Here is a 461,373-nt window from a genome sequence, read left to right on the forward strand (position 1 = left end):
ATCAAAAAAATGAGCTCATAGAGAAGACGAAGCGCCAAGCGAATGCTCAAGTTGAAGAGAAGAAGGCTGAAGCTGAGAAGATTATTCAAGAAATTCGTGATCTTCAATTAGAGCAAGGTCAGGATAAGACAATCAAAGAACATGTCCTCATTGATAAGAAAGGACGTTTTGACCAATTAAAACAACCCGAACTCTTAAAGAAAAATCGGGTCTTGAAGAAGGCCAAGCGGGCTAAGAAGCTGAAGGTTGGCGATGATGTCGAAGTACTTTCATATGGTCAGCGAGGAACGATTATTGAAGTCTTGGACCATAAAGAGTATGTGGTTCAAATGGGTATTCTAAAAATGAAAATTCCTGCCGATGAATTGCAACCACTCAATAAAATTGAACCTAAAGTGACAGTCAATGTTCAACGACAGGCTGGCAGTAAGGTTCAAACACAATTGGATTTAAGAGGCCAACGATTTGATGCAGCGATGGAGAATACTAAGAAATATTTAGACCAGGCACTCTTATCCCACCATCCGATGGTAACTATTGTCCATGGGAAAGGGACTGGAGCGCTGCGACAAGGTATCCAAGATTTACTCAAACGTCATCCCCAAGTTGACCGTTTTGAATATGCTCCGGCCAATGCTGGAGGAAGTGGAGCAACTGTGGTATATTTTAAATAGAAGCAAATTCGATGACAGTTAAGAAGCAATGTGTTAAGATAACTTCACTTTGAGAGGAGAGAAATAAAATGGTATTAGATATTACAGATAAAGATTTTGAAAATAAAACAGCAGAAGGTGTTGTACTGGTTGACTTTTGGGCTCCTTGGTGTGGTCCTTGTCGGATGCAATCCCCTGTAGTCGATGAATTGGCTCAAGAATTGGATGGCCAAGTGGAATTTTTCAAAATGAATGTCGATGAACAGACAGAAGTAGCTCGTTCTTTTGGGATTATGTCAATTCCGACTTTAATCGTTAAAAAAGACGGTCAAGTTGTTGAAAAATTAGTGGGCTTCCACGATAAAAATCGTTTATCAGAAATTTTGAAACAATATATGTAGACATTCCTAAATCGGAATGGTGAGGTTCTTCAGCAATTTAAACCAAAGACTCAGTGAAGTTGATTAAAGAGTTAGAAGTTCAAAAACTCTATTTACATTTGATGATTAAACCTAGGCATGTTGCCTAGGTTTTTTGTTTTGAGCTGAGAGATTGGTCATGGAGATAGTAATAAAGTTGGTTAATTACAATAGATATTTATGCAAGTGGACCTTGCTGGTTACTTTCAAAAAATAATAGCTCCCAAATAAAAGATAAATAAATCTGTGTAATTGGCGAGTGACCGTTCTTTAAAGTTTTGCTTTTCCGGACTCAATCCACTAGACACTTTCTAAGTGACACGTCGCTAAGTTTTGTGAGTTGCTCGGATGTTCATATGACTTACACTCCTTGTGATTGGCCTGAACTTGAGAAACTTAGTCGATAATGGTTGCACTATAAAATTTATACTGCAAAAAATTAAAATAGTGAAAATATTTCAGCAGAAATGACTCGATTTGATCGGTTTTGTATGATAGCATAATAATAGCTAAATTATAAAACAATGAGAATGGAAAGAGGCAAAACTAATGATTATTGGAGTACCTGAAGAAATCAAAGATAATGAAAAACGTGTCGGTTTAGTCCCAGCGAACGTCCAACCTTTAGTAGATGCTGGACATCGGGTCTTAATTCAAGCCGGGGCCGGTGTGGGCTCAGGGTTTCCTGATCAAGATTATATTGATTTTGGGGCTGAAATTTGTCCGGTGGACCAAGTTTGGCAAGAAGCTGAGATGATTGTCAAAGTAAAAGAGCCGCTTGAAAGTGAATACAAATATTTCCGTCCTGGCTTAATCATTTTGACTTACTTGCATTTAGCAGCCAATGAGCCTTTGGTTGAAGCGATGATTGAACATAAGGTCATCGGCATTGCCTATGAAACGATGGTTGAGAATGGTAAGTTGCCATTACTTCAGCCTATGTCAGAGATCGCTGGTCGTTTCGCGATTCAAGCAGGGGCTTTTTATCTAGAACAGCAGAATGGTGGAAAAGGGAAGTTATTAGCCGGGGTTCCTGGAGTAGCTCGAGGTAAGGTTGTTGTAATTGGTGGAGGGAATGTTGGCGAAAGTGCCGCTAAAATTGCCTTGGGGATGGGAGCAGAAGTCAAAATTTTTGACATCAATACCCAGCGTTTGGCTGAATTAGAGAATATATTTAATAATCGCGTTCAAACTTTAGTTTCTTCACCCGTGTATATTGCGGAAGCCGTAGCTGAAGCGGATTTAGTCATTGGTTGTGTCCTAGTAGCAGGTCGCCGGGCTCCGGTTCTAGTGAGTGAAGATATGGTTAAAACTATGGAACCAGGATCAGTGATTATCGATATTGCCATTGACCAAGGAGGGAATATCGAGACCTCGACCCATCCAACCACACTATCTGATCCAATTTACAAGGTGCACGATGTGATTCATTATACGGTAGCGAATGTCCCAGGCGCTGTGCCACAAACCGCCTCACAGGCTTTAACCAATGCTTCGGCTCGTTTTGTCACCATGATTGCCAATCAGGGACTTGAACAAGCGATTCAAAACAGTGAGACCGTGGCCTTAGGGGTGAATATTTATCAAGGTTATTTAACTCATGAAGGGGTCGCTGAAACGAGTCAATTCCCTTATACTGACCTTAAATCATTATTGTAATCAGTACACATTAACCATGAATGACGGATACTATAGAAAAGGGTTCGAGTTCATTTCTTGGCAAAATTTCTTTTTGCCAAGAATGTGGATTCGGGCTTTTATATTTTTCAAGGAAGTTAGCTTATTTCATTGATCCTTAGATAAATAAGAATGTTATGAATCTTTACTATGAAGATGAGACACGCTTATAAATCTGATTAGAAGTAGTGGATTCTCCTAGCAAGCGCCTCGATAAGAGTATATAATGAATTTTGATAGCGCTTATATTGGGCGTTTTTGTCAAAATCTTTTGTTGAAATGAGGAATAAGTGATGTTAGTTTATAACGAGTTACGTAATATCCAGGATATTTGCAGCTTGAAAGATATTGAAGAAGCCAAGGCAATTATCAGACCATATATACGTAAGACACCCCTAATTCGCTCTACTTTTCTAAGCCAAAGCGTGGCTGAAGGTAATGTATTCCTGAAATTAGAAAATATGCAATATACTGGTTCATTTAAATTTCGGGGAGCTAATAATAAAATAAATCATTTGAGTTCAGAACAGAAAAATCGAGGAATTATTGCCGTCTCTGCGGGAAATCATGCCCAAGGAGTGGCTTTATCTTGTCAACAGTTAGGGATTGATGCGACGGTGATTATGCCACTACAGGCTGCCTTAACTAAACAAGCGGCTACCAAGGGTTATGGAGCCAAGGTCATCCTTGAAGGAGATAACTTTAACGATTCGCGCTTATATATGGAAAAATTGGCGGCCGAAAAAAATCTGACCATTGTCCATCCCTATGACGATCCTTACATTATTGCCGGACAAGGTACGATTGGTTTAGAAATTTTAGATGAGCTTTGGAATGTGGATACTGTTATTGTTCCAGTCGGTGGCGGTGGCTTAATTTCTGGAATCGCCATTGCTTTAAAATCTTTCAACCCGGGGATTCATTTAATTGGGGTTCAAGCGGAAAATGTCCACGGCATGGCTAAGTCGGTTGCAGAAGGTCAAATTACTCCGCACCGAACCAATTCGACATTGGCTGACGGTTGTGATGTTAAAGTCCCTGGTAATCTGACGTTCGAGATTGTATCGAATTTGGTTGATGAATTTGTCTTAGTTAATGAAGTGGAAATCGAACAAGCCATGCGTATGTTAATGCAACGTGCTAAAACGGTAACTGAAGGGGCAGGGGCTTTATCGACAGCTGCCTTACTAAGTGGTAAAATTGACTCTAAATGGATCAAAAATAAAAATACAGTGGCTCTAGTTTCTGGGGGCAATGTCGATTTAGAGAAAATTTCAGGAATTTTAGAACACATCATGACACCGGTCGATACCAGTAAAGGTATCGTGGGTTAAGTCGGTGTAGCTTCTGCTAAATTTCTTGGTAAATAGGACCATATCCAGTCTTTAAGAGAAATTTGCCAACGAAACTGTATTAAATCTTAGATCCCTGGGCATGGTCATACTGATAAGTTAGCTTGACGATGCATCCTAGTTGGGTCTTATTTTTTTCGATCAAGCTTGTTTATATAAAGATACTATTTAGTTTTATTATCAAACGAAAGCCATAAATGGGTTAAAGCTATTTGATATGTAGATTTTTTATGGTGCGAGGAGGATTTGTTTGAATCAGAGAATTTTAGTAGTTAATGACGTTCCAGGAGCGGGCAAGGTGGCGGCTAACGTGAACGTTCCCGTCTTGGTGGCTAGCCAGCTCGAAACGGCCATCCTGCCGACCAAAATATTATCCAGCCAGACAGGATCGTATTATAGTCCACCGATTGAACATGATTTGGACACTAGTTTTGCTGACTTTTTTAGCCATTGGCAAGATAATCAAGTTCATTTTGATGGAATTTTACTCGGCTATTGTGCTGATCCCAGCCAATTGCAGGAGGTTCAAGCTTTCTACCAACGAGAACTAAAGCAAGGCCACCCGGCCAAATTAATTGTCGATCCGATTATGGCAGATCATGGTCATTTTTATTCTGGTTTTGATGAATCCTATTTGAAAGCCTATCATGATTTATTCCCGATGATTGATATTCTGACACCAAACTTAACCGAAGCTTGTTTACTCACAGGAACCCCATACAAAAATCAATTCTCTCAAAGTGAAGTCTTAGAAATCGCGACTAAATTAGGCGAAGGGCAGATTAAAGATGTGATTATAACGGGCGTGCAATTTGAGGCTGATCAGATTGGTTTCTATCATTATTCGGCAAAGAACCAGACAGGCAACTATATGAGTCATCGTTATTTTGATTTCAATTTCTTTGGGACAGGCGACTTAACAGTGAGTTTGTTAGCTGCTTCTGCTTTATACAATGATTCGATTCAGCAAAGTTTAACTTGGATTGCTCAATTAATTGAAAAGATTCTCTCAAGCACTCTAAGTCAAGACAAACCGCCTCAAGAAGGGATTGCTTTTGAGAACCAGATTGGCGAAATCTTTGATCATTTTGATCAATTAAAAAGGCAGCAAGAAACTTGCTGACCAGCCTAGAATTTTGACAGTATACTTATCCTAAGACAATACGATATATTGAAGAGGGGGAATTACTTTGAAGTCTAATCAATTATTTAAAACCATTCAAATTGGCATCTATGCTGCTTTAATCATTGTGGCCATCACCTATATTCGTATACCGATGCCTTCCGAAATTTCTAATAGTTTTGTCCATCCCGGGAATGCTCTGGTAATATTGGCCGTCCTCTTAATGGGGCTTAAGCGGGGCAGTTTAGCGGCTTGTATCGGCTTGTTTCTTTTCGATGCACTTAATGGCTATATCGCTGTCGCCGGCTTTACCGTATTAGAAAATTTGATCGTGATTGCGATGGTTTACTGGATTTATGCCAGCTGGATGCATAAACAAGATGATCTGAAAAATATTATAATTTTGGGAATTGTGGGTGCCTTGGTTAAGGTAGTGGTGATTTTTGTCAAATTTGTGATTCAACAACTCTTATTAAAGGCGACTTGGTCTACGGCTTTGGCGGTAGCAGCGACCGGCATGCCAGCGAGTCTATTTACGGCTTGTGTCACGGCCATTCTCGTTCCTGTCTTATATATACCTATGCGTGATATCTTTAAGCGGTTCCATACGATTGGAGAGTGAGGGATAAGAAATGAAAGATGTAACAGATAGTGTTGAAGCGAAATTAAGATTTCAGCAGAAATTCAAGCGTTGGCAAGCCCATTGGCGTAAACAAGGACCGAAGAATATTCGTTACTTATATATTGTTTGGGCGCTGATTATGTTCCTTTATTTCTATATCAAGTTGCCGGCCTTAAATTATGCGGTTTTAGAATTTTGGATTTTTTTATTCATCGGTATTGCGGGTATTGTAGTTATTGAACTTTTACATGATGGTGGTGAATTTATAAAATCGTCTGCGGATCATTCAACTCTGAATTTTAAAGGGCTCAGTCTGAAATACAAGTGTCTTTTGTATCCGTGGCCGTTGATAGCCCTTCTTGGCTTAGTAATCTATTTGGCAACGTCACCCATCTTTATTGCTGATAAATATGCCAATATGATTAAGATTCAAGAAGCCAATTTTGCCGAGGATTTCCCACCCACTGATTTAAGTCAGGTGCCACTGATTGATCGGGATACAGCCATGCGCCTGGGGAGTCGTAAATTAGGTTCCTTGTCAAAATTGGTCTCTCAATTTGAAGTAGCCGATGACTATACTCAGATTAATATTAAGAGTCAACCGGTGCGTGTCACCCCTTTAAAATATGCCGGTTTCTTTAAATGGCTAAATAATTTCCAAGCGGGAATTCCTCATTATTTGCAAGTCGATACAGTCACGGGCGATGTTACTGTGATGACGCCAGACCAACCGATTAAGTATTCTAATGCAGATAAATTTAATCGGAATATTATGCGACATTTGCGATTTAATTATCCTTTTTCCATCTTTTCACGGCCTTCTTTTGAGGTAGATGACCAAGGACAACCGTATTATATTGCGACAACTTATCGGCGAAACTTCATTCTACGTGAGCCGGAAGCTGATGGGGTAATCTTGGTGAATGCGATGACCGGCGAAACGAAGAAATATAATCTGAAAGACACTCCAAGTTGGATTGACCGTGTATATAGTGCTGATATTATGCTTCATCAAATCAGTATGCGCGGCCTCTATCAGGGGGGCTTCTTTAACTCATTATTTGCTAAAGCGGGTGTCACCGAACCCACCGAAGGTTATAATTATATTCCGTTGAAAGATGATTTATATCTATATACAGGCTTGACTTCAGTGGCTGCTGATGATTCTAATATTGGTTTTGTCTTAGTGAATTTGCGTACCAAGGAGAGCAAGATTTATACCTTAGATGCAGCAGAAGAATTCTCGGCCATGCGTTCAGCAGAAGGGAGTGTTCAGGAGACAGAGTATCAAGCCACTTTCCCCTTGCTAGTCAATCTGGACGGACGAGCGATGTATGTATTGACCTTGAAAGATAATTCAGGCTTGATTCGTAAATATGCCTTGGTGGATGCGCAAAACTATCAAAAAGTATATGTAGAATCTTCTGTAGAACAATTATTAACCGCGTATCAAGCAGATAATAACGTCAATGTTACCGAGGTTTCTAATGAGGAAGTTCTGAAAGATATTCAAGGCCAAGTTGAGAACATTCAAGCTGTCGTAGTGGATGGCAATAGTGTTTATTATTTCATGATTGATGGAGACATTTATCAAGCAGATATCCATCTGAGTCGAGAACTCCCATTTATGAAAGAGGGTCAAATGATTGAATTTAAGGCCAATGAACAAGGCCAAATCAAAGAGATTAAGCAGATTAATGAGTAAGGATGAATCACCTTAAGCCGATCAATTGATTGGCTTATTGTTTAGCTGATTGGTATAAATATTGACTGATTAGCCTAGTATAAATATGTTATGATATAGGCAAAGTAGATTTGAAGGAGGCTCTTATGCTCGAAGTAAAACATTTACGGAAGACGTTTGACGATTTAGTCGCTGTCAATGATGTCTCATTTGAGATTGATCATGGACAAATATTAGGAATGATTGGTCGTAATGGGTCGGGAAAGACCACTATCTTTCGCATGATTCTGGATTTTTTGACGCCTGAGGGTCAAGGTGAAGTACTCTGGAATGGTCGACCGATGGCTCAGCAGATTTATAATTTGGTGGGTTATCTTCCTGAAGAACGTGGTCTATACGAGAAGCTAACGATTGAGCAACAAATTGCATATTTTGCTAAATTACGTGGAATGACCCCTTCAGAAATTGATCAACAAATTGATTATTGGATGGATAAGTTTGAAGTGAAAGGAAAGCGATCAGATCGCGTTTCTACTTTATCAAAAGGGAATCAACAAAAAGTACAATTGATTGCGACATTAATCCACCAACCCAAGGTGTTAATTCTTGATGAACCTTTCTCAGGATTAGACCCCGTGAATGCAGATTTATTAATGCAAGGGATTAGCGAACTCAAAGACAAGGGTTCTTGCATTATTTTCTCGAGTCATAACATGAATAATGTGGAAGAAATCTGTGACAAGTTGGTAATGATTCACAATGGTGAGCAGTTATTATACGGCACGGTTGAGGAAGTTCGCGAAAGTTTTGGCCGGACCCGGATTTTTCTTGAGACTACGGGTTGGACGAAAGAAAGTCTAGCTAACTTGGAGGGTGTATTGAAAGTGAAAGAATTGCGCCCCCATCATTTCCGTTTGGAAATTGATCAAGCTGAGACCGGTAAACATCTTTTCGAAACCATCACCCAGCACCAATATATTGCCACATTCTCCCAACAACCACCAAGCTTGGAAGAAATATTCAAGATGAAGGCCGGAGGAGGTCATTATGAGTAAATTAGCGATTATTATTAAGGAAGTTTATCGTAAAAATGTACAATCTTGGTCATTTTTCTGGATGATTGCTGGACCGATTATTACAATTGCTATAGTTAGTTTAATTGTTTATTTTATTGGTAAAGATGAAATGGGCCAAAGTTCTGGCCGGCTTGCGATTATAAGTGATCAGCCAGAGATTGTACAATTGGTGGAAACGGCGAATGAAGAGAATACTATTATTAAAGATTATAGTATTGATCAAGCCCGTCAGGCCGTAATGGATCAAAAAATTGATGGTTATATTACCATTGAACAAAAAGATCCTTTTGTGGTTAAATTTTATAAATCCACGACCGGCAGTAATATTAATTTAACTAAAATTCAACAAGCCTTAAATGAAGAACAGATCAAGAACATGGCTGAAAAGATTGGACTCAATCAGGATGAGATTATTCAGTTACAAAGTTCAAACGTTAATATAGAAACTATTAATATAGCTGAATCCAAGGATGGTCAAACAAAGGAAACATCCAGTCAGGATCCTAAAGTGTTTATCCGCAACGGCGTAGCTTATTTCGTCGTCTTTATGGTCTTTATGTTTATTATGAATTATGTGTCGGTCATTTCTCAGGAAATTGCCACTGAAAAAGGGTCGCGGATTATGGAAATCATTCTGTCCAGTGTTTCTTCGACGACCCATTTTTACGGCAAAATGATTGGTATCAGTTTAGTTATTTTAACTCAAATAGTAATTTATATCGTATTATTCTTAGTATTACAATTTGTCTTTGATCAAACGGATTTGATGGCTAACTTAGGTCTAGAATTTATTGATTTGAAGCAGATATTTGCTGAATCAAAAGGGATTATTGGAATAGGTGCTGTCTTCGCTTTAATGGGTGTCCTGATTTATGCTTCCTTAGCTGGATTCTTAGGTTCGCTTGTTTCTAAAGTGGAAGAAGTGAATAAAACCATTACACCAATTACCTTATTCGCTGTAGCAGGACTGTATACAGGAATGTTTGCTATGCAATCCCCAAATAATATTGTGGTTAAAGTCATGTCTTATATTCCTTTAACGACGCCTTTTGTGATGCCATTTAGAATTTCTACTGAAACAGTGGCCCAAAACGAATTAATTATTGCCATTATTATTTCATTGATCTTCTCGGTTGTTTGTTTTTGGATTGCAACAATCTTCTATCGGAGTAATGTGCTGACTTATTCTGATAAAGGAGTCATTAATACCCTTAAACGTTCTTTCCAATTATGGAAGAGCGATAGAGAAGCACAAGACTAGTCCCTAAGTCTTTGCTGTTAAGTAGCAGATTGGAAGTGTTGAAATGAAAGAATTGCCAATTGGGATTATCGATTCGGGATTTGGAGGTTTAACCGTTGTTAAGCAATGTTTGAAGCAACTGCCCAATGAATCCGTCTTATACTTGGGTGACAGTGCCCGAGCCCCTTATGGACCTCGACCGCTTGCTGAAGTTCGTAAGTTTATCTGGCAATTGACCTATTTCCTCAGGGAAAAAGGTATCAAAATGTTGGTGATCGCTTGTAATACTGGGACCGCTGCTGCCTTATATGAATTAAAGATGACGCTGCCGATTCCTGTCTTAGGCGTGATTGATGCAGGCAGTCGAGCTGCTATCAAGCATACTAATAATAATCATATCGGAGTTATCGGGACAGAGGGAACCATTCATAGTGGTCAATATACCAAAACACTCTTAGCGAAAGATGCTCGTTTGCAAGTTTATAGCCATGCGGTTCCTCGTTTCGTCTCAATTGTCGAAGAAAATAGGGTGGAAGCCCCCCAAACATATCATCAAGTTAAAGAAGACTTAAGCTATTTTGAAGATAAGGATATTGATACGCTCGTATTGGGTTGTACCCATTATCCACATTTAAAAGATACCATTCAAAAAGCCGTCGGACCAAATATTAAATTAATCGACTCGGGGGTTGAGACGATTAACGAAGTGTCGACCATTTTGGATTATTTTAATCTTAGTCGGTCGGCAGCTGATTTGGCAGATTACGGGGTCCATCACCAGATTTACACGACTGGCGCCCCCGAAAGATTTGCTAGATTTGCTCGGAATTGGTTGGAAGATCCATATTTAACTGTTAAACAAGCCCGGATAAAAGGAGAGATGATCATTGAAGATACTGATAGCCAGTTATAATGCAGGGAAAGTTGAAGAATTTAAGGCGCTACTGGGGAATTCTGGATATGAGATTGAATCTTTACTTGATTATCCTGACATTGAAGAAGTCGCTGAGACGGGAACAACTTTTGAAGAGAACGCACGTTTAAAAGCCGAAACTATCGCCCAGCGCTTACACCAAGTCGTGATTGCCGATGATTCTGGCTTGATGGTCGATGCTTTGAACGGAGCGCCTGGTGTCTACTCTGCCCGCTATAGCGGAGAACCCAAAGATGATGACCGAAACAATCAAAAGTTACTCAGAGAATTGGCAGAGATTGAACCGGGACAAAGAACCGCTCGCTTCGTATCATGTATCGTCGCGGCTTATCCAGGACATGAAAGCTTGGTGGTAGAGGGTCAGGTTGAAGGGTCTATTTTGAACCAACCTCAAGGTAAGAGTGGTTTTGGTTATGATCCTTTGTTCTACTATCCCGAGCAAGATAGAACATTTGCTCAAATGGCCTTAGCCGAAAAAAATAAAATTTCACACCGGGCTAAAGCTTTTGAAAAATTGCAAGAAGCATTCGCAAAATGGTTGGAGGGATTAAACGATGAAATTTCTAGTGATGAGTGATAACCATGGCCAGTGGCCTTTAGTTGATGAGATTATTAAGCATTGGCGGCCCCAAGTCGACTATATCTTCCATTGCGGTGATTCAGAATTTCCAGCCGATGATCCCTTATGGGATCAAGTCGATGCCGTCGTCACCGGGAACATGGATTTTGATCCTCAATATCGCCGTCAACAAGTCATTGAGACAGCCGAAGGGAATGTTCTTCTAGTTCATGGCCATCTGACCGGCGTAAATTATGGCAATGATGAACTTTTAGCTATAGCTAAGAATTCTAACTGTCGCTTTGTATTCCATGGGCATACTCATAAGCTATATGCAGAAGTTAAAGAAGGCATCCTCTTAGCCAATCCAGGAAGTTTGAATCGACCAAGAGGACACTATCAAGGAAAAACTTATTTATTAGTAACGATTGAAAATAATCAAGTCATCGTTAATTATTACTCAGAAGATAATCAACCGATTCCGCAATTAGACCAAATTTTTAGCCTTTAATGCATTTAAGTCAATTTAGCGGTAAGACGGCAGGTTGGGTAATAATTTTAAAATCAGCTGCTTGTAGGTTTTCGATATAAGTTTGGTAGAAGATACTGAGCAATTCATAATAATATTCGTTCTTCACGGAAATAAATATCCGATATTCAAACGCATTTTGCTTATTTTTTACCAATCCAACATGTTTAGCTGATTGAACAATTAAATCTTTATAGTTTTCTTCAAGAATTTTACTGGTCGCTTTTAAATTTTCTTCAAAGAGGTGCAAATTATTCTCCGGGTGTAGGGGAATTTCAATAATAATTTGTCGATTTAATTGGCTCATATTATTAATTATCGAGATATCGCTATTAGGAATATAGAAAACTTCACCACTAATGGAACGAATTTTCGTAGTTCTTAAGCCGGTACTCAGGATAGTTCCTGTAATCGAAAGATTGTAAATTTGGACTAAATTTCCTACTTCAAACTGTCCTTCGAAGATGATAAAGAAACCATTAATAATATCTGTAATGAGGTCTTTGGCTCCTAAACCAATGGCGACCCCAAATATTCCGGCACCGGCTAAGAGCGTGCCGATGGGAATGCCAATCAGGGTAAGGATATGATAAATATAGATAAAATAAATAATATATAATAAGAGATTCTCAATCAGGGCACTAACCGTTTTCAAGCGTGAAACGGAATGAATCTTAAACTTATCGTAAAGGTGTTGCTGGAAACGATATTGGAAAAGATATCGAATCAATTTACTGGCCAGAAAGGCTAATAAACTAGCTACTAAAAAGGATCCAATGACATATAATAAGTTGATGGTCGCCTCATTTAATTGGGGAAATAATTGATCAAGATTGATTTTTAAGCCTAAGTTTTCCACGAGCTTCACCTCAATCTTAATATATCAAAAATCCTGATAAATGGAAATGAAAGCTTTATGACAAAGAAGTCTTATTTTTTGGAAGATAAGATAAAACATGGTATATTTAATCTATCAAGATAAGAAAAGGAGGAAGTTTAATGGGAATGGGAGCGATTGCGGGACTGATTGCTGCGATTGCCTTTGCAGTATTAGTAATCTATCTTTGCTTAAATTTAGCGAAACTCATGAAAATCATGGATGAACTAAAAACCACAGTACAACGAGCGAACAAAACTTTAGACATTGTCACCAAGGATGTCGATAATTTATCGATTGAGGTGGAGGGTCTACTTAACAAGGCTAATGGGTTAGTGGATGATGTGAATGGAAAAGTTGCCAAGACTGATCCATTATTTACTGCCATTGGCGACTTAGGAATTACCGTTTCAGATTTAAATGATTCCACGAGACAGATGACTGTGAACTTAATGAAAGGGGTCGGTAAGAAGAAAACTTCATCCTTTGATAAGATTGTTCAAACATCATTGAATCGCTTTAAGTCGCGCAAGAAACCTAATCAAACGAATTATGAGCCTGAGTCAGTAGACTTTGAAACATCAAAACTAGAAGCTTATCGACCTACCGAAACCCCAGCCAGTGCAGCTGGAGATATAACCATTCATTAATTAGGAGGAATGAACAATGAGTAAGAATAATAATGGCGGATTTTTCTTAGGAGCAATTTTTGGAGCAGCGGTAGCAGGATTGACTGCCTTATTATACGCACCAAAATCTGGAGAAGAATTAAGAGAAGACTTACGTGATGAATTCGAAGATTGGTTAGACCGGGCGAATGATTATAAAGATTATGCCTATGAACGTGGTATGGAATTCTATGATGCTGCTGCGGAAGCGACCGATGATATTAAAGTGAATTTAAAATATTCAGCCGATCAATTGAAATCTCAACTTGAAGATGTTTCTCATGAAGCAAATCATGAAATGAACCGGATGAAAGATGAATTCTCAAAATCAAAAGACAAATTAGTTGAAAAAGGTAGCGAAGTTGTCAACACTACTAAAGACGAATTTGGTGCCTTCGGCGAAGTGGTCAAAGAAGAAGCTGAGAATTTAGGCCAAGAAGCCCAAGAAAGTGCGCAAGAAGTCGAAGAAACGGTTGACGTAGTAAAAGATCAACAATAAAATATTTCATTTTGAATAAAAAATATTGATTGATAGGGCTTAGTTGATCTAGGCTCTATTTTTTCATATAAAATGCCATAAAATAACATTTTTTTGTAAATGAAGCGCTTGCATCTAAAGGTTTCCTATGGTAAAATTTCTTTGATTTATAGTATAGATTATTAGGAGGACATCTGATGGATAAACAAACCATTACAATTTATGATGTTGCACGTGAAGCTGGGGTTTCAATGGCTACCGTTTCTCGTGTCGTTAATGGAAACCCGAATGTTAAGCCTAGCACTAGGAAAAAAGTTTCAGATGTAATTGAAAGATTACAATATCGTCCTAATGCAGTGGCCCGTGGACTAGCGAGCAAAAAGACTACGACCGTTGGTGTGGTCATCCCAAGTGTGACAAATATCTTCTTTGCCGCCTTAGCTCGAGGGATTGATGATATTGCTTCCATGTATCGCTATAATATTATTCTAGCAAACTCAGATGAGAACACGGAAAGAAAACTCAAAGTATTTAATTCTCTCTTAGCCAGTCAAGTCGACGGCATTATCATTATTGGTCACAATTTAGATCAACGTTTGGTCGATGAAGTGAAACGGACCCATACACCAGTCGTCTTTGCGGGTGGAGTGATTGAAGATCCTGAAATTAATTCCGTTGTCATTGATTACGAGAAAGCAACTCAAGAAGTCACTGATTTATTACTTAAACGTAATCGAAAAGTTGGTTTGATTACTGGGCCAAGTGAATATATGAATAATGAAGTCCGGCTTAACGGTTTCAAAAATGCCTTGGCAGCTAATAAAATTGAATTCAATGAGAACTTGATTGCTCAAGCAGATTATACCGAAAAAGATGGGAATGTTATCTTAGACGGGTTCCTAGCTGAAGGTGTGGACAGTGTGGTTGTGAGCCAGGACACCATTGCGGCAGCGGTGATGAATGCAGCCCTTGATAGAGGCATGAGGGTTCCGGAAGAGTTTGCTGTCTTCTCAAGTAATAATTCGATTATTGCTGAACTGGTTCGCCCACAATTATCATGTATTCAATTGCCTCTTTATGATATTGGTGCTGTAGCGATGCGCTTATTAACTAAATTGATGAACCAAGAAGAGGTCGATGAACGCCAAGTTGTATTACCACATCAATTAATTGAACGAGGGTCAACTCTATAAATATCCTCAATCTTATCAACCAAAAGAGCCTAGAGCAGTTTAGATGCTTAGGCTCTTTATTCTTGTCTGCGACCAATAGAGGGTTCATCATACTGAAACATAATATATTTCGCGATAGTCTTTAACCTGAGATTATAGAACTGATGGGCACCGTCTTTCGCTTAGCCAGCTAAGCTTCAGACTTATTTTACGATTCAATTCCTAAAAGCCTGAGACTTCAATGGATTGATGTGAGTAAAGTAGGCTGATCCATTGGTTGTGAATCCCAGCTAGCGCATAGCGAATTATAAATTTGTCAAAACGATAGCTGATAAAAATTGCTGTCAGAAATTATTCAATTAATAACTTAGCAAGTAACTCTTTTTCATAGCTTTGGCATTTTCGGACTAGATTCTCTAGACAAGTTCTAATCAACAAGTCGTAAAGTATTTGTAAGCTACGTGGATTTTATCAATGTGTGTGAGAAATCTTGTTTTATATTTCTTTTAAAAAACTTTACACAGACTTTTAAAAGTTTTATAATAAATATAGAATAAATAAAAATGAAAGAGAGGGTGCTAACATGAGGATTTTAGACGTACCTACCACATCGGTAACCGAAGTAAAGAAAAATCCAAACAAAATATTCGAACAAGCCAAAAAAGCACAGACAGGTGTCTACGTATTTAATCGTAACGTTGTGAGTGGCGTGATGCTCAGTCAGGAGCAATATGAAACTTTGAATCATCGCATTGATTTACTTGAAGAAAAAATATTAAATTATGAAGTTGCCATGCGATTGAACAATCATGATGTGAAGACTTATTCAGATTTCCAGGTAAGGGGTTCTGTTGCCAACGACCCAATCGTTATTGATGATCATGATGGGTGGGAATAAGTTTGTATCAAATTTCATGGACCGAATTCTCTAAAAAAGACTATCAAAATTTAGATGGCAGCCAGAAATTGTTAATTGATAAATCACTCAATAGAATCCGTCAGAAGGGTATGTTAGCTGGACAACCTTTACAAGGTAATCTCAAAGCATGCAACAAGTTAAAACACCGTAAAGCGGGATTAAGAATCATTTTTACGGAAGAAGCGGGAAAGATTCAGATTATCCAAATTGTTGCAATTGGTAAGCGATCAGACCATGCAGTTTATAAAATAGCAACGGATAGATTGAATGATGAAGTATAAAAAAACTTTTTATCTCTTCTTTTATTATAATTTCACTTTCAATTAAACCAATTACCTTTTGTTATGATTTTATTCCTTTATAAATTTCGGTTCTTTCCTCAATCGGAAAGTAAGCTAATGGTTCTCTTAAAGTAAGTTATCGAATAAATTAAAAAGGAGCCTGTGACAAAGTCAATGTAGTCGACGTTTGTCATAGGCTCCTTTTTATCGGTTTCTACAAATAAGATCGGCGAATTATTCTTGATTTTCGGTGTCTAGAATGGTTTCTTCTGAACTCGATGCGGTTTCATCCTGACTTGATTCATTACTTTCATCCGTCGATTCTTGACTTTCAGTAGATTGATTATTGTTTGAATTTTGTTGTTGATAATATTGAGTTCTTAGATTTGACCAGAACTGAGCGAGTTCTTCATCATTTGCCCCAATCATAAAGTTATAGGTGAGTCTTGGAGCAGGGTTACTGGTCTTAAAGATTTCTTGGACTAGTGGCTGGCTAACGCTGAAGCGCATGCCATTAAATTCAGTCGTTCCTGGTAAAGTTCCAGTAGTTTCGACGATATTGGTTTGCATTACAGAATCAGGTTGTTTAAAGGTCAAATCAGTGCCGAATATATCGGGTCTGAGTGCATATAAATCATTGACAATCCGTGCCCAATAAATTTGACTGCGGACACTCTCTAAACCATAACCATCATTGACATCAATTGTATATTCAGCGTAGCGACTGTCATAACCAATCCATGAACCCACGGTCAGAGCTGGGGTAGAAGCAAGCACCCAAATGTCTTTTGAATTCTCACTAATCCCAGTCTTGGCAATCCAATCTCCTGGGACTTCTTTATATTGATTAGCTGTTCGTCCTGTACCTTCGGTCATGGTATCTCGTAACATATCAACCATTAAATAGTTTGAGTCTTCAGCGAAGACTGGCACAGGTTCAGCATCTTGTTGAAAGACGGTATTGCCGAAGGCGTCTTCGATTCTTTCAATATAATAGCCATCCACATAATTCCCATTATTAGCAAAGGTAGTGAAGGCTCGCGTTTCTTCAAAGACGGTCGGTCCAGTGGTGACACCACCGAGAGCGAAGGCTAAATTCTCAGTATCTTCGGCAGTATAAGAATCTACAGGATTAAAGCCCATTTTCTTAAGATAGTCAATCACCGGCACACCTTGACGTAATGATTCTTGGTAAACTCGCACGGCGGGGAGGTTGTCCGATCTTAATAAAGCTTTGCGGACGGTCATAAAGGTGTTGGAGACCGCTGTCCCATAATTGGTTGGCTCCCAAGTACTACCATCTTCGAATGTTTGAACAAAAGGTGTGTCGGGAACAATCGTTGATGGGTTAATAATGTCGTTATCAACCGCAGGACCATAGACAGCAAGTGGTTTAATCGTGGACCCTGGGGATCTACGGACTCTAAAAGCATGATCAATTTGATTATCTTCGTAATTAGTTCCCGAAATAAATCCTAGAACTTTCCCAGTTTGATTCTCGATGACCACTAGGCCAGTTTGAACCCGTTCAACGTAGTAAGTTTCTTCACCGGTATCAGGATTGACATAAACCCCTTCATAAGGCACGCCTAATTCATCTTCATAGGCTTGAGCAGATTGTTGTAATTGGTCATAGATTTCTTTATCTATCGTGGTATAAATTCGATAACCCCCGGTACGAAGTTGTTCTTCTGCTTTGAAATAATATTCATTATACCACTCATCATCACTATAGACTTGGTCTAAAGTATAACCATCATCCAGGATGTTGATGTGCATCAACTTCTCAATGGCTCCATGAGCCATGGCTTGATATAGATAAGATTGTCGATCTTCGCGTTTAGCCTCTGGCTGAATAAAGTCTTTACGAATGTCATACGTTAAAGCTTGTTCATATTCTTCTTTACTTAATTTCTGCGCCCGGTACATCCGGTACAAGACGGTCTTCATTCGATCTAAACCTCGTTGCAATTCTTCGTCGGACCTTAATGACCCATCTTGGTTGTATGGAGTGTAGGCATAAGGATCTTGGGGGAGTCCAACCAGGAAGGCAGCTTGATTCAAATTGACCTCTTCGGTAGACCTACCAAAAATTCCTTCGGCTGCTTTAGCGATTCCGGCAATATTTTCACCTTTATTGTTGCGTCCAAAAGGTGAAACATTTAAATAGGCCGTTAAGATATCATCTTTCGAGAAATTATTTTCTAAACGTAAGGCCAACAAAATTTCATTGGCTTTACGGAAGAAAGTAACATCATTGGAAAGCATTTGCTGTTTCACCAATTGCTGGGTAATGGTGGACCCACCGGTTCCTGATCCTTTAAACAAGGTTTCAATCGCGGCCCGTAGGATGGCTTTAGGAACGATTCCAGGGTGTTCATAGAAATATTCGTCCTCAGTGGCAATGATACCATCTTTAATTTCTGGCGAAATTTCATCCAGTTGAGTCAAGCTACGGACCAAGTCCGACTGCACATTCGCTATCGGTGTGCCATTAGCGTAATAAATGGTACTCTGTTGTTCTAACCGATTAATATCTTCGAGCATTTGTTCCTGACTTGGGGGTGGGGTTTGAGAGACTAGTCGGGCGAAATAGCCAACACCGGCTCCCAAACCAACTGAACCACCTAGGATTAATATGGCTAATAAGTAAATTAATAATTTACCGATAACATTTAAGAAGACATTCAATGAAAAGAGGGTACGCTCTTTCGAATCAAGATTTGAAATTTGATAGGGATTCGCTTTCTTTGTGGATTCATTTTGACGGCGTTTTAGCTGTAATCCACTTTCGCTTGGATTCATTGATTTTTCTTTTACAAAATATGTTTGTTTTTTGGTGCTGTCTGAATCAACATTTGTATCGGTCTTTTTTGAACGGTTTTGATTTGCGAAAGGGAGGCCTTGAATGAATTGTTTCCATCTTGAAGCAAAATTTGAAGACGGCTGTTTTTTATGTTTCTGGAAATTAATTTCCTTGAAACGAAATTCGTTTAATTTATTTTTTTGATGAATGTCTCGTCTTCGGCGGGAATGAGCATGCTTTTCAGTATTCCCGTCTTGCTGTTTGGGATACTTCGATTCTGGCATGAATCCACCCTCTTTCTTTGGAATTTTTAAGCAGTATGATCAACTTTTAGGCTTTCACCGATTTGGTTTAGGCGGTTTTCCCATTCTTCTAGTGACAGATGATGTTCGGCAACATAACGGTTACGAGGATTTCGGCGACATTCAGGACTGCAACCGCGGACATATTTGGCTTCATTCTCGGCAGAACATAAGATCTGCTCATTACATTCAGGATTTCCACAATTTACATAACGTTCACAGGGACTTCCATCGAAATAATCTTTACCAATGACCGTAGGGTTGACATGGTTAATCGGTACGGAAATGCGATCATCAAAGACATACATCTTGCCTTCCCAGAGATCGCCACGGATTTCTGGATCTTTACCATAAGTATCAATACCACCGTGTAATTGACCGATATCTTTGCCGATGCCTTCTTTCATCATCCAGCCAGAGAATTTATCACAGCGGATTCCACCAGTACAGTACATGACCACTCGTTTATCCATAAATTCTTCTTTATGGTCAAGAATCCATTGAGGTAATTCTCTAAAATTACGAATATCTGGCCGAACCGCCCCTTGGAAATGACCTAAATCATACTCATAATCATTACGCGTATCTAATACAACGGTATCTTCATCTAGAATCGCTTGGTGAAATTCCTTCGGACTCAGATAAGCCGCCGTAATTTCTTTAGGATCATGATCGATATCCTTGTCTAAATTTAAAGCGACAATTTCGTTGCGGACGCGGACATGCATTTTACGGTGGGCATAATCCTCTGCCTGATCAATCTTAAACCAAAGGTCTTCGAAACCAGGCAAGCTGTGAGCATAATCCATATACTTTTCTGTTTGGTGTACAGTACCAGACACTGTCCCATTGATACCTTCATGGCTGACTAGAACTCTGCCTTTTAGCCCGATGGATTTACAGAAGGCTAGGTGTTTGGCCACAAAATCTTCTGGATTTTCAATGGGTTGGTATTTATAATAGAGTAAAACACGATAAGGTTTAGACATAAATTTTCCTCCTTGTAGTTGCAAGCTACAGTATTTCTAAGGATATATTATAGCGAATTATTGACAGGGTCTCAAGGTTTCATCATTCTTTAATCGGATACAGTCTGAGGAGGAGAAGCCTACATTCAGCAGAATAGCTTATCATTATTTAGCTAAATGAATGCGGCTAGTAAATGATTTGTAAAGTAATTGTTGAACAAAAATAAAGAACAGAGGTACAAGTATGCTTAAGAAAGTATTATTAATTGTTAATCCTGGTTCAGGTAAAGGTCAAGCGGTTAAATATGGCGAAGACTTACGTAAGGTCCTTGTGCAGAGTCACCAATCGGAGGTAGAGTTAAGACAAACTGAAGATATGGATGATCCCTTTGATTGGGCGCAACAAGCGGCTGATCAGGGTTATGATACGGTAATTTGCTTGGGTGGGGATGGTACAGTTAACAAGACCGTCGCTGGCATCTTGGCTAGTCCGAATCAAAGGCCATATTTCTCCTTTGTGCCTATGGGGACAGTTAATGATTTGGCCCGTGCCCTCCATATGCCTTTAAATACCGACCAATTTATCCGCGAGTTCGCAAAGGTTGAGACTCAACAAATTGATATCGGCAAAAATAATCAATCTTATTTTGTCAATACGATTGCGATAGGCACCATTGCAGAATCGGTGGGCGATACCTCATCTGATCAAAAGAATAAAATCGGTCGATTAGCCTATATTCGCGATGGTTTAGCCGCCGCCATTGAAGGTCAAACGTATCGTTTAAAGATCAAAGATTCTAGCGATCGTATCCATGAGATTGAAACACCGATCTTAGTGATTGGCTTGACAAATTCGGTGGGGGGCTTTGAACAAATGAATACGGAAGCTGAAGTGAATGATGGTCTAATGTATTTAACCGCTCTTAAGGACAGTAACTTATTGGAAATGGGCGTAGCTGTCTTAGGAAATAAATTGCTCGATCTACCGACCGATAAATTATTAATTCTCAAAGACCATGAATTTCTGATTGAATCAATGGAAGGAGCACCGGTAGCCAGTAATGTAGATGGGGATGCAGGTCCTAATCTGCCATTGAATTTAAGTGTTGAAGCCAATGCTCTAAACGTCTACGTCCCTCGCGCTAAAGACTAAAAGTCCGCTATCCTTGTCAAGGTATGGTATAATAACTATGCTGAGTTATTAGTAGTATGACAAGGAGAGGGATCAATGTGACTGATAATAACTTAAACAAGAATCAAAGCGCCTTGATTGAAAGGGAACTCAGACGAGGAACCAGTAAATCGCGCATCGCTGCCTTATTGGATGTCTCATATGAAGAAGGCATGGATTTAATTTCTGCGGTCAAAGACAATATTCGCCCTGAGATTGGCAATCAAATTACTTTTAAATTTAGAGAAAGTTCGATGACCGGTATTATTACAAAACTTTTAACCAATAGTGCGGTGGTTGAAATCTATTGGCAACGGTCCGATCCGGCCATGAAGGATCTATGTGAAGATCGAACCATTGTCAACTTTAAGGATATTGTGTCCTTTGTTGAATTACCTCCGCAAGCAGAAGATGATGGTATAGTTCTCGATCCCCAACCAAAGATTATTGATTTAGACAGTCTAAAACAAGACTAAATAAGAAATCTCAGAAATTGATTGTCAATCAGCAATTTCTGAGATTTTTTGTTGATTAAACTAAATATACATGTGCGGTGCGCGGATAAACTGGCTGATATGGCATCAATATTCAGAGTGGAAAATATTCTGTAATTCAACTTCGGCTTGTTGAATATATTGGTCCAAGTGGTCAGGGACGGGGCGATTCCTCATGTACAAATAATGTTTAAGAAAATAATTGAGCCAGGCTTTGGCTGGGTTCAAAATTTCCTCGGCGTAGGGATACAGACAGAGATAATGTAAGCGGAATAAATCGATGGCTTCATCGTAGAAAATAGGATTCTCCCGGTTGAAATAGTTTTCTAGTGCATTAAGATTATCTTGATAAGCTGTTTGCTTAGAATATACGGTTAATTGGCTGGGCATAACATGCTTCGTTTCATTGAACCAAGACAACTCGACTGGAAAGTCCCAGTCCAAGTTAATCAAGTGATGAAGAACATCAGTTTTGATGAAATTTTCAATCTTCGGTTCTTTTAGAATTTCTTGGTAGAAAAGAGGACTAGCCCCGTATTGATAAACTTTTTGAAGTAGATCTAACAGGTCTTGTCTGGGCTTGGTGAGGAAGTCAGCGAGAAAAGAGCGAATCTGCTGAACATCGTCAGTTTGAATCTGACTCAATTGATTTTTAAGACTAATTCGGCTTTGCAAGGCTTGCTGAATTTTACCAACTTGAGGACTCTCTAATTGGGTCAAGATAATCATCTGTTGGCTGAGAATATCTATCGCTCTTGATAAGGGGTAGATTCGGTCGATTGACTCGAGCCATAAGAAGAAGACGCCTTCATGATCATGAAATTCTTCGATACTCGGGGCATAATTTTGCCAATATTCTTTCAAAGTTTGATTGTCCTCTAGATGAAACGCTAAATCTATAATTTCTTCAAAACCCCTGACCGTAGGTTCCAGTTGATAGCTTTTCTGGTAATATTCGAGGGCTTGGTCGAATTTAGCCTGTCTTCGGGCTTGGTGTCCTTTTCTCAGAAAATCTTCTGATCGTTCGGGAAATTGATTGATTTGAACCATAATAATCCTTTCTCTAATTAAGATAAACATGAAAGAGGTTAATGATGATAAAAATATATACAGATGCTGCTTTTCGGCCCCAAACTAAAGCGGGAGGCTTAGGTATTATCATTGAACATCAAAAACTGTTTCAATACAAGTATTATCTAAGTCAAGCTCCTGATAATCATTATCTTGAATTCCTGGCTATGGACCAAGCTTTAAAAATTCTGGCGGAAAATGAGTGGCAAGACTCGATTATTTCCTATTTTTCTGACAGTCAACTCGTTATTGACTCTCTACACAAAAATTATGTTAAAGACGAGCGGTATCAGCCAATTCTTAATCAGATATTGGCTCGGATTGAAACTTATCCTTTATTCTTAAGTCAGTGGATTCCGGAAAAACAAAATAGGGGAGCCGATCAATTAGCCCGTCAAGCTTTGAACCAACAAGGAAAGTTTATTGTTTTAGCTTAAAGGGTCTGGTTGGAGAAAATATGAAAGTCATTAATCAATAACATCTGCGAAAGAATGGGCAAAAGATATTATTTTGTAAGCAAGTGGGCCTATAAAAAAAGTATTTATCAATATTTTGGAAACCTAAATATTTTGATGTTATTTACTGCCCCAGAATTGGTAATAATCAACCTTAATTGCGCCATTATATAGTTTTCTTTTCTTAGTTGCTTTCTGGCCATAATACTCTTCAAATGCTTCATCGGAACTCAAGATATATTTACTCCAGGTTGTCAGAGGACGATACAGATTTCCCATATCTTGATAGAGTTGGTGAACTTGATTGGTGGAAAGCATACGGTCGCCATAGGGTGGGTTGGCAATCAAAATTCCATATTCTTTATCGGTGGTGAAATCAGCCAATTGCATTTGTTTGAAATGAATACTTTCGGCAACGCCAGCTTTTTCAGCATTTTGCTTAGCAATCTCAATCATCTTAGGATCAATATCAGTCCCCAATATATCCAAGTCCAGATCAAAATTCTGGGCTTGGCGAGCTTCTTGGCGCAGGTCAGACCAAATTTCAGGATGGAAATATTCCCAATCTTCCACGGCAAAATGGCGGAATAAACCAGGTGCGATATTATGAGCCATCATGGCCGCTTCAATAAGAATGGTTCCTGAACCACAGGTTGGATCATAAAGGGGCCGATCTGGATACCAAGTGGTAAGTTTGACCAAAGCTGCTGCCATATTTTCCTTGAGCGGGGCTTGGCCTTTCTCAGCGCGATAACCCCGTTTAAACAGACTAGAACCACTGGTATCGAGGCTGACTTCGACTTGGTTTTTGCGAAGGGCGACATCAATCGGGTATAGGGCACCTGTTTCAGGAAGAGGGCTACGTCGATGATAATAGTCCATTAACTTCTTGGCGATTGCTTTCTTACTGATGCGTTGGACATTCGGCACGCTATGTAATTGTGATTTGATTGATTTACCACTTACTGGGAAGTTGGCGTCCATCGGCAGAAAATCTTGCCAAGCAAGGGCATAGACTTGATCGAAGAGAGATTCAAAGCTACGGGCCGGAAATTCGCCGACCAAAATCTTAATTCGGTCTGCGGTTCGAAGCCATAAATTCGTGTAGGCAATATCTTTGGCCGTTCCTTGAAATCTTACCCGACCGTTTTCGGTTTGTGTGCTGTAACCCAAATCTTTAAGCTCTTGAGTGAGGATAGACTCGATACCGGCCGCGCAGGTGGCTATTAGCGAATATGTTTGCATAGGTCTTCCTTTCCTTTGAATAATAAACTTGTAAAAATCTAATAAAAAAGACTCTGTAAACAGAGTCAAAGCCTATTATGTAAACTTCGATAAGCCATGTTCTGTCATTAGAATCAGTATAGGCCAGATTCTAATGGGTAATCATCTATCTACACCGAAGTGTCCTCTAAGCCAGTTGAATTCCTGCATGATAGAGGTGCCCCGACCAAAGTTTGGGTTGCTCGCTCGAGGGGTTTACCCGTTCCACGCTTTCTATTTCTAGAAAGCCTCGTTTCTGTGGCACTTTATAGACTACTGACCCTTAGCTAAGCCTTAGGACTTTCATCCGCCGTTAACAAATCTTGTTACCATAGCTTATGACTTTGCTATGCACGAACACTACAGACATCTCAGTCTGTGCGAGCATGGACTTTCCTCAGCCATCTCGACGAGACGACCGCGATTACCTGAAATTTACACGTTGATTTTATAATCTTGTTTGATGATAGTCGATGGTGTTATCTGTATTCTCAATCTTTGAACCAAAGACATGTTTTTCTAAATTGGACAAGCGTTTAAGAATATCAAAATTAGTCACGCCACTGCCCACCGTTGCTGGGGCGTTTTTCTTTGCCAGTGCAAGTTGTTTCGTCAACTCGTCAACTTTTGAGATTAAGCGTTCATTTTCATTTTTTAAATATACGACATCTTTCTGGTAGGAATCATAATCACGGATAATATTATCCAAATATTCATCTACTTCAGCAGTATTATATCCACGCATGGTTTTGGTAAACTCTTTCTGCAGGATATCTTTAGCTGTCAGATTTTTTTCTGCCAATATCGTCACCTCTTATTTGTATTGATTGCTATCTAACATCTCTCAGTTTACTATGAAATTGAAAAAAATACAAAATTTCTAAAATCATTATTATATTAGTGCAAAAGATTTTAAAAATCAATGGGTTAAATATCTATAATTGAATTATTTAAGAAATTGCTTCATAATAAGCATAAGTAGGTGATGAGATGATACAAATGCGGGCTTATGATTTCATCAAAAACCTGATGGAAGAAGAATACTTTCATGGACAATGGTTTATGGTCTGGGATCAAACTGAATCTTACTTTGAATTAGTTCTGCAATGTCCTTTGGCCAATGAAGAGGGTTACCATCTTGAGGATAATCATCAGGGTGAAAGTGTTGAACCAGAAATATTTTATCAATTTTCGGTGGTTTTTTATAATCCTCGTGAAATTGAATTAGATAAGGCTGGAGCGTTGATGGCTTTTCCCATCGACTGGGATAAGGGAATTCGTCAAGGAGATGCTTTGGCGATTGTGCGCTATTTAAAAATCCTGTCTGCTTCTGTCAGGATTGCTTGGTATAACTTTCTAAAGGAAGACAAAGCAAATCAAACTTTCTCATTAGAATGGAATGCGCAGGAATTTGAGGCCCTTCGTCAGCAATTGAAAGATAAACAATTGTTTAGTGACCATCGTTTATTATTTAAAGAAGAGTGAGGACAACTATGTGGAATAAAATAGAAGTAAGTTTGTTGACAGAAGATCCGCTAGTCATCGAGAACGTCACTTATCTGCTGACAGAATATCAGGCTCTAGGTATCGAATATGAGGAAATTGACCAATATTTAGACAACGATTTAAATTTATTTGGTGAAATACGAGAAGAACCAGTCAGCAAGCCCATAAGTCAAAGCCCGATGATTAGAGCATATTTTGATGATCAAGTCGATTTAAATCAAATTATTGAACAAATCCATTCATCCTATCCTCAGTTTAAAGTAGAGTATCAAACCGTCCAAGAAGAGGATTGGCAGCGCAACTGGATGAAATATTATCAAGTGGAACATCTTTCAAGATTTATTAAGATTGTCCCTTTATGGAAAGATTATGCGGCGAGTCCAGAAGAAATTGTGATTAAGCTTGATCCAGGTCTAGCATTTGGCACCGGTAACCATCAAACCACCCGTCTATCAGCTTTGGCCCTGGAATTAGTCCTACGTAAAGGCGATCGGGTGCTGGATCTGGGAACGGGATCAGGGATTTTGAGTTTTATTGCCGGTGCGTTAGGAGCTAGTCAGGTTTGGGGCTTTGATTTAGACCCACAAGCGGTTCATGCCGCCCAAGAAAATCTTAAAATACAAGAGAACCAGGCCCTCAATCGCTTAATTCATGAAAATAAATTAGACTTCAAAGTCAATGACTTAATGCATGGCTTTGAAGACCAAGTGGATATCATTGTGGCCAATATATTGCCCCATATTCTAGTCAATATGTTAGCGGATGCCGAGAAGAGACTGGCCATCGGCAAGTATCTAATCTTGTCGGGCATACTCGTTGACAAAGGTCAAGAGATTGAAGAAGCCATGGAAGCCTATGCGTTCTCCTTGAGTCACCGCTTTGTTACCGGACAATGGTTATGTTATATCTATCAACGAATTGAGGACTAAGATGCAGAGATATTTTATACCAGAAAGTAGTTTAGAGACGAGTTCACTGGTCGAACTTGAGGACACGGATCACCATCATTTATTCAAGGTAATGCGGGCAAAAGCTGGCGATATGGTCGAAATCGTGGATTCAGCCGGTCACTTATATTTAGCCCAGGTTGAGGAGTCAAATGAGACTAAGCAAGCCGACCTTATTATATTAGAGAGCCTAGATACCCCTATTAGTGAGTTGCCGGTGAATGTGTGCTTAGCTGTTGGGATTAGTAAGAATGATCGATTGGATTGGCTAGTGCAGAAAGCTACTGAATTGGGAGCAACGACGATCATTCCACTAAAGCTTGAGCGCAATGTGGTTCAGTGGCCAGCCAATAAGCTAGCCCAAAAGCTTGAACGTTTGCAGAAAATTGCCAATAATGCAGCCCAACAGGCTAAACGATTAAAAATTCCGCGAATTCTAGCACCAATGACTTTGGCAGAACTCATTCAATCTAGTGCGGATTATGATGTTAAATGGTTGGCCTATGAGGAAACGGCCAAATCTGGTCAACATGGGGGCTTGGTTCATGATTTAAATCAGCTTAGCCCTAAGCAAGAGGTTCTCGCGGTCTTCGGACCAGAAGGGGGAATCGATCCCGTTGAAGCGAATCAATTGATTGAAGCTCAATTTAAGACGATTAGTTTAGGCCCGCGGATTCTAAGAGCAGAAACCGCACCCGCTTATTTAATGAGTTTAATTAGTTATCAAATGGAATTAATAGAAAGAAATGAGGAAAAAGCATGAAACTAAACAAATATATTGACCATACTTTACTTAAAGCAGACGCTCAAGAATCACAAATCACCCAACTTTGCCAAGAGGCGAAGCAATACAACTTCATGTCGGTCTGTGTTAATCCCTGCTGGGTATCCCTAGCCAGTGAACTTTTAAAAGATTCTGAAGTCAAAGTCTGTACTGTTATCGGCTTTCCTCTCGGCGCCAATACCACGGCGGTGAAAGTTTTCGAAGCAAGCCAAGCCGTGAAAGAGGGGGCAGAAGAAATTGATATGGTCATTAATATTGCTTGGTTAAAAGACCAGCATGAAGATCAAGTTAAAAAAGAAATTGAAGCTGTCGTCCAGGCTGTACCGACAGAGGTCATTGTGAAAGTCATTATTGAGACTAGCTTGTTAACAGCGGAAGAAATTCAAAAAGTTTCAAAAATTGTGACTGCCGCCGGCGCAGATTTTATTAAAACTTCGACTGGATTTTCAACAGCCGGAGCGCGTGTTGAAGATATTCAATTGATGCGCCAAGCAGGGGGGCCTGACATCGGCATCAAAGCTTCCGGAGGAGTCTCTAACCGAGAACAAGCTGAAGCTATGATTCAAGCGGGAGCTACTCGAATTGGTGCCTCTAAAGGAATTGAAATTGTCGAAGCACCCTAAGTGGGATACTGCTACTTGAGGGGCTGATAGGGAATTTGTTATAATAAAGATTAATAGTTTGAAATGAGAAAGTGGGAACCGTGATGGCGACAAATTTAGAATTAAGTGCAAATCAAGTGATTGAAAGCTGCCAGGCTTACATGAGTGAATCGAACCTGGCCTTAGTTAAAGATGCACTTGATTACGCAGAACGTAGCCATCAAGGTCAAATGCGACTCTCTGGCGAACCCTATATCAACCATCCGATTCAAGTGGCCGGTATTTTAGCTGAACTTCATTTAGACCCAGCGACGGTAGCCACTGGATTTCTTCATGATGTGGTCGAAGATACCCCGGTCACCATGGAAGAAATTCAGGAACAATTTGGCGAAACAGTCGCTTTTCTTGTCGATGGGGTTACCAAATTGGGGAAGATTAACTTCAAATCTAAACAAGAAGCTCTGGCTGAAAATCACCGCAAAATGCTCCTAGCCATGGCTAAAGATATGCGGGTGATTATTGTTAAACTGGCTGACCGCCTGCACAATATGCGGACCATGAAATATCAAAAGCCGGAAAAACAAATTGAAAAATCGCAAGAAGCGATTGAAGTCTATGCGCCTTTGGCCGATCGACTCGGGATGTCTAATATCAAATGGGAACTCGAAGATATCGCCTTACGTTACATTAATCCTACGGCTTATTATCGAATTGTTAAGCAAATGGATACCAAACGGGTTGAGCGTGAAGAATATATTCAAGCAACGATTGAAGAGATTTATGAATCACTGAAAGATATTGATATTAATGCTGAGGTGTATGGCCGGCCTAAACATATTTATTCAATCTATCGCAAGATGGTGGATCAACATAAGGAATTTGATGACATCTACGACTTGTTAGCGATTCGAGTCATTGTTGATACCATTAAGGATTGTTATGCCGTCTTGGGAGCAGTCCATACCAAATGGAAACCCATGCCAGGTCGGTTTAAGGATTATATTGCCATGCCGAAAGCAAATATGTATCAATCGATTCATACGACGGTGATTGGTCCAAAAGGTAAGCCGGTCGAAATCCAAATTCGGACCCATCAGATGCATGAGATTGCTGAATATGGGGTGGCGGCACACTGGGCTTATAAAGAAGGTAAGTTAGAGAAGGTTTCTTCCGATGATAATATCCAGAAACAATTGAAATGGTTTAAGGATATTGTCGATTTACAAGATGAAGCCAAAGATGCCCGCGAGTTTATGGATTTTGTTAAAGAAGATATTTTTAAAGACCAGGTATATATTTTCACCCCTCAAGGGGATGTATTTGAATTACCAAGTGGCTCGGGTCCGATTGATTTTGCCTATCATGTGCATACGGAAATCGGTAACAAAACAGTAGGAGCCAAGGTCAATGGCAATATCGTATCGTTAAATTATAAATTAAAGAATGGCGATATTGTCGAAATATTAACCAACTCAAATTCTAATGGTCCAAGTCGCGATTGGTTGAAAATTACCTCAACCAGTAAAGCAAGGAATAAGATTCGTCGCTTCTTCAAAGTCAAAGACCGGGAAGAAAATGGTGAACTGGGTATGAATTTATTGGACAAAGAATTACGGGCCAATGACCATAGCCTGAAAGATATTCAAAAACGAAAAATCGAAGAAGATCTCATGCAGCGTTATAATTTCGCCACCATGGCTGATTTCTATGGAGCGATTGGTTTGGGGGAATTAAATCCAACCACAATCGTGAATTATTTAGGTTGGCGGAGTGAGTCAACTGAACAAGAAAGTCAAACTCCTGATAAAGAAAAGAAAAACCAACAAGCTGTCCAACAGAAATTGGTTCAGCGACAAAAATCGGTCCACGAAAGTGGGGTAGTGGTCGAAGGCGTTGACAATTTAATGATTCGCCTTAGTCGTTGCTGTAATCCAGTACCCGGTGATGAAATTGTAGGGTATATTACCAAAGGGCGTGGTATTTCAGTCCATCGTAAAGATTGTCCGAACTTGTTAAGTGAACCCGAATTGCAGAAACGGACGATTCCGGTTGAATGGGATCTGGGCGATGCAGCTTTGGAAGATTATGAGACCGATCTGAAAATCATCGGCTTTGATCGATCTGGTTTAATTAATGATGTACTTCATGTCATTAATCATTCGGTAAAAAGCCTGATTAGTGTCAATGCCCGCAATAATCCTGATAGTCAAGCAGTCATTCAAGTTAAAGTCTTGGTTGCTAACAAAGACCAACTGAATGATTTAATGACCAAGTTAGGCAATATTCCCGATATTTATGAAGTTTTTCGGATGTCAAGTTAAGGAGGCATAAGGTGCGAGCAGTCATTCAGAGTAGTTTAGCCAGTAAAGTATCGGTCGATCAAAGGGTGATTGGCCAGATTTCTAAAGGGATGGTCGTCCTGGTTGGTGTTTGCCAAGAGGATGGGCCAGAAGACGTTGAATACCTGGTACGAAAGATTAGTCAATTAAGAATTTTCGAAGATGCAGAGGGAAAGACCAATTTATCTTTAAAAGATATTGAGGGTGAAATCTTGTCGATAAGTCAATTTACCCTCTATGCTAACACGCGCAAAGGCAACCGACCCAGCTTTGTTCGAGCTGCTGATCCAGCCTTGGCCCAAGACTTATATCAATTATTTAATCAACAATTAGTTGACAAAGGTCACCATGTCGAAACCGGAGAATTTGGCGCCACGATGCAAGTGGATATCAGCAATAATGGACCAATGACGATTATCTTGGATTCTAAACAAAAAGATTTATAGTATTTGCAATCATAATCCTTTTATCTTTATCATTTTATAAATATTCTAGCCATCAAAAAGGTGCCAGTGAGAAACATCCACTGACACCTTTTATTTTGTTTTTATCGTATAAATTGAACCTTTGTTGTTGGACATACATTTTGCAAGCCATAGATATTATTGGTCAATCGAGAACTTTGAAGAATATCTATTATTTTTATAGGTAGACTGATGTGTCCTAAATCTTTTTGTAGTAAAAACTATTTCATATATTTATATTGTTTTCAGAAATAGAAGTTTCTATATTAAAATGGAAAGTTTCAAATGATTTGGTTTGATTAATTTCTAAATAAGATTATAATAAAAATAGATAAGAAATATTAAAATAGAATGATATGTATATTGCTATTACGTTAAATTTTATAATGATATATTTACATGATATCGACTAGTTATTGAAATTACAGAATTATTCGTATTCGACGAGAAAGGAGGGATATTATGGGAAGAAGAAGAACTGAGATAAATGTTGATAAAGAATATCCTTTTGTTTTAGATGACTCTGAATTAGAAGTATTATGTGCTTTTTTCGATGATGAAAACATTATTAAAGAACTTACATCTGAATTTATTACAAATTCAAAGACTAGAAATAAAAAAATTATTAACCCATTAAAATAAATTCTAAGTATTTCAATTTTATAACACATATGAAATGAGGATATGTATCTTTTCATATGTGTTTTATTAATATGATAAAGAAAAATAAATGCTACTCCTTAGAAAAATTATTTTAAAGACTAAATGACTAATTCAAACTTGTTATATATTACCAGTACTAATTACTTTCTAGGAGGTGAGTATCTTGTATGAAAGACATATTGATCAGAATAAGTCTTTGGTTCTAGGTAAAGAAATGCTAAAAAAATTAAATTTGACAATAAATATGGAAAATTTCAAATGTGGTAAATTTTGTACGGTAATAAAAGTAACAGATAATGAAAAAATCCCGTTTGCTGCTGGAAAAGGTGTATCTCAACAAGCAATCATTAGTGCAATTTTTGAAACTATCGAACATTCATTATTCGAAAATATGAATATGACAACAACTCCAATAAGCTTGAATTCTATTCTGGAAGGAGATATTAAGTTAAAATATGATGTCCCTTTAAAACTAATTAAAAAGAAAAAATATGAGAATAAAATTGATTGTTATGAATTTAAAAATGAACAAGAAAATAAAGTCATATACTATCCAGCTTTTTTAATAAATCCCAATCATAAACCACCAAGAGGGCTAAGATTTTTGAGAAAATATTGTTCTAATAACGGTTTGGCTTGCGGTGTAGGATTTGAAGAAGCAATTATACATGCTATAAATGAGGTAGTTGAGAGGCATTCGGTTTCACAGCTTTATAAAAACTATTTTATAAGAAAAGAATTAAAATTGAAGAATATCTCTATGTTATCGCTCCCAGTTAACCTCGTTAAACTATGGAAAAATATTGAAGAATCAATCGGTTCTGAAATTACCGTATTTGATATAACAACTGTTGATGGGATAAATACATATTATGCATTTGCAAAGCATTCAAAATTTCCGCTTCCTCTAAGAGGCTCGGGAAGTTCGATATTTGCTGAGTATGCGATTGAAAGAGCGTTGATGGAAATTTTTCAATGTTATTCAATAATGGATGAGGCAGATTTCAGCATGGATTTACTTACGTTACAGAAATTTAATAACAACCAAATTTATATGAACATTTTATTTCATAATTTTTGTGTAAATTTCAAGTATAAGTTAGCCACCTCGGGTAACTAGCTATGTAACATTAATCCTCTCTGCCAGTGACGGCTTGACAATGAGCTGAGGCATGGTAGTTTGGTTCACTAATGGGTCATTGACCGCCTTACCAAGAAAACCATGCCGAAGGAGGCTCGTTGTCAAGCGGGCACGTGTGCGCGAGCTTGTCTTTCTTTATAGAAACAGCGTATGAAAACCTCATAAGGGGTCTCATAGTCCAAAACCTTGCGCGAATAATGGTTCATCCATTGTTGGATGCGGCGACAATCGGCTTCAGTCACGTCTTTCATCGAGGTTTCTTTGGGCAGAAATCGGCGAATCAACCCGTGTTGATTTTCACTGGTTCCTCGTTCCCAAGAGGCGTAAGGATGGGCAAAATAAACGGCCACGTCGTCAGCCAGTGTTTGACTCAACCCCGCAAATTCTAAGCCGTTATCCGCCGTAATACTCTTAAAGAGTAACGGAAAGTGGTCGCTTGCGCGTGCTCGTAAGCTTCTGAGGGCGGCGTCCACCGCTTGAGCCGTCTTGTTCTCAATCTTTAGAATGACTTCAAAACGACTCAGCCTTTCTACTAAGGTTAACAAGACGGGTTCATCTCTGCCTTTCTTGCCAATGACCGTATCAATTTCCCAATGACCAAAAGTTTGACGGGTGTTAATTTCTTCAGGGCGTTCGTCGATGGACATCCCTAGGACTTTCTTATGGGGTCGAGTCTTCGGCGCGCTGACTTTGGAATGTCGTTTCAACTTTTCAACTAAATCAATATTTCGGGTCTGCATAATCTGGCAATCAATCCAATGATAGAGGGTCGTCGTACAAGGAATCAGACGCGGATCAATGTCGAGGACCTGCTTGGCGCGATGCACTACCACATCGGGTGACCACTTATCTTCTAACATCCGTTGATCGGCCCAATCGATAAAGACACTCGAATAGGCCCAAAGGGGTTTACGTCCACAATGTTGACGCTGATGTTCATAATCTTCTTGGCCGACTTCCGCGATATACTTGGAATATTGATAGGTATAAACCTTCCCATGTTGCTTTTGTTGACGGACTTGTTCCACCGAACCCCGTTTGATTTCGTTATGAATTGTTTGGGGCGCCCGTCCCAGTATTCGCGCAATGGCTCGGTTAGAATAGCCTTGTTTTTTCAACAATTCAATTTGGCCCCGTTCTTTGAACGATAAGTGTTTTGATTTGCGGTCAGATGTGGTAAAGTGAGTTTGCGTCATGTAAATTCATCCTTCTTATATTTTTGTGTCGTGACTTAAATATAACATGAATTTACATGGCTTTTTTTATTTTTTAGCGGTGGCTAAGTTGATTATAAAATCCGCCTTCATAATTTTTGTGAAAAAGATTATAAAAAAACAAATTTAATCAAAACAATCGGAGATTCCGTTTCGGTAAATAATTTAAATGTAATATATGATAAAATGACCATGTATTTAAAAAAAGCAGACTTTAATTTTTATTTTAATATTGTCTATAATAAAAATAATCTTTATGCGATCAAAGTGTTTATTCCAGGAACTGATAATTTTCAAGCTATTATGAACGGTTGCTATTTAATTCCATCAGAAATTTAGAGGAGTTTTATTATGGTAATTATTGAAGAGCATCATGAATTAGTACTCGAATTATTCAGAAGATATGGCCTGAATTCTAAAATAACAGTAATAAATTATGATAATCATTCTGATTTATTTTCTCCTCTGTTAAATTTAGATAGTCTTAAAGTAAATGATAATTTTGTCACAGAAAAAAGTTTGAAAAAGATTGTATATTCATCACTAAGAGTAAGTGATTATATTATATTTTTATTCTATTTAGGAATAATAAAAAAACTTGTGTGGGTAAATAATGAAAAAATTAATAGAAATTTCTTTGTCTCGCTTATAGAAAATAATGATTATTATCCATATACAAAATTAAGTCTCTCAACTAAGAAAACTTCAGACAAAGAAATAATTTTTTTGTCCTCTGAGTTACATCATTTGTTAAGTTTTAGAGATGAAATTATTTGTGTTTCTATTGACTTAGATTTTTTTTGGTGTAATGATTTTAAGGGTGAATCAGTAACTGTTGAAGTGACAAAAGAAGAGTATATTGATTTTTATAGAAACAAATATCATACTTTGCGATTATCCTATGGCCAGCGTTGTAAAATGGAAAAATATGATGGAAAATATTTTTTATCTATTTATGAATTTCCTAAGAAAAGTAAAAAAAGCCTAATATATCAATTATTATATCGAAACTAGATATCTTAATACAGAAAATATTAGAAGAAAGAAAAAATATTGACTTAATTGTTATATGCAAATCTGTTATTAGTGGATATATGGATCAAGATTTAGCAAATCAAATAATTAATTATTTGAAAGCTAAGTTAGAGGGAGAATATTATGATATCGATTAATAATTTAACCTATAAATATACGTCTTTTAAAAAAGAGGTTGGCCTTTTAGGCACATTGAGAGATTTAAAAAAAAGAAATAAATTTGAAAAAATAGCGTTAGATGATCTATCAATGTCGATTTCAAGTGGCGAGATTGTTGGTATTTTGGGAAAAAATGGTGCAGGAAAGACAACTTTGATAAAAATATTAACGGGAATACTAGCTCCGACTCAGGGAAAAGTTTATTGTAATAAAATGATACCTTATCTTAGAGAAAGAGATTATTTAAAAAATATAGGTGTTTTAATAGGTCAAAAAAGTCAATTGATTTGGGATTTACCAGCTATAGATACTTTAAAAATGTTACAAGTAATATATGAGATTGATGATTTTAAATTCAAAAAAAATATTTCTGAAATGCTTATTTTATTAAACCTTGAAAGCAAAATTAATATTCCAGTAAGAAAACTGTCTTTAGGAGAAAGAATAAAATTTGAATTGATGTGCGCTTTGATACATATGCCAAGAATACTATATTTAGACGAACCAACTATTGGGTTAGACATTACTAGTCAGTATGCTATACATTCTTTCTTAAAAAAAATTAATCACGAAAAAGGGATAACAATCTTGTTGACTTCCCATAATATGAAAGATATAGAGTCATTATGTGACAGGGTCGTAATTTTAAATCAGGGAAAGATTTTTGAGGACAGTAGCCTTAAAGATATCGTTAAGAAATATAGTGCTTCAGAAAAAATTATTATCAAATTTTTTAATAAAATTCCTGAGAAATTTACTCATTATTATCAATTATCTAAAGATACAATTGAAGTGTCAAACTCAGATTTTTTAAAAATTGTAAATTTCAAGTATAAGTTAGCCACCTAGGGTAACTAGCTATGTAACTTTAATCCTCTCTGTCAGTGACGGCTTGACAATGAGCTGAGGCATGGTAGTTTGGTTCACTAATGGGTCATTGACCGCCTTACCAAGAAAACCATGCCGAAGGAGGCTCGTTGTCAAGCGGGCACGTGTGCGCGAGCTTGTCTTTCTTTATAGAAACAGCGCTTGAAGACTTCATAAGGGGTCTCATAGCCTAAAATTTTGCGCGAATAGTTGTTCATCCATTGTTGGATGCGCCGACAATCGGCTTCAGTCACGTCTTTCATGGACGTTTCTTTGGGCAGAAATCGGCGAATCAACCCGTGTTGATTTTCACTGGTTCCTCGTTCCCAAGAGGCGTAAGGATGGGCAAAATAAACGGCCACGTCGTCAGCCAGTGTTTGACTCAACCCCGCAAATTCTAAGCCGTTATCCGCCGTAATACTCTTAAAGAGTAGCGAAAAATGGTCGCTTGCGCGTGCTCGTAAGCTTTTGAGGGCGGCGTCCACCGCTTGAGCCGTCTTGTTCTCAATCTTTAGAATGACTTCAAAACGACTCAGCCTTTCTACTAAGGTTAACAAGACGGGTTCATCTCTGCCTTTCTTGCCAATGACCGTATCAATTTCCCAATGTCCAAAAGTTTGACGGGTGTTAATTTCTTCAGGGCGTTCGTCGATGGACATCCCTAGGACTTTCTTATGGGGTCGAGTCTTCGGCGCGCTGACTCTGGAATGTCGTTTCAACTTTTCAACTAAATCAATATTTCGGGTCTGCATAATCTGGCAATCAATCCAATGATAGAGGGTCGTCGTACAAGGAATCAGACGCGGATCAATGTCGAGGACCTGCTTGGCGCGATGCACTACCACATCGGGTGACCACTTATCTTCTAACATCCGTTGATCGGCCCAATCGATAAAGACACGTGAATAGGCCCAAAGTGGTTTACGTCCACAATGTTGACGCTGATGCTCATAATCTTCTTGGCCGACTTCCGCGATATACTTGGAATATTGATAGGTATAAACCTTCCCATGTTGCTTTTGTTGACGGACTTGTTCCACCGAACCCCGTTTGATTTCGTTATGAATTGTTTGGGGCGCCCGTCCCAGTATTCGAGCAATGGCTCGGTTAGAATAGCCTTGTTTTTTCAACAATTCAATTTGGCTCCGTTCTTTGAACGATAAGTGTTTTGATTTACGATCAGATGTGGTAAAGTGAGTTTGCGTCATGTAAATTCATCCTTCTTATATTTTTGTGTGGTAACTAAAATATAACATGAATTTACATGGCTTTTATTATTTTTTAGCGGTGGCTAAGTTGATTATAAAATCCGCCATTTTTTAAAAATATTAGATGATTTGTCTTTAAGCAATATATATTCTATAAACAGAGAAATAACATCTTTTGAAGATGTTATATTTAAAGTGTTTAGTATGGAGAGTGATAATTTGTGAAGAAATATATTATTATAGCTCTCAATCAATTTTATGCGAGCATTACTTATAAAACCAATTTTTTTGTAGGAATCGTATCTATCTTGATTTCTACCATTTTATCAATTTTTACTTGGAATGCGATTTATGCCAGTACAGACGAAACTATTATTGCAGGTTTTTCTTTATCAGAAATGTTCTGGTACTTATTACTAACCAATGGCTCTTCAATAATTTTTTCTTCCGCTGAGTCGTTAAGAACAGGGATGTTGGTTAAAACTGGAAGACTATCTACCAAGTTGATAAGACCAGTATCCATCTTATATGAAGGATTTTGGATATTTATTGGAAAAAAATTGTTTTTCATATTATTATTATTTTTTTTACCTTTTTTTCTTTACAATAATGGATATTCATTCTCTTATAGTATATTATTATGGTTCTATTCTTTATTAATATTACCAATGTTTTACCTTTTAATGACAACAATTGGAAACTTAGGTTTCTTCTTAATACACATTTGGCCATTAAGACCACTCATTAATTCTATATATATGCTTTTTGGTGGTTTTTTATTTCCTTTAAATATATTCCCAAACTCAGTATTTTCCTATATTAAATATAATCCCTTTGCGATGACTTCTTATCAGTATGCATTGTTTATCCAAGAAAAGCTTGATTTTGGAGAAGCATTATTAAATATCAAGATTGTAATGGCTTGGATATTTATTTTAATAATTATATATCATTGGAGTTTTTCTAAGGGATTAAAAAAATATGAAGGGATGGGGGCATAATGAATTTAAAATTGTATTTACAATTTGTAAAGCAAAGCCTTCAAGAATTTTTCATTTATAAAACAACTGCATTAATAACAGCAACAGTCGGTCTTGTCTTTTTTTCTATTGAGATAATAGCAGGAATAATTTATTTTGAAGAAATTGATTTGTTGTTAGGGTGGTCGAAGACTGATTATTTTTTATTAGTCACTAGTGCTAATCTAATAAATTACATTTACCAGTTTATCTTTATTTCTGCACATGAACATTTGTCCGAAGCTATTATTGAGGGGGAATTGGATTATTCTTTAGTTCGACCGATAAATTCATTTTACTACTATATTTTTTTTCGAATAGATGTTGGGAGTATAATTAATCTTATTGTTGTATCAATCTTTGATCTATATTTAATTTCAAAATATCCTATTAATTTATTGCATTTATTAATGTACGTACTATCAATTATTATAGGTGTTTTTACTCTTTTTTTGTTGAATCAAATTGCTGTCAGTTTTTCTTTTTGGTTTGAAAGGGTGGAATCTGTTCAGGGAATTCCAGAAGAACTTTTTGATTTTTCAACTCGGCCTATGTCGATATATCCATCAAGTATTAGATTTCTATTATCCTGGATTATTCCTCTATTATTGGTAGTCAATACTCCCGTTTTAATAATACAGGGAGAAGTGAATTATTTATATTTTATTTTCATCGGGGTATTCGACATAGTATTATTTAAGCTTGTAAAAATTATGTGGGAAAAAGGTCTTCAACATTATTGTTCTGCTAATTAATTTGAAGGTAAGAATAATAAAAGTTCTTTCAAGCCATTAAGGTTGGCGTAATTTAAGATAGTTATCGAGGCCATTTATAATTGCCTGGTAGACTTTATCGTTGAAGTCTTTTTGTTGGACGGTGCGTAAGTCTTCCGCGTTAGATAGATAACCTAATTCTAATAATAATGCCGGGTGATGGTTTTCTCGGATCACCTGATAGTTACCAAAGCTAGCCCCAACATTAGCAAGAGGGAGACCTTTTAGCTCGGTGTTCATCGCCACCGCTAAATCGTAGTCTGCTTCGTGGAAATAATAGGTGGTTGTCCCATTCCAACTTGGGTCGGAAGATGCATCATAGTGAATACTTAAGAATATGTCAGCATCCGTTTGGTTACTAATGGCAGAACGTTCGGCTAAATCTACCCATTGATCGCTCTCGCGAGTCATGATAACCTTGGCTCCAGCTTTTTCCAGGGCATCTTTCAAGCCAAGACTAGTATTTAGATTGAAGTCTTTCTCGAAGATCACATCTGAATTTAAGGCACCCACGTCCTCCCCACCATGGCCTGGATCTATCACGATGGTAGCATCTTTCAAAGCGCGGGCCGGTGTATCTGTGCTATGATTCTTAGAATCAGAAACAAAGGCTGAAATTCGAGCTTCTATGTACATCTGTACGCCTGCAGAATTCTTCACTAAATACCATTCGTTACCATCCACATCAATCTCGTCAGATATAAATTCGAATTCTTCCTGTAAACTTGGATTATAAATCACTTGACCATAGCTAGAAGGCTGATCAAAGGCTCCTTGGTTAGCTACTCGCACTTTTACAATTTCTTTTTCGCTCATGGGTTCCTGATCTTGGTCTGGCATTTGTGATTGTACTTGTTCTTCCGAGAGGATCTCTAGTTGATTGGTCGGGACAAAGACATAGGCATTGTCGTATTGAACTCGCGACCAGCCCAAAGATTCCTGATTAAGGTCCAAGATTTGGCCAGTTTCAAACTCACCCAGAACTTGACTATCTTGGCTAGCTTTCTGGTAAAAAGGGGTCGTTTGACGTACTTTAGCTTTAAGTGGACTATCGGCTTGTAGGCTTTCATTATTTAAATACCACTTAGCCAGCCAGCCTTGTTGGTGATCTAAGGTTCGAATCAGTAACCATTGATGGTCTTCTTTAAGAACTTGAACAACTTCTTGGTCTTTTAAAGAATAGACCGCTTTACTGTCACTGGCCGGATTCTCTCTTAAGACAGTGTTAGTGCGTTGAATTTGTAACGTTTCTTGGACAAAAAGAAAGTTGATTAAAATTAAAGGGATGACTAGTAAAATTAAACTGATGAAGAGCGGCAGCCGCTGTGTATTTATTTTGGATGGTTGGCGAAGAAATTGAGTCAAGCTGGACGCCCTCCTTTCAGATAGTCACTTATCTATATTATAAGAATGCTGATTAAGCAATTCAAATTTATTTCTTACTGTTACCTAATAGTAATCTCTATGTCAAATAAATGACATCTTTAAAAATCCAAGAAATAACTTGACAAAGTTTAAGCCTATGTTAAATTAGTATTAACAATCAGTGAAGTAGACAAGTAAACGATGATGACAGAGAGCTGCCAAATGCTGAAAGGGAGTAAATCGTTGAAGACACTATGGAGATGAATAATGCAAAGTTATTCCGTTGACTGCGTTAAAGTCTAAAGGTAATTCATTAGAATTACGAATTTAGGTGGTACCACGTTCACTCGTCCTATGGCTTGTTCATAGGACTTTTTTTATTATAGATTATTATTTAAGGAGGAAGCCAAATGATTAACAAGATGAAGGGAACCGAAGATACTTTACCGATTGAGATTAACAAATGGCATTATGTAGAAGAGATTGCGCGTGATATTTTCGAATCCTACCATTTTAGTGAGATCCGGACACCCATGTTCGAAGCGGTAGAACTCTTTAAACGGAGTGTGGGCGATACTTCAGATATCGTCACGAAGGAGATGTATAACTTCAAAGATAAGGGCGAGCGTGAAATTGCGCTACGTCCGGAAGGAACTGCTCCGGTGGTCCGGGCTTATGTCGAACATAAATTGTTCGGGCCTGAGTTTCCTCAACCGCTCAAAGTTTATTATATGGGTCCGATGTTCCGTTATGAGCGTCCTCAAGCGGGTCGTCAACGTCAATTCAATCAATTGGGCGTGGAAGTCTTAGGGACCTCAAATCCGGCGATTGATGCAGAGACTATTGCCTTAGCCTGGGATTTCTTCCAAGAATTAGGCCTAAAAAATATCAAAATCTATTTAAATTCGTTAGGTAAGACCGCGGAACGTCATGCTTATCGCCAAGCTTTAATTGATTACTTTGAGCCGCATCTTGAAGAGTTAAGTGAGGATTCTCAAAGACGTCTTCATGCCAATCCTTTACGGATTTTGGATAGTAAAGACGAACAAGACCAAGCCTTTGTTAAAGACGCCCCGATTATTACTGAATTCTTGTCTGAACAAAGTTTAAATCACTTTAATCAAGTGCAAGAAATGTTGGATATCTTAGAAATTCCTTACCAGGTAGATCCATATATTGTCCGTGGTTTGGACTACTATCAAGATACCATCTTTGAAATTATTGTGGAGGACGATTCTATCGGAGCCCAATCGACCATTTGTGGTGGAGGAAGATATGATGGCTTGGTTGAACAATTAGGCGGTCCCAATGCACCAGGTTTTGGTTTCGCCATTGGTTTAGAACGCTTGTTACTATTATTAGATGAACAAGAGATTGAAATTCCTGTTGAAGATAATCTAGATGTATACGTGATGGCCATTGGTCAAGAAGCTCAAGGAACGGCGCTACGTTTAGTGCAAGCCGCTCGTCAGACAGGCTTGACGGCCGATCGGGATTATTTAGACCGAAGCATTAAATCACAATTCAAGACCATTGGTAAGTATCAAACCAAACTCTTATTAACCGTCGGTGAAGATGAGCTTGAACGCAATGTCGTTCAAGTTAAGAATCTAGCCAGTGGTCAACAAAAAGAAGTTTCCATGGATGAAATCATGGATGATTTCATCGGTGTATTTCGCCGGCATACCATGGATACAAGTATAATTGATAAGTTTTTTGAAGGAGAGTAAGCATGGCAAAAAGAACGACATATTGTGGCTTAGTAGATGAAAAATGGGTTGGACAAGAAATCACGCTGAAAGGCTGGGTCCAAAAAAGACGAGACCTAGGTGGCGTTATTTTTATCGATTTAAGAGACCGCGAAGGTTTCTGCCAAGTTGTCTTTGATAAACAATATATTCCTGATCAAATGGACGAAGCTGATCATTTGCGAAGTGAATTCGTTATCGAAGTGACTGGACAATTGGTTCACCGATCCGCTGATCAGATAAATCCAAAGATTCCAACCGGTAAATTTGAGTTAAATGCCAACAAATTGATAGTTCTTGCTAAGAGTAAGACACCGCCCATTTATATTGAAGATGAAATTAATTCCGAGGAAGAAGTACGTTTACGTCATCGATTCATTGATATTCGACGTAAACCCGTCTTTGAGAACTTGAGATTACGTCATCAAGTAACTAAGACCATGAGACATTTCCTCGATGATTTGGGATTTATTGACATTGAGACCCCCTATCTGACCAAATCAACCCCAGAAGGGGCCCGCGACTTCTTAGTGCCAACGCGTCGTGAACCTGGTCAATTCTATGCTTTACCTCAATCACCTCAAATCTTTAAGCAATTATTGATGGGAGCCGGTATTGACCGTTATTATCAAATTGTTCGCTGCTTCCGCGATGAGGATTTACGAGGAGATCGTCAACCAGAGTTTACCCAAGTTGATATTGAAACTTCATTCATGGAACAAGAAGAAATTCAAGAATTTATGGAAGCCATGTTGAAAGAAGTGGTGAAAGAGACCCGCGGAGTTGAGATTACAGAAGATTTTCCAACCATGACTTATGCTCAAGCTATGGCTGAATACGGTACCGATAAGCCGGATATCCGTTTCGAAATGAAATTGGTAGACTTAAGCCAAGTGGCGGCTGAGTCTGATTTTGCCGTCTTCAAAAATGCGGTAGACCAAGGGGGCATGGTTAAAGCGATTAATCTTAAAGGACTAGCAGATGAATATACTCGCAAGACTGCTGATAATCTCTTTAATATCGTTAAACCATATGGGGCTAAAGGTTTGGCCTGGGCTAAGGTTACTGAAGAAGGCTTAAATGGTCCGATTGCCAAATTCTTTGCCGATCCAAAAGCCTACCAGGCTTTAACCCAACCTTTACAAGCTGAGGTTGGCGATATCATCTTCTTTATGGCGGATAAAAAAGAAGTTGTCGAACCAGCTTTAGGTACTTTAAGAAATTATCTAGCCAAGGAACATCAATTATATGACGCAGACGAATTGGCATTCCTTTGGGTGACTGACTGGCCATTGCTTGAATTCGATCCTGAATTAAACCGTTATGTGGCTATGCACCATCCATTTACTGCACCACAAACTGATGATATCGATCGTTTGATGGAACATCCTGAACAAGCCTTAGCCAAAGCTTATGACATCGTCTTGAATGGTTACGAAGTTGGTGGGGGATCGATTCGAATTCACACCCGACCAATGCAAGAGAAGATGTTTGATTTATTAGGCTTTACCCCTGAAGAAGCTTATGCACAATTTGGCTTCTTATTGGATGCTTTCGAATATGGTTTCCCTCCTCATGGTGGGATTGCTTTAGGGTTGGACCGGTTAGTCATGATTTTAGCCCAAGAACCAAATATTCGAGAAGTCATCGCTTTCCCTAAGACCGGTTCAGGGATGGACTTGATGATGCAAGCGCCTAACAAAGTGGCTCATGAACAACTTCGTGAACTGCACCTCGCTGTTAAAGCCAACAAATAAACTGAAATGTAATCTGAGCTTTTAGTCGCTGTCGCTCAGGCCTCGATTAATAAACAATAGTCGCATATTTATCCTGCCAGATAAATATGCGACTATTGTTATTTCTTTTTTCAACTGAGGGTTTATTTTTATTAGATTTAAAATGTTTATCTCGGAGTGAGTCCTAACATATCAAGAATAATTGAGGCAGATTCTTCGATACTTCGATCAGCGACATTCAGCGTCCGGCAACCTAAATCTTGGTAAAGCTTGCGGGCATAAGTCAATTCTTCCTCAATCCGTTCTTTAGAGGCATAGTGACTTCCTGGTCCCAAACCATATTCAGCCATTCTCTTTTCGCGGTGACGATTAATAACGTCGACTTCATTGGTTAGGCCAATAATTTTATTAGGATCGATTGAATATAATTCTGGACTGACTTCTTTCTCCGGCATAATGGGCAGGTTGAGCACTTTATAGCCTAAGGTTCCTAGATACATACTTAGAGGCGTTTTCCCGGTTCGAGAAATCCCTAGCAGGACAATTTCCGCTTCATCTAAGCCAGATAAATCTTTCCCATCATCATAATGAATACAGAATTCAATCGCCTTGACCCGGGCGAAATATTGTTCCGAGAGTTCATGCTGAGCACCAGCAATGGTCGATGGTTTTAAATCTAAACGACGTTGTATTTCTAAAATAAAAGGTTGGATGAGATTGTAGCAGATCAAGCCTGTTTCAATGCAGGCTTTCTCCACGAATTGGGCTAACTCAGGATCGACAATCGTCATAAAAAGAAGCCCATCGTGTTTTTGAGCATGGTCGATGATATCTTTTAATTGCGCTTTGTTGGAGATAAAGTTATACTTATGTAATACTGTGTGGGCAGTTGGGAATTGGGATAGGGCGGAACGAGCTACTTTTAGGGCTGTTTCGCCAATAGAATCTGAAAGTATATAATAGTGTAGCGTTTTGTTTACCATGGACTTCCTCCTTTATCGTTACTATAGTATCATAAGAAATTTTGGAGTTGAATAATAATGGAAAAAATCGAAGACCTTAAGAAGGCTTCTCAATTGAACGGTCATTATGACGATCCGGAAGAGCTCGTAGAGGCTTCTCTAGCTCTTTTAAAAGATCAAGGCTTTAAAATGACCAAAAAACGTCGTGAAATCTTAGAGATTTTTGCTGAGGAACAAAATTATCATAGTGCTAAGGAAATTCATTCAACCTTAACCAAGAAGTATCCGACCATGTCTTATAATACAACATATCGGAATTTATATGATTTTGTGGAGAATGGTATATTAGAATCGACTGAGTATAATCAAGAACAACTCTTCAGGATTGCTTGTAATCATAACCACCACCATCATCATTTTATCTGTACTTCTTGTGGAATGACCATTGCCCTTGATGTCTGTCCCATGGATTTGGTGGGTTCTGCTTTGGACGATGTCTATGTTGAATCTCACCGGTTCGAAGTTTTTGGTTTATGTCAGAAGTGTATGAAGGCATAACTTTCCCATCTTTAAGCATGTTTTTTGTTGATTTATGAAGAACAGATTATAAAAATGCTTGAAAAGAACAAGGTTTTTGCTATAATAGACAAGAACTTTATTCGCTTTCCTTAAGCGATTATGGTTATGAAAGCTTGGGAGGAGGGGATTATATGTCTAAGACAGTTGTTCGTGAAAACGAATCATTAGACGACGCTCTTCGTCGCTTTAAGCGTAACGTTTCTAAAACCGGTACTCTACGCGAGGCTCGTAAACGTGAGTTTTACGAAAAACCAAGTGTTCGCCGCAAAAAGAAATCAGAAGCCGCTCGTAAGAGAAAATTTTAATTTCTAGTAGAAACTTATATACTACTGTTTCTTACTGCATCTTAACATAGTAGCAATATTTCTTGAACCTTTTGGTTTTTGTATATGTATATAGTTATTTAGTTTTTAGTAAGTTCACAGTGAGCGATGAAGTATTTAAGAAATAGCTTATTTCTTACAGAGAAGCACCCGTGTGGTGCTTTTTTGTTTTTCAACTGAGGACATTGAATAGAAGCCCGACACGTACTTTTGATCATCTCGGCCTGGATTATTTTATCTGTCAGTTTATTTAGGGGAGAAGTCAACTTTTCTATGTGTATTTTGTGAGCGATTATGCTATGCTTTATTTATTCGAGGATAGAAGGAGATTATTATTTGAAGGATAAATTCTTATTTACTAAACAACTTGTGATCACGAATAGTGACTGGTTATTGGCTGTATTAGGAACCAATGATAAGTATGTGGCCTTAATTGAAGAGAGTTTGCCGGTTCAGATTTCTAATCGGGGTGAAGTCTTAACTATTTCTGCGGATGATCAGCTGATGGTGGATCAAGTTTATCAATTGTTCATGAATTTATTACATTTATTAGAACGCAAAATTACTCCCCACACGATGGACGTGATTACGGCCATCAAGATGTTGAAAGAAAATCGCTTAGAATATTTCTTAAATCTTTATGATGAGGTCATTGGCCGTACCTTTGATGGGAAAGCAGTTCAGGCTAAGAACTTCGGCCAACTTCAATATAGTCACGCAGTGCGCGATTATGACGTGGTCTTTGGGATTGGTCCTGCTGGAACTGGTAAGACCTATTTGGCGGTCGTAATGGCGGTAGAAGCCATGCGCAAAGGCCAAGTTAAGAAAATGATCTTAACCCGCCCTGCTGTTGAAGCTGGAGAAAATCTGGGCTTTCTTCCGGGTGATCTTAAAGAGAAAGTGGATCCTTATTTAAGACCAATCTATGATGCCCTTTATGCCATCTATGGTCGCGAACATACCAATCGTTTGATGGAGCGAGGATTAATCGAGATTGCTCCTTTAGCATATATGCGGGGGAGAACTTTGGATGATGCTTTTGTTATTTTGGATGAGGCTCAAAATACAACCATCGCCCAAATGAAGATGTTTCTAACTCGTCTAGGTTTTGGCTCCAAGATGATTATTAATGGTGACCAAACACAAATTGACTTACCTAAAGGCGTTAAATCCGGTCTAAAAGATGCTCAAGAAAAGTTAGCTGGCCTACGCCGGATTAAATTTGTGAGTTTTGATGAATTTGATGTCGTTCGTCACCCAGTAGTCGCAGACATTATTCGAGCATACAGTCAGAAAGAAGAATAATACTTTAAGGGATTAGATTTTCAATTTAGACTTGGAATCTAATTAGCTCACAGAAAGCTTCTAGCACCAATGCATTCCATTGAAAGACATTGATTAAAGATAGGGAGTGATCAGATGAATATTGAAGTGATTGATGAGCAAAACCGCTTAAAGCAAGCTCAAATCGATATCATTACCGATTTAATCCAGTTGGCAGCGGCTCATATTGACCGTCGTCAAGATTTTGAAGTGGATATTTCCATTGTAGACAATGAAACAATTCATCAACTTAATCGAGATTATCGCGGCATTGATCGACCGACAGATGTTTTAAGCTTTGCTCTTGAAGAAGAGAGTGATCAGGATAATTTCCCTGATATCTATCAACAAGCAAACTTATTTCCTAGCCATCTAGGTGATATCATCATTTCTTATCCGAAGATTAGGGAACAGGCTGAAGCTTATGGCCATTCTTTTGAGCGTGAACTTGGCTTTCTAGCGGTTCATGGTTTTCTACACTTAAATGGCTATGACCATCAAACACCGGCAGAGGCTGAAGAGATGTTCAGCATTCAAGAAGAGGTATTGAAGCGTTATGGACTCTCACGATAAATATCATGCTTGGCGGAAAGTTATTCGCTCATTTTCATATGCTGGCCAAGGTATTCGGCAAACCTGGCGCAGTGAACTGAATTTTAGAATTGAAATTGCCATCAGCATCTTAGTAATTGGGATGGCCAGTTTTTTTGGTCTAGCCTTATCGGAATGGGCCATCCTGTGTTTAACCATTTCAATTGTGTTAGCACTGGAACTGGTTAATACAGCCTTGGAGGCGGCAGTTGATCTAATCACCGATCATCGTTATGCTCCCTTGGCCAAAGTCGCCAAAGATGCGAGTGCAGGCGCCGTCTTTTTGGCGAGTATTATGGCTGTAATTATTGGCTGTCTAATTTTTATTCCATATCTTTGGGAGTGGGGAAGGAATTGGGGGACATTATGAGAAATAAAGAGTTTAAATCAGGTTTCGTCACACTGATCGGTCGCCCGAATGTGGGCAAGTCTACCTTAATGAACGCCTTAGTTGGACAAAAAATTGCGATTATGTCAGATAAAGCGCAGACCACTCGGAATAAAATTCAGGCGATCTATACGGATGATGAAGCTCAAATAATTTTTATTGATACACCTGGAATTCATAAACCTAAGCATGCTTTAGGCGAATTCATGGTTGAAACGGCTTTTCAAGCAAGTCAAGGCGTTGATTTAGTCTTAATGTTGGTCAATGCTAGCGAAGCGATTGGTCCCGGTGATCGGCGGATATTAGACCACCTGCGGGAAAATCCTTTACCCAAAATCTTGTTAATTAATAAAATTGATTTGATTCATCCGGATCAATTACTAACGATTATTAATAGTTACCGTCAAGAAGTAAATTTCGATGCCGTGATTCCCATCTCGGCTCTCCAAGAGATTAATTTAGACCAAGTACTTCAGACCATTAAAAGCAAGTTACCTATAGGTCCCCAATATTATCCACAGGATCAAATTACCGACCATCCCGAATATTTTGTTGTTGCTGAATTTATTCGCGAGAAGTTGTTATACTTTACCCGGGAGGAAATTCCTCATTCAATCGCTGTCAATGTCTTAAAGATGCGGCCAGATGAAGAGGGGATAATGTCCATTGAAGCAGATATCATTGTCGAACGCAAAAGTCAAAAAGGCATTGTGATCGGTAAGAAGGGCCAGCTAATTAAGAAAGTGAAACAATTGGCGCGCAAAGATATTGAAGGTCTTTTAGGAGAGAAAGTCCGACTCAATCTCTGGGTCAAAGTTCAAAAAGATTGGCGCAATCATCAAAAACAATTAAAGGACTTGGGCTATCACCCTGATGAGTATTAAGGATGTGATTAGATGAGTGATTCCTTTAGTGGAATAGTCATTTATAAAAAAGATTACCGAGAACGTGATGCCTTGGTCAAAATATTTACCCAAGAATACGGTTTTAAAATGTTTTTTATTAAGAATTACCACCGGGCTAATCACCCCTTGCATTCTATTTTATTTCCCCTCACTTATAATCAATATGTCGGCACGATTCATGCAGATGGACTTTCTTTTATTCGTGAAGGGGTTGCGCTGAATCGATTTCTATCGATTCGTCAAGACTTGACCCAACAAGCCCATGCGAGTTATTTAGCCCAATTATTCGATGCCAGTATTGAAGATCAGCAAGCTGACCATGCATTATTTCAACTATTTTTGAATATTCTTCAGGCTATGGCTCAGGGCAAATCAGCCCAACTCCTGACCATCTATGGCGAGCTCCATTTATTGCAACGCTTTGGTATATATTTGCATTGGCAGGGATGCAAGCTTTGCGGAAGATTAAAGGGAGAACTGGATTTTTCAATGGCACTTCAAGGTGTCCTCTGTCAGCAACATTATTTGGCCGATCCTCACCGCTTACATTTATCCTCCAATACAGTGAAAGTCTTGATCCTCATGGCCCAAACACCTTTGTCTCAGATTAATAATATTCAAGTCCGACCTGAAACGCTAAAAGAGATGCGGTACTTTATGGATCAGATTTACCAAGAATTTGTCGGGATTCGTTTAAGAAGTAAATCTTTCTTAGAACAGATAGAACAATTTCAAGGCTCATTGAAACCATCTTCTAATGATAAATAAGCCTCGATAAAAGCAGATCATGGATTGACAAATATCGAGCAAGTCGGTAGAATTAAAACCAATGAGGACAAGAACAAGAAGATGTTTCAGCGAACTTAGGATAGTGGGAGCTAGGTCAATATCGTAGGCGGACTCAAATACAATTGGATATCTTAAGTGCTAGTTCCTTGCTAGAATTAGGGTGGAACCGCGAATTTATTTCGTCCCTATGATTGCTTACGGGTAATCATGGGGATTTTTTTATGGAGGATAGGAGAGAGAAGCTATGAAAGCACAGAGTATGCAAGAAATTATTTTGACTTTACAGAAGTTTTGGTCAGACCAAGGTTGTTTGTTATTACAAGCTTATGATACTGAGAAAGGGGCGGGGACGATGAGTCCTTATACTTTCCTCCGTGCCATTGGCCCTGAACCTTGGAATGCCGCGTACGTTGAACCATCTCGGCGTCCAGCTGATGGTCGTTATGGTGAGAATCCAAATAGACTTTATCAACATCATCAATTCCAAGTGGTCATGAAACCTTCCCCTTTAAATATCCAAGAACTTTATTTAGCTAGCTTAGAAGAAATTGGCATCAATCCATTAGAACATGATATTCGTTTTGTTGAGGATAATTGGGAGAATCCTTCGTTAGGTTGTGCCGGCTTAGGTTGGGAAGTTTGGATTGATGGGATGGAAATCACCCAGTTTACCTATTTCCAACAAGTTGGGGGCTTACGTTGCCATCCGGTAACCAGTGAATTAACTTATGGTTTAGAACGTCTGGCCATGTACATCATGGATGTTGAGGATGTCTATCAATTACAATGGGCACCTGGTGTCAAATATGGTGATATCTTTAAGCAACCAGAACGGGAACATTCAACTTATGCCTTTGATTTATCTGACAGCCAATTGCTATTTGAGGCTTTCAATGCTTATGAGAAAGAGGCTCAACGTTGTATTGAAGCTGGTTTGGTGCATCCGGCTTACGACTATATTTTGAAATGTTCACATAATTTTAATTTATTGGATGCGCGCGGTGTGATTGCAGCTTCAGACCGTCCCGCTTATCTAGGAAGAATCCGCAAATTGGCGCGCGGCGTGGCCGAACAGTTTGTTGCCGAACGTGAAGCCCTAGGTTATCCATTATTACATCAGCAGGAGGAAGATTAATTATGGCCAATTATTTATTAGAGATTGGGTTGGAAGAAATCCCGGCTAGATTTTTGAAAGACTTGAGTAATCAATTAGCTGAACGGATGGCCAATTTTTTGAATGAAGAGCAACTGGCTTATGCAAATATTCGCCAGTATGCAACGCCAAGACGGCTAGCAATCTTAGTCGAAGATGTGGCCGCCAAGCAAGCAGATCGCTTCGAAAAGGCTAAAGGACCTTCTTTAAAAATCGCGAAAGATGACCAAGGTAATTGGTCTCGGGCTGCCTTAGGCTTTCTTAAAGGCCAAGGCGCTGAAGTTGAGGATATTGTCATTGAATCGGTGAAGGGTCAAGAATATATTTTCGTTGAGAAGCATATTGTAGGTCAAATGGCTAATGAAATTCTAGCCAAAGTTGATCAAGTTTTGTCGGCGATGACCTTTCCAGTGTCTATGCGCTGGAACCAGATTGAGACTGCCTTTATTCGGCCGGTCCATTGGTTGGTTTCATTATTAGATGAAGACATTATTCCTTTTGAATTTCTAAATATTCGAGCAGGCCGGGCGAGTCGAGGCCATCGTTTCTTAGCCGGGGACGTTATTATTGACCAGGCTGATCATTATGAGAATTTACTTGAGCAACACAATGTGATTGCCGATTTTAACCAACGCCAGGCAATCATCCGCCAGCAAATTGCAGATATTGAGCAAGAAAATCAATGGGTGGTTCCAATTGATCAAGGGTTATTGGAAGAAGTGACGGCCATTGTTGAATGGCCGACCGCTTTTGCTGGTCAATTCGACGACAAGTACTTAGAAATTCCGGCGATGATCTTAATTACGGCCATGCGCGACCATCAACGGTATTTCTACGTCCAAGATCAAGCAAGTAAAGATTTATTGCCTTATTTTATTTCAGTTAGAAACGGCGATAGCAATTATTTAGATAATGTACGCCAAGGAAATTTAAAAGTTTTACGTGCTCGCTTAGAAGATGCTTTATTCTTCTATCAAGAAGATTTGAAACGACCTTTGCATTTCTATCTTGAACAATTGAGTCAAGTGAAAGAACATTATAAGTTAGGCACCTATGCAGAAAAACAAAGTCGGGTTGGTAAGATTCTTAATTTATTAGACGAATTAATTCCTAATTTAGACGACCAGGAATTCATCGTTGCTCAACGAGCCAGTCAAATCTATAAATTTGATTTGATGACTTATATTGTGGACGAGTTTTCTGAACTCCAAGGCCACATGGGACAAGTTTATGCGGAGCATTATGGTGAAAGTCAAGAAGTTGCTCAAGCTATTGGTAGCCAATATTACCCCGACCATAGTGGGGGCGCTTTGCCTGAAAGTCTAGCTGGTGCCTTAATTGCTTTAGCTGATAAATTAGATTCATTATTCCAATACTTTAATGTGAGTCTCATTCCAACCGGATCTAATGATCCCTATGTCTTACGACGTCAAGCCATGGGTGTTGTTGAAATTATTTTAGATCGTCAGTGGGATTTTGATTTAGTTGAATTATTCGATAAATTGGCCGGTGACAAAGCAGAGAATTCAGAATCATTGATTCAAGCTCTTAAAGAATTCCATCAAGCTCGCTTTGCTCAATTAATGACTAAAGAAGATATTGACCATGATATTATCGAAGCCATCACAGCTCAACCTAAGTTAAATTTGTTAGAGATGACTCAAACTGCACGACACTTGCAGACTTTCAAGAATCAAGCAGCCCAAGACTATCGACAAATGGTAGAGAATATCAGCCGGATTGTTAACTTAGGCCGAGATATCGATGAGTTAAAAGTGATACAAAAAGAGGCCTTACAATCTAAATCTGAATTTCAATTGATTGAATGGCTGAATATGGTAAAATCGACTAAAACAGTTGTTGATTTTATTAATTTAATGGCTCAAGCCAGTCCAATGATTGCGACCTATTTTGAAGAAAATATGGTCAATCATGAAGATCCTGTCATTAGAGAGAATCGACTTCAAACCATGGGTCACTTATCACACTATATTCTAAGTGTCTTTGATCCAACGCGACTAATTAGCAAGTTTTAATTTCAAATAGATAGATTAAAGAAAGGAGCCAAGCAATGTCATCTTTTCTAGATTATGCAACGATAAATGTAAAAGCGGGCAAAGGCGGCGATGGCATGGTGGCTTTTCGGCGGGAAAAATATGTTCCCGATGGAGGGCCAGCTGGGGGCGATGGCGGTCGAGGCGGCTCAGTTATTTTCGTTGTCGATGAGGGTCTTCATACTCTCATGGACTTTAGATATAATCGTCACTTTAAAGCGGCATCCGGCCAAAATGGAATGAGCAAGAGTAAATACGGTGCGGCTGCTGATGATTTATATGTGAAAGTTCCTCCTGGAACCATTATTCGATTGGCGGACAGTGAAGAAGTCATTGCGGATATGGTTCATCATGGACAAGAAGTCGTCGTGGCCAAAGGCGGCCGAGGAGGCCGAGGTAATATTCGTTTTGCAACTCATAAGAATCCGGCACCATCGATTGCGGAGAATGGTGAACCCGGCGAAGAATTTGATTTACAGTTAGAATTGAAGGTACTGGCCGATGTCGCTTTAATCGGATATCCAAGTGTGGGTAAATCAACCTTATTGTCGGTCATCTCCAATGCTAAACCTAAAATTGCCGAATACCAATTTACGACCTTAAGTCCTAATTTAGGGGTTGTAAAATTGTCCGTCGACCGTGAATTTGTAGTAGCGGATATGCCCGGATTGATTGAAGGCGCCTCAGAAGGGGTGGGTCTAGGCATTGATTTCCTGAAACATATTGAACGAACGAAAGTCTTGCTACATGTCGTTGATATGTCCGCTCAACATGGACGCGATCCCTTTGCTGATTTCCAACAGATTATGACTGAATTACAGGCTTATAATGACCGTCTATTATTAAGACCAATGATTATTGTCGCTAACAAAATGGATGAGGCTGATTCGCAAGAGAATTTAGCTAGCTTCAAGCAGTCCTTAGCGACCATTTATCAGGACCAAAAGGATAATATGCCCGAAATTTTTGAGGTTTCTGCTTGGCAGAATAAAGGGATACAAGCGCTAATGGAGCGCACCTATCAAGTCCTGCAGACAAGTGAATTTATCCCACTAGAAGAAGCGACTATCGAAGATCATAAGACCTTTACCTTAGCCGATGAGACAGCAGAGTTTACCATTGACCGTTTAGATGGCGACTATTTTGTGATTCGTGGCGAGAAGATCGAGAAATTATTTGCCATGACCAATACTGCCCATGATGAAAGCCTGCAGCGATTTGCTCGTCAAATGCGGTCGATGGGAATTGACCAAGCCTTGCGGGACAAGGGTGCCCAAAGCGGAGATCTGGTTGAAATTTCAGGTTTCCAATTTGAATTTATGGATTAGGTGAGAATATATCATGAATGTTAGCAATAAATCTGGTAAAAGACTCAAAATCTTTGATGGCTTAAAAGGCTTAGCCATCCTGATGATCATCTTTTATTATTTCTTTCAACATATTTTGCCAGGGGGCTTTCTAGCGGTAAATACCTTCTTGCTGATTGCTGGATTCTTTAATTTCCGCTACTTTTATTTAAAAATGTTGAGAAATGAAAGTTTCTCCTATTTGGAATACTTCAAAAGACGTCTAAACCGGCTCTTTTTCCCAATGTTGGCGATGATTATCACGACCATCCCTTTCATTTTGGTCTTTGCCCGTGACTATTTATTTAACTTGAGAAATATGGCTTTATCGAGCTTAGTTTTTCTAAATAATTACTTTCAAATCATTAATGAACAATCGTATTTCGTGCAAGCTGCCAATCCTTCAGCCTTTACCCATCTTTGGTATGTATCTTTACTTGGCCAATTAATCTTTCTGACACCGTTATTGATTACCGTGTTCTACACCTGGCACAAAAAACCATCAATCGCGGCCAACTTCCTTTTAATTATCTCGATTTTGTCGATGATTATGATGGCTTATTGGTATAAGGAAGGCCAAGATCCTACCCATGTTTATTATAGTTTGGTCACTCGAGGATTTGCCTATACTTTTGGTGGCGTGATTGGCTTAATCTTGCCACCGAAACTTAAAGCGAAACCTTTGAGTCCAAGATATAAATTAATTTTTAATGGGATATCTATCGTTGCTTTTCTTTTATTATTTTTAATGGCCAAGTTTATGTATGGGACCATGCCATTTGCTTATAACTTTGGTATGACTTTATTTACCATTGTTTCTGCCGTTTTAGTGATTACAAGTTTGCATCCCCAAACCATCATTAATAAGCTGTTAAGTTTTCCCTTGTTGACCTATTTAGGTAAACGTTCCTATTCAATTTATCTCTGGTATTACCCAATTTATTTAATTGTGCCATCTTTATCAGCTAGCTTGACCAAGAATTTAAATCTGTTGATTACTGTGCAGATGGTTCTATTATTAGTCTTAAGTGAGGTTAGCTATCAAATCTTTGAACAGAAGAAGATTAGTTTACCTGTTGGCCAAGATTTCAATTTAAAGAAAGCTCAAGAACAATTTCGTTATCTGCGCCAAGCCACCGGTCGTTATCTGCCATTAAAGATCATCAGTGGCAGCTATATTGTCTTGTTGGCCTTAAGTTTAATCGGTGGGATCCTAGCTCCCGAAGCCAAGAATGACACGGCTAAACAGATTCAAGAAGTCATTGAGAAAAATCAAGAAATCGCCAAAAAAACTCAGACAGAAGAGAGTCAACAAGAGAAAGTTATTAATAATATTGAAGGTTTAAATCAACAAGAACTATTATATGCTAATGGTTTAGATGTTTCCTTTATTGGTGATTCGGTCTTATTAAGTGCGACCGAGGATATCGAGAAGATTTTCCCTAAAGCCAGTGTCGATGGCGAAGTGGGCCGGCAGCTATACTTAACGGTAGATCATGTTCGTTGGTTACAATCAGAACAGATGGTTAAACCAGTTGTAGTGACAATTTTAGGGTCCAACGGGACCTTTACGGAAGGCCAGTTGAATGATTATATTGAAGCGATTGGTAGCGATCGGTCAATTTTCTTTGTGACCGCTAAAGTTGATAAACCTTGGGAAACAGATGCCAATAATCAACTCTTTGCTGCCGCTCAACGGTTCGGTAATGTGAACGTTATTGACTGGAAATCTTATTCAAATGATCACGATGAATGGTTTTATGATGATTTAACCCATCCTAATGTTGATGGAGCTAAAGAATTTGCCAAATTTATCGCCCAAGAAGTCTATCGTTTAAGAAATGAATAAGAACTCATACCATGTTCAGGCAACTAAATTTGGAAGATTCCTGTAATGAATTTAGTTGTCTTGAACATTTTTTTATTTCAATGGTAAAATATTTGTTATAATAATCGTGAAGAAAAGAGGCATGCTATGGAACTTTTATTTTTAGGAACTGGAGCCGGACTTCCTAGTAAGGGAAGAAATGTCAGCTCACTTGCCTTGAAACTATTAGATGAATTAAATGAGATTTGGTTATTTGATTGTGGTGAAGCAACCCAACATCAAATCTTAAAGACGAGTCTAAAACCTCGTAAAATTCGTAAAGTTTTTATTAGTCATCTCCATGGAGATCATATCTTTGGGCTGCCTGGTTTCTTATCTAGTCGGTCTTTTCAAATAGCTGAACGAGAAGACTTGACAGTATTTGGTCCGCCAGGCTTAAGAAATTATATTCAATCGAGTTTGAAATTCTCAAAAAGCAAACTCTTGTATCCTTTGAAAATAGTCGAGCTTGATCCTCAAGGGGGTAAACTTCAACTCAATGGTCACTGGACGATGGAATATTTACCACTGGATCATGGTACTTTATCTTTTGGGTTTAGAGTCATTGAACCAGATCAACCAGGGCAACTATTAATGGATAAGTTAGCTAAGTATCAGGTGCCAAATGGACCTCTATTGGGCCAACTCAAGCAAGGAAAGCAAGTTCAGCTGCCAGATGGTCAAATCCTTGATGGTAAGGATTTTATTGGACCGAAAAAAGCGGGGCGGATTGTAACAATTCTAGGCGACAGTCGTCCTTGTTCTAACAGTGTCATTCTAGCTAAGCAGGCAGATTGCTTGGTACATGAAGCGACACATCGTGCCAATGAACATAAAATGGCTCATCAATATCATCATTCTACTAGCCAACAAGCTGCGAATATTGCCAAACAAGCACAAGTGAAACATTTATTACTCAACCATATTTCCGCCCGTTATTTAGGTCAAGATATTCAACAATTACAGGCTGAAGCTGGAAAGACATTCGCTTCGGTCAAAGTGGTGAACGATTTCGACCAGATTTCAATCAAAGGATAGGTGGAACCATGCAAAATTCTGTCATCATCATTACTGGAGCTTCCAGCGGGATTGGCCGGCAAATTGCTTTAGATTTAGCCCAGCAGGGTAAATATGACTTGATTTTAGTAGGTCGTAACCAACAACGCTTAATGGATGTAGTGGCAACCATTCAGCAAACAACGCCTACTAAAGCCTGGCCTTATCGATATGACTTGAGCCAGGCTGAACAAATCGATCAGTTCATTGAAGACATTGATTCATCTTTTCAGCGAATCGATGCGCTGATTGCCTGTGCGGGTTATGGTCAGTTCAAATTGGCGATTGAATTTACATATCAAGAAATGATGGCCATGTTTAAGGTGAACACTTTAGGGACCATGTATCTAACCACTCGCCTGGCACAAAGGATGGTAGACCAGGGATTTGGCCAGATTACCATAATCGCTTCAGTGGCTGGGCAGATGGCGACGATGAGATCTAGCGTGTATTCTGCTAGTAAATTTGCTATAATTGGTTATGCAAATAGTCTACGCTTAGAATTGAAGCGAAAGGGGATTTCTGTGACGGTGGTCAACCCTGGGCCCGTAGCGACGCCTTTTTTCGCGACCAGTCCAGAATTAATCACCTATTATCAAAAAGTGAAACGATTCTTGATTTCTCCCCAATACGTAAGCAAAAAAGTAATTGACAATCTCTGTGCAAGAAAAGCTAAGAGAGATTACCCTGCCTTGCTACTTTAATCTGTTGCATCTATGCTATAAGCTATTTCCCAACTTTGGTGACTTCGTGTCCAGTGAGATTTTAAATTTTAAGGAGGATTTGTGATGAAAGAACAATGGAAAGTGATTACCATGATTATTGCTTTAATTTTAGTGGTGGTCTTTGCCTTACAAAATACCCGCGCCGTTCTAGTTGATTTATTTGTAGTGAATTTTCAAGTTCCTTTAGTGTTGGTGATTTTATTTAGTCTACTTGTGGGAGTGATTGTTGGCTTATTGACTTCCATGGCGGCTATCCAGTCCAACCGTAAAGATAATACCAGCTTGAATAAAGAACTTGACAGCTTGAAACGGACTCATCAAGAAAACCTAAATGAAAAAGATGCACAAATCCGTCAACTCCGTGAAGAGATTGAGCAGCAACGTCACATTGCTACTTATGAATCAGAAAGTGTTGAAAGCCATACAACAGAAACGGATTTTAATCATCATGAAGCAAGTCAATCCGACGACCCGTCTCTGGCTGAAGAGGATAATTCATATGTAACGGATCAAAAACTTTAGTCAAGAAGGAGGTCTCTGAGTGAGATACAATCTAGCGAAGAAAGATTGGCAACTTCCTTCACAAAATTATACCGACAATCAAAAAGCATTTCTTAAAGAAGCCGGCAATCAATTTTCGCCAGCTTTTTTGCGTTTAGTCGTTCAGCGTGGGATTGAAAGTCTGCCGGACTTAAAGGAATTTATCCAAGCTCAACCTCAATTGTTTCATGATCCTCATTTGCTTCATGAGATGGATGTTGCCGTGGAGCGAATTCAACAAGCGATTATTGAACAAGAGGCTATTTTAGTTTATGGAGATTACGATGCCGATGGGATTACTTCCACACTGATTCTTAGTGAAGCTTTAGAATCGTTGGGTGCAAGAGTTGAGGTCTATTTGCCCGATCGTTTTGCCGATGGATATGGCCCCAATCCTGAACGATACCAAGCATTTATCGATCAAGGTATTCAGTTGATTATAACTTGTGATAATGGGGTAGCTGGCTTCGATGCACTAGCCCTGGCCAAAGAAGCCCAAGTGGATGTTATTGTGACCGATCATCATCAAATCCAAGATCGGTTGCCCGAAGCTTATGCAATAATTCATCCTTGTCACCCAGAGGGTACTTATCCATTCTCTGATTTATCAGGAGCTGGGGTCGCCTTGAAGTTAGCTTCCGCCTTATTAGATGAGGTCCCGGCCGAAGCCTTAGAATTAGCTATGATTGGAACTATCGCCGATATGGTCTCATTAACTGATGAGAATCGAACGATTGTCAAGAGTGGACTCAGCTTATTGAAACACAGTCAAAGACCGGGGATCATCGAATTGTTAAAGCGAGGTCAGGTAGAACTTGATGACCTAGATGAAGAGACGATTGGCTTTATTATTGGTCCACGCTTAAATGCCATGGGCCGACTCGCTAATCCTCGACCGGCCTACGATTTACTCGCCACTCATCAAGCAGCAGAAGCTAGTCTCTTGGCTGACTTGTTGGAGAAGACCAATCAACAACGGCAAGATATTGTTAATCAAATTATGACTGAGATTGAAGCCGAACTGGAAGGACAAGCCTTACCAAATATTATTATTGCAGCCGATGCTAATTGGCAGGCAGGGGTTTTAGGAATTGCTGCCGGACGTTTGTGTCAGACTTATCAGCGACCGGTGCTGCTTTTTCAATATTTTGAAGATCTCCAAGAATATAAGGGAAGTGGACGGAGTACGGCCGCGATTCACTTATTTAATATCTTAAAAACACAAGAACCCCATTTAAAATACTTTGGCGGACATGCCCAGGCAGCTGGAATGACGGTGACTGAGACGAATTGGTCAGTATTTAAGTCCGGTTTAGAAGAGACAATGCTAGCTTATCAAGAGCAACTGGCTATTCCACCAAGCATCAATATTGATCTGGTATTAAGGGTTGAAGAATTGACCGTGGATTTCATTCAAGAAATGAATTTATTAGGGCCCTTTGGTATGGATAATGCCAAGCCGTTAATTTTATTGGGGGATGTTGAACTTGAATCTGTTCGGTTTTTAGGCAACGACAGCCAACATCTCAAATTGAATTTTACCAATCAAGATAAGTCTGCAGTCGGTCAAGCGATTGGTTTCCATAAAGCAGACCAAGGAGAATTTTTGAATGAGGGGCAAAAAATTTCTTTGGTGGGTCAGGCTAGTATTAATCAATTTAGAAACCAGAGCCAGGCTCAAATTGTGATTGAAGATCTGGGGATCCGTGGCCAACAATGGATTGATTGGCGGTCTTCAACCGTCGATGAGAATATCTTTCAATTCGATCAGGCTTTATATTTATTTACTAGTCAGACTTTATTAACTAAATATCAAGAGCATTTATTAACTGATAGTCGCGCCATACTATTAAATGAGCAGACTCTGGAATCTCAGTGGCAAGATTTAGAAAACTTAGTCATCTTCCAGTTGCCAAAGCGCCTCGAAGATTTACAGAGAATTCTGGAAAATCACTCTTGGCGTCGGATTATTCTGGCGAGTTATCATCAGGGTTCTAAATATTTGGCAGGTAATCCGACCTATCAAAGTGTCAAGAAATTTTATCTATGGCAGATGAGTCAAGAAGCTTATCCAATCCGGACTAGCCTACCGATGATATCAACTCGTTTAAATATACCGGTAATTCAATTGAAAGTCTTGATTATGATGTTTTTCGAAGCAGGATTTGTTACAATAAAGGATGGTTGGATACAGAATATAGATCCAAGCCAGCATGAGAAGATTGATATCTTCTCTTTACCGAGTTACCAGACTTACCTAGCGAGTCTAGAAGCTGAAGCGTTATTAAATTTCCAACCTTTGCAGGTTGTGAAAGAGTATTTTGAAGGGAAGAAGATCAATGATTGATTTAAAAAACTATGTTGCCCGTGTTGATAATTATCCAAGTGAGGGTATCATCTTTCGCGATATCACGCCACTCATGGCGGATGGCCCAGCTTTCTCCTATGCAACTCAACAAATCGTTGACTATGCCAAAGATTTGCAAGTAAATGTTGTGACTGGACCCGAAGCACGTGGCTTTATTGTAGGTTGCCCGGTTGCTTACGCTTTGGAAATTGGCTTTGCTCCAGTCAGAAAACGGGGCAAACTACCTCGCGAAGTCATAGAAGTGGAATATGATTTAGAATATGGCACTGATATTTTGGCCATTCACAAAGATGCTATTCAACCCGGACAAAGAGTCCTGATTATTGATGATCTATTAGCTACTGGCGGAACCATGAAAGCGACCATTGAACTCGTAGAAAAATTAGGTGGGATTGTCGCTGGTTGTGCCTTCTTAATTGAGTTAGTCGACTTAAATGGTAAAGACAAGCTCAAAGGCTATCAATATAAAGCCTTAATGAAATACTAAATCGGCGATGAAAAGTCTATTTTTATCATTGGTCAGACTGGTTGATAGTGTGTTTTAGCGTAAATTATTAAATGAATGATTTGAGCTATACTTTAAGGTTCACTGATCCACGAAATAAGCCCTTGCCATTTGGTTGGCAAGGGCTTAGAAAGAAGTGGATTTTTCTTGTTGATGGGTTGATGGAGGGTACAAATTGGTGACTTCAATCTCTTTCAATCAGGCGAACTGAGTGAGACTCGTATCATAAAATTGAAAAATAGCCTCTAATCAGTCTAAATATCGATTAAAATTCTCGGTATAAGGCAACGACCTTTCCTAGGATACTGACTTGATTAAGGATAATATCTTCCATGAAGTCATTTTCAGGTCGGAGTATATAATAACCATCTTTTTTATAGAATCGTTTGCAGGTTGCTTCATCTTCCATGGTCATGGCAACTACAATGTCCCCATTATTAGCCTGGCTCTGCTTACGGACGGTTATCAAGTCACCATCGAGGATACCAATATTAATCATGCTTTCACCATTAATTTCAAGCATAAACAATTCGTCAGGATCAAATTTCTCTAAATGACTGGGAATCGGATAATAGTCGGTGGCATCTTCAACAGCAAGAATAGGACTGCCGGCAGCAACTCGTCCTAATAGGGGAATCGAAGCTGGCTGCTGATTGAGTCCCAATGCTTGAAAACCTTGTTCGGTTAGTTCAATGGCTCGGGTTAAGCTGGGGTCGCGACTGATAAAGCCATTTTGTTCTAAGCGAGACAAGTGGCCATGCACCGTCGACGTCGAAGCCAGACCCACTTCAGCGGCAATTTCGCGGACGGTTGGTGGATAGCCTTTACATTCAATTGTTTCATGAATGGATTTAAGAATATTTAATTGTTTTTGGCTAATTTTTGTCATAAGCGTTGTACCTTTCTATTTCTTAATGTTATTATAACAAAGATAAAGTGATGAAGCAAACAAATGTTCGCTGAAAGGAGATTCTATGTTAGAGAAAGAAAAGATGGATCGATTAAATTATTTAGCTCGAAAGAAAAAGACCGAATCATTGACTGACGCTGAATTGAAAGAACAAGTCACCCTTCGTAAAGAGTACTTACAAGCTTTCAGACGTGGTATGCGCAATCATATCGAAGGAATAAAAATCGTCGATTCTGAAGGAAATGACCTTACCTCGGCTAAAGTCAAAAAAATTCAAAAAGATAAAGGCTTACATCGACCTTAAATTTTACTTGGTTTTAAACTCATTTTTTAGTACAATATTTAAGATGTTAATTGAAGGAGGGATAGGATGGAAACTTGGGTATGGATCTTGATTGTTTTATTAGCCCTTATTGGAGGACTGATTGGCGGATTCTTTATTTCACGTAAATACATGATGGATTATTTTAAAGAAAATCCACCGATTGATGAACGTATGATTATGACAATGATGGCCCAAATGGGACAAAAACCATCACAAAAGAAAGTTAAACAAATTATGGCTTCAATGAAGATGCAATCTAAATAGCTTTGTTTGAAAACTCATTTTTGTGGAAAGAAATATAATAAGCCAATTTTTCGCTCAAAGGGCAGAAAAAGGGTAAACATAACCAAAAGAAAAAGAGTTGCTAGCTCGAGTAGGCAACTCTTTTTGCTTTTATAAGATAAATTCTAACTGCTGCAGTTAAGGCTTGCTCCGCCGAAGTGGAATATTTTACATTGTCTTTTTCTTTTTGGGAATATATTTATAATCCGGATTATTTAATTTATCCAGGCGGTCAAACTCTTCAGCAATTTGTTGATCAATGGCTGCCAAATCAGCTTTTTTATATTTTTTGCCTTCAATATAGGGAATGGCTGGTCCAAAGGCGATGCGAGCTTTGCGACGACTGATAAATTGCCAGAAATTGCTTGGCGGTTGAATGGATACCGGAATAATCGCTTTGTGGCTTAAAGTTTGAATAAAGGCAGTTCCCCCTTTGACCTCTGTGGAGTAACGAGAGCCGGTGGGAAAGATACCCAAGTCAAGTCCATCTGCTAAGAGTTTGACCGAGTGTTTAATGACTTTGGTCGATGGCTTATCCCGATTGACTGGGAATACATGGGCTGATTTTAATAATGCTGCCAGCGGTTTAAATTTAAAAATTGATTCTTTAGCCATAAAAGCAATCGTTCTGTCTTTCAAATTAATGGCAAGATAGAAGGGATCAGTGGCAGACCGATGGGTCGCTGCAAAGATGACACTGTCGTCTTTAGGGATATTCTCGAGTCCCTGGATAAGCGGTCGCCCATTTAATAACTTAAATAGACCTGATATAATAGTAATGAAAAAATGGTACATGTTTGGCTATCCTTTCTTCAAAAGTATTCTCATTGTATCAATTTATAATTTATCATGCTAGTCTGGAGGGATGATTATGCTTTATTGTATTCTAAGCTTATTCATGATGCTGAATTTATCCATCATGAATTCTCCGGTTAAGTTAGTATCTATCCTACCTAGTGATCAGGAATTGTTTACCCAAGGCTTTACAGTTGATAAGCAAGGACGGATTTTAATCGGATCGGGACAATATGATCAGTCACAATTGGGTTATTTAAATCCTGACACGGGGACTTTAGAGAGTAAAGTGAAGTTGGCCAATGAATATTTCGGTGAAGGCATTACGGATACACCTTATGGTATTTGGCAATTGACTTGGAAATCTGGCAAGGCTTTCCTCTGGGATGATCAAAGTTTCGAGCTGACTAAGGAAGTGGCCTATGATACTGAAGGATGGGGTTTAACTTATGATGCTCAAGCCGATGTCTTATGGATGTCTGATGGTAGCTCTACGCTTTATCAACGAGATGCCCAAAATTTTGATCTGTTAGCCAAAATTCAAGTCCATTTAGATGAAGAACCGGTTGAATTATTAAATGAATTGGAGTACGCCAATGGTTTAATTTATGCCAATGTGTGGTATAGTAATTCTATTGTCGCTATCGATGGGAATACAGGCGAGGTTAAGAAAGTGTATGACCTTTCACCTATTATTGACCAGGCAAAAATTTCACCCAGCCAGCGCCAAACTATGGATGTTTTAAATGGTATTGCCCATATCAAAGACAATTTGTTTTATTTAACTGGAAAATACTATCCGATTATTTTTGAAGTTGAATTGAATTAAAGGAGGAAATTTATGAATGAAGCGAAAGCCCCAGTCTGGTATGAACCGCTTAAAACTGAGAAACACACCGGGGCCCGTTTAGGAATTTTACATACCCCGCATGGAAGTTTTGAAACGCCGATGTATATGCCGGTAGGTACTTTAGCCACAGTCAAGTCTTTGTCGCCAGAGGAATTAAAAGAGATGGGTGCTGGAGTCATCTTGTCCAACACTTATCATCTATGGTTAAGACCTGGAGAAGATATTGTCGAAGAAGCCGGAGGCTTGCACCAATTTATGAATTGGGATCAAGGAATATTGACTGATTCAGGTGGATTTCAAGTCTTTTCATTGAGTGACATTCGTCAAATCAAAGAAGAGGGCGTGTACTTTCGCAATCATATTTCTGGCGAACGATTATTCCTCTCACCAGAAAAAGCGATCCATATTGAAAATGCCCTCGGGGCTGATATTATCATGAGTTTCGATGAATGCCCAGATTTCCATCAATCTTATGACTATGTAAAGAATTCCATTGCCCGGACAACACGCTGGGCAGAACGTGGCCTGCAAGCTCATAAACACCCTGACCGGCAAGCTCTTTTCGGCATTTGTCAAGGCGCAGGTTATAAAGATTTACGATTAAGTCATGTGCGAGATATGGTCAGTCTAGATTTCCCCGGTTATTCGATCGGTGGCTTGTCGGTCGGCGAGACCAAAGAAGAAATGAACGCCGTGCTAGATTATTTGGTGCCCGAATTACCTGATAATAAACCGCGTTATCTAATGGGTGTGGGTTCTCCAGATGCTTTAATTGATGGGGTGATTCGTGGTACTGATATGTTTGACTGTGTGCTAGCTACGCGAATTGCTCGTAATGGGACTTGTATGACCCATGATGGACGTCTAGTCGTGAAGAATGCCAAATATGCTCGTGATTTCAAGCCGATTGATTCAGATTGCGATTGCTATACCTGTCAACATTACAGTCGAGCTTATATTCGTCATTTATTTAAAGCGGATGAGATATTCGGTTTGCGCTTGGCTTCAATTCATAATACCTATTTCTTGTTACAATTGATGCGGGATGTCCGTCAAGCGATTCGCGATGATAATCTCTTGGAATTTAGACAAGCCTTCTTTGAACGTTATGGTTACTTCAAGGCCAACGCACCAGCTTTCTAAAATAATCGCCATCATAGGATAAACATGTTACAATAAATAATAAAAAAAGAGGAGTTTTATCATGAATATGTTAGTTAATTTAGTTCCCTTGTTGTTAATGTTTGTGGTCATGTACTTCTTAATGATTAGACCCCAAAAGAAACAAATGGAAGAAAAGAAAAATATGCTTTCTTCACTTCGTCCGGGTCAAGAAGTAGTGACTATTGGCGGTCTTCACGGACTAGTTGAAGAGGTCCAACATGATACCAATAAAATTGTGATTGACTGTGAAGGAGTTTACTTAACTTTCGAACTTTCAGCGATTGCCAAAGTTGTTGACACTCCAGCGGCCACCAATGCGACAGTTTCAGTCAAGGATTTATCCCCTGAAGAGCATTCAGAAGAAATAGAAGTCGTTGAAGGCGACATTGAAGAAGATCCACAAGAAAATAAATAACAAAATCGTGAGACGACTAGATTTAACGGCTGGTCGTCTTTTTTGTTGACAATTTTGCGAATCTTAAAAGTCATTTCTGATGAATATTTAACCCTAAATGAAATATAGGTCTTGAGTATACGAACAAATGTTTGTATACTAGACCAAAAGGAGGGTTGGTGATGAAATATGGGATGTTAGAATTTGCGGATCCTTTACCAGATCTTAGTAAGAAGATTCTTCATGTAGATATGGATGCTTTTTATGCGTCGATTGAAATATTAAAGCGTCCAGAATTAAAACATAAACCGGTTGTGATTGCCAAGCATCCAAATTTAACTGGTGGAAGGGGCATTGTTTCGACCTGCAATTATGTAGCCCGTCAATACGGCATTCATTCGGCCATGCCAGCGATCGAAGCATACCGTCGTTGTCCTCGAGCTATCTTTATTAAAGGAGATATGTCAACTTATCGGCAAGTTTCACAAAATATTCGGCAGATATTTTATCGCTATACCGATCTGGTGCAGCCCGTTTCTCTTGATGAAGCCTATCTCGATATTAGTCAGAATCATTTTAATTGTCCTAGTGCCACGTTGATTGGTCAAGCCATTCAACAGGAAATTCGGCGAGAAACCGGTCTTACCTGTTCAGTAGGGATTTCTTATAATAAATTTTTGGCTAAAGTGGCCTCAGATTTTCAGAAACCTTTCGGTTTGACCGTTATCGAGCCTGAACAAGCCCACGTATTTCTGATGAAGTTGCCGATTGAACATTTCCATGGGGTTGGGACCAAGACCCAATTCTTACTTAAAGAAATGAATGTTGCTGATGGTTTCGATTTATATCAGCTTAGCCTGGAAGAGTTAGAAAAGCACTTTGGTAAAGCCGGTTTATCTTTATATTATAAGGTCAGAGGGATTGCGAGTAACCGGGTAGAAGCTTCACGTTTAAGAAAATCTCTGGGCAAAGAACGAACTTTTCTAAATTTCTTAACGGCCGAAGAACAAGTCATGGCGAGTTTAACTGAACTTAGTCAAGAGGTAGGAGGGCATTTAATTAAAGAAAGCTTGAAAGCCTATACCGTGACTTTAAAAGTGCGAACCGCAGATTTTCAGACTGTAACCCGTCAGCATTCTCTAACCCAACCAATCAAAAATGACCAACAGATTCTCGAAAATGTGATAGAATTATGGCGAAGCCTTAATTTATTAGGAGAAAAAATACGATTATTAGGAGTTACTGTCTCAAATTTCGACCGAAGTTTGGAACAAGAATGCCTATTAAATATATAGGGGTGGAATGATAATAGAATTTTTTGAGAATTTAGGGCCTGTTGGTCAAGCCTTGATTGGGGGGATCTTTACCTGGTTATGTACGGTATTGGGTTCGGCTTTCGTCTTCTTTATGAAAGATGTGAACGGTAAAGTTCTGGCAATGATGCAAGGATTTGCTGCAGGAGTCATGATTGCTGCTTCGTTTTGGTCTTTACTAGCGCCTGCCTTAGAATATGCGGCAGCTAATAGTCATGGTCTGCCAGTATGGCTGCCGGTCGCTTTTGGTTTTATCCTCGGGGGCTTTTTTTTAAGACTTTTGGATGTCATGGTGCCCCATGTCCATTATGCAGAGGATCATGGCGATACGAATCCTAATCAAAATCGTCTCTCTCGGACGACCTTATTATTCCTTGCAGTGACGATTCATAACTTTCCTGAAGGGCTGGCGGTGGGTGTCGCTTTTGCCGCCGCAGCGCTTCACCAAGATTCAGCGACCCTCGCTGGTGCGATTGCCTTGACGATTGGGATTGGGATTCAGAATATTCCCGAAGGCTCGGCACTTTCCTTACCGATTCGCGGAACAGGACGTAGCAAGTGGGATTCCTTTAAACTTGGCCAAGCTTCCGCCCTCGTTGAACCTGTTGGCGCCGTGTTGGGGGCCTTTGGCGTTCTTCTAGTGACTAGTTTAATGCCTTATGCCTTATCTTTTGCCGCCGGTGCGATGATCTTCGTGGTGGTCGAAGAATTAATCCCAGAATCTCAAGCCTCCAATTACACCGACTTAGCCACCCTAAGTTTGATGGGCGGCTTTACGATTATGATGATTCTAGACGTGGCCTTAGGCTAAGCTTTAAAATTCTTAGCGTGAAATCTAAAGTAGCAGGCTCGATTAAATATGATATACTAAATGTATCATTAAAAGATGTGAGGTTAAGCGATGTCTAAATTAAATGATGTAATTAACTATATTGAAACTCTACCAATTGGCGAACGTATTTCAGTTCGCGGCGTGGCCCGTAAGCTTTCGATTAGTGAGGGAACCGTGTATCGGGCCATCAAGCAGGCGGAGTCTCAAGGTTTGGTGACAACCATTGAGCGGGTGGCCACCATACGAATCGAGAAAAAGAAAAAAATCTCAGAAATGCTGACCTTTGATGAAATTGTCAGAATCATTGATGGTGAAGTTCTAGGTGGGGAAGCTGGCTTACATCAACATCTTAATAAATTTATTATCGGGGCGATGACCGAAGAATCGATGAAGCGGTATTTTGACAAGAATTCGATGATCATTGTCGGTAACCGGGAATCGGTTCAAGAATTAGCCCTGAATAACCAAGTCGCTGTCTTGATTACGGGTGGATTTAAGACCAGCCAGAAGATTATCCAACTAGCTAATGATTTGTCCTTACCTTTAATTTCTTGTGAACATGATACTTATACGGTAGCTAGTCTGATTAACCGGTCAATCATTAATCAAGAAATAAAAAAAGAAATTCTAACGGTGAATGAGATCTTTACGCCGATTGAAGAAACTTATGCCTTGGAACCCAGTGATACGATTCAACGCTTTTATGAATTGGCAGATCAATCAGGCCTCTCGCGTTTTCCGGTTCATCACCATCAGCGCTTAGTAGGAGTCGTTACCGCCAAGGATATTATTGGTAAAGAACAGTCTACCAGTATCGAACGGGTAATGACGAAGAAAGTCGTTACAGTCAATAAGCATACGTCGGTAGCCAGTGTGTCTTATAAGATGGTTTGGGAAGATATCGAAATGATACCGGTGATTGAAGATAACTATCATTTAGCTGGTGTAGTTTCTCGTCAAGATGTGATGAAAGCCATGCAGATGATTCAACAACAGCCACAAATCAACAATACTTTTGAAGATGAAATTATGATGACGCTGACGGATTATCCTTTGAACAATCTTCATCGTCATTATGATTATCAAGTTGAGATTCAACCGCGGATGATCAACAATTCAGGGACAGTTTCCTATGGGATTCTCTGTGAGGTTATTACTTACGCGTCACGTAAGAAATTGATTGAGAAGACCAAACACAATAGTATCATCGAGAAGATGGATTTAAACTATTTCTCCCATATTCAGCTGGGGTCTAATGTCCAAATTAAGGTAGAAATCTTTAATATTAATCGGCGACAAGCGCTCATGCAGGTCGACTTGTTTAATCAGAATTCTTTAGCGGCCAAGGCAATCATCTCGGCCCAAATTATTGATAAAGGATAGGTAGTCTATGTATATAACTCAGCAAGAAGTAGAAAAATTTATCAAACTGGTTTCATCTTATGAAACGATTATTATTCACCGTCACCAACGGCCAGACCCTGATGCCCTAGGATCTCAACTTGGTTTGAAGCATTTATTAAGTAAGGCTTTTCCTCAAAAACGTGTGTTAGCTGCGGGTAGTAAGAGCCGAGGCTTAGAATGGCTTGGGGCTATGGATAAAGTTAGCAAAGAAGATTATGCTCAAGCTTTAGTGATTATCTGTGACACAGCTAACGAAGAAAGAATTGATGGCAAATATTATTCTTTAGGTCAAAAAATAATTAAAATTGACCACCATCCCCTAGTAGAAGATTTTGGGGATTTGCAAATCATTTATCCTCAAGCCAGCTCAACCAGTGAAATTATCGGACAACTGGCTCAAGCCAAAAGTGAGTTATTACCGATGGATGCCCAAATAGCTCGCTTATTGTATGCGGGTATCGTGGGGGATACGGGCCGCTTTATGTTCCGCTCAACTAGCGCCGATACCTTTAAGATTGCAGCTTGGCTTAGTCAATATGATTTTGATCGTTATGACATTAATAATCAATTCCAGTTATTAAGTTATCAGCAAGCCAAATTTGAAGGTTACTTTTTTGATCACTTACAAATCAATGATTCTGGTGTGGCTTGGTTGTCAATTCCAATTGCGTTACGTCAACAATATGGATTGACCGAAGAAGATACTAATTTATTTGTCAATCTGCCGAGTCGGATTCGTGATGTGCAAACTTGGGTTATTTTTGTTGAGCAGGATACCCAACCGTCTTATTGGCGCTGTCGCATTCGTTCCAAAGGATCCAGCATTAATCAAATTGCTAGTCTTCATGAAGGTGGCGGTCATCCTTTGGCTAGTGGCGCCAATGTATACAGTGAAGAAGAGAAGATGATATTAATTCAAGAACTTTCGCAAGTTAGTCTAGCAGATTCAAAAGCCTGAAAGCCATGGGCTAGGCTTAACCCATTGTGATTCAATCTATTTTATAAATTTTTCAATCTGACTGATAGGGTCGTCTATGACAAATAGACGATGATATCAGTTTTTTTATTTGATTGATTTACTTAAAGAGGCAATCGGCTACAAGTCACCCAGCTTAAATCAAAAAGAGAGACCTGATCTCATATGTAGGCTTTACGAGTTAGGAGCTAAATTACCCATAATTGTTCTCTTTGATAAACTTTTTTCTTGAAATTTGTTAAGCGAGATGATATATTAACCAAGTAAACAATTAACAATGTTAAGTAATAACAGTGTTAAGTATTTTTGGAAGGAGTATATCATGAAGAAGGAATTACTCGAACAGATATATCAAGTCCATGTGGGACTGAGTCGTTTCCCCATTTTTAATTATTGTAGTCAAATTCCCCACGGAGAATATTTATTGCTCCAATACTTAGATCGGCATGCCCAAGAACTAGACATGTTAACCGTCAGTCAGATGGCTAAAACTTTTAATATTTCTGCGCCGGCAGTCTCGCGGGCGAGTAGAAACTTAATTGATCGCGGATGGGTCCAACGCCAAGAGAATCCGAATGATCGACGAATTATTTATATGAGCTTGACACCGTCTGGACAACAACATTTCAATGCCCAAAACAAGATATTTCAAGAGAAAATGGAAGCCATTTTCGGTCAATTGTCTGAAGAAGAATTAAAGACTTGGGTTGAAATTGGCCAAAAGATTGAAGCTCTTATGAGCCAAGAATTTAAGAATTAGAATGAAGAGGTGACTTATGCGAAATTTATGGCAACAATTAAAACCCTATCGATGGTTAATCTTATTAATCATGCTCTTCCATGTCGGACGAGCCTATACAACCTTGCTTTTGCCTGATTATACTTCACGTTTAATCGATATTGGTATTCAGAACTCTGGCTTTGAGTATGCCGTTCCACTAGAAATCACTGCTCAGGATGCGCAAAGATTAAGCGAAATGATGACTCCTGCTGAACAAGAAGTCTTAGCCAGTAATTACCAACAGACCGATCATCAGACGCTTCGCTTGAATGATCAAATTGCCAAGGATGATCAGGCACTGAAAGATTTAGAAAAGAGTTTGTTAGAACCGATTGCCGTGCTGGAATTTCTGAATAAAAGTTCGGGAACAGAGACTTCATCCAGCTTTGGAAATATGAATCCTCAGATGTTAAGTCAAATCCCTAAAACTCAATTGCGTTCGATGTTTAAGAAGCAAATTGAAAAGATGGACCAAAATATGCTTCGATCCGCCGCGGTTAATTTCGTCAAAGACCAGTATGAAGCGAGTGGCAATGATTTGCAGGCCTATCAATGGCAATATCTTTTCCGCGAAGGTGGCCAAATGTTAATGATTACTTTGGCTTCGATTCTGGTAGCAGTCGGTGCCCATTTCTTTGCCTCACGGATTTCAGCGGATCTTGGTTATAATTTGCGCGAACAAATTTATCGAAAGGTCTTAAGCTTTTCTCATTATGAAATCGATCGATTCTCTACCACTTCTTTAATTACTCGTTCAACGAATGATATTCAACAAATTTCAACGACAATGACAGTGATTTTGCGCTTTGCCTTATTTGCCCCAGTGATGGCTGCCGGGGGTATCTATCACGTGATCCGTACTGGAACCAGTTTATCCTGGATTATTGTGCTAGCTGTTTTGGCGGTCGTGATTATTGTTGGTGGCTTATTAGTGTTAACCATGCCGAAATTTAAAATTATGCAGAAACAAGTAGATGGACTCAATTTGGTCGCCCGAGAAATCCTAACTGGACTACAAGTCATTCGATCTTTTGGTCGGCAAGAACTTGAAACCCAACGTTTCGATACGGCAAATAGTGACTTAAAAAGAACCATGCTCTTCGTCAATCGGACCATGTCAATGATGATGCCACTAATGATGTTAATCATGAATGCAACATCAATCTTAATCGTTTGGGTTGCCGGCCATCAAATTGCATCGGGTGGGATTATGGTTGGTCAGATGACTGCCTTTATCTCTTATACCATGCAGATTATTTTTTCCTTTATGATTTTCTCGATGATGGCAGTGCTCTTACCACGGGCGGTAGTATCTTCTGACCGGGTCGCTGAAGTCATTGATTCACCGATTCAAATTCACGATGCCGATCAAGTTCAACATATTGATCAAGCTCATGGCCAGGTTGAATTCAATCAAGTCTCATTCCGTTATCCAGGAGCCAAACAAGATAGTATCAGTCAAGTTTCATTTAGGGCCGAACCAGGTAAAACAACGGCCATCATTGGTAGTACAGGTAGTGGGAAGTCAACCTTGTTGAGTTTGCTCTTGCGTTTCTATGAAGTCAGTCAAGGAACAATTACAATTGACGGGGTAGATATCCGTCAATTAAGTCAGCATGATTTACGAGACTTAATTGGCTATGTTCCCCAAAAAGGGGTCTTATTCTCAGGTTCAGTCAGCTCAAATATTAAGTATAGCGATGATCAAATTGCTGATCCACAGATGGTGCAAGCAGCTAATATTGCAGCCGCCGATGAATTTATCCAAGAAATGGATGGAGAGTACCAGGCTAGTATCTCCCAGGGTGGAGCAAATGTCTCCGGTGGTCAGAAACAACGGTTATCGATTGCGCGCGCGATTGCTAAAGACCCAACGATTTATTTATTTGATGATTCTTTTTCTGCTTTGGATTATAAGACCGATGCGCAGGTTCGCCGTTCACTTGAACTAGTTACCAAAGAAGCGACAGTGATTATTGTTGCCCAACGCGTTTCGACGATCTTAGATGCAGACAATATTATTGTTCTTGAAGAGGGCAAGGTGATTGGTCAAGGAACGCATCAAACATTGATGACAACTTGTCCAGTGTATCAAGAGATTGCCCAATCTCAATTATCAGCTGCTGAAATTGAGCGATCAATGAAAGGGGGGAATTAAGATGGCCCAAGAAGAGAATAAAAATCAACAAAGTCAAGCAGGGCGTCCAGGCAGACCGGCTTTAGGATCGGTTGAGAAACCGAAGAATTTTTCCAAATCGATGGGTAAAATTCTACACGAGATTATGAAGTACCCTGCATCATTTGCGGTGGTGATTGTGACTGCCTTATTGTCTACCGTCTTTTCTATCGTCGGCCCCAAGGAATTAGGTAAGGCGATTACTGAATTGTTCAAAGGCCTGATGTTAAAAATCCAAGGTCAAGGTGATATTAATTTCGATAATGTTGGCCGAATTCTATTATTTGTTCTGGTTTTATATGTTATATCATCGATTTTTGGCATGGTGCAGGGCTATATTATGTCGACCATTACCCAAGATATTACTTTCAAATTAAGACAACGGATGACTGACAAGATTAATCGGATGCCAATGGCCTACTTCGAATCACGTCCTTATGGTGAAGTTCTCTCAAGAATTAGTAATGATATCGATACTTTATCGAACGGGATGAATCAAAGTATTACTACGTTAATTACCTCGATTGTGACCATGCTGGGTATTTTATACATGATGTTAACAATTTCTTGGCAAATGACTTTGATTGCCTTGATCATGATTCCGTTAAGCATGGGTGTCTTGGCTAGCTTAATGAAATTCTCCCAACAGTATTTCAAACAACAACAGAAATCTTTAGGAGTCATCAATGGCCAAATTGAAGAGAATATTGCGGGCCAAACCATTGTCCGAGCTTTTAACCAAAAACATAAGGTGTTGAGTGACTTTAATCTAGAGAACGAATCCCTTAAAGAATCCGCCTGGAAGTCCCAGTTCTTCTCTGGTTTAATGTTTCCAATTATGGATTTCATCTCCAACCTAGGTTATGTTGGGGTGGTCATCTCAGGGGTTTACTTTGCCCTTCATGGCCAGATTTCTGTAGGTGATATTCAAGCCTTCACCCAATATGTGAATCGGTTTACCCAACCTATGGGTCAGATGGCCCAAGTAGTTACCATGTTGCAATCAATGGCAGCCGCGGGTGAACGTGTCTATGAATTGTTGGAGGAAGAGGAAGAAGTAGCTAGTTCAGCCAATAAATTGCCTTTAGAAGATGTCGAAGGCCACATTAGCTTTGATCATATTCAATTTGCTTATAATCCAGGCCAAACAATCATTCATAATTTCTCTGCAGAGATTCAACCAGGACAGAAGGTTGCCTTAGTCGGACCAACAGGGGCTGGGAAATCAACCATTGTGAAATTATTAATGCGTTTCTATGAAGTGAATCAAGGTCAAATTTCTTTAGATCAGCATAATATTTTGGACTATGATCGTGAATCTTACCGGCAGGCAATTGCCATGGTTCTACAAGATACATGGTTATTTAAGGGCAGTATACGCGAGAATATTCGCTATGGTCGTCTTGATGCCAGCGATGAAGAAGTCCAAGCTGCTGCCCAACAAGCCCGAGCCCATCACTTTATCGAGGCATTACCAAATGGTTATGATTTTGAAATCAATGAAGAAGCGACCAATATTTCCCAAGGTCAAAAACAACTATTAACCATTGCTCGAGCCATATTGGCTGATCGGCCGGTGCTGATCCTGGATGAAGCCACCAGTTCGGTCGATACACGGACAGAGGTACTCATTCAAGAGGCGATGGATGAATTGATGATGGGACGGACCTCATTCATTATTGCCCACCGCTTATCAACCATTCGTAATGCTGATCTAATCTTATATATGGAGAAAGGTGATATTATCGAACAGGGCAGTCATCAGGAATTAATGGCGTTAAATGGCAAGTACAAGAATCTTTATCAGAGTCAATTTATTAATACAGAAGGAGTCGACTAAGATGAAAAAAATCTATACTACCGCAAAAATATACTTAATTCTAGGCTTGATTGCTGGCGTATTTTACCGTGAATATACGCGTTGGCAAGGTTTTACTGGTCAAAGTCAATTAAATGTGCTCCATACCCATCTCTTGGTTTTAGGAATGGTCTTCTTCTTAATTGTTTTAAGCCTTGATCGTCAATTTAACTTGCATGACCATGTTAAATTTAATCGTTTCTATCTTTCATATAATTTAGGCTTGATTTGGACGGTGACGATGATGCTTGTCAAAGGAATAATGACTGTTCAGGGATACGCTGATTCCGCGATGGTAAACGGAATCGCTGGTTTAGGTCATATTATTATTACCTTTGGCTTAGTTTGGTTCTTTGCCATGTTAAAAGACAGGGTCGGACAAGCTGCTTAAAACTTATAAATTTTGTGACCAAAAAAGAACACTGGAATTTTTCCAGTGTTCTTTATTTTATGATCGTGCTTTCAATTCTAGCCATACCATTGATGGGCATAGCCCTGCAACAAATCGATCGCTGCTTGAGGTTCAGCCATACCGGCTGGATAATTTGGAAAGTCCGGCGCTGGTAAGGATTGCCAACCCGCAATAATATGATCGACAAATTTCCAAGCCTGGACAATTTCTTGATAATGATTAAAGTTATTTAACTCACCTAAAATACATTCATAGATTAATCGTTCATAGTCAACCGGCATGGCGGCGACTTCTTCAGCAGTATATTCAAACTTAAAGGCAATCGATTCTGTTTGATGATCATAGCCTGGTTTTTTAGAATTGATGAAAAGTTGGTAATTTAAGTTTGGCCCAATTTCAATCCGTAAGCGGTTAGCTTGTGCTTCATTCTCCTCTTTATTAAAGACAATATTGATCACCGAAACTTTCCGTTGTAGTCTCTTCCCTGAACGGATAAAGAAGGGGACGTTCTGCCACTGTGGTAGATCTAGAAAGACCTTTGCCGCTAAGAAAGTTTCTGTGTTTGATTGGGGATCAACACCGGCTTCTTGACGGTAACCTGGCAAGTTTAATTGAGGATTAGGACCATATTGGCCCCGGATAACATTTTTCTTCAATTCTTCTAAATTAGCATAAGGCTTGAGGTGGGAGAGAACTTCAATTTTAGCTTGTCTCAGCGCATCCGAGCTATCATCTTCAGGTTCTTTCATGGCAGCTAGAGCCAGGATTTGTAAGAGATGATTTTGAATCATATCACGAATTACGCCGGAACTTTCATAGTAGTCTGCTCGTTTCTCGACACCGACCTCTTCATCCAAAGCAATTTGAACATGATTAATCCCTTTTGCATTCCATAGTCGTCGAAGCACATAATTGTTGAAACGCAAATAATGTAAAGAATGAACGATTTCTTTACCCAGGTAGTGGTCAATTCGATAGATTTGATCTTCCTCAAAGGATCGATTTAATTGTTTTTGTAATTCTTCTGCTGAAGCTAGATCATGACCGAATGGTTTCTCAATAATCAGCCGGCTATATCCTTGGTTGGCTAGTAGGCCTTGTTCCTTCATATGCTTGGTAATTTCTGGGAAAAGGCTAGGTGATAAAGAGATAAAGAAGACGCGATTATCTTGTGTTTGATATTCTTGATCTAATTGCTTTGCTAAATCATTTAATTTATAATATTGGTCTGCATTATGTACATCATGGGCTTGGTAATAAAAATGACTGACAAATTCATTAGCATCAATATGGTCTTCAATTTCCTTGGCAATACTCTTAAGAATGACTTCATGGAGATGTTCATCGGTCCATTCTCTTCGAGCCGTACAGATGACGGCAAAATGATCAGCAAGTTGTTTCTTTTTATATAAACGGTAAATAGCCGGGTACAATTTGCGGGTGGCTAAATCCCCAGTAGCTCCAAAAAGAAACAAAATTAGGCGGTTATCGTTCAATGCTATCCCTCCGTATGTTAGACAGTAAACATTATAGCTTAATTTAGCAATACTGACAATTTGATTAGGGATAAAATACTCAATATATTATAATAATTATGGAACTTGTAATAATAGGAGGAAATTATGGATATTCAAGACTTAAATATACAACATTATATCAAAGCTGCCTTAAGCAGCCTGAATTTTCAAAGTTTAAAGCCCGTTCAAGAACAAGTTATTCCACTTGCTTTAAAAGGAGAAAGTCTGATTGTTGAATCGCAAACCGGGTCAGGGAAGACCCATAGTTTCCTGATACCCTTAATGGACCAATTAAATAGTGAATTGGCTGAAGTTCAAGCCGTAGTGACCGCTCCCAGCCGCGAATTAGCCGAACAAATATATCAAATGGCTACTCAAATCAATGGATTTCGTCCGAATCCTTTAAGAATTGAGAACTATGTCGGTGGGACTGACAAAAAACGTCAATTAGATAAATTAGGCAGTCAAAATCAACCTCAGTTAGTGATTGGTACGCCAGGGCGAATCTTTGACCTCATGTCTGAACATGCTTTATGGGTTCAAACGAGCAGAGTGATGGTGGTAGATGAAGCGGATATGACTCTGGACATGGGCTTTTTGAATACTGTCGATGAAATTGCCTCACGCATGCCAGAAGATTTGCAAATGATGGTCTTCTCGGCAACGGTTCCTCAAGCCTTAGAAGTATTTCTAAATAAGTATATGGATCATCCGCAACGAATTAAAATAGAAAATCAAGATGTCATTAGTCCAACCATCCGCAATTACTTATTAAATACTAAGCAACAGGATCGAAAAGTCTTAACCTATGATTTGTTGACGAAGGGTCATCCATTTCTAGCCTTGGTCTTCACCAATACCAAGGAATACGCGGATCAATTAGTTGATTATTTAAGACATAGAGGGCTCAAAGTCGCTAAAATTCATGGCGATGTTGATTCCAGAGAACGTAAACGGATTATGCGTCAAATCCGCAATTTAGAATTTCAGTATGTGGTAGCGACCGATTTAGCCGCTCGGGGCATTGATATCCCGGGCATATCCCTGGTAATTAATACCGAATTGCCTCAGGACCTGGAATTCTTCGTTCATCGGGTTGGTCGTACAGGACGGAATGACTTACCTGGAGAAGCTTACACCTTCTATGACCCCGCGGAAGATCAAGCTATTGATCAATTAGAAGATAAAGGCATTCAATTTATTCCTGTCCGTTGGAAAGATGGTGAGTTGGTTGAAACACATCAACGTGACCGACGCCAACGACGTAAAGTAAAGGCAAAAGAGGACCTGCCCGAAATCAATCGTTTAGTTAATCGACAAAAACATAAAAAAGTCAAACCAGGTTATAAACGAAAACTCAAACAAAATATTAAAAAAATTCGTCGGGCCCATACTCAATCAAAATTTAATAAAAAATAAGAAAAGCTCTACATTTTTATTTCGAGCTTCTTCTGTTGGAAAAGATCTAAGCTCACTTGGTTTAGGTCTTTTTTGTTAAGAAGGTAAAAATATTAGTTTCAGCGAGTGTAGACTGGCTTATCAAAATAATTTATATCGATGGCCGTCAGAATACAAATACTTTCTAAAAAAAATAAGCTTCGTTGAAACTTTTTGTTCGCAATAGCAAAGTACTTTTCTTTAGCCACAGCTTAAATTTTGCTGATGAATAAACTTTTACTAAAAACACGAACGATTATAAAGATATTTTATGAATATTCGGTTTTTCTTTGAACTTCATGGCCTTGCATGTTACTTTAAGGGTGAAATAAGAAACTAAGAGAAGGGAATAAATCGATGGCGATTAGCTTAGATCAAGCATATGTTGCGAGTAGTCCAACAGGTGTGAGTGAATCGGGTGGAATATTCGGAATTTGGAACCACCCCCATGCACCTCAAATCACCTATTTCGGTCTGCATGCCTTGCAACATCGAGGACAAACCAGTGTCGGAATAACCAGTAGAGAGGGCGGACAAATTTATAACCATCGTGGTTTAGGTTTATTAAATCATGTCTTTAAACAAGAACATTTATTAAATGATTTAAAAGGCTCTTATGCTTTGGGCCATGTTCGGTCTGCCTCTCATTTAGATCGGGATGAGAATAGTAATATCCAACCGTTAAATTTCAAATTAAGTTATGGCTACTTAAGTCTTACCCATAATGGCAACATTACCAATGCTCAGACCTTGAGAAAACAATTAGAAAAGCAAGGAGCAGTCTTCCATTCGAGTTCGGATGCTGAATTATTAGTTCATCTGATGCAACATAGTTCTGAACAAGATATTGAGCGCAAATTGGTTGAGGCGGTTCAACATTTAACTGGGGGCTTTAACTTTGCTTTGTTAGTCGAAGATGGTCTATATGGGATTGTAGATCCTTCATGTTTCCGTCCTTTATTGATTGGTCGGGCCACAAATGGAGCCTTTATTCTAGCCAGTGAGACCTGCGCAATTTATAGTGTGGGGGCAGAGGTGATTGATATTGTCTCTGCAGGCCAATATGTCAAGATTGACCATGATGGCTATCAGATTCGTTCATATAAACCATCTTTAGGCATTAGTATTGAACCGATGGAATTTATTTATTTTGCTCGGCCGGATTCTGATATTTTTAATATTAATGTTCACTCAGCAAGAAAAGAAACCGGTAAAATTTTGGCCCAAGAAGCACCCGCCCCACAAGCTGATTTGGTCATAGGCGTGCCCAATTCCTCCTTATCTGCTGCGAGTGGCTTTGCTGAGGCGAGTGGTTTACCCTATGAAATGGGTCTAATTAAGCATCAATATATGGGACGCACCTTTATTCAGCCGACTCAGGCCATGCGTGAACAAGGCGTTAAGCAAAAATTATCAGCAGTACGAAAAATTGTCCAAGACAAGTCGATTGTTCTGGTAGATGATTCCATTGTTCGAGGAACGACTTCTAAAAGACTGGTCGTGCTACTGAAAGAAGCTGGTGCTCGCGAAATTCATATGCGGATAGCTAGCCCGCCGATTCGCTTTCCAAATTATTTTGGGATTGACGTTCAAACGAATCAGCAACTCATTGCTTCCAATCGAACGGTCAAGCAGATTTGCCAATATATTGGCGCTGATAGCCTGGCCTTCTTGTCAATTGACGGTCTGCGTCAAGGTATTCTAAGTCAAGATCATTCACATTCCATAGATATCTGTACCGCAGGTTTTAATGGACAGACGACAGCTGATTTAGGCGAATATCGCCAGGAATTTGAGAAGAATTTAACCCCATTGCAACAAAGAATATTAAAAGGAGAGAATGTAGATGAGTAAGGCATATCAACAGGCAGGTGTAGATATACATAAGGGTTATGAAGCAGTTCAACGGATGAAGAAACATGTACTTCGTACTCAACGTCCAGAAGTCATGAACGATTTAGGTAGTTTTGGCGCGCTTTTTGATTTATCTGGTAAGAAATTTGACCAACCTGTCTTGGTATCAGGAACTGATGGTGTTGGAACCAAGATTTTGCTGGCTCAACAAGCAGAGAAATTTGATACCATTGGCATTGATTGTGTAGCCATGTGTGTCAACGATGTATTAGCTCAAGGAGCAGAACCTCTCTTCTTCTTAGACTATCTAGCAGTTGGCCTGAACCAGCCAGAAACCATCGAACAAATCGTAGCAGGTGTCGCGGAAGGTTGTGTTCAAGCTGGAGCGGCTCTGATTGGCGGTGAAACCGCTGAAATGCCTGATTTGTATTCTGCGGATGAATTTGATTTAGCCGGATTTGTGGTTGGAATTGCTGATAAAACTCACTTGCTTGATGGTCAACAAGTTAAGGAAGGCGACCAACTCATTGGCTTAGCCAGTTCAGGAATTCATTCCAACGGTTATTCCTTGGTGCGTAAGATTCTTTTTAAAGACCATCAAATTGCTTTTACTGACCAATTACCGTCTGGTAGAACTGTGATTGAGACCCTATTAGAACCCACAAAAATCTATGTCAAAGAAGTCTTACCATGGGTTCAAGCGGGTAAAATTTCAGGAATCAGTCATATTACCGGAGGTGGCTTCTATGAGAATGTTCCTCGCATGTTCGCTCAGCAACTTAAGGCGAATATTCAATATGGATCTTGGGAAATCCCTGAAGTCTTCACTTGGTTAGAAGAATTAGGCCAACTTTCCAAGGAAGAGATGTTTAATGTCTTCAATATGGGGATTGGCATGGTTTTAGCGGTCGATACTAAATATAAGGAAGACATTCTAGCAGCCATTCCGGGAAGTCGTTGGATTGGTGAGGTCAGCGCGCTGGCTGCCGACGAAGAACAAGTTCAGATTGAGGGTTTATAGGATGAAATTAGCTCTGTTTGCCTCGGGTAATGGGGGCAATGTCATGGCCATTTTGAAAGCAATTGATCAGGGCCAGATTGAATCTCAGGCGGTAGCTCTAGTCTGCGATCAAGCTCAAGCCCCAGTCTTAAGTAAAGTGCAACCTTATTCTTTGGATATTTTACTGTGTCCACCTGAGGCGTATCCAAGTCGAAGCGCCTGGGAGCAAGAAATTATTGAATTCTTGAAAGAAAGACAGATTGATTTAGTTGTCTTAGCTGGTTTTATGCGGATATTGGGAAAAGGTCTGCTTCAAGCCTTCCCCCAACGGATTCTGAATATTCATCCATCCCTGTTGCCTTTATTTCCGGGCCGACAAGGTATTCTGGATGCTTATCAAGCAGGCGTTAATCAAACAGGAGTCACCATCCATTATGTAGATCAAGGGATTGATACGGGAGAGATTATTGCTCAAGAAAAGCTTACTATCCCCAAAGGAATGACGCTCGAAGAATTAGAGGAAGAAATTCATCGCATTGAACATCGTTTATATCCACAAGTTATTCAAGAAATTATTAAAGAATTGAAGGGAGAATCTCTGTGAAGAAGTATGCTTTATTGAGTGTGTCTGACAAGGCAGGTATTGTCGAACTGGCTCAAAGTTTGAGTCAACACGGTATTCAGCTCCTATCAACCGGAGGGACCTTTAAGGTGCTTGAAGAGGCCGGACTGAACGTTGAAGCCGTCGAAGAATATACGGGTTTTCCCGAAATGATGGATGGCCGGGTTAAGACTCTACATCCTAAGGTTCATGGGGGCCTGCTTCACTTGCGAGATAAATCAGACCACCTGGCCGCCTGTGAGAAGTTTGAAATTGCTGCGATTGACTATCTGGTGGTGAATCTCTACCCATTTAAGGAAACGATTCATAAAGAAAATGTCATTTTATCAGAAGCGATTGAAAATATTGATATCGGTGGTCCGTCAATGTTGCGCTCAGCTGCTAAGAATTATCAATCCGTCACTGTGGTCACTGATCCTAGAGATTATCCGTATCTCATTCAAGAACTGGACCGAGAGGGAAACACTTCCTTAGCTTTCCGAGCTTATTTGGCCCGCAAGGTCTTTCAATTAACTGCCCATTATGATGCCATGATTAGCGAATATTTGACGTCAGCGCATCAAGATTTGAGTTTCCCCGAACCACATCAATGGAATTATTTGACCTTGACCTATGATCAGGCGACTCCACTCCGCTACGGTGAGAATAGTCATCAAGCTGCGACTTTCTATCGGGCTATCAACCCGCCAGCTTTCTCATTAGCAGCGGCTCAACAATTACAGGGCAAACAGTTATCCTATAATAATTTAAGGGATGCTGATGCAGCTATTCGAATCGCTCGTGAATTTGACCAACCTTGCGCTGTGGCGGTGAAACATATGAATCCTTGTGGCGTTGCCCTCGGTGCCGATATTGAGCAAGCCTTTGCTAATTGTTATCAGGCAGACCCTGTTTCAATCTTCGGTGGGATTTTGGTTTTAAATCGTCCAGTAGAAGCCGACTTAGCTCAAAAACTGCAAGAAATCTTCCTGGAAATTATTATCGCGCCAGAATTTAGTTCAGAAGCCTTAGCCATTCTGGAAACTAAGAAAAATTTACGATTATTGAATTTGGATTTCTCAGCCAAATCATCTTTCTATCAGACTGAATACACCAGCATTATTGGAGGACTCTTAGGACAAGCAACGGATGCTTCTGATGAATTACCAGATTCGATTCAATCGAACCTACCGACTCAATGGACAGTGATGACCCAACGTCAACCGGATTTAGTTGAGCTGCAAGCGATGAATTTCGCCATGAAGGTGTGTAAGCATGTGAAATCGAATGCCATCGTGGTCAGCAATGGGGAAATGACCCTAGGCATTGGCGCGGGTCAAATGAATCGGGTTGGGGCGGCTGAAATTGCCCTTAAAGCAGCCAGTTCCAAATTATCTCAAGTTAAGCAACCTTTAGTCTTAGCCAGTGATGCCTTCTTTCCATTTGCAGATACGGTTGAATTAGCCCTGAAGTATGGTGTGTCAGCAATCATTCAACCCGGTGGATCGATCCGTGATCAAGATTCGGTCGAATTAGCAGACCAGCACCAACTCACAATGGTAAAAACAGGCATGCGTCATTTCAAACATTAGGAGGAAGCACCATTGAATAAAGTATTAGTCATCGGTTCCGGGGGCCGGGAACATGCGTTAGCTCTGAAGTTAGCTGAAAGCAAACAGGTCAGTCAGGTCTTTGTCGCTCCAGGGAATGCTGGTATGGAATTAGCCATTAATCCCTCGGCCCACAAAATACAATGCATCGATATCTCAGCGGTGGACAAGGAAGCCTTGGTCGAATTTGCTCGCAAAGAAGATATCCAATTAACCGTGGTCGGTCCTGAAACAAGTTTAGCCATTGGTCTTGTAGATGCTTTCCGTCAACATGATTTGGCTATTGTAGGTCCGAGCCAATCAGCAGCGCGCTTGGAAAGTTCTAAAACCTTTGCCAAAGATATCTTAACCAAAGCCAAAGTACCCACAGCGGAGTATCGAGCCTTTAAAGCCAATGAATTTGATCAAGCGATTGCATTTGTTCGTCAACAAAATTCAGGTCTAGTGGTCAAAGAAGATGGCCTGGCTGCTGGAAAAGGTGTCTACATCCACCACCATCTTGACGATATTGAGAACAATTTATCTTATATCATGAAAGATTTAAACCATGATTTGGTCATCGAAGAATTGTTAGAAGGTGAAGAGTTATCTTACTTTTCTTTGCTGAATGGTGATCATATTATTCCTTTGGCCTTAGCTCAAGATTACAAGCGTGCTTTTGATGACGATAAGGGACCAAACACTGGCGGGATGGGGTCAATCTCACCCGTTCCCGGTTATGATGAAGAAGCGCTGATGGAAGAATGTAATCAAATCATTGTCCGGCCCTTGATTCAAGCTTTGAAAGCCGAAGGAATCAGCTATACGGGTATCCTGTATACTGGTTTGATGATGACAAAAGATGGCCCGAAAGTGATTGAGTTTAACGCTCGATTTGGTGACCCTGAAACTCAAGTGGTCCTTGAAAGAATTGTTGATGATTTCTATCACTTACTCCAAGTCCATCTCAATCAAGAAATCTACCAGGTGACCCTCAAGCCTGAATATTGTTTAGGAGTGGTTGTGGCTGCACTCGGTTATCCAGGGACCTATCCTAAGGGTATGCCAATTCAGATTCCAGAGAATCTTCTGGCTCAAGTTCGTTTTGCCGGCGTGAAATCTTCGCCAGACTATCCCTTGATCAGCCAGGGCGGTAGAATCTTAATGCTGATTCAATCAGGTGACCAGCTCGATAACTTAAGTCAGGAAATCTATCAAAAATTGAATCAAATACAAATTAATCAAACTTACTATCGGAAAGACATTGCTCAGAAACACATAAAGAAAGGTGATTAATGTGTCAGCAGATGTTGCTGTTATTATGGGATCTTCTTCAGACTGGAAACAAATGCGTGAAGCTTGTCTGATTTTAGATCAATTACAAATTTCTTATGATAAAGCCGTGGTCTCAGCCCACCGCATGCCAGAAGAAATGTTAGAATTTGCCAGTCAAGCAGAGCAGAAGGGTTATCAAGTTATTATTGCCGGAGCTGGAGGGGCTGCCCATCTACCAGGTATGGTAGCTTCTAATACGGTCCTCCCGGTGATTGGTGTACCGATGAAGACATCTACACTCAATGGTCAAGATTCCCTGCTTTCCATTGTCCAAATGCCGGGTGGCATTCCCGTGGCGACCATGGCGATTGGCACAGCTGGTGCGAAGAATGCGGGCATTCTGGCAGGGAGAATTTTAGCCCTGCAAGATGCATCTATTCGTGACCGAGTAAAAGAATTGATGAAAGAACAAAAGGAGATGGCTCAAAAGATGACCGCTGATTTAAATGAGTAAACGATTATTACCTGGACAAAGTGTCGGTATTATTGGGGCTGGCCAATTAGGCAAGATGTTGGCTCAATCAGGACAAAAAATGGGCTACCGCTTAGGTGTCTATGATCCCAATTCCCAAGCCTGTGCCTTTCCTTTAGCTCACTGGAAACAAGCTGCAAGTTTCGACGATGAAACAGCTGTTCTAAATTTTGCTAAGGAAGCAGATGTCATTACCTATGAATTTGAGAATATTAATGGTCAAATCCTAGAAAACTTAGCTCAAACCAATAAATTACCTCAAGGAACCGATCTCTTGATTCATTCTCAACATCGTCTGATGGAGAAAGAATGGCTAGAAAGTATTGGAGTTAAAGTAGTCCCCTTCCGTAAAGCAGAGAATTGGGATCAGCTTCAACAAGGTATTGAAGACTTATCCTATCCTGTGATTATCAAGACCAGCCGGTTTGGCTATGATGGGAAAGGACAATTTCGCCTGATCAGTCCAGCAGATTTAGAACAAAATGAAGCAGATTTAAAGGCGATTATGAATGAGCAAAGTTGCATTATCGAAGCCTATTGTCCCTTTGCTTATGAAATTTCGGTGATGGTATCTCGTGATCAAGCCGGGCAGGTTGAACTCTTCCCCATTAGTGAGAATGATCATCAAGCAGGTGTCTTATTCTCTAGTCTGGTGGGTAAGACCTATCCTGTAGCAGTGACTCAAGCTGTTCATGAAGCAGCTACTAAGATTGCCCAAGCAGGTAAATTGGTGGGCGTCTGTGGAGTAGAGTTCTTTGTAACTGAAGACCATCAAGTGTTGGTCAATGAGATAGCTCCTAGACCTCACAATAGTGGCCACTATAGTATTGAAGCCTGCAATTTTTCTCAATTTGATCAACATATCTTGGCAGTCACAGGGCGAAGTATCCAACCCATTAAGTTATTACAAGCAGCCTTGATGATTAATATTATGGGTCAACATATGTCTATGCTTGATGAAATTATTGATCATTTCCCTCAAGCCATGGTGCATATATATGACAAGGGCCAAGCTAAGTTCCAACGTAAAATGGGTCACTTCACCTTACTTGCTGAAGATATTGAATCATTAGAAACCTTACTTCAAACAGATCAACTCTTATTAACAATGAAATCCATGTATCATAAGGAGAAATAAATATGGAAAAAATCTATCAAGGCAAAACAAAAGATGTCTATCAATTAGAATCTGGCGACATTCGCTTAAAATTTAAAGACAGTATGACCGGTAAAGATGGTGTCTTTGACCCTGGTGAGAATGCGGTAGGTTTAGAAGTTGCGGGTTCTGGTCAAGCGAATTTACAATTGACTCAATATTTCTTTGAGAAAATGCAAGCGGCTGGCATTGCGACACATTACCTGGCAACTGACTTACAAGGACCTACTATGGATGTTCGTCCCGTATCTATTTTTGGCAAAGGCTTAGAAGTCATCTGCCGTTTTAAAGCAGCTGGAAGTTTTATTAAACGATATGGTGATTACATTGAATTTGGTCAAGACTTGCCAGCCTATGTAGAAATCTCCTTGAAAGATGACCAACGGCAAGATCCTTTTATTTCAGCAGAGGTCTTAGCCATTCTTGGTATTTTAAGCAAGGAAGATTACCAAGAGATTCGTGACTTAACCATTGTGGCAGCCAAAGTTGTCCGGGATGAATTAGCCAAGCATGACTTGACCTTATTCGATATTAAATTTGAATTTGGTCGTGATAAAGAAACAGGTCAAATTCTCTTAATTGATGAGATTTCTGGCGGTAATATGCGAGCCTTTGATGCCAATCATCAAGCCGTTGATCCCCTGGATCTGGCAAAAGTGTTCGCGTAAGCATAAAATATAAGACAATATAAAAGAAGACCAAGTGTTGACTTACAGGTTCATTAAAGTCAACACTTGGTCTTTATTTTTAGACTATTCTTTCACTTCAATAAATAGAATCTTGAAGAGAGAGTGGAGTAGTATAAGGCCGAAATAAATCGTAATGATCGTTTGAATGATGGATTGGTAATTAGTATACATGACCATTGGTACAAAAAAGATTATCATCAACAGCACAAAAAATCTATTTTTATGATGGTAAAACTTCTTATTGAACTGATATTTTTTCATTGTCGCCTCTTTTCATCCAAAGTATACTTGATTCACCCTACACTGATAGTTTATCATGGATTTAAAGCTATTCAATGCCAAAATTTTAATATTCGCACTAAATAATCATTAAATGATTAATTATATCTTAATGATAAAATAGTATCTGGTAAGCGGTTTCTAATCTATTTGAAAACGATTAAAAATCCCTGATAAGCAAGCCTGTTTACTCACTTATCAGGGCTGATTGTCATGAATTTGATAATTTTATCTTCATGCTAATTAATATGATTATTACCGCTTATAAAGATTAGTTTTAATTTATTAATCATCCTGCTGATCAGGGTGGTCTTTTTTGTATTGGTTTACATACTCCTGAATTTGAATTTCCAGTTGAATGAGTTCAATTTCTAGTTGTTGCATTTGAGTTTTAAGGGTGGATTTTTCTTGTTGTGATTGGCTACGTTTATGTTTTTGATAAATCGTCCGATATTCTTGCTGAACCTGTTCTTGTTTAAGTTTGAGTTGATTGAAGTCATCATCTTCCTTGCGCAGGTCGGTTTCCAACTTTTCTTGTTCGGCCTGAATTTTCTGACTGACTTTGATAAAGCCTTGAACTAATTCGGTGTAATCCTTAAAGGATTGGAAATAAATGAATAGGATGAAAGGCACAAAGATGAATAAAGGTAAATTCAGTGCTGGCCAAATCATCTTTAAGAGTTCAAAGAGGATGAGGGGCACAAGGGTAATAGCAATCATAATCTTTAAGCGGGGTCTAAAACCTAAAGGATGGTTGAGGAAGCGATTAAAGATTTTAGCCATCAAGGTCAGTAGGGTCAGCATAATTGCATAGGCTAAGACCGCATATAAGAAACTTGTCACACCGACCACTGCTTTGAAAATCAAAGAACTTGCTTTAAAATTCTCTAGAAGTTTCAGAAAATGAGCACGATCGACGAAAGTCTTCGCTGGATCGGTTAGATCATAAGCAGTTTGATCGAGACTTAGGTAGGCTTGGTCGTAAAGTAAATACAGTTGAAACCGTTTAGTCGCATCAATCCGTTGGAACTTTTCTTGGGACATAGGAATATTATGGAAGAGTGGATTGGACTTGAGACTTGGATCGATTACAATTTGAACATCATCCGATTGATAATAGAGCGGTTTATCGGCCTCATTGATGGCTAAATAACCTTGTTCATAGTTGAAGTCTGGCACATATTGGCCCACTTGATAGATTTGATTTTGAATATTGGCCACAATAGGCTGTAAATTAAGGTAACTATTCAAAGTCATCAACAAAATCGGGATTAAACTGAGCACAAAAAGTTTCCTCAACTTAAATTGGCGAACCTCAATATAAAAACGGGGTTCTTTAAGACTATTAGCAATTAATCGAAATAAATCTGTCATTATTTACATCCTTTTTTAGTTCTTGTCATATACAAATAGATAAATCTTACTAGAAGGCTAGCAATTGAAATCATTATACCAAAGAAAAGAGCTTTTGGCCGGTAAATCATCGATATTTGATGGTCCCCTTGTTCGATTGGAATAGCTAATAAAGTGTGATTCAGGACCGCCTGGCTCTTTACTTCTTGGCCGTCGACCGAAATTTTCCAAGCTGGGTCATAGGGAATCGTGAACAAGAGGTAGGCTTGGTCTTGTTGGATATGCACATGTCCCTGAATCTGATCATGTTTAAACTGATCAATCTGCAAAATATTGGCTTGCCGTTGCTTAATTAGCCGTTGATATTGTTCAAGATTTAGGCGATAAAGCCGAGGTAAATTAGCCTTGAAAGGCATTTTATGTAATTTGATGGCAAGTTCAATATTGGGATGCTTATTTTGATAGGCAATATTAAGCAGTTGTCGAGTCTTATAAGGTCGATAATATTTGAGACCTTGGCCGTCAATATTTAGACTTACGGCGTCATTATCATATTGACTTGGTAGACTTAAATAATAGGGATCGGTTGTAGGCAAAGAAAGTTGATAATTAATCGTTCCTACTTGATCCGCTCGATTTTTATGATACGTATAATAATCTCCGTCACCTTTACTGACGACGACCAGATTATCATAGCTTGGCTCGGCCAAAGGCACTTGTTCAAAGAAGTGGGGCGCTAGCTGATCGAAATTTAATAATTGTAAGAGATATTCTTGATTCGCCACCGGTTGATGGTCTTTGAAAGGCGTCAAGTCTTCGCCGATCCGAGCAGACACTTCCATCGCTAAGCCTAAGCGACTTGTATTCTCACGTATCAGATAACGATCCTGTTGATCAATAACTGGATAGGCTTCTTTGTCAAAGTTACTGGCTTCATGGTGGATAACATATTGGCCGGGGTGGTCTGTTTTTAAATAATCAGGACGGGTCAAAATATGATAGCGAATATTAAAGAAGTCATCGAGAAATAAATTTGGATTGGTATAAGTCGCAAAGCCTGAGCCGTCAGCTAAACCTAAATAACCGTAAAGTTTGGAAGTTTTTGCTTCTAATGTAGAGCTGAAATGGTCTAGCCCATTGTATTGACCAAAGAACGCTTCATTCTTGGTCCGCATGAAATCTTTGTCAATGCGGTAGAAATCATGGGTGCCACTTCTTAAACCCTGAACTGATCGGTCTAAAACTTGAACATAATCCTGGAATTTTGCCTGATCAAGATAAGAGAATTCAGATAGGATTAAGCTTGCATTGCCGTAAATATCCAGACAGGTTAATAAAATTAAAGGATAGATAATCACTGTTTTTTTGCTAGGATTTAGATAGACTAAGAGGGTAAAACTGCTAAAAATAATCAACGTAGTCAAGATCTTAGCACTAGACAAATAGCTGTAATGGCTTAAATTGAAATAGTAATACATCGCATACAAGCTATAGAGTAGAAGAGACAAGACCAATGGGCTGAATGTTTGCTGATGATGAATCTGCTCTAAGCTAGTAAGAGCTAACACTAAGCCAAAGAAAGTTAAGGTAAAAGCGAAACGATAAGTATACCAGATTGGGAATTGGCCGCCGTGCCACATTAAGTCTAAAGGATTATAAATAAAAGAGAGCAAGTAAAAGCCGATGAACAAAGCCGCGCTGACTTTCTTCCGCCAATGGATGGTGCTTTGACTAAAGAATAATAACAAAGCCAATAGGGGTAGGCTACCTATATATAAATTAGGGGCCCCTGTCTTAATCTCTTCGAAGTTAAATGCGCCGATAAACAGTTTGGCCACACTATCAGCCAGGCTCATCTGCGTTTGCCAATCAAATTGAGCTTGGAAATGTTGTCCCTTACTCTGCAGAATCGAATTTACAGTTGGGATCAAAATAATGGCGGCCGTTCCAGCAGCTAAGATTGAACTACCTACGAAATGAATGAATCGCTGCCCACAATTTTTCAGGGATAGTTTACCTTCTTGGCCAAAGATGATGTATAAAGCATAACCAATCAGAAAGAGACAGATCATATAAGCGATATAATAATTGATCATCAGCATCAGGCTTAAGGAAAGATAATATAGTTTGCCGTCATGATGAAGCATCAACCGTTCCAAGCCCCAGGCAATGATCGGTAGGAGAATCATCCCGTCTAACCACATGATATTTAGTAGGTAGACTATATTGTAGGAGCTATAGGCATAGAATAGGGCGAAGCTCAGTTGATAGGCGAGGCTAAGATTGAATTTCCGCCGAGTAAAATATAAAAAGGTTAAACTACAAGTAAGTAATTTTAAATAAGTGATTAACGTGACCGCAATCGGAAAGTCTATCTCCTTAAAGCCTAAGAATAAAAGATTAAAGGGGCTTAATAAATAATAGGTCCATAGCCCAATGGTTTCGCCGGCAAATCCTTTTTGGAAAGAATAGATAAATTGACTATGATCATGGAGGAAAGCTTCTTTAAATAATGCAAAGAAATCAATATATTGTTGACCCAAATCAATGGTTAATAAAGTTTTGGGACCAAAGGGGGCGACTGATAAGCTTAGGCAAATGAGGAGAAATATAAAGGTAAATAAGACAATGTCAATCAGATAAGGATAATATTTCTTCATAATGCCTCCAGAAAGTAAATCATTTTTTAAGATTCAAACTAAGGTCTATAATAATATAAAATTTGGTAAAATCAAAGATGTCTGCTACCCTAATAGCCTGCAATTTGATATACTATGATTCATGATTAAAAGAAGAAAGGAATAGTGATTGACTTTGGCTCAATTTCAAACAAAAAAGAATAAATATCAATCTCATATTCCACGCCGATTAAATTTACTATTTTTAATTGCTTTTGTGGTATTTGCAGCCTTGTTTATTCGTTTAGGCTATTTACAATTATATAATGGAGAAATGTTCAAAAACATGGTCCAGCGCACCCAATCTACCCAATCCACGGGGTCGGTCCCGCGGGGCATGATTTATGACAGTCGAGGCCAGGTCTTGGTGGGTAATAAACCGGAATTAGCTATTTTATATACACGCGACCGTGATTCTAAAATATCTGCCCAAGATATCATTAAGACCGCCACTGAATTGGCTTCATTAATCGATATTCCGACTAATACTATTACTGAACGCGATATGAAGGACTACTTCTTAGTCAAGAATCCTAAGGTTATTAATGGCCGGCTCTCCAAAGAAGAGAAATTATTAAATGGCTCTGAAGCCTATAAAGCTCAATTAAGTAAAGTGACGGCTGAAGATATCCAGTTCTCCGATGCTGAGAAAAAGATTGTCGCTCTCTTTACTAAAATGAATTCAGCCTTCGCCTTATCAACGGTCACCGTCAAGAATCAAAATGTGACCCAAGAAGAAGTCGCTCGGGTCTCTGAACAATTGGCTAACCTTCACGGGGTAAGTATTGGGACCGATTGGCAACGGGTCTATCCGAATGGCGAGATGATGAAGTCTATCTTTGGCCAAGTCTCAAGCGAACAACGGGGGTTGCCGAGTGAATTAGCCAAGAACTTAATTGCTAAAGGTTATGCGATGAACGACCGCGTAGGGATTTCATATCTCGAGCAACAATACGAAGATGTCTTGCGTGGTACCAAATCACTTTATAATATTGTTACAAATTCGGCCGATGACATTCTTTCTAACCAAATGATTTATGAAGGTAAGAAGGGGGATAATCTTGTACTTACCACCAACATCAATTTCCAGAAGAAATTGGATGATATCGCCGAGAACGCCTTAAAACAAATGACTAATCGTGGCCTAAATGACCGAGTGTATATTGTCGCCATTAACCCTAAAAATGGTGACATTCTAGGCATGAGTGGCAAGCGCTTTGCCTATGATGAAGCGACCGATGCTTATAACTATGATAAGATTGTCGATGATACTTTAGGGGTGATGAGTTCCTCTTATGGGATGGGATCAAGTATCAAACCCGCTATGGTAGCTACCGGTTATAAAGAAGGGGTCATTTCACTTGATAATAATGTCATTATAGACGAGCCGTTGAAATTCCAGGCTTCCCAAGAGAAATCCTCTGTATTTAATCGAACGGGTAAGATCCCAATCGACGATATTCGTGCCTTACAAGAATCTTCCAACATTTATATGATTAAGTTAGCCATGCGGATTGGGGGACAAAACTCTCACGAAGAGAATGGCCCACTCTTAATTAAACCAAATACGATTCAAATTATACGTAATGACTTAGCTGAATTTGGGTTAGGAACTGCTACTGGCATTGACTTACCGATTGAATCACAAGGTTTTAGTCCTGAGAGTGATCAATTAGTATCGGCCCTCGATTTATCCTACGGACAGTTTGACCTATATACGCCTTTACAAATGGCCCAATATGTTTCCACCATTGCTAATGGGGGTATTCGCTATTCCCCACGTTTGGTCAAAGAAATCCGGGGAACTGATGCCAATGGCGAACTCGGTGAAGTGAAAACTTCCATTCCACCAAAAATTCTGAACGTAATTAATCTGGATCCACAAGTCATTGGTCGAATCCAAGAGGGGATGCGTCAAGTATCGCATACAGATGCAGGGACCGCCCGTTATTTCTTCTTAAATTATCCGATTACGATTGGTTCTAAGACCGGAACGACTGAAGCATTCTATGCGGGTCCGATTAAATATCAGGCCAATAAACCAGTAACCAATGCCACTTACGTAGGTTATGCTCCTTTTGATGATCCTGAGATAGCGATTAGTGTGGTTGTGCCATACTTAGAGGAAGCTTCTTGGGGCCGTGAAAGTACGCGGATTGCTTATGAAGTGATGAATGCATACTTTGAAATGCAGGATACTACCAGCAAGAAAATTCAAGAATACATTAAAGCTAATCCAGATGCGGATGCCTGGGTACAATAATTTGTCCTAAGGCGATAGGTTGTATAGTGTAAAAAGCATCAAATAAAAAACCGATAGTGCTTGAAAAGTCATCATGACTTCGAGCATTATCGGTTTAATTATTGAGCTGATCAAACTGATTCTATTTCTTTAGTCTCGCCTTATGAAGGACTACGATATTCTTAATAATAGTAAGCTCCATTGGTAATGATTGAGAGGATTTCATCCAGGGACATATCGGCAGAAAGTTGATAGTCATTGGCCTGGATATATTCATTCAATTCCCAAGTATCAATCAAATCTTGCAAGGCTTGAGCATCCGTGATGATTCCTTGATCTAGCAAGAGTTGACCAATTTCAGCCGAACTTAGACCTTCAGGGATGGTCACTGTTTGTTCACCGTTGTTTTGATTTTCTTGGCTATTGTTTTCATCGGTAGTTTCATCAGTGGATTCATCGGTATCTCCGCCATATTCTTTAACTAATGAGGCATTGGCTTTTTGTAGGGATTCGATTTCATCTTGATTTTCTTTGTTGCTTTTCTCTAGCTTGTCTTTGTCTTGTTGAAGCGTCTTAATTTCTTGGTTTAAAGAAGCTTGTTCTTCATTTAATTGACTAATTTCGCTTTCTTTTTCTTTCAAGGCAGTTTCATTATTATTGAAAATTGCTTGAACAGACATTCCCTCAAGGGGCGGATTACCCCGGACTAAGGTTTCAAATCCGGCCGTTAATAGGGCAGAAAGCAAGAAACCAATCCCAAGATAGCGATAGGTGTTCTTTTTCATAGGGAATCTCCTTTCTAACGATTTTCGATATAGTCATCAACTAAGGATTGGATCGTGAAAGTATCTAGACCTACTTCTTGTTGAATTTCTTGCAGAGTATATCCTTTAGTGTACATTTCAATAACTGTCTGACGACTTTCTTCGCTAATATTCACCACTTCATCTTGGTCAGCCAAGGCTTCTCGATCTAAGACTAATGTTTTTTCAAGATCATTGGCCTTCGCTTCTGGGAAAGTTGTCGCACTTGAATGTGAAGATGGTTGATAGACAACGGCTTCTAATTCAGATAGGCGGGTCTTAATTGAATTAAGTTCTTGCGATACTTGAATCATATTTTCGTTGACTAAATCTTCCAAGTCATTATCATTTTTTGTAAATAAGGATGCTACTAAGCAAATAATAGCAATAATTAATAGTATGATTACTAATAACCAAATTTCCATTATTACACCTCTTTCTAATCTGCTAATCTATATTTTATCAAACTAATTCAGATGTGCCAATATAAAAACAACCACTATTCAAAACTTGCCTGGTAATGAGTGATTTTGCTAACTAATGCGTCTTCTTAATAGAAAAAACTTTATCGGTCGAATTTTTATAAGAAGCTAAAAATTTGTTTATAAGAAGCTAAAAATTTTGCTAGCCAAACGCTTGTCAAAATGCTATACTACTTTAGTATTGTTTTTGTGAACAAAATTTTTCAGTTTGGAGGGAAAGACATGCGCGTTAATATCAACTTAGAATGTACTGAATGTGGCGATCGTAACTACTTAACCACTAAGAACAAACGTAATAATCCAGATCGGATTGAAATGAAGAAATATTGTCCACGTTTACGTAAAGTAACTTTACACCGCGAAGTTAAGAAATAGTTAATGATTATCGTCCACCAGCAAAATCTTCGGATTTTTGCTGGTTTTTTGCTATTTATATATTTATGACGATTTATATGCTAGAATAGTGGTATTCTGACGGGAGGGATCGTCCATGGGTAAAAATGACTTGAGAAAGAAGATGCTGAATCAGCTAGCGGAAATGCCTTTAGCGGAAAGACAAGCTCAAGAAGAAATTCTTTATCAAAAACTAAAAGACCAACTTACTCAACAGCAAGTTAAGAAATTAGGTTTCTATTGGGGACGAGCCCCTGAAATTGATACGGCCTGGATGATCAAAGAACTCAATCATCTAGCGATTGAAATCTATTTGCCGCGGGTTGAGAAGCAAAGACAATTAAGTTTTCGCAAGTTTATGGGTGAGGATCAATTAGTCAGTTCGAAGATGGGGATCATGGAGCCAGCTAAGGAGATTGCAGAAGGTTCATTGGCAGACCTAGATCTTTTGATTGTGCCTGGATTAGCTTATCAAGCATCCGGCTTCCGCTTAGGATATGGCGGTGGCTATTATGATCGAGTCTTGTTGGCCCATCCCAAGCTAGCTACGCTTTCTTTGGCTTTTGATTTTCAACTTTGTCAGCAAGAAGCTTGGCCGGTAGAAGACCATGATCAGGCAGTGGATCAGCTAATCGTCGCCAGAAAGGGAGAAGGTCTTCATGAACACCACAAATAAAAAGCCAATTATGACCTATCTTTTTTTGGCGCTTAATATTCTAGTATTTCTCTATATGCTAGTGGTTTATGGAACGACGACTGATGCCAGAGTCTTACTCTTAATGGGAGCCAAATTCAATTATCTCATCTTGGTTCAAGGGGAATGGTGGCGTTTAATCACGGCAGCCTTTATCCATATTGGCCTGAGTCATATTCTATTTAATGGGATTTCTCTGTATTTTATGGGCTTGGAGCTCGAGCCACTCTTAGGAAGTTTCAAATTTAGCCTGGTTTATCTGTTAGCTGGGTTAGGCGGAAATCTCGCTTCTTTCGCTTTTAATCCAGCCAATATTTCAGCAGGGGCTTCAACCAGTATTTTTGGTTTATTTGCGAGTTTCGTAGCCTTAGCCTATATTTATCCTCAATCGACTTGGATCCGTCAACGAGCCCGAAACTTTATTATGTTAATCGCCTTAAATATTATCAATGGTTTATTAATCCCAGATATTGATAATTGGGGGCATATTGGTGGAGCTATCTTTGGCTTTTTGGTAACGGTGGTTCTCTTAAGGCCTCAACAAGCAGCCCGCAAGACTCATAAAGGTCTGGCCTTTTTGCTCCTTGTTGGACTCAGTATGCTATTTTTATATCTTGGTTATCAGAGTATGTAATTTAGGAGGGATCAGATGTCCAAAAAAATTATCGCAATCGATTTAGGGGGAACTTCTACCAAGATGGCTATTGTATCTGGCCAAGGAGAAATATTACAAAAATGGAGTATCGCTACCAATATTCTCGATCAGGGACAACACATTGTTCCTGATATGATTAAAAGCCTGCAAGATCGCTTAGAACTCTACAATATGACTGAAGCTGATTTCCTAGGCATTGGTCTAGGATCGCCAGGCACGATTGATCAAGCAGCTGGTACGATAGAAGGAGCCTATAATCTTAACTGGGCTCAGGCTCAGCCAGTCAGAGAACTCTTTAGCCAAGCTTTTGACTTGCCTTTCTGTATGGATAATGATGCGAACGTGGCCGCTCTGGGTGAGCAGTGGCAAGGTGCTGGTGACGGTTTAAGCGATGTGGTCATGGTGACCCTGGGCACAGGAGTTGGTGGGGGTATCGTGATTAACCACCAATTAGTCCATGGCTCGGTCGGCGCAGCCGGGGAGATTGGCCATATTACCATTGATCCTGAATTGGACTTTGAATGTACGTGTGGCAAAAAAGGGTGTCTAGAAACAGTCGCTTCAGCTACCGGCATTATCAATTTGGCTCGCCATTTCGCTGAATCTTATGCCGGAGATTCTGAGATTAAACAGATGATTGATGATGCCCAGCTAGTTTCGGCTAAGGATATTTTTGATCAAGCTCAATTGGGCGATCATTTTGCCCAGTCGGTGGTTGAACAATTCTGTCAATACTTAGGCTTGGCTTGTTCCCATATCGCTAATATGCTAAACCCTCAAAAAATTGTCTTGGGCGGTGGGGTTTCACACGCCGGAGTTTATTTATTGGAGCGAACTCACCAGTATATGAATCAGTATTGTTTTACTCAAGTTAGAGAAAGCACAGACCTGGTCCTGGCACGTTTAGGAAATGATGCAGGATTGCTGGGTGCGGCTCAACTTGTTAATTTAATTCAGAATGGAGTTAGAGAATGAATTTATTATATGCCTTAGTTGTTTTATTAGCCTTAATTGTCTTGGCTTATGGTTTATATCAGTTGTACCTTTGGATTATTCGTCGAAATTCAGCTGAGTTAGTGGATACGCCCGAGATTCAAGAAAACATGCGTAAGAATCAAGTTGTCGACGTTCGTGAAACACCGGAGTTTGATGCCAATCATATCTTGGGTGCTAGAAATATTCCTTTTTCTCAATTTAAGATGCGCTTTAGTGAAATTCGTAAAGACCAAGCAGTTTATTTGTATGATGACCATATGAATTACGCTTCTAGAGCAGCCCATATTTTGAAGAAGAATGGTTATTCATCAATCTACATTCTTAAAGGTGGGTTTAGTCAATGGTTCGGTAAAACCAAGAGTTTGCTATAATTAGTCCATACTAATTAAATAGAAATTGGCGACCTCCCATTGGTCATAAAAATTAAGTCATTCAAGACGGAAGAAGCCCCAGACCATCTTTACCAGGTATAAAGTAAAATGGTTGGGGCTTTTTATCGGTACACTGGTTCTGGATGCGAATTTATCCTTGGAATAAAGTGTGTCCCGCGGGTTTATAGAATGATTCTGTCAAAGAATCCAGCATTCGAGGCATGAATCTGTTATGATAGATTAGTAGGACATAGAGAGGATTAGATTTCCAACAATTGAAGCTAGGATGACCACTATTATAATGATGGCTAATGTTTTGGTCATTCGGTCCATTTTAGATTTTTTCTTCATTAAATATAACTCCTTAAATTTTTTGATTTCTTATATTTTAACGAAATCATTTTGAATTAGCAAATAAGCTTTTATCAGGATATTATCTTTATTCTTCGCTAAGAATTTGATAAACTAGTAACATTGAGAAGGGGGAGTATGATTTGGCAAAACAAGAAATTGGTGTCATTGGAATGGCCGTAATGGGTCGTAACTTGGCTTTAAATATTGAAAGTAAAGGATATTCTGTATCGATTTTTAATCGGAGTCGGGCAAAGACTGACGATGTGGTGGCATCTTATCCGGATAAGCAACTTTTGGCCACTTATTCATTAGAAGAGTTTACCCAAAGTTTAGCAAAACCAAGAAAGATTATCTTAATGGTAAAAGCTGGTGCTCCGACGGATGCTACGATTGAAAGCCTTTTACCTTACTTAGAAGAAGGGGATATTCTTATTGATGGCGGGAATACCTTCTTTAAAGATACCATGCGCCGAAGTGAAGAGTTAGCCAGTACTGGCGTTAATTTTATCGGGACTGGGATTTCTGGGGGTGAAGATGGGGCGCGCTTAGGTCCTTCAATGATGCCAGGCGGTCAGAAAGTGGCTTATGAGCTAGTAGCCCCCATCCTTAAAGATATTGCTGCCAAAGCTGAAGATGGTAGTCCTTGTGTGACTTACATTGGCCCAAATGGGGCGGGTCACTATGTCAAGATGGTCCATAATGGAATTGAATACGGTGATATGCAACTTATTGCTGAAATTTACGATTTACTTCGACGCGGTTTAGACCTATCTGCTCAAGAAATTGGGACCTTGTTCGCTGAATGGAATCAAGCAGAATTAGATAGCTTCTTGATGGAGATTTCTGCTGAAATCTTGCAGACAGTGGACCCTCGTAGTCAAGAACCCATGGTTGATATGATTAAAGACCAAGCGGGCAACAAAGGAACTGGGAAGTGGACTTCTCAGAGTGCCTTGGATTTAGGTGAACCTTTGTCCTTGATTACTGAATCTGTCTTCGCTCGGTTCATCTCAGCTTTAAAAGAAGAGCGAATTCAGGCTAGTCAACTTATTCCAGCTTTCCAGCCGACAGAAAGTATTGCCAAGGAAGACCGAACAGCATTTATTGAAGATTTGCGCCATGCTTTATATTTTGCCAAGATAATGTCTTATGCTCAAGGCTTTGCTCAACTTAAGACAGCGAGTGAAACTTATCAATGGGACTTACCATTTGCTGAGATTGCTTCTATCTGGCGAGCTGGTTGTATTATTCGCGCTGGTTTCTTACAAAATATCACTGATGCTTTCCAAACTAAGCCTGATTTACAGAATTTAATGCTAGATCCATACTTCTTAAAGATTGTGAACACACATCATCGAGCGGTGAGACGTGTGGTAAGTAAGGCTGTTCAATTGGGTATCCCTGTACCTACATTATCTGCGGCTATTGCTTATTATGATTCTTATCGTACCCCTGTTTTGCCGGCTAATTTGATTCAAGCCCAACGGGATTATTTTGGTGCTCATACTTACCAACGCAATGATCTGGAAGGAACCTATCATTTCCTTTGGAAAGAAGGTAATGAGGAGAAACTAGAAGATTAATTAGTGGTTTGATTGATAAAAATGCGATAAAATACTCATAAGTATATTAGAATTAGATGAGGAGGATAGCGGTGACTGAGGAAAATAATATTAAAGTCCTTATTATTGAGGACGAAAAAAATCTAGCCCGCTTTGTAGAATTAGAATTGAAACACGAAGGTTATCAAACAGCAATTTGCTATGATGGCCGTACTGGGTTGGAGACAGCCTTGAATGAAGATTGGGACGTTATTCTGCTTGATTTAATGTTGCCTGAATTAAATGGTCTTGAAGTTACCCGTCGGATTCGACCGATTAAAGATACTCCGATTATTATTATGACCGCGCGTGATTCAGTCATTGATCGGGTGTCTGGCTTGGATCAAGGGGCTGATGATTATATTGTTAAACCATTCGCGATTGAAGAATTGCTGGCTCGCTTAAGAGCGCTATTCCGGCGAATTAACCATGAAGATGATCAAAAAGCTAGCCATCAACCAACGGTTAAATATCGTGACCTTGTGGTTGAGAAAGCCAGCCGTATTGTTAAACGTGGTGATGAGATTATTAACTTAACCAAGCGTGAATTTGAACTCTTGTTATATTTAATGGAGAATGTAAACATGGTGCTATCCCGTGACGTTCTCTTAGATCAAGTTTGGGGTTATAAATCGGATGTAGAAACCAACGTGGTCGATGTCTACATTCGATACATCCGAAATAAGATTGATGTGCCTGGTAAAGAATCTTATATTCAAACAGTCCGTGGCACGGGCTACGTTATGCGCACATGAAAGAATTTGTCAAAAACCATTTGAAGCATCCCCTATCTCTTCGTTGGAAATGGGGGATTATTCTCTTTATTGTCTTCTCAATTTTTGGGTGTATCATCTTAGGGGCCTATCGCAATTTAACCTTAGACTATCAAAAAAACATTTATATGGAGACCTATCAGGCAAAAAGTGATGCCACAGTTCGCTTACTCGAAGAAAAGATAAATGATTACAATCAAAGTGAATTGATGCGGACGATTGATGTCATTGAACGAGACGGGACGATGATCCGTCTCTTTAATCAACGGAATCAATTAGTCTATGAAACGGATACCTTAGGAATTTCGACGGGAGATTTTGATAATAAAATCAAGCTCGTGGATTCCCCCAGTGGTTCACTGTTGATTACTTCAAATAAAGTAGGTGTGGGAGCCAACAATCAGGCTATGGGCATCATTCAATATATAGTCAACATCTCGTCTTATGACAAATTGAAAGTGAAGCTTGATAATTTCCTAATCTTTTCGATGGGAATCATGATGATTTTTACTTTACTATTATCATTCTTGCTAAGTCATTTGTTCTTGAAACCTTTGCATTACTTAAATAATTCTTTAGACTTGGTGGAAGAAGAAAGCTTGTCTTATATGCGTGTGAAGCAACCGCGGTCAAATGATGAATGGTCCGATTTAATTATCCATATTAATAAGTTACTTGACCGAATTGATAAGTATGTTTCCAATCAAAAGCAATTCGTCGAAGATGTTTCTCATGAATTAAGAACTCCTGTGGCTATCGTTGAAGGCCACCTTAAGCTATTAAGTCGTTGGGGCAAAGACGATCCTGAAGTTCTCGATGAATCGATTAAAGCTTCCTTGCAAGAAATAACACGGATGAAAGAGTTGGTTCAAGAGATGCTTGATCTGTCGCGAGCTGATCATGTCAATATCGATTATAAATATGAAATTACTGATATTTATGGATCAACCCGTCAGACCTTTAATAATTTTGTCATGTTGCATCCTGATTTTAACTTTTTCTTAGATAGTGATGAAAGTGAAGAAGAAGTGTATGTTCAAATGTACCGAAATCATTTCGAACAAGTACTGATTATCCTCTTGGATAATGCGGTCAAATATTCGCAAAACCGAAAAGAAATTCACGTTTCTATTTCGCAGAGTTTAAATAAAATTGAAATCGCCGTCCAAGATTTCGGTGAAGGAATGTCTGAAGAGGACAAAGAGCAAGTGTTTAGTCGTTTCTACCGAGTTGATAAGGCCCGGTCTCGGGAGAAGGGTGGCAATGGTCTTGGTTTAAGTATTGCTAAGCAATTAATCGAAGGATACCGTGGCGAAATTCGAGTTGATTCTTCGCTAAACTATGGCTCGATTTTTTACATTGAACTACCAATTCTGACCGATACCCGGCAGATTTATAAGAGCAAACAAATGGCTGAACTCAAAGCCATCTAATTCAGAGCTTACCTAGGAGTTTTTCTAGGCAAGCTTTTTTATTTTGACTATATTCATCTATGAAGGACTTAAATGCGAATGATGACCCATCATAAAAAAATCTGCCATGGATTATAAATCATATCCTCCTAAACAGGTATAATAGGGGTCAGTAAGAAATCTATGAATCAGGCTAAATCAACTAATAGCTAGCATTCTACTGAATGATATCTCTGGATGGGAATAATCTTGTGCTCACTGAAAAAAGGTTAAAAAAAGATCTAAGTGCCTAGACACTTAGATCTTCGATAAATTATGCAAATTAAAGGTTATGAGCTAACTTATTTACGCCGTTGTTTACCTTCATTTCGGCGGCGTTTGCTTTGATTACGGACTTGATTTTTGGTCGGGACGAGGCGATCGCTATCTTCTGGATTCACTGTTTTTACCACTTTTTTACGAGGCTTACGTGGCATATTCTTAAATTTCTCAAGTTCTTTCTCAACTTGTTCAGTAATTTTTGGTCGAGCTACTTGATTCATATATAACTGTTGCACAATCGCGAAGAGTCCACCGGTTAAGAAATAAATTCCCAATCCCGCCGCAGATACATAGGTAATCCAACCTAACATAATAGGGTTAACGAGCATCATTGATTTAGACGTAGAAGCCGCTTGAGGATTGGCTGATTGTGGCATGGTCTTGGAAGCCAACCAACCTTGTAAACCATAAATCAAGGCCACAATGACCGTCAATAACAAGGATCGTTCGCCTAGGTTCAAGCCTAAGAAGACAGAGTTCTTAATTTCTGGCGACGTTCTAATCGCAGCATAAATAGCAGAGATAAAAGGCATTTGTAAGAGTAGCGGTAAGCAACCACTTAATCCGCCTAACATATTAATACCATATTTCTTCTGTACAGCCATTAATTCACTGTTAAGGGCTAGCTTTTCTTTCGGATCTTCAGTGAGTTCTAGTTCAGCACGAATTTCATCAAGTTCAGGTTGGGCCACTTTCATCCGTGCACTGGATTCGATAGTTGATCGGGTCATCTTCATCGACGACGGTAACATCAGAATACGGGTTAAGATCGTTACAATAATAATGGCAATTCCATAATTATTGCCGAACATACTAGCTAACCAGTTTAAGAAGAGGGCCGCTGGATGGCCAAGGTATTCATAGACCCAGCCACTAGGGTTACCAGCAGCATCATAAGAAACGCAACCTGATAATGTTAATACCAGAAAAGACAATAAGAAAAAAAGTTGTAACTTCTTTTGATTAAATTTCATTCACTTCACTCCATTATTTTTCATCTTTACTACTATATAAAAGAAATGGTCTGATTGCAATTGTTTCAGAGAAAACTGTTTCAGATTTGTCTCGAAGTCAACCGGTCATTGCCGAAATTTTCTAGAATAGGGTCTTTCGCTGATCAAGGAATATTTAGAGTCTCTTTAGCTGGTGTCTAGCTATCGCTATGGTAAAAGTTTAATGATATAATAGGATGTACGCTTAAAACACTGATTTTATGTAAGGAGCGAGAGCGTTTTGGCGAAAACTCATTCAAACAACAAACAAAATAAAAATAGTTATAAAAATTTCAATATCCAATATTTTTTGATCGGTCTGATTTTATGTTTTATGACCTTTATTGCTTTCTTCCAATGGGGTTTCTTGGGAACCATCTATTGTAACTTTTTCCGTCTATTTGTCGGTGAGAATTATCCCTTGTTGTTATTGGTATTATTATTCGCTGGCATCTGGATGATGTTAAGAGGGCAATTACCGGTTATTTCCTGGCGCCATTTGCTTGGAGGAGGCTTAGTTTTTATTGCTTTATCTACGCTCAGTCATTTCAATGAATTTGCCAGGCAAGAACCTTTAACGGAAGATATCCTCAGTCTTACCTTCGATATTTTTAAGAATGAATTTCTAACGGGTCAGCAACGGATTTCGTTAGGTGGTGGGATGCTTGGAGCACTATTCTATAAGACGTTTGGCTACCTTTTTGGTCAATGGGGGACCTATCTTTTTTCTGCTGTCGTCTTTTTTCTAGGTTTATTTATTCTGACTCGGATTAAGATTACCGAGGTCTATCAAGCTTGTCGGATTCTCTTTAGCCAGATTGGTGGGAATCTCCAACAGGTCTCAAGTAAGGTAAGTGAGATTTCTGTTAAAAATAAACAAGCTTACCAGGAAAAGATGGAACGACAGGTGATTGATGCGGAGACAACTGAACCAAAACAAGCGTCAAGCCCAGCTAAACATAATTCAAGTCTGCTTGACCGTTGGCGATCTTTTATCGACCGCGAATACAACTTGTCAATGGATCATTCACTAGTGGAGACAGATCAGGAAGATGATCAGACCTACCAGCCAGCTTTTGAGGAGACTCAGCCCTATCCGACTGAAACCTTCCAGGCTAGTGATCAAATGAGTCCTTGGGCTCGTCAACGGCATGCTGATCAGATGAGTGACGTAGTGCTTGATCTTGATTATTTCGACCAACTATCGGCTGAACAGTCAGTGGGCCAAAACACGACAACAGATACAGATGCCAATGTATCAGACAGTCCTATTGCTGAATCTTCAACACAATCTCAAGCGGATGAACAATCAGTCTTTGTCTCTGAAAAGAAAGACACTATAAATAAGAGCGAAGCAGATATGATGGATGTTAAGCCAGAACCATCAGACGAAAGCTTGCTCCAACAGGCTGGTCATTGGCAAGATCAAGCTCATCAACGGCAGAATCTAACCGATGATCGATTAGAAAATGAATTAGCAGCTGAGGATCAACAAACAACAACAAAAGGACTAAAAAAAGCTAAGACCAAAGATCAAGCTTATCAGCTTCCGGGCAAGGATCTCTTGACTCAACGTCCGCCAGTCGATCAATCTGAGGAATATCAAAAAATTAATCAAAATATTAAAAAATTAGAGCAAACTTTCCAAAGTTTTGGGGTAGATGCCCGAGTCGTAAAGGCTAATTTGGGACCGGCGGTAACAAAATATGAAATCGAGCCCGCTATTGGCGTCAAAGTTTCTAAGATTGTTTCCTTAATCGATGATATTGCGTTGGCCCTGGCGGCTCGCGATATCCGGATGGAGGCTCCTATTCCTGGTAAATCCCTAATTGGGATTGAAGTGCCAAATAGCCAAATTAGTCCAGTTTCTTTCAACGAGATTGTCGACGCTGCTTTATCTAGCGATAATTTATTGGAAGTACCTTTAGGTCGTGATGTAGCAGGGGCGATTTCTACGGCTGATTTAAGTAAGATGCCTCACTTATTGATTGCCGGTTCGACAGGTTCAGGTAAATCAGTGGGTATGAATGTGATCATTTGTTCCTTATTAATGAAAGCTTATCCTGAAGAAGTCAAATTTCTGATGGTGGATCCGAAGAAAGTCGAATTAACCATGTACAACGAAATTCCGCATTTGTTGGCACCTGTGGTGACCAATCCACGAAAAGCGGCCAAGGCACTTAATCAGGTGGTCGAAGAAATGGAACGCAGATATGAACGTTTTGCCGAAACCAATGTTCGTAATCAAGAATCTTATAATGAATATATTGAAAAATTAAACCAAACCGAGGGAACCGGCTATGCCAAGATGCCTAAAATTGTCGTCTTCATTGACGAGTTAGCCGATTTGATGCTAGTGGCTGGAAATGAAGTTGAGAATGCGATTATTCGCTTGGCTCAGATGGCACGAGCAGCGGGGATCCATATGATTATAGCCACGCAAAGACCTTCGGTCGATGTCATTACTGGAATTATCAAAGCCAATATTCCTTCACGCTTGGCTTTCGCTGTAACTTCAGGTACCGATTCGCGAACGATTTTGGATGCGAATGGAGCTGAAAAGCTACTTGGTAAAGGGGATATGCTCTTCCAACCTATGTCATTAAACAAACCTATTCGGGTTCAAGGGGCCTATATCTCAGACGCAGAAGTCGAGCGCATAACCAACTTTATCAAAGACCAGCGTGAAGCAGAATATGATGAAGAAATGATTATTTCTGATGAAAAGATGGATGCGATTGAAGCTAGTGAAGACGAGTACTTTGAGGACGCTGTTGAGTTGATTAAAGATCAAGAAACTGTCTCTATCTCTCAACTTCAACGGAAGTTCCGGATTGGCTATAATCGGGCTGCTAGACTGATTGATGATCTAGAAGCTCTGGGTTATATTGGTCCCGCAGATGGATCAAAACCCCGCCAGGTTTATCTCAATGATTTCTCTTCCTAGTAGAAACATTACTACGATTGCATTCAATTCTGAATGTGGCTGTTTCAAAAAATAATCTTGATTGATAATAACTGCTTGTCTAGGTCATTCCCATGAAAAACTCAAACTATCGGGCACCGTCTTTCGCTTATTTTCATAAGCTACAGACTTACTTTACGACTCAGTCCCTAAAAGCCAGAGGCTTCAAGGGACTGATGTGAGTAAAGTATGCTGATCCGATGGTTTTCTTTTTCAGGGTTGACCTAGACAAGCATGTTTTACTTTCTGAAAACTATGTGCTGTCAGTAATGTTATTGGTTTTAATTAGTAATATCATTCTTTGAGTCTAATTTCTTAACAGATAGAAGAATAAATATTCGATTTTAGAGAAGTAAAGATTATCAAGATAGATATAAAGCGGTATGTACCTAAGTGCTTGTAAGCTGCGTGGATCTTCTTTATTCTTGCGATTCACCCAGATTTATCTTTTATTTTTTCAAGCAATTTTTAAATCACGCTTACAAAATCTTGATCATAAAGGATTCGTCATAAATATCAATCCTTGAGTAGTAGTAAGATTATATTTTCTCAAAGTATATAGTTTTTACAGGATACGTTTCTAAAAGCCAGAGGCTTCAAGGGACTGATGTGAGTAAAGTATGCTGATCTGATGGTTTTCTTTTTCAGGGTTGACCTAGGCAAGCATATTTTATTTTGATCATTCTATATGCTTTATCAAGCCATTCATCTTAGGGGGAGATTTGCAATAATTCCTCTAACTTGATTGATCAAAAATTATTAATATTATTTTAATGCAATGTATTTGGCCTAACTTTGCTTAATGATGGAAATTGCTAGTGCTTGCTTTCAGCTTTTATGATATTATTTTAAGTGTACTAATTTCATTATTATCTCATTTAGAAGGAGAGGCGGCTATGGAAACTCAAGCAGTCCCTGTGATTGAAATGCGCCAAATTAGTAAGAAGTTTGGAAATTTCTATGCCAATAAAGATATTATTTTAAAGTTGTATCGTGGCGAAATACATGCATTACTTGGAGAAAATGGTGCAGGTAAATCTACCTTGATGAATATTTTGTCAGGATTATTAGAACCCACAAGTGGGGAAATTTATATGAATGGCCAAGCTGAAGTGATTGATTCACCCACCAAAGCTTACCAGTTAGGTATTGGGATGGTTCATCAACATTTTATGCTAATTGATGCTTTCACTGTTTTAGAAAATATTATTCTTGGTCAAGAACCTCAGCAGGGGATTTTTTTAGATAAAGCAGTAGCACGCAAGAAAGTCGAAGAATTATCAAAGCAATATGGATTGAATGTTGACTTAGAAGCGCTGGTGGAGAATATATCAGTAGGTATGCAGCAGCGGGTTGAGATTCTGAAAGTCTTATATCGGGGAGCTGATATGCTGATTTTTGATGAACCGACTGCCTCGCTGACTCCTCAAGAAATTGATGATTTAATGGTAACTTTAAAGGCATTAGCCCGTGAAGGAAAGTCTATTATCATTATTACTCATAAGTTAGATGAAATTAAGAAGGTAGCTGATTACTGTACGGTCATCCGCCGAGGTCAATCCATTGATACGGTAAAGGTCGCAGATACTGATGCCAATACCTTAGCCAACATGATGGTCGGCCGGGTTGTTTCCTTTAAAACAGAGAAGAAAGCCTCTGAGCCTAAAGAAGTGGCACTCGCGGTTAAGGATTTGGTCGTTGAGGATCAAAAGGGGATACCGCGAGTAAACCATCTGTCCTTCCAAGTCCGTCGTGGTGAAGTGGTTGGGATTGCCGGAATTGACGGCAACGGACAGACTGAATTGATTCTAGCGCTTAATGGCTTAATGCCGGTCAAATCAGGTCAAATTAATTTAGGACATGTAGACATTACTCAAGCATCACCTCGTGCTATTAATGAAATGGGTGTCGGCCATATTCCAGAAGACCGTCATCGGTATGGTTTGATTCTAGATATGAGTGTGGAAGAAAACTTCATTATTAAAGATTATTTCAAAGAAGATTATTCTCAATCTGGATTCCTTAAATTTTCAGCCATTGAAAAACATGCGCAAGAATTAATCGAACATTTTGATGTTCGCACCAGCTCACAAAAGAGCCCGATTCGGTCTTTGTCGGGTGGTAACCAACAAAAGGCGATTATTGCTCGTGAATTAGATAGTAACCCGAATTTGCTGATTGCTGCTAATCCAACTCGTGGATTAGACGTGGGGGCGATTGAATTTATTCACAAGAGACTGATTGAACAACGGAATCAGGACAAAGCCGTCCTCTTAATGAGTTTTGAGTTGGATGAAATTCTAAATGTTTCTGATCGAATTCTGGTAATGTATGAAGGACAAATTGTTGCCGATATTCCAGCCTCTGAGACGAATGAACAAGAAATTGGTCTAATGATGTCAGGAACCTCATACGAAGAAGTCAAAGAAATGCGACAAACGGACCAGGTTCAAAGTCATCCGGAAAAGGAAGGTGTCCAGAATGTATCAAAATAAATGGTCAGGTATGCTGGTTTCAATTTTATCCGTCGTTATTGGCTTAATTTTTGGAGCCATTGTGATGATTTGCTTTAATTATGATCCCATTGTTGGTTATAAAGCCCTTTTGGAAGGTGCGGTAGGGAATCCCTTTAATATTGGTCAAACGATTCGGGCAGCGACGCCTTTAATTCTGACTGGTTTGGGTTTTTCGATTGCTTACACCGCTGGCTTCTTTAATATTGGTTTGTCTGGGCAAGCTTTATTTGGCTGGTTGGTCTCTGTTTGGGTGGCTTTATTGATGCCCGAGCAGAGCAAATGGCTAGTTTTGCCTTTGGCGATTATCGCTGGTATGTTAGCCGGAGCCCTTTTTGCGGCAATTCCGGGAATTTTGAAAGCTTTCTTTAATACCAGTGAAGTTATTGTGACGATTATGTTGAACTATGTGTCGGTTTATGTCACTGATTTTATCATTCGTAATGTGATTACCGATCAGGCAGATGCTACCCCGATGATTGGTGATAATGCTTCCTTAGTAATTCCAAAACTCTCAGAGTTGACTAATTTCTCAAAAATACATGGTGGTATTTTTATCGCATTGATAATGGTAGTGATTGTCTACGTCTTTATTCAACGCACAAGCCTTGGTTTTGAATTAAAAGCAGTCGGGCTCAACAAACATGGAGCCAATTATGCGGGGATGAATGCGAAAAAGAATATTATTTTAGCGATGGTTCTTTCAGGTGCGCTTGCTGGTTTGGGTGGGGTGATGAACGGCCTAGGCGAATTTCGCAACATCTTCTTAACCAACGGGGTTGCCCCAGCGATCGGTTTTGACGGTATGGCAGTCGCTTTACTCGGAGCCTTGAACCCATTCGGTATTATCTTAGCGAGTCTATTATTTGGTGGTTTACAGACCGGAGCCACTTTTATGTCTTTCTCAGCCAAGGTTCCCCAAGAAATTGTAGGGATTGTGACCGCTTCTATTATTTTCTTCGTCGGTGCCAATTATGTGATTCGTTACTTTGTAGAACGTCATCAGTCTAAGAAAGCTAAACAAGGAGGTAAGACAGAATGAATTTAGAAATATTAGCCTTACTCGTTTCTTCAACCTTAATTTATTCAGCCCCTTTAATTTTTACCTCATTGGGTGGCGTCTTTTCTGAACGAGGTGGGATTGTCAACGTAGGTTTGGAAGGAATTATGGTCATAGGAGCCTTCTCAGCGGTTATGTTTAATTTACATTTTGCTGATTCCTTAGGTGCTTGGACTCCATGGTTTGCTTTACTAGCTGCCGGGCTGGTAGGGGTCGCTTTCTCATTAATTCATGCCTTGGCCACGGTTAATTTAAGAGCAGACCATATTATTTCTGGGACCGTCTTGAACCTCGTGGCACCTGCCTTGGGTATTTTCTTGACCCGTGTGTTCTTTTCCGGCAAAGGTCAGACCGAAATTATTAGTAAGTCATTTGGTTATTTCAACTTTCCTGTCTTGGCTAAGATTCCTATTCTTGGTCCGATCTTCTTTACCAAGACCTCTTTACCCGCTTATGTTGGGATTCTGTTCGCAGTGATTTCTTGGTTTATTATTTATAAAACCCGTTTTGGATTGCGTTTAAGATCTGTAGGGGAACATCCGCAAGCTGCCGATACTTTAGGGATTAATGTTTATCGCATGAAATATTATGGGGTCATGATATCAGGCTTCCTGGGTGGAATAGGGGGAGCCGTCTTAGCCCAATCGATTTCGATGAACTTCTCACATGTGACTGTAGCCGGTCAAGGATTTATTGCCATGGCAGCGATGATATTTGGCCAATGGAATCCTATTGGAGCGATGTTAGCTGCCATATTCTTCGGCTTTGCCCAAAGTTTATCAGTCATCGGTTCGCAAATTCCATTCATCGCTAAGATTCCATCTGTATTACTGCAAATTGCTCCATATATCATTACTATTTTTGTCCTAGTTGGTTTTGTGGGTCAATCACGTGGACCAGCTGCCGGTGGACGAACTTATGTCAAATCAAAATAAATCATATATAAAGTTGACTTTGCGACTTCTTATGAATTTAAGGGGTTAGCAAAGTCATTTTTTTATGGATAAGAGTTTCGGGACATACTCGCAGACTGCTTAATTTATGCTATAATAAAATAAATACATTTGTAAAAGGGAGTAAATAAATGAGCGAGTTAGGAAGCAAACTACGTGATGCCCGCATCGAACGAGGCTATACTTTAAATACTTTACAACAAAAAACAAAAATTCAAAAAAAATATTTACAGGCGATCGAGGATGGACAGTTTGATATGTTGCCGGGTCAATATTACGTCCGAGCTTTTGTGAAACAATATGCGGATATTGTTGGCCTAAACGGTAACCAACTTCTAGAGGATTATGAAGCAGAGATCATTAATCCGGTAGAAGAAGAGGAGGAGTTCGTTGAAGAAAGTGCGATTCCGTCTCGCTTGGAGCGCCATCAACAAGGTGAGAAAAGCCAATGGGAACATGTTTTATCTTATTTACCGATGATTTTGTTAATTACAATTATTTTGTTAATTATCGCTACATTAATTTTTGCCATTCAAAGTATTAGTCAAAAAGACAAAGTAGAGACCGGTCAAAAAGAACAGGAGTCTGCGATCGTATCAGTGGTTGAACCTGATACCGTCGAAGTAGAAGAAACAAAAGAAACAAATACAGAGTCTACTCAAGAAAGTTTGGCAGAAAACCAAATTAAGGTAGGAAAACAAGTAATTACTCTGCTATCTGAACCGACCGAGGAAACCTTGTATCAATTAGAAAATCCAATTGAAGAATATGAATTCGAAGTTAAGGCCGATGCCTTTGTCTGGGTCGGGATTTATCAAGATGATGTGATTCAAGTGGATACGCCGGTAGCTGAAGGAGAATCAGTGACCTTCAAGCCACAACCAGGTGCTAAAACTATTAGACTTCGTTTAGGTTATCCTGAAGGTGGTAAATTCTACGTCAATGGTAAGGAAATTGAAGCAAAAAGTGATTATATCAAGGAGACCATCGTCTTCCAATTGGCTGACGATGTTCAGGAAACGCCAGCTGAATCCATTCCGCTCGATCTACCAAATGATGAGACTAGCCAAGCGACTGAGGCCCCGGAAAGTACAGCGGCTGAAAATACTGGATATCAAGGCCCTGCGGTTTATGATCCTAACTATAGCGGTGAGTAATGATGAATATTGCGAATCAATTAACCTTACTGCGACTATTTCTAATACCAGTTTTTGTTGGCGTGCTTTATCTGATTGATCCAGCGATTTCAGTAAATTTTATAGCCCAGCAAATTCCCTTAGCTCATTTCTTAGCGGCGATTATTTTTGCCTTAGCTTCGGTTACGGATTATTTGGACGGCTATTTGGCACGTAAATATCATTTGGTAACTTCATTTGGGGCTTTTTTCGACCCGATGGCCGATAAGCTGTTGGTCATGGCCGCCTTTGTCGCCTTGGTTTCTATGCAGAAAGTTCCTGCTTGGATTTGTATAATTATACTGGGTCGTGAACTTCTGGTAACAGGGCTTCGGGTCTTGTTGGCCCAACATGATGGTAAGGTGATGGCTGCGGCGATGCCCGGAAAAATTAAAACCTTTACCCAAATGTTTGCTATTATATTTTTCTTAATGGATGATTTTGGTTTAAATCAGTTACCTTTCTCAATTGCCAAGCTATTATTATATGTTTGTCTGTTTTTTACTATTTATTCGGGAATCGAATATTTTTACCAGGGACGTTTTGTATTTTATAATAAATAATCATTAAGCATTTCAAGCTGTCTTTTTGAAATGCTTTTTTTATCGGATTTTCTTTATTTTTGTTGTATCTATATTTGGAGGTTGTTATGAAAGCTGAAATAATTACGGTGGGGACAGAATTATTAATGGGCACTGTTCTAGATACTAATTCGAGTTATATTGCCAGGAAGTTGGAATCATTGGGCATCGGAACTTATTTTAAACAAACTGTCGGCGATAATCCGCAACGGATTCAAGCCAGTCTGAAGACAGCTTTAGATCGTTCGCAATTGATTATTATTGCGGGTGGACTCGGTCCAACCCGAGATGACATCACCAAAGAGGCTGTGGCTGCGGCGCTGGGGATTGATTTATTGCTTGATCAAGCTCACTTAAAGGAAATTGAGACCTACTTTCAAGAGCGGGGTCGGTCGATGACTGCCTTGGATCAAAAACAAGCACAAATCTTAGCTCATTCGAAAATATTTAATAATGATAATGGATTGGCTTTGGGCTGTGCCTATAAGTTTCCTTATTTGGACCGATTCAGCTATATTATTATTCTACCCGGTCCACCGCGTGAACTTGAGTTAATGGTTGATCGCTACCTGTTGACGTATTTAAAAGACGAATTTAATCAGCAGCCAGTCATTCAATCAAAATATATTGAAATTAAACCGATGGGTGAAGCTTATCTTGCAGATAAACTAGATGAGCTGATTCAAAATCAAACGAATCCTACCATCGCAATCTATGCCAAGCCAAATAAGCTTCAACTTCGCTTAACTGCTACAGCAGATTCTCAGCAGACTGCTGAGAAATTATTAGCGGATTTATCCGATCAAATTGAAACTCGCTTAGGGGCTGATCAACTCTTAAAAGAAGATGAAACTCTAGAAGAAATGATTATTCATAAAATGACCCAAGAAGGAACCACACTAGGCTTAGCAGAAAGTTTAACGGGTGGTTTGGTCAGTAGCTCATTAACAACTGTTCCTGGTGCTGGAGAAGTGCTGGTCGGTGGTTTTGTAACTTATCAAACCTCAAGTAAATACAAATATTTAGGGATTGATTTAGATTTTATTGATCACTATTCAGTGGTTTCGGCTGAAGTGGCGCAAGCCATGGCTGTGAATTGTCAAAAACAGTCCCAGTCTGATTACGGCTTGAGTTTAACCGGTGTGGCAGGTCCTGATTCACTCGATGGTCACCCTGTAGGTCAAGTATTTATTGGTTTAGCTCAACCTGATCAGCAAGTCTTGATTAAGGAATTGAACCTAGGGTGCCAAAGTCGTGATAAAATAAGACTACTTGCTAAAGAAGAAGCCTTAAAGTTGTTGGCCAGTGTGCTTAAATAAGAACAAATGTTCTTGTATTTTGTCGATGTTTTGTTATAATATGATAGAAATGAAAGTGGGAGGTACACTGATGGTAGATAAAGATCGTAAAAAAGCTTTAGACATGGCTTTAAAAAATATTGAAAAGAATTTTGGTAAAGGTGCCATCATGAAGTTAGGGGATAAGACAGATACCAAGATTTCAACCGTTTCATCGGGTTCCTTAGCTCTTGATGTTGCTTTGGGTGTGGGTGGATATCCTCGAGGAAGAATCATTGAATGTTATGGTCCCGAATCTTCAGGGAAGACCACCGTGGCGCTTCACGCGATTGCTGAAGTCCAAAAACAGGGAGGCACAGCAGCCTTTATTGATGCTGAGCACGCACTTGATCCTGAATATGCTAAGCGATTAGGTGTGAACATCGATGAACTGCTTTTATCTCAACCTGATACGGGGGAACAAGGATTGGAAATAGCGGATGCCTTAGTTTCTTCGGGAGCGATTGATATTGTGGTCATTGACTCCGTGGCAGCCTTGGTTCCACGCGCTGAAATTGATGGCGAGATGGGCGACTCTCATATGGGCTTACAAGCGCGTCTAATGTCACAAGCCCTGCGTAAATTATCTGGTTCGATTAATAAAACTAAGACCATTTGTTTCTTTATTAATCAGGTTCGGGAGAAAATTGGAGTCATGTTCGGTAATCCGGAAACGACTCCTGGAGGAAGAGCCCTTAAGTTTTATGCTTCAGTCCGATTAGAAGTTCGACGAGCAGAAACCTTAAAGGAAGGTGGCAATTCCTATGGTAACCGTGTGCGGATTAAAATTGTCAAAAATAAAGTCGCCCCACCTTTTAAAGAAGCCATGGTTGACCTGATTTATGGTGAAGGGATTTCTCAAGTAGGCGAACTCGTTGATATGGCAGCTGAGATTGATGTGATTAATAAGGCAGGTTCTTGGTATTCCTATGGTGAAGAACGGATTGGTCAGGGACGTGAGAATGCGAAAGCTTTCTTACTCAACAATCCAGAGATTTATCGCGAAATAGAGCACAAGGTTCGCCAACATTTTAATATGGCTGATGAAACAGTGAAAGAAGAAGAATCCACTGAATTGGTCCTTGATTAAAGATTTGAACGCTTGATGAAATCGATTTATCTGTGCTTAATTCAACAATTGAGCAAATATTATTTTCTTTCATTGACTAATTCTCGATAAAAACGTATGATAAAATTATGTAGCAATACATTATTTATTTTAATTAACTAAAATGAATAGAAATCATAATAGATTCGGAGGTGACTCTTATGGACTTACAGTCAATCGCCTTCGTAATCGTTGCTTTAATAATCGGATGTGTTGTTGGATATTTCATTCGTAAAATTTCAGATGAGAAACAAGTCAATGGTGCTAAAGCCAACGCTGAAGCAATCGTATCTGATGCGATTAAACAGGCCCAGATTTTAAAAAGGGAAGCATTGTTTGAAGCGAAGGAAGAAAACTTAAAGTACCGTAATGAAGTAGAGAATGAGTTAAAAGATCGACGCAATGAAGTAGTAAAAAATGAAAGTCGGTTAAATCAAAAAGAAGATAATCTAGATCAACGCAGTAACTTGCTCGATCAAAGAGAATTAAATCTCGAGAATAAAGAACAAGATTATCGTCAACGTCAAGAACAAATGGTAGAACATGAATCTGAGATAGAAAAATTGCTTGAAGAGCAAAAAACGGAATTAGAACGTGTTGCAGCCATGTCTCGTGATCAAGCTAAATCTCAAATTTTAGCCGAGACCGAGCAAGAATTATCTCAAGAGATTGCTATCATGGTTCGCCAAGCTGAAGATCAGGCCAGAGACGAATCTAACCGAAAAGCAAAACAGTTATTACTCCAAGCGATGCAGCGGACGTCGACGGATGTAGTCACGGATAATTCAGTCAGTGTCGTGTCATTACCGAATGATGATATGAAAGGTCGAATTATTGGTCGGGAAGGACGCAATATTCGCACCTTTGAATCAATGACCGGGATTGACTTAATTATCGATGATACGCCTGAAACCGTCGTTTTAAGTGGATTTGATCCAATTCGTCGTCAAATTGCCAAGACGGCCTTGGAGAAATTAATTCAAGATGGCAGGATTCATCCGGCTAGAATTGAAGAAATGGTCGAACGTTCTCGCAAAGAACTTGATGAACGCATTCGGGAGTATGGGGAAGAAGCTACCTTTGAACTGGGTATTCACTCACTCCATCCTGATCTGATTAAAGTCATTGGTCGCTTAGCTTATCGAACAAGTTATGGTCAAAATGTCTTAAAACATAGTATTGAAGTTGCTAAATTATCCGGCTTTATTGCAGGGGAATTTGGTGAAGATGTTCAATTAGCTAAACGTGCCGGCTTATTACATGACTTAGGTAAAGCCTTAGATCATGAGATTGAAGGGACTCACGTTGAAATTGGGGCAGAGATTGCCAAACGCTATCATGAACCAGAGATTGTAATTAATTCGATTGCTTCTCACCATGGTGACGTACAACCTAGCTCAACCATTGCTGTCATTGTAGCAACTGCTGATGCTTTATCAGCTGCTCGCCCTGGTGCACGTAGCGAATCATTAGAAAATTATATTCGTCGTCTAGAACAACTCGAAGAAATTTCTAATAGTTTTGATGGGGTATCGCACTCTTATGCGATCCAAGCTGGGCGCGAAGTGAGAGTGATTGTTCAACCTGATCAAATTAACGATGCCCAAGCTTCTAAATTGGCCCGTAATGTTCGAAAACGTATCGAGACCGAAATGACATATCCTGGAAATATTAAAGTAACGGTTATTCGCGAAACGAGAGCCGTTGAAGTCGCAAAATAATTTTATAAAAAACCAACTTCGGTTGGTTTTTTTGTTTTCTATGAATCTAAAGATAATAGAATTCGATTTGGCTTTTTTATGATAACACTTAATCACTGCCTTTCATGGTACTGAGTTAAGTCTAAGTGAATAACCTGTGTTATAATAAGATGCGACAGATTTACTTATAACATTTGACGAAACATATTTATGATAGGGTGACAAGATGACAGATAAAGCAAAGAAAACCACACCAATGATGGAACAGTATAATCGTTTAAAAGAAGAATATGCTGATGCCATATTATTTTTTAGATTGGGCGATTTTTATGAAATGTTCAATGAGGATGCCCTAGAAGCGGCTAAAGTTTTAGAAATTACTTTAACTTCGCGAAATAAGCAAGCCGACCAGCCAATTCCTATGTGTGGTGTACCACACCATTCGGCCGACCAATACATTCGACGCTTGATTGAAGCCGGATATAAAGTCGCCATTTGTGAACAACTTGAAGATCCTAAGTTAACTAAAGGTATGGTCAAGCGAGATGTAGTTAAAGTCATTACACCGGGAACGATTATGGAACCCGATTCTCTAAAGCAGAAAGAACATAATTTCTTAGCTGCCTTGATTGAATATGAAACCATATTTTATTTCGTCTATAGTGATGTCACTACCGGGGATATCTTTCTGACACATACCCAAAGTTGGGAACAAATAAGTAGCGAAATTCAATCGATTGGGCCGGCAGAGTTGATTGTTGATATCAGGCAGAAGGAAAGCCTTTTGACCCCATTGCAGTCGATTTATCAGCAAACGATCTCACCATACCCGATTAATTCAACCTTAGAACCACTTTGGCAACTTGATCAACCGAGCGATGGGGAAGTCAAGGTGTTATCTTTATTATTCTCTTATTTAAACTATACCCAAAAACAAAGTTTGAAATACCTTAAAGCAGTAGAACGTTATCGTTTAAATCAATTTTTATTAATGAATTATTTTGCAAAGAAACAATTGGAACTGACTCAATCATTACGGACTCAACGGAAGAAGGGGTCTTTATTATGGTTCTTAGATCAAACTAAGACCGCTATGGGGGGACGCTTGTTACATTCTTGGATTGATAAGCCTCTCTATGATAAGACCGCTTTAATTGACCGTCATCAAAAAGTGTCTTATCTTCTGCAAGCTTTCTTTGAACGGATGGAATTAATTCCGAAATTGAGAGATATCTATGATCTGGAACGATTAATTTCAAAAATATCTCTGGCTTCGGCGAATGCTCGCGATTTAGATCAATTAAGATTTTCTTTGAGTCGAATCCCTGCCATTAATCAATTGCTAGCTCAAGTCAATGCGAATGTTGCTGATAATCCATCTGCTTTAGCGCCTTTGGCAGAATTTGAAGAGCTTTTAGCTGAACTAGATCAGGCCTTAGTTGATGATCCACCTATTTCGATTACAGAAGGAAATATTATTAAAGATGGCTACCATGCGTTATTAGATGAATATCGTCAAGCACTTAATCATGGTCAAGATTGGTTGATCGACTTGCAACTGCGCGAACGTGAAATTACTGGCATTAAGAATTTAAAGGTTGGTTATAATAAAGTTTTTGGTTATTACTTGGAACTATCACGTTTACAAGCTCAATCCTTAAAGGATGAACGTTATCAGCGCAAACAAACGCTAGCTAATTCAGAACGTTTTATCACCGATGAACTTAAGGCAATGGAAAGCAAAATATTAGATGCTCAAGAAAAATCCAAACAATTGGAATATGAACTCTTTGCTCAATTAAGAGCTCAAATTAATCAATATGTGCCTCAGTTGCAGATTCTAGCTCGACAAATCGCTGAATTAGATGTTTATTGTAATTTTGCCAGTTTAGCTGAACAAGAAAATTATGTCCGTGCTGAGATAAGCGACCATCCTTATCAGTATGAGTTAATTGATTCCCGCCATCCAGTGGTCGAACATTTAGTGGGGCAGGCAGAATTTGTTGCCAATGATTTATGGGTGGATGAACAAAAGCCGATGCTCTTACTAACAGGACCCAATATGTCTGGTAAATCCACTTACATGCGCCAAGTTGCTTATGCTGTCATTATGAATCAGATTGGCTCCTTTGTTCCAGCCAAGGTGGCTAAATTACCGCTTGTCGACCGCATATTCACTCGGATTGGCTCAGCTGACGATATTTCCCAAGGACAAAGTACTTTTATGGTTGAAATGTTAGAAACAAATATTGCCCTCAAGCAGGCGACCCAGCGCAGTCTATTGTTGTTTGATGAATTAGGTCGTGGTACGGCAACCTATGATGGGATGGCACTGGCTCAAGGGATTCTGGCGTATATTGCACGAAAGGTTAAAGCGGTGACCATCTTCTCTACGCATTATCATGAACTCACTGACTTAGATCAAGAAATTCCTTACCTAAAAAATATTCATGTAGGTGCCAGTGAGGTCAATGGTCAGGTCACTTTCTTGCACAAGATTCTACCTGGGCCAGCAGATCGATCTTATGGGATTCATGTGGCTAAATTAGCTGGCCTGCCAGATGATCTGATTGATTATTCACAAGCAAAATTAGCCGACTTGGAAGCTAACTCTCGTAGTATCTTCCTGGGTGAGCAGATTGAACAAACCCATCTTTTCGATTCAGCACCTTATCAAGCAGAACGAGAAAGTATGAAACAGATTCAAGAATTGATTAAGACTTTAAATATCAATGAAATGACGCCGATTGAGGCTCTAAATACTTTGGTTAAAATAAAAGACGAACTCAGAGAGGAGGGCTTGCTTGACCAAGATTAGAATCATGCCAGAGAGTCTGGCCAATCAAATTGCTGCGGGTGAAGTTGTCGAAAGACCGGCCTCAGTTGTCAAAGAATTAGTTGAGAATTCGATTGATGCTGGGGCTAGTCATATCATTATTGAAATTGAAGAAGCTGGAATTAGCTTGATTAAAGTGAGTGATGATGGCCAGGGGATGGACGCTAGTGATTTGGAACTCGCCTTTGTACCTCATGCGACTAGTAAGATATTTAATCCCCATGATTTGTTTGCCATTCATTCTTTAGGTTTCCGTGGTGAAGCTTTAGCGAGTATCGGCTCAGTTGCCAAGGTCTATCTGGAAAGCAAAACCAGTGATCAGTTGACCGGATCCTTTATTCAAATCGAAGGATCAAAAATTTTGGACCAAGGTCAGGCTAAATCACGGCAAGGAACCTCAATGACGGTTCGTTCATTGTTTTACAATACTCCAGCTCGCTTAAAACACTTAAAAAGTTTAAATACAGAATTACGCCATATTTTGAGTTTCATTCAGGAAATTGCTTTAGCCTATCCAGAGATAAAATTCACACTAATTAGTGATCAGCATCAAATATTTCAATCGATTGGCAATGGAGACCAACAACAGGCAATTGCTTCAGTCTATAAGCCAGCAATTGCTCGCGACTTAATTAAAATCCATGCCGCGGATAAGGATTTTTCCATCCAGGGCTATCTGTCATCGCCCAAATTAACGCGGACCAACATGTCCTACATACATTGGATTGTCAATGGACGGCCGGTTCGTTCGCGTATGTTGTCAGAAGTTCTAGTTCGCGCTTATGGTCGACAATTAATGATTGGTCGCTATCCGATTGCCGTCATTCATATCCAACTTGATCCACGCTTAGTTGACGTGAATGTTCATCCTACCAAGCAAACAATTCGCCTAAGTTTAGAAGACGAACTGGCGAGTCTATTAACCCAAGAGGTTCAAAGAGCGATCCAAGCTCAAAATCCAGTTCCCGAAATTAATCAGGAGGATTTGCCAGCTCAATCAGCGACGATGACTTATCAAGACAACTCTTTAATCCAAGAAGCCTTAGATTTTAACTATCAAGCTCGAAATAATGCAGAAAAGTCAATGGTATCAAAAGTATCAAGGGATCATGATCGCATCATCCCCCCAGAATTAAGTGCCCATGATCATCGACCGATAGAAAGACCTGTCAGCGAGGATACAAGCGCCACTATAACAGAGCAACCTCAAGCAGAGACTGTCAATTTCTATGATTTGCATTATGTCGGCCAAATTCATGGAACATATCTCTTAGCCACTTCGGCTGGCGGTTTCTATTTGATTGATCAACATGCAGCGCAAGAAAAGATTCGTTATGAACAATTTATGAAAGCAGATTATCCCCTAGAACAGCAGTATCTCTTAATGCCGATTCATCTGCAGGTAAGTTTGGCTCAAGAAGAATTTATCTTAGAGTCTTTAGCAAAATTAGAAAGTTTAGGAATAAATCTACAGGCTTTTGGCCCTCAAAGTTTTCAATTAGAATCTTATCCTTTGTGGCTGGATGCTGAAGATTTATCCCGTCAGGTCTTAGACTTATGCGAATTTATTGAGAAACATCCGCAAGCAGGCATCAAAGATGTGATTGAGTCAGCTTTGATTATGAAATCTTGTCGCGGAGCGATTAAGGCGAATCACTACTTATCGGATCAAGAAGCTGTACAATTAATACAAGACTTAGCGGAATTAGATGACCCTTATCATTGTCCTCACGGCCGGCCGGTACTGATTTACATTTCATTACAACAACTAGAAAAATGGTTCAAACGAATCCAAGATAGTCACACGAGTCGACTCGATGCTCAATTTTAGAAGGAGTGTAATCATAAATGAAAGCAGATAAATATCAAAAACAGATCAAAAATCTATCCCCCCAAGCTTATCATGTCACTCAAGAAGCCGGAACTGAGCCGGCATTCTCAGGCGAATATGATGATTTCTATCAGAAAGGGATTTATGTCGATATTGTTTCCGGGACTCCGTTATTTTCTAGTCGGGATAAATACAATGCGGGCTGTGGCTGGCCTTCCTTTAGTCAACCTATCATTCAAAGAGAAATTAGCCAACACCGCGATGACAGTTTCGGTATGCATCGAACCGAAGTGAGAAGCAAAGAATCGGGCTCTCATCTAGGACACGTCTTCACGGATGGACCACAAGATCGTGGTGGACTACGTTATTGTATCAATTCCGCCGCCCTAAAATTTATTCCCTTGGCAGAGATGGCGGATGCGGGTTATCAAGATTACATAAAATATGTGGAGTGAGAACATGTACGAATTTATTCAAGGACAATTAATTCAGATTCAACCGACCTATATTGTCATCCTAACTACGAATCTAGCTTATCGGATTTATTGTCCGAATCCTTTTGTCTGGCAAGACGATTTAAACCAGCAAGTCCGTTGTTATACTGAATTGATTGTTCGTGAAGATGCCCAGTTACTCTATGGATTCTATAGTCAGGAAGAGAGAGATTTATTTAATACATTGAATCGGGTTTCCGGCATCGGTCCTAAAAGCGCTCTATCTATCTTAGCGGTTGGCGATCATGAAGGTCTAATGCAAGCGATTGACCAAGGAGATTCGACATATTTAACCAAGTTTCCTGGAGTCGGTAAAAAGACGGCCCAGCAAATGATTTTAGATTTAAGCGGCAAGCTAACCGATTTCAAAGTCGATTCGGTTAAAACAGCACCATCGACTAGCACGGCAGTCGTCGATGAAGCCATTCAAGCCCTAGTTGGTCTAGGCTATTCGCAAAGGGAAATTAAACGGATTGAGAAGGATTTAAATCAACAACATTTTGCGACAACGCAGGCTGCTTTAAGCTATGCTTTTAGTCAATTAGTTCATGGATAGGAGGGGAGAGTGCAGTGGATCGGTTAATGTCGAATGAAGCCTTCGAAGAAGAGAAGCTACCTGAACTTCTATCCATTCGTCCTCATCGGCTTAAGGAATATATTGGCCAAGATAAGATTAAAGATGAACTTCAGGTTTATATTCAAGCCGCGCGAATGCGTCAAGAAGCTTTAGACCATTGTCTGATTTATGGACCGCCAGGATTAGGTAAGACGACTCTGGCCATGGTGATTGCCAACGAATTAGAGGTACAAATCAAAACGACCAGTGGGCCGGCTATCGAAAGACCGGGGGACTTGATTGCCATCTTGAATGAATTGAATGCTGGCGATATTTTATTTATTGATGAAATTCATCGCCTACCCAAAATTGTTGAAGAAGTTCTTTATTCAGCCATGGAAGATTATTATGTGGATATAGTGGTCGGTCAAGGGCCGACCAGTCAACCTATTCATTTCGAATTGCCTCCATTTACTTTAATTGGTGCAACGACTCGAGCAGGTCTATTAAGTCATCCTTTACGTGACCGTTTTGGGATTATGGTCCATATGGAATATTATCAATTGCTTGATTTACAAGAAATTGTTGGCAGAAGTGCCCGTATATTCCAAATTGAGATTGATCAAGAAGCGGCGCATGAAATTGCCTTAAGAAGTCGGGGAACTCCGCGAATTGCCAATCGTATCCTGCGCCGAGTCCGAGATTTTGCTTTGGTCAAGAATCAAGGGCAGATTAATCTTAATATTGCCCAAGCAGCTTTAGAAGTCTTAGAAATTGACCGAGCTGGGCTTGATGCCTTAGACCGCCGGATTTTGAAGTCAATGATTGACTTGTACCAAGGCGGACCTGTAGGTATTGCGACTATTGCAGTAAATATTAGTGAAGATATTGAAACCGTTGAAGATATGTATGAGCCTTATTTAATTCAACAAGGCTTGATTAAACGAACACAAAGAGGGCGAATGGTCACCGACAAAGCCTATCAACACTTAGGGATTATTCCGCCGATGAAAGAAGGATAAAATGTATACAACTAAAGATTTTGATTATGATTTACCTGAAGGACTGATTGCTCAGACCCCCTTAAAGAATCGTGCGGCATCTCGTCTCTTAGTCTTGAACCGGCAGAACCATCAACTGACCGATGGTCATTTCCCTGATATTAAAAACTATTTAAAAGCTGGGGATGCCCTGGTGGTGAATCAAACGCGAGTGATCCCGGCCCGGATTTTCGGAACGAAACCCGATACCGGCGGACATTTAGAAGTGTTGTTACTTCATAATATTGAAGGGAATCGCTGGGAAACCTTAGTTAAACCAGCGCGTCGGGCCAAAGTCGGTACCGAAATTGTTTTCGGAGATCAAGAGACTTTACGAGCTGAGATTGTTGAAGAACTCGACCACGGTGGTCGGATTATTGAATTTGATTATCAGGGCGTCTTTTTGGAAATTCTACAAGAACTGGGTCAGATGCCTTTACCGCCCTATATTAAAGAGAAGTTGAACGATCCTGAACGTTACCAGACGGTCTATGCTAAGGAAAATGGATCGGCAGCTGCGCCAACGGCCGGGCTACATTTTACTGACCAATTGCTAGCAGAGATAAAAGCCATGGGAGTAGAGATTATTCCCTTAGTCCTTCATGTCGGCTTGGGGACTTTTAGACCGGTATCGGTCGATAACATCGCTGACCATAAGATGCATTCAGAATTCTATCAGCTATCTCATGAATCAGCGGAACGGATAAATCAAGTTCGGCAAGCGGGTGGAGATATTTATGCGGTAGGTACCACCACAGTACGCACTTTAGAAACCATCGCTAGCGACCATCAAGGGGAGATTGTTCCTTCATCAGGCTGGACTGATATATTTATCACCCCTGGTTATGAATTTAAGGCCGTCGACCACCTCATCACAAATTTTCATTTGCCACAGTCGACGTTAATGATGTTAGTGTCTGCTTTTTATGATCGTGAACATATATTATCTGCTTACCAACACGCTGTGGCCGAAGAGTATCGTTTCTTTAGTTTTGGCGATGCTATGTTAATTTATTAGGAATTTATCAAAGAGCAAGGGGGGCTTGGCCATGTTATTAAATGTTCAAACGGTATACTCATTATTACATTCTACCTTAACCATTGAAGATTATGTCGACCAAGCCAAGCAGTTAAACTACCAAGCCATCGGTATTGCTGATGAGAACGTGTTGCATGGCTGTTATCAGTTTTATCAATTAGCTCAAGCCCATTCTTTAAAGCCCTTAATCGGTATGAAAGTGACACTTGCTGGTTTGATAGATACCATGCACACATATTCATTCTTACTTTATGCTAAAAACTATCAAGGATATTTAGACTTGATAATTTTATCCAAACACCTAAATCAAGAACCGATTGATTCAAACTCAATTTATCAGCTGCTTGAACAATTCTCCAACGATCTGATCATGATTCACTTGGGCAAGGAGAGTGAATTAATCCAAGCGCTGATTCAAACAGACCAAAATTATTGTCAAAAGATCTTCAATGCTTGGCAGCAGATTATGGGGCAGAATATGTACCTTAGCTTGAGTGTCCGTCCTTATAATAATATTGAGGCACAACACATCATTGATTTTGCCCAAACAACGGGACTCAAGATTGTGATTGGTCAAAAGGTTCATAGTCTAAAAGCTGAGGATGCCAGTAGTTTGACGATTCTCCAAGCTATTGATGAGGGCACTAGCTTAAATTCTGCCGATTTACCTTATGAAGGTCCTCATTATCTCTATTCAGCCGAGGAACTTGAACAATTATACCAACAGATGGGTTATTCAGCGATTATCCAAAATACTCAAACATTAATCAATCAACTTAACGTTCAACTTCCGGATAAACAGAATTATCTACCAAAATTTCCCCACCCACAGCATGAGACGGCTGCTGAATTACTCAATGAACTTACTTTTCAAGCTTTGAAAGAAAAGGGATTGGATCAAAAAATAGATTATGTTGAACGTTTGGAATATGAACTTCAAGTGATTGATCGTATGGGTTTTTCAGATTATTTTTTAATTGTGGGAGACTTTATCGAATATTGTCGCCGAGTCAAGATACGCGTGGGTCCTGGTCGGGGATCTTCGGCTGGATCTTTAGTGGCTTATTTATTACAAATCACTTTAGTTGATCCGATTGAATATGATTTGTTATTTGAGCGTTTTTTAAATCCTGAACGTCATTCGATGCCCGACATTGATATTGATATTCCTGATAATCAACGACAACGGGTCATTCATTATGTTCAAGACAAATATGGTGCAGATTGTGTGGCTCAAGTCATTACCTTCGGAACTTTTGGAGCTAAGCTATCTATTCGTGATACCTTACGGGTCTTGAACTACGATCAAGATACTCTGACGACTTGGTCGAAATTAATTCCTTCTGATCAAAATCAGCCCATGACGTTAACACGGGCCTATCAAGAATCACATCGCTTCCGCAATTTTGTCGAAGAATCCACTCATCATCAACAAATTTTCAAGATTGCTCAAACGATAGAAGGTTTGCCGCGCAATACTTCGACACATGCTGCAGCCATTGTGATTCACGATCAAGCCTTGGAAACGATTCTGCCTGTGTTTGCCAAGTCGCATCAAATTCTACAAACACAATATACCATGTACGATGTGGAAGCCATTGGCCTATTAAAGATGGACTTTTTAGGTTTGAGAAACCTGACCTTATTAGACGATATCCTGAATACGGTACAAGTCAATTATCAGAATAATTTAGACATTAATCAGATTACATTATCGGATCCCTCTACTTTAAAGATTTTTCAGAATGCAGATACTAGTGGAGTGTTTCAATTTGAATCTATCGGTATTCGAAGAGTTTTACAGAAAGTTCATCCCGAAAGCTTTGAAGATATTGTAGCGGTGATCGCCTTATACCGACCTGGTCCGATGAAACAAATTGATCACTTCGTGGCGCGCAAGCAAGGCAAAGCGCCGATAACTTATCTCCATCCTAAACTTGAACCCATCCTAAGTAAGACCTATGGCATTATTGTTTATCAAGAACAGGTAATGCAGATGGTTCGGGTCATGGCTGGTTATAGTCTAGGTGAAGCTGACATTCTCCGACGAGCCATGAGTAAAAAAGATAAAAACTTGATGGATCTTGAAGAAAATCACTTTATAAAGGGGGCTAAAGCCCAAGGCTTTACTGAAAAAGAAGCTCAAGAAGTCTTCTCTTATATTTTAGCGTTTGCAAATTATGGGTTTAACCGGTCCCATGCCGTCGTCTATTCGCTCTTGGCCTATCAGTTAGCTTACTTAAAATGTCATTATCCGATTGAATTTTATGCGTGTCTGCTCCGTTCAGGCAATGATACAAATTATTTATCCTATATTCAGGAAGCTAAGTTAAGACTAGGGCGGATCCAAGCGCCCGATATTAATCAAAGTTTGACGGATACGGTCGCTGGCCAGGAGCAACTCTTACTTGGTTTGAATAATATTAAAGGCTTACGCCAGGATTTCATCGCTGATATTTTGTCCGATCGTTCGAACTTGGGACCTTATCGGTCTTTTGAAGATTTTCTACGTCGTCTTTCAAGTAAATATTTGAAAGTAGATTATCTGGAACCTTTAATTCTGACCGGAGCTTTTGATCAGTTGGGTTATAATCGAGCAACTCTATATAATAACTTAAGCAAATTTATTCAGGTGATTGAGTTTACCGGTAATAATCTAAGTTTATTCAAGGAAATGGAACCCACGATTGATCCTTATCCGGAGTTCTCTAAACAAGAGCGACAAGAGTATGAACGGGCTTACTTAGGATTTACATTGGATCCCCATCCGTTGTCCCAATATGAGCAGTGGATGCGAGCGTACTCACAATATACTACAGTAGCAGAAATCGGTCAAAAAGACTTGGGTCAACTGATTGAAAGTATTGTGGTCATTCAAGAAATGAAAGTGATTCGTACCAAACGTAATGAATTAATGGCTTTTGCCCAAGTCGGCAATGACATCCAAAGTTATGCCATGGTGATCTTTCCTGATAAGTACAAGCAATATGGTGATCAACTGAAAGAGGGGCAGTTAATTCATTTTAGAGCCCGTCTTGATTTAGATCGACGTCAGGAGAGACAATTAGTCTTAGACCAAGTCGTCCCTTTACCAAATCTCAAACAAATACAAGATCAACAAGTTTTCTGCTTTATTAAGATCAATGATGTCAATCAAGATCAAGCATTAATCGAAGAAATCAAAAGTTTTATTCAAGCTCATAAAGGCCCACATCCTGTTATTTTGGTCGATCAAAAACATCGAACATATCAATTAACTGACAAATTCCAAATTGATGTTAGTACGCAGGTCATAGATGCCTTTAAACACCAATTTCCTCAGTTACAGATTGCGAGCAAAAGCTTATAAAAAAGCACAAAAACGTTTACATGTCAAGTTTTCATGAAATTAAATGACATTTATTTTTATGAATGTTAAAATTAAATTAATCACATGAAAAGTACTTTAGATATAAGGTGGTAAGATTATGAAACGTATAGCAGTTTTAACAAGTGGTGGCGATGCACCCGGAATGAATGCAGCCATTCGGGCGATTCTGGACCAAGGAATGCATCATGGTTTAGAAGTTTATGGTATCTTTCATGGTTATAAAGGCTTGGTCGAAGGTGATTTTAGATTATTAACGGTGAAAGAAGTTCACCACCGACTAAAAACAGGGGGGACACTCCTTTATTCAGCACGTTATCCAGAATTTGCTCAAGCAGAAATTCAACAATTAGCTTTACAACAACTCAAGAAACATCAAATTGAAGGTCTGATTGTTATCGGCGGTGACGGGTCTTTCCAAGGCGCGCTCGCTTTAAACAAGTTAGGCTTTCCAGCCATTGGAATACCTGGAACGATTGATAATGACATTCCCGGTACCGAATATACGATTGGTTTCGACTCGGCAGTGACGGTGGCTCTCGATGCCATCGATAAGATTTCTGATACGGCCGCTTCCCATGAACGGACTTTCGTGGTTGAAGTTATGGGACGGTCAGCGGGTGATATTGCAATTTGGGCAGGTGTTGCCGCCGGGGCTGATGCGATTATTATTCCAGAAGAAGGTTTCGAGATGACCGAGATTGTTGAACGGGTTCGTAGTGGTCGCCGCAGTGGTCGCGATCATTCCTTAATTATTCTCGCTGAAGGTGTGATGAAGGTAGACGAATTCGTCACTCGCTATACGACAATTGCCCAAGAACAAGATGTTCGTGGCATCGCCTTATCCCATATTCAACGGGGTGGGGCCCCAACCGCTCGTGACCGTGTCTTTGCGCAACTAATGGGAGCCAAAGCGGTGGATAATTTGATCAATGGCCTTTCTGGAATTTATATGGGAATTATTCAAGAACGCTTAGCGACCTTCGATATTGTCGAGACTTTGAAGAAGAAAGATAAATCAATTCGTGAGGACTTATACCAACTGAACTATGAATTGACCGATCGTGATTTATAAAAGGAGCGTGCCATGAAAACAAAGAAAACAAAAATCGTCTGTACCCTAGGTCCGGCAACGGATTCTGTTGAAATTATTGAAGCGTTGATTCAAAATGGAATGAATGTTGCTCGCTTCAACTTCTCTCATGGAAGCCATGAAGAACAAAAAGCGCGTTTTGACAAATTAAAACAAGCCCGCGAGAATACCGGCAAAAATATTGGGATTCTATTGGATACTAAAGGGCCCGAAATTAGAACGCATCTAATGGCTACCGATAAAGTTGAATTAATCAAGGGTAAAACCGTCAAGATTTCGATGACCGAAGTAGCAGGTACCGCAGATATCTTCTCGGTAACTTATAGTCAATTAATCAATGATGTCAAAGTTGGCGGCCATATTCTTTTAGATGACGGTCTGATTGACCTCTTAATTACCGATATTGATCACGCTACAGGGATGATCACCTGCCAAATTCTGAATACAGGCACCCTTAAATCAAGAAAAGGGGTCAACGTTCCCAACGTTTCATTAAATTTACCGGGGATTACCGAGAAAGATGCTGATGATATTCGTTTCGGTTTGGGTGAAGGCATTGACTTTATTGCGGCCAGTTTTGTCCGCAGTGCTAAAGATGTCCTTGAGATTCGCGAACTTCTTGAACAAGAAGGCAAACCTGGCATTAAAATCATTTCCAAAATTGAAAACCAAGAGGGCGTCGATAACCTGGAAGAAATTTTGTTGGTTTCTGATGGGATTATGGTGGCCCGTGGTGATTTAGGGGTGGAAATTCCTACCGAAGATGTGCCTGTCCTTCAGAAACAAATTATTCACCAATGTAATTTAATGGGGAAACCGGTGATTACGGCTACCCAAATGCTTGATTCTATGCAAGTCAATCCTCGTCCAACACGGGCAGAAGCGGGCGATGTGGCTAATGCGATTTATGATGGAACCGATGCGGTTATGCTTTCCGGCGAAACGGCATCCGGGGCCTATCCAATTGAAGCTGTAAAAACCATGGCGAGTATCTGCTTACGGACGGAAGAAGCCTTAATTGGTCAAGATGCCCTGGTCCTTAAGACTTATGACAAACGTGATATGACCGAAGCGATTGGCCAATCGGTTGGCCATACGGTTAAAAACTTAGATATTCAAACCATTGTGGCAGCCACCAGCTCAGGTCATACCGCACAGATGATATCGAAATTTAGACCAAAATCTCATATTTTAGCAGCAACTTTTGATCTTTCGACCTGCCGCCAGTTAACCTTAAGCTGGGGGGTTCATGCTTTCAAAGTTGAGAAAGTTCACTCCACCGATGATCTCTTTAATGTTGCGACCAATTTGGCCTTAGACCAAGGGTTTGCTGAAGAAGGAGATTTAATTATGATTACAGCCGGAGTTCCGATTGGTGAGAGCGGTACGACGAACTTAATGAAGATTCAGCAGATTGGGGTCTTGTTAGGTCAAGGTGAGGGTGTCGGCCGTGAGAATGCCATTGCTAAGGCTACCGTAGCCTATACCAGTGAAGAAGCCAATGAGAAGATGCAAGAAGGCAATATCTTAGTAACTCGTCAAACGAATATGGATTATATGCCAGCCATAAAACTTGCTTCAGCCATTGTAACTGAAGAAGGGGGCATGACCTCTCATGCGGCCATTCTGGGCTTAGAATTAGGTATTCCAGTAGTAGTGAATGCAAAAGGGGTCCTAGCCTCAATCAAAGAGAACGAAATTATTACCGTGGATGGTCGCCGAGGTCGAGTATATCGTGGATCAACTGCCGTAATTTAACCAGATTTTGTTTCCTTTTGTTAGCAGCAAGGGGAAACATTTTTTATAATTAGACAATAAGGGAGGCTACGATGAACAACGACATGATACAAGCAAAAGTGATGGATCAAAATGACCAAGAATATTTTCTGCAGGCAGAAGGGATAACATATGCCTTAGATCGTCAGGAACTTGAATTGAAACCTGGTCAACTGGTGGAAGGTTTTGCCTATCTGGATAAGGATCAAAAACTAAGAATAACGACCCAACTGCCGCGGGTGAATTTTAAAGATTTTGACTGGGGAGAGGTCGTAGAAAGTCGACGGGACTTAGGGGTGTTCGTCGACATTGGCCTTAAGAACAAAGATATTGTCGTGTCTTTAGATGATTTGCCAGATGATTATAAAGATTGGCCGCAAAAAGGTGACCACCTCTATCTTAAATTAAAGAAAGATAACAAAGAACGTCTTTGGGGCCATTTGGGACTTGAAGAAGATTTACAAAGAATTGGTCTGAAGGCCCAGCAACATATGATGAACCATAATGTCGAAGCCTATGTTTATCGCTTATTAACTGTGGGTGCTCAAGTCTATACTACACAAAATATGTTAGGTTTTATCCATGAAAGTGAAATGATCGAGCCCCTACGCTTAGGTCAAAAAATTAAAGGCCGAATTATTGATGTTCATCTTGATGGGAAAGTTAATATTTCAACCCGGCCTCGAGCCTATCAGGCCATTGATGAGGATGCGATGATGTTACTTACTTTGTTAAAGAAACGTCCAGATCATTTCCTACCCCTCCATGATAAAACTGATCCCCAAGTGATCCATGATTATTTAGGTATTAGCAAAGGGCAATTCAAACGAGCTTTGGGTGCTCTCTTGAAAGCTGGTCAGGTTCATCAAGTAAAAGGAGAAGGGATTTATCTGAATAATCAGTGTGGCGAACACAATGGATGACCAGTTCGAAGCATTCTATCGCTATTTAATCATCGATTTAGGCCGGGCTCACAACACTGTGGTGAATTACCAGCGCGATTTAAATAAATTTAAAACCTATATCGCTCAAGAACAGCTGGAACTTGATCAGGTTGACCGAGCAACGATCCAAGCTTATCTCTTTCAGCTCCATCAAGCTGGCTATGCTGCAAGTAGTACGGCTCGGATGATTTCAAGTTTGCGCCAATTTTTTCTTTTCTTGCTGCGTGAAGGCCTTCGTCAGGATAATCCTATGGCCTTAATCGAATTACCCAAACAAGCTAAGCGCCTACCTAAGGCCATTCAAATGGATCAAATAAATTTATTATTAAATGCCCCTGATATTCAGACACATTGGGGGATTCGCGATCGAGCGATTCTTGAAACCATGTATGCTACCGGTTTACGGGTCAGTGAATTGATTAGCTTAAAATTAATTGACCTTCATTTGGACTTAGGTTTTATCCAAACCCTAGGTAAAGGAAATAAGGAACGGATCATTCCTTTGGGTGATGAGGCAATTTTCTGGCTTGAGAAATATTTGACGGAAGTCCGTCATATATTCCTCAGTAAGGGCACAGAGAGCGCTTCGGCCTATATTTTTTTAACCCAACGGGGTAAACCCTTTACCCGTCAAGGTATCTGGAAGAAAATTAAAAAATATACTCAAAGCGTTGGGATGGGGGAGGATATTTCTCCCCATATGTTAAGGCATTCCTTCGCCACCCACCTATTAGAAAATGGGGCAGATTTACGCTTAGTTCAAGAATTACTGGGTCATGCAGACATCTCAACCACACAAATTTATACGCATATTTCTAAACATCGCTTGCAAGAAGTATATCGGCGCTCTTTTCCACGAGCGTAAAAGATTATTAGATTAAGAAAGAATAAAGGGAGGAAGAAAGATGAAATTTAATCGGATTCATCTCATCGTTATGGATTCAGTCGGTATTGGCCAAGCCCCTGATGCCGATCAGTTTGACGATGTGGGAGCACATACGCTGGGGCATATTGCCGAAATTGCCGGCTTAGATTTACCGAATCTTTCGGCCATGGGACTAACTAATATCGAAAACCTGTCAGGCATGACGGCCCAGGAACACAGCCAGGCTTACTGGACCAAGTTACAAGAACGGTCTCGGGGCAAAGATACGATGACCGGCCACTGGGAAATCATGGGTTTGCAAATTGACACTCCTTTTAGAGTGTTTCCCAATGGTTTTCCGGAAGAATTAATGAATCAACTACGTGAATTCTCTGGAAGGGAGATTTTAGGTAATAAAGTTGCATCTGGGACCGAAATCATTGACGAATATGGAGCTGAGCAATTAAAGACCGGTGCCTTAATTGTCTATACTTCAGCCGATTCAGTCTTACAAATCGCTGCCCATGAAGAAGTAATACCGCTTGATGAGTTGTATTCTATTTGTGAATTTGCGCGAAAGATAACGCTCGAAGATCCTTATATGATTGGCCGAATTATCGCTCGCCCTTATATCGGTCAACCCGGTCAATTTGTTCGAACCAGTAATCGTCATGACTATGCCCTAAATCCATTTGGTAAGACAGCTTTAGATTATCTCAAAGAGAAGGATTACTCAGTTATTGCGGTCGGTAAGATTTCTGATATCTTTAATCATCAAGGAATCACTCAGGCAATTCGTACAAAAAATAATATGGATGGGGTGGACCAATTACTTGAAGTGATGAAAACCCCATTCACCGGTTTATCTTTCACCAATTTGGTTGATTTTGATGCGGTCTATGGACATCGACGCAATGTCCAAGGTTATGCTGAAGCCTTGGAAGCCTTTGATCAACGGATTCCTGAACTGATGGAACAACTGGGGGAAGATGATCTATTGATGATTACCGCTGACCATGGCAATGACCCTTCCTATAAGGGAACAGACCATACCCGGGAATTCGTTCCGCTTCTAGTCTATAGTCCTGCCTTTAAACAACCCCAAGCATTACACGCTAAATACTTCTCTGATATTGCGGCGACCATTCTTGATAATTTCAATGTATCAGCAGAGATTCACGGTCAATCTTTCCTTGACCAATTGAACTAAGATATGAAAGACGGAGGCATACTATGATGTATTCAGAATTATTAACGTATTTGTCCAACAAAGGTATTCGTCAACCTGAATTAGGTTTAGTTTTAGGGTCAGGATTGGGCGATTTGGCTGATGAGATTGAAGATGCAGTGATTATTCCCTATGAAGCGATTCCTAATTTTCCGGTATCGACGGTAGAAGGTCATGAAGGCAAGTTAGTCTATGGTAATCTGTCAGGCAAACGGGTCATTGCTCTTAAAGGACGTTTCCATTATTACGAAGGTTATGAATTAGCGGATGTGACTTATCCCATTCGCTTATTTAAGGAATTAGGCGTGAGCAGTATTATTTTGACCAATGCGGCTGGCGGCGTCAATCAAGATTTTCAACCGGGAGATATTATGGTCATTACTGATCATATAAATTTGACCGGCAATAATCCTTTAATCGGACCAAATGTTCATCAGCAGGGACCTCGTTTCGTTGATTTGACCGAGACCTATTCTAAACGGGGGATTGATTTACTGAAGCAGATTGCTCAGGCTGAAGACATTGACCTTAAAGAAGGTGTCTATACATGGATGACCGGGCCTAGTTATGAAACGCCAGCAGAGATCCGGATGATTCAACGCATCGGTGGCGATGCCGTGGGGATGTCTACCGTACCCGAAGCAATTGTGGCCAAACATGCTGGAATGGAAGTCATTGGGATTTCATGCATCACCAATTTAGCAGCCGGTTTGCAATCGGCTTTAAATCATGAAGAAGTGATTGAAATCTCCCAACAAGTCAAACCAAAATTCAAACATTTATTACGCCAACTCATATCCCAGTTATAAAATAAATTGCTATTTCTTGAAGATAATGGTATTATCGGCTCCGTGTGGATAGCTATTTTATCAGAAAGGAGAATAAGTATGCTTATTAATTCAACCGATAAAAATGATAAGATTGTTATTGGTTTGCTTTCTTATACTTATTCTGAAGATGTTCCTAGTATCGATCAAATTAAAAAATTAATTGAGGAATATCGAGCTAATCCTGACCAACATATCTTCCTTTACAAAGAAGATGATGGAGATAATTATATCGGCTTAATTGCGGTCGGTATGAGTCGGTCAGAAGATCAGGCAGATCCTAACTTAACCATCAACGTTCAACGGGTCGCGGTGGTCCCTTCATTCAGGAATGAAGGAGTCGGCTATCGAATGTTTGAAAGCTTAAAGGATCGCTATCCAAATTCGCCGATTATTGGAACGATGGATAATGTTGATCTCGTCCTAAAATGGACCAATCAATACAATCAAAAACACTAGGGTGCCTATTATGAATTCAACACATTTACAAATTGACCTTGAAGCTTTTCAAGGTCCTTTTGATTTATTACTCCATCTGATTAAGACAATGGAAATTGATATTTATGACATTCCCATTGCTAGTATTACTGAGCAGTATATGGTCTACTTACATGAGATGCAAGAATTGCAGTTAGACCAAGTCGGCGATTATCTAATTATGGCAGCCACCTTAATTGAAATTAAGAGTCGCATGCTTCTACCCACTGAAACATTCGTGGATGAAGAAAGCGAATATTCAAACGTAGATCCGCGCGAGGGCTTGGTCGAACAGCTTCTGATCTATCAGCAATTTCAAGAAATTACTGAAGAATTGCAATTGAAAGAAGAAGAACGTGGCCAACTGTATACTCGACCCATGCTTAACATAGCTCCTTATCAAGAGAATCTTCCCTTAATTGAGGGTCAGCTTTCTTTAACTGATTTACAGGGGATGATGGAACAGCTTTTGTTAGAACAAATTCAACGCCAACCGAGTCCCAAAGAGGTCCAACAAGATCATGTGAGTGTCGATGAAATGATGGCCTATATCTTGCAAAAGATTGAACAAACCCCTAAGGACGAGTTCCTGTCATTCAATCAAGTGATCTATCAACAAAGTCGATCGGTGATTATTACGAGCTTTATTGCCATGCTCGAATTAGTGCGTAAGCAGTCGATTTCATTCGTTCAAGAAGATCTATATCAACCCATTTATCTAAAAATCAACACAGAGAAGAAGGGAGACCAGCATGCTCATTAAACGGATAGCGGCTTTAATTTTTGTAGCTGGCGACCAAGGCATCTCCCTTAATGAAATTGCCAACATTTTGGACAAATCGCCCACCGTCATTCGCCAACAAATTGAGTTGTTACAAGAAAAGGTAAGCCAATCAGACTGGATTCCCGTCGAGTTAAAAGAATATAATCAGCTCTATCGTTGGGTTACCCAAGAGGCATACGCAGAAGATATCGTCAAATGGGCCAGAAACCCGATCAATCAGAAACTCTCCCGTGCCCAAGTTGAGACCTTGGCAATCATTGCGTATCGACAACCAATTACCCGGATGAGTATTGATCAGATTAGGGGCGTTTCTTCGCAGAATATGATTCAACGATTAATCCAAAGAAATTTGGTCGAGATTGTTGGTGAAGTTGAAAGCCCGGGTCGGCCACATCTTTATGGGGTCAGCGATTATTTCATGGATTATTTCGGTTTGAAATCTTTAGACGACCTGCCCCCTTTACGAGACTTAGCCTTGAACGCTGAACTTGCTGAAAGTAATTTATTCTCATTAAAACATTGGACTCCAGAACAAGAGCAATCCTTATTTGAGGAGGAATAGGATGGAACGATTACAGAAAGTTATTGCCCATGCCGGCATCACTAGTCGCCGCAAAGCAGAACAACTGATTGTCGATGGAAGAGTCAAAGTGAATGGTCAAACCATTACTGAATTAGGTTTTAAAGTGCTTACCCATGATAAAATCGAAGTCGATGGCGTACCGATCTATCGAGAGGAACCACGCTATATTTTACTTTATAAACCTAAGAATTCTATTTCCGCAGTAGCCGATGATAAGGGGCGACCGGTGGTGACCGATTTCATTCACGGTATTGAAGAACGCATTTATCCAATTGGTCGGCTGGACTTTGATACGACGGGCCTATTATTGTTAACTAATGATGGCGATTTTGCCCAGCTCATGATGCACCCTCGTTATGAAATACCCAAAACATATATCGCTAAAGTGGAGGGACTCATCGAACCCACCGCTTTGAATAAATTAAGAAGAGGGGTAAGTATTGAAGGCAATCGAACTTCTCCGGCAAAAGCCAAGCTCATTTCGCAAAATCAAGATCAGTCGACCTCTATCGTTCAATTGACCATTGCTGAAGGTTGGAATCATCAAGTCAAATTGATGTTTGAGGCGGTAGGCTACCCGGTAATTAAATTAAAACGGGAACTCTTTGCCTTTCTTGATTTAGGTAAGTTACAACCGGGTGAATGGCGAGAATTGACCGCATTTGAAGTGGACAAATTACGGAAAATGGCTAATGAAGCTAAATAATTGATTAAAGAATGATGATAAGTTATAATGAAGGAAAATAAAATATAGTCTTCAGGGCAGGGTGAGATTCCCGACCGGTGGTAACAGTCCACGAACTCTTTCTTAAGAGCCGATTTGGTGAAATTCCAAGACCGACAGTACAGTCTGGATAAAGAAGATAGAATGACATTTCACATCAATTTATTTGTGAAGCACTATTTTACCCTGGGGCGAAATAGTGCCTTTTTGTTTTTCTATGCCTAAGACGAAGAAGGAGTTAGAAAAATGAAGAAATTGACGGTTCGCAATATGGTTTTATTAGCAATTTTAGGTGCTTGGGCAATTGTATTAAGGATGATTGAGATTCCATTATTACCTTCAGCCCCGTTCCTTAAGATGGATTTTTCTGATTTTGCGGTATTAATCGCTACCTTGGTTCATGGACCCTTAGGTTTGATTGTTGTTGCGTGTCTTCGGGATTTAGTTTGGTATATGGTTACCGGAGGGGACCTCGGCTTGCCGATTGGTGAATTTATGAGTATCACCGCCTCGCTTGCCATGTTCTTACCGACTTATTTTATTCTTAAAGGCTATGACCGCCGTCCAGAGAATTTAAGCCGAATATATATGTCTGCCACGTTAATTATCGCTCTGGTCAGTGTGATGTCAGTGATCAATTACTATGTCGCCTTACCGTTCTATACTAAGATAATGGGCTTGCCGATTGAGAACTTTGGCGAATATATTTGGGCCATTATTATTCCTTTCAATTTGATTAAAGGAGTCATTTATGCTCTAGGTCAAGTCTTGGTGATTCGTATTATGAAGCCAATCTTAGAGAAAAAGCAGGTATATTTTCTAACTAAATGGGTTCACCCCTCAAAATGATTACAGTTAGGTTACAGACAAGTTAATTTTAGTTAAAATATCCTCCACATTAATTTGAAATTCAAGCAAAGTAAAAATGATTATGGTATTATGATAGAGTAGAAATATACGTTGTTTGCGTATTTAGGAGGATTTCTTATGTCGAGAGAACATGATCACGAAATGAACAATTCGTCATCGGAGATGGGCGAGGAACGTAACATTCCCCATTCAAAGAAAACAGCTAAACCTTGGAATAGTAGATTTAGCGAGAATGAAAATCTAAAAAATCGGCAATACTCAAGAGCAGCACGCAATCAGCCGGTGAAAGAAGCGTCAAAATTATCACAAATTTTGTTATTGATGATTACGTTATTGGTACTCATCCCATTTATTCTCTTTGGTATTATTCAAATGCAAAGAAATAACAAAGAAATTACTTCTAGAACAACCAATGAGATTATGATTTCCCGAAATGAAAGCATGTCTGAAGAGAGTAAAAATTCTGAAACGACTCAAGAAAGTAAGAAAGAGTCTACTGAACAGACCACAGAGGCCAATGTCTCATCGGAAGAGATTCAAGAAACAACGGCAGCACCTGCTCCAGAACCACAACCTACACCAGAGCCAACCCCAGAACCTCAACAAGGTGGAACCGTTCATACTGTTTCAGCGGGTGAATCATGGTGGGCCATTGCTCGAATTTACGGCGTCGATCCTTATGAATTAGCAGCTTATAATGGATCAACCATTGATTCAGCACTTTATCCAGGCTTAACTGTCCAAATTCCTTAATTGACTTTGGTGGAGCACAGATTAGTAAGTCTGCTTAGTCAAGTTGTATAAGATAATTATAGAGATTTTTCTGTCCGAGTATTTGAAGTATCAAGAATCATTCCTGACCACTAGATAGTAGCTTGGTTGAAGCCTAGATATACTATCGTTGGTTGCGATGGAATGGATTGAGGATTTCAGATATTCGGGCATTTTACTGTAAATATTAAAAACAAATATGAATCAATATCAGGAGGAACTTATGCAGATTGCGATTGATGGACCCGCTTCTTCAGGCAAAAGCACGATTGCTAAATTATTAGCCCAAAAATTAAACTTACTATATTTGGATACAGGGGCTATGTATCGTGCAATTACGTTGTTCTTTATCGAACATAAAGTAGACCTAGAACAACCCGATCAGGTCAAACAAGCTCTAGAGGAATGTCAACTCTCATACCGTGGACAAGGTCATGAAAGAACCCTCTTGCTAAATGGCAAAGAAATTGAAAAGCAAATTCGGTCAGCCGAAGTCAATGCTCAGGTATCGGCTGTTTCAGCAATTCCAGAGGTACGTCATTATTTGGTTGCCATGCAACAGAAGATTGGCCAAGAAATGTCAGTTATTATGGACGGACGAGATATTGGCACAGTTGTTTTAAAAGATGCTGATTACAAATTCTATCTTACGGCCAATGCCCATGTTCGGGCACTAAGACGCTATCAAGAAAATCAGGAAAAAGGCTTATCGAATCAAAGTCTCGCTGAAATAGAGCAAACCATTATTGATCGCGATTATTATGATAGTCACCGATCGATGTCGCCATTGAAGAAAGCCGAAGATGCGATTGAAATCGACACAAGTCAGTATAGCATCGAAGAAGTCCTCGAAATTATTTTAAATCAAGTTAAAAGGTAAATTAATAAGATTAATACCTATTAAATCGCGGATAATACTAGACTAATATATTATTGTTTGTTAAAATAAATCTATCTGATTTATTATTATTATGCTATGATAATGGATCATGTATTTAGGGAACACTAGGAGGAACCGGTAGATGTCAGATTTTGTAGAAGACAAGAATTTAGAAGAAGTTACTGAGCAAGAAGAAGTGAAGGAAACTGAAGAGACAGCCACTGAAGAAGTTGCTGAATCTACAGATAGCCAAGAAGAAGTTAAACAAGAATCTAGCCCAATGACGACGATGGAAGATGCTTTAGATAGCGTTCGTGAAATCAAAGTTGGCGATACTGTGATGGCTGATGTATTAGCCTTTGATGATAGCGACCAAGTCCGAGTAGCCATTAAAGAAAGTGGCGGATTAGAAGGGGTTGTTCCTAAGAATGAACTTTCTAACACACGGATTGAAGAAGCTTCTGAAGTTGTTAACATTGGTGATGAAATTGAATTAGTTGTTTTAAAACCAATTAAAGATAAAGAAAATGGTAATTTCTTATTATCTAAGAAACGTGTAGATGCTAAGAAAGTTTGGGAAGAACTTCAAGAGAAATTTGAAAACAATGAAACCATCGAAGCCCCTGTTAAAAATGTAGTTAAAGGTGGCTTAGTTGTAGATGCTGGCGTACGTGGTTTCGTTCCAGCTTCAATGGTTGAAGATCATTTTGTTGAAGACTTCTCACAATATGTAGATAAGACCTTAGAATTCAAGATCATTGAAATTGAACCAAGCGAAAATCGTTTGATTCTTTCTCATAAAGAAATCGCTCGCCAAGAACGTGAAAAGAAACGTCAAGAACGTTTAGCTGAACTAAAAGAAGGCGAAACAGTTCAAGGTACAGTGGCTCGTTTAGTAAACTTTGGTGCCTTTATCGATTTAGGTGGGGTTGATGGACTTGTTCATATCAGTCGCATTGCCCACGAACATGTAAATAAACCAAGTGATTACTTAACACCTGGCCAAGAAGTTGACGTGAAGATTCTTTCTGTGGATGAAGAAGAAGGACGTATTTCTCTATCTATTAAAGATACTTTACCTGGACCTTGGGATGATATTGAAGAGAAAGCTCCAGCAGGATCTGTACTTGATGGAACTGTTAAACGTCTAACTACTTTTGGTGCTTTCGTTGAAGTATTCCCTGGCGTTGAAGGATTAGTTCATATCTCTCAAATTGCCCACGAACACATTGCGACACCAAATGATAAATTGACTGAAGGTCAAGAAATTAAGGTTAAAGTTCTTTCTGTGAACCCTGAAGAACAACGATTATCATTATCAATTAAAGCTTTAGAAGAAGCACCAGAACGTCAAGAAAGCGAACAAACTTTCCGTCCTGAAAAGGAAGCCAATAAAGCTCCAGCCCAAAATAAAGCTCGTCGCAACACAAAACGTCAAGCTCCACAAAATCAAGTTGAAGATACTCCAGATTCTTCATTTACGATGGGAGATTTATTAGGCGACGCCTTTAGTAAATTAAATTTTGATGACCAAGACTAAGTAAGTTTATCTAAGAGGCTGACTCTTGTAAGTCAGTCTCTATTTTTATTTGTAAAGGAGGATAGCCATGAATATCTTACCAACTGTTGCACTTGTGGGACGACCTAATGTCGGTAAATCTACCATCTTCAACCGACTCGTAGGAGACCGAATCTCGATTGTGGAAGACTATCCAGGAGTTACGCGTGATCGAATCTATGCGAAGGCTTCCTGGTTAGACCGTGAATATCGTTTAATTGATACCGGTGGTATTGAAATGGTTGACGAACCGATCATGAATCAAATTCGTTTTCAGGCTGATATTGCCATCGAAGAAGCCGACGTTATTGTCTTTATTGTCAATGGACAAGAGGGGTTGACCTTAGAAGATGAGGAAATTGCCCAACGTCTTTACCAAAGTAAACATCCGGTCGTTTTGGCTGTAAACAAGGCAGATAATCCCGAACAAAGACAAGATATTTATGATTTCTATGCTTTAGGGTTTGGAGATCCTTTACCTATTTCTGGTGCTCATGGGACCGGTTTGGGTGATTTATTAGATCAAATATTTGCCAACATGCCGGATAATATGGCTCAACGCGAAGAAGATGAGGGAATTCATTTTTGCTTTATTGGTCGGCCCAATGTTGGTAAATCGTCGCTAGTCAATGCAATCTTGCAAGAAGAACGGGTTATTGTATCCAATATTGAAGGAACCACACGTGAAGCTGTAGATACTTATTTTGTCGATGAGAGCGGACAGAAATTCACTATGATTGATACGGCAGGGATTCGCCGTAAGGGTAAGATTGCTGAAAGTACTGAAAAATATAGCGTCATGCGCTCACTATCAGCGATTGACCGATCAAATATTGTCTGCCTAGTCATCGATGCCGAAACCGGGATACAGGAACAGGACAAGCATGTTGCCGGTTATGCTTATGAAGCAGGTAAGGGAATCATTATATTAGTCAACAAATGGGACTTAGTTGAAGAAAAAGATAAGGCCTTCAAGACCTTTACCGAAGATATCCGCCGAGAATTCAAATACTTGGATTTCGCGCCGATATTATTTGTCTCTGCCTTGTCTCATCAACGCTTAAAGAAGCTACCAGCAATGTTAAAAGAAATTTATCAAAATCAACGGCGACGGATACAATCCTCACTGTTAAATAATCTGCTAATCGATGCAGTTGCGATGAACCCAGCTCCAACGGATAAGGGTCGACGCTTGAAATTGTATTATATGACTCAAGTTGCCGTCGAGCCGCCTACTTTTGTAGTCTTTATCAATGATTTAGAGTTAATGCATTTCTCCTATGAAAGATATTTAGAAAACCAACTTAGAGAGACTTTTTATTTCGAGGGAACCCCGATTAAATTAATTGCCAGGGAGCGGGAATAATTTCGTGGTTAAAGCAATAAACATTGTCATTAAGCCTTTTATATGATATTCTATTACTTGAAATAACCCATATGGTTCATTTCGTATCTCTAGTAGATAAGATTACTAAAGGAGGATTTTACTTTATGGCAAATAAAGCAGAATTAGTAGAAAAAGTTGCAAGCAAAACCAATTTAACGAAGAAAGATGTGACTGCAACTGTTGAGGCCTTATTCCAATCTATTGAAGAAATTCTAGCTGATGGGGATAAAGTTCAAATTATTGGCTTCGGTACTTTCGAAGTACGTGAAAGAGCAGCGCGTAAAGGACGTAACCCACAAACTGGGGAAGAAATTAAGATCAAAGCAACCCGTGTTCCTGGATTCAAAGCAGGGAAAGCTTTAAAAGACGCTGTTAAATAATAATTGATTTTCAAACTACCTTTCGGGGTAGTTTTTTTATTTTTATTTTTAATAATCTTTGTCCAATGGTATAATGAATAGGATTTCTATTGAAGGGCTTGATGTTATGTTTGATCGATTAGTAGAAGCTTTTAATCAGACTTTAGATTTAAATAATTTTTATCAAGAATTGACGGAATATTATTGGCAATATCCTTTAGATGATTATTTAACAGATTATTTGAAATTTACTAAGTATCTGCATGATTTAGGCTATGTCGATTTACAATTACAAATTCTGCTTAAGATGTATGATCACAGTCAGCATCATAAAATTGCTTATCAACTAGCCAAACTTTATGATGAATTTAATCAGGCTGAATTGGCTTTAAAATGGATCAATCTCGCTAAATCGTCCAAGTTTTCTTACCAAAAAAATTTATTGCATGCCAATATATTAATGAACTTGGGTGATTATAGCCTCAGTAAGAAAATCTTGAACAAATTAATAAAGTCCTTCCCCGATCGAGCAGAAGCTTATCAAAGTTCGGCCGAATTAGCTTATTTACAGAATGATATTGATCGACAAATCTATTTTCTGGAAATACTCTATCAATATTTCAGTAAATATATTGATTTTCAACAATTAAGAACAGACTTATTAGGCGCTTATAGTCAACAGGAAATGTTGGATCTAGCCAAAATCAAAGAACTGGTTGAAGATACGGACGCGCCTGAGTTAACCAGTCAAGATTATAGTTTGTTAGCTCAAATTTACTTGAATATTTATGCCTATGAACAATCTGCCCAATATGCCAAAAGAGCGATTGACTTAAATCCTGATGATTTCTCGGCCCATTTTATTCTGTTGGAAGATTATCATTTCTTACGCCAAGATTTGGAATTTGAACAAAGTATAGACTGGTTAAAGCATAATCTGCCTGTTTATAGTGATCTATATTTACACTTGATTGAATTAGCAGGTCGCTTTGCCTATTATGACTCTCAGCTGGCTGATCAGGTCTTAGAGTATTATGAACTGAGTGAAGAATTTGACCAAAGAGAAGCTTTAATCGATTATTATGTGAACTATTGCTTACAGGCAGGGCAAGCTCAAAAAGCGCTAGACTTCTTAAAGAATATAGAAGATCCTTATATGCATCCGGTATATTTGAGTTATCATTATGCGCGCATTTATCAAGCATTGGGAATTGAGAGTCTGGTCGCCGCTCAATATGAGACAGCTTTAAATAATTTGTTATCTAAACCAAATTTAGCCTTGGACTATGCGCGATTTTTAAAAGATCAAAACAAACTTGAAGAAGCATTGACGGTATCTGAACGTTATGAACGTACATATTATGATAATAAAGCTTTACGACGTTTAAGAGAGGAACTCCGGCGCCAACACGAGCAAGCGGAGGAATAATAGTCATTGTTATATAGAAATAGAATGGTGGGTTTAGCTTGCAATTTGACTTAAATCATCCTTTATTTACCCGAGCGTTTCCGGTAATGGATTTGATTGAACAGGCCGGATACGAGGTGTATTTTGTCGGCGGTTGTGTCCGCGACACAATTTTGGGCCGGCCGATCCATGATATCGATTTGGCTTCTTCGGCTAGACCCGAAGAAATTGAAGCCTTATTCCACCATACCATTGATTTAGGGAAAGAACATGGAACCATCATTGTCATTTATCAAGGTCAGAATTTTGAGATTACGACCTTTAGAACTGAGGGCAGCTATTCTGATTTCCGTCGTCCTGATTCGGTAGCTTTTGTCCGTAACTTAGCAGAAGATACTTTGAGACGAGATTTTACCATTAATGCCCTAGCGTTTAATCGACATGGAGAGCTGTTTGACTACCACCAAGGTTTGCAAGATTTGAAGAATCATAAGATTCGAGCCGTTGGTTTAGCTAGTGAACGCTTCAATGAGGATGCCCTGAGAATGCTACGGGCTATTCGTTTCTCAAGTGAATTAGGTTTCGATATTGACCCCTTGACCTTTGAAGCTATAAGCCAACAAAAGGAAAAATTAGCCTATCTTTCCCGTGAACGAATTCGGGTAGAATTTACTAAATTTCTTCGAGGAGCTTATTTCTATCAGCGGGCCCAAACAATCGTTGAGTCGGGTCTATGGGATTATTTGCCTGAAATTAAATACGTGACTCAGCCAAAGGGTATGGACCGCTTACAGAACTGGCTCAAACCGGTCAATCAACAAGAAGGCCAAGTCTCAGAATCCTTAATTTGGGCCTTATATACGCTTGCAGTGGGTATTGAGACTCAGCACCTTGCTACTTATCTTAAAGCCTGGACACATAGTAAACAATTGATTTATGATGTGATTGAGATTCGTCAGCTCTTACCTAAAATGATCGAGCATGAACTTGGAACCATGGATCTGTACTTGGCAAATCATGATTTGCTATTAGAGATTGAAGCCTATTTAACCTATCATTATCCTAAACAAAACTATCATATTGCTGAGCGGATTAAACAACTTGCCATTCAAAATCGCCAAGAGATGGCCATAAATGGTCATGATATTATGACTATTTTGCAGTTGACCAAAGGGGGACCAATGATTGGTCAGCTGATGGCCGAGATTGAACGTAAGATATTGTACCATGAATTAGAGAATACTTATCCAGCACTCGAAGCTTATATTCGAACCAAAGGACCATTGAGGTGATAGTTTGCAAAATAAAGCCAAAATTGCGGTCATTGATATCGAGACGACTGGACCCAATTATCACAAAGATGACAAAATCATTCAAATCGCCGCTATTATCTATTCCGAGGGACAAATTATCAATGAATATAATATGTTGATTAACCCTGAACGCAACATTCCCGAGCATATCCAACGCTTGACGGGTATTCAACAAGGGGAGACTGATAAAGCACCAAGCTTTGAACAAGTGGCAAATTTGTGGTTTCATCGTTTACAGGATTGTATTTTTGTTGCCCATAATTTGAATTTTGATTATAAATTTTTGGAGCATAATTTTAAACAATCTGGCTTTGACTTCAAGCCAATAGCCATTGATTCAGTCATTTTAGCTAAAATCCTATGTTATGATGCGGTTGGCTTTAATCTAACCGATTTGAGTCATTATTTCGCTTTACCTTTTCAAGGGGCCCATGACGCTTTATCAGATGCGCGAATTACCTGTCAAATTCTCGCGCGAATGGCAAAGATTGTCACAACGATCGATACTGAGCTGATAAGCAAAATTGCTGATTTGGTCGCCGAACTACCTTATCAGACCCAAAGATTCTTCCAAGAACCGGAACTCTTTGACATGCCGATAGAGAAGACAGAAATTTCGGTTCAGAAAAATTCAAAGCCAAATAACTTAAACTCAGCAACGGATTATCTCTTGCCCATTCTGGAAGCCTATCAGGACCACGCTCATCTTCTCGTTGAAGATGACCAGATGCCTATGTCACCTTCGACGGTATTTCATTTGGCTGATTATTTGATCCGCCAAGGAAATAAAGTCCTGATCGCTCTGAGCCATTCAGGCCAAATCGATTATTTGAGAGAATGGTTAGACCAAGCCGATCCACAACTAGTTTATCAGCAGTTAAGTCCGCAAACTCAATTTATTGATCGAAATATGATTGAAACGCTTTTAGCACGCAAAAGTCAACTCGCCTTGAATCAGCATGAGTTGACCGTCTTAGCAGCTAGTATCCATTGGCTTTCCCATAGTACAGAGGGACATTACCGAGAAATTAATCAAGAGTTACATGCTGATCAATTAATTGATAAATATCGTTCAGATTTTGGGTCAGGAGCGACTCATCTTTTTTATGAACGGATGAAGTCTCAGGCTCAACAAGCCCAAGTCTTGTTAATTGATCACGCTTATTTGATTCAATTACTGCAGCAACCCCATTCATTCCTATCCCATCTGGTTAATTCTCAATGGCATCTACTATTAGACAATTTAGGTCATTATATTCAAACCAAATGCTGGCAAGAGCGGGTAAGCTTGGACATCAGTCGGATCTTTGACGTCGTTAATCGGTTTATAGATCAAGGTCGATTAAGGGGAGCAGAATTTGAACAAACCAAGCGTCTGCAAGAATTTCTTAGGACCAGTAGCCAATTAATGGATTGGTTAGATCTGCAATTTAAGGATCATCAGCCTGAACCAAGTCCTAAGCAAATAAATTTATCGCTTTATCTAGATCCGCGACAAGCGATTTGGCCAGAATTTGTGGACCTAATTCAAAACTGGTTGGATCAGGCCAAGACTTGCAGTCATTTCATCGAAGATTATCTCGGTAAGAGTCCGGCTGATATAGCCATATTGGCACTTTTTCAACAGATTAAGCGGTTCAATCTTCTTCGGCCACTGACCTATATTGAATTAAGAGCACATCAATTTCATTCGTATTATTTTCATTTTGAAATGAATCAGTTTCCCTTAGTTTTCTCTAATAGTGGCATAATCGAACCTTATTGCTTCGGTCACTCCATTCTCATCAGTATGGGGGGCTATTTAAATCAACGAGTACCTTTGTTAAAGAAAGTGATTCCCCTGGAGCAACATTATATGCTTAACATACATGGACCCGGACGCAAGCAAAAATTCATTGGTCAAGTGCCTTTGGATTATTGCTCGGCCAAAGCAAATTCAGCTGACCAATATCAACTTCTGGTTGACTATCTAGAAGACCATCTCGATCAGTTGAAAGCTAAATTAATTATTTTAGCGGAAAATAAAGAAGCTTCGGCCAGCATTCTCAATTATTTGCTTAAAAATCAGGCCGTTTATCAGGCTTACCGTTTGTTTAGTGAATCTTTATCCGGATCAATCCATAAAATATATCGCCGATTTTTAGAATCTACTCAAGGGATTTTGGTTTTGAGTTTTGATCAGTTACAGACACTCCATAATGAATATCAACCAGCAGAGATTGATTTGTTTGTCCTTCGCTTACCTTTTCTATCTCCTAAACACACCTACATTCTGGCAATGGATTATTTAATGGCAGAGGAGGACCAATATTTATTTGAACAAATCGTCTATCCGCAGATGGTTCAAGACTTCAAAGAGATGTTGACTTATATGGAGGAGTTTTATATATTTAATAAAGTTACGATATTCGATCAGCGTATTTTTACCAAGGCTTACGCTAATCGATTGCGACAAGATCTCAACGCTTTAATTCATTTCGAGCTGCTATAAAAAGGAGGACCCATGACAGCAAAAAGAAAATTTAGATTGAGTCGACGCACCGTATCGACCTTAACCATCCTATTATTGTTAATCTCTGGGTCATTATTATGGGTATTTATGCAAAGCCAACAAAAGATATCCCAAGCAGAAGCGGAAACCGTGGCTCTGGTTGAACTGGATTATCCGGTCAAAACGATTAATAATTTTTATTGGACTTCGAATGCGAATACCCAATTCGCCTTAGATTTTGTCGATAAAGAAGGGCAGCAACGTTACGCGATTGTTGATCAGGAAGATGGCGATGTGGCCTTTTATACGCCGAGAGATATAATCTCCAGTGAAGACGCTGTTTCGATTGCGGCTTCGGAGTATAAAATTGCTAAATTACTAAATGTTAGACTGGGAAAATTAAAAGATACAGTGATGTGGGAAGTGGTCTTTAAAGACGACAAAGACAACATGCAATATTATTATATTAATGCTAAAGATGGTAAATGGATACAGACGATTGGAAATATTTAGGAGGAAAGTATGGAAACTATTACTATGAAGCAAGCGCCTGATTTTGTTGGGCAGGAAGTGATGATTGATGCTTGGTTGACGAATAAACGCTCCAGTGGGAAGATTGCCTTCTTACAACTTCGTGACGGGACAGCCTTCTTCCAAGGAATTGTCTTGAAAGCTGAAGTGGGCGATGAATTATTCGACCAAGCCAAACATTTGAACCAAGAATGTTCTTTAAAAGTCAGAGGGATTATTCAAGAAGATTCTCGTTCTGAACTGGGCTATGAAGTCTTGATTAAAGATTTTGAAGTGATTGGCGACAGTCAAGATTACCCAATTACTCCTAAAGAACATGGTACAGACTTCTTGATGGATCACCGTCACTTATGGTTGCGTTCTTCTCGTCAACATGCGATCATGCAAATTCGTAATGAAATCATTCGCGCGACCTATCAATTCTTTAATGACCGTGATTTTATTAAAATTGACCCGCCGATTCTAACCGGATCAGCGCCTGAGGGAACGACAGAACTCTTCAAGACAGAATATTTTGATGAAGAGGCTTATCTTTCTCAAAGTGGTCAATTATATATGGAAGCAGCAGCCTTGGCTTTTGGTAAAGTCTTTTCATTCGGACCAACCTTCCGTGCTGAGAAATCTAAGACCCGTCGTCATTTGATCGAGTTCTGGATGATGGAACCTGAGATGGCAAATTATGATCATCAAGCTAGTTTGGCTTTACAGGAAGAATATGTGGCTTTTTTGGTTCGGAATGTGATTGATCATTGTCAATTGGCTTTGAAGCGTTTGGACCGTGATATTGCTACGCTTGAGAATTATACCAAGACACCTTTCCCACGGATTGAATATACCGATGCCATTCAATTACTGCAAGATAATGGCTTTGATGATATTGAATGGGGCGATGATTTTGGTTCTCCTCATGAAACTTATATTGCAAATCACTTCGACCAACCAGTCTTTATCTTGAATTATCCCAAGACCATCAAGCCTTTCTACATGAAGATTAATCCAGAAGATCCTCGTACCGTCCTTTGTGCGGATATGATTGCCCCTGAAGGTTATGGCGAGATTATTGGCGGTTCAGAGCGGGACAATGATTATGAGACTATGAAAGCTAATATTGAGAAATTTGGTCTCGATTTAGCGGCTTATCAATGGTATCTGGACACGACTAAATATGGATCAGTTCCTCACAGTGGCTTTGGCATGGGATTAGAACGTTGTGTGGCCTGGTTATCAGGTATTGAACATATTCGGGAGACCTCACCATTCCCAAGATTATTAAATCGATTATATCCATAATGAGGGAGTTTCATTCGTCAATGACTCCCGATGCTAGGAGGTTATAGATGACTACTTTTTATGATTGGTTAAAGCAAGGTAATACCATGATTCCCAATCAATTATTTAACCACTATGCCGACTTGAATTTAAATAGTGATGAATTTGTTCTGATTACTTATTTACTGTCACGGTTGACCCAAGGAGAGAGCGTCGATGAGCTTGAATTTGCTAGCAGTCAATTAGGCTGGCCTCGGCCTAAATTAATGGACGTGGTCAACTCACTGATGACTAAGAAGTATCTTTCTCTAGAGTTGAAACCAAATCCTGATGGGAAACAGACAGACCATTTCAGCTTGCGCCCCTTATTTGAGACCATTAATGAACGTTTCTTTGAATCGACGAACTCGGTGAAAGAAGATGCTAGGTATCATGAAAGTCAGAACTTGGTAGCCAGCTTTGAAACGGAATTTGGCCGTCCCTTATCGCCGATTGAATTAGAGAAACTATCGAATTGGATCAATAAGGATCAATTCAAGGCCGACTTAATTAAAATTGCCTTACGTGAAGCAGTGATCCATCAAGCTTTATCATTTAATTATATTGATCGAATCTTACTGAATTGGCGTAAGAAGAATATTCAGACTGTCATGCAAGCTGAGAAAGAAATTTATCAATTTCAAGAGAAGATGCAACTGAAACAACAACCCAACCATGAATTCCCTGAGATAAATATCCCGAAAATTGATTGGAATCGCGGGTGATTCGATGCTAGATGCCAACGAAACACTTAAAGCAATTCAAGCAATGGAGGAGCTCATTCCTAATCCTGAATCAGATTTAGCTTTTGAAGATCCTTTTCAATTATTAGTTGCAGTGATTCTCAGCGCCCAGACAACCGATAAAGCTGTTAATCAAATTATGCCTGCGCTGATGGCTAAATATCCGACAGCTGAGGCGCTGAGTCAGGCTCAAACCAAAGATATCGAAGCACTTATAAGAACCATTGGCCTTTACCGAAATAAAGCCAAATATTTAAAAGCCATGGCAACTGATCTAGTAGAGAAATTCGCAGGTCAGGTACCGGATAATCGTCGAGATTTGGAATCGTTAGCCGGTGTAGGCCGGAAAACTGCCAACGTGGTCCTCAGTTTAGCCTTTAATCAACCAGCCTTTGCTGTCGATACTCATGTTGAACGAATTAGCAAGCGGTTAAGAATGGTTCCTCAGGATGCGACACCCCGTCAAATTGAACGCATCATGACTGAGAAGTTGCCAGAAGCGTGGTGGTCTAAAGCCCACCTCTTAATGGTCTTATTCGGTCGCTATTATTCTAAAGCAAATTCTAGCCAATGTGCTGAGTTGCTAGGGATTGAAGATATGGTCGAACAGACTTCTCTTGATTAAGAAAATAACAGCAAAACGAAACCTCCGATTTGGGAGGTTTTTTGTGATTTTAATGAAGATAAAATAATCCACCCCAGTTAATGATCGCTCCACTTTAACAGTGGGCGCAAATGACTAGGGTGGATTTTTGTGTAGATATCAACCTTGAATCAGACTGAAAAAATTATTGAGGATCTGAAAAGTTATTTAAAATATCAGCATTGGGTTCGATTGAGTTGGTCGTTTCTGATTGGGAAGAGCTATCAGTTTCGTCAGCGGTACTGGTTTCATCTTCTGATTCATCACTCGATTCTTCAGACTGATCATCTTTTAGGGTAAGGGTGATAACCAGGGTATCGGAAGAAGAATTTCCGTCAATGATTCTTAATCTTAGGACATAAGTTCCGAGTTCTTCGACTGGGAAAGTGAAGCTGGTATCGGTACCCGTGTAGACTACGACGCCGTTGATGGATAGTTCAAATTGTCCTGGGCCGGTTAATGGATCCCATACGGCTTGAATCGTCTTCTTCTCTTGATCATAATTAGCATCAAAGCCAGTCGGTGGATTGACGAATTTACCATAAGCTAGGGATTGTTCTTTAGGTTCTTTCCCTTTAAGGAAGAGTTCCTTAGACCGGGCTTGGGCTGGTGTATAAGGGCCAGGTAGCATAATCGGGTCCGTGTACTTCTCAATTTCGACTTCGACGACACTGTCTGGTTTCTGCCAATCCACATTGGTCACATCTTTACTCAGGAAGGTCATCATTTCTTTATAAATATCTTGAGGAATCGCTGTTTCATTTAAGCTGAGATAATTCCCGGCTTCTAAGGGATTATCATAGCCTACCCAGCTGGCAATGGCATACTGAGGACTGAAGCCAACATACCAACCGTCGGGGGCAGCATACGTTCCCGGTTCAACGCCAAGTTCTTTCAGCTGTTGATCAGTATAGTTCGTGGTCCCAGTCTTACCCGCGTGATAGAAGTTATCGATACCGGATCTTGAGGCAAAGTTACCGGGAACCCCTTTAAGAATATCGATTAACATATACGCTGTCGAATCTTTCATGGCTTGGCGTGCTTTAGACTCGAATTCTTCCACGGTTCCTGCTCCTGTAACAACTTTCTTAACAGTGAAAGGTTGATGATATTGACCATAATCGGCAATCGCCGCATAAGCCGCTGAGAGTTGAATCGGATTGACTTCGCCTCCAATCGCATTGGCTTCGACTAATTCTTTGCGATTATTATTCAATAGATTGATATCAAGTTTCTGTAAGAAAGCATAAGAATTATCTAGACCGACGGCTTGCAACGTCTTCAAAGCTGGAATATTCCGTGAGCTAGCGAGTGCTTCCCGCAAGGTCATATTCCCTTTGTATTCAAAGTCGTAATTATAAAGGGCGTCCCCACTGGTATAAGTATAAGGTTCATCCACAACTAGAGTACCAGTAGAGAAACCTAAATATTCAAAAGCTGGGCCATAATCCGCTAAAGGTTTCATGGTCGAACCGATGCTTCGACTAAGAGTATTGGCCCGGTTCAAGCCCATGGTAACATCTTGCTTACGCCCGCCAATCACTGCCTGTAACTCACCGGTATCCACATCAATAATAGAAACTGCTGTTTGTAATTTGTCATCTGGAAAAACACCATTCTCTTGATTGACATAATCATACAAGTGTTCTTGAGCCTGATAGTTCATATTGGTATAAACTTCAACACCGTCGGTATAAATATTAATATTCATCTTATCTTGAACTTCTTTGGCGACCACATCTAAATAGGCATCAATCACGTAGTCGACTTTATCGCGATTCTGTTCGGCGAGAGGAACCAACATAGCTGAAACATCAGTAGCGACGGCTTGGTCGTACTCGGCCTGGGAAATAAAGTCACGATCTAGCATAACAGCGAGGACGGTATCACGTCGCTCTTGGGCAGCCTGAGGATGACTATAAGGATCATAATCACTAGGTGCCTGAGGGATGCCGGCGAGTAAGGCCGCTTCCGCTAAGTTAATGTCCTGAATGTCTTTACCAAAGAACAATTTAGCTGCTGTCTTGGCCCCATAGGTGTTATTAGAATAGAATAATTTATTTAAGTAAAGGGTTAAGATTTCATCTTTACTATAATCCTGCTCAATTTGCAGAGATAACCAGGCTTCCTGTGCCTTCCGTTCTAAGGTTTGGTCTTGGAAGTCGGTAGAGAAGACCGAAAGTTTGACTAATTGTTGGGTAATCGTAGAGCCACCTTGGACAATGTCTCCTTGGCGAATATTAGCCAAAAGCGCCCCAATGATTCGAATTGGATCGACCCCTTTGTGACTATAGAAACGGGCATCCTCTATAGCTAAGACCGAATCTTTAAGAACTTGGGGAATTTCTGAACTCTCTAAGAGGTCTCTTTTTTGCGAACCGAGTTCCTTAATTAATTGACCTTGGCGGTCAAATATTTTACTGGCGACCTGGCCTCTTAATTCTTCTTTGCTGATCTCGGGGGCATTCATCGCATAATAACCAAATAATCCTGCTCCCGCTAATATCACGATAAAGGCAAGAGAGATTAAGACAATCAGGATTTTTTTAAGGATTCGATGTCCGCGCTGTTTACCAGGACGGCGGTGGTTCTTTTCATATTTTTTTCTTTCTACTCGACTACCTGTGACCATTAGTAACTTCCTTTCCTATTCTTAGATTCTGACTGAATATAAGAATCTACCGTTTTTAAATAATCTATTAAGGGAAACACCCCAACTGGGCATAAATAGGCCTTTTCTTGGATGATTTTGTATGAAAGACTCTTTTTCTTGGAATCTTGAATCAGTGTCTTTAAAGTGGGGTAGGGCAATAGATAGACTTCCCCGTAGCTGACAAAGGAAATCAGCAAGAAGACGATTCCCCCTTGCTGATAACACTGAGCCATGTGTTCTAATTGATGGGCTTTTAAGTTGTCTAAGGGAAAGCGAGTCTTATTCTTGGTTTCTTTGGCTTCAAAATCAATATAATAGCCTTGATAGATGCCATTATAATCTGTAGTTGAAGCTTGGCGGAAATAAGCTTCCGTAATCTTAGCGGCCGACCGACGGGGATAGGACACGTTGACAATTTGAATGGGTGTCGGTTTCTTATGGATGACCGCAATTTGATGTTGTAGATAATACTGATTGGATGCATTAATCATTTCTTCCAAGGACATGCCTCGGCTCCCATAATACGTCGTCTGTTGTTGAGACTGCGGATGAGAATTTGAGCGAGGACGGTGGCCTAGTGGATAATTTATCATCTGAATCACCTATCTTATTATAGCCTATCCGTTAGGACTATAGTTGAATAATTTATTGTAAAAGTGTGAATTAATTATATTTTAGCATATTATCGTTGACTATGGATTAAGAAGAACAATACTCTGAGACATATTTTGACCAATAAGCAAATAAACATTGACTCTATCAGCTGTATTCGGTTAAATGTATTTACAAATCAGCAATAATACGTTAAAATATCAAGGTATGTAATAAATACAGATATCGTTGGAGGGTAAAGACATGACAGTAAAATTTGAAGAAACCAATAAAAATGAAGGAACGCTTAGCTTCGAGATTGCTCAAGACAAAGTAAAAAAAGGCTTAGACGTTGCTTTCAAGAGAATACAAAAACAAATATCTGTACCAGGATTTAGAAAAGGAAAGGTGCCTCGCCAAATTTTCAATAATGTCTATGGCGAAGGAGCACTTTATGATGAAGCTTTGAAATTCTTATTACCAGAAGCTTATGAAGCAGCTGTTAAAGAAGCGGACTTAGAAGTGGTAGGTCAACCTGAATTTGATGTTGAAAGCATCGAGAAAGGCCAACCTTGGAAATTAACAGCTAAGGTAAGTTTAAAACCTGAAGTTAAATTAGGGGATTATAAAGGGCTTAAAGTTGAGAAAGACGCTGTTGAAATCAGCGACGAAGATGTTGAGAAATCTCTAGAAGAAAAACGCGCCAGCCTAGCTGAACTTGTCGTAAAAGAAGAAGCCGCTGAAGAAGGCGATACGGTGGTTATTGACTTTGAAGGATTTATCGATGGAGAAGCCTTTGAGGGTGGACAAGGAAGCAATCATTCCTTGAAATTAGGTTCTGGTTCATTTATTCCAGGCTTTGAAGATCAATTAGTCGGGGTTAAAGCCGAAGAAGAAAAAGATGTGAATGTGACTTTCCCTGAAGATTACCAAGCGGAAGAATTAGCGGGTAAAGAAGCCACTTTCATAGTTAAAGTTCACGAAGTTAAATCCGAAAGTCTACCTGACTTAGATGATGAGTTAGCTAAGGACTTGGATGATGAAGTCGAAACACTAGAAGAATTAAAGAATAAGATTAAAGTTGATTTGACCAGTCAAGCTGAAAAAGCCAGCCAAGACGCCTTTGAAGACAAGGTATTGCGCCAAGCGGTTGATAATGCAGAAATCGAAGGCGGCATTCCAAGTGAAATGGTTCATGAAGAAATTCACCGTCAAATGGACTTCTTCTTAAATAATCTTTCTCGCCAAGGTATCCAACCTGAACTTTATTATCAAATTACTGGAACCACCGAAGAAGATTTACATAAACAATTTGAAGGTGAAGCAGAATTAAGAACCAAAACCAACTTAGTGCTTGAAGCCATTGTTAAGGCTGAAGACCTTCAAGTATCTGAAGAAGAAATTAATGAAGAAATTGCTAATCTTGCGAAGCAATATAATATGAAAGAAGATCAAGTTCGTGGCTATGTAAGCAATGATATGTTAACATCAGATATCAAGCTAAAGAAAGCGATGAATTTAGTCTTAGAATCAGCAGAAGAAGAATAATGCTTTAATAATAATTTATGTAGGTATGCATGAGTCACGTGAATTCTTTAGTGGTCATTCGCATACCTCTTTCTTATTATCAAGGAGGAACTATGAACACAAATATAAATGAGAAGAAACGATTTTTCTGTTCTTTCTGTGGTAAAAGTCAAGATGAAGTCGACAAAATTATTGCCGGTCCTGATGTCTATATTTGCAATGAATGTGTCGATTTATGTAAATCGATTATGGATGAAGAACTTAAAATTGACCATCATGATGAAATTATAAATGTCTTAAGACCGGATGAAATTGTAGCTATTTTGAATGACTATGTGATTGGTCAAGACCGTGCCAAGAAGACCTTAGCCGTAGCGGTATACAATCACTATAAGCGGATTAATCATAACTTGTATCATAGCGATGACATTGAATTACAGAAAAGTAATATTGCTTTAATTGGCCCGACTGGATCAGGGAAGACTTTCCTAGCTCAATCTTTAGCTCGCATTCTCAATGTGCCTTTTGCTATTGCCGATGCGACGACTTTAACTGAAGCAGGCTATGTGGGTGAAGATGTTGAGAATGTGCTGCTTAAGTTAGTCCAAGCTGCCGATTATGATATTGAACGAGCCTCCAAGGGCATTATCTATATCGATGAAATTGATAAAATTTCACGTAAGAGTGAGAATGTATCGATTACTCGTGATGTCAGTGGGGAAGGTGTTCAACAAGCCTTACTCAAGATTCTTGAAGGAACCGTTGCTAACATTCCGCCTAAAGGGGGTCGGAAGCATCCTGGTCAAGATTTTATCCAAATGGATACCAGTCAAATCCTCTTTATTGTTGGTGGAGCCTTTGATGGCATTGAAACGATTGTCAAAGAAAGACTCGGAAGTAAAGTGATTGGTTTTGGCTCATCCAATGTACAATTCGATAACGACCAATCGGTCATGCAACATTTAAGTTCTGAGGACTTATTAAAGTTTGGTTTAATTCCAGAATTTATTGGCCGGATTCCAATTACAGCCGCCTTGGATAAGTTGAATCGTCAAGATTTAGTAAGAATTCTGACCGAACCGAAGAATGCTTTAGTTAAACAATATGAGACGATTTTGGCCCTGGATGGCGTGAAATTGGAAATGAAAGAAGAGGCATTGGAAGCTATTGCCGATTTAGCTCTTGAACGAAATACTGGAGCTCGGGGTCTCCGCTCAATTATTGAAGATGTCATGTTAGATATTATGTATGAAGTGCCTAGCCGAGAAGAAATTAAAAAGGTGGTCATTAATAAGGATAATGTCATCGATAAGACACCGGTTCAATACTATGGGGCCCATGGTAAGAAATTAGCTTCCTAGAAAGGAATTTCTATGCAAGTTCAAGCAGCAGAATTAGAAATTAGTGCGGTCAGTCCCAAGCAATATCCGGCGAGTAATTTAAATGAAATTGCTCTTTTAGGTCGGTCCAATGTTGGGAAGTCATCTTTCATTAATAAATTAATTGGTCGTCGTCATATAGCACGCACTTCGAGCCAACCGGGGAAGACTCAAACCCTTAATTTCTATCAGATTGATCACCGCTTCAGACTCGTCGATGTGCCGGGCTATGGTTACGCGCGTGTTTCAAAGAAAGAGCGGCAACAATGGCAGGCCATGATTAGTCAATACTTACAAACTCGGTCAAATTTAGCCCTGATTTTTCTTTTAATGGATTTTCGTCATCATCCCAGTCAACTTGACCAACAAATGTACGACTGGATTGATCAATTGGATATTCCTTTTGCCTTAATCTTAACCAAGGCTGATAAGGTACAGAAGAATCAATGGAACAAACATTTGGCCATGTTTAAGAAAGATCTCGATTTACCCAGCACCGACGCCTTATTCCCATTCTCTAGTCAGACGGGTTCAGGTAAGGAAGATATTTGGCAAATTATCGAAGATTATCTAGCTCTAGATTAAAAGGTATCATTTCTTATACCATAAGTTGTTTAATAGAAAGAGGGATAAGATGGTACATATCCCACAAGAAATGATTGAAAAGATTCGCTCTCAAACGAATATTGTAGATTTAATCGGTCAGTACGTTGACCTGAGAAAACGTGGTAGTAATTATATCGCTTCCTGTCCTTTCCATGAGGATCGTAACCCTTCCTTCTCAGTATCGCAGGATAAACAGATATTCAAGTGTTTCTCTTGTGGCAGAGGGGGCAATGTCTTCTCATTTATTCAAGAAATGGAAGGGGTCTCCTTCCCAGAAGCGGTCCAAAAGGTGGCTGAGTTTGCCCATGTGCCGTTAAACTTGGATTTAAGCCAAGATAAACCCACTCAAGCCCACAGCCATCTCTATCAAATTCATCAATGGGTGGCTGAGTTCTATCATTATTACTTGGTCAATACCAAGAAAGCTCAGCCTGGCTTAGCCTATTTTCAAGATAGACAATTAGCGACCGAAACCATTGAAACATTTCAGCTAGGGATGGCTCCTCAAAATTCAGACTTGCTCATCAATTTGATTCAAGAGAAGGGCTTCAGTCAAGAACAAGCTATCCAATCAGGCATCTTCTATTTGGACCAGCAAGGTCAATTAGTTGATCGATTCCGGGGCCGGCTAATCTTTCCCTTGAGAAATCAACAGGGACGGGTGATTGCTTTTAGTGGTCGGGCTTTCTTGGATTCCCAAGCTGACCAGGCCAAATACATTAATTCACCTGAAACTGAAATCTTCAATAAGTCGCGCTTAATTTACAATTTAGATTTAGCTCGACCAGCTAGTCGCAAACTGGGTTATCACATCGTCTGTGAAGGGTATATGGATGTTATCAGTCTATACCAAGCTGGCTTTGAGAACGTAGTAGCTACGATGGGGACCAGTTTAACTGTTAATCACCTTGAAAGCTTGAGAAAGATTGCCTCAGAAATTATCTTTGTCTTTGATGGTGATCAAGCTGGACAAAAAGCGACCGCCAGAGCTTTCGATCTGGTTCAAAAATTAAATCAGATCCAAGCCAAGACCATTAAAATTCCCAATCAATTAGACCCTGACGAATGGATTAAGAAATATGGTCGGGAAAGTTTCCAAAAATTGATTGATCAAGCCGAGTCTTTCTATGAATTCCAGCGCGAATATATCAAGCCTCAGTATCAGTTGAATGATGACCAAGGATTGGCTCAGTATATTGAGCATTTGATCCAATTAATTAGCCAAATTAAGTCACCGGTTGAACGCTCGCTACGAATTACCGATTTAAGTCAGACCTATCAATTAGAAGAAGCGATGATTCAAGAACAAGTCAACCGTCAGATCTTGCACCATGTTGATCAAACACAGGTACAGCCCCAAGTGGTTGATTCAACCACGACAGTCGATTTGAGCCCAAGAATGGAAGAATTCTATTCAAAAGAAGCTTTACAAAGTGAAAAGACGATTCTATTTAATTTGATATTTTATCCTCAAGCGTGGCAGTTCATAGAGGAACTAGACCAGCCGATCGTCTTATTCCATCCGCTAGCGCAAGAACTCTTCCTAATTGTTCAAGAATATTATTATGAAGAAGGAAATCCCTTACCTTTGACTCAAGTGACAGATCGGGTGACCGATGTGCGGATGAATGATTTATTAACTTCCATTCTCTGGGAAAGTGAAAAGTTAGACTTTAATCGCAAAGTGATGGAAGATTGCTTAGCTACAATCGAGCGGGCTTTTATCAAGCAAGAAGTGAAGGAACTCAGTGAAGAGTTAAACCAACTAAGATTAACCAATCAGAAAAACAAAGAAAATCAAACAATGCTTCGCATTATGACTCTATTAAGGAAAATTAAATAAGGAGGCAGTTGCCATGGCAGAAAACAAAGCATCTTCACAAAAAGAGACAGACAAAAATAAGCAAGAACTTAAACTGACTTATTCTGAAGCTAAGAAACAACTGATCAAAGAAAAGAAACTCATCGGACAAATTCATTACGATGAGTTAACGGAAACCATTGCTAGCCCATATCGTCTCGACGCCGATCAAATGGATAAATTAATTCAAGAAGTCGAAGATAGTGGTATTGCTGTTGTTGGTGATGATGGTGGCCCTACCAAACAACAAATGGTTCGTGCAGAACAAGTTGATGTGGATACCACGGCATCGAAAGCGACTCAATCAAAGATTAAAGTTTCGGATCCGGTCAGAATGTATCTGAAAGAAATTGGACGCGTTGAATTACTGAACGCCGATGAAGAAGTGGAATTAGCGATTCGGATCGAGAACGGTGACGAATTAGCTAAGCAAGAATTGGCTGAAGCTAACTTGCGATTGGTCGTATCGATCGCTAAACGTTATGTTGGTCGGGGCATGTCTTTCTTAGATTTGATTCAAGAAGGGAATATGGGCTTAATGAAAGCCGTTGAGAAATTCGACTATACCAAAGGTTTTAAATTCTCAACTTATGCAACCTGGTGGATTCGTCAGGCGATTACGCGGGCGATTGCTGACCAAGCTAGGACCATCCGGATTCCTGTTCATATGGTCGAAACAATTAATAAATTAGTCCGGATCCAACGTAATCTATTGCAAGACTTGGGTCGAGAACCAACACCAGAAGAGATTGGGGCGGAAATGGATCTGCCGACTGAGAAGGTCCGTGAAATTCTGAAGATTGCTCAAGAACCCGTCTCTTTAGAAACTCCGATCGGTGAAGAAGATGACTCCCATTTAGGCGATTTTATTGAAGATGAAGGAGCCATGAGTCCTGAAGCTTTCACTGCCTCTTCTTTATTAAGAGAACAACTGGAAGATGTATTGGATACCTTAACTGACCGTGAGGAGAATGTTCTACGTCTACGTTTTGGTCTGGATGATGGCAATATTCGGACCTTAGAGCAAGTCGGTAAGGTATTCGGAGTAACCCGAGAACGGATTCGTCAAATTGAAGCCAAAGCTTTACGTAAATTACGTCATCCTAGCCGATCTAAACAATTAAAAGATTTCTTAGAATAACAACATTACTATTCATCTTATGCCGGTCATAAGGTGAATTTTTTTGGAGGATTTATGAATTCTGACAACTTATCTATGCGACTGTTAAAAGTCGCTGAATATATTGAAAAATATGGCCAAAATCCTATTCGACTGGCTGATATTGGTACTGACCATGCCTACCTACCTGTCTATCTGATAAAACAATCATTCATTGAATCAGCTATTGCCGGCGAGGTCGTCCGAGGGCCTTTTGAGTCTGCCCAAGCTGAAGTCCGTCGTCAGCATTTAGCAGACCGGATTCAAGTACGCTTAGGTGATGGTTTGTCGGTCTTAGATCCGGAAGACATGGTGAATGTCGTTTCGATTTGTGGTATGGGTGGCAAACTGATCAGTCAGATCCTAGATCAAGCCCCTCAAGTATTGCCGGACCACCATACGCTAGTCCTGCAATCCAATAATGGTAGCCAATGGATTAGATCATGGTTAAGTCAACATGACTATCAAATTGTAGACGAAGAGATTATTAATGAACACAAGCACGACTATCAAATTATCGTAGCCCAGAGAACCGGTGAAGCGATTAATCAAGAATTATCGGCAGCGGATCTGCTGATGGGACCGATTAATCGCCAAAAGAAAGATCCACAATTTATAGCCAAGTGGACCAAAGAATTAGAACAACGACGACGGATCCTCAAACAAATCTTGCAAGCAAAACAAGCTCAACCTCAACTGATTGAACCCTTACGCCAATCGATTCAAATGATTCAGGAGGAATTATCGATGACTGAAGCCAAACATACTCCACAACTTAAAGATATTACTGATTTTCTAGATTATAAATATCCCCAATCGCTTGCGGAATCCTGGGACCAAGTTGGCTTACATTTTGGTCGTTCTAGCCAACCTGTCCAACGCTTAATGACAGCCTTAGATTTGCGTCCACAAATCGTTCAAGAAGCGATTGACCGTAAAGTTGATACCTTGATTGTCCATCATCCACCTATCTTCCAACCGATTCAACGATTTAATCTTGATTTTCCTAACATAGAAATGTATAGTCAAATTATCAAACATAATATTTCAGTGTATGCGCTCCATACCAATCTTGATATTGCTTGGGACGGGATGAATGATTGGCTGGCAGAAGCATTATCTTTAAGCGATATTCATTCGCTCGCTTCAACCAGTGATACAGATCAACCTGGATTAGGTCGAGTAGGTACACTCGACCAGCCTTTGAGTCGTATTGACTTACTCAACTTAGTTAAAGAGCGATTTGCTTTAAACCAGTTGACGGTCATTGAGGCCGAACCAAAATCATCCTATCAAAAGATAGCGATTATCGGCGGTTCAGGCAGCTCATTGCTCGAACAAGTTGCCGCGACCCAGGCGGATGTCTTTATTACGGGTGACATTACCTATCACAAGGGGCACCAAGCCCAAGATTTTGACTTTATGACCCTTGATTGTGGTCATTATATCGAGTCAATCTTTAATCACAAGATGGCTGAAATATTAAGAGAAGCTTCTCAACACTTTGCTTGGTCGATTGAAGTGTTGGAAAGTTCTGTGTCTACCAGTCCCTTTGAATATTATTAAGGAGGAAGTTTATGAATCTCAGTCAACTCACTCAAGAACGTCTTATCAGATATGCCAAAATTAATACGCGCTCCGATGAAGCATCAGAGACCATTCCTTCAACCTCGATCCAATTTGATTTACTTCATTTACTCGTCGATGAATTAAAGCAAATCGGGATGTCAGAGGTTAGTTTAAGTTCTGAGAATGCTTTTGTAACGGCTACTTTGCCAGCCAATACTGAGGAAGAGCTACCAACAATTGGTTTTATTGCCCACGTGGATACAGCTGATTTCAATTCAGAACAAGTCAATCCCCAAATCGTTAAAAATTATCAAGGCCCTGAAATTGTCTTAAATCAAGAACAAGGCATTGTGATGGCTGAGAGTGAATTTCCGAATTTAAAAACCTATCATGGTCAAACATTGATTACTACTGACGGCACGACCTTACTAGGAGCTGATGATAAAGCCGGGATTGCTGAAATTATGACGGCGATGGAATATTTCATTCAGCATCCAGAAATTAAACATGGCAAAGTAAGAGTAGCCTTTGGTCCTGATGAAGAAATTGGACGCGGAGCAGAGCACTTTGATGCAGAAGGTTTTGCGGTGGACTTTGCATATACGATGGACGGAGGACCCGTTGGTGAATTAGAATATGAATCATTCAACGCAGCGGCTGCCAAGTTACAAGTAACGGGTAAGAATATTCATCCAGGAACAGCCAAGGATAAGATGATCAATGCGATTACCCTGTTAAATCAATTTATCAGCCAACTCCCTGAAGATGAAGTACCAGAAAAAACTGAAGGACGCCAAGGTTTCTACCATGTGACTGAGATGAGTGGAACCGTTGATGAAGCTCAATTATCCATGATTATTCGTGACCATGATCGTGAAATTTTCGAACAACGGAAGACTTTGGTGCAAGAAATCGTTGAAGGGATTAATCAAGCTTATGACAAAGCACCGATTGCCTTAGAGTTAAAAGATCAATACTATAACATGGCTGAAGTAATTAAGAAAGATATGCGCCCAGTTAATTTGGCCGAACAAGCGATGAAAGAACTTGAGATTGAACCTTTAATCAAGCCAATTCGAGGGGGAACTGATGGTTCGGTCATTTCCTTCATGGGAATTCCAACTCCGAATATCTTTGCCGGCGGCGAGAATATGCATGGTCGCTATGAATTTGTCGCCGTTGAATCCATGGTTAAAGCAACTGAAGTGATTATTAAAATCGTAAGCTTAAATAAATAACGCCTGGTTTTAATAGAGAGTAATTTCATCTAGAACAACAATATTAAAGACTGAAAAAGATGGTAACCGATGTAATGGGTCGACCGATCTTCATTCAGTCTTTTTTGTTTAAAATTTTATGAAAGATTCAAATGATGTTTAAATTTGGATCGAGCAGGTTGGGACACAGTATGTTCAAGATTGTGGATATGAATTCATGTCGTTATCGTGATTGAATCTGAATCTGATTAATAAATTTGCTATAATTAGCACATGAGACTATGATAAGGAGACTGCTTATGGCATTTCAATTTATTACTGGAAGTTTTTTGGTAGATAAACCAGTTGCAATCATACATAAATTAGTTGAACTGAAGAAACAACAACCAGAGGCCAAGATTTTTTATCTGGTGCCGGACCATATTAAGTTTGATATGGAAGAGCGCATGTTGAAAGAACTGCGCCAGCTTCAAGGACGATCAAGTGCGGCGATGACGGATATCCAAGTGGCCAGTTTTAAACGTTTGGCTTGGTTTCTCTTGCCCAAGAGTTTCGATCAGAAACCCCAACTTTCTCAAATCGGCAACGCCATGCTGATTCAAGCCATACTCCTTCAAGAGAAAGATCATCTCAGAGTATATCGCGGTCAAATCTACCATCAAGGATTTATTGATAAACTGCTGAAACTCTTTGAAGAATTGTATGAAGCAAATATCCACCCTGATGATTTACAAGGAATCGTAGAGCAGATGACAGATCCTAGCTGGCAGCAAAACCCAAATGAGAATCAACGCTTGGCAGAACTGGCTTACCTTTATGCAATTTATCGCCAAAAAATTAACGATCAATCTTTAGATAATTATCAGGATTTTGAAAGGTTGCAAGCTTATCTTGATCAAGAAGATTTCAGTAGAAATTATTATGCGATTATCGATCATTTTCAAGCTTTTAATGCCCAAGAAATCGCCTTAATTCGTGCTTTAGCGCGGAATTTTAACCATGTTTATTTGAGTCTACCCCTTAGCCATCATCAGGCAAACCAGGCATCTTACCAACCGGTGTATCAACTCACTCGAGAGACTTATCAGCAAATCAAACGCATTCTCCTTCAAGAAGATATAGAAATCAAAGCCGATTGGGAGATTTCACAGCCAATCAAAGTTTATCGGCCAGAAATTATTCAAACTAGTCAAATGACCTTAAATGTGCTAAATCAAAATCAATCTTTAAGTCGCCAAGATACCGCAAACTATCAAGAAATTTGGTCGTGCGATTCGATTCAAACTGAATTACGCCACTTAGCCAATCAAATCAATTACCTGGTTAAAGTAAAGAAGTATCGCTATCAAGATATTATTATCAAAACGCGGCACTTAGATGATTATCAACATATTATCGAGCCTTATTTTAATGAGAATCAGATTCCGATCTTCTTTGACCATCAACAAACTATGCAAGGGCACAGTCTGGTTTCCTTAATCGAATCCATTTTTCAACTGGTGTTAGGCTATTGGCAAATTGATGATATTATTAATATATTAAAATCGGATTTGGTGCAGCTAGAAGGTGCCCTTGACCGACAAGAATTTTTCCATCAAGTAAATCTTTTTGAGAATATTTTGTTAGCTAATGGCTTTCAAGGTTATCGTTTCTTTGATCCTAATTTTATCTGGCATTTTAGTCAGGAAGACCAAATCTATGTCAATCATCATGGCCAAGCAGAGCCACGACAGCTCAAAGAGATTATATTACCTATTCGTCAAAGAATGATTCAAATTTTCACCAATCGGTATTTAGCTTGGCAAGATTCGATGACAGGTCAAGAGGCGAGTCAGTGGTTATACCAATTACTGATTAAATTAGGCGTTCGGGAACGTTTAATCTTGAAAAGAGATCAAGCCATTGAAGTTGGAAATATTGAAGATTCCCGTCATGATGAACAGGTCTGGCAGGTTTTAATCACTATGTTGGATGAATTCCACCAGATATTTAAGGACCAAGCTGTTGACTTCGCTAGTTTTAAAAACCTTCTATTATCAGGCTTTAAACAAGCAAGTTTTCATATTATTCCGCCGACCATCGATCAAGTGGTCTTTACCAGTATTGAGAGTCCTCAAGCTAAAGATTTCAAAATCGCCTTTATCATTGGGATGGACGAATTAGCGCTCCCGAGTCATCCTAAGACAGATTCGCTGATTAATGCGGACCAACGTGAACAAATTAATGGCTTGACGCTCCATCATCAATTTCTAAGAGATCCTGCGCGCTTGAATTATCGGCAAGACTTATGGCTAGCTTATCAGAATCTTCTGAGTGGGCAAGACTATCTCTATATTTCTTATCATCAAGGGGATAGTAAACAAGACTTGCAATTAAGTCCTTATTATCGGCCATTGGTCTTAAGCCAACGGATGAAGCTATTTAGTTTTAATGCTTTTCAACCTTTGTCTCAAACAGGAGAACATCCTTCCTTGCTCGGCCAAGCCAATATCATGATTGGTCCTATGCTTTTTGATCTGGGTCAATTTATTCAAGCTCGGCTTGATGCCGGCCAGGTACTCAATCAAAATTTACTGACGCTTTATCGGCATTTGAATCCAAGCCAGCAGGCGAGTTTCATCGATGCGATTAGTCAATTGCTCAGTTTCTCCAACTTGCCTCAAGCCATTGAAGCCAAGACGGCCCTGGCTCTATATGGTCAGAATTTAATCAGTTCAGTTTCTAAGATTGAAACATTTTTTCAGGATCCTTTTGCCCATTTTATTGTGTATGGTTTACGTTTGAGAGAACGAGCAGAGTATCAAATTACGCCGATTCAAGCGGGGGATTACTTCCATGAATTCTTAGATCGTTTTGTCAAAGCTATCCAGACGTTAGGCTTAGAATTGGGCAAATTAAGTCCAGATCAGCTTAGAAATATCTTCCAACACATAAGTCAAGTCTTGGATGAAGATGTACGCTTTAATATTTTTGCGAGTCAAGCCCGCCATCGGTTTATCCAGCGTATGATTCAACGTCAAATTGAGAAGAGTTTGCAGTCTTTTACCAATCAATTTAGCCAGATTCACTTACAACCCATGCTATCAGAGGCTGTCTTTGGTTTGGGACCGGATTATAATCTAAAGCCGGTTGAATTTCAGTTGCCTTCAGGCGGTCGGTTAAGACTAACCGGTAAAATAGATCGGATTGATTGGCAAGCAGAAGATAAATTACTGCAGATTATTGATTATAAGACAGGGAATAAATCCTTTAATTTGGCGGATTTCTATTACGGTTTAGATTTACAAATTATGACCTATCTGTATGTTGCCCAACAAACATTTCCTGATTTACAACCAATTGGCGCTTTCTATCAGCCTCTGATGCAGCAATACCTTAAAGGTGATTCAGCGGATCTGTTAAGTGCTCAACAAACTAATTTCCAAATAAATCGTTTGGCAGGACTCGTAACGATTGGGCCAGACCAACTTCAAAAGATTGACCAAGGACTCATGGAACAAGGACAAAGTCAATATTACCCAGCAAAAATTACAAAAAGCGGAACCTATCACAAGAAAGCTTCACAATATATCGAAGCTCAAGACTTGAAGCTCATCTATCAACATCTGGAGAAGTTATTTGTCCAAGCTGGTCAGCAAATCCAATCGGGCAATATTGCTTTGCGTCCATTCTATGAAGATCCCTATAGTTTATCTTTACAGAAAGGTTACCGCGTTTTAACGGGGTTTGATCCGACGATTCATTTCTCAGCCTACCGTCATCAAGCCATAAATAAAGAGCAGGTTATCCAGCAAATTATCTTGGACAGCCAAGAAAGTGAGGAACGTCATGACTGAAATTCCAATCCAACCCGCTAACTCAAAATATAATCCTGAACAATGGCAAGCCATTCATCAACAAGAAGGAAATATCTTAGTTTCGGCTTCTGCCGGATCCGGAAAGACAACCGTTCTCGTTGAGCGGATTATGCAGCATATTCTTAATCAACGGGCCCGGGTCGATGAGTTATTGGTGGTGACTTTTACCGAGATGGCAGCTCGAGAGATGAAAGAGCGTATCGAGTCTCAACTCAAAAATCAGGTTAATCAACAAAGCAATCCTGAATTACAACAACGTTTTATTCAAGAAATAAATAAATTGGCCGTGGCCAATATTCAAACCCTTCACAGTTTCTGTTTAGAGGTTATCAGTCAGTATTTCTATTTGAATGACTTGGATCCTGGGTTTGATTTGTTAACCGATGAAAGTCAAAAAGCCCTAATCTATCAGCAAGTTTGGCAACAGCTCTGTCAAGAAATTGAAGCAGGAAGGGCAGGCATTGATTCGACAAATTTTGAGAATTTACTATATTGCTATTCTTCTGTGAAATCTGATCAAGGCTTATTTGATTTAGTGATTGAAATTTATCAGTTCGCCATGGCCCACCCTGAACCCCAGGTCTGGCTCCGTCAATTGCCCCGGATTCACCGAGATTTTGCTTATTTCGAAGAGTCTGATCTTTTCCAAAATAGTTTGGCGCGACAGATCACTGGAAGCATAAATACAGTTCTAAAACTGAATCAAGAGGCAATCGATGCGAGTCAGCGATTAAGTCAAGAACATGCGCCCAAATATCTGGCTGCTTTAACTGAGGACCAAGCCCACATCATTGAATTAAAAGATGTCTTTCAGGAACAACCTTTAAGCGACTTCATGACCTTGCTGGATAGTTTCTCTTTCAGCAATTGGCCTAGAAATTCAAAGAAATATGAAGATTATGAACACATTGAAGCCTTAAAAGCTCAACGCGATCAATATAAAAAAATACTAGAGCGAAATGTTCAATCCCTATTTGATTTAAGCTATGAGACCTATGCGGAAGTCGAGCAACGATTAGCTTATGATTTAACCCAGTTAAGTCAACTTATTCAAGACTTCTACCGCTTGTTGCAAAGCTATAAGCAAGACCATCAACTGATGGACTATAACGATCTCGAACATTATAGCCTGGATATCCTCGCTCCTTATCAAGAAGATAAGGGTCGACGAGTGGAGAGCGTGGCTTGCCAATATTACCGGCAGAAATTTAAGGAAGTCTTGGTCGATGAATATCAAGATATCAATGAGACGCAAGCGACCATATTATCTTTCTTATCACAAGCCGATCAAGCCGCTTCACCTGGGAATCAATTCCTGGTCGGCGATGTTAAACAATCGATTTATGGTTTTCGGATGGCTGAACCAACCTTATTCTTAAATAAATATCAGCAATTTGCTCAAGATCCTGACAACCATTTAATCCATTTAGATCGTAACTATCGTTCACGCCACGAGGTCCTTCAATTTATCAACTTTATCTTTGAACGGTTGATGGGTCAAGAATTTGGCCAAATGAATTATGGCCAACAAGAGTCTCTCAAGACTGGCAACCACAGTTTCGTCCCTCAAGCCCCCGACGCGCAATTTAACGTAGAATTCTTATTATATGAAAGTCAGGCAGAAGAAAGGGAAGATGATGAAGAGGGCTTCGATCAATCGATTGAAGCCGAGTGTCATATCTTGGCCCAGAAGATTAAAGATTTAGTCGATTCGTCATTTCAAATATACGATAAAGATTTAGAAACTCTAAGACCGATTGAATATCGGGATATTGTTATTCTATCAGCTACGCGTTCACCTTTTCTCAAGGTTCAAGAAGTCTTCAAACAATACCAAATCCCACTCTATAGTCAGAAAATTGAATCCTATTTCCAGCGACATGAAATTCAAATTGTCTTAGCCTTATTAAAGATTATCGATAACCCGCGTCAAGACATTCCCTTGGTCGCCGTGCTTCGATCATTTTTTGCTGGCTTTAGCGATGAAGAATTGGCCCAGATTCGGATTCCGCATAAAGAAGGAGACTACTATCAAGCATTGATCCAGTTTCAGACTTCCCAAAGTCAGTGGGATCCAGAAAAGGTCAGCCAACTTCAGCTGAAAATTCATCGTTTCTTAAAACAATTACATAAGTGGCAGGACCTCGCTCAAAATGTTTCCTTAGTTGAGCTCATTTGGCAAATCTATTTAGATAGTAATTTCCTGAATTATGTGGCTGCTTTAGACCATTCTGAACAACGTTTGGCGAATCTCCACGGATTTTATCAACATGCCAAAGAATTTGAACAACGGTCTTATTTAGGACTGAAAGGATTTATCAATTATATTAACCAGATGATCGAAAGTGACCATGATATCGCCGAGCCACTCATCTTGGAAGCTGATCAGAATTTCGTACGCATCATGACGGTTCATGCTTCCAAAGGACTTGAATTTCCGGTGTTATTCCTCTTAAATACCGGCAAAGGCTTTAATCTACAGGATCTAAGAGGGAAATACATTAGCTCTAAAGAGTATGGGGTGTCGTCCTATTATTTCGATGACCAACAGTTGTTGAAATTTGATAGTTTAACCCGTAAAGCGCTGGCTATCTTAGCTGAAGGCGATCTCAAAGCTGAAGAAATGCGAAAAATATATGTTGCTTTGACCCGTTGTGAACAGAAACTCTATATTATTGGGAGTGTTAAAAATCAAGAACAATGGCAGGCAAATTATCAAAGGAGTCAGCAACTTCATAGTGGAGGCTTGTTAGTTAATCAGTTCTTGCGTCAGACTAGTCGCTCTTGGCTAGAATGGTTAAATTATGCCATCGCAATTCCTAGGCAAGATTCATCGACGGCTGACTTTCAACAAAGTCAAATTGAAGTTCATTTCTATCAAGATGGAATGATTACCAGCGCAGCCGAACAGGAATCAGTCGATCATCAACAAAGACTGCGTCAAGATAGGGTCATTGACTTCTTAAGACAAGATTTACCGCCTCAGGGGGAATCGAATTCATGGGAGACCCTCTGGCAGATTGACTATCCTTATCCGTTGGCCTCACGAACTTCGAGCTATCAATCGGTATCTGAACTGAAACGATTCTTTGAAGAACCTAATAATGATAAGTTGGATACATATTCTGATCGCCGACCTTCCTCGATACAACAGCTTAAACAAGCACCCGCTGAAGACAAAGGGATTCAAGGGATTCGTTACACAGAGGATAGTTTCGCTCAACCTCAGTTTATGGGCCAAGCTGGAGAATTGGCGGCCACAGAAGTCGGTAGCCTTACTCATTTATTCTTACAACATTTACCTTTATCTGCTTTTGCCAATCAGGATCGTGAGAATTATGCCAGTATCTTATCAACTTGTAGTCAGTCTTTAGTTCGTCAAGGTTTATTTAACAACAAACACCTGAAACAGATCAATATCGATGCAATCCTGTGGTTCTTGCAAACTGAATTAGGTCAAGAGTTCATTACTCAGGCAGATCATGTTCGTCGTGAGCAGGCCTTCTCGTATCTCATACCAGCAAAGCAAGTCTTTGCTTCTCAGGAACATGAATTCGACTTAAGCCAGTTGCAAGAAGACGACCTATTGATTCATGGGGTAATCGATGCTTACTACCCTCAAGATCATTCACTTATATTAATAGACTACAAAACCGATAGCTATCATTCACAAAGTTCTCGAACGAAGCAAGAGCAATTAGAGCAGATTTATCAGAAATATAAATTTCAGATGCAAATTTATAGTCAAGCACTCAAAGAAATTTATGGCCACAAGGAAGTCAAAGCGAATTTAATCCTCTTAGATTTTAAAGAAATCGTTACGATTTTATTTTAATTCTAAGGATTCTTTGCTGGTTAAAGCGAAACAAAAAATAAACATCCCTCAAATTCATTGTGAATAGGGGGATGTTTTATTGTGTATACTATTTTATATATTTATTGGACTTGTGAATTGCTATCCTCAACCGGTTGGATGTCTGGAGAATAGTCGACGCCTTCTGTATATTCTCCCAAAGCATTCCATAAGAGATATTCGTGAATACCATGTTCATAGAGCGCGTTAATCTGAACCTGAACTTCATTGGCTCCATATTCTAAGTAGGTTCCTGGCGGTCCAGGTAGGGTGAAGTCTTGCAACCAAGGCCGTGTTCGCACCTTGTTTTCGACATTGGCTAATAATTGTGTTTCATGATCCATGTAGGCAGAGACAATTTCATAAGGATAGAGATCGGGGTAAGTATAGCCGAAGAAGGCTTCGCCCCAGTGAGAAGGATAAATCATCGAACTCATCACGTCAACTCGTTCCGCCATTTGGGCGAAACTTTGACCAATTCCACGCACATCGGCTGCATCTCCAGCAATCGCAGTATAACCGAAGACGTCCGCTGATACATCTACACCGTAAGGCATGAGTTGTTCACTGGCTTGAGCGAGGAAGTCGTTAATCGCCGCAACCCGCTCCGTTCCTTCTTTCTCAGGGTCATCTGATATGAAATAAGAATAACCACCAATATCGTAATCTAAGCTAGAGCCAAAGACATCAAAGCCTTCCGGAAAACGAACATAGTCAAACTGAATATCCTTAAAGCCTAATTTGGCAGCTTCAATGGCGATCCCAATATTGTAATTCCAAACATCAGGGAGAAAGGGGTTGGTAAATTGAGCCCCATTACCATCCTGCCAGATGCCTCCGGTACTTGGATCATGGAAAGAATATTCTGGATGGGCATCAGAAAGCAAATAGTCTTTAAAGGTAACAATCCGAGCTATCGGATAAATCTTATGTTCTTCTAGACGTTTCATGATTGGTTTCATATCTACGAAGCCCATTACGTTTTCTTGAATCATTGGATTATCAGATTCAAGGACGGGAACGATATTGCCATAGTCATCTTTGAAATCAATGACCAAGGAATTTAATTCTGTTTGATCTAAATAATTAATCAAATAGTCTAAATATTCGGGATTCGCCAGATTATCAGCGGTCACATAGAGCCCCTTCACCCCATCTTCAGGATAGGGAATATTAATGTCTGAATCATAGAATAAAACTTGGGGTAATTTATCGGGTTGAGATAACATGGCTTCTTTGGGAATGGTTAACCCCTCATAGCGGTTGGTGTCGCCTTGGGTAATTTTATTATTAAACTCAACCAAGGTTGCTTCATCATATTTGGCTTTAACTTCGGGCATAGGTATGTTTTTCTCCAAAGTGCTTGTTTTATTTTGACAAGCAGTTAAAAACAAGAAAAAAAACATTAGGCAAAGTAACTTTGCCCAAATTTTTAGAAATTTAATATTCATCATAGACTCCTTTATTAGTATGGCTAAATCCTTACTTCTTCAAATTGGTTAGATACACTTTAAAGTCAATTAATTTAGCATTAATGGGTTCGAAATAACCCAAGACCTTTTCTAAGTTGATTTGATTGGTTTTATTAAGAATATTAACATTATCAAAAACTTTAAAGAAAGTAGTGTAATCATTATTAGGATTAGCCACCGCTTGGTAGGTCTGTTTCTCAGGTTGGAGACTATCCTGATAATCTTTGAGATAGACTTTTAAGTTGGCAGTGAGTGGTTCAAGTTCAGCCACAATGGCATCGACCTGAGCTTTGATTTGTTCATCCTTGTTGGGTTCTTGGTTATTAATTTCTTCAATGAGCTTATCCAATTCAGTGATGAGGTCAGCCAAATTGTTAAGATGTTCTGATCGTTGATTAACATTCTGGAGAATGACTGAATCCTCAGCGCGGAAAGCCGATAAATCTTCAGAAGCCTTTAGCGTTGTTTCGAAGTCATCTTGGACATGGCTTTCTAATAACTGAATTTCAGTTAATTCATTGACAATTTTGGTAATGTTCTCTTGAACAAGTGTAAAAGTTCGATCAATTCGACTGATAGAACTATCGCAAGCTGTTAACGCCAGGATTAAACAAGGAATTAACAAAAGCTGAATATATTTCTTCATGGGATCTCCTTTGTAATCTTGTCTACAAAGATTTTTATTTTGTTGCAATTAGTATATAATAATAACATTATGAGTTCAAATTTTAATCAAAAAATGGGTGAATAAAGGGGATTTTCGATGATTTTTTCGCTGTTTTGGATTGTTTTTATCGTTTTTTGTGACCAAATCTTCAAATTTTGGCTTATTTCGACGCTAGACCTTTATCAGAGTGCTCCCTTGATTCCGGGCTTGATCCAATTAACCTATGTCCAGAATAAGGGGGCGGCTTGGAGTTTATTGACCGGTAAAGTAAACCTTTTGATGATTATTGCGGTCTTAGCGATAGCTTATTTCAGTTGGCAATTGTACCAAGCGCGCCAAGCTTCGAAAGGCCTGCGCTTGATTTATGCTTTAATTATTGCCGGAGCACTTGGCAATTTAATTGATCGGTTTGTCTATGGTTATGTCATCGATATGTTCGATCTCATGTTTATCCAGTTCCCAATCTTTAATCTAGCTGATATGGCTATCTGTATCGGCATGGTTCTCTTATTTGGACATTTATACTTACATGAAGAGGGGGGTCAATAATGGATTGTCAAGATATTTATTTAAAAGGACAAAAAGGGCGCTTGGATAAAGTTTTAGCCGAGCTGATTCCGGGCCAAAGTCGCTCAAGTATCCAAAAATTAATTCAACAAGAATATATACAAGTTAATGGTCAAGTTGTCCCTAATAAATACTTATTGGCCGGTAATGAGCATATTCGGTATTCAATTCCAGAGGAAGAAGCCTTAGAATTAGTGGCCGAAGATCTTCCTTTAGATATTCGTTATGAAGATCAAGATTTATTGGTGGTAAATAAAGCTCGAGGGATGGTCGTTCATCCTGCAAAAGGGCATGACCGAGGGACTCTGGTCAATGGCTTACTCTATTATTTACAAGGGAATATTTCCTTAAAGCAAGGGTCAAGTATTCGTCCCGGCATCGTTCACCGAATTGATAAGGATACTTCAGGGTTATTGATCATTGCTAAAAATAATCAGGTTCACCGACTACTGGCTGATCAATTACAGGCTCACCAAATTCAACGGACTTATCATGCCATTGTCTATGGTCAAGTTCAGCCGCTACAAGCGACCATCGATATTCCCCTTAAGCGCGATAAAGTCCAGCGTTTACGTTATACGGCAGACAAAACCGGCAAGCGGGCCATTACCCATTACAAAGTCTTAAAGACTTTCTCAGAATATAGTCTAGTCCAATGTCAATTGGAAACTGGGCGGACTCATCAAATCCGTGTTCATATGGAGTATATTCACCATCCCTTGCTGGGGGATCCCATTTATCAGCGTGATTTAAATCCCCAACACTTTCCAATCAGGGATCTTCAAGACGGTCAATACTTACATGCCAAATCACTTCGTTTCCGTCATCCCCTGACCGACAAAGTTATTGAGATTGATACCGAATATCCAGAATATTTCCAAACGATGCTGAATCAAATTACTGAAATTAACCGTGAATTATGATAAAATAAAGCTTAATGTTAAGAAATGAGGTTATAGTGTGTCAGAGAATGATAAAATCTTAGCCAAAATTCAAAATCTACTGACCCTGGCTCAAGATGGTGGCGATGATGAGGAAAGTCAAACGGCTTTAACCATGGCCCAAAAATTAATGTTGAAATATAAAATTTCAAAAAATGAACTCAAAGGCCAAGGTCAAGATAAGATTATTATTAAATCTCTTTCCGTATATAAACGCATCTATTGGTGGGAGAAAGTCTTAGTGCGGATTATTGCCGATAATTTTCGGGTGATGTTCTATATTCAGTCTTCTCGACTGCCTCATCAAAAATCGGTCCAAAGAAAATTGGTCTTTATGGGGTACCCCGAAGATGTAGAACTCGCCTATGAAGTGTTTCATCTTGCTGCGGATACAATGAAGCATTATGCCAGCCAACATTTAAAGGGGAATGAAGATGATGCTTCGGCTTCCGCCATCCGAAAATCATACTATCAAGGCTTTATGGATGGACTGGAGAATAAATTTAACCAACAAAAAGATGAAATGATTCAAGAAAATCAAAAATATGCCCTCATTATCAAAACACCGAATGAAGTGGTAGAGAAATTTAATCAGGAAATTAATGGATCACTTTCTTTCCGGCATCCTCGTTTCTCTAAGAATGATCAGGCTTATCAAGATGGATATAGCCGAGGGACGAAGTTAGAGATTCATAAAGGTTATTTAGAGTAATTTTTGAATCTGGTTTCGTCATTTTTGTTTTATTCATATCTATGTTGAAGTTTATATCTTTCTAATGTTTGCTAGGCAAGGATCAAGAGAGAAAGATATAAACTTTATTTTTTCAAAATTTTTAAACGTTTTCATAAATATTAGCTGTTGAATAGGAGGCCATTATGGAGCAATATATTCTAACTTTGGATCAAGGGACCACCAGTAGTCGAGCCTTAATTATCAACCATCAAGGGCAAGTTATGGGAATGGGGCAGGTTGAATTTCCCCAATATTTCCCTCAAGAAGGCTGGGTGGAGCACGATGCTGAAGAAATCTGGCAATCCATCCAAGCGGTGATTGCTGAAGCCTTCATCCATTCTTCGATTCTTCCCCAACAAATCGCGGCCATTGGTATAACCAATCAGCGGGAAACAACAGTCGTTTGGAATCGGCAAACCGGCAAGCCTGTCTATCCGGCGATTGTTTGGCAATCACGCCAGACAGCCAAGCTCTGCCAGCAATATATTGATCAAGGCTATCAGCCGATGATTCAAGCAAAGACCGGATTAATTATGGATGCCTACTTCTCAGCCACCAAAATACGCTGGATTCTAGACCATATTCAAGATGGACAACAGCGGGCAGAAGCTGGCGAATTATGTTTTGGAACGATAGATAGTTGGTTATTGTGGAAATTGACTGCTGGCCAAGTTCACGCCACAGATTATACCAATGCGAGCCGTACTTTATTATTTAATATTGAGACTGGCCAATGGGATCCAGATTTACTCGATCTTTTTGGCATTCCTGCTGTGATGTTACCTGAAGTCCGTTCTAATTCCGAGATTTATGGTTACACTGATTCTTTTCAATTTTTCGGCCAACCGGTGCCAATCACTGCCATGATTGGTGATCAACAAGCAGCCTTATTCGGTCAATTGGCTTTCGAACCAGGAATGATTAAAGCGACTTATGGCACGGGAGCGTTTATTATGATGAATATGGGACAGAAAGCGAAGATCTCCCAGAATCAATTGCTAACTACCATCGCTTATGCGCTCGATGATCAAATATATTATGCCATGGAAGGGTCTATATTTACGGCTGGATCAGCAATTCAATGGTTAAGAGATCAGCTGAATTTGTTCGAACAGGCTAAAGAAAGTCAAGCCATGGCCGAAGCCGCGCAAAAAGAAGAAGCAATCTATCTAGTTCCAGCCTTTACCGGATTGGCTGCTCCATATTGGGATTCCCAGGTTCGCGGAGCAATCTTTGGCTTAAACAGAGCCAGTAACAAAAATGACTTGGTCAAAGCAACTTTGCAGTCAATTGCTTACCAAGTCAAAGATATTGTCGATTTGATGCAAGAAGAGAGTCAGCTTGATATTCCTGTATTAAAAGTCGATGGCGGGGCTTGTTTGAATGATTATCTGATGCAATTCCAAGCCGATTTATTAGATATAGAAATTCAACGGGTCCATAATCTGGAAACCACAGCCCTGGGTGCAGCGTATTTGGCGGGGTTAGCGGTTGGTTTCTGGCAAAATCTTGATCAATTAAAAGACCTAATCGATCCGGGAAAAACTTTTCAAAGTCAAATGCCTAGAGCGAAAGCCCAGCAATTATATCAAGGGTGGCAGAAAGCAGTCAGGGCAGCCCAATTATTCGCTAACTCATCAGACTCACTTTCTTGAGGCTAAGGGTAGACTTTCCTCTAAATCGGTAAAAAAATTAGCGGGGAAATCAATTTGGTTAATCTCAATGCCAGCCTGTTTGAATAAATGAAGGGCATATGGATGATTGGCATAATCATGCAGATAATAGACCTGTTTCAAACCGGCCTGAATAATGGCTTTACTACAATTTAAGCAGGGGAAATGAGTGACATAGATACTGGCACCCTCGGTCTGAGCACCGAAACGGGCACATTGAAGAATTGCATTCATCTCCGCATGAATGGTTCGGATACAATGGCCATCTTCTAGTAGACATCCCTGATCAATACAGTGCGTTTCACCATGGACTGAGCCATTGTATCCGCCAGCAATAATCCGCTTATCGCGTACAATGGTTGCTCCCACACGCAAACGTTCACAGGTTGACCGACTAGATAGAATTAAAGATTGAGACATAAAGTACTGATTCCAGGGGATACGTTGCAACATACTGATAACCTCACTTTCTTCTTTATTATTATAACTTAGTTTTTGGCGATCCTGAAGAATATTTAGGAGCACGTCCAAGTTTTTTCTGATATGATAGACTCATAATAAAGGGTAGAGGGTGATCATGATGAAGGATATCCAACAAGAATATCAACAATTAAAAAAACTTTATCACGATGTCTTAGATGAAAGTCAATCGGCCTATCAAGAATGGGAAGCTAAGATTGAACGGCCAGAATTTAAAGAGAGTGCTCAGAATTTGTTGGCTTACTTAGCTCTACGACGACGCGATATACGTTCTATTCAGGAACAATTAATGAGTTATGGTCTATCAAGTTTGGGTCGATTAGAGGCTAAAACGTTAGCGACCTTGGAAGCAACGCTAGCTTCTTTTGAAGCTATACATCAGCTTCCCCAAACCTATCATCATCCAGATCGGCAAGAATTTCTCCATGAGTATTATCGCTTAATCAAGAACACTCGGGCTTGTTATGGTCCCAAACCAGACCATCATCATACCCGTATTATGGTTACCTTACCGGCTGAAGCTGCGGAAGATATTGATTTATTGCAGAAGCTAGTCGATGAAGGGATGAATGTAGCTCGCATTAATTGTGCTCACGACAATGCTGAAGTCTGGCAAGGAATGATTGACAATATTCAGCAAGTAGCTAAAGCAAACGAACTATCAATTCCAATTCTGATGGATATTGCCGGTCCTAAAATCAGGACAGAATGGGTATTCACCCCCTATAAAAATCCCAAAGTCAGTCGTGGCGACCAAATTTGTATCACCCGGAATTTCAAAGACCTACCTCTAGATATTGAAGAAGCGGTCAAAGTGGTGGCTGGTTGTTCATTGCCCGGAATTTACCAATCTTTAAAGATCAATGATCCCGTCTTAATTGATGATGGCAGTATTGAAGGACGAGTGGTTGCCCAGACTGACCAATCATTTACCCTCCGTGTTGAGAAAGTCAAAGGTGGAAAGACCCGATTAAAAGCAGAAAAAGGGTTAAATTTCCCCAATTCAAATTTCGAAATTGGCATTCTAGATGATAAGGATCGGGCGGATTTGCGTTTTGCCCTTGATCATGCTGATATTATCGGTATTTCCTTTGTTAGAACGGCAAAAGATATAAAAGAAGTACAAGCCTTTATTGAAGAAAATCGAACTTCATCTGCAGATCAAGTCCACCTGATGGCCAAAATCGAAACCGTCCAAGCCTTTGAAAATTTAGGTGAAATTATCATGACAGCCGCTAGTAAAAATCCATTTAGTGTCATGATTGCCCGCGGAGATTTAGCGGTGGAAAGTGGCTATGTCCGCTTAGCCGAGCTGCAGGAAGAAATTCTTTGGATTTGTGAAGCAGCTTCAATCCCTGTTGTCTGGGGGACTGAAGTCCTTGGCTCCTTGATTAGTAATGGCGTTCCAACTCGATCTGAAATCACCGATGCGGCTCGAAGCGCTCATGCTGAAGTCGTTATGTTAAACAAGGGAGAACATATTGTTGAAGCCGTCGCTCTGATTAATCAAATTCTAAGTAAGATGGAAGACCATTCTTATAAGAAGACACCGAAATTAAGACAATTGGATGTTGCTCGCATGATGTTACCTCATTGATCATCGAAAGGAAAACACACCATGAAGCTAGCGAATTTCTTTCTGACCATTGCTTTTCCCTTTATGTTGTCGCTTAATTTTGACTATTGGCATCCGCAGAATTATGGCGGTCCAACAGTCTTGAGTCAAGAACCGGTGGTCATTCATCAGCCAATCTATCCTAGCTCTTATCCGCAGCCCTATGGTCAAGATCATTTAATGTTTCAGGGCTTACCTTTGAATTATCAGCCTAAGCGCCAAGTTTTTAAGGCAGAGGGCCAAGCGTTAGGTTATCCGGCCAATAGTCTGTATATTAACGGGGTGACTTTCCCATTCCAAGATATGTCCGGTAATAGCGGGAAAGGGACCGACTTTGATCATTTGAACCAAGCCTTAGCTAGCAATCAAGTGGTTAAAGTAGGCCAGCATGGCATGAACAGCTTCTTTGGTCATTATTATGATCTTTCGAATTCAGGACCTTTTCAACCCTTGGTCGCTCAAGATTTGCTCCATGAGGGGAGTCAGGTAATCTTGACCGATCGCGAAGGACTCAGTAAGGGTTATGAAATTACCCAAATATTAAATATTAACGTTGAAGAAGCAGATCATCATTTTTATGGTCGTTATTCGATACCTGAACTGATTTATCAGGGTAATCAAGAAGATATGATTTATATTCAATACTGTCGTTGGGATATTGAATTAGGGATGTTAATCAGTCATTTTGGTTATCGTATCTTTTGATGGGTGGAATCTTGAAAGGAAATAATGGGTTGATCTGAGGCCAAAGCTTTACTTAGGATATGAATATCTAACCACTGATCAAATTTATAGCCGACGCGCGCCAAGAATCCTGAGCGAATAAATCCATTTTTCTCGTGGAATTTGAGACTGCCATAATTGGAAGCCTCGACAATTGAGATTAGGTTGCTAATGCCTCGATCTTGTAGGTCGTTTTCTAATGCTGATAATAGTAACTGGCCATATCCTTTGCCACGTATGGTTCGGTCTAGATATAGACTCATTTCAGCGGTCGAAGCATAGGCCTGGCGTTCACGGAATCGTCTTGCATAAGCGTAGCCAATAATCTGGCCATCTATTTCACCGACGAGGTAAGGATAGTTAGTTAAAGTATGCAGAATTCTGTGCTCAATCTCAGCTAAAGAGGGGGTCACTGTTTCAAATGTGACCGTGCTCTGGCTCACATAAGGTTGATAGATTTCAAGAATCGCTGCAGCATCACTTTTCTGGGCTGTTCGAATGAATAGTTCAGACATAATTCACCTCATTATAATTGTCAGATAGGCTAAATGTATCGTACAATCTTAGAGATAACAATAATAAACTTATAAAAAATAACTGTGAAATTTTTAATCGTGTTGATACTTTTTTAGATTATTTTAGGAGGGCGCTATGACTGAAAAAGACATTCGCAAGAAAATTTACATCGTCATTATTATTCTCATTTTATTGGTCGGGGGCTATGTAATTAGCCGTCCTTATCTGCCAACGGTTGAAAAGAAATATCAAGAATTCAATCAAGCCATGCAACGTATTTTTAACCCTCAACCTGAAAGTAGCGAACAAAGTCAAGAAACCAGTCCAGAACTTACCAGCCAAAGCGAGTCGCCAGAACACAGTGAAACAACGGAAGTTACTAGCCAGCAAAGTAGTGAGGAAACGTCCGAAGAAACGACGACCAGTACTGAACAAAAGCTTTCCCTAGCCTTACAAGATTATGTAGAACTCGAATTTAAAGGAATCGATCAGATGGGGGAAGTCTCTGCTCGTTTAGATAAAGCTAAACTTGAAAGTGTCTTAAGTGAATATGAATGGCCAAGTAGTGTTGATGAGATTAGCGACCAGATTCATTTCCAAGTGAACCCAGATAAAGATTTAGCAAATCAAGACCGGATTAAAGTCTCTTTGACTCAAGGCCTGCCTAATATTTTTAAGAATGATTATTTCTATGCGACGGTCAAGGGCCTTAAAGTCCAACCTAAATTCAGCCAAGAAGATTTGAAAAAAGCGATAGAAATTAGCTATCAAGGTTTCTCTGGCACAGGAAAAGCTGTGCTAGAAAGTCATTTCCAAGCTCCGTTTGAGGATTTAGAAGTTTACCTGACCGACGATAGTCAGAATCTGAAGAATGGCGATCAAATTACTATTGCCTTGACCCAACCTTCACTGAAACTGCTTGAAGACCAAGACTATCTTGTAGAAAATGAAGGCAAGATAAGTTATACTGTCGCAGGTCTAGAAGAACCAGAAACCTTAAGCCTAGAAACATTGAATCGCCATGTGGTAGTCAATTTTGTCGGGACTTCAGGAGTCGGGCAAGCTCGAATTGATACCACTTTCCAACCACCTTATAGTAATTTTCTTAACAAAGAAGCCTTTGAAGTCGAGAATAACGGAGCGATACGCAATAACGATGTGGTAAAAATTAAGATTAAACCAGAAATCCTGGAAAAGATGAAAGAAGCAGGCTTACTTGTCGAAGAACAAGGTCAGATTGAACGTCAAGCTCAGAACATGCTTCAAGTCGCCGAACAATTTAAAGACCTCAAAGATTGGCAAAATCTGATTAAGAAAATCGATGAAAAGATTAAACAAAAATATCCAGATACCCTATTTGGTGCCTATGAAATCAAAGCGGAACGTTACTATTACCGTCCTTATCATACAGCCAACGATCTGCTAGAATTAGAAAATGTGACTCAAGACGGAACTATTGTCGGCGTATATACAATTACTTCATATGACCGCGACAAGAAACAAGTCCGTGATACAGAAACAGAAGTCTTCGGTTTTACCGATTTATTTGTAAATGATGAAAATCAATTAACGAGCGATAAATATACCGAATATTCTTATAAATATGATAATACATATACTATCGACTCTGTCTTTCAAATTTTAGAAGGCTATAATTTTAAGGCGGTTAAGTTAAAAGATTAAAATACAACACAATAATTTAAGTAAACTGTCCTTGCTTAGGTGAAATCTTAGGCGAGGGCAGCTTTCTTTATGAATTTAAGCCTATAAAGTGCATTATTGTCATTGATTGACTGAAAAATGACCAACTGTTTGAATATTAAAAGCAAATAAAAAATATATTTATTTCAAATATAATGAGAAGATTATAATATTGTATTTTAAAAGAAGCTTAAGGATATAAGATTCTATTTGTAAAATCTAAAGCCATTCTAATAATACAGATGAGAAAGAAAGAATATAACAGTTTAGCTCATGAATTTATTAACAGATTCCAATTAATATTTTGGAAGCGCTTGCTATACTATGCTTACAACAGAAAAAGGAGAGGTGTATATGGAAAAAGGCAAGAAGAAAATGGGTGTCATGGCCTTAATTCTGATGATCTTCACATCAGTTTATGGCTTTACCAATATGACCCGATCGTTTTATATGATGGGATATTCTTCGATTCCCTGGTTCATATTGGCTGGCTTGTTATTCTTTATCCCTTATGCATTTATTGTTGCGGAATTTGGAGCCGCTTTCAAAGATTCTGAAGGGGGAATTTATACCTGGATGGCTAAATCATCTGGGCCAAAATTCGCTTTTATGGGGACTTTTCTTTGGTATGCTGCTTATGTCGTTTGGTTAGTTGGGGTAGGTTCTGGTTTCTGGATTATTCTATCGCATGCAGTCTTTGGGGTTGACCGGCTACAAGATCTTAACCTGTTTGGCTTAGGTCCAGTTAAATCTCTAGGTATCTTAGGTTTATCAATGCTTCTACTACTCAGCTTCCTTTCAACAAAGGGAACCGATCGAATTAAGAAAATTGCATCAATCGGTGGTACGGCAGTCATCGGTTTAAATGCCTTCCTATGGATTGGATCTTTATTAGTGCTTATCTTAAATAAGGGACAATTCTTAGAGCCTGTTACAGTCGAAGGATTCTTTGTTTCTCCTAACGCTGATTTCCTAGGCATTATTCCTATCCTTTCATTCGTCGTGAATGCTGTCTTCTCTTATGGGGGACTAGAAGTAGTCGGTGGTGTAATCGATGAAACCGAAAATCCTGAGAAGACATTCCCGAGAGCAATTATGCTTTCATCTGTAGTAATTATTATTATGTATTCTGTCGGAATTCTTCTCTTTGGTGCCGTAACTAACTGGAATTTCGCATACGGCGCTAATGGTTATTCTGATGTTCCAATTACCTTAGGTAACCATGCTTACTTAACTATGAATCATTTAGGATATCAAATCGGACAAGCTTTGAACCTTTCTGAAGGTATTTCTCGTGCTATTGGATTAAACGTGGCGCGTTTTATGGGAATTAGTATGTTCTTTGGTATGCTAGGTGCCTTCTTTACCTTAGTGTTCTCACCACTTAAACAACTTATTGGTGGAACTCCGAAAGAATTATGGCCAGAATCATGGACGGTTAAGAAAGATGGTATCTACATCAATGCGGTTAAGTGGCAAACATTCATTGTTTGTGTGATCTTCGGTATCGTAGCATTTGGTGGCGATGATGCTAAACAATTCTTTGAAATTATGTTGGCCATGAGTAATGTGGCAATGACCGTACCTAACATGTTTATTGCCTATTCATTTATCAAATTTAAAGAAAATGATGCTATTGCAAAACCATTCTCAATGTTCAAGAGCAATGGTCAGGCTAAACTAGCCGTTTATATTGTATGTGCGCTTGTGGGGCTGTCAAATGTCTTTACGATTATTAAACCAGCTATCGTCAATGGCGATTGGTTGACTACTATTATGAGTGTAGCTGGTCCAGTATTCTTTGCAGTCTTAGGTAATATTTTCTATTCTAGAGCTCAAGGACGCATTCGTACTACAGGACAGGGCGAAGTAGGAGAAATTGAAATTGAAACTTTAGCCCACGATATTGAACCTAAATAAAGAAAATATATAGAATATAGAAGGGTGATATTATGGAATTGAATATGGATATGTTGAAGGATTTAACTCAAGTCAGAGGGATTGCCGGCAATGAAGGGCAAGTCCGTAAAGTCTTCAAACAATATGCAGAAGATTACAGTGAAGAATTTCTTGAAGATGGTCTAGGTGGAATCTTTGCTAAACATGTTGGCAAAGAAGATGGACCTCGCTTATTAATTGCTGGTCACCTAGATGAAGTCGGCTTTATGGTTAAAAGAATCACTGACGAAGGTTTCTTGACATTCCAAACGATCGGCGGTTGGTGGAGCCAAGTTGTCTTAGCACAACAAGTTGAAATCACAACTCGTCAATGCAAAGTTTTCCATGGGGTAACAGGATCTAAACCTCCTCATGTCTTAACGCCTGAAGCACGTAAAAAACCAATTGATATGGACGACATCTTTATCGATATTGGTGCAACTTCTAAAGACCAAGTTCTTGAATGGGGCATTCGTCAAGGTGATATGATCACCCCATATATCGAAACCCGTCGAATGAATGAAGACTCACCATTCTTGTTAGCTAAGGCTTGGGATAACCGTATCGGCATGGCTGTAGCGATTGAAGCTTTAAAATTTGCTAAAGAACAAGGTCACCAATCCGTGTTATTCTCTGGAGCCAATGCTCAAGAAGAAATCGGCCTTCGTGGGGCTAAAGTTGCTCCTAACTTAATTAAACCGGATATTGCCATCGCCGTCGATACAGGAGCTGCTGGCGATACTCCAGGAATGACCGCCAAAGAAGCTGACTCTAAATTAGGTAAAGGACCTCAAATCATGGTTTATGATGCAACTATGGTTGGTCATAAGGGCTTACGCGAATTTATCACTGATATTGCCGACGAAGCTAATATTCCATATCAATTTGCCTTCATGCCTGGTGGCGGAACTGATGCTGGTTCATTCCATATTGCTCAAACTGGTATTCCTTCAATCTGTATTGCCGTACCTGTTCGCTACTTACATTGCCATACTACAGTAATTCACGAAGATGATTACAAATACACCGTTCAATTAGTGAATAAGATTATTGAAAAACTAGACACTGCCGCTCTCGAAGAAATTCGTAAAAACGCTTAATCGTCTTTAATTAGAAATCCCCATCTACTGGTCAACAAGTGACGAGTGGATGGGGATTTTGTTTCGCACAATTAATTAATCGGTCAGAGGAGTTACATTTTTTAAACAAAAACGAATCAGTGTACATCGCAAGAAAGAAGAAGATCCCCGTAGCTTACATTGCCTTAAACATTCATGGCTTAGGCAATGTCTAGGGGATCTAGTCCGGAAAAACGTAAGTGTTTTGAAGGACGGTCTCAAGTTATTTCGCTCAGTTAACAAAAAATAAGGCTTGCTATGGGCCGGTTAAATAAAAGAGAAAAGCATAGGTCTCTGCATGGATCAATACCCCTAGGACTAGCATACTTTACCCACATCATTCCCTTGAAGCCTTAGGCTTTTAGGGAATGAGTCGTAAAGTAAGTCTGGAGCTTATGATAATAAGCGGAAGACGGTGCCCAAGGGGTACAAGTCCATGCAAAAAGACCTAAGCAATAATTGCTTAGATCTTTTGATGAGTTTTATTGATCTTATAAATTATACAAACCAGTTGTTTGATCAGAAATATCAATCATAATATTTTTAACTTGTGAATAAGCATCTAGGGCTAGTTTATGGGTTTCACGGCCGATACCGGATTTCTTGTAGCCACCAAATGGTGCACCTTCTGCCACATTATTGTAAGTATTAATCCAAACCCGGCCAGTTTCCATAGCTTGAGCCACTCGTAGAGCACGAGAAATATCCTTGGTATGAACCCCACCACCAAGACCGTATTCAGAATCATTGGCATAAGCAATGACTTCTTCTTCATCCTTAAATGGAATGACCACAACTACTGGACCAAAGATTTCTTCTTGAGCCACCCGCATATCATTAGTGACTCCAGTAATCAGGGTTGGTTCAGTATAGACTCCATTTTCAAGTGCGTCAGTGGTTAGACGATGGCCACCCGCAGCGATGGTTGCTCCTTCTTCTTTAGCAATTTCAATATATGAAAGTACTTTTTCACATTGGTTCTTATTGATTTGGGCACCAAGTTGAGTTGCAGGATCCCATGGCACACCTACCACGACTTTACCAAAGACTTCTTTAGCCCGTTCAACGAATTTATCATAGATACTTTCTTGTACGAAAGCACGTGAACCCGCACAGCACACTTGACCTTGATTGAAGAGGATACCCAGTAATAAGCTATCCATCGCTTTATCAAAATCTACATCCTCGAAGAAGATATTAGCCGATTTACCACCAAGTTCTAAGGTTGCTGGGATTAATTTCTCAGCCGCTTTCATTGCTACATGATATCCAACTTCGGTGGATCCAGTAAAGACAAGTTTAGTAAAGTCAGGGTGAGCCAAGACATATTCGCCAGCCTTAGAACCTGAACCGGTTACCACATTGACCACACCAGCAGGAATGATATCTTGACTTAAGCGCATCAATTCAAGAATAGATAGGGAAGTTGAACTAGATGGCTTAATAACGACCGTATCACCAGCAGCCAAGGCAGGGGCTAATTTCCAGGCAGCCATTAAGAATGGGAAGTTCCATGGAATAATTTGACCCACCACACCAAGTGGTTCTCTTTGAACAATCGAAATAATATTATTTCCGATTTGATTGACAGTGCCTTCTTCAGCTAAGATGACTCCGGCAAAATATCTAAAATGTTCTGCTGCTAGAGGAATATCAATGGCTGAAGTTTCACGAATTGGCTTACCATTATCCATGGTTTCAACCAAGGCTAGATGATCCGCATTTTGATCAATCACATCAGCAATTTTGTTTAATAAGTCAGCCCGTTCTTGTTTAGTATATTTCTTATAGGATTCAAAGGCAGCTTGAGCCGCTTTGACTGCTTTATCAACATCTTGTTCACTGGCTTCAGCGAAACGAGCGAGAACGGATCCATCACTTGGAGAAGTTGATTCTCGCGTTTTGCCAGCTTCCGCTGGTACAAACTCACTATTAATAAATAGACCATATTCTTCTAACAAATTTAATTCAGGTTTTTGATACATTTGTTTATTCTTCCTTTCCACAAACCAATACCTTGGTCAAAACAACTAGACTAATAATACCTCATATTTTTAAATAATCAAGCACTTTGCTTACAATATGTCGCATTAATTAATGAATTTTGCTTATTATAACCCTAAGTTTATGTTATCATGTGGCGTTGCTTCAATTTAGAAATATCTGTAAAAGAAGATAAAAAGACTGAAGGGTCTATTCTAATGACTCCCTAGTGTTGAATCTTTGGCGCTATTTTAGGGGGACATTTTCACTCGGCGTAACAATCCTGATTAAAGTTAGCAATAATTTTAATGGGCTAGATTGTCACCGAATATGAGAGACCATCAGTCTTTATTTAACAAGAATTTTGTATTGATAGAAGTTAATTATTTTGGGCTTGAATATAATCCAAGACCATATTCTTTCCATGACGGGCAGTCATTTGGGCGTTATTATTACCAAATTGGGTCTGATGAATTACCAAACCAGAAAGGGAGATCTGGCGAATTTCGCCATAACGTGGACTAATTGGATGAGCACCTGGCCAAGTAATTTGGATGCCGCCTAAGGGATTCTGCATAATAATTTCTTGCTCTAGAAGATCCTTGATTAAAGGGACTTGTTGTCCAGCTTTAACTAAATTCTGTTCAAAGCCAGTCGCATTGATGACCGTATCCATCCGGTATTGCAAACCATCGCGAGTAGTAATTTGAAATTGACCAGTATCCGTTGGTTGAATTTGATCGATATGACTGATGATTTGCAGTCGACCTTGATCAAACCATTTCAAAATTAGGGACATCTTACTGTCAGGGAATTGTGTACGATAATGTTCAAAGAGACGTTTGTACTTCTGATGGAATAATTGACGGTCAGCTGGACTTAAAGCCATGTTTAAATCCGGTAAGTAGGCGGTCAGTAGGCCCACATATCTTTGCATAATTTGTAAATCAATCGGTTTTTGTTGAATTTGATAACGAACATCTTGAACCGATCCATTCTGATACTTCTCGACAGAAGCCAACAAGTCCACTTGGTTCTGGGCCATATCAGCTTGAATTTGGTCAAAAATAACCTTTAAAGGAATCTGTCCTTGATGACGTTCCTTTTGTTCGGATATCCATTGCTCATCAATTGACAAGGCAATGGGCTCGGGGTACAGCCGACTCTTCACGTTAGTAAAAGGGGAGTAACGGATAAAGAAACGCACCGGATGATTGAAATGATAGTGTTCTTGCAAATAATGCATGATGTCAATCCCAGTGAGTGAAGAGCCAATGATACCGACTTTATGACTCGGATCAATTTGATTCAACGTTTGGCTGACTGGATAGGGATTATGAATATAATGATCATGACCTAATAAGTTATAGTGGTCGGCGTAAGGTGGATGACCGATGGTCAGGAAGACCCAGTCATATTCTTGACCTTGGGCTTGTTGATCGGTGTAGAGCATGAAGTGGTTATCATCCTTGATTCTAATCTGTTTAACTTCTTGATGATACCAGGTCACTGCTTCTTGATCTAAGTATGGGCGATACTTCTCATTGACATATTGACCAAAGATTGGACGGGGGACGAAATCATCCTTAACATATTCTGGATGATGAGTTGCCAACCATTCCATAAACTCATCAGGATTCGCTTCATTAAGACTCAAGCGTTTAGAATATGAATTCATTAATAACAACAAATCATCAGACTGATAAGCAAAGCCAACAGCAATTTGCTCTCTAGGTTCATAAACGTCTACTTGATCTTCTTCGGTTAAGGCATTCAAATCATATAAATGCTTCAAAACCGAAGAACCGGAGATTCCCATTCCTACGATTGCCAGTTTCATAAGTCACTTCCTTAAATATAATCATTCTAAATTATACCATTTTTTCGAACAAAGATAAACCAGGCTCAGGATTTAACGGTGTTTTCGACTAAAGATGAGACCTAATAAGATTCCAAGTAGAGCGGGTAAAGTCCAGCCAAGTCCGAGGTTAAAGAAAGGGAGAAATTGTTCAGCAAAGGACAACAAGGATTGATAAAGTGGATTAGCAAGTAACCAAGAAAATTCCATCACTTTCAAACTATCGAAGATTGCTGCGAAACCGGTCAAGACCATGGCCCATTGGAAGACTAAATGATCAAGAGGCCGAAAAGCAGAGATAATGCTTAATAGAATCAAGACAATCGCCAGCGGATAGATAAACATTAAGACCGGCAGTGAAAGGGAAATAATCATATTTAAGCCAAAATTAGAAAAGAGCGTCGGCAGGATCGTTGCGATTAAAAGACAAGACGCGTATGAAAGACGCGGAAACATATCGACAAAGGTTTCAGAAAATGCAGTTAACAAACCGATACTGGTTTTAAAGCAAGCAATCAGAACGGTCAAGCCGAGTAAGAGTAGGCCAATATCGCCTAAATAGTATTGAGCAATCATAGCTAAAGCTTGTCCACCATTGGCACTCGGTTGATCGACCAAAGCCATACTTTCTGCACCTAAACGGGCTAATAAGGTATATATAATCCCCATTAAACCCACACCGATTAAACCGGAAATAATAATATCGCGTGTCATGGTAACTTTATCGTGGATGCCTAATTCTTGTAGACTATGAACGACAATAATTCCGAAGGCCAGGGCAGCCAAAGCATCGAGTGTATTGTAACCTTCTATAAATCCTACTGTGATTGGTTGACTTTGATAGGCTTCTTGGACCGCTACTTGGGCAATTTCGGCTAAGGGATTGATAAAATTAAAGAGAAATAAACTACACAATAAAATTAACAAGGCGGGCGTTAAGACTTTGCCAATAATCGTTAAGAGATTTTTCGGTTTACGAGCAGCAAGCCAAGCTAATAGGAAGAATACAATTGAATACAGTGCTAATACTATTTTATTGGCAGCTGGACTGACAAAAGGAGCCACTGCAATTTCATAAGAAGTCGTTGCTAAGCGAGGAATCGCAAAGAAAGGTCCAATGACTAAATATAATAAGACTGTAAAAGCATAGGCGAAACGGCGGTTAACTTGGTTGGCGAGTTGAAAGACCGATTCGACATTGGAGACTGCCATGGCAATTATCCCCAAAAGCGGCAAACCAATTCCGGTAATCAAAAAGCCCAGATTAGTCAGCCAGACATTTGCTCCAGCTTCCTGGCCTAGAGTCACCGGGAAAATTAAATTGCCTGCCCCAAAAAATAGGCCAAATAGTAAGGAACCAATTAAGAGATAAGTGTTGTTTGTTTTATGCTTCATCGACTAGACCTTTCTAAATGTTGTCTGAAAACTTAAATGATGTTGATCTTTAACCCCTTGTGGAGTATATCGTCGTTCAGTCATCTGAACCTGTCCGAGTTGGTCGACAGTCATCATCGTCGTCCCGACCGTTCCAAAGCGATCATCCTCGATAAATAGGGAAGAAGCTTGATAGGCCCGTTGATAGCTAAATCGTTTAGGATGGGTTTTAAAATTAGGATGACGTTCCGTATTATGGAAATCCAATAGGCAAGCATCATGATTAAAGCCGGTGCTTGTTGTAGAATCTAAATGTTCGGATAGTATTCTCTTAGCTTGATAAGTTCTGAAATTAGACATATCATCGTCAGTATTGGAAAAGACATGCAGTCCTTGGCTGAGGACAACCACTTGATCCTGAACGTTGGAGTAGTAGTACAACCGTCCAAAATTGCCAAAAATCAGAAAATAGCCTTGATAATTATGGCGTTGACGGCGCAATTCAGTTAAATATTCATCTAAATCGGCTTCTTTTTCTAGGAAGTTCCGCACCAGATTTCCTCGACTTTGTGGTTGATCCACCATGCCTTGAGGTCGATTCGGATCATTGAGAATCGTGGCGAAATATCCTCCTGGAGTCACGCCTAACCATGTTCCCCATTGCTCGGTATCACGGCCAGCATAAATATGGGGAACATCCGGCCATTGGTGAATGGGTTGACTCTCTCGTTGATAGAATTCATCGCGATTTCCAATAAAGACGAAAGGGTAGTCCGCTTGAGGATTGATATTAAAACTTACGACACACATCTTAATAATCCTTTCTTGCTTACGCATCATTATTAGAAGATATTTTATCATAGATTTAGTTAAATTTAATCCACTTTGTCCAGATTCTTAACTTTATTAGATAAGCTTAATAGGTATTCACTTTTTCTAAGAAGGGATTCAGATAAAAGCCTTTACATAGCCCATCTTTAGGTATATAATCGAAAACAATATCAAAGTATTAGAATGTTTGGAGGATATCATGTCTACAAAATATGGTCATAAAGAAACACAAAAGATGACGATACTTGCCTTATTCGTTGCCATCCTAATTATTCAATCGTTCGTTCCTGGGCTAGGTTATATTCCTATTGGTCCGCTTCATGCCACGATTGTCCAGGTGACAGTAATTATTGGTGGGATCTTTTTTGGCATTAAAATGGGAGTAACCTTGGGAGCTGTTTGGGGAATTTTAAGTTTATTACGGTCCATCTTGACGCCAAATATTTTAACTCCTGTCATTATGAACCCCTTAATTTCAGTCTTACCAAGAATTCTGGTAGGTCTAATCGCGAGCTATGTCTTTATTCAATTGAACAAGAAAATGCCTGTAGCCTTAAGTGCCGCCGTTGCGGGTGCCCTAGGGTCCATTCTGAATACTATTTTGTTCCTGGGGGCAATCTATCTGTTCGCTGCCGAAACTTATGCCTCTGCCTTAAGCATTGATGTTAATGTTTTATTTAGTACTTTATTGGCGATTGTGGGAACTAATGGGGTTCCTGAAGCCTTGGTCAGTGGGGTATTAACGCCATTGATTGTTAGCCCAATTTATCAACGGGTGACTAGTCGTTTCGCATTTTAGATTATTAAAATCCTCGATGTAGGGTTGCTTGAAGCGCCAAGCCCACTACATTTCGATTAAACTCGTTGGCTTACAGCAATGAATCTTGCTGGGCCAACGAGTTTTTGGCATTCTAGAGCTCAGTCCTAAGTCTGATTGATTATTTATTTATAATCTTATAAACTGAATATATGAAGATGTTAGGGGGCTCACGATGATGAAAGAAGACACCATGCAAAAGCAAAGATGTTTCGCAGTTAATAGCCAGGCTCAGGAGGAGAAATATCTTAAATTCTTCCTCAAGCACAAGTGCATGGTCAAGTGGATTGCTTTAGCCGGACTGATTTTAACGATAGGTCTATTTACCTATCTTATTCGTCATAATTTATTTAATCGCCCCGAAGTATTCGAGCGCTTCTTAAGGCAACATAAAGGCTGGGGGCCCTTAGTTTATTTCTTCCTGTCATTCTTTAATACAGTCTATCCCATTATTCCAGGTGGCCTCGGCAATGTGGTGGGCTATTCGGTTTTCGGCCCCTTTTGGGGGTTTACCATTGCCTTTGGGGCTAACTTACTCGGTTCTACGGTGCTTTTCTTATTAGCGCGTAAATTTGGCAAGCCGATTCTTTTTGCTTTTTTTGACAAAGAGACGATTAATAAGTATATTGGGTATCTAGAGAAGAAATCTTTGGGCTGGTTCTTGGCGATTGTCTATGTTGTGCCAGGCTTACCTGATGATTTGTTCTCGATGTTAGTGGGGCTGAGCCCGATGTCTTTGGCTCGCTTTACCCAAATTCAGTTGATTTTCAAACCTTTAACCACCTTTTTATATATGGCTGGAATTAATAATCTTTTCTCTATCTTTTCGAATTTACTGGGTCAGTCTTAGGAGGCATCTATGTTTATTGATCGATTAGCTGGTGCTCAATCTGTCTTTGCGCCAGCCTTTGAAGCGTTATATCTTTCTGCCTTTCCGATAGAAGAAAGGAAACCCATCCCGATGCTATATCAACATCAGGCATCCGGACATTCAGAAATATATATTATTCGTAATCAAGACAATGTTTTTATGGGTTTAATGGTAACCTTATTCAATTATGAGACCCTGATTTTGGAATATTTAGCCATTGATCCTAATTATCGGGGACAAAATATTGGCGGTTGGGCTATCACTTGGTTGCAGGCTAGCTTCCCCAATCATCAAATCGTCCTTGAGATTGAACAAACTTTAATTCAGTCACCAGATTGGCAGATTCGTCAGCGTCGTCGCGAGTTCTATGAACGCCACCAATTCTATTTCTGTGATCAGACGATTCAATATTTCGATACCCGGCTAGAGTTAATGTCCAATCAACCCATCATTCATTATCAACAATATATTCAACCTTACCAATCGGTCTATGGACAGGATATTGGTCAGAAGATTTATTACTTGGATTGAGGTCCAAGTTTTTTTGTGATCTAAATATTTCGCTTTTTGGGGGCAAAAGCGCCTTATAATGAATAAAATATGAAAAATCCTTATCCCTATGGCAATTGTCTGCTATAATAAATCCATTATGTAATACAGAAGTGGGTGAAGCATGTACCAATTTGTTTTTCTTGATCTCGATGATACCTTGTTTGACTTTAAACGGAGTGAGTATTATGCCTTTCATAAACTGGCTAGTGATTTGAATTTTCAAGTGACGCCGGCTATTTATCAACATTATGAAGACTATAATGCTCAGCTCTGGCAGGCGATTGAATTAGGTCAATTGAGTAAAAACGAACTCATGGCCACGCGCTTTCCCAACTTCTTCAAGCAATATCAGCTGGAAATAGAACCAGGACCGTCCTGGGATGATCGCTTTCGTGACTATTTAGCCGAATCGACCCAATTAAAAGATGGGGCCTTAGCATTATTGGATCAGTTGAGTCGAGCAGGTTGTCGTCTCTTTGCTGCGAGTAATGGGATTGGCAATACCCAACGTTATCGCTTAAATCAAACTCGAATTGAAACTTACTTTGAAGATGTCTTTATTTCGGAGACGATTGGATTTAATAAGCCAGATTCCAGATTTTTTGAATATATATTCCCCAGAATTAAAGACTTTCACAAAGACCAAGCGATTATGGTGGGTGACAAATTAAGTTCAGATATTCTGGCCGCCAATAATGTTCAGATGGCGGCTTGTTGGTTTAATGAACATCATCTCGCCAAGCCAGATCAATTTACTGTTCAATATGAGGCAGATTCACTTGCCGATATTGCTGACTATATCTTAGAGATAAAGGAGTAAGCCAATGAAAATTCTAGAAGACCGTATCCGCCGTGAAGGAACCCTCTTACCCGGGGAAGTCTTGAAAGCGGATAATTTCATTAACCATCAGATTGACCCACAATTATTTATGCAAATGGGCGAAGATTTCTACCAACATTTCAAAGACCAGCAGATTAACAAAATCTTAACCCTGGAAGTGTCCGGGATCGCTTTAGCCTTTGCAGCAGCGACTTATTTCAATGTGCCAGTAGTCTTTGCGAAGAAATCTCAATCGCTAACCTTGGGTGATGATGTATATCAATCCACCATTACTTCTTATACCAAACAAAAGACCTATGATATTCGGGTCCAAAAAAACTTTCTTAACCAGAGTGACCGAGTCTTAATTATTGATGATTTTCTGGCAATGGGACAAGCCTTAGGGGGCTTAATCGATCTATGTGATCAAGCTAGTGCCCAAGTGGCCGGGATTGGTATTGCCATTGAGAAAGCCTTCCAACCTGGTGGCCAACTTTACCGTGAGCGTGGTTACGAAATATATAGCCAAGCCAGAATTGAGAAAATGACCGAAGAAGAAATTATCTTCTGCCAAAATTAATTTATCTGAGCCTTAAGCAGGCTCTTTTTTTGTTGAGTGGATTGCTTGCAATTCAGGAAATGAATCCGCTATTATTAAACTATCAAATTTAGGAGGATGAATAATGAAAAGATTTCTGACTTTGCTCGCTACTACCATAGTCCTAGGAGGTTCGTTAGTCAATCCAGTTATTGCTGCCGAAGATTTTAAGTTCGATGATGTTGAAGATGCCTTAGAAGAGTCTACTCAGGCTGCTGATATTGAAGAATTATATGAAATGGATGAGCCAATTACTATTTTTGATGAAGAAGATATTACTTATGAAATTACAGGCTATAAATTATATGAATTAAAAGAAGTTTCACGTGATTGGGACGTGGTCTTCGACAAGAACCGTGAACGTGGTGGGGTGCTTGCTGTTCAAACCACCATCAAGAATGATACTGATGAACCCATTACCATCGGTCTCTCACAAAATTATGAAGTGTCTAACACTGACCGTTTCTGGGGCCATACCAGTCAATTAATCCCAGAAGAGAATGAATTTAACAAACAAATTGTAGAGAATAAGAACGTCATCGAGGCTGGCGAAGAAGTTACCGGATATGAGATGGTGACCCTGACTGAAGAAGCTCTTGACCAAGCGCTTAAAAATGGAGAAATTAATTATGAACCTACCTTTATTAACTTAGGAGACGGTGAACCTTCGGCGAGTGATCGGATTAATCCGAAGGATTTAGTTGTCTTACCAATCAGTGAAGAAGGTGAAGATAAGGCTGAAGCTAGTGGTGACCTTTATCCAGATAAGGTTGTCGAAGATAACTTAGGTAGCAAGACCTTGCTTGAAGAAGAAACAGATATTGATTCTCAAACTTTGGAAGATATCGATATTACCATTGACGGTTATCAAATTGCTGAATTTGAACCAAATGAAGAAAATGCTCCAAGTTATGAAGGTTTTAAAGATGGCGTCATTCTATACACGATCAAATATACCATTGAGAATAATAGTGACAAAGATGAAAATGCGGTAGCTTTCAATAGTGGCTATGCTAATCTCATCTTTAATGAAAGTGTTCAATATAAGAATGAACGGATGTTACAACCTGAAACGGTTCCACATGATACCGTCTTAGAAAAAGGCGACTCTGCGACGGGTTACTTCGTCTTTGCTTTATCAAAAGATGACTATGAAATGTACGAAGGAAAATCAGTAAAACTTGATATGACTGTGATGGATAAGAATTTCTCAGCAATTAATGAATATCAAGGGCTAATCTTCGACTTAATAGAAGAAGACTAAAAATGATCAAGTAATATCATAAGACCCAAATCCAGGACTTAGCCAAAGTTAAGCGAAGTTCGAAGGATCTGGGTCTTTTTGTATGACTAGGGGAGCTTATGTCTACAGTGCTTTACCTGATTATTGCAGCGACATAAGGTCTTCGATGGTTAAATCAATGACTTGACCTAACTGCCCCAATAATTCCGGACTCACATGGTCTTTCTTATAGATAATGTAATCTAGGCACTCACTTTGGATTGAGTTGACTGGTCGTTCGACCAGATGATACATGTCTAAGGTCCGGGGATGGGTCGCTGTTGTCCAGGCGTAGGATCCTTGCACATTGGCAATAAAATCTAAAAGCGAGGACCGTTCATAGACATAAATTTTTTGCTTACTGGCTAGACCTAAGCGAGATTCTGAGAATTCATTTAAGAATAAATTATCTTCAAAATCGCCATGGACGACTTCAGTAAATTGAATGAGATCTTCATAATTCAAAATTCGATGATGGGCTAGGGGATGGGTTTGTTCCATCAGGACCACATAGGAAGTTTGATAGATCTTACGCCAATGGATATAGCGTGAATGAAGTTGATGTTCGAAATGGTCACGGTATTCGCTACTGAATCGAATAATGCCGACATCTGCATTGCCATTATTCACATTCTCAATCACTTGGCAATTAGTACATTCTGAATATTTAACCAGGAGATGTTCTTGTTCCAGCAGCATTTGATTAATATACTTTGAAATAGCTAGCGTTAGATAGGAAGAACGGCGGGCAGAAATCGATAAACTTTGGATTTGTTTGTTATTAAAGGCATATTTCATTTCCAAATGATTAAAACTCTTAACCAAGGACTGGGCATCTTCCAAGAAATTCTGGCCTTCTTTGGTCGCTATGACACCACGGTGGGTGCGTTCGAAGATATTGATTCCCAATTCATCTTCTATTTTCTTGAGATTGGCACTGAGATGGGGTTGAGAGACAAAAAGATTCTCGGAAGCCTTACTAATCGAACCGGTCCGAGCGATTTCCAAAATATATTTAATCTGTTGAATATCCATAAGCCAAACTCCTCCAAACAAAGTCAGTAATCAGAAATGATGATAGGCCCTATCACAAATAACTATTAGGTTTCAATCTGGGAATATGATATCTTTAAGTTGAAATGTAAGCGTTATCTTAAGTCTAAGGTTTCTTTAAGTGTATCATATAACTGACCTGGGCGAAGATGATAATTACATTAAAATATAAGGAGGTCATGGAATGGAAGGACATATACATTTAGCGAATCACCCCTTGATGTATGTGGTGAGCGCTTTTGGGATTATATTGGTACTTGTTCAGGGGACTTATATTATACGAAAGGCTCTTAAAGCTACCAAAGATTTAGCGATGGATCAAGAACGCGTTCATAAAGGTATCAAAGTTTCTGCGATTGCCAGTATCGGTCCAGCGTTGGGAATTGTGGGGAGTATTCTCTCATTAATCGTATCGTTGGGTGCTCCAGTCTCTGCTTTAAGGATGAGTATTATCGGTGGAACCAACTATGAAACCATGGCCGCCACTTTTGGAGCCCAAGCTGCAGGAGGAGAACTAGCTCCGGTAATGAGTCCTGAGGTTTATGCGAATGCCTTATGGACACCAGCTTTAGGAGTGATTCCTTGGCTGATTGTAACTTTTCTATTCGCTCATAGAATGCATGTTATTAATGATTTGATGACCGGTGGACGGAAGGCCTTACTTCCAGCGGTAAGTGTCGGTGCCATGTTAGGGTCCTTCGCTTATTTTGTGATGAACAATGTCGTTAAATTTCAAGTAAACCCCTCGCACGCTGTGTCCAGTATTTCGGCATTGATTATTATGGTACTCTGTCAGAAACTTGGCAATAAATATGAATGGGTCAAATCATGGTCATTGACCATTTCTATGTTTAGTGGTGCCTTAATCGGTATGATATTTGTATAAGGAGGTAAGGAACAATGTCAGCTTATGAAAAATTCACAAAAAGTATCGTTGGTTTTGGTCGGCTAACGATGATCCTAGGGATTATTGCAGTGTTATTACCCCCTTGCTTAATGACCTTTGTTTGGGGCTACAATCCGGGGATCTCTGCCATTATCGCCGGAGCTATTTCACAAATGTCTGTTTCTGGCGCTTTTTATATTAGTGAGCCAATTTCTTATTTTCCAATCGTAGGGACTTCTGGCTTATATATGAATATGCTCTCCGGTAACGGTGTGAATATGAAGATACCGGCGGCAGCGGTGGCGACTGAGGCCTCAGGTTACAAAGAGGGTACTGATGAAGGCGCTCTGATGGGAACGATTGGTTTAGCTGTTTCAATTTATGTGGCAGTATTCTTCGTAATCTTTGCGACGATTCTAGGGCAAACTGTCATCACGACTTTACCTGCCAATATTGCAAAATATTTTGAATTAATTATTCCCGGTATTTATGGGGGAATTTTCGGGCAATTCCTAGTAAAATCTTATGCAACTGGAATTTTTGCTTTGGCGATTTCCTTAATCATGATATTTATCGTTTCTTTTATTCCTGGAAATCCATCATTCATTATTACTCTGACATCGGTATTTACTTCAATATTATTTGCTCGTAAACAAATGCTCAAAGGTCAATTATAGGAGGTCAATGATGATTAAAGAAAGAACCTTAGAAATCCTAGAAGAAATGTTACGAATTCATTCACCAAGTAAACAAGAAAAAAAGATGGCGGATTATATTATTCAATTTTTAGAAAATTTATCGGCCAAGATTTACTTGGATCATTGTGAAGACAAGTATGGCGGGAATACCCCGGTCATATTTGCTAAAATTCCAGGAAAGCTTGAAGGACCTGGATTTACTCTCAACGGACATATGGATGTTATCCAACCCAACCAAAATTTAAAAATAATAAAAGAAGCCAATATTTGGCGCAGTGACGGCACCACCACCTTGGGTGGCGATGATAAAGCGGGGCTGGCTGCTATCTTATCAGCAGTAGAATATATTGTTCAAAATAATCGGCCTCATCGAGATTTATACTTTATCTTTACGCCGGGTGAGGAACAGGGAATGCTTGGTGCAAAGAATATTCAATGGGACCAAGTCCATCAACACTTCGACCTCGCTAAAAATATTATTGTCGTGGATAATGCAGGGAAAGCGGATAAAGTTGCCTATCAGGCACCCACTTGTTATCGTTTCGCCATTGAGATTATTGGTAAGAAAGCCCATGCTGGTATCGAGCCAGAGAAGGGAATCAATGCGATTCAGGTTGCTAGTCAAATTATTAGCAAACTCCCCTTATTAAGAATTGATCAAACGACCACAGCGAATATCTCACAAATAGAAGCCAATTTCCCGAATAATGTTGTTCCAGATCGTTGTCAATTCACTGGAGAGATTCGGGCGCATAGTGATCAAACAGCAAAAGATATCTTACAAAAATACGAAAATACGATTCAAGAATTTATAAATGATTATAGCTTTGAGTATTGGTGCGATTATCCAGTTTTACAATCAAAAGATAATCTAACCTTTGTCAATCAAGTCATTGACGCTTATAATAAAGTCGGTGTTCAAGCAGAGGCTCAAATTATTGGTGGAGGTTCGGATGCGATTTTTTTTGCTGAACAAGGCTTCAACGCCGCCATCATTGGTGTCGGTATGCAACAAGTTCATACCACCGAAGAATACCTGGAAATTAATGAACTTCATCATACCACAGCAGCTTTAATTGAATTATTGACGCAATCGTATATATAGAAGGTGAACAAATGGATCCGCATAATATTCAAGCGCTCAGAGATGCTTATCAAGAAGACTTGATTCGCTGGCGCCGTGATTTACATCAAATACCCGAATTGGGTTTAGAATTACCCCAAACAAGTGCTTACGTCAAACAGGTTCTCACAGACCTTGGCTTGACTTATGACGATCATTATCTCCAAGGAAACGGCTTGTCAGTCTTAATTGAAGGGCAAAAAGCAGGAGAGGTCAGCCAGAAAGTCATGGGGTTACGGGCAGATATGGATGGACTACCGATTGAAGAAGCGACTGATTTAGCATTTGCTGCCAGCAATCATTGTATGCATGCTTGTGGCCATGATGGACATACAGCGATTCTATTAACGGTGGCCAAATTTCTCCAAGAACATCGGCACTTATTTGCAGGCAAGGTTAAGTTAATTTTCCAACCTGGGGAAGAATATCCCGGTGGAGCTAAACCAATGATTGACCAAGGGGTGCTGGAATCTCCTCAAGTCACTCGGCTATTGGGCTTTCATATCGGTCACTTAGATCCGAGTATCCCCGCTGGCAAAATATCCTATCGGGTCGGTCCCTTTATGGCTTCAATGGATCGGTTTAGCATGACCATTCGTGGCCGTGGTTATCATGGTGCCTATCCAGAGAACGCTCATGACCCCATCATCGCGGCTAATCATATTATTTCTGCCATCCAAACCATTAAGAGCCGAAATTTGAAAGCGACTGAATCCGCGGTCATTTCCGTCACCCATATTGAAGGTGGCGTGAACCAAAATATTATTCCTGATACAGTCTTTCTGGAAGGGACTGTCCGAACCATTAATTTCCAACAGCAACAATTTATTGCTCAGCGTTTACAAGAAATTGGCCAAGGGACAGCACTGATGTTCGATCTTGATTGTCAAGTACAATATGATTATAAATATCCGGTCTTGATAAATGACCAAGAGGCGACGGAAGAAACGGTGGCCGTCTTAAGCAATACCCTTGGCTCAGACCAAATCGTTGAAACCCAGGCGCCTTTAATGGGAGGCGAGGATTTTGCTTTTTATGGTCAAGTGGTCCCAAGTTGTTTCTTATTTCTGGCTAATCCGGGTCTGATTGAAGGGAGCTTTCACGGTCATCACCATCCTAAATTTGACCTGGACGAAAGCCAGTTAATTGTGGCTGTTCAAGCTTTTATTCTGGCCACACTCGATTATCTACAATAAAACACAGTGACGCCTCAAGTCGTTCCTAATATTATAAGCACAATTGGCAAAATAAGACTCGGCAAAATTCTACAGACATAACAAACTCGGTCAACTTAGGGTCAGCTGATCCCAAGTTGGCCGAGTTTTGGTTTTATATTTACTTGTCTAGTCCTTTAATCAAATTGATTATGCTTTCTCAAAAGTACCAAAGCGAATGGCTTCTCCGTTCTCTACCATCACTTGACCTTTAGCAATGACGGTCTGAATATCTAAACTTTCAGGATCCAATAACAAGATATCAGCATCATAACCGACTTTTAAACTGCCTTTATCTTGGAGTTTCAAGATTTTAGCCACATTCGACGTTACAGTCTGTAGGGCGATTTCTAGCGGAATATCTTCTCGTTGAACGGCTTCTTTGACACCGATTAAGAGTGACCGCGAACTAGCGACGCCGATTCTTAAGAAATTACCAGCAGCGTCGAAGACAGGTAAACTTCCTTGTCCGTCTGAAGTTAGGGTGATACAAGTTGGGTCTAGCCCCTTGTCTAAGACTTGACGAAGAATCTTACGGAAAGGAATCTCTCCGTCTAATGCTTGGGTTTGATCTGGATCTTCACTTCCGGTGACATCAAAGACTCCACCCATTTCAGCAAATTTTAAGGCTTCATCTACTAATTCTTGACTGCGACCAATATGGGTAGGATAGAAGGTCGCAATCGGGATATCCGTCGTTTCTAAGGCTTGGAAAATTAAATCAAGTTTACTTTGACCGGGTCCTACATGAATATTCACTACTCCAGCTTTCCCAGTTAACAATCCGCCCACCCGAGCATCCGCAGCCGCATGGGTAAATTGTTCCAGGGTAGGGGCGCCATTACGGTGGTCAGCAATGGCAATTTCGCCAATACCGATTGCTTTGTCAATTACCATGATGTCTTTAATAATCGAGTCGGTAACTGTCTTGACTGGTAAACGATAATTACCGATATAGACATAAGTTGAAATCCCTTCAATATCAAGGGCATGGGCTTTAGCAATTAATGCGACATCATCACGACCCTCACCATCCGTTCCTAACAGTCCACAAGCCGTGGTAACCCCAGCCAGGGTCAAGTCAGTTAATTGGACTTCGGGAGTTCGATTCTGATAGCCATTCTCGCCACCTCCACCCAAGAGATGGAAATGCGCATCAATAAACCCAGGACAAGCAATCATACCTTGTCCATCAATAATTTCCAGCTCTAAAGCATCCTCACTGATATCTAAATGATCAGCCATTGCGATGATTTCCCCACCTGCCAGCAAGATATCTTGCTTACCCTGAGGTTGGGGGGCATAAACTTGGACATTCTTAATTAATTTCATCGATTTACTCCTTCTAGCTCTTATTGATAACTAATAGCATAGGCAATAGATATAAAGATAATACCTAAGATGAATAGCACGCCTTGCATCTTAATTTGGAATTTGGCCCAACGACTCCAATCGATTCGGGCAGCTGCTAGACAACCCACTAGACTGGCAGAGACGGGGGTGAAAGCATCCACAAAACCTGAACCCAATTGGAAAGCCAAGACTGCAATTTGGCGAGAGACGCCAACAATATCCGCTAAAGGGGCCATAATCGGCATGGTTAAGGCAGCTTGACCCGAGTTGGATGTGACGACTAAATTAAAGACACTTTGGAATAGATACATGGCATAGGCACCGACTAAGGATGAAAGATTGCCTAAGGCATTGCCCACATGATAGAGAATCGTATTCAAAGCCGAGAAGCTGCCCGCATCGGCTCCTCCAAGGACTAATAAGATCCCCTTAGCCATCCCCACCACCACTGCGGTTGGCGCTAAGTCGGAAATTCCATCTTTAAATGCAAAAGCTAGGTCGTTGACTGTAAGGTTATCTAATTTGAAGATTAAAGCAGTAATCCCCGTAACCAGTCCCATCAAGAAGAATTGAGAAGCTAATTCGGGAATAGAATATTCTAACGACATGACCCCATAAACAATCCAAGCTAGACCTAACAATAGCTCGGCAAGAATTATTTTGTGAGCTAATAAAAATTCAGGTGTGGATTCTTGACTTTCTTCTTGATGATTACGGAAATAATGATCCGACTCATAAGTCAGAGATGTTTCTGGATGGGCTTTAATTCTCTTGGCATAAAGCATGGTATACATACATGAAAGACTGGTAATAACAATCCACATAATAATCCGGAAACCGGCCCCAGATAAAGCAGGTAAGCCAGCAATCCCTTGAGCAATCGCAATGGAGAAGGGACTCATCCAAGAACAAGCATTGCCAATCTGCGAAGCGGCAAAAGTAATGGTCACAGCCGTTAGCGAGTCATAACCAATGGCCACACAGAAGGGGGCAATAATCATCACGAACGGAATGACTTGTTCTGAAGCACCAAAAGTGGCACCAGCAAAAGAGAACATAAAGAAAATTAAGGGTAGCGCCATGAATTCATAGCCTTGAGCATTTTGAACAAAGGCATAGATGCCCGCATCAATCGCGCCAGTCCGCATGATAATACCAAAAGCCCCACCGACAACCAGTAACAGGGCGACGATACCGATAGCCGACCCGTAACGATCTCCCGTGACTAGCCCCTCGAAGATATAGTTCAAGAAACCAAAGCCATAATGATCTTCTGTTCCCCAGACTTTGGCAGTCTTATGTAAGGTTTGACTTTGATCATAGATTGCTTGACCAAATGTTTGATATAACTCATCCTCATCCAGACCTACCCCCTCTAAATTGGCGAAGGTCAGGGTTTCTCCAGAGTTCAACAAATCGGTCAAAGCAGTTTGATCCACTTCATTCTCTTTAAGGAAATTTTGATTTTGGCTCACTTGACCTAATTTCTGACGCAAGATATCTTCTTTCAAGGGATGCATGTAACGAAAAGAATCTTGAATCAAGACCGTCCGGGTAAAAGTACTGCCTTGTGATCCCTGATATTCCATCTCTTGGGTCGTGTACTTACCGGCCGGAATCATAAAAGTTAACAGCCAAGCCAACACCACAATTGCGAAGATAATCACATAGGTGTGAGGCGTTTTAAATTGTTTCTTTTCTTTCACTTCCATAAGTTTCCTCCTTCAACCTTTTAAGAACATCTTTATCCTAACAAGGGATGGAAGCTTTTTCAATAAAAAACAGCAAACTTATTAAAATATTTTATCTTATTATAATTTTAAAGTTATAGTTGTGTTCATAGCTATTGACTGAACAAATAAGCCGCTTGTTTTTTAGTTAGGGGCTAGTCATTCTTTTATTTTAGAAGTAGGGGGGTGATCGTCATGTCCCAGATACGAATAGGTAAAGACGGTCTTTTGCGGATTGATGGCAAGCAAATCAAAGAGAAAATAATGGTCACGGCCATCGCTAGCATTCTTCGCATTTAAGCGAAAATAAGTAAGTTGATGACTATGCATAAAGCGCAAAAGATCATCCGTCATGAAGGTCAAGGGTGTTGTAAGGGTAGAGAATCGATTAAAATCGGCCTCGAATTGGGCATAATTTCCCTGGAAATAATCAAATTGAATGGTAGCCATCTTCAAATCAGTCATCATCAAATTCCTCCAGTAAAGTTAATGACCTAATTTGTTGCAAAGGAATATATTTAATTCCTTCCTTAGTTGTAAAGTAAATACTTTGATCATTATAGTCACTGACCCGACCTTGGTAATGCATCAGCGGATCTACCGTAGATAATTCGGCCAATTGCTGGGATAAGAATAACTGAGTCAAGGCAAGTAATTTATCCGATTCTGCCATCATCGGCGATTCTCTCGAGACAGTCTGAGCTTGCTTTAAGGCTGAGTTGTGTTCCGATAGAAAGAATCCCATCCATTTAGCCATGCCCCGATCTTGATATTCCCGAGCAGATTTATAGGGCAGATAGCTCCGATCAACTCTGTCATTATCATTGAATTCCATCCAAGCCACCGGCATGACCTCCTACTAAGCTACTACGTTCTTGAGTCCGCGATCCTTCTAATAAGATAGAACTGCGCTGAATCGCCAGAAAACCAAATTGATCACGAATCTGATCCATGGTTTGTTCTAAGCGTGCTTGCTTGTCCTTCAGCGTTGGGTCTTCAAATAAAGAGTACACTTGGTAAGTCTCATCGACCAATTGGCCGAAACGAACGCCGATTGAACGGACTGCTCCCCCTTGATAACGTTGACGAAAGAGGGTTCGCACATGACGACGCAGTTCGGCGGTACTCTGACTCGGATCAATCTTCTGACTTGCCTGTAAAGAAGGCAGAGGGGTTTCCCTACTAAAGCCTAAATAGATTGCCACGTTAGTCGTCTTCTTATGAGCACGTCGCAAACGAATCGCCACTTGCTCAGCCATCTCGAGGAGAACAAGTTCGATTTGATCCTTCTGGGTATAATCGCGAGGTAAGACCTGAGAATTGCCTAAACCCTTGCTTTTCGTTCGATAAGGTCGGGAAAGTTTGCTCTCATCGATGCCATGAGCATGAAACCACAATTGGAGACCAATGACCCCAAATTCTTTCTTCAATATCTCTGGATTTGCCTGAGCCAAGGCCCTGACGCTATCAATCCCCAGACGATTTAAGCGGCGTTCCGTCCGGCTACCAATCCCCCAGAAATCTGTTAAATGTTCTAACGCCCAGACTTTACTTTCTACATCTTCATAAGACCAATTCGCACGCATGGTTGATGTGTGCTTGGCTTCATTATCGAGCGCTAATTTTGCTAAGAGGGGGTTAGCATTGCTCATTCCTACCGTAGAGAAGATACCCGTGGCTAGACGAATGTCTCGTTGGATTTGTGCACTGATTGTATCTAATTTCTCCCGCCGGGATTTGTTAGGATCAGGTTGGAAATAATTAAGAGATTTGCTTAAGTCAATAAATGCTTCATCAATAGAATAGGGATGAATATCGCTATTGGGCGCATACTTCTGTAGGACTTTTAAGATTTTAAGATTTTCTTGGATATAATAGGCCATTCGCGGAGGGACAATCAAAGTTCGTTGAGCCCATGATTCAATATACTGAATATATTCACGGGTCATCGGCAAGCCCTGACGTTTCGCGTTCCGATATGAGAATTTACGGGTTCGCACATCAAAGGGCAAATCATAGCTTCGTCCTACATTTTGCTTACCATACACCTGTTTAAATAGAGGAGAGCTGGCTAAGATTAAACCACTAGCATTGTCCGCCCGACTCATCACGCAGAGGCAAGTTTTTAGGGGATGGAGGCCACGCTCTACACATTCGACACTGGCATAGAAAGATTTCATATCAATAAAGGCTATGTCTGAATGGGGTTCACGTTGATAATCAAATCTAATCATGGTAATCAACCTCGAGTGGCTTGAAGGCATGGACTACCGGCCCTACTATCCGAACTTGATCTAGGGGAGCATAGATATCGGCATAAGCTGGGTTCAAAGAAACCAGTCTGACTTGATGTTCTTCAAGATATACTTTCTTAATAAAGGTTTCCTCATTATAAACAACGGCATAGACAGCACCAGCTATATCAAAACCTTGTGCCCGAATCAGAGCAACCTCACCATCTTGATAGCGGGGTTGCATCGAGTCCCCATGAATCCAAGAAGCAATATCATACATATAATCATGGTCAAAATAGACTGTATCATAGTCATAATTCTCCATATAAAAGTCGCCCAATCCGGCGGATAAGCGGGCATGGACCTTATAGGGGACGAGTTGGCTGAGATAAAGTTGACGGGCATGGGCCAAGACTCGCTGCCGATTCTCAGCATTCAAGACCAAATAGCGGTGAATAAATTCTGTTTCGGCTGCGAAATAAGTAATATCCACTTGATAATAGTCACTTAAGGCCTGTAAGTTCTTGCGATTCGGCTGATAGGTCCCCGTTTCCCAACTGGAATAAGCCGAGCGGGTTACTCCAAGATGTCGTGCGACTTCAACTTGAGATAAGCCCCGATTTAAACGAATCGCTTTTAATTTTTGCGGCGCAAACATCGCCTCACCACCTTGTAAAGTTATAACTTGACAATAGCATAGCAAATCTTAATGAGTTTTTCAATAAGAAAGGTGGGCAGCAAAGCCTTGTAAAAAGAAAAGGACTTGCTATAATTAAAATGAAATCGATTACAATATTGCAATCTAGAAACGAGTCCTCTTTGAGCAATCAACAAATCACCATAAAAGATATGTGCTACTTCTAATTTAATTGTACTAAGCGAGGTATGGATGAAAAATTATATAAAATATATAAGAGAGAAGGGGAATGATGGGGTCTATCATCTTTGAGTTTCGTCGATTGATAAAGCGGAAATTAATCTATGTATTGTTAGCGATTGCTACAATCTTATCGATATTTAATCACTTTCAATTGCAAACTCATTCTAGTGAACAAAATCCTCAGAGTATCTTTGAATCATATTATGCCCAATTAATTTCCGTATTTCGGCCGAATACTGGTGACTACATTGAAGATCTTCGGCAAAGCCAACAAATCAGTCCTGGCCAAGCCCACTTTTATTCAATGACAGAAGATCAGAATTACCAAGAATATACTAGCAGTCAAGGTTATCAAAGTAGCCAGTGGAATATCTTTATCAAGTATTTACGAGAGGGGATTGAAATCGATCAAATTCATTTAAATACTTATGAAGAGGCCTTGCTAACTTATGGCCAACACTTGGCAGATTATCTTAATCAACAAACTGATCCCAAAATATCCAGTGGCCAGAACGGAGCAGTTAGTCAGCTAATATATGGATTTGATTTTTTATTCGGAAATATTCCTATTATTTTTATTAGTTTAATGATTCTAATGCTAGCCACTGAAGATTTAGGAAGGATGCATCACCAGTGGCGATGGACCTTACCTACCAAGCGACGTCATCTATTAATGACTTATTTACCATTAACATTTAGTCTTGCATTGACATATATTTTGTTGGTAACTTTGATAACCGCTTCAATAGCAATGGTCACGCATCAAGGTCTAGGAGATATCAATTATCCCTTACGCGTCCTTAATATCCAGGATATTTACCAACCAGCTTGGCAAATTTTGATTACATGTTGGGCTATATTTTTCTTAAAGACCTTATTCTGCCTAAATTTAGCCTTATGCATCGCCAGTATTTTTCGTCAAGAGCGTGTATCTTGGTTAATTTTTATAGCTACTACGGGTTTTATCAGCATGTTGACTCAATTTATGCCATGGTTTCAACAGAATCTCAATCCTTTTTATCAAGATATACAGAATCAATACCTTGGAAAAACTGTCCTCAAACAATTTTCTTTTACAGAATTGATTCAACAAAATCGAGCAACCTATCAATATATCGGTCAGCAAATTCGATGGTCAGTCATCATCATTTGGCTGATTATTAGCCTCTGTTTCTTTTTTAGCGCCTATTATTTATATCCCCGTAATAAATTTTCTAAAGCTAAACCAAGATGGAGAGCTGTTGGAACAACTAAATCGCACAATACAAAGAAATTTGGCAGTCTACAATTTGAAAGTCGTAAATTAAAAGCATATTTTGCTAATCTCATATCTTATCTATTAATCATCATGGTAATCTTTTCTTGTTTTGTCTTCATACTTAGACAAGATCAACATAGTGAAGAAGTTTTTGTGAGTGCACCATTTTTCGAACAAAATTATCAACTTATCCACGACGATTTTTCAGCTAAAATCAAGTTAATTGAAGTGGCTGAACAAAAAGAAACGGATCCGAATTTTATCTCACAATTAAATTATCAAAAACAACATTTAAATGAGACCATGGAATTTTTTGATCAAAGTTATCAAACCATCAAGAATCGACAGGCAGCTTTCAGAAACGGTGAAACTAATCACTTTTATCAAAGTTTTCAAGATGAACTTATTATGTACTTCAATCCTTATTCAACCATTGATTCTGCTACAGATGGTTTGCGTTATTTCCCGCGATATCAATATTATCCAACTGGCGACTTTCCTTCTGATTTTGCCTATAAATTACCTAGTCAACGTTTGCTAGCTTTTCAAGAACGGGAAATTCCTCCAATATTAGGTACTGCCATTACGCTGACTCCCTATGACGAGGCTGTTAATCCTGCTGATCGACTTCAAGACCAATTAACCTATCAGGCAGCCGACCAATCCTTTCTTGGACTGGTGTATCGGTTTGTTTCTGTTTTTCGCTTCGATCTCTTTTGCATTCTACTCCTCGTTTGCTTTATGGGCGGGGCATATAACAATGAAGGCGATCGGTATGAACATCTTTATTGGTTATATACGTTACCAAATAATCCTAAAAGAATTCATTTTGATAAGATATACGCCCAAATGGTTCAAGCCTTCAAATATTTTAGCCTAGCGATTCTGGTATTATTCGTTTTGGGGATGAGTCGTCGTGGATTTGGACAATGGGAGTTTCCCTTAGTTTATTATGATCAATTACTAGCGCATCCAAACATCTTAACCAACTTTGACAATAGCTTTCATTGGCTAAATTTAGGTAATTGGTTTGTAAATTATTGTATCTGGTATATTGTTTCCAGTCTTTTTATTCTGAACCTGATGGCTTTCTTATCAACCTATATTCCCAAACAACTCACGACATCAATACTTACGAGTCTTCTTCTTGTTTTAGGCTACTACTTTGGACAAGTGATTCCCAATAACTTGACAGTTTATTTGCCATTTGCTCATTTAAATGGTTGCAAAGTACTTGATGGTTCTATTATGGTTCCGTTTCAATGGACTAATAGTTCCTGGTTTCAATCATTATTTGTTCTCATTATTTGGTCGACTATTTTTTACTTTTTAACCTATCAACGAATACGTAAGAATAGATTGCTGGAGGTGAAAGCATAATGACTGTGATTGAAGTTAAACAGCTTGCTAAATCATTTCATCACCATCTTGTCCTAAAGGATATTAATTTTACGATAGATCAACCAGAAATTGTAGCCTTGGTAGGACCCAATGGATCGGGAAAATCTACCTTATTAAACATTATGGTTAACTTACTCAATCCTTCTTCGGGTTATGTAAAATTATTAGATCAATCCGTCAGAGATTATCGAATTTTTAATCAGGTTAGTTTTCTCAAAGACAATAGTATTTTATATCCTTATCTGACGGGCTGGGATCATTTGACTTATGCAGGTCACTTATATCGACTCTCTGACAAACGGTTGCAAGAAGCAGTGACTGCGTTCAAAATGACCGATTATATTCACCGACAAATTCAAGAATATTCATTGGGAATGAAACAAAAAATGTTGTTAGCTTTAGCCACCCTAAACCAGCCAAAAATTATGATTCTAGATGAACCATTTAACGGATTAGATCCTCAAGCGGTCATTGAAACACGTCAGCTTTTCAAACAACTACATCAGTCAGGGACTACCATTTTACTATCTTCACATACATTGAGTGAGATTGATAAACTAACTCGGCATATTTTGTTCTTGAAAGATGGACAAATTCTGGAAGAATATCTTGATCAGAAACCGGGTTATTCAAGTGAACAACGTTATTTAGAGATATATCCAGTCTAATCTGACATCGACGATCGGTGAGAAAATTTATATAATTAATAGTGCCATTCATATACGAAAAAAAGGGAAGTGTTAGAGATGTTATCCAAAAGTTATCAAACATCCCCCCTAGGTGAGTTGCTGATTATCGCAGATAATCAAGCTATCAAGGGACTTTGGTTTGCAGGGCAGAAGTATTATGCGAAAGGCTATAACTTGGAAGAAATTCCAGAACAAGTTACGCCAATCATTCAACTTGCCATAAATTATTTAACGGAATATTTTAATGGCGATCTACCTAAACTTGCTCTCCCACCAGTGAAACCAGAAGCGACGCCTTATCAACTAAGGGTTTTGCACCTTTTACAACAGATTCCTTATGGACAAACCATGACTTATCAGCAGATTGCTGACCAACTTAACCAGTATTTTCCTCATAAAACTACTTCGGCGAGGGCGGTCGGTGGAGCAGTCGGCCATAATCCAATTTCTATCCTGATTCCTTGCCACCGGGTCATTGGCAGTCAACAACAATTAACCGGGTACGCGGGTGGACTAGACCGCAAGCAAGCCCTATTAACCCTAGAAAGAAAATCTCACTAACAAAAAAACTCCTTAAGTGCTACATTTCGGTAATAAATAGGGGAGGTTGATAATATAGAGATTTTGATTTAAAAATACGATGGCTGAGTTAATTTTCGCGTATATTTTATTCACAAGGTTTTCTATTATGAAGCGAGCCCATGTTTAACATCAATATTCAGATTTTGTCCTTAAGTTGAACTATTGGATAAATAGGTTTGTTATAATAGTAGTGAAATAAATTTTGGAAAGCGGGGATCGCATGAATAATTTACAAAAGTGGATCGTCTTGTTGGTACTTGCTTTAATGCTTGTTATCCCAAATTCTGCGTTTAAAACCGTCTTGTGTCTAGCATATTTCTTATACTTAATCATCGAAAATTATAGAGATGGTGCCGCTGCGTACAGCAAGCATCTTAATCTTGCTTTATACTGCGTGTTAATTTTTGTCCTATTATTTCAACATGTCCAACATTACGAAATATATCTTATTGCCATCTTCATGGTGTTACTAGGCGTTTTGGTAGAACATCTCGATTATAATGCTTTCATCGGGATTCGTATTCCCAGTACGCGAAATAGCGAAAAGAATTGGCGAAAGACCCACCATCTGATGGCAGTCTTAAGCATTCCTTTCGCATTATGCTTGTTAATTTTGAGTCAATTTATCAATCCTGAGACAGCTATCCTAGCAACTACCGTCAGCTGGCTAGCCATACCCGTCGGCTATTCAATTGTAACTTATAGCCTTTAAAAGATTTACAATTTATTTGTGTAGAACATTAAATTTATATAAAAATAACAAAAATCTGCTTAGGACAACAAGCTTCTTGAAATCCTAAGCATTTCTTACTATTATTTCGGAGGAAAAAATGTCGAATAAAATATTAACTGTAAACGATTTATCAAAAAAATACGATGACAATATTGTCTTATCCGAAATAAATCTAGAGATAGAAGAAGGAAAAATAACAACTATTTTAGGAAAAAATGGATCAGGAAAAACTACTTTAATAAAACTGTTATTAAATATGATTCATCCTACTAAAGGTAATATCTTTTTCAAAAATGAAAATATAAAGAACCTTAAACATGATTATTACCAGCATACAGCAGCCGTTCTGGAAAGCGTGGATAACCTTTATTATTATTTAACTGGTAAACAAAATATTGAGTACTTTTTGTCTCTGCAAAAATCTAAGCTGAAATATAATAGTCCCCATATTCAAAAAATGATAAAAGAATTCAACCTCAGTCAATCAATTAATAAACCTTGTGGCAATTATTCTCGAGGCATGTTACAAAAATTATCTTTAATTATTGCATTGATGAATAAACCGTCCATTTTATTTTTGGATGAACCCACTTTAGGCTTAGATTTCGAAAGTACGGAGACTATTTGCAACAAGATTAAAGAATCATCTTGTGATAACCACCAAACAATTATTTTAACAAGCCATCAAGCAAATATTATAGAAAAATTATCTGATAATATCATTATTATCGACAAAGCAAAAATTCTCTTCGATGGATTATACGGAGATCTCAAAAAAATGAATTCTAACCACAAGAATTTTTTCTATATTGTCATGAATCTGACGGAGAATACCGAAAAGATAATAAAGGAATTGCAACTAAAGTATAATTATACTTTTCTCAATAATCATTCCATTAAATTTTATGATCTAACTTCATCTGATACTCAAAAAATTTTGAGTGATCTAGATGATAATATGTCTTCTATCCAAGAAATTAAGAAAGCACAAAATTCACTTGAAAACATTTTAAAAGATTTATATTCTGGAGGATGTTATGATTAGTTATTTTCAAGCTGAAATAAAAAAATACTTAATTGAATTAAAAACATATTATCCGGATCACTTAGTGGAAATGATTATCACCTTTTTTATTTTTGCAATACTTATCATCATAAATAAATTTAATAACAGTCAGAGTGTTTATATTGGTTTTATTTATTGGTATTTATTAAGTTCCTTAATTAGCGAGGCTTCCGTTTCAATTTCAACTGAAAAACAAATGGGGACACTTGAACAATTACTCATTAAACCTATTAAATTCGAATATATTATACTTATAAAATCTTTAGTCTGGTTTCTGATAAATTTCCTTAAAGTTCAAATGATCTTTCTTATTATCAAGATGATATTTCAAATCAATTTATTTTTTGATTTCAGAATCTTATTAATTTTCTGCATTAGCTCTGTAGGAATCTTAGGATTCACACTCTTCTTAGTTGGTTTGACTTTAAAATATACTAAAGTTGCTTCCTTTGAATCTCTAATCTCATATTTTTTATTATTTTTCAGTGGTGCAATTATTGATGATGAAAGTTTGCCGAAATGGGCTATTTTTGTTGGAGATATTCTGCCCATCAAACGAGGTATTCAATTAAGTACAAACATTGTAGCCAATAACCATATTAATTTTATCGAAATTTTGTTATTTGTTTTACAAGCTATAATATATTTCAGCATTGGATTTCTGACTTTTAACTCTATATATCTTAGAAGTAAAGATGATGGGATAGATCGTTCTTATTAATTCATGAAAGTAAAATTTATTCATAATGAAATCCTGCTAACTAGATTTCGGCCTATATCAAATAATTTTTATTTTGTGTGAATTCATTTTGAAGCTGGCTCGTATTAAGAAAGTGAGTAGGGAAGTGAGTCATATTTTACTCATTGAGGATTTTAATCTTATCAAGAGGCCAGTAGATTAGAATGACCTTGGAAATGACTTGATTCCGACTGACAGTGCCGATGTGTCGACTATCTATAGAATTTCTACGATTATCCCCCATAATAAAATACTCACCATTAGGGACTTTTTCGACAGTGAAATCATCTGTAAACAAGTCCCATTCTTTTTTCTTCTCAGATAAAAATGCTTCCTCAATAAATTCTCCATTGATAAACAACTGATCATTTTTATATTCTATTTTATCACCGGGCAAGCCGATCACTCTTTTAACATAACGTTTATTGGCTTCAGGCACTTGAACAATGACAATATCAAATCTCTCAACGTCGAACATTTTGATTCCCATCACTTTTTCATTATGTTGTAAGGTGTAATCCATTGAAGCCCCATCAATCGAATAAACAGGAAAAACGAAAATTCTAGCAATCAGCATTAAGAAGATGACAGATAGCGTCAACAAATTATTTTTAATAATAATCACAAATTTATTCATAAAGCATCTCCTTTTATTGTTTGAAATTCAATTTTATTAAAATATCTCAAAATACCATACCATTTTGGAATTATCATTACCATTCACGATTTCTAGGGAGTTGAGAGGGGGGATCAGTCAAAAACCTAGGTATATTTTTATTTATTTTAGTTAACATAATATGTATTATCAACGAAACAGCGAAAAATATTCTATATGAATCTTTTTAATCAGCTTGGAATCTCACCATGGATTTATTCTGAAATTGAATTCTAATCACAGTTTGATCAATCATTTTAACCCAAACACCATTAAGATAATTTTACCACTTCTATTAATCAATAAACTTTAATAATCTTGTTCATTCAGCTTTACATTTCATTTACTTAAAATTTACAATCCTACCGATAAAAATTTACAATGTTTTAATTTTGGCTTGATATACTTCTTATATAAATTTATAAAGGAGCATCTTCATGAAAAAATTTATTGCAAAAGCCCTAACATTGTCCTTAGCAATCGGTACTTTAGCTTCGTCATTCGTTAACGTCAATGCTGCTGAAAAAGAAAAAATCACGCTTTGGGGATCTGGTTCTGATAACGTAAAAATGGCCTTAGAATCTGTCAAAGATAAATTTAATGCTTCAGAAGATGGTAAAAAATATGAATTAGAAATCCAATGGATTACTTCTGGTTCTGGGGTTCAAGGTCTTCGAGACCGTGTCCTGGCTGCTGCTAAGGCTGGTGAAACAGACACAGACTATGACATTATTGAACTGGGTGCTGATGAATTCAAAACTTACACCAATGAAGTGGAAGATATTTTTGTTCCGCTTGATTTTTCTAAAATTCCTAATATTGAACGTGTGGCTGCTGAATTAGCTGAAGGCAAAGAGTTCTTGTCACCATACCGTGGAACCACCGTAGTACTCGCTTATGACTCTGAACGTGTTAAAGAAGTTCCTAAAACTGCAGAAGAATTATACCAATGGATTAAGGATCATCCTGGCAAGTTTGCTTACAATACACCTTCTTCAGGTGGAGCTGGAGGTTCTTTTGCGGTAACAGCTATTTATAACTTCTTAGATGAAGCCGCCCTTCAATCTGCTGATGAAGCCAATATGGAACAATGGACTCAAGGATTCGATTTATTAAAAGAACTTCACCCTTACTTATATCAATCTGGTGGTAAGACAGTTTACCCTCATAAGAACCAAGGAACTTTAGATTTATTGGCTAACCAACAAGTTGACATGATTCCTGCTTGGGCTGATATGGCTATTTCTCAAACTACAGAAGGTCGCTTACCTGAAACGACTAAGATTGCTCAAATTGACCCTTCATTTACTGGAAATTTAGTTACATTTGCAATGCCTAACATTGGTTCTAAGTCTGAGGGCGTTTATGCAGTAATGAATTTCATGCTTTCAGATGAGGCTCAACAAATCCTATTAGATGAATTAGCTGCCATTCCTTTAGTCGAAACACAATTTGAAAGTAAAAATGCTGAAATGTTAAAAGATATTTCGGTGGAAGCTTTCCGTCGCGCTTCAATTGGGGATCTGACTACCAAACTATATGAAAAATGGGATAGCGAAATCGGTACATTAGAATAATTTCTGCTTTCTGATGATACTATGCTCTAACTTTGTTTCATTTTTGCTCCCAAGATTTACTTAAATTAACCTTAACGGGCAAAGATCAACATATCTTGCCCGTTTGTTTTTTAATCATTTAGGAAGGATTGATCTTTATGATGTCTCCGCGGCGTTTCTATTATGCGATAGGTCCTAAAAAATTCTTTGAATTTATCTTCTTTGCAATTTTTTTGCTTTTCTTCTATGGCCCCTTAGTCAACAACTTAATGATAGCTTTCGCTAATATATATCGCTATCCTAATGTTATTCCCCAAGAGTTTGGTTTTGAATGGTGGAATTTTGTCCTCAGTCAGGAGAATCTAGTCTCTTCAATTGGGACTTCGCTCATTGTTGCAACCATCACTACCATTGTATCCTTGATCATTTGTTTACCCGCTGCTTATGCGATTGCTCGCTATAATTTCCCTGGACGCAAGTTTTTCATGTTTTCTTTCCTGTTAGGGAATGCCTTTCCCAAGATGGGCCTTTATATCTCTATGGGGATTATCTTTTATAAATTGAAATTAATGGGAACTTTGCCAGGTGTTATCTTGGTTCATATGATTAATACCTTAATGTTTATGGTTTGGTTACCTTCAGGTGCTTTTCGAGCGATTCATCGTCAGCAAGAAGAAGCGGGTCGTGATGTGGGTGCGTCTCCCTTCACTGTATTTCGGAAAATTACCCTGCCTTTAGCCATGCCGGGGATTGCGGTGGCATCGATGTATACGTTCCTAGGCTCACTTGAAGAAGCCCAAGGTACTCTATTAGTCGGTTTCCCTGAGATTAATACGATGGCAACGGCGATGTATGGGGTCATTATGCAATACCCGCCAACAGCTGGAGCCGTTTTCGCCTTAATATTAATGATTCCAACCTTAATTTTCCTTAGAGTCTTTCGCAAATATATCTCTTCCGATGCCCTTGGCAAAGGATTTCAGATGAAATAAAGGAGTCTTTATGAAAACTAAAGTACAAATTCAAAATTTATCTAAAATTTTCTCAAATGGTGATGGGGTTCGTGATATTAATTTAGATATTTATGAACATGAAATTCTAACCCTGCTTGGTCCCTCTGGATGTGGAAAGACGACGATTCTTCGCGCGATTGGTGGCTTTATTAAGCCGACTTCAGGTCAAATTCTGATTGATCAGCAAGATGTAACTCCGCTTGAACCAGAGCACCGGCCAACTGGGATGGTCTTTCAATCCTATAATTTATGGCCACATATGACTGTTTATGAGAATCTAGCATTTGGTTTGAAATTACGTAAGCTCAAGAAAAATGACATTAAAGAAAGAATCCATCAGATGCTAAAAATGGTTAAGCTAGTGGGTATGGAAGATAAATTTCCGGCTCAACTATCAGGAGGTCAGCAACAACGAATTGCAATTGCCCGTTCTTTATTATTAGAACCCGAAGTCTTATTACTCGATGAGCCTTTCTCTGCTTTAGATGCCAAAATCCGTCAAGAGATGCGTGAAGAACTTAAACGTATTCAACAAACGCTAAAAATCACTGTCATCTTCGTGACTCATGACCAAGAGGAAGCTATGGCCATCTCTGACCGTATTGTCGTCATGAATCAAGGTCATATTGCTCAAATTGGGAGCCCTGATCAAATATATGACCATCCTGAAAATTTATTTGTAGCCAATTTTATTGGGGCGATGAACCTGATTTCTCAAGGAGACCATACCCTAGCAATACGACCCGAAGCCATTAAAGTCGGTAGAAAAGACCAATTTAGTCATCAAGCAATCTTAGTGCATAAGATGATTTTAGGTCATTATACCCTCTTAGAAATTGAAGACAGCCAGGGCCAACACTATAAGTCCTATCAACAACGTAACCAGGCACTGGATTTAATTGAAGGTGACGCGATTAGTTTTGACTATGACCACAGTTTATCCTTCAATAAGGAGGGTTTGCTTCATGGAGAATAAATGGACACCCTATTTAATGGTACTTCCTGCTTTCCTAGTCATTGCCATTTTTGTTGCATATCCTGTCTTTAACGCCTTAGTGCTATCATTCACTCATCCAGAGACCGGTCAGTTTACTTGGGATAATTATAGCTATTTTTTTACCGATGACATTCAACGAGCTAATATTTTATATACCTTAAAGATTGTTTTTGAAACGGTTATATTTACTGGGATGATCGGATTCTTCCTAGCCCTCTATCTACGTTTCTCTAATAGTTGGATTGCCAAAGTTATTGGGAAATTAACCTTATTTCCTCGCTTTATTCCTGGGCTCGTTGCCGTGCAATCCGTTCTGGTCTTAATTATGGATGGGGGCGTCGTCTCTCGAATAGCTTCTCTGTTTGGTCTAAATTTTAACTTGGGCTGGATGTATTCCGAGAAAGCCATACTGTTCATGAATCTTTGGTTTAACATCCCCTTTTCTACTTTAATTATTCTTGCCTCCCTATCCAATGTGAAAGACTCTTATATTGAAGCAGCACGCGATATAGGGTCCAGTCATTTCGATATCTTAAAGAAAATCATTCTCCCGCTTTCTTATAAAGACATCCTAGTAGCTATGACCTTTGTCTTTATGTCGAATATTGGGTCTTTTACCACCCCGTATTTGCTGGGTGGTACCCATCCTAGAATGTTAGGGATTGCCCTCTATGATCAGTTTAACGCGTATATGTCTTATGAACGAGCGGCCGCTTTATCAGCGATTATGTTTGTCTTCTCTTTAGGTGCCGCCATCGTCTATGTAACTTCCAATTTGAAAGAATCACGTTGGCAGAAAGGATAAATCATGAACCTATCATATATTCAACGAAGCGCTCAAGTATTCCCTTTCCTTATTATGGCTCATCGAGGCTTTAGAGGTGGCAATATTATTGAAAATACGCGTCAATCTACTCAATTGGCCTTTATGGCTGGAGCTGATATTATTGAATTGGATGTCTGTCGCTCTAAAGACCATATCTATTATCTCTTCCATTCGACCCAAGAAGCTCAATTACTTGGCTTAGATCGTCATTTTCATGACTTATATTCCGACGAGATTGAAGCCGTTTATCAACGAAATTCAATTGGCCTGGAATCGAATTACAAAGTTGAGCGCTTAGAAGACTATTTAGCTTGGTTTCCGAAAGATAAGATGATAAATATTGACCGATCATGGTGGTATTGGGATGATCCTCAATTTTTTGAAATTTTTAAAAAATATAATGTCATCGATCGTTGTTTCTTGAAAAATAACTTAGCAGGTGACGGTTATGACTATCTCAAAGCCTTAAATAAAACGAATCAAAAAATAGCCTATCTTCCCATTGCCCATTGTCAAGAGGATTATTACCGAGTTAAAGATTTAAAGCAAATTCAACTGATTGGTATTGAAATGATTCTACTTAATGCCAACACTGACCTACTAGATGATAAATTTATCAAAGAGTTGCAAGCAAATCAACAAATTATCCTGATGGATGGGGAGAAGTTAGGGAAAGACAAACCCTTTTTCTTTGGCCGTGAAGATGATTACTCCTTATTTGAGAATCCGGATCAAGGCTGGGGGCAAATGTATCAATTAGGAGCAAATGTCATTGAAACCGATTGGCCCAATTTCCTCTACCAATACAGACAAAATATGAACAAATAAAACAATACAAGAGTGGAAGATCAATATGTAGATCCTCTACTCTTGTATTTTTGAGTTAATTTTTCATTTCCCTGCTCCCCTTTGTCTCTGGCCAATCTTCTCTAGCATATCTTGGCGGATGGCTTCTCTTAAAGTCGTGAAATAGGGTGAGAATTCAACCTTGTCGTCGCCATAGTGTAAGTTAAAGTCCAATTCATTCTCCGACCAAGTTGATAAGTCAGAGAAGTTATGCTGAATCAAGGCTTCTAAGCTGTCTATGGCCTTATAAACCTTGGCTTCTAAGCTTTGTCGTTCTGCCATTTCAACAAATAATGCCTTGAAGGCTTGGGCTTGATAGGTAGGAAAACTATCGAGCCACTGGTTGAGTAATTGTTCTTCTTTGTCCCGATGGTCTTGATTTTTGGCAAAAGCAGGAATATCTTGGGTAAAGCATTCCCCTAAATCATGAATAATACACATACGAATCACTTTATTCATATCCACCTCTTCGAATTCATTCATTAATAATAAAGCGATGAGGCTCATCATCCAAGTATGCTCTGCCACACTTTCCTGGCGCCCTTGTGAAGTATAGCAATGACGCGTGGTATCTTTAAGCCTTTCTGCAACGGTTAAAATATTCAATAATTCTCTTACTTCCATGCCATTTCCTTTCTCATTATGACTATATACATGCAAACTATATGAAAAAACCTACCAAGCAAAACTTGATAGGATAAATTGTATTGGATTAGATTGATAACTAGATGACTAGGCTCAGGGCAATGACTGCCATTCCTGTTAGAATACCACGGATTACAAATTTATGGTCTCCATATTTCTCAGCAATCGGTAATAATTCATCGATTGAGATATAGGTCATAATCCCAGCAATCATGGCAAAAAGTACGCCAAAAGTTGCTTCTGAAATAAACTGTCTAAATAAAAGAAATCCTAATAATGCTCCCAAGGGTTCTGAAACCCCGGACAGGAAGGAAATTCGAACAGCCTTACGCCGATTTGCGGTCGCAAAATAAATCGGAATCGCTACCGAGATTCCTTCAGGAATATTATGGATTGCAATCGCTAAACTTAAACGCAGCCCTAGCGCCGGATTATGTAAAGTGCCAATAAAATTAGCAAATCCTTCGGGAAAATTATGAATGGCAATTGCCAACATGGTTAGAATCCCTACCCGATAAAGTTCCCCAGAACTTAAAGTAGGATCAGCATGTTGATGATTTAAACTAGATTTAAAGAAATCTGGGCTGGGAACAAATCGGTTAATTGCAATTAAGATAATCATGCCAGCGAAAAAAGCTAGAGTGGTATAAATTAGTCCTAGGCGGTCACCATAAATTTCGGCCAAGGCTACTCGAGATTCTGGTAAGATTTCAATCAAAGAGAGATACAACATGACTCCAGCTGAGAAACCTAGCGACCCGGCCAAGAAGTTAGTATTTAATTCACGTTTACGGTACACGACTAAACTACCAATTCCGGTTGAAAGTCCCGCTAATAAGGTCACCAGAAAGGCCAACAATAATTCTTGCCAATGATTCGTCATATCTATCTCCCTAATTAATCATTTCGACCACAAATTATAACATTTTTTGAGGCGGAAATGACACCTTTTCTTAAATTTATTCTATGTTGAATGTAACAAAATCAGCTCATTCTCAAAAATGAAAAGTTATGGATTAAGCTGATCAAAGCATTCACAAAAATATATCGTAATGATGAAATTATTGATCAAACAATACTAAATACACGTCCATCTCAGAGTTGTGCTTCTTTAAAAATCCTTCAATCGAATCTTGAGCAATTTGAACCGCTTCTTCATAGGGATAAGCAAAAACCCCAGCAGAAATTAAGGGAAAAGCAATGGACTGACAGTCATATTGATCGGCTAATGCCAAACTATTCTGATAACAAGCGATTAAAATCTGAGCCTCACCGTATTGACCCCCTCGATAGCGGGGACCTACGGTATGAATGACATATTTAACCGGTAGTTGATAGGCTTTGGTAAGCTTTGCCTGACCAGGCCGGCAGCCACCTAATTTACGACATTCCTCTAATAATTCGGGTCCAGCCGCCCGATGAATCGCCCCATCAACGCCCCCACCGCCAAGTAAAGACTCATTGGCCGCATTAACAATCGCATCTCCTTGAAATTCAGTAATGTCTCCTTTAATCATCGTAAACGTCATCTCTATCCCTCCTAATCCATCATAACACAAAAACCACGCCCGAAAGCGTGGTAAAAAGAAAGCCATAATTATAAGTTTACTACTGATCAACATTCTGATTGACTGGCCAGCGGTCAAATCCGGTTCCAGTATATAACATTGGCATCATATAAACAAAGTGACCGGCAATTAGTCCTAATACTGGATGACCTAAACCAAGGTCATTGCCAGCCAGAGGCAGAAGTTGCCAAATAAATGGCCAAATCAAACCGAAGATAGATCCAAGAACGATCACGATGATAAATTGACGTAGAATGCGTCGCCCTTCATGCCCCCCTACTTGATCAATATGAGGATAATCTTCAAAAAGTTGATGCCAGGTTAACATCACATTGATGATTGACAGGGCAAAAGATGCGACCATCAAATCATTGTCAGGCAGATTCGCTGCACTTGCAATCGGAGCTAAGATTGTTTTAAGGACAGGATGCAGGACAAAAGCGGCCAACATAGCAATGACCAGACCGACCAAACCAGACCAAGGCTGTTTACGCGTAATCCAACGTTGAGGATACAAGGCAAATCCTTCGGCTGGAATTAAGAAGAATAAGATAAAAAGTTGGAACCAAGCTAGTTCACCATGCCAACCTCCCCATGGGTTACGAGTGATCGCTTGGCCCATATATTCAATCGGTTCCATAAATCCAGGAATCATGATGCCTAACCAGACTAAGATGGCAATGCCCAAACTCAAGGAGAAATTGATAAAGCCAATCGTTTTAGGATCATCTGTAAATAACTGAGCGGGCCACTTACCAAATAACGAAACAGATGGAATTTGAGCCAGAATAGCTGCTAAAGCAAAGAAGTTCAAAGCAGTAAAGCTCTTGATGGCAATGCTGGCAGCTTGATCATTCTCAGGACGGAATAAATAAGTTAAACTAAATGGTTCCCACCAGAAGCCTAGGAAGATAGTAAAGACGAAAAAGGCAATCAATCCCCAAAGCATACTTCTTAAGAGATATCTAAGCCCTACCCCGGGCTGCTTAATACCATGGTCATATTTCCCTGGATTACCTAGATTTAAGGCCATCCAAATCCATGGTGTAATCACTAACCAAAAGAAGGCGCCTTCGACAGCAACGGTCATCCAAGCACTGGCTAATTCAGGGCTTAAGCGATTAAGGGCAGATCCGCTGATTAACGTAAATATAAATTTAAATAGCTGTGAGAAAACAATCCAAAACACATTAGCCGTAATAAATACAGAAATAAATGCCACTAATCCATTCACTAAAGTGTTATCAAATCTTTTTTTATTAATAAATTCTGTCATATCTTTCCTTCTTTCTTTATGAAGTACCTAAGATATGGCCTTATCTTAGAAATAGTCCTAATTCATTAAAATGAAATTAGATGATAGCGCTTTCCCCTATATTTTAACCGATAGAATCTAATAGTCAATTTAAATTGCTAGCCCCAATCATTAATTAAAATAATGATAAAATTACTAAAAATTATAATAAAAAAAGAAAAGTGCATTAAATCTTAATCTAAGCTAATTTATGGGCATTTTCGCTCAAAAGTTATAAAATATACTTATAGATAGGAGGAGAATGTAAGATGACTCAAGAAGAATTAATTGATCAACTAAATGATGACCATCAAGATCGTCGACTTCCAGAAGATGCCGACAAATTATTAACGGAGACAATGAACCAAATTAATGGGTTCCTGAAAGACTTTACCAATCAACTCGCCCAGAGCGATCTAGATCCTGATGAATATTTCCTCGGCTCGGATGGAATTATGTCGGTCCTGACTCTTTCCTTACAAAAGAACAAACTCAATTTCTCCCGTTACCAAGATGGGATTCTGGTGGAATTCTATAATCAGGCGACTGATGAAGTCAGTAAATTAGACCAATTGTACTTTGATGAGGGCAAGTTACAATCCAGGTATTATCAGGAAGATATTAGCAGTGAATTGGTCGACCACTACTTGGAAAGCTTTCGCCAAGCGAAGAAATAAAAGGCAGAGGATCATCGAATAGACCGATTTCTTGTTAACTTGCTATTCTCCCCTTGTGACCTTTTAATAGCATAAAACCCAGCATATTAAAAGCTCAATCTGTCCTGCACAGAACTTAGTCAAGCTTTTAAATGGCTGGGTTTATTTTAATAACCGAAATATACTCTTCATTCAGCATCTATCACAATAAATTCGCCAACTGTTTTTTTAATGATTTAGCGGGTTAATAAATTTTGCGATTTAAGGTATTCTTCAGCAACTTCAGCAGCAGATTTACCATCGACCTTGACCTGATAATTCATCTGCCGCATTTCTTCTTCACTGATTTTTCCGGCTAATTGATTGAGACAATCCTCAAGTTCTGGATGGTCTTTCAATAAACCAGGTCTCAGTAGAGGGGCTCCCTGATAAGGCGGAAAGAGTTGCTGATCATCTTCTAACACTCGCAAACCATATTCTAGTAATTCACTGTCCGTTGAATAGGCATCAATCAATTGAATCTGCCCTTCTTGAATGGCTTGATAACGCAGTGCGGGTTCAAAGGTTGAGACTTGTAAGTTTAAACCATATTTCGACTGCAAGCCCAAATTCCCATCAGGTCGGTCATTAAATTCCAAAGTGAAACCGGCCTGAATTTGTTTTTCAATCTTTTTAAGATCCGAAATCTTTTCGATATGCTGGTCTTGAGCGAGATCTTCCTGCATAGCTAAAGCATAAGTATTCTGATATTGCATCGGTAAGAGATAATCCAATTGATCTTGTTCAGCAATGCCTTCCTTGGCCAAGCGATAAACTTCTTCAGGATTGGTACTACTTGGAGGAACATCGGCTAATAAACTGTAAGCAATGGTTCCGGTAAATTCGGGATAAATATCCACTTGTTTGGCCTTTAAGGCTTCATACAAGAAACTTGTTTTGCCGAAATTTGGTTCCAGTCGCACGCTTAAATCGGTCTGATCTTCGATCAATAATTTATACATATTGATCAGAATTTCTGGTTCAGGGCCTAGTTTACCTGCAATGACCAATTCATCCGATTGGCCGGCCATTTTATTCAAATATTTTGGCCCATAGGAAGCGCCTAAAGCCATGATTAAGACGAGAAAGGCTAAGAAAATCTGCTTAAGGGACTTCTTCTCCAAGAAAGCAATAAAACTAGAAAATAGGATGGCTAACAATGCCGAAGAAATGGCGCCGATTAGAATCAGGTCCATATTATGACGGTCAATCCCTAATAGAATAAAACTTCCTAAGCCGCCGGCACCAATTAAAGCGGCCAGAGTCGCCGTACCAATAATTAATACCGCCGAGGTGCGTATTCCAGAGATAATGACTGGCATCGCTAAGGCCAGTTCAAATTTCTTCAGGCGTTCCCACTTCGTCATACCAAAAGCCTTGGCTGCTTCGACCAGATTAGGATCTAAATTCACTAGACCCGTCAAGGTATTCTGCAATATGGGAAACATTCCATAGACGACCAGAGCAGTGACTGCCGATCCGGTCCCAATCCCCAGAATTGGAATTAACAAACCTAATAAGGCTAAGGAAGGAATGGTCTGAAATACACCTGCAATCTGCACAGCTATTTGACGCAAACGAGGATAATTAGTCAAAAGAATGGCCAATGGAATCGCTAAGACAATGGCGAGTAATAAGGCAAACAAGGATATTTGTAAATGTTCGGCTAAAGCTACTAGCCAGTCGGCAAATCGTTCTTGAAAGGTTTGAATCAAAGAGGTCATGCTCCTTCCCCTCCCCCATGAAATAATTCTTCCACCCACTGATTAGCTGGTTGGTCACGGACTTGGTCAACACTGCCGACTTGAATCATCTCGCCGTCTTTCATAACACCAATTCGATCAGCCAATAAACAGGCTTCATTCATATCATGCGTTACAAAGACAATGGTCATCTTCAATTCTTGGTGAAGTTGTTTAATTAATTCTTGCAGTTGACTCCGTGAAATAGGATCTAGCGCAGAGAAAGGTTCATCCATCAAAAGAATATCAGGGTGAGAAATAATACTCCTTAAGATACCTACCCTTTGCTGTTCGCCACCCGATAAATCTTTAGGTAAACGATTCAAATAGGTATCTGGATCAAGATCGACTTTCTCTAGGAGTTTCTTACATTCGGTCAATCGTTTAGCTTTGGGCCATTTTTTCATTTCGGGAATGAGGCTAATATTCTCGACTACAGTCATATTCGGAAATAAAGCAATCTGTTGTAAGACGTAACCAATCTCTAAGCGGAGGGGGCGTAACTCATAGGACTGTATATCGCGACCATCCTTGTAAATAACCCCTTCTTCAGGTTCAATCAAGCGATTAATCATCTTCAGGGTTGTGGTCTTTCCACTCCCACTTTGGCCTACTAAGACAAAGAATTCACCTTTATCAATCTTTAAGTTTAACTGTTTGACTACCGGCTTGTCCTGGTAGATTTTACTTACATTTTTAAATTCAATCATCCCATGCTCCTTTACTGTTGATCTGAGAATTAGATATTGACATGGATTGAACTATCTTCATCATTTGATGGTAACTTTGTCATCGATGAGATGCAAACGATACGCTTGATTACAGGTTCTGCTCATACAAAATAAAGGGAGAATGACCGATGGTAATTCTCCCTTGTCTCCTGTCTATTCTAATAAACTTAGATAAATAACCAATATACTAATGGTGTGGCCATTAAGATAGATAAGACGACCCGTTCAAACCAAATGATCAAGAAGTCTTTAATATGTAAGGGAATTTCGGTCGCCATGATACAAGGAATCGAGGCGGAGAAGAATAGTATTTCAGAGATTGAAACAATGGCAATGACATAACGCACCGGTTCGGCGGCATTAACCACTAGCAAGGTCGGCAAGAACATCTCAGCAATACTTAAGGCAGCTGCCTTGGCGGCTAACATGGCTTCCGGCAATCTGACTAGCCAGGTGATTGGATAGAAGATATAACCCAGCCAGTCGAATAGTGGTGTATATTGAGCTAGAATCAGTGACAAGATACCCACTGACATTAAGGATGGGGCGATTTTAACCGACATGGTCAGGCCATCTTTGAAATTTGAAACAATATTATCGATTAATTTAGGCGCTTGAGCGGAAACGGCAAGTGCTTCTTGCCAGGCCACTTTGAGTCGGTCAGCTTTGACGTCTTGTTCAATTTCAGGGGTGGCTTCTGGATAATACGTCGTTGATTTAGTAGCCAAGGGATAAAGGCGAGTGGTTAACATGGTGACCACAAAGGTCACGATAATCGTGGTCGTAAAATACAAGAGCCATTGATCCATCAACCCCGCTGTCTTGGCGACAATAATCATGAAAGTCGCTGAAACCGTTGAGAAGCCAGTCGCAATAATAGCCGCCTCTCGTTGATTATAGCGCCCTTCCTTATAGACCCGGTTGGTAATTAATAAGGCGATTGAATACGAACCGACAAAAGAAGCCACGGCATCTACCGCACTTCGTCCCGGTGTCCTAAATAAAGGCACCATAATCGGTCGCATCAGCACCCCAATGAATTCCATTAACCCATAAGAAACAATAAAAGCCAAGAAGACAGCCCCGATCGGTATAATGGTCGTTACCGGGGTGACAATCTTCTCAAAGATAAAGGGAATCATATCTTCCTTCAATAAATCTTGAGGTCCAATCTTAAAGAGATACATGGTTAAGAAAGGAATCGCCGTAATCTGGATCAAGGAAAGAATCCGAGTAATGTTATTCTTCTTCCATGATCCTGTTACAAAAGGTAAGATACTTCCGACAATAATCAACAAGGACCCCGTCACTAAGGTTAGATTCGGAATACTCTGAATGCGCGCTACAATATGATCAATGGGAATGGTATTGGTCTCACCAATCTGAATCGGAACAAAAAACATAAAAATACCAAATAAACTATATACAATAAATTGAAAAATGGATCGATTTTTCGAATTCATCGCCTCACCCTTTCATTCTGAAATTATCATGAGAATAATGATAAATTTTACTTATTAGAATTGTAACATATGCTAAGAATTCTTCGAACTAATATACTTATGCTAATATAATGAAATAATTTTAGTAACATATGATTGGCTCAGATAAAATACCACTTATGATCCAGGATGACTTGATTTCTTCTTCATATATCTTGCTCAGTGATGATTTTGAGCATAAAAAGACTAGATACTGCTCCTATAGATTACTTGATGATGGATTTTAACTTGCTTAGACTTCTATTTTCTGACCGACGAAGGGGCAATTTATCTAACAAGTTCTATTCATCAAGCGAATGCTGCTTAGGTCAATATCTAGTGAGTATTCACTATAAAACTTATGCGAAATCTGTCACATCAATCTGTTGACGGACTTTCTTAAAATAAAGTGTTCCCGACACTTTAGTTAGCTCCAAATAGGATAGATTAGCCAGATATTCTGCATGGGCCATGGTTTCTCCAGCAGCGAACCATTTCTGACTCTTAGGAAAATCATCCCAACTCTCGGCTTTGATGCGCCAACTGATTTTGGCCGAAATATCGCGAATGGTATAAGCCTGGCCAATTTCCATGGCATCTAAGATTTCCTGCATCCGTTCATAATGATGCTGAATAATCTGATCCATACGTTGCTTCGGTGAGTCAATAATTTTACGATGAGTGGCAAACATTAATTTTAGCGGTAAAGATTTCAACCGTCTTAAAGTATTCAAGTAAGCACCCAGGATACTAGGATATTGAGCCCCCCAATAAGTAATATTTGGAGTCATTGGGTCAAGGACTGTATCTGCACTAAAGATAATCTGTTTATCATGATCATATAGGCCAATATGTCCCGGCGTGTGACCTATCAAGTTCAGAATCTCAAAATGGTAGTCCCCCACACTGAACTTCTCACCTATATTGAGAGGAATATAGTCAAAAGGATGAGCCAATTGATAACGATAGCCGGGATTATCCATAATTTGTAATTCATCTTCATGCATGCCGTATAAAAGGCGAAAACTATCCATCAAATGCCAATATTTACCACTCACCATGCCATTGGCATAAGTGGCATCTATCGGATTGGCGTAGATCCGACAACCTGCATCACTAAACAAATGTGTCAACCCAGTATGGTCAGCATGTAAATGAGTGAGTACCAAGTCCATATCCTCGATCTTTAAATCCAGTTCAGCTAGCCCAGACAGGAGAGCCGCTTGACATTGGGGTAAATTATAAGCCGTGTCAAATAGGACATTGCGTTCCGGACCTTTAATGACATAGGAATTAATCTGTTTAAGCGGACTATTGGGCAAAGTAATCGAAAAACTATAAAGATTGGGTAAGATTTCACGCATCCTATTCCCTCCTGCAACCGTTTTATCATAGTCATATTATAACGATAGCAAGATTTTGCTGCAATTTATCAGGTTTGAGATTTATTTATAGTTTCCATCAATGTTACTTAGAGAATAAATCTGAAATAAAATTAAGGTTGAAAAAAAGCTTTTCCCAATCAAAAACCACTGCATAGCAGTGGCGGTTAATAGGAGTTCTATAATGCATGTTAGGTTGATATCCCAGAAAAGTTACAAATTAATAATTTTATTATATTTAAGAGAGTCTTTCGGTGTAATATGATGTTCAACATCGATGATTGTATCAAAATATGTGAAAATGACTTGATTAATTTGTTCAGCACGTTTCAAATCTAATCCTGATAAGACCTCATCGACCAAAAGTATATTTTTTTGATGTAATATCGCTCGAGCTAATTCTAGTCGTTTAATTTCTCCATTTGAAAGAGTTCGTCCTCCATCGCCTATTTCTGTGTGTAAGTCGGTATGATTTGCCAATGAACCTAAGCCGACTTTTTTTAACACGTCGATTATTTTTTCTTCGGAAATATTTTTATCCCAAATCAAATTAAATAGAAGTGTATCATTAAAAATAAATGGATTTTGATCAATAATGGCCACTTGATTATATATGCCATTATTAAAAATTGTATTGTTATATGATATTCTACCTTTTTGCGGAATAAATTCATTTAAGATCACTTTTAAAAGAGTAGATTTTCCAGATCCTGAAGCCCCTTTAATTAAAATTTTATCGCCTTTTTCGATATTTAAATTGAAATTATCAAATAAAATATGCTTGTTCCTAATAATCGATAAATCTTCAATTTCAATCAAATTATTTGTTTGAATTAAATTTAGTTTTTGATTATTATTCATAGGCTGTTCGTGCAAAACATTCTCTAAAATTGGCTTTGTTGTCAGCATTTGATTGTAATAATGAGCAATCGAAATTAAAGGAGTAGTTACCCTATCCGAAGCCATATATGCTGTTAAGAGAATACCTGCATTGACTTGCCCTTTTTTTACTAAGTCAACACAGATAATGAAACCGAAAACAATTGACCATATGTACAAAATATTAATTAATTTTGAAGAAATACTTTGTTTAATTCTCATGAAAAGATACTTATTTTCTAAATTCTTCAAAAAACTTTTTACATGATTAAAAATATATTCCTTAATTTGATAACGTACTATTAATGATCTACCTTCTAAACCATCTTCTAAAACCTTTACATATTTTCTATTACTCCATTGCCAATCTTTTGTTGAATTTTGCAACCATTTTGAAGTAAGCGAAGGGACAAAAGTAGGTATAAATCCTAAAACTACGAAAATTAACCCTACTTTCCAGTTGATATAAACTAAGAAACTAAGTGTGATAATAGATTGTAGAATAGAATAGATAATACCTTTAATACTTAATAAGAAATTGTTTTCTATTTCTTTGGTATCACTCAAGATAGTTGTTGTAAAATCTGTAGTATGATTCTGCTTACCTTCAAATGAATATGAATTTTCAAAGATATTTGTTTTTAAATCAATGTTAGTTTTTTCAACGATCTTTCCAAAATAATAATTATCCATTAGTAAAGCAATTATTACGAATGTTACACTAAATCCCCACATTAATAAGCTTCCATATAAACGATCAAATTTTCTTTCATTAATAAAATTAGTAATCTGACCAATGAAAAAAGGTGAAATAACTCCATCAAGAGCAGATATCGTCATAAAAATAAAATTTAAAATGAGATACTTTGTTTTGTCTTTTAGTATTTCTTTGATATATCTCGACATTCTTTCACCTTTTCTATGGTATATAAGCATCTGAGATATCCTTAAATTCTAGTGTATTGTCAAAATATTTTAATACTAATCTCAATGTATTAAGAATACCCAATCCCCCATTACCATAATCATCTGAAAATTCAAATTGGTTTTCGTTTATGAATCCAAACCCGTTATGATTTTGGTCAAAGTGAATCGTTGAACAATTAATGCGTTGATAAAAAATATTATTAAAATTATATTTTAATGTTACAAATCTAATTTATTTTGCTTGTCGGGTAGCTAAGTATTCTTGAATATTTAAAATAGGTTTACCACTATTGGTATAAAGCCATTCCTTCGCTTTTTTGCTATCAGCCATGGCCACAATGATTCGATCTCGATGAGGTTCTGCTAATTCGTCAAATAATAAGGTTTCATCATCAAGATTAAGTTGCTTGCGTTTGGACATGATTTCGCCACTGGACATCAGCCGATATTTTCGGCTAGGAAGTGATTCATGAATCACTCGAGGTTCAATTCGATAATAGTAGTTATCATCACCATAGGTAATCTCTAAAGCACCAGTATTGGTGCGAATTTCTTGAACATCGCGGTAATTATCATTTTGCAATTCCCACCAAGCTTTGATTCCTGCCAAAGCTTCTTCTTCTGTTTCATAACTTCCGTGTTCTTTCTGAACTTCGTTCCGCCGATTAATCCAATAATTCGTATAGACTGTATGTGGCATGACCAACACCCTCTCCTATTTCTTACATATTCATTCTAACATAGATTAGATTATATGGTAAGTCTCTAATTGTTCTCCTTATTTTCTCTTTTTAATAGGTTTTTTGACCTTTCAACCAATGATATAGCACCGCGGCTAAGGGAAGCAATAAAGGAATAGCCAGCCAGGCAAAGACATTAAAGACCAGACTACAGAGAATTACCAGAAATATCGGTAGGTAAAAAGGAATAGCAAAATCTTTGCCAAGCAAATAATTCTCCATCACTTGGCGCAAGATGAAGCTAGTCAGCCACAAAGTAAATAAGGCAACGGTTAATGTTAACTGACCTTGAAGGAGACAAATTATGATCCAAGGAATGAAGATGATACCACTGCCTAATAAAGGAAGCGCATCGACCAAGCTAATCCCGAAAGCCAGTAAGATTGGATGAGAAACATTCATTAAAGATAATCCAACGGCAAAAATTAAGAACATGATACTTAACAATTTGATTTGGCTTTTAAAATATTGGCGATAAGCCCAGAGGCATCGATGGATGAAATGATAATTCATAAGCCCCCTCCTTTACTTGAATAGTTTATCGCAAAAACATAAAAATCCCTCCGTCTAAGGAAGGATTTGTGTAATTTAGTTATGAATCTAAAAGTTAAGCCTGTACAAATTCGGCAATCTCAGCTTCAGTCATCGAGCTATCACAACGGACTTTGACTTCTTCGCCAGCATAGATTAAACCAGGCACCGTTTCAACGCCATATTTTTGGCGGAAGTCTTGGATTTCTGTGGCATAACGTGGGTCTTGTGAGAACAAATAATAAACATTTAGTTGATGTTCTTGGGCTACTTGATAGAGCTTAGGGATAAACTTTTGGCAGAATGGACAATTTGGCCGACCGACAAAGATAATATTCCCGTTTCTTTCTTGTATTAAACTTTCAGCTTTGGCTGGATCAATTGAAGTAAATGAATCAAGTTGTTCCTGTATATTTGACATAAACATCCTCCTTACACTCTTAAGTATACGCTTCTTTCATCAATTCAGCGAACAAAATGTTTAGTCGAGTGAGATATCCTCTTGTTTTCGGGCTTGTTTACGTTTATGGCGATGAATAAGCAAGACTCCTGCGAGTCCAATAATGAGTAGTCCAAGCAGGATGCGATTGATTCCCGCAACTTCTCCCGTTGTCGGAAGCGCTAAAGGTTTGCTGTCTTTTTCTTTTTTAGCTGATTTTTCTTTTCCCTTTGCTTGGTTGTGTTTTAAATTTTTTGTGGGGGTCTTTTTCCCTTTCTTTTTCAATTTATCCTTTAATTGGCTCAATTTCTCATGCTGGTCGATTGAATCTTCTGAAGGACTGATTAAGCCTTCTTCAATAGAAGATGATTGGTCTTCTGATGTTGTCGCTGAGTTACTTGAAGCGAAGGATTCAGGACTAGTCTCCAAGAGTGGCTCGGCTGAAAAGCCGGTTTGATCATTGGGAACACTTTGCCAAAGGCCCTGGTCTTGGTCAAAAATAACCAATTTGATTTGATAGCGTTGATGGAGGGTCTTTAGCTTAGCAATGCTGGTTTCATCAGTGTATTGCTTATGGTTTAAGAAATCGGCCAGACTTGCTTTAATTTGAGTAAAATGCTCTGCATTAATGGCAACAAAATATAGAAATTGCTCTTCTTTTAGTTGCCATAAATCGTGATAACTTTCCTGATAACGTGAAAAATCATGGTCTTTCTGATATTGGGCATATGCGTAACTAGCGATCAATTGTAATTCATTGAGACCCATTTCATTAGCATATTGATAGTCAGCTAACTGCGCTTCATTAAAGACGACTGGTACTTTATTTATAGATAAATTAGTCGCTTGTTGAGATGTTAGCAAATCTTGGTAAGTTTGATGAATATCAGCGAAAGTTACCCCTTGGTATGCTTTAGGGACCAATTTGGCTAATTTTTGATCGATTTTGGTCAGATATTGTCCTAAATCGCTACCTTCCATATCAGTCAATCCCAGTTCGTCTTGGTAATAAGGACTTGAATAAGGATAGAGTAAGCATTGGTTCTGTTGTAATTTATCATCTTCTTGTTGAATGATGCGCTCTTCCAACGTTTCGATATCAAAAGCCACTTGTTGATGGCGAGATTCAATCGCATCGCGTTGCGCAATTAAGTGATTGATTTCATTCTCAATCTCATTCATTTGTTCTTCTAATGCTAGGACACGAGCATCTTGGCTCAGCCAGTCCAGTTGATCTTCTTGAGCTAATTCTTGAAAGCTTGGAAGCTGGCTTGCTTCTTGATATATCTGATCGATTAACTCCTCCATTTGACTATTGAGTTGGCCCAAGGAGTCTTGATCTCCTTGTTCTAATCTTTCAATCTGAAGGTTAAGATCCTGATAACTTTCTTCTAATTCTTTGAGTTCAGCTCGCAATTCTTCTAGTTTCAGAGCAATAGATTCATCTTCCTCTTGCGCTTGATCTCCACCTCGAATTAGTTGAATACAGTCTTCACGATTAATATCAGCGATTGGCAGTTCTTGGGTCAAAATATAGGGATCTTCAAGTTCAATACTTTCATATTCCTCAGCTTCCACTATTTTAGTCATTAATAAGCAACTTATCCATACAAGCTTTATCCACTTCATTCGCAATAAAATCTCCTTCTAATATTCTCAAGGATAATTAGACAAGAAGTAGACAAAATACGAATAAAATTATTAAATTTTTAAAATTTTTAAAATAATTTTTCTAGCCATAAATTATGAGTTCGCAAAAATTTACTGATCTCAAAGATCAGTAATTCCCTCAAGATATTCACGTCTTTCTTAGTCAATATTTTGTGATAAAATAATTCAACTTGTATGATCAAGCAGATAAGGCTAAAAGCAGACTTGCTAAGCTAAAAAAGAAAACAACTTACAAAGTTGTCCCCCGATTCGCGAATCAGTCCAATCTTTGTAGCTGTTTTCTTATCAATTTAATTCGAATTGTTATTCTTATTTTGCTCAATTAATCTAAATATTCGACAACTTCAATCTCTGGGTTATAAGTCTGGATTCGATCTTTAAGTTCGGCAAACTTAGCAGGCACATCTATAACCCCTAAGTCAGCAGCATCTGCCAATGGTAGGACCGAATAATTAGCAAATTCAGGATAGCCAGGATTATAAGTGGGCATCATGCGCATCTGATCAATGGTTACTTTATTATTACTGTCGATCTTGAAGCGATATTCCCAGATAGATCCAACCTTCTGATCTAATTGAACCTGACCAGATAAGAAGTTCCCGTGTGAGTAGAATCCTGCTTGCGATTCATTCCAAATAATACCTGGCTGCAAGACATGAGGATGGCCCCCAATAACGAAGTTAGCCCCAGCCTCTTTGGCCACATTAAAGACTTCTTCTTGCCAAGCACTTGGATAGAAATCATTCTCTTCACCAATATGGAATATTACAATAGAAACATCACAGAATTTCTTTAAACGTTCTATCTCCAAACGAATCAACTCATTATCAATCAAAGTCGCCAAATAAGTTTGATCTTCTGGGAGATAATTGCCGTTTAAGCCATAGGTATAAGCCAGAAAACCGACTTTAACCCCATTCACATCTAACACCCGTGGAGTATTATAATCGTCCCAATTTTCATAAGAGCCAACATATGGCATGCCTTTTTCTTTGAGCGTAGCAATTGATGCCAGTGCCCCTTCCGGTCCCCAATCCATGGTATGATTAGTTGCATTATTAACGATATCTACCCCAACGTTCTTTAAGGTATCGATGATTTGTTCTGGAGCATTAAACACGGGATAAGAAGAGACCCCTAATTTAGAGCCGGCCACGATGGTTTCCATATTAGCCGTGGTGATATCAGCGTTCTCTAAGTATGGTTTAACCTGGGTGAACATTTTATCAAAGTTGTAAGACCCATCTGGAGTCGCTCCATCCCAGTAAACATAATCATGGAGCAAGATATCACCAATGGATCGCACGGTCACGTATCGGTCTGGCACTGCTTCGGTCGTCGATTCTTGAACAATTTCAGAAGCTTGGCTGTTTTCCTGATCTTGATTTGAGCGATTGGCTTGATTTTGACAAGCTGTCATTAAAAAAGCCAACCCACAAAGGAATATAAATTTGAGTATGGTTGTTGCTTTTTTCATCTGATTTACCTCTTTCAGCATAATCCACAGTATTACATTATTTAATAGCTTAATCATACCCTACTTAGCTCTAAGTCACAAGATAAGCTAGAAATATTGTCAAGTAAAAAGCCTATTTTTCGGAAAATGAGCGAAAAATAGGCTTAAATCAATATTTATAAGGATAGTTAGCATATAAAATTACAAGGCTAACCGGCTTACCTCATCCTCTGGGGTCTGGCGCGACTCAATCGAAACTCCTTGATTCTGTAATAAACGTAAAGCAGCAATATGTTCAGCTGACAGACTTAAATCCGGCGTCACAGATAAATCCCCATTCTCAAAAGGAATACTGCTTAATACAACCCTTGGAATAAAGATACCCGCATCCGTTAATGCCAACAGGTCATCCAAGGTTTTGGTGATGATTACCGCTCGTTTGTCGGCATCGAGTTTACTTAATTTACGAATAGCCTTCTCTATCGAGTAAAAACGAGTCGAGATTTCATCCGGAACAGCCATTTCTAAGAGACCTTGGCGTGTCTTGTCACCCACCAATTCATCATTAACCACAATGATTAAATGACTATCCCAATAACTACACCAGCTGACTGCCACTTTGCCATGCATAAAATGCTCATCAACTAAAGCTACTTCAATACTTGACATTCCTAACTCGTCCTTTCACTATCGTTCATTACTATTTGAGTATAATACTTTAAAAACTTGAGGGGCGCAAGCCTAATTTTGCTTGCAAAATGTTGTCTTTATTAATAAAACTAGCAATTTATCCTTATTAAGGATAATATGGATATAATTATTAAAGGAGGATTAATTATGTACCCATTTACCAACAAAGAAACACAGAATAGCTTATTTTCTGTGGTTAATCCCCAAGAGACGGGACTTTCCTGGTCCAATAAATATTTATTAACCATCAAGAAGCATTCTACCCATATCCTTTTTAAATTTCAACAGCCTGTCTATGTCAGCGCGAACATGGGCCAGGCATTAATTATTTTGACTCATCAACCTGATGAACTGGTGGGGCTTAAGTCTTATATCCTCAGCGGATCGATTCAGGTCCCTGCCGGGGTTTACTTCAATACGATTGCCTTAACGCCTGAATGTACGATTTTTCTACAGGCTCAAGATAAAGATATGCCAGAAACATATAGCCGTCTTAAAGCGATTAGTGTTCAAGATTGGACACCTCACTTGCAGATAGACAATCTCTACAGTGTCGGATCCGCTGAATTATTGCCAGACCATCCTCCGTTGATACTAGATCATTCATCATTTAATTTGATAATGGTCGTCGAGGGGGGCATCCAACTCGATTTATTAAATCACCATCTTGAATTGGATCAGGATCAAGCCTTCTTGACCTATCCGCAACAAAAAGCGAGTATCCACCATCTAACGGGTAAGCAAGCCAACATCCTAACCTTTACCTTCGCTTGTCAAGGCTTAGAAAAGCAATTATATAACCAGGTTCAAAGACTGTTTGTCCATGATAATCAATTGCTGAAGGAAATTCAAGAAATTCAATCTTCGCAAGTTGAACAGAGTTCTTATTTTAAAGATAAGTTGATAAATTTTATCTATAATTTCCTTATTCGTTCCTTACGTCATGAGAAAGACCGACAGAATACTGCCCTTTCATCAATGCGGTCCAATTACGAGAATGATTTATTTAAAGAAATGGTGGCTTACCTCAAGGAAAATATTGAAGAACGGAATGAAGTCGCAGATTTGGTAAAGCATTTTGACTTATCACGTTCAACGGTTCAGAATCTTTTCCTGAGTCAGGCAAATTGTTCGCCAAAAACATTTATTAATCAGATTCGTCTGCAACGCAGCAAAGAATTAATGCAACATACCAGCCAATCGATTACCGAAATTGCCGAGAAGCTGGGTTATGGCTCGATTCAATACTTTTCCCGAGCTTTTCGCAAGGAATTTGGGGTCAGTCCATCGACTTACGCCAAAAGTATCAATCATTAATCAGGGCTTAACGATCCGTCTCCATTAATTCTTCTAAACGACGGAATAAATCTGTCGTGGTTAAGGACGCAATGTCCTCTTTAGCATATTGGTTTACAATTCGTCCTTGATGAAGCACTAACAAACGATCGGAATAGTCTAAAGCATCTTGCAGTTGGTGAGTAATCATAAAACTAGTTAAATTGAGTTGACGAATCATCTGATAAGACATCTGCATAACCTGTTTTGCTGTTCGAGGATCTAAAGCGGCCGTATGTTCATCGAGGATCAATATTTTAGGTTTTTGTAAGGTTGCCATCAGCAAAGCAATAATCTGTCTTTGACCGCCGGATAAATTCTCAATCGGCAGGTCTAAGCGTTGATCAAGATTTAAATGAAATTGACTTAAATAGTCCTGGAGCTCTTGATAATTCGTTGGTGTCAAAGAACGTTTTAAAGTTCTAACCTGGCCCCGTTTCTTAGCTAGGATCAGATTTTCAAAGACAGTCATCCGGGGCGCTGTGCCTAAGCGTGGGTCTTGAAAGACTCGGCCAATATACTTGGCCAATTTGATTTGTCCCCAGTGATCCACTTGCTCTTCATCGATAAATATTTGACCTGAATCGACCGGAATTTGCCCCGTCAAGCAATTCATTAAGGTCGATTTGCCGGCCCCGTTAGTACCGACGATGCCGATAATCTCCCCTTCCTCAACCCTTAGATTGATATCATGGAGACCGGCAATCCGTTCGCCAAATTTATTAATGAAGGACTTATGAAGATGATTTATACGCAAAGTTGCCATTAAATGCGACCTCCTTGTTTAATTTTGGCCAAATAATCTTTCTGTTTGCGCCGTAATTTGGGCAAAGCTAAGAATAAGGCAAGAACTAAGGCAGAAATTAATTTAAAATCATTGGGTTGGAAACCGAGCTGTAAGACAAAGGTTAAGATTAATTGATAAATAATGGCACCAACTACGATAGCAGCTAACCGCTTAGCTAAGGTAATCTCATGGTGGATGACAACCTCGCCGATTACAATGGCTGATAAGGCAATAACCACGGTTCCAGTTCCCATCGAAACATCAGCAAAGCCATTATTCTGGCTGACCAGACTCCCACATAAGGCGATAAAGCCATTAGATAGCATCAAGGCTAAGACTTTCATCTGATTCACGCGAATTCCTAGAGATTTAGCCATTAATTCATTATCCCCGGTCGCAATTAAGGCTTGGCCCAAATCCGTGCGGAAGAAGCTGATTAGAAAGAAGATAAGCCCTGCCGAGACCAAAATACCCACGACAAAGATACTACTTAATCCACTAATACCAAAATTTCCCAATAATTCAAAAATTGAAGGAGCCCCTCGAAGACTGAGATTAGGTCGCCCCATTAAACGCAAATTAATTGAATAGAGGGCGGTTAAACTGATAATACTTGCTAATAGGCCGGGAATATCAAAGGCAGTCATCAAAATCGCTGTCATAAGTCCTGCTAGACTCCCCATCAAGATAGCTAAGAGAATGGCCAGTAAGGGATGAACGCCCTGCCGTAAGAGGACTAGACTGGTGGCAGCACCAATGGTAAAGGAAGCTTCAGAAGTCAGATCGGCAAATTTCAAGATTCTAAAGCTAATGAAGAGTCCCAAGCCCATGATAGCCCACAACAAACCTTGACCAATCGCATTTAAATAAAGTCTGAAGCTCGATGCCTGGCCGCTCGCATGTCGTTCAGGTGAAACCTGGTCTTGTAAATATTGCTTAGCCACTTGCTCATTGACCATCGGTCGATAATTCTCCATCATTTCAATTGCTTGTTGGCCAATATCCAGATTTTGATCTTCAAGACGGATTAAGAATTGGGCCGATTTCTGACCAATTTCTTTCTGGTCAATCGCTAACCCGGCCAGAGCTCCTTGTTCAATCATCGGTTCGACTGGTGAGAAAATTGGCTTATGCACTTTATCCGCTTCTTTGACTAAGCTTTCAAAGGCACTGGCAATGGTATTATCTGAACCCACATACACGGCATCCACTTGACCTAGAAGTTGTTGGGCCACTTTCTGCATATCAATCGCTGAACTAATCCCTTGGGTAACCACAGAATATCCCTTAGCTTGGGCTGCTTGTTCGGCACGACGGACTTCTGCTTCTGAGTTATCTTCACCCTGCGAATAAATGAAGCCCAAGGTCTTGGCTGACGGATACAGTTCCTGAATATAGTCAATCTGTGCTTCGATCGGAATTAAATCACTGATTCCTGAAATATTTCCGCCGGGTTCTTCCAAGCGATCGACTAAATCAGCACCCACCGGGTCAGTAATCCCAGCAAGAATTACTGGAATATCTGAGGTCACTTTCTGAATAGCCTGGGCCACGGGCGTTGTGATGGCAATAATATAGTCTGGTTCTTCATGGACTGCTTGTTTCGCTAAAGTATTTAAGAGGTTCATGTCCCCTTCTGCATTTAATTCAATTAGGTTTAAATCTCGCCCAGTCTGGTAACCCTGCTAATCTAATTCTTCGATAAAACCTTGACGAATGGCATCTAAAGATGGGTGAGTAACCAACTGAACAATCACAATCTTTAAATCTTCTCTATTCTGGTGCTGGGCTGAAACAGTGGGTGGAACAACTAACGATAATAATAGAGCGCAAGCAAGGAAAAGTTTCTTAAGGGCCTTCATAAAATCCTTCTTTCTAATAAAAAATACTAACCCACACCATGGGTTAGTATAAAAATAACCACATAGTGCCTGCCTATGTGGTAAACTATGATGAGCCACATAGATACAATTCAGTTCATCAAAAACTGGGTTGTATCCATGGAATGTCCAAGTTTACAACCTATCTATGCCAGCTTTGCCAGTTCATATATAATGTATTTGTTGTAGACATGGACCTTGCCCCTTTCTTTAAATTGATTTTATCATACCATCTTTAACAGTAGAGTCAAGTCTCAATTCATGATTAAGGATGGTTTAACCCTAATACAATTTATTTTTATGCTATGATTTATATGCTTATACTTCACTAAGGAGTGATTGAATGTCTTTTGATGGATTTTTTACGCATGTGATGGTGGAAGAGCTTCGGCAACAATTATTAATGGGTCGAATTCATAAAATATATCAGCCGTTTGAACAGGAATTACATATGCAGATTCGAGCCCAAGGCAAAAATTCGCGCTTGGTAGCATCGATTCATCCCGTCTATTATCGCCTCCATCTAAGTCAGGAACGCCCGGCTAATCCCCAAAAAGCGCCCATGTTCAACATGCTATTACGTAAACATATCGAAAATTCAACCATTCTCGATATTCGTCAAGTCGACAACGATCGGATTGTAATCTTTGAACTGAGCGGTCGAGATGAATTAGGCGACCGACGGCCTTATCAACTGATTTTTGAATTAATGGGTCGCCATTCAAATATCGTTCTCGTTGATAGCCAGAAACAAGTGATTATTGATTGTATCAAACATGTACCCGCTTCGCTGAATTCATACCGGATTCTACAGGCCGGGGCCAACTATCGATTTCCACCGAGCCAGGATCAACAAGAGAATATTCTTGCTATGTCAGAAGACGACTTATTAACCTTCGCCCTCAAACATGGCGAAACGATCAAAGCAGGCAAAGCAAATCAGGTCATTCAAGGCTTAGGCAGAGAAGGAAAGCAGCAATTAAGCTATTGGCTACAAGCGCAAGCCTTTAGCCCCTACCGCGCTTTGCAAGCCTTTCGCCAACAAGTTCAAGATGGCCAACCTACTTTGTACTTAGACCGAACTAAACCTCTGTATTATTTGATGGCCCTAGATTATTTAGAGGAAGCTGGTCAAGGCTTCGATTCCTTATCAAGCCTGGTCGATCGTTACTATCAACACCGGGTCCACCATGACCGCGTTCAGCAACTTTCAGGCGATATCTTACAAACGATCAAACAAGTCTTGAACAGAAATCACAACAAATTGGAAAAACTTAACAAAGATCGTCAAATAGCAGCGAACGCTGAAAACTATCGCATCGCTGGAGAACTGCTAGCCGCCTATGCCCATGATATTCATAAAGGAGAAAGTTCAGTCTCCTTACCTAATTATTATCAAGATAACGAGCCCTTAGAGATTACCCTCGATGTTCGTAAATCTGCCATCGAGAACAGCCAAGCCTATTTCAAACGCTATGCCAAGTACCGGGATTCCTTAAAATATATTGACCGTCAAAAAGCGATCACTCAAGCTGAAAATGCCTACCTTGAAGGGATTCTCCTCCAAGTCGAACAGGCTGACTTGACTGATATTGAAGATATCAAAGATGAACTCATTGAACAACATTATTTACGGCGTAAGAAATCTTCAATTAAAAAACGCGCTCAAACCGGATCCCAACCTCGTCACTTTAAATCCTCAGATGGGGATGACATCTATGTGGGACGGAATAATCGGCAAAATGATGAGCTTAGTCTTAAGAAAGCCAATAAGCAATTTTGGTGGTTACATAGCAAGGATATTCCGGGCGCCCATGTCATAATTGCCAATAGTCAACCAAGTTCGACAAGTTTTCAAGAAGCGGCTGCCATTGCTGCCTATTTCTCCCGGGCTAAAGACTCAGCCAATGTCCCAGTTGATGCGGTACAGGTTAAACATCTGCGCAAGCCCAATGGGGCAAAGCCTGGCTTTGTCATTTATGAAGGACAGACCACTTATTATGCCACACCCGAAAGCGAATTGATTCAACGACTTGAACAAATTGAGTAGCTCTAATTCAAAAAGCCAAACTCCATGGATGTCATTCATCACGGAGCTTGGCTTTCTTCTATTTAATGATTAATACTTTTATTGTTCAAAAGCTTGAGTTAATTGAGGAACGACTTGTTTCTTCCGAGAAACCACTCCTGGCAAACTAATTGCTTGATCTGAAATTTGACCCGCAAAAGCTTTCTCAACGAATTCAGCATCTTTACCTTGGACCAATCCTAAGGAAGTCGATTCCAAAATATCAGTAATCACTAATAAGGATAAGTCATAGTTGTAAACGTCCATATCCGCTTTCATTTGGGTTAATAAAGCATCTTTACGGGTTAGAATATCGTCGAAGCCAACAACATTGACTTGAGAGACGCGGACATTACGCCCTGCCATGGTGAAGTTCTTTGCATCACCATTCACTATATCTGCCTCTGACTTACTGTCTAAATTGGTTCCAGATTTCAATAGTTCGAGACCATATTCTTCTAAGTTCACATCGGCAATCTTAGCCAATTCCACAGCCGCATCTTTATCTTGATGAGTTGAGGTTGGAGACTTAAAGAGTAAGGTGTCAGAAATAATCGCGGAAAGCATCAAGCCAGCAATCGCTTGCGGAATATCAAAATCGTGTTCCTTGAAGAGCTTGTATAATATTGTTGATGTACAGCCAATCGGTTCTGCTCGATAATAAAGAGGTTGCGCTGTCTCAAATCCTTGAATACGGTGGTGGTCAACCACGTAATCAACTTGAACTTGACCCAGGTCCTCTACCGATTGTTGGGGTTCATTATGGTCTACTAAAGCCACATGATTAACTTCTTGGCTGACTTGACTCACAACCCGCGGAGCTTCACAGTTGAATTTCTTCAAAGCAAAGGCTGTTTCATCATTCACAGGACCTAAAGCAACGGGTTCAGCTTCTTCGCCTGATTTCTCTAGAAAATAACTCATTGCAATAGCTGCACTGATTGCGTCGGTATCCGGATTTTTATGGCCAAATACTAAAAATTTTGTCATTCTTATGCCTCCTAAATTAATTTACATACATATTTTACACTATTTAGTCCCCGATGAAAACTTAAGAAATATTCTCACTTTGCTTTAGGACCATTAAAGGATCAGTCGTAAAGGCAATGACTTGACCCAATTGGGCAAGCTCAGTCAGGTTTGAACCATTGCTTAAACGTTCTGACAAAGGAACATCAGCTTGGCTCAAGTAAACATCTTGTCCAGTATCGCCCAAGACCCTGACTTGATCTATAGGTTGATATAATGGGCTGGCATAGAGCACACGATGAGGATCTCGTTTCAATTCCTTTAAGAGGAGTAAGCCCCGTCCGCCTCTTTTGGTTAGCGGGATAATCTCCGGCTTAAATTGTTTAATATGTCCCTTTTGAGTGAATATCATGACACTGGTTTGCTGATTACTTGGATTGATGACGGTGCTAGCGATGATATAGTCATCTTGCTTAAGATTGATTGCCTTGACACCCTTGGCCTTTGGTCCATATAGAGAAACTTCGACTAAGGGGTAGCGGATGGCATAAGATCGATGGGTTAATATCAAGACTTCTTGGTCGTCCTCAGCCTTAACCCGATCAGCGGAAACTAATTGGTCGCCTGAATTTAAGACCATGGCTTGACTGGTCCGTGACTTGTAACTTCGATAGGTTGTTAAATCACTTAGCTTAATCCGTTTGGTCATCCCTTGCTGACTGGTTAATAATAGTTCATCTTCGATGGGGTGAGTGGTCTCTTTTTCCGGATCTTCAATGCCACCAACACCGACAAAGGCCGCTAAAATATTTTCATTCTCTGCCAATATATAGTGCTGGGAAAGATGGACCCCAATATCTTTCCATTTAATTTCAGGGAGTTCATAGACAGGAATATGGATATAATTGCCTTGAGTCGTGATCATAACTAAGGCATCGTAGGTCGACAAGACTTGGGCAAAGATCAGCTGATCCAAATCTGCCACACCAATACTATCTATATCTGATGACTGATAGGATCTAAGGCTGGTCCGTTTGTAATAACCATTCTTGGTCACGGTGACCACCACCGATTCCTCGGTCACTAAAAGACTAGTATCCACCGAGATTTCTTCAACCTCTTCTTCTACTTGAGTCAGGCGTGGACTGCCATAACGCTTCTTAATATCCTTTAATTCATCAATTAAGACTTTATTGAGCACTTTCTCATGACTTAGAATTTGTTGGTACATCATTAAGCGCTCATTGAGTTCCAAGCGTTCGTTCTGTAAATCAACAATATCGGTATTGGTCAGACGATACAGTTGTAAATTGACGATTGCTTCGGCTTGTTGAGCGGTAAAATCGAAATTCTTTTGAAGATTCTCTTTTGCATCCTGCTTGTTCTGGCTAGCTCGAATCACTTGAATGACTTCATCTAAGATCGAAACCAGTCGAATTAATCCATCAACAATATGAAGCCGTTTGCTGTCGACTTTCTGTTGATATTGGGTCCGGCGTCGGATAACTTCTTGGCGATGACCTAAGTAGGCCTGCAAGAGTATAGGTAGACTGGCCTGAATCGGTCGATTCTCGTGGATGGCCACCATATTAAAGTTATAATTCATTTGTAAATCAGTATTCTTTAATAAGTAATTCAAAATACCGTCACTATCGGCATCCCGTTTTAATTCGACAACAATTCTTAGTCCCTTGCGGTCAGATTCATCGCGCACTTCAGCAATCCCTTCAATCTTACCTTGCAAGCGAATTTCGTCGATCCGTTGGATTAATTTCAATTTATTGACCTCATAAGGCAATTCGGTCGCTACAATCTGTGACTTATTACCACGAAGGGGTTCAATCTCGGTCTTGGCACGCATTACCACTTTGCCTCGACCAGTCCGATAGACTTCGGCTAAGTCTTTAGCGCCCATGATAATGGCTCCAGTAGGAAAATCAGGCCCTTTGATAAATTTCAATAAGTCAGCTAACTTACATGTCGGATGTTGCAAAAGATAGATAAGGGCATCAATCACTTCGCTTAAATTATGCGGTGGAATATCGGTAGCATAGCCGGCTGAAATACCGGTGGCCCCATTGACTAAGAGATTAGGGAATTTCGCCGGTAAAACAACAGGCTCTTCTAAACTATCATCAAAGTTTAGCGCGTGATCGACGGTCTCCGCATCAATATCTTCTAAGAGTTCTGCAGCAATCGCAGTCAAACGAGCTTCAGTATAACGCATGGCCGCAGCAGGGTCACCATCCATCGACCCGTTATTCCCATGCATATCAATTAAGGGTTCTCGGTTCTTCCATGATTGACTCATCCGGACCATGGCATCATACACGGAAGTGTCCCCATGAGGATGATAATTCCCAATCACGTTCCCAACCGTCTTCGCCGATTTACGATAAGGATGATCCTGGGTATTGCGATCTCGATACATCGCATAAAGTATTCGACGTTGAACCGGCTTCAACCCATCACGGATATCTGGCAAAGCCCGGTCTTGAATAATATATTTTGAATACCGACCAAAACGGTCTCCAATCACATTGGAGAAAGACATTTCTTGAATATTTTCTTGATGCGCAGGCATTATTCATCCTCCTCCCCAAATAAGTTCAGCTGAAGATCCACCGGCTGAATAGCTTCTGGAGTCGATTCATCTTCGATTTGAGCCGTAATCTTCTCTGTGGCATCCTGGCTCTTGGCATTCAACAAGGTATCCTCTTCATCTAAGGTAAATTTGACATGTTCTTCAATCCATTGTCTCCGCGGATCAACTTTTGCCCCCATTAAGGTGGTCAAGCGTCTTTCAGACATAGCCATATCTTCAATCGTTACTCTGATTAACAAGCGACTTTCTGGATTCATAGTTGTTTCCCACAATTGTTCAGCATTCATTTCTCCTAAACCTTTGTATCGTTGCAATTGATAGCCTTTACCGACTAATTTAATTTTGTCGGTCAGTTCTTCATCCGTCCAGGCATATTCAATCACTTCTTTCTTACCCTTGCCCTTAGATACTTTGTATAAGGGCGGCATAGCCAGATAAACTCGACCCGCCTCCAGCAATGGCTTCATATATCGATAAAAGAAAGTCAATAATAAAACCTGAATGTGAGCCCCATCAGTATCCGCATCCGTCATAATAATAATCTTGTCATAATTCGCATCAGCCAAATTAAAATCAGCCCCTACGCCAGCGCCGATTGTATAAATCATGGTATTAATCTCTTCATTCTTCATAATATCTTGGATTGATGCTTTTTCAGTATTAATGACCTTGCCACGCAGAGGTAATATCGCTTGATACCGCCGGTCGCGACCTAATTTAGCTGAGCCACCAGCCGAATCTCCTTCGACCAAATATAATTCATTCTTACTCGTGTCTTTTGACTGAGCTTTGGTTAATTTACCAGAAATTAAGCGTTCTTGCTGAGACTTCTTACTACCAGATCGGGCAGCATCCCGAGCCTTACGGGCAGCTTCGCGGGTCTCCCGAGCGCGGATGGCTTTCTTTAGAATCATTTGAGAGAAATTGCCATTCTCATTTAAATACAAGGTCAGAAATTCATAAATCGCATTATCCACCAGTGACCGCGCCTTAGGAGTTCCTAGTTTCTCTTTGGTTTGCCCTTCAAATTGCAGATATTGTTCGGGAACCCGAATTGAGATAATGGCGGTTAAGCCTTCCCGTACATCAGATCCTTCTAAATTTCTGTCTTTATCTTTCAAGAGGCCAACTTTTCGCGCGTAATCGTTGAAAGCTTTGGTCATGCCGGATTTTAGACCTGTTTCATGACTTCCTCCCCCACTTGTTCGGACATTATTGGCGAAAGAAAGAATGGTTTCTGAATAACCGTCATTATATTGAAAGGCAAAGTCAATTTCGAAACCGTCTACTTCTGTCGAGAACAGGCCAATTTCCCCTAAGACTTCTTTTTCTTCATTTAAATAGCCAATGAAATCCCCTAATCCTTGGTCATAATGGAAGACTTCAGCTTTAAATGATCCTGCTTCTTCCGCGGGTTGACGGCGGTCTTCAATCGAGATGGTCAGATCTTTCAGTAAAAAAGCCGATTCGCGAATTCTCTCTTTGATGACTTCATAATCGACGGTCCGCTTACCAAAGACTTCTGCATCAGGCATAAAACGAACCTGAGTACCATGAACCTTCTTATTATTGATCTTGGTTTTGACGAGTTTGCCTTGGGGATGGCCACCATTCTTAAAGGTCATGCGATAATTATAGCCATCCCGTTGAACATCCACTGTTAACCAAGACGATAAGGCGTTAACCACGCTGGCCCCCACCCCATGGAGACCACCAGCAGATTTATAGCCGCCTTGACCAAATTTACCACCAGCATGAAGGATGGTGAAGATGACTTGGATAGTCGGCACGCCAGATTCGTGCTGACCAATCGGCATCCCCCGACCATTATCAGCTACTTCAATACTCCCATCCTCATGGAGAATTACTTGGATCGAATCGGCAAAGCCGGATAAGACCTCATCGACTGCATTATCTACAATCTCATAGATGAGATGGTGTAAGCCTCGTTGATCCGTTGAACCAATATACATACCTGGACGTTTACGAACTGCGTCCAGGCCTTCTAGTATTTGAATGGCGTCATCATTATAGCTATTCAGCGTGTTATCGACTACCATGGAGTCACTCCTACTCAGTCATTAAATTTACCTTATTTAGCAAAAAGGTATGAATTTCTTATAGTTTTTATTTATTTATGAAGTACTTTTTATGTCAATATGATAAAATGATACCATACTAAGGAGGGTCTTATGAATACTAATTTTAATTTTTCATTTTTAGGTCTAATTTTTATCTTATTGTCCTATTTGTTAGGCTCTGTGCCAACTGGGGTTTGGTATTCCTTAGCCAACCATAAAATTGATATCCGTCATCTAGGCAGCGGGAACAGCGGATCAACAAATATTGGTCGCAACTTTGGCCTCAAGGCTGCTGTAATTGTAGCCTTAATCGATGTGCTTAAAGGCTGGATCCCCGTATCATTAGCGAGTTTGTTCTTTAAAGACCAGCCAGAAATTATAATCTTTACCGCCTTAGCCTGTGTCATTGGCCATGCCTACCCTGTCTTTGCCAATTTCAAAGGAGGTAAGATGGTGGCTACTTCGATCGGGGCTTTGTTGGCCATTAATTTCCCGTTAGCCCTCGCCCAAGTGATTTGTCTGTTCTTAATTTTATATGTGACGAGTTTGATGAGTTTCTCGGCTTTACTAAGCTATGGGGCCGCTACCCTTTATATTATCATTTCTCATCCCTTATCCGTCTTTAAACTTGGTTTCTTCGTCATCTATTTATTAATGGTTTACCGTCACCGAGCCAATATTCAACGCTTGAGAACCGGACAAGAACCGATGATTTCTTGGGGATTGGCCTATCATCGTCAACTCGGTTTCTTAGATGGTTTCTTGCGCAAAATCCAAGAGATGATTAAGAAACGTAATTAATCCGTCATACATGAAGAAACGCGAGACTGCCAGAAATGGTCGCCTCGCGCTTTTTTAATATTCATCCATGACAAAATCCATGGTATAGCTATGATTCATCATTTCGTGGGGCTTAGCTAGGCGAATGCCTTGTTTGTGCACTAAGTTCCCATCACTGGCTTCATCATCGGCAATACCCGCCCAAGGTTCTAAGCAGACAAAAGGCGAAAAGGTCGGATAAGTAGACCAAATTCCTAGCCATTCCATTTGATGGGGTTTGAGGATAACCCGGGCATGATTCTCTGGATCATGGAGGGTCACTGAAGTTTGTTGACCAATTTGATAGATAATTGCATCTTGTTTGAAATCAAGGTGCTTCAACTCATGATAGCCGGCTTTCTCATATTTGGCCCGCCGTTGCCGGGTCAAGCCCTTTCGATTTAAAGGAATACGCAAATAATGCCCTTCTGGTTGAATTTCAATCGCCACCTGATCAAATTCTTCTTGACCCCGAATATTGCGCCGATGCGCTACGTTGAAAGCCGGATGGGCGCCAATACTATAATACAAATCATGTTTCTCAGAAGGATTTAGGACTTCATAAGACACCGTAATTTGATTATAAAAGAGGATATATGAAATTTGTAAAGAGAATTCAAATGGATAATACTGCAGGGTTTCCGCCGAATTCTTCAAATAGAAGCTCGCCGAATGAGATAAGACATTCTGCACGATAAACTCTAAGTCACGCGCAAATCCATGACGGCCTAATTGATATTCCATTCCTTGATAAGTATAACTATTATCCTTAAAGGTCCCTACATTGGGAAATAAGACTGGACTCGACCGATTCCAATGTTTGGGATCGGCCTGCCAGATAAACTCATGGCCGGAATCTTTATGAATAATTGACTGGATTTCTGCCCCCATTTCGCTAATGGTCACCATTAGCTCTTTGTTTTCAAGAATGATCACCTGCAAGCCTCCTGTTTTTATAAAATATAGTGACTTAAGTCTCTATTTTCGATAATGTTTTCTAATTTGTTCTCAACATAAGATTGATTAATCTCTATCTCGCCCATCTGCATATCAGTGGCTTCGAATAATAAATCTTCCAAAAGCGTTTCAAGAATGGTGTGTAAGCGACGGGCACCAATATTATCATTCTCCTGGTTGAGTTTGACGGCATAGCGTGCCATGGTGGTAATCGCATCATCCGTGAAGCGCAAATCAACCCCATCGGTCGTCAGTAAAGCTTGATATTGTTTAACCAAAGCATTCTCCGGTTCAGTTAAGATACGCCGGAAATCTTCCTCTTTAAGATCTTCTAGGTGAACCCGAATCGGGAAACGCCCTTGCAATTCAGGGATCAAATCGGAAGGTTTAGACACATGGAAAGCTCCCGAACCAATAAAGAGAATATGGTCCGTTTGAATAATACCATATTTCGTTTGAATGGCACTGCCCTCAACAATTGGCAAAATGTCACGCTGCACCCCTTGGCGGCTAACTTCGCCCGAATTTTGACCTTGAGAAGCTATCTTATCCATCTCATCGATAAAAATAATACCAGAAGATTCGGCTAAGGCAAGGGCTTTTTGATGAATATCGTCTTGGTTGACCAACTTATCCGCTTCTTCTTCGGTTAATAATTTCAGCGCTTCTTTGACCGTCACAGTGCGTTCAATCTTCTTCTTTGGTTTAAAAGCATTGAGCGAATCTTGTAAATCCATCATTTGTTCCATGGCTGGATTGAGGCTGGTCATTTGTAATTTCTTCTCATCTAGCTGAATCGTCACTTCGGTATTATCCAATAGACCCTGCCGGATTTGTTGCCGGATTTGTCGACGGGTCGCTGCAATTTCATCGGTCACTTCTTCCTCTTCTTCTTGAACCCCTTCACCGCCAAATTGCTTAAACATCTCAGTCAAACCACCCAGTCCAGCTGGCACATTCGGCGTCGCTTTAGCCTTCTTACGACCGGGTTTTAGTGCTTTAGCCAACCGCTCGATGGCTAGATTCTCAGCTTGATCGCGGACTTCTTCATGCTTTTGTTTCTTAATGATGCGAATCGCATTCTCCACCAAATCACGAACCATGGATTCCACATCTCGACCGACATAACCGACTTCTGTATACTTGGTGGCTTCAACTTTAATAAACGGAGCTTGAGCAATATCAGCTAGACGTCGGGCAATCTCTGTCTTTCCGACCCCCGTGGGGCCAATCATAAGTAGGTTCTTAGGTTTAACTTCCTTTTGCATTTGAGCATCCAGTTTCAAGCGGCGGATCCGATTTTGTAAGGCAATGGCAACGGATTTCTTCGCGGCATCTTGACCAATAATATATTTATTGAGTTCGGCAACAATTTTTCTTGGACTTAATGACATATCATCCCTCCTAGTCAAAAGATTCTACTAGAATCTGATTATTGGTATAGACATCAATTTCGCTAGCAATTGTCAATGCTTGGCGGGCAATTTCAGCTGCAGATAGGGTTTCAGAATTACGTACTAAGGCTCGAGCAGCCGCTAAAGCATAATTCCCACCCGAACCAATAGTCAAGATTCCATCATCGGGACTAATGATCTCACCCGTCCCACTCACTAAGAGTAATTCCTCCTGGTTCATCACAATCAGTAAGGCTTCGAGCTTCTGCAGACTACGGTCCGTCCGCCACTGTTTGGCTACTTCGACGGCGGCACGAGAAAGCTGTCCGTTATATTGTTTAAGCTTATCTTCAAACATTTCTGATAGGGTAATGGCATCGGCCACACCCCCAGCAAAGCCAATCACAACTTGATCGTTATAGATTCGTCGTAATTTCTTAGCACCTTGTTTCATAATCACCGTCTCACCGAGGGTAACTTGACCATCCCCAGCCATCGCGAGTTGGTTATTTTTCTTTACGGCACAGATTGTTGTCATAAATCACTATCCTTCTTTCTTTGTCTTTGGGCCCGCGGATGCGCTGCCAAATATGATTTCCGCAGTTCTTGTTTAGAGATATGGGTATAGATCTGACTGGAACTCAAATCTTCGTGGCCTAATAATTCTTGGACACTACGTAGATCAGCCCCATGATTTAATAAATGGGTGGCAAAGGTGTGTCTCAATTTATGTGGATGAATTTGTAGATGTAAAGCACTGCGCTCGACGATACTCTGGAGAATATAGCGGACTTGTTGGGCTTGAATCGGTAGTCCCTTATCTGACAAGAATACGGTATGATTGTCTGGGTCCGGCTTGTGAGCTAATAATTGTGGTCTTAAAGTATCGATATATTCTTGAAGTCTAGCCATGGCTTGATCCCCTACTGGAACAATCCGCTCTTTATTACCTTTACCAATAACGCGAACCAGCTGAACGTGGAAATCCAACTGATTTAATTGTAATTGACAGAGTTCACTAACCCGCATCCCTGTCGCATAAAACAGCTCCAAAATTGCCAAGTCCCTTGACTTATAAGCATAATCCACCTGGTCGAAACTTGCAAACAATGCTTCCATTTCATCTTCATAGAAAAAGTCGGGCAAGTGTTGCTTTTTGACTTGAAATTGAATCAAATCTACTGGATTATCTTGGATCAGGTCCTGACTCAAAGCATAACGAAAAAATGAGCGTAAAGTCGAGAGATGACGGGCAATCGAAGTCCGTTGCATCCCCTTCTCACTGAGATGGGCCAAATAAAGTCGGATATCTTGATAGGCGATCTCTTGCAGTTCTCCGCCACCCGATCCGCGAAGAAAGTCATGGAACTGACTTAGATCCTTCTGATAGGCTTCGACCGTCCGTTCAGAATAGCGCCGTTCAACCCGAAGATAGTTAATAAAATCATGAATATAATGATCCATCTCGATTAGACCCACTCCTTAAATCTGTCTACTATCTTATCATATTCTGACAGAAATCACAGGAAATTTCTGTGAATCTAAGAAGAAGGATTTTATTTTCAAAGGCAGTCTTATCCCGGTTCATCAAGTTAGAAATATGATTTTGAAAAATAAGAAAAACCGCTAAATTCGCTATCAAACGAATCTAACGGAAATCAAGAATCAAAATATAAGTAGGAGGCAAAATTCAATGCTTATGCCGTTTGTATAAAATTATAGCTTCAGTGCTAATAAGTGTAGTTACTAAAATAATGAGAAAAGCAGTCAAATACCACTGAGGATTAAATGGCGTCCCTGTAAACATATCCGAAAAAAATCTAAAGGCAAAAATCACTAATAGACCCCATAACATTTTATTGAGCGCGGATTTCCACACAGTATTTCCTCCTCATGTTGTTTAAAAATTATACACAGTGGCTAGATTTTAATGATGGCTCTGAAATTTGTGCCAAAGCTCTTGTCCTAATTTAAATACTACAGCAAAAAGAACGATTAATCCAATTCCTAGTAAAAACCAATTTTGATGGCAGATTTAACAATCAACATAGCCACCGTTAAACCTAAAAAAGTGTACATAAAAAGGCGATTGATTTGTTCAATCGCCTTCATCGATATAGCAACGCTCATTGACAAAGAGCCAAAGTCAATTTATTAATTTAGCAAATCTTCTTTATAATCACAATGGCTACATACGACTTGACTGCCCTTGCGGCTGACTTTCTCTACTAAGTAGTGCTCACATTTCGGACAGTTACGACCAATCGGTTTATCCCAAGAAGCGAAATCGCAGTCAGGATATCGACTACATCCATAGAAAATTCGATTCTTCGCTGATTTGCGTTCCACAACATCGCCTTGGCCACATTTTGGACAGGTAACGCCTATCTTCTTAACAATCGCTTCGGTATGCCGACAATCAGGGAAATTAGAACATGCATAGAATTTGCCAAAGCGGCCGATCTTAATCACCATATCGCTACCACATTCGGGACATTTGAATCCAGCAGGTTCATCTTTAATTTCAATCTTATCCATTTGATTTTCTGCCTTATCCAATTCATCTGCAAATGGCTGATAGAATTGATCGAGGACAGCTACCCACTCACGTTTACCAATTTCAATATCATCGAGCTGTTGCTCCATTTCAGCGGTAAAGTCGGTGTTTACAATATCCGGGAAATACTCTTTCATGATACTGTTGACAATCTCACCTAATTCAGTCGGTTCGAAGCGCTTGGCAACCATTTTGACATAGTATCTTTTACGAAGTGTTTCTAAGGTTGGCGCATAGGTTGAAGGTCGACCGATTCCTAATTCTTCCAGAGTTTTTACCAGGCTGGCTTCATTGTACCGAGCTGGCGGTTGGGTAAAATGTTGTTCCCCTTCCATTGATACAGCTTTAACCAGATCGCCTTGAGCCAGTTCTGGCAGAATATTATCCTTGGGTTTACTAAAGTGATAGACCTTTAAGAAACCTTCAAATTTAATTCTTTGACCGTTAGCGCGGAATTGGACGCCATTTTGTTCAATATCTGCTCGAACCGTATCAAAGACGGCGTCTGCCATCTGACTAGCTACAAAACGAGCCCAAATTAAAGAATACAATCGCAACTGATCTTTGCTTAATTTATCAGCAATTTGGTCAGGAGCCAGCTTGACATCCGAAGGACGAATCGCCTCATGGGCATCTTGAGCCCCTTTTTGATGCGTTCCACCTTGACCAGGTCCTTGATACTCGGCACCATAGTTCTCCTTAATATAGGCTTGAGCTGCGGTCTTGGCATTGGCCGAAATTCGCGTCGAATCAGTACGCATGTAAGTGATTAGACCGACCGATCCTTTACCTAGGTTGATCCCTTCATAAAGCTGTTGAGCAATCATCATCGTCTTGCCGGTTCTGAAGTTCAATCGATTCGAAGCCTCTTGTTGAAGGGTTGAAGTAGTAAAAGGAGCTAAAGCTTTCCGTTTACGTTCTTTTTCCACCAGATTCTTGACTTCGAATGTTTCTTTTAGCTTTAATTTCTCTTCAATCTTCTTAACATCTGCTTCAGACTTCAAATCAACCTTCTCACCATCTAGACCATAGAAATTGGCCTCGAATTGGCTCCGGCCTTTCTTAAATTTAATGGGTAGGGTCCAATATTCTTCCGGTTTGAAGTTTCGAATCTCTTCTTCACGGTCAATAATAATCTTAAGCGTGGTCGATTGTACCCGGCCAGCACTCAAGCCTCGTTTAACTTTCTTCCATAATAATGGCGAGATGGAATAGCCCACAATGCGGTCCAAGATGCGTCGGGCTTGTTGAGCATTGACCAAATCGTAGTCAATTTGTCTCGGTTGTTTAAAAGCTTCTTTAACGGCTTCTTTGGTAATTTCATTGAAGACGACTCGATTTTTACTCGTCTCATCTAAAGACAATAAATGATTCAAATGCCAAGCAATGGCTTCCCCTTCACGGTCCGGGTCGGCTGCCAGATAGACGTGTTCTGCTTTATTGGCTAGTTTCTTTAACTCTTTAACCGTATCGCCGCGTCCCCGAATCGTGATATAGTCAGGTTCAAATTGGTGTTCCAAATCGACACCCATTCTACTCTTAGGTAGATCACGCAAATGACCCTTACTGGCCACCACTTTATAATTTCTTCCTAGATATTTATCGATTGTTTTGGCTTTGGTGGGAGACTCAACAATCACTAAGTTTTTATAGGCCAATGAGTCCCATCCTTTCTACTATATATTTGAAATTGCCCCTATATTAGATGAAAGTTAAAGATCTGTCAAACTCTTTTTATTAATTTATTCCTGATCTACTTTCAAATAGCCTTGCCGGTACAATAAGGAAGAGAGTTCATCTAATACTTGTTCTACCGATAGGATGGGGCAAGCACCGGCCTCAATCAATTGGTTACATCCTTGGGCTTGTTTATCAGTAATTCGCCCCGGAAGCGCCATCACTTCCCGATTGGCTTGTAAGGCAAAGTTAGCCGTAATTAAGCTCCCACTCCGCTTGGCAGCTTCAATCACCAAGGTTACCGGCGCGATACCCGCTAATAAGCGATTGCGCATAATAAATTGATGCTTCCGTGCAGGCCAATCGGGTAAGAATTCACTCAGAACCAAATGTTTGGCCCGCAGATGATCTGCTAGCGACTGATGAGCGCTTGGATATATCTTGTCCCAACCCGAGGGAATGATTGCAATGGTCGATTGATCTTGATAACTCAATGCCGTTTGATGGACACAGGCATCAATCCCCTTTGCTAGTCCAGAGACACATACCCAGCCACACTCAATGATTGATTGGACAAGTCTCTGGCAAATTTCCTGACCATAGGACGTAATCTGCCTTGTGCCCACGATACTAATCAGTGGTTTAGCTAAGATAGGCAAGCAACCCTGATAATACATAATCAAAGGAGGTTGATTAATTTCATACCATAGTTTCGGATAGGCTGGTTCACCAATCATGAGCGATTGAGCTTGCCAACTTCTTAGCAGCGACCAAGCAGAGAATTGACTCACTTGTTTAATCTTATCTAAGCATTGCAGATCAGCTCTAAAGAACTGATACAAACGCTGTATAAAGCAGGGAAAGAAGCTTTCGCCATTGGTTTCTTGCCTTATCCGCCACTGCCAATAATTATAGCGAGACTTATAAGAGAAACCAGTCATTTGCATTAAGATAAGTTCTTCCTTTAAAGAAATATTCATTTGATATCACCCAAAGGGACAGATACACACTCATCCTAACAAGATCGAGTCAGATATTAATCATTGCCGAATGATTTTACCGGTGCGAAACTTCGCCGGTGGATTGGACAGGGTCCAAAGTCCTTAAGGGCTTGCATATGATGGGCCGTTCCGTAACCCACATTATGCTTGAAATCATAGTGTGGGTATAGTTGGTCGAATTCACCCATTAAGCGATCACGATATTCTTTAGCCAATATCGCGGCTGCGGCAATCGATACTGATCTTTGATCCCCTTTAATCATCGAAGTCTGCGGAATCGGACTGTTTAATTCCATGGCATCAATTAATAAGTGATCAGGTTTTAACTTTAACTGATTGAGAGCTGATAACATAGCTAATTTACTTGCTTGATAAATATTTACTTGATCAATGACATCATTATCGACCACCCCATAAGCATAATCTAAGGCAATCTCCTGGATGGCATGTTCCAATTTCTGACGTTTCTTAGCATTCAGTCTTTTAGAATCATCAATCCCGATTAAAGACTCAACATCTCGGGGTAAAATAACTGCCGCCGCTACCACAGGACCAGCCAACGGGCCCCGACCAACTTCATCTAGGCCTGCAATCCAATTGATTCCTTCGTTATAGAGTTTAAATTCAAGTTCTTGTCTTTTTGAATGTTCTTCTTTTAATTTAATTAACTCTTTAATTGATTTAATACGTTGATCTACTAATTTAGATACACCTTTACGCGAATCCTTCCTGAAAGTTGCAAGTCTTGGATCGTCAAGGCGATTAATTTGGACAAGAATTTCTTTAATTTCTTTAATCGTCGCCATAGGTCACCCGGTCTAGTGTTAGCTGCCCCAATTTTAATTGTCGGTAGTCTTGGATAATTTTTTGACTAGCTTGGTCATAATCATCTTTAAAGCCTAACTTCTCAGTCAATAGTAGCAATAAATCGACGGTCGATAATTGTTCTATCTCTGACTGATTTACTTTATAAGTCTCTGCTAAGCGCTGGGGAGCATACTTCACCAAGGTCTCAAGCAAATAAAGCGCCAAATCATCATGGTATAACAAGTCATCTTTAATCGCTCCGGTAATCGCTAATTTTATCCCTACGGCCGGATCATCGAATTTAGGCCAGAGAATCCCTGGCGTGTCCAAGAGTTCGAATTCTTTAGCAAACTTGAGCCAGCGTTGTTTTTTGGTAACTCCGGGTTTATTTCCGGTAATCGCTTGATTCTTACCGACGAATCGATTGATTAAAGTTGATTTTCCTACATTAGGGATTCCCAGAATCATTAAGCGAATCGGTCGGTCTTTAATTCCCTTTAGACTTCTTTGTTCAAACACCGGTGCCATTTGATCTTTAATCGCTTGTTGTAGATGCTTAAGGCCTCGATTATGTTGGGAGTCAATGGCAATCGCTTGTCGCCCTTGTTCTTGAAAATATTCAATCCACGTTTGGTTCAACTTTGCTTCGGCCATATCCGCTTTATTTAAGACCAGAATATTGGGTTTTGAACCAATAATTTCTTCAACTACGGGGTTTTGACTGGATTGGGGAATTCGAGCATCCACCATTTCTAGCACAACATCCACTAATTGCATTTTTTCTTTAGCTTCACGTTGCGCTTTGGCCATGTGTCCCGGAAACCATTGAATAGTTCGTGCCATCTCTTTCATCCTCTCTTAATCTGCATAAAATATTACCTGTGAAATAAATTTAATGAATCAATCAGCCAATTCTGCAAAACTATGTCTTAAAGCCATCGACTGAAACCGACCAGAATTAGCTACGCTTCAGCATACATCATAAAAAAGATCCACCTCTCTTCTCCTAGTCGCCAGCTTAACGATTCGGTCTGAAGCGTGGATCTGATAAAATTTTAAGCTTACTTAGGCTTCGCTATCAACCTAGCGAGCTAATCCCTTAATGCGATTTTGCTTAAGTAATTATATTGCAAATGATAAATTTCATTAGCCGAAACTTTAGGCTGCCTCTTGCTCTTTTTCTTGTCCAGCATATTCATTGAGAATTTCAACAGCCTTTTCATACTGTTTATCATGAGTTTCTAAGTAATCACGAATCTGTTCCGTCAGAATTTGAGTGGTTTCTCCTTCAACTTGACCTGTCTCTTTTAAATCGTGGTCTTTTTGGAAGACTTTCACTGCAGCTTCCATCTGTTCATCAAAGTATTTCTTTGGCTCTTTCAGATAACCTAAAGCTTCTAGACTCAATCCCAAGCTTTCAACCTCTGGACTGACTTCACCCAGTTTCAAAGTGCTTTCAGGATTAATCAATATAGCTGTTTCAACTGGGGCAGCTTCGACCTGATCGGTCGGTTCAATCCCGGTCTCATGAATCCAGGTTCCTGAAGGTAGCAACCATTTGGCAAAGGTGATTTTCAGTTCTCCCAGACTATTACTGTTGGTGAAGGTTTGGACAGATCCTTTACCAAAGGTAGTTACCCCAACAATCGGTGCCTTGGTATTTTCTTTAATCGCTCCAGTTAGGATTTCGCTGGCACTGGCCGATCCTTCGTTGACCAAGAGGACATAAGGTTCACTAATTTGGAAATCGCCATAATCCTTATCACTGGCTTGATAGGAGATCGCCTTAGCCTGCCCTTCTTGCATTTGCATAATAACATCGCCATCCTTTAGAAACATGTTGGAGATTTCTAAGGCTTGGTCTAGCAGTCCACCAGGATTGTAACGCAAGTCAAAGACAAAGCGCTTGGCTCCTTTTTGTCTCAATTGTTCGACAGTTTCGACCAACTCATCATAGGTTGTGCCATTGAACTGGCTAATCTTAATCTTGCCGATTTCTTTATCTTGGCGATCGATTTCACCATCTACCGTTGTTATCGGTATTTCTTCACGAGTCAAGGTAACATCAAAAGTCTGATCAGCGCGTTGAATCGTCAAGGTTACCTCGCTACCTACGGGTCCACGAATTAAGTTGATAACCTCTTGGGTGTCCATATCGGTCAATTCCTGGTCGTCTGCTTTCAGAATGACATCATTAGGTCGAATACCTGCTTTACTCGCTGGCGTTCCATCCACGGCTGAAATGACAGTCATTACACCGTTATTTGCCATGAATTGAATCCCCACACCAGAGAATGATCCCTCGGCTGTTTCTTCATAGACCTGACTTTCTTCGGCATTGAGAAATTCAGAATAAGGGTCGCCTAAGGCTGAAACCATGCCCTTCATCGCCCCTTCTAAAAGTTGTTCCTTAGGAATATCTTCGATATATAAGCCCTTGAGATTTCGGTACAAATCATTTAACATCTGTAAATCCTTATCTGACAGTTCTTGACTCGCCCGACCTTCATTACCAAAAAGCCAATCCAATCCTCCTTGAGCTTGAATCCCTTGAACAGGGGTCACGATCATCGTCAACATCACGATGAGCCAAAGAATGAATTTCTTTGCTGGTCTTCGCTTACTCATCCTATCACTCCTTAATTTGATGCCGAATCAGCCAATTGGACAACAGTCTCTAAAGCGATTTCCATCATCTGGGTAAAGGTAGTCTGCCGTTCTAAGGCCGTCGTTTCTTCCCCCGTCAAGATGTGATCTGAAATGGTGCATAGAGCCAAAGCTCGACGCTGATGTTTGGCCGCGGTTAGATATAGACCTGCCGCTTCCATTTCTACGGCTAACATGCCATAATTGGCTAGTTTACCTTTATTTAATTCTTCATTATAGAATCGATCACTTGAGAATAAGTTGCCCACATGTAGCTGTTCCTTGGCTATTTTCTGTTGGGCAATATGAAAAGCGGTATCCAAGACATCAAACGAAGCAATCGCAGAATAATGCGCTTGTCCTGCGAATGTATGTTGAAGCACGCTTGAATCCGTGCTGGCCCCCTGGCCAAAGACTAGGTCACGGACCTTAACTTGTTCTTGAAGCGCCCCTGCCGAACCAATCCGAATAATCGTATCAACCTGATAATCATGATATAGCTCTTCAGCATAGATCATCGCTGAAGGAATGCCCATGCCGGATCCTTGAACTGACACTGGCACCCCTTGATACTTGCCAGTATAGCCAAACATATTACGCACGGTATTGTATTGATGAACATCATCTAGGTAATTCTCAGCAATATATTTCGCTCTTAGTGGGTCTCCTGGAAACAGAACATATCTTGCAATTTCTTTTTGCTTTGCTGCAATATGGATACTCATATAATCCTCCTAATTCTCTGCTTGATAATTTAGCCAGGCATCATCGAAAGCTAACATCAGCCGGCTATAAGTAGGTGTGTGTTCGAGATAAGTTGATATTTGATCAAAATCATCGGCTTGTTTAGGGAACGCTTGATCCTCATGAATCGCATTGGCTAAGCGACTTTGGGGATCATTGGCCGTGGGATCATAGAAACGCTGAATATATTGATAAAAACTTGGTCTCATATTAGCCTCCTGATAGAATTATAATACATCATCAACATTAAAGATATATAGAAGAATAATCTGGCCGGCTTCCGGCTTGATTTCCTGAACCATGACCTGTTGATGGTCTGGAATTTGTAATAATTGAGCTAAATCAATCACAATCAGCGCTTGGTCAGCCAAAGGCTCGAAGGCAGCTGGTAATTGCAATTGGTTCTTAATATTCTGATAGGCTTGATTTAGTGGTAAAGGGAAAGAACCTAATTTAATCGATTGCAGTTGAATCGCTAATTGTTGATTGTAGATAGTAAAAACCCCAGTAAACTTCGCCGTCATTGATTGACCTTGGAAATTAAGCGGAATTTCGCCTTGAACCAAGCCATCTTGCCATTTCAAAGTTAAGTCAATCTGATTCTTCTCAATGGTTGATTGGATAAAGTGATTAATTGTTTCTTCAGGAAGTTCAAGCTTAACTTGGTCAGAGGTGGTTGCTGTAGTTTGTTCCTGACTATCTGATTGCACCAATAGCGGTTGCTCCCAAGTTTGATTGAGTGCATAATATATCACCAGCCCAATCGTTAACAAACCAATAAACATGAGTATTCCACGGATCGAACGACCGATCCATGAAGTTTCTGGCCTTGATTGATTTCGCAGTCCCATCGATTTCCTCCTCAGTATTCCTATTGAAATATTATAGCATGAAATCATTATAAATAAGCTGATCTTGCATTTACACTACCTTATAGAGGATCATATTGTCAATGATTTTAATTGATGAGCTTGGTTCATCCGGAATAAGATTATTAAATCTTTTCGGAAATTGATGCGATAAGATGATAAAAATAGATTTCCGGTTTCTTCATAACTTTCCGTGAAATTTAAGCAGATCTGAGTTAGAATATAAACAAATGAGGTGAGTATATGAAATATCGTTTCGGTCTGAGTAAACGACAAGAAATTACGATCGAGGTTCTTAATGCAGTGACCCACGGCATCCCCTGTATTTTAAGTGGGCTAGCCCTATTCTACTTAATTCATAAAGGCTTAGCTGCTTCTCATAAATGGGCGCTAACCGCCTACATGGTCTATGGCATATCCCTAATTTGTCTTTTTCTAAATTCTACCCTCTATCATAGTTTCTCATTCAGCAAACTTCGCCCCCTCTTACAAAAGTTTGACCACGCTTCAATCTATTTATTAATTGCTGGGACATTTACACCTTACCTTACCTTGGCCCTGTCAGCTCCATATAATTGGATTGCTACCTTGATAATTTGGTCATTAGCAGTGATTGGTATTGTCTTTGAAGTCGGATGGACCAATCGCTTCCCCAAATTATCGACGGCACTGTACTTATTGATGGGTTGGTTAGGCGCCTTATTAATCTATCCGCTCTGGCAAACCATTCCCAGACCCGGACTCTATTTATTAGCCTTAGGTGGTTTAATTTACTCGCTGGGAACTTACTTCTATGCGATGAAACACAATAAATGGATGCATATAATCTGGCACTTATTTGTAAACTTAGCAGCCTTGATGATGTTCTTAAGCATCTACTATTACGTCTAAATAAATTTATGATTGGCTTAAGTCTCATCAAACTATGACCATGACTGATTCAGCTAAGCCAAATATATTAAAAAGCGACTAAACAGCAGTTCATTGATTTGCTGAGTAGTCGCTTTTTAACACCATAAAATTTATGAATTAGTTGTAAATATATAATCTACAAAGAATAAATATTATCAAACTCTTCGATTAAATTTTCATTTAAATGATGGGTAATCATAATGATAGTCTTATTCTCAAAATTTAATATATTATTTTCAATTTTAAAAGCAGTCTGTTTGTCCAAACTACTCGTTCCTTCATCAATTAGCAGAATTTCTGGGTCATTAACTAATGCCCGAGCAATTCCTATTCTTTGGGCTTGGCCACCAGATAAATTCTCACCATTGATTCCTAATATTTCATCATCCTTTATAAAATTCAACTGACATATTTGTTTTATTTTATTATTGTAAATTTCAAGTATAAGTTAGCCACCTCGGGTAACTAGCTATGTAACATTAATCCTCTCTGCCAGTGACGGCTTGACAATGAGCTGAGGCATGGTAGTTTGGTTCACTAATGGGTCATTGACCGCCTTACCAAGAAAACCATGCCGAAGGAGGCTCGTTGTCAAGCGGGCACGTGTGCGCGAGCTTGTCTTTCTTTATAGAAACAGCGTATGAAAACCTCATAAGGGGTCTCATAGTCCAAAACCTTGCGCGAATAATGGTTCATCCATTGTTGGATGCGGCGACAATCGGCTTCAGTCACGTCTTTCATCGAGGTTTCTTTGGGCAGAAATCGGCGAATCAACCCGTGTTGATTTTCACTGGTTCCTCGTTCCCAAGAGGCGTAAGGATGGGCAAAATAAACGGCCACGTCGTCAGCCAGTGTTTGACTCAACCCCGCAAATTCTAAGCCGTTATCCGCCGTAATACTCTTAAAGAGTAACGGAAAGTGGTCGCTTGCGCGTGCTCGTAAGCTTCTGAGGGCGGCGTCCACCGCTTGAGCCGTCTTGTTCTCAATCTTTAGAATGACTTCAAAACGACTCAGCCTTTCTACTAAGGTTAACAAGACGGGTTCATCTCTGCCTTTCTTGCCAATGACCGTATCAATTTCCCAATGACCAAAAGTTTGACGGGTGTTAATTTCTTCAGGGCGTTCGTCGATGGACATCCCTAGGACTTTCTTATGGGGTCGAGTCTTCGGCGCGCTGACTTTGGAATGTCGTTTCAACTTTTCAACTAAATCAATATTTCGGGTCTGCATAATCTGGCAATCAATCCAATGATAGAGGGTCGTCGTACAAGGAATCAGACGCGGATCAATGTCGAGGACCTGCTTGGCGCGATGCACTACCACATCGGGTGACCACTTATCTTCTAACATCCGTTGATCGGCCCAATCGATAAAGACACTCGAATAGGCCCAAAGGGGTTTACGTCCACAATGTTGACGCTGATGTTCATAATCTTCTTGGCCGACTTCCGCGATATACTTGGAATATTGATAGGTATAAACCTTCCCATGTTGCTTTTGTTGACGGACTTGTTCCACCGAACCCCGTTTGATTTCGTTATGAATTGTTTGGGGCGCCCGTCCCAGTATTCGCGCAATGGCTCGGTTAGAATAGCCTTGTTTTTTCAACAATTCAATTTGGCCCCGTTCTTTGAACGATAAGTGTTTTGATTTGCGGTCAGATGTGGTAAAGTGAGTTTGCGTCATGTAAATTCATCCTTCTTATATTTTTGTGTCGTGACTTAAATATAACATGAATTTACATGGCTTTTTTTATTTTTTAGCGGTGGCTAAGTTGATTATAAAATCCGCCATTCAAATTAATTTACTAATCTTTTATTTTTGCGAACTGCAGATTTATTAACCCAATAAATACAATTAACAAACCGACTTAAGAATAGTTAATTTTTTATTACCAAGCCGGTATTTTTTCTAATTATTCAATTGTCTGCTTGTAGATCGCTCAAGAACTTATTTCCTGGTCTTAGATTGATTATCAGTCACGCGCTTTAAGATAGGTTGCTTGAATTGCTTCAATGATCGCCGAGCGGAAACCGCGTTCTTCCAGTTGACAAAGTCCTTCAATCGTAGTCCCACCAGGACTCGTTACTTGATCTTTTAGTAGTGCGGGGTGTTGCTGACTTTCTAAGACCATGCTCGCTGCACCTTTAACAGTCTGGCTAGCCATCTTAATCGCATCTTGGCGGGCTAAGCCATGACGAACCCCGGCATCAGCCATCGCTTCGATAAGTTGGTAGATAAAGGCAGGCCCAGACCCAGCAACTGCGCTACTAATCGCAAACAAATCTTCTTCAATCTTGGCTACCTGGCCCGTGCTAGTTAATAAATCAATCAATACTGCTTGAGAATCTTCTTGGACCCTTTCATTAAAACAAATGGTCAGATACCCCTGGCCAATTTCAATGGGAGTGTTGGGCATAATTCGAGCCCAAGCAAGTTCAGACGAACTGAATTCGGCCAAAGTTTCCAAATTCAGGCCGACGGCCATCGAAATCCAAAGGTGACCAGATAAATCCAAATCTAAGGACATCAGTTGTTCGAATAATGAGGGAAAGTCTTTAGGCTTCACGCCAACAAAAATATAATCCGATTGATTGATAAATTCAGCCAGTTGATTAAGTTGAAAAGCGGAAGCCTGAATTTCTTGACTGAGTCTTTCAACTTTGGGCCAGGAACGATTATATAGGTTGATGCTTAGACTAGGATAGGCGCGGCGAAATATCCGCGCGAAAGCTGCCCCCATGTTGCCGACTCCTAGAATACCAATACTAAGATCCTTACTCAGATGCTGGTTCACGACGTTGCCACCATTCAAATTGGTGTTTATAAGGATTCTTCTCATCCACTTCACCAACAATAACCTTACTTAACCGCCATTCTTTCCGGTCTAATTCTGGCATGAAGGTATCCGCCGAGAATTTATCCTCGATCAGGGTACGAATGATTTGATCCGTATGTTCCCAGACCATCTTAAATACTTCTGCGCCGCCAATGACCATAATTTCTTGGTCTTTGCCTAATTCCAGAATTTCATCGATACTATGAACGACCGTCAACCCTTCAATATCCTTGCCGTATTCTTGATCGCGGGTCACTACCACCGATTGACGGCCAGGAAGCAAACGTTGATTTAACGAGTCGAAGGTTTTTCTACCCATTAGAATTGGATGACCCATGGTTACTTCTTTAAAGAATTTAACATCTTTAGGTAATGTCCAAGGCAAGTGATTCTCATAACCAATCGCTCCATTCAAATCTTGTGCATATACTAAGGTAAGCATTTTATCATCCTTTCATATTTATACCGCAATCGGCGCTTTAATGGTTGGATGTGGCTGATAATTATGTAGCTGAATATCTTTCATCTCCAACTGATCTAAAGGCCGGTTTGAGGTAATTTCTAGTTGCGGCAAAGGTTTAGGTTGTCTTTGTAAGAGGGTCTTGGCTTGGTCCAGGTGATTCAAGTAAAGATGTGCATCACCAAGGGTATGGACAAATTCGCCGACTTCTAAGCCAGTTTCTCGAGCAATCAAGTGGGTTAATAAGGCATAAGAGGCTATATTAAAAGGCACCCCAAGAAAGATATCTGCCGAACGTTGATAGAGTTGACAGGATAATTTCTGATCCTGTACATAGAATTGAAAGAGAGTGTGACAAGGTGGCAAGGCCATATCCGGAACATCTTCTGGATTCCACGCCGACACAATCAAGCGTCGTGAATCTGGATGGTTACGAATGTTCTCGATGACTTGGCTAATCTGGTCAATAGTCTGGCCATCGCGTTTCTGCCAGGACCGCCATTGGCGTCCATAGACCCGGCCCAGATCACCATACTTCTCAGCAAATTCCTGATCTGCCAGAACCTTCTGTTGAAATTTGCTCATTTCCTCTTGGTAGACTTTCTTAAATTCAGGGTCTTGCTCAGCTCTTATACCGAAATCGGTCATATCGGGACCATGATAATCCTCACTGGCTACATATTTCTCGAAAGCCCATTCATCCCAAATATGGTTCTGATGTTCTAATAAATAACGAATATTAGAATCCCCTCTTAAGAACCATAAGAGTTCACTCTTTACTAGAGAGAATGGCACTCGTTTTGTCGTTAATAATGGGAAGCCTTGGTTCAGATCGAAACGCATCTGATAGCCAAATAAACTTAGAGTCCCTACGCCCGTTCGATCATCTTTGCGATAACCTTCGTTTAATACTTTCTCTACTAAATCAAGATAGGCTTGCATGATCCTCCTCCTTACACTTTGTCACTTAAATAATCATAGCGTTCATACAAATGTAGAAGCATTTCATTAGCCTGATCCAATTCTTGCTGCCAGTCTAATAATTTATCTAAATCGCTTCCATGTGCATTCATTTTATCTTCTAAGCTTTGGATAAGCAAGTCATAACGTTCGATCTCCTCTTCGATGCTTGCCCATTCTTTCTTCTCCAAATAAGTCAATCCGGACTTACTTTTACCCTCTTTAATCGTTTGATCTTTGGCTGGGCCAGTCGGTTCTTCTTTAAGTTGATTAGATTTAGTAGCCAACCGACTGGCATGATAATCACTATAATTGCCATAAGCTAATTGATAGCTTCCTGAACCTTGCAGGCATAACACCTGATTGACAATTTTGTCTAAGAAGTAGCGATCATGGGAGACAATAATCACTACGCCGGCAAAATCGCTGAGATAGTCCTCTAGAACTGTCAAAGTATCAATATCTAAATCATTCGTCGGCTCGTCCAATAACAAGACATTGGGTTCCTGAATCAATAGACTTAATAAATAGAGTCGACGCCGTTCACCCCCAGAAAGTTGGCCAATTAAGGAGCCATGAGTCTCGCGTGGGAAATTGAATCGTTCTAACATGGAAGAGGCACTAACCATACTCCCATCAGGTCGTTTGAAGTGATCGGCGACCCGGCTCAAATAAGTCAAAATTCGCTGGTCGGCGGGTAAATCTTCATCCATTTGTCGATAATAAGCCAAACGGACTGTCTGGCCCATCTCAATCCGCCCATGGTCTACGGGTAGAAATCCGGCCAAGGCATTTAAGAAGCTAGTCTTACCGATTCCATTGGGCCCAATAATTCCCAAACAATCTCCCTTGATAAAAGTTTTGGTGAAATGATTAATCACCGGCTTAGCTGCGACACTTATCGAAACATCCTCCATTTCAATAATTTGCTTGCCAATCCTTTGTTGGTCAAATTCAAAAGCTATACCAGCTTGGTCTTGAGGACGGTCTTTGATGTCTTGAGCGAGGTCTTGGAATCGATCGATCCGAGCCTGTTGTTTAGTCGTTCTGGCCCTTGCCCCCGTGCGCATCCAAGCCAATTCTTGTTGATAGAGTTTGTTCTGTTTCTCATATAACTTATGTTGAATTTCTTGTTGTTCAGTACGTTTAGTTAAATAATCTTGATAGGTCCCACTGTATTCTCTAAAATGGCCATGCCTTAATTCAACAATTTTATTAACCACCCGGTCTAAGAAATAGCGATCATGGGTGACTAAGAGCAAGGCTCCCTTATAATCCGCCAGATATTTCTCCAGCCATTCAATCGCCGGAATATCCAGATGGTTCGTCGGTTCATCTAAAATTAACAAATCAGGTTCACTAATGAGGACTTGAGCCAAGCCGACCCGTTTAAATTCGCCTCCAGACAAGCCTTGGAGCTTACGATTCAACTGAGTCAATCCTAATTGATTGAGGATAGTCTTCGCTCGTACATCAACATCCCAGGCATTCTGCAAGGTCATCTGATCCGATAAAGCATTGAATTGCTTAAATAAGGCAAGGTTCTCCGGATCTGCTTGTAAGGCTTCTACAGCTTCTTGATAAGCTAAATTCAATTGAATTAAGGGATGATCACTTTGGTAGACCGCCTGCAAAATGGTCTGATCTGGATTAAATTGAGGATTTTGAGCTAGATAAGCAATGGTATATTTATTAGGCTGACTAATCTCTCCCTGATCATAATTATCTTGGCCTGCTAGTACTTTAAGGAAAGAGCTCTTACCGGTTCCGTTAGGACCAATTAAGCCGACCCGGTCGCCATCACGAATAGCGAAATCCACCCCACTAAGTAAATTCTTAATACCATACGATTTATGTAAGTTCTCAACAACCAGTTCTTTCATACTGACTCCTTCTGATTTAAGTGACCTTGATGAATACATAACCAATCTATCGGGCTGATTCCCTGGGCTGCTAAGAAATGATTCGCCCGACTAAAAGGACGCGAGCCAAAAAAACCCCGATAAGCTGATAAGGGACTTGGGTGTGGGCTTTGAATAATACAATGATGATTAGGAATTAAAGGGATAATGCTTTGGGCCTGCTTGCCCCACAGAATAAAGACCAAGGGCCGTTCCTGATTAACTAACAAGCGTATGACTGCATCAGTAAAGCTCTGCCAACCGATCTGTGAGTGAGAATTCGCCTGCCCGGCTCGCACTGTCAACACCCGGTTAAGCAATAAGACCCCTTGTTGAGCCCAACAGGTCAAATCACCATCGGCGACCAACTCATGCCCTAAATCATCACTCAATTCTTTGTATATATTGCGTAAAGAAGGTGGCAGGTCGATTCCTGAATTGACAGAGAAGGCTAAACCATTGGCTTGATGTGTCCCATGATAAGGGTCTTGACCTAGAATGACTACCTTAACTTGTTCTAATGGTGTCAACATTAAAGCCCGACTAATTTCGGCCCGTGGCGGATAAACCTCTTCGAGTTCATATTCATCATCCAAGGAAGCCTTCAAACGTTGATAATCCTCACTATTAAAATAGTCAGCTAATGCATCTTTCCACATGTTCTTCCACCCCTTCAAAAAAAGACTAAGTCCAGGGACCTAGTCTGAATTCAGCTTAATTATTTCTTTTTGCGTCCAGAAACAAACAAAGCAATTGCAGCAATGACAATTACCACGCCGACGATAATCATCACTAGATTATTCCCTTCACCCGTGGCCGGTAATAATAGATTTGCCATGGCCATCAACTGTTGAAAGTAAGCTAACAACAAATGTGCACCCATACTCATCCTCATTTCTTTAATTAGTTGGCTTGCAAGCAAGCATGCTTCTTTTAATACATTAATATTACCATAAACTTTTTTAGGTCATTTGTCCATCGTTTTCCCCGAAAAAATAGCTCAAATCGATTAAATATCGGCGCTTCATTCAAGTTAACATCTTCGGCACAAATCGCCTACTCAGCAAAACATTGGTAGAAAAAGACGAAAGATAGTATACTGATGTTATAGAGTAAAGGTTCACTATTGTCGAGACAAAGGAGATTGATTATGAAAAAACAACTTAAACGTAAAATCTTTAATATCGTTGGCTTATTTATCTTGGGACTCATCTGGGAGAAATTCTTCGATGACGATAAGAAAAAAGCCTAGAGCCTCAACCCGTTAACCTTTTAAAAGACGGATTTTCTTGGGAGCAGTTCTTTCATTGGAACGCTACTGTAAGAAAATCCGTCTTTTTATTTTATCAGTTTATTTATTAAGTGATAATGAATGGCGGATTTTATAATCAACTTAGCCACCGCTAAAAAATAAAAAAAGCCATGTAAATTCATGTTATATTTAAGTCACGACACAAAAATATAAGAAGGATGAATTTACATGACGCAAACTCACTTTACCACATCTGACCGCAAATCAAAACACTTATCGTTCAAAGAACGGGGCCAAATTGAATTGTTGAAAAAAACAAGGCTATTCTAACCGAGCCATTGCGCGAATACTGGGACGGGCGCCCCAAACAATTCATAACGAAATCAAACGGGGTTCGGTGGAACAAGTCCGTCAACAAAAGCAACATGGGAAGGTTTATACCTATCAATATTCCAAGTATATCGCGGAAGTCGGCCAAGAAGATTATGAACATCAGCGTCAACATTGTGGACGTAAACCCCTTTGGGCCTATTCGAGTGTCTTTATCGATTGGGCCGATCAACGGATGTTAGAAGATAAGTGGTCACCCGATGTGGTAGTGCATCGCGCCAAGCAGGTCCTCGACATTGATCCGCGTCTGATTCCTTGTACGACGACCCTCTATCATTGGATTGATTGCCAGATTATGCAGACCCGAAATATTGATTTAGTTGAAAAGTTGAAACGACATTCCAAAGTCAGCGCGCCGAAGACTCGACCCCATAAGAAAGTCCTAGGGATGTCCATCGACGAACGCCCTGAAGAAATTAACACCCGTCAAACTTTTGGTCATTGGGAAATTGATACGGTCATTGGCAAGAAAGGCAGAGATGAACCCGTCTTGTTAACCTTAGTAGAAAGGCTGAGTCGTTTTGAAGTCATTCTAAAGATTGAGAACAAGACGGCTCAAGCGGTGGACGCCGCCCTCAGAAGCTTACGAGCACGCGCAAGCGACCACTTTCCGTTACTCTTTAAGAGTATTACGGCGGATAACGGCTTAGAATTTGCGGGGTTGAGTCAAACACTGGCTGACGACGTGGCCGTTTATTTTGCCCATCCTTACGCCTCTTGGGAACGAGGAACCAGTGAAAATCAACACGGGTTGATTCGCCGATTTCTGCCCAAAGAAACCTCGATGAAAGACGTGACTGAAGCCGATTGTCGCCGCATCCAACAATGGATGAACCATTATTCGCGCAAGGTTTTGGACTATGAGACCCCTTATGAGGTTTTCATACGCTGTTTCTATAAAGAAAGACAAGCTCGCGCACACGTGCCCGCTTGACAACGAGCCTCCTTCGGCATGGTTTTCTTGGTAAGGCGGTCAATGACCCATTAGTGAACCAAACTACCATGCCTCAGCTCATTGTCAAGCCGTCACTGGCAGAGAGGATTAATGTTACATAGCTAGTTACCCGAGGTGGCTAACTTATACTTGAAATTTACAAGTGATAATGAATTCAAATTTATCAGCAAACAGACAATAAGCTGGGTAAATAATAAGATGAGTGACTCAACGACACTACCATTTTAATCATCTTCGTCTATTCTTCATCCATTTGCAGCACTGCCATAAAGGCTTCTTGAGGAATCTCAACCGAGCCAACTGCTTTCATCCGTTTTTTACCGGCTTTTTGTTTCTCTAGTAATTTCTTACGCCGTGAGACGTCGCCCCCATATAATTTGGCGGTGACGTCCTTGCGATATGCTTTGATTGTTGTCCGAGCAATAATCTTATGGCCAATGGCCGCTTGAATCGGCACCTCAAACATTTGACGGGGGATAATTTCTTTCAATTTATCAGCTAAGACTTTGCCCCGATTATAAGCGAAATCTTTATGAACAATGGTAGAGAAAGCATCGATAATTTCGCCATTGAGCAAGATATCCAGTTTAACTAATTTAGAAGTCTGATAACCGGTGATGTGGTAGTCTAAGGAAGCATATCCTTTAGTATTGGATTTAAGCCGATCGAAGAAGTCAAAGATAATTTCAGCCATCGGCATCGAATATACCACGTTGACCCGATATTCATCTAAATAATCTAAGGTCTTGAAATCTCCCCGTTTGCGTTCGCAGAGTTCCATTACCGCGCCAACAAAGTCATTGGGAACCATAATCGTTGCTTCAACATAAGGCTCGTAGATGGCTTCAATTAAGGTTGGATCGGGCATTTCTGAAGGGTTATCAACGATAATCTCAGTGCCATCGGTTTGCATCACTTTATAAATAACAGATGGCGCCGTAACAATTAAATCTAGATCGAATTCACGTTCTAGTCGTTCTTGAATGACATCCATATGCAATAGGCCTAAGAAGCCGGTACGGAAGCCAAAGCCTAAAGCCTGAGAAGTCTCGGCTTCAAATTCTAGCGAGGCATCATTCAGTTGTAATTTCTCCAGAGATTCACGTAAATCGTTATAATCTGAAGAATCCACCGGGTATAGACCCGCATACACCATTGGATTCAATTTACGATAACCTGGTAAACTTTCTGCAGCTGGATGATTAGCTAAGGTAATCGTATCCCCTACCCGAGTATCCTGAATGGTCTTAATTGCGGCGGTAAGATAACCCACATCCCCCACCATTAAGGCCTCGCGTTGAATGGGCTTCGGTGAGAAGATACCTACTTCAACGACTTCAAAAGTCTTGCCATTAGACATTAACTGAATGGTATCCCCCGGCTTAACCATTCCATTCAATACACGAATATTTAGGACGACGCCCCGATAAGCGTCATAGGCTGAGTCAAAGATTAAGGCTTGCAGAGGAGCTTCAATATCCCCTTGAGGCGCAGGAACTTTCTCCACAATTTGTTCCAGAATTTCTTCAATCCCGATTCCCGCTTTAGCTGAGGCATAAACGGCTTCAGAAGCATCAATACCGATGATGTCTTCAATTTCCATTTGTACTTTCTCAGGATCCGCCGCCGGTAAGTCAATTTTATTAATGACTGGGAGAATCTCTAAATCATTATCCAAGGCTAGGTAAACATTGGCCAAGGTTTGAGCTTCAATCCCTTGGGCCGCATCGACGACTAGAATAGCGCCTTCGCAAGCAGCCAAGGACCGTGAAACTTCATAGGTAAAATCGACGTGCCCGGGTGTATCAATCAAGTGAAAAATATATTCCTGACCGTCTTTGGCTTGGTAGGTCAATTCGACGGCATTCAATTTAATGGTAATTCCACGTTCTCGTTCCAAGTCCATCGAATCTAACAGTTGATTCTGCATGTCCCGTTCGGCGACTGTCTGCGTCTGTTGAAGAATTCGATCCGCTAAAGTGGATTTCCCATGGTCAATATGGGCAATAATTGAGAAATTTCTTATTTTATCTTGTCTTTGTTTTAATTTTTCGATGTCCATATTTTTAGCCAACTTTCTTATCATACGATTGCTTGTCGCAATATCTCACTCTTAACTATAGCAAAATATTGAAAAAAATCCTAGTTTATTCTATAAAGATTCTAGTCGATCTTCTAGAGTTGTCAAACATATGTTACAAATATAGAAAACTTCTGATGCTGGCCGAGCCTATCATTCAATCATCTTTTTCCTGGGGACGGTCAAGGAGGAAAGCACCGCGATCCTTGACCGTCCCCAGGAAAAAGATAAACTGGTTAAGGCTAGGACATCGTCGTCTCAAAATATTCTTTAACCACTTCATTCGGGCTTTTAAAGTTTAATTGTTTGCGATGAACGTTATTCCCGCGGTTTATGTAACGTTGATGGGCCGCGATCAACTGGGCTTCTGAATCAAATACACGACCATAAATGCGTTCACTATCTTCTCGATGACTCCGTTCTACAATGCCATTTTGCCATGGAGAGTAAGGTCGGGTGCGTTGATAACGAATCCCTTTCATGGCTAGCACTTCTTCAAATACACTGAGCTGTTGGGTATCATGCATTGAGTTTGTAAATTCTGACCCATTATCGGTTTGAATGGTGTCGATCTTAAAACCAAATTTGTCTTCTAAATCAATGAGAAAGGTCGCCGTATGCGTCACACTTTTTTCGTCAACAATTTTACAGACTCGTTTTCGACTGTATTCGTCGATGGCTGTGATTTGATAATAACGTTTCCCATGGCTATCCCAACGAATACACTGTTGAGGAACATATTTGATATCGATTTGGACCTTTTCACCCGGATATGTGACGAGATGAGGACGCCAGTTTGTTTTCGGATAGGTCTTTTTGACCGGTTTCTCGTTGCGATTCCAACCTCTTAGGCGCACTTGCTTACACATCGAGTCATAGCTTCGGGTGTATCCTTGACGACGGCATTGAACGTATACCTCGGCAAGTCCTTCATGACCATACCGTTGATATTTTTGTTGAATGATTTCAAGTTCTTTAGGACGATGCTGATTCGGATGGGAATGGGGTCGGCGACTCTTTAATCGTAAACTATCCCAACTGCCATCGTAGCGATCCCGCCAACGTTTCACATTCTGGCGGCTCGTATGATATCGTCTAGCGGCCGCTGCATTGTTATTATATTTTATCGCATATTCGACAACTTTTTTCCGATAGCGCATTTCTTCTGTTATAATGAGTTTCATAGGAAGCTCCTTTCACTGTTCTGCTCAAACATAGTGTATCAGAAGCTTCCTATTTTTTTATGTTTTTTTGTCACATATGTATTATCGTCTAACAATTCTATAAAGATTCTAGTCGATCTTCTAGACTTGTCAAAAATATGTTACAAATATGGAAACTTTTGTTAGTGACTGGGCTTGCTTTTTCTCCTCTTCTTCCTAGAACTAATCGAAAACAAAAAATCATGATGATGCCTCACTTCAGAGACCATCGCTGAAAAGATGGATTAATATCTTGCATGGTTTATCGCAAGGATTCCTCAGCAGGGCCAGAAGACAGGAATGAATAGAGGCTCCTAAGTCACAGGACAGTACCCTGATTTCACAGAAATAATTCATCATAGATAAAAAGACTACGACAGACGGATCTTGCCGTCATCGTAGTCAGTAGTTAACGATCTCAGTTAAAGATGGCCAAATTATTCCGAATCAAACATATCCTTCATCCGACCAAAGAAAGAATGATCATCTTTCTTGATCTCCTTGCCCGATTCTTTGGCTAGGGCTTCAAACAATTCACGTTCGCGTTTATTTAATTGTTTAGGAGTGACGATGGTCACTTCAACGTGTTGGTCACCCGTTCGCGTCCCACGTATATTGCTAGCACCCTTGCCTCTTAAACGGAAACTGGTTCCCGTTTGGGTTCCAGCCGGAATCTTAAGTTTAACGGCACCATGAACGGTTGGAACTTTCACTTCATCGCCTAAGGCAGCTTGAACGAACGAGATGGGTAGACTATAGTAAATTTCGGTTCCTTCACGGACAAATTCTTTGCTCGGTTCAACCACAAAGACGACATATAAATCACCATAAGGTCCACCATTCTTACCCGTTTCACCTTGACCACTTAAGCGAAGTTGTTGACCGTCTTCCACCCCTGCGGGAACGGATACTTTAACCGAATGTTCTTTACTTTCAATCCCTGAACCATGACAGGTTTCACATTTTTCTTTGATCTCTTTACCTGTGCCTTGGCAGACTGGACAGACGGTTTGAGTCATAACCCGACCAAATGGTGTATTCTGTTCCACTTGAACCGCTCCACTACCATGACAGCGAGAACAGGTGACGGGTGAAGTCCCTTCTTTAGCCCCGGTACCATGACAAGTATGGCACTCTTCTTGACGATGATACTTAATCGTCTTCTCGGTACCAAAGATAGCATCTTCAAAACTGATATTTAAGCGATATTGTAAATCGGCTCCCTTGCTCGGCGCATTGGCCCGCTGTCTGCTACGTCCACCACCGCCAAAGAAAGAGTCGAAGATATCTTCGAAGCCAGTAAATTGACTGGATCCTGTATTAAAGCCACCGAAACCTCCAAAGCCTCCAAAACCAGCTCCAAAGTTAGGATCTGTCGAAGCATGTCCATATTGATCATAGGCTGCTCTTTTTTGGTCATCACTCAGGACTTCATAGGCTTCTGCAATTTCCTTGAATTTCTCCTCAGCGCCAGCTTCTTTATTAATATCAGGATGGTATTTTTTTGATAATTTACGATAGGCTTTCTTTATCTCACTATCTGAGGCGTCACGGGAGACACCTAAGACATCATAATAATCTCTTTTATCAGCCATTCGTTTCCCTCCTTTTATTTAAGATAGCCAAGGGATCCCCCTTGGCTATTTAAAATCGATCTTCTAAGAAAGATTACTCTTCATCGTCAACTTCTTCAAATTCAGCATCGACCACATTGTCATCTGAACTTGATTCAGTTTGATCGCTATTAGCTTGCGCATCTTGGGTTGCTTGAGCAGCTTGTTCATATAATTTAACGGATAAGTTTTGTACGACTTCAGTTAAAGCATCACGTTTAGATTTGATTTCTTCTAAATCATTGGCATCAATCGCTGCTTGTAATTCATCACGGGCAGCTTCAGCTTTCTTAACTTCTTCTTCAGATACTTTATCCTTAAGTTCTTCTAAAGTCTTATTGGTAGTGAAGATTAATTGATCAGCTTCGTTGCGAAGATCAGCTTCTTCACGACGTTTCTTATCAGATTCTGCATTGGCTTCAGCATCTTTAATCATACGATCGATTTCTTCATCGGTCAGACCTGAAGAAGATTTAATGGTAATCGATTGTTCTTTTTGAGTGCCTAAGTCTTTAGCAGAGACATTCACAATACCATTCTTATCGATATCAAAGGTCACTTCGATTTGTGGAATACCACGTGGAGCTGCCGGAATATCAGTTAATTGGAAACGACCCAAAGTCTTGTTATCGGCCGCCATTTCACGTTCCCCTTGTAGCACGTGAACATCTACAGCGGGTTGATTGTCGGCAGCGGTCGAGAACACTTGTGATTTTGAGGTTGGGATGGTGGTGTTACGATCAATCAGTTTAGTGAAGACCCCACCCATTGTTTCGATACCTAATGACAATGGTGTAACGTCTAGAAGAACGATATCTTTGACATCCCCAGAAATAACGCCACCTTGAATGGCAGCTCCCATAGCCACAACTTCATCTGGGTTTACTGATTTATTAGGTTCTTTACCTGTTTCTTTACGAACGGCTTCGACCACTGCTGGAATACGGGTAGATCCGCCGACCAAAATGACTTGGTCTAAATCAGAAGCAGATAGACCTGCATCTTTCAAGGCTTGACGCACTGGTTTCTTTGTTCTTTCAACAAGTTCATCAGTCAGTTCATCAAATTTCGCCCGGGTTAAGCTCGTTTCTAAATGCAATGGACCGTCAGCAGAAGCAGTAATGAATGGTAAGCTAATTTGAGTGCTCGTTACCCCGGATAAATCTTTTTTAGCTTTTTCGGCAGCATCTTTCAAACGTTGCATTGCCATTTTATCTTTGGATAAGTCGATGCCTTGAGCTTTCTTGAAGTCTTCGACGAGATAGTCAATAATTTTGTTATCGAAGTCATCCCCACCTAATTGGTTATCACCAGAGGTAGATAATACATCGAAGACACCTTCACCGAGTTCTAGGATAGACACGTCAAAGGTACCCCCACCAAGGTCGAATACCAAGATTTTTTCGTCTTCTTCAGTCTTATCTAGACCGTAAGCTAAAGCAGCGGCTGTCGGTTCGTTGACAATCCGTTCAACTTCTAAACCGGCGATTTTACCAGCATCTTTCGTTGCTTGACGTTGAGCATCATTGAAATAGGCTGGTACGGTGATAACAGCCTTAGTAACTTTCTCACCTAAATAATCTTCGGCATATCCTTTAAGATATTGTAGAATCATGGCTGAGATTTCTTGCGGTGTATAGTCTTTACCACCCATGGATACTTTGTAAGAACCTTCACCCATATGACGTTTAATAGATGAAACAGTATCTGGATTAGTTACTGCTTGGCGCTTAGCTACTTCACCGACTTGAACTTCATCATTCTTGAAAGCAACCACAGATGGAGTTGTACGATTACCTTCTGGGTTTGGAATAATTTTAGCTTCGCCGCCTTCTAAGACTGAAACGGCAGAGTTAGTAGTACCTAAGTCAATTCCGATAATTTTAGACATAATATCTATCTCCTTTTTCTTAATTATTTATCTTCTGAATTGGAAGTTTCTTCTGCAACAATGACCATGGCTGGTCGAAGAATACGATCATCTAATTGATAACCTTTTTGTAATACTTGCATCACGGTGTTGGCTGGATACTGGTTGCCTCCAGGCATCACACTGATAGCTTGATGTAGGTTTGGATCAAACTCTTGTCCTAGAGGATCAACTACAGTGATTTTCTCCTGGTTAAAGGCTGCAATGAATTGCTTGTGCACCATCTCCACGCCTTGCTTAAGTGCTTGAGCATCTTCTGATGTCGTCTCCGTCGCCAAAGCTCGTTCCAAATTATCCAGAACTTCTAACAGATTGCTGGCTAAGTTTTGTGACCGATATTTAGCCGCTAGAGAACGCTCACGTGCATTTCTTTTCTGAATGTTATTGATCTCGGCTTGCAAGCGCAAGGTTCGATCTTCTAACTCCTCATTCTTTGCTTGTAATTGCTCAATTAAATCAGGCTCTTTCTCAGTTGCTTCCATCTGTGAATCTACTGATTCAGTGGCCTTAGCCTCTGTCTCTTGAGTCAAATCTTCTTCTGTCATCCTTGACTCAGTATCTTGACTTTGATTGTCCTTAGTTTCTTGCTGAGTTGAATCTATATTTTCAACTTCTTCTTCATGTTGCTTATGTGCTTCATGTTCACTCATAGTCACCCTCCTCAAATTAATTCATAAATTTAGCTGTCATTTGTTGCATAATCGAGATGACCCGATCATAATGCATCGTTGACGGTCCCACTAAACCTATACAGATCCGCTGGTGACCATAGTTAAATTTGACATATACAATAGAAATATTGGCTAAAGTTTGAGGTGCAAATTCAAAACCAAATAACACATTGACGCCATTTTTGCCTTGTTCAATCAAATCGTATAATTCTTTAGAACCATCGATGAGTTGAAACAAATGTTTCATCGCTGAAACACTCAATTGAGTCTCCATTAAATCAAATAGATTTAACTTGCCAATCACTTTATATTGGTGGGTCTTCAATTGCCTTAAAGTCTGTTCCACTAGATCCGAAACATCAATCTGATAACCGATTAAGCGTTGAATTTGTAATGGAATTGAAAGCTTCAAACGCTGATAAGCTTCTTCTAATAAAGAACCTTTCAGCTCCTCATTGATCAATTGATTCACCTTATCAATCTCTTCTAGAGATAATGCCATCGGTAGATCAATAATTTGATGATCTAGCCGACCTGAATCGACGACCAACATTGCAATCACTCGATTACCGGCAATCGGTACGAGTTTCAATTCTTCAAAATAATGACGTTCATTATTCTGCCTTAAGATAAAACCACTGTATCCAGAATGTTCCACCAGCATTTCAAGCACCAATTGACCAAGCTGACTGGGATCATAATAATCCTCGGCCATTAACCGTTCAACAGCCAACAAATCTTCGTGTTTAAAAGTCGGTGCATCCTGGGTATACATAAGACCTTGGACGTAATAACGATAGCCTTCATTCGAAGGAATCCGGCCACTAGAACTATGGGCTTTATTCAGAAAGCCTTCCTGTTCTAGTGCCACCATATCATTACGAATTGTCGCGGGACTGACTGTTAAATAGGATTCTTTTAACAGGGTCTTAGAACCAATCGGTTCCTCAAAGCGACTATAAAGTTCAATAATGAGCTGTAACACTTCCTTTTGTCTTTGGGTTAACATGTATTCACCTCTTGGTTAGCACTCGAATTATTAAAGTGCTAACTGTCATTATAATAACCCTTTCCCATAAGATTGTCAAGGCAAAACCTTGCTTTTTAGTAAAAAAATTAGCACTCTGCATAACAAAGTGCTAATCCTCTAATTGGTCTTCAGTTCCTGAATAAAATGAGAAGCCTTCCCCGAGTACTTGCTGAACGTCGGTAATCGTCACAAAGGCGCGAGGATCGATATCATAGATAATTTTTTGGGTAGGGAGAATCTGAAATCGATTAACTACAATATATAGACTGTTACGCTGTTTCTTAGAATAATAGCCGTAGCCATTCAAGATAGTCACGCCTCGATTGATTTCTTCGGTAATCTTCTTGGCAATTTCTTCATGGTGGTCTGAAATAATCAAGAAAGCGCGCTTCGGATTCGATCCTTCCAGTAAGAAATTCATAATCTTACTAGTAGTATAAAGAGCGATTACCGTGAGAACTCCTTTTTCTAAGCCAATAGCATAGGTTAAAGGAATGACAATCATACAATCGATCATCAAGAGAGCAATCGGAATACTAATGCCTACATATTTATTCATAATCATGGCAATAATGTCAGACCCTGCAGTCGTACCACGACCATAAATAACTAAACTGATACCCACTCCAATTAGGAAACCTGAAGCAACGGAAGCTAATAGGGTATTTGAAGGAATAAATAAAGGTAAATGAATATAATGCAAGAAGAAAGACAAAGCAAAGATGGAAAGAAAGGTGTAATAAATCGTAATTCGATCCAAGTATTTCCAGCCAATAAAGATGACCAGACTATTAATGATAATATTGGAGAGGGCCGGTTTAATGCCAAGCGTATAATAGAATAATAAGGTCAGACCAGTAACGCCCCCCTCACCCAATTCATTGGGAATGTTAATCGAATTTAAGGCAATCGCAAAAATTAAAGACCCTAATAAAACTAGAAAAATTGACCGTAAGGTTTGTTTCATGTTAAGCCTCCTAATCACAAGACTTAAAAAAATTCATCGCTTGAATCTTATCTTGTTCTAATTGTTGCACAAGTTCATCTGCAGAATTAAATTTAATCTCACCACGTAAATAACGATGCCAGCGAATCTTAACGCTGCGACCATAAATATCCTCATCAAAATCAAAAATATTAATCTCACAGCGCAAACCACGCTTACCTGCAAAGCTAATATTATAACCAATAGAAGCCATCCCCTGATACCAACGCTGGTTATAATAAAATTCGACGACATAAATTCCTAAACCTGGTAAGAGTTCTTGAGAAGAGGTCTCAATATTTGCTGTCGGATACCCCATCTTACGACCACGTTTATCCCCATGAATCACAATACCTGAAGTCTGGTAAGCATAACCTAATTCATGATTAGCCAGTTCAATTTGCCCGTCACTTAATAATTCCTTGATTGATGAAGAACCAATCTTATGTTGGTGCATCACTTGTTCTTCAACTTTGATAATCTCAAAACGACCCCGACTATGGTCAATCAGTGTATCCATATTGGCAATTTCTTTCGGACCATAAGTATAATCAAATCCAGCCACCACGACTCGGCTATGAAGTCCGACGATATAGTTGTCAACAAATTCTTGCGGTTTTTGATGGCCAAAATTGTGATCATAGCGCACGATATAGAGAATATCTACCCCTAGGTCTTCCATTAACTCAATTTTACGTTTGAGTGTAGACAAATAAGTGACCGAATAAGGTGAAATCCCCGTGTAAATAATCTTCGGATGCTGATCAAAGGTCATGACGGCTAAAGGAATCTGTTCTTGTCGGGCCCGAATTCTAGCTTGCTCGATGACCGTCTGATGACCCAAATGCACCCCGTCAAAAAAACCCAAAGCCATTACTAAGGGTTGGGAGAAGATTTGCGCCGAATCATAGGGATGGCTTAAATAAATTACTTGCATAGTCACACTCTTTCTATCGAAACATTTTTCGTGGTTTAATCCATCCTGGTCGTTGAGGATGGCCATAATACATTGCTACTAGGCGGTCTTGGTAGATTAAACAACAGGGTTGATCAATCAAAGAACCAAAATAGTCAGCCGGTAAGACACTACCGTGTTTCACTAATTCATAATCATGTTCACTAATCGTCAGTTGAGGGAACTCAGTCAAAGCTGTTTCAATCGGTTGGATATATTCTTCAATTCGCCCCTCTCGGTAGACTTGTTCAATTTCAGCTAAAGTTAATGCTTGTTGGTCATGATAGCCTGAACTCGCTAAGCGCTCCAAGGCCGACATATGAGCTGGATAACCGAGCGCGCGACCAATATCAACCGCCAAGGTACGGACAAAAGTTCCCTTACTGCACTCAACGGCAAATTTCCAGGAACAGGATTGGCTGGCCGCATCATACTTAATTGGACTCAATCGATTGAGTTGATATATCTCAATCTGGCGTTGCGGTCGTTCCACTTTCATACCTTGACGTGCATATTCATATAACTTGCGTCCGTTCACTTTAACTGCCGAATAATAAGGAGGGGTTTGGGTTATCTTCCCTTTAAATGTCGCCATAACTGAATCAACCAGCGACTCATCAAGTGCTTGCAAGACAGGTTTTCTTTCAACGAGCTCGCCAGTTTGATCTTCCGTCTCGGTTGACCAACCTAGCGTCACTTCCCCTTGATAAATTTTGTGACCAGACATCAGAAATTCAACCAGCTTCGTCGCTTGACCTAAACAGACTACTAGGACCCCTTCAACTTCCGGATCTAGAGTACCTGTATGGCCGATTTTTTTCATTTTTAGAATTTTTCTTAATTTAAAGATGACATCATGACTGGTCATACCGGCTTCTTTCCAGACGACTAATATTCCATCTAACATCTCATCACCTCTGTCCATGGGATTATTATATCAAAGTTCATCTAGAGCCTCTATTAAAATTAAAAGATATTGGAATATTTGCTTAAAAAATAATGAATTCAGCTGAAATTCTTTAATCTAACTCAGCCTGATCGGCAACATTCGACGATTTTATTAGCAGCTTAACGATTAATAAGCTAGCCACTTTATGCTAATCAGTATTAAGCCAAAGTCTACATATATATAGAAGTAAAAAATCCTCAGCTCAACCAACTTCATCATACAGCAAAAAGACCAAGTATTCGCTGTCTAATTAGAACAGCAAACACTTGGTCGATCATTGATAAGCTAGTGAGCTTAGCCCGATTAATCCTGGTCTTCTTGATGCAATTTATCTAGCAACTGATCAATGCGTTGACCATAGTCAATTGAGCTGTCACGGACAAATTTAATTTCAGGCGCCTTATAGAGTTTAATTCGTTTGGCAATTTCTTTGCGGACTAAACCAGTGGCGGCATCTAAACCAGTTTGGGTCTTTTGTCTTTCGCCAGCCTTGTCGGACAAAGTAGAGAAATATACGGTCGCTTCAGATAAATCGCCCGTTAAATCGACATCGGTAATCGTCACCCCTTCTACTCGGGGATCCTTGACCACGCGCATTAATATGTCGCTAATTTCTTTGAGAATTTCTTGTCTTACTCGTCCCACCCGATAGTTTGTCATGGTGACATCCTCCTTTGTATTTATTTACGTTCGATTTCAACCATATGATAGGCTTCAATCACATCATCGACTTTAATATCATTAAAGCTTTCTAACATAATACCACATTCGAAGCCTTTCTTCACTTCACGTGCATCATCTTGGAATCGTTTAAGGCTTGCAATTTCGCCGTCATGAATCACAATATTGTCACGAATCAAACGGACTTGGCTATTACGTTGAATGTAACCCTCGGTCACAAAAGCTCCGGCAATGGTTCCAACCTTAGATACGACGAAGGTTTCACGGACTTGAGCCTGACCTTGAATTTCCTCTTCAAATTCTGGATCGAGTAAACCTTTCATCGCGGATTCGATTTCTTCAATCGCTTGATAAATCACCCGGTACAAGCGAATATCGACTTCTTGGCTTTCAGCTTGTGAACGCGCTTGAGCGGTTGGTCGAACATTGAAACCAACGATAATCGCTTCAGAAGCCACAGCTAATGATACGTCTGATTCATTGATAGCACCGACGGCACTATGGACAATGGATACATTGACCCCTTCAACTTGAATTTTTTGCAGGGAAGCGGCCAAAGCTTCTACAGACCCTTGAACATCCGCCTTGATAATAATATTCACCGTCTTAAGTTCGCCCTCTTGTAAGCTTTGGAAGAGATTATCTAAGGTCACTTTTTGGTTAGCATTGCGTGATTCTTGCAAGGCTTTTTGAGCACGTTCTTCACCGGCTTGACGAGCAGTCTTCTCATCTTCAAAGACAACAAATAAATCTCCGGCTTGTGGCGCATCATTGAGTCCCGTAATTTCAACCGGTGTTGATGGGCCAGCATGTTTAATTCGACGTCCTTGATCATTGACCATGGTTCTTACTCGTCCATACGTATTACCAATTACAATCGGATCCCCAATATTTAAAGTACCATTTTGTACTAAGAGGGTAGCTGTGGGTCCTTGACCCTTGTCTAAACGGGCTTCAATCACAGAACCTACTGCCATTCTTTCTGGATTCGCCTGTAATTCTCGAACCTCAGCCACTAACAGAATCATCTCTAAAAGTTCTTCGATATTCTTATTAAATTTGGCCGAGATTTCAACAAAGATAGTGTCTCCGCCCCATTCTTCAGGAATTAAACCATGTTCGGTTAATTCTTGCTTGACCCGATCAGGATTGGCGGTTGGTTTGTCAATCTTATTGACCGCTACAATAATTGGAACCTCAGCGGCTTTCGCATGGTTAATCGCTTCTACGGTTTGAGGCATGACCCCGTCATCGGCAGCAACGACGATGATAGCAATATCGGTCACATCGGCACCACGCGCCCGCATAGTGGTAAAGGCCTCATGTCCAGGAGTATCTAAGAACGTGATAATTTTACCATCACTATTAATTTGATATGCCCCAATATGTTGAGTAATACCACCCGCTTCTCCTTCAGTCACTCGACTATGGCGCAGTTGATCTAGCAAGGTGGTCTTTCCATGGTCGACATGCCCCATAATCGTAACCACTGCGGGACGTTCTTGAAGTTGATCTGCATTCTCTTCATCTTCTTCGAAGAATTGATCCAAGTCAGTCATATCAATGACCACTTTTTCTTTGGCTTCAACCCCGTATTCTAAGGCAATTAATTCGATGACATCTTTGGATAGGGCTTGGTTTTGATTAGCCATTACCCCAAGCATCATTAATTTCTTAATGATTTCTGTCGCATCTCGGTGGAAGATTTTAGCAATATCTTGGATATTCATGCCTTCACTGTATTCGAATACTTCTGGCAAATCTTTATGCTTACGTTTGGTAATGCCTTTTGAAGGTGTTTCGGCTTGTGGACGACGATGTCCTCGGCGATGGCGGCGGCGACGACGCGGCTCATCTTTAGAATGAGAATCTTGACCACGATGAGTTTGCGATTGGTCCGCTCTTTGTCCCTTCTGGCGGTGATCTTTACGTTGCGAAGAACGTTTTTTCTGACTCGCTTCTTGGGCAGATTCCTTATGTTTTCCGTCTTTTTGGCTTTCTTTTTGGGCCTTTCCTTGTTTAGTCTTGGACGGTCCTTTTTGTTCGGTTTGCTTAGTTTTTTTGTCGGATTTTGGGCTAGCCTTTACGCTAGGTCCTGAACTTTTCAATGCCTTTAGTAGAATGTCTTGTTCCTTATCTGTCATTGAAGACATGTGACTACCAAATTCAAGGCCTTTCTTCTTAGCTAATTCAAGAATTTCTTTACTCGAATGGTTATTTTCTTTTGCAAATTCATAGATGCGTTTTGATGTCATGAAATCACCTTCCTGTTATTCATTCCTGTTATTCATTCATATACGTTCTTCTCCAGTCTGATAAGATAAAAATTTCGCCGACATTCCTCGATCTGTAATTCCTAAGATGGACCGACTCTTATTCAGAGCATGACTTAATTCATCTCGCGTAAAATTATTTATGCAGGGAACATGGTGGACTTGGCTTAAACGTTGATAACGACTATAAGTCGCTTGACTAATATCTTTGGCTAGGATGATACAGGCGACTTTATCACGCTTCACAGCTTTCTCTACCGCTTCATCTCCGTGCACAAGCTTGCCTGCTCTTAAAGCCAAACCCAATATTTTTAATGCTTTATCATGATTCATTGAATAATTCTTTCCTTGCTTTTTGCCGGTCAACATATTCATAGAGTTCATCATAGAACGCTTCACTAATGCTCACGCCAAAAACTTTATCAAAAGTTTTTTGTTTTTTAGCTTTCTCTACGAGTTTAGGTTCTAAACCAACATAGGCGCCGCGACCATTTTGTTTTCCAGTGGGATCAATAAAGATCTCGCCCTCTTTATTTTTTACAATTCGCACGAGTTCTTTTTTAGGAAACATCTCTTGAGAAACGACACAACGGCGCATGGGAATTTTTTTAGTTTTTTGTCCTTGTTTTGCCATCGCTCTTCCTCTTTTCTATTCTATTTCTGTCTCAGAATCTTCTATAGTCTCTGAATCGTCTTCTAAAGCAAGCTCATCATTATCAATGGTTGCTAAATCAATCTCATCCACTGAGTCTGAGGCTAAATTGCTATCCTCATTGGTCAGCGTTGAATCTTCGCTTACTAGATTCATTTCATTTGCTGGGTCTAATTCTTCACTTTCCACATCAGCCAGAATCTCTTCCTTAGGTTCTTCTTGTATCTCGGTTAAATATTCTTCATAGGCTGATTCTGATTTGATATCAATTTTGTGACCAGTGAGTCGGGCTGCTAACCGTGCATTTTGTCCTTTTTTACCAATGGCTAAGGATAATTGATAATCTGGCACCACGACTAAAGCCACATTGTCTTCCTCCTGGAAGAAGACATCGACCACATCTGCAGGATTCATGGCGTTCTTAATAAAAATGGCTGGATCTTCATGATATTCAATAATATCCATATTCTCGCCATGAAGTTCACTGACAATCGTTTGAACCCGTTGTCCGCCTTGGCCGACACAAGTTCCTACTGGATCCACCTGAGGATCTCTAGAGCGAACAGCGACCTTGGCTCGGTCGCCAGCTTCACGAGCGATGGCCATGATTTCAACAATCCCTTCATAAATCTCAGGAACTTGTTGCTCAAATAGACGGCGCAGGAAATCTTCATGAGAACGACTCACTACAATCTGTGGTCCTCGAGTAGTCTTATCCACTTTGACCACATACACTTTAATCCGTTGGTCCATGGTAAAGGTTTCGCCCGGAATTTGTTCACGAATTGGCATAACCGCTTCTACCTTACCTAAATTCACATAGACAAAACGGTTATCAATACGTTCGACCGTTCCAGTTAATATTTCATCTTCATATTGGATATATTCATTGTAAATAATATCGCGTTCAGCTTCGCGAATCCGTTGCATGACAACATGTTTTGCTGTTTGCGTAGCGATTCGACCGAAATCCTTGGGTGTGACTTCAAATTTAATATGGTCGCCAATTTCGTAAACTCGATTAATTTGACGAGCCTCTTCTAGGCTAATCTCTAAGGTAGAATCAAAATTAGTTTCTACTACTTCCTTAACTGAATAGACTTTTATATCGCCAGTTTCTAGATTGAAATCTACTTCGACATTCTGAGCTTGGCCATAATTTTTCTTATAGGCCAATTCTAAGGCCGTTTCTAAGGCTTCCTTGATAATTTCACGATTAATCCCTTTTTCTTCTTCTAATAGATCCATGGCTTGAACTAGTTCTTTGCTCATTCTATCACCTCAAATATTCTAAAATTTAACAGCTAGGCGCGCTTTAGCGACACTTTTTTTAGGAATGTCTAAGAGTTTCTTACGAGTCTTATCCATGATTTCGATTTGGTAAGTCTCTTCATCAACGGCGCGCAAGAAACCTTCATGAAATTTCTGTTTATACTGCGGACTATAATAGTCTAAGTGAATATACTGATCAATCGCTGCCAGCATATCCGCTTGCGTCTTCAGCGGGCGTTCCACCCCTGGCGAAGACACTTCTAAATAATAAGCTGAAGGAAATGGATCTGGGTCAAGTTGATCCAGAGCTAGACTGAGTTGTTCACTAATCAAAGCACAATCATCTAGATCGATTCCGTTCTCCTTATCGGCATATACTCTTAGAAACCAGCTCTTACCTTCCTTAACATATTCAATATCCACTAACTTGGCGTGTAAATCGTTCACGATTTCTTCTACAATAGGCGTTACCTTATCAATAATTGTACTCATTTTTCACCTCATTTTAGAATTCTACTATGCCAATAAAAAGAGCGAGCGTTGCCGCTCACTCCACACGTCATTTTGATACAAGTTAATATTAACACAATTTGCTAGGCTGGGCAAGGTCTAATCCTTGTCATCAACTCCGTCTCTTACTTAGCCATGGGCGAGTCGTTTGCGAATATAGGTTGAGCAATACTCGACAATTAAGATGAGTATAATTAAACCAATCAGAATGGCGCCGACTTCATTCCATCGATATGAAGACATGGCAAAGATCAAAGGTGCTCCAATCCCCCCGGCTCCTACCAAGCCCAAAATAGTGGCATCACGTAAATTCATATCGAACCGAAAGACCACGGTAGATAAGAGACTGGACCATAATTGAGGAAGAATCCCACAACGAATCTTCTCAAAGCCATTACAACCAGCAGCATCTAAAGCCTCTAAAATCGAGGTATCCATATCATCGATTGTTTCACTAAATAATTTCGTAATCATTCCAATTGAAGTTACAGACAAAGTCATCAATCCAGCAAAGGCCCCTGGTCCAGTTACCCGGATAAACATGAGTCCATAGACAAAGCCAGGAATAGTACGGATCGCCATAATTAGGACCCGAGTAACGACCATTACTGGTGTGGGGACGACTCTTTTGGAAGCTAAGAAAGCTAAAGGAAAAGAAAAAACGGCGCCAACGATGGTTCCTAAGAAGGCGATAGCCATCGTTTCTAGTAATAAGAATGGGACAGATTTCTTAGTGAAATTAAACAATAAATTCTTGTCCGGCGAGAGAATCCCGTTCATAATCCCGGCGGCAATCTTACCCCCATTAGAACTTAACTGTACTTGGTCGACCGTGGTCAAGGACCAAGCCACCACCCCAATGGTAAAGACGGTCCAAGCTAGGGTCTGCCAGGTATGGCGACTTCGTTTCTCATACATTTCATTAATTCGATCAATCATCTTTACCCTCCTTTAAGTGAGTTTACGTCTAAGATAACGGCTAAAACTTTCAATGATGGCAACCGTGATAAATAGGCAAATCAAAATCATACCCACATTATCATATTGGCGCCAGGCAATATTCTCATTCAAAATAATTCCAATCCCGCCGGCACCGACATAACCCAAGATGGCCGCATGACGTACGTTCCCTTCAAAGGTATAAAGACTCACTGAAAGATAGGCAGGCAAAACTTGAGGAGCTAAGGCGGCTAAGAAGGAACGAATTTTACCAGCACCTAAAGCCTCTAAGGCTTCATAAGGAAGCAGATCGGCTGTCTCAATCGCTTCATAAAGTTGTTTTCCCACAAAAGAAAAAGTAAAAATAGCAATAGCAATGGTCCCGGCAAAGGTTCCTAAACCAAAAATATATGTCAAAATCAAAGCCGTCACCAAAGTTGGCATCGTCCGAATAAAGGACAAAATAAATTTCATCAAGGAAGAAACCCAGATATTTATTGATAAATTGCTGGCAGCCAAGATGGCGATCGGAATAGCTAGGACGGAGCCTATCACAGTTCCTAATACAGACATCTTAATCGTATCAATTAATGGCGGCAGGACATTCTTGATAAAGTCTTGATTAGGTGGGTACATCCTTTTTAAAATCACGAAGAATTGATTCCCCCGCTTTAATAAGGTTTTAAGATTAAATCCTGTCATCTCCATCGTCCCATAAAATAAGAGCACGATGATAAGAAGAATGATTGGTGCCAACGAATAAGATTTATAAACCGTTTTGCCATTGGGCAAAGTTATCTCCTTCTGTGGCCAGAATTTTCTAGGTCGGTGATTCATTAGATGGCCTCCTTCTCAACCGGTTGACCTTTATAAATTAAATCTAGGACTTGTCCAGTCACTTGATCGGCTGGTCCATCATAGACAATCTCGCCATCACGAATTCCAATGATGCGATCGCAGAATTCTAGCGCCAATTCCACATGGTGAATATTAATCAGAACTGTAATATTATCATCTTGATTAATCCGTTTAAAGTCATTCATCACCACATTGGCTGTGACCGGATCTAAAGCTGCTACCGGTTCATCTGCTAGAATAATTTGAGGATCTTGGGCAATCGTGCGTGCTAAGGCCACTCGTTGTTGTTGTCCCCCAGATAATTGATCCACCCGGGTATAGGCTTTATCCAAGATTCCTACCCGATCCAAGGCTTGTAGGGCTTTAATTTGTTCATCTTTGGTATAATAACCTACCAATACTCGCCAGAAAGGCAGATCCGGCACCAATGCAGTTAAGACATTATTAATCACTTTGGCTCGGGTTACCAAGTTGAAGGATTGGAAAATCATACCAATCTGACGGCGAAACTTTCTCAAGCTTTTGCCTTTGAGCTCACTGACATTGATGTCATTAACAATCAGTTCACCTTCAGTGATGGGATGCATTCGATTGATTGTGCGAATTAAGGTCGATTTACCGGCACCCGACAAACCGATAATCCCGACAAATTCACCCTGATCAATGGTTAAATTAATATTTTTAAGCCCCATCACCCCATTGGGATATTGTTTTGAAACATTTGTAAATTTTATCATCGTCTGCCTCTTTCTATTTCAAAAACATAGAAAAACCGAATATAACCTCTATCCTATCCGTTAGGTCAGTGAAAGGTCACTGATGATAAAGATTAATATTCGGTTTTTCTCAAGTCTTGATTAATTTATCTAATCTAACCCGACTTAATTTTGTCCTTCGGCTTCTTTAAGCACTTTTTGAGCTTCACGTTCTGTATCATAATCAGCATCTGAAGCTTCTTGGTAGCCTTCATGATTGTAGATTGCAATAACTTCTTTACCTTCATTGGTTTGAGCAATATTAATGAAAGCTTTCTTCAATGCTTCTTTTAGTTCATCAGACATGATTTCTGAAGTTTTTGATACGGATACTGTATCATTATAAACATTTGGAGTAACCCCAATGACATTAGTTTCTTCCCAGATTGATTTCTCACGACCCATTTCAGAAGTCCAAGCGTCAGCATTGTCCATCCGTAAGTCAGCGAAACCAACCACAATATCAACTTGTTCAGAAGCTAAACGCGCAACGGATGAACCATAAGATTCTGCTTGAACAATATTAGATAGATCGGATAAAGATTTACCAAAGTTTTCTTTTAACCAAATAGATGGATAAATATAACCTGAAGAAGATGATGAAGACATCACACTCCAATTAGCACTATCTAAATCTTCCCAAGTTAATTCTTCACCATTATTAACTTTTTCGGCCAATTCTTGACCTTTCTTGGAAGGACCAGCAATAACTAAACCTTTGTAATAAGTGACTTGCTTGTCTACTTGTTCAGTGGCCTTGCCATCGTTCCAATCTTTGGCAGTTTCTGAATCCTTGCTTAAGCCTTTACGTGTTGCAGTTAATAGGACTTCAACATCATCTGAGAATAGGACATAGGTACCGCCAGGAATTAAACCAACATCAGCGGTTCCTGCAGCCATAGCTTCGCCGACTGCCTCGTAATTGGTTCCGACCGTGATTTCAACATTCTTCACATTGAAACCTTCCTTAGCCAATTCATCTATTAATAATTGTTTCAAAGGTTCAGTCGCAGTAATAATTTCTTCTGGATCACGTGATGGTACAAAGGCAACTCTCAAAGTGTCAATTTCTTGAGCATCTTGGGCAGATACTACTGACGTTAAACCGACAAAAGATAGAGCCAACAAAAAGAAAACTGAAATTAGGTTTACAATTTTTTTCATGGTTTCCCTCCAAATATTTTATAAATTAATTATACGTGAACTCTTAGACGAGTTCAACAAAGAGCCCAATTCTTTACTAAATATTTATTTGGATTTAGTGATGATTCAAGCACAAGTTTTTTAGCGCAAAAAACTCGAGCAATAAAATCTTGGTCACAGATTTTATACTCGAGCTATTTTTATTTATGTTCTAACATTAAGTCTTGATTAACCATGTTTCTCAATATGAGCCATAAAGCTATCAGCAACGGATTGTAAGAATTTACGCGTGCCTTCGTTGTTTAATTTACCTTCTTCATCAAAGAATTCAGCAGATTTTGCTAAATAAACTTCGGGTTGTCCCATTACCGGCATATTTAAGAAAGCTAGACTCGGCCGCAAAGCTTGAACCGCATTGGCTCCAGAGATTCCTGACACAGAATGAGACATAATCATGGCAGGTTTACCAGTCCACACAGCTTGGCCTGCTGGACGTGAGCCCACATCAATCGCATTTTTTAAGACGCCTGGCACAGAACGATTGTATTCTGGGGTTGAGAAGATAATCGCATCTTGTTCTGAGACAGTTTTTCTAAATTCATTATATTCGGGAATATCTTGTTGATCATATTCTTCATTATATAGCGGTAGCTTACCAATCTCGATAAAAGTAATTTCAGCCTCACTCGGGAATAATTCAGTAAAATTCTTGGCCCACTTACGTGCATAAGATTCCTTACGTAAACTTCCAACAAAGACACCAATTTTTACCATCAACCATCGTCCTTTCATTTCATCAATGATTATTTATTACAAGAACTATTTTATTTCGAATTCTAGCTATTTTCAAGTTTTCTGCTTTTTAAACATTTGATTCAAGCAACGACTCGGTCTTGACTTAAAAAAGACTTAATTGATCTTCGTCAGGTAAACCTTGTAGGACGCCATTATCGTCTAAATACTCAATCAAGGATTTTGAGACTTTACCCCGCTTTTGTAAATCTTCTTTGGAAATAAATGGTGCCTGTTGACGGGCTTGGACAATCTGATCGGCCACCGAAGTCCCCAAACCTGGAATCGCTCTAAATGGTGGAATCAGGGCGTCACCTTCAATAACAAAGTTTCTAGCATCGGATTTATTCAAATCAACCATCTTAAAAGATAAGCCCCGTTCTAACATCTCGTTCGCAATTTCTAATTCAGTTAATAAGAGTGTTTCTTTGTTGGTGGCGCCAAAACCTTTCTCACGGATATCGCGAATCCGTCGTTTAACCATTTCTTTTCCTTGATACATGGCAAGAATATCAAATTCTTTGGCTCGGACTGAGAAATAAGCCGCATAATAATAAATAGGATGATATACCTTGAAATAAGCCACCCTGAGAGCCATTAAGACATAGGCCGCCGCATGGGCTTTAGGGAACATATATTTAATTTTAAGACAAGATTCGATATACCATTCAGGTACTTGATATTCTCGCATGGTTTCTTGCCAATCTTCCGGAATGCCGCGCCCCTTACGGACTCGCTCCATAATATCAAAGGATAATTTCTCCGGCAGTCCATATTGGATGAGTGACACCATGATGTCATCCCGGCAGCCGATCACATCGGCAAATGGGACGATCTTTTGGCGAATTAATTCCTGGGCATTGCCCAACCACACATCCGTCCCGTGTGAAAGTCCAGAAATCTTCAATAATTCGGCAAAGGTCTTCGGTTTGGTTTCCGAAACCATTCCCCGAACGAAGTTGGTGCCAAATTCAGGAATTCCCAGTGTACCCGTATCAGAATATATCTGATCGGGACTAACCCCCATCACTTCTGTTCCCTGGAAAAGTTGCATCACTTTCTCATCAACTGGCGGAATATCAATTGGATTAATGCCACTTAAATCTTGCAACATACGAATCATCGTCGGATCATCATGACCTAGAATATCTAATTTTAAGACGTTATTATCAATCGAATGGAAATCAAAATGGGTCGTCCGCCATTCTGCATTCTGATCATCGGCTGGATACTGAATTGGCGTAAAATCGAAAACATCCATATAATCAGGGATAACAATAATCCCGCCGGGGTGCTGACCGGTGGTTCTTTTAACCCCAGCAATACCATAGGCCAGCCGTTCTCTTTCCGCACTAGGTAAGGACTTATCCTGATGTTCCAGATAACCTCGGACATAACCGAGGGCGGTTTTTTGAGCTACCGTACCAATCGTTCCAGCCCGGTAGACATAATCTTCACCAAACAAATCTTTGGTATACGCATGGGCACGGGATTGATAATCTCCCGAGAAGTTTAAATCAATATCGGGAACCTTATCCCCATTAAACCCTAAGAAAGTCTCAAAAGGAATATCCTGCCCTTCACGTTTTAAGGCTTTTTGACAATGAGGACACATTTTATCAGGGAGGTCATAGCCGGATCCATACTCCCCTTCGGTAAAGAATTCACTGTAATGGCAATCCGGACAATAATAATGCGGCGCCAATGGATTCACTTCCGTAATTCCGGTCATCGTGGCTACTAAACTTGAACCCACGGAGCCACGAGAACCGACTAGATACCCATCATGGTTTGATTTGTGAACCAATTTTTGAGAAATCAGGTAAATAACGGCAAAGCCATTGCCAATAATTGAATTGAGTTCTTTCTCTAAGCGCTTCTCTACGATTTCAGGCAATGGATCGCCATACAACTCTTTCGCCCGTTGATAAGACATCTTCTTAATTTCTTCTTCGGCGCCTTCGATTTTTGGTGGATACAAGTCGGCTTTAATCACTTCAATCTCGGCAATACTCTCGGCGATGGCCTGCGATTGTCTGACCACTAAATCATAAGCTTCTTCCTGTCCTAGAAAAGCAAACTCGGCCAACATTTCATCGGTTGTTCTAAAATGCAAGTCCGGTAGATTTAATTGACGGTGGGCATTCACCTTTAAAGAACTCTTGATAACCTCGCGATAGATGGCATCCTTCTTCTCTAAATAATGAACATTGCCAGTAGCAACGACTGGGATTTGATGCTGCTGACCAAGGCGAATCAAATCTTGAATTATCTCTTGGAGAGCAGCTGCAGATTGAACCAAGCCTTCATCAATTAAATGCTGATAAGCCGATGGAGGCAGAATCTCAATATAGTCATAAAAGTCGACTAATTTCTCAGCCTCTTCATAACCTTTCTGCATCATCGTCGTAAAGAGTTCTCCTTCGGCACAAGCCGATCCGATTAAAAGCCCCTGGCGATACTTCTCCAATAATTGACGGGGAATTCTTGGTGTCCGATAAAAACACTTCACATTTGAGACCGAAACTAACTTAAATAAATCTTTGAGCCCTGCCTGTTCTTTAACCAAAATACTCACATGAAAAGGTTTAGCATTCTTGAAGGCTTCCTTATTGCCCATATCTTCATTGAGTTGGATTAAAGAAGTCATTTGGAATTGTTCTTCAGCTTGGGCCAGTAGCTTGAATAAGAGAAAACCGGTCGCTTCCGAGTCATAAACGGCCCGGTGGTGTTGCTCCAGATTAATTTGGTATCGTTTGGTCAATACTTTTAAACCATGAGCCCGCAAGTCTGGGTTGACTAGCCGGGAAAGTTCTAAAGTATCAATCGTTGGACAAGGAATCGGACCTTTGCCCATTTGTTTATAGACATGATTAATAAACCCCATGTCAAAGCTGGCATTATGAGCTACCAATATCGACCCTTGGCAGAATTCCCAGAATTGCTTCAAGACGGTCTCTACATCGGGAGCACCTTGAACATCTGCATCACTAATTCCGGTTAATTCGGTAGTAAAGGCTGATAAAGGATGACCAGGATCCATAAAGGACTCGAAGCGATCAATAACCTGTCCTTGATGCATTTTGACCGCGCCAATCTCAATAATAGAAGCATAAACAGCCGATAATCCCGTTGTTTCCAAGTCGAACACGACATAAGTGGCTTCTTTTAGGTTCCGATCCTCTGGCTGATAGACCACCGGCTCTCCATCATTTACCACATAAGCTTCCATGCCAAAAATGACTTTAATACCTTGCTCGCGACCAACGTTATATGCTTCAGGAAACGCTTGGACCGTCGCATGATCGGTAATAGCAATCGCCGAATGTCCCCACTTGGCTGCTTGTTTTATTAAATCACTGGCTGAATTGGTGGCATCTAATTGAGACATTTGTGTATGACTGTGAAGTTCTACTCGTTTTTCTCCATCTTTTGCCAGATCTTGGCGCTCACTATGACTGATATGTCGGAGACTCCGCGGACGGAAGTATAATTCATTGGTATAGTTATCTGGAACCATATCACCTTCCAAGCGTAACCAATCCCCTTGTTTATATTGCTGTAATTGGGCAGGTCTAATCCGTCGACCCGACATCAATTTAACTTGAACTGAGCTGGTATAATCCGTCACATTTAAGAGTAGGAGTTGACTTCCGCTTCTTAATTCCCGAATTTCAGAAGAAAAAACATAACCTTCAATAATTTGTTTGAACTGATTATCTTCTAAATCAATCATAGGACACAGTGGACCGGCTGGAATATCCTTGCCGATGGGGTCAATCTCAGCATCTACAACCGGAGCGCTTTGTTTTTGTTCTTGAAGTTTGACCTGAATTTCTTGCGCCTCAGCTTGTAAGGCTTCCCGGGCTTGAATTTGACGCTCTTGATAATCTTCCAGAACTTGATGCTGCAAGTCTTCATCCAATTCATAAAGAATATCAACATCCTCAATGGCAAAATTTGCTAATTCATTCAAGAAGGCTTGATGATAACGCGATTGAAAGATTTCAATCGCCTGACTATCCGCTAAACCCAGATGAAAAACCCGGTGCCCATAGGATAATTTAGCTTTATCCAAATTTGAACGCAGATAAGGACTGTCTTTGACCAGAATCGAAGATACCGCTTGAAAAGCCATCTGAATGTCTTCATCTGTAACTTGATTATCAGCAAAATGCCAATGAACAGAAATTTCAGCAATATCATCAAAACTCTGCTTCATACGAAACAAGAAAATCTGATAAGCCTCGATTGAAATTCGCTGAGGAAGGTCCACATAGAAATGCCATTGCCGCGAATCAGTGAATACATCCACATGATTAATCTGGGCCAATTGAAAATTCTCATCAAATTCCTTAATATCCAAACCAATTTGATCCATTAAGTATTCAAATAAATTTCGTTGATCAGCCATTGAATCCCCTTCTCACAAAAAGTAGGCAAAATACTTTGACCTACCAAACTGCTTAAAATAAACGCATGATATCATTCCAGGTGACTAAGACCATCAGAATGATTAATAAACTAATTCCAATTAAAGTAATGATTCCTTCCTTCTCTTGAGACAGTGGCTTACCTCGCACTCCTTCGATCAGATTCAAGATAATCTTACCGCCATCGAGCGCCGGAATCGGTAATAAATTCATAAAACCTAAGTTGGCACTTAACATGGCCATAAAAGCGAGGACGGGCACGAAACCATAGGTCACCACTTCCTGAGTCATCTGTGCCATCGCCACTGGCCCACCCAAATCATTAATTGAAAAACCTTTGGTGAACCAGGCCATAATCGCTTTAAAGACCATCGCAATCACTAAGAATGTCTGACTGAAACCATAGGTAATTTTCTCAGAGAGCGACATGGGTTCAGTCACATAACCTTGATAAATCCCCATTTGGCCGTAGGTTTCTCCGGTTTGTTCATCTTTCGCCTGACCGATCGTCATCGAAGTCTCAAATTCTTGTTGATCGCGGTCGACTGTCACCGATACTGTTTGACCAGGCATAGATCGGGTCTTCTCGACTAAGTCTTCCCAACTACCAATTGGCTGGTCATCTAAAGCAACAATAATATCTCCTGCTTGCAAACCAGCTTTGGCCGCTGCAGAATTCTCAGTAACTTGACCGATATTCCACTGATCCGTTGTCTTCTCACCTATCATGAAACCTATCGCAGTAAATAAGAGAATTGAAAGAATAAAATTATTCAAAGGACCGGCAAAATTTGTCAAAATCTTATGACCAACGGAGGCCGACTCATAACGTCGTTCAATCGGTGCGACTGGAATCTTTGTTCCATCTTTCTCAATAATATTAGCACGCTTCGACACGGATAAACGCTGAATCTGATCTTGTCCGATCGGAATCAGTTCAATCTCCATCGCTCGCGCCAAATCGACTTGATTCACGCGACCAATCAATGTATCGACAGCCAAAGGATCCTCATTCAAATGGATCGTTTCTACCTGGCCAGCTTGATTCAAACTCAGAGCGACTTGCATGCCGGGCTCGATATCTTCCTCATCATTCAGGCCAGCTAAACGAACGTATCCACCTAATGGGAGCATCCGAATCGTATAAGTTGTACCATCTTTGCCTTGATTAGAGAATAACTTTGGTCCCATGCCTAAAGAGAACTCACGCACCAGAATTCCCGCCCTTTTGGCAAAGAAATAGTGCCCAAACTCATGAATGACCACAATGATTGAGAAAACAAGTAAAAAAACAAGTATTGATTTCATTGGTTAACATCCTATCTAAATAAATTCATCCAAATCATTAACAAGAAGCTGGTAAAAATCGATGAGTCGAAGCGATCCAGGACGCCTCCATGGCCCGGCAGAAATTGACCGGAATCCTTGACACCAAAATGCCTCTTAAAGGCTGATTCAACTAAATCACCTAATTGACCGAACATCGACATGGCCAGGGTTAACATCCAAACATGATGAATATCGCCTAAATTGGGTTGAACTAAGTAATTATATAGCCCTCCCACCAGGCTAGCAAGTAATAAGCCACCTGCTAGACCTTCCACTGTCTTATTTGGCGAAACAGTTGGTGCCAATTTGGTGGCACCGAAACGTCGACCTACTAGGTAGGCGCCCGAATCTGTCGCCCAAATAACTAAAAATTGATACATTAGGGTATCAATCCCCATATCCCGAATCACAATCAAAAAATGAAAGCCATAGCCTATATAAATGGCGCCCAGCATCAAAACCGCTGCATGATCAAAATTAAATTCATCGGATTTAAACACAGTAATGACTAATAATAGAAGGCAACAAATATAAAATAAATAATCCTTATTTACAAATTGAGAGAGGATGGCAATATAATGGCTAGGTACCAGAATGGCCAAGAGACCGATTGATGCGGTAATCCCAACCAAATTGCGATAATTAATTTGTTTCATATCGGCTAATTCTTTAAGAGCCAATAATCCCAAGAGTGCCATAATAAAAGCAAAATAGCCACCCCCTAAGATAATAAAGGGAATAAAGACCGCGACCGCAATCACCGCCGAAATGACTCTAGTTTTCATAGATATCTGCTACTCACTTTCTTTGACTTTGCCAAACCGTCGTTGCCGTTGCTGATAGGAAGCTAAGGCTTGATCAAAATCATCTTCTCTAAAATCTGGCCACAGGGTATCGGTAAAATATAACTCACTGTAAGCTAATTGCCATAAAAGGAAATTACTCAAACGCAATTCACCACTGGTGCGAATGACTAAATCGGGTAAAGCTAAAGGACCAAATTTTGCGGTGGTTAATTGATTTTGAATCATCATTGAATCTATCTGGTCTGGTTGCAATTGACCTTTTTGCACTTGATTGGCTAGGCTTCGACAGGCCTGGGTTAGCTCTTCTTGCCCCCCATAATTAATGGCAAAATTTAAGATTAAGCCAGAATTATTAGCCGTTTGTGCCTTGGCTTGTTCTAGAATCTCCAGGGTGGCTTCAGGCAATGCTTGAACATTCCCGATCGTTTCCACTTTCACCTGATGTTCCATTAATTCAGGCATAAAGGATTTAAAGAAAAGCTGGGGTAGATTCATTAGATATTTGACTTCTTCGACGGGACGCCCCCAGTTCTCAGTAGAAAAAGCATATAAAGTTAATAGCTTAATACCTAATTTGTGGGCATGAATCGCAATCCGCTTAATGGTATCAACACCGGCTTTATGACCTACCGTTCGTGGCATTAGCCGTGATTTGGCCCAACGACCATTTCCATCCATTATCATCGCCACATGCTGGGGCATCTTTTGTTGCTGAAGATTCATTCGCCACCCTCCACTCTTTTACATTAATTGATATTATAACAAAAATCCTTAAAAATGTATGCTGATATAAAATAAAAAAAGCTAAGTAGACTCACTTAGCTTGGTTTAATCTTGATGATAGTTCTAATCATTCATAATTTCGTCTTCTTTTTCAGCAGTAATACGATCAATTTCTTTGGTCGCTTGGTCAGTGACCACTTGAATGTCTTTTTCAAAATTATGTAAGTCGTCTTCGGTGATGTCGCCATCTTTTTCAAGTTTCTTGGCATCATCGATTGCATCTCGGCGAATATTACGTACTGAAATCTTCGCTTTTTCTTGTTCAGCACCGACAATTTTGACTAATTCAGCACGACGTTCTTTGGTTAAAGCTGGGATTACTAAACGAATCACATCGCCGTCGTTATTCGGGGTAATACCGATATCGGAAGTCAAGATAGCCTTCTCAACATCACCAATACTTGACTTGTCATAAGGTGAAACCACTAACATGCGCGCTTCTGGAATTGAAATACCCGCTAATTGGTTTAATGGGGTCGGCGCACCATAATAGTTGACCATTACTCGGTCTAAAATACTTGCATTAGCTACACCAGCACGGATGGTCCCAACTTCACGTTGGTAAGCATCGATTGATTTTTGCATTCTATCTTTACTTGATTTCAGTAACGAATCTGGGGTCATATGAGACTTCCTCCTGTTTATAAATTAGTAGTTACTATCATTTTATCATATTTTAACCATGAATAACACGCCTAACCTTTAAGCTGGTTTATTTGTTTTGCAAATTAAGCCCCTTATTTAACAAGACGCAAATAAATTATTCGTGTCCTTTTACAGTAGTCCCGATATTCTCTCCTAGAATCACACGGCGGATATTGCCAGGAACATTCAAGTTAAAAACAACCAATGGAATATCGTTATCCATACTTAAGGAAGAAGCTGTTGCATCCATCACTTTAAGTCCCTTACTGATGACATCTAAGTGGGTTAACTCTTCAAATTTCTGTGCAGATTCATTTAATCTTGGATCGGAATCATAGACGCCGTCAACATTATTCTTGGCCATCAAGATCACTTCGGCATTAATTTCGGCAGCTCTCAAGGCAGCCGTGGTGTCCGTTGTAAAGTAAGGATTTCCTGTTCCCCCAGCAAAAATCACCACCCGACCTTTTTCTAAGTGACGAATGGCTCGGCGCCGAATATATGGTTCAGCAATTTGACGCATCTCTACGGATGTTTGAACCCGAGTCGGCACACCATGGTTCTCTAAGACGTCTTGTAAAGCTAAGGCATTCATGATAGTTGCCAGCATACCCATATAATCCGCCTGAGCCCGTTCCATACCCATTTCTTCGCCAATGCTACCGCGCCAAATATTTCCACCACCGACCACGATGGCAATTTCAACGCCTAAATCATGGACGTCTTTAACTTCCTTGACCATTTCTGTGATAACTTTAGGATTAATTCCAAAACCATTTTCACCTGCAATGGCTTCACCACTGAGTTTTAAAATCACTCGTGAATACTTAGTATTTGCCATTTCCTTCGACCCTTCCTTTTTCTAAAAAATAACCCCAGTATAACTGGGGTTGAATTAAGCTTAATTATTTGCCCATTTGTGAAGCAACTTCAGCTGCAAAATCGTCGTTACGTTTTTCCATACCTTCGCCTACTTCAAAACGTACAAAGGATTTAGCTTTTCCACCTTTTTCAGCCAAGTATTTAGCTACAGTCAAGGCGCTATCTTTAACGAAAGGTTGGTCGACTAAGGAAATTTCAGCTAAGAATTTGCCCATCCGACCTTCAACCATTTTTTCTACGATATTGGCTGGTTTGCCTTCGGCTAATGATTTTTCAGTTTGGATTTGTTTTTCATGGTCATAAACTTCTTGAGGTACTTGGTCAGCTGATACATATTGTGGATTAATTGCGGCCACATGCATTGCTACATCTTTAGCCATTTCTTCATCTTGCATACCTTCAACGAGTACTAAGGCAGCAATCCGTCCGCCCGCATGGATATATTCACCAAATACATCATTGTCAGTTTTTTCTAAAATTGCAAAACGACGGAAAGATAATTTTTCACCAATTTTGGATGTATTTTCAATAATCAAGTCTTTAACTGTTTGGCCATCCACGTCCAAACCAAGTACCGCTTCATTGTCGGCTGGTTTTTGTTCAACAATGGTTTTAACAATCTTTTCAACCATTTCTTGGAAGCTTTCATTCTTGGCAACAAAGTCAGTTTCAGAGTTAACTTCAACAATGGCTGCAGTATTACCAGATACATAAGTTGCTGCTAAACCTTCTGCAGCAATGCGATCTGCTTTCTTAGCCATCGTATCGACACCTTTAGCTCTTAAGAAGTCTACAGCTTTGTCAATATCTCCATCCACTTCCATTAAAGCTTTCTTGGCAGCCATCATACCTACACCGGTCATATCACGTAATTCTTTAACTTGTTTTGCGCTAATCTTAGCCATTTAATACATCCTCCTTGAATTATCTAAAAAAGTTTATTAAAAAAGTCTTAAGCCAGGCCTAAGGTGATTAGACCCAAGTACTCCTGATTTAAGACTTTGTTAAAATCCTTATGCTTGTTCTGAGCTTGCTTCTTCTGATTCGAATAAGTTATCGAAGAATTGTTTGTCAGAATTTTCTTCTTCTACATCATTGGCTTCGCCTTGGTTACCTTCAACAACTGCATCAGCAATGCCAGTAGTGATTAACTTAATGGCACGAATTGCATCATCATTTGAAGGAATTACATAGTCGATTTCATCAGGATCACAGTTCGTATCAACCATTCCTACGATAGGAATATGTAATTTATGTGCTTCTTGAATCGCAATATGTTCTTTGCGAGGATCCACAATGTAGATAATATCTGGAATCCGTGGCATATCTTTGATACCGCCCAAGTTAGCTTCTAAGCGAGCAAGCTCTTTACGTAATTCTTGAACTTCTTTCTTAGGAAGGACATCAAAAGTACCATCTTCTTCCATCTTTTCAATAGATTTCAAGCGTTTGATTGAGGCTTGAATTGTTTCCCAGTTGGTTAATAATCCACCTAACCAACGGTGGTTAATATAATATTGACCGCAACGAATAGCTTGTTCTTCAATCGCTTGTTGAGCTTGTTTCTTAGTTCCTACGAACAAGACAACAGCTCCGTTGGCTACTTCATCACGAACAAAGTTATAAGCTTCATCAATCAATTTTACAGTTTTTTGTAAATCAATGATGTAGATGCCGTTACGTTCAGTAAAGATGTAACGTTTCATCTTAGGGTTCCAACGACGAGTTTGGTGTCCAAAGTGAACACCTGCTTCTAATAAAGACTTCATAGATATAACAGACATTCTATTTCCTCCATTTTGGTTTTTTCCTCCGCTTATCGCGACTAGTCGATGAACTCCCGTGAGAAAGCACCCCATCAACTATTAATAAGCGTGTGTTTTGGTTTTTACACCGTCTCATATTATATGGTATCTACCTTTTATTTGCAACCACAATTCCTATTTTTCTATGGAACTTGTCTAAGTTAATCTGCGAATCTTGTTTTAGTAAATGATTGTACCTTTACCATTCTTCTCGAATAGCTAAAGGCTTATCAAGAATTTCTTTAAGAATCACTGCGCGACGTAAATCTTGGGCTGAGCTTATCAAATCCGATCCGACTTTTGGCGCCTGAGTTTTTGTCTGGTCAGCCTGGTTCTCAACCACAAGCATCATGGAATCCTTATTTTCTACCTCAGGTTCTACAAGTGGTTGAAGCGGTTCTTCCTTCACTTTGATTTTCTTTTGTCGGACTTGTTGGGCGGCTGCCTGTCTCTGGCGTAAATCTTGTTGCAATCGAGGACTTAGGTTTGGATCCACCTGTTCGATGCGTTGGGTATGGTTCGCTGATTTTTTGATTTCAGGAATATAATTCTGCAAAGAGTTTAAAGCGGTCGTTTCTGATTCTTTCTCTTTATCCTTGGCCCGCTTCAGTAAATTGGACAACAGACGGAAGACTCCGACAAAAACAAGTACATCCACGATCAGGCCAATTATGGCAAACATGATTAGGACCTCTTTTCTTGTTGATTGTTGCTCTTCTCACCAGTTCCAGCAATAGATTCTCTCATATTCGTATCGGATTCAATATTCTTCAATTTATAGTAATCCATCACACCCAGTTGACCTTTACGGAAAGCTTCAGCCATCGCCAAAGGTACCTCAGCTTGAGATTCAACCACCTTGGCTCTCATCCGTTGAACTTCTGCTAACATTTCTTGTTCTTCGGCTACGGCGAAGGCGCGACGTTCTTCGGCCTTAGCTTGGGCTACATTCTTATCGGCATTGGCTTGATCTGCTTGTAATTTAGCACCGATATTACGCCCCACATCGACGTCAGCAATATCGATGGATAGAATTTCAAACGCTGTCCCGGCATCTAAACCTTTACGAAGAATAGTCTGGGAGATGGAATCCGGATTTTCTAGGACAATCGAGTGAGTTTCAGAAGAACCCACCGTAGTTACAATCCCTTCACCAACCCGGGCAATGATTGTTTCTTCACCGGCACCTCCGACCAGACGCTCAATATTAGCCCGGACGGTTACCTTGGCTTTAGCCATAACTTCGATCCCGTTCATTGCCACCCCGGCAATCACAGGCGTCTCAATCACTTTAGGATTGACTGAGACCTGAACGGCTTCGAATACATTTCGTCCAGCTAAATCAATGGCGGCAGCTCGCTCAAACTCCAAATCGATGTTGGCCCGTTGAGCGGCAATCAAGGCATCGACCACTTGGTTGATATCACCACCAGCTAAATGATGGGCTTCTAATTCATTGGTTGTTAAATCTAAACCGGCTTTGGTCGCCTTGATTAAAGGGCGAATAATTTCTGATGGAGCCACCCTTCTGAGTCGCATCCCTACTAAATTTCCGATGGAAACTTTGGCCCCGGAAAAGTAAGCCGTAATCCATAAACCAATCGGCACAAACCGAAAGAATATGATTAATAAAATTAATATCGCAATAATAACAATGGCGAAGGTCATCCAACCCGTATTTCCACTATTAAATACTTCATCCATTTAAGCTTCCTCCTCAATCACATAAATTGATCCATTCGTCACTTTAACAATCCGAACCGCGCGACCTTTAGCAATAAATCCTTGTTGACTAATAATTTCATATGTCTCACCGTTAAACCGACCACGTCCGACCGGACGAAGGTCCATCACCACTGTCCCGATTAAACCGATAATTTCAGGATAATCTTGATGACTTGAATAGCCTTCTGCCTTGCCTAAACGTTGATCGAGTACAAACATCGAGGGAACCTCAAATTGTCGACCAGCCTTGATAAAGAAGAGGCATTCCAAACCAATCAATACCAGCACCGCTAAGACAATCATTAAGACCCTGAGCCAATCATCATGATACATATACAAACCGAAGACACTGGTAAAGCTGCCGATCATGCCTAATACCCCAAAATCGGGAATGTATAACTCGGTCCAGATCATCACAATACCCAAAAGATAACAAATAAAACTCATGAAATTCTGTGAAGAAAAATTAATATTGCTCGCTGAACCTGTCATGACAAATACTTCAAAATGAAAGGCAAAACAAAGCAAAGCAAGCAGCATCCAGAAAATTTTGCGTTTATAAAAAAGTGAAGCCACTAAACAAGCAATTCCCAAGAGCAATACAATCATCAGACTCCCCCTTTCTTAATAAAAGTATATCACAGATTTATTAAAACTACCCTCGATTATCCTCGTCAATGAGAGGAATTCCACTTTCCCGCTGATGAACATCATTCGCAATCAAACGATAGATTGCTGAAGCTAGCGGTACTGCAATTAACATACCAACCACACCCCAAAGGCCACCGCCTAGTGTAATCGAAATAAGTACCCAAATCCCAGGTAATCCCAGCGAACTTCCGACTACTTTAGGATAGATTAAGTTCCCCTCGACTTGCTGTAAGATAATAATAAAGACTAAAAACATCAAACCTTGCAAAGGATCCTGCACAAATATCAAGAGAAAGCCGATAATCCCTGAAATGTAAGCCCCCACTAAGGGAATCAAAGCGGTGAAACCTGTGAGTGCCCCAATCATGCCAGCATATGGGAATTGCAAGACCCACATCCCGAGAGTCACCATAATGCCTAGAATGAAAGCTTCCACCACTTCGCCACTAATAAAATGTTTGAAAGAATCATTAACAATATCTAAGACATAGAAGATTCTCTTGACCCAGGATTGAGGTAAATAAGCATGTAGAATGCGCGAACTTTGGCTAGCTAGTCTTTCTTTCGCCAAGAGTACATATAGTGAGATCATAAAAGATAACAAACCATTCACTAATAAAGCAAAGACAGATCCAACCGTCGTCAAGGTCGTACCTACAATATTACTGGTAAAATCATTGGCCACATTCCAAAGATTAGCCATAATCTGGTCGACTTGAACATCAGCGTTCTCAATGGCTGTCCGCAATTGTGGGATAAGATTTTCGTTCTCTATGACCCATTGTTTAATAGAGGTCAAAATTAAAGGAATCAGGTCAATAAACTCAACAATTACCGAATATAATTGCGGAATAATTAGAGAAAGTACCAAATAAATAACTAAAACAATCAAAATATAGGACAACACCATGGCCAAGGGACGGCGAATTTTCTGTAGCCAATTTTGCCGACTTCGGGGAGCCAGCAAGGCTTCAATCTTGACCATTAAGATATTCACAATATAGGCTAAGACAAAGCCCAAAATAATCGGTCGCAAGATATTCAGTAAAGCTAACAGAAAACCATGAAGCCAATTTAGATTCAATAAAATAATGGCTAATAAGCCCAAAAGTAACAAATACTTTAGAATCAATCGATCAATCTTTTTAATATCTTTCATTCACTTACCCTCTCTATAGATGTATAGCTATTATGACAAGTTTTTGAAATAACTACAAGAGAAATGAAGAAAGATCATCTAAACAAAAATTATAATTAGAGCTAAGAATTCATATTATTTGGTCTCCCATTTCGAGCTTATCCACTACTTACCTACAGCCTATTCTTTCTCAAAACAAAAAAGACTTATAAACCCCAGCATTTCAATCTAGGATTTATAAGTCATGTTTATTTCAGACTACTACAATGTATTAAAGACGATTTGGTTATCTTCTAAATCGATTTCTACCTGAGTGTTCGGCAAGATTTCACCTGCGATGATGGCCTTGGCTAATGGAGTTTCAACTTGTTTAGTAATAAAACGTTTCAGTGGTCGAGCTCCGTAGACCGGATCATAACCTTCATCAGCCAGCCATTGGTTAACAGCTTCACTCACACTTAACGTGATATCTTGATCCGCTAGACGGTGAATTAATTCCGCCATGAACTTATTAACAATGCCCTTCATATTGTCTTTAGTCAGTGGAGAGAATAAGACGATATCATCCACTCGGTTTAGAAATTCTGGTTTAAAGTGCCCACGAAGTAGAGTTTTGACTTGCATTTGGGTTTCTGGATCAATTTGACCTTGGTCATCAACGCCTTCAAGTAACAGATCAGAACCTAAGTTACTGGTCATAATCACGACGGTATTTTTGAAATCAACCACTCGACCTTTTGAATCGGTTAATCGTCCGTCATCCAACACTTGTAGCAGAATATTGAAGACATCGGGATGGGCTTTTTCAATTTCATCCAATAATAAGATGGTGTATGGTGATCGGCGAACAGCTTCGGTAAGTTGTCCACCTTCATCGTGGCCGATATATCCTGGAGGTGCACCCACCAAACGCGATACGGAATGTTTCTCCATATATTCAGACATATCCAAACGCACCATATGGTCTTCACTGTCAAATAAATTCTCTGCCAGTGATTTAGCTAGTTCAGTCTTCCCAACACCTGTTGGACCTAAGAATAAGAAGGAACCAATCGGCCGGTTAGGGTCTTGGATACCAGCCCGCGATCTTAAGACCGCTTCTGATACCAATTCGATCGCTTCATCTTGGCCCACTACCCGACGATGTAAGGTTTCGCCTAAATGAAGTAATTTTTCTCGTTCTCCTTCAACCAAGCGAGCTACCGGAATTCCGGTTAGACGACCAACTACTTTGGCGATTTCATCTTCGGTGACCACTTCTTGAGTTAGACGACTTTCAGAAGCGTGTTCTTCTTGAAAAGCTTCAAGTGTGCGCAATTCTTTCTCTAATTGAGGAATTCGTCCATGACGTAATTCAGCAGCTTTCTCTAAATCATACTCACTTTCAGCTTCTTCTAAAGCATGACGCGCTTCATCTAAGGCTTGCCGTTTATCCCTTAAAGCATTGACCGATTCCTTCTCCTTAACCCAGCGTAATTGAAGTTGTTCCATCTGTTCACGATATTCGGCTAATTCTTCTTGAAGAATCGCCAAACGCTTCTTGCTGGCTTCATCGGTTTCTTTCTTTAAGGCCGCTTCTTCGATTTCTAACGTCATTAATTTTCTGCGCACTATATCAATTTCAACCGGCATAGAATTCAATTCCATCCGAATGGTCGCACAGGCTTCATCAACGAGGTCAATCGCCTTATCTGGAAGGAAACGGTCGGTGATATAGCGGTTAGAAAGAACCGCCGCCGATACTAAGGCATTGTCGTGAATATTGACCCCATGGTGAATCTCAAAGCGTTCTTTAAGTCCTCGAAGAATTGTAATGGTATCTTCCACATCCGGCTCTTTAACCAATACTCGTTGGAACCGACGTTCTAAGGCTTTATCTTTTTCGAAATTTTGCCGGTATTCATCGAGAGTTGTTGCCCCAATCATGTGCAATTCACCCCGAGCTAGCATCGGTTTCAAGAGATTCCCCGCATCCATCGATCCCTCAGTTTTACCAGCGCCGACAATATTATGGATTTCATCAATAAATAATAGAATCTCGCCTTCGGAATCTTTAACTTCTTTCAAGACGGCTTTTAATCGTTCTTCAAACTCGCCCCGATATTTGGCTCCAGCAATCAGAGCTCCCATATCCAGTGACCAGAGTTGTTTTTCTTTTAAATTTTCTGGCACGTCTTTACGAACAATCCGTTGAGCTAGTCCTTCAACGATGGCGGTTTTACCTACACCGGGTTCACCAATTAGCACCGGATTGTTCTTTGTTTTGCGGGTTAATATCCGAATGACATCGCGGATTTCCTCGTCCCGACCAATGACTGGATCTAATTTATTCTGCTTTACCGCATCATTTAAGTTAATCGCATATTTACTCAAGGCTTCATAAGTTTCTTCTTGATTTTGTTGAGTCACACTTTCTCCCCCTCTCAAACTTTCGATTCTTGCTAAGAATTTGTTTTCATCCAATTGATGATTTAATAAATATTCGGTAATCGGATGATTTTTCTGTTTATAAATAGCTAACATAACAATTTCAGTAGCCAAGTACTGGTCACCACGTTCTTCAGCCAATTGACCGGCATCGGCTAAAAGCCGGTTCAAACTCGGTGAAATCTGTTGACCATAAGCAATATTGCTTCCTTCAACGATAGCGATTTTGTCAATTTGTTGTTCAATAAATTTCTTAAACTCTTTCAAATCGATTCCCAGTTCATCATACCATTGATAGGCTAGATGGTCTGGCTGTAAAAAAGCCAGCCAAAGATGATATAGGTCGATCATTTGATGTTTACGAACCATGGCAATATTTTGAGCTTGGCCCAAAGTTGTTTGCATGGTTGTCGTCATTTTATCAATCATCTTGACACCCCTTTTTCTAATGTCAATAATAGTCAAACTTTTCAAAGTAAAAAACTAAGCTCAGACTTGAGCTTAATCATAGTATAACGCATTGGTCAGGAAAGGTCAACACTTTTTACTGATCAACTTGCTTAAAAAAGTTAGCCAATTCAATCATTCGTTGATAAGGGACCTTATGACCCCCTGTTTGATCAATTTGAATTTTTCGATCTTTGACTAAGGGCTGGGATTCTAGATAAGTGATTAAATCCTGATTGAAACGGTATGGAACCGTACTATCGTTCTGAGCGTGCCAAAGATATAAAGGCCGATTCCCTAAGTGATCTGGATGAAGAGATAAATCCAAAGCTTGAAGTTGTCGGATTGCTTCTTGAATTTGTGCTTGTTGAACCAATTCAGCAGGCACTTGGTAATGTTCAATTAAAGCTTGAATAAAACCACTAGTATGAGTGGCCCCCATCAATATACCTGCCCCGTTAAGCTGAGGATACCTACTTAAACACATGCCAGTAATGATTCCTCCCATAGAAATTCCACAGATATAAATCGCTGAATGATCAGAATTTTTCGTCTGGATTTCATCTAAAATTAAAGAAACATCGTTGACCGCAGCTAATAATATTTCAGGAAAAATCATGGGATTGACTGGAATTTGCCGATGTGGGTAATCGCCATGTTGAGGGGCATCGGGCATGATCACCATAAATCCTTGTTTGGCCAGCTCAATCCCTAGTAATACATCTTCATCTTTCGAATGTGTCCAGCCATGGTAGGCGATAACTACAGATTGCTGATCTTGCTGAGTCTGATCCTGCAAATTAATCCGTATAACGGGGATGTGTTGAATCTTTTCTTGAGAAATTTGGATCATAGGGACACTCCTAAAGCAATCTTGGCATAGCGACTCATCCGATCAATCGACCAGGCCGGATCAAAGGTCAATTCAATCTCAACTTTCTCAACTCCATCGACTGCTAACAAGGCTCTTTCAATATCAAAGGCAATCATATCGATTAATGGGCAGCCCATGGTGGTTAAGGTCATCAGCACCTTGGCAGTTCCTTGTTCATCAAAATCAATATCATAAATTAAACCCAAATTGACAATATCAATGCCCAATTCAGGGTCAATGACTTTTTCTAAGGCTTTGTATAATTGTTCATTTTTCATTGTTTCACCCTTTTCTAGGTTAATCATAATGTAACAAATTTGAAGTAAAATTTCCATCATTCAAATTCCAAGGATTGAGCTCATTGACGAAATTCGATATAATCGATCGGTAAGTGAAAGGAGTTCTGCACATGGAACAACATTTAATCACGATTGATTTAGACGGAACCACTTTAAATAATGAATCCAAAGTGAGTCTATTAACGATTCAAACCCTTCGTCTATTGGACAGAATGGGACACATGGTCTGTATCGTCACCGGAAGACCTTTCCGCAATTCAAAGGATATTTATTATCAGATTGGTTTACAATCGCCAATGGTGAATTTCAACGGTGCCTTGTGCCATTTTCCTGACAAGGCTGAATGGTTAGGGCACTATCATAATGAACTCGATAAGGAATTGGCTTTCGATTTATTCTCTCGGCAGGATGAATTAGGAATCGATATGTTAACCGTTGAAGGGAAAGACCGTCTCTTCTCCTCCACGCTCAATATTCCTGATTCACCCTTCTATCCCAAAGATCGAGCTAAGATTGAGCTCTTATCTCGCCGCAGCTTAACTGAGAATCCAACCGCGCTCGCTATCTTCTGTCCAGAAGAGAAACAAGCCCTGGTTCGCGACCGCGTCTTGGAACATTATGGCGACCAAGTTTCGATTCGGACTTGGGGCGGGATTCTGCCTTTATTAGAAATTGTTAGCGTAGGAATTAACAAAGCCGTCGGGGTCAAACGCATTGCTGATTTCTATCATATTCCTCGTCAAAAGATTCTTGCCTTTGGTGACGAGAATAATGATCTTGAAATGCTAGATTACGCCGGTCTTGGCGTCGCTATGGCCAATGGAACTGAAGAAGTCAAAGCCATTGCCAATGATGTCACCGAATATAGCAACCAAGCAGATGGCTTGGCCAAATATCTGATAAAATATTTTGATTTGCAGGCCTATTTACCTCAAGCCTTTGATTAGAATATTTTATTGCTATTAACCAAATAGCTTAGTATACTCGGTTCTAAAATATAACCATAAAAAAATAGCGGGAAAGTATAGCCAGAAAGGTATCTAGCTAGCTTCTCCGCTTTTTATTATTTAATTTTCAAGGTTTGCTTACGCTCTCTCAATAAATCTTGTTGTTGGCGATTGAGGAAATTTCCGCCTACATATTGAGATTGAACAATATTGACAAAGGCTTTGGGGTCACTAAGATGCACAGCCGATTGGAGATCATAAAGTTCGTAACGGTTGATGACCACCATGATAATCTTTCGTGGTGACCGTTTATAGCCTCCCCGTCCATCGATAACAGTAATTCCTCGGTGAATATGTTGATAGAGAGAGCTAACCACATCATCAATATTTTCGGTAATGATAAAGGCCGTCAAGCGTTGATCATTATTGTTAATCGCATTGACCATGCGAGAATTAACATACATGGCAATCAAAGTGTATAGGGCTAATTCCCATTCATAAACATAACCGACGCCAAATAAGAGCAAGGAATTCATAATCAATGACAGTGAGCCGACATTGAGACCGGTCTTGCGATTTAAGACGACACTCACAATATCTAATCCGCCAGTTGACATGCCATATTTGACACAGACACCGACCGCAGTCCCACACAGGACGCCCCCAACCACACCATTTAACATCGGATTTGAAGAAATTGGAATCACTGGAATCATATTAGAGATGATAGAAGTGGCGAACACTACAGCCAAGGTTAGCAAGGTAAAGCGTTTGCCCAATTTCATAAAGCCCAAGATAATTAATGGAATGTTGATAATTAAGTTAACCGTCCCTGTCTGGGCCTGCCAAGGAATACTGGTGAAATGATTGATCACATAGGCAATTAATTGGGCAAAACCTAAAATTCCAGCCGAGTAAATATCGCCAGGAATGTAGAAAAAGTTCAAGGCAATCCCAAAACAAAGCGCTGCAAAAATCACAATCAAACCATGGAAAGCCAAATTAAACAGCCGGGATTTGGCCAAATACCGATTAAACATCTTGTCCTACCGCCTTTATTCTGCCGGTTTACCCAGAGCTCGGGTAATATCAGGAATTAATGCCTTAGCAATTGCAGATCCCATCACAATCGTTTCATAGAAAGCTTCTGGATCTTGACCAAGTCGAACCAAGTTTCTTAAGAAAATTTCGCCATCGCCAGCTAAATAGAGCGCATAATAACCTGTTCGCATCCCATTTAAGTCGTTCAATAGGCTTAGGGCCTTTGTTTCCAGGCTTCGATCGGCCAGTTGATGTAATTGACGATAGATGATTTGTCCATCCACAAAGTCGGTCTCTGCTTCCTGAATAATCACTTCAACAATGACTTTTCGACTTTTGCTCAGCTGATAAGTAAAGCGATAAAGGTGGTGCCCATCCTCTATTTCTTGATAATTAAAAGGAATATCCACTGATTTTAATTTTTGTTCAAAATTTTCTTGAATCTTCGACATTTTTAGCCACCTGTTCTTTTCAATATTTGCTCTAAGTATATCATATCGAATATTATTTCCAACTATGGAAGTTCATTCCAACAAAAAAACCAAGACCCGGTCAAAGACCAAATCTTGGTTAATTAGATTAAGAACGTTCTTTAATCCGGGCAGCTTTACCAGCCAACTTACGAATATAGTAAAGTTTAGCTCGTCTAACGCGACCCTTGCGAAGTACTTCAATCTTTTGAACACGTGGTGTATGTAATGGGAATGTACGTTCAACCCCAACACCATTGGAAATCTTACGAACTGTATAAGTTTCGCTGATTCCAGCACCACGGCGTTTAATCACTAAGCCTTCGAATAACTGAACCCGTTCGCGTTCACCTTCAACGATCAAGGCATAGACACGGACAGTGTCTCCAGCACGGAATTCAGGAATATCATTACGCAATTGTGATTGAGTAACTTTTTCGATAATTGGATTACGACTCATCTTTTTTCTCCTCCCAAAATATTCATTCAATGCCTAGCATTCAGCGGAATATTCGTATTCATGTGGTGAAACCACTCTTACAATTATACAGAAATCATCGCGATTGTAAAGGACAATTTTACTTTTCTTAAGGTTTTTGCTGGCTTGTCGATGAGGTCTTAGACGTTGAATCTTCTCGCTGGATTTGATCTAAGAGGCGTTGATCTTCGTCGGATAGGGACCCTTGTTTCAGTAGATCAGGTCGGTGATGCCAGGTTTTGCGGAGCGCCTCCTTGCGTCGCCAACGTTCGATATGCTCGTGATGGCCGCTTAGTAAGACCGGCGGGACTTCCATCCCACGGAAATTCTGGGGACGGGTGTATTGTGGATATTCTAACAAACATTGTTGATGAGATTCATGGATTAATGAGTCAGCATTGCCAACGACTTCAGGGATTAAGCGCACAACAGCATCCATCATGACCATGGTCGGTAATTCGCCGTTAGTCAAGACATAATCTCCTAGGGAAACTTGGTCAGTCACATAGTGGCGGACTCTTTCATCAAAGCCTTCATAGTGACCACAGATAAAGATTAAATACTGATCATTAGACCACTCTTGGGCTAAATCTTGACTAAAGGGTTGCCCCGCTGGATCAGTTAGGATGATCCGATTAGGACGGCCATGTTGACGCTGTAGTTCTTCTAACATGGCCACAATGGGCTCCACCCTAAGGAGCATGCCGGCCCCGCCACCATAAGGATAATCATCAACATGCCCATGTTTATTTACCGCATATTGACGAAAATCATGAGCCTGGAACTCTAACAAGCCACGCTCTTGCGCTTGACCCATCATGGAATAATTCATCGGTGCAAACATTTCCGGGAAGAGGGTCAAAACATCAATCTTCATCATCCATAAGTCCTTCCATTAATTCTATGGTCACCGTTGAATTCTCAAGATTCACTTCTTTAACCACGTCATCAATATAAGGAATTAAGACATCTTTGGCTTGTTTTCGTTGAACGACCCAGACGTCATTTGATCCCAAAGCAAGTATATCTTTAATCTTGCCAATCTTTTCGCCCTCAGTAGTCAGCACTTCTAAGCCAATAATCTGATGGTAATAATAAGCATCTTCCGCCAGATCCTCTTGTTGGCCAGCATTAATCGCCAGCCAACCCCCTTTATACGACTCTACGTCATTGATCTGCTCAATCCCTTGAAACTTAACAATATATGAACCCTTATGGAGACGGGCGGTTTCAATCTTTGCGGCTAGTTGATTTTCTTGATTGATCAAATATACGGTCTGTCCCTTAGCAAAGCGTTGTTCTGGAAAATCGGTCTCCGCTAATACTTTCAATTCACCCTTAATCCCAAATGTATTCACAATTCGAGCAATACGTATTTTATCCATCTTCTTCCCCCAATCTCCTTCTATTATAACTTATTGCAGCCATAACCAACACATATTTAGTGGTCACTCTTCTGGCTGCCCTGACCTAAATGGATTCCAAGAGTATTCATTTTTTTAGCAAAGTTATCCACACTGCTATAACAAGAAAAAATTCCTCCATAAAAAAAGACCCACCTGGTTAACCACTCAGACAATGTCTTGCCTAAGGGTTATCCAGTAGATCTCAAACACAAGCTAAAGTTGAATTCAAACGAAATCTATTTTCTATCAAGTGAACCTGCTAGAAAGTCAGATTGTTTGGCTGGCAATGCTAATCTTGCTCTTCAACTTCATCTTGAACTACAATGCGACTACGTTTTTCATTTTTATTACGAATGCTGTATACAATGGTACGAATAGCTCGAATAACCCGGCCTTTTCGTCCAATGACTCTACCAATATCTTCCGGATTTAGCAGAAGATGATACTCTTTGAATTCATCCGTATCTTTAATTTCAATCACAAAATCTTCAGGATATTGAATTATCGGTTCGACCATCGTTCTAATAAGTTTCTCGATATTTGGCATTATCTCACCTTTTCTAATCATTGTAAGGCATGAATATTAGCATTATTTTTCTAATTTACCGTCATGGAATTTCTTCATAATTCCTTGAGCAGATAATAAAGTACGCACTGTGTCAGAAGGTTGGGCACCTTGTTGTAACCATTTAAGTGCTAAGCTTTCATCAATCTTAACTTCTTTTGGTTCAGAAACTGGATTGTAAGTACCAATTTGTTCAATAATACGACCATCACGTGGAGAACGAGAATCCGCTACAACCACACGGTAGAAAGGACGTTTCTTAGAACCCATACGTTTTAAACGAATTTTTACAGACATTCATTTCACCTCTTTCAGTTCAATCTTACAAGATGATATATTAACAGAAAATAAATAAGCTGTAAAGTACTTTTACTTTACAGCTTGAATTTTTTTGTAAATTTATCGCATAGATGATTTTTAGAATTTCTCATGGGTTGAATACTTTAAGCTATGCCAAGATTTACTAACCATTGTTTAATTTCACTCAAACTATTCAAAGTAACTTCATGACTGTTCACCCAAGTATATTGGACATGAGCTTGAGCTTGTTCAAGCTTTGCCAACAAGGCCTGATTTTGTTCCATAGAACATAAAGGATCTTGTTTACCCATCGACAAAAATATTTCTTTACTGGACAAATCTAATTCAGGGTTAAAATCCAAGGGATACAAAGGAGCCATTAAGATGGCTCGCTTCACAGGGCTTCCTAATTGAAACAAGAGATGACTGGCTATATTTGACCCATTTGAAAAGCCGACAAAGATGGCCTGAGTCAAATCAAAATGATAATGATCACTGGCCCAATTTAGAAAATCATTAATTTTTCGTCCCTGTTGGTCCAGATTTTCTAGGTCGTAAGAGCCATCATCATAACGTCTAAAAAAGCGAAGATACCCTTGTTCGTTAATTTCACCACGAATTGCCAAATAATTTGCCTGAGGGGCTATGGTCTGAGCAATCGGAATCAAACTTTCTTCATTTCCACCAGTGCCATGGAACAAGATTAACGTATGCTCGGCATCTTGACCTTGGCTAAATAGATGTTCCATCATAACCCTCCTCATTGTGATTCATTAATCTTTTTTACCGGTCCAAACTGAATTGAATGGTTTAACCTGACGTTCAATATATTCGCGATCTTTTTCTAAAAATGGTGGTAAGGATAATTTTTCTCCAAGGGTCTCATAAGGTTCGTCGCCCATGAAACCAGGTCCATCCGTAGAAATTTCAACTAAAATATGACCGATTCTCGCATATAAGGCTTCGAAGAAGAAACGATCAACCAAGCCGGAGTTACGAATATTTCGTTCCATATATTTATTTAACCAGGCTTGGATGGCTTCATGGTCTTCCACTCGGAAAGAAACATGGTGTATTTCACCATAACCTTGGCGACTTACCGGACTGGTCGTATCACGGCGTAGAATCACTTGACCACCATGACCCCCTTGGCCCACTTCAAAGACAGTCACATCATCTTCTTCAATATGAATCGTCATGCCATAAATTTCTTGCAGTAACATCTTAAAATCATCGAAATAAGAGACGGTAATTTCAATCGGACCTAAACCATAGATAGCGAATTCTTCTGGAACTGGCCCTTGTTTCCAAGGAGTGCCCGCAGGTACACCATGGTCATGTTCATCAGAGAACAATTGATATCTTTGGCCATCTTCTTCTTCAAATTTCAAGATTTTAGATCCGTATAATTCGAAAATGCCTTCATGTTTAACCCCATATTGATCAAACCGATCACGATAGTACTCTAAGGCTGCATCATTAGGCACACGTAAACCAATTCTTGAAATAGAGTTAGTACCGTGAGTTCCTTGCGGAATTTGAGGGAAGTCAAAGAAAGTTAAATCCGTTCCAGGATTCCCCATATTGTCAGCATAAAAAGTATGGTAAGTATAAATATCATCTTGATTTACGGTTTTTTTGACCAATCTCATGCCCAGAATTTGCGTCATAAAATGATAGTTCTTTTTAACATCATGAGTAATCGCAGTAACGTGGTGAATACCTTTTAATTCATTCATTATGATACGCTCCTTTTAAATGTTAATTTCGAATTCGAAGTAAATATACCACGACTTATTTTCAAAAGCAAGCCTTTTGACTTTAGTATCCTTTGGGGGTCTGGTTCCCCTTGTCGCAAAACCTCTTAGAAATTTTGTCAAAAATAACAGTAATGACTTAATTTCGAAAAATTAAGACAATACGTTTATCGGTCAATCAATCATAGATTAACAAATACTTGGAATTTTTAAAGTATTTTGGACTCATCCTTAAAAGATAATCAACAGTATAATATAAAACATCAATGTAAATCACTCGGTCAAAATAAAAAAACGGATATCTACCTAGAAATTAAGTGTGTTTCTAGATAAATATCCGGTTACCTTTGTACATTTGAAAGCAAAAGATTGTCTAATTCACAGACACTTACGGCAAAATTATTTTCTGCGTTTCTTTTTAATCATTTTACGAAGTTTGTCTTTTTGTCTTTTGGCCTGTAATTGTTCGGGACTCATAAAATCCTTTTGGTTGAATCCACCACCTAGACCAGGTAGGCCACCCCCACCAGACATCTGTTCAAACTGATTCATCATCTTCTTCATACCCGACATTTTGCCGTTAGACATTTGGCTCATCATTTGCCGACTTTGATTAAATTGCTTAATTAACTGGTTGACTTTGGCTAAATCTTGACCCGCACCTTTCGCAATCCGTTTCCGTCGGCTTTGGCTGATCAGATCAGGATTTTCTCGTTCTTCTGGTGTCATCGACTGAACAATGGCTTTGATATGAGCCATATCTTTCTCGTCAACGTTCAGCTCATCTAATTCTTTGATTTTGCTCATGCCAGGAATCATCTTGATTAAATCTTTGATTGGCCCCATTTTATTAACTTGATCCATCTGGTCGATAAAATCATTAAAGTCAAAGCTAGCATCTTTAATTTTGTCGGCCATTTCAGCTGCTTTGGCCTCATCAAAGTCTGCCTGAGCTTTCTCGATCAGGGTCATCATATCGCCCATGCCTAAGATTCGACTAGACATCCGATCTGGATAGAAAGGTTCTAGGGCATCGAGCTTCTCACCTTGACCAGTAAATTTAATCGGTTTATGGGTAATTTCACGAATCGATAAGGCTGCCCCGCCCCGGGTATCGCCGTCTAATTTAGTGATAATTACCCCTGTAATATCTAAGTCATCATTAAAGGCTTTGGCCACATTCGATGCATCTTGACCAGTCATCGCATCGACGGTCAATAGAATTTCATCGGGCTGAGCCACTGCTTTGATATCGGCCAATTCTTGCATTAACTTCTCATCGACATGAAGACGACCGGCCGTATCAATTAAGACGACTTCATTGCCGTTAATGCGTGCTTGTCGTAAGGCTTGTTCGACAATCTCCACCGGTGACACCGAAGTTCCCAATGAAAAGACTTCAAAATTTAATTGTTGACCTAGAGTCTTTAATTGCTCAATCGCCGCTGGACGATAAACGTCGCCAGCTACCAGCAAAGGTTTCTTAATATTTTCTTTCTCGTACAGGTACTTAGCTAATTTACCAACAGTCGTGGTCTTACCGGCCCCTTGTAGACCTGCCATCATGATGACGGTTGGAGGTTGCTTAGCTAGGTTTAATGGGACGAGTTCGCCCCCCATCAATTGGGTTAATTCCTCATCCACAATCTTGACAACTTGTTGGGCTGGAGAAAGAGATTCTAATACTTGGGTCCCTAATGAACGTTCGTTCACCCGTTTAACAAATGACTTCACAACTTTGAAATTGACGTCGGCTTCTAAGAGCGCCAGACGAATTTCACGCATCATCTGTTTGAGGTCGGCTTCAGTAATCTTACCTCCCTTACCAACCGTCGATATTGCCCCTTGTAATCGATCAGATAATCCTTCAAATGCCATAAATCTTTACTCCTTACAATTCATATTCAAGTTTAATCAACTCATCAAGCACATGCTGGCTAGGTTGGTTTTGCAGCTGTTGGTTGAGTTGTTGATAGAGTTCTAAGCGACGATTGCGCAATTGCAGAAGATGTAATTGACTTTCATAGTTCTCTAAAGCCTGTTCTGCACGTTTGATATTATCAAAGACTCCTTGCCGACTAATCTGATAATGCTCAGCAATTTCAGCCAAGGAGTAATCCTCTTCATAATAGAGTGAGAGCATCTCCTTTTGTTTATCGGTCAACAGGTTACCATAATAAGCAAAAAGTTGATTCATCAAAAGGGTTCGTTCCAAAGACATGGTCGCTCACCCCTTCTCTGGGAAATTAATATATTGAGCCAGCCGGTCGGCTAAATCGGCGGGTGTCACATGCTCTAATACTTCAGCTAATTCATGAACTTCCCTGGGACCATAGCCTAATTTGTGGGCTAAGAAATATTCCCAAATCTCGTGCTTACGTAATATATCACGAGCATGTGCTTCTCCTAATGGGGTCAGCTTGCCTCCATGATAAGCCTTATATTCAACCAACCCTTCAGCAGTTAACTTGGCCATCATTTCACTCACTGAAGGAGGAGCAATGCCTAAACCTGCCGCAATTTCTTTATTTGAAAGTAGACTGTCTTGACTATGTTCATAAATAAATTTTAAATAATCTTCTTTACTTTGCGACATTTCATTTCCTCCTAGCCGAAATATACAATCATAATTTTATCATGAAAGCATTAGCGGCACAAACAGATAATTTTTAGGTAGGCCTATTGATTTTAGGTTTACCTAATGTTATGATGGTCACAGATTAAATATTAGGTTAGCCTAAATAAGAAAGGAAGGTAAGATGATTGAGATTAAAAATTTAAGTGTTACTTATCAAAGAGATCGGCCGGTCTTACAGGACATCAACCTACAAAGTAAAGACGGATCGATGACAGGTATTATCGGTCCTAACGGTGCGGGGAAATCTACTTTATTGAAAGCAATCCTTCAATTAATTCCCTTTTCTGGAAAGATTTTGATCGATCAACAAGCTGCCCATAAACAATTAAAAAACATTGCCTATGTTGAGCAACGGAGTTTGATTGATTTTAACTTTCCCATTACCGTCAAAGAATGTGTCGCCCTAGGTCGTTATCCACACTTGGGACTATTTCGCCGACTGAAGGCGGAAGATTGGCGGAAAGTCAGCCAAGCCATGAATGAATTAGCTATTGATCATTTGGCCAATCGATCTATAGGGGCCTTATCAGGCGGTCAATTCCAACGGGTACTCTTTGCTCGTTGTTTAGTACAAGAGGCCCCATATCTTTTCCTAGATGAGCCCTTCATTGGCATTGATCAAACCAGTGAACAAAAAATTATGGAAGTCTTAAAGAAACTCAGTCAACAAGGCAAGACCATCTTCATTGTCCATCATAATCTGGCAAATGCTGAAGCTTATTTCGATCACATCATTTTATTAAATAAGCAATTGATAGCCTATGGCCCTAGCGCTCAAGTATTAAATTCAACCAATCTAAACCGGGCTTATGGGCTCAGTTTGATGAAGGAGATGACATCATGATTCAAAGTTTTATCAACGGTCTCAATGAATTCCAATTCTTACAATATGCTTTAATCACAGCGATCATGATTGGCATTGTCTCTGGCATCTTGGGTTCTTTTATTATTTTACGTGGAATGTCCTTGATGGGCGATGCTATCTCACATGCTGTCCTGCCCGGAGTCGCTCTCTCATTTATATTTGGTATAAATTATTACTACGGAGCCTTGGTCTTTGGCCTATTGGCTGGCCTACTGATTACTTATATCAAGAATAATTCGATTATCAAAGCCGACACCGCAATTGGTATCACCTTTTCGGCTTTCTTGGCTTTAGGGGTGATTTTAATCAGTTTTGCCCGGTCTTCAACCGATTTATTCCATATCCTATTTGGCAATATATTAGCCGTTCAAAAAGAAGATATGATGGTTACTGGGCTAGTGACCTTAATTGTGGTGACTTTGATAATTCTATTCTTTAAGGAGCTCTTGATCAGTTCCTTTGATCCTACAATGGCTCGAGCTTATGGCATGAAAGTCGAGTATTATCACTACCTCTTGATGATTCTATTAACCATGGTTGCTGTAACGGGAATGCAAAGTGTGGGTACCATTCTGATTGTGGCCATGTTGATCACCCCAGCTGCCACCGCCTATCTATACACCAACCATTTAAAGACAATGATTATACTATCCGCCTGCCTCGGCGCCTTATCAGCTGGCTTAGGATTAATGTTTGCCTATTATTACAATTTAGCGGCTGGAGCCTGTATCGTCTTAACTTCAGCGAGTCTTTTTCTACTTAGTTTCTTTATGGCCCCAAAACAAAACAAATATAGAAAGAAAGTGATTGACCATGAAAAATAAACTAAAATATATGATTTCCTTCGTATTCAGCTTAACTTTGATCTGTTTAGCCACACCTTTGACCCTAGCCCAAGAATCAAGTCCCTTAAATATTGTCACCACCAATTCAATTTTGGCCGATATGGTCCAAGAAATTGGTCAAGACCGGGTCAATGTTCATAGCATCGTACCGATTGGCCAAGATCCTCATGAATATGAACCCCTCCCTGAGGACGTTAAGAAAACTGAACAAGCAGATTTAATCTTTTATAATGGGATTAATTTGGAAAATGGCAGCCAAGCCTGGTTCACCAAATTAGTCAAAAATGCCAATAAAGTTGCTGACCAAGATTACTTTGCCGTATCAGCTGGAGTTGATATAATCTATCTTGAAGGAGAAGATGAAGCCGGTAAAGAAGACCCTCATGCCTGGTTAGATTTAAATAATGGTGTGATTTATTGTCAAAATATTGCTGACACATTGATCCAAGCTGATCCCGGGCATGCAGAATTTTATCAAGAAAATCTAGCCAACTACACCAAAAAGTTACAAGCTTTAGACCAAGAAGCTCGCCATCTCTTTGATCATATTCCCAGCGATCAAAAGCTAATCGTCACTTCTGAAGGATGTTTTAAATATTTCTCCAAAGCCTATAACATCCCTTCAGCCTATATCTGGGAAATTAATACCGAAGAAGAAGGGACCCCTGAACAAATCACAGCCCTGGTCCGACAAATCAAAGCATCGAAAGTTCCTTCCCTCTTCGTTGAAACCAGTGTTGATGACCGGCCAATGAAGACGGTGGCCCAAGAAACGGGTCGGCCAATCTATGCAAAAATCTTCACTGACTCAATCGCCGCTTCAGGTGAGACGGGAGATTCTTATTATTCGATGATGGAATATAACCTCAAAACAATTGCCGCAGGACTCAATCCTTAATATTGCTAGCAATTTCAAGATCTCTGTGGCGTATTAATTAAAAGAAACTAAGGATTTGTTGGAGAAATACTGAAAATCCACTTAGTCCACCTTAACTCAATAGGGTTAGTGTCAGACTGAGTGGATTTATTTTGCATTGGTGAATGATGGTAGGAATTTTTTTATTAATTTATTAAGCTGAAATCGTCCAACACCCAGGCTCAGCTTATTGAGGTTCAATCACGTCTTTAATTAAGTTATAGAAATATTGCTCACTATCAAAGACTTGTAAGTCTTGAGCTTTCTCACCTAAACCAATGAATTTGACCGGAATATCAAGTTCATAGCGGATGGAAAGCACCACCCCACCCTTGGCTGTCCCATCAAGTTTTGTGAGGACTAAGCCCGTTATTTCAGTCGCTTCATTAAATTGCTTAGCTTGGATGAGCGCATTTTGGCCGGTAGTCGCATCGAGCACTAAGAGGACTTCTTGAATTCCATTAGGATTTTCCCGTTCGATAATTCGTTTAATCTTAGCTAATTCATCCATTAAATGAATTTTAGTCTGCAGGCGTCCGGCTGTATCGACTAATAAATAATCGTAATGTTCGGTGTTTGCTTTCTTAATCGCATCAAAGACCACTGAAGCTGGATCTCCTTGATCCCGTCCAGTCACTACTGGAATGTTAAGGCGGTCACCCCAAACCGTCAATTGTTCAACCGCCCCAGCCCGGAATGTATCGGCTGCGGCCATCAAGACAGAATGCCCGGCTTCTTTTAGTTGATATGCAATTTTGCCGACAGAAGTCGTCTTACCGACTCCATTCACGCCGACAAATAAAATCACGGTCGGTCCATCTGGATTCTTAATCAATTGGTTAGATACTTGTTCGCCTCGTTGATAGATTTCCACCATCTTCTCAATCATTACTCGTTTAACATCTTGACTTTTATACACATTCTGAGCTTCGATTTCATCACGGATAGCATCCGTTAAAGCAATGGTCATATCAAAACCAACATCAGCGCCGATTAAAGCTTCTTCCAAATCTTCATAGAATTCTTCATCTAATTCACGAAAGCCAGAGAACAGGTCAGCAATCTTCTCTGAGAAGTTTTTGCGCGTCTTTTCCATTCCTTTGTCATAACTTTCAAAAACAATGGGTGAGTCTTTCTCTTTTAATTCTTCTTTAACAACAGCATCTTCACCGGTAAAGGCCCGCTTAATTCGATCAAATAATCCCATGATTTCCCCTCCTAATATTTAATAAATGATAAATAGCTTTTGCCACTCCGTTATCCTGATTGCTAGCGGTCACGTAATCAGCCTGGGCTTTAACTTCAGCAGCTGCATTGCCCATCGCTACGCCGATACCTGCCATTTTAATCATCGAGGCATCATTGGCCTGGTCGCCAATCGTTAGCATCTCTTCAGGAGGAATCTGCAAGCGTCGACCCAATCGGGCGAGGGCATTCCCTTTAGACACTCCTGCTTTACTAATTTCAATTTGAAATGGATGGGAGTGGACAATCGCGTATTGATCAGCTAACTCTGGCTTTAATTGTTCTAATTGCTGTAATAAATATTCTTGGTCCGTGGCGACTACAAATTTCAGGAAATAATTGTCTGGTCCAAAAAGCTGATAATCTTTGGTCTTGGCGGGAGCAGTCGTTACTTGGCTAACATAAATTGAAGGAAAGGGACTGTCTTCCTTCGGTGCCTGATAAACCCATTCTTCATCAACCGGATGCCAAGGAAGTTGCAACCGCTCTAATTCTTTCTGCCAGATTAGAAAATCTGAAAAGTCTAAGGCTTGCCGATAAATCACTTGGCCATCACTGGCTCGGTGAATCTGGCCACCATTAAAGGTAATCAAATAGTCTTCTGCACTTTTTAAACCTAACTGGTCTAAGACAGGCTGAGCAGCCAGATAGGGTCGTCCAGTACAAATGACAATCTTAATGCCCAATGCATTTGCTTGATGTAAAGCTAGGCGGTTATGATCGGACAGCGACTTATCCGGAGCTAACAAGGTCCCATCTAAATCCACCGCAATCAATCTTATCATACACTATCTCCTTCTATTTGACGATCACTTAGTTTGACTGAAGCTAATTTGGAAATGCCTGATTGTTGCATGGTGACCCCATATAGGACATCGGCGTGTTCCATCGTTCCCTTTCGATGGGTAATCACAATAAACTGAGTCTGCTTAGTAAAATTCTGGATATATTCGCCATATCGATAGACATTGGCATCATCTAAAGCGGCTTCCACTTCATCAAGTACCACGAAAGGCACCGGACGAGTTTCTAAAATCGCAAACAAGAGCGCAATCGCGGTCAATGCCCTTTCTCCCCCCGATAATAAGGCGAGATTCTGTTTTTTTTTGCCGGGTGGCTGGGCTAGAATGTCAACGCCCGTGGTCAACAAATCATCAGGCTGAGTAAGCTCAAGTGAAGCTTGACCTCCAGCAAATAAAGCCCGAAAGGTTCGTTGGAACTGTTGATTAATCTGCTCAAAAGTATAAGCAAATCGTTGAATGACCTCTTGATCCATCTCATCCATCGTTGTTTGAAGTTGTTCCATCGCTTTTAATAAATCATTCTCTTGGTAAGTCAAAGCTTGATAGCGTTCATTTAGCTGGTCATAATCTTCAATCGCCTGTAAATTCACCGGTCCTAACTGTTCAATTTGCTGCTTCAACGCTCGAACAGTATCGAAATTTACTTCATCAAGCTCCAGTGCTTGGGCTCGCTTTAGAGCCGCTTCGAAACTTAATTGATATTCCTGATTGAGATAGGTTAAGTAATTATCAATAAATGATTGATGCTTCTCAATTTGCGCTTGATAACGCGCCTGTTTTTGATAAGCTTTTTGCAGTTTACTTTGCTGATGACTGAGTAAATCTTCTATATGATCGATGGCTTCTTGACTTTCTGTTCTTGCTGCTTTTAATTGAACCAAGCTGTGACTGATCGAAGCTTGTTGTTGTTCCGTTTGACTTAATTCAGCTTCGACCTGCTTCAGTTTCTCGGTCAATGCTTGTCGAGAAATTTGATGTTGGTCGGCTAAATCTTTGTAGTGACCCAGCCGGGCTTTTAAATCTTCTATTTCTTGGTTTATTTGATTTTTTCTTTCGAAGGCTTGATTCTTTTCGACTTTCAAGACCGCTTGATCGGTCTGTAACTGATTCATCGCTTGTTCAATTAGCCGTAATTCTTTTTGTTTTTCATCTTCACTTAAATTGGCTTGATCTAATCGTTCCTGAAAATCTTGAATCTCAGCTTCCGCCTGTTTCAATTGCTCTTGAGCTTGCTGATAATTGACTTTAACCGCTACTAAATCCTGGTTATCTTGAGCTAACTTATTTTGGTCAATCTGGCGAGCTTGCTGCCATTGCTTATGCGCTTCAATGATTTGTCTCAGTTGATAGTTTAAGTTTTCACGTTGCTGTTGAGTGGTTTGCAAGTCTGCTTGAGCTTGTTGAACCAAAGATTCTTGTTGTTTCAGAGCTTGGTTTCTCTCCCGATTTTCTTGTTCTAAGGTCAGTAAAGCTTGCTGGCTAGCTTGATAGTCTTTCTGGGCGGCTTCAATATCATGTCTTCTTTGTAACATGGATTGTTGTTTATTTTTGTACTTACCTCCCGTTAAAGAACCCCCTGGAAATAATAAATCTCCATCTAAACTGACAATCTTCGCCCGATATTGCAATAATTTAGCTAAATCTTGCGCGTGTTTAAGATCTTGGACCACCATGACTGTTCCTAAGAGATTCGCAATAATCTCTTGATAAATGGGTTGACATTGGACGAAATCACTGGCTAGGCCCAAATAACCGGGAAAGTTCTGAGCTTGTTCAAGCATCGCTGGATTTATATAACGGGCTTTAATATTCGGCAGAGGTAGGAAGGTCGCTCGTCCAGCCCGACGTTGTTTTAATAAATCAATCGCTTGACGGGCTACCTGGTCGGATTCAACCACCAGATTTTGACCAGCTGCTGCGAGTGCAATTTCAATTGCGGTTTGATATTGCTCCTCAACCCGGATTAATTCAGCGACGGGTCCATGAATTCCTGGGATGGCTTCTTTCATCAAAGTTCGCACACCGGCATAATAGCCAACGTATTCTTCTTGCGATTGTTTCAAATTTTCAAACTGACTCTTAGCGCGGTTCATTTGCCGTTCATAGTCAAAGAGGTCTTGTCGAGCTCTTTGTTCTTGATTCTGTAGGTCTTCTAATTTCCTAATATTTGCAGCAAGATTTGCTTGTAACCTTTCCTGGCTGGCTTGTGCTTGCTGGATTTGTTCTTGAATTTGCTCCTGACGGGATTGATAGTCAGCTTTCTGGCTTTCACTGTGTTCAAGCCTATCTTGAAGTTCTTGCCTTTGCCTAATTAAACGTTGTTGTTGGTCTGCTAGGACATTTAACTGATTATTGGCCGTCGCCTTTTTTTGATAAGCTTCGATAATTAAGCCTCTTACTTCTTCCATAGCTGCTTGATCCGACAAAGCAAGGGCTTGTTCACGCTCTTGGTATTGTTTGATTTTCTGAGACAGCTGAACACTTTTCTTTTCGAGTTGCTGCAAGTGTTTCTCGACTTGCTCTTGTTCCATACCTAGACCGGCTAACTTCTCTTGAGCCTGTAATGCTTGTTGACCTTGGTCGGCTTGATGACTCTCCTTAAAATTAAGTTCTTGAGTGAGCATATTCTTCTGACCTTGTAGGCGCTCAAATTGTTGAATCAAGTCCTGGTATGTTTGGGTTTCATGGTCTAAGGCTTTCTCGGTGTTCTGCCATTGATGCTTGGCCTGGATGAGTTCGGCCTGCTTGCCTTCAATCATTGCTTCAACTTGTTCGATCTCTTGGTTAAGTAGGTCTAAAGCTTCAGCCTCTTGGTCCCAATCTTGTTTGCTGTCTTGAATTTGCTGTGTATATAAGGCAATTTCTTGTTTTTCTAAATCTTCTTTATAGGCTTGATAGGTTATCGCTTTCTCTTTCTGCTTTTGAAGCGGTTCGAGTTGATGTTCTAACTCAAAGATAATATCACGTACCCGCGATAAGTGATCTTGAGATTTCAACAATTTCCGTTCAGCTTCTTGTTTACGGAATTGGTATTTCTGAACACCCGCGGCTTCTTCAAAGATTAGACGCCGTTCTTCAGCCTTGTTTAAGAAGATTTGTTCGACTTGTCCTTGAGAAATAATGGAAAAGGAATTCTTACCTAGACCCGAATCCAATAACAAATCAACAATATCCTTCAAACGACAAGGTTCGTGATTAATAAAATACTGACTATCGCCATTGCGATGATATGACCGGGTTAAACTAATTTCGGCGAAATCCAAGTCAAGATAGTGATCTTCATTATTTAAAACTAAAGTTACTTTAGCAATGTTGACCGGTTTTCGCCCTTGGCTACCGTTAAAAATCACATCTTCCATCTTATTGCCTCGTAAACTTTTGGCAGATTGTTCGCCTAATACCCAACGAATGGCTTCCGATAAATTTGATTTACCTGAGCCATTGGGGCCAACCACCGCCGTCATTCCTCGGTCGAATTCAATAATTGTTTTATCTGCAAAGGATTTAAACCCCGTCATTTCTACACGTGCTAAATACATATTTGTCTAACTCCATTCCTCGGCCTAATCTTTGATTATGATGGTGTGCTTGAGGCTGATTCAGCCATTAAGGCAGCTTTGGCTGCCGCCATCTCCGCCTGTTTCTTAGACCTACCTTGACCTCGCCCTTTAAATTCATTATTTACATATAAGGCCATCTCAAAGATGCGGGCATGGTCTGGCCCACTTTCACCTTCTAAACGATATTCAATGTCAATATTTCCTTGTTGCTGTAATTTTTCTTGGAGCAAAGTCTTGTAGTCTTTGGCCAGGGATTGAAGATGGGCTTGATGGTTCTCTAATAAGTAATGAACCAAAATCCGTTCCACGCAAGCAAAACCTTGATCTAGGTATATGGCTCCTAAGACCGCTTCGAAACAGTCGGACAGAATAGAAAATCGGTATTGGCCCCCGTTAGCTCGTTCTCCCTTACCTAATTGAATAAATTGATCGAACTTCAACTGCTTAGCTAGCTTGGCCAAGCTTTCTTCCTGAACCAAAGCTGCCCGAGTTCGCGATAAGAATCCCTCAGGTTGATCAGGATAAAAAGTAAATAAATATTGACTGACAATTAATTCTAAGACTGCATCGCCTAAATATTCCAAGCGTTCATTTGATTTTAGCCGATATGGTTTCTGATTCCCTTTCTGCTCATGAACGAAAGAGGTATGCTGAAAAGCAGTAATATATAATTCTGCCTGTTTAATATCTATATCAAAACAATAACTGAGATGCTCAAGTAGTGTCGTCATCCTATCCCTCTTCCTCATTCTAATTACTTATTCTGTCATTCTACCATGTAATGCTGAAGGCGCCAAATTGATCGATAAAAAAAGGGCCCGCAGGCCCAAAAATTTATGGCTATTCTTTGGCTGGTTCCTCAGCTGTTAAATAGATTTCTGAGAGTGACAAGTCTGATCCAGTCTGTACATCCCATTGAGAAACTCGATTGTTGACCGCGGTCAAATTATATCGATATAAAGTTGGGAAGGCAGGAACTTCTTCATGCATATAAGCTTGCCATTCATAGAAAGCTTCTTGTTTATATTTTGGATCAAATGACGCATCTGAATTAATTTTTTCAATAATTTTATCATTTTCTTCAGTGGCCCAACGAGGATCGTTCATCACACTGATTCGCGACCAAATGCCAGCAGGATTCGGATCACCGCCCAAACCGTAAGCAGCTTGGAAGACATCAATCGCTGGATCATCTTTTTCTAAACGGTCATAAAAAGAGTTAAGCTCCATTAAACGGCCATCGACTAATTCAACATTGATGCCAATTTCGCCCCACATTTGCATATAGTATTGAGCAATTGGATCAGCTGTTTCGCCTCCAGACATAGCCGCAAAGCCTAATTTAAATTCTTTACCATTTGGATCTTCAACGAAGCCATCGCCATTAGTATCTTTAAAGCCAGCATCTGCTAGGATCTTTTTTGCTTTTTCTGGATCATAATTATAAGCTTCTTGATCTTTATTATAGAATTCTTCAGTAAAGTTCGGGGTAATCATTGAGTTGGCATCGATTCGAATGCCATCATAGAATTCTTTGGCCACGGCATTGTTATCTACCGCATAGGCCATGGCTTGACGTAAAGCCTTGTTAGAAGTGACCCGTGAGGGATCATACTTAACTTGACCATCTTCCCAAGTTCCTTGTTTAAAGCCGATATAAGTTAACATATTCATTAGATTACCGGCAATCTTAAAGTTCTTGGCATCTTTGAAAGTATCATATTGATCGGCTGGTAAATCAGCTACGTCATAGTTTCCAGCTCTCATTTCAGCAACGACTGAACTGACTGAAACAACATCAACAATTAATTTATCAATCTTAGGGCGACCCTTATAGTAGTATTCATTGGCCACAAAAGTCACAGATTCACCCGGGGTGACTGATTCAACCTTAAACGGACCAAAACCAACAGGTTTACGACGAACTTCAGGCGCATCCTCAAAATTAGCAACATCAATATCTTTGAGATAATGCTCCGGTTCGATAAATGAACCCACGCCCCCACCTGCTTGCAGCATAGAGTTATTAAAGTTAATATAATGAATCGTTAAGGTATAATCGTCAACCCGTTCTAAACCTTCGATTTCATCAGTATCCCCAGCATGGTATTCTTTCATCCCAACGACATTTTCATAATCTGCACTGTAACGAATGCCTTTATAGTCGGGATGACCAATCACGTAATAAGGGAAAATCACATCATCGATGGTAATTGGTTCACCATCATCCCATTTTGCATCTTTAGGAATTGAAAGGGTCACTGTCTTGGCTTCTTGATCGTATTCGATATCGGCAAAACCAGAATTATCCATTTTGAAATTCTCGTCGTAACCAATTAAACCTTCATTAAAGAAGTTAATAATTTGGGCATCCGAATTCTTAGAATAGACCAGTGAATTTAACAATCCTTCAAAAGGATCCCCCACCAAGGCATATTTCAGTGTTCCACCCTCAATAGCCTCTCCCTCGTTTTTCACTTCCGTTTCAAATGAGACTAGGCCATCTTCATTTTCAGAATTAGTTTCCTGCTCCTGATTACTTTCCTTATTACCGCATGCGACCAAACTTAAACCTGCCAAAATAACCGCCGTGGATTTTAATAGTTTTTTCATCCAAATACCTCCTACACATAATCCAATACCATATTTCCCATTATATAATATCGATATATCTTTGTCTATGAACATTCTAACAGAATTTGGAAACGATTCCAACAAAATTCTAAACGATTAAAAATTTAACAAATAAATGAGAAAAATGGCCGATTTCATCAAATTTCTTGAAAGTGGCCTACGCTTTTATAACTTTATTACGATCATATTCTATCAGTGTCTCTCACAGTTTATCAAACAACTTATAAGCCAATAAAAAACAACCTAGAACAAAATGCTCTAGGCTGTTAAGCACATATTCTGATGTTAATTAAATTTATTCTGCCACTGGCGCATCAGCAGTTAGATAAATTTCCGTCCAATCTAAATCAGAACCGATGGTAACATCATATTTATTTACCCGATTGTTAACCGCTGTTAATTTATAACGGAACAGTGTTGGGAAGACAGGGACTTCTTCATGAACATAAGCTTGCCAATCGTAGAAGGCTTTTTTACGGAATTCAGTATCGAAAGAATCATCCGATTCAATCGCTTGAATTAACTTATCATTTTCTTCAGTTGCCCACCGAGTATAGTTGAAAGCGGCTTTTCGTCCATATAAGCCAGAAGGATTTGGGTCTCCCCCAGTTCCCCAAGCAGCTTGATAAATATCAATCGCTTCATCGTCTTTTTGAATGCGGTCATAGAATGAGTTGAATTCCATTAAACGTCCATCAACTAATTCAACATTCACGCCGATTTCAGCCCACATTTGCATATAATATTGAGCCAATGGTTCAGCAGTTTCCCCACCAGACATTGAAGCAAAACCTAACTTAAATTCTTTTCCATTAGGATCTTCAACGAAGCCATCGCCATTACTATCTTTAAAACCAGCATCAGCTAAAATTTGTTTAGCTTTTTCTGGATCATAATTGTATCCTTCTTGATCTTTATTATAGAAGTCTTCCGTAAAGTTAGGGGTAACGAGTGCATTGGCTGCTTGACGAATACCATGATAGAATTCCTTAGCAATCGCATTGTTATCCACTGCATAGGCCATGGCTTGACGTAAAGCTTTGTTAGAAGTGACTTTACTTTCATCATAAACCACTTCGCCTTTTTCAGCATCCCATTTACCCATCTTGAAGCCAATATAGGTATACGCATTCTCTAACATACCAATCGTCTTGAAGTTGGTGGCATCCTTATATGTTTCATATTGGTCAGACGGTAAATCGGCAATATCATAATTACCCGCCTTAAGTTCGGCAACAACCGAGGTTGGGTTAACCACATCAATTTGGACCTTATCAATCTTAGGTTTACCTTTATAATAGTATTCATTGGCCGCTAAGACGACAGATTCACCCGCGGTAACCGATTCAACTTTAAATGGACCAAAGCCAACTGGATTTTGACGAACATATTCAGAGTCTTCAAGTTCAGCGACCGGCACATCTTTCAAGATATGTTCAGGCTCAATATAAGATGAAATCCCGCCTCCGGCTTGTAAGAGTGAGTTGTTAAAGTTGATATAGTGAACTTTCAAAGTATAATCATCGACACGTTCCAAGCCAGAGATTTCTTCGGCTTTTCCTTCGTGATACTCAGTCATCCCTTCAACGTTCTCATAGTCTGAACCATAACGAATTCCAGTGTAATCAGGATGGCCAATGACATAATAAGGGAAAATCACATCATCGATAGTAATAGGTTCACCGTCATCCCATTTTGCATCTTGAGGGATTGAGATGGTTACCGTTTTTTCTTCTTGGTTAAATTCAATATCAGCAAAACCAGAATTATCAATTCCAAAGTTTTCATCATAACCATAAAGACCTGGGTTGAAGAATGTAATAATCGTTGCATCGGGATTCCCACCATATACCATATTGTTTAATAATCCTTCAAAAGGGTCTCCGACTAAGGCATATTTCAAAGTGCCACCTTCAATCGCTTCCCCTTCATTTTCTGCGATGGATTCAAAATCTAAAATACCTTCTTCATTTTCTTCTTGAGCGAAGACTTGACTTGCTGGACTTACCAAGACACCCGCTAATGACATTGCTGCTGCTGAATATGCAAAAGATTTCTTTAACAGTTTTTTCATCCTTTTACCTCCATAATGGCTTTCGCCTTAATCTTATTTTAATTATATCTTAATCTAGGATTTATGTCTAGCCTTAAATCACTTAAGATTAAATAAAAATGAGATTATAGCTAGAAAATGAGCTATCCCCCTATGAAAAAGCTGAATTTGATTTTCTTGGCGAATCCATGGACATAATGTCATTGATAAATACTACAAATATAAAAAATCTTCAAGCAGACTAATCTACTTGAAGATTCGAAACAACTATATTATTGAATGCTTAACCAATCCGTTGACGAGAATCGGCTGCCCGTTGTAAGGCTTGACCGATATAGTTAATACATAACATCAGTACCAAAATCACGATCACGGCTGGTAACCAAACCCACATTTTATTCTCGATAACATCAGGGTTGTTGGCATAAGAGATCAAGGTTCCTAGACTTGGCGTTCCTGCTGGCAAACCAAAGCCTAAGAAGGATAAACCAGTTTCCAAACCAATATTTCCAGCAAAAGCTAAGGTCAAGTCGGTAATAATCAACGACGATAGATTTGGTAACAAGCCGCCAAACATAATGACTGGATCTCGGGTCCCCATGGTTTTACCGGCAGCAATATAGTCTTTGGAAGCTTCAGACAGAGTCGCTGTCCGGAAAAGTCGAGTAATTCCAGCCCAACCAAAGAGGGAAATAACCCAAATCAAAGTCCAAGCGTTAAAACGGCCGACGATGGTAACAATCACAATGATAATCATAAATTGAGGGAGAACCATAATAAAGTCAACCACCCGCATCATAATATCATCAATAATGCCGCCATAATAACCAGAAATAATTCCTAACATAATCCCGGTAATGGCTGTAATAATCGTCACTGAAAAACCAATCAAGACAGAATTTCGAGTTCCTAAGAAAAGTAAGGCGAAGATGTCCCGGCCACCTTCATCCGCTCCTAATAAGTACCCCTTTTCTCCTGGAGCAGCAAAACGACTAAAAATATCGACTCGCGTTACTTCATTGACATCGAAAATAAATGGAGAGATAAAAGCAGCAATCAGAATAGCCATTAAAATGATGAGCGCAGTCATGGCTACCTTATCTCGTAGAAACTCACGTTTGATAATCTCAAAGCCCATAGGAGGGAGTGCTTCTTCATCTGTTGTCACAACATTGGCTTCTTGAGCCACATTTAATTGTTCTTGTGTCATCTTTGATCCTCCTATTGAATTCTAATTCTTGGGTCAACAAAGACCATAATAATATCCGACAAGAGTGTACCTAACAAGGTCATCAAACCAAATAATAAGACCAAGGCTGTCATTACTGAGAAGTCCCGACCGGTAATCGAGGTAATGAATAAATCGCCCATTCCTTGGTAGGTAAAGATTGTTTCAGTAATCACTGAACCAGAAATTAATCCAGTCAAGGTATATCCCATAAAGGATGCAATCGGTAAGAGTGAATTACGGAAAATATGACGAGAATAAATTTTCTCTTCAGGCACCCCTTTGGCCCGCGCAGTCCGGACATAGTCCTGAGTCTTGGCATCAATGACTCCGGTTCGCAAATATTGAATCGTTCCGGTCGTACTTAATAAGGCTAAGGTAATGGCTGGCAGTATCATATGATAGAGTCGCGATAGCGAATGCGCTAAGGTCCCCACTTCAACGCCTGAACCAATCGTTCCTCGAGTTGGGAACCAACCAAGCGTATAGCCAAACAACCATAACATTAACAAACCAAGGACAAAGGTCGGAATGGAATAAGAAATAAAGTTATATAAGTTTACGAAACGGTCAAACGCAGAATACTGATAACGTCCAGCAAACAATCCTAAAGGTAAGGCAATTAAATAAGTTAAAATTACGGTCAAAATTGATAACCATAAAGTATTCCAAATTCTTAAACCGATTATTTTGGTTACTGGCATTTTATGGGCAAAGCTTCGACCAAAATCTCCGCGAATCGCCTTACTAATCCAATCAATATAGCGTTCTGGCCAAGGTTTGTTCAAACCAAGTAATTCCCTTTGACGGGCAATTTGTTCAGCAGAAATGGTCGGATCGATTAAGCCAGTCAAAGCATCCCCTGGTAACATCGCGCCTAGTAAGAAGACGATGATACTCAGAATGAAAATTTGAGGAATCATTAAAATAATCCGACGTAAAATTGTTTTCCACATATTATAGTTCCTCCTTCGTCAAAGAGATGGATTGAGTATCTTTCAAAGCAACCTTATGGTTTCCTTGAATCACTTTCAAGTCATAAACTCGACCTTCAGGTGTGTAATATTTATTTTTATTTTGTTGATATTCTTTTTCAACAATTAAACGTTTACGTTTGGTTTCTTCACGACCGTTCGGGTCAATCTTCGGAATCGCCGATAGCAAACGCCGAGTATAGATATGTTGCGGATGATCATAGATATCATCACGGTCTCCATACTCAGTGAAACGTCCGCGATACATAATGGCAATCTCATCACACATATGGCGCACAACGCCCAAGTCATGAGAAATAAATAAGTAAGAAACATTAAATTCTTCTTGAATCTGTTTCATAAAGTTTAAGACTTGGGCTTGAACAGATAAGTCCAAGGCTGAAACAGGCTCATCTGCGATGACTAGCTTAGGATTTAAAGCGACCGCCCGGGCCACGCCAATCCGTTGACGTTGACCACCTGAGAATTGATGAGGATATTTGGTGAGCGCTTCTTCGCTTAGCCCAACGATGGCTAACAATTCAAGAATCTTGCGCCGTTCTTCATCGGGCGTCATCTTAGAGAAGTTCCGCAAAGGTTCGGCCATAATATCTTTAATCCGTTTTTTGGGATTAAAACTAGACATTGAATCTTGGAAGATCATTTGCACATTCTTAGTGTAGTCTGACCGCCGAGCACGGGCACTCTTAGAAACATCTTCACCATTATAATAAATGTTACCTTCAGTAATCTTCTCCAAACCGACGATCGCTTTACCAATGGTCGATTTCCCGGAACCAGATTCTCCGACTAAACCGTAGGTCTTCCCTTGTTCAAAAGATAAATCTACCCCATCAACCGCATATACATGATCAGTAATCCGATTGAAAAATCCAGAACGAATTGGGTAATGAACTTTTAAATTCTCAACTTTAATTAACTCGGTCATTATTTACCCTCCTCTGGAAAAAAGAAATGTTCATGACAGGTACATCTGACAAAATGTCCCGGCGAAACTTCATGCAAGACTGGATTTTCCTCATGGGCTTCAGCAGGAATCCAAGGAATCCGTGGCGCAAAGCGACAACCGGTCCGTGGTAACTTGGTAATCGTTGGGACTACCCCTTGAATCACATGGAGTTCACCAGATTGGTTATCCACCAAATCATTTGATTGAGGAATAGACCGCAATAAAGAGCGCGTATATGGATGTTTAGGATTATTAAAGAGCTCATGAACTGGAGCCAATTCAACAAATTGGCCCGCATACATCACTGCGACACGATCTGCTGTCTCAGCTACTACGCCCAAATCATGGGTAATTAAGATAATTCCTGATTCAGTTTCTTCTTGAATATCATTGAGTAAGTCAAGAATTTGAGCTTGAATGGTCACATCCAATGCGGTTGTCGGTTCATCGGCAATGATAATTTCAGGCTTACAAGCTAATGCAATGGCAATAATAACCCGTTGCCGCATCCCCCCAGAAAGTTCATGGGGATATTGTTTGGCCATCCGTTCAGGATTTTGAATACCGACTTGATCAAGAAGTTCTAAGACACGGGCCCGTCTTTGTTCCTTATCTAATTTGGTATGGAAATACAAAGGCTCTTCAATTTGAGCTTCAATCGTCATCAAAGGATTCAATGAAGCCAAAGGGTCTTGGAAAATCATACCAATCTGATCTCCCCGAATATTTAAGAACTGACGTTCACTATAATCTAGCAGGTTATCGCCTTGATAAATAATTTCACCCGATTCACGGGTATTTTTCTTATCATGCAGACCTACAATGGAAGTGGCGAGTGTACTCTTACCACAACCTGATTCCCCGACGATGGCTAGTTTTTCATTCTTTGATAAGGTAAAAGACACACCATCGACGGCATCATAGAAATCGTCTTTAATCCGAAAACCAGTATGCAAGTCTTTTACTTCAAGCAAAACTTTATTACTGTCCATATTTTTCCTCCACTTTTATTTTGTCTAAAAGAAAAGCACTGCTTATCGCTTGATAAACAGTGTCTTAAAAATTGTATTTATCTTCCAACACCATTATTTAAGTTCTTCAATATAGTTGACCACTTCTCCAATTGTCTGAATTTCAGCGATTTGTTTATCAGAGAATTGAATATTATATTTACTTTCTACTTCCATCACGAGTTCAATAATATCTAATGAATCCGCTCCTACTTCAGCTAAATGTAAATCTGGCGTAATATCCTCTTCTTGCAAACCGAACCGATCGACGAGCAATTGCCTAATGACCATAAATATATTCTGATTACCATCCAATACCCGACACCCCCGGAATTTACGATGAATAAACATACCCACATTCTACCGTCAATTATGAGATTTGTCTATGCAATTTCTAAACTTTCTTACTTAAACTTATAGTTTTTAATCATTTCCTAAGCTATTTTGGTCGAAATGATGGCTAATTCGTTCAGCCACCCGACCTTCGACCATCGCTCGCGCTTGAAAGATACCATACATAATCGCTTCTGCTTTAGCTGAGCCATGGGTTTTAATCACGGGAGCTTTAACACCTAGTAAGACGGCTCCGCCAGCCTTAGAAGTATCTAAAATTTGTAATTTCTTCTTAAAGGCAGATTTAATGAGCAGTCCACCAATTTTAGTCAATAGACCAGACTCGGTTAAGATATCTTTAATGTAGCCTAATAAGCCAGTAGCAACCCCTTCAATGTTCTTCAAGACGGCGTTCCCAGTAAAGCCATCGGCAATCACGATATCTGCCGGTCCATCTAATAAAGCCTTACTTTCAACATTACCAATAAAATGAATCCGTTCTTCTTGATTTAATAATTGAAAGGCTTCCTTGCTCAGGCTTGAACCTTTACTCGCTTCACTCCCGTTATTTAACAAGGCAACGCGTGGTTGAGGAATTTCAAGAATTTGTTGGGCATAGACGTTAGCAATAATTGAAAATTGGTGGAGATTGACCGCTTTGGTATCTGCATTGGCACCTGAATCCATCAAAATAAAATTCGGTCGATTCCCTTTCAAAGTAGGAATAATTGCCATCAGTCCCGGTCGATCGATGCCTTTAATCCGTCCCACCACTAATAAACCAGCCGCTAACAATGCTCCAGTATTTCCCGATGATACTAGAGCATCGGACTGTCCTTCTTTAACGGCTTTTGCTGCTCTAACCATCGATGAGTTCTTCTTCCGACGAATGGCCTTGACGGGCTCATCTTCCATGGTAATGATCTCATCGGTCGGCATAATAATGATTCGTTCTTCTTTCAATAATTGAGGTTGGCTTATTTGCTCTTTAATTTGAGCGGGATCACCAAATAATAGAATTTGTAAATCTTCATATTCTTGCAGAGCAGCCATCGCTGCCTTGACTTCCTCTTGAGGAGAAAAGTCGCCTCCCATCGCATCAAGCGCTATTCTAATCATAGTAACCTCCCCTACTTTCATTGCTTTCTAATTATATCAAATTTCTATCGAAACTTCTTGGCTTATTTTCTGAAGCTCAGCATATTCTTGGGCTGAAATCAATTGCGGATGTCTCATAATTGCTATGACGTCCTGACGAGCCAATTCTAGAATCTGCTGATCTTCAAAAAGATTGGCGTAATGAAATTGTGGCAACCCTGATTGTTGCCGACCCAATAAGTCACCCATCCCCCGAATCTTCATATCTGTCTGGCTTAATTCAAAACCATCCTGACTTTGTTCCATCATATTTAGCCGTTCTTTAGCTTGTTCTGTGGTTGGCTTAGCCACCAAATAACAATAAGATTGGAGAGAGCCTCTTCCCACTCGACCACGGAGCTGATGCAATTGAGCCAGACCAAAACGTTCAGCCGAATGGATCACCATCATGGTCGCATTTGGCACATTAATCCCGACTTCAATCATCGTGGTCGCGATTAAAATTTGCAGCTGGTCCTGGCTAAAGGCCTGCATGACACTTTCCTGGTCTTCTTTCTTCATCTGACCATGAAGCACACCGATGCTGGTATCAGGGAAAATTTCCCTTAACTGCTGGTAAATTGAAGAGACACTTTCGACTTCAGTCAAACTCTCTGAGTCTTCAATAAAGGGCAGAACATAATATATCTGTTGATTTAAACTTAATAGTTCCCGAATCTTTTGGTAAAGTTTGTCCATATAATCGGCTGTAATCACTTTGGTGATTATCCGTTTGCGACCTGCAGGGAGTTGGTCAATCGTTGACACCTGCATTTGACCATACAGAGACATCGCTAAAGAGCGAGGAATCGGCGTAGCAGTCATTTGTAAAATATTTAACTGATATTCGCTCCCAGCTTTGGCCAGCAAAGCTTGACGTTGACCAACACCAAATCGGTGTTGTTCGTCAATAATCACGAGTCCCAGACGATTAAATTTAAGCTGATCTTGAATCAAGGCATGGGTGCCGATCACTAGCTTGATGGCCCCACTGGCAAGACCTTGATAAATTCTTTCCTTTTCTGTCTTTTTAAGGCCAGAAACCAGATAAGCGGTCTGTCTTGCCAAAAATTCAAATAAGCTAATAAAACTTTCATAATGTTGTTTGGCTAAGATCTCAGTCGGAACCATGATGGCCGCTTGATGACCACTACTCAAGGCCGCAATACAAGCGAGAAAAGCGACGATAGTTTTACCACTGCCGACTTCCCCTTGAAGGAGTCTTAGCATAGGATAGGGAGCCAATAAATCATAGCAAATTTCATTCAGTGCTTGCTTTTGTGCATCGGTGAGTTCAAAGGCCAGTTGACCAATCGTCTGACGTAAATAATTTACATCATATTTTAATGATAAGCCTTTCTCCTGACGGACATCCTTCGAAGCTTGTTGAATTCGCCATTGGTAGAGAAAGAATTCTTGATAGATAATCTTTCGTTCCCCTTGGCGATGATGCTCAATATCTGTTGGAAAATGCAAGTTCTTTAAAGCTTCTTTCAGTGGGAGCAATTGATATTTATGGTTAAGTGACTGCGGCAGGATTTCAGGAATAAATTCCCAATATTCATTCAGTGCAAATTGAATGGCTCTAAGCAATTGGTTCTGACTGATGCCTTGCTTTAGATGATAGACTGCTTGGTAATCCTGTCCCTGCATACTTTGCGAGATTAATTTGATCGCAGTCAAACTTTGGCGCTTGGCCTGCCATTTCCCGTAGACAGCTAATTTCTGGCCAAGATGAATTTGCTTGGCTAAATAGGCCTGGTTAAAGAAGACGACTTGAATGACTTCTTGAGAAGTCAAGGCCATCTTAAATTGTAAGCGATTCTTCCGCTTACCAAAATATGAAACCGTCGCTGGACTTACAATCGTGCCAACGAGGCTGATCTTTTCTTGATCCAACACCGTCGCCAAATCCCGTTGTTGGATATTCTCATAACGAAACGGAAAATGAAATAATAAATCCTTGACCGTAAAAATACCTAACTGGTTTAATTTTTCAGAACTTTTGGGGCCGATGCCTTTTAATTGGCTAATCGGATCATGCCAACTTCTTCGTTGATTCAACATGTCACTCCTAGCATACAGAAAAGAAAAACTCCCATAGTAGCTTGCGCCACAATAGGAGTTCACAAAGCCATTTTATTCAACGGACATAATATAATGGTATACCGGCTGATCGGTTTGAATGATTTCAAATTCAACATCGGCAAATACTTGATTCACTTGATCAGCTGTCGCTTCGGCCAGACCGAGGTCACCATCTTCACCAACGAGAACCGTGGCTAATTCTGAATGATCATTCACCATTTGTAATAAGGTTTCTAACAAGCATGTTTCCAATTCAGGGTGGGAGAATTTGATTTTATTATCAATAATCCCCATAAAATCATCTTTCTTGATGTTTACGCCATCAATTTCAGTATCTCGAATTGAATAGGTAATTTGACCTGATTTAATAGATTGACTCATTTCATTCATATGTTCAAGGTTAGATTCAACATCCATTTCAGGATTAAAGCTAATCAGAGCAGCAATTCCCTGTGGAATGGTTTTGGTTGGGATGACATGAATCGATTTATCCGAAACTTGACTAACTTGTTCGGCAGCCATAATAATATTCTTGTTATTAGGCAAGATGATGATTTCCTCTGCATGTAACTGATCAATCGCCTTAACAAAATCTTCGGTGGATGGGTTCATCGTTTGGCCACCGGCCAAAACATAGTCCACTCCCATCGACTTGAAGAGCTCAATCATACCTTCTCCGGCAGCAACAGTCACGATGGCATATTTTTTATCCGCCTGTTGATTATGAGGTTGGATTTGTTGATCTTGGCGTTCAAGTTCTCTGACTTGTTCACGCATATTATCGACTTTAATTTTAATTAATTCACCAAATTCTTGGCCTAATTGCATGACTTTACCTGGATTTTCAGTATGCACATGGACTTTTACAATCTCATCATCAGCCACAACTAATAGCGAGTCGCCCATTTGGTTTAACGTTTGACGAAAGTCCTGTTCATCAAAGTTATTCTTATTTTGATCTAAGCGCACCATAATTTCCGTACAAAAACCAAAGGTAATATCTTCCATACGTAATGGCATTTCTTCATTCATTTCTGAGAAAATAGCGTGAGCATGGCTCTCATCTTTGACAGCCTTATTCTTACTGATTACCTTTTCTCCGGTTAAATTAGCTAAAAAGCCTTCATAAATACAAAGTAAGCCTTTACCACCGCTATCTACCACACCGACTTGTTTAAGCACGGGTAACAAATCAGGAGTTGACTCCAGGGCTAGTGTCGCCCCATCAACAATCGCCCGCATGATCTCAATAATATCTGAACTTTCTTTAAGTTGTTTCTCACCGGCGATTGCAGCTTCGCGGGCAACGGTTAAGATGGTCCCTTCAACAGGCTTCATCACGGCCTTATAGGCCGACTCCACCCCACCGGCGAAGGCAGCGACGAAGGTCTTAGCATCTAAGTGTTTTTCTTCTTTAATGGCTTGAGAAAAGCCACGGAAAATTTGTGATAGAATCACGCCTGAATTACCTCGAGCACCCATTAATAACCCTTTAGCTAAGTTGAGGGCTGCCTCACCGACATGATCTCCTTCTTCTTTCAATAGGTAGTCCCGTCCAGAAATAAATGTCATATTCATATTGGTTCCTGTATCCCCATCAGGGACAGGAAACACGTTTAGCGAGTTGACTAAATCCACATTCTCTGTTAAATATTCTGAACCTGAAACAATCATATCCTGAAACTGGGTCGCATTTAATTCTAATAATTCCAATGTTATCCTCCTGACTTTGTATCTACTTAATCTAATTTAACGCCTTGAACATGGACGTTAACATAGTCTAATTCAAATCCAAGAGTTGTTTCAACGTGATATTTAACAGATTCTTGAATATTTCGACAGATTACTGAGATCTTCGTTCCATAGGTTACTAAGATATACACATCGACCGAGACCGCCGCTCCTTTTTGAGCTAAGACGACTCCCTTGGTATAATTTTCTTTTTTAAGAATTTCAATAATATTATCGCGGAAGAAATTTTTACTTACCATTCCTACAACACCATAATTATCAATGACTGCTGCCCCCACCACGGTTGCGATAGCTTCGTTGGTTAGGGTGATTTGGCCGGTTGGCGTTGTCATATTAATTGCCATTATTTATTCCTCCTCTAAGCTAGGTCTAAAAGATATAGTAAATCATACCTTTTCATTCTTAAAATAGCAAACTTATCATATCATATTCTGCGCGACAAGGATAGTTTAAGCCGTGGACCAAAGCCATGGAGTTCATAGATTTTCCGGATAATTTTTAATAAATTCTTGATTCTAGACTTAACTTATGGTAAATTACTCAAGTATGAAAAAATTAGACGCTGGTCTATGTGAGAAGGAGGAACTTGTATGGCAAAGGTATGTTATTATACAGGACGTAAAGCTAAATCTGGAAACAACCGTTCACACGCTATGAATAAATCTAAACGCCGTTTCGGTGCTAACTTACAAAAAGTTAAAATTATGGTTGACGGTAAACCAAAACGTGTTTGGGTTTCTGCCCGTGCGATTAAATCAGGTTTAGTAGAACGTGCTTAATTTTAAGCTATAATTGCAATCATCCATAATAAACCCCGGTATTTCAACAAAGAAGTACCGGGGTTTATTTTTGTCTAAAGGAATTATCGACAAACCTATTCGTTTAAGCAAAGACGATTTAAGTCTTAATTGGTTAGATTAATAACCCTTGCTCTTATCAAGCTGATTGCGAGCGAGTTGACCGGTCTGACAATAAGATTGAAGATTTTCGTAAAAAATAGGAAATACCTTATCTTGGTAATCATGCATCTGACCAGTGATGTGAGGGGTAATCGTAATGCCCTCACTAGCCCACAAGGGAGACCGATCGGACAAAGGTTCTTCCTCGAAAACATCGAGGTAAGCACCGGCAATTTCTTTATCTTGGATGGCTTGATAGAGATCGTCTTCCACTACCGATCCGCCCCGACCAATATTAATAAATAAGGCTTGATCGTTCATATCCGCAAAGAACTTCCGGTTAAAATAGGCCCTTGTCTCATTGGTTAAAGGCATAGCATTCACTACTATATGGGCGGTATTCAGCATTCGCCGGGCGTTGGCTAAGGTATAGCACTTGGAGAAGTTCTCAATATCGCGCCCATTAGTATTAACACCGCGCACACGCATGCCAAAAGCTGAAGCCATTCGGGCAATTTCTTGACCAATATTCCCGGTGCCGAAAATCAACATACATTTGCCCGGTAAGGTATGGAGTTGTTGAGCGGATACGGGTGACCAAGTCCGATCTTCCTGTGCCTTTAGTGATTGATAAAGGCCTCTCCCCTTACCCAAAATATAAGCAAAGACCGATTCAGTAATTGCTGAAGCATGAATGCCGGTTGTTGTCGATACCATCAAATCTGGATTCTCAATAATTTCCTTGGGAAGATAATCCACCCCGGCGGACTCTACTTGAACCCATTTCAATTGTTTCATCTGGTCCAAATTTTCTTTGACTTGATTATTCCAACCAAAAATAATCTCGATCCGGGAATAATCTGCCGGATTAATCTGATCAAACCATTCAACCTCATAATTAGGACAGATATTTTTAATTTTTTCTAGTAAATTTGCCTGCAAATTTGGAATAATCGCTATTATTGCTTTCATACAAATCGCTCCTCTTCGTTCATCCAGATTACCAGAATCAAGCCTTCTTTAAAAGATAAATGAATCGGCTGATTCAGAGCAATAAACTCATTACTGACGAGTGCTCGGGGAAAGTCAAAATCTTGACTAGCTAAATTATATTTTGCCCCTTCAATCTTTAAGGCTTTAACCGGAGTTAAGCTAATCACGGATAGGTAGTCAGGCAGAACAGGGCCTGCTTGCAAAATATGTTCGCCAGGAAAATACCAAGCCATTCTTAAGTTTTCCTCAACAAAGTAGGTGTGATCAAAGAGAGCTTGGAAGCGCGGTTGATAAGGCAGATACAAATTAGCAATTAAATGATCTAAACGTCTGGATTCCATGCCAATCGCCCCAAAAACACAAATATCAGACTGGGGATAATGTTGGCTAATCCATTCAAAAGCAATCTCAGTATCGGTATCATCTTTCGCCGAAGGGTATTCTAGCCAAGCTTTGCTTCTCTCTTGGAGTTCCAATTTCTCCCGGTGAGCCAGAGAATCAAAATCACCGATCCCCAAATCTAATGGAAAGTTAGCTCGAACCAGTTCTAAGGCACCGCGGTCTACCCCAATAAAAAAATGTTCCGAATATTCAGCTAATATTTCCGGCAAGCGGTACAAGGCAGGTTGATGGGCCCCAGCACAAACTATGATCAAAGGATGAGTGTTATTCATCAATATCACTCCTTCAATCTCGCCATGGCTTGCGCATAGGAGGCAGCTTTAAATAAGTAGGAACCAGCCACAGCCACATCTGCACCAGCCTGACGAACCTCTTGGATTGTTTCACCATTGATTCCACCATCTACTTCAATCTCGTAGTGATAATCATGTTGTTGACGTAATTCTTTCAATGTGGCAATTTTAGCGAGACTGGCTTTAATAAACTGCTGACCCCCAAAACCAGGATTTACTGACATAACAAGAACTAAGTCAACCATCGCCAAGACTGGCTCAATTTGATTTACCGGTGTTCCAGGATTGATTACAATCCCAGCCTGAACGCCTAAACCTTTAATCTTTTGAATTAAACGATGGATGTGTTGACTGGCTTCGACATGAACCGAAATGATATCGGCACCTGCTTGAGCCACCGCTTCAATATACTGTTCAGGATGGGCAATCATTAGATGAACATCGAAGGTCAAATCAAAATAAGGTCTCAAGGTTGAAATAATCATCGGTCCAAAAGAAATATTTGGCACAAATTGACCATCCATAATGTCAATATGGAGATAGTCAGCACCAGTTTCGACCATGGCCGAAACATCTTGAACTAAATGAGCAAAATCTGCACTTAAAATGGAGGGAGCTATTTTCATTGAATCACCTTTCTAGTATTCAATAATTGACTTGATTATCACGGATGCGTTTCAGTAAGGTCAAGTAGGATTGATAACGACTGGCGGCAATTTCTTCAGCAGCAACCGCCTCTTTAACCCGACAGCCTGGTTCCTGATCATGGACACATGATCTAAAGCGACACTCTTGACCAAACGATCTTATCTCAGGGAAAGTTAATCGTAGGTCAGCCGCTCCCATTAAAGGTAAGTCCATCGCCGAAAAACCTGGCGTATCGGCTAAAAAGGCCTGTTCAACCGGATATAGGGTCACCTTACGGGTTGTATGTCGTCCCCGATTCAGTGCAGAACTGATTTCAGCTGTCGAGATGTTCACGTCAGGCAGGAGCTGATTTAGAAAGGTTGACTTACCAGCCCCAGACTGACCCATTACCACATAAATTCCTTTTTGCAGACTTTCTTTAAATTGATCAACGAAGCTTTGTTCTTTGCTCTTAATCCAGACTTTGTAGCCTAACGCTTCATAAATGTTCTTAACTTGATTAACATATGCTTGAGCTTGTTCTTGACCTAATTTATCGACAAGTAAATCATATTTTGTTAAGAGGATATTCACCTTAATTTCTTGCCATTCAAGATTTACCAAATATTGATCTAACAGAGTAAAACTAAAATCTGGCTCAACTAGAGCCATGACTAAAATCACATAGTCAACATTAGCCACCGGTGGACGGACGAGACTATTTGTTCGTGGTAGGATATGGATTAAGCGACTTTCTGACTCAGGATCGTCAAGGTTTTCTTCAATGACAACACGATCACCGACAATGGGTTTTACATTCTGATGACGAAAAACTCCTTTGGCCTTGGTCACAAATTCGCGACCATCAGCCCACACATAATAAAAACCACTTAAAGATTGATAAATGACGCCCATATGTTCTTGAATATTCACTTGTTCTATGGCTTGATTCGGCATTAAACTCCCTCCTCGGTCCGTTTTCACAGATAATTATAACATAATTCTTAGATAGATTATCAGAAAAACTATTAAACCCTTGGTCCAGCATCATTACTGAACCAAGGGCTAATCTCCTAGAACACAAAATTGTTCACACTATTTAACTTAAATATCTAGAAATATTTAAAGTGGCTGAAATCTATTTATTTCCCTCAAGACATCGACGACTTATTGAGGGTAAACCTCATTACTTTCTTCCACGACTTCACCATCTCTTAAAACGCGATACTGTCCTGTTCCATTGGATGGAATATAGAGAGTAATCTTAATGGTTTGTGATTCGGTGATTTCAAACTCACGAGCGACCGTTGTAATATCGTTATTATTATCGCCAATATAGACTTGAATTTTGTTTGCTAGCGGTTTTTCTTTATTTTTATCATTCTCGGCATAAGTTGGTATATACTCAAGGAACACTTCTAGACTTGTTGTGACGACTTCTTCTTGCTCTGGTCCTTGGGACACCACTACCTGAATCGTATCTCCCGGCGCTAAAGGAGTCCCACTAGCAGGTGATTGACTGATGACTTGGTCTTTCGGTAAATAGTCATTATATTCATAAACTTCTTCAACATTTAAACCATAACCTTCAGCGAACCGATAAACCATATCTAAAGATAGGCTAGGATTTTCAAAGTCTTGCATGGTAGTGGATTCTGAATAATTGCCCACAAACATTGTTATCGGGTTCTCACTTGGAATGACATGAGTCCCTGGTGCAATACTTTGTTCAAGAATCATACCCGCTTCATCCGGATTACTAGTCGCCCAATCTCGGCGGTCAACAATGAAATCCGATTCCGTTAACATACGTCGAATCGGTTCATATTGTTGCCCGACATAATTGCCAAGTTCCACTTGTTGCTTACCACTGCTAACAATTAAGTCAACGGTTTGATTTTTCTCGACACGTTCGCCTGCTTCAGGTTGACTTTTAATCACGGTACCCACCGGCAAACTATCATCCCAAGTCTTTTTTTCTTGCCCTGCTTTTAGTTTTTTTTCAGCTAAGGCTTTGTTCGCTTCGCTCAATGACAATCCAGAAACATCTGGCACAGCGACATAACGAACAGTTTGATCATAGATAAAGTATGCGCCGACCGCTAAAGCAATGAGAATAATCCCAACCAATAAAGCACGTAAGAAATGACGTTTACGATGGGGTTTAGAAATAGGTGGTACAGTATCAAAAGTTTGATAGCTACTTTCGTCGAGAGGTTCGACTTCCGCACTCACTTCTGCCAACACCTTCTCAGCTTCACTTGGCTTGAGGGGGGCTACTACCCGAGTTTGTTCTAACAGTTCACGAGCTTGAAAAGGTTCTTCAAACATGCGACTGGTCGACAAGCTGGTGCTTAAATCTGCCAACATGCCACTAACGGATTCATAACGGTTCGGGGCTTCTTTAGCTGTAGCCTTTAAAACTACATTCTCAAGACTTTGGGGTACATAATCCAAGCGACTTTTAATCCGCGGAAATTCCTCTTGAAAGTGTTTCAAAGCAATTGAGACAGCGGATTCACCATCAAAGGGCACGGAACCCGTAATAAGTTCGTAGAGAACAACACCAAGGGCATAAATATCCGATTTCATAGTAGCATTACCGCCCCGTGCTTGCTCGGGTGATAAATAATGGACAGAGCCCAAAAGGGTGTTGGTTTGAGTAATGGATGTATCAGTCAAGGCAATTGCAATCCCAAAATCGGTAATTTTTACCTGGTTGTCCTCAGTAATCAGAATATTCTGTGGCTTAATATCTCGGTGAATGATTCCATGTTTATGAGCCAACTCAATGGCTGAAAGAATCTGACTCATAATTGAAACTACTAATTCTAGCGAGATGGGTGCATTATTCTTTATAAATTTCTTTAAATCGGTTCCTTTGACATATTCCATCACAATGTATTGTTGACCATCTTCTTGATCAACATCATAGACTTCAACAATATTGTGATGAAGTAATTGACTGGCTGCCATCGCCTCACGTTGGAAGCGTTGAATCGCCTCGCGATTATCTTGGAAGTCATAACGCAAGACTTTAACAGCCACATCGCGATCTAGAATTAAGTCGCGAGCTAAATAGACATTAGCCATTCCACCCTGCCCGATAGACTGGGTAATGGTGTAACGTCCTGACAATTTATCGCCAATTTCAATCATGGTTTGGCACCTCCTCGAGGCGCTTTTGCTCCAATTCGCGCACTAAAATCACTGTAATATTATCTAAACCACCCGCTTGGTTGGCTTGATCAATCAAATCTTGGGCCAGTTGATCCAAAGATGCTTGTGGACGGTCAAAATTATCCTTTAATTGCTCAAAACTAACCATATTGGTCAATCCATCTGAACAGATTAGCAGTGTCTCAACTTGGTCAATGGCTAATTGACTCATTTCATAAGCAACGGTATCTGTACCCCCAATCGATTGGGTCACTACATTACGGATCGGGTGATATTGCCCTTCTTCAGCAGTAATCTCACCTGAGCGAATTAATTCATTGACTAAAGAATGGTCTTCAGTCATTTGTTTAAGTTCGTCTCGTCGATAAATATATGCTCTAGAATCACCTACATGGGCAATAAAAAGCTGATCTTCAATGATCAAGACTAAGACTAAGGTGGTACTCATCCCTTCTAACTTAGCGGATTCCATCGATGCTTGATAAATATGGAGATTAGCCTGAGTAATGACTTCACCTAACCAGTCTTCCACTTCTTCCAAAGACAAACTCTGATCAGCTGTAAATTGTTCACCGATAAATTCGGTGGTCATCCGACTAGCCACGTCTCCTGCTTGGTTACCGCCAACGCCATCACAAAGAACCAACAAAACCTGTCGATGGTCATTAACAAAATAATCTGCATAATCTTGGTTGGAAGCTCGTCGCTTCCCAATATTAGATTTTATGGAAATCTTCATTCCTTCACCTCTATGGTTCCTTAATCAATTTTTTGTTAACCGAGCTATAAAGAAGCCATCTGTCGCACTGATATGAGGCCAGATACGGACAAAGCCTTCAGCTGTAATCAAATTATCTAAAGGAACTTCATCTGGATCAATCGGCATGATTTCAAACTCATCATGCTTGGCCAGAAATTCTTCAATGATTCGTTCATTCTCAGCTCGGGTTAACGTGCATGTGCTATATATAAAGATTCCACCCGGTTTTAGAAATTGTGCTAAATGATCGATTAATTCGGCTTGAATTCGACTTAATTCTGAGACAATATCGTCAATTTGATGATATTTTATTTCAGGTTTTCTACGCATCAAGCCCAAGCCCGAACAGGGTGCATCTAGATATATTCTATCATACATCAAACCCTCAGGTGGATAAAATTTTCGTCCATCAGTTACTTGACAATCGATTAACGACTTCAAGCCAAGACGTTCAGCATGTTGTTCAACTAAGGCTAATTTATGAGCGGAAATATCCAAGGCAGTCAGATGACCCGTATCTAGCAAACTCGCAATATGGGTCGCTTTGCCACCAGGAGCGCTACACGGATCTAAGACAATTTCTTGACCGGTCAATTGACCTAGTGGAGCAACCAGCATGGAAGATTCATCTTGTACAGTGACTAAGCCCTGTTCAAAGGCCTGACTGCGGAAAATATCCCCGCTCAAGACCTTAATTCCATAAGGCGATAAGGAACTTACTTGGGTTTGAATGCCTTCTTCAGCTAAATCATCCATGATTTGCTGACGAGTCGCCTTCTTGGGATTAATACGTAGGGATAAGGCCGGTTGGACCAACAATGATGCTAAGAAATTCTCTAACTCAGTCGGATTCAGTAAATCGGCCAAAACTTCGATAATCGAAGGATTCATACTATATTGGATCGATAATCTTTGCGTTGGATCTAAAGCTTCTAGCCTGGCCTTGCCTTTTCTCAAATAATTTCTTAAAACACCATTGACAAAATTAGCTAATCCCTGATGTCCTTGAATCTTAGCAATCTTGACCGCTTCATTAACTACAGCATGGGTGGGAATCCGATCAAGATATTCTAATTGAAAGACGGATACATCTAATAGTAAACGAACCCAGTCATCAAGCTTTCGATCTTTTAAATAAGGAGAAAGATAGTATTCTAGCGTCCGCCAATGTTGTATCACACCATATACTAATTGAACCAGTAAGGTTTTATCGACCCCTGTAAGATAATTTTGACCCAGTTGCTTATTTAACAGAACATTGGAATAGCCACCCTGAATTAAAATTTTCTCAAGTAGCAGAACAGCTTGAAAGCGCGGATTATTCTTTAACAGTTTTTGACTTGATTTTTTTATCTTCACGAGCTCGCCCCTTCCTTGGGTGAACTAAAAGTCTGTCCAATCAAGTCATCAGCAGGATTACCGTTAAGGTAATCTTTAATCTGTACTCGTTTACGGCCATTTTCTTGCCATTCTTCAATGGCAAAAACGCTATCTTGTCCGCAAGCCACAATTAATTGATCGTCCGTACTGGCTACTATTTGACCTGGGCTTGCTTGATATTTGTTTGCATAATTTACCGGCCGTCCCGCCCAAATCTTAATCCGCTGACCCTTTAAAAGAGTATAGGTAGAAGGAAAAGGTCTAAAAGCACGGATATGTTGGTCAATCTCCTGGTTACTCTGGAACCAGTTGATTTGTTCAGCTTCTTTGTCAATAATCGGCGCAAAGCTGACTTGTTCTGGATTTTGTGGCTGTCGTTCAAAATCACCTGAAGCTAACTTCGGCAAAAAGTCTAATAGAGCCTGTCGACCTAATTTCGCCAATTTAGCGAATTGCTGGCCCACATCATCACTTGGCAAAATCGGAATCGCCTGCTGATAGAAGATATCTCCCGCATCCATTTGTGAGACCATTTCAATAATGGATATTCCGGTCTCCTCTTCTCCTTGCCAAATCGCGTAATGAATTGGAGCTCCTCCGCGATATTTAGGCAATAAAGAGGCATGAACATTAATAGCATAATACTTAACTGAAGCTAGTAATGAATCTGGTACAAATTGTCCATAGGCAGCAGTAATAATCAAATCAGCCGCCATCGCGGTCAGCTCCTCAGCTTCACTAGATCCTTTTATGTTTTCTGGTTGAAAGACAGGTAAATGATACTTTTGAGCGAGGACTTTGACGGGTGAAGGGGTTAATATCCTTTTCCGACCTTTAGGTCGATCCGGTTGAGTAACTACAGCTAAAATTTCATGATCCGTGGTCAATAGGCCATCTAAGATTTCGGCTGCAAAATCAGGGGTACCCATAAAAATAATTCGCATGGTAGACACTCCTTAAATAAAATATTGGGGTTCATGGTCGATCGATAAATAGGTTTCTTTAGGCAAATTTTCTTCCAATAAAGGCAAGGTTTGATTGAGCAACTTTTTGAAATCTTTTTGTGCCTTATATTTTAAGATGATTTGATAATGATATTGATTATTTAGCCGAGCAATTGGGCCCTGGCTCGGTCCCAAAATAATGACGGGAAGCTGAGACTGTTTAAAGGCCTTAGCCAAGTTTTGCTTTATTTGATGGATTGCTGACAAAGCTTGACCTTGATGACTACTAGTCACTTTTACCAGGGTTAAGTAGTAATATGGTGGATAATTACCTAAATGGCGATATTTCATCTCAAATTGGAAGAAATGATTATAATCCTGTTGTTGAGCCATCTGAATCACATAATGGTCTGGATTATAAGTTTGGATGATAACTTCGCCGGGGATCTCCCCCCTTCCAGAACGGCCACTGACTTGAGTTAATAATTGAAAAGTTCGCTCACTGGCACGAAAATCAGGAATATTCAGCGAAGCGTCTGCATTAATCACCCCAACCAAACTGACATTGGCGAAATCCAAACCCTTGGCAATCATTTGCGTACCTACTAGGATATCGGCTTGTCTTTGACGAAATTGTTGAAGAAGTCGGTCGTGGGCTCCTTTACGACGGGTTGTATCATTATCCATACGAATAATTCTCGCTTGCGGAAAGATTTCTTCGAGCACTTCGACAATCTTTTGCGTTCCCATACCTTGACTCGTCCATTGATTACTGTGGCATTGAGGACAAGCATCAGGAACATTCATTTGATAATCACAATAATGACATTTCATCTGTTGATCAGCCTTGTGGTAAGTTAATGAAATATCACAATTCGGACATTGGAGAACATACCCACAATGGCGACACAAGAGATAAGAAGCGTAGCCACGTCGATTTAATAATAAGATTACTTGTTGCTGTTTATTTAGCCGGTCTTGAATTTTTTCCTCGAGTAAGGGAGAAATTTCTAATGCATGGGCGGTCAAGGCTAACTGGGTCATATCAACAACCTGAACCGGAGGTAAGGGCCGTTGATTGACTCGTTCAGTAATCTCAACTAAGCGATAATTGCCTTTTTGAGCCCGGGCTCTCGATTCAAGTGAAGGCGTTGCTGACCCCAAAATCACGGGACAAGAATGGTATTGACTCCGCCATAAAGCGATGTCTCGAGCATGATAACGGGGATTATCCCCTTGTTTATAAGTAGTTTCATGTTCCTCGTCAATAATCATTAAACCGAGCCGCTTCAAAGGTGCAAAAATTGATGATCGTGCGCCAACGACAATATTAACTTCACCATCAACAATCCGACGCCATTCATCATACTTTTCGGCTGCGGATAGCCCTGAGTGAAGCACGGCTACCCCTTCTTGAAATCGACCTTGAACTTGGCGAATCATCTGTGGTGTCAAAGCGATTTCTGGTACTAATAAGATGGCTGACTCTTTCATCTGAATCACCTGATCCAAGAGTTGCAGATAAACTTCAGTCTTGCCCGAACCGGTTACCCCTTGGAGTAAGATTGTTTCTGCTTTTTTTCCTTTGATTAAGGGAACAATTTGATCAAATGCCTGTTGTTGTTGCTCTTTCAAAGGTAATGGATAGCTGCGATTGAGCTTCAATTGTTCTAAGGGATTGCGAAAGATTTCTTCTTGCCTTTCAAGTAGCCAGCCTTTATCAATGGCATTGCGAATATCCTGTCGATTGACCTCAATTTGATCATAGACCTCGCTCTGAATCATAGGCCCTTTATCCGTTCGTTTGATCAAGTAATCCAGAATTCTACGTTGCTTATGATAGCTTTGTGGGAGTTGATCGAGAAGCTGCTGATATTGGTCATCTGATAATCTAGGCTCAAGAATCGTTTGCTTTAAGTTTTTTTGTTGATCGATCACTTGATATTTCTGACCGATCCAAGATTGTTTAAGAAAATAAGCAATTTGTTTACTCGTAAAAATCGATTCCATATCATCCTGCGTCATCAACGCCGTTAAATCTTTGTCTGTAGTGATTTGCTGAGTATGCATATATTCACAAATGGCTTTTTTATTTTGTATATCAAACGCAGTCTGATACTTGACCTTAAACATGGCTGGTAACATCGCTTTAAGAACAGCAATTCGAAATGTTTGCAAATCTTCAGCTAAGACAGCACTTAGATCTATGAGTTCTTGGTTAAGATAAGCTCGATAATCAAGCAGTCGGCTAATTGATTTTAGTGCATAGTCTAACTCAATCTGATCGACTAATTCAACAACAATTCCCATTAATTGACGCGGTCCAAAAGGAACTTGGACCCGCATGCCAATTTCGATGACACCCAAAAATTTTTCTGGAACTTTATAAGTATATAAATGGTCAACTTTCGAAGCTGGAATATCAATACATAACTGGGCGAACATTGTCTCACTCTCCAATAATAAAATGAAAACTACCATGCAGATAAATTATCCGACATAGTAGTCTACAATTTTTAGTCTCTCTTTACGTATAATAAACCAGCTTGAACTTCTTCCAAGGCCTGTCCAATCGGTTTAACAGATTGGTAGGATTCTAATTGTGGATTCTTATCAACATACATCTCACGAGCTCGCTTGCTAGCTAACATAATGATACTATATACCGAATTCTCTTGCTCGATAAGTCGGTCAATTGAGGGATATAGCATCATATTAATCATTTCCTCCTTGTAAATATTGATGAATTTCAGCATGGATTCGATCGACAACGCGTTCGACTTTCAAATGTTCACTCTGAATAATCGCATTAATTTTGGCTACAGCTTTAGGGACTTGGTCATTAACAACAACATAATCATAATATTGCATCATATCAATTTCTTCACACGCGCGTTGCATTCTTTCATAGATGACTGATTGAGCATCTGTACCGCGTTCAACCAAGCGCCCTTCGAGTTCGGTAAGATTCGGCGGTGCTAAGAAAATAAAGACGGCATCCTCGCGATTTACCCGTTCACGGACTTTTAAGGCACCTTGCACTTCAATTTCTAAGAAGACATCGTGCCCTGCTGCTAAATCTTCTTCAATTTTTGCCATCGGCGTTCCATAATAATTACCAACGTACTGAGCATACTCTAAGAGTGCTTCTTGCTCAATTAAGTCTTCAAAGGCTTCTTTACTCATAAAATGATAGTCTTTACCATCGATTTCACCGGGTCGTTGTTGCCTGGTAGTAGCCGATACTGAATATACATAGCCGTAGGGATTATCCTCAAAGATTGCAGCACGTACAGTGCCTTTGCCAACTCCTGAGGGGCCTGATAAAACGATTAACAATCCTCGAGTATCTGACATATTGACCTCCCTTTGTTTTGCGAATACTTCTTAGTGACTCATTCTATCATATTTTATCTCGAGATAAAACCTAAGAACCAGCTTTTTTCAAATCTTAATCAGAATTTAAGTGAATAAGCAAAAAAGCATTGGATATTCAAGGTACTTACCTTTATCAAAGGAAAGTACACTCTAAATTGCCCAATGCCTTTATCAAATTGAATTTCTTACTTACTCAACGATAATTTATCGCATATCTTTGACTTTCATCATGCGAATTAAGGCTGATCTTTCAGCTTCTTCTAGTTTCATTTCAATAAAATAAATTGTTTCTTCCAATTCGGGAATGGTCCGATATTCTAAAGCATTGACCCGTCGTCTAGTTTTCTCAATTTCATCCGCCATCAATTGACAGGTTTTTTCTGTTTCGGCTAATTTCAGCAAAGCATCTAAACTTTCTTCAATCGCCGCCATCGCCCCATCCATTCCGGCATTTGAGGTTAGGAAAGAATAGTCAATCTCTCCTGACCGATCTTCTTCATGAATATCCGTGAACATCTTAGGAACCTTCACACTCATGATATTTTCTTGTTCAATAATAAGTTGAGTGCTTTTAGCCGGTATTGCAAACAATTCATCAATCGCTAACTGGTTTTGCGTGGCTTTTGATAACACAAAATCCTGCATGACATCTAGTAGCTGACCTTCGACTTGCTTGCGGATTTCATTATTTTGGCGGATTAATAAAATAAATTGACGCATCAACTCATCTTGCTTATCCTTTAATAATTTATGTCCGCGACTCGCCAATTTTAATCGTTGCTTGAGCTTTGCCAACTCACCTCGAGTCGGTTTGACATTCAGTCTGGCCATATTATCACTCCTTACCAGGAAGGAATTCGTCAATCATCGGATCTTTAATCCGTTTTAATTCGGTTCTTGGCAGAATATTTAAGAGTTCCCAGGCTAATTCCAGTGTGTCAAAGATAGACCGATTGGTGGTAAAGCCTTGGTCAACATAACGTTCTTCAAATTGAGTCGCAAACTCCAAGTATTTCTTATCAGTTTCCGACAAGGCTGCTTCACCTAATACTGCTGAGAGCTCTTTGGCTTGTTTACCTTCAGCATAAGCCGCGAATACTTGGTTCATGGTTGGCTCATGGTCCTTGCGTGTCTTTCCTTCGCCAATTCCGTCGTCTTTTAACCGCGATAGGGAAGGTAGGACATCAATCGGTGGCCGGAAACCGTTGTTATACAATTCACGGGAAAGGATAATTTGACCCTCAGTAATATAACCGGTTAAGTCAGGAATCGGATGAGTAATATCATCCTCTGGCATGGTCAAAATAGGTAACTGGGTAACCGAACCTTCCTTACCGACAATTCGGCCTGCTCGCTCATATAGGGTTGCCAAATTGGTATACAGATAACCCGGATAACCACGACGGCCTGGGACTTCTCGGCGAGCTGCAGACACTTCACGCAACGCCTCGCAATAGTTCGTGATATCGGTCATAATTACCAACACGTGCATATCCTTTTCAAAAGCCAAATATTCCGCTGTGGTCAAAGCAATCTTTGGAGTGGCTAGTCGTTCAATGGAAGGATCATCTGCCAAGTTAATAAATAGTACAGACCGATCTAAAGCCCCTGACTCACGAAGATTCTCCATAAAGTAGTCTGCCTCTTCAAAGGTTACTCCCATGGCGGCGAAGACCACGGCAAAATTATCATCAGAGTTCAACACCGCTGCTTGCCGGGCAATCTGGGCAGCTAATTCTTTATGCGGAAGTCCTGAACCAGAGAAAATAGGTAGCTTTTGACCCCGAACTAAGGTATTCAAATGATCAATCGTTGAAATTCCAGTTTGAATAAATTCATCAGGATATTCCCGAGCTACCGGATTGATTGCTTCGCCCTCAATATTTAATTCTTTCTCAGCGATAATTTCCGGACCATCATCAATTACTTTACCCATCCCATTAAAGATACGACCCACCATATCTTCAGATACGGCTAGGTGTTGGGGTCTACCAGTAAAGCGAACACGAGTATCTCGTAAGTTTACCCCGGCTGACCCTTCAAATAATTGAACGGTCGCATAATCGCCGTTAACTTCTAAGACTTGACCTTGTCTTCTTTGGCCATCATGCATTTGAACTTCAACCAGTTCATTATATTTGGCTCCTTTGACCCCTTCAACTTGCATCAAAGGTCCTTCGATTTGACTAACTGTACGATATTCTTTAATTTCTGTCATGCTTGGTCACCTCCAGATTGGAGAATATCTCTTAAGGTTGTTTCAATCTCATTTTTCAGATTTTCAATGTCATTTAAGCGCTCTTCTTCAATAAACTTGCTACGAGCAATCCGGTCACGCAACTCAACGGTTCCACCCATAACGTCTTGTAAGTAGGCCCCTAATTGAATCGCTTCTTGAGCTTTTTCATCGAAATATAAAATATTAGTTAATAAAGCAGTTTGTTTATTGAACGAAGTAAAGGTATCCACCGTATCATAGGCATTTTGTTGTAAGTAGTCTTCACGTAACATCCGCGCTGTATTCATGGTAATTCGGTCACGGTCTGATAAAGACTCAATCCCTACCAAGCGCACAATTTCTTCTAATTCATTTTCTTTTTGTAAGATATTCATTGCTTTACGAACTTTAACTGACCAATTGGAATTGGTTTGTTCGTCAATATAGCGACCAATCTCGTCACTATATAATGAATAAGAATCTAGCCAGTGGACAGATGGGAAGTGACGTTTTTGAGCTAACTTAGCATCTAATCCCCAGAATACTTTACATACGCGTAAGGTATTTTGGGTTACCGGTTCAGAGGTATCTCCGCCTGGAGGTGATACGGCTGAGATTGCTGTGACTGAACCTACCCGGCCCGGTGAACCCAGGGTTTCAATGAGTCCAGATCGTTCATAATATTCAGCCAAACGGGAGCCTAGATAAGCAGGATATCCTTCGTCCCCTGGCATTTCTTCTAAACGTCCTGACATTTCCCGCAAGGCTTCAGCCCAACGAGAGGTTGAATCGGCCATGATGGCTACTGAATAGCCCATATCACGGAAATATTCAGCAATGGTAATCCCAGTATAGATCGAGGCCTCCCGCGCTGCCACCGGCATATTGGAAGTATTAGCAATCAGAATGGTCCGCTCCATCAAAGATTTCCCTGTGTTTGGGTCAATTAAAGAAGGAAACTCGTTTAATACTTCAGTCATTTCATTTCCCCGTTCACCACACCCAACATAGACCACAATATCCACATCGGAGAATTTGGCAACCTGGTGTTGAATAACCGTCTTCCCTGCCCCAAAAGGTCCAGGGATCGCTGCTGCCCCACCTTTAGCAACGGGGAAGAAGGTGTCGATAACCCGTTGACCGGTTACCAGTGGTTTCAAAGGTTTTAATTTGCGAGCATAGGGACGACCCCGTCGAACTGGCCAAGTTTGAACCAGACTGCCTTCGTACACTTCACCGTTGGCGAGTTCAATTTGATAAACATTATCTTTGACTGTAAAACTACCGGACTGAATAGAAGCTACGGTTCCTTCAATACCATAAGGAACCATTATCCGGTGTTCAACAACTTCAGTTTCTTGGACAACCCCAAGAATATCTCCAGCCGACACTTGATCGCCAACCTTCTTCTGGGCCGTGAATTCCCAAAGCTTATCTTGGTCAAGGACCGGAACAACGACCCCTCTTTCCAAGTAGTCTGATTGAGTTTTTTCTTTGAAAGTATTTAACGGTCGTTGAATTCCATCGAACATTTGCGACATCAAGCCAGGGCCTAATTCAACCGACAATGGTTTATGTGTCGATTCGACCGATTCTCCCGGCCCTACTCCTGATGTTTCTTCATAAACTTGAATGGAAGCTACGTCCCCGTGCATTTGAATAATTTCACCAATGAGTCCGAGGTCTCCGACCCGACAAATGTCCTGAATATTAGCATCAGCCATTCCAGAAGCTTCGATCAATGGTCCAGAAACTTTTATGATTGTACCTTTACTCAATATAGTTCCTCCCTACAATATATTTGCACCAACAGCTTTTTCAACATTATCCTGAATTCTTTGTAAACCAATCCCTAAATTCCCCCGATGACTCGGCAAGAGAATAATCGCAGGGGTTACTTGTGTATCGTAATATTTTATGGTATCAGGAATCTGTTGGGCAAAGTCTTCGGTAAGATAGATAATACCATAATTCTCCTCTGCTAATTGTTTAATCGTTTCTTTCGCTTCACTGGCAGTCAATACCGGATATATATCGAAGCCAATGATACGAAACGGTAAAATGGCATCCTTATTTCCAATGATCCCAATTTTATAGGTTGTTGCCATTGAAGTCACCTACTTTCTTTACTCTGCATCAGATTCTACAAAGATTCGCTGAGCAATATCACTGCTAATCTCTCTTTGACTATCCTTCACTAAATCAGCATATAAATAATTATAGTCAATTTGGTTCATAACCAATTTAAAACCAGCTTGACCAGAAATCGATTCCTGGCTTATCTGAATATTGGGAAATTCTTTTTGCAGTTGATCAAGATCTCTCTGAGAGAATTTAGCTAAGGTCTTTTGGCCTAAAAGCAAAGTCAAAGGTTGTCCTTGATATTTATTAAGTATTCTTTGAATAAAACGGGTCTCATCTTCAACTGTCCACTGAGTCATTTTATGCACTGTTTCTTCAAATAGGCTAGTCAAAATTTCTTGTTTAGATACTAAGGAAGTTTGACGCTCTTTGTTCTGAATTTGTTGGATGAGACGGTCATGATGATGTCTTACCTTAGCCAAGGCTTGTTGACGATTCTCTTCATAAGACCGATTCAAATCATTGAACTTTTCCTTATAGCTTTGTTCTAATTTCCGAACTTCTCGTTGATAATATTCTTTTCCCTTTTGTTCGGCTTGTTCAATGACGGAACGTTTTAATTTATCAAATTCGTCCATTCAATCACCTCTTCTTCTAGTATTAAGAATATCTTTGAATTATTCGATCGATAATGTAGTCAGTCAAAGTATCCTTCTTCTCTTGAATCGCTTCTTGACTACGTTTTTGATAGTGTTCAATAGTTTTTTCTAAATCAAGCTGGGCTTGTTCTGATTCTTTCTTCAGACTGTCCTCTAAAGTCAGGGCTTCTTTTTGAATATCGGTTTGAAACGTTTCGGATTGATTCTGAAGTTTCAGGTCTAATTTTTGCTGAAATTCAGCAACTTGTTTTTGGTAACTTTCTTGGATCGCCTGAGCTTCGTCTTCAATATTTTTAATGATTTCCAACGTTTTATTAACCATGATTTCACCTCCGCAAATTAATCCATAGTTGATTATAACAAATCCTATTAATAAATAAAAACACCTAAGCTAAATTAAGCCCAACAAATAAAACTACTTGACAACAAGAACATGTGTTCGTATACTATAAATGCAAACACATGTTCGTGATTATACAGGAGGAATAACATGGAACTCTCACAAGAAAAATTAACCTATACATTAAAAAAACAATTCCATCAATGGATGGCCCCTTTTCTGAGTCAACCTCAAGGATATCCTCAACCTACCATTATGAATCTCTTGTTAATCGAGCATCTACTCCATGAACATTTCGTTTCTCTCGAACCGATTTGGATTACCTACGAATATTATGATGGACAAGAGCAGATTCAAGAAGAAACCAGCTTGGTTTATGTAGAGGCTCCAATTTCGGCAGATCGCAGTATTCTTTTGCGTGAAGCCTACACTGAAGAAAGTTTTAACATTTTTACCGAACAGATTCTTTCCGTCAAAACCATCGACTCATACTAACCCAGTAACATGCTGGATTTGTTAGCGAATAAGTTTGCTTTCAAAAATCTTCAATGTTTATTGAAGCAAACCAATAAGGCATATCGAAATAAAAATACGCTTCCCTAGAAAATGTGTCCCATAGGACTTCCTAGGTGAAGCGTTTTTTCTGTTTCTAGTCATTTAAGAGTGAACTCGTCTCATGACGATTCAAGAATTTACTGCGTTTGGGAATTATCAGTTTTGGTTGGAACTTTGCTAACAGACACAAAATAAGACTCATCAAGGCGACCAAAGCCAGTAGACCCAGCCAAAATGATACTTGAGTCAAATTCGCTAAGATCGGAAATTCAACCACCTTAGCAAGTATGTTGGCCTTCAGTAGGCTAAAGACCACAGTCACAATGAAGGTAGCGGTGGAGATATTTAAATAAGTCGAAGACAAACGACGATTATTCAAAGTCTTTTGCGTATATTTGCTGAAAAAGCCCGCTAAACCGACAAAAAGTAAAGGTAATACCGCATAGACAAAAATAACAGCCAAGTGATTGAATCCATAATCTATTGAACCGAGGACAAAGCCGGTTAAGGCTCCAGAAAGAATTCCCAAAGGAGCTCCATACCTCAAGGTCAACCAGATTAAAGGTATTAGCCCCAAAGCTTCAAAATAAACCCCATCCATCTCCAGCGATTGGCGGGTCAGCCAAACAATGACTAAACTTAAGATACTTGCGATTAGCAACTCAATAAGTTGACGAAATATTCTTCTATTCATTCGACTCTCCTTACTCATCTTTAGGTTGATAACTCGAAGCTTCCATAATGATTGGTAGAACTACAGGGCGTCGTTGAGTTTCTTTGAACAAGAATTTTCCTAACTTTTCTCTTAAATCAGCCTTTAACTCGCCCCAATCAAAATCAGATCGAGCTAAATGGTCTTCTAGAACATCTAAAGTCATATCTGAACACATTTGAATCAAATCAATCGAGGTTTTCATATAAACAAAGCCACGAGAAGAAATTTGAGGGCCGACAAGGACTCTTTTTAACCGACGGGAAATAGTTGCTACTACGATAAAAATACCATCTTCACTCAAGACTCTGCGATCGCGGAGAACTACGTTGCCAATATCACCGACTCCTAATCCATCCACCAAGACATCCCCGGCAGGAACTTGACCGGCTAGACTAATATTTCCTTTTTTATACTCTAAGATATCTCCATTTTGAGGTAAAAAGATATGGAAATCGTCATAACCCAGTTCTTTCGCTAATTTAGCATGGGCAGCCAACATCCGTGACTCGCCATTCACTGGCAACAAATATTGTGGTTTAAGAAAGTTCAGCATCAGTTTCAAATCATTCTGACTCGCATGACCGGAAACCCGATAATGATCCGTAATCGTCTTCACTTCAGCCCCGGCCCGATAAATCAGGTCCTTGGTTTTAGCTAAGGTGGTCTCGACACTAATGGATGGGGTGGTGGCGATATAAACCAGATCCCCTTCTTTTAAGTTGACTTGCTTATGTTTATGCCGAGCCATCATCTCTAATGCCTTGATGGGTTCACCAATATCGTCTGTCTCTAAGACCACAATCTCATCATCATCTGTCTTCTTAAGGTCTTTCATTTGGCCGATGACGTCCTTACTTGGTAAATAAATTTTGCCAAGTTGAATGGATGTATCCACAATATCAATTAAATTATCTCCAGTAATAAAGACCCGGCGCTGACTGCGTTGAGCAGCATCAAAGACTTGTTGAATTCGCGAAATATTGGAACCTATACAAGCAACAATCACCCGACCTTCAGCATTATAAAAAACCGACTCTAATTCTTCAACTATCTTCAAATCATTGACGTTCAATTCTTGGTTCTCAGCATTCGCTGAATCACTTAATAAAAGCAAGACTTGATCGTCACCAATTTTTGTCAGGCGGGAGAAATCAGTCTGGTATAAAGGTGAGGCATTGGGATCAAATTTAAAATCACCTGTATACACAATCGATCCTTCATCGGTCTTCAAGACGATTCCCACAGAATCTGGAATAGTATGGGTGGTCTTAAAGAAAGAAATCGTTGCATCTTCAAATTCAATTTCAGTGTCTTCATCGATAATAAAGAAATTTTCGACCCGATCTTGTAATCCTTTATTTTTGGCTGAGATGGTTGCCAATTCAATGGTCAATTCCGTACCGAAGACCGGTGCGTCTACTTTCTTTAATAAATAAGATAAAGCACCCACGGCATCTTCATGGCCATGGGTTAAGAAAATACCTAGCACCCGATCCTTGTTCTCTTCAATATAAGAAAAGTCGGGAATCACTGCATCAATCCCCAGCATCTCATCTTCTGGATAGACTAAACCACAGTCCAGAATAAAGATCGATTCATTCACCTCGATAACATACATATTCTTCCCTTCTTCGCGGATGCCGCCAAGCGGGATCACTCTAATCAAACTCATAATTCACCTCATAATATATATTTTAATAACTGTCACTTGTTTAAACACTTATTCATTATAGCATAATTAGCGGATAAATATAAAATTATGACTAAAAGTTAAAAATCCCTTGCAAAATTAAAAAACCTCAGTTATGATAGCTTCAGCGGTTAGTTAGTTAAGTAACTAGCCAGTTATCTAGTAGAGCGAGGTGAAGCAATGATTAAGGATATCCCCATCTATCTGCAAATTTCGAGATACATAGAGAACGAAATTCTTCAAGGTCACCTAAAGGCGGAAGATCAAGTTCCTTCGATGAATGATTTTTCTAGAATTATGCAAGTCAATCCGGCAACGGCTGGTAAGGGACTTAATGCCCTTGTCGATCAGGGAATCCTATTTAAGAAAAGAGGTTTAGGTATGTTTGTTAGTGAAGAAGCTCTGGCGATTATTCGCCAAGAACGAAAAAAGCGTTTCATGCACACTTTGTTACCTGAATTTATCCTTGAAGCCCAGCAGTTAGATATTTCAATGACAGAATTAGAACAAATGATTAAGGAGGAATACCATGCTAAAAATGATTGAGTTGGAGAAAGCTTATGGTAAAAACATGGTTTTATATAATATTAATCTCGAGTTAAATAATCAAGAAGGAATTTATGGTCTATTGGGTCGTAACGGAGCCGGCAAAACCACGATGATGCGTATGCTCTATAACATGATCCCGACATATCGGGGACGAATTGAGCTCAATGGACAAAATCTCAAAGATAATCCTGAAGCTTTAAGTCAGCTCATCTATGTCGGTGGGGATATTTACAAAAACAATCATCTTTTCCAAGGTAAAATCAATAAACTATTAAAAGTATATCAACAATTGTTTGCTAATTTCGATCTGGATTTCGCCAAGAAGATGCTAGCCGACTTTCACTTAGACCAGAAAAGTAAATTTAGCAAACTATCTACCGGTAATAAAACCCTGGTACAAAATATACTAGGTTTAGCTAGCCGCTCGGCCATTACCATTCTCGATGAACCAACGAACGGATTGGATTCAGTCAACCGGCAAATATTCTTCCGGCATCTAATTGAAGACCATCAACAACATCCGCGCATGTTTATTCTATCAACTCATCTAATCCAAGAAGTTGAACCTTACTTAACCGATGTCATTATGTTAAAAGATGCCAAAATATTAATGCATCAGCCCTTAAGCGAGATTCAAAACAAAGCTTATCGAGTCATCAATTATCAGCTTAACAACAAGAATATTATTCACCAAGAAAACTTATCTGGTTTAGAAACTATTGATATCTATGATGATTTAAGCAAAGATGAAATCGAACAGATTCACCAAGCGGGTGGCAAGGTCGATTCACTGGGTTTGCAAGCACTCTTTAATTATTTAATGGAGGGATAATATGAAACGTGCACTCACACTTAGAAAAATACAACTCTTAGAATCTTTTAAATATGGAAGCTACTTTACTTTATTTTTGCTGTTTTTAGGCTTAGTAATTGACTTTTTTTTAAAGGCACCCGGAAGCGGATTTATCTTTAGTACAATGCCTGATATTTACGATCTGGCAGTCATTTTCATGTTATTTGTTTACTTTTTGAGTTTCTTAATACCAATTTTCGATGGCCTTTCATACTACGATTCGGCCTTACGTCTAGGGATTAGCCGGCGTTATTATTTTCTAATTAATATACCGATTTATTTAATCATTACCGGTCTATCTCTTTATTTGAATAAGTTCGGGGATATTGCTACGACAGATTCCTCAGCAAATCTATTTCAATTGGCTTTCCAAACCCTAAACTGGCAAGATTACTTCATTATGTTAGCCAAAATGCTCTTTTATGCGATTCTGTCTTACAGCTTTTATAAAATTGGTTGGAAAATATTAATACCGCTAATTTTAGTCCCAATTATTTCTGGCCTATCAACGATGATTCTTACTTCAGAACAATTTCAATTATTAGATATTAATAAATTAATGAATATCTTTAATTTTGTAACAGATCATTTAACTGAAATTTATCTATCTGCCTCTCTGATTTTAATCGGCATATATTATGGCTTTACGCAGAAGTTTGAAGTACAAAATTAGTAGAAGGGCTGTCTGCTATGACCTAATAAGCTATTGTTATGGTTGTTCAAACGAAAATTCAGCGATAAATAGACAGAAACCAGAAAATTTTTATAAAATCGAATGCCCCCTAAAGTTGAACCATGCAGCCAACTTTAGGGGGGCATTTTGTCTCTATAAATCTTTTTGCTGTCTAATAAATCAGATTTCCAGGTCCTAAAAACAATCAACGATATCAACATACTAGAGTATGTCTTGATAGATTCCTATTTTTCTCTTTCTAGTAAGGCTTTACGGGAAAGATTAATTCGGCCTCGTGGATCAATTTCCATGACCTTGACTTTAACCCGATCACCAATCGCTAACACGTCTTCAACTTTAGCTACCCGATGATGTTCTAGTTCAGAGATATGAATCATGCCTTCTTTTTTCGGCAGGATTTCTACAAAAGCACCGAACTTCTCAATCCGTTTAACGACCCCTTCATAGACTTCACCAGCAACGATTTCATGCGTTAAGATTTCAATTATTTCTTTGGCCCGATCAATCATCGCTTGATCACTTGAAGCGATTGATAGGTTGCCATCATCGTCGATATCAATCTTGACACCTGTTTCATCAATAATTTTATTGATGGTTTCACCACCCTTACCAATTACCACTTTAATTTGGTCCGGGTCAATCTTCATCATTTCTATCTTCGGTGCATAAGGACTTAAATCTGGACGAGGAGCAGCAATCGTTGAAGCAAGATGGTCTAATAATTGCATCCGGGCGATCCGAGCTTGTGCCAGCGATTCACGCAAGATTTGTTCAGTAATGCCCTTAATCTTAATATCCATCTGTAAGGCCGTAATCCCTTGGCGGCTACCTGCAACCTTAAAGTCCATATCACCCAAATGATCTTCCAATCCTTGGATATCTGTTAAAATAGTATACTTACTTTCATCATTTGGATTCATCATTAAGCCCATAGCAATTCCAGCAACCGGTGCTTTAATGGGCACACCGCCATCCATTAAGGCTAAGATTCCCGCACAAATGGAAGCCTGAGAAGAAGACCCATTCGATTCTAAAACTTCAGCAACCAAACGAATGGCATATGGAAAGTCTTCTTCGCTCGGAAGGATCGGTTCAATGGCGCGATGTCCTAATGCCCCATGACCAATCTCACGTCGACCAGGTGAACCATAGCGGCCGGTTGACCCGACTGAATATTGAGGGAAATTATAATGATGCATAAAGCGACGTGATTCTTCTAAGCCTAGACCGTCTAAAGATTGTTGTTCACTTAATGGCGCGAGCGTTAGTGCTGATAAAGCTTGAGTTTGTCCTCGAGTAAATAAAGCTGACCCATGAGCCCGAGGTAGGAAAGCCACTTCAGAAGATAAAGGACGAATTTCATCGATTCGTCGACCATCCGGACGAACCTTATCATCTGTAATTAAGCGACGTACTTCATCGAATTCTAATTGATCAGCAATTGCAATAATTTGTTGCAATTTTTGGTCAAGCTCTTCTTCCTCAGACCAGCGAGCTTGATAATCATCATGAATTTTTTCTTTGACGGCTTGAATATTGGCTTCCCGCTCCAATTTATCAAAGGTTTGAATAGCTTCGGTCATCAGCGGATTGTATTGCTCTTGAATCTCAGCTAACAGGATCGGATCAATTTGTCTGAGATCCACTGCCATCTTCTCTTGGCCAATCGCTGACCGGATATCTTCTTGGAAGCGACATAATTCTTGAATTGCTTGGTGGCCAAATAATAAGGCTCCAAGCATCACTTCTTCTGATAATTCTTGAGCGGATGATTCCACCATGTTAATGGCTGTTTTAGAACCAGCCACGGTTAAATCTAGATCTGAGGCTGCTTTTTGTTCAACAGAAGGATTAATCACAAATTTACCATCAACACGGCCAACATGAACACCGGCAATGGGACCATCAAAAGGAATATCAGAAATGGTTAAGGCTAAGGATGATCCTAGCATGGCGGCCATTTCCGGCGTATTATCTTGATCCACTGATAGGACAGTATTAATGACTTGGACTTCATTAAAGAAACCTTCTGGGAACATCGGACGAATCGGCCGGTCAATCAATCTGGCAGTCAAGGTAGCATGTTCAGAAGGACGCCCTTCTCGTTTAATGTAGCCACCTGGAATTTTTCCGACAGCGTACATTTTTTCCTCATAATTTACGGTCAAAGGAAAGAAGTCTTGATTTTCTTTAGCTTCTTTCTCACCGACTACAGCAGTTAGAACTACTGTATCACCATAGCGAACTAAGACGGCTGCATTGGCTTGTTGAGCTACATGACCGGTTTCTACAACCAATTTACGCCCGCCCCATTCTGTTTCAAATACATGTTTTGTCATTCTAGTTCTCCTTTGTTATGAATTGGGAGACTACTAAACAAATATCAGTCTTTTAATCGGATAAAAAACTCATACTTGTATAGTAGCAAGCTAGCTAAGCTAACGAACTCCCAACAAACATTTTAACATAATAATATCTCAAGACGCAAAAAAATCAGGACAAAAGCTGCCCTGATGATGTTGATTAGCGACGTAATCCTAAACGTTGGATTAATTCACGGTAACGTTGTACATCGTTCTCACGTAAGTATGCTAACAAGTTACGACGATGACCGATTTTCTTCATAAGCCCACGATAAGAATGGAAATCTTTCTTATGGGTATGAATATGTTCATTTAATGAATTAATATCATGTGTTAACAATGCAATTTGTACTTCTGGAGAACCAGTATCTCCTTCATGAGTAGCATAATCAGCAATAATTTGTTGTTTCATTTCTTTAGTCAATGCCATCTCATTTCACCTCTTTCTTTTTAAAAATAGTCCCAATGCTAAGAAAAACGTTGGTGATTCGTTAATCTGAGCATGGGGCTTAATAATTGCTTCGCAGCTTCGTTCGTCGATGCAAAAGATAGCAACAAACAGCCACTCAAATAGTGTAACCTACTTAAATTTAATAATCAAGTCTTTTTAGTGACTTTCTTGCAAAACTTTATAAAGGGTCTTCGCAATAATAATGGTAAAGTGTTCCATACCTAATGGTGAATGGTGGATCTCATCCTCGCCATACCAATCAGGGTGACCCTCTTGATAACTATGCCAATCAATTTCGTGGACATTTGGATAGTCCTCAGCCACTTCCTTAATTAATCGATTGACTTCATCAATATGTTGAACACGAGAATTTGTATTAATAAAGAATACCTGACGGTCACCAGATAATTCAATCATCTCGTCTAAGGCTGGTCGGTCTAAACTGGCATTGGTGCCCAAATTAATGACCACATTTTCTTGAACCTCACCATCGGCAAGCATTTGTTTATAAATAGGAATTGCATCCCAAATTTGTAAACTACCCTGACCATAATAATTCCCATTCAAGAAAATTTCTAAGGTATTTATACCATTAATGCTGACAATCGAATCACCAAATAATGTCATTGGTACTTCAGTGGCGAAAAGTAGCTCTTCTTTACTTAAGTTTTCAACGACAGTTGGATGAAAAGCTTCTAATTCATCAAAGAGTCCCTGATTCTCATTGAGTCGATCAAGAAAAGCTTGAATCTGATCTTGTTTCACATTTACCAGATAATTGACCAAACGTTCATTTTCTCGATTCTTAATATAATGATCCGTCAACGATTTGACCGTATCTTCTTGATCAGCTTGACGGCTGACCCGAGTCGCAAAATGCTGGTCTAAATCCTTGATCTCATCTTTGACTTTGATTAGCGGTTTTTCAGCCGGATAGGCCTCTTTGAGCATGTTTGGCGCAAAGCGATAGGTTTGATACTCTAGTTCGAACAAAGCAACCCGTTTATCATTGCGACTATTAAACACGGCAAAGCCGAAGCCAATCAAAGCTAGACAGAATAGTCCTGAAAACACACAGCGAGCAAACCATTTTTTCGGTTGGGTCCGATCTTTTAACAGAGCCAAATTCTTATACCAATCCCATTGATTGGCGAAAGGAATCTGCCAAATCGGTCTCTCTGCCAAGCGATAAGTCACTTCGCCGAAGAAAATAATCCCTAAAATACTGAGACTATTAATCATTAGCATATTACCATTGAAACGGCGGAATTGCCCCATCATGATGACAATCACTGGATAATACCAGAGATAATACGAATAGGACCGCTTACCAATAACATCAAAAATCGGATTGCCCCAGAAAAAACGTGTAATCGGTGGATTAATCGTAATTAACCATAGAAGAAACATGGAAATCAAATTAAAATAAGTCATCACTAATTCATAGGTCCATGCCGAATTATCTTTCGTGGTCAAGACAAAGAACAGGGTCAATCCTGTAACCAACACGGCAAAGATTGAATAAAAACTTTTGCGATGTTTCAAGTTCTGTAAATAATTTAAGATGGTCGGCAAACTATAGGCCGTTGCCATCCCTAAAGCAAAAGATGAAAACCGAGTGTCTAAACCATAATAAACCCTAGTCGGATCATCTCCTGGCTTATAAAGAAACAACATCAGACTATGACTTAGAATAACTATGATCGCCCAAAAAATTCCCTTGGCAGGCAAAGAGAACTTAAAGCGCTTGGTCAGTAAAAATAAAGGAATTGCCAGAATGAAGGATTGAAGATAGATGGCATTGTACCAGAGATGAGTAAATGGTGTCGCATTGGTCATTTGGACAAAATAAGATTGATCTGAGAAAATTTGATACCAATTACTCACAAATGCTAGCGCAGAAAGCATATCATTGCGGATATAATGCAATTCAATCGGTTTAAATAGTACAAAGCCCAGAACAATTATCATCATCATCCATAAAAGTGGCAGGAATAAACGCTCAAAAGTTTTTAAAAGATAGCGACCAATGGCCGGGTAATTTGTTTTCTGGTCGACTGGCTGGTGCTTCTCCATTTTATAGGCGAAGAAATAACCACCAAGCACCAAGAAGGTATTTACCATTAAGAACCCGCCTGGAACATAATTTGGAAATAGATGATAGAAAATTACCATCGCCACAGCGAAGCCTTTTAATCCTTCAAAACTTTTTATCCTGGACGGAAATTGAGCCAAAATAACACCCCCACAAATTTCATATCAAAACTTAGACACTTATACTAACACAAATCCCTTACTTGCGCTTATTTTTTTTGTAAATTGTTTGTAATTCAATAATAATATCGCGCAAGTCAGCCGCTGCCTCAAAGTTTAAATCTTTAGCATATTGGCGCATTTGTAATTGTAACACTTCCAATTGTTCTTCTCTTTGTTGAGCAGACATTTTACGGAACTGACCAAGCAGATCTTGCTCTTTATTCTCAGGCTCAACTTCATGGGTAATCCGAATGAGATCACGCACTTCTTTCTTAATTGTCTTGGGCGTGATATGGTGTACCCGGTTATATTCCAGCTGAATACTGCGACGTCGATTAGTTTCATCGATGGCTCGCTGCATTGAATCAGTCATGGTATCAGCATACATAATGACCCTTCCTTCAGCATTCCGAGCAGCTCGACCAATCGTTTGGACTAAAGCTCGTTCACTGCGCAAGAAACCTTCTTTGTCTGCATCAAGAATGACTACTAATGAAACTTCAGGTACATCGAGACCCTCTCTCAATAAATTAATCCCGACCAATACATCAAAAACGCCTAAACGCAGATCACGAATAATTTCAGTCCGTTCCAGGGTTTTGATATCACTATGCAAGTATTTCACTTTAATATCAAGTTCTTTTAAGTAATCGGTCAAATCCTCCGACATCTTCTTAGTTAAAGTAGTGATAAAGACCCGCTCACCCTTCTCCACTCGTTGATTAATTTCGCCAACGATATCATCAATCTGCCCTTTTATCGGCCGAACTTCAACTAGAGGATCCAACAAGCCAGTGGGTCGAATGATTTGTTCAACATATTCTCCGTTAGTATGTTCTAACTCATAAGGACCCGGAGTTGCTGAAATATAGACAATCTGATTCACATGTTCCTCAAATTCTTCTAACCTTAATGGCCGGTTATCTAGGGCACTCGGTAATCTGAAACCATAGTCAATCAACTGTTGCTTACGTGCGCGGTCACCATTATACATACCGCGAATCTGAGGCATGGTCATATGCGATTCATCTACTACAATTAAATAATCGTCCGGGAAGAAATCTAGCAAGGTGAAAGGCTGTTCCCCGGGCTTACGTCCATCCATATGACGTGAATAATTCTCTATACCATTGGTATAACCCATTTCAAGCAGCATCTCAATATCATAATTAGTTCGTTGTTCCAAACGTTGGGCTTCAAGAAGTTTATTCTCTCCCCTTAAGTAGGCTAACTGCTCTTCAAGCTCCGCACGAATCGATTCGACCGCGCGGACAATTTGTTGGGTATTGGCCACAAAGTGAGTCGCTGGAAAAATAGGAAAATGATCCACTTCAGATTTAATTTCACCGGTTAAAACATCCACTTCGCGGATGCGTTCAATTTCATCACCAAACCATTCAATGCGTAGCACCTGACTCTCCCTAGAAGCTAAGAAAATTTCAACCACATCACCACGAACGCGGAAGGTCCCCCGTTGGAAATCAAAATCATTGCGAACAAATTGCATATCGACCAGACGAGAAATCACATCTTCTCGAGCAATTTCTTGACCCTTGCGCAAAGACAAGACTTGGTCGCGATACATTTGTGGATCGACTAAACCATAAATACAGGAAACAGAAGCCACCACAATCACATCGCGTCTTTCGATTAAAGCGGAAGAAGCTGAATGGCGTAATCGATCAATTTCATCGTTAACACTGGCTTCCTTCTCGATATAAGAATCCGAAGAAGGTACATACGCCTCAGGTTGATAATAATCATAGTATGACACAAAGTATTCGACCGCATTATCGGGGAAAAATTCTAGCAATTCAGAATATAATTGACCAGCCAAAGTTTTATTATGGGCTAAAACCAAGGTCGGTTTGTTAACATTCTGAATAACATTAGCAATGGTAAAGGTCTTTCCTGTCCCCGTTGCCCCTAAAAGAATCTGCTCGCGCTGGCCGTCTTCAATTCCCTGAGTCAAACTATCAATTGCCTGGGGTTGATCCCCACTCGGTTGAAAAGGTAATTTTAATTTAAATTGATCCATGGACCCTTTCCTCTCTAGAACAAGCGTTCGCATCTTAGTATAACGCTTCATCCAATATAATGCTATAAAATCCGAAAATTTATGATTGCTTTTGTACTTTTGAATAAGTTATAATAATGTCTGTTGACTCGCTTTAATAATTCTGATAGAGTTACAAAACGCAATAATTATGAAAGAGGTGAATTCCTTGGCAAATACTGTCCAAACCATTAAACGTGTTCGTCAAACGGCTGTTAAATCAGATCGCAACACTGCTCAAATTTCTCGCATGCGTCGGGCGATTAAAAACTTCAAACTTGCGGTTGAATCTGGTGAAGGAAATCAAGCTGATTTATTTAAAGCAGCTGTGAAACAAATTGAAAATTCTGCGAATAAAGGTTTAATTCACGCAAATAAAGCTGCTCGTGATATTTCAAAATTAGCTAAATTGAATAAATAAAGGCATTTAGGTTGAAAGTTGGCTTTCAACCTTTTTTTATACCTTCTTTTACTAGGTTCTATCCTCAGCTAGAGACAATTTTAGTTAACAAGAGATAGAAATGATTTTCTGCCTGGCCGATTCCCATCTTCATCTGATAATCTATCTCAGCAAAATCATCATACAAAGCTAACAAAGCTGGCAAGGTTTTGCGCTGGCTTGCCTGATAGGCCAGTTTAACCCGATAAGGATGGACACTCAAATATTCTGCCATTTGACCAGACATCATGCCCCGCTCTTTCAATAACTTGACTTGTAAAATTAAGCGAAATTGACTGACCAACAAAGCATGCAAGGCAATGGGTTCATTCTTCATCAGCAGTAGGTCTTGATAGATTTGGATGGCTTGGTTGACTTTTCCTTGGCTGACTGCAGTTGAAAGTTCAAAGACATCCGTTTCAAGACTTCTAGGCACTAATTGACGGACATTCTCGACCGAAAGTTCCTGTCCTGATAAGACAAATGTATGTAATTTCTCTAATTCAATCATCGCCAAACTTAATTGGTAATTGACACGAATTAGCAATTCATCAAGGGCATGCTTGCCAAGTTTTATTTCACTGGACCTTAAATATTCCCGCACAAAACGATCTACCTGGCGTTCATCTAATGGGGTCACATCCACTAAGAGCGTCTGCTTAGTAAATAGCTGACTTAATTTACGTCTACGGTCAATCTGATCCTGCCGGGATAAAAAGACGACAACCGTCGCTGAATTTGGTGAGCTGATATATTCTGATAAGTTTTTCTCTTCTGTCTTATTAAGTTTAAGCGGACTTTGGTTAGCTAAGAAAGAGGCATTATCGACAATGATAATCCGCTGATCAGCAAAGAAGGAAAACATATTAGCTTCATCGATAACTGACTGGATTGACTCTTCTTCTAAATCGATTTGCATAATATCTAGTGCTTGATCCTTCTCTAAAGTATTAAATAATTGCTTTAAGAACTGATCAATTAAGTACTTCTCACTTCCTTGTAAGTAATACACCGGAGCCAGCTTACCCTGATGCAATTCTGTCATGACTCTCTGATAATCCATCCTGTCACCTCTCTTTAAGTATAAATAATCTCAATCCGTTTAGCTAGGTTGACCTCTTCTTTTAGCTTAGCTATGATTTAACAAAAAGGAGAAAAATGATGAAACCTTTGATTGGTATTACTGGAAACATCATGCAAGAAACTGAAAAAAATTCTAACATTCAATGGCATTATAGCTATAGTTTACAAGATTTCAGTCAGGCGGTATATCAAGCCGGTGGCATTCCGGTCACTCTTCCACTTCTCGACCAGAGTATTGCTCAAGAATTGATCAATAAAGTTGATGGCATCATCTTCAGTGGTGGTGAAGATATTCACCCTTTACTTTACAAGCAAGAGGTTCAACCAAATCTGGGTCCCGTCAATATGGAGCGAGACCGTTTCGAATTATCTTTACTGGATCAAGCCATTCAACAACAGAAAGCAATCTTGGGTGTTTGTCGTGGATTTCAACTTATTAATGTCTACTTCGGCGGCAGCCTCCATCAAGAGATTCAACAACTTGACCAGATCCATCTACAACATCGGCAAAAAAGTGATTTAAGACAGGGGCATCACTTGGTTCGCATTGACGCATCATCATATCTGTCAACCCTTATCGGGTCGACTTCCTTGGTCAACTCCTATCATCACCAAGCCATTGACCAACTAGCTAGTCCGCTAAAGGCAACCGCTTATAGTTCTGATCATATTATTGAAGCGATTGAATATATCGATCAAGATCATAGCCTACTAGCCGTCCAATGGCATCCTGAAATCCAGCTAGCGGTTAACCAAGAACAAGCTAAATTGTTTGAAGATTTAGTCTGTCGCAGTCGAAAATCGGCCCAATAATTAACAAACAAAGCATCCATGACCCGTTCATGAAGTTGTCTTAAGCGGACACTTCAGCGATAACCTGGCCAGGATGCTTTATTTTATGCTTCTTCAAATTCAAACAACCAATTCTCATCGGCCTTATTTAAAGATAATATTTGGGGCATGGCCTCCACTGAAGCATTCGTCTTGACAATCGCTCCCGTTTTTTCAATCGGGATTTCAATGGCAGCTTTCTCCGCTTCAATATTAGCCACCACCTGACCCGCTTCGACGGGACCTGCAGCATGTAAATTTATATATTCAACTTCTCCAATCTCCGCAAGAGTATCTGGATGCAAATAAACTCGATTTAATTTTCCTTCAATCAATTTATATAATAACTCTTTATCTTTTTTCATCATACACCTCAAAAATAATCTTCTGTTAGGGCAAATTTATAATTTCGATGGTGATAGCGCATTGACAGAATTAAGCCTACACCAATCATATTACTTAACAAGGCTGATCCCCCTTGTGATACAAAAGGAAGCGGGATCCCAGTAATCGGTAATAAACCAATAGTCATGCCTATATTCTCAAAAATATGGAACAGAATCATCGAAATAATTCCAGTAGAAATATAAGCATAAAATTCATTTTTTGTCTCAAAGCAGGTTTGTACCATCTGGTAAATCAAAACAAAATAAACAAATAAGAGGACTGAGGCGCCCAAAAAGCCAAAATTCTCAGCTATCGTCGTAAAGATAAAGTCAGATTCTCGAACCGGCACAGAAACTTCCGAAAAACCAAAGCCCTTGCCACTGAGTTGACCTGAACCGACAGCCTTAATACTTTGAGCCAATTGATAGCCTGAACCCTGGGTATCGCCAAATGGATTCAACCAGTTTTGAATCCGGGCCATCTGATAAGTATCAAATAAACCAGAATCCACTAAGATATGAGGGTAAAATCCGGCTAGAATAATCAAACTACCGCCACCAATAACAGCAATTAAGATAATCGGTAACAATATCTTCCAACTAATCCCTGAAATTAATATAATTCCAGCAGTGATTGAGATGATAACCAAATTAGTCCCTAAGTCATTCTGAATTTGAATTAAGACCATCGGCGGGAGCGCACATAAGGCAATTTTTCCTAAGAGGATAAAATCGGACCGCAGGCTGCGATGCAGATTTGACGCATTATGTTCAGTGACCAAACGAGCCAGAAACACGGTATAAGCAGGTTTAAAAACTTCCGAAGGTTGGAAAGAAACATTTCCCACTCTAAACCATGATTTCGCTCCAGTCTCCAAGGCCAACTGGCGATCATGGAATAAAAGTACAAGAATCAGCAGCAAAATGCCAAAGCCATAGAGCAACCTGGCTATCTTCCAATATTGTTCACTATCTAATTGTATGGTGAAGATAATGACTAGGGCTCCCACCCCATACCACAAGGCATGCATTAAGGTCGGACGTAAATCTTGTCCCTGAATTAAATGGGTAGTGGCATAGACACTGACAATGCCAATAATCGCCAATATTAATACACTAAGAATAATCCCATAGTCGATGCGAGACTCTTGTTGTCGCACCATTTGTCTAGTTGCCTTCATTTATTTTACTCCTATCACTGTCAGTCTTTACAATACTTATCTGATCTTTGAGCACCGGTTGATGACTGATAAACCCGTCACTCTTATCGATTATAATCTCACCTTGATATGGGGCAAATGGATCAGCTTTCGGATTTTTGAAATCGTAATAGAATACATTTAAATAAGCCCCCACACATAATACCATCGAGTTGAAATAGAGCCAAATCATTAAAATAATAAAAATCCCTAGTGTTTGATTCGAGATACTGTTGCCCGCAAAAGAAAGATATATTGTAAATAATTGCGAAATCAAAAAGATTCCTACAAAAGAAAAAATGGCTCCCGGCAAAGCGTATTTCAGTGGTCGGTGGACATTCGGAATGATATAGTACATCAAGACTAACAAACAAAAGACGAGGATGACCCCAAATATCCAACCCTGTTGAACAATTAAGGAAACTAAGCCAGAATAATCTGGCAATCTTTGTTCAACTAAATGTAAAATACTCTCGCCAAACACTAATAAAGAGGTCACTGCAAAAATTAATAATACCATAAAAATCGTAAAAAGATAAGCAAAGCCACGAGAAATCAGTAAATTCTTGCGGGGTTCTACTTTATAAATTTCATTAAAGACACGCTGTAAAGTATTGAAGACATTGGAGGCCGGCCACAGTGAAATAATTAACCCCAAAGAAAAAACACCAGGTGAAGTATTCTCCAAATAACCTTGTAAAATTGGCAATAAAATTGATTGAACTTCCGCCGGTACGAAATTCCGCATCATGGCTAAAATGTCCGCTGTCTTGATTGGAAGAATGGCAATCACATTCGCTAAGGCCAAAAGAATTGGTACCATGGCCCAAATGACATAGAATGACATTTCTGCTGCATAGGAGCCGAAGCGAAGTTGTTCGCTATTATCTCGGTAAGTTTTTAAGAGTCTCGACCAAATATTCTGACTTTTCTCCACTTAATTGCCCCCCTTTTATTTACTAAGATTATCACAAAGCCGAATTGATTTCATCTTAAAACAAGCGACTTTCTTTAGACTTAAGTTCAAAACATCGTTATAATAAATCTAAGAGAAATGAGGAGGCAGAATTATGTCAAATGGAGTTACTTTTTATTTTGTAAGACACGGAGAGACCTATTTTAATTTTTATGATCGGATGCAGGGTTGGTCCAATGCTCCCTTAACCCCTAAAGGCATTGAGAATGTACACCGTAGTGGTCGAGGTTTAGCTGATGTTAAATTCGATGCGGTTTATACCAGTGACCTTCAACGAACCATTGATACAGCTTTAATCCTCTTAGAAGAAAACCAGTTCAATGAAGGGTTAAAAATTGTACCGATGAAAGAATTTCGTGAAGTGTTCTTTGGCAGCTTTGAAGGACAAATTGCCAAAGATGTCTGGCCCCAATTAATTAAGTCTACTTCGATTAAATATGATTTACCTCAAGGTTCAGAAGCTGAAATTCAATATATATTAAACACCATTAAAGAATTAGACCCTTATCATCATGCTGAGAATTATGTCGAATTCTGGCAACGGGTTGAGTCTGGCCTACTGCAATTACTCAATAAGCATGCAGGAACAAATCAGACTATATTAGTCGTTTGTCACGGGATGACCATTCGTAACCTCCTCAATGGTCTGATTGCCGATTTTAATAAAAAAGAGCCCCTCGATAATGCTTCGGTATCAATTGTCGAATACCGTGATGGGCAATTCCGACTCAAAGCCTATGGTCGAACTGACCATTTTAAGGATGTCCTGAATGATTCTAATCAAGAATAACAAATTAGCACACTCAATACTCTTAGAGAAAGAGATTTTGAGTGTGCTTTTTACTGATGATTGCTTGTAACACTAGCCTTTTCACTAAATGAACTTACTCGTACTGGGCATAATTTTCAATTTCCCGATACCGTTCATTAAATTCTAATTCGTTAGGACTAACAAATTTATAATTCTGATCAACCAAAGCTTGAAGGATTTGTTCAAAAGCATCGACAGATTTTTGTGAGGTATCATGCATTAACATCAGCATATCCCGATCAAATTGAGGCAAGGTATATTCATAGATTTCCTCAGGTGTCTCGAAATACCAGTCATTGGTATCCGTATTCCACATGGTCGAAGTCATATTATCGATTAATTCATAAACATGACGGCCCCCATCACCAAACGGCATCCGATATAATTTAGGCCGATAGCCGGTATGATTTTCGATAATATCCTGAGTAGCATTAATTTCCCATAAAATTTCATCATCAGTCATTTCTAGAAAAGTAGGATGACTATAAGAATGATTGCCGATATCATGACCCCGCGCGATGATTTCTTGAGCTACTTGGGGGACTTGATCAACATTCCGTCCGACGACAAAGAAAGTTGCTTTAATTTGGTACTTATCCAAGATATCTAGAATTTGTGGCGTAAAATCTTCATTAGGACCATCATCAAAAGTAACCGCCACTTTAGGTCGATAGTCAAGAGGAGTATCCATTATATAAGGAAGCACCGCATCCGCTTGATAAAGATTACTTAAAATCTGATCTGAAAATTTGTCGGGATCTTGCAACATCGATTGCATATAGTGGTCAACTTTTTGCAGATACTGTTGGTTAATTTTTTCTTTTAGACCTTGGTCAGCAGCTTGATTCAACAATTCTTCTATATTTAGCATGGTTTGCACTTGCTTGAGGACTTGTTGATTGTCTTTGGCTGGCAGGTCTGCCAAATCATTAACCAATTGATGAGCTTGATTCAAGGGTAACCAAGCCTCTTCAACTAATTCATAGATATGATCAATTTGTTGAGTGAAAGCATCCTGAACAGGCCAGACATACAAGTCTTTATGTTTAGCCCATAATTCTGGACTCAACTCGGCATTCAGGCTAACCTGCTCTAGTTTAGGATTATTGATATCAGTGTGTTGACTATCAACAAAATATTTAATCTTCTGTAGATTACGAAATTTACATAGAGCTAGATTGGCTTTGGTCTGTAAATCCTGACCAACATCCCCAGCTAAGCGATTGGTTACATTCATTAAATCTTGAATTTTGTGGATGGTTACATTCTCTGCTAAATAAATTTCTTGCTCATCTTGATATATTTCATTCATTAAAGCCTGGGCTCGTTGAACTCGACTCGGAAAGTTCATTGGAACAAAATATAAAATAACCAATATTGTCGTAAGAAAAAGTGCAAAACCATACCAAATTCTTTTCTTATTTATTTTTATCCAAGCATCCACCATTATTCCCCCGCATAATTTGTTACATTTATGTTACCATCCTGGATAGCGAATGCAAGCTTTACTTTCTTAAATTCTTCTATATTTTACTTGGTCAGCTTTTAAGATAAAGTTCATCTGAATTTAATTCCGATGAACACGTTCTCATTGGATTCCATTTGTAATTGTTTTCTTATTGGTCTAAAATATAATGCATTGATTCACAGTCTAAAATAAATATGGAGGTATGTATGAATAAAGAAGACTATACTAACCAGGATGTGTTTCAATTTGTTATCCCATCTCTCGTTGGTATATTGTTGTTAATGACCCCGTTTACTTATGAAGGAAGTACGACCGTTGCCGTCTCTGTGCTTTCAAATTGGATTTATCAAGGAATCGACCGAGTGGTTCCTATTCCCTATCTGATATTGTGTATTATTACACTTTCTTTTTTGATTTCTATCGTAGGGAGTCAATTTAAACCTAAATTCTTGAAAGAACATCCACTCTTAAATGAAGTCGGGCATATTTCATGGTTTTGGATGGTTGTCAGAGCGATTGGTATGCTCTTCGCTTGGCTGACTGCTTTTAAATTAGGACCCGAAGTTATTTGGTCTGAAAGCACCGGCGGTCTCATCTTAAACGACTTAATTGGTGGTCTCTTTACTATTTTCTTAGTAGCCGCTTTTATCCTACCATTTCTGACCGAGTTTGGTTTACTCGAATTTGTTGGTGTATACTTGACCAAAATTATGCGCCCCTTGTTTGATCTTCCCGGTCGTTCAGCCGTGGATTGTGTAGCTTCCTGGGTGGGTGACGGAACCATTGGCGTAACCTTAACGAGCAGTCAATATGAACAAGGATATTATACTGAGAAAGAAGCTTCGATTATTGCGACAACTTTCTCTGCGGTATCGATCACATTCTGTTTAGTCGTCTTACAAAACGTTGACCTGACAGATTATTTTGGTTTTTACTATTTGACCGTCGTATTATCCGGCATTTGCTGTGCTTTAATTATTCCCCACCTGCCACCCTTATCGAGAAAATCTGAACAAAGACTTGCTCATCCCGAAGATTTAGATGGTGATGTCATTCCGGATGGATATAGTCGTTCTCAATGGGCCTTAAGATTAGCTATCCGCAAAGCCAAAAAAAATGGCAGTGTCTGGGCTTATTTCAATCGGGCTATCAAAACTGTCGTTAATTTATGGTTGAGTGTGATTCCAATTATTATGGCTGTAGGTACCATGGCTTTAATCCTATCGGAAAATACAGAAATCTTTACCTGGTTGGGTAAACCATTTCTCCCTCTGCTCCAACTCTTACAAGTCCCAGAAGCTCAGGCAGCGAGTCAAACTGTGATTGTTGGTTTTGCCGACATGGTGGTGCCTTCAATCATGGCTGCAGAAATTCAAAATCCGATGACCCGTTTTATAATTGCCAGCCTATCTGTTGTTCAACTCATCTATCTTTCCGAAACAGGTGCAGTGATTCTTGGTTCTAAATTACCCGTTAACCTTTGGGAAATTTTTGTTATTTTTATTGAACGAACCTTGATTTCCTTACCAATTATCGTCTTAATCGCGAACCTTATTTTTTGACGGGGTAAAACGTGTTAAGCCGATGGTTACGATATAATTAGGATTCATCCATCATATTCAAAACATCAAATAATTATTGTTCAGGAAAATATTAAGCCGAATACTCAGTAGAAAGTTAACCCTCTTTTTGAGAAACTTTCTTACTTAAGTATTCGGCTTTTTTTAATTTATGAAAGATAACGAAATTCTCAAAATCACAAAGATTTCTAGAATAGCATAGTTTGACAGTTACTCGGTAAGCCAACGATAGTCACTCACTGCATGACTTGAATTTTGATGTTGAGCGAGTTGACAGCGATTTAAAAACACAAAAATCGTTAATAGAATTAAACCAAAAATCCACCACTTCTTCTCTTTAGAACTCATAGGTGGACGATTCTTTTTCTGGAACATAATATTCTCCTTCTATACCTTATCTCATAAAATATGCTAAGATAAAAACAAATTTATTTCATTCAAACTGTATTATAGCAAAGAAAGGTGTTCAAATGGAACTTAGAATTAATTCAGAGCGCTGGCAACAAGCTGCCGCATTCTTCATTCGTTACCAAGTCTTTGTACTCGAGCAAGGCATCAAGGCGGAGGAAGAATTTGATCAAATTGACCTCGATCGCCCTCCCTATATTGTCATCTACGACCAGAATCTTCCTGTCGCAACCGGACGCTATCTTCAAGATGATGAACAGACATTTCGAGTTTCTCGATTAGCCACGCTTAAATCTTATCGAGGACAAGGACTAGCTACTCAAATAGTCCAAGCTATCGAACAACTTGGCCGAGAACATGGTCTTAAACATTGTCTGATTCATGCAGATTGCACTGCCCTCCCCTTTTATCAATCCCTAGGTTACCAAATTTGCTCAGAGATCTATTTAGAGGATGGCGTTGAATGCGTCAATGTTGAAAAATATTTGCTCTGATGACTTAATGGTTGCTCGTTGAGGTCCCACTGCCTCATTTAAACCATTTTTTTGTACTATCTACACCTGCTCTTTTAATCGTCCGACCTATACTTTCTATCACGATTTTACTATTTGTTTTTAGGATACTGCCCATATATTTAACAGCCTGCATCGAAGCTGAGCGGCGGATTCCTTGTCGACTGCTACTATGGGCTCCTTTAAGATAATCTTGGCTAATAATACCGACCCTCAACGTTAGGAAAGCGTTGACCGCTCCCTCCATTAAGGAGCTGACAATTAAATTAGAAATAGGCACCATACCTGGAATCGCCGAAGCAATTGATTCCCCAATAATCGAAGTCATCAGTGGCTCAATTTGATACTCAATTAAATCAGCATCTTCGATCGTCCGCGCCATCAATACCACTGAAGCGACTTCGACATAAAGCTTCAATAAGCTAATGAGTGAAGGACGAGTATGATAGACATTGGCTAACTGCCAAACCATACGAATCATGGAGAAAAGGACCACGAAACTATCCAATACCCCATTTTGAGAAATAGCAGTTGAAAGGAAAATGGCATTGGCATTCTCTAAGATCATCGGGGTAGTTAACTGGTCTAATTCTTGCAGATAGATAGCCACTGCCTCTTCATCACTTAAAGATTCAGTTTCCGCATCTGTTTGGATATATTTCTCCAGGTGTAAGCGCATTTGACGATAATACTCTTCAACTTCTTCAGCCGTAGAATCTTGGTCGATATCGATAATAGCTTGATTATTGGCCAGCTGCTGATACAACCTGACACCATAATAAATCAAGATTCCCAATCCGATGATTGTGACGATTACAGCGAGAAGCGGATGCAAGTAGCGTAAGAAATTATACAAAGTAATAAATTGATTGATGATAAATATAGTGAAAACACTCGCTAAAAAGTAAAGCAAAAACTTTCCGAGTTTTTTAAAATCATTGATCCATTCGCTCATCAAATCCCTCCTGGTTCATTTTACGATAAAATCATACTAGATCACAACGATTCTGCCGTCCGTCTAAAGGCCCATTCCACAACTTACAAAACATTTAAAAATAAATAATGCAACATAATTACGAAAAGTCTTTATTTTTTATAAAATAATGTTACAATAATTATCAATAAGACCGACTGAAAGGAAGATACAATGATTAAATGGGTAGGTAAAGACGCTACAAAACGGATGTGCTGGACAGCTTCTGCCGACAATTACAAAGAACTATATCACATCCTAATTGATAAAGGGGTTATCAACTATGATGATCTAAGTCCTTATCAAGCTAAACAATTAGCAAAAGCAGGCTTAAAAGTAGAAGACTTTGCTGATGATCATGCTTTAAATGATGCCTTAGCAGAATTACCAGCGCTTTCTGAAGAAGAGATTCGCTTAGTCATCTATCATACGGATGATGTTGCTCAACACCAAGAATTTATTGAAGCCGAATCATTTTAAATAAACTATATTCAAAAAGGAAGCCCTACTGAGGCTTCCTATTTTGGATTCTTCATGATTTGTCACTATCGACTAAATATTTTATGCTTTCTTTGTTTCCTTGGCGCAAGATTCAAGATTTGATTGAACCATCAGCATTTCTTTGAAAATAACGAATTGCCTCCTTCAAAGGCTATAAAAGCCGATCAAAAAAGTGAAAATATTAGCGAATAAATATTATTTGACCTAGCATCCGCCCAATAAAACTAAATTTATAATAAGATGCAATAATTCTGATTTTCTGCTCAGTCGGTTATCAAGAACCCATACTGATTAATCAGCTCTCAAGGTAAGAATAAACGCTGCCACCAAGATCGATCATCCTTACTTTGAATTTCTTCTTCTAGGGCTAATTGGGACTGGCGGCTTCGATCTAACTCTGACTTAGTATGTAGATGCAATTGCTGTTCTTGATCGAGCAATTGCAACTGACTCGTCAATTGTTCTTGCAGAAATTGCTGTTGTTGCTTATACTGAGCCAATTGTTGATCTTTTTCTTCCAGGATACTAGTCAATCGATCTAATTCTTGAGTCTTCTGTTGAGTCGAGATTTTTTCTGCTTCTAATAATTGTTTTAAATAATGAACGGCTTCATTTAATTTCTTGATACGCTCATTTTTTGTGTCCATTTTCCGACTAATATCTTCTTTAATTTCTTCTCCCTTAATCCTTAGGAGGAGGGCTTGCCTTTCATCTGCCGAAATAATAATCATTCCTGAGGCATTCTTTTCTTGCCCTCCACCAATTTGTTGCAGATGGTAGCGGATCGTTCGACGAGTTACCTCAAATTCATCAGCAAGTTCTGAAATCGTCCAATGATCTTTAATAATGGGCCCCCCTTTCATTTGGTGAATATGTCTATTGCTATATTATCGCAAAAATTGAAAATTAAGCAAGACAGAAAATCAGAGTCAGGTTAAATCATCTCTAATATAACTAAGTGAATAATGACTTAACATTCGCTCACGATTAAATAACGATGAAAATGGGTCCGCTATTTTAAAAGTACCGGTCAGCAGTGCTAGAATTTTGACAAATATTGAATTCTACCATATAATGGAGAATATAATCTCGGGGATGTCATGGTTTCGACAGGTATTTTCGAGCTTATGATGCGTCAGGAAGGTTACGTCTTCCTAAAAACGTTACAGTTAAATATAACTGCAAAAACAACAAACAACAATTTTGCTTTAGCAGCCTAAAAACTGCGGGCAAAGATCGGCCTAGCATCGCCCATGTGTTAGTTCCCGGTCTCAAATTCAGTGGGATACGTTCTATGAATCCGTCTGCTTCATAGAAAAGAGACGACCAGACTCGCTACAAGTGATGCGTGTTTATCAGCTAGCTTGATGCTAAAGTAAAGAATAAACTATTGGCGTAGAGTTGTAAGTGGCGGAATATTTGGACAGGAGTTCGACTCTCCTCATCTCCATTTTTTGAATTTGTTAAGTTTGAAAACATCTCATAAAGCTTGATATAATCATATTTATAGGAAATATGATCCCTAATCAAAGCTAAAAGTGTCATGGAAACCATGAATTTTTCATGTTACCATAAGATACTTTTGATAATAATCGTACACAGATTAATTAACAAAAGGACTAGCAATGTGACTAGTCCTTTTTTGCTTGCTAATTTCCAATACTCATACCCTGTGATTCTATTGGCGGATTTTACGAACAACTTTAATGATTAATTATCAATACTCTCACCCTAAATCATCCAAAATTTATTGCTTAGGGTTAAATTTAATCCAGTAAATTATTAGCGCTGAGAGACTTATACCTGAGCCTGCATGTGATACATCTCAGCATATTGGCCACCTTGTGCCAATAATTCTTGATGGTTGCCCCGCTCAATAATTCGACCTTGGTCTAAGACCAGGATTAAATCTGCTTGTTGAATCGTTGATAAGCGGTGAGCCACAATCAAGGTCGTCCGGCCCGCCTTCACTACTTCCATCGCGTGTTGAATCACATCTTCCGTTTCCGAATCAATATGAGAAGTCGCTTCATCCAAGATTAGAATCTTAGGATCACAGGCTAGCGCTCGCGCAAATGAAATCAATTGACGTTCTCCTGAGGATAGGCTTTGGCCCTTTTCAACGACTGGCTCTTCAATCCCCTTCTCCAATTTATCAATTAAAGGAATCGCCCCCACCTGTTGGAGGGCTTCTACAACTTTCTCAGGACCAATTTCTGGATCGTTCATTGAGACATTAGAAGCAATCGTTCCTGAGAATAAATAAGGCTCTTGCAAGACAATCCCCATCGATTGACGTAAACTCTCACGACGATATTGATCAATCGCTTGTCCATCAATTAGAATCTGACCCTTTTGCGGATCATAAAAGCGAAAGAGTAAGTTAATAATTGAAGACTTGCCTGAACCGGTATGGCCCACTAAACCCACGGTTTGCCCGGGCTGAACCTCAAAGTTTAAATCTTGTAAGACCCAATCGTCGTTATAGGCGAATGAAACTGAATCGAATCGGATATGACCGTCATCTACCCTAATTTCTTGGTCAGCATCTTCCTCTAATGGCGTATCTAATAATTCAAAGATTCGAGTCCCAGCGGCTAAAGCCAGTTGGACAAAGGAACTTAAACGGACAATCATGGTAATCGGATCGAATAATCTCGTAGTATATTCAATGAGTAAGTAGAGTGTCCCAACACTATAGCCAAAGATCCCTTCAGTAAATTGCCGACCTAGATAGAACATTATGGCAAAAATCACTAGATTCCTTAATAACTCAGAAAAATTCCAGGAAAGTAAGGTTTCAATATTAATCTGGTCATAGCGTGTCTTTAACCAAGCTTGATTTGTTTGCGCGAATTCTTCGCGAACCGTTGCTTGTCTTTGAAAGAGTTGGACAATTGAAATTCCATGAATCATCTCGGCTATCTGACTATTTTGTTGACTAATAATCTCCCGCCATTTTAAATTAATTGGCTGAACCCACTTAATATATAACCATTGCCAAATGACAATGATCGGCAAGAGTACCAATAGGGTCAGACCAATTTGTGGACTCACTGAATATAGGGCAATATAAGTTCCCACCACCATGACTAAATTTAGAAGAATTTGATTCATAAAATTCATATAGAAATTTTGTAACAGAGTTTCGGTATCATTAACAATTCGGGCCGAAATTTTACCTGCGGGCTTATCGTCAAAGAAAGAAATCGGTAATCGCTGCATATGTTGATGGGCTTGATCGCGAATCATCTTGGAAATAGCATTAGAAGATCTCGCCAGAATCAGGAAAGAAGCATAGGCCAACAGAATACCTACACTCATAATCATGAAATAAAAGAATAAATCTGGCCAGAGGGCTTTCAAGGATAGCATCTGGCCACTTTTGGCTCCATCAGCTACGCGGTCAATTAAGCGACTGGCAATCATCGGTCCATAAATAGCTAAGCCTGCTGAGGCAACTGACAAGATTGTCCCAATCAAGAACTGCCCCCAACGATAACGGATATATTTAATTAATCTTATAAAAATTTTCATGATTTGCCCTCCATTTGTTGGCGGTCAAACTGTTCTTTAAACCAACCATGATGCTTTAACAGCTCTTGTGCACTGCCCTGTTCAATAATTCTTCCATCGTCCAAGACAATGATACTATCGGCTTCCATCACCGCAGAAAGTCGGTGGGTGACGATGATATTGGTCTTACCCCGGCGAATATTCTGAATTTGGTGAATAATGGCCTGTTCTGTCTTCGCATCGACAGCCGATAATGAATCATCGAGGATTAGTAATTCAGGTTGACGAATCAAAGCGCGAGCAATCGAAACCCGTTGCTTTTGTCCTCCCGAGATGGCAACCCCCTTTTCTCCAATTAAGGTGTCAAACCCTTGGGACAAGTGGGATATATCTTTCTGGAAGTCAGCCCCGGCGACCGCTTGATTAAATTCTTCTTCTCCAGCCTGGTCATTACCAAATAAGATATTTTCGCGAACCGTCTTTGAGAAGAGCACGTGATCTTGAGGAACATAACCAATTAAGCCTTCAATCTCTTGGATACGATAAGACTGAATCGCCTGGTCATTAATCATAATTCGTCCTTCTTGATCGACCGGATACTGGCGTAAGAACTGAGCGATTAAGGTTGTTTTCCCGGACCCCGTTTTACCCACAATACCTAGGGTTTGGCCTTTCTTCAAGGCTAGACTGATTCCTTTTAAAGTGGGTTCCGCTTCGCTCGGATAAGTAAAGTAATAATCATCGAAGGTGATTTTGTCGAAAGTTTCTAGCGCTTGCTGACCTGAAGCCTCAACTGGATTATCATGCTCAATAATTTCTTGAATCTTCCTAAAAGATACCTTGCCCGTTTGATACAAGGCAAAAATATCGGAAATCCCCCAGATTGTATATAAAAACATGCCTAAATAAATTTGAAATGCTACCAGTTGGCCTACGCTCAAATCCGCTTGGCTGACTAATTGACTACCATAGCCAATACTTACTAGCACACTCAATCCCGAGAAGAAACGTATCAATGGTGTATATAGGGCATTGGCCAAATAGAGATGATTAAATCTATCGGTCACTGCCTGGGTTTTCTCTTGAAATTTGGCTTGCTCCAAGTCTCGCCGTCCGTATGCCCGCATTACCCGGACCCCTTCAACCACTTCTAAAACTTGATTTGATAACTCGGCGACAGCATCCCGACTTTCAGTGTATCGCTGGTCGACGACTTTCCCCAAAAAGAAAACACCTAAACCAAAAAACACTAATGGAAACACACTAATCAGGGTCAATCGCCAAGAGACCATAACAATTAAATAAGTTAATAACATAAGCATCCAAAGCCCGTCAACAATAATTAATAATACACCATAAGTCATCGTATTACCTAGCTGATCGACATCTGACGTTAATCGGGTCATCAAATCCCCGGAACGAAAACTTTGAAAAAAAGGCTTCCTAAAAGTTAATAAGCGTTCAAAGGTTTTCATGCGCAAGGCATTCTGAAATAAATACGATTGTTTGAATAGTATTCGAACCAGTACCAAATCATTCACATAATTCGCTAAAGCAACCAAGGCAAAGATACTGACATAAAGTTTTAATTGAGGCCAGGTTAAACTGGCAGCAACAATCCCATCCACAAACAACTGAATCATATAATTATTTGTCACATAAAATCCTGCACCAATAACGGCAAAAAAGACCCCTAATAAATAGACCTTAGGATTTTCTTTGATAAATTTCCACAAACTGTTTATCATTTGGTTTTCCTTTCCTTCTCAATCTATTTCTTCAACCTAAGCAAAATTTCCATAGAAAAAAGACCTAGTTAAATACTCCTTCAAAAAGCATTCACTAGGTCTCCTTTATTCAACTTATTTGAACAAAGAGAAAGTCTGAAAGGCTGAAAGAAGAAATATTACTATATTATTTTGGCTAAAAACAAAGGTGCTCATGATTATTTCTCCTTTCTTTTTTATTACTTTTTCAATATATTATAAAATAATTAGAATGTCAATGGAAAATGAGAATTTTGTGGATTTATCGGAAAGAATATTATTGCTGATCTGTTGGAAGTTGGTAAATATACTTAGGTTCTTTCAAATCCTCATCGAAATCAATCAACAAATCGTGGCCATCAAAAAACCATAAATCATCATCTTCAATGAATAATAGCAAGCCCTGGTCCGTTCGCAAGACGGTCTGGGTATCTGGACTCGGTTGATTCGGTTCGAAACCTAAGGCATAACCCTTCATAATCTGTGAGGTCCCATAGAGCCGAGCTTTAAAGCGAATCCCACATCCTTCAGGTAAGCCAACTTCCTCTTCAAACCATTGAGCAGCACGGGGTACAATCGAAATCTTCATGGAAATTCCTCCTCATATTATTTAACTTCTTCAACTAAATGATGGTGAAAGGCATAAATGGTGGCTTGAGTCCGATCGCTCACTTCCAACTTAGCTAGAATATTGGATACGTGTGTCTTTACAGTCTTAAGGGTGATAAACAATTCATCGGCGATTTCCTGATTGCTCTTGCCTTGGGCAATTAACCGCAGGACTTCGATTTCTCGCTGGGTTAAATCATCATGCAGATGATGCTGATTCTCCGCATCTTGTTTGGCAATCATCTTCTGACTTACTTCAGGGCCGATAACCTGTTCACCCTGGAATGTCGAACGAATCGCTTGTGCGATTTCTTGTGCTGAAGAAGTCTTCAATAAATAGGACTTGGCACCTGCTTCCATGGCCGGATAAACTTTCTCATCATCAATAAATGAAGTGACAATAATAATCTTTGCTTCAGGCCATTCGGCAAGAATCTTTTGTGTGGCTTCGACGCCATCCATCACATCCATGACTAAATCCATTAGAATGATATCCGGTCTTAATTCCAGCGCTTTATGATAGCCCATCAGTCCATTCTCTGCCTCAGCAACGACTTCAATATCCGCTTGAGCCGCTAAATAGGCAGAGACTCCTAAACGAACCATTTCATGATCATCTACTAATAATACACTAATCATCTGCTACCTCCTGATTGAGATTCTTTACTTGAGTTTGGCACACTAATATCTATGACAGTTCCTTGTTGCTTACGACTGATAATCTTTAAGGTCCCACCCATATTGGTTACCCGTTCTTTAATATTCATTAAGCCGTAACGCCCATGTTGATGACTGGCCTCTGGATCAAAGCCCTGACCATCATCACGAATTTTCAAATGGACTGCATCTAAATTTTGTGAGAGATATACTTCCATCGACTGTGCTTTAGCATGTCTTAAGGTATTTGAAATAGCCTCTTGGCAAATCCGAAAGAGGTGGTCTTCAATTCCAGTCTCTAGACGAACATTGTCTAATTCCCAATGAATTTCCAAGGGAACCTTCGTTTGTAATTCAACCAGTAACTGTTCGATCCCTTCTTTAAGGGATTTATTGGAAAGCTCGACAGGTCGAAGATGGAGGAGTAAGGCACGCATTTCAGTTTGAGCATTGCCAATCACTTCTTCAATCAAGGAAATTTGTGAAAGCATAGTATTCGAGTCATCCTGACCTAATTGTTCATGGACCGCCGAAATCATCATCGTGGCCGCAAATAGTTGCTGGCTGACCGAATCATGAAGCTCTCGAGCAATCCGGTGTCGCTCATGCTCCACAATTTCTTCTCGCGTCTCTTCGCCAACAAAGATAGGGGCTGCTGATAACTCTTGTAAGTCTTTTGAATACTGGAGCATCTTATCTCTTAATTCGAGAATTTCTTCTTGTAAAGAATCATAAGGTTCGTACCAAGAATGACGATCGGTCGGCCGATTGAAAATAGCATGATGATACTTTCCTAAAGCTAACCAGTTAATCTTGGCCCGAAGTTCTTCATAGGGTGTCATCAGTTGAATGCTTAAGAGAAATGAATAAATCGCTGAAATAGCAATCAACGCAGCTAACATTAATCCAAAAACATTGAGATCAAATACTTTAAAAGCTAAGAATTCTGTGAGTGTAAAGCAATCAAAAGCATAGATGGCTAAACCGATACAGACACATAAAATACTTACCATGAAAACAAGCTGAGTTAGAAAAATGTGGAACCATAAACGCAGATTCATAAGATAATCACCTCGATATCGCCAAAAACAAGAGAAGCAATCAGATTAATCCGCCGGCTCGCAGTCGAATATTGCGGACTTAACCATTGAAAATTCTCAGCTTGTAATTGATAGCTCTGTTGTTCAAAGACTACCCGGCCTGATACCAGACTGACATTAATTTTTAAAGCGACATCTTTAGGTAGTATTATCCTAGTTCGCCCATAAATTCGACGAATCACCACGGTGTGCTCTCCATCCGCCATAAAACTATTGGCGAAATCTAGAATGGTATTTCCACCCAGAAAGACCAGGTTGATGTCCTGATCATAATAGCTGTCACCCTGTTGTTCTTTCAACCACATATTTAGAGGCTTGCGAGTCATCAAGGTTCTTTGTTGACTTTGGCGGCGTATAACAACATCGTGATAGGTCATCTCCCCTTGAAAGGGATGAATCCAGCGATCACCAGAGTAAACAAATTCATGGCCATCCTCTGTTTGAAACAAAATCCAAATTAGGACAATTGCTAATATTAAAAGCCAGATCGAATGCGTAATGAAGATAGCCAAAAGAGAGAGAAAGGCGCCAAACAGTAATAAAGTCCGCTGAATGATTTTACTTTTTATAAATAAAGAAATAATGATGGTTAAAAATCCGGTCGCAAAGAGGGCTAAATATGAATACTGGGTGAATATTTCAAACAATATTAAAATCAGGCAAAAAGCGACCACCATAAAAATATTCTTTTTTAAATAGTGCATATTTTCACCCCTTATTGTCCTCATTATACCATGCTTTTAAACCATGATTAATAAAAAAAGATGTTAATGAACGAATCATCAACATCTTTATCAGTTCAATTATAAGGCTTGTTCGACTTTAGTAATTTCTACATCAAAGCTTCCACCTGGCGTTTCAATAGTAACTTTATCACCAATTTTTTTACCGAGTAGGGCTTGAGCAATCGGTGAATCATTTGAGATTTTAAATTCCATCGGATCGGCTTCGGCACTCCCAACAATGGTGTATGATTCTTCATCACCATCTGGTAATTCCATAAAAGTAATTTTCCGTCCGAGGGTCACTTCATCGGAAGCGACGTGGCGGTCATCAATAATTTCAGCGAAACGAATCATATTTTCAAGATTAGAAATTCGACCTTCAACAAAAGCTTGTTCATCTTTAGCTGATTCATATTCTGAATTTTCTGATAAATCGCCAAATGAGCGAGCAATCTTAATGCGCTCAATAATTTCTTTACGTTTATTTACTTTTAAATCTTCTAACTCAGCTTCGAGTTTTTCTTTGCCTTCAAGTGTCATTGGGTAAACTTTTTGATCCATCTTACATTATCTCCTTTAAATTAACTTAAAATTGTTGCTATTTTTGTAGTGAGTAAATCAATGGCTACTTGATTGTAACCACCTTCAGGGACAATAATATCCGCATAACGTTTGGTTGGTTCGATAAACTGATGGTGCATCGGTTTAACGACTTCTAAATATTGATTGACTACCGAATCAACGGTCCGCCCTCTTTCTTTAATATCACGAACGATCCGGCGGGCTAAGCGGACATCATCATCCGTATCAACGTATACTTTAATGTCCATCAGATCTCGGAGACGTTCATCTTCCAACACTAGGATGCCTTCAACGATAATCACATCCCGAGGTTCTTCATGAATCACTTGATCACTGCGCGTATGGAGGGCATAATCATAAACTGGTTTCTCAATCGATTGCCCTGAAATCAAATGAACTAAGTGATTATAGAACAAATCACGATCAAAAGCTAGTGGATGGTCATAATTTGTCCGAAGTCGTTCTTCAAAGGGAATCTGACTTTGGTCTTTATAATAATAATCTTGTTGAAGGAGCATGACTGAAACATCAGAAAATTGTGCTAAAATTTGTTGACTGACCGAAGATTTTCCACTTCCTGATCCTCCGGTGACTCCAATTACAATAGGTTTTTTCGGCATCGTTCTCCTCCAAACATACATTATTCCTAGTTATCATAAGGAATTCACTCACCATAATCTGTGAGTAGATTATAGCGAGTGAATTCGAGTTTAGACCTATTCAAACTCAAGCCGAAAATTAGCTCGGCTATTCTTGACTTTGTTCTTCCGACTCAGAAGCAGTTGACTCCGTCGTCTGTCTGCTGTTCACATATTCTTCCACCAAAGCTTGATGTTCTTCTAGGGTCACTGAATAATAAATATCGCCAGTATCTAGGTCAGCGACAAAATAATAATAGTCATTCCAAGTTGGATAGATAGCTGCTTCTATGGAAGTTCTACTTGGTGTATTAAAAGGCCCCGGACCTAAGCCAGTATGCTGATAAAGATTATAAGGCGAATCCACTTCAATATCTTTTAAGCTAACGAATTCTTTATGTTCACCTAAAGCATAAAGTACAGTAATATCACTTTCCAAAGGCATTTCAGCAGCTAAACGATTATAAAAAACGCCTGAAACCAGACCCCGGTCTTCAACAGTATTGGCCTCTTTTTCAATAATCGAAGCCAAGGTCAATACTTCATGGTAAGTCAAATTAGTATTCACTAAATCTTCTACATAAGATTGATAGACAAGATTAGCTGAACCCACCATGTCCGTAATTAAATCATCAACTGACATCCCAGCAAAATAATCATAGGTCGCTGGAAAGATATAGCCTTCTAAAGGATATTTAAGATCTTCATAATCCAGTAATCCCTCGAGGAAGGATGGATATTTTTCTTGTAATTGCTTAATAAAAGCCGGATCATTAGCTTTCTTTAGAAATTCTTCTTGACTAATGGCTGTTTGTTCTCCAACCATTTTGGCAATTTCTTCTAATTGCATCCCTTCGATTACGGTCAGTTTGGTATCCGCATCGACAAAGATTGGCTCGCCGCCTGCTTGTAAAGTAGCAATAACTTGGTCAGCATCCATGGCTTGTGTAAATTTATAATGACCTGCTTGTAATTCCTGATCATTATTAAACTTCAAATAATAAGTAAAGATATCAGCATTTTTAATAATTTTGTTGTCCGCCAAAATCTTTGCGACATCGGCTGAACCAGATCCCATTGGAATAGTAACTTCTATCGGGTTGTCTTGCTTCTTATTCACTGCTTGCAAACTATTATGAATATAAAAATAGCCAAACAAGATCAGGCTTAAAGTAATCACTAAGAGTGAGACAATGACCCAACGTACAATTCGGTCGGTCCATAGACGTTCTTTGACCAAGTTGTTCTCGTTTTCCTTGGCCTGCTGACGAATGATCTTTAGATTCTTTCTCGTCATAGTGCCTCCTTTATCGTACATTAATTTATTTGAAGATTATATCAAACTTTGAGGAAACTGGCTAGTTGCTTTGTTTTTATTTCTCCAAGGCTTCCTTTTAGAATATCAAGAATCCGACCTAGGCACAGCTAGATCGGATTCTATCAGGATAGATTTGACAATTATGCCTCTTCGTCTTCTGCTAGGAAAGTATTAAGGACTTCTTCCACCATATCCCATTCAGCATCGCTTTCAATCGGGATGAGATTACCAGAGAGTCCTTCTTCATCCTCTTCATAAGCGAAGGCTTGCAATTCAACATCTTCTTCATCCATCGTACCTGCTGGATAAAGCAAGACATATTGTTTATTGAATTCATCTGATTCAAAAGTAAAGAGAATTTCATAAAGGGTTTCATTACCTTCTTCGTCAACCAGGGTAATGTATTCTGCTTCTTCGTGATCATGGTGATTATGTTCTGTCATCTTCGCTACTCCTTTATTTTGTTTGTCGGTCTAGATAATTTTGTAGAATCATTACTGCCGCCATTTTATCGATTACTTGCTTTCGTTTACGCCGACGAACATTTCCTTCTTGAATCAGAAAGCGCTCGGCTTGTACAGTGGTCAATCGCTCATCTTGATACTCAATCGTTAACTGAGGGAAACGTTGCTTCAGTCTTTGGCCAAAAGCCAGCGAGGCTTCAGCACGGGGACCAATCGTGTTATTCATATTTTTCGGCAGCCCAATGACTACCGTTTCAATATTTTCTGCTTGTATAATTTCTGCCAACCGGTCAAAGCCAAAATCATTTTGGCTTTCATTAATACGGATGGTCTCTAATCCTTGGGCCGTCCAGCCCATTAAATCAGACAAAGCGACACCAATCGTCACCGATCCCACATCTAGGCCCATAATTCGACGATAGGCCATTATTTCTCCTCTTTATTTATGTAGAATTCAATTAATTTTTCCATAATTTCATCGCGTTCATGACGACGAATCAAATTACGCGCATCATTATGACGCGGAATATAAGCTGGATCACCAGACATTAGGTAACCCACAATTTGATTCACTGGATCGTAACCTTTTTCTTCCAAGGCTTGATATACAATTTCGAGAGTTTCTCGAACGGTGTGTTGATTTAAATCATCTAATTTAAATAATATTGTTTCGTCCAAAGACTTCATAAGCTCACCGAACCTTTCTCTAGACTATATCATACACGATTTAAGCCCATAAGAAAACATTTTTCAATTTATTCTTCTGTAAAGCTAGCAATTGTCTCGGCCACTTGGTCTAACATACTGTCAATCTTTTCGGGTGATTTACCACCGGCTTGAGCCATTTGAGGACGGCCACCTCCGCCTCCGCCGACCATCTTAGCCAACGGCTTAATTAGATCACCAGCCTTGACACCTTGGTCAATGGCCATATCATCAGCAAAGACATTTAAGACGACTTTACCTTCGTTATTAGATACCAGAATGAGTAGGTTAGATACGTTTTTTTGGCGCCATTGATCGCCTAAATTACGTAGAGATTCACTACTTTGATTATCTACTCGAGCGGCAATATAGGTCAATTCTCCGACAGTTTCTACTTGGTCAAAGATTTTGTTTGATTCTTGCTGCAAGAGTTTGGCCATTAAGCTTTGAATTTCATGGTCTTGATCTTTTATTTGTTCTTGCAGTTGACTCAACCGATGCAGAATTTGATCGGTTTGTCCCACCTTAAGTTGTTCTTGGATTTGTTCCAAGATAGCTTCTTCAGCACGGTAATAATCGATGGCAGCCTGACCCGTCAAAGCTTCGATTCTTCGAATACCCGCGCCAATACCTGATTCAGAAAGGATCTTGAAGGTCGCGATTTGTTGGGTATTATTAACATGAGTTCCCCCACATAATTCAATCGATTCGCCACCGATATTCACAACGCGAACGATATCACCATACTTTTCGCCGAAGAGGGCCATCGCTCCTAAGGCTTTAGCTTCATCAATTGGCATTTCACTAATATCTACCGGAATAGCTTGGTTAATCATCTGGTTAACATATTCACTGATGGCATCCAATTCTTCTTGAGTGACCTTACCAAAGTGCGAGAAGTCGAAACGAAGTCGATCAGGTCCTACATAAGAGCCCGCTTGGTTGGCATGAGGTCCCAAGATTTGTTTAAGTCCTTGGTGTAATAAGTGAGTCGCTGTATGATTTTGATTGGTTTTTTGACGAGCTGTCGGGTCGACACGTAAAGTATAGGATTGATTCTTTAGTAAAGGCATGCTGGTCTCTTCAACTTTGTGCATAAATTGACCATTTGGCATCTTTTTGACATCTTTAATCGATGCAATTAAATCAAAGCCATCATAAAGACCACCCTGATCAGCAATTTGTCCACCCATTTCTGCATAGAATGGTGAACGATTAAATACCAACCAAGCCCCTTCAGTTCCTTCATACTTATCCAATAATTGATCTTCTTGAATAATATATAAGATACTAGCATCCGTTTCCAATTGATGATAACCCACAAAATCAAAATCAGAATCAATTTCAGTTAAAATAGCCGATTGAACATTCATACTGGATTCTTGACTGCGGGCATTGCGGGCACGTTCTCTTTGTTGTTCCATCTCCGCTTCGAAAGCTTCCACATCGACAGTAAAACCATGGTCCACCGCCATTTCTTGGGTTAATTCCAATGGAAAACCAAAAGTATCATAAAGTGTGAAAGCTTGATCTCCAGGAATTTCTTGAATACCATTCTCTTTTAACTCTGTCATTAATTCTTCGAGTTGCATTTCACCTTCCTCAATGGTTTCATGGAATCGTTCTTCTTCGGACGTTAAGACCTCTTGAACAAATTCAATCTTATCATGCAGCTCTTGATAATAGCTTCCCATAATATCGCTAATGACGGGTACCAATTTCGCCAGGAATAGACCTTGAATGCCTAAACGGCGACCATGCATCACTGAGCGACGAATTAAGCGACGAATAATGTAGCCTCGTCCTTCATTAGATGGAAGGGCCCCATCACTAATAGCAAAGGCCACCGCACGAATGTGGTCAGCAATAACTTTAAAACTTGTTTTAATCTTCTCACTCGCTTCAGCATACTGATGGTGATCAGCCATGGATTCTAATGCCTGAATAATTGGCATAAAAAGATCCGTCTCAAAATTGGTAGGTGTATCTTGAATCACTGAAGTTAACCGTTCAAGACCTGCCCCAGTATCGACGTTCTTATGAGGTAAAGGTTGATAAGTATCATCAGGCATATGATTAAATTCTGAGAAGACTAAGTTCCAAATTTCTAACCAACGCTCATTCTCTCCGCCGGGATAATTTTCTGGATCATCTTCTGCTAGATTGCTATACTTCGCCCCCCGATCGTAGAAAATTTCAGTATCGGGACCACAAGGACCGGCACCAATATCCCAGAAATTGTCTTCCACCGGCACTAAATGGCTCGGATCAAAACCTTCTATCGCTTCCCACAAATCCTTAGTTTCGACATCTTCTGGATAGTAGGTCACATACAAGCGTTCAGGTTCAAAGGCTAACCATTCTTTACCCGTTAGAAATTCCCAAGCCCAAGGAATAGCTTCTTCTTTGAAATAATCCCCCACAGAGAAATTCCCTAGCATTTCAAATAAAGTATGGTGACGCGCGGTAACCCCTACATTTTCAATATCGTTGGTCCGGATTGATTTTTGAGAATTGGTAATCCGTGGATTCTCAGGAACTTCACTGCCATCGAAATATTTCTTAAGCGTAGCGACGCCCGAATTAATCCATAGTAAAGTAGGATCATTAATGGGAATTAATGACGCACTTGGTCGGACCTCATGGCCTTTACTTTCGAAGAATTTCAACCACAAATCACGGATCTGAGCACTGGTTAATTTTTTCATTCTATCCCTCCAAAAAAATAGAACCGTTATACGCAAGGGCGATGACCGCGGTACCACCTTGCTTATAACGACTCCTGTCAATTATATCTCAATTCTATATCGCAGATAGGCGCTCTTTTTTCAAAGAGAAATGGTGAGGTAGCATTTAATTCATCGTTTCTTTCACCTAATAAAACGTCTCTAATCGCAAATTAAACATGTCCTCTTACTTTGCATTATACGCAAGCAAATCCCTTGCTGTCAATCTTTAATAAAGTATTTTTTGATGATATAAGCCACACCATCATAATCATTGCTTGGAGCAATCTCAGCAGCTATTTTCTTAAGCTCTGGATGACCATTTGCCACTACTACCGCTTTGCCACTGGTCTGTAACATCTCTAAATCATTATAGCTGTCACCCATGCCAATAATTTCTGAAAGCTCTAAGTTTAGCAATTGAGCAATTTCCTCGATTGCCCGCCCTTTCGATACTTCTTGATGGACAATTTCTAAATAGAAGGGTTTGGAAATCGTCAAACGAGTTGCCTGACCAAAGCGTCCTGAGTAGTCTTGATAAATTTGTTGAACAATTTTGGGATCGCCAACGCCCATCATCTTAGGCAAGACGTCGTTCAATTGCTCAAAAAATTCTGCATCATAACGACAAGGCAAACCCGTTAATTCGGATTCAATCTGGGTATAGTCATTCTTCCAATTAATCACAATCTCCTGCTGGTCATAAGTTAAACTAGCTAAAGGGCTACGATTTAGAAAGGAAATTAATGTTTCCTGGTCTTCTGGATTGAGTCCCTGTTGATAAACAACTTTCTCTCTCTTTAAATCATAAATCACTCCCCCATTGTAGGCGATGATATAGGATAATTGTTCTTTACATCCTGTCTCTTTAGCTAATTGATAGACAGAAGCTAAGGGGCGTCCACTAGCCATCACAAAATGGAATCCGGCAGATGTCATCTGTTGAATGGCACGAATATTCTGCTCTGAAATGACATTATCCGAATTTAATAAGGTATCATCGAGATCAGTGACTAACATTTTATACAAGTTTTACCCCTCCATGTTGTTACTTCGATTGGTCGCATTCTCTTTTATGAAGTTCATTTTACAATAAGCTGAAAATACGTATAATAAAGGCTGATGACTTCAAAGAAAAGAGGCTTTTCATGATCAACCGTGTCCATATTATATGCCACCCAAACTCGGGTCAAGGCCAAGGAAAGTATATTCTCAGCAAAGTTCTAGCGTACCTAGACCACTATCAAATTTTCTACCAAGTTCACCAAACAACCGCTGTTAACCAAGCTGGACTGATGGCTAAACAAATCGCCTGTCAAGTTGATTTATCGGACAACAATCATCTATTAATTATCGGCGGTGACGGGACCTTACATGACGTGGTTCAGGCATTATGGGAAATTGAGCGAATCATCCCGGTAAACTATATCCCCACCGGGACCGGCAATGATTTTGCCCGGGCTTGGCTAAAAGATCAAACCTATCAAGATGTTCTAGAAAATATGTTGTTCCATCCGCAGATTGTTAATGTACCGATTTTTACCTATGAAAATCATCTAGATCATCATACAGGAATTATTCTGAATTCCATGGGCTTTGGTTTTGATGCCGTCACTAACCGAAAAACGGGTGAATTTATGGCTACACTGAATCCCTTTCTTAAACGATTGGTCCATAAACTAAAATTAGCCTATCTTTGTGGTTTAGTTTTGAGCCTATCATCGGTTCCGAAATTTCCTCTACACTTAATCATCGACGGCAAATCGATTGCACACAAAGATGTCTCCATTGCGACAGTCGTCAACAACCCTATGCTAGGGGGCGGCATCCAAATTGACAATCTTTCCCGCGCTGACCGAGCAGAATTGGTTACCATTCTCTACCATGATATTGATTTTTCGGCGATTAAAGAACTCTTAGCCAAGGTATTCATCCATAAGAACCAAGATCGTTCAAAGCATGTGACGCGCTATGTGGCTGATTACTTGCGTTTAATCATTAAAGAACCCGTTCAAGGTCAAGTAGATGGCGAAAGTTTTATCTTTCCTGAAATTGATATGACTTTCAATTTAGCGACTTATCCCTTTATCCTACCTACTCCTCGTTCTGCTTATTAGGTAAAGTTTCTACCAAGAAATCTTGCGGACAGCAATCGCCCATGCCAATCATTGGATCTATCTCTTGATAATTATCCAAGGTCAGTCGCAAATTTATCTCCGCCGAGCTTGGTGCTGAATTTGACTCCACAATTTCTACATCATCTTGCTCGAATGCGATTGAATTCGCCTGAGTTGTCCGGTTTATAAAGACTTCTTTTAACCAAGTTTGTAAATGGGTGTGACGTTTTTCTTGCTCTTGTTGAACGGCTTTAAAGAAAGATTGAGGATTACCAATCATCACTAAAGACTTCTGCGCTCGAGTTATCGCCGTATAGAGAATATCTTTTCGTAACAATCGTGAGTATAGGTCCACTAAGGGTAGGATGACTAAATCATATTCCGAGCCTTGGGCCTTATGAATTGAAGTACAGTATGCCAGGGCCAGTTGGTCTAAATCAGATTTACGATAGACTAGCTCACGATCATCATCAAACTCAACTAGAATTTCTGGCTGTTTGGATTCTGTTTCTTTTTCAGTAAAGATTGCCGTGATATGGCCGATATCCCCGTTGAAGACCCCTTCTTCGGTATTATTAATCAATTGAATCACTTTATCCCCGCGCCGATATATATGCTCGAAATGTTCGATTTGGCGCTTTTTTTCTTGGGCAGGATTTAAAAGGTTCTGTAACATTATATTTAAGGCGTTAATGCCCGCCGGTCCTTTATACATCGGTGCTAATACTTGCAGATTATGACTATCGAACCCTTTCACATAAGCGTTGGCTACCACTTGTTCGATGACGAAACTGACTTGTTGACTGGAAGCTTGAATAAAAGCCCGGTCTGTTTGTTTGACTAAGAAATTATCAGGTAATTTGCCCTGACGAACCTGATGGGCCAGGTGGATAATTGAAGAATCTTCGGCTTGGCGATAGATTTTTTGTAGCGCAATCGTCGGAATCTGATCACTTTCAATGAGATCTTCGAAAACCTTACCTGGTCCGACTGAAGGTAACTGGTCACGATCACCAACGAGAACAATTTGCATCTGATAAGGCACCGCTTGCATCAACCAATGCATTAACCAGGTATCCACCATGGACATCTCGTCAATAATTAATAGACTCCCCTCTAATTCCTCTGTCATTGGGGCATCATCTCGACGTACCTCACGGGTATAGCCTAACATCCGATGAATCGTCATCGCCGGTAAGCCGGTGGTTTCTGACATCCGCTGAGCTGCTCGGCCAGTAGGCGCAGCGAGGAGGATGGGAAGGGCTTCTTTTTTGGCAATATATTTTTCTAAGGGGTAATCGTGTAATAAACTATGTAAGAGAATCAACCCTTTAATCAGGGTAGTCTTTCCGGTACCAGGTCCACCCGTAATAATCGAACACGGGGAATGGATAGCTAACTTGAGCGCTGCTAACTGAGATGAATCATAATCAATCCCGGTTAATTCTTTCACTTGATTTAAACACTGATCAACTTCGGCTTCTGAGTATATTTCAACATCGTTATAAGAAATATAATCTTTCAAACGATGAGCAATCCCCTTCTCAGCCAAATATAAACTGGCGATACTCAAACCCGCTTGATAACGGAATAAGCGCTCCTGATCCAAGGCCGAATTTAGCGCTTGTTCAAGTAGGTCTGAATGGATTAAAGCCGGTCGACTATTCTCTAGACGTTGACGCGCCAGTTCAAGCGCTTCTGCTTGGTCAACGAAAGTATCTCCTTCACTCAGGCATTTTTCGGCCACTACGGTATACAGCCCCGCAACTACTCGTTGCAAGGACAAAGCCTCAACCCCTAATTGTTCAGCAATCGCATCAGCCCGATTGAAACTGATCCCTTCAATTTCTTGCGCCAATTCATATGGATTTTCTTTAATAACATTTAGGGTATCCACCGTCCAACGTTGATAAATCCGCTCAGCGAGCGTGGAGCCAAAGCCCCATTGACTTAATTGAATGAAAATTCGTTCAGTCCCTTTGTAAGTTTTAAGTACTTCAAAGAGATTCGTCGCTGTCTTCTCAGACAGACCTTGAATATTTGTGAGGCAGCTGGCATCGTCGAGGATTTTATCAATGGCATCCATCCCTAACTGATCGACAATTCTTTCAGCCAGAACTTGACCCACGCCCTTAAAACGATCACTTGATAAATATTCAATCAGACCAGCCTTACTCGTAGGCGAAACTTGTTGATATCGAACCACTTGAAATTGTTCTCCGTATTTAGGATGGACAATCAAGCGACCCCAGAATTCGTAACGGGTATCCAAATGTAAAGCAGCAAATTGTCCCGTCATCACAATTTCATCAGCAGACCAGGAAGGATTCGCCGATTGATCTAGTAGAACCCGAATTACTTTATAAAAATTATTTGGATTTTCAAAATAGATAGCATCCACTTGACCAATCATTTGGATTAATTCACTTTCCACCATCGTCACCCCTCTATCAGCTCTTCATTTCTCTATTCTATCAAAGTCAAAGGTTCAGAACAAACATCGATTATTTAACAATAAGCTTAGGCCAAAATATTTAGCCGGTCGCAAACTGTGTTATATTTACAACATTTCATATATTCAAATATTTTGAAGACTATGAAAAAACCTCGACGAGCGTCCAGCTCAATCAAGGTTCTAAGAATTTAATAATCTATTATACATATTGACGTTGTTCATTGTGCATAAAGGCCGCATCAATCATACCTCCGCCCAAACATTCTTCGCCGTCATAGAAGACAACGGCTTGTCCAGGTGTTACCGCCCGAGCCGGTGAATCAATGTAGACCACGGCTTCCGTCTGATTGGTTGAAAGTTCAACTCGAACCGGTACATCTTTTTGCCGATAGCGGAATTTTGCAGTACAAGTAAAACCGCTAGGCATAGCCTGATTTTGAGTAAAATGAAGATTTGAAGCGGTTAATTTATTCGCATATAAATGATCATGATGAAAGCCTTGGCCAACATAGAGCGTCCGTGAGGCTAAATCTTTGCCGATTACAAACCAAGGTTCATTCGATTTAGTCCCGCCGCCAATGCCTAAGCCGTGACGTTGACCAATTGTATAATACATCAAGCCCATATGATGGCCCTTCACTTCTCCATCCAGAGTCTTCATTTCTCCGGGTTGATTTGGGAGGTAATCAGCAAGAAATTCATTGAAATTACGTTCACCGATAAAACAGATTCCTGTTGAATCTTTCTTGTGGGCGGTCGCTAAGCCTGCTTCTTCAGCAATTTGGCGTACTTCTTTCTTTTCAAGATGACCTAGGGGGAACAGTACTTTCTGTAATTGTTCTTGCGATAATTGATTGAGGAAATAAGTCTGATCTTTATTATCGTCACTACCCCGTAACAAATGGACTTGACCCTCATTATCTCTTCGAACTTGAGCATAGTGACCCATGGCAATATAATCTGCGCCTAAATCCATAGCATAATCTAAGAAGGCTTTGAATTTGATCTCCTTATTACACATCACATCAGGATTAGGGGTCCGCCCCGCGCGATATTCACTCAAAAAATACTCAAAAACACGATTCCAATATTCTTTCTCAAAATTGACACTATAATAAGGTATACCGATTTTATCAGCAACTAAGGCCACATCATTATAATCCTCAGTTGCCGTACAAAAACCATTCTCATCGGTATCGTCCCAATTCTTCATAAACAGACCAATTACATCATAGCCTGCTTGTTTCAGTAACAATGCCGCCACAGAAGAATCCACGCCACCACTCATGCCGACGACGACTCTTTTATGTTGATTTTCTGACATGGTTCCCTCCTTTCTTAAACTACGCCTTTTACTTCACTTCTACGAGTACATTGCGATCGATAAAGCCATCAAAGATAAAATTAATCTTTTCGACTAACATGGCATTATTATCTAATTTACTCACATCAATGCGCTTCAATTCATTATGGCTCACTGTGGCAATTGATAAGCCATCTAGGTCCTTGTTAACCATCACTTTAAGAATCAAACCTTGTTTATGGTCCACATTCATATCTCTTTTATAGACATGATTTCCTGAATTTGTCTTCATAAAACCATTATCTCTTAGAGTATATGCCTTACATGCTGGACTCACTTTAAATACTCGATCGAAACCTTTCAGCTCTGCTTCTTGTTGAAATGACATGACGTTTTACTTCCTTTCCAGTATTTCTAATAATATCTTGGTAAAAGTTTTAATATCTTCCATCGTTGTTTGATAACCATAAGAGATGCGAATGCTTTGATGCCAGCGATCACTCTGATCGGGATAATAAGCTTGTAAAACTGGGCTATCGGATACTGAGCCAGCTGAACAAGCAGATCCAGCTGAAACATAAATGTCCTTTAAATCTAATTGGATCAAAATTTGACTAGCTTCACGTCCAGGCAACCAAAGATTCAAAATATGATCAACTTTATCTGTCTCCACCCCATTCACTTCAAAGAGAATACCCTGTTCCGTCAAGGTGTCAACGATATATGTAGAATAGGTGTGGGCCTGTTTATTGGCCTGGTCTTGTTCCTTGGTAGATAAGGAAAGAGCGTGCACCATCCCTCGTATATAGGGTAAATTTTCGGTTCCAGAACGTAATTTTGCTTCTTGACCGCCACCGAACAATAAGGGTTTTAAGATCATCCGTTCATCCCATGGCCGATAAACTAAGAAGCCGATGCCCTTAGGACCGGCAAATTTATGAGCAGAGCCAACAAAACTCGTACAGTACTCTGCTACATCCTCTGTTGACAGATGCCCCATCATCTGAACCGTATCGACATGAAACCAAGGTATATTGTGTTCGCGAGCCGCTAAACCAAGATCTTTAATCGGTAAGCGAGTCCCTAATTCATTGTTAATTGCCATAGCAACCCAGCCAATCGTATCTGAGCTACTCGCAGCGATAAAATCATTGACTGTATAATTTCCTGCTGTATTAGGCTTCAAATAGGTCACGCGAAATCCATCCTGTTCTAAATGCTTTAGTACTTCAGAAACGGAAGGATGCTCAATAGCTGTCGCTACAATGTGTTGGCCAAAACCTAATTGCCGTGCTTGTTCAGCTTGTTGACGGAGGGCCCAATTATTAGCTTCTGTTGCTCCAGAGGTGAAATATATTTCATTCGCTGAGACACCTAATAGCTGAGCCATCTCTTCGCGAGCTTGCCTTAATTTTTGTTTGCTTTTTTTACCAATTTGATAAATTGAAGAAGGATTTCCATATTCTTCTTGTAAACTATGTTGAATCAATTCGATGACTTCTGGTCGAATCGGATTGGTTGCCGCGTAATCTAAATATATCATAATAGCCTCCTCCGTGATTACTAAGCCTATCCTACCATAAATTTGAAATATATTTAGTAGAAAAAAGATCCAAAAGGACCTTTACTCGTTTGAATCGACATAGTATATCATCTTTATCAATTAAATACTAGTCTTTTGTGAAAATTACGAACGAATGTGCGGATATTTCTGCTTATTCAGTTAAATGGTGTTTTAATCGTGTTTGACTTTTTATCGTGTTCAGAAATTCTATGCTATAATTTATTATTGAAAGAAATGAAACTTGCTAATCAAGGAGGGATTAAGTGCAAGAACCCTTAGCATATCGTATGCGTCCTCAGAATATTGATCAAGTCATTGGTCAACAACATCTGGTCGGATCAGGTAAGATCATTCGTCGGATGGTCGATGCCAACCGTCTCTCATCGATGATTCTCTATGGTCCTCCTGGGACTGGTAAAACCAGCATCGCTGCCGCTATTGCTGGGTCCACTCACCTCGCTTTTAGAACTTTAAACGCTGCCACCGATTCGAAGAAAGATATTGAAATTGTAGTCGAAGAAGCCAAAATGTCGGGGAGTGTCATCCTACTCTTAGATGAAATCCATCGGCTTAATAAGGTTAAACAAGATTATCTTCTCCCCCATCTCGAGAACGGACGGATTATCTTAATTGGCGCTACCACTGAAAATCCCTATATCGCCATCAATCCTGCTATTCGTAGTCGGCTACAAATATTTCAAGTTCATCCTCTTAGCCCTGAAGATATTAAGATTGGATTGCAAAGAGCTTTGGCCGATTCAGAAAGAGGTATGGGGCAATATTCGGTGGATATTTCTGAAGAAGTGCTGAATCATTTCGCCCATGTCAGTCAAGGTGATCTACGTTCGGCTTTGAATGCCCTTGAATTAGCGATTCTCTCGACCCAAGCCAATGACCAAGGAATGATTGTCATTGATCAAGAAGTGGCTGAAGAAAGTTTGCAACATAAGCGGATGGCCCACGATAAAGATGGCGATGCTCATTATGATGTGATTTCGGCTTTACAAAAGTCGATTCGCGGTAGTGATGTCGATGCAGCTATTTATTACCTGGCAGTCCTCCTTGAAGCTGGAGAATTATTAATTGCCTGTCGACGCTTATTAGTCATCGCCTTTGAAGACATTGGTTTAGCTAATCCAGCAGCCGCTCAGCGAACTGTGGCCGCAGTAGAAACCGCAGAAAAATTAGGTCTCCCAGAAGCTAGAATCCCTCTAGCTTTTGCGACAGTGGAACTGGCTTTAAGTCCCAAATCAAATACCAGCTATCGGGCCATTAACACCGCCATGGCAGATATTCAAGCGGGTCACTATGGCCCCGTACCGGAACACCTGCGAGATGCTTCCTATCAAGGAGCCAAAAAATTGGGACGAGGCATTGATTATAAATATCCCCATGATTATCCTGGCCACTATGTAGATCAACAATATTTGCCAGATGCTTTAAAAGATAAACAATATTTTAAAGCTGATCCCACGGCTAATTATGAGGCGGCTCTGCTAAAGATTTATCAGAATATTCAACAGAAACAAGCCAAAGACCAAACGTAATGATAGCCCTTACAAGGCGACACTATCAATCTTTGTTCTACTTGCTTGAGCAAAAAAACTTGCAAAGCAGACAAATTGTGCTACAATACAACCATAGAAAGTTGTCTGCGGTGTACGAGAGACACGTATTGTGTGGACCGAACAATTATTCTTATCTTGGGATCCTATGATCGAGTAACTATGACAAGCCTTTTACACTTGGACGTCAGAAACTACTTGTGGGGAGCCCACCTGTATATACATACAGGTTCAAGACATATGTGTTAAGAAACGGCACTACCGGATAACTTTACTAGTCGGCTTCGGCCGACTTTTTTGCTTGTTTGTCTAAATTCTCCGAATCACTTAGACTGATTTGAAGAAATTAACGTAAATTAACGGAATTTACGATTCCTATACCAAGCAACTTCAAGTAATTTAAGACTAAATAAGGCCAATATCCATTGAATTTTTAGGATTAAAGTCTAAAATAATTAGTAGAATATCCCTGAAAGGTAGGAACATATGAATATCATCTGGATTGCCCTTCCATTGACCTGTTTAATAATATCAGCGAGTCTCTTTCTTTACAAAAAAACATTGATGGATTATGTCGGTGCCCAACATTTTCAAGTGATCCTGCTTTTTTCAGTAACCTTATTTATCTATGGCCTACTTGGTCTAGCTATTTTCTTTTACCAGCAACTTATTTTCTTACTCATATGGTTGCTATTTATGCTTCTATTACTTGGCTTTATTTATTATGTATTCAAAAAATTACACTTAGAACATCAGCAAAATCAAAAGAATGAGCATCAATAATTCATCCTGTCGACAATTTTAATAATACTGATGCAAAATTAATTTCAAATCGGTTTGATGATTTATACATAGAAGTATAGATATCTATGAACGAATAATAAACCTCGGGAAAATATTTGGTTTTCCTGAGGTTTTTCTCTATTATATGACTTTAATTCGCTGACTTTCTGCGCATTTTGAATAAACTTTAATAAATAATCAACACGCGATCCTCTTGATCTACTTCTACTAATTCAACTTGAACACGTTCAGATTGTGAAGTCGGAATATTCTTACCGACAAAGTCAGCTCGGATTGGCAATTCACGATGCCCCCGATCGACCAAGACTGCTAGTTGAATTAAATCCGGACGTGAATGTTCTAGTATCGCATCCATCGCTGCTCTTACCGTTCGGCCAGTAAATAGGACATCATCCACGATGACGGTCTTCTTGCCAGTCAATCGAGTATCCCAATGAACTGGTTTAACTAGAGGATCTGCCGACTTCTTAGTTAAGTCATCCCGATAAAAAGTGATATCCACTACTTCAATAGGAACTTTTACCCCATCAATATCGAAGATTTTATTTTGTAAACGTTGAGCCAAATATTCTCCCCGTGTTTTCACACCTAATAAGACCAAATCGTCAGCTGATTTATTTCTTTCGAGTATCTCATGAGCAATCCGTTTCAGCGTCCGATCCATGGCACTCGCGTCCATTAATTCATTTGCTCCCATAAATTCACCTCATATTCTTTCCCCATTATACCAAAAAAACAAGGCTAAACAATGAGCTATCTGAGCTGTTTTGTCCAGCAAAATAGTTAACGCTCACGTTCAGCCTTGGCTTAATATAAGTAATTAGAAATATGTAGAAAGAATTAGGACACCCAGACAGATGGCAATAATCACTACCACAAATTTTCTTAAGAATTTCCACCAGACGGTGACATCAATATGGGCTAAAGAAAGAGCTGCCATCATGATGACACTAGAAGGAGTAATTAAACCGATAATCCCTAAAGCAGTATGATAAGCAGTAATCACTGTATCCGCACCTACACCGGCAAATTCACCAAGCGGGCCTAAGAGTCCCATGGTTGAACCCGCCAAACTTGAAGAACCTGAAATCAAGAAGGACATCCCACAATAGAAGAAATATGTAATGGTAATAAAGACTTGTTGCGAAAGTCCTTGTAAGGCTCCTTCACCCCAGTGAAGCACCGTCGCAGTGATTTGACCATTATTCATCACCACTTGAATTCCCCGAGATACCGCACAGATAATAGCTACTCCTGTCATATCATTACATCCAGCAATAAATGCGCTAATAAATTCATCTTCACTAAAGCGGTAATAAACGCCAATAATTAAGGCTGACACAAAGAATAAGGCCGTAATTTCATCCAAATACCATTGTCCAATTGGCGTCATATGTTTAAAGATAATTTCTAAACCTGGGGTATTGGCTAGCACATTGTTAATATCGGTAAAAATAGTAATGCCAAATTTCTCCCAAGGAATCAATCCGACAATCATTAAAACAAACGTTACCATAAAGATGCGAATTACAACCTTTTGTTTGGCATTCATCGGTTTGATATCTTCTGGAACTTTAAACTCTTCTAAATCATTGGCCAAATTATCATAGACTAAGGAATTTTTCGGATCCTTCTTAACTTTTCCAGCATAATCATAGACAAACCAAATCGTATAACCCACGGTTAGAATAAAGATTAAGACCCGCCAACCGATCCCTTCGGCCATGTTAATGCCAGCAATATCGGATGCAATACCAACAGCAAATGGATTGACCGTCGAAGCCAGACAGCCGATGCCTGATCCCAGTAAGATGACCGCAATCGCTGTAAGGCTATCGAAGCCCACACTGACCATAACTGGAATTAATAATGGATAAAAGACCATAGTTTCTTCTGCCATCCCATATGTAGATCCGCCAAGGGCGAAAAGAATCATCAAAATCGGAATCAGATATTGCTCTTTGCCTTCGTATTTGGTAATAATTGATTTAATGCCGGCATTGATCGCCCCTGTTTTATTGACAATCCCGAGGAAACCACCGATCATCAAAATAAAGAACGCTACCCCAATGGCTGGTAGAGGATTCTTCTCGCCGCCGACCATCCCATAAACTGGTGACAAGAAAATATCCCATATACTCTGAGGATTTGACTCAATGACCTGATAAGTTCCCGCTATATATTGACCACTCTCATTGACATCATATTTTCCTGCTGGAATGAGCCAAGTGACAATAGCCACAATAATAATAAGAATAAATAAGATCGAAAATGCGGAGGGAATCCTAAATTTTTTCTTTTGGTCTTTTCCATGAAACTACCTCTTTCTAATGAACTAACTTCAATATAAAGCGTTTTCATTAGCGTGTCAATAGGCTTATAGAGAGAAAACAATTATGATGTTTCCTCTCATAATCAAATGCCTATTTCATTGGCTTTGTTTCAGGTTAATTATAATTCCTCATCAAATTCTTACATCCAGGCAGATTACTGCGCTAAATCTTGTGCGGCCAGTGAACATTATTTTCTGCCAGTTTGATAATGACTTCAATCGCTTTATTCATTTCATCGACTGAGAGGAATTCATAGCGACCATGGAAATTATAGCCACCGGTAAACATATTAGGACAAGGTAGTCCCATATAGGATAATTGAGCCCCATCAGATCCTCCTCGAATCGGTTTAATGTCAGGTTCAACACCGACATCACGCATCGATTGAGCTAACATATCAATAATTCCCATCATCGGTTCAATTTTCTCGCGCATATTATAATAAGAATCTTCAAATTCCAATTCAATAATGTCACCGTATTTATTATTGAGGAAGTCTACGATCGATTGTAAAAAGTCTTTCTTTGCCTTAAATTTATTTAAATCATGGTCGCGAATAATGTAGTCCATCTCAGCGGAATCCACAGACCCTTGAATAATGTCTAACATAAAGAAACCTTCATAATTCTCCGTATACTCAGGCTTCTGTTCAACGGGCAACATACTTTCAATTTCTAAAGCTACTCTCAATGCATTAATTAATATGTTTTTAGCTGAACCTGGATGGACACTCTTACCTTGAATCGAAATATGGGCTGAAGCGGCATTAAAGTTCTCATATTCCATCCCACCAATCGCTCCACCATCAACAGTGTATGCAAAATCAGCGGCGAATTTCTCGACATTGAAGCGTTCAGGTCCCCGACCAATTTCTTCATCGGGAGTAATCGCTAAACGAATATCCCCATGAGGAATTTCGGGATGCCTTAATAAATGTTCGGCCACGGCTAATAAGATGACAATCCCAGCTTTGTTATCTGCTCCCAATAAACTCGTTCCATCGGTAGTAATCAGGGTGTGTCCGAGTACATTTTTGAGTTGAGGAAATTCCTTCTCGCTAATAGAGAACTGATCATTTAAGCGAATATCTCCCCCACTATATTCGACGATTTGCGGATGATCACATTTTCCGCCTAATTCCAGTGCGGTATCCAAATGACAAATTAAACCGAAAGTCGGCACCCCTTCAACATTGGCCGGAATGGTTGCAAATAAATAACCATGTTCATCTAAATTAATATCTTGTATGCCAATCTCTTTCAAATCTTCAACAACCATCTTTGCTAAAGTTAACTGCCCTGGTGATGAGGGACAAGTCCGAGCAGCTGGATTTGCTTGCGTATCCACACCCACATATCTAAAAAATCGTTCTAAGTTCTTATCCACAATAATCCTCCTTATATAAACCCTAATGTAAAAATTCAGTGACTCTTTATATGAAACGCTTCCATTGCAAGTATACGGATTACTTTATTGAATAGCAATAGTCGTCTTCTTAAAAACTGATCTCAGCTAGATTATTTAGAATCTTGTAAGCGATCACAAAAACAGGTATACTTTGTATAAGATTTATAGAGATAAGGAGATAATTATGGCTTTAGCAAAACGTGAAGATTTACCCATTGAACTTACCTGGGACCTCAGTCATTTGTATCCAGACCAAAATGCCTTTGAAACTGATGTCGCTCGCTTAAAAAACGGCTTAAATGACTTTCAGAATAAGTACCAAGGAAAGATTGATTCAAGTCTGGTAGCAAGTCAAGCTATTTTAGATTTGGAACAATTAACGATTCTTTCGAATTGGACCCAATCTTATGGCTTCTTAGCTTATTCAGTGGATCGCACCCAAGAAATTAATGAAAAAAATGTTATTCTGGCTGATGAGCTTGGAGAACTATTCCAACAGAAGACTGCCTTCTTTATGCCAGAATTATTAAGCCAAAATTCAAATATTCTTCAAGAATTAAGACTACTGCCCGAAATGAAACCTTTTGTTGCTTATATCGATCAGTTAGAACGACAACGGCCACATTTGTTTGATGCCCATACCGAAAGTATCCTCGGTGCCCTGTCCGGAACCCTCTTTGGCCAAGAAAAAATCTTCTCCAGCATCAAATTTGAAGATTTGACCTTCGAAGATTTCCAAGCAGATGGACAAAGTTATCAAAATTCCTTCCCAGCCTTTGAAGGAAACTTTGAAACACATTCAAGCATTGAAGTACGTCATCAATCCTGGAAATCCTTTCATCAAGGTCTAGCCAAATATCAACACACCGCTGCTAGAAACTACATTAACTTAGTTCAAACCCATAAAAAAATGGCGACACTCCGAGGTTTTGATTCGGTATTTGACTATTTATTAGATAATCAACAAGTCTCTCAAGCAACCTATCATCGAATTATTGATACCTTAATGGATGAATGGGCGCCGGTGATGCGTCGCTTTGCCAAAATGATGGCCAAAGAACATGGTTTGGCAAAAATATCTTTAGCAGATATTAAGGCTTCGTTCTCTCAGGATGAAGTAGCCGAAGTTACTGTTGAAAAGGCTCGTCAACTGGTTCAGAATGCGCTGAAACCATTGGGCCAAACTTACAATCAAATTATTAGCCAGGCTTTTGCTGATCGATGGATTGACTATCCAATGAATCAAACTAAATCTACCGGTGGCTTCTGTGCTTCTCCTTATCAAAAACCATCCTATATCTTATTGAACTGGACTGGTTTGCTAAATGAAGCGCTTGTCTTAGCTCATGAGCTCGGCCATGCCGGTCATTTTAGTTTAAGTGCTCAGCATCAAGCTCATCTGGTCAATGAACCAAGCATGTTCTTTGTCGAAGCTCCTTCAACTTGTAATGAAGTGATTACCTGTCAATACTTATTAAACCAGCCACTCAATAATAAAGAAAAACGGGCCTTAATCGCAAGTTTTATTCAAAGCACTTACTACCACAATATGGTCACTCACTTACTCGAAGCAGTATATCAACGAAAAGTCTATCAGGCAGTAGATCGTGGTGAATTACTGAATGCAGACCGCTTGAATCAATTCTTCCGTGAAAGCTTGGAAGAATTCTGGGCTGGTGCCGTTGAAATTAATGAAGGTGCTGAATTAACTTGGATGCGTCAACCACATTACTTTGATGGACTGTACTCCTATACCTATTCAGCTGGTTTAGCCATCGGTACCCAAGTCGGCCAACGCATTGCAAATTATGACCAAGCAGCGATAGACGCCTGGTTGAATGTATTGAAATTAGGCGGCAGTCAAATGCCAATCGAATTAGCTAAATTAGCCGGTGTAGACTTGACGACGACTGAACCGCTTAAGCAAGCCATTCAATATGTGAGTCAACTCTTAGACCAAATTGAAAGCTTAGTTTAAATTTAAACAAATAACCGATATTTTCAAGCATGAACGGTAAAAATAAAGTCTTGATAGTTTACAAGAATAGAAGATGATAAACATTAAGATCGCCTGTCTACTAAAATAAAAAAATCCGAGTACTTTACTGGTATCCGTCAAAACGTGACACCAGTAAAGTACTCGGATTATTTGCTTGTTTAAGATTTTTGAATTTAATTAACTTAACTTTGAGCCTTGGGACTCAAACAAAATAAGCCTATTTCAAACGTTCTACATCCCGGGCGATTTCAACTTCTTCATCGGTAGGAATATTTAAGATTGCAATCTTAGAATCGTCGGTAGAGATAATTGCTTCATCGCGTGTTTGGTTCTTCTCAGAATCAATCGTTCCGCCAAACCAGCTGATACCATCCATGATAGCCGCTCTGGTTTCTGGTGAATTCTCACCAATACCGGCAGTGAAGACAATCGCATCGACACCATTCATCACTGCAATATATTCACCAATGTATTTTTGTACCCGATTATTGAACATATCTAAAGCTAATTGTGCACGTTCATTACCCTCAGCAGCAGCTTCTTCAACGTTACGCATATCAGAAGATACCCCTGAAATCCCTAAAGTTCCAGATTTTTTATTTAGAATATTAATCATTTCATCAATCGATTTCAGATTTAATTTATCCATTAAGAAAGGAAGAATTGAAACGTCAATATCTCCTGAACGGGTTCCCATTTGGACCCCCGCTAAAGGAGTGAATCCCATAGAAGTATCAACAGATTTACCCCCATCGACGGCGGTAATTGAAGCGCCATTGCCTAAATGGCAAGTAATAATCTTCAAGTCTTCAACATTCTTACCTAACATTTCAGCAGCACGACGGGATACATAACGATGACTGGTCCCGTGTGCTCCATATTTACGTACAGAGAAATCTGTATAATATTCATATGGTAAACTATAAAGGAAGTTTACTGGAGGAAGTGTTTTGTGGAATGAAGTGTCAAAAACAGCGACCATATGAGCCTGAGGTAATTTTTCTTTCATAATGCGGATGACCTCAGCTTCTGCTGGATTGTGAAGGGGTGCAAAATCGCCCAACGCTTCAATTTGTTCAATAACTTCTTCGTTGATTACAGTTGAATCTTTAAAGATTTCGCCACCAGCAGCCACGCGATGGCCTACACCGGTAATCTCACTTAAATCATTGACAATATGGTTCGCTTCGAGTTGTTCAAAGAGGATTTCAACAGCCCGTTTATGGTTAGGAATATCTTCAACCAATTCAACCTTTTCACCGTTAAATTTCAAGGTAAAGATTGAATCATTCAAACCGATTCGTTCAACCGCGCCTTTTGCCAGAATTTCTTCCTCAGGCATTGCATACAATTGAAATTTCAAACTAGAACTTCCTGCATTAATTGCAAATGTTTTTGACATGCATTCATTCTCCTTAATCATAATAATATAGGTATATTATACCGATAAATCCAAAAAATTTCACGAACTAAAACTAATAAAGTTATTAAGTTAGCTAATTCTTATCAACGACAAAATGAACTCTTGCTATAAAGACAGTAGGTCAAATTAGCCAGAAAAATCCTATTGAAGCGATAGCAGCTTGGACTTATTCAGATTTGCCTTTTCTGCCTCTCTATTTCATACTCTTCAAAAAAATAAGAGGCAAGGCTAGATCATCAGATCATCTAGCTTTGCCCCTTTTCAATCTATTGTTCTTACAGACTTATCTGAAACGATATCAGCCAATGCTTTAGCTTAAGCTTCTACAGGATAAACAGATACTTGAGTTTTTTTCTTACCTTTACGTTCGAAGCGAACTACGCCGTCGATTAGAGCGAATAGAGTATCGTCACCACCGCGGCCTACATTTTTACCAGCATGAACTTTAGTTCCACGTTGACGGTAAATAATTGAGCCTCCGTGAATCGCTTGACCATCAGCAGCTTTAGCGCCTAAACGTTTAGCGATGGAGTCACGACCGTTTTGAGTAGAACCTCCACCTTTTTTAGTTGCAAATAGTTGTAAATTTAACTTTAACATATCCTGGCACCTCCTTAAGGTTGAAATTTATCATAGTTAATCTTTATATATTCAGGATAATTCTCAGCAAGGACTTCAAAAGCTAGATTTAAATGCCGTAACAACAGTTGGGCTTGATCCATCTTATGCTTTTGATCGATTTCAGGTAAGGTCAATGATAGATAGCCCCCCTGTTGGTCATTAATTTCAATGTCCATCGGAATTTGTAAAATTTGATCTAGCGAATTCTCTACTGAGATTGCTTGGCTGGAAACTGCTGCACAGACGATATCCTCGCCACTATCAGCATAACCCGCATGACCCGCTATCACAACCCGTTTAATTTGCTGATTATCCCTTAATGAGAAACAAATCTTGATCATTAAGCTTTGATTGCGTTAACCGTAAGTTTAGTATAAGGTTGACGATGACCTTGTTTACGATGAGTATCTTTACGACGTTTGTATTTGAAAGTTACCACTTTCTTACCACGTCCTTGTTTCTCAACCGTAGCTTCAACAGAAGCACCTTCGACTAAAGGAGCACCAATTTTTGGCGTTTCTCCTCCTACAAAGACTACTTGATCAAAAACAACCTTGTCACCTTCAGCAACATCAAGTTTTTCGACGAAGATGGTTTGTCCTTCTTCAACTCTGATTTGCTTGCCGCCTGTTTTAATAATTGCGTACATTCACGCACCTCCTATAATATAAATTTTCGGAAAAAATTCCTACACCGAGACTCGCCATGGTAAGTGGTTCAACCAAACACTTAAAACTTAACATGAGCGGTTGCAGTTGGGTGCACAAATACAACATTAATAATATAGCAGAATACTGGCAGACGGTCAATCCTAAATGTCCAAAAAACTAAAGAAATTAACCAATTAACAAATCAGCATCTGCATATTTAATATCTGAATTCTGATGCTGACGGAGTGAAAGACTCATAAAGACCGTTAATGGACCTACCCGTCCCAAGAACATCATCATCACGATCACTGCCTGACCGAATCGATTTAACAATCCGGTCAGATTGGCACTGACTCCCACTGTACTTAAGGCACTGACCCCTTCGAAGAGTAAATCGAATGAATCTAGGCGCGGATTGGACAAGAGTAAGAGGAACCAACCAATTAATAAGGCGAAGCTATAGAAGAAGAAGACACTCATAGCTCGCCGGAAAATATCGTGGGTCAATGACCGTTTAAAGATAGTGAGATAAGTCCGTCCGGTCAATTCTGCCCTTAGATAAGTAAATAGAATGGCAAAGGTGGTCACTTTGATTCCCCCAGCAGTTCCCCCAGGACCGCCCCCAATGACCATTTGAATAATATAGATTAAATTAGTGGCTCGGTGAGTTTCTTGATAATTTAAAGAAGCAAAGCCAGCAGTCCGCATGGTCACAGTTTGAAAGAAAGAATTAACTCCTTGGTTCAATATTGACATATTACCGATCGTTTCAGGATTATTAAACTCTAATAACCAAGAAGAAATTGTACCAATTAACAAAATATAGAATGTCGTTAAAATTACCGTTCGACTGTGGATACTAATCCGACGTAAAAATAATTTTAATGACATCGGTCTGGCAGTAAAGAATTTGCGCTTCAAAATCTTCAATTCATACCAGACCGAAAAGCCGAGACCGGCAAAAACAATCGTAATCGCTATGGGTAAGAGCACGATTGGATTATCTTTGAATTGTAACAGACTGGTTGACCCTAAATTATCAAAACCAGCATTGTTAAAAGCTGAAATTGCAATATAAATACTGGAAAAAATTCCCTTAAACACACCATAAATTGGAATCAACTGGGTAGCTAGAATGACCGCGAGTCCCCCCTCAATCATAAAAGTGAATTTCAACATTGTCAGAACAAAATCCTTCAAGTCATAATTCGACTTACGGTTAATGGTGCTCTGAACCAAATATTGATTCTTCAAGGAGACATGATGCCTTAAATAATAAAAACTAATGGAGACAAAAGTCATTAAGGACAGTCCACCAATTTGCATCAGAAACATGGAGACAATCTGACCAAAAATCGTATAGGTATCTACGACAGCTACCGTCGAGAGTCCAGTTACACAGACCATAGAAGTTGCCATAAATAAATGATCGAAATAGCTGGCTTGCGAGCCTGCCTGATTAGAAATAGGCAAGGATAGTAAGACACTTCCGGTGAATATTACTATAAAAAAACTAAACGCAATTTTCTTCGCTTCAGTTCCTAAGATGTTATCAATTAATTTCTTCATAGTCATCTACTTTCCTATATTAAAGCTGAGTTTATCAGAGCAATGCATTCCTTAAAAATGCTAAGATACAAAATTAACCGGCAAAGCCGGTTATTAAACAATAATAAAATCTTGATAACCGAGCCAGCGAATTAATTGTTTAGTTGGGAAATAGGCAATAATAGCTAGGACGGTATTAAAAATTAAAGTCGGGGTTAATCTTCTGACCAAGAAATCAATTAATGAAATGGCCGCAACATTCATTTCTAGATAGAAGAAATATAACAAGGTATCCAGTAGCGTAATTGTAATCGCAAATAACATATAATGAATGTAAGCTTGTTTGGGAAAATACTTTTTGACTTTAAGAATCAAATAAGCACAAATAAGATAGAGAGGCGCATTTAGACCCAAAAGTGTTGTATTATACGCATCATAGAACAAACCCATAATAAAACTATTAATCAAAATATTGGCATCACGGAAATAAAAAGCAAAGGTCACGACAAAATATAAAAATAAGTGAGAGCTAATGATCTGTTGTTGGCCTAAAAAAGCTGTCGGAAAGATACCGGGTAAAGCGGCATCAATAATAATAGCTAAAAACAAAACTAAGGGAACGGTCCATTTCAAGCCTTGTCCTTTTCTCTTTGCCATTATTCTTCACCACGATTTCCAGAGCCGATAATGACAGTAACAAAGCGAATATCAGTCATCTCCCCTGCTGGCTTAATCTCTACCTCTTGGAATAGACCATAATCATCTTTCTTGGTCGAAGCCACTTCACCAATTAAGAGCGTTGAAGGGATAATTCCACCCAATCCAGAAGAAATAACGCGGTCGCCAACTTTAATCTGTGCATTAGGATCAATCTGGGTCATCTTGAAGTAACCAGTCTTAGTATCAAAACTCGATACAATCCCATTGGCCGATTTGCCATCACCAATTTGAACGCGAGCAGATACTTTGCCCGCATTCTGTTGCTGTGAAGTTAATAAAAGAACTTTTGAACTATTAGGATTGACTTCAACAATTCGTCCAATCATCCCTTTACCTGACATTACAGCCATGTCGGTCTTGACACCTTCATTCGATCCGACATTGATGACAAGGGTTTCCATCCATTGATCAGGATTACGAGTGATTACCGTGGCCGAAACAGTATCAAATTGACTTAAGACTTTCTTTAAGTCCAACTCTTGGATGAGTTTTTCATTTTCGGCTTCTAAATCTGACAAACGAACTTGTAATTGATCGACTTGATCAATACTACGCTTTAATTGCTGATTTTCCTCAAATGTATTAATCAATGTATCAACAGAATTAACAAAGCGAACAACCACATTCACGGGTTCAGAGAAGAGTCGTCCGACCCAAGCACCCGTATCATTTACTGCTGATAGAACAACATTATTGGTCGGTGTGGTCATACTATATGCAATCAAACTTACAATCGCTATCCCAGATAGTAGCAAGCCGATGATCTTCTTATTATCAAACATCTATATACCTCTTTCTAAGCCTGATATCGTTCTGCTAAACTGGCATAGTCATGAATTCTCTTAACCAGTTCTCCCGCCCCAATTGCCACCACATCAAGCGGGTTATCCACCAGGTTGACAGGTACGCCAATCTCAGTTTGTAAACGTTCAGGAAGACGGTTCAACAGGGCGCCTCCGCCACATAAATATATGCCTTCGGCAAAGATATCTGCCGATAACTCCGGAGGTGTATGGCTGAGCACCTCTTTCATAGCAAGAACAACTTGATGAATGATTTCATCTAAAGCTGAAGCAATCAAAGATTCTCTAACCTCTATTTCGGTAGGAATTCCCGAAGCCAGTCCTTGACCTGAAATGATCATAGTCTGCTCAATTTCCTGATTCTGGTAATACGCATTTCCTAATTCTTGTTTTATCCTTTCGGCAGTTTGCTGACCAATCAAGACATTCGTCCGTTCACGAATATAAGAAATAATATTATCGTTCATTTGTTGACCCGCCACCATAAGTGTTTGATTTGCAATAATTTCCCCATAGGAAATACTAGCAATATCCGTCGTGCCAGCCCCAATATCGACAATCATATGCCCTCTAGGCTCATAAATTGCCAGGTTAGCCCCTAAGGCAGCTGCGAAAGTCTCATCAACAATCATAGCTCGATGCACACCAAGTTCACGAAGAGCATCGACCAAGGCTTTGCGTTCAACCTTACTAATCTGACCAGGCGCCCCAATCACGACTTCAGGTCGACCAATCCGGCGGATAGCCATTTTCTTAATAAAGTAGGCCAAGAGTTCCTTCGTTAAGCTGAAAGAGTGAATCGTACCGTTCTGAATCGGATGGACTAATTCAATTTTATCGGAAGTCCGGCCAAGCAAGTCTTGGGCTTCTTTGCCAAAAGCGACAATCTCTTGATTATCAGTTTTGCGAGCTAAGACAGTTGGTTCACGAAGAACAATCCCCTTATTTTCCAAATAGATTATCGTCTGAGCTGTCCCCAAATCGATTCCCATCCGTTGTTTAGAAAATATTGACATGATTCAACTCCCTCCTAATAACTATACCGTTTTATTATAACAAATCCCGAGCAAAAATTGCTAGTGGAGCCCTGACTTATTATCACAGTCTCTTATTATAAGATGAATTTTAACGAATCACAAATAATTTTTAGCATATTTTCTGGCTAAATCGTATACACCGTTAAATCGTCAGAAACTTATCGCTACGATCATGAGCCCTGCCTACAAAATATTCAATAGTAAATTAACAACCACCACTAGAAAAATTAAACCACCAAAAATTTTGATAAAATAGTGGGAATTCTTTTCTTCAGGTTTAACTTTTTTACTTTTTAAATCATTTAATTGTTCTTGAATAATATGATCCAGCTGACTTTTAGGCTTCTTCACGCTGCAAGACTCCTTTCAATCCAGTCTGGAATTCTTTGACTGAAATCTCATTGGCATGAACTCTTTGTCTGTCACGGGCTAGTTGGGCTTGTTGATCATCCTGACTTACTTGATCTAATCTTTCGATTAGTTGATCCACCTGGTCAAGTCTAAATCGATGTTGACCAGCTATATAATCACCATTATGCATGGTTTCCTCAAAAGCAAAAATCACTAAATTCTGTAAATAAGCCGTTTCAACAGCGGCTAAAATTTCATTGCCTCGATTGATATCTAAATAAATATCACCATGCTCCCATAGCTCGTTAATCTTATCCTGAGTTAGATTAGGATGGAGTTGGACATTCTCAATTTGTTCCAAGGCCATTAGTTTACTAGACATTTCGGTAATGGCTCCGATCTGGAATTCTAATTGAGGGAGAGCATGAACAATCTTATCAAGCTGTTCAATCTGATCCGAATTGGTGAAAATTAAGATGTTTTGTCCTTTTTTGACCTTGATAGCATGAGGGTAACAATAGCCTAATAAGTGAATATTCCGCTGATACGCTGGATCGACTAAAGACAAAATCTTCTGATAAGTTACAGGATTTGCTATAATAATATCGCTTTGATAGTGATTACTGGCCAGCATGGTAAGCATATTGCCCGGTAAATGGTCGCCAATCCCTTCTTGCCAGAATAAGATATTGCGCTTGGCTTGTTTTCGTGTATGGGCGACAAAGAAACAATAACTTAAACTATTAAAGATAATTTCTTCTTGATTAATTGCACATTCATCTAAGAAGAAGCGAACTAATGCAAGATAATCGTTAAATTTATAGGTTTGCCCCTGGTAATTCAAAATGACATCTTGTGTCACATGGTTGAAGACGATCGCCTCGAATCCATCGAGATGATAATAAATCGTGTGAACCGGTTTTTGATCGGCATCAAAAATCATTTCACCAAACTTACGGCCAAATTTGTTATAACAATCGACTAAGCGTACATTTCCAGTCTCGTCATACCAGTCGACCCGTTTAACTAGGCGTAAGTGCAAGGGTTCAGCATAAAATATTTTGCCTCGCAAATGATGTCCCTCATGAATTTGCCCTGAGTGGTTGTCGGCCGAAATTTCCCAGAAACGAGGAACCGGTACTTCGTTAAAATAAAAAGGTCGAGCTGTACGTATCTGCTGATTCAAATTAAAGTTTTGATCAATCTCACCCATAAAATACTGATAAACAGAGAATACATTCTCTGGCAGGTAACCATCATCTTCAAGAACTAAAGTGGGATGGTTAAATCCAGCTTGCCACATACTCGTCAAGAAGATACGCGAGGCCGTTCCAAATTGATCTACAATATTAAGCATGAGTAACCTCCTTGATTAAGTCTTGCCACATTCCTGCGACTCTTTCTAAGGTAAACTCTTCCGCCAACTGATAAGATCGCGCTTGCATCTGTGATAAATCAGCAGAGAACAACTGAATGATCGCTTGGCTCAACTGGTCGATAAAATATGGTCTGGATTTATCACCCAAGGCTAATAAATATCCGTTCTCCTGCGGACGAATAAAATTCTGATTACCATAACGAACATCAAACCCAATCATGGCTAAGCCTGATCCAATCGCCTCCATCAGGGTCAAGCCAAAGCCTTCAGACATGGAAGCAGAAACATAGACTTGATAATACTGATATATGTCGTTTAAATCTTGATGCCCTTTGAGATGGATATAATCTTGCCCATGCTTAGCTTTAATTAACTCTTCGAGCGAACTCCTTTCGCCACCTTCTCCATAAATATCTAGGCGAAGTTGAGGAATCTGTCGACGAGCTTGGACCACCGCTTCGATGATTAAATCAATATGTTTTTCCTTAGCAAGTCTTGAAGCTGTGATCAGAGCATAAGGTTGACGCGTATTATGATTTGATTTAATTGTCAATAAATTTCCTACCGGAATCGTGTAGATCAGCGGCTTTTTCTGATAATAATGCCAGAACTGATTGGCTAAGAGTTGACTTTGAGGGCGAGTGGCACACACGATAAAATCAACCTCTTCCACATTCATAAATTGATATTCATAATAATTATTCCATAATATTCGTTGGTCCGTTGTATTCGGTTCGCTAAAATGGTCTGCATGGACAATTACGCCAACCTTGGCCGGCCCATGATATCTAAAGATCGGTTCAGCAATATCAGCACTGCGGTCAATCAGCAAGATATCTTGTTCGGTTAACGATAAATTTAGGATAAAATAGCCCACTAATTCTGCCTTCGAATAGAAAATCTCTTGATCAATTCGATAAATTGATTTATCTTCATCAATGATTTCAGTCAAAGATACCGAGCCATCCTGATTATAAATTTGACGACAACGCACTTTAGCTTGATTATCTTTAGGAACATAATATTCACTCAAATAAAGTTGGCTGGCATAATAATCTTTTCGAATTAAACAATTTCGGGAAACGAATTCGGCCCGATCCACAATATCTTCCGTGCCCTTCTTAAGATAACAAGTCAGAAAGTCTCCCTGTTCATTAAAATAATAACGGATAATATTGGCGGCTCTTTCAAAACGAATCGGTTGTTGAACATATTGGGCCAAAACCTGATCAAGCCGGTAAGATGAGGCTTCAATCGGCAGATCTGAAAAGGCTTGATATAACCAAATCACCTGTTGGTCTTTAAACCCCATATTGCTTGTCAAGGTTTGAATATTCTCGTTTAATATTAAATCAGTGAAAATAAACTTTGCATCAACATCTAAATAATCAAAAGCTAAACTCCGATAATATTGGGCGTATTCAACCCCGGAACTGGCCCAGCCAATTCCCATATTAAAATTATAGACTGTCATAACTCCTCCTATAATTAAGCAAAATGTACAACAATCTCACCGAGTGGATTGGTATCGATATAGCTCAAACATAGATAACGAACCGCCTTCTGATAAATATAATCACACATCCATTCATAGCTTTTCAAGGCTTCAGAGTGATATTCATAGAGAATGTTTTTCTGGGCCAATTGTCGTGTACCTACAACTTGTTTAAATTGTTGTAAATAGTCTACTTGCTCAATCCAACCCACATCAATCGCTTTAAGTAGAGCCTTGCGAACGAAATCATGATATTCATGGTCAGATTTTAGGTCTTTGCGTTTCTTAGCTAACTCAGATTGAAAAATCTCGATTAAGTAATTTTTGACACTGAGCTGATCACTAAAATCAATTTCATCAGCAAGATCTAGCCATTCATAGGTTAAATGTGACGCGATAAAATTTTGAACCGTCTGCCGATTAATAACTGAATTCTCAAGGAAATTTAGAAACACCTGTTCAGCCATCGCTTGTAATTGATGAGAAGGAATCGGATGATCTTCATTTAACAAAATCTCTCGCTCTCGATAAATCATATCGCGTTGAAGCGAAAGACTTTCATCCATATACGTAGCTTGTTGACGAATTTCTTTAGCATGTGAATCACTGGCCGCTTGAGCTTGGTTGAGTAGTCGCTGATACTTTCCACGTTTAAACCGGCTCATTCGCTGAATATTTCTCGACAGAATTTTATCCGAAACCAGGCCCCATTTTTGAATCAGGTCATCTTCCAAAGAGGCAAAGAAGACACTGGCTCCTGGATCGCCTTGACGACCTGACCGGCCTCTTAATTGTAAATCTATCCGCTGAGAAACCATCTTCTCTGTGCCGATAACCAGCAAGCCTCCCAGTTCAGCGACCCCTGGTCCTAACTTAATATCAGTGCCCCGACCAGCCATCGGTGTCGCAATGGTTACGGCATCTTTGTGGCCGGCCATGGCGATGATTTCAGCTTCCTTCGCGATGTGATAGGCATTCAGGACATTATGGGGGATGCCCTTCTGTAATAAAATATTAGAATAAAGTCTCGACATGGCAACAGAGCCGACGGCTAACAGAATTGGCCGTCCGGTGTGATGTTCTTCTTCCAATAACTTGACGGAGGCCAGAATCTTCTCTTCTAAATTTGGATAGATACGATCAGGATAATCAATACGTTGAACAGGTCGATGGGTGGGAACCGCTATCACTTCCATACCATACACCTCATTAAATTCTTGTTCACTGACCTTGACCGTCCCCGACATGCCCGACATTCTATTAAATTTTTTGAATAGATTCTGATAAGTAATCGAGGCCATGGCTCGTTTCTCTTGGGTTAACTTGACTGATTCTTTGGTCTCAATGGCTTGATGTTGACCAGCCTGAAGCCGAGTCCCGGGTAAGGAACGACCAGAACTTTCATTCAATAAGGTAATTTCCCCTTGATCAATAATATATTTTCGATGCTCTTCGAATAAGTGATGGGCTTTGAGTGCTAGAAGAATATGGCGATTTAGTTCGCTATATTTACTTTGATATAAATTATCGATTTGAAAATATTCTTCGGCTTGTTGAATTCCCCGACCCGTCAACCATACGGATTCCCGTTCTTCATCTAAGCGAAAATCTGGACCTTCTTCTAACATTCTGACAAATTGATCCGAGAGTTGATATAAGTTGGATTGAACCCTAGGGGAACCCGAAATAATTAAAGGCATCTGAGCAGAATCCAAAAGAACCGAATCGATTTCATCGATGATGACAAAATTTAAGGGACGCATGTATTGATCTTCTTGTTCACTGGCTAAATTCTCGATTAAATAGTCGAAACCTAAGGTACTGTATGTTGTATAGACGACATCAGCGCTATAAATATTCTTCTTTTGAACAGCGGTAAAATCAGGTTCTTTGCTATCTTCTTTCACACCGATAGCTGTCGTTAACCCCAGCCATCGAAAGACGGGACTCATTTCCTTGCCATCACGCACGGCCAAATATTCATTGGCCGTAACTAATATGGCCCCCTTGCCAGATAAGGCATGGAGATAAAGTGGGAATAAAGCTGTCAAAGTCTTGCCCTCACCGGTTAACATTTCTGCTACTTGACCTTGGTGCATGACGATGCCACCTAAAATTTGTTCATCATAAGCAAACATCCCCAATATACGATAAGCCGCTTCGCGCATTGTTGCAAAGGCTTCAGGTAATAAATCATCTAAGCTCTCGCCCGCTTGAATCCTTGCTTGGTAATCTTTAGTCTGTTGCTGAAGCTCTGTATCTGAACAATCCCGCATCTTTTTTTGCCAGCGGTTCACTTGCTTTAATCTGCGCCTAACTTTCTGTAAGCGAAAATAATTAAAACTCAATATATTTTGATTTCTAGCCATGATTCGCCTCATCCTCTAACATAAAGATTAAATTCACTGAATAATCAAGCAAGCGACTAAAAACATATTGTTTGGAAATCGATGTTTGTCCTTGATAACCAAAGAAATGTGCAAACTGATAGCTCTTTTGAATATGGTCAAAGTCAGGTTTAGGGTGATGGTGTATTTGCCGGTATAAATTAGCATATTCTTGCCAAGAAAAGCGGTCAAAACTAATTTCTAATCCATCATGCTCAATCATCGTCGCATAATAAACTGCCAACCAATTACTATAAGGTCCATAACCCACAAATCGAAGCTTAGCTTGATGTTGCCGGATAAATAAAACCAATTTCATCAAGTGCTCGAACATCTGATCACTGTACCACTGATTTTCTGGGAAAGACAGTCCTATCCCATTGATTGATTTGAACATAATTGGATGAATCGACTTCTGACTCACTGAATGAGACGGTTCTAGAAAGATTAGACGCACAGGTCGCTGCCATTCTATGTCATCAAACCTTTCTCCAAAGCCAGTCAATTCTTGATCGAGTGACCAGAATTGATTAGTTTGCTTCATTACTGAGTCTGTTGTTTCGATCCACAAATAATGAAACTCTAATCGCTGCAAACCCGCTGCTAATAAGTCTATCTGATAAAAACTGGCTTGTTCTGGATAAGTAAATTCCGATGAATCTTGACGTAAATAGCTTTCTTCAATGAGGTCATCGCTCATATCGAAGAATTTCAAGCGAAGATAAGCACTATGATTTGGTTGGCTTTGAGCTTGTAAACCTATTCGATAAAGTTGACCAGGAATTAATAAAGGCAAGCTGGCAACCTTTTTATCAACATAATAGGTCGAGGAAGAATGCCATTGATGAATCGCTATCCCTGAAGGCAAATTAGCATTCTGGAAGATAACCTTGTTCTCTGCCACATACTGAATTTGACTGCCATATAATAAAGAAGATCGATGCAAACTCCCCCAAGGAATCTGTACCCTAGTCATCTGCCTCCTCCTCTCTAAAATCATTAGCGAGTATACGCCGGTATTGGCTAATAAACCATTCAAAGATACCAGGAGAATCATCATTATGCCGTCCTTCTAAAGCTTTGGTGATGATATGGCTTCCCTGTTTAGATAGATGGGCCAACAATTTGTTTCGGGCCTGATTATCATAATCATCTTGTAACATATAAGCGATGGCAACGATTGTCTGGCTCAATTGCGCCTGATCTAATTTCTCAAACAATTTCTGATCTAAATCTGGATCTAACTCATCAGCAATGAAGTTTTGATTTCTTTGAACAATATCCAGAATCGTAAGAAAGTCATTGGGTCTTTCTAAAGCCGTGCGCCGAGCTATTAGATCAATATGCACTAAAGGTTTCCCAATAATAATCGCGTGTGGTTGAAGTTGACAACCATAATAAAGGGCAGCGAACGTTCCCATCGATAATCCAGAAAGAATTAGATCATTGGCTTTGAAGCCTAATTGATTGAGCTGGCCTTGAATGACTTGCAAGATAGCTTGCTCATAATCTGGACGGCCAAGGTAGAAGGCCCCCCCTTCAACCCTTGGATCACTGAAAAGAATAAAAGGATGCTCTAAATCTTTCATCGTAAAGTAACCTTCAAAGCCCTCCTGAGGCCGATATCCAGAAAAATAAACATTTAAAGGAGGTTTTAGGTTTCCAGGAGAAAAGTAATAAAAAAATTCACTTCGGTCTTTTGCCACAAACCGCTGACCGCCTGGAATAAAAGCATAACCATTCTCTAAACTATGACGCCAGTGGAGGGCACCCAAGCAGAGGTCGCCCTGCCCTTGACCCCATAAATTCACCGTAAGATAGGTCCCGTCTTGATATCTTTTGCTCTCAACGATTAGCGGATCTCGACCTGAAAGAGCTAAATTAATTTCTTGTAAGAGATTGCCGTATTGATCCCATTCATAAACTTTCAGTTGAAGAGATAAGCCAGCAGGTCCAATATACTCTAGCCAAAATTCTAAGTTACGATTGGGATCTTTATAGATTGTTTGTTTCCACCCTGCAATCTGTACATAATCTTTGGTTTGAATCCCTGAGATATTGATGTAATTATTGCCATAGTAAACTTTGCTACCCACCAACTGCTCATTAAAGAAGATGGTATTCATTTTTAATTTTTCACCGTATGGACGGGGAAAATAAGAGTGAACGATTTGCTCGATTAAGGTATCCTTAGCGCGTAAATCCTCAATACGTGCCTGCATTTTCTGGCAAAAAAGTTGACCAGCTATCGATAGATCACTAAATAGTTGCCGATCTATCCAGACTCGGTAAGGACTGGCTAACAAGGATAAAATGGCAAAAGTCTGATCTTCAAGAGCTTCTTCAAGAATAATTAAATCAAACTGACGATCTTCGGCCACTAAATTGGTCAAATCATCTGAACCACATTGGGTCCATTTTAATACTTCTTGATAAGTTATCGGGACAGACCAAATTCCCTCGCCAATCTGTAATACATTAATGGGTGTAATCATAGAAATACTCCTCGAATTTCTGCTTTAAAGCTGGGACGAGCTGATGGCTGCCGTAGGTCTCAATCAAGCGGACATTATAGATTAAAGCTTGGTTCCATTTCTCTAAGTCATCCGTAAAATAACTAATTGCCCGAGGAAGCTGACCTAGATCATCAATGAGATAGCCATTTTTACCATGATGGACAAATTCGCTAGACTGTCGATTCACCTGAGGAATTCCCACGCTGATAGCGGCCATTTGGGCATAAGCTTGGGGCACCGTTCCGACATCAATCATCATGCGCGCTGTAGCCATTAATTTCATAAAGACAGCGTCATCCCTGATCTCATGCCAATGAATGATTTCTTCACTTTCTTCTAAGACCAGTTCGTTAATTTCCTGCTCCGCTGAATGCTCTGCTTGCCATTGATTTATGAGTTGCTTGAACTTAGGCTTCGTTGAAAAGCTAATAAAATTTAATACATATTTCTCATCAGGTAACCACGTTTTGAGCAATCGAATCATTTCTTGAACGGCTTGTTCAGGCATATTATCAACAATAACAATGATCTCGTTTTCTCTGATTTGTGAGCTCTTTCCTAATTCAAAACGACTATCAAAAGCTGGGATGACTAAGCATTCATTGGTCGAGTCAGCTTGTGCTAACTGAGAAAACTCTGCTTCTAATTGCGATTTTAGCGACTGATTATCAACTAGGAACAAGATTTTATGATTTCCGGCTATGTCAGACAAATCTTTAATCGCCTGCCTATCAAAAGATGAAAAAGCGAAAACGAGTTTACGGTGCTGAGAGAATGGGATAAACAAATCATTGTGAGCCTGATGTGAACCAACAATCAATATATCTTCGACACTAAACGCTTCAGCCATAACATAATCTAAATAGTCTGCTAATAAATCTTTCAAGTGTGCATAGTGTCGATGAAACCCTAATGGCAAATAAGGCTTAGTCAATTCACAAGAATCATCCTCTAGATGATGAACGAGAACTTCTTTACCGGCATGATCAACGTAGACACGTCGAATTGCTTCTCCCGCTCGATAGTCCTCAGTCATTGAGTAATAACCACGATCATCCAGATAAACTCTCTGCTCTAGATTTCCCTGACTAAAAAAATCCACATAAATGATGGTGCCTTGATGACTAAAATTGACTTGAGCATAAATCTGTCCGCAAGACTTAATTAAGAGATGATAAGGTGTATAAATTAGTTCTGATTCTGGAGGCCATGACAAGTCTTCAAGCTGAATCGGCTGACTCAATCGATCTTCAAATCCTTGTAACCAATCAAAGAATGATATATATTTGACCCCAGTCATACGGTAATTATTCAAGGACAATCGTAAGTGTGGCGCATAATTCAGTATTAACAGTAAAGTGTCCTCCCCTAACTGATGAAACATCTGGGCACGACCTAAAACAGAGTCAAAGATCATACTATAATTTGGCTCAAAATGAGGCAAACTCGGTGAATGCCAAGGATTTTCTTGATCAGGTGCCGGTACAAAGATATACATATTACCCCTCTTTTATAATTTAGAAAAAGTATGTAAATTTCAAGTATAAGTTAGCCACCTAGGGTAACTAGCTATGTAACATTAATCCTCTCTGCCAGTGACGGCTTGACAATGAGCTGAGGCATGGTAGTTTGGTTCACAAGTGGGTCATTGACCTCCTCCCCAAGAAAACCATGCCGAAGGAGGCTCGTTGTCAAGCTGGCACGTGTGCTCGAGCTTGTCTTTCTTTATAGAAACAGTGTATGAAAATTTCATATGGGGTCTGATAGTCCAAAACCTTGCGCGAATAATGGTTCATCCATTGTTGGATGCGACGACAATCGGCTTCAGTCACGTCTTTCATCGAGGTTTCTTTGGGCAGAAATCGGCGAATCAACCCGTGTTGATTTTCACTGGTTCCTCGTTCCCAAGAGGCGTAAGGATGGGCAAAATAAACGGCCACGTCGTCAGCCAGTGTTTGACTCAACCCCGCAAATTCTAAGCCGTTATCCGCCGTAATACTCTTAAAGAGTAACGGAAAGTGGTCGCTTGCACGTGCTCGTAAGCTTTTGAGGGCGGCGTCCACCGCTTGAGCCGTCTTGTTCTCAATCTTTAGAATGACTTCAAAACGACTCAACCGTTCGACCAAGGTCAACAAGACCGGTTCATCTTTGCCTTTTTTGCCAATGACCGTATCAATTTCCCAATGACCAAAAGTTTGACGGGCATTAATTTCCTCAGGCCGTTCGTCGATGGACATCCCCAGGACTTTCTTATGGGGTCGAGTCTTCGGCGCGCTGACTTTGGCATGTCGTTTCAACTTTTCCACTAAATCAATATTTCGGGTCTGCATAATCTGGCAATCAATCCAATGATAGAGGGTCGTCGTACAAGGAATCAGACGCGGATCAATGTCGAGGACCTGCTTGGCGCGATGCACTACCACATCGGGTGACCACTTATCTTCTAACATCCGTTGATCGGCCCAATCGATAAAGACACTTGAATAGGCCCAAAGTGGTTTACGTCCACAATGTTGACGCTGATGCTCATAATCTTCTTGGCCGACTTCCGCGATATACTTGGAATATTGATAAGTATAAACCTTCCCATGTTGCTTTTGTTGACGGACTTGTTCAACCGTACCCCGTTTGACTTCGTTATGAATCGTTTGCGGCGCCCGTCCCAGTATTCGAGCAATGGCTCGGTTAGAATAGCCTTGTTTTTTCAAAAGTTCAATTTGGCTCCGTTCTTTGAACGATAAGTGTTTTGATTTACGATCAGATGTGGTAAAGTGGGTTTGCGTCATGTAAATTCATCCTTCTTATATTTTTGTGTCGTGACTTAAATATAACATGAATTTACATGGCTTTTTTATATTTTAGCGGTGGCTAAGTTGATTATAAAATCCGCCATTTAGAAAAAGTAAATAAAGGCTGGTATAAATTGGACATTTGATATAATTTGTATTCTTGGATTAAATTGAATAATATTGAAACTAAAATTAATAGCGAACCAGGCAACATGGTAAAATTCAATAAGTCAGGATTCTCCAGCGAAATCAATAAAGGCAGTCCTGATATCAAAATGAGCAATACACTACCAATCAGGGAATACTTCAGCAATCGCTTAGATAAAAATTGATAAGTCATTCGACCCGGTTTGATATCCAATAGATAATCACCATTTTTTTGCAATGATTCAACTAAATCTGACAGATTATAATTCAGAAACGAAAATCCCATTGAAAGAATAAATAACAGTAATAGGTAGACTACAATTCCTAACGGTTTTGTTAAACGCATCTGTTCCATCGCATATTGCAACCCTTGATTCTTGGGGAAAATATAATTCAGGATGGTTAATAAATATTGGGGAATCATGAAGAAAGATATCGAAAACATAATCGGCATGGCTCCCGCTGTATTCAACTTAATTGGAATATAGGCTCGCTGGGCATATTTATTATTTATCATTGGCCTTTTTAATGGATATCTGCGTTCAATTAAATGAATAAAAATCCAGACAGGAAAAAGTAAGGTTAACAAAAGAGCTATCAGAATTATTGAAACTTGAAAATATAAGTCCTGTGATGTAGAGACTTGCACCAACATATGAAAAATATTATTTGCAAATCTAACTATGACATTGACTCCAATTAAACTTGAAATACCACCAAAGCCATATTCTGTATTGATATTAGCCAACCAGACTAAGAGAAAGGTACCACTAGTTAGAACAATGACTAGGATCAATAAAGTACAAATCGATGGATAATCAGTATCAATCAATAGTTTATTTTTTTCAATCATGATATATACACCGACCGATTGAAACGTTGAAATCAGCAAACAAATGATATATTTAATTAAATCAATTTTATCTTTTGGATATCTTTTTAATTGATTCTTTTTATTCTGTGAGTAGATTTGCCATAATATCATGGCCGTCATCCAAGGAGCTAATCCCACCGAAAACAAGGAATAATTATCCATATTCCCCCCGGTTAATATTACAAATATAGAGAAAATATCATTATTGGCATTATTCTGATTCAGCTGTTGAACATCTAACAAAGGCAAGGGAATTTTTTGGCCTAGGCGGTAGATCATAACAATGGTCAATAAACAAATAAATCTCTTTTTTAAAGCTGAATTCAAAGTTATTTGGTTCTTTTTCATAGCAAACATTCATTCCAATCATAATAAACACAAAGAGACTGTCTTATTAATTAAGATAGTCTCTTCGTGTATTTATTAAAGCTTAATGACTAACGTTGTCCTTCTTCACCACGATTTAAATCTTTCCTTTTCTTTGAGAGAAGTGCATAAGATCCTAATCCAGTCAATATTGCTCCGTAAAGTCCTAAGTTTCCATTATCTTCACCCGTATATGGTAAGGCCATACCTTGGTATTCCACTGATGGTAAAGAATTGGATTCAAAGTAGCTATTTGAGGTGGAGTCGATCAGACTAGCTGACTCACTTAGAGATTGAGAATCAGAGAGACTCGCTGATTCTGTATTAGATTCGCTAGGCAGCTCAGAGGTTGAGCTACTGATTGATTCGCTTGGTTTAACGGAATTAGACTCATTAAGTGACAGGCTTATTGAAGCAGAATCACTGAGAGATACGGAAAGCGAATTGCTGGCTGATAAACTTAGCGATGCTGATTCACTCATTGATGGGTTCGGATTATCTGAAACTGAATTACTTAAGGACGCTGAGATTGACGCACTCATGGATTCAGATTCAGATAGGCTTACTGACTGACTATTTGATTCACTTGGTGTAGTAGAAGCCGATTGACTTAACGATGTACTGATAGACTCAGACAGGCTCATTGACGCTGATGCACTCGCGATTTCTGAGGCGATCAAGCTGTTTGATTCAGAGATGCTCGCTGACTCGGAGGCTATCACGCTATTAGACAATGAGGTGCTGGCTGATTCAGAAGCTACGACACTGTTTGATAATGAGGTGCTCACTGACTCAGATGCGACTACACTATTGGATAGTGAAATGCTCGCTGAGTCTGATAGGCTCGTTGATGTCGAAGCTGAGATTGATGTGCTTAACGATTCAGAATTTTCAATCGAAGTACTTAAGTATTCTGAAGCCACCACACTATTGGATAATGAGATACTTAGTGATTCAGAGGCGACAACACTATTAGATAGTGATGTGCTAGCTGATTCAGACGCTACGACACTGTTTGATAATGAGGTGCTCGCTGACTCAGATGCGACTACACTGTTAGATAGTGAAGTGCTAGCTGATTCAGAAGCTACGACACTGTTTGATAATGAGGTGCTCGCTGACTCAGATGCGACTACACTGTTAGATAGTGAAGTGCTAGCTGACTCAGACGCAACTACACTATTAGATAATGAGGTGCTCGCTGACTCAGATGCGACTACACTGTTAGATAGTGAAGTGCTCGCTGACTCAGACGCAACTACACTATTAGATAATGAGGTGCTCGCTGATTCAGAGACAACTACACTATTAGATAGTGAGGTGCTGGCTGATTCTGACAAGCTCGTTGATGTCGAATAAGAGATTGACGTACTTAACGATTCAGAGTCGGACACTGAAGTACTTAATGATTCAGAGTCGGAGATCGATGTACTCAAGGATTCAGAGGCGGACACTGAAGTACTTAATGATTCAGAGTCGGATACTGAAGTACTTAACGATTCAGAGTCGGAAATCGATGTGCTCAACGATTCAGAATCCGATACTGAGGTACTTAATGATTCAGAGTCGGAAATTGACGTACTTAACGATTCAGAGTCGGACACTGAAGTACTTAATGATTCAGAATCTGAGATGGACGTACTCAACGATTCAGAGTCGGACACTGAAGTACTTACTGATTCAGAGTCGGAAATCGATGTGCTCAACGATTCAGAATCCGATACTGAGGTACTTAATGATTCAGAGTCGGAAATCGATGTGCTCAACGATTCAGAATCCGATACTGAGGTACTTAATGATTCAGAGTCAGAAATTGACGTACTCAACGATTCAGAGTCGGATACTGAAGTACTTAATGATTCAGAGCTAGATACTGAGGTACTTATTGATTCAGAGTCAGATACTGAGGTACTTAATGATTCAGAATCGGATACTGAAGTACTTAATGATTCAGAATCTGAGATTGATGTACTCAATGATTCGGAATCCGATATTGAAGTGCTCAAGGATTCTGAGTCTGAGATTGATGTACTTACTGATTCGGAATCGGATATTGACGTACTTAACGATTCAGAGGCGGACACTGAAGTACTTACTGATTCAGAGTCAGATACTGAGGTACTTAATGATTCAGAGTCGGAGATGGACGTACTCAACGATTCAGAATCAGATACTGAAGTACTTAATGATTCAGAGTCAGATACTGAGGTACTTAATGATTCAGAGTCGGATACTGAAGTACTTAATGATTCAGAGTCAGAAACTGAGGTACTCAACGATTCGGAATCGGACACTGAATTACTTACTGATTCAGAATCTGAGATGGACGTACTCAACGATTCAGAGTCGGATACTGAGGTACTTACTGATTCAGAATCTGAGATGGACGTACTCAACGATTCAGAATCGGACACTTGCGTACTTAAGGACTCAGAATCAGAAACTGAGGTACTCAACGATTCGGAATCGGACACTGAATTACTTACTGATTCAGAATCTGAGATGGACGTACTCAACGATTCAGAGTCGGATACTGAGGTACTTACTGATTCAGAATCGGAGATGGACGTACTCAACGATTCAGAGTCGGACACTGAAGTACTTACTGATTCAGAATCTGAGATGGACGTACTCAACGATTCAGAGTCGGATACTGAGGTACTTACTGATTCAGAGTCGGATACTGAAGTACTTAATGATTCAGAGTCAGAAATTGACGTGCTCAACGATTCAGAATCGGATACTGAAGTACTTAATGATTCAGAGGCAGACACTGACGTACTTAAGGATTCAGAATCTGAGATTGAGGTACTTAAGGACTCAGAATCTGAGATTGAGGTACTTAAGGACTCAGAGTCTGAGATGGACGTACTCAACGATTCAGAGTCGGAAATCGATGTACTCAACGATTCAGAATCGGATACTGAGGTACTTACTGATTCAGAGTCTGAGATAGACGTACTCAACGATTCAGAATCTGAGATGGACGTACTCAACGATTCAGAGTCGGATACTGAGGTACTTACTGATTCAGAATCGGAGATGGACGTACTCAACGATTCAGAGTCGGACACTGAAGTACTTACTGATTCAGAATCTGAGATGGACGTACTCAACGATTCAGAGTCGGACACTGAAGTACTTACTGATTCAGAATCTGAGATGGACGTACTCAACGATTCAGAGTCGGATACTGAGGTACTTACTGATTCAGAGTCGGATACTGAAGTACTTAATGATTCAGAGTCAGAAATTGACGTGCTCAACGATTCAGAATCGGATACTGAAGTACTTAATGATTCAGAGGCAGACACTGACGTACTTAAGGATTCAGAATCTGAGATTGAGGTACTTAAGGATTCAGAATCTGAGATTGAGGTACTTAAGGACTCAGAGTCTGAGATGGACGTACTCAACGATTCAGAATCAGAAATTGACGTACTCAACGATTCAGAATCAGAAATTGACGTACTCAACGATTCAGAATCAGAAATTGACGTACTCAACGATTCAGAATCAGAAATTGAGGTACTTAATGATTCTGAATCGGATACAGAGGTACTTATTGATTCGGAGTCAGAAATTGACGTACTCAACGATTCAGAGTCGGATACTGAGGCACTTACTGATTCAGAATCGGATACTGACGTACTCACAGATTCGGAATCTGAGATCGACGTACTTAAGGACTCAGAGTCGGACACAGATGTGCTTTCAGATTCAGAATCTGAGATTGACGTACTTAATGAATTTGAATCCGAAATTGAAGTACTTAATGAGTTTGAGTCTGAAATTGACGTACTCAACGATTCAGAATCGGAAATTGAGTTACTTAAGGATTCAGAATCGGATACTGACGTACTTACTGATTCGGAATCTGAGATCGACGTACTTAAGGACTCAGAGTCGGACACAGATGTGCTTTCAGATTCAGAATCTGAGATTGACGTACTTAATGAGTTTGAATCCGAAATTGAAGTACTTAATGAGTTTGAATCCGAAATTGAAGTACTTAATGAGTTTGAGTCAGAAATTGACGTACTCAACGATTCAGAATCGGAAATTGAGGTACTTAAGGATTCAGAATCGGATACTGAAGTACTTACTGATTCGGAATCTGAGATGGACGTACTCAAGGATTCAGAGGCAGATACTGAGGTACTTACTGATTCAGAATCTGAGATGGACGTGCTCAACGATTCAGAGTCGGATACTGAGGTACTTAGCGATTCAGAAGCAACTATGCTATTAGATTTCGAAATGCTAGTTGAAAGTGATTCTGATGCTGAAACGCTGATTGAATCACTTAAAGATTCAGAATATCTAATGGAATAGGAATTTAAATTACTGATTGAAATACTAGTACTTGTTGATAGCGAGTCACTCTCTTGCGAATTAAGTAATAAAGAATTTGATAATGCTTGTGCTGCAGCTGTGGATTGAGCTATGACAACTGCCAGACTCATACTCGTCGATTGAGATACACTTTGAGACAGTAAAGAATTTTGGCTATTCAATACAGATTGAGATGTGGACTGTGATCTACTTACACTCAATGAAGCTGTTGAAGCAGACGTCGATAAAGACGTACTTACAGAAGCTCTTGAGGTAGAATTGGCAATCCCACTAAGACTGGCTGAGGTAGAAACGGATTGTGAATAAGAAGTAGAGGCCGAAGCAATCATCGATGCATTACTTTGACTCCGTAGTGATTGACTTTGCGAGAAACTAGTATTTAATGAATCTAGCGTTGATTGAGAAACACTTAAAGAACTCATCTTAGATTGACTGGCTGATACAGATAAACTACTTCTGGCAGATTCACTGAGTTTAGTACTATCCGATAGTCGATTCGATTCACTCATCGAAGCACTCGCACTGGTCGCATTAAAATTGCTAAGATCTTGTGATATAGAGGTTGAATCTTTAGCTGTCAAGCTTGAAGCTTGGCTATTTAAAGTACTTACAAATTTGGCGCTCTCACTTTGACTTACTGAAACAGATAGAGAATTTTGTGAAGCGACTGAATCACTCAAAGATTGTGATAAGCGATCAGATTGCACAGATTGTGATGCAGACAAGGAATCTGAAGTCGATGCAGATATTGATGCTGAAGTATTCAATGATAATGAATCCTGTTGTCCCAACTCAATAATAGTACCCAGGGTTGGATTGAGACCATTAGAACTACGAGCAACCAAAGCTACAAACTTCTCTGTCGTTGGGATTTTATTGGCTGCAATCGAAATATTGCTTGAACCATCGACAATATAATAAGTGCTACCATCTGCCGCCTTTTGAGGAAGACCTGGTAAGGTAGTCGTTCCATAAACCTTATTCATATCATACTTCCCAGTTAATGGATCAAAGGATACTAAATCCACAATAATTCCAGCCGTGTTCGTATTGGTTACATTAATTGGCGTGCTGATTCCTGTCGTCGAATCAGTAATAGATGATTCAAACTTATCAATAGTAATTGGAACCGTCGTAGCTTTAGTAGTATCAATCATATTCGTGCTTGTAGTCGGTGTTCCTGGAATATAGTCTTTACCATCTAAAGGATTTGTTTTAGAAACGCCTGCTTCTGGTAAGCCTAATACTTCGACCCCATCTCCTACTCCGTCACCGTCAGTATCTGGATTATTAACATCCGTTCCATAAGCAGATTCTAACTTGTCAGGGATTCCATCATTATCCAAGTCAGATTGGTATAAGAAAGCATTGGCATATGAACCCGCTAATGCCTTACCATCATTGACATTATTTTTTGAATCTAAATAATCTGCCGTTATCCAAGACTCAAAGGTCATATCCGCTTTATTAGCTAACAAATCGGAGATAGCCATCAAACCAGCCGCATCATTGTATTCATCTTTCAACGTATATTGAATAGTATAAGCCCGTGTTTGACCTAATGTTCCCCAAAATACATTATCATTTAAAGTGTTTCGTGCTGATTTCAGCTGAGTAGTAGTTTGATTATTTAAAATACTAATCGCTGGTGTGTTAGCAGTATCCACCACTCCATCTGAACCGACTACTAACTTGATTGGATTGGTCGGGTAACTAGTGGTATTAACTGGACCAATATTTCCTGAGTAATCAGAATTATATAAATAAACCCGATCTAAATCAATAAATGGAATTAACTCGGTTGGAATTAATTCATGAATATTTAAAACCCAGTTATAATCTGATTCCAAGAAGTTCTCATCAGGTTTAAAGATATGGGTCGATTTAATTGAGGTACCGTCCAATACAGTAGGAACAGCCGTCCCCTTATAGGAATTTGAGATACCCGCTTGATCTTGTGGGACTAAGTTTACTTTGTTGGTCATCCGCCCATTGGTAAATTTACTTGCGAAACTAGCTGCATCGGTCACAGCGGTAGTGCTCGAAATATATGAGTTGTCATAACTCGTCATCATCAGTTGATTGTTCGTATTCACTAAGAATGATTGCAAACCGTAGTTGCCAGTTAAGCCTAGGCTATCTAGTGTCGCCCCATTTTTCAAAGTGATTGTAATCGTGTCATTCTGAACAGAACCTAATGGTCCTAATTGCATGCTAGCTAAATCTAATGACCAGTATTTTCCACCTTCAAAAGTTTGGAAGTACTTAGCTGTGCCTGTCCCATCATTTCTGAAACTTAAACTCGCAATATTACTGAAAAAATCTTGATCAGCAAATTCTACAACATATTTACCTGCCAGAGTACTATAATTCGTATTTGGTGTTGTAGCGGCGAATGTATCGAAAAATGAGGTCAAAGTCATGGTAATTGTATTGCTAGTCCCAGATCCTCTGGCTGGTTCTTCCAATCCCATATAGCGGATTCCTGAAGCATTATAAACCACGCCACTCAGTTGGGGGATGGTTGAAGATTCGAGGGTTGACCCTGTTGCTGCCATAGGCTCAGTGACTGCCATCGCAAACAACATAGTATCAGAAATTTCATTTGGGTTAATTCCTAACGATTTTAATTGAGCGTCACTTAAATCATTGGGATTGACCAAGACAACACCTGAATCAGGGACAGTCTCACTGGTACCGTCATTATAGTTAATAACCAAATTCCCGGTTGCTGGATCAGTATCTAAGACAGGAAGGTCCGCAATAACCTTTTCCGAAACTAAACCATTATCAATTGCAATAGAATTTAAATCATTTTCTGTCGTTGTTGGAATGACTTCATGAGCTGTTTCAGTACTTAAAGTAGACTGAGGGCTTACCGTTTCAGTTGTATTCAAATCCTGGCTAGTCTCACTCATCGAATTTTTCAAGCTTTGTGATATAGATTCAGAACTACTGATCGATTCGCTCGTTTCTGTCGATAAAGATAAACTTAATTGTTCAGACTGACTTTCCGAGATTGACTCAGACAAACTCAGGGACTCAGATTCACTCATTGATTCAGAAATTAAGGTTGATTCTGATTCAGAGATAGAATTTGATAAAGCTTGTTCGCTGAGTTCTTGACTAATAGAAGCAGAAGTAGACTCAAGGTTCTCAGTACTTTCAACGGTGGTCAATTCTTGACTTTGACTCGTAGTTTCGGTCAAACTCGGTTGAGAGATCGCCACTGAAGTTTCTTCAGCTAAGAATTCTTGATCAACTTCTTGTGCATAGGTTAAATTATTATCTAAAAAAATACCTCCAGATAAAGCACCAAAAGAGAGAGCGCCTTTTAGAGCGTTCTTGACGATGTGATGATTTTCATCGACGGCTTCATCTGAGGTATCTACAGATTCAATATTTAAAAAACCAAGACGGGTTAACCCGATTCTTATCCACCTATTTCCAATTTTACGCATCTTAAAACGAGTCAACCTAAATGACTCAAATCTTTCTTTTCTCATATTCTACCCTCTTCTTCAATTTTTAGACATAAATAATGACAACTTGAACTCATTATAGGAAATAAATCCACGACAATCAACATTTAAAAGCTTTGATTTCTAAATTTTCAAAAATTATTTTGCGAAATTTACAACATTCATTGAGAGGAAGGGGTAGGTGAAATTTTGCTAAAGGCAATATATTTTCATCACGCTCAGCTTTGGCTTTCTAAAATAAATAAGACGATTGAATCACTTCAATCGCCTTCCATAGTTTCACCAACAGTCTTTGACAAAGAGCCCAAAATAGTTCCTTTTCTGTCCCTTATGAGCTAAAAAATATAAAAGATACAACAAAAAATACGACAAGCTATCAAGCCTGTCGCATCAATTTTTAATCATTACATTTTCACAACATTAGCTGCTTGTGGGCCACGTTGGCCTTCTTCAATATCAAAAGAAACAGCTTGTCCTTCTTCTAAAGTTTTGAAGCCTTCGCTTTGAATTGCAGAAAAATGTACAAATACATCTTCTTCACCATCGCGTTCAATAAAGCCAAAACCTTTATCAGCGTTAAACCATTTAACTTTTCCTTCTGCCATGTAACATACCTCCCCATACCAAAAATTTATTTCTGTCCCGGTACGAAAAGAATGTTACAGATCACTCTAAACAAAATGTCCTACCTGATTACAAAAACATAAGTTTATATTAGCATAAATCTGACAAAATACAAGTTAAAGCCCTATTATTCAAAAATATTTGTTTCTTCTCGCAAACTCAAATAGCGTTCTTGGCCAATAATAATATGATCCAAGATTTCAATTCCCATGATTTCACCACAGACAATCAAGCGTCGGGTAAAATCTAAATCAGCTTGCGAGGGTTCAACATCGCCGGAGGGGTGGTTATGGGCAATGATGATACGAGCAGTGGGAAACTTCACCGCTTCTTTAAATATTTCGCGTGGATGAGCCACACTGGAGTTGACAGTGCCCATAAAGATGGTTTTCTTCTTAATGATTTCATTCTTGGAATTCAAAAAAAGAGTCAATAGATGCTCTTGATGAAGTTGGGCCATCTCTTTGACTAACCATTGCCCTGCGATTTCAGTTGACATCATGGTCCCCAGCTTGGGTTGGGTGGCCATACTCATCCGATAACCGAATTCAATCGCCGCTTTAATTTCAATCGCCTTAATTGGGCCGACGCCCTTCACTGCTTGTAATTCATCAATCGAGGCTTGCTGTAAACTCGCCCCCGTCTCAAAATGACAGAGAATCTGAGTCGCTAAATCCAGAACATTACATTGTTTAGTTCCCGTTCTTAATAGAATTGCCAACAATTCATAATCAGCCAGGGCTTTCTCGCCATAATTTAGTAGTCGTTCGCGAGGTTGTCCATTAGTTGGCAGTGAAGCAATCTTAGAATTCATAATTTCTCCTCCCATCCTATCTTAGATAAGAGAATGGGAGGAGAAATCCGCTTAACGATTCTGATTTACAATAAATTCTCGCGCATCAGAAACAAAATATAAAGAACCGGTTAAGAGTAAAAGATGCTTAGCTTCAGCCGGTCGCCCTAAATAGTCTGACAAATAGGCTTGCCAATCAACCAACTTAGGGAAAGTATCCAGCTCATGCTGTTCTATTTCTTGATAGTCTTGGGCAGTCATGGCTTTTTCATGACCAAATTCGGTTAAGAAAATATCCCGAGCCGGGAAATTAATTAACAAAGGTAACTGCTCAGCCTGATTCTTAGTCGAAAGACCTGCATAAATGATCGTGTAATCGTAATCGGCAAAATACTCATCCATTGTTTGGCGCAAAGCATTCAAACCTGCTGTATTATGGGCGCCATCGATGTAAACCAGTGGATTTTGATGGACTTTCTCCATTCTGGCCAGCCATTGAGTCGTTTCGAGACGATGGCTTGCTGCTATCCAATCAATGTTCTGACCTTGAATCTGATCCATCCACAGACTAAAAGCCTGGAGAGCAACGGCTGCATTATCGACTTGATGATACCCTAGCATTTGAATATGAAAGTTCTCTCGGTAAGAATCATTAGCCCAGGTAAAACGACTGCCCAATTCTTGGACATTCTCAAGTTTTTCAATCTGGTAATCGTGATCAAAGGCCGAGAGCACTGCTTCTTCTTTTTTGACCTTTTGCTTAATAATTTGCAACAAGTCTGGTGCAATTCGCCCCGTTACTACTTGAGCATGGTCTTTAATAATGCCAGCTTTCTCATAAGCGACATTCTCAATCTTATCTCCGAATTTATCAGCATGATCTAAGCCAATGGTCGTGATTACCGCTAGCTGGCCGTCAAAATGAATGGTTGCATCTGTATAACCACCAATTCCCACTTCAATCAGACAAACATCTGGCTGTTTCTTGGCAAAGTAATAGGCTGCCATCACCGTATACAATTCAAAGAACACTAATCGACCAAAAGGAGTACTGGCCATATATTCATTGACTTCGACCATTTTATTTAGGACCTCAACTAATTCTTCATCTGAAATATTCTGTCCGTTATAAGAGATGCGTTCATTAAATTTCATGATATGAGGCGAAGTATAAGTGGCCACTTTCAACCCCTGACTTTGTAATAAATCTCTTAAGAAGGCAGTGGTCGATCCTTTACCATTGGTTCCTGTGATATGGATAACGGGTAACCCTTGATGGGGGTTTCCTAGGTAGTTGAGGGCATGGCCAACTTTCTCTACCGAGATTGCTTCAGCCGATTTATGTTGATCATTCATCCAGGCTAAAGCCTGTTCAATCGTTTGAAATTTCATCGAAGGACTCCTTTATTACAAAACGGTTCTCAGAATTGAGCCGACATTGTAAAGTTATTCTATAATTGTTTTAATTGTTCAATTTGATTACGAACAGTCTGCAATTGTTTCTGGTAGCTGGCGCCTTTTTCTTTTTCTTGGTTGACAATGTCTGCGGGGGCTTTGCTAACAAAATTATGATTGCTTAATTTCTTTTCTACACGTTGGACTTCTTGAGCCAACTTATCTGCTTCATTCTCTAAACGTTTAATTTCATCTTCTACTTTAATTAAGCCCAACAGAGGCATCATCACTTTAACATGAGGCGTCGTTTGGGTCACGACTTGTTCTGGTGTTTCTAGGTTTTGACCTATCTGCAAGCTACCTGGATGACAGAAGCGTTCCAAATAAGCTGCATTTTCTTTGAGCATGGTTTCAATCTGTGGATTCGTCACTTCTAAGTAGAGATCGACCGCCTTGGCCATTCCCGTGTTCATTTCATTACGGATAGTCCGAACAGCTTTAATCACATCGATTAAGACTTCCATGGCGGCTTCCGCTTGAGGATTGCGATAGTTATCATTAACCGTTGGGTATTCTGCCACCACAATCGATTGACCTTCTTCAGCGATTTGTTGCCAGATTTCTTCGCTGACAAATGGCATCACCGGATGCAATAAACGTTGGAACTGATCCAAGACATAGACCAAGATTGACTGAGTACTTTGATTGTCTTTATCTTGTTGTAAGCTTTCCTTAGTCATTTCAATATACCAGTCACAATAATCATTCCAGATAAAGTGATAGAGAATTCGACCTGCTTCACCAAATTCAAATTGATTGAAGAGACGCGTCACTTGATCGATGGTCTCTTGTAAGCGTGATAGAATCCACTGGTCAGCTAAGGTCAGATCTGAACCAATATTTATTTGATCCAGGGTCATGCCATCCACATTCATTAACACATAGCGACTGGCATTCCAGATCTTATTAATAAAATTCCAAGCGGCAGCCATTTTCTCTTCGGAGTAGCGAACATCTTGGCCTGGGGTTGAGCCATTAGCTAAGAACCAACGCAAAGCATCAACTCCATATTGGTCGATAACATCCATTGGATCGATGCCATTACCTAGAGATTTGGACATCTTCCGCCCATCTTCAGCGCGAATCAAACCATGAAGTAAGACATTCTCAAAAGGTCTTTCACCGGTAAACTCTAATGACTGAAAGATCATCCGTGATACCCAGAACGTTAAGATATCGTAGCCAGTCACTAAGGCATTGGTCGGGAAATAACGTTGGTAGTCTTCCGTCTTCTCTGGCCAGCCCATCGTGGTAAAAGGCCATAAAGCAGATGAAAACCAAGTATCTAAGACATCGGGATCTCGTTGCCAATTCTCTTCATCAGCCGGAGCTTCTAGACCCACATAGACTTGACCGCTCTCTTTATGATACCAAGCCGGAATCTGATGTCCCCACCAAAGTTGGCGCGAGATCACCCAATCGTGGATATTCTCCATCCAAGTTAAGAAAGTTTGATTAAAGCGAGCTGGGTAGAATTTCACGGCCTTGTCGGTCGCTTGATTTTCAATGGCTGCTTTCGCCAATGGTCCCATCTTTACAAACCATTGGGTGGAAAGATAAGGTTCAACGACAGCATCAGACCGTTCAGAGTGCCCCACGGAGTGAACCATCTCTTCGATTTTTATCAGGTATCCAGCTGCTTGTAAATCTTTAACGATTGCCTTACGAGCTTGGAAACGATCTAAACCAGCATATTTACCCCCATTTTCATTAATGGTTGCTGACTTATCCATCACATTAATCCGGGGAAGATTGTGACGGTTCCCCACTTCAAAGTCATTTGGATCATGGGCCGGGGTGATCTTAACCACACCCGTTCCAAATTCCATATCAACATATGGATCCGCAATCACTGGAATTTCACGATTAACTAAAGGAAGAATTACTTTCTTTCCAATTAAATGTTGGTAACGAACATCACTTGGATGAACTGCAATTGCTGTATCGCCTAACATGGTTTCAGGACGGGTCGTCGCGATCTCTACCCGCTCATCGGAGCCCACTACTGGGTAAGCGATATGATAGAAGGCTCCTGGATCGTCTTTATGGATGACCTCGATATCCGACAGAGCGGTCTGAGCAACGGGATCCCAATTAATAATGTATTCACCCCGATAGATGAGACCTTTCTCATAGAGGTCAACAAAGACCTTGTTAACCGCTTTGTTTAAGCCTTCATCGAGAGTAAATCGTTCCCGATCATAATCGACTGAAATTCCCATCTTGGCCCATTGTTGACGGATTGTCTGGGCATAGTCTTCTTTCCATTGCCAAACTTGATACAGAAAGGCTTCACGTCCTAATTCGTGACGGCTGATTCCTTCTTCCACCCGTAATTTCTCTTCAACCTTAGCTTGGGTGGCAATACCCGCATGATCCATCCCAGGCAACCACAAGGTATCATAGCCTTGCATGCGTTTCTGACGGATGATCATATCTTGCAGAGTCACGTCCCAAGCATGACCTAGATGTAATTTCCCGGTTACATTTGGAGGTGGAATAACAATTGAATAAGGTTCAGCATCTGGATCTTGACTCGGCTTAAAGACACCTTGGTCCAACCATGTCTGATACCTACCTTTTTCAACCAACTGGGGCTCATATTTTGTTGACATTTCTTTCATAATGACCAATTCCTTTCTAAATAAAAAATCCTAAGCAATTGCTTAGGACGAAATTTTCCGTGGTACCACCTAAATTAAATAGTATAAACTATTCACTCTCTAAGTCTTAACGAACTTCTCCGTGATCAACTACTCTGCTTTCACTGATCAAGCTCCAAGCTACTTTCGCTAGAGTTGAAGGCTTTCAGCCAATGACCTTCTCTCTTAGAGTTCTAGCTACTTCTCTTTTCATCGCTTCATATTCGACAAAATTCTATCAAATAAAAGCCGGGATAGCAAGTTGTCCCAGCAATCCTCTGTAAATTTTATAAATCTGATCAACAGGATTTTCTTTCTAGGTCATCATTTACTTAAATAAGGATGACCTTCTATATAATAACGCAAGGGTTTGTGAGTCCACTCCCCTTTGTTAGGGATGCCTATGCGAGGGCCAACTCCCAGCTTGGCATAAGATAATCGTTGTGAGAAATCGATGCGTAAACCCGGACCTTGAACCGACTGACCATAATAGGACATATTAATCCCTAAGGCTTGACTTAATTTTGCTGGCCCATTGCTTATCAATATTCCCGACTTTCCTCGTCGTTGAGCCATTAAATCCCGACCTTGATAGGGTTCAAGTGCCCGAATCATAACGCCAGTTCCTTGTCCCGGATAGCCAGACACCACATTGATTAGAATATGCCCCCGCATTTGATACAAATAAAAGACGCCCAAACCTTGATAGAGGGCTGACAGTCGCGGAGTTTGCTTTCTTTGATAACTATGACTGGCTTGATCCTCAAAGCCTAGATAGGCTTCGGTTTCCACAATCCAACCCGAACACCTTCCTTCGTCTGACTCATGAACCAGCAGACAGCCTATCAAGTTCTGGGCCAGTTCAGTCGTTGGTGTGTCCCGATTGAACCAGTCGGGAATCATAATTCCACCTGACTAAAAACATGGGAAATACTATCTTCAAAGACTAAAGCACCAGGATAAGTGACTTGTAGAGGCGATTTATTAATAATCACCATCTGATCTCCTTGAAAGTAATTAATAAAACTCGCTGCCGGATACACTACTAAAGACGTCCCAGCTACAATTAACAGATCAGCTGAACGAATCGCATCAATCGCTTGCATAATGGTCTGCTGGTCTAAAGGCTCTTCATACATTACAATATTGGGCCGAACAATACCGCCATCTTCGGGACAACGTGGTATCCCCGCTTCATCTCTTTGCAGTTGATCGACTAAATAATGTCTACCACAAGTTAAACAATAATTGTCATAGACACTTCCGTGAAGTTCATAGACCTTACTAGAGCCAGCCAGTTGATGTAAGCCGTCAATATTCTGAGTAACGACACTGACATCCTTGCCCATTTTTTCTAATTCTACTAGAAAAGTGTGGGCCAGATTAGGTTGAGCTAAAGGATAGACCAATTTATCAAAATGAAAATCAAAATAAACTGCTGGAAAGTGCTTAAAGAAACTATGCGAAATAATTTGTTCTGGACGATACTGGTTTCCCGTTTCTTGCATAAAGATACCATCCGCCGAACGAAAATCGGGAATGCCACTTTCCGTAGAAACACCGGCGCCGCCGAAAAAAACAATCCGTTGACTTTGCTTCAAGGCATCGGTTAAGGCCTCAATTTGCTCCGACATTCAATCATCTCCTTAATGACATTATATCAAAATTAAACCGTTTGCACTTTTTTATCGGACATGGGTCTAGTATAATGACTTAGAATAGATAAATGGAGGTCATTATGACAAGTCAAGCCGAAGAAACTCAGATTGCCGCTAAAAAATTTGCCGAAAACATTCGCGATCTCGCACAATTCCGCCAAATTTATTCAGCCGCGCTTAATGAGATTCATACCAAATTTCTCAACTTGGATCAAGAGTTCAAGGTTACCTATGAACATAATCCCATTCATCATATTGAGAAACGTTTAAAATCTTTAGACAGTCTGATTGAAAAGATGGATCGTTTAAACCTTCCTATTACTTTGCAGGACGCTCAGAATCATATTCATGATATTGCGGGTGTTCGGGTCATCTGTAATTATTTGGAAGATTTATATACCATGGAGCGATTACTACTAAGCCAGAACGACGTGCAGATTATCCAGCGTGAAGATTATATCAAAGAGCCCAAAGCCTCTGGCTATCGCAGTCTCCATGTAATTGTTACTATTCCAGTCTATCTTTCCCGTGGCGCCTTACAAGTTCCCGTAGAAATCCAATTCCGAACAGTCGCCATGGATATGTGGGCCAGTCTTGAACATGAATTAAAATACAAAGCGAAGCATAAACATACCCTTTCAGATGATAACCTGAGTAAACTCCTAGATTGCTCTGAGCAATTAAATCAAATTGAACGTAAAATGCAAGACATCCATAAGGAAGTCATGCCCCCGCTGACCCTTCGAGGAGAAATCTAAATTGAAATGTTTACTCTGCCAGCATGCCTGTCAATTATTTAACCAGAACCCTTTTGGTCATTTCTGGTCCTGCCCGCATTGTCGGGCTATTTGTCGTGATCCAAAGGAATTTCTTAGCCAACAAGCTGAACGTCATCGTTACCTACTCCATCAAAACGCGCTCGACAATCCAGGCTATCAGCAATATTTCGTCAGTATCATCGATCAGGCCATCTCGCCCTTCTTTTCTCTAGGTCGAGATAGCCTCGGACTAGATTATGGATCGGGGCCCCAGCCAGTATTAGCTCAAGTGATGGATAAATACTATCAGCAAAAGGTGGTTAATTTTGATCCTTATTTTGCTACGGATACTAGCTTACTCCAGGATCAAGCTTATCAACTGATTAGCTGCATTGAAGTTGCAGAGCATTTTCACCTGCCCGCTTCTGAATTTAGACAGCTCCACCGACTTCTAAGCCCCAAGGGGATATTATGCCTGTGTACTCACTTTGCCCCTCAAGAACGAAAGGATTTTGAACAATGGTGGTATATGCATGACCCCAGTCATGTCATCTTCTATGCTCTACCTACATTTACCTATATCGCCAAGCAGTTTGGCTTTAAGATTCTAGCCACCGATTCTAAAAGCTGGATAACTTTAAAGAAGATAGCTTAATCTTCGCTGATGGTGGCTTGGATACTTTGACAGGCTTGTACTGCTTTCATTCCGCCTTCAATCACAACCGGTTGCATTCCTGCCCGCGCTAATAAAGAGGCCGCTGTAGTCGCTCGGTTTCCTGAACCACAGAGCAAATATTGCTTATCTTCATGATTTAATTGATTAATTTGTGATTTTAGCTGGGCTAGTGGAATCGAAAGTAAATTTTTCTTTGGCGCTGGCCGAGTTATTTCAGCCTGTTGACGGACATCGATTAATTGATAAGCGGTGTGATTGATTGCTAAGAAATCTTCGGCAGGGATGGAAGCTACGCTCTGGAGCATGTCAGACGGGAAAGCAGCAAACTCAATAAAACCTATGGATGAATAACCTTCAGAAATATCTTCAATGGTTTGGATTAAACTGGAATCTGTTTGGTCAATGATCCAAATAATCGCCTCATCTCTATTTAGAACCCCTTCAGCATAATTACTAAAATTATTCAGGGTCAAATTGATGGAACCTGGAACAAAGGCTTGACGAAATTGACTGGCTTGACGTATATCAACGAGCTGATAAGGTTGATCAGCTGTTAAAGTTTGATAGGAAAGTTTATTCATGTTTTACTCCTCATCTTGGTTTACAAATTTCTCTGATTTTTCTTACTTATAGCTTATATCGCTAAATTTCTAAAAGCAAGACTCAACTTAACAATACCAATCATATTCATTGCTCATCTTAGCCCTTTCGCTTATGATTAAGAAAATAAAAAATATTTGGGAGGAAGGCTATGATTGATCAGCTTAGAAAGTATTTCCTATGCTTGCTACTTATCTTTATAATGATTCCCTCAGTCCAAGCTCAAGAAAGTGACCCCGATTTAGCCGATATTCTGGAAAAGACGCTAGAAAGTTATCAAGATTTAGAAAATATTCAATTTCAAATGAACTTATCTTTCACTAAAGAAGGTACCGAGAATCTCGAGGAAAGTTTCGAAGCTCAACTTCCTTTGGAATTGCAAGTACAACCCGATTTTGCCCTCAAAGCCAAATTAAAGATCTCACCCATCAAAGATTTAGGAATCGAGGAGAATGCTTTTGCAGAAGCGTTTTTCATTCAAAATAAATTCGGTTTACGCTACACTTATTTAGATCCCGAAGTAAACGCTGATCCTTGGATTGAATCCTATATCGGCCAAGATATCGAGTTCACGGACTTTGTTCAGATGTTGGAAGAAGAATGGTTTCCCTATATTGCCCAGCAAGGTCAACGGATGGTCGCTTTAGCTAGAGATCCCGAACTGATTAAGAATTTCACTATGGGTCAGACAGACCAAGATTATCAAATTTCATGGAAACTTAACTATACACCAGATCAATGGTGGGCCATCTATCAAGCCTTATACAAAGAAGCTACATCTCAAGGAATGGATCCAGAGGATCTACTATTATCTAAGGATGAAGTCGAAGATTATGCTCGTCTGATCAATGAAGCCAATATTCAGATCCATTTCCTAGTTGACAAGGAAACTCATAGCTTTAATTCCATCACCATACATGGTCAAAATACACTTGAGAACACATCGGACCAAGAAGAATTGTCTGTCTCTTTTGATCAAATAAAACACAACCAAGATCTTAATTTTGAAATCCCCAAGGACTTTAAAAACCAAACCCCTTCTTATGAAGAATAATCAGACAAAATGATAGCCAATCCGATTAGACTTTAGTGCTGGTTCGGATTGGCTTTGATTAATTATTTTAATATATATTCGGTGTAGATGTCCGTTTCAGGATCTAAGCGGATAGCGATGGAAAGACGATCTTCACGTGACTTAAAGAGAAAGGCCTGGGCTTCAGGGAAGTTACTATCTTCAGTTGGATTCCATTCGATTTGTTGACTTACCTTAATCACTTTAACCCGCGAACAATAAGCTGATTTTAATTTAATTTCTTGTTCATTTTGTGCCTGGATACTTACTAATCCTTGGCTAATTTCATCATCTTGGCTCCGAAAGATAATTTCATTCGCTTGAGGATCTAGATAGATTTCACTGGGCCGAGTCACTACGTGACTGATAAAGGTCAGCGGTTGTTCTAGTGAGTCTGCAGATATAGTTTGACCTGAAACTTTTGTATTGGCTGAGATAAATACGGCCACCATGACCATAATAAGCCCTAGACCCTTTAAGAATTTATGTTTTTTCATCATTCTCCCACCCTCCTTTCAATCTATATTAAGGCTTTGAATCCATCAGACGTAATTCACCCTAATTAATAACAATATTGCCATTCTCGCGCAGCAGAATTTCGACCGGACGCTCTTGTGATGAGAATTGATGAGGGGATAACACTTGAGCATAGGCGCCGGCATTGGTAATCATTAATACATCACCGATTTCCAAACGTTCTAGCTCAATCTGCTCGGCAATCAGATCGGTTCCGGTGCACAAATTACCGACCAGATTAACTCGTTCTTTGGTTCTTGAATCGCCTAAAGGAATAAAATCAAAGGCATCGATTTTGGTATATAGGGGTTCACTGGCCATCGGTTGTTCATCTTGGCTGTATTTATCGACAAGCTGGGCTAGTGAAGGCCGAATGAAACCATTCAACGTATTCTTTAAAATCAGAAAGGTCTGACCCTGAGATAACTTACGATCCATTACCCGACTGGCATAATAACCATGGTTCCCTACTAGATAACGTCCCACTTCGATAATTAGGTTGACATCAGGAAAGTCCTTTTTAAAGTCCTTCATGGCTGGCTGAAGTCCTTGTTTTAATTGATCTAAATCAAGTCTTGAATCTTGACTACTATAAGGAATGCCGATGCCTGATCCCATATTTAAATAGGTCAAATCCATTCCCGTGTGTTCTTGAATGCGCCGAGCTAATTTAAATAAATTCTGATAATAAGTTAATAGCACTTCAGCTTGCAGTTCTTGGCTACGCAAATGGATATGCAGACCCACAATCTCGACTTGATTTAATCTCTCATTCTGAGCAAAATCAATAAATTGATCTTCATCAATCCCAAATTTCGATGCTGTCCCAGGCCCACCCTCAAATGAGAAGGCCGGGTTAATCCGTACGCCAATCTTTACTTCCTGTTCTAAATCTAGGGCAATCTGCTCAATCCGGCGAACCTCGCCTAAACTATCAGCAATAATCATTGACTTGTCCAGAGCAGCGATAATTTCATTGTCAGATTTACCCGGAGCTGAATAATAAATCTGATCGGGCTTTAACCCTAATCTTTGTGCCCGATATACTTCTTGTAAACTGGCCGCATCGGCTCCATATCCCTGCCGGAATATGGTCTGATTGACATCCATATTGGCGTTACATTTCATTGAGTACAAGAAAGAAATTTCAGGAAAAGTGACCTGTAACTGATTGGCAGCCTGAATAATTCCTGCTTCATCATACAGATAGAAACTTTCAAAATCCTGGCTCAATGCTTTAATCTTCTGCTGAATCTCCATAATCTACCTCCTAATATGACTTAGTTTAATTATAAGTCAAGGTGGCTGAATCTGCTAACAATTTGGGTAAATGAATCAAGGCACAAAAAAGCTGGCCTTTTTAAGCCAGCTTGAGTAATTATTCTTTAATTTGGTCGGCCACCGTAAGGACCGGTTCATAGTCGGGTTCTTCCGCAATTTCAGGGACATATTGAGCATAAACAATATGTAATTCAGGGTCGACGACAAAGACTGATCGCGTTAAGACAGTTTTGCCACCTAAATCAATTTCAATCCCCATGGCTTGACCGAATTCTTGATTGGTATCAGATAAACTAGCCACATTCAATTGATTATCGCGATTCCATTGGTTAAATTCATCAACCGAATTTCGACTAGCTGTGATAAATTGATACCCTTTATCTTTCGTCGCATCTTGAAAATGTTTCGTCTGCAATTCGCAGGTACGAGTTAATACATCTGGAACGACACTTAATACAGTGACTTTACCTTTTAGCAAATCATGTAGGCTAACTAATTCGCCTTGTCCATTCTTCATTTGTACGTCTGGAATTTGTTCTCCTACTTGAACTGGATTTCCTTGAATTTCAATGGGTTTCCCTTTAAAAGTTACTTGCATTCAAATCATCCTTTCCTTCTTCATAACTTAATTATCAGATAATCTAAGTCGTTTTGCAATATATCTGATTTTAATTATATTAAAGCAGGTCAGAAAATTCTTGCTGTTCTTTTAAGAGGTATGCTGGATCAATCACTGTGGTTTGGACATTGGCCAAAGCCTCTTCAATTAAAGATTCCAAATCTAACTTAGCTTCTTGGTCTTCGATGACTGCTAATTTGGGCTTGGTATGAGGAGAACGAGGCGCAAAGACTGTACAACAATCCTCGTAAGGTTGATTGGACAAGTCATAAGTGCCGATTTCTTCGGCTAATTTAATGATATCATTCTTATCGGTTGCAATCAGCGGTCTTAAGATCGGTGTGGAAGTCACTTCATTAATCACCTGCATACTGGTTAAGGTTTGCGAAGCCACTTGACCTAAGGACTCCCCATTAATGATGGCCTGACCTTTTTGTTGATGCATCAATGCTTCAGTAATTCTCAACATGATCCGTCGCATGACCGTCATGGATTCATTCTCATGGACCTGATCACGGATAGCCTCTTGAATCCGAGCAAAAGGAACCGCATGGAAAGTAATCGGCATGGCATATTTACTTAACTGGGCCGTTAATTTCTTAGCTTTCTCTAAAGCTTGGGGACTGGTATAAGGTGGACTGGAGAAATGAACCATCTCAAGTTCCATCCCCCGTCGGATCATCAAGTAGCCCGCAATCGGCGAGTCAAAACCGCCTGATAACATCAACATTCCTTTGCCACTAGATCCATAAGGCAATCCTTGCACCCCTTGATAAGAATCTAGACTTAAATAGGCATAATCGCCCTGATGAATGGAGACCGTCAAAACATAGTCGGGATGATTCAAAGAAACATTGAGTTCTGCAAAATGATCATCTAAATCTCCACCAACAATCCGCTGAATATCATAGCTATCATAAGCAAAGGTCTTATCAGATCGCTTGGCCACTACTTTAAAAGAATCCCCCTCTTTGAGATTCAAGGCTTGGAAAAGCTGGCGAGCTTGGTCTTTAATTGCTTCTATATCTTTGGCAACCTGATATGAGGGTTCAAAGCGAGTAATGCCAGGAATCTTCTTCAAAATCTCAATCATGGTTTGATAGCTTTCTTCTTCCCACTCAATATGCATAAAGTCATACCAAGGTTTGATTTTGATCGGGCCTATTAAGTCTTTGGTCTGATAGCGAATATGGTCGGCCAGTCTCTGTTGGAACAACTTGCGATTTCGTCCCTTTGTTGAGAGCTCTCCATAGTGAACAACAATACGTTTCATAGGACATCCTTTCTAGGCTTGGAATGCTTGACTAATCTTAGGTATTTGGCCAAGTACATAGTTCAGTTCGTCTTCAGTGGTATATTGTGACATACTCAGTCGAACAGCGGAATTCGAAATCTCAGCCGGTACTCCCATTGCCGTTAAACTGGCGTGGGCTCGGTGTTGGCGACTGGAACAGGCACTGGTTGTTGAAATAAATATATCAGCCTGTTCAAAGGCATGGAGAAGCACTTCACCAGGAATCGGTGGCAGAGCCGCACAGATGATATGCGGACTAGCTTGCTCTTTAGCAAAAACGTGCCAGCCACACGTTTCGAATTGTTCAATTATTTGTTGGCGAAAGTTGCTCAACTTTGCTTGCGTTTGATGTTGCCGTTCTGCCGCCAAGCGCAAAGCTTTAGCCGTAGCTACAATCCCCGCTAAATTCTCGGTACCAGAACGCAGTGATCTTTCTTGGCCACCTCCATAAATCATCGGTTGAGAGGCCACCCGTTGTCTCTTAGCAAAGATACCTACCCCACGAACAGCATAGAATTTATGACTGGATAAAGACAAGCAATCAATTCTTGGATGGTGTAAATCATTCAGGCAAGCTGTTACGGCTTGAACTGCATCAACATGCCAGATGATTTGTGGATATTTATTCAATATTTGACCAATCTTGGTTAAAGGCTGTCGACTACCTACTTCATTATTGACTGCCATTGTCGACACCGCTAGTACATGCTCGTCTTTCAAAGCCTCTTCCAAAGCGATTAAATCAATTTGGCCTTGGTCATCGACTGGAATGAGTTCGAATTGACAAGCAAAATTCGATAAGATATCCAGTTGTCTCAACATCGAAGGGTGTTCTATCGCCGATATTAAGACTTTGGCTTGATTCTTCGAACGGCGCTCTTTCAAAGCCGGCACTACCGCTCTTAAGAACCAATTATTGGCCTCACTTCCCGAAGCAGTGAAGTAAATCTCATCTTCCTTAAAAGCCAAAATATCCGCAATTTGTTGCCGGGCTTGATTTAATAAAGCCTTGGCCTCTTCACCTAAACGATGGGCACTGGAAGGATTGGCGAAATATCTTTCAGCCACCTTTTGATAAGTCGTCAAGACTTCCTCTAAGGGTTGGGTGGTGGCGCTATTATCAAAATAATACATAGAGTTCCCCCTTATCAAATTAACAATCAAAAAGAATAAAACGAATCATAAGTCGATGACCTACGATCCGTTTTTCGGTTAAATCTACAGACGGCTTTGTTTCTCTTGGTGATACATGCGACGGACTTGAGTTGGTCCATCTGGATCCACCCGCCGAAGAACTTTCTCAATTACATTTAAAGCTTCTGGATATCTAAATTCATCATAGAAATAATGTTCAGCATCACGAATGGCCCGATCCATTTCCGGCACATCATAGCGGAAACGATTGGAATGTTGAATCATGTATTCCGTAAGAGCAGAAGCATCGACAATTTGCTCAGTCGTTTCTTCCAACTCGCTCAGATCGTTCTCTAATTTGTCAGCAATCTGTTCAATCTCATTCATATCAATTCGAACCCGATTCAACTGCTGAGAGAGAAATTCAATTTGGTCTGTCACATTATAGAATTTACTATAGTACGATTCTGGTAAACCAGGCAGGTGTTGCTTTTCAAGTCGGCGCTTCATATTACGCATATCCAGCTCATATAAATCGAGATTAGATTTAGCTTCTTTCTCGCGTTTATTTAATTCTCCTAGACGGGCGATAATGGCTTGTTGTTTTTCATCAATGTCGCTAAGTCTTTGACCAATTTTGCGGATCATTTCAGCGACATTGGAATAAACGGCATCTCTTTCAACCAGTGAATTATCTAGGTCTATATACTTGCGATGCTCGGCAGAAATTTGATCGGTGAGTTCATTGATTTGATCCACTTCATTCTCATGTAATAAGTAAGATTGAGCGATACGATCCACCTCGATGCCTGCATAACGATTGTGTTCCATCACAGCTTCAATCTGTGCTTTAAGTTGGTTCAAATGTTTATTCACATAGTCCTTGGCCTGAATTTCTGACTCTAAGTATTCATACAAAGCATTGATTTCACGTTGAGATTTATCCATCAGGATTTGGGCATCGGCTAAATCGGCATTCTTTATTTCTGATTTGGCTTCATTTAATTTCTCACGAATTTCGTCAATATCTTCGATGACATGATGATTCTCAAAGTTGAAATGTTGGTCTAGCATTTGTTGATAGCCATCTTTTAAATCATCTAAGGCATCTTCGTAATCATCTTTAATCTTTTCGTACATTTTCGGTATTTTTTCCAAAATGTCTTCTAAAGTCGAAATTTCTGTTTCAATTTGATCCAACATGGCTTCGGCTTCGATATGGTCCCCTTCCGTGGTCACTTCATTATAACGAGTGAAGTTGAGTTCCATATATTGTAAGTTTTTCTCCAATGTTTCAATAGCTGGTCCATAATCAAAACTATGGTTCATCACATTCTTACGTGCTTTATTGTATCGATCTAAGAAACCTTCATGACGTTCATGGTTGGTTTCTGGTAGTTCGAGTAAGGCAGTCAGCTCTTCATGAAGCTCGTAGACCGCGCTTTCTGTTTCATCGAGCATTTCGCGAGCCTCATCTAGGGCTCTCTTAGCTCGACCAAGATTCATCTGCTCGGTATATTGCTCTGCGCCTACCAAAGCAGCTTCAATCTCAGTAAATTTGAAATTAGTCATCGTTTGCCAAGAAGCCACCAAACTTTCATACTTACGTTTGGTTTGACCAGCAAGATCCATATTCTTGAGGGTGAAAAGCTGATCTGCCACAGAGACACTCATCATGGCTTCTTTACGTTCTTCTAATTCAGTAATTTCTTTGTTCCGTTGTGTTTTTAAATAATATATAATGCCGAGAACCACAACGAATAAAATCACTAAGATAAATAATATATCGGTAAATGTTAGTGACATGTTTCCGCTCCTCTACTATCAATTGCCTATCCCATGTGGTTTATGAGTATGGATTATCATCCTAAATTATATCATTCAATTACCCTTATTTAAAGGCAAAAATGCCTCTGTCAACTTATTTCGACAAAACATAGCCATTCAAAAAAGAAAACAGGTAAGAATCAACGATTCCTACCTGCCTAAGATACTTTATGATTAACCTAATTTGTTGTAGTATTCTACGACAAGGGCTTCATCAACTTCGGCATTAAGTTCGCTTCGTTCTGGTAAACGAGTCATCTTACCAGATTTGCTCGCTTCATCATATGATACGAAGTCTAAACGAGATACCAAGTTCTCAAGATTTTCTTTAATCATTGCTAAATCTTGTGATTTTTCACGAATTGAGATGACTTGTTCCGGTTGAACCAAGTATGATGGGATATCAACTCGTTTGCCATCCACTAAAATATGACCGTGGTTAACCATTTGACGGGCTTGACGGCGAGTAGCGGCAAAACCTAAGCGGAACACTAAGTTATCTAAACGAGTCTCTAGAAGGCGCATGAAGTTTTCACCGTGCTTACCTTCCATTTTGCCAGCTTTCTTGAATAAAGTAGCAAATTGACGTTCATTTAATCCATACATAAAACGTAATTTTTGTTTTTCTTGCAATTGCATACCATATTCCGATAATTTGTGGCGTGCATTACCATGTTGTCCTGGTGGGAAAGGACGTTTAGCCAATTCCTTTCCAGATTCAGTTAATGAAATACCTAATCGACGAGATCTTTTCCATGATGGTCCAGTATATCTTGACATAATATTATTCCTCCATGATTTGATTTGGAGTAAAATAATTGATAAAAAACCGAATGCGTGCAGTTGCCACGATACTTTCACCCTTGCAGCCGCAGTTACTGATATCCCTTTTGGTTGTCAACTGTTGACGCGCTTTCTTTTTTTACGCT

General features: G+C 39.8%; 411 protein-coding genes, 3 other RNA genes, 3 pseudogenes, 1 riboswitch and 3 other annotated features (1 of these 421 cut by a window edge). Of the genes and pseudogenes, 191 read left to right on the top strand and 226 right to left on the bottom strand.

What is annotated here, in order from left to right; all coding sequences use genetic code 11:
- From M0R79_RS03675 to M0R79_RS03730, 12 genes are all read left to right on the top strand, one after another.
- Positions 1 to 674, top strand: partial view of an endonuclease MutS2 gene (locus M0R79_RS03675; RefSeq protein WP_248416384.1) — the end only. It extends 1,684 nt beyond the left edge of the window; the window shows 674 of its 2,358 coding nt (coding positions 1,685–2,358); its start codon lies off the left edge, out of view; its stop codon occupies positions 672 to 674.
- 68 nt (positions 675 to 742) lie between these two features.
- Positions 743 to 1,054 carry a thioredoxin gene (trxA, locus tag M0R79_RS03680; protein ID WP_092570235.1) on the top strand — a complete coding sequence of 104 codons (312 nt, stop codon included), beginning with the start codon at positions 743 to 745 and terminating at the stop codon, positions 1,052 to 1,054.
- A 567-nt stretch (positions 1,055 to 1,621) separates the two neighbouring features.
- Complete coding sequence (gene ald / locus M0R79_RS03685; protein WP_092570233.1) at positions 1,622 to 2,731, top strand: alanine dehydrogenase; 1,110 nt, start codon at positions 1,622 to 1,624, stop codon at positions 2,729 to 2,731.
- 311 nt (positions 2,732 to 3,042) lie between these two features.
- A complete protein-coding gene (tdcB, locus tag M0R79_RS03690) occupies positions 3,043 to 4,083 on the top strand; it encodes a bifunctional threonine ammonia-lyase/L-serine ammonia-lyase TdcB (protein ID WP_248416382.1) in 1,041 nt (346 codons plus the stop codon).
- 268 nt (positions 4,084 to 4,351) lie between these two features.
- A complete protein-coding gene (locus M0R79_RS03695) occupies positions 4,352 to 5,224 on the top strand; it encodes a pyridoxamine kinase (protein WP_159428815.1) in 873 nt (290 codons plus the stop codon).
- Positions 5,225 to 5,291: 67 nt separating this feature from the next.
- Positions 5,292 to 5,846: an ECF transporter S component gene (locus M0R79_RS03700; protein ID WP_092570227.1), complete on the top strand. Its 555-nt coding sequence runs from the start codon at positions 5,292 to 5,294 to the stop codon at positions 5,844 to 5,846.
- Positions 5,847 to 5,856: 10 nt separating this feature from the next.
- Complete coding sequence (locus M0R79_RS03705; RefSeq protein ID WP_092570226.1) at positions 5,857 to 7,551, top strand: hypothetical protein; 1,695 nt, start codon at positions 5,857 to 5,859, stop codon at positions 7,549 to 7,551.
- Between the two features lie 125 nt (positions 7,552 to 7,676).
- Positions 7,677 to 8,585 carry an ABC transporter ATP-binding protein gene (locus tag M0R79_RS03710; RefSeq protein ID WP_248416380.1) on the top strand — a complete coding sequence of 303 codons (909 nt, stop codon included), beginning with the start codon at positions 7,677 to 7,679 and terminating at the stop codon, positions 8,583 to 8,585.
- Positions 8,578 to 9,867 carry an ABC transporter permease gene (locus M0R79_RS03715; protein WP_248416378.1) on the top strand — a complete coding sequence of 430 codons (1,290 nt, stop codon included), beginning with the start codon at positions 8,578 to 8,580 and terminating at the stop codon, positions 9,865 to 9,867. The genes M0R79_RS03710 and M0R79_RS03715 overlap by 8 nt, the downstream gene beginning before the upstream one ends.
- Before the next feature lie 43 nt (positions 9,868 to 9,910).
- A complete protein-coding gene (gene racE, locus M0R79_RS03720; RefSeq protein WP_248416376.1) occupies positions 9,911 to 10,759 on the top strand; it encodes a glutamate racemase in 849 nt (282 codons plus the stop codon).
- The gene (locus M0R79_RS03725; RefSeq protein WP_092570217.1) at positions 10,734 to 11,357 is read left to right on the top strand and encodes an XTP/dITP diphosphatase; all 624 of its coding nucleotides are present in this window, start codon (positions 10,734 to 10,736) and stop codon (positions 11,355 to 11,357) included. Before racE ends, M0R79_RS03725 begins: the two co-directional genes overlap by 26 nt.
- On the top strand, positions 11,335 to 11,850 hold the full coding sequence (locus M0R79_RS03730) for a YfcE family phosphodiesterase (RefSeq protein ID WP_092570215.1): 516 nt from the start codon (positions 11,335 to 11,337) through the stop codon (positions 11,848 to 11,850). Before M0R79_RS03725 ends, M0R79_RS03730 begins: the two co-directional genes overlap by 23 nt.
- 10 nt (positions 11,851 to 11,860) lie before the next feature.
- Here the strand turns inward: M0R79_RS03730 and M0R79_RS03735 are convergent, their stop codons facing one another.
- Positions 11,861 to 12,727: a mechanosensitive ion channel family protein gene (locus tag M0R79_RS03735; protein WP_248416375.1), complete on the bottom strand. Its 867-nt coding sequence runs from the start codon at positions 12,725 to 12,727 to the stop codon at positions 11,861 to 11,863.
- A gap of 140 nt (positions 12,728 to 12,867) precedes the next feature.
- Here M0R79_RS03735 and M0R79_RS03740 point away from each other — a divergent pair, with 140 nt between their 5' ends.
- From M0R79_RS03740 to M0R79_RS03760, 5 genes are all read left to right on the top strand, one after another.
- The gene (locus M0R79_RS03740) at positions 12,868 to 13,395 is read left to right on the top strand and encodes a DUF948 domain-containing protein (protein ID WP_092570212.1); all 528 of its coding nucleotides are present in this window, start codon (positions 12,868 to 12,870) and stop codon (positions 13,393 to 13,395) included.
- Between the two features lie 16 nt (positions 13,396 to 13,411).
- A complete protein-coding gene (locus M0R79_RS03745; protein ID WP_092570210.1) occupies positions 13,412 to 13,912 on the top strand; it encodes a YtxH domain-containing protein in 501 nt (166 codons plus the stop codon).
- Positions 13,913 to 14,088: 176 nt separating this feature from the next.
- A complete protein-coding gene (ccpA, locus tag M0R79_RS03750) occupies positions 14,089 to 15,084 on the top strand; it encodes a catabolite control protein A (protein WP_092570208.1) in 996 nt (331 codons plus the stop codon).
- A 562-nt stretch (positions 15,085 to 15,646) separates the two neighbouring features.
- Positions 15,647 to 15,961: a type II toxin-antitoxin system Phd/YefM family antitoxin gene (locus tag M0R79_RS09350; RefSeq protein WP_092570206.1), complete on the top strand. Its 315-nt coding sequence runs from the start codon at positions 15,647 to 15,649 to the stop codon at positions 15,959 to 15,961.
- Between the two features lie 2 nt (positions 15,962 to 15,963).
- Positions 15,964 to 16,263, top strand: coding sequence for a type II toxin-antitoxin system RelE family toxin (locus M0R79_RS03760; protein ID WP_092570204.1), 300 nt, complete (start codon positions 15,964 to 15,966; stop codon positions 16,261 to 16,263).
- A 234-nt stretch (positions 16,264 to 16,497) separates the two neighbouring features.
- On the opposite strand, the gene M0R79_RS03765 is transcribed toward M0R79_RS03760, so the two are convergent.
- Together M0R79_RS03765 and trhO are read right to left on the bottom strand one after the other, a co-directional pair.
- Entirely contained in the window at positions 16,498 to 19,353 is a 2,856-nt protein-coding gene (locus M0R79_RS03765) for a transglycosylase domain-containing protein (protein ID WP_248416373.1), read from the bottom strand.
- A 26-nt stretch (positions 19,354 to 19,379) separates the two neighbouring features.
- On the bottom strand, positions 19,380 to 20,360 hold the full coding sequence (trhO, locus tag M0R79_RS03770) for an oxygen-dependent tRNA uridine(34) hydroxylase TrhO (protein ID WP_092570200.1): 981 nt from the start codon (positions 20,358 to 20,360) through the stop codon (positions 19,380 to 19,382).
- Positions 20,361 to 20,583: 223 nt separating this feature from the next.
- On the opposite strand from trhO, the gene M0R79_RS03775 reads away from it, so the two are divergent.
- Both M0R79_RS03775 and M0R79_RS03780 read left to right on the top strand, forming a co-directional pair.
- The gene (locus M0R79_RS03775) at positions 20,584 to 21,492 is read left to right on the top strand and encodes a diacylglycerol/lipid kinase family protein (RefSeq protein ID WP_248416371.1); all 909 of its coding nucleotides are present in this window, start codon (positions 20,584 to 20,586) and stop codon (positions 21,490 to 21,492) included.
- A 77-nt stretch (positions 21,493 to 21,569) separates the two neighbouring features.
- Complete coding sequence (locus tag M0R79_RS03780; RefSeq protein WP_310795417.1) at positions 21,570 to 21,986, top strand: DUF2187 domain-containing protein; 417 nt, start codon at positions 21,570 to 21,572, stop codon at positions 21,984 to 21,986.
- A 105-nt stretch (positions 21,987 to 22,091) separates the two neighbouring features.
- On the opposite strand, the gene M0R79_RS03785 is transcribed toward M0R79_RS03780, so the two are convergent.
- On the bottom strand, positions 22,092 to 23,054 hold the full coding sequence (locus tag M0R79_RS03785; protein ID WP_092570195.1) for a hypothetical protein: 963 nt from the start codon (positions 23,052 to 23,054) through the stop codon (positions 22,092 to 22,094).
- A 44-nt stretch (positions 23,055 to 23,098) separates the two neighbouring features.
- Here M0R79_RS03785 and M0R79_RS03790 point away from each other — a divergent pair, with 44 nt between their 5' ends.
- A complete protein-coding gene (locus M0R79_RS03790) occupies positions 23,099 to 23,512 on the top strand; it encodes a ribonuclease HI family protein (RefSeq protein WP_159428813.1) in 414 nt (137 codons plus the stop codon).
- 138 nt (positions 23,513 to 23,650) lie between these two features.
- Here the strand turns inward: M0R79_RS03790 and M0R79_RS03795 are convergent, their stop codons facing one another.
- From M0R79_RS03795 to gpsB, 3 genes are all read right to left on the bottom strand, one after another.
- Entirely contained in the window at positions 23,651 to 24,775 is a 1,125-nt protein-coding gene (locus tag M0R79_RS03795; protein ID WP_092570191.1) for a THUMP domain-containing class I SAM-dependent RNA methyltransferase, read from the bottom strand.
- An 85-nt stretch (positions 24,776 to 24,860) separates the two neighbouring features.
- An RNA gene (gene rnpB / locus M0R79_RS03800) (RNase P RNA component class B) lies at positions 24,861 to 25,229 on the bottom strand.
- A 12-nt stretch (positions 25,230 to 25,241) separates the two neighbouring features.
- A complete protein-coding gene (gpsB, locus tag M0R79_RS03805) occupies positions 25,242 to 25,595 on the bottom strand; it encodes a cell division regulator GpsB (protein WP_092570188.1) in 354 nt (117 codons plus the stop codon).
- A gap of 188 nt (positions 25,596 to 25,783) precedes the next feature.
- On the opposite strand from gpsB, the gene M0R79_RS03810 reads away from it, so the two are divergent.
- The 8 genes from M0R79_RS03810 (at position 25,784) to M0R79_RS03845 (ending at position 33,218) form a co-directional block, all read left to right on the top strand.
- Complete coding sequence (locus M0R79_RS03810; protein WP_092570186.1) at positions 25,784 to 26,278, top strand: DUF3013 family protein; 495 nt, start codon at positions 25,784 to 25,786, stop codon at positions 26,276 to 26,278.
- An 8-nt stretch (positions 26,279 to 26,286) separates the two neighbouring features.
- Positions 26,287 to 27,228 carry a 50S ribosomal protein L11 methyltransferase gene (locus tag M0R79_RS03815; RefSeq protein ID WP_092570184.1) on the top strand — a complete coding sequence of 314 codons (942 nt, stop codon included), beginning with the start codon at positions 26,287 to 26,289 and terminating at the stop codon, positions 27,226 to 27,228.
- 1 nt (position 27,229) lies between these two features.
- Positions 27,230 to 28,009, top strand: coding sequence for an RsmE family RNA methyltransferase (locus M0R79_RS03820; protein WP_092570182.1), 780 nt, complete (start codon positions 27,230 to 27,232; stop codon positions 28,007 to 28,009).
- Entirely contained in the window at positions 28,006 to 28,653 is a 648-nt protein-coding gene (gene deoC / locus M0R79_RS03825; protein ID WP_092570179.1) for a deoxyribose-phosphate aldolase, read from the top strand. The genes M0R79_RS03820 and deoC overlap by 4 nt, the downstream gene beginning before the upstream one ends.
- A gap of 83 nt (positions 28,654 to 28,736) precedes the next feature.
- A complete protein-coding gene (locus M0R79_RS03830) occupies positions 28,737 to 30,953 on the top strand; it encodes a RelA/SpoT family protein (protein WP_092570177.1) in 2,217 nt (738 codons plus the stop codon).
- Between the two features lie 11 nt (positions 30,954 to 30,964).
- Positions 30,965 to 31,417 (top strand): D-aminoacyl-tRNA deacylase, encoded by a 453-nt coding sequence (gene dtd / locus M0R79_RS03835; protein WP_092570175.1) that lies wholly within the window; start codon positions 30,965 to 30,967, stop codon positions 31,415 to 31,417.
- A gap of 480 nt (positions 31,418 to 31,897) precedes the next feature.
- Complete coding sequence (locus tag M0R79_RS03840; protein ID WP_092570173.1) at positions 31,898 to 32,077, top strand: hypothetical protein; 180 nt, start codon at positions 31,898 to 31,900, stop codon at positions 32,075 to 32,077.
- A 184-nt stretch (positions 32,078 to 32,261) separates the two neighbouring features.
- Positions 32,262 to 33,218 carry a YcaO-like family protein gene (locus M0R79_RS03845; RefSeq protein ID WP_248416370.1) on the top strand — a complete coding sequence of 319 codons (957 nt, stop codon included), beginning with the start codon at positions 32,262 to 32,264 and terminating at the stop codon, positions 33,216 to 33,218.
- A gap of 122 nt (positions 33,219 to 33,340) precedes the next feature.
- Here the strand turns inward: M0R79_RS03845 and M0R79_RS03850 are convergent, their stop codons facing one another.
- Positions 33,341 to 34,435 carry an IS30 family transposase gene (locus M0R79_RS03850; RefSeq protein ID WP_248416132.1) on the bottom strand — a complete coding sequence of 365 codons (1,095 nt, stop codon included), beginning with the start codon at positions 34,433 to 34,435 and terminating at the stop codon, positions 33,341 to 33,343.
- 369 nt (positions 34,436 to 34,804) lie between these two features.
- Here M0R79_RS03850 and M0R79_RS03855 point away from each other — a divergent pair, with 369 nt between their 5' ends.
- Positions 34,805 to 35,467 (top strand): peptide arginase family protein, encoded by a 663-nt coding sequence (locus tag M0R79_RS03855; protein ID WP_248416368.1) that lies wholly within the window; start codon positions 34,805 to 34,807, stop codon positions 35,465 to 35,467.
- A 144-nt stretch (positions 35,468 to 35,611) separates the two neighbouring features.
- Positions 35,612 to 36,496 (top strand): ABC transporter ATP-binding protein, encoded by an 885-nt coding sequence (locus M0R79_RS03860; RefSeq protein ID WP_248416366.1) that lies wholly within the window; start codon positions 35,612 to 35,614, stop codon positions 36,494 to 36,496.
- A 131-nt stretch (positions 36,497 to 36,627) separates the two neighbouring features.
- Here the strand turns inward: M0R79_RS03860 and M0R79_RS03865 are convergent, their stop codons facing one another.
- Positions 36,628 to 37,722, bottom strand: a complete 1,095-nt coding sequence (locus M0R79_RS03865) for an IS30 family transposase (protein ID WP_248416364.1) — start codon at positions 37,720 to 37,722, stop codon at positions 36,628 to 36,630.
- Between the two features lie 221 nt (positions 37,723 to 37,943).
- Between M0R79_RS03865 and M0R79_RS03870 the strand changes: the two genes are divergently transcribed.
- Together M0R79_RS03870 and M0R79_RS03875 are read left to right on the top strand one after the other, a co-directional pair.
- A complete protein-coding gene (locus tag M0R79_RS03870) occupies positions 37,944 to 38,723 on the top strand; it encodes an ABC-2 family transporter protein (RefSeq protein WP_092570165.1) in 780 nt (259 codons plus the stop codon).
- A complete protein-coding gene (locus M0R79_RS03875; protein ID WP_092570163.1) occupies positions 38,723 to 39,496 on the top strand; it encodes an ABC transporter permease in 774 nt (257 codons plus the stop codon). The genes M0R79_RS03870 and M0R79_RS03875 overlap by 1 nt, the downstream gene beginning before the upstream one ends.
- A gap of 36 nt (positions 39,497 to 39,532) precedes the next feature.
- On the opposite strand, the gene M0R79_RS03880 is transcribed toward M0R79_RS03875, so the two are convergent.
- Positions 39,533 to 40,879, bottom strand: a complete 1,347-nt coding sequence (locus M0R79_RS03880; RefSeq protein ID WP_092570161.1) for an N-acetylmuramoyl-L-alanine amidase family protein — start codon at positions 40,877 to 40,879, stop codon at positions 39,533 to 39,535.
- 172 nt (positions 40,880 to 41,051) lie between these two features.
- Positions 41,052 to 41,237 (top strand) — a binding site (T-box leader).
- Between the two features lie 52 nt (positions 41,238 to 41,289).
- On the opposite strand from M0R79_RS03880, the gene hisS reads away from it, so the two are divergent.
- Entirely contained in the window at positions 41,290 to 42,609 is a 1,320-nt protein-coding gene (gene hisS / locus M0R79_RS03885) for a histidine--tRNA ligase (RefSeq protein ID WP_248416362.1), read from the top strand.
- A 2-nt stretch (positions 42,610 to 42,611) separates the two neighbouring features.
- The gene (aspS, locus tag M0R79_RS03890; RefSeq protein ID WP_092570157.1) at positions 42,612 to 44,384 is read left to right on the top strand and encodes an aspartate--tRNA ligase; all 1,773 of its coding nucleotides are present in this window, start codon (positions 42,612 to 42,614) and stop codon (positions 44,382 to 44,384) included.
- Positions 44,385 to 44,530: 146 nt separating this feature from the next.
- Here aspS and M0R79_RS03895 read toward each other — a convergent pair whose 3' ends face one another.
- Positions 44,531 to 45,346, bottom strand: a complete 816-nt coding sequence (locus M0R79_RS03895; RefSeq protein WP_092570155.1) for a pyruvate, water dikinase regulatory protein — start codon at positions 45,344 to 45,346, stop codon at positions 44,531 to 44,533.
- Between the two features lie 57 nt (positions 45,347 to 45,403).
- Here M0R79_RS03895 and M0R79_RS03900 point away from each other — a divergent pair, with 57 nt between their 5' ends.
- From M0R79_RS03900 to M0R79_RS03975, 16 genes are all read left to right on the top strand, one after another.
- Entirely contained in the window at positions 45,404 to 45,883 is a 480-nt protein-coding gene (locus M0R79_RS03900) for a Fur family transcriptional regulator (RefSeq protein WP_248416361.1), read from the top strand.
- A gap of 152 nt (positions 45,884 to 46,035) precedes the next feature.
- A complete protein-coding gene (gene rpsU / locus M0R79_RS03905) occupies positions 46,036 to 46,209 on the top strand; it encodes a 30S ribosomal protein S21 (protein ID WP_035364261.1) in 174 nt (57 codons plus the stop codon).
- A gap of 354 nt (positions 46,210 to 46,563) precedes the next feature.
- Positions 46,564 to 47,532, top strand: a complete 969-nt coding sequence (locus M0R79_RS03910) for a PhoH family protein (protein ID WP_234971654.1) — start codon at positions 46,564 to 46,566, stop codon at positions 47,530 to 47,532.
- 114 nt (positions 47,533 to 47,646) lie between these two features.
- Positions 47,647 to 48,123: an rRNA maturation RNase YbeY gene (gene ybeY, locus M0R79_RS03915; RefSeq protein ID WP_092570149.1), complete on the top strand. Its 477-nt coding sequence runs from the start codon at positions 47,647 to 47,649 to the stop codon at positions 48,121 to 48,123.
- Positions 48,107 to 48,511 (top strand): diacylglycerol kinase family protein, encoded by a 405-nt coding sequence (locus M0R79_RS03920; RefSeq protein WP_092570147.1) that lies wholly within the window; start codon positions 48,107 to 48,109, stop codon positions 48,509 to 48,511. The genes ybeY and M0R79_RS03920 overlap by 17 nt, the downstream gene beginning before the upstream one ends.
- The gene (era, locus tag M0R79_RS03925; RefSeq protein ID WP_248416359.1) at positions 48,508 to 49,413 is read left to right on the top strand and encodes a GTPase Era; all 906 of its coding nucleotides are present in this window, start codon (positions 48,508 to 48,510) and stop codon (positions 49,411 to 49,413) included. The genes M0R79_RS03920 and era overlap by 4 nt, the downstream gene beginning before the upstream one ends.
- 12 nt (positions 49,414 to 49,425) lie before the next feature.
- A complete protein-coding gene (gene recO / locus M0R79_RS03930; RefSeq protein WP_248416357.1) occupies positions 49,426 to 50,202 on the top strand; it encodes a DNA repair protein RecO in 777 nt (258 codons plus the stop codon).
- 265 nt (positions 50,203 to 50,467) lie between these two features.
- Positions 50,468 to 51,358 carry a glycine--tRNA ligase subunit alpha gene (gene glyQ, locus M0R79_RS03935; RefSeq protein WP_248416355.1) on the top strand — a complete coding sequence of 297 codons (891 nt, stop codon included), beginning with the start codon at positions 50,468 to 50,470 and terminating at the stop codon, positions 51,356 to 51,358.
- A gap of 2 nt (positions 51,359 to 51,360) precedes the next feature.
- Complete coding sequence (gene glyS / locus M0R79_RS03940; protein WP_248416353.1) at positions 51,361 to 53,412, top strand: glycine--tRNA ligase subunit beta; 2,052 nt, start codon at positions 51,361 to 51,363, stop codon at positions 53,410 to 53,412.
- A gap of 35 nt (positions 53,413 to 53,447) precedes the next feature.
- On the top strand, positions 53,448 to 54,758 hold the full coding sequence (obgE, locus tag M0R79_RS03945) for a GTPase ObgE (RefSeq protein WP_248416351.1): 1,311 nt from the start codon (positions 53,448 to 53,450) through the stop codon (positions 54,756 to 54,758).
- Between the two features lie 13 nt (positions 54,759 to 54,771).
- Positions 54,772 to 56,625 (top strand): acyltransferase family protein, encoded by a 1,854-nt coding sequence (locus tag M0R79_RS03950; RefSeq protein ID WP_092570135.1) that lies wholly within the window; start codon positions 54,772 to 54,774, stop codon positions 56,623 to 56,625.
- A 126-nt stretch (positions 56,626 to 56,751) separates the two neighbouring features.
- A complete protein-coding gene (gene rnz, locus M0R79_RS03955) occupies positions 56,752 to 57,681 on the top strand; it encodes a ribonuclease Z (RefSeq protein WP_248416349.1) in 930 nt (309 codons plus the stop codon).
- A gap of 8 nt (positions 57,682 to 57,689) precedes the next feature.
- A complete protein-coding gene (locus tag M0R79_RS03960) occupies positions 57,690 to 58,403 on the top strand; it encodes an SDR family NAD(P)-dependent oxidoreductase (RefSeq protein WP_248416348.1) in 714 nt (237 codons plus the stop codon).
- An 84-nt stretch (positions 58,404 to 58,487) separates the two neighbouring features.
- Entirely contained in the window at positions 58,488 to 58,946 is a 459-nt protein-coding gene (locus tag M0R79_RS03965) for a LapA family protein (protein WP_248416346.1), read from the top strand.
- A gap of 19 nt (positions 58,947 to 58,965) precedes the next feature.
- Entirely contained in the window at positions 58,966 to 61,311 is a 2,346-nt protein-coding gene (gene recJ / locus M0R79_RS03970) for a single-stranded-DNA-specific exonuclease RecJ (protein ID WP_248416344.1), read from the top strand.
- Entirely contained in the window at positions 61,307 to 61,819 is a 513-nt protein-coding gene (locus M0R79_RS03975; RefSeq protein WP_092570301.1) for an adenine phosphoribosyltransferase, read from the top strand. Before recJ ends, M0R79_RS03975 begins: the two co-directional genes overlap by 5 nt.
- A gap of 283 nt (positions 61,820 to 62,102) precedes the next feature.
- Here M0R79_RS03975 and lexA read toward each other — a convergent pair whose 3' ends face one another.
- Positions 62,103 to 62,726 carry a transcriptional repressor LexA gene (gene lexA, locus M0R79_RS03980; protein WP_248416343.1) on the bottom strand — a complete coding sequence of 208 codons (624 nt, stop codon included), beginning with the start codon at positions 62,724 to 62,726 and terminating at the stop codon, positions 62,103 to 62,105.
- A gap of 85 nt (positions 62,727 to 62,811) precedes the next feature.
- Between lexA and M0R79_RS03985 the strand changes: the two genes are divergently transcribed.
- Positions 62,812 to 63,051 (top strand): DUF896 domain-containing protein, encoded by a 240-nt coding sequence (locus tag M0R79_RS03985; protein ID WP_092570121.1) that lies wholly within the window; start codon positions 62,812 to 62,814, stop codon positions 63,049 to 63,051.
- Positions 63,052 to 63,117: 66 nt separating this feature from the next.
- Positions 63,118 to 63,336 carry a YneF family protein gene (locus M0R79_RS03990; RefSeq protein ID WP_092570119.1) on the top strand — a complete coding sequence of 73 codons (219 nt, stop codon included), beginning with the start codon at positions 63,118 to 63,120 and terminating at the stop codon, positions 63,334 to 63,336.
- Positions 63,337 to 63,522: 186 nt separating this feature from the next.
- Here the strand turns inward: M0R79_RS03990 and M0R79_RS03995 are convergent, their stop codons facing one another.
- The gene (locus M0R79_RS03995) at positions 63,523 to 64,149 is read right to left on the bottom strand and encodes a lysophospholipid acyltransferase family protein (protein WP_092570117.1); all 627 of its coding nucleotides are present in this window, start codon (positions 64,147 to 64,149) and stop codon (positions 63,523 to 63,525) included.
- Between the two features lie 76 nt (positions 64,150 to 64,225).
- On the opposite strand from M0R79_RS03995, the gene M0R79_RS04000 reads away from it, so the two are divergent.
- The 11 genes from M0R79_RS04000 to M0R79_RS04050 all read left to right on the top strand — a co-directional run bounded on the left by M0R79_RS04000 (position 64,226) and on the right by M0R79_RS04050 (position 76,288).
- Entirely contained in the window at positions 64,226 to 64,978 is a 753-nt protein-coding gene (locus M0R79_RS04000) for a glutaminyl-peptide cyclotransferase (RefSeq protein ID WP_248416341.1), read from the top strand.
- Positions 64,979 to 64,990: 12 nt separating this feature from the next.
- A complete protein-coding gene (tgt, locus tag M0R79_RS04005) occupies positions 64,991 to 66,142 on the top strand; it encodes a tRNA guanosine(34) transglycosylase Tgt (RefSeq protein WP_248416339.1) in 1,152 nt (383 codons plus the stop codon).
- A 61-nt stretch (positions 66,143 to 66,203) separates the two neighbouring features.
- Positions 66,204 to 66,578, top strand: a complete 375-nt coding sequence (gene yajC / locus M0R79_RS04010; protein WP_092570111.1) for a preprotein translocase subunit YajC — start codon at positions 66,204 to 66,206, stop codon at positions 66,576 to 66,578.
- A 161-nt stretch (positions 66,579 to 66,739) separates the two neighbouring features.
- The gene (gene dinB, locus M0R79_RS04015) at positions 66,740 to 67,852 is read left to right on the top strand and encodes a DNA polymerase IV (protein WP_092570109.1); all 1,113 of its coding nucleotides are present in this window, start codon (positions 66,740 to 66,742) and stop codon (positions 67,850 to 67,852) included.
- A 13-nt stretch (positions 67,853 to 67,865) separates the two neighbouring features.
- Positions 67,866 to 68,681: a ZIP family metal transporter gene (locus M0R79_RS04020; protein WP_375163579.1), complete on the top strand. Its 816-nt coding sequence runs from the start codon at positions 67,866 to 67,868 to the stop codon at positions 68,679 to 68,681.
- Between the two features lie 90 nt (positions 68,682 to 68,771).
- Positions 68,772 to 70,085 carry a DRTGG domain-containing protein gene (locus tag M0R79_RS04025; RefSeq protein ID WP_248416335.1) on the top strand — a complete coding sequence of 438 codons (1,314 nt, stop codon included), beginning with the start codon at positions 68,772 to 68,774 and terminating at the stop codon, positions 70,083 to 70,085.
- A gap of 7 nt (positions 70,086 to 70,092) precedes the next feature.
- Positions 70,093 to 71,064, top strand: a complete 972-nt coding sequence (locus M0R79_RS04030; RefSeq protein ID WP_092570103.1) for a DHH family phosphoesterase — start codon at positions 70,093 to 70,095, stop codon at positions 71,062 to 71,064.
- 340 nt (positions 71,065 to 71,404) lie between these two features.
- Complete coding sequence (locus M0R79_RS04035) at positions 71,405 to 71,842, top strand: MarR family winged helix-turn-helix transcriptional regulator (RefSeq protein ID WP_248416333.1); 438 nt, start codon at positions 71,405 to 71,407, stop codon at positions 71,840 to 71,842.
- Positions 71,843 to 71,858: 16 nt separating this feature from the next.
- The gene (locus M0R79_RS04040; RefSeq protein ID WP_248416331.1) at positions 71,859 to 74,021 is read left to right on the top strand and encodes an ABC transporter ATP-binding protein; all 2,163 of its coding nucleotides are present in this window, start codon (positions 71,859 to 71,861) and stop codon (positions 74,019 to 74,021) included.
- A gap of 1 nt (position 74,022) precedes the next feature.
- Positions 74,023 to 75,879: an ABC transporter ATP-binding protein gene (locus M0R79_RS04045; RefSeq protein WP_248416330.1), complete on the top strand. Its 1,857-nt coding sequence runs from the start codon at positions 74,023 to 74,025 to the stop codon at positions 75,877 to 75,879.
- A 1-nt stretch (position 75,880) separates the two neighbouring features.
- Entirely contained in the window at positions 75,881 to 76,288 is a 408-nt protein-coding gene (locus M0R79_RS04050) for a DUF2871 domain-containing protein (RefSeq protein WP_092570095.1), read from the top strand.
- 77 nt (positions 76,289 to 76,365) lie between these two features.
- Here the strand turns inward: M0R79_RS04050 and zwf are convergent, their stop codons facing one another.
- Entirely contained in the window at positions 76,366 to 77,805 is a 1,440-nt protein-coding gene (gene zwf, locus M0R79_RS04055; RefSeq protein ID WP_248416328.1) for a glucose-6-phosphate dehydrogenase, read from the bottom strand.
- A gap of 126 nt (positions 77,806 to 77,931) precedes the next feature.
- Here zwf and M0R79_RS04060 point away from each other — a divergent pair, with 126 nt between their 5' ends.
- The 9 genes from M0R79_RS04060 to M0R79_RS04100 all read left to right on the top strand — a co-directional run bounded on the left by M0R79_RS04060 (position 77,932) and on the right by M0R79_RS04100 (position 87,938).
- Entirely contained in the window at positions 77,932 to 79,245 is a 1,314-nt protein-coding gene (locus tag M0R79_RS04060) for a DEAD/DEAH box helicase (RefSeq protein WP_248416326.1), read from the top strand.
- A 375-nt stretch (positions 79,246 to 79,620) separates the two neighbouring features.
- On the top strand, positions 79,621 to 81,117 hold the full coding sequence (purF, locus tag M0R79_RS04065) for an amidophosphoribosyltransferase (protein ID WP_248416324.1): 1,497 nt from the start codon (positions 79,621 to 79,623) through the stop codon (positions 81,115 to 81,117).
- Positions 81,110 to 82,138 carry a phosphoribosylformylglycinamidine cyclo-ligase gene (gene purM, locus M0R79_RS04070; protein WP_092570087.1) on the top strand — a complete coding sequence of 343 codons (1,029 nt, stop codon included), beginning with the start codon at positions 81,110 to 81,112 and terminating at the stop codon, positions 82,136 to 82,138. The genes purF and purM overlap by 8 nt, the downstream gene beginning before the upstream one ends.
- 1 nt (position 82,139) lies before the next feature.
- Positions 82,140 to 82,721 (top strand): phosphoribosylglycinamide formyltransferase, encoded by a 582-nt coding sequence (purN, locus tag M0R79_RS04075; protein WP_248416322.1) that lies wholly within the window; start codon positions 82,140 to 82,142, stop codon positions 82,719 to 82,721.
- Positions 82,718 to 84,310 carry a bifunctional phosphoribosylaminoimidazolecarboxamide formyltransferase/IMP cyclohydrolase gene (purH, locus tag M0R79_RS04080; RefSeq protein ID WP_092570083.1) on the top strand — a complete coding sequence of 531 codons (1,593 nt, stop codon included), beginning with the start codon at positions 82,718 to 82,720 and terminating at the stop codon, positions 84,308 to 84,310. Before purN ends, purH begins: the two co-directional genes overlap by 4 nt.
- Positions 84,311 to 84,322: 12 nt before the next feature.
- Entirely contained in the window at positions 84,323 to 85,603 is a 1,281-nt protein-coding gene (purD, locus tag M0R79_RS04085) for a phosphoribosylamine--glycine ligase (RefSeq protein ID WP_092570081.1), read from the top strand.
- A gap of 25 nt (positions 85,604 to 85,628) precedes the next feature.
- Positions 85,629 to 86,096, top strand: a complete 468-nt coding sequence (purE, locus tag M0R79_RS04090) for a 5-(carboxyamino)imidazole ribonucleotide mutase (protein WP_092570299.1) — start codon at positions 85,629 to 85,631, stop codon at positions 86,094 to 86,096.
- Positions 86,089 to 87,252 (top strand): 5-(carboxyamino)imidazole ribonucleotide synthase, encoded by a 1,164-nt coding sequence (purK, locus tag M0R79_RS04095; protein WP_248416320.1) that lies wholly within the window; start codon positions 86,089 to 86,091, stop codon positions 87,250 to 87,252. Before purE ends, purK begins: the two co-directional genes overlap by 8 nt.
- A gap of 2 nt (positions 87,253 to 87,254) precedes the next feature.
- Positions 87,255 to 87,938 carry a phosphoribosylaminoimidazolesuccinocarboxamide synthase gene (locus M0R79_RS04100; protein ID WP_248416318.1) on the top strand — a complete coding sequence of 228 codons (684 nt, stop codon included), beginning with the start codon at positions 87,255 to 87,257 and terminating at the stop codon, positions 87,936 to 87,938.
- Between the two features lie 585 nt (positions 87,939 to 88,523).
- Here the strand turns inward: M0R79_RS04100 and M0R79_RS04105 are convergent.
- A complete protein-coding gene (locus tag M0R79_RS04105) occupies positions 88,524 to 89,612 on the bottom strand; it encodes a DUF1189 family protein (protein WP_248416316.1) in 1,089 nt (362 codons plus the stop codon).
- A complete protein-coding gene (locus tag M0R79_RS04110; RefSeq protein WP_248416314.1) occupies positions 89,612 to 92,251 on the bottom strand; it encodes a YfhO family protein in 2,640 nt (879 codons plus the stop codon). The genes M0R79_RS04105 and M0R79_RS04110 overlap by 1 nt, the downstream gene beginning before the upstream one ends.
- Before the next feature lie 148 nt (positions 92,252 to 92,399).
- Between M0R79_RS04110 and M0R79_RS04115 the strand changes: the two genes are divergently transcribed.
- On the top strand, positions 92,400 to 94,532 hold the full coding sequence (locus M0R79_RS04115) for a peptidoglycan D,D-transpeptidase FtsI family protein (protein WP_248416313.1): 2,133 nt from the start codon (positions 92,400 to 92,402) through the stop codon (positions 94,530 to 94,532).
- 161 nt (positions 94,533 to 94,693) lie between these two features.
- Here M0R79_RS04115 and M0R79_RS04120 read toward each other — a convergent pair whose 3' ends face one another.
- Positions 94,694 to 95,296 (bottom strand): hypothetical protein, encoded by a 603-nt coding sequence (locus tag M0R79_RS04120; RefSeq protein WP_248416311.1) that lies wholly within the window; start codon positions 95,294 to 95,296, stop codon positions 94,694 to 94,696.
- A gap of 14 nt (positions 95,297 to 95,310) precedes the next feature.
- Positions 95,311 to 95,739: a hypothetical protein gene (locus M0R79_RS04125; RefSeq protein ID WP_248416309.1), complete on the bottom strand. Its 429-nt coding sequence runs from the start codon at positions 95,737 to 95,739 to the stop codon at positions 95,311 to 95,313.
- A 279-nt stretch (positions 95,740 to 96,018) separates the two neighbouring features.
- On the opposite strand from M0R79_RS04125, the gene rpmG reads away from it, so the two are divergent.
- The 8 genes from rpmG to M0R79_RS04165 all read left to right on the top strand — a co-directional run bounded on the left by rpmG (position 96,019) and on the right by M0R79_RS04165 (position 103,066).
- A complete protein-coding gene (gene rpmG, locus M0R79_RS04130; protein ID WP_092570067.1) occupies positions 96,019 to 96,171 on the top strand; it encodes a 50S ribosomal protein L33 in 153 nt (50 codons plus the stop codon).
- A 115-nt stretch (positions 96,172 to 96,286) separates the two neighbouring features.
- Complete coding sequence (locus M0R79_RS04135) at positions 96,287 to 96,865, top strand: 5-formyltetrahydrofolate cyclo-ligase (RefSeq protein ID WP_248416307.1); 579 nt, start codon at positions 96,287 to 96,289, stop codon at positions 96,863 to 96,865.
- Positions 96,849 to 97,517, top strand: coding sequence for a rhomboid family intramembrane serine protease (locus M0R79_RS04140; protein WP_248416305.1), 669 nt, complete (start codon positions 96,849 to 96,851; stop codon positions 97,515 to 97,517). Before M0R79_RS04135 ends, M0R79_RS04140 begins: the two co-directional genes overlap by 17 nt.
- Positions 97,518 to 97,532: 15 nt before the next feature.
- On the top strand, positions 97,533 to 98,513 hold the full coding sequence (locus M0R79_RS04145) for an ROK family glucokinase (RefSeq protein ID WP_248416303.1): 981 nt from the start codon (positions 97,533 to 97,535) through the stop codon (positions 98,511 to 98,513).
- Positions 98,510 to 98,905 carry a rhodanese-like domain-containing protein gene (locus M0R79_RS04150; protein WP_092570059.1) on the top strand — a complete coding sequence of 132 codons (396 nt, stop codon included), beginning with the start codon at positions 98,510 to 98,512 and terminating at the stop codon, positions 98,903 to 98,905. Before M0R79_RS04145 ends, M0R79_RS04150 begins: the two co-directional genes overlap by 4 nt.
- Positions 98,906 to 99,399: 494 nt before the next feature.
- The gene (gene gnd / locus M0R79_RS04155) at positions 99,400 to 100,842 is read left to right on the top strand and encodes an NADP-dependent phosphogluconate dehydrogenase (protein WP_248416301.1); all 1,443 of its coding nucleotides are present in this window, start codon (positions 99,400 to 99,402) and stop codon (positions 100,840 to 100,842) included.
- Between the two features lie 89 nt (positions 100,843 to 100,931).
- Positions 100,932 to 101,615 carry a response regulator transcription factor gene (locus tag M0R79_RS04160; protein WP_428831974.1) on the top strand — a complete coding sequence of 228 codons (684 nt, stop codon included), beginning with the start codon at positions 100,932 to 100,934 and terminating at the stop codon, positions 101,613 to 101,615.
- Entirely contained in the window at positions 101,612 to 103,066 is a 1,455-nt protein-coding gene (locus tag M0R79_RS04165) for a sensor histidine kinase (RefSeq protein WP_248416297.1), read from the top strand. The genes M0R79_RS04160 and M0R79_RS04165 overlap by 4 nt, the downstream gene beginning before the upstream one ends.
- Before the next feature lie 320 nt (positions 103,067 to 103,386).
- On the opposite strand, the gene yidC is transcribed toward M0R79_RS04165, so the two are convergent.
- Positions 103,387 to 104,340, bottom strand: coding sequence for a membrane protein insertase YidC (yidC, locus tag M0R79_RS04170; RefSeq protein WP_248416295.1), 954 nt, complete (start codon positions 104,338 to 104,340; stop codon positions 103,387 to 103,389).
- A gap of 259 nt (positions 104,341 to 104,599) precedes the next feature.
- On the opposite strand from yidC, the gene M0R79_RS04175 reads away from it, so the two are divergent.
- From M0R79_RS04175 to nth, 39 genes are all read left to right on the top strand, one after another.
- Positions 104,600 to 107,305, top strand: a complete 2,706-nt coding sequence (locus M0R79_RS04175) for an FtsK/SpoIIIE family DNA translocase (RefSeq protein ID WP_375163570.1) — start codon at positions 104,600 to 104,602, stop codon at positions 107,303 to 107,305.
- Positions 107,306 to 108,219: 914 nt separating this feature from the next.
- Positions 108,220 to 109,818: an ABC transporter ATP-binding protein gene (locus M0R79_RS04180; protein ID WP_310795418.1), complete on the top strand. Its 1,599-nt coding sequence runs from the start codon at positions 108,220 to 108,222 to the stop codon at positions 109,816 to 109,818.
- Complete coding sequence (locus M0R79_RS04185; protein WP_248416294.1) at positions 109,805 to 110,878, top strand: ABC transporter permease; 1,074 nt, start codon at positions 109,805 to 109,807, stop codon at positions 110,876 to 110,878. Before M0R79_RS04180 ends, M0R79_RS04185 begins: the two co-directional genes overlap by 14 nt.
- Positions 110,875 to 111,831, top strand: coding sequence for an ABC transporter permease (locus M0R79_RS04190; protein ID WP_092570045.1), 957 nt, complete (start codon positions 110,875 to 110,877; stop codon positions 111,829 to 111,831). The genes M0R79_RS04185 and M0R79_RS04190 overlap by 4 nt, the downstream gene beginning before the upstream one ends.
- 149 nt (positions 111,832 to 111,980) lie before the next feature.
- On the top strand, positions 111,981 to 113,006 hold the full coding sequence (locus M0R79_RS04195) for a helix-turn-helix domain-containing protein (RefSeq protein WP_248416292.1): 1,026 nt from the start codon (positions 111,981 to 111,983) through the stop codon (positions 113,004 to 113,006).
- Between the two features lie 2 nt (positions 113,007 to 113,008).
- The gene (pgsA, locus tag M0R79_RS04200; protein WP_248417193.1) at positions 113,009 to 113,587 is read left to right on the top strand and encodes a CDP-diacylglycerol--glycerol-3-phosphate 3-phosphatidyltransferase; all 579 of its coding nucleotides are present in this window, start codon (positions 113,009 to 113,011) and stop codon (positions 113,585 to 113,587) included.
- Positions 113,588 to 113,673: 86 nt separating this feature from the next.
- Positions 113,674 to 114,924 (top strand): competence/damage-inducible protein A, encoded by a 1,251-nt coding sequence (locus M0R79_RS04205; RefSeq protein ID WP_248416291.1) that lies wholly within the window; start codon positions 113,674 to 113,676, stop codon positions 114,922 to 114,924.
- A 70-nt stretch (positions 114,925 to 114,994) separates the two neighbouring features.
- A complete protein-coding gene (recA, locus tag M0R79_RS04210; RefSeq protein ID WP_092570037.1) occupies positions 114,995 to 116,032 on the top strand; it encodes a recombinase RecA in 1,038 nt (345 codons plus the stop codon).
- A 179-nt stretch (positions 116,033 to 116,211) separates the two neighbouring features.
- Positions 116,212 to 117,771, top strand: a complete 1,560-nt coding sequence (rny, locus tag M0R79_RS04215) for a ribonuclease Y (RefSeq protein WP_092570035.1) — start codon at positions 116,212 to 116,214, stop codon at positions 117,769 to 117,771.
- Positions 117,772 to 117,976: 205 nt separating this feature from the next.
- Complete coding sequence (mutS, locus tag M0R79_RS04220) at positions 117,977 to 120,568, top strand: DNA mismatch repair protein MutS (RefSeq protein WP_248416289.1); 2,592 nt, start codon at positions 117,977 to 117,979, stop codon at positions 120,566 to 120,568.
- Complete coding sequence (gene mutL, locus M0R79_RS04225; protein WP_248416287.1) at positions 120,555 to 122,417, top strand: DNA mismatch repair endonuclease MutL; 1,863 nt, start codon at positions 120,555 to 120,557, stop codon at positions 122,415 to 122,417. The genes mutS and mutL overlap by 14 nt, the downstream gene beginning before the upstream one ends.
- A 17-nt stretch (positions 122,418 to 122,434) precedes the next feature.
- Positions 122,435 to 122,872: a peptide-methionine (R)-S-oxide reductase MsrB gene (gene msrB, locus M0R79_RS04230; RefSeq protein ID WP_248416285.1), complete on the top strand. Its 438-nt coding sequence runs from the start codon at positions 122,435 to 122,437 to the stop codon at positions 122,870 to 122,872.
- Between the two features lie 4 nt (positions 122,873 to 122,876).
- Positions 122,877 to 123,467 (top strand): Holliday junction branch migration protein RuvA, encoded by a 591-nt coding sequence (gene ruvA / locus M0R79_RS04235; RefSeq protein ID WP_248416283.1) that lies wholly within the window; start codon positions 122,877 to 122,879, stop codon positions 123,465 to 123,467.
- A gap of 26 nt (positions 123,468 to 123,493) precedes the next feature.
- A complete protein-coding gene (gene ruvB, locus M0R79_RS04240; protein ID WP_248417192.1) occupies positions 123,494 to 124,489 on the top strand; it encodes a Holliday junction branch migration DNA helicase RuvB in 996 nt (331 codons plus the stop codon).
- Position 124,490: 1 nt separating this feature from the next.
- A complete protein-coding gene (gene queA / locus M0R79_RS04245; protein WP_248416281.1) occupies positions 124,491 to 125,525 on the top strand; it encodes a tRNA preQ1(34) S-adenosylmethionine ribosyltransferase-isomerase QueA in 1,035 nt (344 codons plus the stop codon).
- A 31-nt stretch (positions 125,526 to 125,556) separates the two neighbouring features.
- Positions 125,557 to 128,895 carry a DNA polymerase III subunit alpha gene (locus M0R79_RS04250; RefSeq protein ID WP_248416280.1) on the top strand — a complete coding sequence of 1,113 codons (3,339 nt, stop codon included), beginning with the start codon at positions 125,557 to 125,559 and terminating at the stop codon, positions 128,893 to 128,895.
- 118 nt (positions 128,896 to 129,013) lie between these two features.
- Positions 129,014 to 129,988, top strand: coding sequence for a 6-phosphofructokinase (gene pfkA / locus M0R79_RS04255; protein WP_092570021.1), 975 nt, complete (start codon positions 129,014 to 129,016; stop codon positions 129,986 to 129,988).
- A 12-nt stretch (positions 129,989 to 130,000) separates the two neighbouring features.
- Positions 130,001 to 131,764, top strand: a complete 1,764-nt coding sequence (pyk, locus tag M0R79_RS04260) for a pyruvate kinase (RefSeq protein WP_248416278.1) — start codon at positions 130,001 to 130,003, stop codon at positions 131,762 to 131,764.
- Between the two features lie 71 nt (positions 131,765 to 131,835).
- Complete coding sequence (locus M0R79_RS04265) at positions 131,836 to 132,705, top strand: CvfB family protein (RefSeq protein ID WP_248416276.1); 870 nt, start codon at positions 131,836 to 131,838, stop codon at positions 132,703 to 132,705.
- On the top strand, positions 132,698 to 133,591 hold the full coding sequence (gene xerD / locus M0R79_RS04270; RefSeq protein WP_248417191.1) for a site-specific tyrosine recombinase XerD: 894 nt from the start codon (positions 132,698 to 132,700) through the stop codon (positions 133,589 to 133,591). The genes M0R79_RS04265 and xerD overlap by 8 nt, the downstream gene beginning before the upstream one ends.
- Positions 133,592 to 133,631: 40 nt before the next feature.
- Complete coding sequence (gene deoB, locus M0R79_RS04275; RefSeq protein WP_248416274.1) at positions 133,632 to 134,801, top strand: phosphopentomutase; 1,170 nt, start codon at positions 133,632 to 133,634, stop codon at positions 134,799 to 134,801.
- Between the two features lie 26 nt (positions 134,802 to 134,827).
- Positions 134,828 to 135,628: a purine-nucleoside phosphorylase gene (locus tag M0R79_RS04280; protein ID WP_248417190.1), complete on the top strand. Its 801-nt coding sequence runs from the start codon at positions 134,828 to 134,830 to the stop codon at positions 135,626 to 135,628.
- A 78-nt stretch (positions 135,629 to 135,706) separates the two neighbouring features.
- Entirely contained in the window at positions 135,707 to 136,105 is a 399-nt protein-coding gene (locus M0R79_RS04285) for a GNAT family N-acetyltransferase (RefSeq protein WP_248416272.1), read from the top strand.
- 10 nt (positions 136,106 to 136,115) lie between these two features.
- The gene (locus tag M0R79_RS04290) at positions 136,116 to 136,886 is read left to right on the top strand and encodes a segregation and condensation protein A (RefSeq protein WP_248416270.1); all 771 of its coding nucleotides are present in this window, start codon (positions 136,116 to 136,118) and stop codon (positions 136,884 to 136,886) included.
- The gene (gene scpB, locus M0R79_RS04295) at positions 136,876 to 137,469 is read left to right on the top strand and encodes an SMC-Scp complex subunit ScpB (RefSeq protein ID WP_248416268.1); all 594 of its coding nucleotides are present in this window, start codon (positions 136,876 to 136,878) and stop codon (positions 137,467 to 137,469) included. Before M0R79_RS04290 ends, scpB begins: the two co-directional genes overlap by 11 nt.
- 1 nt (position 137,470) lies before the next feature.
- Complete coding sequence (locus M0R79_RS04300; protein ID WP_248416266.1) at positions 137,471 to 138,196, top strand: pseudouridine synthase; 726 nt, start codon at positions 137,471 to 137,473, stop codon at positions 138,194 to 138,196.
- Between the two features lie 43 nt (positions 138,197 to 138,239).
- A riboswitch (FMN riboswitch) is annotated at positions 138,240 to 138,359 on the top strand.
- Between the two features lie 101 nt (positions 138,360 to 138,460).
- Entirely contained in the window at positions 138,461 to 139,063 is a 603-nt protein-coding gene (locus M0R79_RS04305) for an ECF transporter S component (protein ID WP_248416264.1), read from the top strand.
- A 138-nt stretch (positions 139,064 to 139,201) separates the two neighbouring features.
- On the top strand, positions 139,202 to 139,837 hold the full coding sequence (locus M0R79_RS04310; protein ID WP_248416262.1) for a LysM peptidoglycan-binding domain-containing protein: 636 nt from the start codon (positions 139,202 to 139,204) through the stop codon (positions 139,835 to 139,837).
- 241 nt (positions 139,838 to 140,078) lie between these two features.
- Positions 140,079 to 140,735, top strand: a complete 657-nt coding sequence (cmk, locus tag M0R79_RS04315; protein WP_248416260.1) for a (d)CMP kinase — start codon at positions 140,079 to 140,081, stop codon at positions 140,733 to 140,735.
- Positions 140,736 to 141,015: 280 nt separating this feature from the next.
- Entirely contained in the window at positions 141,016 to 142,275 is a 1,260-nt protein-coding gene (gene rpsA / locus M0R79_RS04320; RefSeq protein WP_092570289.1) for a 30S ribosomal protein S1, read from the top strand.
- A gap of 67 nt (positions 142,276 to 142,342) precedes the next feature.
- Positions 142,343 to 143,659 (top strand): ribosome biogenesis GTPase Der, encoded by a 1,317-nt coding sequence (der, locus tag M0R79_RS04325; protein ID WP_248416257.1) that lies wholly within the window; start codon positions 142,343 to 142,345, stop codon positions 143,657 to 143,659.
- 125 nt (positions 143,660 to 143,784) lie between these two features.
- Positions 143,785 to 144,060 (top strand): non-specific DNA-binding protein Hbs, encoded by a 276-nt coding sequence (hbs, locus tag M0R79_RS04330; protein ID WP_092569994.1) that lies wholly within the window; start codon positions 143,785 to 143,787, stop codon positions 144,058 to 144,060.
- Positions 144,061 to 144,166: 106 nt separating this feature from the next.
- Positions 144,167 to 145,468 carry a tetratricopeptide repeat protein gene (locus M0R79_RS04335; protein WP_248416255.1) on the top strand — a complete coding sequence of 434 codons (1,302 nt, stop codon included), beginning with the start codon at positions 144,167 to 144,169 and terminating at the stop codon, positions 145,466 to 145,468.
- Positions 145,469 to 145,506: 38 nt separating this feature from the next.
- Positions 145,507 to 146,739, top strand: coding sequence for a CCA tRNA nucleotidyltransferase (locus M0R79_RS04340; protein ID WP_248416253.1), 1,233 nt, complete (start codon positions 145,507 to 145,509; stop codon positions 146,737 to 146,739).
- Positions 146,740 to 146,743: 4 nt separating this feature from the next.
- Entirely contained in the window at positions 146,744 to 149,251 is a 2,508-nt protein-coding gene (locus tag M0R79_RS04345) for an exonuclease domain-containing protein (protein ID WP_248416251.1), read from the top strand.
- A 12-nt stretch (positions 149,252 to 149,263) separates the two neighbouring features.
- Positions 149,264 to 149,764, top strand: a complete 501-nt coding sequence (locus M0R79_RS04350; RefSeq protein WP_248416249.1) for a PepSY domain-containing protein — start codon at positions 149,264 to 149,266, stop codon at positions 149,762 to 149,764.
- A gap of 9 nt (positions 149,765 to 149,773) precedes the next feature.
- Entirely contained in the window at positions 149,774 to 151,072 is a 1,299-nt protein-coding gene (gene asnS / locus M0R79_RS04355; protein ID WP_248416247.1) for an asparagine--tRNA ligase, read from the top strand.
- 47 nt (positions 151,073 to 151,119) lie between these two features.
- Positions 151,120 to 151,815, top strand: coding sequence for a DnaD domain-containing protein (locus tag M0R79_RS04360; RefSeq protein WP_248416245.1), 696 nt, complete (start codon positions 151,120 to 151,122; stop codon positions 151,813 to 151,815).
- A gap of 4 nt (positions 151,816 to 151,819) precedes the next feature.
- Positions 151,820 to 152,458, top strand: coding sequence for an endonuclease III (nth, locus tag M0R79_RS04365; RefSeq protein WP_248416243.1), 639 nt, complete (start codon positions 151,820 to 151,822; stop codon positions 152,456 to 152,458).
- A gap of 163 nt (positions 152,459 to 152,621) precedes the next feature.
- Here nth and M0R79_RS04370 read toward each other — a convergent pair whose 3' ends face one another.
- Together M0R79_RS04370 and recU are read right to left on the bottom strand one after the other, a co-directional pair.
- Positions 152,622 to 155,108, bottom strand: coding sequence for a transglycosylase domain-containing protein (locus M0R79_RS04370; RefSeq protein WP_248416241.1), 2,487 nt, complete (start codon positions 155,106 to 155,108; stop codon positions 152,622 to 152,624).
- Entirely contained in the window at positions 155,108 to 155,722 is a 615-nt protein-coding gene (recU, locus tag M0R79_RS04375; protein ID WP_248416239.1) for a Holliday junction resolvase RecU, read from the bottom strand. The genes M0R79_RS04370 and recU overlap by 1 nt, the downstream gene beginning before the upstream one ends.
- Positions 155,723 to 155,984: 262 nt before the next feature.
- On the opposite strand from recU, the gene tig reads away from it, so the two are divergent.
- The 9 genes from tig to addA all read left to right on the top strand — a co-directional run bounded on the left by tig (position 155,985) and on the right by addA (position 172,730).
- The gene (gene tig / locus M0R79_RS04380) at positions 155,985 to 157,268 is read left to right on the top strand and encodes a trigger factor (RefSeq protein ID WP_248416237.1); all 1,284 of its coding nucleotides are present in this window, start codon (positions 155,985 to 155,987) and stop codon (positions 157,266 to 157,268) included.
- A 92-nt stretch (positions 157,269 to 157,360) separates the two neighbouring features.
- A complete protein-coding gene (clpX, locus tag M0R79_RS04385; RefSeq protein WP_248416236.1) occupies positions 157,361 to 158,608 on the top strand; it encodes an ATP-dependent Clp protease ATP-binding subunit ClpX in 1,248 nt (415 codons plus the stop codon).
- Between the two features lie 12 nt (positions 158,609 to 158,620).
- The gene (yihA, locus tag M0R79_RS04390; RefSeq protein ID WP_248416234.1) at positions 158,621 to 159,211 is read left to right on the top strand and encodes a ribosome biogenesis GTP-binding protein YihA/YsxC; all 591 of its coding nucleotides are present in this window, start codon (positions 158,621 to 158,623) and stop codon (positions 159,209 to 159,211) included.
- 49 nt (positions 159,212 to 159,260) lie between these two features.
- Entirely contained in the window at positions 159,261 to 161,075 is a 1,815-nt protein-coding gene (gene dnaG, locus M0R79_RS04395; protein ID WP_248416232.1) for a DNA primase, read from the top strand.
- Between the two features lie 13 nt (positions 161,076 to 161,088).
- The gene (rpoD, locus tag M0R79_RS04400) at positions 161,089 to 162,234 is read left to right on the top strand and encodes an RNA polymerase sigma factor RpoD (RefSeq protein ID WP_248416230.1); all 1,146 of its coding nucleotides are present in this window, start codon (positions 161,089 to 161,091) and stop codon (positions 162,232 to 162,234) included.
- 54 nt (positions 162,235 to 162,288) lie between these two features.
- Entirely contained in the window at positions 162,289 to 163,818 is a 1,530-nt protein-coding gene (locus M0R79_RS04405; protein WP_248416227.1) for a Nif3-like dinuclear metal center hexameric protein, read from the top strand.
- An 11-nt stretch (positions 163,819 to 163,829) separates the two neighbouring features.
- On the top strand, positions 163,830 to 165,059 hold the full coding sequence (gene pepT / locus M0R79_RS04410) for a peptidase T (RefSeq protein ID WP_248416226.1): 1,230 nt from the start codon (positions 163,830 to 163,832) through the stop codon (positions 165,057 to 165,059).
- Between the two features lie 278 nt (positions 165,060 to 165,337).
- Positions 165,338 to 168,874: a PD-(D/E)XK nuclease family protein gene (locus M0R79_RS04415; RefSeq protein WP_248416224.1), complete on the top strand. Its 3,537-nt coding sequence runs from the start codon at positions 165,338 to 165,340 to the stop codon at positions 168,872 to 168,874.
- Positions 168,867 to 172,730 (top strand): helicase-exonuclease AddAB subunit AddA, encoded by a 3,864-nt coding sequence (gene addA, locus M0R79_RS04420; protein WP_248416222.1) that lies wholly within the window; start codon positions 168,867 to 168,869, stop codon positions 172,728 to 172,730. Before M0R79_RS04415 ends, addA begins: the two co-directional genes overlap by 8 nt.
- A gap of 101 nt (positions 172,731 to 172,831) precedes the next feature.
- Here addA and M0R79_RS04425 read toward each other — a convergent pair whose 3' ends face one another.
- Positions 172,832 to 174,088: a putative glycoside hydrolase gene (locus tag M0R79_RS04425; RefSeq protein ID WP_248416220.1), complete on the bottom strand. Its 1,257-nt coding sequence runs from the start codon at positions 174,086 to 174,088 to the stop codon at positions 172,832 to 172,834.
- 142 nt (positions 174,089 to 174,230) lie between these two features.
- The gene (locus tag M0R79_RS04430; RefSeq protein WP_248416218.1) at positions 174,231 to 174,866 is read right to left on the bottom strand and encodes a YkyA family protein; all 636 of its coding nucleotides are present in this window, start codon (positions 174,864 to 174,866) and stop codon (positions 174,231 to 174,233) included.
- Positions 174,867 to 174,983: 117 nt separating this feature from the next.
- Between M0R79_RS04430 and lspA the strand changes: the two genes are divergently transcribed.
- The 4 genes from lspA (at position 174,984) to glpK (ending at position 178,783) form a co-directional block, all read left to right on the top strand.
- Positions 174,984 to 175,436 (top strand): signal peptidase II, encoded by a 453-nt coding sequence (gene lspA, locus M0R79_RS04435; protein ID WP_248416216.1) that lies wholly within the window; start codon positions 174,984 to 174,986, stop codon positions 175,434 to 175,436.
- Positions 175,436 to 176,377 carry an RluA family pseudouridine synthase gene (locus tag M0R79_RS04440; RefSeq protein ID WP_248416215.1) on the top strand — a complete coding sequence of 314 codons (942 nt, stop codon included), beginning with the start codon at positions 175,436 to 175,438 and terminating at the stop codon, positions 176,375 to 176,377. Before lspA ends, M0R79_RS04440 begins: the two co-directional genes overlap by 1 nt.
- 37 nt (positions 176,378 to 176,414) lie before the next feature.
- Positions 176,415 to 177,107, top strand: coding sequence for a DUF2786 domain-containing protein (locus M0R79_RS04445; protein ID WP_248416213.1), 693 nt, complete (start codon positions 176,415 to 176,417; stop codon positions 177,105 to 177,107).
- 164 nt (positions 177,108 to 177,271) lie between these two features.
- Positions 177,272 to 178,783, top strand: coding sequence for a glycerol kinase GlpK (gene glpK / locus M0R79_RS04450; RefSeq protein WP_248416211.1), 1,512 nt, complete (start codon positions 177,272 to 177,274; stop codon positions 178,781 to 178,783).
- Here glpK and M0R79_RS04455 read toward each other — a convergent pair.
- On the bottom strand, positions 178,772 to 179,254 hold the full coding sequence (locus M0R79_RS04455; RefSeq protein WP_248416209.1) for a ComE operon protein 2: 483 nt from the start codon (positions 179,252 to 179,254) through the stop codon (positions 178,772 to 178,774). The two genes, glpK and M0R79_RS04455, sit on opposite strands and share 12 nt — an antisense overlap.
- A gap of 124 nt (positions 179,255 to 179,378) precedes the next feature.
- Here M0R79_RS04455 and M0R79_RS04460 point away from each other — a divergent pair, with 124 nt between their 5' ends.
- Positions 179,379 to 180,878, top strand: a complete 1,500-nt coding sequence (locus tag M0R79_RS04460) for a pyruvate kinase (protein ID WP_248416207.1) — start codon at positions 179,379 to 179,381, stop codon at positions 180,876 to 180,878.
- A gap of 21 nt (positions 180,879 to 180,899) precedes the next feature.
- Positions 180,900 to 181,601, top strand: coding sequence for a hypothetical protein (locus M0R79_RS04465; protein WP_248416205.1), 702 nt, complete (start codon positions 180,900 to 180,902; stop codon positions 181,599 to 181,601).
- Here the strand turns inward: M0R79_RS04465 and M0R79_RS04470 are convergent.
- The gene (locus M0R79_RS04470; RefSeq protein ID WP_248416203.1) at positions 181,586 to 182,134 is read right to left on the bottom strand and encodes a GNAT family N-acetyltransferase; all 549 of its coding nucleotides are present in this window, start codon (positions 182,132 to 182,134) and stop codon (positions 181,586 to 181,588) included. The genes M0R79_RS04465 and M0R79_RS04470 overlap by 16 nt on opposite strands.
- A gap of 136 nt (positions 182,135 to 182,270) precedes the next feature.
- Between M0R79_RS04470 and M0R79_RS04475 the strand changes: the two genes are divergently transcribed.
- The 3 genes from M0R79_RS04475 (at position 182,271) to M0R79_RS04485 (ending at position 186,874) form a co-directional block, all read left to right on the top strand.
- On the top strand, positions 182,271 to 183,818 hold the full coding sequence (locus M0R79_RS04475) for a hypothetical protein (RefSeq protein WP_248416201.1): 1,548 nt from the start codon (positions 182,271 to 182,273) through the stop codon (positions 183,816 to 183,818).
- 372 nt (positions 183,819 to 184,190) lie between these two features.
- Complete coding sequence (gene yjeM, locus M0R79_RS04480; protein WP_092569937.1) at positions 184,191 to 185,756, top strand: glutamate/gamma-aminobutyrate family transporter YjeM; 1,566 nt, start codon at positions 184,191 to 184,193, stop codon at positions 185,754 to 185,756.
- A gap of 32 nt (positions 185,757 to 185,788) precedes the next feature.
- Positions 185,789 to 186,874, top strand: coding sequence for a M42 family metallopeptidase (locus tag M0R79_RS04485; RefSeq protein ID WP_248416199.1), 1,086 nt, complete (start codon positions 185,789 to 185,791; stop codon positions 186,872 to 186,874).
- 509 nt (positions 186,875 to 187,383) lie between these two features.
- On the opposite strand, the gene M0R79_RS04490 is transcribed toward M0R79_RS04485, so the two are convergent.
- From M0R79_RS04490 to M0R79_RS04505, 4 genes are all read right to left on the bottom strand, one after another.
- Positions 187,384 to 188,877 (bottom strand): aldehyde dehydrogenase family protein, encoded by a 1,494-nt coding sequence (locus tag M0R79_RS04490; protein ID WP_248416197.1) that lies wholly within the window; start codon positions 188,875 to 188,877, stop codon positions 187,384 to 187,386.
- A 377-nt stretch (positions 188,878 to 189,254) separates the two neighbouring features.
- Complete coding sequence (locus tag M0R79_RS04495; RefSeq protein WP_248416196.1) at positions 189,255 to 190,715, bottom strand: FAD/NAD(P)-binding protein; 1,461 nt, start codon at positions 190,713 to 190,715, stop codon at positions 189,255 to 189,257.
- Positions 190,716 to 190,787: 72 nt separating this feature from the next.
- Positions 190,788 to 192,128 (bottom strand): branched-chain amino acid transport system II carrier protein, encoded by a 1,341-nt coding sequence (gene brnQ, locus M0R79_RS04500; protein ID WP_248416194.1) that lies wholly within the window; start codon positions 192,126 to 192,128, stop codon positions 190,788 to 190,790.
- A 3-nt stretch (positions 192,129 to 192,131) separates the two neighbouring features.
- The gene (locus tag M0R79_RS04505) at positions 192,132 to 192,944 is read right to left on the bottom strand and encodes an NRDE family protein (RefSeq protein ID WP_259561145.1); all 813 of its coding nucleotides are present in this window, start codon (positions 192,942 to 192,944) and stop codon (positions 192,132 to 192,134) included.
- Positions 192,945 to 193,137: 193 nt separating this feature from the next.
- Between M0R79_RS04505 and M0R79_RS04510 the strand changes: the two genes are divergently transcribed.
- The 6 genes from M0R79_RS04510 (at position 193,138) to M0R79_RS04535 (ending at position 197,860) form a co-directional block, all read left to right on the top strand.
- Entirely contained in the window at positions 193,138 to 193,737 is a 600-nt protein-coding gene (locus M0R79_RS04510; RefSeq protein ID WP_092569924.1) for an ECF transporter S component, read from the top strand.
- Positions 193,738 to 193,930: 193 nt separating this feature from the next.
- On the top strand, positions 193,931 to 194,605 hold the full coding sequence (locus M0R79_RS04515) for a TVP38/TMEM64 family protein (RefSeq protein ID WP_248416190.1): 675 nt from the start codon (positions 193,931 to 193,933) through the stop codon (positions 194,603 to 194,605).
- Positions 194,606 to 194,614: 9 nt separating this feature from the next.
- Positions 194,615 to 195,157, top strand: coding sequence for a GNAT family N-acetyltransferase (locus M0R79_RS04520; RefSeq protein WP_248416188.1), 543 nt, complete (start codon positions 194,615 to 194,617; stop codon positions 195,155 to 195,157).
- A gap of 142 nt (positions 195,158 to 195,299) precedes the next feature.
- Complete coding sequence (locus tag M0R79_RS04525; RefSeq protein ID WP_248416186.1) at positions 195,300 to 195,998, top strand: YjjG family noncanonical pyrimidine nucleotidase; 699 nt, start codon at positions 195,300 to 195,302, stop codon at positions 195,996 to 195,998.
- A 4-nt stretch (positions 195,999 to 196,002) separates the two neighbouring features.
- On the top strand, positions 196,003 to 196,578 hold the full coding sequence (locus M0R79_RS04530) for a xanthine phosphoribosyltransferase (RefSeq protein ID WP_248416185.1): 576 nt from the start codon (positions 196,003 to 196,005) through the stop codon (positions 196,576 to 196,578).
- Between the two features lie 103 nt (positions 196,579 to 196,681).
- A complete protein-coding gene (locus M0R79_RS04535) occupies positions 196,682 to 197,860 on the top strand; it encodes a DUF5068 domain-containing protein (protein ID WP_248416183.1) in 1,179 nt (392 codons plus the stop codon).
- A 120-nt stretch (positions 197,861 to 197,980) separates the two neighbouring features.
- Here M0R79_RS04535 and M0R79_RS04540 read toward each other — a convergent pair whose 3' ends face one another.
- Complete coding sequence (locus tag M0R79_RS04540) at positions 197,981 to 198,913, bottom strand: LysR family transcriptional regulator (protein ID WP_248416182.1); 933 nt, start codon at positions 198,911 to 198,913, stop codon at positions 197,981 to 197,983.
- A gap of 202 nt (positions 198,914 to 199,115) precedes the next feature.
- Here M0R79_RS04540 and M0R79_RS04545 point away from each other — a divergent pair, with 202 nt between their 5' ends.
- Genes M0R79_RS04545 through M0R79_RS04560 form a run of 4 tightly spaced genes read left to right on the top strand, consistent with a single transcriptional unit; the run spans position 199,116 to position 202,834 of the window.
- Positions 199,116 to 199,817: a DUF5058 family protein gene (locus M0R79_RS04545; protein WP_248416181.1), complete on the top strand. Its 702-nt coding sequence runs from the start codon at positions 199,116 to 199,118 to the stop codon at positions 199,815 to 199,817.
- A gap of 14 nt (positions 199,818 to 199,831) precedes the next feature.
- On the top strand, positions 199,832 to 200,494 hold the full coding sequence (locus M0R79_RS04550) for a hypothetical protein (RefSeq protein WP_092569907.1): 663 nt from the start codon (positions 199,832 to 199,834) through the stop codon (positions 200,492 to 200,494).
- 10 nt (positions 200,495 to 200,504) lie between these two features.
- Entirely contained in the window at positions 200,505 to 201,620 is a 1,116-nt protein-coding gene (locus tag M0R79_RS04555) for a M20/M25/M40 family metallo-hydrolase (protein WP_259561150.1), read from the top strand.
- An 11-nt stretch (positions 201,621 to 201,631) separates the two neighbouring features.
- Entirely contained in the window at positions 201,632 to 202,834 is a 1,203-nt protein-coding gene (locus M0R79_RS04560; RefSeq protein WP_248416179.1) for a M20 metallopeptidase family protein, read from the top strand.
- A 168-nt stretch (positions 202,835 to 203,002) separates the two neighbouring features.
- Here M0R79_RS04560 and iadA read toward each other — a convergent pair whose 3' ends face one another.
- From iadA to M0R79_RS04590, 6 genes are all read right to left on the bottom strand, one after another.
- Positions 203,003 to 204,184 (bottom strand): beta-aspartyl-peptidase, encoded by a 1,182-nt coding sequence (gene iadA / locus M0R79_RS04565; RefSeq protein ID WP_248416178.1) that lies wholly within the window; start codon positions 204,182 to 204,184, stop codon positions 203,003 to 203,005.
- A gap of 20 nt (positions 204,185 to 204,204) precedes the next feature.
- The gene (yfcC, locus tag M0R79_RS04570) at positions 204,205 to 205,917 is read right to left on the bottom strand and encodes a putative basic amino acid antiporter YfcC (RefSeq protein WP_248416177.1); all 1,713 of its coding nucleotides are present in this window, start codon (positions 205,915 to 205,917) and stop codon (positions 204,205 to 204,207) included.
- A 177-nt stretch (positions 205,918 to 206,094) separates the two neighbouring features.
- Positions 206,095 to 206,400: a DUF5960 family protein gene (locus M0R79_RS04575; protein ID WP_259561153.1), complete on the bottom strand. Its 306-nt coding sequence runs from the start codon at positions 206,398 to 206,400 to the stop codon at positions 206,095 to 206,097.
- A complete protein-coding gene (locus M0R79_RS04580) occupies positions 206,393 to 206,770 on the bottom strand; it encodes a hypothetical protein (RefSeq protein ID WP_234971659.1) in 378 nt (125 codons plus the stop codon). The genes M0R79_RS04575 and M0R79_RS04580 overlap by 8 nt, the downstream gene beginning before the upstream one ends.
- Entirely contained in the window at positions 206,757 to 208,169 is a 1,413-nt protein-coding gene (locus M0R79_RS04585; RefSeq protein WP_248416175.1) for a Y-family DNA polymerase, read from the bottom strand. Before M0R79_RS04585 ends, M0R79_RS04580 begins: the two co-directional genes overlap by 14 nt.
- Positions 208,162 to 208,827: a LexA family transcriptional regulator gene (locus M0R79_RS04590; RefSeq protein ID WP_248416174.1), complete on the bottom strand. Its 666-nt coding sequence runs from the start codon at positions 208,825 to 208,827 to the stop codon at positions 208,162 to 208,164. The genes M0R79_RS04585 and M0R79_RS04590 overlap by 8 nt, the downstream gene beginning before the upstream one ends.
- 301 nt (positions 208,828 to 209,128) lie before the next feature.
- Between M0R79_RS04590 and M0R79_RS04595 the strand changes: the two genes are divergently transcribed.
- The 6 genes from M0R79_RS04595 to M0R79_RS04620 all read left to right on the top strand — a co-directional run bounded on the left by M0R79_RS04595 (position 209,129) and on the right by M0R79_RS04620 (position 215,499).
- Positions 209,129 to 211,687, top strand: coding sequence for a hypothetical protein (locus M0R79_RS04595; protein WP_259561156.1), 2,559 nt, complete (start codon positions 209,129 to 209,131; stop codon positions 211,685 to 211,687).
- A complete protein-coding gene (locus M0R79_RS04600; RefSeq protein WP_248416172.1) occupies positions 211,687 to 212,376 on the top strand; it encodes an ABC transporter ATP-binding protein in 690 nt (229 codons plus the stop codon). Before M0R79_RS04595 ends, M0R79_RS04600 begins: the two co-directional genes overlap by 1 nt.
- A 78-nt stretch (positions 212,377 to 212,454) precedes the next feature.
- Positions 212,455 to 212,958: a methylated-DNA--[protein]-cysteine S-methyltransferase gene (locus tag M0R79_RS04605; protein ID WP_248416171.1), complete on the top strand. Its 504-nt coding sequence runs from the start codon at positions 212,455 to 212,457 to the stop codon at positions 212,956 to 212,958.
- A gap of 241 nt (positions 212,959 to 213,199) precedes the next feature.
- Entirely contained in the window at positions 213,200 to 213,691 is a 492-nt protein-coding gene (locus M0R79_RS04610; RefSeq protein ID WP_248416170.1) for an SdpI family protein, read from the top strand.
- Positions 213,692 to 213,809: 118 nt separating this feature from the next.
- Entirely contained in the window at positions 213,810 to 214,757 is a 948-nt protein-coding gene (locus M0R79_RS04615; protein ID WP_248416169.1) for an ABC transporter ATP-binding protein, read from the top strand.
- The gene (locus M0R79_RS04620; RefSeq protein ID WP_092569872.1) at positions 214,750 to 215,499 is read left to right on the top strand and encodes an ABC transporter permease; all 750 of its coding nucleotides are present in this window, start codon (positions 214,750 to 214,752) and stop codon (positions 215,497 to 215,499) included. Before M0R79_RS04615 ends, M0R79_RS04620 begins: the two co-directional genes overlap by 8 nt.
- Positions 215,500 to 215,635: 136 nt before the next feature.
- Here the strand turns inward: M0R79_RS04620 and lepB are convergent, their stop codons facing one another.
- Positions 215,636 to 216,154 (bottom strand): signal peptidase I, encoded by a 519-nt coding sequence (lepB, locus tag M0R79_RS04625; protein ID WP_248416168.1) that lies wholly within the window; start codon positions 216,152 to 216,154, stop codon positions 215,636 to 215,638.
- 455 nt (positions 216,155 to 216,609) lie between these two features.
- Between lepB and M0R79_RS04630 the strand changes: the two genes are divergently transcribed.
- The 5 genes from M0R79_RS04630 to M0R79_RS04650 all read left to right on the top strand — a co-directional run bounded on the left by M0R79_RS04630 (position 216,610) and on the right by M0R79_RS04650 (position 221,392).
- A complete protein-coding gene (locus tag M0R79_RS04630; protein ID WP_248416167.1) occupies positions 216,610 to 217,749 on the top strand; it encodes an extracellular solute-binding protein in 1,140 nt (379 codons plus the stop codon).
- A gap of 137 nt (positions 217,750 to 217,886) precedes the next feature.
- Entirely contained in the window at positions 217,887 to 218,720 is an 834-nt protein-coding gene (locus M0R79_RS04635) for an ABC transporter permease (protein ID WP_092569866.1), read from the top strand.
- Positions 218,721 to 218,730: 10 nt separating this feature from the next.
- Positions 218,731 to 219,717 carry an ABC transporter ATP-binding protein gene (locus M0R79_RS04640; protein ID WP_248416166.1) on the top strand — a complete coding sequence of 329 codons (987 nt, stop codon included), beginning with the start codon at positions 218,731 to 218,733 and terminating at the stop codon, positions 219,715 to 219,717.
- Positions 219,707 to 220,543 carry an ABC transporter permease gene (locus M0R79_RS04645; RefSeq protein WP_248416165.1) on the top strand — a complete coding sequence of 279 codons (837 nt, stop codon included), beginning with the start codon at positions 219,707 to 219,709 and terminating at the stop codon, positions 220,541 to 220,543. Before M0R79_RS04640 ends, M0R79_RS04645 begins: the two co-directional genes overlap by 11 nt.
- Before the next feature lie 3 nt (positions 220,544 to 220,546).
- Entirely contained in the window at positions 220,547 to 221,392 is an 846-nt protein-coding gene (locus tag M0R79_RS04650; RefSeq protein ID WP_092569860.1) for a glycerophosphodiester phosphodiesterase family protein, read from the top strand.
- A 63-nt stretch (positions 221,393 to 221,455) separates the two neighbouring features.
- On the opposite strand, the gene M0R79_RS04655 is transcribed toward M0R79_RS04650, so the two are convergent.
- The 4 genes from M0R79_RS04655 to M0R79_RS04670 all read right to left on the bottom strand — a co-directional run bounded on the left by M0R79_RS04655 (position 221,456) and on the right by M0R79_RS04670 (position 224,899).
- Positions 221,456 to 222,034 carry an HD domain-containing protein gene (locus tag M0R79_RS04655; protein ID WP_248416164.1) on the bottom strand — a complete coding sequence of 193 codons (579 nt, stop codon included), beginning with the start codon at positions 222,032 to 222,034 and terminating at the stop codon, positions 221,456 to 221,458.
- Between the two features lie 100 nt (positions 222,035 to 222,134).
- Positions 222,135 to 222,938 carry a zinc transporter ZupT gene (gene zupT, locus M0R79_RS04660; protein ID WP_092569856.1) on the bottom strand — a complete coding sequence of 268 codons (804 nt, stop codon included), beginning with the start codon at positions 222,936 to 222,938 and terminating at the stop codon, positions 222,135 to 222,137.
- Between the two features lie 178 nt (positions 222,939 to 223,116).
- Positions 223,117 to 223,584: an O-acetyl-ADP-ribose deacetylase gene (locus M0R79_RS04665; RefSeq protein WP_248416163.1), complete on the bottom strand. Its 468-nt coding sequence runs from the start codon at positions 223,582 to 223,584 to the stop codon at positions 223,117 to 223,119.
- Positions 223,585 to 223,663: 79 nt separating this feature from the next.
- Positions 223,664 to 224,899 (bottom strand): hypothetical protein, encoded by a 1,236-nt coding sequence (locus M0R79_RS04670; protein WP_092569852.1) that lies wholly within the window; start codon positions 224,897 to 224,899, stop codon positions 223,664 to 223,666.
- Between the two features lie 287 nt (positions 224,900 to 225,186).
- Here M0R79_RS04670 and M0R79_RS04675 point away from each other — a divergent pair, with 287 nt between their 5' ends.
- Positions 225,187 to 225,594: a hypothetical protein gene (locus M0R79_RS04675; RefSeq protein ID WP_248416162.1), complete on the top strand. Its 408-nt coding sequence runs from the start codon at positions 225,187 to 225,189 to the stop codon at positions 225,592 to 225,594.
- A gap of 215 nt (positions 225,595 to 225,809) precedes the next feature.
- Here the strand turns inward: M0R79_RS04675 and M0R79_RS04680 are convergent, their stop codons facing one another.
- From M0R79_RS04680 to M0R79_RS04730, 11 genes are all read right to left on the bottom strand, one after another.
- Positions 225,810 to 227,336 (bottom strand): ABC transporter permease/substrate-binding protein, encoded by a 1,527-nt coding sequence (locus M0R79_RS04680; RefSeq protein ID WP_248416161.1) that lies wholly within the window; start codon positions 227,334 to 227,336, stop codon positions 225,810 to 225,812.
- The gene (locus M0R79_RS04685; RefSeq protein WP_248416160.1) at positions 227,333 to 228,064 is read right to left on the bottom strand and encodes an ATP-binding cassette domain-containing protein; all 732 of its coding nucleotides are present in this window, start codon (positions 228,062 to 228,064) and stop codon (positions 227,333 to 227,335) included. The genes M0R79_RS04680 and M0R79_RS04685 overlap by 4 nt, the downstream gene beginning before the upstream one ends.
- A 188-nt stretch (positions 228,065 to 228,252) precedes the next feature.
- Positions 228,253 to 229,548, bottom strand: coding sequence for a YjiH family protein (locus tag M0R79_RS04690; protein ID WP_248416159.1), 1,296 nt, complete (start codon positions 229,546 to 229,548; stop codon positions 228,253 to 228,255).
- 377 nt (positions 229,549 to 229,925) lie between these two features.
- Positions 229,926 to 230,930, bottom strand: a complete 1,005-nt coding sequence (locus M0R79_RS04695) for an MBL fold metallo-hydrolase (protein WP_248416158.1) — start codon at positions 230,928 to 230,930, stop codon at positions 229,926 to 229,928.
- A gap of 231 nt (positions 230,931 to 231,161) precedes the next feature.
- Positions 231,162 to 232,733: an ATP-binding cassette domain-containing protein gene (locus M0R79_RS04700; RefSeq protein ID WP_248416157.1), complete on the bottom strand. Its 1,572-nt coding sequence runs from the start codon at positions 232,731 to 232,733 to the stop codon at positions 231,162 to 231,164.
- A gap of 253 nt (positions 232,734 to 232,986) precedes the next feature.
- The gene (locus M0R79_RS04705) at positions 232,987 to 233,454 is read right to left on the bottom strand and encodes a hypothetical protein (protein ID WP_092569842.1); all 468 of its coding nucleotides are present in this window, start codon (positions 233,452 to 233,454) and stop codon (positions 232,987 to 232,989) included.
- Positions 233,455 to 233,545: 91 nt separating this feature from the next.
- Positions 233,546 to 234,007: an AI-2E family transporter gene (locus M0R79_RS04710; protein WP_248416156.1), complete on the bottom strand. Its 462-nt coding sequence runs from the start codon at positions 234,005 to 234,007 to the stop codon at positions 233,546 to 233,548.
- A gap of 94 nt (positions 234,008 to 234,101) precedes the next feature.
- A complete protein-coding gene (locus M0R79_RS04715; protein WP_248416155.1) occupies positions 234,102 to 234,446 on the bottom strand; it encodes a DUF6568 family protein in 345 nt (114 codons plus the stop codon).
- Positions 234,447 to 234,506: 60 nt separating this feature from the next.
- Positions 234,507 to 236,054, bottom strand: coding sequence for an LPXTG cell wall anchor domain-containing protein (locus M0R79_RS04720; RefSeq protein WP_248416154.1), 1,548 nt, complete (start codon positions 236,052 to 236,054; stop codon positions 234,507 to 234,509).
- 403 nt (positions 236,055 to 236,457) lie between these two features.
- The gene (locus M0R79_RS04725; RefSeq protein WP_248416153.1) at positions 236,458 to 237,612 is read right to left on the bottom strand and encodes a CapA family protein; all 1,155 of its coding nucleotides are present in this window, start codon (positions 237,610 to 237,612) and stop codon (positions 236,458 to 236,460) included.
- 180 nt (positions 237,613 to 237,792) lie between these two features.
- On the bottom strand, positions 237,793 to 238,260 hold the full coding sequence (locus M0R79_RS04730; protein WP_092569832.1) for a PTS sugar transporter subunit IIB: 468 nt from the start codon (positions 238,258 to 238,260) through the stop codon (positions 237,793 to 237,795).
- Positions 238,261 to 238,428: 168 nt separating this feature from the next.
- Here M0R79_RS04730 and M0R79_RS04735 point away from each other — a divergent pair, with 168 nt between their 5' ends.
- Positions 238,429 to 239,598: an AraC family transcriptional regulator gene (locus tag M0R79_RS04735; RefSeq protein ID WP_248416152.1), complete on the top strand. Its 1,170-nt coding sequence runs from the start codon at positions 238,429 to 238,431 to the stop codon at positions 239,596 to 239,598.
- Positions 239,599 to 239,605: 7 nt separating this feature from the next.
- Here M0R79_RS04735 and M0R79_RS04740 read toward each other — a convergent pair whose 3' ends face one another.
- The 4 genes and pseudogenes from M0R79_RS04740 to M0R79_RS04755 form a co-directional block, all read right to left on the bottom strand.
- Positions 239,606 to 240,382 carry an ABC transporter ATP-binding protein gene (locus M0R79_RS04740; RefSeq protein ID WP_248416151.1) on the bottom strand — a complete coding sequence of 259 codons (777 nt, stop codon included), beginning with the start codon at positions 240,380 to 240,382 and terminating at the stop codon, positions 239,606 to 239,608.
- Positions 240,382 to 241,362 (bottom strand): ABC transporter permease, encoded by a 981-nt coding sequence (locus tag M0R79_RS04745; protein WP_259561188.1) that lies wholly within the window; start codon positions 241,360 to 241,362, stop codon positions 240,382 to 240,384. The genes M0R79_RS04740 and M0R79_RS04745 overlap by 1 nt, the downstream gene beginning before the upstream one ends.
- Positions 241,348 to 242,073: pseudogene (locus M0R79_RS04750) on the bottom strand (ABC transporter substrate binding protein); the annotation flags it as partial. The gene M0R79_RS04745 and the pseudogene M0R79_RS04750, both read right to left, overlap by 15 nt.
- A 15-nt stretch (positions 242,074 to 242,088) precedes the next feature.
- Positions 242,089 to 242,265, bottom strand: a complete 177-nt coding sequence (locus M0R79_RS04755; protein ID WP_248416149.1) for a hypothetical protein — start codon at positions 242,263 to 242,265, stop codon at positions 242,089 to 242,091.
- A gap of 361 nt (positions 242,266 to 242,626) precedes the next feature.
- Between M0R79_RS04755 and M0R79_RS04760 the strand changes: the two genes are divergently transcribed.
- Positions 242,627 to 244,333, top strand: a complete 1,707-nt coding sequence (locus M0R79_RS04760) for an Rqc2 family fibronectin-binding protein (RefSeq protein ID WP_248416148.1) — start codon at positions 242,627 to 242,629, stop codon at positions 244,331 to 244,333.
- A gap of 78 nt (positions 244,334 to 244,411) precedes the next feature.
- Here M0R79_RS04760 and M0R79_RS04765 read toward each other — a convergent pair whose 3' ends face one another.
- From M0R79_RS04765 to parE, 3 genes are all read right to left on the bottom strand, one after another.
- Positions 244,412 to 245,341 carry a manganese-dependent inorganic pyrophosphatase gene (locus tag M0R79_RS04765; RefSeq protein WP_248416147.1) on the bottom strand — a complete coding sequence of 310 codons (930 nt, stop codon included), beginning with the start codon at positions 245,339 to 245,341 and terminating at the stop codon, positions 244,412 to 244,414.
- A gap of 61 nt (positions 245,342 to 245,402) precedes the next feature.
- Positions 245,403 to 247,904, bottom strand: a complete 2,502-nt coding sequence (gene parC, locus M0R79_RS04770) for a DNA topoisomerase IV subunit A (protein WP_248416146.1) — start codon at positions 247,902 to 247,904, stop codon at positions 245,403 to 245,405.
- Positions 247,904 to 249,985 (bottom strand): DNA topoisomerase IV subunit B, encoded by a 2,082-nt coding sequence (gene parE, locus M0R79_RS04775; RefSeq protein WP_248416145.1) that lies wholly within the window; start codon positions 249,983 to 249,985, stop codon positions 247,904 to 247,906. The genes parC and parE overlap by 1 nt, the downstream gene beginning before the upstream one ends.
- Positions 249,986 to 250,117: 132 nt before the next feature.
- On the opposite strand from parE, the gene plsY reads away from it, so the two are divergent.
- Positions 250,118 to 250,807: a glycerol-3-phosphate 1-O-acyltransferase PlsY gene (gene plsY / locus M0R79_RS04780; protein ID WP_092569818.1), complete on the top strand. Its 690-nt coding sequence runs from the start codon at positions 250,118 to 250,120 to the stop codon at positions 250,805 to 250,807.
- A gap of 54 nt (positions 250,808 to 250,861) precedes the next feature.
- Here plsY and M0R79_RS04785 read toward each other — a convergent pair whose 3' ends face one another.
- The 12 genes from M0R79_RS04785 to M0R79_RS04840 form a co-directional block, all read right to left on the bottom strand.
- Positions 250,862 to 251,761: an aldose 1-epimerase family protein gene (locus M0R79_RS04785; RefSeq protein WP_248416144.1), complete on the bottom strand. Its 900-nt coding sequence runs from the start codon at positions 251,759 to 251,761 to the stop codon at positions 250,862 to 250,864.
- 17 nt (positions 251,762 to 251,778) lie between these two features.
- Positions 251,779 to 253,176, bottom strand: coding sequence for an ATP-dependent protease ATPase subunit HslU (hslU, locus tag M0R79_RS04790; protein WP_248416143.1), 1,398 nt, complete (start codon positions 253,174 to 253,176; stop codon positions 251,779 to 251,781).
- A gap of 10 nt (positions 253,177 to 253,186) precedes the next feature.
- The gene (gene hslV / locus M0R79_RS04795) at positions 253,187 to 253,714 is read right to left on the bottom strand and encodes an HslVU peptidase proteolytic subunit (protein WP_092569812.1); all 528 of its coding nucleotides are present in this window, start codon (positions 253,712 to 253,714) and stop codon (positions 253,187 to 253,189) included.
- Complete coding sequence (xerC, locus tag M0R79_RS04800) at positions 253,711 to 254,640, bottom strand: tyrosine recombinase XerC (RefSeq protein ID WP_248416142.1); 930 nt, start codon at positions 254,638 to 254,640, stop codon at positions 253,711 to 253,713. Before xerC ends, hslV begins: the two co-directional genes overlap by 4 nt.
- A 690-nt stretch (positions 254,641 to 255,330) precedes the next feature.
- Positions 255,331 to 257,391, bottom strand: a complete 2,061-nt coding sequence (gene topA / locus M0R79_RS04805) for a type I DNA topoisomerase (protein WP_248416141.1) — start codon at positions 257,389 to 257,391, stop codon at positions 255,331 to 255,333.
- An 84-nt stretch (positions 257,392 to 257,475) separates the two neighbouring features.
- The gene (gene dprA, locus M0R79_RS04810) at positions 257,476 to 258,390 is read right to left on the bottom strand and encodes a DNA-processing protein DprA (protein WP_248416140.1); all 915 of its coding nucleotides are present in this window, start codon (positions 258,388 to 258,390) and stop codon (positions 257,476 to 257,478) included.
- Between the two features lie 56 nt (positions 258,391 to 258,446).
- A complete protein-coding gene (rnhB, locus tag M0R79_RS04815; RefSeq protein WP_248416139.1) occupies positions 258,447 to 259,217 on the bottom strand; it encodes a ribonuclease HII in 771 nt (256 codons plus the stop codon).
- Entirely contained in the window at positions 259,204 to 260,061 is an 858-nt protein-coding gene (gene ylqF / locus M0R79_RS04820) for a ribosome biogenesis GTPase YlqF (RefSeq protein WP_248416138.1), read from the bottom strand. The genes rnhB and ylqF overlap by 14 nt, the downstream gene beginning before the upstream one ends.
- 315 nt (positions 260,062 to 260,376) lie before the next feature.
- Positions 260,377 to 261,846: a S41 family peptidase gene (locus M0R79_RS04825; protein ID WP_248416137.1), complete on the bottom strand. Its 1,470-nt coding sequence runs from the start codon at positions 261,844 to 261,846 to the stop codon at positions 260,377 to 260,379.
- Positions 261,847 to 261,857: 11 nt separating this feature from the next.
- Positions 261,858 to 262,589 carry a purine-nucleoside phosphorylase gene (gene deoD, locus M0R79_RS04830; RefSeq protein WP_248416136.1) on the bottom strand — a complete coding sequence of 244 codons (732 nt, stop codon included), beginning with the start codon at positions 262,587 to 262,589 and terminating at the stop codon, positions 261,858 to 261,860.
- A 9-nt stretch (positions 262,590 to 262,598) separates the two neighbouring features.
- Positions 262,599 to 262,817: a YozE family protein gene (locus tag M0R79_RS04835; RefSeq protein ID WP_248416135.1), complete on the bottom strand. Its 219-nt coding sequence runs from the start codon at positions 262,815 to 262,817 to the stop codon at positions 262,599 to 262,601.
- A gap of 18 nt (positions 262,818 to 262,835) precedes the next feature.
- On the bottom strand, positions 262,836 to 263,459 hold the full coding sequence (locus tag M0R79_RS04840; RefSeq protein ID WP_248416134.1) for a hypothetical protein: 624 nt from the start codon (positions 263,457 to 263,459) through the stop codon (positions 262,836 to 262,838).
- A 261-nt stretch (positions 263,460 to 263,720) separates the two neighbouring features.
- On the opposite strand from M0R79_RS04840, the gene trhA reads away from it, so the two are divergent.
- Positions 263,721 to 264,368 (top strand): PAQR family membrane homeostasis protein TrhA, encoded by a 648-nt coding sequence (gene trhA, locus M0R79_RS04845; RefSeq protein WP_092569790.1) that lies wholly within the window; start codon positions 263,721 to 263,723, stop codon positions 264,366 to 264,368.
- A 157-nt stretch (positions 264,369 to 264,525) separates the two neighbouring features.
- Here trhA and M0R79_RS04850 read toward each other — a convergent pair whose 3' ends face one another.
- From M0R79_RS04850 to M0R79_RS04885, 8 genes are all read right to left on the bottom strand, one after another.
- Positions 264,526 to 264,792 (bottom strand): ATP-binding cassette domain-containing protein, encoded by a 267-nt coding sequence (locus tag M0R79_RS04850; protein ID WP_248416133.1) that lies wholly within the window; start codon positions 264,790 to 264,792, stop codon positions 264,526 to 264,528.
- 188 nt (positions 264,793 to 264,980) lie between these two features.
- Entirely contained in the window at positions 264,981 to 266,075 is a 1,095-nt protein-coding gene (locus M0R79_RS04855; RefSeq protein WP_248416132.1) for an IS30 family transposase, read from the bottom strand.
- 289 nt (positions 266,076 to 266,364) lie between these two features.
- The gene (gene proC / locus M0R79_RS04860) at positions 266,365 to 267,186 is read right to left on the bottom strand and encodes a pyrroline-5-carboxylate reductase (protein ID WP_248416131.1); all 822 of its coding nucleotides are present in this window, start codon (positions 267,184 to 267,186) and stop codon (positions 266,365 to 266,367) included.
- On the bottom strand, positions 267,167 to 267,670 hold the full coding sequence (locus M0R79_RS04865; protein ID WP_092569786.1) for a dihydrofolate reductase: 504 nt from the start codon (positions 267,668 to 267,670) through the stop codon (positions 267,167 to 267,169). The genes proC and M0R79_RS04865 overlap by 20 nt, the downstream gene beginning before the upstream one ends.
- Positions 267,671 to 267,688: 18 nt before the next feature.
- Positions 267,689 to 268,633: a thymidylate synthase gene (locus tag M0R79_RS04870; protein ID WP_248417189.1), complete on the bottom strand. Its 945-nt coding sequence runs from the start codon at positions 268,631 to 268,633 to the stop codon at positions 267,689 to 267,691.
- Positions 268,634 to 268,641: 8 nt separating this feature from the next.
- Positions 268,642 to 270,531: an ABC-F family ATP-binding cassette domain-containing protein gene (locus M0R79_RS04875; protein ID WP_248416130.1), complete on the bottom strand. Its 1,890-nt coding sequence runs from the start codon at positions 270,529 to 270,531 to the stop codon at positions 268,642 to 268,644.
- On the bottom strand, positions 270,528 to 271,208 hold the full coding sequence (locus M0R79_RS04880; protein WP_248416129.1) for a uracil-DNA glycosylase: 681 nt from the start codon (positions 271,206 to 271,208) through the stop codon (positions 270,528 to 270,530). The genes M0R79_RS04875 and M0R79_RS04880 overlap by 4 nt, the downstream gene beginning before the upstream one ends.
- 59 nt (positions 271,209 to 271,267) lie before the next feature.
- The gene (locus M0R79_RS04885) at positions 271,268 to 271,432 is read right to left on the bottom strand and encodes an LPXTG cell wall anchor domain-containing protein (RefSeq protein ID WP_159428802.1); all 165 of its coding nucleotides are present in this window, start codon (positions 271,430 to 271,432) and stop codon (positions 271,268 to 271,270) included.
- Positions 271,433 to 272,029: 597 nt separating this feature from the next.
- On the opposite strand from M0R79_RS04885, the pseudogene M0R79_RS04890 reads away from it, so the two are divergent.
- Positions 272,030 to 273,125 (top strand): annotated as a pseudogene (locus tag M0R79_RS04890) (IS30 family transposase).
- Positions 273,126 to 273,384: 259 nt separating this feature from the next.
- On the opposite strand, the gene lepA reads toward M0R79_RS04890, so the two are convergent.
- From lepA to M0R79_RS05065, 35 genes are all read right to left on the bottom strand, one after another.
- Entirely contained in the window at positions 273,385 to 275,208 is a 1,824-nt protein-coding gene (gene lepA / locus M0R79_RS04895; RefSeq protein WP_248416127.1) for a translation elongation factor 4, read from the bottom strand.
- Positions 275,209 to 275,468: 260 nt separating this feature from the next.
- On the bottom strand, positions 275,469 to 276,410 hold the full coding sequence (locus M0R79_RS04900) for a DDE-type integrase/transposase/recombinase (protein ID WP_248415963.1): 942 nt from the start codon (positions 276,408 to 276,410) through the stop codon (positions 275,469 to 275,471).
- Between the two features lie 455 nt (positions 276,411 to 276,865).
- Positions 276,866 to 278,023, bottom strand: coding sequence for a molecular chaperone DnaJ (dnaJ, locus tag M0R79_RS04905; RefSeq protein ID WP_248416126.1), 1,158 nt, complete (start codon positions 278,021 to 278,023; stop codon positions 276,866 to 276,868).
- 73 nt (positions 278,024 to 278,096) lie between these two features.
- Positions 278,097 to 279,932: a molecular chaperone DnaK gene (gene dnaK / locus M0R79_RS04910; protein WP_248416125.1), complete on the bottom strand. Its 1,836-nt coding sequence runs from the start codon at positions 279,930 to 279,932 to the stop codon at positions 278,097 to 278,099.
- 23 nt (positions 279,933 to 279,955) lie between these two features.
- The gene (gene grpE, locus M0R79_RS04915; RefSeq protein WP_248416124.1) at positions 279,956 to 280,621 is read right to left on the bottom strand and encodes a nucleotide exchange factor GrpE; all 666 of its coding nucleotides are present in this window, start codon (positions 280,619 to 280,621) and stop codon (positions 279,956 to 279,958) included.
- 16 nt (positions 280,622 to 280,637) lie between these two features.
- The gene (gene hrcA, locus M0R79_RS04920) at positions 280,638 to 281,651 is read right to left on the bottom strand and encodes a heat-inducible transcriptional repressor HrcA (protein WP_248416123.1); all 1,014 of its coding nucleotides are present in this window, start codon (positions 281,649 to 281,651) and stop codon (positions 280,638 to 280,640) included.
- Between the two features lie 130 nt (positions 281,652 to 281,781).
- Positions 281,782 to 282,639 carry a YitT family protein gene (locus M0R79_RS04925; protein WP_092569766.1) on the bottom strand — a complete coding sequence of 286 codons (858 nt, stop codon included), beginning with the start codon at positions 282,637 to 282,639 and terminating at the stop codon, positions 281,782 to 281,784.
- A gap of 10 nt (positions 282,640 to 282,649) precedes the next feature.
- A complete protein-coding gene (gene ribF / locus M0R79_RS04930; RefSeq protein ID WP_092569764.1) occupies positions 282,650 to 283,594 on the bottom strand; it encodes a riboflavin biosynthesis protein RibF in 945 nt (314 codons plus the stop codon).
- 13 nt (positions 283,595 to 283,607) lie between these two features.
- The gene (gene truB, locus M0R79_RS04935) at positions 283,608 to 284,519 is read right to left on the bottom strand and encodes a tRNA pseudouridine(55) synthase TruB (protein WP_248416122.1); all 912 of its coding nucleotides are present in this window, start codon (positions 284,517 to 284,519) and stop codon (positions 283,608 to 283,610) included.
- Positions 284,520 to 284,864: 345 nt separating this feature from the next.
- The gene (gene rbfA / locus M0R79_RS04940) at positions 284,865 to 285,221 is read right to left on the bottom strand and encodes a 30S ribosome-binding factor RbfA (protein WP_248416121.1); all 357 of its coding nucleotides are present in this window, start codon (positions 285,219 to 285,221) and stop codon (positions 284,865 to 284,867) included.
- Positions 285,222 to 285,241: 20 nt separating this feature from the next.
- Positions 285,242 to 287,497 carry a translation initiation factor IF-2 gene (gene infB, locus M0R79_RS04945; protein WP_248416120.1) on the bottom strand — a complete coding sequence of 752 codons (2,256 nt, stop codon included), beginning with the start codon at positions 287,495 to 287,497 and terminating at the stop codon, positions 285,242 to 285,244.
- A gap of 36 nt (positions 287,498 to 287,533) precedes the next feature.
- Positions 287,534 to 287,848 (bottom strand): L7Ae/L30e/S12e/Gadd45 family ribosomal protein, encoded by a 315-nt coding sequence (locus tag M0R79_RS04950; protein ID WP_248416119.1) that lies wholly within the window; start codon positions 287,846 to 287,848, stop codon positions 287,534 to 287,536.
- Positions 287,838 to 288,149 (bottom strand): RNase P modulator RnpM, encoded by a 312-nt coding sequence (gene rnpM / locus M0R79_RS04955; RefSeq protein WP_248416118.1) that lies wholly within the window; start codon positions 288,147 to 288,149, stop codon positions 287,838 to 287,840. The genes M0R79_RS04950 and rnpM overlap by 11 nt, the downstream gene beginning before the upstream one ends.
- A gap of 15 nt (positions 288,150 to 288,164) precedes the next feature.
- On the bottom strand, positions 288,165 to 289,439 hold the full coding sequence (gene nusA, locus M0R79_RS04960) for a transcription termination factor NusA (RefSeq protein ID WP_248416117.1): 1,275 nt from the start codon (positions 289,437 to 289,439) through the stop codon (positions 288,165 to 288,167).
- Positions 289,440 to 289,457: 18 nt separating this feature from the next.
- The gene (gene rimP / locus M0R79_RS04965; protein WP_248416116.1) at positions 289,458 to 289,931 is read right to left on the bottom strand and encodes a ribosome maturation factor RimP; all 474 of its coding nucleotides are present in this window, start codon (positions 289,929 to 289,931) and stop codon (positions 289,458 to 289,460) included.
- A gap of 147 nt (positions 289,932 to 290,078) precedes the next feature.
- Entirely contained in the window at positions 290,079 to 290,888 is an 810-nt protein-coding gene (gene phnE / locus M0R79_RS04970) for a phosphonate ABC transporter, permease protein PhnE (RefSeq protein WP_248416115.1), read from the bottom strand.
- A 12-nt stretch (positions 290,889 to 290,900) separates the two neighbouring features.
- Positions 290,901 to 291,725: a phosphonate ABC transporter, permease protein PhnE gene (gene phnE / locus M0R79_RS04975; protein WP_248416114.1), complete on the bottom strand. Its 825-nt coding sequence runs from the start codon at positions 291,723 to 291,725 to the stop codon at positions 290,901 to 290,903.
- Positions 291,725 to 292,483, bottom strand: a complete 759-nt coding sequence (gene phnC, locus M0R79_RS04980; protein WP_248416113.1) for a phosphonate ABC transporter ATP-binding protein — start codon at positions 292,481 to 292,483, stop codon at positions 291,725 to 291,727. Before phnC ends, phnE (M0R79_RS04975) begins: the two co-directional genes overlap by 1 nt.
- A gap of 144 nt (positions 292,484 to 292,627) precedes the next feature.
- The gene (locus tag M0R79_RS04985; protein WP_248416112.1) at positions 292,628 to 293,665 is read right to left on the bottom strand and encodes a phosphate/phosphite/phosphonate ABC transporter substrate-binding protein; all 1,038 of its coding nucleotides are present in this window, start codon (positions 293,663 to 293,665) and stop codon (positions 292,628 to 292,630) included.
- A gap of 207 nt (positions 293,666 to 293,872) precedes the next feature.
- Positions 293,873 to 294,418: an NADPH-dependent FMN reductase gene (locus M0R79_RS04990; RefSeq protein WP_248416111.1), complete on the bottom strand. Its 546-nt coding sequence runs from the start codon at positions 294,416 to 294,418 to the stop codon at positions 293,873 to 293,875.
- A gap of 124 nt (positions 294,419 to 294,542) precedes the next feature.
- Positions 294,543 to 298,850 carry a PolC-type DNA polymerase III gene (locus tag M0R79_RS04995; RefSeq protein ID WP_248416110.1) on the bottom strand — a complete coding sequence of 1,436 codons (4,308 nt, stop codon included), beginning with the start codon at positions 298,848 to 298,850 and terminating at the stop codon, positions 294,543 to 294,545.
- Positions 298,851 to 298,902: 52 nt separating this feature from the next.
- The gene (gene rseP, locus M0R79_RS05000; RefSeq protein ID WP_248416109.1) at positions 298,903 to 300,177 is read right to left on the bottom strand and encodes an RIP metalloprotease RseP; all 1,275 of its coding nucleotides are present in this window, start codon (positions 300,175 to 300,177) and stop codon (positions 298,903 to 298,905) included.
- An 11-nt stretch (positions 300,178 to 300,188) separates the two neighbouring features.
- Entirely contained in the window at positions 300,189 to 300,983 is a 795-nt protein-coding gene (locus M0R79_RS05005; RefSeq protein ID WP_092569733.1) for a phosphatidate cytidylyltransferase, read from the bottom strand.
- Between the two features lie 9 nt (positions 300,984 to 300,992).
- Positions 300,993 to 301,727 carry an undecaprenyl pyrophosphate synthase gene (gene uppS / locus M0R79_RS05010; protein ID WP_092569731.1) on the bottom strand — a complete coding sequence of 245 codons (735 nt, stop codon included), beginning with the start codon at positions 301,725 to 301,727 and terminating at the stop codon, positions 300,993 to 300,995.
- A 123-nt stretch (positions 301,728 to 301,850) separates the two neighbouring features.
- Positions 301,851 to 302,411, bottom strand: a complete 561-nt coding sequence (gene frr, locus M0R79_RS05015) for a ribosome recycling factor (protein WP_092569729.1) — start codon at positions 302,409 to 302,411, stop codon at positions 301,851 to 301,853.
- 136 nt (positions 302,412 to 302,547) lie between these two features.
- Complete coding sequence (pyrH, locus tag M0R79_RS05020; RefSeq protein ID WP_092569727.1) at positions 302,548 to 303,273, bottom strand: UMP kinase; 726 nt, start codon at positions 303,271 to 303,273, stop codon at positions 302,548 to 302,550.
- Between the two features lie 64 nt (positions 303,274 to 303,337).
- Entirely contained in the window at positions 303,338 to 304,219 is an 882-nt protein-coding gene (gene tsf / locus M0R79_RS05025) for a translation elongation factor Ts (protein WP_092569725.1), read from the bottom strand.
- Positions 304,220 to 304,327: 108 nt separating this feature from the next.
- The gene (gene rpsB / locus M0R79_RS05030) at positions 304,328 to 305,098 is read right to left on the bottom strand and encodes a 30S ribosomal protein S2 (protein WP_092569723.1); all 771 of its coding nucleotides are present in this window, start codon (positions 305,096 to 305,098) and stop codon (positions 304,328 to 304,330) included.
- Between the two features lie 220 nt (positions 305,099 to 305,318).
- Positions 305,319 to 305,801, bottom strand: coding sequence for a hypothetical protein (locus M0R79_RS05035; RefSeq protein WP_248416108.1), 483 nt, complete (start codon positions 305,799 to 305,801; stop codon positions 305,319 to 305,321).
- A gap of 2 nt (positions 305,802 to 305,803) precedes the next feature.
- Positions 305,804 to 306,787: a flotillin-like protein FloA gene (floA, locus tag M0R79_RS05040; protein WP_200793395.1), complete on the bottom strand. Its 984-nt coding sequence runs from the start codon at positions 306,785 to 306,787 to the stop codon at positions 305,804 to 305,806.
- 36 nt (positions 306,788 to 306,823) lie between these two features.
- Positions 306,824 to 307,453: an NfeD family protein gene (locus M0R79_RS05045; RefSeq protein WP_092569717.1), complete on the bottom strand. Its 630-nt coding sequence runs from the start codon at positions 307,451 to 307,453 to the stop codon at positions 306,824 to 306,826.
- 46 nt (positions 307,454 to 307,499) lie between these two features.
- Entirely contained in the window at positions 307,500 to 308,654 is a 1,155-nt protein-coding gene (locus M0R79_RS05050) for an AI-2E family transporter (RefSeq protein ID WP_248416107.1), read from the bottom strand.
- A gap of 240 nt (positions 308,655 to 308,894) precedes the next feature.
- On the bottom strand, positions 308,895 to 311,489 hold the full coding sequence (clpB, locus tag M0R79_RS05055) for an ATP-dependent chaperone ClpB (protein ID WP_092569713.1): 2,595 nt from the start codon (positions 311,487 to 311,489) through the stop codon (positions 308,895 to 308,897).
- Positions 311,490 to 311,604: 115 nt separating this feature from the next.
- Positions 311,605 to 312,360 (bottom strand): alpha/beta fold hydrolase, encoded by a 756-nt coding sequence (locus M0R79_RS05060; protein ID WP_248416106.1) that lies wholly within the window; start codon positions 312,358 to 312,360, stop codon positions 311,605 to 311,607.
- Complete coding sequence (locus tag M0R79_RS05065) at positions 312,357 to 312,686, bottom strand: metal-sulfur cluster assembly factor (protein WP_092570283.1); 330 nt, start codon at positions 312,684 to 312,686, stop codon at positions 312,357 to 312,359. The genes M0R79_RS05060 and M0R79_RS05065 overlap by 4 nt, the downstream gene beginning before the upstream one ends.
- Positions 312,687 to 312,790: 104 nt before the next feature.
- On the opposite strand from M0R79_RS05065, the gene M0R79_RS05070 reads away from it, so the two are divergent.
- Positions 312,791 to 313,627, top strand: coding sequence for a Cof-type HAD-IIB family hydrolase (locus M0R79_RS05070; RefSeq protein WP_092569709.1), 837 nt, complete (start codon positions 312,791 to 312,793; stop codon positions 313,625 to 313,627).
- A 116-nt stretch (positions 313,628 to 313,743) separates the two neighbouring features.
- Here M0R79_RS05070 and M0R79_RS05075 read toward each other — a convergent pair whose 3' ends face one another.
- From M0R79_RS05075 to M0R79_RS05130, 12 genes are all read right to left on the bottom strand, one after another.
- Positions 313,744 to 314,667, bottom strand: a complete 924-nt coding sequence (locus M0R79_RS05075; protein WP_092569707.1) for a YitT family protein — start codon at positions 314,665 to 314,667, stop codon at positions 313,744 to 313,746.
- A gap of 15 nt (positions 314,668 to 314,682) precedes the next feature.
- A complete protein-coding gene (locus M0R79_RS05080; RefSeq protein WP_092569705.1) occupies positions 314,683 to 315,120 on the bottom strand; it encodes a hypothetical protein in 438 nt (145 codons plus the stop codon).
- A gap of 127 nt (positions 315,121 to 315,247) precedes the next feature.
- Complete coding sequence (gene rplS, locus M0R79_RS05085; protein WP_092569702.1) at positions 315,248 to 315,598, bottom strand: 50S ribosomal protein L19; 351 nt, start codon at positions 315,596 to 315,598, stop codon at positions 315,248 to 315,250.
- Positions 315,599 to 315,725: 127 nt separating this feature from the next.
- Positions 315,726 to 316,493, bottom strand: a complete 768-nt coding sequence (gene trmD, locus M0R79_RS05090) for a tRNA (guanosine(37)-N1)-methyltransferase TrmD (protein WP_248417188.1) — start codon at positions 316,491 to 316,493, stop codon at positions 315,726 to 315,728.
- Positions 316,483 to 317,001: a ribosome maturation factor RimM gene (rimM, locus tag M0R79_RS05095; protein ID WP_092569700.1), complete on the bottom strand. Its 519-nt coding sequence runs from the start codon at positions 316,999 to 317,001 to the stop codon at positions 316,483 to 316,485. The genes trmD and rimM overlap by 11 nt, the downstream gene beginning before the upstream one ends.
- Positions 317,002 to 317,311: 310 nt before the next feature.
- Positions 317,312 to 317,590, bottom strand: a complete 279-nt coding sequence (locus M0R79_RS05100) for a KH domain-containing protein (protein ID WP_510729519.1) — start codon at positions 317,588 to 317,590, stop codon at positions 317,312 to 317,314.
- A 21-nt stretch (positions 317,591 to 317,611) separates the two neighbouring features.
- Positions 317,612 to 317,884: a 30S ribosomal protein S16 gene (gene rpsP, locus M0R79_RS05105; protein ID WP_092569696.1), complete on the bottom strand. Its 273-nt coding sequence runs from the start codon at positions 317,882 to 317,884 to the stop codon at positions 317,612 to 317,614.
- A 146-nt stretch (positions 317,885 to 318,030) separates the two neighbouring features.
- A complete protein-coding gene (locus M0R79_RS05110; protein ID WP_092569694.1) occupies positions 318,031 to 318,636 on the bottom strand; it encodes an alpha/beta hydrolase in 606 nt (201 codons plus the stop codon).
- 24 nt (positions 318,637 to 318,660) lie between these two features.
- Complete coding sequence (locus M0R79_RS05115) at positions 318,661 to 319,626, bottom strand: VOC family protein (RefSeq protein ID WP_200793390.1); 966 nt, start codon at positions 319,624 to 319,626, stop codon at positions 318,661 to 318,663.
- Between the two features lie 417 nt (positions 319,627 to 320,043).
- Positions 320,044 to 321,522: a signal recognition particle protein gene (gene ffh, locus M0R79_RS05120; RefSeq protein WP_092569690.1), complete on the bottom strand. Its 1,479-nt coding sequence runs from the start codon at positions 321,520 to 321,522 to the stop codon at positions 320,044 to 320,046.
- 13 nt (positions 321,523 to 321,535) lie between these two features.
- The gene (ylxM, locus tag M0R79_RS05125) at positions 321,536 to 321,865 is read right to left on the bottom strand and encodes a YlxM family DNA-binding protein (RefSeq protein WP_248416104.1); all 330 of its coding nucleotides are present in this window, start codon (positions 321,863 to 321,865) and stop codon (positions 321,536 to 321,538) included.
- 6 nt (positions 321,866 to 321,871) lie between these two features.
- Positions 321,872 to 322,240: a metal-dependent transcriptional regulator gene (locus M0R79_RS05130; RefSeq protein ID WP_092569686.1), complete on the bottom strand. Its 369-nt coding sequence runs from the start codon at positions 322,238 to 322,240 to the stop codon at positions 321,872 to 321,874.
- 163 nt (positions 322,241 to 322,403) lie between these two features.
- On the opposite strand from M0R79_RS05130, the gene M0R79_RS05135 reads away from it, so the two are divergent.
- Genes M0R79_RS05135 through M0R79_RS05145 form a run of 3 tightly spaced genes read left to right on the top strand, consistent with a single transcriptional unit; the run spans position 322,404 to position 324,890 of the window.
- Positions 322,404 to 323,126 (top strand): metal ABC transporter ATP-binding protein, encoded by a 723-nt coding sequence (locus tag M0R79_RS05135; RefSeq protein WP_092569684.1) that lies wholly within the window; start codon positions 322,404 to 322,406, stop codon positions 323,124 to 323,126.
- Positions 323,123 to 323,971 carry a metal ABC transporter permease gene (locus tag M0R79_RS05140; protein ID WP_092569682.1) on the top strand — a complete coding sequence of 283 codons (849 nt, stop codon included), beginning with the start codon at positions 323,123 to 323,125 and terminating at the stop codon, positions 323,969 to 323,971. The genes M0R79_RS05135 and M0R79_RS05140 overlap by 4 nt, the downstream gene beginning before the upstream one ends.
- On the top strand, positions 323,961 to 324,890 hold the full coding sequence (locus M0R79_RS05145; RefSeq protein ID WP_092569680.1) for a metal ABC transporter substrate-binding protein: 930 nt from the start codon (positions 323,961 to 323,963) through the stop codon (positions 324,888 to 324,890). Before M0R79_RS05140 ends, M0R79_RS05145 begins: the two co-directional genes overlap by 11 nt.
- A 205-nt stretch (positions 324,891 to 325,095) precedes the next feature.
- Here M0R79_RS05145 and ftsY read toward each other — a convergent pair whose 3' ends face one another.
- The 15 genes from ftsY to M0R79_RS05220 all read right to left on the bottom strand — a co-directional run bounded on the left by ftsY (position 325,096) and on the right by M0R79_RS05220 (position 345,039).
- Entirely contained in the window at positions 325,096 to 326,115 is a 1,020-nt protein-coding gene (ftsY, locus tag M0R79_RS05150) for a signal recognition particle-docking protein FtsY (protein ID WP_092569678.1), read from the bottom strand.
- Positions 326,102 to 326,938, bottom strand: a complete 837-nt coding sequence (locus tag M0R79_RS05155) for a Cof-type HAD-IIB family hydrolase (RefSeq protein WP_092569676.1) — start codon at positions 326,936 to 326,938, stop codon at positions 326,102 to 326,104. Before M0R79_RS05155 ends, ftsY begins: the two co-directional genes overlap by 14 nt.
- A complete protein-coding gene (gene smc / locus M0R79_RS05160; protein WP_248416103.1) occupies positions 326,935 to 330,495 on the bottom strand; it encodes a chromosome segregation protein SMC in 3,561 nt (1,186 codons plus the stop codon). The genes M0R79_RS05155 and smc overlap by 4 nt, the downstream gene beginning before the upstream one ends.
- A 35-nt stretch (positions 330,496 to 330,530) precedes the next feature.
- Positions 330,531 to 331,247: a ribonuclease III gene (rnc, locus tag M0R79_RS05165; RefSeq protein WP_092569672.1), complete on the bottom strand. Its 717-nt coding sequence runs from the start codon at positions 331,245 to 331,247 to the stop codon at positions 330,531 to 330,533.
- A gap of 109 nt (positions 331,248 to 331,356) precedes the next feature.
- Positions 331,357 to 333,129, bottom strand: coding sequence for an oligopeptide ABC transporter substrate-binding protein (locus M0R79_RS05170; protein ID WP_248416102.1), 1,773 nt, complete (start codon positions 333,127 to 333,129; stop codon positions 331,357 to 331,359).
- 316 nt (positions 333,130 to 333,445) lie between these two features.
- The gene (locus tag M0R79_RS05175) at positions 333,446 to 335,224 is read right to left on the bottom strand and encodes an oligopeptide ABC transporter substrate-binding protein (protein WP_248416101.1); all 1,779 of its coding nucleotides are present in this window, start codon (positions 335,222 to 335,224) and stop codon (positions 333,446 to 333,448) included.
- A 262-nt stretch (positions 335,225 to 335,486) separates the two neighbouring features.
- A complete protein-coding gene (locus M0R79_RS05180) occupies positions 335,487 to 336,413 on the bottom strand; it encodes an ABC transporter permease (protein WP_310795401.1) in 927 nt (308 codons plus the stop codon).
- Between the two features lie 11 nt (positions 336,414 to 336,424).
- Positions 336,425 to 337,387, bottom strand: a complete 963-nt coding sequence (gene opp4B / locus M0R79_RS05185) for an oligopeptide ABC transporter permease (RefSeq protein ID WP_248416100.1) — start codon at positions 337,385 to 337,387, stop codon at positions 336,425 to 336,427.
- Between the two features lies 1 nt (position 337,388).
- Positions 337,389 to 338,354: an ABC transporter ATP-binding protein gene (locus M0R79_RS05190; RefSeq protein ID WP_248416099.1), complete on the bottom strand. Its 966-nt coding sequence runs from the start codon at positions 338,352 to 338,354 to the stop codon at positions 337,389 to 337,391.
- A complete protein-coding gene (locus tag M0R79_RS05195) occupies positions 338,354 to 339,367 on the bottom strand; it encodes an ABC transporter ATP-binding protein (RefSeq protein WP_248416098.1) in 1,014 nt (337 codons plus the stop codon). The genes M0R79_RS05190 and M0R79_RS05195 overlap by 1 nt, the downstream gene beginning before the upstream one ends.
- A 93-nt stretch (positions 339,368 to 339,460) precedes the next feature.
- Entirely contained in the window at positions 339,461 to 339,736 is a 276-nt protein-coding gene (locus tag M0R79_RS05200) for an acyl carrier protein (RefSeq protein ID WP_092569658.1), read from the bottom strand.
- Positions 339,737 to 339,808: 72 nt separating this feature from the next.
- The gene (gene plsX / locus M0R79_RS05205) at positions 339,809 to 340,834 is read right to left on the bottom strand and encodes a phosphate acyltransferase PlsX (RefSeq protein ID WP_248417186.1); all 1,026 of its coding nucleotides are present in this window, start codon (positions 340,832 to 340,834) and stop codon (positions 339,809 to 339,811) included.
- Between the two features lie 39 nt (positions 340,835 to 340,873).
- Complete coding sequence (gene recG, locus M0R79_RS05210; protein ID WP_259560269.1) at positions 340,874 to 342,919, bottom strand: ATP-dependent DNA helicase RecG; 2,046 nt, start codon at positions 342,917 to 342,919, stop codon at positions 340,874 to 340,876.
- Between the two features lie 75 nt (positions 342,920 to 342,994).
- Positions 342,995 to 344,656 carry a fatty acid kinase ATP-binding subunit FakA gene (gene fakA, locus M0R79_RS05215; RefSeq protein ID WP_248416096.1) on the bottom strand — a complete coding sequence of 554 codons (1,662 nt, stop codon included), beginning with the start codon at positions 344,654 to 344,656 and terminating at the stop codon, positions 342,995 to 342,997.
- A gap of 26 nt (positions 344,657 to 344,682) precedes the next feature.
- Positions 344,683 to 345,039 carry an Asp23/Gls24 family envelope stress response protein gene (locus M0R79_RS05220; protein WP_092569651.1) on the bottom strand — a complete coding sequence of 119 codons (357 nt, stop codon included), beginning with the start codon at positions 345,037 to 345,039 and terminating at the stop codon, positions 344,683 to 344,685.
- Positions 345,040 to 345,285: 246 nt separating this feature from the next.
- Between M0R79_RS05220 and rpmB the strand changes: the two genes are divergently transcribed.
- The gene (gene rpmB / locus M0R79_RS05225; protein WP_092569649.1) at positions 345,286 to 345,474 is read left to right on the top strand and encodes a 50S ribosomal protein L28; all 189 of its coding nucleotides are present in this window, start codon (positions 345,286 to 345,288) and stop codon (positions 345,472 to 345,474) included.
- Between the two features lie 138 nt (positions 345,475 to 345,612).
- Here rpmB and M0R79_RS05230 read toward each other — a convergent pair whose 3' ends face one another.
- The 17 genes from M0R79_RS05230 to M0R79_RS05310 form a co-directional block, all read right to left on the bottom strand.
- On the bottom strand, positions 345,613 to 346,566 hold the full coding sequence (locus M0R79_RS05230; protein ID WP_248416095.1) for an NAD(P)-dependent oxidoreductase: 954 nt from the start codon (positions 346,564 to 346,566) through the stop codon (positions 345,613 to 345,615).
- Positions 346,563 to 347,261, bottom strand: a complete 699-nt coding sequence (locus M0R79_RS05235; RefSeq protein WP_248416094.1) for a thiamine diphosphokinase — start codon at positions 347,259 to 347,261, stop codon at positions 346,563 to 346,565. The genes M0R79_RS05230 and M0R79_RS05235 overlap by 4 nt, the downstream gene beginning before the upstream one ends.
- A 5-nt stretch (positions 347,262 to 347,266) precedes the next feature.
- Positions 347,267 to 347,908, bottom strand: a complete 642-nt coding sequence (rpe, locus tag M0R79_RS05240; protein ID WP_248416093.1) for a ribulose-phosphate 3-epimerase — start codon at positions 347,906 to 347,908, stop codon at positions 347,267 to 347,269.
- A 19-nt stretch (positions 347,909 to 347,927) separates the two neighbouring features.
- Entirely contained in the window at positions 347,928 to 348,866 is a 939-nt protein-coding gene (gene rsgA / locus M0R79_RS05245; RefSeq protein WP_248416092.1) for a ribosome small subunit-dependent GTPase A, read from the bottom strand.
- Positions 348,867 to 349,076: 210 nt separating this feature from the next.
- The gene (gene pknB, locus M0R79_RS05250) at positions 349,077 to 351,068 is read right to left on the bottom strand and encodes a Stk1 family PASTA domain-containing Ser/Thr kinase (protein WP_248416091.1); all 1,992 of its coding nucleotides are present in this window, start codon (positions 351,066 to 351,068) and stop codon (positions 349,077 to 349,079) included.
- Positions 351,061 to 351,828 carry a Stp1/IreP family PP2C-type Ser/Thr phosphatase gene (locus M0R79_RS05255; RefSeq protein WP_248416090.1) on the bottom strand — a complete coding sequence of 256 codons (768 nt, stop codon included), beginning with the start codon at positions 351,826 to 351,828 and terminating at the stop codon, positions 351,061 to 351,063. The genes pknB and M0R79_RS05255 overlap by 8 nt, the downstream gene beginning before the upstream one ends.
- A 24-nt stretch (positions 351,829 to 351,852) precedes the next feature.
- Positions 351,853 to 353,208, bottom strand: a complete 1,356-nt coding sequence (rsmB, locus tag M0R79_RS05260; protein ID WP_248416089.1) for a 16S rRNA (cytosine(967)-C(5))-methyltransferase RsmB — start codon at positions 353,206 to 353,208, stop codon at positions 351,853 to 351,855.
- Entirely contained in the window at positions 353,205 to 354,173 is a 969-nt protein-coding gene (gene fmt, locus M0R79_RS05265) for a methionyl-tRNA formyltransferase (RefSeq protein WP_248416088.1), read from the bottom strand. The genes rsmB and fmt overlap by 4 nt, the downstream gene beginning before the upstream one ends.
- A 12-nt stretch (positions 354,174 to 354,185) precedes the next feature.
- Positions 354,186 to 356,618 carry a primosomal protein N' gene (gene priA / locus M0R79_RS05270; protein ID WP_248416087.1) on the bottom strand — a complete coding sequence of 811 codons (2,433 nt, stop codon included), beginning with the start codon at positions 356,616 to 356,618 and terminating at the stop codon, positions 354,186 to 354,188.
- Between the two features lie 71 nt (positions 356,619 to 356,689).
- The gene (gene rpoZ / locus M0R79_RS05275) at positions 356,690 to 356,887 is read right to left on the bottom strand and encodes a DNA-directed RNA polymerase subunit omega (protein WP_248416086.1); all 198 of its coding nucleotides are present in this window, start codon (positions 356,885 to 356,887) and stop codon (positions 356,690 to 356,692) included.
- Between the two features lies 1 nt (position 356,888).
- Positions 356,889 to 357,530 (bottom strand): guanylate kinase, encoded by a 642-nt coding sequence (gmk, locus tag M0R79_RS05280; protein WP_248416085.1) that lies wholly within the window; start codon positions 357,528 to 357,530, stop codon positions 356,889 to 356,891.
- Positions 357,531 to 357,755: 225 nt separating this feature from the next.
- Positions 357,756 to 358,382, bottom strand: coding sequence for a V-type ATP synthase subunit D (locus M0R79_RS05285; RefSeq protein WP_092569629.1), 627 nt, complete (start codon positions 358,380 to 358,382; stop codon positions 357,756 to 357,758).
- Positions 358,383 to 358,386: 4 nt separating this feature from the next.
- Positions 358,387 to 359,769 (bottom strand): V-type ATP synthase subunit B, encoded by a 1,383-nt coding sequence (locus M0R79_RS05290; protein ID WP_092569627.1) that lies wholly within the window; start codon positions 359,767 to 359,769, stop codon positions 358,387 to 358,389.
- Complete coding sequence (locus M0R79_RS05295; RefSeq protein WP_248416084.1) at positions 359,766 to 361,547, bottom strand: V-type ATP synthase subunit A; 1,782 nt, start codon at positions 361,545 to 361,547, stop codon at positions 359,766 to 359,768. The genes M0R79_RS05290 and M0R79_RS05295 overlap by 4 nt, the downstream gene beginning before the upstream one ends.
- A 12-nt stretch (positions 361,548 to 361,559) precedes the next feature.
- Positions 361,560 to 361,877: a V-type ATP synthase subunit F gene (locus tag M0R79_RS05300; RefSeq protein ID WP_092569623.1), complete on the bottom strand. Its 318-nt coding sequence runs from the start codon at positions 361,875 to 361,877 to the stop codon at positions 361,560 to 361,562.
- Between the two features lie 18 nt (positions 361,878 to 361,895).
- Positions 361,896 to 362,489: a hypothetical protein gene (locus M0R79_RS05305; protein WP_092569621.1), complete on the bottom strand. Its 594-nt coding sequence runs from the start codon at positions 362,487 to 362,489 to the stop codon at positions 361,896 to 361,898.
- Positions 362,490 to 362,511: 22 nt separating this feature from the next.
- A complete protein-coding gene (locus M0R79_RS05310) occupies positions 362,512 to 362,832 on the bottom strand; it encodes a hypothetical protein (RefSeq protein ID WP_092569619.1) in 321 nt (106 codons plus the stop codon).
- Positions 362,833 to 363,000: 168 nt separating this feature from the next.
- On the opposite strand from M0R79_RS05310, the gene M0R79_RS05315 reads away from it, so the two are divergent.
- Positions 363,001 to 363,345: a hypothetical protein gene (locus tag M0R79_RS05315; protein ID WP_092569617.1), complete on the top strand. Its 345-nt coding sequence runs from the start codon at positions 363,001 to 363,003 to the stop codon at positions 363,343 to 363,345.
- A 154-nt stretch (positions 363,346 to 363,499) separates the two neighbouring features.
- On the opposite strand, the gene M0R79_RS05320 is transcribed toward M0R79_RS05315, so the two are convergent.
- Positions 363,500 to 364,099: an energy-coupled thiamine transporter ThiT gene (locus M0R79_RS05320; RefSeq protein WP_159428801.1), complete on the bottom strand. Its 600-nt coding sequence runs from the start codon at positions 364,097 to 364,099 to the stop codon at positions 363,500 to 363,502.
- Positions 364,100 to 364,109: 10 nt separating this feature from the next.
- Positions 364,110 to 365,792, bottom strand: coding sequence for a ribonuclease J (locus M0R79_RS05325; protein ID WP_248416083.1), 1,683 nt, complete (start codon positions 365,790 to 365,792; stop codon positions 364,110 to 364,112).
- 198 nt (positions 365,793 to 365,990) lie between these two features.
- On the opposite strand from M0R79_RS05325, the gene M0R79_RS05330 reads away from it, so the two are divergent.
- Genes M0R79_RS05330 through M0R79_RS05340 form a run of 3 tightly spaced genes read left to right on the top strand, consistent with a single transcriptional unit; the run spans position 365,991 to position 367,885 of the window.
- Entirely contained in the window at positions 365,991 to 366,356 is a 366-nt protein-coding gene (locus tag M0R79_RS05330; RefSeq protein WP_092569611.1) for a GntR family transcriptional regulator, read from the top strand.
- On the top strand, positions 366,340 to 367,191 hold the full coding sequence (locus tag M0R79_RS05335; protein ID WP_248416082.1) for an ATP-binding cassette domain-containing protein: 852 nt from the start codon (positions 366,340 to 366,342) through the stop codon (positions 367,189 to 367,191). Before M0R79_RS05330 ends, M0R79_RS05335 begins: the two co-directional genes overlap by 17 nt.
- A 1-nt stretch (position 367,192) precedes the next feature.
- Complete coding sequence (locus M0R79_RS05340; RefSeq protein WP_248416081.1) at positions 367,193 to 367,885, top strand: hypothetical protein; 693 nt, start codon at positions 367,193 to 367,195, stop codon at positions 367,883 to 367,885.
- A 245-nt stretch (positions 367,886 to 368,130) separates the two neighbouring features.
- On the opposite strand, the gene pnp is transcribed toward M0R79_RS05340, so the two are convergent.
- From pnp to uvrB, 4 genes are all read right to left on the bottom strand, one after another.
- Complete coding sequence (gene pnp, locus M0R79_RS05345) at positions 368,131 to 370,245, bottom strand: polyribonucleotide nucleotidyltransferase (RefSeq protein ID WP_092569605.1); 2,115 nt, start codon at positions 370,243 to 370,245, stop codon at positions 368,131 to 368,133.
- A gap of 184 nt (positions 370,246 to 370,429) precedes the next feature.
- Entirely contained in the window at positions 370,430 to 370,699 is a 270-nt protein-coding gene (gene rpsO / locus M0R79_RS05350; RefSeq protein ID WP_092569603.1) for a 30S ribosomal protein S15, read from the bottom strand.
- Between the two features lie 177 nt (positions 370,700 to 370,876).
- Entirely contained in the window at positions 370,877 to 372,955 is a 2,079-nt protein-coding gene (locus M0R79_RS05355) for an acyltransferase family protein (protein ID WP_259560281.1), read from the bottom strand.
- 58 nt (positions 372,956 to 373,013) lie between these two features.
- On the bottom strand, positions 373,014 to 375,014 hold the full coding sequence (gene uvrB / locus M0R79_RS05360) for an excinuclease ABC subunit UvrB (RefSeq protein WP_248416080.1): 2,001 nt from the start codon (positions 375,012 to 375,014) through the stop codon (positions 373,014 to 373,016).
- 187 nt (positions 375,015 to 375,201) lie between these two features.
- On the opposite strand from uvrB, the gene rpsT reads away from it, so the two are divergent.
- Positions 375,202 to 375,453 (top strand): 30S ribosomal protein S20, encoded by a 252-nt coding sequence (rpsT, locus tag M0R79_RS05365; RefSeq protein WP_234971648.1) that lies wholly within the window; start codon positions 375,202 to 375,204, stop codon positions 375,451 to 375,453.
- Between the two features lie 64 nt (positions 375,454 to 375,517).
- On the opposite strand, the gene holA is transcribed toward rpsT, so the two are convergent.
- Positions 375,518 to 376,534 (bottom strand): DNA polymerase III subunit delta, encoded by a 1,017-nt coding sequence (gene holA / locus M0R79_RS05370; protein ID WP_248416079.1) that lies wholly within the window; start codon positions 376,532 to 376,534, stop codon positions 375,518 to 375,520.
- Between the two features lie 98 nt (positions 376,535 to 376,632).
- Here holA and M0R79_RS05375 point away from each other — a divergent pair, with 98 nt between their 5' ends.
- Positions 376,633 to 377,367, top strand: a complete 735-nt coding sequence (locus tag M0R79_RS05375; protein ID WP_159428800.1) for a gamma-glutamyl-gamma-aminobutyrate hydrolase family protein — start codon at positions 376,633 to 376,635, stop codon at positions 377,365 to 377,367.
- An 83-nt stretch (positions 377,368 to 377,450) separates the two neighbouring features.
- On the opposite strand, the gene M0R79_RS05380 is transcribed toward M0R79_RS05375, so the two are convergent.
- Genes M0R79_RS05380 through M0R79_RS05390 form a run of 3 tightly spaced genes read right to left on the bottom strand, consistent with a single transcriptional unit; the run spans position 377,451 to position 379,907 of the window.
- Positions 377,451 to 377,750, bottom strand: a complete 300-nt coding sequence (locus M0R79_RS05380; RefSeq protein WP_159428799.1) for a biotin/lipoyl-containing protein — start codon at positions 377,748 to 377,750, stop codon at positions 377,451 to 377,453.
- Positions 377,751 to 377,758: 8 nt separating this feature from the next.
- Entirely contained in the window at positions 377,759 to 378,952 is a 1,194-nt protein-coding gene (locus M0R79_RS05385) for an FtsW/RodA/SpoVE family cell cycle protein (RefSeq protein ID WP_092569588.1), read from the bottom strand.
- Positions 378,939 to 379,907, bottom strand: a complete 969-nt coding sequence (locus M0R79_RS05390) for a YihY/virulence factor BrkB family protein (RefSeq protein ID WP_092569586.1) — start codon at positions 379,905 to 379,907, stop codon at positions 378,939 to 378,941. The genes M0R79_RS05385 and M0R79_RS05390 overlap by 14 nt, the downstream gene beginning before the upstream one ends.
- 133 nt (positions 379,908 to 380,040) lie before the next feature.
- Here M0R79_RS05390 and M0R79_RS05395 point away from each other — a divergent pair, with 133 nt between their 5' ends.
- Positions 380,041 to 380,736, top strand: coding sequence for a histidine phosphatase family protein (locus M0R79_RS05395; RefSeq protein WP_092569584.1), 696 nt, complete (start codon positions 380,041 to 380,043; stop codon positions 380,734 to 380,736).
- A gap of 94 nt (positions 380,737 to 380,830) precedes the next feature.
- On the opposite strand, the gene M0R79_RS05400 is transcribed toward M0R79_RS05395, so the two are convergent.
- Entirely contained in the window at positions 380,831 to 382,108 is a 1,278-nt protein-coding gene (locus M0R79_RS05400; RefSeq protein WP_259560288.1) for a polysaccharide deacetylase family protein, read from the bottom strand.
- Between the two features lie 323 nt (positions 382,109 to 382,431).
- Here M0R79_RS05400 and M0R79_RS05405 point away from each other — a divergent pair, with 323 nt between their 5' ends.
- Positions 382,432 to 383,787: a YjiH family protein gene (locus M0R79_RS05405; protein ID WP_248416077.1), complete on the top strand. Its 1,356-nt coding sequence runs from the start codon at positions 382,432 to 382,434 to the stop codon at positions 383,785 to 383,787.
- Positions 383,788 to 384,015: 228 nt separating this feature from the next.
- Here the strand turns inward: M0R79_RS05405 and M0R79_RS05410 are convergent, their stop codons facing one another.
- A complete protein-coding gene (locus tag M0R79_RS05410) occupies positions 384,016 to 384,180 on the bottom strand; it encodes a hypothetical protein (protein WP_159428798.1) in 165 nt (54 codons plus the stop codon).
- A gap of 95 nt (positions 384,181 to 384,275) precedes the next feature.
- Here M0R79_RS05410 and M0R79_RS05415 point away from each other — a divergent pair, with 95 nt between their 5' ends.
- Positions 384,276 to 384,707: a GNAT family N-acetyltransferase gene (locus tag M0R79_RS05415; protein ID WP_092569578.1), complete on the top strand. Its 432-nt coding sequence runs from the start codon at positions 384,276 to 384,278 to the stop codon at positions 384,705 to 384,707.
- A gap of 34 nt (positions 384,708 to 384,741) precedes the next feature.
- Here M0R79_RS05415 and M0R79_RS05420 read toward each other — a convergent pair whose 3' ends face one another.
- Entirely contained in the window at positions 384,742 to 385,680 is a 939-nt protein-coding gene (locus M0R79_RS05420) for a DUF697 domain-containing protein (RefSeq protein ID WP_092569576.1), read from the bottom strand.
- A gap of 192 nt (positions 385,681 to 385,872) precedes the next feature.
- Between M0R79_RS05420 and M0R79_RS05425 the strand changes: the two genes are divergently transcribed.
- Positions 385,873 to 386,178, top strand: coding sequence for a hypothetical protein (locus M0R79_RS05425; protein WP_248416076.1), 306 nt, complete (start codon positions 385,873 to 385,875; stop codon positions 386,176 to 386,178).
- A gap of 323 nt (positions 386,179 to 386,501) precedes the next feature.
- On the opposite strand, the gene M0R79_RS05430 is transcribed toward M0R79_RS05425, so the two are convergent.
- Positions 386,502 to 387,062: a helix-turn-helix domain-containing protein gene (locus tag M0R79_RS05430; RefSeq protein WP_248416075.1), complete on the bottom strand. Its 561-nt coding sequence runs from the start codon at positions 387,060 to 387,062 to the stop codon at positions 386,502 to 386,504.
- Between the two features lie 228 nt (positions 387,063 to 387,290).
- Here M0R79_RS05430 and ssrA point away from each other — a divergent pair.
- Positions 387,291 to 387,652, top strand: a transfer-messenger RNA (tmRNA) gene (ssrA, locus tag M0R79_RS05435).
- A 344-nt stretch (positions 387,653 to 387,996) separates the two neighbouring features.
- Here ssrA and M0R79_RS05440 read toward each other — a convergent pair.
- The 14 genes from M0R79_RS05440 to M0R79_RS05505 all read right to left on the bottom strand — a co-directional run bounded on the left by M0R79_RS05440 (position 387,997) and on the right by M0R79_RS05505 (position 402,025).
- Positions 387,997 to 389,736 (bottom strand): ABC transporter ATP-binding protein, encoded by a 1,740-nt coding sequence (locus M0R79_RS05440; RefSeq protein ID WP_248416074.1) that lies wholly within the window; start codon positions 389,734 to 389,736, stop codon positions 387,997 to 387,999.
- Positions 389,733 to 391,463 (bottom strand): ABC transporter ATP-binding protein, encoded by a 1,731-nt coding sequence (locus M0R79_RS05445; protein WP_248416073.1) that lies wholly within the window; start codon positions 391,461 to 391,463, stop codon positions 389,733 to 389,735. The genes M0R79_RS05440 and M0R79_RS05445 overlap by 4 nt, the downstream gene beginning before the upstream one ends.
- 295 nt (positions 391,464 to 391,758) lie before the next feature.
- On the bottom strand, positions 391,759 to 392,070 hold the full coding sequence (locus M0R79_RS05450; protein ID WP_248416072.1) for a HesB/YadR/YfhF family protein: 312 nt from the start codon (positions 392,068 to 392,070) through the stop codon (positions 391,759 to 391,761).
- 17 nt (positions 392,071 to 392,087) lie between these two features.
- Entirely contained in the window at positions 392,088 to 392,729 is a 642-nt protein-coding gene (locus tag M0R79_RS05455; protein WP_248416071.1) for a response regulator transcription factor, read from the bottom strand.
- A complete protein-coding gene (locus M0R79_RS05460) occupies positions 392,726 to 393,808 on the bottom strand; it encodes a sensor histidine kinase (protein WP_248416070.1) in 1,083 nt (360 codons plus the stop codon). The genes M0R79_RS05455 and M0R79_RS05460 overlap by 4 nt, the downstream gene beginning before the upstream one ends.
- Positions 393,805 to 394,551 carry a cell wall-active antibiotics response protein LiaF gene (gene liaF, locus M0R79_RS05465; protein ID WP_248416069.1) on the bottom strand — a complete coding sequence of 249 codons (747 nt, stop codon included), beginning with the start codon at positions 394,549 to 394,551 and terminating at the stop codon, positions 393,805 to 393,807. Before liaF ends, M0R79_RS05460 begins: the two co-directional genes overlap by 4 nt.
- A 99-nt stretch (positions 394,552 to 394,650) precedes the next feature.
- Complete coding sequence (gene greA, locus M0R79_RS05470) at positions 394,651 to 395,133, bottom strand: transcription elongation factor GreA (protein ID WP_092569558.1); 483 nt, start codon at positions 395,131 to 395,133, stop codon at positions 394,651 to 394,653.
- 20 nt (positions 395,134 to 395,153) lie between these two features.
- Positions 395,154 to 395,774, bottom strand: a complete 621-nt coding sequence (gene udk, locus M0R79_RS05475) for a uridine kinase (RefSeq protein WP_092569557.1) — start codon at positions 395,772 to 395,774, stop codon at positions 395,154 to 395,156.
- Between the two features lie 127 nt (positions 395,775 to 395,901).
- Positions 395,902 to 397,089 (bottom strand): endolytic transglycosylase MltG, encoded by a 1,188-nt coding sequence (gene mltG / locus M0R79_RS05480; RefSeq protein ID WP_248416068.1) that lies wholly within the window; start codon positions 397,087 to 397,089, stop codon positions 395,902 to 395,904.
- Between the two features lie 161 nt (positions 397,090 to 397,250).
- Complete coding sequence (locus tag M0R79_RS05485; RefSeq protein ID WP_248416067.1) at positions 397,251 to 397,553, bottom strand: DUF1292 domain-containing protein; 303 nt, start codon at positions 397,551 to 397,553, stop codon at positions 397,251 to 397,253.
- Between the two features lie 13 nt (positions 397,554 to 397,566).
- A complete protein-coding gene (gene ruvX, locus M0R79_RS05490) occupies positions 397,567 to 398,001 on the bottom strand; it encodes a Holliday junction resolvase RuvX (RefSeq protein WP_248416066.1) in 435 nt (144 codons plus the stop codon).
- The gene (locus M0R79_RS05495) at positions 398,001 to 398,261 is read right to left on the bottom strand and encodes an IreB family regulatory phosphoprotein (protein WP_092569548.1); all 261 of its coding nucleotides are present in this window, start codon (positions 398,259 to 398,261) and stop codon (positions 398,001 to 398,003) included. The genes ruvX and M0R79_RS05495 overlap by 1 nt, the downstream gene beginning before the upstream one ends.
- A 68-nt stretch (positions 398,262 to 398,329) precedes the next feature.
- Positions 398,330 to 400,987 (bottom strand): alanine--tRNA ligase, encoded by a 2,658-nt coding sequence (alaS, locus tag M0R79_RS05500; protein ID WP_248416065.1) that lies wholly within the window; start codon positions 400,985 to 400,987, stop codon positions 398,330 to 398,332.
- 240 nt (positions 400,988 to 401,227) lie between these two features.
- Positions 401,228 to 402,025 (bottom strand): Cof-type HAD-IIB family hydrolase, encoded by a 798-nt coding sequence (locus M0R79_RS05505; RefSeq protein ID WP_248417184.1) that lies wholly within the window; start codon positions 402,023 to 402,025, stop codon positions 401,228 to 401,230.
- Positions 402,026 to 402,153: 128 nt separating this feature from the next.
- On the opposite strand from M0R79_RS05505, the gene M0R79_RS05510 reads away from it, so the two are divergent.
- On the top strand, positions 402,154 to 403,122 hold the full coding sequence (locus tag M0R79_RS05510; protein WP_248416064.1) for a diacylglycerol/lipid kinase family protein: 969 nt from the start codon (positions 402,154 to 402,156) through the stop codon (positions 403,120 to 403,122).
- Here M0R79_RS05510 and recD2 read toward each other — a convergent pair.
- The 4 genes from recD2 to M0R79_RS05530 all read right to left on the bottom strand — a co-directional run bounded on the left by recD2 (position 403,100) and on the right by M0R79_RS05530 (position 408,423).
- Positions 403,100 to 405,559 (bottom strand): SF1B family DNA helicase RecD2, encoded by a 2,460-nt coding sequence (recD2, locus tag M0R79_RS05515; protein WP_248416063.1) that lies wholly within the window; start codon positions 405,557 to 405,559, stop codon positions 403,100 to 403,102. The genes M0R79_RS05510 and recD2 overlap by 23 nt on opposite strands.
- Before the next feature lie 217 nt (positions 405,560 to 405,776).
- Complete coding sequence (mnmA, locus tag M0R79_RS05520; RefSeq protein ID WP_248416062.1) at positions 405,777 to 406,901, bottom strand: tRNA 2-thiouridine(34) synthase MnmA; 1,125 nt, start codon at positions 406,899 to 406,901, stop codon at positions 405,777 to 405,779.
- Positions 406,902 to 406,929: 28 nt separating this feature from the next.
- On the bottom strand, positions 406,930 to 407,268 hold the full coding sequence (locus M0R79_RS05525; RefSeq protein WP_092569535.1) for a cysteine desulfurase: 339 nt from the start codon (positions 407,266 to 407,268) through the stop codon (positions 406,930 to 406,932).
- A gap of 6 nt (positions 407,269 to 407,274) precedes the next feature.
- Positions 407,275 to 408,423 carry a cysteine desulfurase family protein gene (locus M0R79_RS05530; protein ID WP_092569533.1) on the bottom strand — a complete coding sequence of 383 codons (1,149 nt, stop codon included), beginning with the start codon at positions 408,421 to 408,423 and terminating at the stop codon, positions 407,275 to 407,277.
- A 284-nt stretch (positions 408,424 to 408,707) separates the two neighbouring features.
- On the opposite strand from M0R79_RS05530, the gene M0R79_RS05535 reads away from it, so the two are divergent.
- The 3 genes from M0R79_RS05535 to M0R79_RS05545 all read left to right on the top strand — a co-directional run bounded on the left by M0R79_RS05535 (position 408,708) and on the right by M0R79_RS05545 (position 410,792).
- Positions 408,708 to 409,991 (top strand): replication-associated recombination protein A, encoded by a 1,284-nt coding sequence (locus M0R79_RS05535; RefSeq protein WP_092569531.1) that lies wholly within the window; start codon positions 408,708 to 408,710, stop codon positions 409,989 to 409,991.
- A 99-nt stretch (positions 409,992 to 410,090) separates the two neighbouring features.
- Positions 410,091 to 410,281: non-coding RNA, 6S RNA (gene ssrS, locus M0R79_RS05540), on the top strand.
- A gap of 214 nt (positions 410,282 to 410,495) precedes the next feature.
- Entirely contained in the window at positions 410,496 to 410,792 is a 297-nt protein-coding gene (locus M0R79_RS05545) for a hypothetical protein (protein ID WP_092569529.1), read from the top strand.
- 187 nt (positions 410,793 to 410,979) lie between these two features.
- Here M0R79_RS05545 and pyrR read toward each other — a convergent pair whose 3' ends face one another.
- The 3 genes from pyrR to pepT (M0R79_RS05560) all read right to left on the bottom strand — a co-directional run bounded on the left by pyrR (position 410,980) and on the right by pepT (M0R79_RS05560) (position 414,532).
- A complete protein-coding gene (gene pyrR / locus M0R79_RS05550) occupies positions 410,980 to 411,510 on the bottom strand; it encodes a bifunctional pyr operon transcriptional regulator/uracil phosphoribosyltransferase PyrR (protein ID WP_248416061.1) in 531 nt (176 codons plus the stop codon).
- Between the two features lie 123 nt (positions 411,511 to 411,633).
- Complete coding sequence (locus M0R79_RS05555) at positions 411,634 to 413,097, bottom strand: YfcC family protein (protein ID WP_248417183.1); 1,464 nt, start codon at positions 413,095 to 413,097, stop codon at positions 411,634 to 411,636.
- 211 nt (positions 413,098 to 413,308) lie between these two features.
- The gene (gene pepT, locus M0R79_RS05560; RefSeq protein ID WP_092569524.1) at positions 413,309 to 414,532 is read right to left on the bottom strand and encodes a peptidase T; all 1,224 of its coding nucleotides are present in this window, start codon (positions 414,530 to 414,532) and stop codon (positions 413,309 to 413,311) included.
- A gap of 205 nt (positions 414,533 to 414,737) precedes the next feature.
- Here pepT (M0R79_RS05560) and pepF point away from each other — a divergent pair, with 205 nt between their 5' ends.
- The gene (gene pepF / locus M0R79_RS05565; protein WP_248416060.1) at positions 414,738 to 416,531 is read left to right on the top strand and encodes an oligoendopeptidase F; all 1,794 of its coding nucleotides are present in this window, start codon (positions 414,738 to 414,740) and stop codon (positions 416,529 to 416,531) included.
- 238 nt (positions 416,532 to 416,769) lie between these two features.
- Here pepF and M0R79_RS05570 read toward each other — a convergent pair whose 3' ends face one another.
- From M0R79_RS05570 to M0R79_RS05655, 18 genes are all read right to left on the bottom strand, one after another.
- Positions 416,770 to 417,954, bottom strand: a complete 1,185-nt coding sequence (locus M0R79_RS05570) for an acetate/propionate family kinase (protein ID WP_248416059.1) — start codon at positions 417,952 to 417,954, stop codon at positions 416,770 to 416,772.
- A 336-nt stretch (positions 417,955 to 418,290) separates the two neighbouring features.
- Positions 418,291 to 418,575 carry a 50S ribosomal protein L27 gene (gene rpmA, locus M0R79_RS05575; RefSeq protein WP_092569518.1) on the bottom strand — a complete coding sequence of 95 codons (285 nt, stop codon included), beginning with the start codon at positions 418,573 to 418,575 and terminating at the stop codon, positions 418,291 to 418,293.
- A gap of 14 nt (positions 418,576 to 418,589) precedes the next feature.
- A complete protein-coding gene (locus M0R79_RS05580; protein WP_248416058.1) occupies positions 418,590 to 418,937 on the bottom strand; it encodes a ribosomal-processing cysteine protease Prp in 348 nt (115 codons plus the stop codon).
- Entirely contained in the window at positions 418,937 to 419,245 is a 309-nt protein-coding gene (gene rplU / locus M0R79_RS05585; RefSeq protein WP_092569514.1) for a 50S ribosomal protein L21, read from the bottom strand. The genes M0R79_RS05580 and rplU overlap by 1 nt, the downstream gene beginning before the upstream one ends.
- Before the next feature lie 37 nt (positions 419,246 to 419,282).
- Positions 419,283 to 419,357: a sequence feature (ribosomal protein L21 leader region), on the bottom strand.
- 75 nt (positions 419,358 to 419,432) lie between these two features.
- The gene (locus M0R79_RS05590) at positions 419,433 to 420,815 is read right to left on the bottom strand and encodes a TrkH family potassium uptake protein (protein ID WP_248416057.1); all 1,383 of its coding nucleotides are present in this window, start codon (positions 420,813 to 420,815) and stop codon (positions 419,433 to 419,435) included.
- A gap of 93 nt (positions 420,816 to 420,908) precedes the next feature.
- Entirely contained in the window at positions 420,909 to 421,451 is a 543-nt protein-coding gene (gene mreD, locus M0R79_RS05595) for a rod shape-determining protein MreD (protein WP_092569510.1), read from the bottom strand.
- Positions 421,451 to 422,296 (bottom strand): rod shape-determining protein MreC, encoded by an 846-nt coding sequence (gene mreC, locus M0R79_RS05600; protein WP_092569508.1) that lies wholly within the window; start codon positions 422,294 to 422,296, stop codon positions 421,451 to 421,453. The genes mreD and mreC overlap by 1 nt, the downstream gene beginning before the upstream one ends.
- Before the next feature lie 14 nt (positions 422,297 to 422,310).
- Complete coding sequence (locus tag M0R79_RS05605) at positions 422,311 to 423,333, bottom strand: rod shape-determining protein (RefSeq protein WP_248416056.1); 1,023 nt, start codon at positions 423,331 to 423,333, stop codon at positions 422,311 to 422,313.
- Between the two features lie 204 nt (positions 423,334 to 423,537).
- A complete protein-coding gene (locus M0R79_RS05610; protein WP_159428795.1) occupies positions 423,538 to 423,705 on the bottom strand; it encodes a hypothetical protein in 168 nt (55 codons plus the stop codon).
- Entirely contained in the window at positions 423,692 to 425,062 is a 1,371-nt protein-coding gene (gene gtfB / locus M0R79_RS05615) for an accessory Sec system glycosylation chaperone GtfB (RefSeq protein WP_248416055.1), read from the bottom strand. Before gtfB ends, M0R79_RS05610 begins: the two co-directional genes overlap by 14 nt.
- Positions 425,055 to 426,557, bottom strand: coding sequence for an accessory Sec system glycosyltransferase GtfA (gtfA, locus tag M0R79_RS05620; protein ID WP_248416054.1), 1,503 nt, complete (start codon positions 426,555 to 426,557; stop codon positions 425,055 to 425,057). Before gtfA ends, gtfB begins: the two co-directional genes overlap by 8 nt.
- Positions 426,558 to 426,571: 14 nt before the next feature.
- Positions 426,572 to 428,947 carry an accessory Sec system translocase SecA2 gene (gene secA2 / locus M0R79_RS05625; protein WP_248416053.1) on the bottom strand — a complete coding sequence of 792 codons (2,376 nt, stop codon included), beginning with the start codon at positions 428,945 to 428,947 and terminating at the stop codon, positions 426,572 to 426,574.
- Entirely contained in the window at positions 428,940 to 429,941 is a 1,002-nt protein-coding gene (asp3, locus tag M0R79_RS05630) for an accessory Sec system protein Asp3 (RefSeq protein ID WP_248416052.1), read from the bottom strand. Before asp3 ends, secA2 begins: the two co-directional genes overlap by 8 nt.
- Entirely contained in the window at positions 429,934 to 431,460 is a 1,527-nt protein-coding gene (gene asp2, locus M0R79_RS05635) for an accessory Sec system protein Asp2 (protein WP_248416051.1), read from the bottom strand. Before asp2 ends, asp3 begins: the two co-directional genes overlap by 8 nt.
- Positions 431,444 to 432,979: an accessory Sec system protein Asp1 gene (asp1, locus tag M0R79_RS05640; protein ID WP_248416050.1), complete on the bottom strand. Its 1,536-nt coding sequence runs from the start codon at positions 432,977 to 432,979 to the stop codon at positions 431,444 to 431,446. The genes asp2 and asp1 overlap by 17 nt, the downstream gene beginning before the upstream one ends.
- Before the next feature lie 193 nt (positions 432,980 to 433,172).
- Positions 433,173 to 434,267: an IS30 family transposase gene (locus M0R79_RS05645; protein WP_248416049.1), complete on the bottom strand. Its 1,095-nt coding sequence runs from the start codon at positions 434,265 to 434,267 to the stop codon at positions 433,173 to 433,175.
- A gap of 91 nt (positions 434,268 to 434,358) precedes the next feature.
- Positions 434,359 to 435,648, bottom strand: a complete 1,290-nt coding sequence (secY2, locus tag M0R79_RS05650; RefSeq protein ID WP_310795402.1) for an accessory Sec system protein translocase subunit SecY2 — start codon at positions 435,646 to 435,648, stop codon at positions 434,359 to 434,361.
- An 80-nt stretch (positions 435,649 to 435,728) separates the two neighbouring features.
- Complete coding sequence (locus M0R79_RS05655; RefSeq protein WP_143440711.1) at positions 435,729 to 436,301, bottom strand: LPXTG cell wall anchor domain-containing protein; 573 nt, start codon at positions 436,299 to 436,301, stop codon at positions 435,729 to 435,731.
- 52 nt (positions 436,302 to 436,353) lie between these two features.
- On the opposite strand from M0R79_RS05655, the gene M0R79_RS05660 reads away from it, so the two are divergent.
- On the top strand, positions 436,354 to 437,016 hold the full coding sequence (locus M0R79_RS05660) for an MSCRAMM family adhesin SdrC (RefSeq protein WP_248416047.1): 663 nt from the start codon (positions 436,354 to 436,356) through the stop codon (positions 437,014 to 437,016).
- 159 nt (positions 437,017 to 437,175) lie between these two features.
- Positions 437,176 to 439,992, top strand: a complete 2,817-nt coding sequence (locus M0R79_RS05665; RefSeq protein ID WP_248416046.1) for a hypothetical protein — start codon at positions 437,176 to 437,178, stop codon at positions 439,990 to 439,992.
- Positions 439,993 to 443,387: 3,395 nt separating this feature from the next.
- Here the strand turns inward: M0R79_RS05665 and M0R79_RS09355 are convergent.
- The 7 genes and pseudogenes from M0R79_RS09355 to M0R79_RS05695 all read right to left on the bottom strand — a co-directional run.
- Positions 443,388 to 443,519, bottom strand: a pseudogene (locus M0R79_RS09355) (KxYKxGKxW signal peptide domain-containing protein); the annotation flags it as partial.
- A gap of 380 nt (positions 443,520 to 443,899) precedes the next feature.
- A complete protein-coding gene (locus M0R79_RS05670; protein ID WP_092571934.1) occupies positions 443,900 to 444,100 on the bottom strand; it encodes a cold-shock protein in 201 nt (66 codons plus the stop codon).
- 146 nt (positions 444,101 to 444,246) lie between these two features.
- On the bottom strand, positions 444,247 to 444,933 hold the full coding sequence (gene radC / locus M0R79_RS05675) for a RadC family protein (protein ID WP_248416045.1): 687 nt from the start codon (positions 444,931 to 444,933) through the stop codon (positions 444,247 to 444,249).
- Between the two features lie 51 nt (positions 444,934 to 444,984).
- The gene (locus M0R79_RS05680; protein ID WP_248416044.1) at positions 444,985 to 446,304 is read right to left on the bottom strand and encodes a bifunctional folylpolyglutamate synthase/dihydrofolate synthase; all 1,320 of its coding nucleotides are present in this window, start codon (positions 446,302 to 446,304) and stop codon (positions 444,985 to 444,987) included.
- Positions 446,305 to 446,363: 59 nt separating this feature from the next.
- Positions 446,364 to 448,991, bottom strand: a complete 2,628-nt coding sequence (locus tag M0R79_RS05685; RefSeq protein WP_248416043.1) for a valine--tRNA ligase — start codon at positions 448,989 to 448,991, stop codon at positions 446,364 to 446,366.
- A 40-nt stretch (positions 448,992 to 449,031) separates the two neighbouring features.
- Positions 449,032 to 449,232 (bottom strand) — a binding site (T-box leader).
- Between the two features lie 101 nt (positions 449,233 to 449,333).
- Positions 449,334 to 449,912, bottom strand: coding sequence for a DNA-3-methyladenine glycosylase (locus tag M0R79_RS05690; protein WP_092571930.1), 579 nt, complete (start codon positions 449,910 to 449,912; stop codon positions 449,334 to 449,336).
- Positions 449,909 to 450,643, bottom strand: coding sequence for an NAD-dependent protein deacylase (locus tag M0R79_RS05695; protein ID WP_248416042.1), 735 nt, complete (start codon positions 450,641 to 450,643; stop codon positions 449,909 to 449,911). The genes M0R79_RS05690 and M0R79_RS05695 overlap by 4 nt, the downstream gene beginning before the upstream one ends.
- Positions 450,644 to 450,747: 104 nt before the next feature.
- On the opposite strand from M0R79_RS05695, the gene M0R79_RS05700 reads away from it, so the two are divergent.
- Complete coding sequence (locus tag M0R79_RS05700; protein ID WP_159428869.1) at positions 450,748 to 451,425, top strand: GTP pyrophosphokinase; 678 nt, start codon at positions 450,748 to 450,750, stop codon at positions 451,423 to 451,425.
- 1 nt (position 451,426) lies between these two features.
- A complete protein-coding gene (locus M0R79_RS05705; protein WP_248416041.1) occupies positions 451,427 to 452,080 on the top strand; it encodes a class I SAM-dependent methyltransferase in 654 nt (217 codons plus the stop codon).
- On the opposite strand, the gene M0R79_RS05710 is transcribed toward M0R79_RS05705, so the two are convergent.
- Positions 452,077 to 452,682 (bottom strand): rhodanese-like domain-containing protein, encoded by a 606-nt coding sequence (locus tag M0R79_RS05710; protein ID WP_092571926.1) that lies wholly within the window; start codon positions 452,680 to 452,682, stop codon positions 452,077 to 452,079. The two genes, M0R79_RS05705 and M0R79_RS05710, sit on opposite strands and share 4 nt — an antisense overlap.
- Positions 452,683 to 452,852: 170 nt before the next feature.
- Between M0R79_RS05710 and M0R79_RS05715 the strand changes: the two genes are divergently transcribed.
- A complete protein-coding gene (locus M0R79_RS05715; protein WP_248416040.1) occupies positions 452,853 to 453,755 on the top strand; it encodes a hypothetical protein in 903 nt (300 codons plus the stop codon).
- A 62-nt stretch (positions 453,756 to 453,817) separates the two neighbouring features.
- Here M0R79_RS05715 and M0R79_RS05720 read toward each other — a convergent pair whose 3' ends face one another.
- The 7 genes from M0R79_RS05720 to rpsD form a co-directional block, all read right to left on the bottom strand.
- A complete protein-coding gene (locus M0R79_RS05720; protein ID WP_248416039.1) occupies positions 453,818 to 454,273 on the bottom strand; it encodes a hypothetical protein in 456 nt (151 codons plus the stop codon).
- Between the two features lie 58 nt (positions 454,274 to 454,331).
- Positions 454,332 to 455,549, bottom strand: coding sequence for a diaminopimelate decarboxylase family protein (locus M0R79_RS05725; protein WP_248416038.1), 1,218 nt, complete (start codon positions 455,547 to 455,549; stop codon positions 454,332 to 454,334).
- Positions 455,550 to 455,667: 118 nt separating this feature from the next.
- On the bottom strand, positions 455,668 to 456,168 hold the full coding sequence (locus M0R79_RS05730; RefSeq protein ID WP_092571922.1) for a redoxin family protein: 501 nt from the start codon (positions 456,166 to 456,168) through the stop codon (positions 455,668 to 455,670).
- A 79-nt stretch (positions 456,169 to 456,247) separates the two neighbouring features.
- Positions 456,248 to 457,462 carry a tRNA uracil 4-sulfurtransferase ThiI gene (gene thiI, locus M0R79_RS05735; protein WP_248416037.1) on the bottom strand — a complete coding sequence of 405 codons (1,215 nt, stop codon included), beginning with the start codon at positions 457,460 to 457,462 and terminating at the stop codon, positions 456,248 to 456,250.
- A gap of 12 nt (positions 457,463 to 457,474) precedes the next feature.
- Positions 457,475 to 458,617 carry a cysteine desulfurase family protein gene (locus M0R79_RS05740; protein ID WP_092571920.1) on the bottom strand — a complete coding sequence of 381 codons (1,143 nt, stop codon included), beginning with the start codon at positions 458,615 to 458,617 and terminating at the stop codon, positions 457,475 to 457,477.
- 84 nt (positions 458,618 to 458,701) lie between these two features.
- The gene (locus M0R79_RS05745) at positions 458,702 to 460,423 is read right to left on the bottom strand and encodes a septation ring formation regulator EzrA (protein ID WP_092571919.1); all 1,722 of its coding nucleotides are present in this window, start codon (positions 460,421 to 460,423) and stop codon (positions 458,702 to 458,704) included.
- 195 nt (positions 460,424 to 460,618) lie between these two features.
- Complete coding sequence (gene rpsD / locus M0R79_RS05750; RefSeq protein WP_092571918.1) at positions 460,619 to 461,224, bottom strand: 30S ribosomal protein S4; 606 nt, start codon at positions 461,222 to 461,224, stop codon at positions 460,619 to 460,621.
- Positions 461,225 to 461,373 lie beyond the last annotated feature (149 nt).

Source organism: Ignavigranum ruoffiae (assembly GCF_023195815.2).
Classification (GTDB): Bacteria; Bacillota; Bacilli; order Lactobacillales; family Aerococcaceae; genus Ignavigranum; species Ignavigranum ruoffiae.

Coding starts and splice junctions, on each gene's coding strand:
- trxA (WP_092570235.1), top strand. CDS start 743: ATGGTATTAGATATTACAGATAAAGATTTTGAAAATAAAACAGCAGAA.
- ald (WP_092570233.1), top strand. CDS start 1,622: ATGATTATTGGAGTACCTGAAGAAATCAAAGATAATGAAAAACGTGTC.
- tdcB (WP_248416382.1), top strand. CDS start 3,043: ATGTTAGTTTATAACGAGTTACGTAATATCCAGGATATTTGCAGCTTG.
- M0R79_RS03705 (WP_092570226.1), top strand. CDS start 5,857: ATGAAAGATGTAACAGATAGTGTTGAAGCGAAATTAAGATTTCAGCAG.
- M0R79_RS03710 (WP_248416380.1), top strand. CDS start 7,677: ATGCTCGAAGTAAAACATTTACGGAAGACGTTTGACGATTTAGTCGCT.
- M0R79_RS03715 (WP_248416378.1), top strand. CDS start 8,578: ATGAGTAAATTAGCGATTATTATTAAGGAAGTTTATCGTAAAAATGTA.
- racE (WP_248416376.1), top strand. CDS start 9,911: ATGAAAGAATTGCCAATTGGGATTATCGATTCGGGATTTGGAGGTTTA.
- M0R79_RS03730 (WP_092570215.1), top strand. CDS start 11,335: ATGAAATTTCTAGTGATGAGTGATAACCATGGCCAGTGGCCTTTAGTT.
- M0R79_RS03740 (WP_092570212.1), top strand. CDS start 12,868: ATGGGAATGGGAGCGATTGCGGGACTGATTGCTGCGATTGCCTTTGCA.
- M0R79_RS03745 (WP_092570210.1), top strand. CDS start 13,412: ATGAGTAAGAATAATAATGGCGGATTTTTCTTAGGAGCAATTTTTGGA.
- ccpA (WP_092570208.1), top strand. CDS start 14,089: ATGGATAAACAAACCATTACAATTTATGATGTTGCACGTGAAGCTGGG.
- M0R79_RS09350 (WP_092570206.1), top strand. CDS start 15,647: ATGAGGATTTTAGACGTACCTACCACATCGGTAACCGAAGTAAAGAAA.
- M0R79_RS03765 (WP_248416373.1), bottom strand. CDS start 19,353: ATGCCAGAATCGAAGTATCCCAAACAGCAAGACGGGAATACTGAAAAG.
- trhO (WP_092570200.1), bottom strand. CDS start 20,360: ATGTCTAAACCTTATCGTGTTTTACTCTATTATAAATACCAACCCATT.
- M0R79_RS03775 (WP_248416371.1), top strand. CDS start 20,584: ATGCTTAAGAAAGTATTATTAATTGTTAATCCTGGTTCAGGTAAAGGT.
- M0R79_RS03785 (WP_092570195.1), bottom strand. CDS start 23,054: ATGGTTCAAATCAATCAATTTCCCGAACGATCAGAAGATTTTCTGAGA.
- M0R79_RS03790 (WP_159428813.1), top strand. CDS start 23,099: ATGATAAAAATATATACAGATGCTGCTTTTCGGCCCCAAACTAAAGCG.
- M0R79_RS03795 (WP_092570191.1), bottom strand. CDS start 24,775: ATGCAAACATATTCGCTAATAGCCACCTGCGCGGCCGGTATCGAGTCT.
- M0R79_RS03810 (WP_092570186.1), top strand. CDS start 25,784: ATGATACAAATGCGGGCTTATGATTTCATCAAAAACCTGATGGAAGAA.
- M0R79_RS03815 (WP_092570184.1), top strand. CDS start 26,287: ATGTGGAATAAAATAGAAGTAAGTTTGTTGACAGAAGATCCGCTAGTC.
- M0R79_RS03820 (WP_092570182.1), top strand. CDS start 27,230: ATGCAGAGATATTTTATACCAGAAAGTAGTTTAGAGACGAGTTCACTG.
- deoC (WP_092570179.1), top strand. CDS start 28,006: ATGAAACTAAACAAATATATTGACCATACTTTACTTAAAGCAGACGCT.
- M0R79_RS03830 (WP_092570177.1), top strand. CDS start 28,737: ATGGCGACAAATTTAGAATTAAGTGCAAATCAAGTGATTGAAAGCTGC.
- M0R79_RS03840 (WP_092570173.1), top strand. CDS start 31,898: ATGGGAAGAAGAAGAACTGAGATAAATGTTGATAAAGAATATCCTTTT.
- M0R79_RS03850 (WP_248416132.1), bottom strand. CDS start 34,435: ATGACGCAAACTCACTTTACCACATCTGACCGCAAATCAAAACACTTA.
- M0R79_RS03855 (WP_248416368.1), top strand. CDS start 34,805: ATGGTAATTATTGAAGAGCATCATGAATTAGTACTCGAATTATTCAGA.
- M0R79_RS03860 (WP_248416366.1), top strand. CDS start 35,612: ATGATATCGATTAATAATTTAACCTATAAATATACGTCTTTTAAAAAA.
- M0R79_RS03865 (WP_248416364.1), bottom strand. CDS start 37,722: ATGACGCAAACTCACTTTACCACATCTGATCGTAAATCAAAACACTTA.
- M0R79_RS03875 (WP_092570163.1), top strand. CDS start 38,723: ATGAATTTAAAATTGTATTTACAATTTGTAAAGCAAAGCCTTCAAGAA.
- hisS (WP_248416362.1), top strand. CDS start 41,290: ATGATTAACAAGATGAAGGGAACCGAAGATACTTTACCGATTGAGATT.
- aspS (WP_092570157.1), top strand. CDS start 42,612: ATGGCAAAAAGAACGACATATTGTGGCTTAGTAGATGAAAAATGGGTT.
- M0R79_RS03895 (WP_092570155.1), bottom strand. CDS start 45,346: ATGGTAAACAAAACGCTACACTATTATATACTTTCAGATTCTATTGGC.
- M0R79_RS03900 (WP_248416361.1), top strand. CDS start 45,404: ATGGAAAAAATCGAAGACCTTAAGAAGGCTTCTCAATTGAACGGTCAT.
- rpsU (WP_035364261.1), top strand. CDS start 46,036: ATGTCTAAGACAGTTGTTCGTGAAAACGAATCATTAGACGACGCTCTT.
- ybeY (WP_092570149.1), top strand. CDS start 47,647: ATGAATATTGAAGTGATTGATGAGCAAAACCGCTTAAAGCAAGCTCAA.
- M0R79_RS03920 (WP_092570147.1), top strand. CDS start 48,107: ATGGACTCTCACGATAAATATCATGCTTGGCGGAAAGTTATTCGCTCA.
- era (WP_248416359.1), top strand. CDS start 48,508: ATGAGAAATAAAGAGTTTAAATCAGGTTTCGTCACACTGATCGGTCGC.
- recO (WP_248416357.1), top strand. CDS start 49,426: ATGAGTGATTCCTTTAGTGGAATAGTCATTTATAAAAAAGATTACCGA.
- glyQ (WP_248416355.1), top strand. CDS start 50,468: ATGAAAGCACAGAGTATGCAAGAAATTATTTTGACTTTACAGAAGTTT.
- glyS (WP_248416353.1), top strand. CDS start 51,361: ATGGCCAATTATTTATTAGAGATTGGGTTGGAAGAAATCCCGGCTAGA.
- obgE (WP_248416351.1), top strand. CDS start 53,448: ATGTCATCTTTTCTAGATTATGCAACGATAAATGTAAAAGCGGGCAAA.
- M0R79_RS03950 (WP_092570135.1), top strand. CDS start 54,772: ATGAATGTTAGCAATAAATCTGGTAAAAGACTCAAAATCTTTGATGGC.
- rnz (WP_248416349.1), top strand. CDS start 56,752: ATGGAACTTTTATTTTTAGGAACTGGAGCCGGACTTCCTAGTAAGGGA.
- M0R79_RS03960 (WP_248416348.1), top strand. CDS start 57,690: ATGCAAAATTCTGTCATCATCATTACTGGAGCTTCCAGCGGGATTGGC.
- M0R79_RS03965 (WP_248416346.1), top strand. CDS start 58,488: ATGAAAGAACAATGGAAAGTGATTACCATGATTATTGCTTTAATTTTA.
- lexA (WP_248416343.1), bottom strand. CDS start 62,726: ATGACAAAAATTAGCCAAAAACAATTAAATATTCTTAAATCCATTCAT.
- M0R79_RS03985 (WP_092570121.1), top strand. CDS start 62,812: ATGTTAGAGAAAGAAAAGATGGATCGATTAAATTATTTAGCTCGAAAG.
- M0R79_RS03990 (WP_092570119.1), top strand. CDS start 63,118: ATGGAAACTTGGGTATGGATCTTGATTGTTTTATTAGCCCTTATTGGA.
- M0R79_RS03995 (WP_092570117.1), bottom strand. CDS start 64,149: ATGTACCATTTTTTCATTACTATTATATCAGGTCTATTTAAGTTATTA.
- M0R79_RS04000 (WP_248416341.1), top strand. CDS start 64,226: ATGCTTTATTGTATTCTAAGCTTATTCATGATGCTGAATTTATCCATC.
- tgt (WP_248416339.1), top strand. CDS start 64,991: ATGAATGAAGCGAAAGCCCCAGTCTGGTATGAACCGCTTAAAACTGAG.
- yajC (WP_092570111.1), top strand. CDS start 66,204: ATGAATATGTTAGTTAATTTAGTTCCCTTGTTGTTAATGTTTGTGGTC.
- dinB (WP_092570109.1), top strand. CDS start 66,740: ATGAAATATGGGATGTTAGAATTTGCGGATCCTTTACCAGATCTTAGT.
- M0R79_RS04025 (WP_248416335.1), top strand. CDS start 68,772: ATGTCTAAATTAAATGATGTAATTAACTATATTGAAACTCTACCAATT.
- M0R79_RS04030 (WP_092570103.1), top strand. CDS start 70,093: ATGTATATAACTCAGCAAGAAGTAGAAAAATTTATCAAACTGGTTTCA.
- M0R79_RS04035 (WP_248416333.1), top strand. CDS start 71,405: ATGAAGAAGGAATTACTCGAACAGATATATCAAGTCCATGTGGGACTG.
- M0R79_RS04040 (WP_248416331.1), top strand. CDS start 71,859: ATGCGAAATTTATGGCAACAATTAAAACCCTATCGATGGTTAATCTTA.
- M0R79_RS04045 (WP_248416330.1), top strand. CDS start 74,023: ATGGCCCAAGAAGAGAATAAAAATCAACAAAGTCAAGCAGGGCGTCCA.
- M0R79_RS04050 (WP_092570095.1), top strand. CDS start 75,881: ATGAAAAAAATCTATACTACCGCAAAAATATACTTAATTCTAGGCTTG.
- M0R79_RS04060 (WP_248416326.1), top strand. CDS start 77,932: ATGGATATTCAAGACTTAAATATACAACATTATATCAAAGCTGCCTTA.
- purF (WP_248416324.1), top strand. CDS start 79,621: ATGGCGATTAGCTTAGATCAAGCATATGTTGCGAGTAGTCCAACAGGT.
- purM (WP_092570087.1), top strand. CDS start 81,110: ATGAGTAAGGCATATCAACAGGCAGGTGTAGATATACATAAGGGTTAT.
- purN (WP_248416322.1), top strand. CDS start 82,140: ATGAAATTAGCTCTGTTTGCCTCGGGTAATGGGGGCAATGTCATGGCC.
- purE (WP_092570299.1), top strand. CDS start 85,629: ATGGGATCTTCTTCAGACTGGAAACAAATGCGTGAAGCTTGTCTGATT.
- purK (WP_248416320.1), top strand. CDS start 86,089: ATGAGTAAACGATTATTACCTGGACAAAGTGTCGGTATTATTGGGGCT.
- M0R79_RS04100 (WP_248416318.1), top strand. CDS start 87,255: ATGGAAAAAATCTATCAAGGCAAAACAAAAGATGTCTATCAATTAGAA.
- M0R79_RS04105 (WP_248416316.1), bottom strand. CDS start 89,612: ATGACAGATTTATTTCGATTAATTGCTAATAGTCTTAAAGAACCCCGT.
- M0R79_RS04110 (WP_248416314.1), bottom strand. CDS start 92,251: ATGAAGAAATATTATCCTTATCTGATTGACATTGTCTTATTTACCTTT.
- M0R79_RS04120 (WP_248416311.1), bottom strand. CDS start 95,296: ATGAAAAAGAACACCTATCGCTATCTTGGGATTGGTTTCTTGCTTTCT.
- M0R79_RS04125 (WP_248416309.1), bottom strand. CDS start 95,739: ATGGAAATTTGGTTATTAGTAATCATACTATTAATTATTGCTATTATT.
- rpmG (WP_092570067.1), top strand. CDS start 96,019: ATGCGCGTTAATATCAACTTAGAATGTACTGAATGTGGCGATCGTAAC.
- M0R79_RS04135 (WP_248416307.1), top strand. CDS start 96,287: ATGGGTAAAAATGACTTGAGAAAGAAGATGCTGAATCAGCTAGCGGAA.
- M0R79_RS04140 (WP_248416305.1), top strand. CDS start 96,849: ATGAACACCACAAATAAAAAGCCAATTATGACCTATCTTTTTTTGGCG.
- M0R79_RS04145 (WP_248416303.1), top strand. CDS start 97,533: ATGTCCAAAAAAATTATCGCAATCGATTTAGGGGGAACTTCTACCAAG.
- M0R79_RS04150 (WP_092570059.1), top strand. CDS start 98,510: ATGAATTTATTATATGCCTTAGTTGTTTTATTAGCCTTAATTGTCTTG.
- M0R79_RS04165 (WP_248416297.1), top strand. CDS start 101,612: ATGAAAGAATTTGTCAAAAACCATTTGAAGCATCCCCTATCTCTTCGT.
- yidC (WP_248416295.1), bottom strand. CDS start 104,340: ATGAAATTTAATCAAAAGAAGTTACAACTTTTTTTCTTATTGTCTTTT.
- M0R79_RS04180 (WP_310795418.1), top strand. CDS start 108,220: ATGGAAACTCAAGCAGTCCCTGTGATTGAAATGCGCCAAATTAGTAAG.
- M0R79_RS04185 (WP_248416294.1), top strand. CDS start 109,805: ATGTATCAAAATAAATGGTCAGGTATGCTGGTTTCAATTTTATCCGTC.
- M0R79_RS04190 (WP_092570045.1), top strand. CDS start 110,875: ATGAATTTAGAAATATTAGCCTTACTCGTTTCTTCAACCTTAATTTAT.
- M0R79_RS04195 (WP_248416292.1), top strand. CDS start 111,981: ATGAGCGAGTTAGGAAGCAAACTACGTGATGCCCGCATCGAACGAGGC.
- pgsA (WP_248417193.1), top strand. CDS start 113,009: ATGAATATTGCGAATCAATTAACCTTACTGCGACTATTTCTAATACCA.
- M0R79_RS04205 (WP_248416291.1), top strand. CDS start 113,674: ATGAAAGCTGAAATAATTACGGTGGGGACAGAATTATTAATGGGCACT.
- recA (WP_092570037.1), top strand. CDS start 114,995: ATGGTAGATAAAGATCGTAAAAAAGCTTTAGACATGGCTTTAAAAAAT.
- rny (WP_092570035.1), top strand. CDS start 116,212: ATGGACTTACAGTCAATCGCCTTCGTAATCGTTGCTTTAATAATCGGA.
- mutS (WP_248416289.1), top strand. CDS start 117,977: ATGACAGATAAAGCAAAGAAAACCACACCAATGATGGAACAGTATAAT.
- msrB (WP_248416285.1), top strand. CDS start 122,435: ATGAAAGCAGATAAATATCAAAAACAGATCAAAAATCTATCCCCCCAA.
- ruvA (WP_248416283.1), top strand. CDS start 122,877: ATGTACGAATTTATTCAAGGACAATTAATTCAGATTCAACCGACCTAT.
- ruvB (WP_248417192.1), top strand. CDS start 123,494: ATGTCGAATGAAGCCTTCGAAGAAGAGAAGCTACCTGAACTTCTATCC.
- queA (WP_248416281.1), top strand. CDS start 124,491: ATGTATACAACTAAAGATTTTGATTATGATTTACCTGAAGGACTGATT.
- M0R79_RS04250 (WP_248416280.1), top strand. CDS start 125,557: ATGTTATTAAATGTTCAAACGGTATACTCATTATTACATTCTACCTTA.
- pfkA (WP_092570021.1), top strand. CDS start 129,014: ATGAAACGTATAGCAGTTTTAACAAGTGGTGGCGATGCACCCGGAATG.
- pyk (WP_248416278.1), top strand. CDS start 130,001: ATGAAAACAAAGAAAACAAAAATCGTCTGTACCCTAGGTCCGGCAACG.
- M0R79_RS04265 (WP_248416276.1), top strand. CDS start 131,836: ATGAACAACGACATGATACAAGCAAAAGTGATGGATCAAAATGACCAA.
- xerD (WP_248417191.1), top strand. CDS start 132,698: ATGGATGACCAGTTCGAAGCATTCTATCGCTATTTAATCATCGATTTA.
- deoB (WP_248416274.1), top strand. CDS start 133,632: ATGAAATTTAATCGGATTCATCTCATCGTTATGGATTCAGTCGGTATT.
- M0R79_RS04280 (WP_248417190.1), top strand. CDS start 134,828: ATGTATTCAGAATTATTAACGTATTTGTCCAACAAAGGTATTCGTCAA.
- M0R79_RS04285 (WP_248416272.1), top strand. CDS start 135,707: ATGCTTATTAATTCAACCGATAAAAATGATAAGATTGTTATTGGTTTG.
- M0R79_RS04290 (WP_248416270.1), top strand. CDS start 136,116: ATGAATTCAACACATTTACAAATTGACCTTGAAGCTTTTCAAGGTCCT.
- scpB (WP_248416268.1), top strand. CDS start 136,876: ATGCTCATTAAACGGATAGCGGCTTTAATTTTTGTAGCTGGCGACCAA.
- M0R79_RS04300 (WP_248416266.1), top strand. CDS start 137,471: ATGGAACGATTACAGAAAGTTATTGCCCATGCCGGCATCACTAGTCGC.
- M0R79_RS04305 (WP_248416264.1), top strand. CDS start 138,461: ATGAAGAAATTGACGGTTCGCAATATGGTTTTATTAGCAATTTTAGGT.
- M0R79_RS04310 (WP_248416262.1), top strand. CDS start 139,202: ATGTCGAGAGAACATGATCACGAAATGAACAATTCGTCATCGGAGATG.
- cmk (WP_248416260.1), top strand. CDS start 140,079: ATGCAGATTGCGATTGATGGACCCGCTTCTTCAGGCAAAAGCACGATT.
- rpsA (WP_092570289.1), top strand. CDS start 141,016: ATGACGACGATGGAAGATGCTTTAGATAGCGTTCGTGAAATCAAAGTT.
- der (WP_248416257.1), top strand. CDS start 142,343: ATGAATATCTTACCAACTGTTGCACTTGTGGGACGACCTAATGTCGGT.
- hbs (WP_092569994.1), top strand. CDS start 143,785: ATGGCAAATAAAGCAGAATTAGTAGAAAAAGTTGCAAGCAAAACCAAT.
- M0R79_RS04335 (WP_248416255.1), top strand. CDS start 144,167: ATGTTTGATCGATTAGTAGAAGCTTTTAATCAGACTTTAGATTTAAAT.
- M0R79_RS04350 (WP_248416249.1), top strand. CDS start 149,264: ATGACAGCAAAAAGAAAATTTAGATTGAGTCGACGCACCGTATCGACC.
- asnS (WP_248416247.1), top strand. CDS start 149,774: ATGGAAACTATTACTATGAAGCAAGCGCCTGATTTTGTTGGGCAGGAA.
- M0R79_RS04360 (WP_248416245.1), top strand. CDS start 151,120: ATGACTACTTTTTATGATTGGTTAAAGCAAGGTAATACCATGATTCCC.
- nth (WP_248416243.1), top strand. CDS start 151,820: ATGCTAGATGCCAACGAAACACTTAAAGCAATTCAAGCAATGGAGGAG.
- M0R79_RS04370 (WP_248416241.1), bottom strand. CDS start 155,108: ATGGTCACAGGTAGTCGAGTAGAAAGAAAAAAATATGAAAAGAACCAC.
- recU (WP_248416239.1), bottom strand. CDS start 155,722: ATGATAAATTATCCACTAGGCCACCGTCCTCGCTCAAATTCTCATCCG.
- tig (WP_248416237.1), top strand. CDS start 155,985: ATGACAGTAAAATTTGAAGAAACCAATAAAAATGAAGGAACGCTTAGC.
- clpX (WP_248416236.1), top strand. CDS start 157,361: ATGAACACAAATATAAATGAGAAGAAACGATTTTTCTGTTCTTTCTGT.
- yihA (WP_248416234.1), top strand. CDS start 158,621: ATGCAAGTTCAAGCAGCAGAATTAGAAATTAGTGCGGTCAGTCCCAAG.
- dnaG (WP_248416232.1), top strand. CDS start 159,261: ATGGTACATATCCCACAAGAAATGATTGAAAAGATTCGCTCTCAAACG.
- rpoD (WP_248416230.1), top strand. CDS start 161,089: ATGGCAGAAAACAAAGCATCTTCACAAAAAGAGACAGACAAAAATAAG.
- M0R79_RS04405 (WP_248416227.1), top strand. CDS start 162,289: ATGAATTCTGACAACTTATCTATGCGACTGTTAAAAGTCGCTGAATAT.
- pepT (WP_248416226.1), top strand. CDS start 163,830: ATGAATCTCAGTCAACTCACTCAAGAACGTCTTATCAGATATGCCAAA.
- M0R79_RS04415 (WP_248416224.1), top strand. CDS start 165,338: ATGGCATTTCAATTTATTACTGGAAGTTTTTTGGTAGATAAACCAGTT.
- addA (WP_248416222.1), top strand. CDS start 168,867: ATGACTGAAATTCCAATCCAACCCGCTAACTCAAAATATAATCCTGAA.
- M0R79_RS04425 (WP_248416220.1), bottom strand. CDS start 174,088: ATGCCCGAAGTTAAAGCCAAATATGATGAAGCAACCTTGGTTGAGTTT.
- M0R79_RS04430 (WP_248416218.1), bottom strand. CDS start 174,866: ATGAAGAAATATATTCAGCTTTTGTTAATTCCTTGTTTAATCCTGGCG.
- lspA (WP_248416216.1), top strand. CDS start 174,984: ATGATTTTTTCGCTGTTTTGGATTGTTTTTATCGTTTTTTGTGACCAA.
- M0R79_RS04440 (WP_248416215.1), top strand. CDS start 175,436: ATGGATTGTCAAGATATTTATTTAAAAGGACAAAAAGGGCGCTTGGAT.
- glpK (WP_248416211.1), top strand. CDS start 177,272: ATGGAGCAATATATTCTAACTTTGGATCAAGGGACCACCAGTAGTCGA.
- M0R79_RS04455 (WP_248416209.1), bottom strand. CDS start 179,254: ATGTTGCAACGTATCCCCTGGAATCAGTACTTTATGTCTCAATCTTTA.
- M0R79_RS04460 (WP_248416207.1), top strand. CDS start 179,379: ATGATGAAGGATATCCAACAAGAATATCAACAATTAAAAAAACTTTAT.
- M0R79_RS04465 (WP_248416205.1), top strand. CDS start 180,900: ATGAAGCTAGCGAATTTCTTTCTGACCATTGCTTTTCCCTTTATGTTG.
- M0R79_RS04470 (WP_248416203.1), bottom strand. CDS start 182,134: ATGTCTGAACTATTCATTCGAACAGCCCAGAAAAGTGATGCTGCAGCG.
- M0R79_RS04475 (WP_248416201.1), top strand. CDS start 182,271: ATGACTGAAAAAGACATTCGCAAGAAAATTTACATCGTCATTATTATT.
- yjeM (WP_092569937.1), top strand. CDS start 184,191: ATGGAAAAAGGCAAGAAGAAAATGGGTGTCATGGCCTTAATTCTGATG.
- M0R79_RS04485 (WP_248416199.1), top strand. CDS start 185,789: ATGGAATTGAATATGGATATGTTGAAGGATTTAACTCAAGTCAGAGGG.
- M0R79_RS04490 (WP_248416197.1), bottom strand. CDS start 188,877: ATGTATCAAAAACCTGAATTAAATTTGTTAGAAGAATATGGTCTATTT.
- M0R79_RS04495 (WP_248416196.1), bottom strand. CDS start 190,715: ATGAAACTGGCAATCGTAGGAATGGGAATCTCCGGTTCTTCGGTTTTG.
- brnQ (WP_248416194.1), bottom strand. CDS start 192,128: ATGAAGCATAAAACAAACAACACTTATCTCTTAATTGGTTCCTTACTA.
- M0R79_RS04505 (WP_259561145.1), bottom strand. CDS start 192,944: ATGCGTAAGCAAGAAAGGATTATTAAGATGTGTGTCGTAAGTTTTAAT.
- M0R79_RS04510 (WP_092569924.1), top strand. CDS start 193,138: ATGTCTACAAAATATGGTCATAAAGAAACACAAAAGATGACGATACTT.
- M0R79_RS04515 (WP_248416190.1), top strand. CDS start 193,931: ATGATGAAAGAAGACACCATGCAAAAGCAAAGATGTTTCGCAGTTAAT.
- M0R79_RS04520 (WP_248416188.1), top strand. CDS start 194,615: ATGTTTATTGATCGATTAGCTGGTGCTCAATCTGTCTTTGCGCCAGCC.
- M0R79_RS04525 (WP_248416186.1), top strand. CDS start 195,300: ATGTACCAATTTGTTTTTCTTGATCTCGATGATACCTTGTTTGACTTT.
- M0R79_RS04530 (WP_248416185.1), top strand. CDS start 196,003: ATGAAAATTCTAGAAGACCGTATCCGCCGTGAAGGAACCCTCTTACCC.
- M0R79_RS04535 (WP_248416183.1), top strand. CDS start 196,682: ATGAAAAGATTTCTGACTTTGCTCGCTACTACCATAGTCCTAGGAGGT.
- M0R79_RS04540 (WP_248416182.1), bottom strand. CDS start 198,913: ATGGATATTCAACAGATTAAATATATTTTGGAAATCGCTCGGACCGGT.
- M0R79_RS04545 (WP_248416181.1), top strand. CDS start 199,116: ATGGAAGGACATATACATTTAGCGAATCACCCCTTGATGTATGTGGTG.
- M0R79_RS04550 (WP_092569907.1), top strand. CDS start 199,832: ATGTCAGCTTATGAAAAATTCACAAAAAGTATCGTTGGTTTTGGTCGG.
- M0R79_RS04555 (WP_259561150.1), top strand. CDS start 200,505: ATGATTAAAGAAAGAACCTTAGAAATCCTAGAAGAAATGTTACGAATT.
- M0R79_RS04560 (WP_248416179.1), top strand. CDS start 201,632: ATGGATCCGCATAATATTCAAGCGCTCAGAGATGCTTATCAAGAAGAC.
- iadA (WP_248416178.1), bottom strand. CDS start 204,184: ATGAAATTAATTAAGAATGTCCAAGTTTATGCCCCCCAACCTCAGGGT.
- yfcC (WP_248416177.1), bottom strand. CDS start 205,917: ATGGAAGTGAAAGAAAAGAAACAATTTAAAACGCCTCACACCTATGTG.
- M0R79_RS04575 (WP_259561153.1), bottom strand. CDS start 206,400: ATGACTGATTTGAAGATGGCTACCATTCAATTTGATTATTTCCAGGGA.
- M0R79_RS04580 (WP_234971659.1), bottom strand. CDS start 206,770: ATGGAATTCAATGATAATGACAGAGTTGATCGGAGCTATCTGCCCTAT.
- M0R79_RS04585 (WP_248416175.1), bottom strand. CDS start 208,169: ATGATTAGATTTGATTATCAACGTGAACCCCATTCAGACATAGCCTTT.
- M0R79_RS04590 (WP_248416174.1), bottom strand. CDS start 208,827: ATGTTTGCGCCGCAAAAATTAAAAGCGATTCGTTTAAATCGGGGCTTA.
- M0R79_RS04600 (WP_248416172.1), top strand. CDS start 211,687: ATGACTGTGATTGAAGTTAAACAGCTTGCTAAATCATTTCATCACCAT.
- M0R79_RS04605 (WP_248416171.1), top strand. CDS start 212,455: ATGTTATCCAAAAGTTATCAAACATCCCCCCTAGGTGAGTTGCTGATT.
- M0R79_RS04610 (WP_248416170.1), top strand. CDS start 213,200: ATGAATAATTTACAAAAGTGGATCGTCTTGTTGGTACTTGCTTTAATG.
- M0R79_RS04615 (WP_248416169.1), top strand. CDS start 213,810: ATGTCGAATAAAATATTAACTGTAAACGATTTATCAAAAAAATACGAT.
- M0R79_RS04620 (WP_092569872.1), top strand. CDS start 214,750: ATGATTAGTTATTTTCAAGCTGAAATAAAAAAATACTTAATTGAATTA.
- lepB (WP_248416168.1), bottom strand. CDS start 216,154: ATGAATAAATTTGTGATTATTATTAAAAATAATTTGTTGACGCTATCT.
- M0R79_RS04630 (WP_248416167.1), top strand. CDS start 216,610: ATGAAAAAATTTATTGCAAAAGCCCTAACATTGTCCTTAGCAATCGGT.
- M0R79_RS04635 (WP_092569866.1), top strand. CDS start 217,887: ATGATGTCTCCGCGGCGTTTCTATTATGCGATAGGTCCTAAAAAATTC.
- M0R79_RS04640 (WP_248416166.1), top strand. CDS start 218,731: ATGAAAACTAAAGTACAAATTCAAAATTTATCTAAAATTTTCTCAAAT.
- M0R79_RS04645 (WP_248416165.1), top strand. CDS start 219,707: ATGGAGAATAAATGGACACCCTATTTAATGGTACTTCCTGCTTTCCTA.
- M0R79_RS04650 (WP_092569860.1), top strand. CDS start 220,547: ATGAACCTATCATATATTCAACGAAGCGCTCAAGTATTCCCTTTCCTT.
- M0R79_RS04655 (WP_248416164.1), bottom strand. CDS start 222,034: ATGGAAGTAAGAGAATTATTGAATATTTTAACCGTTGCAGAAAGGCTT.
- zupT (WP_092569856.1), bottom strand. CDS start 222,938: ATGACGAATCATTGGCAAGAATTATTGTTGGCCTTTCTGGTGACCTTA.
- M0R79_RS04665 (WP_248416163.1), bottom strand. CDS start 223,584: ATGACGTTTACGATGATTAAAGGAGACATTACTGAATTTCAAGGAGAT.
- M0R79_RS04670 (WP_092569852.1), bottom strand. CDS start 224,899: ATGACAGAATTTATTAATAAAAAAAGATTTGATAACACTTTAGTGAAT.
- M0R79_RS04675 (WP_248416162.1), top strand. CDS start 225,187: ATGACTCAAGAAGAATTAATTGATCAACTAAATGATGACCATCAAGAT.
- M0R79_RS04680 (WP_248416161.1), bottom strand. CDS start 227,336: ATGACCTCTTTGATTCAAACCTTTCAAGAACGATTTGCCGACTGGCTA.
- M0R79_RS04685 (WP_248416160.1), bottom strand. CDS start 228,064: ATGATTGAATTTAAAAATGTAAGTAAAATCTACCAGGACAAGCCGGTA.
- M0R79_RS04690 (WP_248416159.1), bottom strand. CDS start 229,548: ATGAATTCGAAAAATCGATCCATTTTTCAATTTATTGTATATAGTTTA.
- M0R79_RS04695 (WP_248416158.1), bottom strand. CDS start 230,930: ATGCGTGAAATCTTACCCAATCTTTATAGTTTTTCGATTACTTTGCCC.
- M0R79_RS04700 (WP_248416157.1), bottom strand. CDS start 232,733: ATGTCGAGATATATCAAAGAAATACTAAAAGACAAAACAAAGTATCTC.
- M0R79_RS04705 (WP_092569842.1), bottom strand. CDS start 233,454: ATGCCACATACAGTCTATACGAATTATTGGATTAATCGGCGGAACGAA.
- M0R79_RS04710 (WP_248416156.1), bottom strand. CDS start 234,007: ATGAATTATCATTTCATCCATCGATGCCTCTGGGCTTATCGCCAATAT.
- M0R79_RS04715 (WP_248416155.1), bottom strand. CDS start 234,446: ATGTCAAATATACAGGAACAACTTGATTCATTTACTTCAATTGATCCA.
- M0R79_RS04720 (WP_248416154.1), bottom strand. CDS start 236,054: ATGACTAAAATAGTGGAAGCTGAGGAATATGAAAGTATTGAACTTGAA.
- M0R79_RS04725 (WP_248416153.1), bottom strand. CDS start 237,612: ATGAAAAAAGCAACAACCATACTCAAATTTATATTCCTTTGTGGGTTG.
- M0R79_RS04730 (WP_092569832.1), bottom strand. CDS start 238,260: ATGTCAAGTATTGAAGTAGCTTTAGTTGATGAGCATTTTATGCATGGC.
- M0R79_RS04735 (WP_248416152.1), top strand. CDS start 238,429: ATGTACCCATTTACCAACAAAGAAACACAGAATAGCTTATTTTCTGTG.
- M0R79_RS04740 (WP_248416151.1), bottom strand. CDS start 240,382: ATGGCAACTTTGCGTATAAATCATCTTCATAAGTCCTTCATTAATAAA.
- M0R79_RS04745 (WP_259561188.1), bottom strand. CDS start 241,362: ATGGTCAATGAGCAAGTGGCTAAGCAATATTTACAAGACCAGGTTTCA.
- M0R79_RS04755 (WP_248416149.1), bottom strand. CDS start 242,265: ATGAAGGCCCTTAAGAAACTTTTCCTTGCTTGCGCTCTATTATTATCG.
- M0R79_RS04760 (WP_248416148.1), top strand. CDS start 242,627: ATGTCTTTTGATGGATTTTTTACGCATGTGATGGTGGAAGAGCTTCGG.
- M0R79_RS04765 (WP_248416147.1), bottom strand. CDS start 245,341: ATGACAAAATTTTTAGTATTTGGCCATAAAAATCCGGATACCGACGCA.
- parC (WP_248416146.1), bottom strand. CDS start 247,904: ATGCCTGCGCATCAAGAAAATATTCAAGAAATGTCTTTCTCCAATGTG.
- parE (WP_248416145.1), bottom strand. CDS start 249,985: ATGGTAGTCGATAACACGCTGAATAGCTATAATGATGACGCCATTCAA.
- plsY (WP_092569818.1), top strand. CDS start 250,118: ATGAATACTAATTTTAATTTTTCATTTTTAGGTCTAATTTTTATCTTA.
- hslU (WP_248416143.1), bottom strand. CDS start 253,176: ATGTCATTAAGTCCAAGAAAAATTGTTGCCGAACTCAATAAATATATT.
- hslV (WP_092569812.1), bottom strand. CDS start 253,714: ATGACAACAATCTGTGCCGTAAAGAAAAATAACCAACTCGCGATGGCT.
- xerC (WP_248416142.1), bottom strand. CDS start 254,640: ATGGATCATTATATTCATGATTTTATTAACTATCTTCGGGTTGAACGG.
- dprA (WP_248416140.1), bottom strand. CDS start 258,390: ATGAATATTTCTTTAAAGGAAGAACTTATCTTAATGCAAATGACTGGT.
- rnhB (WP_248416139.1), bottom strand. CDS start 259,217: ATGGCGACGATTAAAGAAATTAAAGAAATTCTTGTCCAAATTAATCGC.
- ylqF (WP_248416138.1), bottom strand. CDS start 260,061: ATGGCACGAACTATTCAATGGTTTCCGGGACACATGGCCAAAGCGCAA.
- M0R79_RS04825 (WP_248416137.1), bottom strand. CDS start 261,846: ATGAGTAAGCGAAGACCAGCAAAGAAATTCATTCTTTGGCTCATCGTG.
- deoD (WP_248416136.1), bottom strand. CDS start 262,589: ATGAGTATCCATATTGCAGCAAAGCAAAAAGAAATTGCAAGATATGTT.
- M0R79_RS04835 (WP_248416135.1), bottom strand. CDS start 262,817: ATGAGACCAAGTTTTTATCAATATATTCAGCGTTTCTATGATCCCACG.
- M0R79_RS04840 (WP_248416134.1), bottom strand. CDS start 263,459: ATGGGACTGCGAAATCAATCAAGGCCAGAAACTTCATGGATCGGTCGT.
- trhA (WP_092569790.1), top strand. CDS start 263,721: ATGAAATATCGTTTCGGTCTGAGTAAACGACAAGAAATTACGATCGAG.
- M0R79_RS04855 (WP_248416132.1), bottom strand. CDS start 266,075: ATGACGCAAACTCACTTTACCACATCTGACCGCAAATCAAAACACTTA.
- M0R79_RS04865 (WP_092569786.1), bottom strand. CDS start 267,670: ATGCTTACCTTAGTATATGCACAAGATTTGAATGGAGCGATTGGTTAT.
- M0R79_RS04875 (WP_248416130.1), bottom strand. CDS start 270,531: ATGAAAGAACTGGTTGTTGAGAACTTACATAAATCGTATGGTATTAAG.
- M0R79_RS04880 (WP_248416129.1), bottom strand. CDS start 271,208: ATGTGGAAAGATGCATTAGCTGACTATTTTAATAGTGAGGATTATCAA.
- M0R79_RS04885 (WP_159428802.1), bottom strand. CDS start 271,432: ATGGGTGCACATTTGTTGTTAGCTTACTTTCAACAGTTGATGGCCATG.
- lepA (WP_248416127.1), bottom strand. CDS start 275,208: ATGGACATCGAAAAATTAAAACAAAGACAAGATAAAATAAGAAATTTC.
- M0R79_RS04900 (WP_248415963.1), bottom strand. CDS start 276,410: ATGAAACTCATTATAACAGAAGAAATGCGCTATCGGAAAAAAGTTGTC.
- dnaJ (WP_248416126.1), bottom strand. CDS start 278,023: ATGGCTGATAAAAGAGATTATTATGATGTCTTAGGTGTCTCCCGTGAC.
- dnaK (WP_248416125.1), bottom strand. CDS start 279,932: ATGTCTAAAATTATCGGAATTGACTTAGGTACTACTAACTCTGCCGTT.
- grpE (WP_248416124.1), bottom strand. CDS start 280,621: ATGAGTGAACATGAAGCACATAAGCAACATGAAGAAGAAGTTGAAAAT.
- hrcA (WP_248416123.1), bottom strand. CDS start 281,651: ATGTTAACCCAAAGACAAAAGGAAGTGTTACAGCTCATTATTGAACTT.
- M0R79_RS04925 (WP_092569766.1), bottom strand. CDS start 282,639: ATGAAACAAACCTTACGGTCAATTTTTCTAGTTTTATTAGGGTCTTTA.
- ribF (WP_092569764.1), bottom strand. CDS start 283,594: ATGCAAGTAATTTATTTAAGCCATCCCTATGATTCGGCGCAAATCTTC.
- truB (WP_248416122.1), bottom strand. CDS start 284,519: ATGTTAGATGGAATATTAGTCGTCTGGAAAGAAGCCGGTATGACCAGT.
- rbfA (WP_248416121.1), bottom strand. CDS start 285,221: ATGACAAACTATCGGGTGGGACGAGTAAGACAAGAAATTCTCAAAGAA.
- infB (WP_248416120.1), bottom strand. CDS start 287,497: ATGACATCAAAACGCATCTATGAATTTGCAAAAGAAAATAACCATTCG.
- M0R79_RS04950 (WP_248416119.1), bottom strand. CDS start 287,848: ATGAATCATGATAAAGCATTAAAAATATTGGGTTTGGCTTTAAGAGCA.
- rnpM (WP_248416118.1), bottom strand. CDS start 288,149: ATGGCAAAACAAGGACAAAAAACTAAAAAAATTCCCATGCGCCGTTGT.
- nusA (WP_248416117.1), bottom strand. CDS start 289,439: ATGAGCAAAGAACTAGTTCAAGCCATGGATCTATTAGAAGAAGAAAAA.
- rimP (WP_248416116.1), bottom strand. CDS start 289,931: ATGAGTACAATTATTGATAAGGTAACGCCTATTGTAGAAGAAATCGTG.
- phnE (WP_248416115.1), bottom strand. CDS start 290,888: ATGATTGATCGAATTAATGAAATGTATGAGAAACGAAGTCGCCATACC.
- phnE (WP_248416114.1), bottom strand. CDS start 291,725: ATGAATCACCGACCTAGAAAATTCTGGCCACAGAAGGAGATAACTTTG.
- phnC (WP_248416113.1), bottom strand. CDS start 292,483: ATGATAAAATTTACAAATGTTTCAAAACAATATCCCAATGGGGTGATG.
- M0R79_RS04985 (WP_248416112.1), bottom strand. CDS start 293,665: ATGAAAAAAATTGTAAACCTAATTTCAGTTTTCTTTTTGTTGGCTCTA.
- M0R79_RS04990 (WP_248416111.1), bottom strand. CDS start 294,418: ATGGTAAAAATTGGTGTCTTTGTTGGAAGTTTACGTAAGGAATCTTAT.
- M0R79_RS04995 (WP_248416110.1), bottom strand. CDS start 298,850: ATGGCTGATCAACGAAATTTATTTGAATACTTAATGGATCAAATTGGT.
- rseP (WP_248416109.1), bottom strand. CDS start 300,177: ATGAAATCAATACTTGTTTTTTTACTTGTTTTCTCAATCATTGTGGTC.
- M0R79_RS05005 (WP_092569733.1), bottom strand. CDS start 300,983: ATGAAAACTAGAGTCATTTCGGCGGTGATTGCGGTCGCGGTCTTTATT.
- uppS (WP_092569731.1), bottom strand. CDS start 301,727: ATGAATCTTCAGCAACAAAAGATGCCCCAGCATGTGGCGATGATAATG.
- frr (WP_092569729.1), bottom strand. CDS start 302,411: ATGACCCCAGATTCGTTACTGAAATCAAGTAAAGATAGAATGCAAAAA.
- pyrH (WP_092569727.1), bottom strand. CDS start 303,273: ATGGCAAATACTAAGTATTCACGAGTGATTTTAAAACTCAGTGGTGAA.
- tsf (WP_092569725.1), bottom strand. CDS start 304,219: ATGGCTAAGATTAGCGCAAAACAAGTTAAAGAATTACGTGATATGACC.
- rpsB (WP_092569723.1), bottom strand. CDS start 305,098: ATGTCTGTTATATCTATGAAGTCTTTATTAGAAGCAGGTGTTCACTTT.
- M0R79_RS05035 (WP_248416108.1), bottom strand. CDS start 305,801: ATGTTTGCCATAATTGGCCTGATCGTGGATGTACTTGTTTTTGTCGGA.
- floA (WP_200793395.1), bottom strand. CDS start 306,787: ATGACCTTCGCCATTGTTATTATTGCGATATTAATTTTATTAATCATA.
- M0R79_RS05045 (WP_092569717.1), bottom strand. CDS start 307,453: ATGATTGTATTGCTCTTGGGAATTGCTTGTTTAGTGGCTTCACTTTTT.
- M0R79_RS05050 (WP_248416107.1), bottom strand. CDS start 308,654: ATGAAAGATATTAAAAAGATTGATCGATTGATTCTAAAGTATTTGTTA.
- clpB (WP_092569713.1), bottom strand. CDS start 311,489: ATGATTGATAAAATGACGACAACCATGCAAACAACTTTGGGCCAAGCT.
- M0R79_RS05060 (WP_248416106.1), bottom strand. CDS start 312,360: ATGATCCAAATTTCTCAAGAAAAGATTCAACACATCCCCGTTATACGG.
- M0R79_RS05065 (WP_092570283.1), bottom strand. CDS start 312,686: ATGATTAACCTAGAAAAGGGTGAAACAATGAAAAATGAACAATTATAC.
- M0R79_RS05070 (WP_092569709.1), top strand. CDS start 312,791: ATGGAACAACATTTAATCACGATTGATTTAGACGGAACCACTTTAAAT.
- M0R79_RS05075 (WP_092569707.1), bottom strand. CDS start 314,667: ATGTTTAATCGGTATTTGGCCAAATCCCGGCTGTTTAATTTGGCTTTC.
- M0R79_RS05080 (WP_092569705.1), bottom strand. CDS start 315,120: ATGTCGAAGATTCAAGAAAATTTTGAACAAAAATTAAAATCAGTGGAT.
- rplS (WP_092569702.1), bottom strand. CDS start 315,598: ATGAGTCGTAATCCAATTATCGAAAAAGTTACTCAATCACAATTGCGT.
- trmD (WP_248417188.1), bottom strand. CDS start 316,493: ATGAAGATTGATGTTTTGACCCTCTTCCCGGAAATGTTTGCACCGATG.
- rimM (WP_092569700.1), bottom strand. CDS start 317,001: ATGGATAAAATACGTATTGCTCGAATTGTGAATACATTTGGGATTAAG.
- M0R79_RS05100 (WP_510729519.1), bottom strand. CDS start 317,590: ATGATTAGAAAAGGTGAGATAATGCCAAATATCGAGAAACTTATTAGA.
- rpsP (WP_092569696.1), bottom strand. CDS start 317,884: ATGTCTGTAAAAATTCGTTTAAAACGTATGGGTTCTAAGAAACGTCCT.
- M0R79_RS05110 (WP_092569694.1), bottom strand. CDS start 318,636: ATGGAACATCTATTTAGCCAAGGTCAAGATGCCGAGCATACGTTAATC.
- M0R79_RS05115 (WP_200793390.1), bottom strand. CDS start 319,626: ATGAATGAATTAAAAGGTATTCACCACGTTACTGCGATTACTCATGAT.
- ffh (WP_092569690.1), bottom strand. CDS start 321,522: ATGGCATTTGAAGGATTATCTGATCGATTACAAGGGGCAATATCGACG.
- ylxM (WP_248416104.1), bottom strand. CDS start 321,865: ATGTCTTTGGAACGAACCCTTTTGATGAATCAACTTTTTGCTTATTAT.
- M0R79_RS05130 (WP_092569686.1), bottom strand. CDS start 322,240: ATGTCGCAAAGTAAAGAAGATTATTTAAAATTTATTTATGAACATAGT.
- M0R79_RS05135 (WP_092569684.1), top strand. CDS start 322,404: ATGATTGAGATTAAAAATTTAAGTGTTACTTATCAAAGAGATCGGCCG.
- M0R79_RS05140 (WP_092569682.1), top strand. CDS start 323,123: ATGATTCAAAGTTTTATCAACGGTCTCAATGAATTCCAATTCTTACAA.
- M0R79_RS05145 (WP_092569680.1), top strand. CDS start 323,961: ATGAAAAATAAACTAAAATATATGATTTCCTTCGTATTCAGCTTAACT.
- ftsY (WP_092569678.1), bottom strand. CDS start 326,115: ATGGGATTATTTGATCGAATTAAGCGGGCCTTTACCGGTGAAGATGCT.
- M0R79_RS05155 (WP_092569676.1), bottom strand. CDS start 326,938: ATGATAAGATTGATTGCGGTGGATTTAGATGGGACCTTGTTAGCTCCG.
- smc (WP_248416103.1), bottom strand. CDS start 330,495: ATGTATTTAGCACGTGTAGAAATGACGGGGTTTAAATCCTTTGCAGAT.
- rnc (WP_092569672.1), bottom strand. CDS start 331,247: ATGACGACACTACTTGAGCATCTCAGTTATTGTTTTGATATAGATATT.
- M0R79_RS05170 (WP_248416102.1), bottom strand. CDS start 333,129: ATGAAAAAACTATTAAAATCCACGGCGGTTATTTTGGCAGGTTTAAGT.
- M0R79_RS05175 (WP_248416101.1), bottom strand. CDS start 335,224: ATGAAAAAACTGTTAAAGAAATCTTTTGCATATTCAGCAGCAGCAATG.
- M0R79_RS05180 (WP_310795401.1), bottom strand. CDS start 336,413: ATGACACAAGAACAATTAAATGTGGCTCAAGAAGCCAATGTTGTGACA.
- opp4B (WP_248416100.1), bottom strand. CDS start 337,387: ATGTGGAAAACAATTTTACGTCGGATTATTTTAATGATTCCTCAAATT.
- M0R79_RS05190 (WP_248416099.1), bottom strand. CDS start 338,354: ATGACCGAGTTAATTAAAGTTGAGAATTTAAAAGTTCATTACCCAATT.
- M0R79_RS05195 (WP_248416098.1), bottom strand. CDS start 339,367: ATGGACAGTAATAAAGTTTTGCTTGAAGTAAAAGACTTGCATACTGGT.
- M0R79_RS05200 (WP_092569658.1), bottom strand. CDS start 339,736: ATGTTTATTCATCGTAAATTCCGGGGGTGTCGGGTATTGGATGGTAAT.
- M0R79_RS05220 (WP_092569651.1), bottom strand. CDS start 345,039: ATGGCAATTAATATGACAACGCCAACCGGCCAAATCACCCTAACCAAC.
- rpmB (WP_092569649.1), top strand. CDS start 345,286: ATGGCAAAGGTATGTTATTATACAGGACGTAAAGCTAAATCTGGAAAC.
- M0R79_RS05230 (WP_248416095.1), bottom strand. CDS start 346,566: ATGAAAGCAATAATAGCGATTATTCCAAATTTGCAGGCAAATTTACTA.
- M0R79_RS05235 (WP_248416094.1), bottom strand. CDS start 347,261: ATGAATAACACTCATCCTTTGATCATAGTTTGTGCTGGGGCCCATCAA.
- rpe (WP_248416093.1), bottom strand. CDS start 347,908: ATGAAAATAGCTCCCTCCATTTTAAGTGCAGATTTTGCTCATTTAGTT.
- rsgA (WP_248416092.1), bottom strand. CDS start 348,866: ATGCCGAATCAAGCCATAGAACAAGTGAATATTCAAGAACATATGGGC.
- pknB (WP_248416091.1), bottom strand. CDS start 351,068: ATGATTGAAATTGGCGATAAATTGTCAGGACGTTACACCATTACCCAG.
- M0R79_RS05255 (WP_248416090.1), bottom strand. CDS start 351,828: ATGAAGATTTCCATAAAATCTAATATTGGGAAGCGACGAGCTTCCAAC.
- fmt (WP_248416088.1), bottom strand. CDS start 354,173: ATGCGAATTATTTTTATGGGTACCCCTGATTTTGCAGCCGAAATCTTA.
- priA (WP_248416087.1), bottom strand. CDS start 356,618: ATGTTCGCCCAGTTATGTATTGATATTCCAGCTTCGAAAGTTGACCAT.
- rpoZ (WP_248416086.1), bottom strand. CDS start 356,887: ATGATGCTATATCCCTCAATTGACCGACTTATCGAGCAAGAGAATTCG.
- gmk (WP_248416085.1), bottom strand. CDS start 357,530: ATGTCAGATACTCGAGGATTGTTAATCGTTTTATCAGGCCCCTCAGGA.
- M0R79_RS05285 (WP_092569629.1), bottom strand. CDS start 358,382: ATGGCCAGACTGAATGTCAAACCGACTCGAGGTGAGTTGGCAAAGCTC.
- M0R79_RS05290 (WP_092569627.1), bottom strand. CDS start 359,769: ATGACAGAAATTAAAGAATATCGTACAGTTAGTCAAATCGAAGGACCT.
- M0R79_RS05300 (WP_092569623.1), bottom strand. CDS start 361,877: ATGGCAACAACCTATAAAATTGGGATCATTGGAAATAAGGATGCCATT.
- M0R79_RS05305 (WP_092569621.1), bottom strand. CDS start 362,489: ATGGACGAATTTGATAAATTAAAACGTTCCGTCATTGAACAAGCCGAA.
- M0R79_RS05310 (WP_092569619.1), bottom strand. CDS start 362,832: ATGGTTAATAAAACGTTGGAAATCATTAAAAATATTGAAGACGAAGCT.
- M0R79_RS05315 (WP_092569617.1), top strand. CDS start 363,001: ATGGAACTCTCACAAGAAAAATTAACCTATACATTAAAAAAACAATTC.
- M0R79_RS05320 (WP_159428801.1), bottom strand. CDS start 364,099: ATGAATAGAAGAATATTTCGTCAACTTATTGAGTTGCTAATCGCAAGT.
- M0R79_RS05325 (WP_248416083.1), bottom strand. CDS start 365,792: ATGAGTTTGATTAGAGTGATCCCGCTTGGCGGCATCCGCGAAGAAGGG.
- M0R79_RS05330 (WP_092569611.1), top strand. CDS start 365,991: ATGATTAAGGATATCCCCATCTATCTGCAAATTTCGAGATACATAGAG.
- M0R79_RS05335 (WP_248416082.1), top strand. CDS start 366,340: ATGCTAAAAATGATTGAGTTGGAGAAAGCTTATGGTAAAAACATGGTT.
- M0R79_RS05340 (WP_248416081.1), top strand. CDS start 367,193: ATGAAACGTGCACTCACACTTAGAAAAATACAACTCTTAGAATCTTTT.
- pnp (WP_092569605.1), bottom strand. CDS start 370,245: ATGACAAAACATGTATTTGAAACAGAATGGGGCGGGCGTAAATTGGTT.
- rpsO (WP_092569603.1), bottom strand. CDS start 370,699: ATGGCATTGACTAAAGAAATGAAACAACAAATTATTGCTGATTATGCT.
- uvrB (WP_248416080.1), bottom strand. CDS start 375,014: ATGGATCAATTTAAATTAAAATTACCTTTTCAACCGAGTGGGGATCAA.
- holA (WP_248416079.1), bottom strand. CDS start 376,534: ATGGATTATCAGAGAGTCATGACAGAATTGCATCAGGGTAAGCTGGCT.
- M0R79_RS05375 (WP_159428800.1), top strand. CDS start 376,633: ATGAAACCTTTGATTGGTATTACTGGAAACATCATGCAAGAAACTGAA.
- M0R79_RS05380 (WP_159428799.1), bottom strand. CDS start 377,750: ATGAAAAAAGATAAAGAGTTATTATATAAATTGATTGAAGGAAAATTA.
- M0R79_RS05385 (WP_092569588.1), bottom strand. CDS start 378,952: ATGAAGGCAACTAGACAAATGGTGCGACAACAAGAGTCTCGCATCGAC.
- M0R79_RS05395 (WP_092569584.1), top strand. CDS start 380,041: ATGTCAAATGGAGTTACTTTTTATTTTGTAAGACACGGAGAGACCTAT.
- M0R79_RS05400 (WP_259560288.1), bottom strand. CDS start 382,108: ATGAACTTTCCGAGTCGAGTTCAACGAGCCCAGGCTTTAATGAATGAA.
- M0R79_RS05405 (WP_248416077.1), top strand. CDS start 382,432: ATGAATAAAGAAGACTATACTAACCAGGATGTGTTTCAATTTGTTATC.
- M0R79_RS05410 (WP_159428798.1), bottom strand. CDS start 384,180: ATGTTCCAGAAAAAGAATCGTCCACCTATGAGTTCTAAAGAGAAGAAG.
- M0R79_RS05415 (WP_092569578.1), top strand. CDS start 384,276: ATGGAACTTAGAATTAATTCAGAGCGCTGGCAACAAGCTGCCGCATTC.
- M0R79_RS05420 (WP_092569576.1), bottom strand. CDS start 385,680: ATGAGCGAATGGATCAATGATTTTAAAAAACTCGGAAAGTTTTTGCTT.
- M0R79_RS05425 (WP_248416076.1), top strand. CDS start 385,873: ATGATTAAATGGGTAGGTAAAGACGCTACAAAACGGATGTGCTGGACA.
- M0R79_RS05430 (WP_248416075.1), bottom strand. CDS start 387,062: ATGAAAGGGGGGCCCATTATTAAAGATCATTGGACGATTTCAGAACTT.
- M0R79_RS05440 (WP_248416074.1), bottom strand. CDS start 389,736: ATGAAAATTTTTATAAGATTAATTAAATATATCCGTTATCGTTGGGGG.
- M0R79_RS05445 (WP_248416073.1), bottom strand. CDS start 391,463: ATGATAAACAGTTTGTGGAAATTTATCAAAGAAAATCCTAAGGTCTAT.
- M0R79_RS05450 (WP_248416072.1), bottom strand. CDS start 392,070: ATGAAGATTTCGATTGTACCCCGTGCTGCTCAATGGTTTGAAGAGGAA.
- M0R79_RS05455 (WP_248416071.1), bottom strand. CDS start 392,729: ATGATTAGTGTATTATTAGTAGATGATCATGAAATGGTTCGTTTAGGA.
- M0R79_RS05460 (WP_248416070.1), bottom strand. CDS start 393,808: ATGAATCTGCGTTTATGGTTCCACATTTTTCTAACTCAGCTTGTTTTC.
- liaF (WP_248416069.1), bottom strand. CDS start 394,551: ATGCACTATTTAAAAAAGAATATTTTTATGGTGGTCGCTTTTTGCCTG.
- greA (WP_092569558.1), bottom strand. CDS start 395,133: ATGGATCAAAAAGTTTACCCAATGACACTTGAAGGCAAAGAAAAACTC.
- udk (WP_092569557.1), bottom strand. CDS start 395,774: ATGCCGAAAAAACCTATTGTAATTGGAGTCACCGGAGGATCAGGAAGT.
- mltG (WP_248416068.1), bottom strand. CDS start 397,089: ATGACGAGAAAGAATCTAAAGATCATTCGTCAGCAGGCCAAGGAAAAC.
- M0R79_RS05485 (WP_248416067.1), bottom strand. CDS start 397,553: ATGACAGAACATAATCACCATGATCACGAAGAAGCAGAATACATTACC.
- ruvX (WP_248416066.1), bottom strand. CDS start 398,001: ATGGCCTATCGTCGAATTATGGGCCTAGATGTGGGATCGGTGACGATT.
- M0R79_RS05495 (WP_092569548.1), bottom strand. CDS start 398,261: ATGAAGTCTTTGGACGAAACAATATTATTTAAATTAGATGATTTAAAT.
- alaS (WP_248416065.1), bottom strand. CDS start 400,987: ATGAAAAAATTAACCAGTGCTCAGATCCGTGATTTGTGGTTGAAATTC.
- M0R79_RS05505 (WP_248417184.1), bottom strand. CDS start 402,025: ATGTTAGTCACTGATCTCGATGATACCTTATTAAATTCGGATAATGTC.
- M0R79_RS05510 (WP_248416064.1), top strand. CDS start 402,154: ATGATCAACCGTGTCCATATTATATGCCACCCAAACTCGGGTCAAGGC.
- recD2 (WP_248416063.1), bottom strand. CDS start 405,559: ATGGTGGAAAGTGAATTAATCCAAATGATTGGTCAAGTGGATGCTATC.
- mnmA (WP_248416062.1), bottom strand. CDS start 406,901: ATGTCAGAAAATCAACATAAAAGAGTCGTCGTCGGCATGAGTGGTGGC.
- M0R79_RS05525 (WP_092569535.1), bottom strand. CDS start 407,268: ATGTCATTTCAACAAGAAGCAGAGCTGAAAGGTTTCGATCGAGTATTT.
- M0R79_RS05530 (WP_092569533.1), bottom strand. CDS start 408,423: ATGATATATTTAGATTACGCGGCAACCAATCCGATTCGACCAGAAGTC.
- M0R79_RS05545 (WP_092569529.1), top strand. CDS start 410,496: ATGAATATCATCTGGATTGCCCTTCCATTGACCTGTTTAATAATATCA.
- pyrR (WP_248416061.1), bottom strand. CDS start 411,510: ATGGGAGCAAATGAATTAATGGACGCGAGTGCCATGGATCGGACGCTG.
- pepF (WP_248416060.1), top strand. CDS start 414,738: ATGGCTTTAGCAAAACGTGAAGATTTACCCATTGAACTTACCTGGGAC.
- M0R79_RS05570 (WP_248416059.1), bottom strand. CDS start 417,954: ATGTCAAAAACATTTGCAATTAATGCAGGAAGTTCTAGTTTGAAATTT.
- rpmA (WP_092569518.1), bottom strand. CDS start 418,575: ATGTTAAAGTTAAATTTACAACTATTTGCAACTAAAAAAGGTGGAGGT.
- M0R79_RS05580 (WP_248416058.1), bottom strand. CDS start 418,937: ATGATCAAGATTTGTTTCTCATTAAGGGATAATCAGCAAATTAAACGG.
- rplU (WP_092569514.1), bottom strand. CDS start 419,245: ATGTACGCAATTATTAAAACAGGCGGCAAGCAAATCAGAGTTGAAGAA.
- M0R79_RS05590 (WP_248416057.1), bottom strand. CDS start 420,815: ATGAAGAAATTAATTGATAACATCTTAGGAACTGAAGCGAAGAAAATT.
- mreD (WP_092569510.1), bottom strand. CDS start 421,451: ATGGCAAAGAGAAAAGGACAAGGCTTGAAATGGACCGTTCCCTTAGTT.
- mreC (WP_092569508.1), bottom strand. CDS start 422,296: ATGTTTGATAATAAGAAGATCATCGGCTTGCTACTATCTGGGATAGCG.
- M0R79_RS05605 (WP_248416056.1), bottom strand. CDS start 423,333: ATGTCAATATTTTCTAAACAACGGATGGGAATCGATTTGGGGACAGCT.
- gtfB (WP_248416055.1), bottom strand. CDS start 425,062: ATGCTTAATATTGTAGATCAATTTGGAACGGCCTCGCGTATCTTCTTG.
- gtfA (WP_248416054.1), bottom strand. CDS start 426,557: ATGACAGTCTATAATTTTAATATGGGAATTGGCTGGGCCAGTTCCGGG.
- secA2 (WP_248416053.1), bottom strand. CDS start 428,947: ATGGCTAGAAATCAAAATATATTGAGTTTTAATTATTTTCGCTTACAG.
- asp3 (WP_248416052.1), bottom strand. CDS start 429,941: ATGACTAGGGTACAGATTCCTTGGGGGAGTTTGCATCGATCTTCTTTA.
- asp2 (WP_248416051.1), bottom strand. CDS start 431,460: ATGATTACACCCATTAATGTATTACAGATTGGCGAGGGAATTTGGTCT.
- asp1 (WP_248416050.1), bottom strand. CDS start 432,979: ATGTATATCTTTGTACCGGCACCTGATCAAGAAAATCCTTGGCATTCA.
- M0R79_RS05645 (WP_248416049.1), bottom strand. CDS start 434,267: ATGACGCAAACCCACTTTACCACATCTGATCGTAAATCAAAACACTTA.
- secY2 (WP_310795402.1), bottom strand. CDS start 435,648: ATGTTTGCTATGAAAAAGAACCAAATAACTTTGAATTCAGCTTTAAAA.
- M0R79_RS05655 (WP_143440711.1), bottom strand. CDS start 436,301: ATGAGCCTGTCTGAGTCTATCAGTACATCGTTAAGTCAATCGGCTTCT.
- M0R79_RS05660 (WP_248416047.1), top strand. CDS start 436,354: ATGCTCGCTGACTCGGAGGCTATCACGCTATTAGACAATGAGGTGCTG.
- M0R79_RS05670 (WP_092571934.1), bottom strand. CDS start 444,100: ATGGCAGAAGGAAAAGTTAAATGGTTTAACGCTGATAAAGGTTTTGGC.
- radC (WP_248416045.1), bottom strand. CDS start 444,933: ATGAATTCTAAGATTGCTTCACTGCCAACTAATGGACAACCTCGCGAA.
- M0R79_RS05680 (WP_248416044.1), bottom strand. CDS start 446,304: ATGAAATTTCAAACGATTGAACAGGCTTTAGCCTGGATGAATGATCAA.
- M0R79_RS05685 (WP_248416043.1), bottom strand. CDS start 448,991: ATGAAAGAAATGTCAACAAAATATGAGCCCCAGTTGGTTGAAAAAGGT.
- M0R79_RS05690 (WP_092571930.1), bottom strand. CDS start 449,912: ATGATTCCCGACTGGTTCAATCGGGACACACCAACGACTGAACTGGCC.
- M0R79_RS05695 (WP_248416042.1), bottom strand. CDS start 450,643: ATGTCGGAGCAAATTGAGGCCTTAACCGATGCCTTGAAGCAAAGTCAA.
- M0R79_RS05700 (WP_159428869.1), top strand. CDS start 450,748: ATGACAAGTCAAGCCGAAGAAACTCAGATTGCCGCTAAAAAATTTGCC.
- M0R79_RS05710 (WP_092571926.1), bottom strand. CDS start 452,682: ATGAATAAACTTTCCTATCAAACTTTAACAGCTGATCAACCTTATCAG.
- M0R79_RS05715 (WP_248416040.1), top strand. CDS start 452,853: ATGATTGATCAGCTTAGAAAGTATTTCCTATGCTTGCTACTTATCTTT.
- M0R79_RS05720 (WP_248416039.1), bottom strand. CDS start 454,273: ATGATGAAAAAACATAAATTCTTAAAGGGTCTAGGGCTTATTATGGTC.
- M0R79_RS05725 (WP_248416038.1), bottom strand. CDS start 455,549: ATGGAGATTCAGCAGAAGATTAAAGCATTGAGCCAGGATTTTGAAAGT.
- M0R79_RS05730 (WP_092571922.1), bottom strand. CDS start 456,168: ATGCAAGTAACTTTTAAAGGGAAACCCATTGAAATTCAAGGAAATCCA.
- thiI (WP_248416037.1), bottom strand. CDS start 457,462: ATGAAACGTATTGTTGTTCACTATGGAGAGCTCTCAACAAAGGGACGA.
- M0R79_RS05740 (WP_092571920.1), bottom strand. CDS start 458,617: ATGTATTATTTTGATAATAGCGCCACCACCCAACCCTTAGAGGAAGTC.
- M0R79_RS05745 (WP_092571919.1), bottom strand. CDS start 460,423: ATGTCACTAACATTTACCGATATATTATTTATCTTAGTGATTTTATTC.
- rpsD (WP_092571918.1), bottom strand. CDS start 461,224: ATGTCAAGATATACTGGACCATCATGGAAAAGATCTCGTCGATTAGGT.